Source organism: Brevibacterium sp. 'Marine', assembly GCF_012844365.1.
GTDB lineage: Bacteria > Actinomycetota > Actinomycetes > Actinomycetales > Brevibacteriaceae > Brevibacterium.
In genome coordinates this window covers 3,332,694-3,794,066 of the sequence record NZ_CP051626.1, presented here as the reverse complement: position 1 = coordinate 3,794,066, position 461,373 = coordinate 3,332,694, and the positions used below count along the sequence as shown (strand labels likewise).

Annotated in this window: 396 protein-coding genes, 6 tRNA genes, 2 pseudogenes and 1 riboswitch (2 of these 405 running past the window's edge); of the genes and pseudogenes, 240 read left to right on the top strand and 164 right to left on the bottom strand. The window is 65.7% G+C overall.

Going from position 1 to position 461,373, the window contains the following annotated elements; all coding sequences use genetic code 11:
* Positions 1-525 carry the 3' end of a BCCT family transporter gene (locus tag HF684_RS17015; protein ID WP_169253440.1) on the top strand. Its footprint begins 1,440 nt before the window's first position, so the window shows 525 of its 1,965 coding nt (coding positions 1,441-1,965); its start codon lies beyond the left edge, outside the window; the stop codon is at positions 523-525.
* 199 nt (positions 526-724) lie between these two features.
* On the top strand, positions 725-1,750 hold the full coding sequence (gene fbaA, locus HF684_RS17010; protein ID WP_169253439.1) for a class II fructose-bisphosphate aldolase: 1,026 nt from the start codon (positions 725-727) through the stop codon (positions 1,748-1,750).
* Between the two features lie 293 nt (positions 1,751-2,043).
* Here fbaA and HF684_RS17005 read toward each other — a convergent pair whose 3' ends face one another.
* Positions 2,044-3,582 carry an alanine/glycine:cation symporter family protein gene (locus HF684_RS17005; protein ID WP_169253438.1) on the bottom strand — a complete coding sequence of 513 codons (1,539 nt, stop codon included), beginning with the start codon at positions 3,580-3,582 and terminating at the stop codon, positions 2,044-2,046.
* 408 nt (positions 3,583-3,990) lie between these two features.
* On the opposite strand from HF684_RS17005, the gene HF684_RS17000 reads away from it, so the two are divergent.
* The 4 genes from HF684_RS17000 (at position 3,991) to HF684_RS16985 (ending at position 9,661) form a co-directional block, all read left to right on the top strand.
* Positions 3,991-5,625, top strand: coding sequence for an ABC transporter substrate-binding protein (locus HF684_RS17000; protein ID WP_169253437.1), 1,635 nt, complete (start codon positions 3,991-3,993; stop codon positions 5,623-5,625).
* 153 nt (positions 5,626-5,778) lie between these two features.
* On the top strand, positions 5,779-6,870 hold the full coding sequence (locus HF684_RS16995; protein ID WP_169253436.1) for an ABC transporter permease: 1,092 nt from the start codon (positions 5,779-5,781) through the stop codon (positions 6,868-6,870).
* Complete coding sequence (locus HF684_RS16990) at positions 6,870-7,931, top strand: ABC transporter permease (RefSeq protein WP_248279010.1); 1,062 nt, start codon at positions 6,870-6,872, stop codon at positions 7,929-7,931. Before HF684_RS16995 ends, HF684_RS16990 begins: the two co-directional genes overlap by 1 nt.
* Positions 7,928-9,661 (top strand): ABC transporter ATP-binding protein, encoded by a 1,734-nt coding sequence (locus tag HF684_RS16985; RefSeq protein WP_169253435.1) that lies wholly within the window; start codon positions 7,928-7,930, stop codon positions 9,659-9,661. The genes HF684_RS16990 and HF684_RS16985 overlap by 4 nt, the downstream gene beginning before the upstream one ends.
* Before the next feature lie 67 nt (positions 9,662-9,728).
* Here HF684_RS16985 and HF684_RS16980 read toward each other — a convergent pair whose 3' ends face one another.
* The gene (locus tag HF684_RS16980; protein WP_025778909.1) at positions 9,729-10,388 is read right to left on the bottom strand and encodes a TetR/AcrR family transcriptional regulator; all 660 of its coding nucleotides are present in this window, start codon (positions 10,386-10,388) and stop codon (positions 9,729-9,731) included.
* Positions 10,389-10,596: 208 nt separating this feature from the next.
* Here HF684_RS16980 and HF684_RS16975 point away from each other — a divergent pair, with 208 nt between their 5' ends.
* The 3 genes from HF684_RS16975 (at position 10,597) to HF684_RS16965 (ending at position 12,318) form a co-directional block, all read left to right on the top strand.
* Positions 10,597-10,755 carry a hypothetical protein gene (locus HF684_RS16975; RefSeq protein WP_169253434.1) on the top strand — a complete coding sequence of 53 codons (159 nt, stop codon included), beginning with the start codon at positions 10,597-10,599 and terminating at the stop codon, positions 10,753-10,755.
* 8 nt (positions 10,756-10,763) lie between these two features.
* Positions 10,764-11,342, top strand: coding sequence for an NAD(P)H-dependent oxidoreductase (locus HF684_RS16970; protein WP_169253433.1), 579 nt, complete (start codon positions 10,764-10,766; stop codon positions 11,340-11,342).
* A 214-nt stretch (positions 11,343-11,556) separates the two neighbouring features.
* Entirely contained in the window at positions 11,557-12,318 is a 762-nt protein-coding gene (locus tag HF684_RS16965; protein WP_169253432.1) for a 3-hydroxyacyl-CoA dehydrogenase, read from the top strand.
* Positions 12,319-12,332: 14 nt separating this feature from the next.
* Here the strand turns inward: HF684_RS16965 and HF684_RS16960 are convergent, their stop codons facing one another.
* Both HF684_RS16960 and HF684_RS16955 read right to left on the bottom strand, forming a co-directional pair.
* Complete coding sequence (locus tag HF684_RS16960) at positions 12,333-12,965, bottom strand: response regulator transcription factor (protein WP_169253431.1); 633 nt, start codon at positions 12,963-12,965, stop codon at positions 12,333-12,335.
* Positions 12,962-14,371: a histidine kinase gene (locus tag HF684_RS16955; RefSeq protein ID WP_169253430.1), complete on the bottom strand. Its 1,410-nt coding sequence runs from the start codon at positions 14,369-14,371 to the stop codon at positions 12,962-12,964. Before HF684_RS16955 ends, HF684_RS16960 begins: the two co-directional genes overlap by 4 nt.
* A 181-nt stretch (positions 14,372-14,552) precedes the next feature.
* Between HF684_RS16955 and HF684_RS16950 the strand changes: the two genes are divergently transcribed.
* Positions 14,553-15,566, top strand: coding sequence for a type II CAAX endopeptidase family protein (locus HF684_RS16950; RefSeq protein ID WP_169253429.1), 1,014 nt, complete (start codon positions 14,553-14,555; stop codon positions 15,564-15,566).
* A complete protein-coding gene (locus tag HF684_RS16945; protein WP_169253428.1) occupies positions 15,563-15,967 on the top strand; it encodes a hypothetical protein in 405 nt (134 codons plus the stop codon). The genes HF684_RS16950 and HF684_RS16945 overlap by 4 nt, the downstream gene beginning before the upstream one ends.
* On the opposite strand, the gene HF684_RS16940 is transcribed toward HF684_RS16945, so the two are convergent.
* From HF684_RS16940 to HF684_RS16930, 3 genes are all read right to left on the bottom strand, one after another.
* Complete coding sequence (locus HF684_RS16940; protein ID WP_169253427.1) at positions 15,909-16,733, bottom strand: hypothetical protein; 825 nt, start codon at positions 16,731-16,733, stop codon at positions 15,909-15,911. The genes HF684_RS16945 and HF684_RS16940 overlap by 59 nt on opposite strands.
* Before the next feature lie 176 nt (positions 16,734-16,909).
* Complete coding sequence (locus HF684_RS16935; RefSeq protein ID WP_169253426.1) at positions 16,910-18,958, bottom strand: sensor histidine kinase; 2,049 nt, start codon at positions 18,956-18,958, stop codon at positions 16,910-16,912.
* Complete coding sequence (locus tag HF684_RS16930) at positions 18,955-19,866, bottom strand: hypothetical protein (protein ID WP_169253425.1); 912 nt, start codon at positions 19,864-19,866, stop codon at positions 18,955-18,957. The genes HF684_RS16935 and HF684_RS16930 overlap by 4 nt, the downstream gene beginning before the upstream one ends.
* Positions 19,867-20,034: 168 nt before the next feature.
* Here HF684_RS16930 and HF684_RS16925 point away from each other — a divergent pair, with 168 nt between their 5' ends.
* Positions 20,035-20,766, top strand: coding sequence for a response regulator transcription factor (locus HF684_RS16925; RefSeq protein ID WP_169253424.1), 732 nt, complete (start codon positions 20,035-20,037; stop codon positions 20,764-20,766).
* Between the two features lie 49 nt (positions 20,767-20,815).
* Here HF684_RS16925 and HF684_RS16920 read toward each other — a convergent pair whose 3' ends face one another.
* Positions 20,816-21,847, bottom strand: coding sequence for a nitronate monooxygenase (locus HF684_RS16920; protein ID WP_169253423.1), 1,032 nt, complete (start codon positions 21,845-21,847; stop codon positions 20,816-20,818).
* Between the two features lie 270 nt (positions 21,848-22,117).
* Here HF684_RS16920 and HF684_RS16915 point away from each other — a divergent pair, with 270 nt between their 5' ends.
* The gene (locus tag HF684_RS16915; RefSeq protein ID WP_169253422.1) at positions 22,118-23,686 is read left to right on the top strand and encodes an acyltransferase; all 1,569 of its coding nucleotides are present in this window, start codon (positions 22,118-22,120) and stop codon (positions 23,684-23,686) included.
* On the opposite strand, the gene HF684_RS16910 is transcribed toward HF684_RS16915, so the two are convergent.
* Positions 23,655-24,146, bottom strand: coding sequence for an SRPBCC domain-containing protein (locus HF684_RS16910; protein WP_169253421.1), 492 nt, complete (start codon positions 24,144-24,146; stop codon positions 23,655-23,657). The genes HF684_RS16915 and HF684_RS16910 overlap by 32 nt on opposite strands.
* Positions 24,143-24,514 carry a metalloregulator ArsR/SmtB family transcription factor gene (locus HF684_RS16905; RefSeq protein ID WP_169253420.1) on the bottom strand — a complete coding sequence of 124 codons (372 nt, stop codon included), beginning with the start codon at positions 24,512-24,514 and terminating at the stop codon, positions 24,143-24,145. Before HF684_RS16905 ends, HF684_RS16910 begins: the two co-directional genes overlap by 4 nt.
* Positions 24,515-24,999: 485 nt before the next feature.
* Here HF684_RS16905 and HF684_RS16900 point away from each other — a divergent pair, with 485 nt between their 5' ends.
* The 14 genes from HF684_RS16900 to HF684_RS16835 all read left to right on the top strand — a co-directional run bounded on the left by HF684_RS16900 (position 25,000) and on the right by HF684_RS16835 (position 41,995).
* Positions 25,000-26,661: an ABC transporter substrate-binding protein gene (locus HF684_RS16900; protein ID WP_169253419.1), complete on the top strand. Its 1,662-nt coding sequence runs from the start codon at positions 25,000-25,002 to the stop codon at positions 26,659-26,661.
* Positions 26,661-27,713, top strand: a complete 1,053-nt coding sequence (locus HF684_RS16895) for an ABC transporter permease (protein WP_169253418.1) — start codon at positions 26,661-26,663, stop codon at positions 27,711-27,713. The genes HF684_RS16900 and HF684_RS16895 overlap by 1 nt, the downstream gene beginning before the upstream one ends.
* Positions 27,710-28,600 (top strand): ABC transporter permease, encoded by an 891-nt coding sequence (locus HF684_RS16890; RefSeq protein ID WP_169253417.1) that lies wholly within the window; start codon positions 27,710-27,712, stop codon positions 28,598-28,600. The genes HF684_RS16895 and HF684_RS16890 overlap by 4 nt, the downstream gene beginning before the upstream one ends.
* Positions 28,597-30,417 (top strand): ABC transporter ATP-binding protein, encoded by a 1,821-nt coding sequence (locus tag HF684_RS16885; protein WP_169253416.1) that lies wholly within the window; start codon positions 28,597-28,599, stop codon positions 30,415-30,417. Before HF684_RS16890 ends, HF684_RS16885 begins: the two co-directional genes overlap by 4 nt.
* The gene (locus HF684_RS16880; protein ID WP_169253415.1) at positions 30,410-31,837 is read left to right on the top strand and encodes an NtaA/DmoA family FMN-dependent monooxygenase; all 1,428 of its coding nucleotides are present in this window, start codon (positions 30,410-30,412) and stop codon (positions 31,835-31,837) included. The genes HF684_RS16885 and HF684_RS16880 overlap by 8 nt, the downstream gene beginning before the upstream one ends.
* Position 31,838: 1 nt before the next feature.
* On the top strand, positions 31,839-32,456 hold the full coding sequence (locus tag HF684_RS16875) for an NAD(P)H-dependent oxidoreductase (protein ID WP_169253414.1): 618 nt from the start codon (positions 31,839-31,841) through the stop codon (positions 32,454-32,456).
* Complete coding sequence (locus HF684_RS16870) at positions 32,453-33,418, top strand: LLM class flavin-dependent oxidoreductase (RefSeq protein WP_169253413.1); 966 nt, start codon at positions 32,453-32,455, stop codon at positions 33,416-33,418. Before HF684_RS16875 ends, HF684_RS16870 begins: the two co-directional genes overlap by 4 nt.
* Positions 33,405-35,432, top strand: a complete 2,028-nt coding sequence (locus HF684_RS16865) for an FAD/NAD(P)-binding protein (RefSeq protein WP_169253412.1) — start codon at positions 33,405-33,407, stop codon at positions 35,430-35,432. Before HF684_RS16870 ends, HF684_RS16865 begins: the two co-directional genes overlap by 14 nt.
* A gap of 228 nt (positions 35,433-35,660) precedes the next feature.
* Positions 35,661-36,947, top strand: coding sequence for an aminotransferase class I/II-fold pyridoxal phosphate-dependent enzyme (locus HF684_RS16860; protein ID WP_282433909.1), 1,287 nt, complete (start codon positions 35,661-35,663; stop codon positions 36,945-36,947).
* A gap of 216 nt (positions 36,948-37,163) precedes the next feature.
* Entirely contained in the window at positions 37,164-39,017 is a 1,854-nt protein-coding gene (locus tag HF684_RS16855; RefSeq protein ID WP_169253411.1) for a histidine kinase, read from the top strand.
* Entirely contained in the window at positions 39,005-39,649 is a 645-nt protein-coding gene (locus HF684_RS16850; protein ID WP_101555324.1) for a response regulator transcription factor, read from the top strand. Before HF684_RS16855 ends, HF684_RS16850 begins: the two co-directional genes overlap by 13 nt.
* A 1-nt stretch (position 39,650) precedes the next feature.
* The gene (locus HF684_RS16845) at positions 39,651-40,586 is read left to right on the top strand and encodes a hypothetical protein (RefSeq protein ID WP_169253410.1); all 936 of its coding nucleotides are present in this window, start codon (positions 39,651-39,653) and stop codon (positions 40,584-40,586) included.
* Positions 40,587-40,654: 68 nt separating this feature from the next.
* A complete protein-coding gene (locus HF684_RS16840) occupies positions 40,655-41,404 on the top strand; it encodes an SDR family oxidoreductase (RefSeq protein WP_169253409.1) in 750 nt (249 codons plus the stop codon).
* Positions 41,405-41,455: 51 nt separating this feature from the next.
* Positions 41,456-41,995, top strand: a complete 540-nt coding sequence (locus tag HF684_RS16835) for a YetF domain-containing protein (protein ID WP_169253408.1) — start codon at positions 41,456-41,458, stop codon at positions 41,993-41,995.
* Between the two features lie 3 nt (positions 41,996-41,998).
* Here the strand turns inward: HF684_RS16835 and HF684_RS16830 are convergent, their stop codons facing one another.
* On the bottom strand, positions 41,999-42,955 hold the full coding sequence (locus HF684_RS16830; RefSeq protein WP_248279009.1) for an amidohydrolase family protein: 957 nt from the start codon (positions 42,953-42,955) through the stop codon (positions 41,999-42,001).
* Between the two features lie 71 nt (positions 42,956-43,026).
* Between HF684_RS16830 and HF684_RS16825 the strand changes: the two genes are divergently transcribed.
* Positions 43,027-43,869, top strand: a complete 843-nt coding sequence (locus tag HF684_RS16825) for a DUF402 domain-containing protein (protein WP_169253407.1) — start codon at positions 43,027-43,029, stop codon at positions 43,867-43,869.
* A gap of 75 nt (positions 43,870-43,944) precedes the next feature.
* Positions 43,945-44,967 carry an NADP-dependent oxidoreductase gene (locus tag HF684_RS16820; protein WP_169253406.1) on the top strand — a complete coding sequence of 341 codons (1,023 nt, stop codon included), beginning with the start codon at positions 43,945-43,947 and terminating at the stop codon, positions 44,965-44,967.
* 93 nt (positions 44,968-45,060) lie between these two features.
* Here HF684_RS16820 and HF684_RS16815 read toward each other — a convergent pair whose 3' ends face one another.
* The 5 genes from HF684_RS16815 to HF684_RS16795 all read right to left on the bottom strand — a co-directional run bounded on the left by HF684_RS16815 (position 45,061) and on the right by HF684_RS16795 (position 51,604).
* A complete protein-coding gene (locus HF684_RS16815; protein ID WP_169253405.1) occupies positions 45,061-46,515 on the bottom strand; it encodes a rhamnulokinase family protein in 1,455 nt (484 codons plus the stop codon).
* 29 nt (positions 46,516-46,544) lie between these two features.
* Positions 46,545-48,581, bottom strand: a complete 2,037-nt coding sequence (locus tag HF684_RS16810) for a bifunctional aldolase/short-chain dehydrogenase (protein WP_169253404.1) — start codon at positions 48,579-48,581, stop codon at positions 46,545-46,547.
* A gap of 50 nt (positions 48,582-48,631) precedes the next feature.
* Entirely contained in the window at positions 48,632-49,801 is a 1,170-nt protein-coding gene (gene rhaI / locus HF684_RS16805; protein WP_169253403.1) for an L-rhamnose isomerase, read from the bottom strand.
* Between the two features lie 86 nt (positions 49,802-49,887).
* The gene (locus tag HF684_RS16800) at positions 49,888-50,241 is read right to left on the bottom strand and encodes an L-rhamnose mutarotase (RefSeq protein WP_169253402.1); all 354 of its coding nucleotides are present in this window, start codon (positions 50,239-50,241) and stop codon (positions 49,888-49,890) included.
* Position 50,242: 1 nt separating this feature from the next.
* Entirely contained in the window at positions 50,243-51,604 is a 1,362-nt protein-coding gene (locus tag HF684_RS16795; protein ID WP_211168021.1) for an MFS transporter, read from the bottom strand.
* Between the two features lie 235 nt (positions 51,605-51,839).
* On the opposite strand from HF684_RS16795, the gene HF684_RS16790 reads away from it, so the two are divergent.
* Positions 51,840-52,847 carry a LacI family DNA-binding transcriptional regulator gene (locus tag HF684_RS16790; protein ID WP_169253401.1) on the top strand — a complete coding sequence of 336 codons (1,008 nt, stop codon included), beginning with the start codon at positions 51,840-51,842 and terminating at the stop codon, positions 52,845-52,847.
* A gap of 7 nt (positions 52,848-52,854) precedes the next feature.
* Here HF684_RS16790 and HF684_RS16785 read toward each other — a convergent pair whose 3' ends face one another.
* Positions 52,855-53,856, bottom strand: coding sequence for an asparaginase (locus HF684_RS16785; RefSeq protein WP_169253400.1), 1,002 nt, complete (start codon positions 53,854-53,856; stop codon positions 52,855-52,857).
* Positions 53,857-53,932: 76 nt separating this feature from the next.
* Between HF684_RS16785 and HF684_RS16780 the strand changes: the two genes are divergently transcribed.
* Genes HF684_RS16780 through HF684_RS16750 form a run of 7 tightly spaced genes read left to right on the top strand, consistent with a single transcriptional unit; the run spans position 53,933 to position 65,541 of the window.
* Complete coding sequence (locus HF684_RS16780; protein ID WP_169253399.1) at positions 53,933-54,340, top strand: MmcQ/YjbR family DNA-binding protein; 408 nt, start codon at positions 53,933-53,935, stop codon at positions 54,338-54,340.
* Positions 54,341-54,362: 22 nt separating this feature from the next.
* Positions 54,363-57,233 (top strand): DEAD/DEAH box helicase family protein, encoded by a 2,871-nt coding sequence (locus tag HF684_RS16775; protein ID WP_169253398.1) that lies wholly within the window; start codon positions 54,363-54,365, stop codon positions 57,231-57,233.
* Between the two features lie 45 nt (positions 57,234-57,278).
* Positions 57,279-58,742 carry a DUF3375 domain-containing protein gene (locus tag HF684_RS16770; RefSeq protein WP_169253397.1) on the top strand — a complete coding sequence of 488 codons (1,464 nt, stop codon included), beginning with the start codon at positions 57,279-57,281 and terminating at the stop codon, positions 58,740-58,742.
* Complete coding sequence (locus HF684_RS16765) at positions 58,739-59,554, top strand: DUF4194 domain-containing protein (protein ID WP_169253396.1); 816 nt, start codon at positions 58,739-58,741, stop codon at positions 59,552-59,554. The genes HF684_RS16770 and HF684_RS16765 overlap by 4 nt, the downstream gene beginning before the upstream one ends.
* Positions 59,551-63,084, top strand: coding sequence for an ATP-binding protein (locus HF684_RS16760; RefSeq protein WP_169253395.1), 3,534 nt, complete (start codon positions 59,551-59,553; stop codon positions 63,082-63,084). Before HF684_RS16765 ends, HF684_RS16760 begins: the two co-directional genes overlap by 4 nt.
* Positions 63,081-64,388: a Wadjet anti-phage system protein JetD domain-containing protein gene (locus HF684_RS16755; protein WP_169253394.1), complete on the top strand. Its 1,308-nt coding sequence runs from the start codon at positions 63,081-63,083 to the stop codon at positions 64,386-64,388. Before HF684_RS16760 ends, HF684_RS16755 begins: the two co-directional genes overlap by 4 nt.
* A complete protein-coding gene (locus tag HF684_RS16750; protein WP_169253393.1) occupies positions 64,375-65,541 on the top strand; it encodes an MFS transporter in 1,167 nt (388 codons plus the stop codon). Before HF684_RS16755 ends, HF684_RS16750 begins: the two co-directional genes overlap by 14 nt.
* Before the next feature lie 24 nt (positions 65,542-65,565).
* Here HF684_RS16750 and HF684_RS18860 read toward each other — a convergent pair whose 3' ends face one another.
* Both HF684_RS18860 and HF684_RS18855 read right to left on the bottom strand, forming a co-directional pair.
* Positions 65,566-66,258 carry a Fic family protein gene (locus tag HF684_RS18860; protein WP_248279227.1) on the bottom strand — a complete coding sequence of 231 codons (693 nt, stop codon included), beginning with the start codon at positions 66,256-66,258 and terminating at the stop codon, positions 65,566-65,568.
* Between the two features lie 84 nt (positions 66,259-66,342).
* Positions 66,343-66,645 (bottom strand): annotated as a pseudogene (locus tag HF684_RS18855) (Fic/DOC family N-terminal domain-containing protein); the annotation flags it as partial.
* A 359-nt stretch (positions 66,646-67,004) separates the two neighbouring features.
* Between HF684_RS18855 and poxB the strand changes: the two are divergent.
* Positions 67,005-68,720: a ubiquinone-dependent pyruvate dehydrogenase gene (poxB, locus tag HF684_RS16740; RefSeq protein WP_169253391.1), complete on the top strand. Its 1,716-nt coding sequence runs from the start codon at positions 67,005-67,007 to the stop codon at positions 68,718-68,720.
* 96 nt (positions 68,721-68,816) lie between these two features.
* Here the strand turns inward: poxB and ribH are convergent, their stop codons facing one another.
* The 4 genes from ribH to ribD all read right to left on the bottom strand — a co-directional run bounded on the left by ribH (position 68,817) and on the right by ribD (position 72,682).
* Positions 68,817-69,287, bottom strand: coding sequence for a 6,7-dimethyl-8-ribityllumazine synthase (gene ribH / locus HF684_RS16735; RefSeq protein ID WP_101555311.1), 471 nt, complete (start codon positions 69,285-69,287; stop codon positions 68,817-68,819).
* A gap of 153 nt (positions 69,288-69,440) precedes the next feature.
* Positions 69,441-70,895, bottom strand: a complete 1,455-nt coding sequence (gene ribA, locus HF684_RS16730; protein WP_169253390.1) for a GTP cyclohydrolase II — start codon at positions 70,893-70,895, stop codon at positions 69,441-69,443.
* Complete coding sequence (locus tag HF684_RS16725; protein WP_169253389.1) at positions 70,888-71,535, bottom strand: riboflavin synthase; 648 nt, start codon at positions 71,533-71,535, stop codon at positions 70,888-70,890. Before HF684_RS16725 ends, ribA begins: the two co-directional genes overlap by 8 nt.
* A 52-nt stretch (positions 71,536-71,587) precedes the next feature.
* Entirely contained in the window at positions 71,588-72,682 is a 1,095-nt protein-coding gene (gene ribD / locus HF684_RS16720; protein WP_248279007.1) for a bifunctional diaminohydroxyphosphoribosylaminopyrimidine deaminase/5-amino-6-(5-phosphoribosylamino)uracil reductase RibD, read from the bottom strand.
* Positions 72,683-72,796: 114 nt separating this feature from the next.
* Positions 72,797-72,925, bottom strand: a riboswitch (FMN riboswitch).
* Between the two features lie 109 nt (positions 72,926-73,034).
* Here ribD and HF684_RS16715 point away from each other — a divergent pair.
* The 4 genes from HF684_RS16715 (at position 73,035) to HF684_RS16700 (ending at position 76,450) form a co-directional block, all read left to right on the top strand.
* Positions 73,035-73,532, top strand: a complete 498-nt coding sequence (locus HF684_RS16715) for a MarR family transcriptional regulator (RefSeq protein WP_169253388.1) — start codon at positions 73,035-73,037, stop codon at positions 73,530-73,532.
* A gap of 87 nt (positions 73,533-73,619) precedes the next feature.
* Positions 73,620-74,933 (top strand): MFS transporter, encoded by a 1,314-nt coding sequence (locus tag HF684_RS16710; RefSeq protein WP_169253387.1) that lies wholly within the window; start codon positions 73,620-73,622, stop codon positions 74,931-74,933.
* Positions 74,934-75,175: 242 nt separating this feature from the next.
* Positions 75,176-75,754: a DUF805 domain-containing protein gene (locus HF684_RS16705; protein ID WP_169253386.1), complete on the top strand. Its 579-nt coding sequence runs from the start codon at positions 75,176-75,178 to the stop codon at positions 75,752-75,754.
* A gap of 63 nt (positions 75,755-75,817) precedes the next feature.
* Positions 75,818-76,450 carry a DUF805 domain-containing protein gene (locus HF684_RS16700; RefSeq protein WP_169253385.1) on the top strand — a complete coding sequence of 211 codons (633 nt, stop codon included), beginning with the start codon at positions 75,818-75,820 and terminating at the stop codon, positions 76,448-76,450.
* A 255-nt stretch (positions 76,451-76,705) separates the two neighbouring features.
* On the opposite strand, the gene HF684_RS16695 is transcribed toward HF684_RS16700, so the two are convergent.
* Entirely contained in the window at positions 76,706-77,785 is a 1,080-nt protein-coding gene (locus HF684_RS16695) for a tellurite resistance/C4-dicarboxylate transporter family protein (protein WP_169253384.1), read from the bottom strand.
* Between the two features lie 367 nt (positions 77,786-78,152).
* On the opposite strand from HF684_RS16695, the gene HF684_RS16690 reads away from it, so the two are divergent.
* Positions 78,153-79,010, top strand: a complete 858-nt coding sequence (locus HF684_RS16690) for an ATP-binding cassette domain-containing protein (RefSeq protein ID WP_211168020.1) — start codon at positions 78,153-78,155, stop codon at positions 79,008-79,010.
* A 40-nt stretch (positions 79,011-79,050) separates the two neighbouring features.
* Complete coding sequence (locus HF684_RS16685; RefSeq protein ID WP_169253383.1) at positions 79,051-81,228, top strand: YhgE/Pip domain-containing protein; 2,178 nt, start codon at positions 79,051-79,053, stop codon at positions 81,226-81,228.
* A 25-nt stretch (positions 81,229-81,253) separates the two neighbouring features.
* Here HF684_RS16685 and HF684_RS16680 read toward each other — a convergent pair whose 3' ends face one another.
* On the bottom strand, positions 81,254-81,853 hold the full coding sequence (locus tag HF684_RS16680; protein WP_248279006.1) for a LysE/ArgO family amino acid transporter: 600 nt from the start codon (positions 81,851-81,853) through the stop codon (positions 81,254-81,256).
* A gap of 70 nt (positions 81,854-81,923) precedes the next feature.
* Between HF684_RS16680 and HF684_RS16675 the strand changes: the two genes are divergently transcribed.
* Entirely contained in the window at positions 81,924-82,823 is a 900-nt protein-coding gene (locus HF684_RS16675) for an ArgP/LysG family DNA-binding transcriptional regulator (protein WP_248279005.1), read from the top strand.
* 37 nt (positions 82,824-82,860) lie between these two features.
* On the opposite strand, the gene HF684_RS16670 is transcribed toward HF684_RS16675, so the two are convergent.
* Complete coding sequence (locus HF684_RS16670; RefSeq protein ID WP_169253381.1) at positions 82,861-83,445, bottom strand: TetR/AcrR family transcriptional regulator; 585 nt, start codon at positions 83,443-83,445, stop codon at positions 82,861-82,863.
* A 147-nt stretch (positions 83,446-83,592) separates the two neighbouring features.
* Between HF684_RS16670 and HF684_RS16665 the strand changes: the two genes are divergently transcribed.
* Both HF684_RS16665 and HF684_RS16660 read left to right on the top strand, forming a co-directional pair.
* Complete coding sequence (locus tag HF684_RS16665) at positions 83,593-84,066, top strand: hypothetical protein (RefSeq protein WP_169253380.1); 474 nt, start codon at positions 83,593-83,595, stop codon at positions 84,064-84,066.
* A 103-nt stretch (positions 84,067-84,169) separates the two neighbouring features.
* A complete protein-coding gene (locus tag HF684_RS16660; protein WP_169253379.1) occupies positions 84,170-86,308 on the top strand; it encodes a RecQ family ATP-dependent DNA helicase in 2,139 nt (712 codons plus the stop codon).
* Positions 86,309-86,472: 164 nt separating this feature from the next.
* Here the strand turns inward: HF684_RS16660 and HF684_RS16655 are convergent, their stop codons facing one another.
* Complete coding sequence (locus tag HF684_RS16655; RefSeq protein ID WP_169253378.1) at positions 86,473-87,234, bottom strand: VOC family protein; 762 nt, start codon at positions 87,232-87,234, stop codon at positions 86,473-86,475.
* Between the two features lie 67 nt (positions 87,235-87,301).
* On the bottom strand, positions 87,302-88,075 hold the full coding sequence (locus HF684_RS16650; RefSeq protein WP_169253377.1) for an isocitrate lyase/phosphoenolpyruvate mutase family protein: 774 nt from the start codon (positions 88,073-88,075) through the stop codon (positions 87,302-87,304).
* Positions 88,076-88,174: 99 nt separating this feature from the next.
* On the opposite strand from HF684_RS16650, the gene HF684_RS16645 reads away from it, so the two are divergent.
* A complete protein-coding gene (locus HF684_RS16645) occupies positions 88,175-88,909 on the top strand; it encodes a DUF998 domain-containing protein (RefSeq protein ID WP_169253376.1) in 735 nt (244 codons plus the stop codon).
* 38 nt (positions 88,910-88,947) lie between these two features.
* Here HF684_RS16645 and HF684_RS16640 read toward each other — a convergent pair whose 3' ends face one another.
* Positions 88,948-90,672 carry an amidase gene (locus tag HF684_RS16640; RefSeq protein WP_169253375.1) on the bottom strand — a complete coding sequence of 575 codons (1,725 nt, stop codon included), beginning with the start codon at positions 90,670-90,672 and terminating at the stop codon, positions 88,948-88,950.
* 163 nt (positions 90,673-90,835) lie between these two features.
* On the opposite strand from HF684_RS16640, the gene HF684_RS16635 reads away from it, so the two are divergent.
* The gene (locus tag HF684_RS16635) at positions 90,836-91,459 is read left to right on the top strand and encodes an NTP transferase domain-containing protein (protein ID WP_169253374.1); all 624 of its coding nucleotides are present in this window, start codon (positions 90,836-90,838) and stop codon (positions 91,457-91,459) included.
* Here the strand turns inward: HF684_RS16635 and ykgO are convergent.
* Positions 91,440-91,562: a type B 50S ribosomal protein L36 gene (gene ykgO / locus HF684_RS16630; RefSeq protein WP_039212194.1), complete on the bottom strand. Its 123-nt coding sequence runs from the start codon at positions 91,560-91,562 to the stop codon at positions 91,440-91,442. The genes HF684_RS16635 and ykgO overlap by 20 nt on opposite strands.
* 45 nt (positions 91,563-91,607) lie before the next feature.
* Between ykgO and HF684_RS16625 the strand changes: the two genes are divergently transcribed.
* Positions 91,608-92,642, top strand: coding sequence for a GTP-binding protein (locus tag HF684_RS16625; protein ID WP_169253373.1), 1,035 nt, complete (start codon positions 91,608-91,610; stop codon positions 92,640-92,642).
* A gap of 86 nt (positions 92,643-92,728) precedes the next feature.
* On the opposite strand, the gene HF684_RS16620 is transcribed toward HF684_RS16625, so the two are convergent.
* Positions 92,729-93,139: a transcriptional repressor gene (locus HF684_RS16620; RefSeq protein WP_169253372.1), complete on the bottom strand. Its 411-nt coding sequence runs from the start codon at positions 93,137-93,139 to the stop codon at positions 92,729-92,731.
* 212 nt (positions 93,140-93,351) lie between these two features.
* On the opposite strand from HF684_RS16620, the gene HF684_RS16615 reads away from it, so the two are divergent.
* Both HF684_RS16615 and HF684_RS16610 read left to right on the top strand, forming a co-directional pair.
* Entirely contained in the window at positions 93,352-94,530 is a 1,179-nt protein-coding gene (locus HF684_RS16615) for a CobW family GTP-binding protein (protein WP_169253371.1), read from the top strand.
* A 337-nt stretch (positions 94,531-94,867) separates the two neighbouring features.
* Positions 94,868-98,527, top strand: a complete 3,660-nt coding sequence (locus tag HF684_RS16610; RefSeq protein WP_169253370.1) for an efflux RND transporter permease subunit — start codon at positions 94,868-94,870, stop codon at positions 98,525-98,527.
* 86 nt (positions 98,528-98,613) lie between these two features.
* Here HF684_RS16610 and HF684_RS16605 read toward each other — a convergent pair whose 3' ends face one another.
* Positions 98,614-99,399 carry an FCD domain-containing protein gene (locus HF684_RS16605; RefSeq protein ID WP_169253369.1) on the bottom strand — a complete coding sequence of 262 codons (786 nt, stop codon included), beginning with the start codon at positions 99,397-99,399 and terminating at the stop codon, positions 98,614-98,616.
* A gap of 223 nt (positions 99,400-99,622) precedes the next feature.
* On the opposite strand from HF684_RS16605, the gene HF684_RS16600 reads away from it, so the two are divergent.
* From HF684_RS16600 to HF684_RS16590, 3 genes are all read left to right on the top strand, one after another.
* On the top strand, positions 99,623-101,311 hold the full coding sequence (locus HF684_RS16600) for an L-lactate permease (RefSeq protein ID WP_169253368.1): 1,689 nt from the start codon (positions 99,623-99,625) through the stop codon (positions 101,309-101,311).
* A gap of 85 nt (positions 101,312-101,396) precedes the next feature.
* Complete coding sequence (locus tag HF684_RS16595; RefSeq protein WP_169253367.1) at positions 101,397-102,665, top strand: alpha-hydroxy acid oxidase; 1,269 nt, start codon at positions 101,397-101,399, stop codon at positions 102,663-102,665.
* Positions 102,666-102,907: 242 nt separating this feature from the next.
* Positions 102,908-103,876: an iron-siderophore ABC transporter substrate-binding protein gene (locus HF684_RS16590; RefSeq protein WP_248279226.1), complete on the top strand. Its 969-nt coding sequence runs from the start codon at positions 102,908-102,910 to the stop codon at positions 103,874-103,876.
* A 31-nt stretch (positions 103,877-103,907) separates the two neighbouring features.
* On the opposite strand, the gene HF684_RS16585 is transcribed toward HF684_RS16590, so the two are convergent.
* The gene (locus HF684_RS16585; RefSeq protein WP_169253366.1) at positions 103,908-104,291 is read right to left on the bottom strand and encodes a MerR family transcriptional regulator; all 384 of its coding nucleotides are present in this window, start codon (positions 104,289-104,291) and stop codon (positions 103,908-103,910) included.
* Positions 104,292-104,493: 202 nt separating this feature from the next.
* Between HF684_RS16585 and HF684_RS16580 the strand changes: the two genes are divergently transcribed.
* A complete protein-coding gene (locus HF684_RS16580; protein WP_169253365.1) occupies positions 104,494-106,017 on the top strand; it encodes a SulP family inorganic anion transporter in 1,524 nt (507 codons plus the stop codon).
* 256 nt (positions 106,018-106,273) lie between these two features.
* Here the strand turns inward: HF684_RS16580 and HF684_RS16575 are convergent, their stop codons facing one another.
* Both HF684_RS16575 and HF684_RS16570 read right to left on the bottom strand, forming a co-directional pair.
* Positions 106,274-106,798 carry an HD domain-containing protein gene (locus tag HF684_RS16575; protein ID WP_210603426.1) on the bottom strand — a complete coding sequence of 175 codons (525 nt, stop codon included), beginning with the start codon at positions 106,796-106,798 and terminating at the stop codon, positions 106,274-106,276.
* 199 nt (positions 106,799-106,997) lie between these two features.
* On the bottom strand, positions 106,998-107,255 hold the full coding sequence (locus HF684_RS16570) for a LysE family transporter (RefSeq protein ID WP_246490468.1): 258 nt from the start codon (positions 107,253-107,255) through the stop codon (positions 106,998-107,000).
* Positions 107,256-108,711: 1,456 nt separating this feature from the next.
* On the opposite strand from HF684_RS16570, the gene dnaK reads away from it, so the two are divergent.
* The 5 genes from dnaK to HF684_RS16545 all read left to right on the top strand — a co-directional run bounded on the left by dnaK (position 108,712) and on the right by HF684_RS16545 (position 113,918).
* On the top strand, positions 108,712-110,574 hold the full coding sequence (dnaK, locus tag HF684_RS16565) for a molecular chaperone DnaK (protein ID WP_025780753.1): 1,863 nt from the start codon (positions 108,712-108,714) through the stop codon (positions 110,572-110,574).
* Positions 110,574-111,242, top strand: coding sequence for a nucleotide exchange factor GrpE (locus HF684_RS16560; RefSeq protein ID WP_169253363.1), 669 nt, complete (start codon positions 110,574-110,576; stop codon positions 111,240-111,242). The genes dnaK and HF684_RS16560 overlap by 1 nt, the downstream gene beginning before the upstream one ends.
* A gap of 178 nt (positions 111,243-111,420) precedes the next feature.
* Positions 111,421-112,437: a DnaJ C-terminal domain-containing protein gene (locus HF684_RS16555; protein WP_169253362.1), complete on the top strand. Its 1,017-nt coding sequence runs from the start codon at positions 111,421-111,423 to the stop codon at positions 112,435-112,437.
* Between the two features lie 14 nt (positions 112,438-112,451).
* Positions 112,452-112,892, top strand: coding sequence for a helix-turn-helix transcriptional regulator (locus tag HF684_RS16550; RefSeq protein WP_169253361.1), 441 nt, complete (start codon positions 112,452-112,454; stop codon positions 112,890-112,892).
* Positions 112,893-113,042: 150 nt separating this feature from the next.
* Positions 113,043-113,918: a DUF1206 domain-containing protein gene (locus tag HF684_RS16545; RefSeq protein WP_169253360.1), complete on the top strand. Its 876-nt coding sequence runs from the start codon at positions 113,043-113,045 to the stop codon at positions 113,916-113,918.
* Between the two features lie 117 nt (positions 113,919-114,035).
* Here HF684_RS16545 and HF684_RS16540 read toward each other — a convergent pair whose 3' ends face one another.
* From HF684_RS16540 to HF684_RS16530, 3 genes are all read right to left on the bottom strand, one after another.
* Complete coding sequence (locus tag HF684_RS16540) at positions 114,036-115,376, bottom strand: LPXTG cell wall anchor domain-containing protein (RefSeq protein ID WP_169253359.1); 1,341 nt, start codon at positions 115,374-115,376, stop codon at positions 114,036-114,038.
* Positions 115,377-115,662: 286 nt separating this feature from the next.
* Complete coding sequence (locus HF684_RS18670; protein ID WP_211168019.1) at positions 115,663-117,783, bottom strand: hypothetical protein; 2,121 nt, start codon at positions 117,781-117,783, stop codon at positions 115,663-115,665.
* Between the two features lie 222 nt (positions 117,784-118,005).
* Complete coding sequence (locus HF684_RS16530; RefSeq protein ID WP_248279004.1) at positions 118,006-119,121, bottom strand: diacylglycerol kinase family protein; 1,116 nt, start codon at positions 119,119-119,121, stop codon at positions 118,006-118,008.
* Positions 119,122-119,202: 81 nt separating this feature from the next.
* Here HF684_RS16530 and serS point away from each other — a divergent pair, with 81 nt between their 5' ends.
* From serS to HF684_RS16510, 4 genes are all read left to right on the top strand, one after another.
* Positions 119,203-120,483, top strand: coding sequence for a serine--tRNA ligase (gene serS, locus HF684_RS16525; RefSeq protein ID WP_169253358.1), 1,281 nt, complete (start codon positions 119,203-119,205; stop codon positions 120,481-120,483).
* Between the two features lie 111 nt (positions 120,484-120,594).
* Complete coding sequence (locus HF684_RS16520) at positions 120,595-121,455, top strand: HAD family hydrolase (RefSeq protein ID WP_248279003.1); 861 nt, start codon at positions 120,595-120,597, stop codon at positions 121,453-121,455.
* Positions 121,456-121,547: 92 nt separating this feature from the next.
* Positions 121,548-122,117 carry a transposase gene (locus HF684_RS16515; RefSeq protein WP_169252171.1) on the top strand — a complete coding sequence of 190 codons (570 nt, stop codon included), beginning with the start codon at positions 121,548-121,550 and terminating at the stop codon, positions 122,115-122,117.
* A gap of 8 nt (positions 122,118-122,125) precedes the next feature.
* Positions 122,126-122,992 (top strand): IS3 family transposase, encoded by an 867-nt coding sequence (locus tag HF684_RS16510; protein ID WP_248279204.1) that lies wholly within the window; start codon positions 122,126-122,128, stop codon positions 122,990-122,992.
* A gap of 73 nt (positions 122,993-123,065) precedes the next feature.
* Here HF684_RS16510 and HF684_RS16505 read toward each other — a convergent pair whose 3' ends face one another.
* From HF684_RS16505 to ilvA, 6 genes are all read right to left on the bottom strand, one after another.
* Entirely contained in the window at positions 123,066-123,908 is an 843-nt protein-coding gene (locus tag HF684_RS16505) for an HAD family hydrolase (protein ID WP_169253357.1), read from the bottom strand.
* Positions 123,905-124,474 carry a hypothetical protein gene (locus tag HF684_RS16500; RefSeq protein ID WP_248279002.1) on the bottom strand — a complete coding sequence of 190 codons (570 nt, stop codon included), beginning with the start codon at positions 124,472-124,474 and terminating at the stop codon, positions 123,905-123,907. The genes HF684_RS16505 and HF684_RS16500 overlap by 4 nt, the downstream gene beginning before the upstream one ends.
* On the bottom strand, positions 124,471-125,058 hold the full coding sequence (locus HF684_RS16495; RefSeq protein WP_282433908.1) for a proteasome activator: 588 nt from the start codon (positions 125,056-125,058) through the stop codon (positions 124,471-124,473). The genes HF684_RS16500 and HF684_RS16495 overlap by 4 nt, the downstream gene beginning before the upstream one ends.
* Positions 125,059-125,061: 3 nt before the next feature.
* Positions 125,062-126,066, bottom strand: coding sequence for an NAD(P)H-quinone oxidoreductase (locus tag HF684_RS16490; protein ID WP_169253356.1), 1,005 nt, complete (start codon positions 126,064-126,066; stop codon positions 125,062-125,064).
* 65 nt (positions 126,067-126,131) lie between these two features.
* Positions 126,132-127,850 carry a carbon starvation protein A gene (locus HF684_RS16485; protein WP_169253355.1) on the bottom strand — a complete coding sequence of 573 codons (1,719 nt, stop codon included), beginning with the start codon at positions 127,848-127,850 and terminating at the stop codon, positions 126,132-126,134.
* Positions 127,851-128,019: 169 nt separating this feature from the next.
* On the bottom strand, positions 128,020-129,291 hold the full coding sequence (gene ilvA, locus HF684_RS16480) for a threonine ammonia-lyase IlvA (RefSeq protein WP_169253995.1): 1,272 nt from the start codon (positions 129,289-129,291) through the stop codon (positions 128,020-128,022).
* 230 nt (positions 129,292-129,521) lie between these two features.
* On the opposite strand from ilvA, the gene HF684_RS16475 reads away from it, so the two are divergent.
* Positions 129,522-132,155, top strand: coding sequence for a hypothetical protein (locus tag HF684_RS16475; RefSeq protein ID WP_169253354.1), 2,634 nt, complete (start codon positions 129,522-129,524; stop codon positions 132,153-132,155).
* 198 nt (positions 132,156-132,353) lie between these two features.
* A tRNA-Ser gene (locus HF684_RS16470) sits at positions 132,354-132,441 on the top strand.
* Between the two features lie 189 nt (positions 132,442-132,630).
* On the opposite strand, the gene HF684_RS16465 is transcribed toward HF684_RS16470, so the two are convergent.
* Positions 132,631-134,067, bottom strand: coding sequence for an APC family permease (locus tag HF684_RS16465; RefSeq protein ID WP_169253353.1), 1,437 nt, complete (start codon positions 134,065-134,067; stop codon positions 132,631-132,633).
* A 311-nt stretch (positions 134,068-134,378) separates the two neighbouring features.
* Between HF684_RS16465 and HF684_RS16460 the strand changes: the two genes are divergently transcribed.
* Together HF684_RS16460 and HF684_RS16455 are read left to right on the top strand one after the other, a co-directional pair.
* Positions 134,379-135,461, top strand: a complete 1,083-nt coding sequence (locus HF684_RS16460) for an MBL fold metallo-hydrolase (protein ID WP_169253352.1) — start codon at positions 134,379-134,381, stop codon at positions 135,459-135,461.
* A gap of 44 nt (positions 135,462-135,505) precedes the next feature.
* The gene (locus tag HF684_RS16455; RefSeq protein WP_169253351.1) at positions 135,506-136,666 is read left to right on the top strand and encodes a C45 family peptidase; all 1,161 of its coding nucleotides are present in this window, start codon (positions 135,506-135,508) and stop codon (positions 136,664-136,666) included.
* 15 nt (positions 136,667-136,681) lie between these two features.
* Here HF684_RS16455 and HF684_RS16450 read toward each other — a convergent pair whose 3' ends face one another.
* Together HF684_RS16450 and HF684_RS16445 are read right to left on the bottom strand one after the other, a co-directional pair.
* Entirely contained in the window at positions 136,682-137,698 is a 1,017-nt protein-coding gene (locus tag HF684_RS16450; RefSeq protein ID WP_169253350.1) for a hypothetical protein, read from the bottom strand.
* An 85-nt stretch (positions 137,699-137,783) separates the two neighbouring features.
* Positions 137,784-138,446: a TetR/AcrR family transcriptional regulator gene (locus tag HF684_RS16445; RefSeq protein ID WP_248279001.1), complete on the bottom strand. Its 663-nt coding sequence runs from the start codon at positions 138,444-138,446 to the stop codon at positions 137,784-137,786.
* A gap of 201 nt (positions 138,447-138,647) precedes the next feature.
* On the opposite strand from HF684_RS16445, the gene HF684_RS16440 reads away from it, so the two are divergent.
* Positions 138,648-141,608, top strand: coding sequence for an MMPL family transporter (locus HF684_RS16440; protein ID WP_169253349.1), 2,961 nt, complete (start codon positions 138,648-138,650; stop codon positions 141,606-141,608).
* The gene (locus HF684_RS16435; protein ID WP_169253348.1) at positions 141,605-143,995 is read left to right on the top strand and encodes a YhgE/Pip domain-containing protein; all 2,391 of its coding nucleotides are present in this window, start codon (positions 141,605-141,607) and stop codon (positions 143,993-143,995) included. Before HF684_RS16440 ends, HF684_RS16435 begins: the two co-directional genes overlap by 4 nt.
* 176 nt (positions 143,996-144,171) lie before the next feature.
* On the opposite strand, the gene HF684_RS16430 is transcribed toward HF684_RS16435, so the two are convergent.
* Both HF684_RS16430 and HF684_RS16425 read right to left on the bottom strand, forming a co-directional pair.
* Entirely contained in the window at positions 144,172-146,409 is a 2,238-nt protein-coding gene (locus HF684_RS16430; RefSeq protein WP_169253347.1) for an FAD/NAD(P)-binding protein, read from the bottom strand.
* Positions 146,406-148,781, bottom strand: coding sequence for an LCP family protein (locus HF684_RS16425; RefSeq protein ID WP_248279000.1), 2,376 nt, complete (start codon positions 148,779-148,781; stop codon positions 146,406-146,408). Before HF684_RS16425 ends, HF684_RS16430 begins: the two co-directional genes overlap by 4 nt.
* 375 nt (positions 148,782-149,156) lie before the next feature.
* Between HF684_RS16425 and HF684_RS16420 the strand changes: the two genes are divergently transcribed.
* The 6 genes from HF684_RS16420 (at position 149,157) to HF684_RS16395 (ending at position 154,560) form a co-directional block, all read left to right on the top strand.
* Positions 149,157-149,245: transfer RNA gene (locus HF684_RS16420), tRNA-Ser, on the top strand.
* A gap of 285 nt (positions 149,246-149,530) precedes the next feature.
* Complete coding sequence (locus HF684_RS16415) at positions 149,531-150,151, top strand: hypothetical protein (RefSeq protein WP_169253346.1); 621 nt, start codon at positions 149,531-149,533, stop codon at positions 150,149-150,151.
* Positions 150,148-150,750 (top strand): OmpA family protein, encoded by a 603-nt coding sequence (locus HF684_RS16410; protein ID WP_169253345.1) that lies wholly within the window; start codon positions 150,148-150,150, stop codon positions 150,748-150,750. Before HF684_RS16415 ends, HF684_RS16410 begins: the two co-directional genes overlap by 4 nt.
* Positions 150,751-150,963: 213 nt before the next feature.
* A complete protein-coding gene (locus tag HF684_RS16405; protein WP_169253344.1) occupies positions 150,964-152,211 on the top strand; it encodes an FAD-dependent oxidoreductase in 1,248 nt (415 codons plus the stop codon).
* A gap of 125 nt (positions 152,212-152,336) precedes the next feature.
* Positions 152,337-153,422, top strand: coding sequence for a proline racemase family protein (locus HF684_RS16400; protein ID WP_169253343.1), 1,086 nt, complete (start codon positions 152,337-152,339; stop codon positions 153,420-153,422).
* A 133-nt stretch (positions 153,423-153,555) separates the two neighbouring features.
* The gene (locus tag HF684_RS16395) at positions 153,556-154,560 is read left to right on the top strand and encodes an Ldh family oxidoreductase (RefSeq protein WP_169253342.1); all 1,005 of its coding nucleotides are present in this window, start codon (positions 153,556-153,558) and stop codon (positions 154,558-154,560) included.
* A 113-nt stretch (positions 154,561-154,673) separates the two neighbouring features.
* Here HF684_RS16395 and HF684_RS16390 read toward each other — a convergent pair whose 3' ends face one another.
* Positions 154,674-156,431, bottom strand: a complete 1,758-nt coding sequence (locus HF684_RS16390; protein WP_248278999.1) for a PucR family transcriptional regulator — start codon at positions 156,429-156,431, stop codon at positions 154,674-154,676.
* Between the two features lie 113 nt (positions 156,432-156,544).
* Here HF684_RS16390 and HF684_RS16385 point away from each other — a divergent pair, with 113 nt between their 5' ends.
* The 4 genes from HF684_RS16385 (at position 156,545) to HF684_RS16370 (ending at position 161,528) form a co-directional block, all read left to right on the top strand.
* Positions 156,545-158,029: a CoA-acylating methylmalonate-semialdehyde dehydrogenase gene (locus tag HF684_RS16385; protein ID WP_169253341.1), complete on the top strand. Its 1,485-nt coding sequence runs from the start codon at positions 156,545-156,547 to the stop codon at positions 158,027-158,029.
* 79 nt (positions 158,030-158,108) lie between these two features.
* Complete coding sequence (locus tag HF684_RS16380; protein WP_169253340.1) at positions 158,109-159,539, top strand: aspartate aminotransferase family protein; 1,431 nt, start codon at positions 158,109-158,111, stop codon at positions 159,537-159,539.
* A 331-nt stretch (positions 159,540-159,870) separates the two neighbouring features.
* Positions 159,871-161,298 (top strand): inorganic phosphate transporter, encoded by a 1,428-nt coding sequence (locus HF684_RS16375; RefSeq protein WP_169253339.1) that lies wholly within the window; start codon positions 159,871-159,873, stop codon positions 161,296-161,298.
* Entirely contained in the window at positions 161,295-161,528 is a 234-nt protein-coding gene (locus HF684_RS16370; RefSeq protein WP_169253338.1) for a hypothetical protein, read from the top strand. Before HF684_RS16375 ends, HF684_RS16370 begins: the two co-directional genes overlap by 4 nt.
* A gap of 450 nt (positions 161,529-161,978) precedes the next feature.
* Here HF684_RS16370 and HF684_RS16365 read toward each other — a convergent pair whose 3' ends face one another.
* Together HF684_RS16365 and HF684_RS16360 are read right to left on the bottom strand one after the other, a co-directional pair.
* On the bottom strand, positions 161,979-163,811 hold the full coding sequence (locus HF684_RS16365; protein ID WP_169253337.1) for a phosphoenolpyruvate carboxykinase (GTP): 1,833 nt from the start codon (positions 163,809-163,811) through the stop codon (positions 161,979-161,981).
* 116 nt (positions 163,812-163,927) lie between these two features.
* Complete coding sequence (locus HF684_RS16360) at positions 163,928-164,110, bottom strand: hypothetical protein (RefSeq protein WP_169253336.1); 183 nt, start codon at positions 164,108-164,110, stop codon at positions 163,928-163,930.
* Positions 164,111-164,185: 75 nt separating this feature from the next.
* Between HF684_RS16360 and HF684_RS16355 the strand changes: the two genes are divergently transcribed.
* From HF684_RS16355 to HF684_RS16345, 3 genes are all read left to right on the top strand, one after another.
* A tRNA-Arg gene (locus HF684_RS16355) sits at positions 164,186-164,258 on the top strand.
* A gap of 242 nt (positions 164,259-164,500) precedes the next feature.
* Entirely contained in the window at positions 164,501-165,298 is a 798-nt protein-coding gene (locus HF684_RS16350) for an SDR family oxidoreductase (RefSeq protein WP_169253335.1), read from the top strand.
* Between the two features lie 171 nt (positions 165,299-165,469).
* Positions 165,470-165,709: an alpha/beta hydrolase gene (locus tag HF684_RS16345; RefSeq protein WP_211168018.1), complete on the top strand. Its 240-nt coding sequence runs from the start codon at positions 165,470-165,472 to the stop codon at positions 165,707-165,709.
* A gap of 76 nt (positions 165,710-165,785) precedes the next feature.
* Here HF684_RS16345 and HF684_RS16340 read toward each other — a convergent pair whose 3' ends face one another.
* The 14 genes from HF684_RS16340 to argG form a co-directional block, all read right to left on the bottom strand.
* Positions 165,786-166,145 carry a universal stress protein gene (locus HF684_RS16340; RefSeq protein ID WP_169253334.1) on the bottom strand — a complete coding sequence of 120 codons (360 nt, stop codon included), beginning with the start codon at positions 166,143-166,145 and terminating at the stop codon, positions 165,786-165,788.
* 131 nt (positions 166,146-166,276) lie between these two features.
* Entirely contained in the window at positions 166,277-167,692 is a 1,416-nt protein-coding gene (locus tag HF684_RS16335) for a sugar porter family MFS transporter (protein ID WP_169253333.1), read from the bottom strand.
* A gap of 213 nt (positions 167,693-167,905) precedes the next feature.
* Positions 167,906-168,790, bottom strand: coding sequence for a sugar phosphate isomerase/epimerase family protein (locus tag HF684_RS16330; protein WP_211168017.1), 885 nt, complete (start codon positions 168,788-168,790; stop codon positions 167,906-167,908).
* 36 nt (positions 168,791-168,826) lie between these two features.
* Positions 168,827-169,855 carry a Gfo/Idh/MocA family oxidoreductase gene (locus HF684_RS16325; protein ID WP_169253332.1) on the bottom strand — a complete coding sequence of 343 codons (1,029 nt, stop codon included), beginning with the start codon at positions 169,853-169,855 and terminating at the stop codon, positions 168,827-168,829.
* Positions 169,856-169,885: 30 nt separating this feature from the next.
* Positions 169,886-170,800 (bottom strand): sugar phosphate isomerase/epimerase, encoded by a 915-nt coding sequence (locus HF684_RS16320; RefSeq protein WP_169253331.1) that lies wholly within the window; start codon positions 170,798-170,800, stop codon positions 169,886-169,888.
* Positions 170,801-170,892: 92 nt separating this feature from the next.
* Positions 170,893-172,794: a 3D-(3,5/4)-trihydroxycyclohexane-1,2-dione acylhydrolase (decyclizing) gene (gene iolD, locus HF684_RS16315; RefSeq protein ID WP_169253330.1), complete on the bottom strand. Its 1,902-nt coding sequence runs from the start codon at positions 172,792-172,794 to the stop codon at positions 170,893-170,895.
* A 1-nt stretch (position 172,795) separates the two neighbouring features.
* On the bottom strand, positions 172,796-173,746 hold the full coding sequence (iolB, locus tag HF684_RS16310) for a 5-deoxy-glucuronate isomerase (RefSeq protein ID WP_169253329.1): 951 nt from the start codon (positions 173,744-173,746) through the stop codon (positions 172,796-172,798).
* A gap of 3 nt (positions 173,747-173,749) precedes the next feature.
* Entirely contained in the window at positions 173,750-174,658 is a 909-nt protein-coding gene (locus HF684_RS16305) for a deoxyribose-phosphate aldolase (RefSeq protein ID WP_248278998.1), read from the bottom strand.
* Positions 174,655-175,668, bottom strand: a complete 1,014-nt coding sequence (gene iolC / locus HF684_RS16300) for a 5-dehydro-2-deoxygluconokinase (protein ID WP_169253328.1) — start codon at positions 175,666-175,668, stop codon at positions 174,655-174,657. The genes HF684_RS16305 and iolC overlap by 4 nt, the downstream gene beginning before the upstream one ends.
* 290 nt (positions 175,669-175,958) lie before the next feature.
* Positions 175,959-176,726, bottom strand: a complete 768-nt coding sequence (locus HF684_RS16295; RefSeq protein ID WP_169253327.1) for a GntR family transcriptional regulator — start codon at positions 176,724-176,726, stop codon at positions 175,959-175,961.
* Between the two features lie 187 nt (positions 176,727-176,913).
* Positions 176,914-177,915 (bottom strand): sugar phosphate isomerase/epimerase, encoded by a 1,002-nt coding sequence (locus HF684_RS16290; RefSeq protein WP_169253326.1) that lies wholly within the window; start codon positions 177,913-177,915, stop codon positions 176,914-176,916.
* Entirely contained in the window at positions 177,912-179,096 is a 1,185-nt protein-coding gene (locus tag HF684_RS16285) for a Gfo/Idh/MocA family oxidoreductase (RefSeq protein ID WP_169253325.1), read from the bottom strand. Before HF684_RS16285 ends, HF684_RS16290 begins: the two co-directional genes overlap by 4 nt.
* A 125-nt stretch (positions 179,097-179,221) precedes the next feature.
* A complete protein-coding gene (locus HF684_RS16280) occupies positions 179,222-180,022 on the bottom strand; it encodes a DNA alkylation repair protein (protein WP_248278997.1) in 801 nt (266 codons plus the stop codon).
* Positions 180,023-180,279: 257 nt separating this feature from the next.
* A complete protein-coding gene (gene argG / locus HF684_RS16275; protein WP_169253323.1) occupies positions 180,280-181,701 on the bottom strand; it encodes an argininosuccinate synthase in 1,422 nt (473 codons plus the stop codon).
* Positions 181,702-181,831: 130 nt separating this feature from the next.
* Between argG and HF684_RS16270 the strand changes: the two genes are divergently transcribed.
* Positions 181,832-182,344 carry an N-acetyltransferase gene (locus HF684_RS16270; protein ID WP_248278996.1) on the top strand — a complete coding sequence of 171 codons (513 nt, stop codon included), beginning with the start codon at positions 181,832-181,834 and terminating at the stop codon, positions 182,342-182,344.
* A 60-nt stretch (positions 182,345-182,404) separates the two neighbouring features.
* Here HF684_RS16270 and HF684_RS16265 read toward each other — a convergent pair whose 3' ends face one another.
* Positions 182,405-183,952, bottom strand: a complete 1,548-nt coding sequence (locus HF684_RS16265; protein ID WP_248278995.1) for an APC family permease — start codon at positions 183,950-183,952, stop codon at positions 182,405-182,407.
* A gap of 209 nt (positions 183,953-184,161) precedes the next feature.
* Between HF684_RS16265 and HF684_RS16260 the strand changes: the two genes are divergently transcribed.
* The 6 genes from HF684_RS16260 to HF684_RS16235 all read left to right on the top strand — a co-directional run bounded on the left by HF684_RS16260 (position 184,162) and on the right by HF684_RS16235 (position 191,121).
* Entirely contained in the window at positions 184,162-185,328 is a 1,167-nt protein-coding gene (locus HF684_RS16260; RefSeq protein ID WP_248278994.1) for a CPBP family intramembrane glutamic endopeptidase, read from the top strand.
* A 97-nt stretch (positions 185,329-185,425) separates the two neighbouring features.
* Positions 185,426-185,902: a DoxX family protein gene (locus HF684_RS16255; protein ID WP_169253321.1), complete on the top strand. Its 477-nt coding sequence runs from the start codon at positions 185,426-185,428 to the stop codon at positions 185,900-185,902.
* Between the two features lie 188 nt (positions 185,903-186,090).
* Positions 186,091-186,657: an isochorismatase family protein gene (locus HF684_RS16250; protein WP_169253320.1), complete on the top strand. Its 567-nt coding sequence runs from the start codon at positions 186,091-186,093 to the stop codon at positions 186,655-186,657.
* A gap of 139 nt (positions 186,658-186,796) precedes the next feature.
* Positions 186,797-189,052 carry an MMPL family transporter gene (locus HF684_RS16245; protein WP_169253319.1) on the top strand — a complete coding sequence of 752 codons (2,256 nt, stop codon included), beginning with the start codon at positions 186,797-186,799 and terminating at the stop codon, positions 189,050-189,052.
* A 126-nt stretch (positions 189,053-189,178) separates the two neighbouring features.
* Positions 189,179-190,504, top strand: a complete 1,326-nt coding sequence (locus tag HF684_RS16240; protein WP_248278993.1) for a sensor histidine kinase — start codon at positions 189,179-189,181, stop codon at positions 190,502-190,504.
* Complete coding sequence (locus HF684_RS16235) at positions 190,501-191,121, top strand: response regulator transcription factor (protein ID WP_169253318.1); 621 nt, start codon at positions 190,501-190,503, stop codon at positions 191,119-191,121. The genes HF684_RS16240 and HF684_RS16235 overlap by 4 nt, the downstream gene beginning before the upstream one ends.
* A 121-nt stretch (positions 191,122-191,242) precedes the next feature.
* Here the strand turns inward: HF684_RS16235 and HF684_RS16230 are convergent, their stop codons facing one another.
* The 3 genes from HF684_RS16230 to HF684_RS16220 form a co-directional block, all read right to left on the bottom strand.
* Positions 191,243-191,704 carry a hypothetical protein gene (locus HF684_RS16230; protein WP_169253317.1) on the bottom strand — a complete coding sequence of 154 codons (462 nt, stop codon included), beginning with the start codon at positions 191,702-191,704 and terminating at the stop codon, positions 191,243-191,245.
* Entirely contained in the window at positions 191,694-192,110 is a 417-nt protein-coding gene (locus HF684_RS16225; protein WP_169253316.1) for a hypothetical protein, read from the bottom strand. Before HF684_RS16225 ends, HF684_RS16230 begins: the two co-directional genes overlap by 11 nt.
* A gap of 158 nt (positions 192,111-192,268) precedes the next feature.
* Positions 192,269-193,018, bottom strand: a complete 750-nt coding sequence (locus tag HF684_RS16220) for a LysE family translocator (protein ID WP_169253315.1) — start codon at positions 193,016-193,018, stop codon at positions 192,269-192,271.
* A 289-nt stretch (positions 193,019-193,307) separates the two neighbouring features.
* Between HF684_RS16220 and HF684_RS16215 the strand changes: the two genes are divergently transcribed.
* From HF684_RS16215 to gap, 5 genes are all read left to right on the top strand, one after another.
* Entirely contained in the window at positions 193,308-194,252 is a 945-nt protein-coding gene (locus HF684_RS16215; RefSeq protein WP_169253314.1) for a LysR family transcriptional regulator, read from the top strand.
* 379 nt (positions 194,253-194,631) lie between these two features.
* Positions 194,632-196,560 (top strand): serine hydrolase, encoded by a 1,929-nt coding sequence (locus HF684_RS16210; RefSeq protein WP_169253313.1) that lies wholly within the window; start codon positions 194,632-194,634, stop codon positions 196,558-196,560.
* Positions 196,561-196,736: 176 nt separating this feature from the next.
* Positions 196,737-197,078 carry a carboxymuconolactone decarboxylase family protein gene (locus HF684_RS16205; protein WP_169253312.1) on the top strand — a complete coding sequence of 114 codons (342 nt, stop codon included), beginning with the start codon at positions 196,737-196,739 and terminating at the stop codon, positions 197,076-197,078.
* 45 nt (positions 197,079-197,123) lie between these two features.
* Positions 197,124-198,221 (top strand): DJ-1/PfpI family protein, encoded by a 1,098-nt coding sequence (locus tag HF684_RS16200; RefSeq protein WP_169253311.1) that lies wholly within the window; start codon positions 197,124-197,126, stop codon positions 198,219-198,221.
* Positions 198,222-198,434: 213 nt separating this feature from the next.
* On the top strand, positions 198,435-199,430 hold the full coding sequence (gene gap / locus HF684_RS16195; RefSeq protein ID WP_169253310.1) for a type I glyceraldehyde-3-phosphate dehydrogenase: 996 nt from the start codon (positions 198,435-198,437) through the stop codon (positions 199,428-199,430).
* Positions 199,431-199,662: 232 nt separating this feature from the next.
* Here the strand turns inward: gap and HF684_RS16190 are convergent, their stop codons facing one another.
* Positions 199,663-199,980 carry an XRE family transcriptional regulator gene (locus HF684_RS16190; RefSeq protein WP_169253309.1) on the bottom strand — a complete coding sequence of 106 codons (318 nt, stop codon included), beginning with the start codon at positions 199,978-199,980 and terminating at the stop codon, positions 199,663-199,665.
* Positions 199,981-200,239: 259 nt separating this feature from the next.
* On the opposite strand from HF684_RS16190, the gene HF684_RS16185 reads away from it, so the two are divergent.
* The gene (locus HF684_RS16185; RefSeq protein ID WP_169253308.1) at positions 200,240-201,100 is read left to right on the top strand and encodes a hypothetical protein; all 861 of its coding nucleotides are present in this window, start codon (positions 200,240-200,242) and stop codon (positions 201,098-201,100) included.
* 50 nt (positions 201,101-201,150) lie between these two features.
* Here HF684_RS16185 and HF684_RS16180 read toward each other — a convergent pair whose 3' ends face one another.
* Both HF684_RS16180 and HF684_RS16175 read right to left on the bottom strand, forming a co-directional pair.
* Complete coding sequence (locus HF684_RS16180) at positions 201,151-203,070, bottom strand: sugar phosphate isomerase/epimerase and 4-hydroxyphenylpyruvate domain-containing protein (RefSeq protein ID WP_169253307.1); 1,920 nt, start codon at positions 203,068-203,070, stop codon at positions 201,151-201,153.
* Positions 203,067-204,392 (bottom strand): MFS transporter, encoded by a 1,326-nt coding sequence (locus HF684_RS16175; RefSeq protein ID WP_169253306.1) that lies wholly within the window; start codon positions 204,390-204,392, stop codon positions 203,067-203,069. The genes HF684_RS16180 and HF684_RS16175 overlap by 4 nt, the downstream gene beginning before the upstream one ends.
* Before the next feature lie 242 nt (positions 204,393-204,634).
* On the opposite strand from HF684_RS16175, the gene HF684_RS16170 reads away from it, so the two are divergent.
* The 4 genes from HF684_RS16170 to HF684_RS16155 all read left to right on the top strand — a co-directional run bounded on the left by HF684_RS16170 (position 204,635) and on the right by HF684_RS16155 (position 207,334).
* Complete coding sequence (locus HF684_RS16170) at positions 204,635-205,384, top strand: IclR family transcriptional regulator (RefSeq protein WP_169253305.1); 750 nt, start codon at positions 204,635-204,637, stop codon at positions 205,382-205,384.
* Positions 205,385-205,386: 2 nt separating this feature from the next.
* On the top strand, positions 205,387-205,884 hold the full coding sequence (aroQ, locus tag HF684_RS16165) for a type II 3-dehydroquinate dehydratase (RefSeq protein ID WP_248278991.1): 498 nt from the start codon (positions 205,387-205,389) through the stop codon (positions 205,882-205,884).
* Positions 205,881-206,741 (top strand): shikimate dehydrogenase, encoded by an 861-nt coding sequence (locus tag HF684_RS16160; protein ID WP_169253304.1) that lies wholly within the window; start codon positions 205,881-205,883, stop codon positions 206,739-206,741. The genes aroQ and HF684_RS16160 overlap by 4 nt, the downstream gene beginning before the upstream one ends.
* 305 nt (positions 206,742-207,046) lie before the next feature.
* Positions 207,047-207,334: a hypothetical protein gene (locus HF684_RS16155; RefSeq protein ID WP_169253303.1), complete on the top strand. Its 288-nt coding sequence runs from the start codon at positions 207,047-207,049 to the stop codon at positions 207,332-207,334.
* A 283-nt stretch (positions 207,335-207,617) separates the two neighbouring features.
* Here the strand turns inward: HF684_RS16155 and HF684_RS16150 are convergent, their stop codons facing one another.
* Positions 207,618-208,373, bottom strand: a complete 756-nt coding sequence (locus HF684_RS16150; RefSeq protein WP_169253302.1) for a DedA family protein — start codon at positions 208,371-208,373, stop codon at positions 207,618-207,620.
* A 129-nt stretch (positions 208,374-208,502) separates the two neighbouring features.
* Between HF684_RS16150 and HF684_RS16145 the strand changes: the two genes are divergently transcribed.
* The 9 genes from HF684_RS16145 (at position 208,503) to HF684_RS16105 (ending at position 219,485) form a co-directional block, all read left to right on the top strand.
* Entirely contained in the window at positions 208,503-208,925 is a 423-nt protein-coding gene (locus tag HF684_RS16145; protein ID WP_169253301.1) for a hypothetical protein, read from the top strand.
* On the top strand, positions 208,855-210,414 hold the full coding sequence (locus HF684_RS16140; protein WP_169253300.1) for a HAMP domain-containing sensor histidine kinase: 1,560 nt from the start codon (positions 208,855-208,857) through the stop codon (positions 210,412-210,414). Before HF684_RS16145 ends, HF684_RS16140 begins: the two co-directional genes overlap by 71 nt.
* Entirely contained in the window at positions 210,411-211,070 is a 660-nt protein-coding gene (locus HF684_RS16135; RefSeq protein ID WP_169253299.1) for a response regulator transcription factor, read from the top strand. Before HF684_RS16140 ends, HF684_RS16135 begins: the two co-directional genes overlap by 4 nt.
* A 63-nt stretch (positions 211,071-211,133) precedes the next feature.
* Complete coding sequence (locus HF684_RS16130; RefSeq protein ID WP_169253298.1) at positions 211,134-212,495, top strand: glycosyltransferase; 1,362 nt, start codon at positions 211,134-211,136, stop codon at positions 212,493-212,495.
* The gene (locus HF684_RS16125) at positions 212,485-213,849 is read left to right on the top strand and encodes a glycosyltransferase family 4 protein (RefSeq protein ID WP_169253297.1); all 1,365 of its coding nucleotides are present in this window, start codon (positions 212,485-212,487) and stop codon (positions 213,847-213,849) included. The genes HF684_RS16130 and HF684_RS16125 overlap by 11 nt, the downstream gene beginning before the upstream one ends.
* Complete coding sequence (locus tag HF684_RS16120) at positions 213,846-215,180, top strand: glycosyltransferase family 4 protein (RefSeq protein WP_169253296.1); 1,335 nt, start codon at positions 213,846-213,848, stop codon at positions 215,178-215,180. Before HF684_RS16125 ends, HF684_RS16120 begins: the two co-directional genes overlap by 4 nt.
* Positions 215,177-217,087 (top strand): ABC transporter ATP-binding protein, encoded by a 1,911-nt coding sequence (locus HF684_RS16115; protein WP_169253295.1) that lies wholly within the window; start codon positions 215,177-215,179, stop codon positions 217,085-217,087. Before HF684_RS16120 ends, HF684_RS16115 begins: the two co-directional genes overlap by 4 nt.
* The gene (locus HF684_RS16110; RefSeq protein ID WP_169253294.1) at positions 217,084-218,343 is read left to right on the top strand and encodes a phosphotransferase; all 1,260 of its coding nucleotides are present in this window, start codon (positions 217,084-217,086) and stop codon (positions 218,341-218,343) included. The genes HF684_RS16115 and HF684_RS16110 overlap by 4 nt, the downstream gene beginning before the upstream one ends.
* Positions 218,340-219,485, top strand: a complete 1,146-nt coding sequence (locus HF684_RS16105) for a phosphotransferase (RefSeq protein ID WP_169253293.1) — start codon at positions 218,340-218,342, stop codon at positions 219,483-219,485. The genes HF684_RS16110 and HF684_RS16105 overlap by 4 nt, the downstream gene beginning before the upstream one ends.
* 37 nt (positions 219,486-219,522) lie before the next feature.
* Here the strand turns inward: HF684_RS16105 and mgrA are convergent, their stop codons facing one another.
* Positions 219,523-220,563: an L-glyceraldehyde 3-phosphate reductase gene (gene mgrA / locus HF684_RS16100; RefSeq protein ID WP_282433907.1), complete on the bottom strand. Its 1,041-nt coding sequence runs from the start codon at positions 220,561-220,563 to the stop codon at positions 219,523-219,525.
* Positions 220,564-220,603: 40 nt separating this feature from the next.
* Positions 220,604-221,266 carry a 4a-hydroxytetrahydrobiopterin dehydratase gene (locus HF684_RS16095; RefSeq protein WP_169253291.1) on the bottom strand — a complete coding sequence of 221 codons (663 nt, stop codon included), beginning with the start codon at positions 221,264-221,266 and terminating at the stop codon, positions 220,604-220,606.
* 80 nt (positions 221,267-221,346) lie between these two features.
* Here HF684_RS16095 and HF684_RS16090 point away from each other — a divergent pair, with 80 nt between their 5' ends.
* The 6 genes from HF684_RS16090 (at position 221,347) to HF684_RS16065 (ending at position 228,511) form a co-directional block, all read left to right on the top strand.
* Positions 221,347-222,732: a gluconate:H+ symporter gene (locus HF684_RS16090; RefSeq protein ID WP_248278990.1), complete on the top strand. Its 1,386-nt coding sequence runs from the start codon at positions 221,347-221,349 to the stop codon at positions 222,730-222,732.
* A gap of 96 nt (positions 222,733-222,828) precedes the next feature.
* Positions 222,829-223,620, top strand: coding sequence for a GntR family transcriptional regulator (locus HF684_RS16085; protein WP_169253289.1), 792 nt, complete (start codon positions 222,829-222,831; stop codon positions 223,618-223,620).
* Positions 223,617-224,840, top strand: coding sequence for an anhydro-N-acetylmuramic acid kinase (locus HF684_RS16080; RefSeq protein WP_169253288.1), 1,224 nt, complete (start codon positions 223,617-223,619; stop codon positions 224,838-224,840). Before HF684_RS16085 ends, HF684_RS16080 begins: the two co-directional genes overlap by 4 nt.
* Positions 224,841-224,937: 97 nt before the next feature.
* Positions 224,938-226,449, top strand: a complete 1,512-nt coding sequence (locus HF684_RS16075; protein ID WP_169253287.1) for a sodium:solute symporter — start codon at positions 224,938-224,940, stop codon at positions 226,447-226,449.
* The gene (murQ, locus tag HF684_RS16070; RefSeq protein WP_169253286.1) at positions 226,446-227,435 is read left to right on the top strand and encodes an N-acetylmuramic acid 6-phosphate etherase; all 990 of its coding nucleotides are present in this window, start codon (positions 226,446-226,448) and stop codon (positions 227,433-227,435) included. Before HF684_RS16075 ends, murQ begins: the two co-directional genes overlap by 4 nt.
* Positions 227,432-228,511 carry a BadF/BadG/BcrA/BcrD ATPase family protein gene (locus tag HF684_RS16065; protein WP_169253285.1) on the top strand — a complete coding sequence of 360 codons (1,080 nt, stop codon included), beginning with the start codon at positions 227,432-227,434 and terminating at the stop codon, positions 228,509-228,511. The genes murQ and HF684_RS16065 overlap by 4 nt, the downstream gene beginning before the upstream one ends.
* 7 nt (positions 228,512-228,518) lie before the next feature.
* Here HF684_RS16065 and HF684_RS16060 read toward each other — a convergent pair whose 3' ends face one another.
* Positions 228,519-229,037 (bottom strand): GNAT family N-acetyltransferase, encoded by a 519-nt coding sequence (locus tag HF684_RS16060; protein ID WP_211168016.1) that lies wholly within the window; start codon positions 229,035-229,037, stop codon positions 228,519-228,521.
* A gap of 278 nt (positions 229,038-229,315) precedes the next feature.
* On the opposite strand from HF684_RS16060, the gene HF684_RS16055 reads away from it, so the two are divergent.
* From HF684_RS16055 to HF684_RS16040, 4 genes are all read left to right on the top strand, one after another.
* Complete coding sequence (locus HF684_RS16055; RefSeq protein WP_211168015.1) at positions 229,316-230,956, top strand: hypothetical protein; 1,641 nt, start codon at positions 229,316-229,318, stop codon at positions 230,954-230,956.
* A 402-nt stretch (positions 230,957-231,358) separates the two neighbouring features.
* A complete protein-coding gene (locus HF684_RS16050; RefSeq protein ID WP_169253284.1) occupies positions 231,359-232,753 on the top strand; it encodes an FAD-dependent oxidoreductase in 1,395 nt (464 codons plus the stop codon).
* Positions 232,750-233,319, top strand: coding sequence for a GNAT family N-acetyltransferase (locus HF684_RS16045; RefSeq protein WP_169253283.1), 570 nt, complete (start codon positions 232,750-232,752; stop codon positions 233,317-233,319). Before HF684_RS16050 ends, HF684_RS16045 begins: the two co-directional genes overlap by 4 nt.
* 10 nt (positions 233,320-233,329) lie before the next feature.
* On the top strand, positions 233,330-233,581 hold the full coding sequence (locus HF684_RS16040) for a PspC domain-containing protein (protein WP_169253282.1): 252 nt from the start codon (positions 233,330-233,332) through the stop codon (positions 233,579-233,581).
* Between the two features lie 10 nt (positions 233,582-233,591).
* Here the strand turns inward: HF684_RS16040 and HF684_RS16035 are convergent, their stop codons facing one another.
* Together HF684_RS16035 and HF684_RS16030 are read right to left on the bottom strand one after the other, a co-directional pair.
* On the bottom strand, positions 233,592-234,638 hold the full coding sequence (locus tag HF684_RS16035; protein ID WP_169253281.1) for a S66 peptidase family protein: 1,047 nt from the start codon (positions 234,636-234,638) through the stop codon (positions 233,592-233,594).
* 121 nt (positions 234,639-234,759) lie between these two features.
* On the bottom strand, positions 234,760-235,761 hold the full coding sequence (locus tag HF684_RS16030; protein ID WP_211168014.1) for an aldo/keto reductase: 1,002 nt from the start codon (positions 235,759-235,761) through the stop codon (positions 234,760-234,762).
* A gap of 101 nt (positions 235,762-235,862) precedes the next feature.
* Here HF684_RS16030 and HF684_RS16025 point away from each other — a divergent pair, with 101 nt between their 5' ends.
* Complete coding sequence (locus HF684_RS16025) at positions 235,863-236,702, top strand: helix-turn-helix transcriptional regulator (protein WP_169253280.1); 840 nt, start codon at positions 235,863-235,865, stop codon at positions 236,700-236,702.
* Between the two features lie 60 nt (positions 236,703-236,762).
* Entirely contained in the window at positions 236,763-237,467 is a 705-nt protein-coding gene (locus HF684_RS16020) for an O-methyltransferase (protein ID WP_248278989.1), read from the top strand.
* 72 nt (positions 237,468-237,539) lie between these two features.
* Here the strand turns inward: HF684_RS16020 and HF684_RS16015 are convergent, their stop codons facing one another.
* The 4 genes from HF684_RS16015 to HF684_RS16000 form a co-directional block, all read right to left on the bottom strand.
* Positions 237,540-238,013, bottom strand: a complete 474-nt coding sequence (locus HF684_RS16015; protein WP_169253279.1) for an RDD family protein — start codon at positions 238,011-238,013, stop codon at positions 237,540-237,542.
* A 65-nt stretch (positions 238,014-238,078) separates the two neighbouring features.
* The gene (locus HF684_RS16010) at positions 238,079-238,753 is read right to left on the bottom strand and encodes a hypothetical protein (protein ID WP_169253278.1); all 675 of its coding nucleotides are present in this window, start codon (positions 238,751-238,753) and stop codon (positions 238,079-238,081) included.
* Between the two features lie 281 nt (positions 238,754-239,034).
* Positions 239,035-239,107 (bottom strand) — tRNA-Lys (locus tag HF684_RS16005).
* Positions 239,108-239,273: 166 nt separating this feature from the next.
* Positions 239,274-240,212, bottom strand: a complete 939-nt coding sequence (locus tag HF684_RS16000; RefSeq protein ID WP_248278988.1) for a hypothetical protein — start codon at positions 240,210-240,212, stop codon at positions 239,274-239,276.
* A gap of 175 nt (positions 240,213-240,387) precedes the next feature.
* Between HF684_RS16000 and HF684_RS15995 the strand changes: the two genes are divergently transcribed.
* From HF684_RS15995 to HF684_RS15985, 3 genes are all read left to right on the top strand, one after another.
* A complete protein-coding gene (locus tag HF684_RS15995; RefSeq protein ID WP_248278987.1) occupies positions 240,388-240,975 on the top strand; it encodes a hypothetical protein in 588 nt (195 codons plus the stop codon).
* A 340-nt stretch (positions 240,976-241,315) separates the two neighbouring features.
* The gene (locus HF684_RS15990) at positions 241,316-241,936 is read left to right on the top strand and encodes a DUF47 domain-containing protein (RefSeq protein WP_101554682.1); all 621 of its coding nucleotides are present in this window, start codon (positions 241,316-241,318) and stop codon (positions 241,934-241,936) included.
* Between the two features lie 3 nt (positions 241,937-241,939).
* A complete protein-coding gene (locus HF684_RS15985; protein WP_169253277.1) occupies positions 241,940-242,953 on the top strand; it encodes an inorganic phosphate transporter in 1,014 nt (337 codons plus the stop codon).
* 60 nt (positions 242,954-243,013) lie between these two features.
* Here HF684_RS15985 and HF684_RS15980 read toward each other — a convergent pair whose 3' ends face one another.
* The gene (locus HF684_RS15980) at positions 243,014-243,484 is read right to left on the bottom strand and encodes a DUF4383 domain-containing protein (protein ID WP_169253276.1); all 471 of its coding nucleotides are present in this window, start codon (positions 243,482-243,484) and stop codon (positions 243,014-243,016) included.
* A 126-nt stretch (positions 243,485-243,610) separates the two neighbouring features.
* On the bottom strand, positions 243,611-244,171 hold the full coding sequence (locus tag HF684_RS15975; RefSeq protein WP_169253275.1) for a dihydrofolate reductase family protein: 561 nt from the start codon (positions 244,169-244,171) through the stop codon (positions 243,611-243,613).
* 128 nt (positions 244,172-244,299) lie between these two features.
* On the opposite strand from HF684_RS15975, the gene HF684_RS15970 reads away from it, so the two are divergent.
* A complete protein-coding gene (locus HF684_RS15970; RefSeq protein WP_169253274.1) occupies positions 244,300-244,953 on the top strand; it encodes a helix-turn-helix domain-containing protein in 654 nt (217 codons plus the stop codon).
* Between the two features lie 178 nt (positions 244,954-245,131).
* Here the strand turns inward: HF684_RS15970 and pstB are convergent, their stop codons facing one another.
* From pstB to HF684_RS18960, 8 genes are all read right to left on the bottom strand, one after another.
* Complete coding sequence (pstB, locus tag HF684_RS15965) at positions 245,132-245,911, bottom strand: phosphate ABC transporter ATP-binding protein PstB (RefSeq protein ID WP_169253273.1); 780 nt, start codon at positions 245,909-245,911, stop codon at positions 245,132-245,134.
* 55 nt (positions 245,912-245,966) lie between these two features.
* Positions 245,967-247,106 carry a phosphate ABC transporter permease PstA gene (pstA, locus tag HF684_RS15960; protein ID WP_169253272.1) on the bottom strand — a complete coding sequence of 380 codons (1,140 nt, stop codon included), beginning with the start codon at positions 247,104-247,106 and terminating at the stop codon, positions 245,967-245,969.
* Between the two features lie 14 nt (positions 247,107-247,120).
* Complete coding sequence (pstC, locus tag HF684_RS15955; RefSeq protein ID WP_169253982.1) at positions 247,121-248,011, bottom strand: phosphate ABC transporter permease subunit PstC; 891 nt, start codon at positions 248,009-248,011, stop codon at positions 247,121-247,123.
* 244 nt (positions 248,012-248,255) lie between these two features.
* Positions 248,256-249,383: a phosphate ABC transporter substrate-binding protein PstS gene (pstS, locus tag HF684_RS15950; protein ID WP_211168013.1), complete on the bottom strand. Its 1,128-nt coding sequence runs from the start codon at positions 249,381-249,383 to the stop codon at positions 248,256-248,258.
* Positions 249,384-249,591: 208 nt separating this feature from the next.
* Positions 249,592-250,566: an NUDIX domain-containing protein gene (locus tag HF684_RS15945; protein ID WP_169253271.1), complete on the bottom strand. Its 975-nt coding sequence runs from the start codon at positions 250,564-250,566 to the stop codon at positions 249,592-249,594.
* On the bottom strand, positions 250,563-252,707 hold the full coding sequence (locus HF684_RS15940) for an RNA degradosome polyphosphate kinase (RefSeq protein WP_169253270.1): 2,145 nt from the start codon (positions 252,705-252,707) through the stop codon (positions 250,563-250,565). The genes HF684_RS15945 and HF684_RS15940 overlap by 4 nt, the downstream gene beginning before the upstream one ends.
* An 11-nt stretch (positions 252,708-252,718) precedes the next feature.
* Entirely contained in the window at positions 252,719-253,684 is a 966-nt protein-coding gene (gene mshD / locus HF684_RS15935) for a mycothiol synthase (protein WP_169253269.1), read from the bottom strand.
* Positions 253,681-254,577, bottom strand: a complete 897-nt coding sequence (locus tag HF684_RS18960; protein WP_169253268.1) for a winged helix-turn-helix domain-containing protein — start codon at positions 254,575-254,577, stop codon at positions 253,681-253,683. Before HF684_RS18960 ends, mshD begins: the two co-directional genes overlap by 4 nt.
* 140 nt (positions 254,578-254,717) lie before the next feature.
* Here HF684_RS18960 and HF684_RS15925 point away from each other — a divergent pair, with 140 nt between their 5' ends.
* The 21 genes from HF684_RS15925 to HF684_RS15825 all read left to right on the top strand — a co-directional run bounded on the left by HF684_RS15925 (position 254,718) and on the right by HF684_RS15825 (position 281,780).
* Positions 254,718-255,521, top strand: a complete 804-nt coding sequence (locus HF684_RS15925; protein ID WP_248278986.1) for an ammonia permease — start codon at positions 254,718-254,720, stop codon at positions 255,519-255,521.
* Between the two features lie 254 nt (positions 255,522-255,775).
* On the top strand, positions 255,776-256,375 hold the full coding sequence (locus HF684_RS15920; protein ID WP_169253979.1) for an FABP family protein: 600 nt from the start codon (positions 255,776-255,778) through the stop codon (positions 256,373-256,375).
* Between the two features lies 1 nt (position 256,376).
* On the top strand, positions 256,377-257,582 hold the full coding sequence (locus HF684_RS15915; protein ID WP_169253267.1) for a folate-binding protein YgfZ: 1,206 nt from the start codon (positions 256,377-256,379) through the stop codon (positions 257,580-257,582).
* Between the two features lie 207 nt (positions 257,583-257,789).
* Positions 257,790-259,154 (top strand): 4-aminobutyrate--2-oxoglutarate transaminase, encoded by a 1,365-nt coding sequence (gene gabT, locus HF684_RS15910; RefSeq protein WP_169253266.1) that lies wholly within the window; start codon positions 257,790-257,792, stop codon positions 259,152-259,154.
* Between the two features lie 102 nt (positions 259,155-259,256).
* Positions 259,257-260,807, top strand: coding sequence for a hypothetical protein (locus tag HF684_RS15905; protein WP_169253265.1), 1,551 nt, complete (start codon positions 259,257-259,259; stop codon positions 260,805-260,807).
* Positions 260,807-261,568 carry a response regulator transcription factor gene (locus tag HF684_RS15900; RefSeq protein WP_169253264.1) on the top strand — a complete coding sequence of 254 codons (762 nt, stop codon included), beginning with the start codon at positions 260,807-260,809 and terminating at the stop codon, positions 261,566-261,568. The genes HF684_RS15905 and HF684_RS15900 overlap by 1 nt, the downstream gene beginning before the upstream one ends.
* 154 nt (positions 261,569-261,722) lie before the next feature.
* A complete protein-coding gene (locus HF684_RS15895) occupies positions 261,723-263,528 on the top strand; it encodes a helix-turn-helix domain-containing protein (protein WP_169253263.1) in 1,806 nt (601 codons plus the stop codon).
* Between the two features lie 121 nt (positions 263,529-263,649).
* Positions 263,650-265,089: a diaminopimelate decarboxylase gene (locus HF684_RS15890; RefSeq protein ID WP_169253262.1), complete on the top strand. Its 1,440-nt coding sequence runs from the start codon at positions 263,650-263,652 to the stop codon at positions 265,087-265,089.
* Positions 265,090-265,276: 187 nt separating this feature from the next.
* Positions 265,277-266,245 carry a TAXI family TRAP transporter solute-binding subunit gene (locus HF684_RS15885; RefSeq protein WP_098731825.1) on the top strand — a complete coding sequence of 323 codons (969 nt, stop codon included), beginning with the start codon at positions 265,277-265,279 and terminating at the stop codon, positions 266,243-266,245.
* On the top strand, positions 266,242-268,314 hold the full coding sequence (locus tag HF684_RS15880) for a TRAP transporter permease (protein ID WP_169253260.1): 2,073 nt from the start codon (positions 266,242-266,244) through the stop codon (positions 268,312-268,314). Before HF684_RS15885 ends, HF684_RS15880 begins: the two co-directional genes overlap by 4 nt.
* A 286-nt stretch (positions 268,315-268,600) precedes the next feature.
* Positions 268,601-270,433, top strand: a complete 1,833-nt coding sequence (locus tag HF684_RS15875) for an ABC transporter substrate-binding protein (RefSeq protein WP_169253259.1) — start codon at positions 268,601-268,603, stop codon at positions 270,431-270,433.
* 92 nt (positions 270,434-270,525) lie between these two features.
* Positions 270,526-271,668: an ABC transporter permease gene (locus tag HF684_RS15870; protein WP_248278985.1), complete on the top strand. Its 1,143-nt coding sequence runs from the start codon at positions 270,526-270,528 to the stop codon at positions 271,666-271,668.
* Positions 271,668-272,579 carry an ABC transporter permease gene (locus tag HF684_RS15865; protein ID WP_169253258.1) on the top strand — a complete coding sequence of 304 codons (912 nt, stop codon included), beginning with the start codon at positions 271,668-271,670 and terminating at the stop codon, positions 272,577-272,579. The genes HF684_RS15870 and HF684_RS15865 overlap by 1 nt, the downstream gene beginning before the upstream one ends.
* Complete coding sequence (locus tag HF684_RS15860) at positions 272,579-274,234, top strand: ABC transporter ATP-binding protein (protein ID WP_169253257.1); 1,656 nt, start codon at positions 272,579-272,581, stop codon at positions 274,232-274,234. The genes HF684_RS15865 and HF684_RS15860 overlap by 1 nt, the downstream gene beginning before the upstream one ends.
* Positions 274,227-275,444 (top strand): LD-carboxypeptidase, encoded by a 1,218-nt coding sequence (locus HF684_RS15855; protein WP_169253256.1) that lies wholly within the window; start codon positions 274,227-274,229, stop codon positions 275,442-275,444. Before HF684_RS15860 ends, HF684_RS15855 begins: the two co-directional genes overlap by 8 nt.
* Entirely contained in the window at positions 275,441-276,241 is an 801-nt protein-coding gene (locus HF684_RS15850; RefSeq protein WP_169253255.1) for a serine hydrolase, read from the top strand. The genes HF684_RS15855 and HF684_RS15850 overlap by 4 nt, the downstream gene beginning before the upstream one ends.
* Before the next feature lie 114 nt (positions 276,242-276,355).
* Positions 276,356-276,664: a DUF3870 domain-containing protein gene (locus tag HF684_RS15845; RefSeq protein ID WP_035321156.1), complete on the top strand. Its 309-nt coding sequence runs from the start codon at positions 276,356-276,358 to the stop codon at positions 276,662-276,664.
* Between the two features lie 247 nt (positions 276,665-276,911).
* Positions 276,912-278,069, top strand: coding sequence for a DUF819 family protein (locus tag HF684_RS15840; RefSeq protein ID WP_169253254.1), 1,158 nt, complete (start codon positions 276,912-276,914; stop codon positions 278,067-278,069).
* Positions 278,070-278,286: 217 nt separating this feature from the next.
* A complete protein-coding gene (locus HF684_RS15835) occupies positions 278,287-279,543 on the top strand; it encodes a dipeptidase (RefSeq protein ID WP_169253253.1) in 1,257 nt (418 codons plus the stop codon).
* Complete coding sequence (locus HF684_RS15830; protein WP_169253252.1) at positions 279,540-280,241, top strand: type 1 glutamine amidotransferase; 702 nt, start codon at positions 279,540-279,542, stop codon at positions 280,239-280,241. Before HF684_RS15835 ends, HF684_RS15830 begins: the two co-directional genes overlap by 4 nt.
* Positions 280,242-280,346: 105 nt before the next feature.
* Entirely contained in the window at positions 280,347-281,780 is a 1,434-nt protein-coding gene (locus HF684_RS15825; protein WP_248278984.1) for an APC family permease, read from the top strand.
* A gap of 2 nt (positions 281,781-281,782) precedes the next feature.
* Here the strand turns inward: HF684_RS15825 and HF684_RS15820 are convergent, their stop codons facing one another.
* Entirely contained in the window at positions 281,783-281,992 is a 210-nt protein-coding gene (locus HF684_RS15820) for a hypothetical protein (RefSeq protein WP_169253251.1), read from the bottom strand.
* A gap of 84 nt (positions 281,993-282,076) precedes the next feature.
* Between HF684_RS15820 and HF684_RS15815 the strand changes: the two genes are divergently transcribed.
* Complete coding sequence (locus HF684_RS15815) at positions 282,077-282,472, top strand: universal stress protein (RefSeq protein ID WP_101554655.1); 396 nt, start codon at positions 282,077-282,079, stop codon at positions 282,470-282,472.
* A 97-nt stretch (positions 282,473-282,569) separates the two neighbouring features.
* Here HF684_RS15815 and HF684_RS15810 read toward each other — a convergent pair whose 3' ends face one another.
* On the bottom strand, positions 282,570-283,655 hold the full coding sequence (locus HF684_RS15810; RefSeq protein WP_169253250.1) for an NAD(P)/FAD-dependent oxidoreductase: 1,086 nt from the start codon (positions 283,653-283,655) through the stop codon (positions 282,570-282,572).
* A gap of 178 nt (positions 283,656-283,833) precedes the next feature.
* On the opposite strand from HF684_RS15810, the gene HF684_RS15805 reads away from it, so the two are divergent.
* The 4 genes from HF684_RS15805 (at position 283,834) to HF684_RS15790 (ending at position 289,943) form a co-directional block, all read left to right on the top strand.
* Positions 283,834-284,493 carry a helix-turn-helix transcriptional regulator gene (locus HF684_RS15805; RefSeq protein WP_248278983.1) on the top strand — a complete coding sequence of 220 codons (660 nt, stop codon included), beginning with the start codon at positions 283,834-283,836 and terminating at the stop codon, positions 284,491-284,493.
* Positions 284,494-284,901: 408 nt separating this feature from the next.
* Positions 284,902-287,208, top strand: coding sequence for an HNH endonuclease signature motif containing protein (locus HF684_RS15800; protein ID WP_169253249.1), 2,307 nt, complete (start codon positions 284,902-284,904; stop codon positions 287,206-287,208).
* Positions 287,209-287,366: 158 nt separating this feature from the next.
* Positions 287,367-288,482 carry an LLM class flavin-dependent oxidoreductase gene (locus tag HF684_RS15795; RefSeq protein WP_169253248.1) on the top strand — a complete coding sequence of 372 codons (1,116 nt, stop codon included), beginning with the start codon at positions 287,367-287,369 and terminating at the stop codon, positions 288,480-288,482.
* A gap of 372 nt (positions 288,483-288,854) precedes the next feature.
* Positions 288,855-289,943: a C40 family peptidase gene (locus HF684_RS15790; protein WP_169253247.1), complete on the top strand. Its 1,089-nt coding sequence runs from the start codon at positions 288,855-288,857 to the stop codon at positions 289,941-289,943.
* Positions 289,944-290,313: 370 nt separating this feature from the next.
* Here the strand turns inward: HF684_RS15790 and pepN are convergent, their stop codons facing one another.
* Positions 290,314-293,400: an aminopeptidase N gene (gene pepN, locus HF684_RS15785; protein WP_169253246.1), complete on the bottom strand. Its 3,087-nt coding sequence runs from the start codon at positions 293,398-293,400 to the stop codon at positions 290,314-290,316.
* 85 nt (positions 293,401-293,485) lie between these two features.
* Between pepN and HF684_RS15780 the strand changes: the two genes are divergently transcribed.
* The gene (locus tag HF684_RS15780) at positions 293,486-294,634 is read left to right on the top strand and encodes an FUSC family protein (protein WP_169253245.1); all 1,149 of its coding nucleotides are present in this window, start codon (positions 293,486-293,488) and stop codon (positions 294,632-294,634) included.
* Positions 294,635-294,646: 12 nt separating this feature from the next.
* Here HF684_RS15780 and HF684_RS15775 read toward each other — a convergent pair whose 3' ends face one another.
* A complete protein-coding gene (locus HF684_RS15775; RefSeq protein WP_169253244.1) occupies positions 294,647-295,333 on the bottom strand; it encodes an XRE family transcriptional regulator in 687 nt (228 codons plus the stop codon).
* Between the two features lie 66 nt (positions 295,334-295,399).
* Between HF684_RS15775 and HF684_RS15770 the strand changes: the two genes are divergently transcribed.
* From HF684_RS15770 to HF684_RS15745, 6 genes are all read left to right on the top strand, one after another.
* Positions 295,400-296,176 carry an AzlC family ABC transporter permease gene (locus HF684_RS15770; RefSeq protein WP_169253243.1) on the top strand — a complete coding sequence of 259 codons (777 nt, stop codon included), beginning with the start codon at positions 295,400-295,402 and terminating at the stop codon, positions 296,174-296,176.
* Entirely contained in the window at positions 296,173-296,610 is a 438-nt protein-coding gene (locus HF684_RS15765) for an AzlD domain-containing protein (RefSeq protein ID WP_169253242.1), read from the top strand. Before HF684_RS15770 ends, HF684_RS15765 begins: the two co-directional genes overlap by 4 nt.
* Before the next feature lie 193 nt (positions 296,611-296,803).
* Positions 296,804-297,115 (top strand): DUF2516 family protein, encoded by a 312-nt coding sequence (locus HF684_RS15760; protein ID WP_169253241.1) that lies wholly within the window; start codon positions 296,804-296,806, stop codon positions 297,113-297,115.
* 73 nt (positions 297,116-297,188) lie between these two features.
* Positions 297,189-297,998, top strand: coding sequence for an alpha/beta hydrolase (locus HF684_RS15755; RefSeq protein WP_169253240.1), 810 nt, complete (start codon positions 297,189-297,191; stop codon positions 297,996-297,998).
* Positions 297,999-298,100: 102 nt separating this feature from the next.
* On the top strand, positions 298,101-299,432 hold the full coding sequence (locus tag HF684_RS15750; RefSeq protein ID WP_248278982.1) for a glycosyltransferase: 1,332 nt from the start codon (positions 298,101-298,103) through the stop codon (positions 299,430-299,432).
* Between the two features lie 50 nt (positions 299,433-299,482).
* Positions 299,483-300,058 (top strand): YbjN domain-containing protein, encoded by a 576-nt coding sequence (locus HF684_RS15745; protein ID WP_169253239.1) that lies wholly within the window; start codon positions 299,483-299,485, stop codon positions 300,056-300,058.
* Between the two features lie 27 nt (positions 300,059-300,085).
* Here the strand turns inward: HF684_RS15745 and HF684_RS18845 are convergent, their stop codons facing one another.
* On the bottom strand, positions 300,086-300,829 hold the full coding sequence (locus HF684_RS18845; RefSeq protein ID WP_248278981.1) for a GNAT family N-acetyltransferase: 744 nt from the start codon (positions 300,827-300,829) through the stop codon (positions 300,086-300,088).
* The gene (locus tag HF684_RS15730; RefSeq protein WP_248278980.1) at positions 300,826-301,869 is read right to left on the bottom strand and encodes a bile acid:sodium symporter family protein; all 1,044 of its coding nucleotides are present in this window, start codon (positions 301,867-301,869) and stop codon (positions 300,826-300,828) included. The genes HF684_RS18845 and HF684_RS15730 overlap by 4 nt, the downstream gene beginning before the upstream one ends.
* Positions 301,870-302,072: 203 nt before the next feature.
* Here HF684_RS15730 and HF684_RS15725 point away from each other — a divergent pair, with 203 nt between their 5' ends.
* On the top strand, positions 302,073-302,816 hold the full coding sequence (locus HF684_RS15725) for a phosphoglyceromutase (RefSeq protein WP_169253238.1): 744 nt from the start codon (positions 302,073-302,075) through the stop codon (positions 302,814-302,816).
* Positions 302,817-302,951: 135 nt separating this feature from the next.
* Here HF684_RS15725 and phoU read toward each other — a convergent pair whose 3' ends face one another.
* A complete protein-coding gene (gene phoU, locus HF684_RS15720; protein ID WP_169253237.1) occupies positions 302,952-303,614 on the bottom strand; it encodes a phosphate signaling complex protein PhoU in 663 nt (220 codons plus the stop codon).
* A gap of 267 nt (positions 303,615-303,881) precedes the next feature.
* On the opposite strand from phoU, the gene HF684_RS15715 reads away from it, so the two are divergent.
* Together HF684_RS15715 and HF684_RS15710 are read left to right on the top strand one after the other, a co-directional pair.
* The gene (locus tag HF684_RS15715; protein ID WP_169253236.1) at positions 303,882-305,354 is read left to right on the top strand and encodes an ATP-binding protein; all 1,473 of its coding nucleotides are present in this window, start codon (positions 303,882-303,884) and stop codon (positions 305,352-305,354) included.
* Positions 305,351-306,034: a response regulator transcription factor gene (locus HF684_RS15710; protein WP_039208435.1), complete on the top strand. Its 684-nt coding sequence runs from the start codon at positions 305,351-305,353 to the stop codon at positions 306,032-306,034. The genes HF684_RS15715 and HF684_RS15710 overlap by 4 nt, the downstream gene beginning before the upstream one ends.
* Before the next feature lie 229 nt (positions 306,035-306,263).
* On the opposite strand, the gene HF684_RS15705 is transcribed toward HF684_RS15710, so the two are convergent.
* Positions 306,264-306,827: a hypothetical protein gene (locus HF684_RS15705; protein WP_169253235.1), complete on the bottom strand. Its 564-nt coding sequence runs from the start codon at positions 306,825-306,827 to the stop codon at positions 306,264-306,266.
* 352 nt (positions 306,828-307,179) lie between these two features.
* Between HF684_RS15705 and HF684_RS15700 the strand changes: the two genes are divergently transcribed.
* The 4 genes from HF684_RS15700 to HF684_RS15685 all read left to right on the top strand — a co-directional run bounded on the left by HF684_RS15700 (position 307,180) and on the right by HF684_RS15685 (position 310,240).
* Positions 307,180-307,662, top strand: a complete 483-nt coding sequence (locus HF684_RS15700; protein WP_025779034.1) for a CarD family transcriptional regulator — start codon at positions 307,180-307,182, stop codon at positions 307,660-307,662.
* Positions 307,656-308,639: a 2-C-methyl-D-erythritol 4-phosphate cytidylyltransferase gene (locus HF684_RS15695; protein WP_348981453.1), complete on the top strand. Its 984-nt coding sequence runs from the start codon at positions 307,656-307,658 to the stop codon at positions 308,637-308,639. The genes HF684_RS15700 and HF684_RS15695 overlap by 7 nt, the downstream gene beginning before the upstream one ends.
* Positions 308,636-309,121, top strand: a complete 486-nt coding sequence (gene ispF, locus HF684_RS15690) for a 2-C-methyl-D-erythritol 2,4-cyclodiphosphate synthase (RefSeq protein WP_169253234.1) — start codon at positions 308,636-308,638, stop codon at positions 309,119-309,121. Before HF684_RS15695 ends, ispF begins: the two co-directional genes overlap by 4 nt.
* A 72-nt stretch (positions 309,122-309,193) precedes the next feature.
* Entirely contained in the window at positions 309,194-310,240 is a 1,047-nt protein-coding gene (locus HF684_RS15685; protein ID WP_169253233.1) for a hypothetical protein, read from the top strand.
* A 120-nt stretch (positions 310,241-310,360) separates the two neighbouring features.
* Here the strand turns inward: HF684_RS15685 and HF684_RS15680 are convergent, their stop codons facing one another.
* From HF684_RS15680 to HF684_RS15660, 5 genes are all read right to left on the bottom strand, one after another.
* Complete coding sequence (locus HF684_RS15680; RefSeq protein ID WP_248278979.1) at positions 310,361-311,773, bottom strand: amino acid permease; 1,413 nt, start codon at positions 311,771-311,773, stop codon at positions 310,361-310,363.
* A 136-nt stretch (positions 311,774-311,909) separates the two neighbouring features.
* Entirely contained in the window at positions 311,910-312,581 is a 672-nt protein-coding gene (locus HF684_RS15675; RefSeq protein WP_169253232.1) for an MBL fold metallo-hydrolase, read from the bottom strand.
* Positions 312,581-313,672: an S-(hydroxymethyl)mycothiol dehydrogenase gene (locus HF684_RS15670; protein WP_169253231.1), complete on the bottom strand. Its 1,092-nt coding sequence runs from the start codon at positions 313,670-313,672 to the stop codon at positions 312,581-312,583. Before HF684_RS15670 ends, HF684_RS15675 begins: the two co-directional genes overlap by 1 nt.
* A 304-nt stretch (positions 313,673-313,976) precedes the next feature.
* A complete protein-coding gene (locus HF684_RS15665; protein WP_081770452.1) occupies positions 313,977-314,090 on the bottom strand; it encodes a methionine/alanine import family NSS transporter small subunit in 114 nt (37 codons plus the stop codon).
* A 1-nt stretch (position 314,091) separates the two neighbouring features.
* The gene (locus HF684_RS15660) at positions 314,092-315,651 is read right to left on the bottom strand and encodes a sodium-dependent transporter (protein ID WP_169253230.1); all 1,560 of its coding nucleotides are present in this window, start codon (positions 315,649-315,651) and stop codon (positions 314,092-314,094) included.
* Positions 315,652-315,899: 248 nt separating this feature from the next.
* On the opposite strand from HF684_RS15660, the gene cysS reads away from it, so the two are divergent.
* Both cysS and rlmB read left to right on the top strand, forming a co-directional pair.
* Complete coding sequence (gene cysS, locus HF684_RS15655) at positions 315,900-317,351, top strand: cysteine--tRNA ligase (protein ID WP_169253229.1); 1,452 nt, start codon at positions 315,900-315,902, stop codon at positions 317,349-317,351.
* Positions 317,352-317,412: 61 nt separating this feature from the next.
* Positions 317,413-318,351, top strand: coding sequence for a 23S rRNA (guanosine(2251)-2'-O)-methyltransferase RlmB (gene rlmB / locus HF684_RS15650; RefSeq protein ID WP_169253228.1), 939 nt, complete (start codon positions 317,413-317,415; stop codon positions 318,349-318,351).
* Between the two features lie 72 nt (positions 318,352-318,423).
* Here rlmB and HF684_RS15645 read toward each other — a convergent pair whose 3' ends face one another.
* From HF684_RS15645 to HF684_RS15630, 4 genes are all read right to left on the bottom strand, one after another.
* On the bottom strand, positions 318,424-319,833 hold the full coding sequence (locus HF684_RS15645; RefSeq protein ID WP_248279223.1) for an amino acid permease: 1,410 nt from the start codon (positions 319,831-319,833) through the stop codon (positions 318,424-318,426).
* Positions 319,834-320,024: 191 nt separating this feature from the next.
* Positions 320,025-320,888, bottom strand: a complete 864-nt coding sequence (locus tag HF684_RS15640) for an SDR family oxidoreductase (protein ID WP_248278978.1) — start codon at positions 320,886-320,888, stop codon at positions 320,025-320,027.
* Positions 320,889-321,021: 133 nt separating this feature from the next.
* Positions 321,022-322,209, bottom strand: coding sequence for a DUF4032 domain-containing protein (locus HF684_RS15635; RefSeq protein ID WP_231488377.1), 1,188 nt, complete (start codon positions 322,207-322,209; stop codon positions 321,022-321,024).
* Positions 322,210-322,353: 144 nt separating this feature from the next.
* Positions 322,354-323,052: an ABC transporter ATP-binding protein gene (locus HF684_RS15630; RefSeq protein ID WP_248278977.1), complete on the bottom strand. Its 699-nt coding sequence runs from the start codon at positions 323,050-323,052 to the stop codon at positions 322,354-322,356.
* A gap of 236 nt (positions 323,053-323,288) precedes the next feature.
* Between HF684_RS15630 and HF684_RS15625 the strand changes: the two genes are divergently transcribed.
* The gene (locus tag HF684_RS15625; protein ID WP_169253226.1) at positions 323,289-324,317 is read left to right on the top strand and encodes a LacI family DNA-binding transcriptional regulator; all 1,029 of its coding nucleotides are present in this window, start codon (positions 323,289-323,291) and stop codon (positions 324,315-324,317) included.
* On the top strand, positions 324,314-325,369 hold the full coding sequence (locus HF684_RS15620) for a LacI family DNA-binding transcriptional regulator (RefSeq protein ID WP_169253225.1): 1,056 nt from the start codon (positions 324,314-324,316) through the stop codon (positions 325,367-325,369). The genes HF684_RS15625 and HF684_RS15620 overlap by 4 nt, the downstream gene beginning before the upstream one ends.
* A 161-nt stretch (positions 325,370-325,530) precedes the next feature.
* Here the strand turns inward: HF684_RS15620 and HF684_RS15615 are convergent, their stop codons facing one another.
* Together HF684_RS15615 and HF684_RS15610 are read right to left on the bottom strand one after the other, a co-directional pair.
* Positions 325,531-326,433 carry a trehalose-phosphatase gene (locus tag HF684_RS15615; RefSeq protein WP_169253224.1) on the bottom strand — a complete coding sequence of 301 codons (903 nt, stop codon included), beginning with the start codon at positions 326,431-326,433 and terminating at the stop codon, positions 325,531-325,533.
* 10 nt (positions 326,434-326,443) lie between these two features.
* Positions 326,444-328,033, bottom strand: a complete 1,590-nt coding sequence (locus HF684_RS15610) for a trehalose-6-phosphate synthase (protein WP_169253223.1) — start codon at positions 328,031-328,033, stop codon at positions 326,444-326,446.
* Positions 328,034-328,098: 65 nt separating this feature from the next.
* On the opposite strand from HF684_RS15610, the gene HF684_RS15605 reads away from it, so the two are divergent.
* The 3 genes from HF684_RS15605 to HF684_RS15595 all read left to right on the top strand — a co-directional run bounded on the left by HF684_RS15605 (position 328,099) and on the right by HF684_RS15595 (position 331,453).
* The gene (locus HF684_RS15605) at positions 328,099-330,114 is read left to right on the top strand and encodes a serine/threonine-protein kinase (protein WP_169253222.1); all 2,016 of its coding nucleotides are present in this window, start codon (positions 328,099-328,101) and stop codon (positions 330,112-330,114) included.
* Positions 330,115-330,323: 209 nt separating this feature from the next.
* A complete protein-coding gene (locus HF684_RS15600) occupies positions 330,324-331,184 on the top strand; it encodes a thioredoxin domain-containing protein (RefSeq protein WP_169253221.1) in 861 nt (286 codons plus the stop codon).
* Between the two features lie 196 nt (positions 331,185-331,380).
* Positions 331,381-331,453, top strand: a tRNA-Thr gene (locus HF684_RS15595).
* A gap of 529 nt (positions 331,454-331,982) precedes the next feature.
* Here HF684_RS15595 and HF684_RS15590 read toward each other — a convergent pair.
* Together HF684_RS15590 and HF684_RS15585 are read right to left on the bottom strand one after the other, a co-directional pair.
* The gene (locus HF684_RS15590) at positions 331,983-333,995 is read right to left on the bottom strand and encodes an AarF/UbiB family protein (RefSeq protein WP_169253220.1); all 2,013 of its coding nucleotides are present in this window, start codon (positions 333,993-333,995) and stop codon (positions 331,983-331,985) included.
* Positions 333,996-334,200: 205 nt separating this feature from the next.
* Positions 334,201-335,550: an MFS transporter gene (locus tag HF684_RS15585; RefSeq protein WP_169253219.1), complete on the bottom strand. Its 1,350-nt coding sequence runs from the start codon at positions 335,548-335,550 to the stop codon at positions 334,201-334,203.
* 92 nt (positions 335,551-335,642) lie between these two features.
* Between HF684_RS15585 and HF684_RS15580 the strand changes: the two genes are divergently transcribed.
* The 3 genes from HF684_RS15580 to HF684_RS15570 are packed head-to-tail and all read left to right on the top strand — an operon-like array spanning position 335,643 to position 338,028.
* A complete protein-coding gene (locus HF684_RS15580) occupies positions 335,643-336,767 on the top strand; it encodes a M4 family metallopeptidase (protein ID WP_169253218.1) in 1,125 nt (374 codons plus the stop codon).
* On the top strand, positions 336,764-337,090 hold the full coding sequence (locus HF684_RS15575) for a protealysin inhibitor emfourin (RefSeq protein WP_169253217.1): 327 nt from the start codon (positions 336,764-336,766) through the stop codon (positions 337,088-337,090). Before HF684_RS15580 ends, HF684_RS15575 begins: the two co-directional genes overlap by 4 nt.
* A gap of 17 nt (positions 337,091-337,107) precedes the next feature.
* Positions 337,108-338,028, top strand: coding sequence for a tryptophan 2,3-dioxygenase family protein (locus tag HF684_RS15570; RefSeq protein WP_169253216.1), 921 nt, complete (start codon positions 337,108-337,110; stop codon positions 338,026-338,028).
* Positions 338,029-338,038: 10 nt separating this feature from the next.
* Here HF684_RS15570 and HF684_RS15565 read toward each other — a convergent pair whose 3' ends face one another.
* Positions 338,039-338,803 (bottom strand): alpha/beta hydrolase, encoded by a 765-nt coding sequence (locus HF684_RS15565; protein ID WP_169253215.1) that lies wholly within the window; start codon positions 338,801-338,803, stop codon positions 338,039-338,041.
* The gene (locus HF684_RS15560; RefSeq protein ID WP_169253214.1) at positions 338,800-339,762 is read right to left on the bottom strand and encodes an SGNH/GDSL hydrolase family protein; all 963 of its coding nucleotides are present in this window, start codon (positions 339,760-339,762) and stop codon (positions 338,800-338,802) included. The genes HF684_RS15565 and HF684_RS15560 overlap by 4 nt, the downstream gene beginning before the upstream one ends.
* A 381-nt stretch (positions 339,763-340,143) precedes the next feature.
* Between HF684_RS15560 and HF684_RS15555 the strand changes: the two genes are divergently transcribed.
* From HF684_RS15555 to HF684_RS15545, 3 genes are all read left to right on the top strand, one after another.
* Complete coding sequence (locus HF684_RS15555) at positions 340,144-341,211, top strand: IS110 family transposase (protein WP_169251415.1); 1,068 nt, start codon at positions 340,144-340,146, stop codon at positions 341,209-341,211.
* 218 nt (positions 341,212-341,429) lie between these two features.
* Positions 341,430-342,710, top strand: coding sequence for an amidohydrolase (locus HF684_RS15550; RefSeq protein WP_169253213.1), 1,281 nt, complete (start codon positions 341,430-341,432; stop codon positions 342,708-342,710).
* Complete coding sequence (locus tag HF684_RS15545) at positions 342,707-344,584, top strand: threonine/serine exporter family protein (RefSeq protein ID WP_169253212.1); 1,878 nt, start codon at positions 342,707-342,709, stop codon at positions 344,582-344,584. The genes HF684_RS15550 and HF684_RS15545 overlap by 4 nt, the downstream gene beginning before the upstream one ends.
* 58 nt (positions 344,585-344,642) lie before the next feature.
* Here the strand turns inward: HF684_RS15545 and HF684_RS15540 are convergent, their stop codons facing one another.
* On the bottom strand, positions 344,643-345,344 hold the full coding sequence (locus HF684_RS15540) for a uracil-DNA glycosylase (protein WP_169253211.1): 702 nt from the start codon (positions 345,342-345,344) through the stop codon (positions 344,643-344,645).
* 291 nt (positions 345,345-345,635) lie between these two features.
* On the opposite strand from HF684_RS15540, the gene HF684_RS15535 reads away from it, so the two are divergent.
* The 7 genes from HF684_RS15535 to HF684_RS15505 all read left to right on the top strand — a co-directional run bounded on the left by HF684_RS15535 (position 345,636) and on the right by HF684_RS15505 (position 352,616).
* The gene (locus HF684_RS15535) at positions 345,636-347,102 is read left to right on the top strand and encodes an aldehyde dehydrogenase family protein (protein ID WP_169253210.1); all 1,467 of its coding nucleotides are present in this window, start codon (positions 345,636-345,638) and stop codon (positions 347,100-347,102) included.
* Positions 347,103-347,398: 296 nt separating this feature from the next.
* Complete coding sequence (locus HF684_RS15530) at positions 347,399-347,665, top strand: DUF3263 domain-containing protein (RefSeq protein ID WP_025780444.1); 267 nt, start codon at positions 347,399-347,401, stop codon at positions 347,663-347,665.
* A 2-nt stretch (positions 347,666-347,667) separates the two neighbouring features.
* A complete protein-coding gene (locus tag HF684_RS15525; protein ID WP_169253209.1) occupies positions 347,668-348,231 on the top strand; it encodes a LytR C-terminal domain-containing protein in 564 nt (187 codons plus the stop codon).
* A 446-nt stretch (positions 348,232-348,677) separates the two neighbouring features.
* Positions 348,678-348,881 (top strand): cold-shock protein, encoded by a 204-nt coding sequence (locus tag HF684_RS15520; protein ID WP_025780447.1) that lies wholly within the window; start codon positions 348,678-348,680, stop codon positions 348,879-348,881.
* A 741-nt stretch (positions 348,882-349,622) separates the two neighbouring features.
* Complete coding sequence (gene groL / locus HF684_RS15515; RefSeq protein ID WP_169253208.1) at positions 349,623-351,266, top strand: chaperonin GroEL; 1,644 nt, start codon at positions 349,623-349,625, stop codon at positions 351,264-351,266.
* Between the two features lie 88 nt (positions 351,267-351,354).
* Positions 351,355-352,203: an alpha/beta hydrolase gene (locus HF684_RS15510; protein WP_169253207.1), complete on the top strand. Its 849-nt coding sequence runs from the start codon at positions 351,355-351,357 to the stop codon at positions 352,201-352,203.
* A gap of 29 nt (positions 352,204-352,232) precedes the next feature.
* Positions 352,233-352,616, top strand: a complete 384-nt coding sequence (locus HF684_RS15505; protein ID WP_169253206.1) for a hypothetical protein — start codon at positions 352,233-352,235, stop codon at positions 352,614-352,616.
* Positions 352,617-352,683: 67 nt separating this feature from the next.
* On the opposite strand, the gene HF684_RS15500 is transcribed toward HF684_RS15505, so the two are convergent.
* Entirely contained in the window at positions 352,684-353,451 is a 768-nt protein-coding gene (locus HF684_RS15500; RefSeq protein ID WP_169253205.1) for a DUF1707 domain-containing protein, read from the bottom strand.
* 75 nt (positions 353,452-353,526) lie between these two features.
* Between HF684_RS15500 and HF684_RS15495 the strand changes: the two genes are divergently transcribed.
* The 3 genes from HF684_RS15495 (at position 353,527) to HF684_RS15485 (ending at position 355,520) form a co-directional block, all read left to right on the top strand.
* Positions 353,527-354,276, top strand: a complete 750-nt coding sequence (locus tag HF684_RS15495; RefSeq protein ID WP_169253204.1) for a sulfite exporter TauE/SafE family protein — start codon at positions 353,527-353,529, stop codon at positions 354,274-354,276.
* 207 nt (positions 354,277-354,483) lie between these two features.
* Positions 354,484-355,302 carry a hypothetical protein gene (locus HF684_RS15490; RefSeq protein ID WP_169253203.1) on the top strand — a complete coding sequence of 273 codons (819 nt, stop codon included), beginning with the start codon at positions 354,484-354,486 and terminating at the stop codon, positions 355,300-355,302.
* Positions 355,302-355,520 carry an RNA-binding S4 domain-containing protein gene (locus tag HF684_RS15485; RefSeq protein WP_169253202.1) on the top strand — a complete coding sequence of 73 codons (219 nt, stop codon included), beginning with the start codon at positions 355,302-355,304 and terminating at the stop codon, positions 355,518-355,520. The genes HF684_RS15490 and HF684_RS15485 overlap by 1 nt, the downstream gene beginning before the upstream one ends.
* A 90-nt stretch (positions 355,521-355,610) precedes the next feature.
* On the opposite strand, the gene HF684_RS15480 is transcribed toward HF684_RS15485, so the two are convergent.
* The 10 genes from HF684_RS15480 to HF684_RS15435 form a co-directional block, all read right to left on the bottom strand.
* Complete coding sequence (locus HF684_RS15480; protein WP_169253201.1) at positions 355,611-356,210, bottom strand: hypothetical protein; 600 nt, start codon at positions 356,208-356,210, stop codon at positions 355,611-355,613.
* 47 nt (positions 356,211-356,257) lie between these two features.
* The gene (gene htpX / locus HF684_RS15475; protein WP_169253200.1) at positions 356,258-357,169 is read right to left on the bottom strand and encodes a zinc metalloprotease HtpX; all 912 of its coding nucleotides are present in this window, start codon (positions 357,167-357,169) and stop codon (positions 356,258-356,260) included.
* Between the two features lie 79 nt (positions 357,170-357,248).
* The gene (locus HF684_RS15470) at positions 357,249-357,533 is read right to left on the bottom strand and encodes a hypothetical protein (RefSeq protein ID WP_025780459.1); all 285 of its coding nucleotides are present in this window, start codon (positions 357,531-357,533) and stop codon (positions 357,249-357,251) included.
* Positions 357,530-358,279, bottom strand: coding sequence for a PspA/IM30 family protein (locus tag HF684_RS15465; protein WP_025780460.1), 750 nt, complete (start codon positions 358,277-358,279; stop codon positions 357,530-357,532). Before HF684_RS15465 ends, HF684_RS15470 begins: the two co-directional genes overlap by 4 nt.
* A 224-nt stretch (positions 358,280-358,503) precedes the next feature.
* Positions 358,504-358,791 (bottom strand): WXG100 family type VII secretion target, encoded by a 288-nt coding sequence (locus HF684_RS15460; protein ID WP_035321190.1) that lies wholly within the window; start codon positions 358,789-358,791, stop codon positions 358,504-358,506.
* Positions 358,792-359,049: 258 nt separating this feature from the next.
* Positions 359,050-361,077, bottom strand: coding sequence for a trypsin-like peptidase domain-containing protein (locus HF684_RS15455; RefSeq protein WP_169253199.1), 2,028 nt, complete (start codon positions 361,075-361,077; stop codon positions 359,050-359,052).
* Entirely contained in the window at positions 361,074-363,017 is a 1,944-nt protein-coding gene (locus tag HF684_RS15450) for a HAMP domain-containing sensor histidine kinase (RefSeq protein ID WP_248278976.1), read from the bottom strand. The genes HF684_RS15455 and HF684_RS15450 overlap by 4 nt, the downstream gene beginning before the upstream one ends.
* A gap of 30 nt (positions 363,018-363,047) precedes the next feature.
* Entirely contained in the window at positions 363,048-363,806 is a 759-nt protein-coding gene (locus HF684_RS15445) for a response regulator transcription factor (protein ID WP_169253198.1), read from the bottom strand.
* A gap of 269 nt (positions 363,807-364,075) precedes the next feature.
* On the bottom strand, positions 364,076-364,765 hold the full coding sequence (locus HF684_RS15440; protein ID WP_169253197.1) for a hypothetical protein: 690 nt from the start codon (positions 364,763-364,765) through the stop codon (positions 364,076-364,078).
* Between the two features lie 35 nt (positions 364,766-364,800).
* Positions 364,801-365,400 carry a CGNR zinc finger domain-containing protein gene (locus HF684_RS15435; RefSeq protein WP_169253196.1) on the bottom strand — a complete coding sequence of 200 codons (600 nt, stop codon included), beginning with the start codon at positions 365,398-365,400 and terminating at the stop codon, positions 364,801-364,803.
* A 322-nt stretch (positions 365,401-365,722) separates the two neighbouring features.
* Between HF684_RS15435 and HF684_RS15430 the strand changes: the two genes are divergently transcribed.
* Entirely contained in the window at positions 365,723-366,688 is a 966-nt protein-coding gene (locus HF684_RS15430; RefSeq protein ID WP_169253195.1) for a DMT family transporter, read from the top strand.
* 74 nt (positions 366,689-366,762) lie between these two features.
* On the opposite strand, the gene HF684_RS15425 is transcribed toward HF684_RS15430, so the two are convergent.
* Both HF684_RS15425 and HF684_RS15420 read right to left on the bottom strand, forming a co-directional pair.
* On the bottom strand, positions 366,763-368,397 hold the full coding sequence (locus HF684_RS15425) for a DNA repair helicase XPB (RefSeq protein WP_169253194.1): 1,635 nt from the start codon (positions 368,395-368,397) through the stop codon (positions 366,763-366,765).
* Between the two features lie 136 nt (positions 368,398-368,533).
* A complete protein-coding gene (locus tag HF684_RS15420; RefSeq protein WP_169253193.1) occupies positions 368,534-370,684 on the bottom strand; it encodes a helicase-associated domain-containing protein in 2,151 nt (716 codons plus the stop codon).
* A 74-nt stretch (positions 370,685-370,758) separates the two neighbouring features.
* Between HF684_RS15420 and HF684_RS15415 the strand changes: the two genes are divergently transcribed.
* The 5 genes from HF684_RS15415 to HF684_RS15395 all read left to right on the top strand — a co-directional run bounded on the left by HF684_RS15415 (position 370,759) and on the right by HF684_RS15395 (position 374,723).
* Entirely contained in the window at positions 370,759-370,989 is a 231-nt protein-coding gene (locus HF684_RS15415; protein ID WP_025780328.1) for a hypothetical protein, read from the top strand.
* A 434-nt stretch (positions 370,990-371,423) separates the two neighbouring features.
* Positions 371,424-371,804, top strand: a complete 381-nt coding sequence (locus HF684_RS15410; protein WP_101594737.1) for a cold shock domain-containing protein — start codon at positions 371,424-371,426, stop codon at positions 371,802-371,804.
* The gene (locus HF684_RS15405; protein ID WP_169253192.1) at positions 371,804-372,763 is read left to right on the top strand and encodes a DUF3027 domain-containing protein; all 960 of its coding nucleotides are present in this window, start codon (positions 371,804-371,806) and stop codon (positions 372,761-372,763) included. Before HF684_RS15410 ends, HF684_RS15405 begins: the two co-directional genes overlap by 1 nt.
* A gap of 8 nt (positions 372,764-372,771) precedes the next feature.
* Complete coding sequence (locus HF684_RS15400) at positions 372,772-374,049, top strand: MFS transporter (protein WP_169253191.1); 1,278 nt, start codon at positions 372,772-372,774, stop codon at positions 374,047-374,049.
* 176 nt (positions 374,050-374,225) lie between these two features.
* Positions 374,226-374,723: a DUF456 domain-containing protein gene (locus tag HF684_RS15395; protein WP_169253190.1), complete on the top strand. Its 498-nt coding sequence runs from the start codon at positions 374,226-374,228 to the stop codon at positions 374,721-374,723.
* A 369-nt stretch (positions 374,724-375,092) separates the two neighbouring features.
* Here the strand turns inward: HF684_RS15395 and serC are convergent, their stop codons facing one another.
* On the bottom strand, positions 375,093-376,274 hold the full coding sequence (gene serC, locus HF684_RS15390) for a phosphoserine transaminase (RefSeq protein ID WP_169253189.1): 1,182 nt from the start codon (positions 376,272-376,274) through the stop codon (positions 375,093-375,095).
* A 175-nt stretch (positions 376,275-376,449) separates the two neighbouring features.
* Here serC and pdxH point away from each other — a divergent pair, with 175 nt between their 5' ends.
* From pdxH to HF684_RS15355, 7 genes are all read left to right on the top strand, one after another.
* On the top strand, positions 376,450-377,121 hold the full coding sequence (gene pdxH, locus HF684_RS15385) for a pyridoxamine 5'-phosphate oxidase (RefSeq protein ID WP_169253188.1): 672 nt from the start codon (positions 376,450-376,452) through the stop codon (positions 377,119-377,121).
* 76 nt (positions 377,122-377,197) lie between these two features.
* Complete coding sequence (locus HF684_RS15380) at positions 377,198-378,670, top strand: aldehyde dehydrogenase family protein (protein WP_169253187.1); 1,473 nt, start codon at positions 377,198-377,200, stop codon at positions 378,668-378,670.
* 264 nt (positions 378,671-378,934) lie between these two features.
* Complete coding sequence (locus tag HF684_RS15375; protein WP_169253186.1) at positions 378,935-379,621, top strand: metal-dependent transcriptional regulator; 687 nt, start codon at positions 378,935-378,937, stop codon at positions 379,619-379,621.
* Between the two features lie 456 nt (positions 379,622-380,077).
* On the top strand, positions 380,078-380,905 hold the full coding sequence (locus HF684_RS15370; protein WP_169253185.1) for a C40 family peptidase: 828 nt from the start codon (positions 380,078-380,080) through the stop codon (positions 380,903-380,905).
* 151 nt (positions 380,906-381,056) lie between these two features.
* The gene (locus HF684_RS15365) at positions 381,057-381,215 is read left to right on the top strand and encodes a hypothetical protein (RefSeq protein ID WP_169253184.1); all 159 of its coding nucleotides are present in this window, start codon (positions 381,057-381,059) and stop codon (positions 381,213-381,215) included.
* Between the two features lie 285 nt (positions 381,216-381,500).
* Positions 381,501-382,001 (top strand): HNH endonuclease, encoded by a 501-nt coding sequence (locus tag HF684_RS15360; RefSeq protein ID WP_169253183.1) that lies wholly within the window; start codon positions 381,501-381,503, stop codon positions 381,999-382,001.
* A gap of 145 nt (positions 382,002-382,146) precedes the next feature.
* Positions 382,147-383,211, top strand: coding sequence for a universal stress protein (locus HF684_RS15355; RefSeq protein ID WP_169253182.1), 1,065 nt, complete (start codon positions 382,147-382,149; stop codon positions 383,209-383,211).
* A 174-nt stretch (positions 383,212-383,385) separates the two neighbouring features.
* On the opposite strand, the gene HF684_RS15350 is transcribed toward HF684_RS15355, so the two are convergent.
* A tRNA-Arg gene (locus HF684_RS15350) sits at positions 383,386-383,461 on the bottom strand.
* 107 nt (positions 383,462-383,568) lie between these two features.
* On the opposite strand from HF684_RS15350, the gene HF684_RS15345 reads away from it, so the two are divergent.
* Together HF684_RS15345 and HF684_RS15340 are read left to right on the top strand one after the other, a co-directional pair.
* Positions 383,569-388,605: a DUF4011 domain-containing protein gene (locus HF684_RS15345; RefSeq protein WP_169253181.1), complete on the top strand. Its 5,037-nt coding sequence runs from the start codon at positions 383,569-383,571 to the stop codon at positions 388,603-388,605.
* Entirely contained in the window at positions 388,598-388,876 is a 279-nt protein-coding gene (locus HF684_RS15340; protein ID WP_169253180.1) for a hypothetical protein, read from the top strand. Before HF684_RS15345 ends, HF684_RS15340 begins: the two co-directional genes overlap by 8 nt.
* A 134-nt stretch (positions 388,877-389,010) precedes the next feature.
* Here the strand turns inward: HF684_RS15340 and mscL are convergent, their stop codons facing one another.
* Positions 389,011-389,472, bottom strand: a complete 462-nt coding sequence (mscL, locus tag HF684_RS15335) for a large conductance mechanosensitive channel protein MscL (RefSeq protein ID WP_169253179.1) — start codon at positions 389,470-389,472, stop codon at positions 389,011-389,013.
* 240 nt (positions 389,473-389,712) lie between these two features.
* The gene (locus HF684_RS15330) at positions 389,713-390,228 is read right to left on the bottom strand and encodes an SAF domain-containing protein (protein WP_248278975.1); all 516 of its coding nucleotides are present in this window, start codon (positions 390,226-390,228) and stop codon (positions 389,713-389,715) included.
* Between the two features lie 99 nt (positions 390,229-390,327).
* Between HF684_RS15330 and HF684_RS19015 the strand changes: the two genes are divergently transcribed.
* The gene (locus tag HF684_RS19015; protein WP_348981454.1) at positions 390,328-390,621 is read left to right on the top strand and encodes a hypothetical protein; all 294 of its coding nucleotides are present in this window, start codon (positions 390,328-390,330) and stop codon (positions 390,619-390,621) included.
* 14 nt (positions 390,622-390,635) lie between these two features.
* On the opposite strand, the pseudogene HF684_RS19010 reads toward HF684_RS19015, so the two are convergent.
* Together HF684_RS19010 and HF684_RS15320 are read right to left on the bottom strand one after the other, a co-directional pair.
* Positions 390,636-390,776, bottom strand: a pseudogene (locus HF684_RS19010) (FmdB family zinc ribbon protein); the annotation flags it as partial.
* 123 nt (positions 390,777-390,899) lie between these two features.
* Positions 390,900-391,664, bottom strand: a complete 765-nt coding sequence (locus tag HF684_RS15320; RefSeq protein WP_248278974.1) for a 5-formyltetrahydrofolate cyclo-ligase — start codon at positions 391,662-391,664, stop codon at positions 390,900-390,902.
* A 45-nt stretch (positions 391,665-391,709) separates the two neighbouring features.
* Here HF684_RS15320 and galU point away from each other — a divergent pair, with 45 nt between their 5' ends.
* The 3 genes from galU to HF684_RS15305 all read left to right on the top strand — a co-directional run bounded on the left by galU (position 391,710) and on the right by HF684_RS15305 (position 395,604).
* Positions 391,710-392,612 carry a UTP--glucose-1-phosphate uridylyltransferase GalU gene (gene galU / locus HF684_RS15315; RefSeq protein WP_169253176.1) on the top strand — a complete coding sequence of 301 codons (903 nt, stop codon included), beginning with the start codon at positions 391,710-391,712 and terminating at the stop codon, positions 392,610-392,612.
* A 108-nt stretch (positions 392,613-392,720) separates the two neighbouring features.
* Positions 392,721-393,317: a GNAT family protein gene (locus tag HF684_RS15310; RefSeq protein ID WP_169253175.1), complete on the top strand. Its 597-nt coding sequence runs from the start codon at positions 392,721-392,723 to the stop codon at positions 393,315-393,317.
* 118 nt (positions 393,318-393,435) lie between these two features.
* A complete protein-coding gene (locus HF684_RS15305) occupies positions 393,436-395,604 on the top strand; it encodes a hypothetical protein (protein ID WP_169253174.1) in 2,169 nt (722 codons plus the stop codon).
* A 103-nt stretch (positions 395,605-395,707) separates the two neighbouring features.
* Here the strand turns inward: HF684_RS15305 and HF684_RS15300 are convergent, their stop codons facing one another.
* Positions 395,708-396,877, bottom strand: coding sequence for an IS30 family transposase (locus HF684_RS15300; protein ID WP_169253832.1), 1,170 nt, complete (start codon positions 396,875-396,877; stop codon positions 395,708-395,710).
* 381 nt (positions 396,878-397,258) lie between these two features.
* Entirely contained in the window at positions 397,259-397,768 is a 510-nt protein-coding gene (locus tag HF684_RS15295; RefSeq protein ID WP_169253173.1) for a putative immunity protein, read from the bottom strand.
* Between the two features lie 253 nt (positions 397,769-398,021).
* Between HF684_RS15295 and shiA the strand changes: the two genes are divergently transcribed.
* Positions 398,022-399,386, top strand: a complete 1,365-nt coding sequence (shiA, locus tag HF684_RS15290) for a shikimate transporter (protein ID WP_169253172.1) — start codon at positions 398,022-398,024, stop codon at positions 399,384-399,386.
* 29 nt (positions 399,387-399,415) lie between these two features.
* Positions 399,416-400,453: an alcohol dehydrogenase catalytic domain-containing protein gene (locus tag HF684_RS15285; protein ID WP_169253171.1), complete on the top strand. Its 1,038-nt coding sequence runs from the start codon at positions 399,416-399,418 to the stop codon at positions 400,451-400,453.
* Between the two features lie 71 nt (positions 400,454-400,524).
* On the opposite strand, the gene HF684_RS15280 is transcribed toward HF684_RS15285, so the two are convergent.
* Both HF684_RS15280 and HF684_RS15275 read right to left on the bottom strand, forming a co-directional pair.
* A complete protein-coding gene (locus tag HF684_RS15280) occupies positions 400,525-401,982 on the bottom strand; it encodes an NAD-dependent succinate-semialdehyde dehydrogenase (RefSeq protein ID WP_169253170.1) in 1,458 nt (485 codons plus the stop codon).
* A 367-nt stretch (positions 401,983-402,349) separates the two neighbouring features.
* The gene (locus tag HF684_RS15275) at positions 402,350-402,676 is read right to left on the bottom strand and encodes a GNAT family N-acetyltransferase (RefSeq protein WP_169253169.1); all 327 of its coding nucleotides are present in this window, start codon (positions 402,674-402,676) and stop codon (positions 402,350-402,352) included.
* A 180-nt stretch (positions 402,677-402,856) separates the two neighbouring features.
* Here HF684_RS15275 and HF684_RS15270 point away from each other — a divergent pair, with 180 nt between their 5' ends.
* Positions 402,857-403,444 (top strand): GNAT family N-acetyltransferase, encoded by a 588-nt coding sequence (locus tag HF684_RS15270; protein WP_169253168.1) that lies wholly within the window; start codon positions 402,857-402,859, stop codon positions 403,442-403,444.
* Between the two features lie 91 nt (positions 403,445-403,535).
* Here HF684_RS15270 and HF684_RS15265 read toward each other — a convergent pair whose 3' ends face one another.
* Positions 403,536-404,921, bottom strand: coding sequence for an SLC13 family permease (locus tag HF684_RS15265; RefSeq protein ID WP_169253167.1), 1,386 nt, complete (start codon positions 404,919-404,921; stop codon positions 403,536-403,538).
* 261 nt (positions 404,922-405,182) lie between these two features.
* Here HF684_RS15265 and HF684_RS15260 point away from each other — a divergent pair, with 261 nt between their 5' ends.
* Positions 405,183-405,752 carry a transposase gene (locus tag HF684_RS15260; protein ID WP_169252171.1) on the top strand — a complete coding sequence of 190 codons (570 nt, stop codon included), beginning with the start codon at positions 405,183-405,185 and terminating at the stop codon, positions 405,750-405,752.
* An 8-nt stretch (positions 405,753-405,760) separates the two neighbouring features.
* Positions 405,761-406,627 (top strand): IS3 family transposase, encoded by an 867-nt coding sequence (locus tag HF684_RS15255; protein WP_248279204.1) that lies wholly within the window; start codon positions 405,761-405,763, stop codon positions 406,625-406,627.
* A gap of 75 nt (positions 406,628-406,702) precedes the next feature.
* Here HF684_RS15255 and HF684_RS15250 read toward each other — a convergent pair whose 3' ends face one another.
* Both HF684_RS15250 and HF684_RS15245 read right to left on the bottom strand, forming a co-directional pair.
* Positions 406,703-407,770 carry an IS110 family transposase gene (locus tag HF684_RS15250; RefSeq protein ID WP_169251415.1) on the bottom strand — a complete coding sequence of 356 codons (1,068 nt, stop codon included), beginning with the start codon at positions 407,768-407,770 and terminating at the stop codon, positions 406,703-406,705.
* 317 nt (positions 407,771-408,087) lie between these two features.
* Positions 408,088-409,230, bottom strand: a complete 1,143-nt coding sequence (locus tag HF684_RS15245) for a putative sulfate exporter family transporter (RefSeq protein WP_169253166.1) — start codon at positions 409,228-409,230, stop codon at positions 408,088-408,090.
* A gap of 86 nt (positions 409,231-409,316) precedes the next feature.
* Here HF684_RS15245 and HF684_RS15240 point away from each other — a divergent pair, with 86 nt between their 5' ends.
* The 6 genes from HF684_RS15240 to HF684_RS15215 all read left to right on the top strand — a co-directional run bounded on the left by HF684_RS15240 (position 409,317) and on the right by HF684_RS15215 (position 416,144).
* Positions 409,317-410,234 (top strand): LysR family transcriptional regulator, encoded by a 918-nt coding sequence (locus HF684_RS15240; protein WP_169253165.1) that lies wholly within the window; start codon positions 409,317-409,319, stop codon positions 410,232-410,234.
* A 52-nt stretch (positions 410,235-410,286) separates the two neighbouring features.
* On the top strand, positions 410,287-411,546 hold the full coding sequence (locus tag HF684_RS15235) for a PLP-dependent aspartate aminotransferase family protein (RefSeq protein WP_169253164.1): 1,260 nt from the start codon (positions 410,287-410,289) through the stop codon (positions 411,544-411,546).
* Entirely contained in the window at positions 411,546-412,118 is a 573-nt protein-coding gene (locus HF684_RS15230) for a GNAT family N-acetyltransferase (RefSeq protein WP_169253163.1), read from the top strand. The genes HF684_RS15235 and HF684_RS15230 overlap by 1 nt, the downstream gene beginning before the upstream one ends.
* 205 nt (positions 412,119-412,323) lie before the next feature.
* Positions 412,324-413,307 carry a cytochrome c oxidase assembly protein gene (locus tag HF684_RS15225; RefSeq protein WP_169253162.1) on the top strand — a complete coding sequence of 328 codons (984 nt, stop codon included), beginning with the start codon at positions 412,324-412,326 and terminating at the stop codon, positions 413,305-413,307.
* Between the two features lie 180 nt (positions 413,308-413,487).
* Positions 413,488-414,249 (top strand): enoyl-CoA hydratase-related protein, encoded by a 762-nt coding sequence (locus HF684_RS15220; RefSeq protein WP_169253161.1) that lies wholly within the window; start codon positions 413,488-413,490, stop codon positions 414,247-414,249.
* Positions 414,250-414,512: 263 nt separating this feature from the next.
* Positions 414,513-416,144, top strand: a complete 1,632-nt coding sequence (locus tag HF684_RS15215) for a long-chain-fatty-acid--CoA ligase (RefSeq protein WP_169253160.1) — start codon at positions 414,513-414,515, stop codon at positions 416,142-416,144.
* A gap of 67 nt (positions 416,145-416,211) precedes the next feature.
* Here HF684_RS15215 and chrA read toward each other — a convergent pair whose 3' ends face one another.
* Together chrA and HF684_RS15205 are read right to left on the bottom strand one after the other, a co-directional pair.
* Complete coding sequence (gene chrA / locus HF684_RS15210) at positions 416,212-417,450, bottom strand: chromate efflux transporter (protein WP_169253159.1); 1,239 nt, start codon at positions 417,448-417,450, stop codon at positions 416,212-416,214.
* A gap of 45 nt (positions 417,451-417,495) precedes the next feature.
* Positions 417,496-418,359, bottom strand: coding sequence for a hypothetical protein (locus tag HF684_RS15205; RefSeq protein ID WP_169253158.1), 864 nt, complete (start codon positions 418,357-418,359; stop codon positions 417,496-417,498).
* 164 nt (positions 418,360-418,523) lie between these two features.
* On the opposite strand from HF684_RS15205, the gene HF684_RS15200 reads away from it, so the two are divergent.
* Both HF684_RS15200 and HF684_RS15195 read left to right on the top strand, forming a co-directional pair.
* The gene (locus HF684_RS15200) at positions 418,524-419,444 is read left to right on the top strand and encodes a 3-hydroxyacyl-CoA dehydrogenase NAD-binding domain-containing protein (RefSeq protein WP_169253157.1); all 921 of its coding nucleotides are present in this window, start codon (positions 418,524-418,526) and stop codon (positions 419,442-419,444) included.
* Positions 419,445-419,621: 177 nt separating this feature from the next.
* Positions 419,622-420,422 carry a DUF981 family protein gene (locus HF684_RS15195; protein WP_169253156.1) on the top strand — a complete coding sequence of 267 codons (801 nt, stop codon included), beginning with the start codon at positions 419,622-419,624 and terminating at the stop codon, positions 420,420-420,422.
* Between the two features lie 14 nt (positions 420,423-420,436).
* On the opposite strand, the gene HF684_RS15190 is transcribed toward HF684_RS15195, so the two are convergent.
* Positions 420,437-420,790 carry a nuclear transport factor 2 family protein gene (locus tag HF684_RS15190; protein WP_169253155.1) on the bottom strand — a complete coding sequence of 118 codons (354 nt, stop codon included), beginning with the start codon at positions 420,788-420,790 and terminating at the stop codon, positions 420,437-420,439.
* A gap of 173 nt (positions 420,791-420,963) precedes the next feature.
* Here HF684_RS15190 and aztD point away from each other — a divergent pair, with 173 nt between their 5' ends.
* The 4 genes from aztD (at position 420,964) to betT (ending at position 427,671) form a co-directional block, all read left to right on the top strand.
* Complete coding sequence (gene aztD, locus HF684_RS15185) at positions 420,964-422,223, top strand: zinc metallochaperone AztD (protein WP_169253154.1); 1,260 nt, start codon at positions 420,964-420,966, stop codon at positions 422,221-422,223.
* Between the two features lie 221 nt (positions 422,224-422,444).
* Positions 422,445-423,824 (top strand): NAD-dependent succinate-semialdehyde dehydrogenase, encoded by a 1,380-nt coding sequence (locus tag HF684_RS15180; RefSeq protein WP_169253153.1) that lies wholly within the window; start codon positions 422,445-422,447, stop codon positions 423,822-423,824.
* A gap of 153 nt (positions 423,825-423,977) precedes the next feature.
* The gene (locus tag HF684_RS15175; protein WP_169253152.1) at positions 423,978-425,357 is read left to right on the top strand and encodes a TIGR00366 family protein; all 1,380 of its coding nucleotides are present in this window, start codon (positions 423,978-423,980) and stop codon (positions 425,355-425,357) included.
* Between the two features lie 232 nt (positions 425,358-425,589).
* Positions 425,590-427,671 (top strand): choline BCCT transporter BetT, encoded by a 2,082-nt coding sequence (betT, locus tag HF684_RS15170; RefSeq protein ID WP_169253151.1) that lies wholly within the window; start codon positions 425,590-425,592, stop codon positions 427,669-427,671.
* An 84-nt stretch (positions 427,672-427,755) separates the two neighbouring features.
* On the opposite strand, the gene HF684_RS15165 is transcribed toward betT, so the two are convergent.
* Entirely contained in the window at positions 427,756-428,676 is a 921-nt protein-coding gene (locus HF684_RS15165; RefSeq protein WP_169253150.1) for an aspartate dehydrogenase domain-containing protein, read from the bottom strand.
* Positions 428,677-428,817: 141 nt separating this feature from the next.
* On the opposite strand from HF684_RS15165, the gene HF684_RS15160 reads away from it, so the two are divergent.
* The 3 genes from HF684_RS15160 (at position 428,818) to HF684_RS15150 (ending at position 432,098) form a co-directional block, all read left to right on the top strand.
* On the top strand, positions 428,818-429,438 hold the full coding sequence (locus HF684_RS15160) for a DNA-3-methyladenine glycosylase I (RefSeq protein ID WP_169253149.1): 621 nt from the start codon (positions 428,818-428,820) through the stop codon (positions 429,436-429,438).
* The gene (locus tag HF684_RS15155) at positions 429,435-429,878 is read left to right on the top strand and encodes an NUDIX domain-containing protein (protein ID WP_169253148.1); all 444 of its coding nucleotides are present in this window, start codon (positions 429,435-429,437) and stop codon (positions 429,876-429,878) included. The genes HF684_RS15160 and HF684_RS15155 overlap by 4 nt, the downstream gene beginning before the upstream one ends.
* A 117-nt stretch (positions 429,879-429,995) precedes the next feature.
* A complete protein-coding gene (locus HF684_RS15150; RefSeq protein ID WP_248278973.1) occupies positions 429,996-432,098 on the top strand; it encodes a BCCT family transporter in 2,103 nt (700 codons plus the stop codon).
* Positions 432,099-432,246: 148 nt separating this feature from the next.
* Here the strand turns inward: HF684_RS15150 and HF684_RS15145 are convergent, their stop codons facing one another.
* Positions 432,247-432,810, bottom strand: coding sequence for a hypothetical protein (locus tag HF684_RS15145; protein WP_169253146.1), 564 nt, complete (start codon positions 432,808-432,810; stop codon positions 432,247-432,249).
* Positions 432,811-432,920: 110 nt separating this feature from the next.
* On the opposite strand from HF684_RS15145, the gene HF684_RS15140 reads away from it, so the two are divergent.
* Positions 432,921-434,153: an MFS transporter gene (locus HF684_RS15140; RefSeq protein WP_169253145.1), complete on the top strand. Its 1,233-nt coding sequence runs from the start codon at positions 432,921-432,923 to the stop codon at positions 434,151-434,153.
* 5 nt (positions 434,154-434,158) lie between these two features.
* On the opposite strand, the gene HF684_RS15135 is transcribed toward HF684_RS15140, so the two are convergent.
* Positions 434,159-434,539 carry a metalloregulator ArsR/SmtB family transcription factor gene (locus tag HF684_RS15135; RefSeq protein ID WP_248278972.1) on the bottom strand — a complete coding sequence of 127 codons (381 nt, stop codon included), beginning with the start codon at positions 434,537-434,539 and terminating at the stop codon, positions 434,159-434,161.
* 16 nt (positions 434,540-434,555) lie between these two features.
* Between HF684_RS15135 and HF684_RS15130 the strand changes: the two genes are divergently transcribed.
* Positions 434,556-435,071: an SRPBCC domain-containing protein gene (locus tag HF684_RS15130; RefSeq protein WP_169253144.1), complete on the top strand. Its 516-nt coding sequence runs from the start codon at positions 434,556-434,558 to the stop codon at positions 435,069-435,071.
* Between the two features lie 70 nt (positions 435,072-435,141).
* Positions 435,142-435,696: a TetR/AcrR family transcriptional regulator gene (locus HF684_RS15125; RefSeq protein ID WP_169253143.1), complete on the top strand. Its 555-nt coding sequence runs from the start codon at positions 435,142-435,144 to the stop codon at positions 435,694-435,696.
* Positions 435,697-435,747: 51 nt separating this feature from the next.
* Here HF684_RS15125 and HF684_RS15120 read toward each other — a convergent pair whose 3' ends face one another.
* The 6 genes from HF684_RS15120 to HF684_RS15095 all read right to left on the bottom strand — a co-directional run bounded on the left by HF684_RS15120 (position 435,748) and on the right by HF684_RS15095 (position 442,625).
* The gene (locus HF684_RS15120) at positions 435,748-437,199 is read right to left on the bottom strand and encodes an MDR family MFS transporter (protein WP_169253142.1); all 1,452 of its coding nucleotides are present in this window, start codon (positions 437,197-437,199) and stop codon (positions 435,748-435,750) included.
* A 330-nt stretch (positions 437,200-437,529) separates the two neighbouring features.
* Positions 437,530-438,537 carry an aldo/keto reductase family protein gene (locus tag HF684_RS15115; RefSeq protein ID WP_169253141.1) on the bottom strand — a complete coding sequence of 336 codons (1,008 nt, stop codon included), beginning with the start codon at positions 438,535-438,537 and terminating at the stop codon, positions 437,530-437,532.
* A gap of 278 nt (positions 438,538-438,815) precedes the next feature.
* The gene (locus HF684_RS15110; protein WP_169253140.1) at positions 438,816-439,457 is read right to left on the bottom strand and encodes a GntR family transcriptional regulator; all 642 of its coding nucleotides are present in this window, start codon (positions 439,455-439,457) and stop codon (positions 438,816-438,818) included.
* The gene (locus HF684_RS15105; RefSeq protein ID WP_169253139.1) at positions 439,454-440,914 is read right to left on the bottom strand and encodes an MFS transporter; all 1,461 of its coding nucleotides are present in this window, start codon (positions 440,912-440,914) and stop codon (positions 439,454-439,456) included. The genes HF684_RS15110 and HF684_RS15105 overlap by 4 nt, the downstream gene beginning before the upstream one ends.
* Before the next feature lie 116 nt (positions 440,915-441,030).
* Complete coding sequence (locus tag HF684_RS15100) at positions 441,031-441,687, bottom strand: NAD(P)H-binding protein (RefSeq protein WP_169253138.1); 657 nt, start codon at positions 441,685-441,687, stop codon at positions 441,031-441,033.
* The gene (locus HF684_RS15095) at positions 441,684-442,625 is read right to left on the bottom strand and encodes an EamA family transporter (protein ID WP_169253137.1); all 942 of its coding nucleotides are present in this window, start codon (positions 442,623-442,625) and stop codon (positions 441,684-441,686) included. Before HF684_RS15095 ends, HF684_RS15100 begins: the two co-directional genes overlap by 4 nt.
* A gap of 79 nt (positions 442,626-442,704) precedes the next feature.
* Between HF684_RS15095 and HF684_RS15090 the strand changes: the two genes are divergently transcribed.
* On the top strand, positions 442,705-443,610 hold the full coding sequence (locus HF684_RS15090) for a LysR family transcriptional regulator (protein WP_169253136.1): 906 nt from the start codon (positions 442,705-442,707) through the stop codon (positions 443,608-443,610).
* Positions 443,611-443,618: 8 nt separating this feature from the next.
* On the opposite strand, the gene HF684_RS15085 is transcribed toward HF684_RS15090, so the two are convergent.
* Together HF684_RS15085 and HF684_RS15080 are read right to left on the bottom strand one after the other, a co-directional pair.
* Positions 443,619-444,107, bottom strand: coding sequence for a PIN domain-containing protein (locus HF684_RS15085; protein WP_169253135.1), 489 nt, complete (start codon positions 444,105-444,107; stop codon positions 443,619-443,621).
* A gap of 59 nt (positions 444,108-444,166) precedes the next feature.
* Positions 444,167-444,604 (bottom strand): helix-turn-helix domain-containing protein, encoded by a 438-nt coding sequence (locus HF684_RS15080; protein ID WP_169253134.1) that lies wholly within the window; start codon positions 444,602-444,604, stop codon positions 444,167-444,169.
* A gap of 357 nt (positions 444,605-444,961) precedes the next feature.
* Here HF684_RS15080 and HF684_RS15075 point away from each other — a divergent pair, with 357 nt between their 5' ends.
* The gene (locus HF684_RS15075) at positions 444,962-445,768 is read left to right on the top strand and encodes a thioesterase family protein (protein WP_248278971.1); all 807 of its coding nucleotides are present in this window, start codon (positions 444,962-444,964) and stop codon (positions 445,766-445,768) included.
* Between the two features lie 184 nt (positions 445,769-445,952).
* Here HF684_RS15075 and HF684_RS15070 read toward each other — a convergent pair whose 3' ends face one another.
* Positions 445,953-446,894, bottom strand: coding sequence for an AraC family transcriptional regulator (locus HF684_RS15070; RefSeq protein ID WP_169253133.1), 942 nt, complete (start codon positions 446,892-446,894; stop codon positions 445,953-445,955).
* A gap of 80 nt (positions 446,895-446,974) precedes the next feature.
* On the opposite strand from HF684_RS15070, the gene HF684_RS15065 reads away from it, so the two are divergent.
* On the top strand, positions 446,975-447,772 hold the full coding sequence (locus HF684_RS15065; RefSeq protein ID WP_169253132.1) for an NAD(P)H-dependent oxidoreductase: 798 nt from the start codon (positions 446,975-446,977) through the stop codon (positions 447,770-447,772).
* A gap of 141 nt (positions 447,773-447,913) precedes the next feature.
* On the opposite strand, the gene HF684_RS15060 is transcribed toward HF684_RS15065, so the two are convergent.
* Together HF684_RS15060 and HF684_RS15055 are read right to left on the bottom strand one after the other, a co-directional pair.
* Positions 447,914-448,591, bottom strand: a complete 678-nt coding sequence (locus tag HF684_RS15060; protein WP_169253131.1) for a hypothetical protein — start codon at positions 448,589-448,591, stop codon at positions 447,914-447,916.
* 150 nt (positions 448,592-448,741) lie between these two features.
* The gene (locus tag HF684_RS15055; RefSeq protein ID WP_169253130.1) at positions 448,742-448,945 is read right to left on the bottom strand and encodes a DUF5808 domain-containing protein; all 204 of its coding nucleotides are present in this window, start codon (positions 448,943-448,945) and stop codon (positions 448,742-448,744) included.
* A gap of 321 nt (positions 448,946-449,266) precedes the next feature.
* On the opposite strand from HF684_RS15055, the gene HF684_RS15050 reads away from it, so the two are divergent.
* Together HF684_RS15050 and HF684_RS15045 are read left to right on the top strand one after the other, a co-directional pair.
* Entirely contained in the window at positions 449,267-450,370 is a 1,104-nt protein-coding gene (locus HF684_RS15050) for a DUF1524 domain-containing protein (RefSeq protein ID WP_211168012.1), read from the top strand.
* 218 nt (positions 450,371-450,588) lie between these two features.
* Positions 450,589-452,190: an AMP-binding protein gene (locus HF684_RS15045; RefSeq protein WP_211168011.1), complete on the top strand. Its 1,602-nt coding sequence runs from the start codon at positions 450,589-450,591 to the stop codon at positions 452,188-452,190.
* A 28-nt stretch (positions 452,191-452,218) separates the two neighbouring features.
* On the opposite strand, the gene HF684_RS15040 is transcribed toward HF684_RS15045, so the two are convergent.
* On the bottom strand, positions 452,219-453,139 hold the full coding sequence (locus HF684_RS15040; protein ID WP_169253128.1) for a LysR family transcriptional regulator: 921 nt from the start codon (positions 453,137-453,139) through the stop codon (positions 452,219-452,221).
* A 104-nt stretch (positions 453,140-453,243) separates the two neighbouring features.
* Here HF684_RS15040 and HF684_RS15035 point away from each other — a divergent pair, with 104 nt between their 5' ends.
* The 4 genes from HF684_RS15035 to lysA are packed head-to-tail and all read left to right on the top strand — an operon-like array spanning position 453,244 to position 458,786.
* Complete coding sequence (locus tag HF684_RS15035; RefSeq protein WP_248278970.1) at positions 453,244-454,791, top strand: amino acid decarboxylase; 1,548 nt, start codon at positions 453,244-453,246, stop codon at positions 454,789-454,791.
* Between the two features lie 56 nt (positions 454,792-454,847).
* Entirely contained in the window at positions 454,848-456,272 is a 1,425-nt protein-coding gene (locus HF684_RS15030; RefSeq protein WP_169253126.1) for an amino acid permease, read from the top strand.
* The gene (locus HF684_RS15025; protein WP_169253125.1) at positions 456,269-457,198 is read left to right on the top strand and encodes a universal stress protein; all 930 of its coding nucleotides are present in this window, start codon (positions 456,269-456,271) and stop codon (positions 457,196-457,198) included. The genes HF684_RS15030 and HF684_RS15025 overlap by 4 nt, the downstream gene beginning before the upstream one ends.
* 19 nt (positions 457,199-457,217) lie before the next feature.
* Complete coding sequence (lysA, locus tag HF684_RS15020) at positions 457,218-458,786, top strand: diaminopimelate decarboxylase (RefSeq protein ID WP_169253124.1); 1,569 nt, start codon at positions 457,218-457,220, stop codon at positions 458,784-458,786.
* 64 nt (positions 458,787-458,850) lie between these two features.
* Here the strand turns inward: lysA and HF684_RS15015 are convergent, their stop codons facing one another.
* The 3 genes from HF684_RS15015 to HF684_RS15000 form a co-directional block, all read right to left on the bottom strand.
* Positions 458,851-460,113: a calcium:proton antiporter gene (locus tag HF684_RS15015; RefSeq protein WP_169253123.1), complete on the bottom strand. Its 1,263-nt coding sequence runs from the start codon at positions 460,111-460,113 to the stop codon at positions 458,851-458,853.
* A 713-nt stretch (positions 460,114-460,826) separates the two neighbouring features.
* Positions 460,827-461,084, bottom strand: a complete 258-nt coding sequence (locus HF684_RS15005; RefSeq protein ID WP_169253121.1) for a CopG family transcriptional regulator — start codon at positions 461,082-461,084, stop codon at positions 460,827-460,829.
* An 85-nt stretch (positions 461,085-461,169) separates the two neighbouring features.
* Positions 461,170-461,373: the end of an NADPH-dependent FMN reductase gene (locus tag HF684_RS15000; protein WP_169253120.1), read on the bottom strand. Its footprint extends 363 nt past the window's final position; only the last 204 of its 567 coding nucleotides appear in the window; its start codon lies beyond the right edge, outside the window; the stop codon is at positions 461,170-461,172.

Genomic DNA, 461,373 nt, shown 5'->3' with positions numbered 1-461,373 from the left:
GGAGACCTGCCGCTGGGTGCGGTGCTGTCGGTCATCGCCATCATCCTCGTGGCGATCTTCTTCATCACCTCGTCGGATTCGGGTTCGCTCGTCGTCGACATGCTCGCCTCGGGCGGCCACCCGAACCCGCCGCTGTGGTCGCGTGTCCTCTGGGCGCTGATGGAGGGTGCGCTGGCGATCGGTCTGCTCATCGCCGGTGGGCTCGGAGCGCTGCAGGCCGGGTCGCTGCTCACGGCGCTGCCGTTCAGCATCATCCTCGTCCTCGTCTGCGTGTCCACGCTCAAGGCCTTCGGCAAGGAGGCGCAGCGGACGGCGGCGATCGAGCGTGCGGCGCGGTTCCGTCAGGTCGGTGAGCATCTGGCCGATGACTTCGACGAGTACCTCGGTGACAAGGTCGATGAGCGCATCGACTACCGACTCACGCGCAGCCGCGGCATCGGCGATCGGATGAAGTCGCGCTCCGGGGGGACTCGGGAGCCGCGCAAGCCCGGCCGTGACAGGGGGACGTCGACCCCCGCGGACTGATACGGCACCGTCGACGGCCGGTGCGCCGCCGACGGATCGAGGGCCCGTGTGACCGACTGCGAGTCGGTCACACGGGCCCTCGTCGTACCAGATCTCGTCGCACATCGCGGACGCCGCTGTCGACGGCTTCTGCGGCGCAAGGCGGAACGAGTAGGCTGGTGGCGGACGAGTACACCGACCCATCGACCAAGGAGCGCACATGCCCATCGCCAGCCCCGAAGTGTATGCCGAGATGATCGACCGTGCGAAGACCCAGGGCTTCGCCTACCCCGCGATCAACTGCACCTCCTCGCAGACGATCAACGCCGCCATCCGCGGCTTCGCCGAGGCCGGATCCGACGGCATCGTGCAGATCTCCACGGGCGGCGCCGAATACATGTCCGGCCCGACGGTCAAGGACCGCGTGCGCGGTGCCATCGCGTTCTCCGTCTTCGCCGCCGAGGTGGCCAAGAGCTACGACGTCAACATCGCGCTGCACACCGACCACGCTCCGAAGGACGCCGTCGAAGCCTGGGTCAAGCCCCTGCTGGCCGCATCGACCGAACGCGTGAAGAACGGCGGCGAGCCCTACTTCCAGTCGCACATGTGGGACGGTTCTGCCGTTCCCCTCGACGAGAACCTCGTCCTCGCCGAGGAGCTGCTCGAGCTCTCTGCGGCCGCGCACTCGATCCTCGAGATCGAGGTCGGCGTCGTCGGCGGCGAAGAGGACGGCGTCGAGAACGAGATCAACGACAAGCTCTACACCACCGTCGAGGATGGGCTGGCCACCGCGCGTGCTCTGGGCACCGGCGAGAAGGGCCGCTACCTCACGGCTCTGACCTTCGGAAACGTCCACGGCGTGTACAAGCCCGGCAATGTGAAGCTGCGCCCCGAACTCCTCGGTGAGATCCAGGAGAAGGTCGGCGCCGAAGTCGGCAAGAAAGCGCCGTTCGATCTCGTCTTCCACGGCGGTTCGGGATCGAGTGCGGAAGAGATCGCCGAGGCGGTCCGCCACGGAGTCGTGAAGATGAACATCGACACCGACACCCAGTACGCCTTCACGCGCCCCGTCGTCGAGCACATGTTCCGCAACTACGACGGAGTGCTCAAGATCGACGGTGAGGTCGGCGACAAGAAGCTCTACGACCCGCGCTCCTTTGGCAAGGCAGCGGAGAAGGGCATGGCCGAGCGCATCGTCGAAGCCTGCCAGAACCTCGGCTCGGCCGGCACCAGCCTGCAGAAGTGATCTGAGCTGCGGCAGCTGCTGGCTGCCCCACGCACCGACAGCGGCCGTCGCCCGATTCCGGGCGACGGCCGCTGCGCATGCTGAACCGTCGAGAAACGGGCCAAGCGTCGAGAAACGCACGTGGACACCCGTGTCTCGACATTCAGCCCGTTTCTCGACGAGATGCCACTGTGAATGGCACGAGGCCCGGGACGCCATTGTCCCGGGCCTCGTATCGTCCCGCGGATCGGCGGACGAGTTGTCTGTCGACCGGACTGCCTGCCGAGTGGCCTGCATCCCGATCGCGCTTCGCATCAGCCTTTCGGCACCGCCTCGCCGGCCTTGAGCCGCGCCACCCGCTGATCCCAGAAGTCGGCGTTGCGCACGCCGATCTTCTCGGGCTCGAACACCGGGTCCAAGCCGAGCTTGGTCTGGCGTTCGAAGTCGCGCAGGAGCTTGAACGCCGGCTGCTGCAGGATGAGGATGCCGATGATGTTCAGCCAGGCCATGAGGCCCACGCCGATGTCACCGAGCGCCCAGGCGCTGCCGGCCGTCGACATCGCACCGACGGCGACGGCGACGAGGATGAGCAGCTGCAGCACGCGCTTGCCGACCGCGAGCACCATGGTGTTCTTGGCCTTGCCGAGCAGATACACGAGGTTGGTCTCGGCCATGTAGTAGTAGGCGACGATCGTGGTCAGCGCGAAGAGGAAGATCGAGATCGCGATGAACCCGGCACCGAGACCGTGGATCATCGAATCGAGTCCCGCCTGCGGCCACTTCTCGCCCGGGGTCGCCGCGATCTCCTCGGCCAGCTGGCCGCGGCCGGTGCCGATGATCGTCGTCCCGTCGGCGTCGAAGACCTTGTACATGCCGGTCGAGAGGATCATGAACGCCGTCGCCGAGCACACGAAGAGGGTGTCGATGTAGACCGATCCGGCCTGCACGAGTCCCTGCTTCGACGGGTGGGAGACCTCGGCGGCCGATGCCGCGTGAGGCCCGGTGCCCTGTCCGGCTTCGTTCGAGTAGATGCCGCGCTGGACGCCCCACTGGACCGCCATGCCGATGATGCCGCCGAAGGCCGCTTCCGGTCCGGCGTCGATGCCGAAGGCCGAGTTGAACATCAGCTGGAGGACCGGAACGATCTGATCAGCATTGATGATGGTCACTGCGATGGCCGCAATGATGTAGATGACGGCCATGAAAGGCACAGCCAGTGAAGCGAAGTGCGCGATGCGCTTGATGCCGCCGACGACGATGAAGCCCATGATGATGACGAGAGCGATTGCGGTGCCCCAGGTCGGAATGCTCCAGGCGTTCTCGACGGCGCCGGAGATCGCATTGGACTGGATGCCCGGCAGCATGAACGACATGGCGATCACGGTCACGGCTGCGAAGACCATGCCGTAGACCTTGAACAGGCCACGGGCCTTGGTGTGGCGGTAGGCCTTCTCGATGTAGAAGGCGGGGCCTCCGCGGTACTCGCCGGTGCGGGGGTCCTGCTCCTTGAAGATCTGTCCCAGGGTGGATTCGACGTAGGACGTCGAGGCGCCGAGGAGGGCCGAGATCCACATCCAGACGACGGCACCGGGGCCGCCGAAGCCGATGGCGGTGGCGACACCTGCGATATTGCCGACGCCGACGCGACCGGCGAGCGAGATCGCCAGAGCCTGGAAGGACGAGACGCCCTCATTGGAGCTCTTGCCGGTGAACATCTGCTTGAAGATGGCGGGGATCTGGCGGATCTGCACGACGCGTGAGCGGATCGTGAAATAGACACCCGCGCCGAGGCACAGGTAGACGAGGGCGGACGACCACACGACCCCGTTGAGCCAGTCGATGAAAGCGGACACGCTTCTCCATTCGTTCTTCCGTGCCGGGATCGCCGACACGGTGTTGCTTATCTAGCGTCTGTGCCAGAGCGCCGGCCAGCTATTGAGCGACCGGATTCACGAGAGTTTCCCCAGCGTTCTCTGTGATGCACCTCATAAGTGAAACCGATTGTGACCTGTCGCGCAAATCGAAATCCGGGAGCCGCCCCATGTGCGGTTCTGCTGGTCGCCTCGCTGGTCCCCGTGCTGCGGCAAGGGAGGTTTCGCTGTGTCGGGCAGGACCGCCTCGGCGAATTGTTGCGAAGTCATTGCGAAGTGGATCACTTCATGTGCGTCAGTTCACTATTTGGGACGGGAACCGTATGATGTGGTGCGGATCTCTTCGAGCAAAGACGACACGAAGAGCACATCTGTAACGACAGGAACACCATGAAACGACGAACTGGCGCTAAGGCCGTGGCCATCGCTGCGGCGGGCGCTCTGCTCCTCTCCGCCTGCTCGACCTCGACGACCGGAGGCGGCGGCGGAGACGACGAAGGCGGAATGCTCACGGTCGGAACCACGGACAAGGTCGTGGCGCTCGACCCGGCTGCTGCGTATGACAACGGAAGCTCCCTCGTCGAACAGCAGATCTACCCGTACATCCTCGCCTACAAGCCGGGCACGGCCGAGCTCAACCCCTCGATCGCCGAATCGGCTGACTTCACCGAGCCGACGAAGTACGAGGTCAAGCTCAAGGACGGGCTCAAGTATGCCAACGGCAACGAACTGACCTCCTCCGACGTGAAGTTCTCCTTCGATCGGCAGCTGAAGATCCAGGACCCCAACGGGCCCTCCTCGCTGCTCGGCGGCCTGAAGTCCGTGGAGACCCCGGATGAGAAGACCGTCATCTTCAACCTCAAGCGCAAGAACGACCAGACCTGGCCGGGTGTGCTGGCCAGCGCCGCCGGACCGATCGTCGATGAGGACGTGTTCTCGGCCGACAAGGTCACGAAGGACCAGGAGATCGTCGACGGCAAGGCCTTCGCCGGTCCGTACACGATCGACGGCTTCAAGTTCAATGAGCTGATCACCTACAAGGCCAACCCGGACTACACGGGCTTCATCGAGCCCGCGAAGACCGAGACCGTGCAGATGAAGTACTACTCGGACGCGAACAACATGAAGCTCGACGTCCAGGAGAACACCATCGACGTGGCATGGCGATCGCTGTCAGCCACCGACGTCGAGGACCTCGGCAAGAACGAGGACCTCAAGGTCCACAAGGGCCCCGGCGGCGAGATCCGCTACATCGTGTTCAACTACGACACGATGCCCTTCGGCGCGAAGACCGATGACGCCGATGAGAAGAAGGCGCTCGCCGTTCGTCAGGCCATGGCCGACTCCGTCGACCGCCAGGCGATCGCCAGCCAGGTCTACAAGGACACCTTCACCCCGCTGTATTCGCACGTGCCCGACGGGCTGCCCGGCTCCGACGAGCCGCTGAAGTCCGAATACGGCGACGGCAAGGGCGGCGCCGATGTCGCGAAGGCGAAGAAGGCGCTCAAGGACGCCGGAGTCAAGACCCCGGTCGAACTCAAGCTGCAGTACAACCCGGACCACTACGGTCCCTCCTCGGGCGACGAGTACGCCCTGGTGAAGGACCAGCTGGACAAGACCGGACTGTTCGATGTCAAGCTGCAGTCGACCGAGTGGGTGCAGTACTCGAAGGACCGCACTGACGACGTCTACCCGATGTACCAGCTGGGCTGGTTCCCGGACTACTCGGATGCCGACAACTACCTCGTGCCGTTCTTCTACGACACGGACGAGACCCCGTCGTTCCTCGCCAACCACTACCGTGACGAGGCGATGAACAAGGAGCTCAACGCACAGTCCTCGATCGCCGATGAAGGCAAGCGCGAAGAGGCCCTGAAGAAGATCCAGGGCCAGCTGGCCGACGAGCTGCCGACTCTGCCGCTGCTCCAGGGCAACCAGATCGCCGTGTCCGGCAAGGACGTCAAGGGCGTCGACGACACCCTCGACCCCGCTTTCCAGTTCCGTCTGGCACTGCTGAGCAAGTGATCACCCACACGAGGTGCAGGTGAGCCGGTCAGGCCGCCTGCACCTCGTGGCGCGTTCGCGGTCAGCTCCGTACACCTGCAGTGACCCTCACCGAGGTGTCCACTGTCCGTCCCTCGGTCGCGAGCGCATCGAAACACATCCCATAAGGAACACATGTCTGCTGCCATCAGCGAACCAGGGGCTGAGGCCGCCGAGACTTCGGTCGCGGTCAAGAAGCCCACTGGGGGCGGACTGGGACGTTACGTCCTCATCCGCTTCCTCCTCATCATTCCCACCATCTTCATTCTCACCACTCTGGTGTTCTTCCTCATGCGCATCACCGGTGACCCGATCACCGCAGCGCTGGGCGGACGCCTGACGCAGGCGCAGCTGGCCGAGCGCGTCCACGCCGCCGGCTACGACCGGCCCATCCTCGTCCAGTACTTCGAATACCTGGGCAATCTGCTCAAGGGCGACTTCGGCACCGCGGTCTCCGATGGGCAGCCGGTGTCGTCGATCCTGCTCAACTACGGGGCAGCGACCGTCGAACTCGTCTTCTACGCGCTCATCGTCGCGTTCATCCTCGGCATCCCGCTGGGCATGCTCGCCGCCTACCATCGCGACAAGGCTCCCGACGCCGCGCTGCGTGTGCTCGCGATCCTCGGCTACGCGACCCCGGTGTTCTTCGCCGGCATGATCCTCAAACTCATCTTCGGAGTCTTCCTGCCGATCCTGCCCGTGGCCGGTCGCGGCACCACGGAGACCGAGTACATCATGTCCGGTGTCGTCGGGCCCACGCACTTCTATCTCATCGACGCCCTGCGCATCGGCAACTTCTCCGTCCTGTCCGATGTGCTCGCTCATGCGGTGCTGCCGGCGATCGCCCTCGGCGTGCTCACCGCAGGAGTGTTCCTCAGGCTCGTGCGCACGAACCTCATCGGCACGCTCGAACAGCAGTACATCGACTCCGGCCGCTCCCGCGGGATCTCCGAATACCGTTTGGTCACCAAGCACGCCTACCGCCCGGCGCTGATCCCGATCATCACGGTCATGGGCATGCAGATCGCGCTCATGCTCGCCGGCGCCGTGCTCACCGAGACGACGTTCGAATGGAAGGGGCTCGGCTTCAAACTCGCCGAGTACCTCACCGCCCGCGACTTCGTGGCCGTCCAGGGAATCGTCGTGTTCCTCGCCGTCATCGTCGCGGTCACGAACTTCCTCGTCGACGTCATCGCCGCGTTCATCGACCCGAGAGTGAGGTACTGATGTCCACTCCAGACAACCCGCAGAACAACGTGCCGGATGATCCGACCCAGACCTTCGCCGAGGCGGCTCCCGGCTCCGGAGCACCGGCACTGGCGTTCGACGACAGAGCCAAGAAATCCTGGTTGTCCCGCCTGCCGATCGTCTCCCATCTGCGCCAGTCCGTCGGCCTGCAGCGCGGAATGCTCATCACCGGACTCATCCTCAGCGGAATCGTCATCATCTGCGCGATCTTCGCTCCTCTCATCGCCCCCTACGGCTTCAACCAGCTGGGCACCTCCGAAGGCAACTTCGGATCGAAGCTGCCTCCCGGCGGCACCCATATCTGGGGCACCACGGTCGGCGGCTACGACGTCTTCTCCCGCGTCGTCTGGGGCGCGCAGACCGCGGTCGCCGTCATCGTCGTGGCCGTGGTCATGTCCCTGTTCGCCGGTGTCATCCTCGGACTCATCTCCGGCTACATCGGAGGCTGGCTCGACCGCATCCTCGTCGTCATCGCCGATGCCGTCTACGCATTCCCGACCCTGCTGCTGGCACTGGTCATGTCGATCGCCATCTCCGGCGGACAATCGAGTGCCTGGGGCGGAATCGCGGCGGCCGCGTTCTCGATCACGGTCGTCTTCATTCCGCAGTACTTCCGCGTGGTGAGGGCCGAGACCCTGCGCCTGAAGGCCGAGCCCTTCGTCGAATCGGCGATCGTCCTCGGTGCCTCGAAGACGCGCATCATCTCCAAGCACATCTTCCGCAACGCAACGCGGACCCTGCCGCTGATCTTCACGCTCAACGCCTCCGAGGCGATTCTCACTCTCGCCGGGCTCGGGTTCCTGGGCTTCGGAATCGAACCCACCTCGGCGTCGGAATGGGGATACGACCTCAACAAGGCACTGCCGGACGTCACCTCCGGCGTGTGGTGGACGGCGGTGTACCCGGGGCTGGCCATCGTGCTCACCGTGCTGGGAATCACCCTGGTCGGTGAGTCGATGAACGACCTCAACGACCCGCGTCTGCGCGTACGGCGCAAAGCCAAGGTCAAGAACACCAAGCCCGCGGAGGTCACAGCATGAGCAAGCAGAAACACGAGCAGACCGCCTCGGCGACGGGCAGCATCCTCGACGTCGACGGCCTCGACGTCACCTTCTCCACCGACGGCGGGGACGTCCACGCCGTCAAGGACGTATCACTGTCCGTCTCACCCGGTGAGGTGCTGGCGATCGTGGGCGAATCGGGGTCCGGCAAGACCGTGACAGCCCGGTCCATCCTCGGCCTGCTGCCCGAGACGGCGCAGCGCTCGGGCGCCGTCGTCATCTCCGGTGCGAACGTGCTCAGCATCTCCGCCGAAGAGCTGCGAGCCATGCGCGGCCGCGATGTGGCGATGGTCTTCCAGGAACCGTCGACCGCGCTCAATCCCGTCTACACGGTCGGGTGGCAGATCGCCGAAGGTCTGCGCGCGCATGATCGGAAGGCGAGTAAAGCCGACCTCAAGGCGCGCGTCGTCAAGGCCATGCGACAGGTCGGGATCCCCGATGCCGAAAGCCGTTTCGACTACTACCCGCACCAGTTCTCCGGCGGGCAGAAGCAGCGCATCGTCATCGCGATGGCCTTGGCCCTGGGGGCGAAGCTCATCGTCGCCGACGAACCGACCACCGCCCTCGACGTCACCGTGCAGGCGGAGATCCTCGACCTGCTGCGCGAACTGCGCGACGAGACGGGCACAGCCATCGTGCTCATCACCCACAATATGGGCGTCGTCGCCGACCTCGCCGATCGAGTGGCCGTGATGCTGCGCGGCGACCTCGTCGAGGTCTCGTCGGTCGAACAGCTCTTCAGCGATCCGCAGGAGCAGTACACACGCGAACTGCTCGCCGCTGTGCCGCGGATCGGGTCGACCGTGGCCGGCAGCCGCAAGGCGGCCGCCGCCGAGGCGGGTGAGACCTCGGCGGGGACTGCCTCGGCGAAGGAGAGGGACGCGCGCGAATCGATCGTGACCGCCCGCGGTCTCGACATCGTCTACCCGGGCGGCATCGGCAAGTCGGACTTCCACGCGGTGAAGAAGGTCAGCTTCGACATCAAGGCCGGCGAGGTCTACGGACTCGTCGGTGAATCGGGGTCGGGCAAGACCACGATCGGACGTGCGATCGCGGGCTTGACCAGGGCCAGCGGCGGCAGCCTCGAAGTGCTCGGGCACGAGATGGTTGGGTTCAAGGAGCGTGAGTTCTCGAAGATCCGGCGACGGATCGGGTTCGTGTTCCAGGACCCGGCGGCGTCGTTCAACCCGCATCTGTCGATCGGGGAGTGCATCGCCGAACCGTTCGCGATCCACCGGCGGGAGATGAGTGCGAACGACCGATCGCAGCGAGTGCTCGAACTCCTCGATTCCGTGCAGCTGCCGAAGGCGTATTCGGCGCGGTATCCGCATGAGCTCTCCGGTGGTCAGCGGCAGAGGGCGTCGCTGGCGCGCGGTCTGGCGCTCGATCCGGAGCTGCTCATCGCCGATGAGCCGACCTCCGCGCTCGATGTGTCCGTGCAGGCGAAGGTGCTCGAGCTCTTCGTCGAGCTGCAGAACCGCTTCGACTTCGCGGCACTGTTCATCAGCCACGACCTCGCCGTCGTCGATATGCTCTCCGACCGCATCGGGGTGCTCTTCCACGGCGAGCTGGTCGAAGAAGGCACGGGTGAGCAGGTGCTCGGGTCACCGGACAACGACTACACGAAGCGCCTCATCGCCTCGCTCCCAGTCCCGGACCCGGTCGAGCAGGCGGAACGCCGCGAGCTGGCAAGAACCCTCCGCACGTAATTACTACCTGACGGCGGCCCAGCAACCTCGCGCCAGGTTGCTGCGCCGCCGTCAGGTAGTAAGGGGATCAGTTGGTGTCGGCGATGAAATCGAGCATTCCGGCCTGGTTGACCGGCAGGGCCAGCAGGCGGTCGAGTTCGGCCTCGTCGGGGTCGATTCCGAGGATGCGCATCGAGTACTGAGTGAAGTCGCGCTCGATCATGTCGGGAGTCAGGTCGCCCGTCGGCCGGTACCACAGCGAGAGCGAGTTGCAGATCGAGTGGATGGCGCGAGTGGCCAGAGCCGCACTGCTGACACGGAACGTTCCTGCGTCGATGCCTGACTGGACGATATCGCCCATGATCTCGCGAGCCTCTCGCTGGAGACCCTTGACGCGGATGGCGTTGTCGCCGGTGAGCCGTTCGGTATCGCGCAGCAGCACGGTGGAGACCGAGACGTTCTCCATTCGGTAGCGGGCGAGGTAGCGCACCGCCACGGCCAGCTGGTCGACAGGATCGTCATCGACGTCGTTGATGACCGCCCGGCAGTGTTCGACGTACCAGGTATACGCTGTGTGGACGAGTTCGTAGAGCGCTTCCTGTTTGGACGGGAAGTAGTAGTAGAGCGCAGAGAGGCTCAGACCTGCTGTCTGCGCGATGTCGCGGATGGACGCGCCGTCGAATCCTTTGTCCGCGAAGGTGTCCCTGGCCGAGCGGAGAATATTGTTACGGCCGTTGGTTGAGCGCACGATGACCGGACTCCTTGCCTAGTTTTCCGTCGAAGCCGACTTTTTAACGAACAGTCTTTCACTTGCCCAACGACCTTACACGACAGCCACCCCGTTCGGGCCCGATTTCACGGGGAATTACGGTATCACCGTTCCCGGAACCCGATCCGACCTGAGCTCGGTGTCCGATCCGACCAGTGACCGGAACCTTATCTGACCGTTGTCGGGAATGGTGACCATCGTCACTTTCGATCCGGGAATGATTGAGCGTTCAACAATGTTGGTGACGGTGGAGCTGCACGCGATCCGGTTCGCCGAGGTCGCAGGCTCCACCCGTGAACTCGACCGCCACGGCCGCCCGGCCGGTGGACACCGCTCAACGATTTGAGGACGCATATGCTCAACATTGCCATCATTCCCGGAACTTCCCGCCCGCAGGCGCTCAACCCGCAGATCGTGACCTGGGTCGAGCAGCAGCTGGCTTCCAATGATGACGTCCGCGCCGAGGTCGTCGACTTCGGCAGCTTCGACCTGCCTCTCCTCGACGAGGTGATCCCCGCCGGTGCGAAGATGTACGCCAACGACCACACGAAGGCTTGGGGCGCGAAGCTCGAAGAGTTCGACGCCTTCATCTTCGTCACCCCCGAGTACAACCACTCGATCTCCGGCTCGCTGAAGAACGCCCTCGACTTCGTTGCCACCGAGTTCAACCACAAGGTCGCCGGCATCGTGAACTACGGCGCGGACAAGGGAGTGCGCGCCGCTGAGCACCTGCGCCACATCCTCGCGAACTATAAGCTCGCCGTCGTCCGCGACCAGGGGTCGTTCTCGATCTTCACCGACGTCGCCGACGGCACGTTCGCCCCGACCGAGGTCTCGGCCGCCCCGTTCTCCTCCATGGTCGACGACATCGTCGCCTGGGGTGAGGCCCTGAAGTCCGTGCGCGAATCCGGCGCCGAGGAGCAGGCCGCCTGAGTCTGTCCACACAGCTTCGACAGGCCCGCCGGTCACCCGACCGGCGGGCCTTGTCGTCCCCGCAGCGACCGGCGCCGTCCCCGCAGCGACCGGCGCCGACGTCAAAGAAATCCCTCGCCGAGGCGGCCCCACCCGACCGTGCACAGTGACCGTCCCCACACTTGCGTTAGAGTCGCAGTGATCAATCGTTCACTCTGCGATGCAAAGGACACTCATGGATCTCACGAATACTGTCGCCCTCGTCACCGGCGGAGCCTCCGGTCTCGGCCGTGCCACCACCGAACGCCTCCTGGCTGCCGGAGCCCAGGTCGTCATGGTCGACCTCAACGCCGAGGTGGGGCAGCAGGTCGCCGCCGAACTCGGCGATTCCGCCCACTTCGTCACCGCCGACGTGACGAACGAGGAACAGGTTCAGGCCGCCGTCGACACCGCCACCGGGCTAGGCGCCCTGCGTGTCGTCGTCAACTGCGCGGGCGTCGCGACTCCCGGCAAGCTCGTCTCCCGCAAGGGCCCGCTGCCGCTCGAGGCATTCCAGAAGGTGCTGAACATCAACATCGTCGGCACGGTCAACGTCTGCCGCCTCGCCGCCGCAGCCATGCAGAACCAGGAAGCGCAAGGCGAAGAGCGTGGAGTCATCATCAACACCGCATCGGTGGCGGCCTTCGACGGCCAGATCGGCCAGATCGCCTACTCGGCGTCCAAGGGAGCCGTGGCCGCGGTGACCCTGCCGATGGCCCGCGAGCTCGCCGCCTCCCTCATCCGCGTCGTCACCATCGCCCCCGGCATCTTCGAGACCCCGATGATGGCCGGTCTGCCCGCCGAGGCGCAGGAATCCCTCGGCAAGTCCGTGCCGCACCCGGCCCGCCTGGGCAAGCCCGCCGAGTACGCCCAGCTCGTCGAATCGATCGTCGCCAACCCGATGCTCAACGGGGAGACGATCCGCCTCGACGGCGCCATCCGCATGGCCCCGAAATGATCGACTAGGGAGGCTCAGCGGCGGGCGTTGACGAGCAGCGCCAGCTGCACCCGCGAGGTCACCTCGAGCTTGTCGAATATCCGGGCCAGGTGGGTCTTCACCGTCGCCGTCGAGACGAACAGCGACCGCGCCACCTGCGCGTTCGTCATACCCTGAGCGACCGCCTCGGCGATCTCCCGTTCCCTGGTCGACAGATTTGCCAGCGGATCCTGATCCGGCGCCGAGGCGGCCGGACGGGACGACATCAACGTGGCCAAGGCGGTCGCCGACAGGGTGCGGGTGCCGTCGGCGGCCGCGCGAACGGCGTTGATGAGCTCATCCGGCGGGGTGTCCTTGAGGATGTAGCCTGCCGCCCCGGACTGCAGGGCGCGGTGGATGAAATCGTCGGTCCCGAAGGCCGTGAGCATGAGCACCTGCGGATGTTCGGGCTCGGACAGCAGTGTCTGTGCGGCCTCGAGGCCGTCGAGGCGGGGCATCCGGATGTCCATGAGCACGAGGTCGGGACTCAGCCGACGGGCGAGGTCGATGGCTTCGACACCGTCGACCGCCTCGGCGATGACGTCGATATCGGTCGCCGCGCCGAGGAGGAGCCTGAGGCCCGAGCGCATGAGCGATTCGTCGTCGGCGATGAGAACCCGAATGCTCATGGCTGCGTCTCCTGCTCGTCGGGGGAATCGGTCGATTCGGTCATACCCAGAGCGTCGCCGTCGGTGACGATGTCGACATCGACGGGGATGCGGGCGCGGAGGGTGAACTCCGGGGTGGTCGTCACGGTGAGATCGCCGCCCATGGCCTCCATTCTCTCCCGCAGGCCGAGCAGTCCCAACCCGGATCCGGAGACGAGCTGCTGCGCTCCCGCGCGGAAGGCCGGGGCCAGACCTGTGTGCGGATTGCTGGCGACGAGCACGAGGTGACCGTCGGCCTCATCGAAGCCGACCTTGATCGTCACCGTCTGGCCTGGTGCGTGCTTCACCGCGTTCGTGATCGCCTCCTGGACGAAGCGGTAGATCGTCGTCTGCTCGAGCGCCCCACACCGGTGGAGGGCCTCGGCGGTCACCGGTTCGAGGTAGCGCAGTTCGGCGGTGTCGCCCCTGGCCGCGACGAGGCGGTCGATGTCGGGGTCGATGACCGTGCCCTGGTCATCACTGCGCAGCATCGTGAGCACCTCACGCAATTCGACTCCGGAGCGACGGGCAGCATCGGCGATGAGGCGGGCGCTTTCGCGGACCTCGTCGGGGTCGAGGTCCTGCCGCACGGACAGGGCACCGGAGTACATCGCGATGACGGAGAGATGGTGGGACAGGGAATCGTGCATATCGCGGGCGATGCCGCGTCGCACCTCGGCGATGGCGCGGTCCTGCCGGGAGCGTTCGCGCAGCAGAGTCTGCGCGGCGGAGTCGATGAAGCCCTGCTCGCGGGCACCGCGGATGACGCCGACGATGACGATGACGGCGTACATCGTGCCGCCGAAGACGAACACTGGAAGATCGAAGGCTCCCGCTGCCTGCGGAGTGAGCACATAGGTCGCTGAGAAGGCTGCCAGTGTGGCGGCGAGTGCGACGAAGTCGAGAGCCCAGCTGCGCCGGGCCGACAGTGAGATGAGCATAATCGAAGCGGCGAAGGCGCCGAGGATGCTGACCGTGCCCAGGAGGATGCCGATGATCCCGACGGTGACGGGAATCCAGCCTCCCGGACGTCGTTGAAGGGATTCGACGGATCCGTCGGCTGCGAGGAACTCATCACCGCCGTGTCCGGTGACGGTGAGGAACTCGCGCAGCTTCTCCGAGGCAAGGACCTTCGGACGCAGCTGTTGGCGCGGAATCCGGCGTCCGTCGAAGAGGAGCACGATGGGCAGACAGACGAAGGAAACGAGCCCGAATACGATGTGGACGAAGATCTCGGCACTGAGCGCGTCCGTCTCAGCCGCGGTGGAATCAGGATCCGGCCATTGCTGCCCGATGACGATGAAGAGGATGAGCACGCCGACGATCGCGGAGATGCCGGTCCAGAGGAGGGCATGCGCGAGCGGGCGGCGGGCGGGGCGAGGTGTCACCCTTCGAGCCTACCGGTGAGACGGCGGATGGTCTGTCGCCCAAAAGGATGAAATCGGTGCGGACTCGCAGTCGCAGGCATCCGGCCGACGGCCATCTGACGTGCGCATTCACCCGATCGAATGACAGGAATCATGCCCTTGACCGATGGTGGGCGGCCGCCGGTTTCGAAAGGGTGGAGACATGAGAAATCAACCCCACACCCCGCACTATCATCGTCAGTTCGCCGCGCTGCCGGACAACAGGTGGTTCAAACCGATCCTCGTGGCGCTCCTGACCCTCGTGTTCTACCTCATCGCCATCGTTGTCCTGTTCGTCGGCTTCTTCGTCTGGGCACTGTTCGCCCTCGGCGCCGACGGTGACTTCAACGCATGGTCGGGCCAGCTCATCGACATGAACACGACCACCGGCGTCCTCTTCGGACTCATCAGCGTCATCCTCATGTGGCCGGCCACCGAGCTGGCGACCCTATGCATCTACCGGCGCTCGTTCTCCTCGATGATCTCGCTTCGCGGCGGCATGCGATGGGGGCGGCTCGGCCGGTATCTGCTGGTCGGCGCGGCCGTATGGGTGGTCTGCGCGATCGTCATGGTCACCTTCTCCGACGGAGCGATGGGCGACCTGACCTCGGGAATCGTGTGGAACAGCCAAGTGTTCGCCATGCTCGTCGCCATCATCCTCCTTGTTCCGTTCCAGGCGACGGCCGAGGAGGTCGTCTTCCGCGGCCTGGCCATGAACATCATCGGCTCGTGGCTGCGTCACCCCGCATGGGCCGTGCTCATCCCCGTGCCGATCTTCGTCGTCGGACACGTCTACGACCTGCCGGGACTCATCGACGTCGGGATCTTCGCCGTCATCGTCGGCACCCTGACCATCATCACCGGCGGTCTCGAGGCGGGAATCGCCTTCCACATCGTCAACAACGTCTTCGCGTTCGGTCTGGGTGTGCTCGCCGGTGCCGACCTCAATGCGACGAGCGCCCCCACAGTCGAGGTCGTCGTGTCGATCGCGGCTCCGATCGTCTTCGGCATCATCGTCGTCCTCGATCATCGCCGCCGAAGAGGATCGTCCTTTCGCCGAGGCGGCCCTTCGAGCCGTGAAATGCTCCGTCCCAGCGGGGACGGCCCAGAGAACGAGGAAACCGCGGTGGACAGCGACGTGAATGCGGACACCGAAACGAAAGCGAACCTGTCATGAGCTACTACAGCGAGCTCGCCCAGAACCTGCGCCGGCGCGGGTGTGAAGAAGACCAGGTCCTCACCGTCCTCCACGAGGTCAAAGACGCGGCGGAGGCGGCAGGGACGACACCCGAGGACGCGTTCGGCACCCCCGAAGAGAAAGCCTCAAAGCACAGCGAGAAGCGCGCACGGTCCACGGGCCGGGCGACGCTCAACGTGTTCGGATTCGTGGGCGTGTGCTGTGTGGTCGTCTACGCCATCTGGCCGGGACTGTTCGACTTCACGAACCCCGTGTTGTCGAACTTCGCCGGCATGATCGCGCTCCTCGTCCTGCTCGTCATCGGCACCTTCGTCGCAGGTTTCATCGACTCTCGTCTGCCGAAGGGGTTCGAGGCTCCGCGGTCAGAAGCCGATCGATGAGCTCGTCTGCCGTGATGCCCTCGGCGCGAGCGGCGGCGTCGATGCGATCGAGCGTCGTCGGAGACAGAGTCGACGACGGCTGAGTTGAACCATGCTGAGTCGTATGAGGTTGTGCCGAACCATGCTGCGTCGATCCTACCGACATTCCAGCATGAGCGTCAGTCTTCGTGACTGTCGTTGCCGGCGTCGTCTCCGTCGGCTTCGTCCCGGCCCTGAGCAGCAGCGAGGTAAGCGGCACGATGACGACACCGAGCGCGGCGAGAATCCACACGATCCCGTTGACGCGGGTCAGCCACTCTAGTCCCCACGCCGATTCCACCCAGATCGTGACGAGCACGAGGCATGTGCCGAGGCCAAGCAAGCCGAGCGTGATCGGCAACCCGATCCGCACCAACCAAGTCCGGGACGTCAAGAGCAGTATGAGCGAGAAAATCGAGGCGACACCGGTGACGAGGGCGAATGAGGACAGCACCTGGTAGAAGATGTCGCCAAGAGTCATGCCGGTGGAGCCGGGGGCATGGCCACCCCACGAATATGGATCGCCCCACAGGAACACGACGCTCAGCAGCAGGGTGACGAATGCCAGCAGAATCGTGACGCTGCCAAACCATTGGACTCGTCGACCAATGAGCGTCGCTCCACAGAAGGCGGCGACGCTGCAGATGCCGGTCACTGCCGTCGTCCCGATGACCTGGAACGTCGCTTCGGACTCGACGTCGCCGAGGAGGACGCTGATTCCGCCGGCCGCAGCTAGGCTGAACGCCACGACGATGATGATGGCAATCGTACGCCGGAGATCCCGGACGAACTGCGACTGCTTTTGCGGAGCCGGAGAGGCCGAGTGTTCGGACGGGGATGGCTGTGTCAAGGTGGCCTGCCCTTTCGAGGGGGATTCTGAGAAACAGGATGCCTTGATCAATTATGTCATCAATCCGTTCGCGCTCACTCCATTGGCAGCGACGCCGCGACCTCGAACCCGCCGGCATTCGTCGGCCCCACCTGCAGGCTCCCGCCCAAGGCTTCGACACGTTCGCGCATTCCCTTGATGCCGAAACCTCCGCCGAGGTGGCTGTGCCCACCCGCATCCGACCCGCCGTCGGGTTCCCCGTTGAGCACGGAGATCTCGAGCCGGGAGCCGATGGCCGTGACGGTGACCGCCATGGGGGCGCCGGCAGCATGCCGCAGCGCATTCGACAGACTCTCCTGAACCACGCGGAACGCCGTGAGGCTCGTCGTCGGCGGCAGCGACATAGGCTCGGTGGGGAAGTCGAGATCGACGATTGCACCGGAGCCGCGCGTGACATCGACGAGAGCGGGAATGTCGTCGATGGTCGGCTGCGGTGCCAAGTCGGCATCCCGGCCACCGCGCAGGATCGAGAGCAGTCCGCGCATCTCCGTCAGTGCCTGCCTGGCCGATGAGGCCATCGAGTCGAATTCGCCGAGGCTGCGCTCATCGAGTCCGGGCAGTCGGTACTTCGCGGTGGTTGCCTGCACGCTGATGACCGACATGCTGTGCGCGACGACATCGTGGAGTTCCTGAGCGATCCGGTTGCGCTCTTCGAGCTCCTGTCGCTTCGCCAGCTCCGCGGCGCTGAGTTCGCGTTCGGATTCGAGCTGTCTGCGACCTCTGACGAGCAGGTTGCCGATGATGCCGATGATCCCGGCACCGGCGGCGACGGCTGCGGTGGTGATGACGTTCGACAGGGCCCCGGGCAGTTCGCCGGCATGCGGCAGGACCAGGGCGAGCACACCGATGAGCGCACTGCCCGACCACAGTGCGACGAGGTGAATCCAGCGGTGACGCAGACCGATGATGAGGTGGAGGAAAACGAGAGCCAGCAGCGAGGTGACCGTGAACGGTCGGACTGCTCCCGAAACGTCCGAAGTGAGCAGAATGCCTGCCAGCTGAGCGACGAGGCCGAGGCCGATCGCCGGGATCGGCCAGCGCACGGCCAGCAGGAGCGCGGCACTGAGGCTGAAGGCAAGAATCATCGCGAAGACCGTCGGGACACCGTAGAGGACGGTGGTCACCGGCCAGGCGACCGCGACGAGCACGATCCCGACGAATGCTGCGATGAGCCAGAACCACCCCTGACCCTCGGCGAGGGTCGACAGTGCTGATGACTGCGCCGGACGAGTCGGCTGCTCCGGGTGGGTTGACTGAGCCGAGACGGACAGGTGTGAGCCCGGGGCCTCGGCCGGCCGCGCCGGCTGTATCGCGGAAGCTGCACCATCGGTCGACAGGGCAGCGCGGATCGAAACGATCTCGAGCAGCGCCAGAGCGTGGAGGACAAAGGGGAACGTCAGCAGCAGGACGATGCCCGTGACGAATTGGAACGTCGCCTCGGCGGAGAACCCGAGGTCAGTCACCGGCGAGTTCGTCACCCACGCGACGACCCAGTCGACAGTGTCCCCGCCGTCTTCGGGCAGGAACCTGCCCCAGAAGAAGAACGTGGCCCCGCCCAGGCCGCCTGCGAACCAGGCAAGGGAGACGGAGAACGTGAACAGCCGGATCGGCAGGGCGAACACGGCTTCGAAGAGCAGATCCAACCAGGCGCGGGCATCGGACAGCGGAGCCAGCCACCAGCGGAGTCCGCGTCCACGGGGACGGGGAGCCGCCTCGGTGATGGGCGCGCCCCACGCACGGGCACGGGCCCGAGAGAGGTTGCCGAATGCGCGGGCGACGGTGAGCGTCAGCGGCAGGAGGAGCACGCCGACCCAGACGATGACCGTGGCGATCGAGACCGAGAACAGGACGACGAGGACGGGTGCGGCGATGACGGAGATGACCAGGCTCGGGGCGACGAGGCCGGCATCACGGCCGAGATTGCGCCACAGCCTGGCCCACCACGAACGCGGTGCGGTCGCGGCCGGAGAGTCGGCGGCCGCCTGGGTGTTCGGGCCGATCTGCGGAGGCTCTGCTGGGCGGGGCACGTCTCCAGCGTACGTGTCGGCGGGTGCGGGGGAAGTGAGATCGGGGGAGTGGTTCACAGCGTGATTCCTTCCTGTGCTGTGTGCGGGGCCGTCTGCGCGGTGCCGACCGCAGTGTCAGTGCGGGCGGCGGTGTGGGATTCGAGGACCTTCGGGTGGAAGCGCGAGAGCATCCACACTCCGCCGATGCCGACGACTGCGGAGGCGAGCAGACCGAAGGTGGCAGTCGGCGTCAGACCCGTATATTCGCCGAAGAATGCGGCACCGATGATGACGGCGACGATCGGGTCGATGACGGTGAGGCCGGCCAGCACCGTTTCGGCGGGGCCGCAGGCGTACGCGGTCTGGACGAGCCAGAAGCCCGCCGCCGAGGCGAGTCCGACCGCGGCCAGCAGCGCCCACCAGCGCAGACCGAACATATCGAGTCCGGGCAGTCCCGACATGACGACCGACCGGGCGAGGACGTGCGTGGCCGCGGCGACCGTACCGAAGACGATCCCGGTCATGATGACCCGAGGAATGTGGCCGGCGGAGCTGAACGAGAACAGCCCCGCGAAGACGGTGAGGGCGATGAGCACGGCGAGCAGCCACGTCACCGACTGCGCATCCACGGAGATGTCGTGGGCGAACCTCGCCGAGGTGGCCACGAAGGAGACGATCCCGACGAGCGTGACCGCGATGCTGACGAGCAGCGGAGCACCGAGGCGGAGCCCGAAGTACCGCCGGCCGATGAGGACGGCGAAGACGAGAGAGACCGCACCGATGGGCTGGACGATGGCGACCGGACCGAGCCCGAGGGCTGCGACGTTGAGCACCGTGACCAGCCCCATCAGTCCGAGCCCGGTTGCCCAGGTGGCGCGACGGCGCAGGCCCGCAGCCATGGCGGCCACGGCATGCTGCTGGAAGTGGGTTCCCACGGCCAGGCAGAACGCTGCTGCGGTGGCGAGGATGACGGCGGTGATGATCATGACCGTCACGCTAAGGAGGCGGTCGGTTCGAGCACATCATACGAGCGGGTGAACCTCTGTCCCCCGAGGTGATACTTGCGGGTGAATATCGCGGATCAGGGGACATCGGCGGCATGTTCTCGGGGTTCTTCAGGGTTACCGACCGTGAACGTCGGGTAGCGTGGAGCTATGCCGGAAGCAGAAAGGACGGGTGGCGGGAACGCGGGATCCGCCTCGGCGAGTGTGCCGCCTCCGTCGGAGACGACGATCAGGGTCGCCATCGTCGACGATCAGGCGATGGTGCGGCAGGGGTTCGGGGCGCTGCTCGACGCGCAGTCGGACATGCAGGTCGTCGGCAGCGCCGATGACGGATCCGCCGTCGTCGACCTCGTCCGCCGCACCAGTCCCGATGTCATCCTCATGGACATCCGGATGCCGACGCTCAACGGGCTCGACGCCACCCGAGCGATCTTCAGCATGCCCGGGAACCACCCACGGGTCATCATGCTCACCACGTTCGACGCCGACGAATACGTGTTCTCGGCACTGCGGGCCGGGGCCAGCGGATTCCTCCTCAAGGACGCCACCGCCGAAGACATGATCACCGCGGTCCGGGTCGTCGCCGGCGGGGAATCGCTGCTCGCGCCGTCGGTCACCCGACGCCTCATCGCCGAATACGTCGCCGGTCCCACCGTCGCGAAGGACACCGCGGTGCTCGGTCAGCTCACCGACCGGGAGATCGACGTGATGACCCTGGTGGCGAAGGGCCACGCCAACGCCGAGGTGGCCGAACAGCTCTACCTCGCCGAACAGACCGTGAAGACCCACGTCTCGAGGATCCTGTCGAAGCTGGGACTGCGCGACCGCACCCAGATCGTCGTCGCCGCGTACGAGTCCGGGCTGGTCGTCGCCGGGAGCTGAGGGGCGCGGTCAGTGACGGTTGCGCGGGCGTTGCCCGCCCGCCTTCCGACTACTCGCGGGCGAAGCGAGCGCCGAGGTCCTTGACGATGGTCTCCGCCGATCCGTCCTGGGCGCTGCGGTAGCCGGTTCCGGCCCACAGGTGCAGACCGTGCGGGTCATCGGCCTTCTTCGCCGCGGCCCTGAACTCCTTGGTCAGATGGTGTACCGCAGGGTAGGCGTCGACGGCGATCGGGTCGAATGTCCGCACGAAGTCATTGACCAGCGCACGCGCTGGCCGTCCGGTGAATGCCCTGGTCAGCTGGGTCTCTGTGAACTCGTCGGCGGCGAGAGCGGCCCGATGCGTCGGAGCTGTTCCCGCCTCGTCGGAGCGCAGCAGCAGGGTGCCCACGACGACGGCGCTCGCCCCCGCGCCGAGGAGGTCGCCGACCATGGCCTCACCGTCGACTCCGCCTCCCGCCGCCACGGGCAGGTCCACCTCGGCGAGGATGTCACGGACGAGATCGACTGTCGCGCGATCTTCGATCTCACGCGTCGGATCGGCGGTGCCCGAATGCCCACCGGCACGCGGGCCCTGGACGATGAGCGCGTCGACGCCGACTTCGGCGGCCGCACGCGCCTCGGGAACCGAGGTCACGGTGGCGACGACCTGAGTGCCGACGGCGTGGAGGCGGTCGACCGCCTCGGCAGTGGGCAGATTGAACGTGAACGAGACCAGGGGAACGGGGTGCTCGGTGAGCCAATCGAGCTTGTCGTCGAAGTGGTCATCATCCTCGACCGGTTCGGCATCGAGCGTGATCCCGCGGGCGGCTGCGGCCGGTTCGAGCGCACGGGCGAAGTCGGCGAAGGCCTCGTGATCGACGGGAACGGGATTCGGGGCGAAGAGGTTGACGCCGAAGTTCGAGGTCGTCTCCCGCATCCGTGTGATGAGCGGAGCGAGAGCCTCGACGGTGAGGTAGCCGCCGGCGACGAAGGGGAATCCGCCGGCCCGGGCGACGGCTTCGGTAAGTTCGGGCGTCGTCGTCCCACCGGCCATGGGGGCGCCGATGATGGGCAGCGGGGTCTTCGCGAAGGCGATCGTCACGGTTCTCTCCTTGTATCGGCCGGCACCTGACTCGGTGTCTGATTCCGAGCGAGGCGGCCGCGTGGTCGGGCGTGCTCATCGCCATTCTCACACGATCAGGCGAGGTGAGTATGAGGTGGTCGGTCGACGGTATCCCTCGGAAGTATCGGTCGGCGGGGGAGAGGTGGGCTCTCCGGCGTGATGTGGAAAGGCCGACGCGGTTCCCAACTTCGGTGTCATCGCCCCCGATCACCTGTGATCGGCACTGAACGACCCGGAAAGGGAACCACCATGACACTGGCACTCACCGACCCGCTGCCGTCCGATGATCGCCATGAGAAGACGCGGCTCGCTGCCGGGCCCACCCCGACCGCAACGCCCGCGTCGCCGCACAGCCAGGCCGAGTCCGACCAGTCACCGGCCAAACCCCGCCGTGACCGGGTTATCGACCTTCTGCGCTTCGGCTGCCTCGTCGTCGTGGTCATCTTCCATTCGATGATGAGCGCGGCCGTGCTCGGACCCGACGGCACCGTGGAGCCGACGGTCGCGCTGTCGACGACCGCCGGATTCGCCGCCGCATCCTGGTTCTTCCAGGTCATGCCGCTGTTCTTCATCATCGGCGGGTATGCCGGCATCACCGGCTGGCGCCGCATTCGCGCAACCGGCGGCTCGTGGACCGACTATCTGCGTGCCCGCCTGCGCCGGCTCGTCGTGCCTGTGACTGTGCTCATCGGCCTCGCAGGCCTCGGGCTGTCAGCGGCCGGTGAACTCGGCGTCGCGCCCGACCTCCTCGCCGAAGCCAGCCTGCGCATCGGCCAACCGCTGTGGTTCCTCGCCGTCTACGTCGGTCTCACCGCTCTCGTGCCGGTTGCCGTGCATTTCCACGAAACCGCGCCGAGGCGGTCCCTGGCAATCCTCGCCGGAGCCGTCATCGTCGTCGACGGTCTGGTCGCAGTCTCGGGTGTGACCGGGCTCGGCTGCCTGAACTTCCTGCTTGTGTGGCCGCTGATCCAACAGCTCGGGTTCTTCTTCGCCGATGCGCGCGATCGTCCCGTGCGCAGGCCCATCACCTGCTTCGTCCTGGTGGCCGCGTTGCTGACCCTGGTCGGGTTCGTCGCCGCCGGTGTGTACAGCCCCAATATGCTCGTCAACCTCAATCCGCCGACCGGTGCCCTCGTCCTGCTCGGAGTGGTGCAGATGTGTGTGCTGCGCCTCGTCCACGCTCGGCTGGGCCGAATGCTCAACGCCGCGGACGCGGACATGTACGGCTCCACCACCGAGGCGGCTCTCGAGCCTCGGATGCTCCGCGCGCAGATCTGGGGCCGAGTCATCACCTGGGGCAATCGGTACGGCATGCACGTCTATCTCTGGCATATGAGCATCGTCATCGTCCTCATCGGCGGGCTGGGTGTGCTCGCTCAGGCGGTGTCCCTCGTGCCCGAAGCGTCCGGGCTCGTCCTCCCGGAGATCGGATCGTCGTGGTGGTGGGCCACGCGTCTGCCCTGGCTGATTGTCGTGATGGTGCTGTCCGGTCTGGTGGCCACGGCTGTCGAACGGATTCCGTTTCCGTCGGAACAGCGGCTTGCCTCGGTCGGGCGAACGATCGTCGAGCTCGCCCGTGAGATGCGTGGGCGCGAAGCGGCCGCTTCCGGTGCAGGAGCCGGCGACGACGCTCCGGCTCTCGGCCGTCCGCGGCTGCGGGCCGCCATCGCAGTCGGTACAGCCGCAACCGGCATCGCCATGGCGCTGCTCGTCGGCATCGCCCCGTTGATCTGGACGGTCGCGGCGGCCGGCCTGCTGATCGGTTCACTCATCCTGTCGGCCGGGCTCACTCCACCGAGGCAGCCAACTGGTCGGTGACGGCGCCCCACCCGTCGAAGAACCCGAGCTCCTCATGCCGGACCCGCTGCTCCGGGCTGCCGTGCCGCACGACGGCTCGGTAGTCGGTGCCGTCGGGATGGTCGCCGAGGATGATCTCCGTGGTCATCGCAACCGGATCGGGCAGGGCCGGATGCCAGGAGCTGCTGACCGCATTCGTGAACACGAGGCGGCTGCCCTCTTCGATGACGAGGAACACCGCATCGACATGCGGGTGCCACTCTGTGGCGTCCTCGCTCATCCGGGTGACGAAGGCACCGCCCGGAGTGAGCTCGAGAGAATCCACGCGCAGACTCAGCGGCGCCGGGATCCACCACTTGGCCAACTGATCCGGCGTGGTCCAGGCATCCCAAATCGCCTGCTTCGGGGCGCGGATAGTCCGTTGGATGCTGAGGTCGAGGTCTGGATTCTGATTCCGGGTGCGAGAGAGATGGGTGGTCATGATTCCTCCTTGGCAGTGGGGCCGTCGGAGTCGACGGAACCCGTGGTGACGAACTGTTCGAGCCGATCGGTGCTCTCCTCCCGGATCCTCCGCTGCTCCTCCAGCCAACCAGAGAGCAGATGGAGCCGATCCTGGTTGAGCGCACAGGTGCGAACTCGGCCGGACTTCTTAGTCCGGATGAGGCCGCACGATTCGAGGCTGCGCACATGTTTCATGAACGACGGCAGCGAGATCGACAACGGCTCGGCAAGCTCTCCGACGCTGGCCGGTCCCCGCCCGAGACGCGCGATCACGCTGCGGCGAGTGGGATCCGCCAGCGCCGCAAACATCGCGTCGAGCTCGTCGGACTGAAGTTGATACTTAGCCATATGGATAAGTATTACACCCCGAGGAATCGGCTGGGAAGAGGGGCGGCTGAAAGTTCTGTGACGAATGATGACGACGATCATGCTCAACTATTGTTGAGCAATCAGGTCTACTGATACGGTGTTGATCGTCAACAGTCCACGACATCACTTCAGCAGAGGGCATGATGATTGCTTTCAAGAATTCGCAGACCTGGGCGCTGTCCGCACGGTTCGAAGCTCTTGACTGTTGCCATCGAATGTCGTGCCCTATGTCGTTGACCAGCTGATCAAGCGCGAACAGCGCTGCCTGCGCTGCACTCTCTGCTGTTTCGCCGAAGCCCGGCCGGTTCGCTCCCGCCCGAGGGTTCCGTGCGCACTCAAGGTTCGGGCCCGCCTGTCTGCGACTCTCTGATCTCATTGTTTAATTGTTGAGCAATCGCCGCTTGTGATTCGGCAGAGATTTGCTCTCTTCCTCCCTCCATTCACTGACACACCTCAGGAATCTCATGCCTTTCGCCAACTTGTCTGTCTCCGACCCTGCCCAACTGACCGATATCCGCCGCATGCGCAGGGCCAAGAACCACACCCGCGTCTCTCTGGCCGCGCTCGCGGCCGGCTCTCTGCTGCTGGCCGGGTGCTCCGGTTCGGCGCAAGCCGACGGCGAGAACGCCACGCCCCAGAACGGCGGGGTCCTCAACGTCGCCTACGACGTCGACCCGACCTGCCTCGATGGCCAACAGGTCGGCCAGAATGTCACACTCAACATCACCCGCCAGATCACGGACTCCCTGACTGACCAGGATCCGAAGACCGGTGAGATCAAGCCCTGGCTCGCACAGTCCTGGGACGTCTCCGACGATGCGAAGACCTTCACCTTCCATCTCCGCGACGGAGTGAGGTTCCAGGACGGCACGGATTTCACCTCCGCCTCGGTGAAGGAGAACTTCGAAGCGATCGAGGACCTCGGAGCCAAAGCCACGATCGGTCAGTCCTATATCGACGGGCTGAAATCGATCGAGACTCCTGATGAGCAGACAGTGACATTCACTTTTGACAGGTCCAACGCGCAGTTCCTCCAAGCGACGTCGACGATGAACCTCGGCTTCTACTCTTCGAAGACGCTCGATCAGACCGCAGAGCAGCGTTGCACCGGTGCTGACCTCGTCGGCACCGGCCCTTTCGCCCTCGACAAGGTCGAACACAACAGGGCCATCACCCTGAAACGCTACGACGACTACGACTGGCCGTCCTCACTGGCCGGACACGAAGGCCCCGCCCACCTCGACGGCATCGAGTTCTCGATCGTCCCCGAAGCCTCGGTGCGCAACGGCTCGCTGCTATCGGGCCAGGTCGACGTCGACACCTCCGTCCAGTCTCAGGACGAGAAGACCCTCGAGGCTCAGGGCCTCGACATCGTCTCCCGCGCCAACCCGGGCGTCGTGTACAACCTCGTGCCGAAGACCACCGGTGCGATCGCCTCGGACAAGGCAGTACGCAAGGCTCTGGTCAAAGGCATCGACCGGGAGCAGCTGAAAACGGTCGTCTCCGACCATCAGGCTCCGGCCACCTCGGTGCTGGCGAAATCGACGCCGGAGTACGAAGACCTCTCCGACGTACTGGCCTACGATCCGGACGGGGCGAAGAAGCTGCTCGACGACGCCGGGTGGAAGCCCGGAGCCGGCGGCATCCGGGCCAAGGACGGCAAGAAGCTGTCGACGACGCTGACCTATTGGCAGGACGCTCCGTTCCTCGAACTCGTCCAGCAGCAGCTGCGCACCATCGGCTTCGACCTGCAACTGGAGAAGAGGACGATCGCCGAGGTCACCGCGCTCCAGGCCGAAGGCAAAGAGGACTTCACGTTCGGCAACCTCACCCGCTCGGATGCGGACATCCTCCGCAATTACTTCGGCGCGAAGGAACAGAACGCGAACACTCGAGAGCCCGGAGAGATCGACAAGGTCCTCGCCCGCACCACCGAGACCCTGGACGAGGGCGAACGGAAGGCCGACTTCACCGAGGCGGCGAAACTCATCCTCGACGAGGGCTACTCGATCCCGATCGTCGAGCTCACCGGCATCGTCGGCACCGGCAAAAACGTCCACGACTTCTCGTTCGAAGCCTCGTCGCGTTACCAGCTCTACGGCACATGGTTGGACGGTGACCAGTGATGAGCCTGCGCTGCCTCGTGTCGCGACTGGTCCAAGGACTGCTCGTCCTGTGGATCGCGTTCACCCTCAGCTTCTTCCTCCTCTACTGGCTGCCAGGCGATCCGGTCATCACGATGCTCGGTGCCGGAGGAGAGCTGCAGAACTTCGACCCCGCCGAGGTGGCCCGACTGAGAGCCGAATTCCACCTCGACCAGCCGCTCATAGTCCAATACCTCTTCGCCCTCGGCGACCTACTCCGCCTCGACCTGGGCACCTCGATCCAGGCCGGCACCCCCGTCACCGAGGCGATCGCCACCGCCCTGCCCTCCACCCTCGCGCTCGCCGCATCGGCTCTGGTCATTGCGCTCATCGTCGGGACAGCCGTCGCCGTGGCCGCGACCCTGACCCGCCGCCCGTGGCTGCGCGACATCCTGGCCGCCCTGCCGGGGCTCGGGGTCGCCCTGCCGACCTTCTGGGTCGGGCTGATGCTGCTGCAGATCTTCTCCTTCCGGCTCCCGCTCTTCCCCGCAGTCGGCACCGGCAGCCCGGCCGCCATCGTGCTGCCGGCCGGGACCCTGGCGCTCCCGCTGTCGGCGATCATCGCCCAGGTGCTGTTCCGTTCGCTGCAGAACGCATGGATCCAGCCCTTCGTCACGACCTTCCACGCATCGGGCTATACCCGCCTGCGACTGCTGCTGCGCCAGGCCCTGCCGGTCGCACTGCTGCCGACACTGACGATGGGCGGAGTCCTCTTCGGTCAGGCACTCGCCGGGTCCGTCGTCGTCGAGAACGTGTTCTCGCGACAGGGTCTCGGTCGGCTCGCTCAGACCGCCGTGACCGGGCAGGACATCCCGCTTGTCCAGGGCATCGTCCTCTTCGCCGCTGCAGTGTTCGTCCTCCTCAACCTGCTCACCGACCTGTCCTACCCACTGCTCGACCCGCGGCTGCGTGCCGCCCGTCTCAAGCCGGAGAAGAAGGACGGCGACACCCTCGCCGAAGCGGCCGTTCGTGAAGGCGGTTCCCCCGGAACTACCCCGTCGAGTTCGACGGAGACCGCAGGAGCGCGCCCATGATTCTCGCGACAGAGCTGCAGAAGAACAATCAGAGTGAGATCGTCGCAGCAGGCGGACTGCGTCGCCTCACCTCGGCGGTGGCTCACTCCCGGTTCGGCATCACCGAAGTCCTCGCGGTCATCGTCCTCGGCCTCGCGGCCCTCGCCGCCCTGTGGCCCGGCCTGCTCACCGGCGTCGATCCGCTCACCGGCAACCCGACTGACCGTCTGCTGCCGCCGAGCGCTGAGCACGTCTTCGGCACCGACCAGCTCGGCCGCGACGTCTACTCCCGTACCGTCCACGGATCCGCGCAGACCTTGTCGGCCAGCCTCGCCGCCGTCGCCATCGGCGTCAGCGCCGGAGTGCTGCTCGGCTTGCTGTCCGGCTTCTTCACCGGAGTCCTCGACGCGATCTTCATGCGCACCGTCGATGTCCTCCAGGCTGTGCCCGGACTGCTCCTGTCGATGGCCGTCATCACCGCCCTCGGCTTCGGCACGCTCAATGTCGCCGTAGCCGTCGGCGTCGCCGCGATGCCCTCGTTCGCCCGACTCACCCGCGCCGAGGTGATCCGGTGGCGCTCCGCTGAATTCGTCCGGGCCGCCCGCGCCGATGGGCTCTCCACTGTCGACGTTCTGGCTCGCCACATCCTGCCCCAGGTCAGGGGCCCGATCGGGGCGCTGATCGCGCTCGAGTTCGGGTCCGCTGTGCTCGCGGTCTCGGCCCTGAGCTTCCTCGGCTTCGGCGCCCCGCCACCGCAGCCCGAATGGGGTCTGCTCGTCTCCGAAGGCCGCGACTTCCTCGCCGCCGCTTGGTGGATGACGACGTTCCCCGGACTCGTCGTCGCCGCGGTGGTGCTGGCCGCCAACCGTCTCTCCCACGCCGTCAACTCCGAGAAAGGATTCCGATGATCAACACCGATCTCCTCGCCTGGCCCTCGGCCGGGGCCGGCACCGAACTCATCGACGGTGCCGACGTACCGACCCCAGCCGACCGAACCGCGACGCCCAGGACCACAACACACTGTGTCTCAACACTCGAGAACCCTGCCCCCAGTGCCCCGACACTCGAGTCATCAGCCCACCAGGGGCCTCCCGTCCTCGAAGTTGCAGGGCTGAGCGTCACCTACCCCGGTGCCGCAGCCCCTGCGATCTCTGGCGTCGACCTCAGGCTCGGCGCGGGGGACACGCTTGCGATCGTCGGCGAATCCGGATCAGGCAAGTCCACGACTGCAGCGGCCCTGACTGGACTCCTCCCGTCTGGGACGAAGGTCGATGTGGCCACGCACAGCCACCTCGGCGAGGATCTCATCGGGGCGAAGGCGGGCACCTGGCAGCGGATCCTCGGCACGGGAATCGCGTACGTGCCGCAGGACGCGGGTGCCGGGCTCAACCCGGTGCGCACGATCGCCTCCGCCCTGGCCGAGACCCTGACGGTCAACGGGTATGCGAAACAGCAGATCAGACCCCGCAGTGCGGAGGTTCTTACGGCCGTGGGACTTGACTTCGAGACACACGGACAGCGGTATCCGCACGAACTCTCCGGCGGACAGCGGCAGCGTGTGCTCATCGCCAATGCCATTGCCGCCCGGCCGGCACTCATCATCGCCGACGAACCCACCTCGGCGCTCGACGCGACCGTGGCGAAACAGGTCCTCGACGTGCTGGGCGGCCTCGTTGCCGGGTCGCAGACTGCGCTCGCACTCATCACCCACGACCTCGGGGTTGCGAAGGATCGTGCTGCGAAGCTCCTGGTCATGCAGGCTGGGCGCATCGTCGAAACCGGGTTCACCGACCGGGTCCTCGCCGAACCCCAGCACGCCTACACGCAGTCACTGCTCGCCGCTGCCCCGCACCTCGGGTGGGGGAGGCTGCGGCCGAGCGCCGACGCCGTCACCACCTCGGACTTCACTGGCACCGAGGCGGTCCTGGCCGGTCACGGACTCGTACGGGACTTCGGCGGGGTTCGTCCCGCGGTCAACGGACTCGACATTGCGCTGCGAGCAGGGTCGACTGTCGGAATCGTCGGCGAATCCGGGTCGGGGAAGACCACCTCGGCGAGGATCCTGCTCGGCGCCGACCGGGCGGATGCCGGCGAGATCACCCTCCACGGAAAACCCGTCAAGAGGTATCGAAGGAAAGACCTCGGCCGACGCATCCGCTATGTCCACCAGGATTCGAGCGCCGCTCTCGACCCGCATTACACGGTGGAGAGGATCCTCGCCGAACCGCTGCGCGGCCACCGCATCGGCGCTCGCGCCGACCGTCCGGCACGGGTGCGGGAGCTCCTCGACTCCGTCTGCCTCGACCATGCTCTGCTGGGGCGCACCCCGCGAGAGCTCTCCGGAGGTCAGCGGCAGCGGCTCGCAATCGCCCGGGCACTGGCCGTCGATCCCCAGGTGATCATCCTCGACGAACCCGTCTCGGCACTCGACGTCGGCGTGCAGGCACAGATTCTCCAGCTGCTCGTCGACCTGCAGGCCCGTCTCGGCGTCGCCTACCTCTTCATCTCCCACGACCTCGCCGTCATCGAACAGATCGCTGATGACGTCATCGTCATGAAGGACGGAACTGTCGTCGAATCCGGGCCGACCGCCCGCGTCCTTCACGAAAGCCGCCACGAATACACGCGGGCACTCATCGACGCAGTGCCGTGCTTCGACGACTCCGCCGTGCGCACAACCTCCACCATCAACCGCACCGAATCGACAGGAGCGCATCATGCCTGACCTCGACAGCTCACACACCAACGGCAGTCCCGACAGCAGCATCCCGGGCCAGCCGCGGCAGGTCCACCTGGCCGCCCATTTCCCGGGGGTGAACAATACGACCGTATGGTCCGATCCCGCCTCGGGCAGCCACGTCGAGTTCGACTCGTTCGCTCATCTCGCAAAGACCGCCGAGGCAGGGCTCTTCGACTTCTTCTTCCTCGCCGAAGGTCTGCGCCTACGCGAACACCAGGGAAAGATCTTCGACCTCGACGTGGTCGGTCGTCCGAACACGACGGTCGTGCTCTCCGCGCTCGCCGCCGTGACTAAGCGGATCGGTCTGGCCGGGACGCTGAGTGCCACCTATAACGAACCCTTCGACATCGCCCGCCGGCTCGCGACCATCGATCAGCTCTCGAACGGTCGCGCCGCCTGGAACGTCGTGACCACCTCGGACGCGTTCACCGGGGAGAACTTCCGGCGTGGCGGCTACCTCGACTATGCCGACCGCTACCGCCGCGCCGAGGACTTCATCGACGTTGCCCGGCAGCTCTGGGACACCGCAGCAGGCGCCGACGCCGGCATGTTCGGCCACACCAGCGACTTCTTCGACATTGCTGGACGCTTCCCCGCCGGCGCTCTGCCCGGCGGTCACCCTGTCGTCTTCCAGGCCGGGGACTCGGACTCCGGTCGCGACTTCGCGGTCGGCTCGGCCGACGTCGTCTTCACCCGCCACTCCGACCCCGCATCCGGTCGGAAGTTCTACGCAGACGTGAAGTCCCGACTCACCCGATACGGCCGAACCGAGGACTCCCTGAAGATCTACCCGGGAGTGTCCATCATCCTCGGCGACACACCCGCCGAGGCGATCGAGCACTCGCGTGAGGTCGCCTTCCAGCAGATCAGCGAGGCTGGGACCATCGCCTTCCTCGAACGAGTGTGGGACCGTGACCTCTCCGCCTTCGACCCGAACGGACCGCTGCCCGACGTGCCTCCGGCAGGCGAATCGATCTCCCAGGGCCGGGTCAAGCACATCAAGAACGCTGAAGCGACGATCGCTGCCTGGCGCGAGATCGCCGCGGCCGAGAACCTCAGCGCCCGCGAACTCGTCATCCGAGTCTCGAACAGGCATTCCTTCGTCGGCACCCCGCACCAGGTGGCGCTCGACCTCGCCGAAGCGGTCCGGACCAAGGCCGCCGACGGCTACATCCTCGTCCCCCACCTCACGCCGGGCGGACTCGACGAGGTCGTTGCCAAGGTCGTGCCCGAGCTCCAGGAGCTCGGGGTCTACCGCACCGAGTATCCGTACGGGTCCCTGCGCGAGAACATCGGACTGCCCGCGGCTCGCAATGCTGTTGACTGGGCCGTCGCCCGCAACGAAGCACGAGGTGCTGCCGAAGACCACGACTCCCACGACCGTGAACTCAAGGAGGTGGGCTGACATGTCGCGCGTCGTCCTGCTCTCGGCCAGCCCCTCGGAGAACTCGAAGACGGAGGCGCTGCTCGAATTCATCGCCCGTCGGCTCGGCCAGTACGGTCACCGCACAGAGTTCATCAAACTGCGTCACCTGCCCGCCGGACCTCTCCTGGTCGGCGACGGAAGTGACGGCCTCATCGCCTCGGCGCGAGACACGGTCGCTGCGGCCGATGCAGTGGCCGTCGGGTCGCCCGTCTTCAAAGCCACGTACACCGGCCTGCTCAAGGTCTTCGTCGATCTGCTGCCGATGGACGCCCTGCACGGCAAACCCGTGCTGCCGCTGCTCACCGGCGGATCCGCCGCCCACGTCCTCGCCCTCGACTACGGTCTCAAACCGCTGCTGGCCACGCTCGGGGCGAGCGCGATCGGCCGCGGCCGCTTCGTCTCATCGAAGCACATCCTCCCGGCCACGGACACGACTCCGCCGAGCATCGACGAATCCGTCGAACTCGACGTCGTCGACGCCATCGATCAGTTCGACTCGGAGCTGACCGTCCGAGCCCGGTCGTGCACCCACGCCGAGGCGGCCGACGCCGAATCCCTCATCACGTCCCAGATCACGACCGATAGGAACTCCTCATGAGCTTCATCATCTCCACTACGCTGAACCCCGACCCGCTCTCCGGCCCGGCGACCGCGAAGACGCTTGACGGCCACGCGGACTTCGCTCTCATACCCGATGACTTCACCGGGCTCGACGCGATCGAATTCGCGTCCTGGCTCGGACCGTTGACCAGCAGGCTCGGGATCGTCCCCGAAGCACGCATCACCCATCTCGAACCCTTCCATCTGGCCACAGCCTCTGCGACGCTCGACTACGCGGCCCGCGCCCGCGCCGGACTGGCCGTCGGCGTCTCGACCACCCTCGCGGAGGCGTCACTCTTCGGTCGCCGCAGTCCTGCCGCCGGCACGGATGCGTGGGCCGAAGCCGCCGGAGTCATCGACGTCATCCGTCGCCTCTGGGATTCGTGGGACGATGATGCGATCATCCGCGACCAGGACACAGACCGCTACATCGACCGCGACCGCCTCCACTACATCGACGCGCAACTGCAGGATTCGACCGGCACCGCCTACTCGGTCCTCGGCCCCTCGATCACGCCCCGTCCCCCGCAGGGTCACCCACCGATCATCGTCCGTGCGGAGACCGGCAACGAGGCGGCCCGTTTCGCAGCCGACATCGTCCTCGTCGACGAGGCTGCGGGCACCGTCTCGCTCGAGGACCTGCGTGCCGAGCTGGACCCGGGCGTCCCGGTGCTCGCAGTGCTGCCGTCCCCCTCAAGTCCCGCCGAGGCGGCAGAGCTCGTCGGCTCCGTGCGCATCCTCGCCGAACGCGGGGCCTCGGGGATGCTGCTGACCACATCGGCTGAGGGCCAGCTCGAGTTCAGCGTCCGGCTCGTCTCGGAGATCATCCCATCCCTGCACGCGGCGGGTCTGCGCGAGGCTCCCGAGGCCGCTTCGGCTCGCGCCGACGCCACCTGGACCAGCGAGCTGCGCACCCGCCTCGGGCTCAGTCCGGCAGTGAGCTTCTATGCCGATGCATGAACGGCCGGAATCGGCCGGCTTCGCGGCCGACCGCGATGTCCCCGGGCTGGGGGAGCATCGCGCCGACCTCACATTCATCGGCGCCGGTCCGAAGACTCTGGGCATTCTGCTCGCGATCGCCGCGACCGCGAATGCCGGAACGGGCCTGCGTATCCATCTCGTCGACCCGTTCCCGCCGGGAGCCGGGCGGATCTGGCGGACCGACCAGTCGCCGCACCTGTGGATGAACTCACGCACCGAGGACATCACGATCTACCCCGACGAGAGCTGCCGACTCGAGGGCCCCGGCATCGCAGGTCCGACCCTGCACGAGTGGATTCACGGGCCCGGTCTGGACCGTCTGACGCAGGCGGGCCTCGGCGCCGAGGCGGCAGCGCTCGACTCCCAGTCGTTCGCCAGCCGCCGGGTCTTGGGCCACTACCTGTCCGCGGCCTTCGAGCTCGCTCTCGATCGGCTCGGCGCCGAGGTGCGCATCCACTGTGCCCGCGCCGAGGCGGTGCGCCGAGGCGAAGACGACCGCGGATTCGTGGTCACCACCTCCGTCGGTGCGAAGATCGCCACCGACGTCCTCGTCTCGGCTCAGGGACATCTCGATATGCGCACCGCCGAGCAGGATGCGGTCCTGGCCGACCGTGCGGCCGCCCCCGCGGGAAACGGTCTGTACTATCAGGCTCCCGGATACACGGCCGACCTCGACTTCAGCAACATCCCCGCCGGCGCTGAGGTGCTCACCCGCGGCTTCGGACTCGCGTTCCTCGACTTCATGGTCATGGTCACCGAGGGCCGCGGCGGTGAGTTCGTCGACGACGGTGAACGGCTCCGCTACCGGCCCGCAGGCACCGAACCGGTGCTGTGGGTGGGATCCTCCCGTGGCATCTCGTACAGTCCGAAGCTCGGCTACAGCCAGGTCGAGGTGCCCGGCGCACCGACCGTGGCACTGCGGTACTTGGACCGCGTGGCAGACGGACCTGATCGCGAGGGCAGGGACCGTCCCGGAAGTGGGCACCGCCTCGGCGAGAGTCCCGGGTTCATCGATTTCGGTGCGGTGCTCGGTCCGCTGTTCGAACTCGAACTCACCTACGCTCACTACGAACACGTGCTGTGGAAGCGCGGTATCGATGCCCCCGAACTGCTCGAGAGCATCGACGAAGCAGCCGAGTGGGTCCGCGCGGGCCGCGCGGGTGCGAACGGGGCGGAGGTCATCACCGGCGCCGGCTTCGAAACCATCTCCGAGGCCGCTCGCGAGGTCATCACCGATGAGGACGATCTGTTCGATCTGGCCCGCATCGACCGTCCCCTGGCCGATCTGCGCTGCGTTGATCTCCCTTCTGCAGAGGTGAGCGTGCGCGACCACATCTCCGGGCATCTCAAACGCAGTGCCGATGCGCACCACTCTGCCGACCTCGCCGTCTTCAACGCTCTGGTCAAGGCATATGTGCAGATCAGAGTGCTCGTGCGCGACGGTCGGGTCAGCAATGACGATCGCACGGAGTTCGTCGAAGGCAGCTTCCATTCCCTGTTCTCGTTCATCGGCAGCGGCCCGCCGCCGGAGAGAGTCAAGCAGATCCTCGCTCTCCACGAAGCCGGTCTCGTTCGGTTCCTCGGTCCCGGATTGAGCATCGACGCCGATACTGCCGGTTTCACCGCCCGCTCCACCGCTCACCCGGAGGCGAAGACCTTCACACATTTCGTCGATGCCCGTTTGGCTCGGCAGAGTGCGGAGAAGGCAGCCGATCCGGTCCTCGAAACACTGCGAGCGGACGGCCGACTGCTGCTCGAGACCGCGGCTCACGCGAAGCTGCGCACCGACGGGGCGGGCCGCGCTCTCGACGCACATGGTCGGGCACAAAGCGATCTGTTCCTCCTCGGCCCCGCGGTCTCCGGATCGACCGCCGAGGCCTTCAGCCGCCCGCAGACGGGCGCCCCCGTGTTCGCTGACAACGAGCGCATTGCCAGGGCGATCCTCGACGCCGTCACGGTGGACGCCGGAACTCGCGAACTCCTGGCCGGATGATGGGCCGCGCAGCGGCGGGATCGATCGACGATCACGTCACGTCCGGACGAGACGGCGGCCGCCTCGGCGAGGAATCACGACCTTCTGCGTCGAAAAATGACGACGATCAACGACATATGACATGCAGTGACAGTGCGCGTCACCGAGCACGCACGAACGGGATTCGGCCACTCACACTGAATCACACCGCAGTTGCAGCGGTGCCCATCAGTGAAGGAAGGATCCGCCGTGAGTTCACCCCGTTTCGAACCCACCACACCCGCCGGAATCTCGACCCGATCGGTGCACTCGGGAGCCATGCCCGAGGCGCACACCGGTTCGGTCGTGGCCCCGATCTTCCAGACCTCCACTTATCAGATGGACACCCCGGGCGAGACCCGCGCCGGCTTCGACTACGCGCGCACGGGCACGCCGAATCGCAGCGACCTCGAACAGGCCCTGTGCGAATTGGAGGGCGCGTCGTTCGCAGCGGCCGTCAACTCGGGAACCTCGGCCGAGGTGGCCGTGTTCTCCTCTCTGCTGCGTCCCGGCGACGAGGTCATCCTGCCCCGCGACGTCTACGGCGGGACCTTCCGTCTCCTGCAGAACGAATACGTGCGTTGGGGCGTGGTCATCCGCACCGTCGATCTCACCGACACTGCGGCGCTCGCCGCCGCCATCAACGACAACACCGCGATCGTCTGGGTCGAGACCCCGAGCAATCCCGGGCTCGACATCATCGATATCGCCGAGGCGGCCCGCCTTGCCCACCGAGCGAACGCGCTCCTGGCCGTGGACTCGACCTTCGCGACCCCGGTGCTGCAGCGTCCGTTGGATCTCGGCGCCGATATCGTCGTCCACTCGACGACGAAGTTCATCAACGGTCACTCCGATGTCATCGGCGGGGCGGTGCTGGCCGGTGACGGAACGAGCTGTCCCCGCGCCGCCGAGGTGGTCGACCGTCTCGAAAGCCACCTCGCGTCCGTCGGGCTGGGCATCTCCCCGTTCGACGCGTGGCTGACCCGGCGCGGAATCAAGACCCTGCCGGTGCGGATGAAAGCGCACTGTGCCAACGCACAAGCGGTGGCCGAATGGCTCGAGACCCGCGACGAAGTGGCCGACGTGATCTATCCGGGCCTGCCCTCTCACCCCGGGCATGAGGTGGCGAAGCGGCAGATGAGCGGGTTCGGGGGAGTGGTGTCCCTGCGCACCGACACCGAGGAGCGTGCGCTGTCCCTGGTGGCGAACACGAAGCTCATCACTCTGGCCGAGTCGCTCGGGGGAGTGGAGTCGCTCATCGACCATCCGGCGACGATGACGCACCTGTCCGTGGCCGGCAGCGAGGTCAGCGTCTCGGGCAGGTTCATCCGCCTGTCCGTGGGCATCGAGGACATCGACGACATCCTCGCCGACCTCGCTCAGGCCCTCGACGCCACGTCCGGTGATGCGGGCACGAGTTCTGCCGACGGCGCCGCACATACCGCTCCTGCAGGACAGCACCACGTCTCGTCTCCAGCGGCTGCGGTCCCCGTGTAGCCGACGGCATCACGTACCGGGAGCGGCACCTCCTCCCGGTGCGTCGGCACACCTCACCCTTAGTGGCAAATCACCTCGTTGCAGCGGGGTGATTTGTGGCAAAGGGTGAGGGATGTGCGGTTGGTGTCCGCGGTCACAAGGTGTCGGGAAAACCCGACGTGGGGTCGGAGGTCTTCGTGCTGTTCGCGGCCCCGCGGCTCCCGTAGCGTTATTGCTATGAGTGAGAAGCCCCCCGAGAACCCGCAGGATCAGGAGCCGTTCGGCCCCGACCCGCAGGAGACTCACGCCCCTGAGCGCGAAGAGTCCATCAGCGCCGCAGATATCGTCAATGCACCGCCGACCACCGAGGTCGATGCAGAAGCGGTCGACGAACCGACCGCACGTGAAGCAGGAGAGTTCCGGACGAAACCCGTCGATCCCGCCGTGCCGTTCGCGACGGGCTCGACTCGCGTGATGGGAACCGGCGATCAGGCCCAGAGTCCTGGCCACCCGCCGAACTACCCCACCCCACCAGGCTACGCCCCTCAACCCGGACCAGCCCCACACCCCGGCTTCGCCTCTCAACCCGGACCAGCCCCACACCCCGGCTTCGCCCCTCAACCCACACCGCATGCTCAACCCACACCGCATGCTCAACCCACACCGCATGCGCAGCCCGCACCGAACGCCCGGCCCATGCCGGCCGCACAGCCGATGCCACGCCCGCGCCCGCCTCGGCGAGTGAAGCCCAAGCGCGACCCCGTCGCCTATGCGCCGGTCACCGGCTCACTGCCGCTCAGCCGTGAAGACGTCACCGAGATCCCGGCCGACGGGCCGATCACCTGGCCCAAACGCCCCACCGGACTCATCGGTGTTGCCAACCTCGTGCTCTCCGCCGTCCTCGCCGTGATCTGGGCATGGATCCCACTCGGACTGCTGTTCACCGGAATCGGCGGAATCTTCGCCCTCGGCCTCGGCGTCCTCGCCCTCCTCGTCTGGGTCCTCGTCCAGCAAGGCGCGAACAACGCCGAACGCTACCGGGCCGAACTCATCTACTCCGATAAGATCCCCGTTCCGAAGATCGAAAGCAGCAATCGCGACCCCGGCTTCGGTCGGTTCCTCCACAACCGCTGGCTGCAGGTGAAATCCGGCGCCTTCTGGCGCTCGACCGCCCACCACTACATCAAGATGCTCCTCGGCGCGATCGTCGTCGCCGGCACCCTCGCAGGAATCTGCGGATCGATCTTCGGCATCTTCGCGGCCATCAACCCGCACGGAGTCAACACCTTCTTCATCGGCGAATCCATCGACGGGTCGGCCCGCATCGGTGTGGCCATCGGCTCCGTCATCGTCCTCGCCAGCTCCCTGGCCATCCTGTGGTTCGCCCCGCTGCTCGACCGCGCCCTCGACCGGGCCCTGCTGGCACCGGCCCGCACCGTGGCGCTGCAGGCCGAAGTCACCGAACTCGACCGGGCCCGCATGGCCGGCCTTGAGGCGGCCGCGGCGGAACGTCTGCGCATCGAACGCGACCTCCACGACGGAGCCCAGCCCCGCCTCGTCGCCCTGACCATGACCCTGGGAATGGCGAAGACGAAGATCGACTCCGATCCGGAGAAGGCGAAGGAACTCGTGGCCGAAGCCCACACCGAAGCCAAGGGCATCGTCAACGAACTCCGCCAGCTGGCCCGCGGAATCCACCCCGCCGTCCTCACCGACCGCGGCCTCGACGCCGCCGTATCCGCCCTGGCCGGACGGTCGACGATCCCCGTCGACGTCGATGTCCGTCTCGAAGGCCGGATCGGGCGCGAAGCCGAAGCCGTGTCCTACTTCGTCGTCGCCGAATGCCTGACGAACATCGCCAAACACTCCGGCGCCACCCGTGCCAGCGTCTTCATCGCCCCGATCGAGACCGGTGTGCAGATCGTCGTCACCGACAACGGCCACGGCGGTGCACGCGTCGACCGCACCGGCCGTCACACCGGGATCGCCGGTCTCATCGACCGGGTCGAAGCCGCACGTGGCACACTGAACCTGACCAGCCCCGCAGGTGGGCCGACGACTGTAGTTGTGGAGGTGCCATGCGCATCGTAATCGCTGAAGACTCTGCCGTCCTGCGGGCCGGACTCGAAAGGCTGCTCGCCGACGCCGGACATGAGGTCATCGCCGCCGTGCCCGACGCCAACGAACTCCTCGCCGTCGTTCACAACGATCCGCCGGACCTCGCCGTCATCGACGTGCGCATGCCGCCGACGTTCACCGATGAAGGCATCCGCGCCGCCGTCCTCATCCGCAAGCAGAACCCGGACGTCAAGGTCCTCGTGTTCAGCCAGTACGTGGAGGAGCAGTACGCGTCCGAACTCATCGCCGAGAACACCGGCGGCTTCGGCTACCTGCTCAAAGACCGTGTCGCCGACGTCGAAGACTTCCTCACCGCTGTCGATGAGGTCGCAGGCGGCGGCACCGTCCTCGACCCGGAGGTCGTGTCCCAGATCCTCGTGCGCACACGCAAGAAGGACGGACTGTCGACCCTGAGCCCCCGCGAACTCGAAGTCCTCCAGCTCATGGCCGAAGGCAAGTCCAATGCCGCGATCGCCCGCACCCTCTACCTCAGCGCCGGTGCCGTTGAGAAGCACATCTCCTCGGTGTTCACGAAGTTCGGCCTCACCGCCGACACCTCGGAGAACCGCCGCGTCCTCGCCGTCCTCACATTCCTCGGAGCTTAGAATGCCTGCCACAGTCCGCATCAGCGAATCCGCCCGCGTCGGTCTGCGCGCGGTCCTGATCATCCTCGCCGCCGTCGTCCTCCTCATCCCCGTCATCGTCAGCACCGCCCATAGTGCCTCCCGCCTCGACTACGGACGGATCGAGTCGTCCGAATCGCTGCCGAAGGCGATGAAGGAACTCAAGATCGGCCTCGATTCCGGCGGTGCCGTCGAGATCAAGACCGCCGACGTCGCCGAGGCGATCGTGAAGATCACCGGCACCGGTCCCCGCGACAGCTCCGCGAACCTCGAGGTCGACAGTCGCGCCGATACCGCCGAGGTGGCGGTGAAGAACGGTGGGAAACTCGAGAACACCCGGCTGACCGTCACCATCCCGACCACAGAGGCGAAAGACCTCGCCCTCGACTTCGACGGCAACTACGGCCGGTTCGATGTCACCGGTGACTTCGCTGAGATCAACGCCGACACCGGCGGTGGGACCGCGAGTGTGACCGGCTCGGCACAGAAGGTGCGGACCACGAGCGATTGGGGTGCCACCTACCTGGACGGAGACTTCGGGACGGTGTCGGCCAAGACCGGAGTCGGTGCCATCGAAGGTGAGAACCTCACCGTCAGCGACCGCATCGACGTGGTCAGTTCGACGGGAACCGTCGACCTCGACTTCACCAATCAGGCGATGCCCGCCGGCGGAATCATCGCGAAGACGGAAGAAGGCTCGATCGAGCTGCGGGTGCCGAATCTCAAGCTCACCTCGGAAGAGCTGGATGAGGACTTCTTCTACCGGATCAACGCGAAGTCCAATGACGGCACCGTCGACCTCGCCTCCGATCTGAAGAAGTTCGATGTGGCGGATGACCCGAAGGAAGCCAAGGGCAAGATCCTCGTTCCGATCTCGGCCACAGCCGATACTGGTAGGGTCACGGTCAACCAGAACTGAGAAACGACCGGCGCACGGGCGGGCTCGACTGCGGGCCCGCCCATGTGGCGTCTGAGGGGCCGACGATCATGCAGATCACCGTCTATGGAGCCACCGGTACCTTCGGCACGCAGCTGGTGGGCCGACTGCGCGAACGCGGACACACGGTCATCGCTGCTCATCGCGGGAGCGGGGTCGACACGGTGACCGGGCGGGGAGTCGCCGAGGCGGCCGAGGGCAGCGATGTCCTCGTCGACTGCGTCAACCAGCTGACGATGAGCGCCCGCAAAGCCATCGATTTCTTCTCCCACAGCTCCCGTTCGATCGCCGAGGCCGTTGCCGAGCAGCCCGGCACCACCGTGGCCGTCCTGTCGATCGCGTTCCGTCCCGAGGCCGCCGAGTCGCGGATGATGGGCTACTACCAGGGCAAAGCCACGCAGGAGCGCATCTTTCGTCGGCTCATCCCGGAGGAACAGCTGCTGATGTTCCGATCCGCCCAATGGTTCGAACTCGTCGACACGATGACGATCCAAGCCGGGCCGCTGCGTTTCGTGCCGAAGATGCGGGTGCAGGCCCTGGCCGTCACCGAGGCGGCCCGCATGATGGCCGAAGCCATCGACGCACGCGAGCGCGGCACCATCGAGGTCGCCGGTCCCGAGATCAGCGACTTCGCTGAGATCGCCCGCAGACTCGCCGCGGTGCGCGCCCGGAAGTCAGGGACGAGACGTGCGAAGGTCGTCGGCATTCCCCTGCCCGGGCCGATGGCCCGTGACGGACTCATCCCACCGTCACCGAGGATGTCCGATAAGACCGTCGACGAATGGCTGCGCTCGGTCTGAGATCCGGGGCGGGCCGCCTCTGTGGCGGTATCATCCGTTCCGGAGGTTCTCATGGATTGGATGGAATTCGGGCTCGACGGGGTCGACGCGGTCAGGGTCGTCGTCTCGTGCGTCGTCTTCTACGTCGGGATCATTCTGCTGCTGCGCATCTTCGGCCAGCGGACGCTGTCGAATCTTTCCAGCTTCGACCTGGCCCCGGTCATCGCCATCGGGGCGATCATCGGCCGGGCCATCCTCGGTGACACTCCGACCCTCGTCGCGGGCGTACTTGCGCTTGCCACCATGCTCGCCCTGCAGGCGCTGAGCGGGTACAGCCGCCGTTTCGGAATGCTCGCCAAAGTCGTCTACTCACCGGCAGTCGTGCTCATGGCCGGGTCCGAGATCCTCACCGACAACCTCGCGAGGACCCATGTCGATCACGACGAACTCGTCGCGAAGCTGCGCTCGGCCGGGATCCGCAATTTCGGCGAGGTCGCCTGCGTGATCCTCGAATCGACCGGTCAGATCAGCGTCATCCGCCGCGGTGCGCCCATCGACGAGGAGATGCTTGCCGACGCCATCGGAGCTCACCGTGTGCCCCGTGAGGGGTGAGATTCAGTCGGGCTCTTGTGATCGGTCGAGCCCGAGCATCTTCACGCCGTTGGTCCACAGCACCGAACGCATCCAGTCGTCGCCGAGTCCCAGGGCGGCCAGACCTGCGATCTGGTCGACGTACGGGTAGGGGATGTTCGGGAAATCCGAGCCGAGGATGACCTTGTCCTCAAGTCCGGCCAGGCGTTCGCGGTAGGCGGGGGTCACCTCGGCGGGGTCGGAGAAATACCCGGACGCGAACATCGTCGTGTCGAGACAGACATTGTCGAAACGTTCGGCGAGATCGGCGAACTCGTCGTACTCGGGCATGCCCATATGGGCGATGACGAAGGAGAGCTGCGGAAAGCGTTCGAGGACGTTGCCCACCGCGTGCGGGCCGGTGTACGTGCCCGGCAGGGGAGCGGATCCGGCATGGATGACGATCGGCACCCGGGCCTCTTCGAGGGCTCTCCACGCGGGGTCGAGGACCGCGTCGTCGGGTGAGAAGACGCCGACCTGGACGTGGACTTTGAACAGCGTCGCTCCGGCCGCCAGCGCCTTCGGCACATAGTCGGCGCACTCGGGTTCGGCGTAGAGGGTGCCGCAGTGGATGACGTCGTCGTGGGCGGCGGCGAATTCGGCGTTCCAGTCATTCAACCACGCGGCCATGCCGGGCTTGTGCGGGTAGGTCAGCGCCGGGATCGCGCGGATGCCGAGCTCGCGGACGATGCTCAGCCGGGTGTCCGTGTCGAAACGGTAGGTGATCGGCCAGTCGCGGCCGTAGTTGTCGGCGGCATTGTCGAAGTACTGCCACACCTTGTCGAGCACGTTCTGCGGCAGGAAATGGACGTGGATGTCGGCGAGGCCGGGCAGGCCGAGGGCGCGGACGTAGTCGGGGACCTCGGCATCGGTGCGCGGGGGAGCGGTCATCGTGTCGGGCACCTCGAAGACGTGACCGGCCGTGGTCTCGGGGACGTTCATGGCCCCACTCTATGACCTGTCGCCCCACGCGTCCTCAGCGGCCGTCCATGCCCGACACATAGACTGCCCGCATGAGCCTGCGCGATCCGTTCACGATCCCCACCCCGCCCCAGGTCAGACCCGTGGGGCAGGCGCCGTTCTGGACTCCGGGGCAGACCGTGACGTGGACGTTCCGACGGTTCGACTTCGACCGCGACCTCGCCGAGGTGGCCCGACCGATGCGTGTCGTCGCCGACGGGCCGTCCGGTTCTGTTCTGTGGTTGGCCGGGGGTACGCCGACGCAGGAGACCCGCATCGTCGGGTGGGAGAACACGAACGCCCACGATGTGCCGTTGAAGGCGCGGTTCCGATCGCTCGCCGAGGCGCCCACCAGGATCAATGTCGAGGGCACGTGGCGGGGCCGCGGGGTGCTCAAGATCGTCCCGCCGAAGGTTCCTTTCTCCGTATGGGTGCTGCTCAAAGATGCTGTGGACGGTGTCGATCGTACCGAGCCCGGCGGTGTGCGGGCCGAGTGGTACATCAATCTCGAGGCCACGCACGTACGCAGCGATGATGCGCTGTTCACCAGCGATCACATCCTCGACATCACCTTTCCGACCGCCTCGATGCCCCTGCACGCCGCGGACGGTCGGCTCGATCCGACCGGTGCCGTATTCAAGGACGTCGACGAGCTCGCCGCGGCGGCGAACTTCGGGGCGTGGCCGAGGGAGTGGTCGGAGGTCATCCGGGACAATGGCAGCCACCTGCTCGACCACCTCGGCGATTTCGATTGGGCCTTCGACCCCGAGTGGGAGACCGTGGCCCGCGACCTGGTGGGGAAGGCCCGATTGGGGGCCGCCTCGGTGTCAGAAAAATCGTTCGTTCAGGAACATCGGCGACCGCAGAATGGTTGTTATGACCGACAGCATCGGTGATCGTCGCGGATGCACCTGTCGCCCCACTGAAGCACACAAGCGAAGAATGATCTGCTGCTGAAAGGAACCGTCTCCATGACGACCAACCATCGGATTCGCCTGAACTCGCGCCCCGTGGGCGCTCCAACTGCGGAGAACTACCTGCTCGACGAGGTGCCTGTGCCGGCCCCGGGCGAGGGGCAGGTGCTGCTGCGCACGCTCTACCTCTCGCTCGACCCGTACATGCGCGGCCGGATGTCGGATGCGAAGTCCTACGCGAAGCCCGTCGAGGTCGGCGATGTCATGGTCGGTGCCACCGTGTCCGAGGTCGTCGAATCCAATGCCGAGGGCTTCGCCGCCGGTGAGATCGTCCTCGGCTACGGCGGGTGGCAGGAGTATTCGGTGGAGTCGACCGGGCATCTGCGCAAGATCGACCCGGAGCTCGCACCGATCTCCACCCACCTCGGTGTGCTCGGCATGCCCGGGTTCACCGCGTATGCAGGTCTGCTCGAGATCGGTCAGCCGAAGGAAGGCGAGACCGTGGCCGTGGCCGCCGCCACCGGGCCTGTCGGGTCCGTCGTCGGTCAGATCGCGAAGATCAAGGGTGCGACCGCCGTCGGCATCGCCGGCGGTCCGGACAAGGTCGCCCACCTCGAGGAACTCGGCTTCGATGTGGCACTGGACCACCGGAGCGGGAACCTGCGGCAGGAGCTGAAGGACGCAGTGCCGCAGGGCATCGACGTCTATTACGAGAACGTCGGCGGCGCCGTGTTCGACGCTGTGCTGCCCCGGCTCAACACCTTCGCTCGCGTGCCCGTGTGCGGACTCGTCGCGAACTACAATCTCACTTCGCTGCCCGAGGGCCCGGACCGTTCGGGGGCGCTCATGGGCAACATCCTGACGAAGTCGCTGCTGGTCCGCGGCTTCATCCAGACCGAGTTCGCCGAGCGTCTCACCGGTCAGTTCCTCGAGGACATGAGCGGCTGGCTCAAGGAGGGCAAGGTCCGCTTCCGCGAGGACATCCGCCCCGGTCTCGACAAGGCTCCCGAGTACTTCAATGATCTGCTCACCGGTGGGAACTTCGGCAAGATGGTCGTCGCCGTGGGCGCCGAGAGCTGAGGCTGTCAGGTCTTCACTGAAACGGAAACGAGGAGGCGGCGTCGGCCAGAACTGGTCGACGCCGCCTCCTCGTTGTCGGCAAAGCTCCTCTGGTCAGCCCGGCAGGTATTCGGTGACCGGGAACGAGGCTCTTACGATCTGCCGCAACTCGCTCAGATTCGAATTCTCATCGACCTGACCGACGGCCCGGGCCTGGATGAGCAGGTTGCCGATCGCCGTGGCCTCGACTGGCCCGGCGAGCACCCTCCGACCGGCACGATTCGCGGTGAGCTGGCAGAGCAGAGTGTTCTGTGAACCACCGCCGACGATGTGGATCGTCTCCACGGTCCGGCCCGTCAGCTCCTCGGCGGTTGCAAGGGTCTCGGCATAAGCGGCAGCGAGCGATTCGAGGATCGATCGGACCACCTCGGCGCGGGTGCGCGGAGGTTCGACGCCGTGCTCACGGCACCACTCGCGGATGCGGGCGGGCATGTCTCCGGGTGGGGTGAACCGATCGTCGGACGGGTCGAACACTGCCACCGGGGTCGTGATTGCGGCCGCCTCGGCGAGCAGCGTCTCGAGATCCGAACTGCGCTGAGCGTCGGTGGCGTCGTGCTCCCACTGTCGCATCGATTCGCTCAGCAGCCACAGGCCCGAGACGTTCTTGAGGAACCGGATCGTCCCGTCGACTCCGCCCTCATTCGTGAAATTCGCCCGGCGGGCTGCCTCGGTCACGACCGGGTCGTCGATCTCGAGTCCGACCAAGGACCAGGTGCCGCTGGAGATATAGGCGCAGTTCTGCCCGTCCATCGGCACGGCCACCACCGCCGAGGCGGTGTCATGGCTGCCTACGGCCGTGACCTGGATCGGTTCGACCGCACCGATCCGCTCAGCCACCGGTGCGCTGAGGGCGCCGATGCGCTCACCAGGAGCAATGAGATCAGGCAGCAGATCGGCAGGCAGTCCGAGCAGTCTCATGAGTTCTGAGTCCCAGCTGCCGTCATGAACTGACAGCAGACCGGTCGTCGACGCGTTCGTCAGCTCCGTGCGCTGCTGACCGGTGAGCCAGAAGGCGATGAGATCGGGGACGAGCAGTGCCCGGTCGGCGAGGTCGAGGAGCCCGGACTCGGCTTCGGCCGCAAACTGGAAGACGGTGTTGAAGTCGAGGTGCTGCAACCCGTTGTGGGTGAAGAGCTCATCAGGGGCGACGTGCTCGTGGACGAGCTCAACTCCACGCAGGTTCCGTCCGTCCCGGTAGTGATGCGGAATCCCGAGCAGGTCTCCATCGCGCAGCAGCCCATAGTCGACGGCCCATGAGTCGATGCCGATGCTCACCAATCCCGGGCTCCTGAGGAAGGCCTCTCGGAGGCCCGTGCTCAATTCAGCGAAGAGCGACTGGATATTCCAGTGCATGCTCTCGCCCAAGAACTGCGGCACATTCGCAAACCGAGCCACGGGCTTCATCCGCAGCACACCGTCGCTCACCCCGCCCAAGATGACCCGGCCGCTCGTAGCGCCCAGATCGACCGCGGCGAGAGTGAGACCGGCAGCAGAATCAGTGATGTCCATGTGTGTGATGATCTCCGTTGGAACGCGGCTCACCGCAGGAATGCTGCGGCGACGCCGGCATCGACGGGCACGTGCAGGCCGGTCGTGTGTGAGAAGTCCGAGGTGCACAGTGCATAGACTGCGTTGGCCACATTCTCCGGGACCACCTCGCGGCCGAGGATCGTCCGCTGAGCATAGAACTTGCCCAGGTCCTTCTCCTCCACGCCATAGGTCTTCGCGCGCTGTGCGCCCCAACCGCCCGCGAAGATGCCCGAACCGCGCACCACCCCATCGGGATTGATGCCGTTGACGCGGATGCCGTGTTCGCCGAGCTCGGCGGCGAGCAGGCGCACCTGATGCGCTTGGTCGGCCTTCGTCGCCGAATAGGCGATGTTGTTCGGTCCGGCGAAGACGGAGTTCTTCGAGGAGATGTAGACGATGTCACCGCCGAGTCCCTGGTCGACGAGTATCCGGGCGGCATTCTTCGACACGAGGAACGAGCCCTTCGCCATGACATCGTGCTGGAGATCCCAATCGGCCTCGGTCGTATCGAACAGCGACTTCGACAGCGACAGACCGGCGTTGTTGACGACGAGGTCGAGCCCGCCGAAGGCGAGCACCGCTTCATTCAGTGCCGCCTGCACTCCGGCTTCATCGGAGACATCGGCTGCGACACCGATGGCGACATCGGTCGACCCGAGTTCGGCCGCGACCTCCTGCGCCTTGTCCCGGTCGAGATCGGCGATGACGACGCAGGCGCCTTCGGCGACGAGGCGAGTGGCGATGGCTTTGCCGATTCCCGACGCCGCGCCGGTGACGAATGCGATGCGACCGGCCAGCGGCTTAGGTGCAGGCCTGCGCTGCAGCTTGGCTTCCTCGAGAGCCCAGTATTCGATGCGGAACTTCTCCGCCTCGCTGATGGGAGCGTAGGTAGACAGCGCTTCGGCTCCGCGCATGACGTTGATGGCGTTGACGTAGAACTCACCGGCGACCCGCGCCGTCTGCTTGTCCGCGCCATAGGAGAACATGCCCACCCCCGGAACGAGGATGATCGCCGGATCCGCCCCGCGCATGGCCGGTGTCTCGGCATCGGCATGGCGGTCGTAATAGGCCGCATAATCGGCCCGGTAGGCTTCGTGCAGTGCGGGGAGTGCGGCGATGATCTCTTCCACCGAGGCGGCCGCCGGCAGGTCGATGACCAGTGGCTTCACCTTCGTGCGGAGGAAATGGTCCGGGCAGCTCGTGCCGAGTTCGGCCAGCGCATTGAGTTTCTCCCCGGCGAGGAATTCGAGCACCGCCGGTTCATCGGTGAAGTGCCCGACCATCGTTGTGTCCGCCGAGGCGAGCCCGCGCAGTTGGGGTGCGAGGGCCGCGGCCTTGGCACGGCGTTCGTCCTCCGGCAGGGCCGAGTAGTCGGAACGGGCCGGACCGAAGGGTTCGGGGCGACCGTGCTCTTCGATGTAGCGGGCCGCGGTGTCGATGATCCACCGTGAGTTGGCCTCGGACTCCGCCGAGGTGGCTCCCCATGCCGTGATTCCGTGACCTCCCAGGATGGTGCCGATGGCCTGCGGGTTCTCTGCTTTGATGGCTGCGATGTCGAGGCCGAGCTGGAACCCGGGCCGACGCCACGGCACCCAGACGACTGTGTCGCCGAAGATCCTCTTCGTCAGCTCCTCACCGTCGGCTGCGGTGGCGATGGCGATTCCGGAGTCCGGGTGGAGGTGGTCGACATGGGCGGCATCGACGAGCCCGTGCATGGCGGTGTCGATCGAGGGTGCGGCACCGCCCTTGCCGTGCAGGGTGTAGTCGAAGGCCGCGACCATCTCGTCCTCGCGTTCGACTCCGGGATAGGTGTTCTCCATCGCCCGCAGCCGGTCGAGGCGGAGGACTGCGAGACCGTCGGGAGTGAGCGTTCCGAGATCTCCGCCGGAGCCCTTGACCCAGAGCAGTTCGACGTCGTCGCCGGTCACCGGGTCGACATCGGTGCCTTTGGCCGAAGTGTTGCCGCCGGCATAGTTCGTATTGCGACGGTCGGCCCCCAGCGAATTCGAGCGGGCGATGAGGTCGTTGACGATCGGGTGGGTCATGGTTCTCCTCGAACGATGGTGCAGGTGAGTAAGGATGCGGGGAGGGTGTCTCAGGCGCCCCAGCCGGCCTGGGTGCCGCCGATGCGATCGGCCGCGATCTGCTCCTGATAGCCGGATTCGCGGAAGGCGCGGATGGGGTCGGCCGGCAGTCCGCGGGAGACGCGCCAGTCAGCGAGGTCGCCGCGCACATCGGTGTAGAACGCATCCATGAAGATGTCATTGGCGCTGATGACATCGCCTGCGCGCTGAGCTGCAGTGAGCGCCTCGGTGTCGATGAGGAGTGCTCGTGCAGTCATCTCCTGAACATTGAGCACCGAGCGGATCTGACCTTCGATCTTGTTCTCGACGTTGTGGCACTGGTCGAGCATGAACGCGATAACGGGACTGTTGAGGCCGCCTCCGCGGATCACTTCGTGGATGATCCGGAAGAGCTGGAACGGGTCGGCAGCACCGACCATGAGGTCATCATCGGCGTAGAACCGCGAATTGAAGTCGAAGGAGCCGAGCTTGCCGAGGCGCAGCAGCTGCATGACGATGAACTCGATGTTCGTGCCCGGAGCGTGGTGGCCGGTGTCGAGGCAGACGAGCGCGTTGTCGCCCAGGGCCGCGACCTGGGTGTAGCTCGTTCCCCAGTCGGGCACATCCGTGTGATAGAACGAGGGCTCGAAGAACTTGTATTCGAGCACCATCCGCTGTTCCTCGCCGAGGCGGTCATAGATCTTCGACAGCGAATCGTGGAGTCGGTCCTGACGGCCCCGCATATCCGCCTGACCTGGGTAGTTCGACCCCTCGGCCAGCCAGATCTTGAGGTCTCTCGATCCCGTGCGATCCATGACGTCGATGCACTCGAGATGAGCGTCGATGGCCTTGGTGCGGATGCTCTCGTCCTCATGGGTGAGCGCACCGAACTTGTAGTCATCGTCCTGGAAGGTGTTCGAGTTGACCGTGCCCAAGCGCACGCCGAGTCCGGCGGCATGGGCAGACAGTTCATCGAAATCGCAGAGGTCCCACGGAATGTGCAGCGCCACCTGTGGAGCGAGTCCGGTGAGTTCGTGGACCTTCGCGGCATCGGCGATCTTCTCGAATGGGTCACGCGGAGTGCCCGGGGTGCCGAAGACCTTGAACCGAGTGCCGGAGTTCCCGAACGCCCAGGACGGCAGTTCGATCTCCTGCGCAGCGAGCTGGTCGGTGATGTCGGCGAAAGTGGGGCGAGTGCTCATGAGAGTCGGTGTTCCTTACTGTTGCTGTGGTGCTGAGAACGCGGTGAGGCTGAGAGGTCAGCGGGACGCTGGATCGGAGGCCGTGCTCACTTCGGGTGAGCGGCCGCTCGGGTCGTGGTGAGCTGGTCTTCCAAGTGGAAGACCTCGCGCAGCCGTTCGGGGCCCGCGTCGAAGGATCCTCCGGCGGCGAAGAACGGTGACATCGATTCCTGCCAGGCGGTGTTGATCTCTGTCAGCTCCATTCCCTGCTGAGCGGCTTCGTAGTCGTCTGTCTCGAGATAGCCGATGACCATGCCGGACGGATCCGCGAACAGTGAGTAGTTGCGCCACCCGGTGGATTCCAGCGCCTCGAGCATGTCCGGCCAGACGGCCCGGTGGGCCGCGATGTACTCATCCAGACGGGCTGGGTCGACCTGCATGCGGAAGCACACCCGCTCCATCTCAGCGTTCCCTGACTGCGGTGGAATCGGTCGAACCGGACGCCGCGGTTCCGTCGGTGCGGATGTTGCCCGCGGCCGCCTCGGTGGCATGATCGGCGTCGAGGAGCCGACCGTAACGTTCGATCTCGATCTCCTCGAGTGTCTTGTTCTGGGTCTTCGGTGCCCAGATCATGCCGATGAGCAGGGCGGCGACGAGGAGTCCGACGATGAGGACGCCGACCCCGTGGATGCCGGTCGTCTCGAGCATGAGCGGGAACCACAGGGAGAGGACACCGACCATGACGCGCACGATCATGAACATGAAGCCCTGAGCAGAGGCACGGTAACGGGTGGCGAAGAGCTCGGCCGCCCACAGTCCGTAGAAGGCCTGAGCACCCAGTCCGGACGAGATGCCCCAGCCGATGGCGAAGACGAGCAGAGAGAACCAGCCGGCGGGTCCCCAGATGAGCACGGCCCACGCGATGACGCCGAGGCCCGCACCGAAGCCGTAGAGCCAACGGCGGGAGACCTTGTCGCCGTAGCGCATGAAACCGAAGAACGTCGCCGCGCTGGTCAGACCCCAGACAAGGACCTGAAGCAGGTACTGGGAGCGGGCATCGGTGAGTCCGGTCGCCTCGTAGATGCGGGGCTGGAAGATTCCGGCCTGACCGGCCACCGTGTTCCACAGGCCATAGACGCCGATGAGAAAGAGAAGAGCGGTGATGTTCTTCTTCTTGGTGAACATCTCGAAGATTCCGCGGTAGGTCCCGACGTTGTTCGGGTTCGCGTTCTTTTCCTTCCAGCGTCGCGATTCGCTCAGTCCGCGGCGAACCCACCACGTGATGAAGGCGATGACGAAGAGGTGGGCGAAGATGATGCGGGAGCCGAGCAGGCCCATGGGTTCGAGCAGCGCAGCGAGAAGGAAGCCGATCATCGGTCCGATCGACCAGGCCAACTGCGCGACGCCGACGTGACCGGCCCGGCGTCCGTCAGGGGCCTCCTCGGCGATATAGGTCCACGCTGCTGTGACTCCGGCACCGACGGCGATGCCGGTGAGGACGAATCCGATGAGCAGGGAGGCGAAATTGAACGCAAAGACTGCGAACAGCGTGCCGAACATGTACAGGAGGAGGTCGTAGGTGTAGATGAATTTCCGGCCGTAGCGGTCACAGAGCGGTCCGCCGATGGCAGCGCCGATCGCGGCGCCGAAGGCATTGGCGCTCAGGGCGGACAGCAGGCCGACTGCCAGGCTGTCGAGTCCGAATTCGGTCTGCCACAGACTCATGCTCGTCGCGATCGCGATGATCGAGCCGGCTTCGATGTAATTCGACATGGCCACGGCGACCGTGGCCTTCCATTTGGACGACGTCGTTGTGTCCTTCATAGGTTCCTCCAGGGTGACTCGGTGATCGCGGCTTCGCGAACCCGGCGATGAATTGAAACGTTTCAATATGATGATGAGAACGCTAGCATGTCATCGAGGTCACATCAAGACGGTGGCCGGAAGCTGTCTGAGCGACGGTGATTGCGACGGCCGGAACTCCGCGGTGTCAGGCACAATGAGACATGCCGTCGGCAACGAGTCGTAGGGCAACAGCACTGATCACAGAGGGAGACTCATGGCGAAAGTGAGTATGCGCGAGGTCGCGGACCGAGCCGGAGTCTCGGTCGGTACCGTTTCGCATGTGGTCAACGGGTCATCGAAGGTCGCCGAGGCGACGGCTGCGAAGGTCAACGCCGCCATCGAGGAGCTCGGATTCGTTCGCAATGCTGCCGCCCGACAGCTGCGTTCGGGGCACAGCAGCAGTCTCGGCCTCGTCGTGCTCGACACCTCGAACCCGTTCTTCGCTTCCGTTGCGCATGGTGCCCGGCAGGCTTGTGACGAGGCCGGACTGGCCCTGCTCATCGGCGATTCGGGCACCGATGAGCAGCGGGAGGGGAAGTATCTCGACCTCTTCGCCGAGCAGCGGGTCAACGGTCTGCTTGTGACTCCGACCGGCTCTGACCTGTCGCGGCTCGAAGCGATTGCGGCCCGGGGTACGCCTGTCATGCTCGTCGACCGGGGCTCGAACGGCTATGCCCTGTCCTCGGTGACGGTGGACAACATCGCCGGGGGACGGATGGCACTCGACCACATCATTGCCGGAGGCTGCAGGCGTCCGGCCTTCATCGGGGGGCCGCAGTCGCTGCCGCAGGTGTCCGATCGCTTGGCCGGAGCCGCAGAGAGGGCACGCGAGTCCGGACTCGAACTGCCTGTCTACAGCACCCCGGAGCTGACGATCCTGGCGGGGCGCGATGCGGGCGAAGAGGTCGTCGGTCAGCCGGCGGACCAGCGACCCGACGCGGTCTTCTGCGCCAATGACCTGTTGGCGGTCGGGTTCATGCAGGCGGTCATCATGTTCAGCGACCTGAGGATCCCTGACGACATCGCGATCGTCGGCTATGACGACATCGACTATGCGTTCTCGACGATCGTTCCCCTGACGTCAGTTCGGCAGCCGGCGGAGCTGTTGGGACGGACCGCGGTGGAAACGCTTCTGCACGAGAACGCATCGGCTTCAGACGATCATCATGATCGCCGGTTCACGCCCGAACTCGTGGTGCGGGGTTCGACCCGCCCGGTGTGAGCCGGATTCACGCGAAGTGAGCGAACACCTCGGCCGGGTCGAGTCCGAAGCTCAATGCGAGGCTGAGCACGATGCGGGCCTTGCGGGCATCGAGGATTCCGGCGGGAACGAGTCCGGTCTCGAGCAGGCCGATCTCTCCGCCGGGGTAGCCGTAGGTTAGGCGCAGGCTCGCACCTGATCCGGTGCGGGAGGCGAGCACCACGGGCATCGCCTCCGTCAGGCGGGTCACGGCGGGCAGCAGGTCCTCGGGGACGTGCCCACCTCCGACCCCGGAGATCACGGCGCCGGCGAAGCCGGAACCGGCGATGAGATCAAGGGTCTCTGCCGGTTCGCCCATCCCCACCTCGGCGAGGGCGACCTTGCTCAGCTGGGACGGACGGGACAGGCCGGCGAACGGAGACGTCGGAGTCTGGGGTGCGTGCGGGAGATGGAGGTCATCCTCGCTCAGCCACCCTATCGCCCCGAGGACGGGACCGGAGGAGAACGCCGCGGTCGACGTCGTGTGCGACTTCGACACGAACCTCGGATCGTGGACCTCGTCGTTGAACACCAGGGATGCAGGCAGGTTGCCGACCTGGTCGGACAGGGCAGTGAGCGCGGCCGCCCGGACGTTGGCCGGTCCGTCGGCTCCGGGCAGAGTCGGATTGCGCATGGCCCCGGTGGCAGCGATGTGCGTTCCCGAGTCATTGAGCAACCACAGACCGAACGCCGACTCCTCGAGGGTGTCGGTGCCCTGGGTCAGCACGATGCCATCGGCCGTGGACGTGCGGGCGAGATCGACGACGTCGAAGAGCATCTCAAGGGTGACATTCGCACTCGAGACCTGAGCGACCTGAGTGAAATCGGCCTGCAGATCCGGCCAGACCTGGTCGAGGCCCGCGGCCGCGGCGATCTCCGCTCCGCTGAGTGCTGGGGCGACTCCGCCTGATGCATCGGCGGTCGATGCAATGGTGCCGCCGAGAGCGGCCAAGAGCAGGTGAGGGGCGGTGCGGGGTGTGGTCTCAGGCATGATTCGAGTCTATCGTCAGTTCGTGCGCAGAAGCCGTCGTCGGTTCTGCGTCCGTGCCGTTTGCTAATCTCCACGCATGGATCCCGATACAGTGCTCCGCCTGGCCCACGAGCAGGCCATGCAGTACCCGTCTGTCGAGATCGCCTATCCCTTCGGTCCTGACAACGCTGTCTACAAGGTACGCGGGAAGATGTTCATGATGGCCTATGAGCTGCGCGGAGTCCCGAGCCTCAACCTCAAGATCGATCCCCTCGACGGTGAGGTGCTGAGAGATGCCTATGCGGAGATCTCACCCGGATATCATATGAATAAGAAGCACTGGATCACCGTGGCCGGCGAAGGAGACGGTGCTGGCGGCGACCGGCTCGATGCCGAACTGCTTCACGATCTTGTCCTCGAGTCCTACTGTCGTGTCGTGACCAAGATGTCCAAGCGGGACCGCCCTGTTGACCCGGACGTCTTCGGCGGGCGCGGGGATGACTGAGAACGTACGGGAGGCGGCTGCGATGCAACCGCCATTGCGCCGCCACCAAGACGAAGCGCTCGCGACTCTGCGCGACGGATCCGCTGCCGATGAGCGCCGATCCTGGATCGTCCTGCCTCCCGGTGCGGGAAAGACCCGCGTCGGCATCGACTACGCGACCCACCTGCTCGACCGGAAGCTCGTCGAGCAGGTCGTGGCATTCGGCCCGAATACGGCGATCCAAGGTCAATGGGCCAAGGAATGGAACCGCCTCGGCGAGGGGCGTCCTCCCGCCGGAGGCACACGCGAACTCACCCAGACCTTCACCGCTCTGACCTACCAGTCCCTGGCCGTCTTCGACACGGAACGGGAGACCGTCGACCGTGAGGACGACACTCGCACCACGGACCGCGACCTCGAGGACCGCTTAACCGATTCCCCCGCCTCTGGACCAGGTGGCGACCTGCTCGACTCCCTGGCCGCTGGTGGCAGGGCCCTTGTCGAGAGCCTCGTCGACGGTGGTCCGACACTGCTCATCCTCGACGAATGCCACCACCTGCTCGAGGTCTGGGGACGTCTGCTGTCGGACCTGCTCGCCCTGCTTCCCGACGTATGGGTGCTCGGACTCACCGCCACCCCACCAGCGACGATGTCGACCCGACACCGGGAACTCGTCGCCGACCTCTTCTCCTCCGTCCGCTACTCCGCGTCCATCCCCGCCCTCGTCAGAGAAGGCGACCTCGTGCCCTTCGCGGACCTCGTCTGGGTCACCGAACCCACCCGGGAGGAACAGGACTGGCTGTCGGCCCAGGCCGAAAGGCACACCGAGTTCATCACCGGCATCCTCGACCCCGGCCAGGGCACGATCGGGCTGCTCGAATGGGTGGACCGACGATTCCTCGGCGACCGTGCCGAATCGGTGGACTGGCAGACGATGAGCCGGCAGCGACCTGAACTCTGCGATGCGGCCCTGCGCCTCCACCACGCCGCTCTGCTGCGTCTGCCTCCCGGAGCCCGACCCGGCGAACAGCACCGCCGCGACCCCGACACCGATGACTGGGCCCGGCTCATCGAAGACTGGATGCAACACCACCTGCTCGTCTCCGACTCCGCGTCCGACCAGGACCTCGCCGAGGAGATTCGCCGACGGCTGCCCGCGATCGGCTGCCGCTGGACGCGCCACGGAATCGCCGCCGGCCGGTCCCCGGCCGACCGGGTCCTGTCCCACTCGGCGTCGAAGCCGCGCGCCTGTGTCGACATCGCCGCAGTTGAAGCGGCGACCCTCGGCGACCACCTGCGGATGCTCGTCCTCTGCGACTTCGAGTCCGCCACCGCGACCTTGGCCGCAGATGTCCGCGCGGTCCTCGACGAACGGTCCGGATCCGCACTCCTGACTCTTGAGGGCTTGGCCGCCGACTCCCAGACGGCACATCTGAACCCGCTGCTCGTCTCCGGGCGCACCGTCGCGGGACCACCGGACGTGCTGCGCGCGCTCATCGACTTCATCGCCGGCGACGACGCCGACCTCGCCGCCCGGCTCAGCGTCACTGATCCCATCACCGGTGTCAGCCGCATCGACGGGCGTTGGACGAGCCGTGACTGGGTGCCGTACGTGACCTCGTTCTTCACCTCCGGAGCAGCGCAGGTGCTCATCGGCACCCGGGCGCTACTCGGCGAAGGTTGGGATGCACCGGCCGTGACCGGACTCATCGACCTCACCACCGCGACCACCCCGACCGCCGTGACGCAGACCCGCGGCCGGGCGCTGCGCGAAGATCCGAACTGGGCACAGAAGGTCGCCCTCAACTGGACCGTCGTGTGCATCAGCCCAGACCACCCGCGCGGAGGACAGGACTGGACCCGACTCGTGCGCAAGCACGACGGCTTCTTCGGCACTGACGCAAGCGGCGAGATCGTCGACGGCGTCGCCCATATCGACCCCGCGTTCTCGCCGTTCCACCCGCCCAAGGACGATATCGACGCCATCAATGCGCGGATGATCACGCGTGCGCAAGCCCGCACCGAGGTGGCGCAACGGTGGAACGTCGGCGCGGACTACCGCGACGAGGAGCTGCGGTCGGTGCGCATCGTCGCCGATCATCCCCGGCCCGAGATTGCACCGACGAAAAACGCCTCCGACAGCGCTCGTGCCACTGCTGATGCCGCTGCTGGTGCTGAAGGCATCATCCCGAAGCCGCGGCACCGCGACGGCGACCCCGGAAAGATCCTCCCCATCACTCTTCGCATGCCGATCGTCCTCGTCTGGGCAACGGCGGGTCTCCTCATGTTGGCGACAGCGGTGCTGAGCAGCGGAGCCGCGGCGTGGATCCTCGGCATCATCGCCGTCGGACTGCTGCTGAGCCTGCCCTGCGTCCTCACCATTGCCGGCGGTCGCAGGCACCGCATCTACGGGGTCACCCCGACAGTCGCGCAGATCGCCGGTGCCGTCGCCGAGGCGCTTCATTCCCTCGAGCTGAGCAGTTCCGGAGCCGACGCGGTGCGGATGAGGATCGATGCACGCGGTGACCTGCGGTGTCACCTCGACGCGGATCCCGCCTCGGCGGAGGCCTTCGCTCTCTCCCTCGACGAAGCGGTGTCACCGATCGGTGAACCGCGGTACCTGCTTCCGTGCTGGCAGCTGCCGAGGCGCGCCCACGGGCTGCGCGGCTGGTGGACGCAGTTGAAGTGGGGGACCGGCACCGCCCAGAAGGCTGACCCGATCTGGGTGGGCGTGCCCGCCGTGCTGGGGACGAAGAAGGAACGCGCCGTGGCCTTCGCCGACGCCTGGGACACCTGGATCGGAGGAGGTGAACCGATCTACACCCGCAGTCCCGGCGGGGCCGGCATCCTTGCAGCCGTGCGCGGAGGCGATCCTTGGTCGATGACCTCGGTGCTGCGCATGCGCTGGCGCTGAGCCGCGAATTGGCGCGGACCCGCCGGTGCGTCGAGAATAGTTGCTATGTCCGCCCTGTCCTCCGCGCTCGCCTACCGGCGTCTGCTCGAATCGAATGCCACCCTGCGCATGCTCCGGGCCGACAACCTCGCCGTCATGGCCGGAACCCTCGACGCCCACCTCGGCAGGCCCGGCACCAGGATGAACACCGAGGATCTGCACGAAAGCATCGATGCCGACCTCGAAGAGCTCCGCGATCACTTCGACCTCTCGCTGCGGACCGCGAAGGCCTACTGTGATGACTGGCGACGCGCGGAGATCCTCGTCCGCCGGCCCGCCACCGGGGCCAGAGGCGAGACCTACGAACTCTCCGCCGCCGGCTTCGACGCCATCCGCATGCTCGAACAGCTGCGCACACCTCCGCAGACCGCCACCGAATCCCGACTGGTCAGCCTCGCCCAGTCCGTGCGTCAGCTGGCCATCGACACCGACCCGGACAGCTCCCGCCGACTGGCTGCTCTCCGCGCCGAACGCGACCGCATCGATGCCGAGATCGCCCGAGTCCGCCGCGGCGACCCGCGATCGGTCGTCCTCGATCGCAGGCGCGCAAACGAACGCGTGGGCGACATCCTCCAACAGGCACAGGGCCTGCCCGCCGACTTCGCCCGCGTGCGCGCCCGCTTCGAAGAGCTCAACCAGGAGCTGCGGATCTCGATACTGGCCGCCGAGGACTCCCAATCACAAGTACTGGACGAGGTCTTCCGCGGCGTCGACCTCATCGAGTCCTCTGACGAGGGCCGCACGTTCTCGGCGTTCTCCGCGCTCGTCCGTGACCCCGAACAGTCCGCGGCCTTCGACGATGACATCGCGGCCATCCTCGACCGGGACTTCTCCGCCACGCTCTCCCTTGCCACTCGCCGTTCCCTGCGCACCTTGATGCGCCAGATGAAAGACGGCTCCCACGAGGTCTCGGACATCCTCACCGAATTCGCTCGGGGCCTGCGTCGTTATGTCCACTCCCACGAATTCCAACGCGACCGCGTCATGCGCACCCTTCTCCAGGAGGGCCTCGCCGCGGCCGCGCCCGTGTCGCAGGAGCTCAAGCCCTACGATGAGATCGGCATCGACCTCGAACTCTCAAGCGTGTCGCTGGGCAGCGTCGGCGAGGTCATCCTCCACGACCCCGAGGAGTTCGACGCCGGAGCGGAACTCGGTGAGGCCACTGACTCAGAGATCGACTTCGCCGAACTCATCGCCGTCGCTCGCGAATCCGAGATCGACTTCGCCGAACTCACCGAGAACATCAACTCCGTCGTTACTTCCACGCACGAGGCCTCCGTCGCCGAGGTGCTCGAAACCCACCCCGCGACCCAGGGCCTGGCCAGCGTCGTCGGCCTGTTGTCCCTGGCCAGCACCTATGGCCACGTCGATGTCGGCAACCGCGAAATCCTCACGTGGACCGGCGTCGACGGCATCGCCCGCACCGCCGCGATCCGCCGCCACTACTTCACCGAAGGCATCACCCTATGAGCCCCACCGACCACGACAACGACACAGCCCCCGCCGAGGTGGGAGCCGCCTCGGCGAGGGAATCCACCGATTCTGTCGCCGAGTCGACCGCGACATCCGCGGACGGCTTCGACCACAACCCCAGTGGACTGTGGTCCGGAGACACAGGAACGCTGGGAGAGCGCACCCGCCGAGTGCTGCTCGAACTGCTCAAGGGACCATACGTGTCCGGCACCCAGGCCCCGCAGCTGTGGGCCGCGCTCGTCGCCGACGAAGGCCTCGTCCGCTCACGCCTGCATGACCTGTTCCTCGACCTCGTCATCGACCGTGTCGACGAATTCGCGTTCACCCGTAAAATCGTCACCGACGAAATCGACGCCCCCGCCGCAGTGCGCAGCGAACGCCTGACCTTCCTCGACACGGCCATGCTGCTCGTGCTCCGACAGCTGCTGCTGGCCGCGCCGGGGGAGAAGCGCGTCATCGTCGACCGCGACGAGGTCTATGAGCGCCTCGCGATCTACCGCACCGGCGACGAATCGACGTTCCAACGCAACCTCAACGGTGCGTGGTCGCGGATGAGCAACCGGCTGCGGGTGCTCCACAAGGCTGGCGAGGACCGCTTCGAGATCTCCCCGATGGTGAAGTTCCTCATCGACGAGGATCGCGTGCGCGAGCTCATCGCCGTCTACGAACGCATCGCCGCAGGTGAGGCCGACGCCGGAGAGGAACCCGAAGTCGATGCCGGCGCCGAGGCGGGGGAGGAGTCCGATGACGGTTCCGTCGCCGCCACCGAAACCGATGCAGACACCGTCACCGAGGAGGACGACGCGTGACCGAGGCACTCTTCCCGCTCGACGCGGCCTTCGTCGCCGATCAGGCGCGCGCCCGCGGAGCAAACCGACCCGACGTCGGCAGCCAGTGGCGGCTGAGCGAGATCCAGATCGCGAACTGGGGCACCTTCGACTCGGACATCCACCGGATCCCCGTCTCCCACAAGGGCCACCTCATCACCGGTCCTTCCGGTTCCGGCAAATCATCGCTGCTCGACGGCATCGCCGCCGTCCTCACCCCGGACAAGTGGCTGCGCTTCAACGTCGCCGCTCAGACCGCGGGTGCTCGTCTCGATCAGCGCAGCCTCGTCAGCTACGTCCGCGGAGCCTGGACCCGGACCGCCGACTCCGACGAAGACCGCGTCGTCAGCAAATATCTACGCCCGCGCGCCACCTGGAGCGGAATCATCCTCCGCTACGACAACGGCAGCGACAGACCTCTGTCCTTAGCCCGGCTCTTCTTCATCAAGGGGTCGGCGACGAAGGCGACGGACCTCTCCGACGCCTGCATCCTCGAGCGTGCCGACCTCGACCTCTCCGACCTGCAGCACTATGCCCGGTCCGGCCTCGAGACCCGCAAACTCAAGGCCGACCATCCTGATGCCGTCATCACCTCGAACGGATCCCACGGGAAGTTCTATGCGCGGATGCGCAAGACCTTCGGCATGGCCGACGAGTCCGCCCTCCAGCTGCTGCACAAGACCCAGTCGGCGAAGAGCCTCGACAGCCTCGACCGGCTCTTCCGGGACCATATGCTCGAAACCCCGGTGACCTTCGACCTCGCTGACACCGCCGTCGCCCAGTTCGGTGACCTCAAGGACGCTCACGACCATGTCGTGCAGCTGCGCAAACAGCGCGACCACCTGCTCCAGCTGCGTGAAGCCGCCTCCCGCTTCGAGACCGCCAATGACATCGCCGCGAAGTCGATCGCCCTGAGCGAAGCCCTGCTGCCGTACCAGAAGCGGCGCGAGCTCGATATCCTGCGTGCCGACCTGTCGGCGCTGACGCGGCAGATCGTCGAACTCGAAGTCACCGCCGACCGCGTGAAACGCGACTTCGATGCCGCCGTCGACGAATACGACTTGGCCAGGCGAGCCACTCTCGAGCTCGGCGGTTCCGAGGCCGAACACCTGCAGCAGCGCATCGACACAGCCGAGACCGAACGCCGCGCCATCGCCGAACGCTGGGCGTCACTGGCCCGGCAACTCGAGCAGGCCGGGATCGAGCGCGCCCCGACCACCGCCGCCGAATTCGCCGAACTCCAGGCTCAGATCGCGTCCAGCCTCGACGACGACATGCAGGTCGCCGGGCCCAGCCACGCCGACCATGACCGGTTCTCCCAAGCGAGGGCCAAGGTGCGCGAACTCGAAGGCGAGATCGAATCGCTGCGCCGGTCCGGATCGACCGTACCGAACAACCTCCTGGCGATCCGCTCCGAACTCGCCGCCGGCACCGGTCTGAGCGAAAGGGCGCTGCCGTTCGCCGCCGAACTCATCGAAGTCGACCCCGACGAGGCCCGGTGGACCGGTGCGATCGAACGAGTGCTGCGCCCCATGGCGCTGACCGTCCTCGTCCGGGCGGAGAACCTCTCGGCAGTGCGCACCTGGGTCGACGCCCACCGCATCCGCGGCCGACTCGTCTTCGAGGAGATCCCGCACTCGGTGCCGAGCCCTCGGCCCGTCGGCAGTGAGAAGTCGCTGGTGACCAAGGTGCGTGTCTCCGACACCGGCTTCGGCGACTGGGTCCGGACCACCTTGTCCGAACGATTCGACTTCGCCTGCGTCGACTACCCCGACGAACTCGACGACCACCCGCGCGCCGTCACCGTCAAAGGACAGATCAAGACCTCACGCACCCGCTACGAAAAAGACGACCGGCGGGCCATCGACGATCGCAGCCAATGGGTCCTCGGCGACCGCGAAGCGAAACTCGAAGCCCTCGTCGAATCCCTCAAAGAGGCTCAGTCGGAACTGGCCGCCGCCGAACAGGTGGTCGCGGCCGCCGACGCCGAAACCGCACAGGCTCACCGCCGCCGCGGCATCCTCGCCGGCATTCGCGAACAGTCCTGGCGCGACGTCGACCGCGACGGCGCGGCCGAGAGAGTCACGACTCTCGAACGGCAGCTGGCCGAACTCGAAGACGCCGACGGCGATCTGCAGCAGGCGATCGGCGCCGAACGTGAGGCGAAAGCAGTCAAGGACTCGGCCGAGACCGCGAGGTCCGAAGCCGACTATGCCCTGCGCCGAGCGAACGAAGAATCGACGGGTCTGCGCTCGAACATCACCCGGATCGAAGACGACGTCAACTCCGGTCGGGTAGCGGTTGTGGAGGGCCACCTCGGCGAACAGCTCGACGAACGCTTCCGCAAGATCCAACGCAGCATCAAGAGGGAGAACCTCGCCGAGGTGGGCCAGCAGGTCTCGCAGGTGCTGCAGGAGGAGAAGGACCGGGCACAGGCCGAAGCAAGCCGGTCGGGGCAGTCAGTGACGCGGCTGGCCGCCGAGTTCAAGGCCGCATGGCCGTCGGTGTCGTCCCAGCTCACAGCCGAAGTCGATGATCGTCGGGCCTATCTGGCGATGCTCGATGAGATCGAAGCGCACGGCCTGCCCGATCATGAGAACCGTTTCCGGGATCTGCTGCAGCAGCGTTCCCGTGACCTCATCGGCGAACTCCTCAACGAGATCCACGCCGCCCCGCGCGAGATCGAGGATCGGGTCGCCCCGATCAATTCGTCCCTGCTGCGCTCGCAGTTCGACGAGGACCGGTACCTGCGGCTGAAAGTCAAGACCCGCCGCTCCGAGACCGTCAACGCCTTCATCGCCGATCTTCGACTCGTCGCCAGCGGCAGCTGGGGCGAGGACGATATGGAGACCGCGGAGAAGAAGTACGACACCCTCGCCGAGGTGATGCGCCGATTCGCCTCCAGCGAGCACGTCGACAAGGTGTGGAAGACCCAATGCCTGGACACCCGTCTGCACGTGAGCTTCCTCGCCGAGGAGATCGACGACCACGGGCGCGCACACGCCACCTACGATTCGGGCGCTGCGATGTCCGGTGGCCAGCAGCAGAAGCTCGTGATCTTCTGCTTGGCGGCAGCGCTGCGGTATCAGCTGGCGGACCCGGACGAGGCGATCTCGAAATACGGCACGATCATCCTCGACGAGGCCTTCGACAAAGCCGACACCCGCTACACCCGGATGGCTCTCGACATCTTCATCGAGTTCGGGTTCCACATGGTGCTCGCCACCCCGCAGAAGCTGCTGCAGACGATCGAACCCTACGTGGGAGCGGCGACCTCGATCGAGAATCCGAGCCGGCAGAAGACCCTGACCTCGACGATGGTGTGGGATGAGTCCGTGCGCGGGGAGGCTTCGGGAGCTGACTCGGGCTCGGAATCAGGTTCGGCTGATGGCGCGGGCGAGGAGTCGGTCGGCTCTGGCGGGACAGGTGGTTCCCCGGGGTCGGACAGTTCCGAGAGCGTCCGTGTGGACGGTGAAGTCGAGCTCGAGTTCGAGGAGTCGGACGCCCAATGACGATGCTCTCCGTCGCCGAGGCCCGAGCGAAGGCGCGCAAGCGCCTGACGTCGTCCATGGCCGCCTGGGCGGCGGAGCACGTCGAAGAAGTGCGGGTCGAGATCGCCCTCCACCCGCCGACGGAGAAGCAGGTGCTCACCGATCAGGCTGCCGCCGCGAATTGGGCGGCGAATTGGCGGGCGCTCGAAGGCAAGGCAGGGGATACCGCGGGATTCACCATTGATTGGGACGACCGCAACTGGACCCGCGTCGGCCGTCAGCAGGTCCCCGTCCGGCTGCGACTGACCACGCCCGCCGAGGTAGCCGCTTTCGTCGGCGGCGACACCGCCCGAGACTGGCGGATCCTACGCGACCGGGCTCAGCTGATCCGAGAACGTTTGGGACCCGCATCGAACGGCACCGAAGCGATCGGTGACGCAGATGCCGAGGCTGATGAGGACAAGACCTCCCTTGCCGCGGCGATCCGGTCGCAGGCGAAGCGGATCCTCTCGTTGTCCGCCCCCGTCTTCGCCACGGTCGTCGACGTCGTCGACTGGCTGGGCGCTCACCGACTCGGTTCGCTGCGACCGAGGCAGCTGCCGATCCGCGGCGTCGACTCGAAGTGGTTCGAGACCCACCGCAGCCTCGTCACTGCTCTGCTGACCGGGATCGGCCGCCCGGATGCGGTGACCGTCCTCGATGCCGAACCGCGACTGCGCATGCGCATCCTCGATCCGAGGCTCCTCGACGTCCCACTCGAGGACATCACCGCACCGATCTCCCAGCTCGGACGACTGCCCGTTTCACCGCGGCTGGTCTTCGTCTTCGAGAACCTCGAATCCGTGCTCGCCATGCCGGAATGGCCAGGCGCCGTGGCCGTGCACGGGTCCGGTTATGCCGTCGACGGGGTCGCTCGCCTGGACTGGGTCGCCGGAGCGCGCGTGATCTATTGGGGCGACCTCGACTCCCACGGATTCGCGATCCTCAACCGCCTGCGCAGCCACCTGCCGAAGGTCGAATCCGTGCTCATGGACGAAGCGACCCTGCTCGCCCATGCCGACCTGTGGGTGCCGGAACCGACACCGACGACGGGCGCCTTCAGCACCCTCACCGGCACCGAGGCGCGGGCCTTCGAACGGCTCCGCGCCGAAGGCAGCGTCAGGCTCGAACAGGAACGCATCCCGTGGGATACGGCACTGAACCGGTTGCGGACCGCGGCCGGGGCGGGGACGTCGGGCCGCCTCGGCGGGGGTGCCGATGTCGACGTCGTTTGCTCCCCTCTCGATCCGCACCGCCTCGGCGAGGTCACCGATGACGACCGATAAGCCGCGCGGAGGACTGGCGGCGCTGTGCGTGGCCGAACTCGTCTGCTGGGGACTGCTCTACTACTCGCTGCCGGTCGCGGTCACCCCGATCTCGGACGATACGGGCTGGAGCCACACGACGGTGACGGCGGCGCTGACCGTCGGGCTCATCGTCTCCGCACTGGTGGGACCGAGTGTCGGGCGTCTTCTCGACGCTCACGGACCGAAGCTGATCATGGGGACCGGAACGGTCATCGGGGTCGTCGCGCTCGCCCTCGTCGCGATCGCACCGAATCTTCCCGTGTTCTTCCTCGCCTGGGTCCTCGCCGGCTTCGCCCAAGCCGCGACCCTCTATCCGCCGGCGTTCGCCGTCGTCACCCGCTGGTACGGGTCCGAGAGGACGAAGCCGCTGACGACGATCACGCTCGTCGGCGGGCTCGCCTCGACGGTGTTCGCCCCGATCATCGCGTGGCTCATCGACGTCTGCGGGTGGCGCGGAACCTACTGGGTGCTCGCCGGTCTGCTCGTGGTCCTTGCCCTGCCGATGCATCTGTTCTTCCTCAACCGGACCTGGACGGACGAGGCAGCCGCGTCGCTGGTGAAGCCGAGCCGGGACGAACTGCGCCAGGTCACGCGGCACCCGCGCTTCATCACCCTGCAGATCGCCGTCGCGATCGCCACGTTCACCCTCTTCGCGGTGACGATCAACATCATCCCGCTCATCATCGAACGCGGTGCCGACTACAGCCTGGCCGCCATCGCGCTCGGGCTCGTCGGCTTTGGTCAGGTCGCGGGACGATTCGGCTATCCGAGCCTCGAGCGGCACACGTCGACGCGGGCGCGCACGGTCGTCCTCTTCGCCTCGGGAGCCGTCGGCCTGTGGCTGCTCGCCCTGATTCCCGGACCGATCTGGCTGCTCATCGGCATCGCCATGCTCGGCGGCGGAGTGCGCGGCTGCATGACTCTGCTGCAGGCCACGGCGGTCTCCGATCGGTGGGGGACGAGGAACTTCGGGGCCGTCAACGGGGTCTTCGTCGCCCCGATCACCGCCGGTACGGCCCTGGCACCGGTTGCCGGTCCCGCACTGGCCGGGGTACTCGGCGGGTACCCGATGATGGCGGTGGCCATGGCCGGGCTGCTCACCCTGGCGACAGCGCTGTCGGTGCGGACCTGAGGGGTGGAGCGGGTGCGTGAGGGGTCAGGAAGGTCGGGACAGCACCTTCAGCAGTCGTGAGTTGATGAAGAGGCGGTCTCTGCCGACTTTGACGGTCTCCAGCATTGACTGGGATACGAGCTCGTTCAGCCATTTGGAGGCAGTCGGCCGAGAGACTTCACTGCGTTCGATGACATCGACGATTCGGCAGTAAGGGCGTTCGAACAGCAGGTCGAGCACGTCGGAATTGGCGCCGACTGTCGTCTTCGCTCTCATCTCGGTTCGGAAATCTTCCTGCAGTGCTTGAATCTCGTCGATGAGACCGAGAATCAACTCTGCCGTTTGCCGCACTCCTTCGAGCATGAAGAGAATCCACTCCTCCCACGCCGAATTCTTCGTGACTTCGAGCAGCAGCCGATAGTACTCGTTCTTGTTTTCGATGATGTACCGGGAGAGGTAAAGGACCGGTTCTCGCAGAAGATCGGACTCGATGAGCATGAGGATGTTGAGTATTCGCCCAGTGCGTCCGTTCCCATCGGGGAACGGGTGGATTGCTTCGAAGTGATAATGAGCTGCCGCCATGACTACCAGGGGATCGAGCTCGTGCTCCCCGTGGACGAAACCTTCCCAATCGTCGAGTTTGTCGGCAATGACGACGGTGCCATCCGGTGGGGTGTACCGAACAGTGTGTGCGACGGGGTCCCCGATGAAAGTCCCCGGAAGGTCGCGGATCTGCATGTCTCGACCATTGACGCTCGAGCAGACCTGCGTGGCAGTAGTGGTCGATAGGGGCCGAGAATTCAGCGAAGCGATTCCTGTATACAGTGCGGTCCTGTAGCGGAGGGTTTCTCGGGTAGCAGGATTGGCATGGGTTCCCTCGACTGATGCGAGTTGAAAGAGTTCGTCTGTGGTCGTCACGATGTTCTCGATTTCTGAGCTTGCCTGTGCTTCGAGAAGTGTGACCGCATTGAGCAGAATCGACGGATTGGGCAGGCGATGCACCGCCTGGTCAAGAGCGGCCAACCCGGCTCGCGCCTCCGTCGTCGACTTGAGAACGTCCCTGGATTCGAGACTCGCAACGGGCGGTTTGCGCAGTTCGTTGTATGGCTCAGTCGGTGTCCACATGTGATAAGTCTATTGCCACGTTCACGAAACATGTAAAAAAATCGGCGAATTTTTTACATGTTTCGGAGATATGGAAAATTGCTTGACACATCTGCCGGGTTCTCCCGCGGACCTTCCGGCGGGCACCTCGGCGGAGGTTTCCGCACATGCGAACCCATCCGTCAGGGCCGCCTCGGCGAGGTTCTTCCCTGACCGATCAGGGAGATATTCCCGCATCGGAGGGTGAGGAATCGGACAGCGTCGGCCGGGGAACCCGGGATTAGACTGAAAGCGCGGTCACGGCCCCGAGCGCGGGGCAGCCCCTGCCGGGGTACGCACCAGCGCATCCCCGGCGTTCGTGTTTCAACGGAAGGAAGTCAATGCCCACCGTCGCCAGAAACATCGTCGATACCCTTGTCGCCAGCGGAGTCAAGCGCGTCTACGGCATCCCGGGAGATTCGCTCAACGGGTTCACCGATGCCCTCCGCGTCAACCCGCAGCTCGAATGGGTCCATGTCCGCCACGAGGAAGCCGCCTCCTTCGCCGCCAGCGGCGAGGCCGCACTGACCGGTGAGCTCGCGGTCTGCGCCGGCAGCTGCGGACCCGGCAACCTCCACCTCATCAACGGGCTCTTCGATGCCCAGCGTTCGCGGGTTCCCGTGCTGGCCATCGCCGCCCAGATCCCCAGTGACGAGATCGGCTCGAACTACTTCCAGGAGACCCACCCGACCGAGCTGTTCCGCGATTGCAGCGTCTACGTCGAAAACGTCTCCTCGGCCGAGCAGATGCCCCGCCTGCTGCGCATCGCCATGCGTGAGGCCGTCGAGAAGCGCGGTGTGGCAGTCCTCGTCATCCCCGGCGATATCGGCCTCGCCGACATCGATGCCGCCGCCGAGGTGGTCAAGGCCTACCCGTCGCACATGATCCCTGCAGCCTCCCAGGTCGAAGCCGCGGCCAAGGCGCTCAACAAGGGCAAGAAGACGACGATCCTCGCCGGTGCCGGCACCGAGGGCGCCCACGACGAGCTGCTCGCCATCGCCGAGAAGCTCCAGGCCCCGATCGTCCATACGATGCGCGGCAAGGAATTCGTCGAACCCGACAACCCCTACGACGTGGGCATGACCGGTCTGCTCGGATTCTCCTCCGGCTATGCCGCACTCAAGGACTGCGACACCCTGCTCATGCTCGGCACCGACCTGCCCTACCAGCAGTTCTACCCCGAGGACGCCACCGTCATCCAAGTCGATGTGCGCGGATCCCAGATCGGACGGCGCACGAAGGTCGACATTCCGCTCGTCGGAACGGTCGCCGACACCGTCGAAGCGCTGCTGCCGCAGATCAAAGCCAATCGCAGCAGCACTCATCTCAAGTCCCTGACCAAGCACTACCAGAAGACCCGGAAGGACCTCGACGAACTGGCCACTCCGTCGAAGCGGACGATCCACCCGCAGTACCTGACGCGCCTCCTCGACGAGATGGCCGATGACGACGCCGTCTTCATCCCCGACGTCGGCTCACCCGTGGTGTGGGCGGCCCGGTATCTGAGCATGAACGGCAAACGCCGCCTCATCGGATCCTTCAGCCACGGGTCGATGGCCAATGCCCTGTCCCAGAGCGTCGGCGTGCAATCGGCGTTCGACGACCGGCAGACCATCGCGCTCGCCGGCGACGGCGGACTGTCGATGCTGCTCGGTGAGCTCATCACGCTCACGCAGAACAAACTGCCGGTCAAGACTGTCGTGTACAACAACTCCTCGCTCAACTTCGTCGAGCTCGAGATGAAGGCGGCCGGTTTCGTCACCTTCGGAACGGACCTCGACAATCCCGACTTCTCGACCATCGCCGAGGCGGTCGGGATCAAGGGCTTCCGCGTCGAGAAGTCCAAGGACCTGCCGAAGGTCGTGCGCGAGTTCCTCGCCTACGACGGACCTGCTGTCCTCGACGTCGTCACCGAACGCCAGGAGCTGTCGATGCCGCCGTCGATCACCGCCGAGCAGGCCAAGGGCTTCGCGCTCTACGCGATCCGCACGGTGCTCTCGGGCAAGGGTGACGAACTCATCGACCTCGCGCGGACGAACATCCGCCAGCTCTTCTGACGAGCACGCGCCGAGAAACGGGTTGAGCGTCGAAACACGGGTGTTGACACCCGTTTCTCGACGCTCAGCCCGTTTCTCGATGAAGATGAGCGCAGCTCAGCCCTGCGTGTAGGGCGCCAGGGCCTGGGCGGTGACGAGGGCGGCGGTCATCGCCTCATGCCCCTTGTCCTCGACCGACCCCTCGAGTCCGGCGCGGTCGAGTCCCTGCTGTTCGGTGTCGCAGGTCAGCACGCCGAAGCCCACCGGCTTGCCGGAGTCGATGGCGACCCGGTTGAGGCCGTCGGTGGCGGCTTGGCAGACGTAGTCGAAGTGCGGGGTGCCGCCGCGGATGACCACACCGAGGGCGACTACCGCATCGAAGTGCGGTGCCAGGCGCGCGGCGGCGACGGGCAGTTCGAAGCTGCCGGGTACGCGGATGAGCGTGGCCTCGGCTCCGGCCTCGGCGGCGGCGCGCTGGGCTCCGTCGACGAGTCCGTCCATGATCTGGGTGTGCCAGGAAGCGGCAACGATGGCGACGCGCAGATCAGCGGCGTCGACGGTGAGTTCTGGTGCTCCGGAATGAGCCATGAGTGTGTCCTTTGTTCGAAGGCTCCGAAAAGCCTGGTTCGTGTTCTGAGTAAGGTCGGTCAGAGAGGCCGGGCCCGCTCGCATGCGGAGCCGGAAGCTCGCCGAGGCGGCCGACGCACCTGCAGGTCCGTCCGGTCCCAGCCTGGCCGGGTTTCAGCTGGCGACGGCCCCGGCGGCACCTGCACCGTTGCCCGCGCCCATGCCGACGGTATCCGCGCCGGTGCCGGCTGTGCCTGTGACCTCCGGCAGCGAGAGCACATGGTGCATGCGTTCGCGCTTCGTGGCCAGGTAGTGCGTGTTCTCCGGCCGCGCCGCGACCTCGAGCGGGACCACGGCTTCGACCGTGATGCCCAGCTCTTCGAGAGCCGAGGTCTTCGCCGGGTTGTTCGTGAGCAGGCGGATGCGAGTCAGTCCGAGCGAGCGCAGGATCGTCGCCGCGGCACGGTAGTCGCGAGCATCGTCGGTGAACCCGAGGTCCCGGTTCGCATCCACGGTGTCCCGTCCCTGATCCTGCAGAGCGTAGGCGCGCAGTTTGTTGCTCAGCCCGATTCCGCGGCCCTCGTGTCCGGTCAGGTAGAGAACCGCGCCGCCGTGTTCGGCGATGAGGCCGAGCGCCAGGTCGAGCTGCTCACCACAGTCGCATCGGTGTGAACCGAAGACGTCCCCGGTCAGGCACTCCGAATGCAGTCGCACGAGAGGCGCCGGACCCTCGACGTCGGAATCCGGCGATCCCGCGAACACGCCGAGGTGGTCGTGCCCTTTGATCGTGAACGCGCGGGCCCGCAGGCTGCCGTGCTCCGACGGCAGAGCCACCTCCGCGGTCGCCTCCACCGATCCGGTCCCACCGGGGGCACCGGCGATGTGCGCCGAGGCGGCCGCCTCGGCGCGGGAATCGTCCGCAGTCGACGACACGGCTGAGGTCGGCGACACAGCCGGGGCCGATGGAACTGCCGCCGCGGAGTCGCTCGACGCACTCTCGTCACCCCGCTCGAGGTAGGCGATGAGCTGTTCGATGGAGACCATGACGAGGTCGTGGGCGTCGGCGAAGTCGCGCACCGCGTCGAAGCGCATCATCGACCCATCGTCGTGGACCACCTCGGCGATCATCGCCACCGGCTGCGCCCCGGCCAGGCGTGCGAACTCGACCCCGGCCTCGGTGTGACCGGGACGTTCGCGGACCCCGCCGTTCTTCGCGATGAGCGGGAAGATGTGCCCGGGCCGCGAGATCGCCGCCGGATCCGGATCGGCGGCGGCGAGGACTCGACCGGTCTCGGCGCGTTCGGCGGCGCTGATGCCCGTGGTCACCCCGACTGCGTCGCAGCTGATCGTGTAGGCCGTGCCCTTCGGATCCTCGTTGTCGGTGACCATCGGCGGCAGACTCAGGGCGGCGGCCCGGTCGGCGGTCATGGGTGCGCAGATGACGCCTGAGGTGTGCCGGACGAAGAAGCCCATCGTCGCGGCATCGGCGAACTCGGCGGCCATGATGAGGTCGCCCTCGTTCTCCCGGTCCTCGTCATCGACGACGAGGACGGGCCGGCCGGCGGCGACGGCTGCGATGGCCGCATCGATGGGATCGAGGCGGCTGGCGTGAGCGATGGGATCAGTCATGATCGACTCCTTGCTGGGTGGTGGTGCGGAAGGACAGGAGGCGCGCGGTGTACTTCGCGAGGACATCGACCTCGATGTTCACGGCCGCGCCCACCGGCAGCTCGCCGAAGGTCGTGTGGGTCAGGGTGGCCGGAATGAGGCCGACCTCCACCCACGCCGAGGATGCGCTCGGTTCGGACACGGCCGTCAGCGTCAGGGAGACCCCGTTGAGAGCGATCGACCCCTTGACCGCGGTCAGCGGGGCGAGTTCGGCAGGGATCCCGATGCGCAGGGTCGACCAGTCGGGACGGTCGATGCGGTCGAGGAGTTCACCGCGTCCGTCGACGTGTCCTTGGACGACATGTCCGTCGAAGCGCCCCGAGGCGGGCGTGCAGCGTTCCAGGTTGACGCGGTCGCCCGTGCCCAGGGTTCCGAGTCCGGTCAGGCGCAGGGTCTCGCCCATGACCTCGGCGGTGAAGAGGCCGGGGCGCTGTTCGGCGGGCCGCCTCGTCGAGGTCAGGCAGACTCCGTTGACGGCCAGCGAGCCGCCGAGTTCGAGGTCGGCGACGAGGTGGCCGGCGTCGATGGTGATCGCGGCCGAATCGTTTGTGCGCTCGATGGTCTCGACGGTGCCGAGTCCTTCGATGATTCCGGTGAACATGTGACTCCAGATTCCTAAGTGTTGGTCGGTGATGGCTGGGGGTCTGCGGCGGCTACGTGCCTGATCCGAGGGTGCCGGGTTCGGTCGGTTCCGGATCAGCCGTTGCGAAGTGCAGCAGGAAGTCCGGGCCGAGCCGCGAGACCGTCGGGGTCTCCGTATCGTCGGGAACCAGTCGCAGTGCATCGGACAGGGTGCCGATGTCCAAGCCGTCGACACTGCTGCGGCCGGGGCCGATGAGCAGCGGAGCCTGATAGCAGAAGACCTCGTCGACGACCCCGGCGGCGAAGAACGCGCCCAGCACCGTCGGCCCGCCTTCGACGAGAAGGTGGCGGACTCCGTCGGCGTGCAGTTGGTCCAGGGCGTCCCGGACATCATGGGTGCGCAGATGCAGCGTGTTCGGGTTGAGGGCGAGAAACGAGGTGACCGGCAGCTCGGAGGTGCCGAGCACGACGGGCCGCGGCTGATCGTCGAGCGCGATTCCGTCATGACCGCGGGCGTTGAGACGCGGATCGTCGGCGACGGCGGTGCCGGTGCCGACGAGGATGGCGTCGACTCGGGATCGGACTTCGTGAGCGTGTGCGCGAGACTCCGCCGAGGTGATCCATTGGCTGGTTCCGTCGGCGGCGGCGACGGCCCCGTCGAGGCTCTGTGCGATCTTCACTGTGACGAAGGGGCGGGCCTCGGTCGTCGACCGAACCCAGCGGGCATTGAGAGCGCGGGAGTCGGCTTCGTGCAGTCCCGAACGGACCGTCAGCCCCGCCTCGGCGAGGGTCTTTCCACCGCCCGCGGCCAGGGGGTTCGGGTCGGGGGAGGCGAAGACGACGGAGGGGATTTGAGCGTTGATGATCGCCTCGGTGCAGGGGTCGGTCCGGCCGTGGTGGGCGCAGGGCTCGAGCGTGACGAACAGCGTCGAGGTGGTCAGATCGATGTCGAGATCGTGGGCGGTGGTGATCGCGTCCACCTCGGCGTGGGGCGTTCCGGCACCTCCGTGGTGACCGGTGACGATCTGGCCGTCGGCTGTCAGGATTGCCGCGCCCACCAGCGGATTCGCTCCGCGAACTCCTTCGCGGGCCGCATTGAGAGCGGCGGCCATCGCCGCGGATTCGAGGTCCGTGAATTCCGCGGCCTCGTCTGGCTGCGTGCCCATGAAAAAACCTCCCGAGCCTTCGCCGGGAGGGAGGATATTGCGGGTGCAACCATCAGGGCGTCTCAGTCGCGTGCGACGGTGCGGTCGAATGCACCGAACACAGCGGCCGAGGCCACCATGCTCCTCCCATCCAGACTCTGACTGTCGGTTTCGGAATTTCACCGAATCAACCGCCTGCACGAATGCGAGCGGGTCGCGGACTGTGACCGCCGGTACGGAATTTCACCGTCCCCGGAACATGTGAGGCCAGGTTAGCACGACCGTCACCGAGGCGGCCGTGAGGTCCGTCACATGGTGACATTCGGGTGGGGCTGATTTGCCGAAATGCATAACCTGGGTATATAAATAAGTTATGGATGATGTGGATTCGGCCGAACTCGTATCTCGGCTCGTTGTCGTCTCGTCGCGCCTGACCAGAGCGTTTCGACGAGTGATCGGCAACGAGAACTCACTGGCGGCGCTGCGTGCGCTCGCCGTCGTCGAGCAGTATCAACCTGTCCGCGTCGGTCATTTTGCGCAAGGGTATCTCAGTTCTCAGCCCGCGGCGACGAAGCTCCTCGCCAAACTCGAGGAAGCCGGGCTCGTCGTGCGCGAGCCCAGCCCCACGGATGGTCGCGCTTCGCAGTTCTCGCTCACCGATGCCGGTCGGGCGCGGCTGGCGGAGAACCGGGCGATCATGATCGAGCAGATGCAGCCGTACTTCGAGTCGCTGAGCGTCGAGGAGCGGCAGAGCGTCGATCGTGCGCTGGGACTGGTATCGGACTTTCTCAAGGACCGCCACCCGGTCGACGGCGTCGACGAGCAGATCGAGCAGATCGAGGGCCCGGATTCGGACTCGGACGCGGGCTAGCCGCCGAACACATCGCAGTTTTTCAACCACGCTTCCGGAACTGATTTCGAAGCGGACGCACCACAGGAAAGGGGACGCGACCAGCAGATGAGAGCGTCAGCAGACAACGAAACAACAGGGGACGAAACGCCCGGCGATCCCGGGGCGGGAACGTCGATCCTTCGCCAGCCACGTGCCGTGTGGGCGGTCGCGTTCGCCGCGGTCATCGCCTTCATGGGCATCGGCTTGGTCGATCCGATCCTGCCGGCCATCTCGGCCGAGCTCGACGCCAGCCCCGCCCAATCGATGCTGCTGTTCACCAGCTACCTGTTCATCACCGGCGGAATGATGTTCTTCACGAGCTTCCTGTCTTCCCGCATCGGCGCGAAGACCACGCTGCTCATCGGTCTCGTGCTCATCGTCGCGTTCGCGGCTCTGGCCGGATTCTCCGGTTCCGTCGACCAGATCATCGGCTTCCGTGCCGGTTGGGGTCTGGGCAACGCACTGTTCATCTCCACGGCGCTGTCGACGATCGTCGGCGCCGCGTCCGGCGGTGCGGAGAAAGCGATCATCCTCTACGAGGCGGCTCTCGGCGTCGGCATCGCCACCGGCCCGCTGCTCGGCGGACTCCTCGGGGGCATCTCCTGGCGCGGACCGTTCTTCGGCACCGCAGTCCTCATGGCCATCGGCTTCATCGCGATCATCGTGCTGCTGCCGGGCGGCACGAGCTCGACCGGGGCTTCGGCGGAGCCGATCAGGCTCAGCGCCACGTTCCGAGCGCTCGCTCGTCCGGGGGTGGCCATCCTCGGCGTCTCCGCTCTGCTGTACAACTTCGGCTTCTTCATTCTGCTGGCCTACAGTCCGTTCCCCGTCGAGGCGGCCGCCGCGAAGCTGGGCATGGAGGACTTCGGTGCCATGGGCCTCGGCTACGTCTTCTTCGGTTGGGGCATCTGCGTGGCGATCACCTCGGTGTTCGGCGCTCCCGTGCTGACCAAGCGGATGGGGCGCCGTCGCAGCCTCATCGTCACTCTCGTCGCGCTCGCCGTGCTGCTGGGTGTCATGTCCTTTCTCGTCGAATCGCTGGTCGGGATCGTCGTCTGCATCATCGTGGCCGGCATGCTTCTGGGTGTGCTCAACACGGTGTTCACCGAATCGGCGATGGAGGTCAGCGACCTGCCTCGTCCGGTCGCCTCGGGCACCTATTCGGGTGTGCGTTTCATCGGCGGTGCCGTGGCGCCGATCGTCGCCGGTGCGGTATCGGAATCCATCAGTGCGGGATCTCCGTACCTCTTCGGTGCCGGGGCCGTGCTGCTGTCGGTCGTCGTCATCTCGCTCGGGTGGAAGGCACTGCGTCGCGTCGATGGGCATATCGATGAGACGCCGGTCGACGAGGCCTATGCACTTACCGGCGGCGACGCCTGAGGTGGCAGCGAATCGCTGATGACGGCGCCCGAGGAGGCAATCCTCGGGCGCCGTTTCCGTGTCCGGACCATGACAAATGGGTGAATCATGAGCTGTGTTGCAGATCTGAAACCGGTTCGACACATGATCGATGGAAAGCCTGGTGCAGAATAGATTCTGCGCTTCCTGAAGATCGGCTGAGAAATCGCGACTCTTCGACGGCGGAACGCGATCAGAATCGTCACCTACAAGCGAAGGTCATCATGTCCTACGACGCGAATGCAGCATACAACTCCGGCACCCCCGGTCAAGGGGCACCAGGAGCCGGAGTGCCGGCCGGCCAGGGCTATGGAGGGCAGGGCTTCGGCGGAGCGCCACGCGGTGCCGCCAGCCCCGATGACCTCTCGCTCCCGCTCTACGGCGCATCCTTCGGCCAGGCCGTCAAGCGCTTCTTCAAGAACTATGTCAACTTCAAGGGACGCGCCTCGCGCAGCGAATTCTGGTACGCCTACCTGTTAGTGATTCTTTTGGGAATCATCCCCGGAATCATCTATGGAATCGGCACAGGAATGGTTGCCGCAGCCGCCGCCTCCGATCCCTACGGCATGTCGACCCCGCCGACCGGAGCGTTCGCGATGCTCGGAATCGGCGGCGTCCTGGGCGCCATCATCATGCTCGCCACGATCCTTCCGTTCATCAGCGTCGGAGTGCGCCGACTCCACGATGCCAACTACCCGGGACCGATGTTCTTCCTCTGGCTCATTCCGGGAGTCGGAGCAATCATCGTGCTCATCCTGATGATCATGGAGTCCAAGCCCGAGGGGCAGCGCTTCGACGTCTGACTCTCACGGCCTGTGACTCGCTGATGGTCGGCCGGCATTTTCATCAACATCGACACCGATGAGATGATCGGCTGGCCGACCATTCTTGTACGCGATCACTATTTGAGAGTCACTATGTCCTACGACGCGAACGCAGCATACAACTCCGACTCCGACGTTCCGGGCCCAGGAATGCCGGACCCCGGAACGTCTGGCGGACACGGCTACGACGGGCTCGGATATGGTGGAGCACCCCGCAGTGCTGCCAGCCCCGACGACCTCTCGCTTCCGCTCTATGGCGCGACCTTCGGCCAGGCCGTCAAACGCTTCTTCAAGAACTATGCGAAGTTCTCTGGGCGGGCTTCGCGCAGTGAGTACTGGTTCGCATACCTGTTCACGATCATTATCGGAATCATTCCCTACATTCTGGGAATTGCTGGGGGCACGATCAGCTCGCTCTCGGCGCCGGCAGACTCCTACAACGCAACACCGCCGGCCGGCGCTACGGCGCTTATGGCGACTGCCGGAATCCTGTTGCTGGTTGCCTTTTTGGCCACAATAGTTCCAACTCTTGCAATCACCTGGCGACGTCTGCACGACGCCAACTTTGCGGGCCCTTTCTACTTCCTCAACTTCATCCCATTCGTCGGGTGGATCATCGTGATCGTGCTGCTGGTGATGGAATCGAAGCCCGAAGGGCAGCGCTTCGACCGCTGAGTTCGGCACCGGTCTCGGCGCAGATATCTGTGTGAGCATCACGCTCAGCTGCTGACACGTCCTACAGCTGCGCGGCCATCACGCCCCGTCAGTGGCATCTCGCACCATTGCACAGGTGCAAGACGCCGCCGACGGGGCGTTGTGCTGCCACGAGGACGTATCGCGAGGGCCGAGCCGAACCGCGGCGGGCGGTGAGAAATGCGCTCAGCGGTGCGCGATGCGCGTCCGGATTCCTCGCCGAGGCGGCCCGGGCAATCAGGGTCGGCGGACGGTCCTGACGAACGACAGGAGCATCGAGACGAAGACGAACGCCCACACCGTCAGGGCGATCCAGTACCAGTGGAGCCCGATCCATTCGATCGCCGGCACATGATCCGACCGGCCCAGGTAGATGCTCGCCACTGCGTACATGCCGACAGGGAACACCATGCTCCACAGTCCGGCCGCATAGGTCATCGGCGCCCGGTGGACGGCATGCCTCCAGATGCCCGCGGCGACGAGCGCCGGGACGAGCCACGTGGCGATCGCCCACAACAGCGCCGAGGATGCTCCGACCAGTACGCGTGTCGTCTCGAGCAGGGGAGTCTCGCCGAGATCGAGGATCCGCGAACCCGCCACGATCGAGATCGCCAGTGCGCCCATCGTCACCCAATACGGGGCATCGAGGTCCTCGGGCCCGAACCGATGCTGGAGAATGCGCACGCCGATCGCAATCAAGCACACGACGTAGAGCGCCAGTCCAACGGCCCACATGACCACCGCCGCGAGCGCGAGGAATGCGACCAGACCGCGATCGGCGTCCGGAGTGTGCGGAAGTTCGATCCCCAGGCTCGCGGCGACCACCGCCACTGATTGAGCTGCCACCGCCCATACGAGCCACGTGCCATTCACCCCTGCCGACACCGGCCGTGTGCTCGACCCGAGGATCGCGGTGAAGGGAATCCCGTACCCGAGCACCAGCCAGAGCAGACCGCCGAGAACGAAGAGGGTGAGCGCAGGCGGAATCATCCCCAGGCCGACGAAGCCCGTCGCCAGGACGTTCGTGCCGGCCACGGCGGTGAAGAAGCCGAAGGCCCGGGAGGGATCATGCAGGTCGGCGCGAACAGCATCGGGATATCGGAGGATCCGCACCACGGTGAGTACGGTGAAGAACACGTACAGGGTAACGGCAAGCCAGAACAGAGTCACTGACAGCAGATGCAGCCCTGCGAGCTCGGCACCGATCGACACGATCCCGGTCGCCATCACCGAGGCGAAGCACCCGGGAGCCAGTGTCGACGGGCTCAGTCCCCACCGTCCGTGCAGGCCGGTGAGGTCGCGATCGGCCGTGTTCATTCGCTCCCCATTCTCGTCGCAGTGTGTCGAGGGATATCGACGTCTTCGATAGTACGACCCCACCCCCTGAAACCGCGTTGCAGCCCCGCCCTCCTGAACCGTGCCGCAGTCCCCATCGAGAGGCCGCCCGAGGGCCTCTGCGCGAAAAACCGATGTGCAATTCGTGACATCTCGGTATTCCGAGCTCACTCTCCCCTCATTTTCATGAGAGAATTCACTGGAGTTACCAATGGGTAACTTCACGTGGAGTCGCCCGCTCCACGCTCCCGCGTGCCGGTGGTGGCGTAGTCTGCAGTCACCTGCGCGGTGCAGAGATCTCCGGCACGGACCGGATCGACGAGGGCACAGACGATTGGGAGCGAAGGCTATGGAGAGCACAACGGACACTCTCGCCGAGGACGCCGGCATCGACGCGCCGGCGGTCTCGCTGCACGGTTGGTCCCTGTCCGGAAAACAAGGCGACGTGTTCACCGATATCGACCTTGAGGTGCCCATCGGCGGCATCGCCGTTGTCCGCGGCTCCGCGGGCAGCGGAAAGACCTCCTTCCTCCTGTCCGTGGCTGGACGGATGCGGGTCTCGGCGGGGGAGGGCCGCCTCGGCGATATCGATATCCGCAAACGGGCCCGCACCGTGCGCGGACAGGTTGCGGTCGGACATGTCGGTGGACTGACGGACCTCGAGGACGATTTCACGGTGGCCCAGCACGTCGCCGAACGGCAGATCATGCTCCAGCCCTGGTATAAGCCGTGGGCGTCGAAGTCGACATTGCGCGAGGTCATCGGCCTCATCCGGGACACTTTCACCATGGCTGCGGAGATCATCGACGAACTCCCGCCGGGGACGTTTTCGAAAGACGACGCCCAGCGTGCGGACTTCCTCATCGACGATGACGGGCAGGTGTTCGTCTCCGAGCTGAGTGAGCTGCAGAAGTTCTTCCTCGAGTTCGGGCTGGCGAGCCTCAGCCGCCCTCCCGTCGTCGTCATCGACAACATCGACTACCTGCGAGAATCCGCGGACCGGGCCCGAGCCTGGGCCGGAATCCTCATCTACCAGCAGCTGCGCAGATCAAGGGATCCCGAGGACCCGCTGACGGTCATCGTCTCCTGCGAGGACTCGAGCGAACTCGACATCGCCACCAGATCGCTGGGCTCCCGCGCGGAGCCGTCGTTGGTCGAACTCGAGCTGCCGGCACGCCCTCCCGCGTCTCGCGGATCCAAACACTGAACGTCCTGCCCTACGTACACGAATCCGAGGAGATTCCCGAATGTTCTCCCTGCCCTGGTTAGAACTCTCACGATTCAAACGCCACACGATCACCCGACTGGCGATGATCGTCATCATCGTCATCCCGTCGATCTACGGCGGACTGTACCTGGCCTCGAACTGGAACCCGACCGAGCATCTCGACAAGCTGCAGGCGGCAATCGTCAACGAGGATACCGGCGCGGAGAAGCCCGACTCGGACGGAGAGAAGCTCAACGCCGGTCAGGAACTCGTCGACGAGATCACGCCGAAAGGTGAAGGCGGATTCGACTGGCAGGAGACCAGCCAAGAGGAAGCCGACGAGGGCCTGGCCGAAGGGAAGTACTTCGCGGTCCTCGAGATCCCCTCGGACTTCTCCGAGATGCTCGTGTCGACAGGCGGTGACGATCCGGAGCAGGCAGGGCTCAAGCTGCGCACCGACGACGCCCACAACTTCATCGTCGGACAGGTGGCCGGGACCATCCTCTCCGAGATCAAGGGCGGGCTGAGCGAGACCACGACTGCCGAGTACGTCAACCAGGTCTATCTCGGATTCAACGACATCCATTCGGAGACGGAGAAGGCCGCAAACGGTGCGTCCGACCTGCACGACGGAGCAGGCCAGCTCCACGACGGGACCGGAGAGCTCGTCGACGGGGCGACGAAGCTCGACAAGGGAATCGGGACGCTGCACTCCGGGCTCATCGACCTCGATGAGGGTGCGGGGGAGCTGAAGAAGGGCAGCGGCGACCTTGCCGACGGTGCCTCTGAGCTGAAGAAGGGCACCACCGAGGCGAAGAACGGTTCGAAGAAACTCGCCGACGGTGCCGGGCAGGTCGCCGACGGCACCTCCGAGCTGCGCGATACCGCCGATGAGGCGACGAAGAAGGCCGAGGACGTCAAACGCAAGGCCGATGACGTCGTCGACGGGGCGCGGCCGAAGCTCGAGCGCGCCGAAGGCGACTTCGACGATGCCCGGACCACAGTGCGCGGGGACATGGACGAGCGGATCAAACAGCTGCAGGAGGACTATCCGGACGACCCGAACGTGCAGAAACTCGCCGAGGATGCCGACGGCCTCGGCGAGGACCTCGATTCCGCACACAAGCGCGCCTCCGATGCCACGGATGAGGCGAAGAGCCTCGAGGACAAGCTGACCGACGCTGTTGACGGAGTGATGGACAAGATCCGCACTGCCGATAAGAAGATCGGTCAGCTTGACGACGGCGCACAGAAGGTCGCGACTGGTGCCGATGACCTCCACTCCGGGCTGATCAAACTCGACGCAGGAGCGGGGAGGCTCGCCAAGGGTGCCGGTGACCTCCATGACGGTGCCGTCCAACTCAAGGACGGCACGGCGAAGGCCGAGGACGGAGCCGCTGATCTCAAGGACGGATCGGAACAGCTCGTCGACGGCGCGACCGAACTCGACAAAGGCGCCGGCAAGCTCGATGACGGCTCTGGGGAACTCGCCGACGGTCTGCAGAAGGGGCTCGAGCAGATCCCGACCTATGACAAGAACGATCGGGAGAACCGGTCGGATGTCGTGGCTGTTCCCGTCGATGCGGACAAGGTCAAGGACAATGCCGTCGATGCCTATGGCGAGGGACTGTCCGCGTTCTTCGTCTCCTTGGCCCTGTGGATCGGCGGAATGATCACCTACATGGTGCTCAATGCGATCCCGTACCGGGCATTGTTCTCATCGGCCCCCTCATCGCGGATCGCGTGGGCAGGCTATGTTCCCGGGCTGCTCTTCGGTATCGCCCAGGTCGCGGTCCTCTACGCGATCCTCACCTTCGCCTTGGACTTCTCGGCCGGAGCGTGGGTGTGGACCCTGCTGTTCTCGATGCTCGTGGCGGCCTGTTTCCACTCCGTGCACCAGTTGTGTGTCGCGGCGCTGGGAGGGGTCGGCAGACTCGTCGCCCTGGTGCTGCTCATGCTGCAGATCGCTTCGGCAGGCGGAACCTATCCGGTCGAGACGGCGCCGAAGATCTTCCAGGTCATCTCGCCGTTCCTGCCGATGACGCACGCGGTCAGCGGTCTGCGCACACTGGTTGCCGGTGGTGACATGTTCATCGCGGCCCAGGCGGCCGTGGTCCTGCTGCTGATGACCGCGCTCTGTCTGGTGGCCACGATCGTGGTCTGCAGCCGCAAGCGCATGGTCACACTCACCCAGCTCCATCCGAGCCTGAGCCTGTAGGCCCGGGGCGGGTGCGGCTGTGCTGCTATCCCAGCGCCAGCCGCGCGGCCAGCACCACGAGCACCACGGCGATGATGATGTCGAGAACCTGCCAGACCCGTGGTCGGCCTAGGTAGCGGGAGAGCCCACGGGCGCCGTAGCCGATGACGAGGAACCAACTGATCGAGCCGAGCATCGCTCCGAGAGTGAACGGCCACACTCCGTCGCGGCCCTGCTGGTTGGCGAGGTTGCCGAGCATGACGACGGTGTCGATGTAGACGCCGGGATTGAGGAACGTCAGCGCCAAAGTGGTGAGGATGATGGACTTGAGGGTCCGCTGGTGGGTATCGGCTTTCAGCCCGGTGGCGTCGCGCGCCGATTTCAGGCTCGTCCATGCGAACCACAGCAGGTAGGCCACGCCCAGCCAGCGCAGGGCTTCGAGCGCCCACGGCGCCAACAGCACGATCGCCCCGATCCCCACCGTGCCCGCTGCGATGAGCAGGACGTCGGCGACGATGCAGATGGTGACGACGACGCCGAGGTGCTCGCGCCGGATCCCCTGCCGCAGCAGGAGCGCGTTCTGCGGGCCGACGGCGATGATGAGCGACCAGCCGGTGAGGAGTCCGGTGACGAGATGAGTGAGCACGGACTCAACAGTAGAGACCGGCTGATCAGAAGAAAAACAACAGAATATGCATCTGATGCACAATTGCTTCATGAACATCGATCACGTCAAAGCGCTCGCTGCCGCTGTCGACGAAGGTACCGTCGAAGGGGCGGCCTTCGTCCTCGGCATCACCGCCTCGGCGGCGAGTCAACGTATCCGCACGCTCGAGTCCCGCCTCGGGCAGGTCCTCATCCGACGAACGAATCCGATCACCGTCACCGAGGCGGGGCAGGCGATCCTCCGCTACGCTCGGCAGGTCGAACTGCTCGAATCCGAGGCGCTCGACCGGCTGCACGGCATCGACGCCGACTCCCTCGGGGCGGGCGGATCCGGTGCGGGGCGGAGCGAGCCCACGGTGCTCCGGGTGGGGGTGAATGCCGATTCGATGGCGACGTGGTTCCGCCCGATCTTCGCCGAGGCGGCCGGCTGGGACGATGTCGTCTTCCGCATCGAGATGGTCGACCAGGACAAGGCGCTGCCGCTCTTGGCGTCGGGGGAGGTGCTCGGCACGATCACCTCGACGGCGACCGGCGGGTACGGGACGACGGTCGCCGAGCTCGGGGCGATGCGCTACACCGCCGTGGCCAAACGTTCCCTATTCGATCGGCATTCCACCGGCACCGAGGCGGATCTGACCAGGTTGCCGATGGTGAATTTCGGCCAGGATGACGACCTGCAATTCGAGTTCCTCCGCCGCTGCGGAGTCGACGGTCGGCCGCCGATGTCGGTCGTGCCGGGATCGGCGGAGTTCGCGGCCGCGGTAGAGGCAGGCCTCGGTTGGGGGATGGTGCCGGTCATGCAGCTCGACGGCCTCGACGCCGACCTCGTCGAGATCGGCACCGAGCCGCATATCGACGTCCCGCTGTACTGGCACCACTGGACTCTGGCTTCGGAGAAGCTCTCGCGACTGACCGAGGCGCTGCGCCGTGCGGCCGCCGACATGCGGTGATTCGGGGGCGGAGCTGAATTGCCCTCCGCTGGGCGGATCAGGAGCTGAGGAGCTTGTCGATCGTCCATTTGACCTGTTCATGTGCGGCGTCGACGGTCATGGTCTCGGGCGAGATGATCGAGTGCAGGGCGATGCCGTCGACGGTGGTGAAGAGCGCTATGGCAGTCGGAGCCACCTCGGTGGGGTTGAGGTGCCCCTCCTCGGCGAGCAGATTCAGCCAGCGATAAAGACTGTCGTAGGTGACTCGGTGGCCGTGTTCGAGGAGACGCCGGGACACTGCCCGCTTCTCGGCGCCGAGAGCGTGCAGGTGCATGGAGAACCAGGTTTCGAGCTGCACATCCCGATGCTCATGGGTCGGCAGAAACTGGGCACAGCACTCATAGAGCCGGTCGGCTGGGGCGCGGGCCGCATCGGCGATGGAGAAATCCTTGACGACGGTGTCGATGGAACGCAGTGCGACCGCCTCGTGGAGGTCTGCCTGGGTGGGGAAGTAGTGGCGCAGCGTCGACGGTCCGACCCCTGCTTCCTTGGCCACGGCGCGCACACTGAGGTTCGCCTCGCCGGGTCCCGACCGTTCCGCCAGCCGGATGGCCGCGGTGATGATGTCGTCTCGCTTCGACAACCGAGCTCCTTGCGTCATTGACATCGGTGCTTTGCCTCAGTGTATAGTACATTGTACTAGTACGGTGTACTAAAGCGTTGAAGCGACGCGGCAGGAACAGTGTGCTGACCCGACCAGAGGACCCCAACGGAAGAAGAGAGAGCCCTCATGATCGACAGTCTGCAGGAATTCGCCGGAAGTTTTCCCGACTGGCTGCAGTGGGCGGGCGTTCTGCTCGTCTCCGCTATCCCCTTCGTCGAGTCGTACTTCGGCTCCGTGATCGGCGTGGCAATCGGCTTGCATCCCGTCGTCGCAATACTGGTGGCCGTCATCGGCAACGTCGTCTCGATGCTCGCCTTCGTCTACGGAGCCGGCGCGATCAGGGACAAAGCGACGAAGAACAAAGAGGTCGAGGAGAAACCGAAGCGGCAGCGGCTCAAGCGCATGTTCGACAGATTCGGTGTGCCGGGAGTCTCGTTGCTGGGCCAGACACTGCTGCCCTCGCAGATCACCTCATCGGCAATGGTCGGATTCGGTGCGAATCGCAATGTCGTGGCTGTCTGGCAGATCATCTCGATCATCCTCTGGGGCATCCTCTTCGGTGTGCTCGCCACCCTGGGCGTCGAGTACGCCCTGCGCTGAGCCGCGGTGGCTCTGACCGAGCCTCGTATCGATGTGCTGACCACATTGTGATGCCGGGCGGGGAGTGGCCCGCGGTGTCAGTGCCTCCACCTAGACTGGCCCCATGACGGAATCCACCCCGACATCCCCACCCGTTGCCGACTCTCCCGGCACGACTGACGGCTTCGCGATCGAGGCGCAGCGCATCCTCGCCGAGCTCACCGCGAACCCGACCGCGCGGTTCCGCGACGGCCAGCTCGAGTCCATCCGCGACCTCGTGCAGGGAAGAAAGCGCGTCCTCGTCGTCCAGCGCACCGGGTGGGGCAAGTCGGCCGTGTACTTCGTCGCCACCCGCATGCTCCGGGCCTCAGGCACGGGACCCAGCCTCATCATCTCCCCGCTGCTGGCGCTCATGCGCGACCAGATCGCCGCAGCCGAACGCGCCGGAGTCCGCGCCGCCAGCCTCAACTCCTCGAACGTCACCGAATGGGACTCCGTGCTCGAGGATCTCAGGGCCGGCAGCCTCGACGTCCTCCTCGTCTCCCCGGAGAGGCTGAACAATCCGCAGTTCCGCGACGAAGTGCTGCCGCAGCTGCTGGCCTTCCTCGGCCTCATCGTCGTCGACGAAGCCCACTGCATCTCCGACTGGGGCCACGATTTCCGCCCCGACTACCGCCGCATCGGCCGGATACTGTCCGAACTGCCGCGCGACACTCCGGTACTCGCGACGACGGCGACCGCAAACTCCCGCGTGGTCACCGACGTCGCCGAACAGCTCGGCGACGACACCACCGTGGTCCGCGGCGAACTCGCCCGAGATTCCCTGCGCCTCGGCGTCCTCCCCGGACTCGACGCCAGTGCCCGCATCGCCTGGCTGGCCTCGCACCTGAACGACTTCACCGGGTCCGGAATCGTCTACACGCTCACCGTCTCCGCCGCCGAGGACATCACCCGAATGCTGCGCGAACAAGGCCACGAGGTCCGCGCCTATACGGGCCGGACCGATGCCGAAGAGCGCGCCGAACTCGAACAGCAGCTCAAGGACAACCGCCTCAAGGCACTGGTGGCCACTTCGGCGCTGGGCATGGGATTCGACAAACCCGACCTCGGATTCGTCATCCACATCGGCGCACCGTCCTCGGCTGTGGCCTACTACCAGCAGGTCGGTCGTGCCGGCCGCGCCACGGACTCCGCCGACGTCCTCCTGCTGCCCGGTGCGGAAGACGAACAGATCTGGGAGTACTTCGCGACCGCGTCGATGCCGAACCAGGACGACGCGAACGCCGTGCTCGCAGCCCTCGCCGAGGCGGACGGCCCCCTGTCCGTGGCCCGCTTGGAGACCTTGGTCGGAACCAAACGCTCCCGGTTGAATTTGCTGCTCAAGACCCTCGAGGTCGAAGACGCCGTGACGAAGGTCAAGGGCGGGTACGTCTCGACCGGGCTGGGGTGGACCTATGACCGGGATCGCTATGAGAAGGTCGCAGCTGTCCGAGCCGAAGAGGCCCAGGCCATGCTCGACTACGAAGCAACCGGGCAGTGCCGGATGGAATTCCTCATCCGTCAGCTCGACGACCCCGACCCGCAGCCGTGCGGTCGCTGCGACAACTGCGCCGGAGTGTGGTTCTCTGCCGAGATCTCCGACGAACAGCGCCAGGCCGCGGCCGGGAACCTGCACAAGATCGGTCTGCCCATCGAACCGCGCAGCACCTGGCCCAGCGGTATGGCCAATATCGGTGTCCCGCTCAAGGGCCGGATCCCGGCCGAAGAGCTCGCCGAGGAGGGGCGTGCGATCGCCCGCCTGTCCGACCTCGGGCAGGGGCAGTCCCTCCGGTCGTTCCTCGCCCCCGATGCTCCCGATGCCGAGGTGCCCGGTCAGATCGGCAAGTGGTGCCTCGAAGTCCTGGCACAGTGGGATTGGAAAACACGGCCCGAGGTGGTCGTGTCGATCCCGAGCAATCGCCGTCCTGTGACGGTGCGGTCTCTGGCCGCGAATCTCGCCGCGGCCGGCCGACTTGTGGACGGCGGGGAACTGCTCCAGGTAAGCGACCACGGCACACCTGATGTCAACAGTGCCTTCCGCGTCAAGGACCTCTATGAAGCCTTCGTTGTTCCTCCCGACGTCGAGGAGGCGGTGGCCGGGAAATCAGTGCTGCTCGTCGACGACGAGGTCGTCTCGCGGTGGACGATGACGGTCTGTGCACGATTGCTGCGCAAGGCGGGAGCCTCCTCGGTGCTGCCATTCGCCCTTGCGCTGCGGGCCTGAGGTGGTTGGGCACGACGTCGAAAACCGCTGCGGCGACGATTCCTCAGCTTGCGGCCGAGGAATCGTCGCCGCAGAGGTTCAAATTGACCAGTGTCAGTCACGGCCGGATCAGTGACTGCCGCAGAGCAGCCGACCGAACCAGTGTCTGGCCGCCTCCGTGACGGTCACGGATTCTGCTGCAGCTGGAACGTCGCTCCCTCCGGATCGGTGACCGTGACGATGCGTCCGTACGGGGAGTCTTCGGGACCGGCGAGCACTGTGCCGCCGAGCTCTGTCACCTTTGCTGCCGCGGCATCGGCGTCTTCGACGTTGATGTAGGTGCGCCAGTAGGAGTTCTGTGCCCACTGACTGGCATCGCAGATTCCGGCTACAGCCTCGTCACCGTCGCCGTGCGTCGAGTACGGGAACCCCTCCATCGGGGTGATGTCGAATGAGAAGACCTTGGCATAGAAATCATTGGCCGCCTGATAGTTCGTCGTCATGAGTTCGAACCACACGGGGGTTCCCGGAGTGAGCGGAGTATCGAAGCCGGAGAACTCGCCGGGCTGCCACATGCCGATGGGTGATCCCGTCGGGTCGACGACGACGGCCATCTGACCGAGCGGGCCGACGGGCATGGGGCCGACGACTTCGGCGGCTCCGGCGCCCAGCGCAGCCTGATAGGTTCCGGCGATGTCGCCAGTGTGCAGGTAGGTCGACCAGGCTGTGGGCATTTCCGGGCTCGGGGTGCCGTCCATGTTCATGGCTCGCATGGCACCGCCGACGTTGCCTCCGTCCTTCGTGATCATGTTGTAGTGGCCGAAGTCCTCACCCATGTCGGTGAATTCCCAGCCGAAGAGCTGAGTGTAGAAGTTCTGGGCGGCCTCGAAGTCCTGGCAGACATAGTCGATCCAGATCGGCTGGCCTTCGCGGGGGTTGGCAGGCATTGCGTCTCCTCTTGTGGTGGGGTGGAGGTGAGTTGCAGTGAATGATGCCGACGGCAGGGGGATGACCCTACTGCCAAGCGCGCGTGAAATCCGCGAAGCAGTCGGTCAGCGCCGCCTGCAGAAGCGGACCGAAGGTCACGCGCCCGACCCCGAGTTCAGCGAGCTGAGAGAGGTCGAGTTCTTCGGGCACCGCGCCCTTGATCGGGTGCGCGGTGACATTGAGCGGCAGAGTGATCTGCGCGAGGATCGACTTGAGCGTGCCCACATCGGGCAGACGGACGGGGTAGACGGAGTCCGCGCCCGCGTCGGTGCACAGACGCAGACGTCGGACCACCTCGGCGGTCGGGTCGTCGAAGTCGCCCGGATACTTGAACACATCGGTGCGGGCGTTGATGACGACGTGGACCCGCTGCGCTTCGGCGGCTTGGCGCAGGCTCCAGATGTATTCGGCGTGCTCCTCGGGGCTGCGCATGCTGCCCCGGCTGTGGACCGTGTCCTCGATGTTCACACCGACCGCTCCGGCGTCGAGGAGACCGGCGATGAGCTCGGGAGCGGGGGTGTCGTACCCGGACTCGAGATCCGCGGTGACGGGAACATCCACCGCCGAGGTGATCCGGGAGATCCCCTCGAGCGCTTGCTCGAGCGTCATCTGCTCACCGTCGCCGTGGCCGAGCGAATCGGCGAGCGGATGGGATCCGATGCTCAGCGCATTGAAACCGACGTCGACCATCGCACGAGCCGACCAGGCATCCCAGACGGTCGGCAGCACGAGGGGTTCGTCCTGGTGATGTCCCTGCAAGAGGGTGAAAGCGCGTTCAGCGAGAACCGTGTAATCGACCATGGTCAATACTTTTCCACTGTTGTGCCTCGACACGCCAGGGGCCGGACCGGTTCACCAGAAGGTTTCAGGCAGGCGCGGTGATACCGTGACCACCATCCGATGTCGCCGTACGGAGGAGCAGAGGTGGCCGGTTCGGGCACCATCCGCGTTTCGCCCAAACCCGAGCGGGTGTGGGCGCTTCTCGCCGTGCTTGCCGGCCTCGCCACGATCCTCATCGAGATCCCCGCGGCACTGCTGTCCGAAGGCGGCTACTCGTTCGCACAGCAGCCCATCAGTCATCTGGGGATGACCGGATGCGGGGACTGGGGAGACGCGGAAACCCCGATCGAGGTCTGCTCACCGGCCCATCCCTTCGTCAACGGCGTCTCCATCATCGCCGGATCGATGCTCGCGATCATCGCCTTCATCTGGCACGACTGGATCGCTCCGACTCGCTGGGGCCGGTGCGGGTCCTTTATGCTCGCCGCCGGCGGAATGCTGCTGGCCGGAACCGGGATGGTCCCGGCAGACATCGATCCGAGACTGCACGCCGTCTTCGGAATCGGCGGATCCGTGATCCAGAACCTCGGCGTGCTTGCCGCCGGCATCGCCATGATCCGATGGCCCGAGAAACGCCGGATCGGTCCCGCCGAATTCGGCGGGCTCACGCTCGGACTGGGCGTATTCGGACTCACCGGTACCTTGTTCTTGGCTGCTCCCGAGACCTGGGACCTGCCCGACGGCATCGTCGAGCGAGCCGCGTCCTATCCGTTCCTCATCTGGTTCATCCTCGCCGGATGGATGCAGCTGCGCGACGCCTCGAGGCGAAAACGCGAGCTCGCCTCCGGACCGTGAAGTCGGCGAGCGAGTGAGCCGGCGCAGCTGCCGCGTGTTTACAGCCGCGGAGTCCGCGGCGGCGCCTGCCGGCGCTCACCTGTCGCCTCGAACGCAGCGGCGATCTCGATGAGCGCGGAATCGTCCCAGCCGCGACCGGCGATCGTCAGGCCCACGGGGATACCGGTGTCGGCCATTGTGCCCATCGGCACCGTCACCGACGGGATGCCGAGGTGACGGGGTACGAGGTTGCCGTTGGCCACCCACGTGCCGTTGCGCCACCCCAGGTCCGCAGACGCTTCGTTGACGTCCATGTCCGCAGGTCCCACATCGGCCATCGCCGGGAAGATCACCGCATCGAAGCCATGCTCATCCATCCACTCCTCGAGGTCGACCCGGCGAGTCTCCTCGAGCCCGCGCACACCGGATGCGAGCTCGGGGATCTCCGTGACCGAGGCATAGCGATTCGTGCGCACCTGCTCCGGGTAGGTCGCGATGTCATCGTCGAAGCCGACGTATCGATCGGGAAGCGCACCGGGTGGGTGGGGGAAGATCATGGCTCCGTCCACCTCGGCGAGGGTGGAAAGGTTCGAGTCGCCGTTCGCGGCGAGGAAATCGTCCCACCCCCACGACGAGAGGTCGTTGATCTCCCGATCGAGGTAGTCGGCGGTGACGAACCCGCGCGTCGCGATCGACGGGGCACCGGGACGGTCGCCCTCGTAATTGCTCACGACCGGGAAGTCGGTCTCGACCACCTCGGCGCCTGCGGATTCGAGATCGGTTCGCGCCGCCTGCCAGGCCTCCATCACCGAGGCGCGAGTCTCGACTCGGTTTCCCGTGGGCCCGCCGATACCGCCGTCCGGGTTCGTTCCGGCCTCGTCATCGGCGTTGATGTACATCCGCGGAACGCCGAGGCGCTTACCGGCCAACACCGTCTGTGCCGCCGCGAGCGATTCCGGCAGCAGCGCAGCATAGGAGTCAGGGCGGACCGCGCTCACCTTCGGGATCTCCACCCAGGGCTGGACGCGCCAGAAATCTCCGCGAGTCTGCTCGTCGTCGGCGACGATGACGTCGAGAACCTCGGCCAGGTCGGCCATCGTGCGAGTGTGGGGGACGACGACGTCCATGGTCGGCACGAGCGGCCAGTTCCCGCGCACGCTGATGACCCCGCGCGAGGGGGTGTAGGCGATGAGCGCATTGTGCGACGCCGGAGCGCGACCCGAGGACCAGGTCTCTTCGCCGAGGCCGAAGGCGGCGAAGCTCGCCGTGGTGGCCGTTCCGGAGCCGTTCGAGGACCCCGAGGCGAAGGCACTGGTCAGCCAGTCGGCGTTGTACGGGCTTTCGGCGCGGCCGTAGAGTCCGCGCTGCATGCCGCCGTTGGCCATCGGCGGCATGTTCGTCAGGCCTAGGCAGATGGCACCGCCGGCACGCAGCCGTTCGATCGTGAACGCATCTTTCTGCGCCACGAGGTCGGCGAAGGCCGGTGACCCGGAGGCCACGGTGAGGCCCGCGACCATATAACTGTCTTTCGCGGTGTACGGAATCCCGTCGAGGGGGCCGAGCGTCTGGCCGGCTGCGCGCCGTTCGTCAGAGGCGGCCGCCTCGGCGAGGGCTTGCGGGTTCTTCACGATCACGGAGTTGAGCTTCGTGTCGGTGTCGGGGCCGTCGAACGCTGCGATCCGGTCCTGATAGGCCTCGACGAGCTCCACCGAGGTGGTGCGGCCGCCGGCGAGGGCGGCTCGCAGATCGGCGATGGACGCTTCGACGACATCGAACTTCGACATGATCTTCCTCCGGGCACTCGACGGTGCGCGGCGCACTCGACGGTGCGTGCGCGAGGTGGGTGTTCTCGGTCCCCAGACTAGCGTTGATTCGAGACTGATGGGCTGCGGAATTCGTCGTCCGCGGGGTGCAGAACGTGGAGTTCGCGGCGGGTACGATCGAGGTATGACGGTCAACGCGATCATTCTCACCGGCGGTCGTTCGCGACGTTTCGGAGGTGAGCACAAACCCGGCGTCGAGGTGGCAGGACGGTCGACGATCTCCCGAATCCTGGAGAGCATCCGCGGTGCGGCAGCCGACGCCGAGGTGTGGGTGGCCGGACCCGCAGACGGACTCTCGGAGGCGGAGCAGAAAGGCGTCCGCGTGGTTCGGGAAGAACCCGAGTTCGCGGGCCCGTTGGCCGGGATCGCGGCCGCAGCGGAGGCGATGCCGCCTGAGACGGATTTCCCGGCCGAGACGGCCGATGTCACCCTCGTCCTGGCCGGGGACATGCCGATGGTCACGGCGGGCCACCTCGGTGAGCTCATCTCCACGTGCCGGGCCACCGGACGCCCGGCCACGGGCACCGACGATCGGGGGAAGACGCAGTTTCTCTGCGCGGCCTGGCCGACCGGGCTCCTGCGTACTCGTCTGGCCGAACTCGGTGACCCCACGGACGGTGCGGTGAAGCTGCTGTTCAGGGGGCTCGAACCGGCTGTGGTCGTCGTCGCCCCTGAGGTGGTGCGTGATTTCGATACGGCAGCCGAGCTCGAAGCGATTCGCGCCCGACTCAGCCCTGGCGGGCCTTGAACCGAGGATTCTTCTTGTTGATGACGTAGACGCGGCCGCGGCGGCGGACCACCTGCGAACCGGGCTGGGACTTCAGCGATCGCAGTGAACGGCGAACCTTCATGAGCGTGACTCCTTAGTGAGAATGAGTATCATTAGTATCAATACTATGTTCTCGATCGAAGGGAAGCGAATGCGGGGACCAGCCGAAGGTGATCGGAGTTCCATCGTCGACGGAATCGAAGCGATCGCCGTCGTCGGACTCTGCGCGGCCGAGCGCAGGCACTATGCGATGGCTCTGGCCAGAGATCGCGGCTATGTCTTCGTGCCTGCGGAGCAGACACAACAGGGCATCGAGGCGATCGACCGCCTCGTCGAACTGGTCGGCATGACCTCCGGGGTGCACGGGTTCGTCCTCGAATATGGCGAAGACGCGGATTGCGCGGAGATCATCGGAGCCCTGAGCGCCCCCGAAACGCGAGCCGTGCTCACCGACCTCGTCTGTGTACTCGACCTTGCCTGCCTGCACAGCGATCTCGATTCGGAAGTTCGCGCCGGAGTCCTCGTTGCGCAGATCGAATTCGCCTCGACTCTGGCTCTGCTGGCACCCGAGCACTCCGATTCGGATGTAGTCGAGGCGGCGATCGGGCTGATCGCGCATCTGGCGCCCGAGGCCAGGCGATTCCTGCTGCGCGACGGCGCGGTACACGAGCCCGTGTGCTGGCAGTTCGGGCATCGGCCTCCTGTCGCAGGGTGGACGGCGATACTCAACTCGGAGTTTCGGCCCCCGGCCCGGTCGGGCGGTGTCCGCGCCTGCCGCTTCGAGCAGGTGCGACCCTTTCACCCGCAGCGACTGCAGGCAGTGCTGAGTGCGGCGCTCGGCGAAGGCTGCTGGGGGCGCATCGTCCGTTCTGCTGGTTTCGCAAAGCTCGCCTCCCGACCCTATGTGACCGCGCACTGGGATCAGACGGGCACTCTGCTCACGCTCTCGCCGCTGACCGTCGATCCGCTTCCCGGCGGGGGTGCGGAGCTGCTGGCGCTCGGTCAGGATCTCGCGTTCATCGGCGTCGACCTCGACGAGGCGGGGCTGTGCGACGCGCTCGACCGGGCCGTTCTCACCGATGCTGAGCTGTTGGCAGGTCCGATGGCCTGGCTGGGGTTTCGCGACGAGTTCCCCGCGTGGGACTCCGCGCGTCGAGGCTGACGCCGGCAATTCCCGATGCCAGCTTGGTGAAACTGCAGCGGCTTGGTGCAGGGGCCAGGCTGCTGCAGTTTCACCAAGCCGAAGCGTCAGCTGCCGGCGGCTGACGCCCGGCAATCGGCGCACAGGCCGAAGATCTCGAAGACGTGGTGAGTGATCTCGAAGCCGTTCGAGGCCGCGATCTGGCGCATCCAGTCCTCACTCGGCGGGTCGATCTCGACGGCAGTGCCGCAGCGTTCGCAGACGAGATGGTGGTGATGCTCGGTCTGCGCGCAGGCGCGGAAGAGCTGGGTCTCGGCGATGGTGATCGTGTCGGCGTCGCCGCTGCGCGCAAGCGCATTGAGCTGTCGGTACACGGTGGCCAGGCCCACGCTGGCCCCGCCGTCCTCGAGGCGGCGATGGAGCTGCTTGGCGGAGACGAAGCGGGTCTCGGTCTCCAGGGCAGAGCGGATGAGCGCCTTCTGCGCGGTGCTGCGCGTCTTCTTCTGCGGAGCTGCCATGGCCAATCCTCCCTTGTCGTGGCAGTCGATCTCATCGTCCCTGTTGTCAGGGGCATATGCGTGAACGCGCATATGCGAGAGAAATAATGAAACACGTTACCATTAACGGGCGGTTCAACCACACCGACGATGGACTCCGAACTGAGAACGGGCCCGCACGCCCAGCGGAACCTGCGCAGTCGGACTGTCGGACACACATCCGAGGAGGCACTATGAGCGGACCCCGACGCAGACCGGCGATCCCGGTCATTCTCCTCACCGGCTACCTCGGTGCCGGAAAGACGAGTCTGCTCAATCACCTCCTGCGCCACCCCGACGCCCGCATCGGCGTCATCGTCAACGATTTCGGCGACCTCAACATCGACGCCGGACTCGTCGTCGGCCAGGTCGACGAACCGCTGTCGATCTCGGGCGGGTGCGTGTGCTGTCTGACCGATGATTCCGAGCTCGAGGACGCGCTCGTGGCGATGACGAACCCCCAGCTGCGCCTCGACGCGATCATCGTCGAAGCCAGCGGATTCGCCGAACCCCTGACCCTGGCTCGCATGATCACCCGCATGGGCCACCACCGATTCCACCTCGGCGGGGTCATCGACGTCGTCGACGCCACCATGTACTTCGACACCGTCGATACCTCGAGCCTGCCGCCTCTGCGCTTCGCCGCGACGACATTGGTGCTGGTCAACAAGCTCGACCAGGTGCCGGCGGCCGACCGCGAGAACACGGTCGAGGCCGTGCGTGCCCGCGTCCACGCACGCAATCCGCGCGTCATCGTCATCGGCACCCATCACGCTCGCCTCGACCCCACCCTGATCTTCGATCCAGGCGTTGGAGAGCGGGACTCACGCCGAGGCGGCTCCGACGTCGGCGAGGACCCGGTCCAGCCCGAATTGCCGATCCGGGAACTGCTCCGTCAGGCCTACGCCGAAGCGGCCGCCGACGAGATCGGCGACGACGAGGTCGAGGAGGGATCCATGCCCCACCGCCATGCCCAGTCGGTGACCGTCACCGGAAGCGGCCCTGTCGATCCGGATGCGGTGATGGATTTCGTCGAAGACCTCCCGCCCGGGGTGTATCGCGTGAAGGGCACCGTGCTCGCGGTCGAAGGATCCCGCAGGCGCAGCTTCGATGTGCAGGCGGTGGGCCCGAACGTCTACGTCGCCGAGGCGGCCCGACCCGCCCCGAAGATTCCGTCCTCGAGGGCGGGGGACGGTGATCGGCCGGACGCGGACAGCGTCCTCGTCGTCATCGGTGAGGACTTCGACACCGAGGCGGCCGAGGCCGCTCTGACCGCCGCCCTCAACAGCGCTGCCGCTGCGGGCCAAGATGTCGCGGCATCGGGCAGTGACCGCTCCGAACGCTTCCTCCACCACGTCCGCCTCCACACCTAATTGCTACCTGACGGCGGCCCAGCAACCTCGCGCGAGGTTGCTGGGCCGCCGTCAGGTAGCAAGGGGAGGGGATCCTCCGGTTTCCCTCCGTGTTTCCTGAGGGTGGTCTGGAGGTCAACTCCCGTGCCGGGCACCCGTGACCGCTTCTAGGGTCGAAACGTGCCCCACCGAACGGTCATGATCGACCTGCCGGGAACAGCAGTGAGAAATCATCCTTTTGGGGGACACCGTTGCCTACTTTTGGGCGATCCGCTGAGGCGATCCGCTTGGAAGACTGACTGGAGCGCCCTGCTCACACCCCCGAACCCGGAGGACCCCTGTGCACCTGATCACCCGGATGAGTCTGAAGAACCGCCTCATCGTCGGATTGCTCACCCTCGTGATCGCCGTCTTCGGCATCGTCGCGACCACCTCACTCAACCAGGAGACGATGCCCTCGGTCGACCTGCCCGGCACTTCGGTGCAGGCCACCGTCCCCGGCGCTTCTCCGGAGGTCATCGAGGAGACTGTGACCAAGCCCCTCGAAACCGCACTCGACGGGGTCGGAGAGCTCGAATCGGTGACCACCTCCACCTCGTCGGGGATGATGACCGCCGAGGTGACTTGGCCGTTCGGCAAGGACTCCGAAGAGATGACCGACGCCGTCCGCTCGGCCGTCGACGGAGTGAAGTCCGACCTGCCCGCCGATGCGGAAGCCGAGGTGCTTTCATATCAGATGGATGAGGTCCCGGTGACGATGTTCGCCGTCTCCGGCGGAGACTCCGCCACCCTCGGCGACCGTCTTGAGACCGACCTCGTCCCCGAACTCCGCGCTCTCGACGGAGTCTCGAACGTCGAGGTCACCGGCCAGGACGAGCAGCGAGTCTCCATCACGTTCCGCCCCGAGGACGTGGCGGAGAAGAACGTCGTCGAATCCTCCGTGCCCGATGAGCTCGAAGCCGCCGGCACTGTCGTTCCCGCTGGCCAGAGCTCACAGGGCGACACGTCGATGGCCGTCGAGGTCGGCACCGAGGTCGACGCCGTCGAGCAGATCGAGAAGACGCCTCTGCGCACTGCGGACGGCACCGTGCTGCTGGGTGAGGTCGCCGACGTCGACCTCGACTCGGTCGAGAAGACCTCCCTGTCCCGTGCCGACGGCAGGGATTCCGTGACTGTGTCGGTGACGAAGGACCAGGACGCCAATGTCGTCGACGTCTCCCACAAGGTCGCCGACACCCTCGACAAGGTCGGTCCGAAGCTCGGAGACGACACAGAGTTCTCGACGATCTTCGATCAGGCCCCGGAGATCGAGAAGTCGATCCACGACCTCTCAGTCGAAGGCGGACTCGGCCTGATCTTCGCGATCTTCGTCATCCTCGCCTTCCTCGGCTCGTTCCGTTCGACCATCGTCGCCGCGATCTCGATCCCGATGTCGCTGCTCATCGCGATGATCGGCCTCATGGTCGGCGACTACACGCTCAACATCCTCACTTTGGGCGCCCTGACGATCGCCGTCGGCCGCGTCGTCGACGACTCCATCGTCGTCATCGAGAACATCCGGAGACGCCAGGGCACAAGCGACCTGACGGTCGAAGACATCGTCGCCAGCGTCAAGCAGGTCGCCGGTGCCATCACTGCCTCGACTCTGACCACCGTCGCCGTGTTCCTACCTATTGCGTTCGTCGACGGCATCGCCGGACAGCTGTTCCGCCCCTTCTCCGTCACCGTCTCCCTGGCACTGCTGGCCTCCCTCGTCGTGGCGCTGACGATCGTCCCCGTGTTCAGTTACTGGGTCCTGCGCCGCAGCCCCAAACCGCTCTCGCCCAAACGGCAAGCCGCCACCGACCGCAGCTATGAGCTGTGGGCGGCCAAGCAGCACCGCCGCTCGGTGGCCCGTGCCGAACGTCGCCAGAAGGCGATCGAGAAGAAGAACGCCAAACGCGCGGCCAAGGGCAAGGACCCGCTGCCGGACGCGACCGTCGAACCCGTCGTCGCTCCCGCCCCCGGAGACGGTGAGGCCTCCGGCCGAGTCGATCGCCTCCAGCAGCGCAGCCTGCCGGCCATCATTTCGGCCCTGCACCACCCCTGGAGGACCATTGCCCTCTCCGTCGTCATCTTCATCGTCACGATGATGTGCGCGACCTTCCTCAAAACGGACCTGCTCGGATCGGCGGGGCAGAACTCCGTGTACATCACGCAGACCCTTCCCGCCGGCGCTTCGCTCGAAGCCGGTGACAAGGCCGCGAAGCGCGTGGAAGCCGTGCTCGGCGATGATCCGGACGTCGACACCTACTCGACCACGGTCAACGGCCCGGAATCCGGAGCGGAGAACCAGTTCAACGTCACCCTGGCCGAAGACTCCGAGGCCGACGTCGCGACGAACCGCCTCCGCACCGAACTCGACGACCTCGGGAAGGACGCGGGCGAGATCGACGTCCAGGACGCCGGCGGCTCCGTCAGCGAGGATGTCGAGGTCACCCTTTCGGGCACCGACCTGGGTGCGCTGCGAAAGGCTGCCGATGAGGTGACGAAGACGATGGCGGACACCGACGGTGTCAAGTCCGCCCGCAACGACCTCGCTGCCGACCAGCCGGTCATCGAAGTCGATGTCGATCGGGAGAAGGCCGCCGACTACGGTTTCAGCCAGGCCGAGGTCGGCCAGGCCATCGCCGCCGCACTCCACGGCGTCGAGGCCGGCACCATCACCCTCAACGGCCAGGAGCGCGACATCACCCTCGCCCCGACTCATCCGGATGCGACCCCGGACGAGATCCGTGCTCTCGAACTGCCCGTCACCGAGGTGCAGACGCAGAATGCCCAGGAGGATGCGACCGATCGGGTCGAGGAGAAGACCGATGCCCGCGCCGAGGAGGCCAAGCGCAAGGCCGCTGACGAATCGGCCGAGCAGCTTGAGTCTGCCCGTGAAGCTCGTGACAACGCGGCCGACCAGCTCGAACAGGCTCGAAAGGCTCTGCGCGATGCCGAGAATCCGCCGCCGGCTCCGAGCCCGGGCGACATGGCTGCCGACCAGGTGGAACAGGCCCGCGAAGGGGTCGAACAGGCAGAGAAGGGGCTGAAGGAGGCCAACGACGCCATCGACGACCTCGTCGACGGCCAGCGTGAACAGGAGCAGAGCCAGGAGGAGGAAGAGGCGCTTGCCGATGAGCAGGCCGCCATCCCCGACATCAAGGGTGAGCCGATCACCGTCGACGAGATCGCGGAGGTGAAGAAGACCGAGACCCCGGCGACGATCGACCGTGCCGACGGAGACCGGAAGGTCACCGTGTTCGCAACCCCGTCCAGCGGCCAGCTAGAAACGGTCACCGCCGCGGCCACCGACCTGACCGAGACCATGGATCTGCCCGACGGAGTCAGCTTCGACGTCGGCGGTGCCAGTCAGGAGCAGGCGGAATCCTTCGGTCAGCTCGGAATGGCGATGGCCGTGGCGATCGTGCTCGTGTTCCTCGTGATGATCGCGACATTCCGCAGCTTCGTCCAGCCGCTCATCCTGCTGGTGTCGATTCCGTTCGCCGCGACCGGAGCCGTGCTGCTCCTGCTGGCGACCGGCACACCATTGGGCATTCCCTCACTCATCGGTCTGCTCATGCTCATCGGCATCGTCGTGACGAACGCGATCGTGCTCATCGACCTCATCAACAAGCTGCGTGAGGACGGACTCGACCTCATGGACGCGATCGTCCACGGCACCCGACTGCGCCTGCGCCCGATCCTCATGACCGCGGCCGCAACGATCTTCGCCCTCGTGCCGATGTCGCTGGGGCTGACCGGTGGGGGAGTGTTCATCTCGCAGCCCCTGGCGATCGTCGTCATTGGCGGGCTCACCTCGTCGACGGTGCTCACGCTCATCCTCGTCCCCGCTCTCTACCTCCTCGTCGAACGGCGCAAAGAGGTCCGGGCGGCACATAAGGAGGAGAAGCGCGCCAAGAAGCGGGTCGAGAATCAAGCGCGGATCGAAGCGGAGACCGCCGAGGTGGCCCTGCGTTCCGACGATCACTGACCACCCTCAATTACTACCCGACGGCGGCCCAGCAACCTGGTGCCAGGTTGCTGGGCCGCCGTCGGGTAGCAAGGGGAGGGGATTTGTCAGTCGGGGGAGAGGCCGGGGAGTTGGGAGGCGGCGAAGCGGATGTGTTCCTCGGTGACGCGAGCGGCCTCCTCCGGGTGACCGGCGACGATGGCATTCATGATTCCGTGGTGTTGAGATTGCAGCGTCGCCATCAGTGCCTGCTGGTCGTCGACGCGGCTGAATGAGGAGAAGATCGATCTCCGCAGGGAAGTGCGGATGGCCCCGGTGAGATCGGAGAAGAGCTGATTGCCCGCCGCCTGAGCGATGGCGATGTGGAAGGCGGTGTCCGCGTCGTTGAAGACCTCGAGGCTGATCCCGGGGGTGTCCATCATCGCCAGCTGCGCATTCACCTCTGCCAGCGCGTCCTTGTCGGCACGGGTCGCCGCAAGGACCGCGCTCGAGCGTTCGAGCTGGATGCGCGTCTCCGTCACGTCCTCGATGCTGAAGTTCGTGAGCGCGACATGAAGGCGGAGGAAGCGGGTGAGCGCGGCCGAGGGCATCGCGGCGATGAACGTGCCGGCGCCGCGCCCGGACCCGCCCGAAGACCGAACGACGCCGAGGCTGTCGAGCACGCGCAGCGCCTCGCGGACGCTGGCACGACTGACGCCGAGCTTCGTCGCCAAGTCGCGTTCGGCCGGAAGGGGGTCTCCGACGCTCAGCGAGCCGGCCATGATCTGCTCTTCGACGGCGTCGATGACGAGCTCATAGGTGCTCGCGCGGGTCACCGGTTTCCACTCGGGTCCCGCAGCCGCCTCGGTGCTGCCGGTCTGTTCCGGGCGGAATTCGTTCGTGTCATCACTCATGGTCGTCTCCACCGCGCCATCATGTCATGCCATTCTTCGCGCTGCTCGCGGGCGTGACCAGAGCGCCCGAGGACATTTGACGCAGATCACACCTCCGTCCTATGCTCACTTTAATGGTCTGACCTCATAAAGGCCATACTAAAAAATGTGATCATTCGAGCTCGGAGCGCGTTCACAGGGGAACGGACCCGTCGTGGGCATGCCCGGCCGTGTTGGAGAAGCCATGTACACACCCGAAATTGCGCCGGTGGCCGACAGCCTTCTGTGGTCGTCTCTGCTGGCGATCCTGCCGCTGCTGACGATCTTCGTTACCCTCGGCGCGCTGAAGTGGAAGGCCCACTGGGCCGGACTGACCGCCGTCGGCGTCGCTCTCATCGTCGCGATCGCCGCCTACGGAATGCCCGTCGGGCTCGCCGCGCTGTCGGCGACGCAGGGGTTCGCCTTCGGACTGTTCCCGATCATGTGGATCGTCATCACCGCGATCTGGCTCTACGAACTCACCGTGCGCTCGGGCCACTTCGAAGACCTGCGGCTGGTCATCAACGTCATCTCCGATGACCCGCGCATCCAGGCGATCATCGTCGCTTTCTGCTTCGGCGGTCTCCTCGAAGCGCTCGCCGGGTTCGGCGCCCCTGTGGCGATCACCGGTGTCATGCTGGTCGCCGTCGGCTTCACCGCCATGCGTGCTGCGGTCGTTGTCCTCGTGGCCAACACCGCGCCCGTGGCTTTCGGTGCGATCGCCATCCCGATCATCACCGCCGGCACCCTCACGGGAATCGACTACCAGGACATCGGTGCCATGGTCGGCCACCAGACCCCGTTCCTCGCCGCGGTCGTGCCGCTGTTCCTCGTCCTGCTCGTCGACGGGCGTCGCGGTCTGAAGCAGATCTGGCCGCTGGCCCTCGTCGTGGGCATCGCTTTCGGCCTCGCCCAGTACGTTTCGGCCACATTCCTCTCCGTCGAACTCACCGACATCATCGCTTCCCTGGTCGGCCTCGCCGCCGTCGTCATCATGCTCCGGTTCTGGAAGCCGAAGGGCGGACAGGAGGCACTCGACCGCATGGCCGACGAGCGCGAACACGAAGGCGCCGCCGCCCCTGACGCCGGCAGCGCTTCCGCAGCTGTGGCCACCGATGTGAAGAAAGAGACCGCACCGCTGACCGGGTCCCGGGTGTTCCTTGCGCTCTTCCCATACCTGCTGGTGATCGTCATCTTCTCCGTGGCCAAGCTCGTGCCGGCGCTGAACAACTGGCTGGCATCCACGGATGTGAAGATTCCGTGGCCCGGACTGAATGGGAACATCCTCGATGCCGCTGGCGAAGTCTCGACGAGCACGATCTACAACTTCCAATGGCTGTCTTCGCCCGGAACTCTGCTGCTCATCTCCGGTATCATCGTCGCGATCGTGTACAAGATGTCGGCGAAGGACGCCGTCGATGTCTTCATCGTCAACGTTGTGAAGATGAAGTTCTCGATCCTCACCGTCGGATCGGTTCTCGCACTGGCCTATGTCATGAACCTCTCGGGCCAGACGATCACCATCGGCACCTGGATCGCCGGCACCGGTGCCTTCTTTGCCTTCCTCTCGCCGATCCTGGGCTGGCTGGGCACTGCTGTCACCGGTTCGGACACCTCGGCGAATGCACTGTTCGCCACTCTGCAGCAGACCGCCGCGCACGAGGCTGGACTCAATCCGCTGCTGCTCGTCGGCGCCAACAGCTCGGGTGGAGTCCTCGGTAAGATGGTCAGTCCGCAGAACCTCACCATCGCAGCCACCGCCGTCGGCCTGCTCGGCAAGGAGTCCTCGATCCTTCGCCGCGTCATCGGCTGGTCGTTGGGCATGCTCGTCGCCATGTGTCTGCTCGTCGGACTCCAGTCGACGGTGCTGTCCTGGATGGTGCCCTCGCACTGAGGCCCCCTCGCTGCCGTGGCGGCGACCGGACCGTCCGCACTAATCATTTCCCACCAACCACCGCCAAACAGAAGGAGCGATAAACATGGTCAAGAGGCAGATTCCTCAGCCGTCCGAGATCTTCGAACTGATGAAGTTCAAGAAGTTCGAACTCGACCCGAAGAAGCGCCGCTTGGAGAGCGCACTGACGATCGAGGACCTGCGTACGATCGCGAAGCGTCGAACCCCGGCCGCCGCGTTCGACTACACGGATGGTGCCGCCGAGGGTGAGATCTCGATGGAGCGCTCGGTCCAGTCCTTCCGCGATATCGAATTCCACCCCTCGATCCTCAAGGACGTCACGAACGTCGACACCTCGACCCAGATCATGGGCGGCAGCTCGGCCATGCCCTTCGGCATCGCCCCCACCGGGTTCACTCGGCTCATGCAGACCGAAGGCGAGACCGCCGGCGCCGGAGCCGCCGGTGCTGCAGGAATTCCGTTCACTCTCTCGACGCTGGGGACGACCTCGATCGAGGACGTGAAGAAGGTCAACCCGCATGGGCGCAACTGGTTCCAGCTCTACGTGATGAAGCAGCGCGACATCTCCTACGGTCTCGTCGAGCGGGCGAAGAACGCCGGATTCGACACCCTGTTCTTCACCGTCGACGCCCCCGTCGCCGGTGCACGCCTGCGCGATACGCGCAACGGCTTCTCCATCCCACCGCAGCTGACCCCGCAGACGATCCTCAACGCGATCCCGCGCCCTTGGTGGTGGTGGGACTTCCTGACCACTCCGAAGCTCGAGTTCGCTTCCCTGTCGGAGACCGGCGGAACGGTCGGCGAACTGCTCGACTCGGCAATGGATCCCTCGATCGATTTCGACGACCTCGCCGAGATCCGTGCCATGTGGCCCGGCAAGTTCTCCGTCAAGGGCGTGCAGACGCTCGAGGACGCGAAGAAGCTTGCCGACCTCGGCGTCGACTCGATCGTCCTGTCCAACCACGGCGGACGTCAGCTCGACCGGGCACCCGTTCCCTTCGAGCTCCTCCCCGAGGTGGCTCGTGAGATCGGCAAGGACGTGGAGATCATCATCGACACCGGAATCCGCAACGGTGCCGACATCGTCGCCTCCCTGGCGCTCGGTGCGGACTTCACCCTCATCGGCCGCGCCTACCTCTTCGGTCTCATGGCCGGCGGTCGGGAAGGCGTGGACCGGACGATCGAGATCCTCGGCGAGCAGGTCGAGCGCACCATGCGCCTGCTCCAGGTTGCCGATGTCTCCGAGCTCAACCCCTCGCATGTGACCCAGCTGCGTCAGTTCAATCGTGATGAGCGGGCCGAGATCATCAGTTCCCGACCTGCGAAGGGCTGATTCGCCGAGGCGGCTGACCGTCATCGCAATCCGCGGAGTGCAGGGGCGCCCGGGTAGGGCCAAGATCCCTGCCGGGTGCCTCTGCCATCTCCGCGAAGACGCCCGTTGCCGGATTTCATTCGTCCGCCTCTGGCTGCTCGCTGCGTGTCAACAGCGGCATTGGTTAGGGTAGGCTCATCTGTGTGAATCTGACGTTGAAGAATCGGGCGGTCGCAGCGGCCGCCTCCGCACTGACTCTTGCCCTGCTCGCCACCGGCTGTGCTGCCGAGGACGACAAAAGTGCCGACGGGGAGGCTGGCAACAAAGATGTTGCGACTGGAGGTGAGGCCTTCGGCACTGCTGATGAGGAGACCGCGAAGCTCGGCAGTGATGCCGAGGCCGGGGTCTTCCCGCGAACGGTCACGCATGCCAACGGCACGACCGAGATCGAGAAGAAGCCCGAGCGAGTCGTCGTTCTCGATACCGGAGAACTCGACGATGTCCTGTCGCTGGGCATCACGCCCGTCGGCATGGTGACGACCGAGGGCGCCAGTCCGGTGCCGAGCTACCTCGAAGACCAGGTCAAGGGAGTCGAGACGGTCGGCACGATTCAAGAGCTTGATCTCGAGAAGATCGCCTCGCTCGAGCCCGACCTCATCCTCGGCAGCCAGCTGCGGGCCGACAAGCTCTACGACGAGCTCGACTCGATTGCTCCGACGGTGTTCTCCATCCGCCCGGGATTCCCGTGGAAGGAGAACTTCCGCCTCGTCGGTGAGGCGATGGGCATGGAAGACGCGACGACGCAGGAGCTTGAGGACTACGCTCGTGAGGCCGGTGAGCTCAAGGACTCTGTCGATGGAGACCCGACGATCTCACTTGTGCGCTTCATGCCTGAGCGTCTGCGCCTCTACGCGAACCAGTCGCTCATCGGAGTCATTCTGAATGACGCGGGATTCAAGCGCCCGAAGATTCAGGACGTCGATGAACTCGCCGTCGAGATCTCCCCGGAGAACCTCGACCAGGCCGCCGGGGACTATGTCTTCTACACCAGCTACGGCGACCCGGAGGCGACCGGGGAGAAGAAGGCGCTCGAGTCGAGCCAATGGAAGGGCCTCGACGCGGCCAAGGACGGCAAGGCCATCCGCGTCAATGATGATGTCTGGTTCCTCGGACTCGGTCCGACCGGGGCCGGTCAGATCCTTGACGATCTGGAGGACCACCTCGGCGATTGAGCCGACTCCTCAGCTCCCGGAAGCCGCTCCTCTACGCAATGATCCGTGAGTTGAGCTGATCGATGAACTCATCAGCGGCGGCGAGCTGCCGTGCAAGTCTGTCGCGGCGTTCGTGAGCATCATCGAGAAAGTGCGTCAGCTCATTCGCTCCATCGGCCCGGAACGGCTCGCTTCCGCGAGCACTCTCCAGTGCCCGGAGCAGGTCACCCATCTGCTCCAGCGAATACCCCAGCGGCTTCATCCTGCGAATCAGCATCAGCTGGTCGTGATCGTCTTCTGTGTAGAGGCGGAAACCTCCCTCCGACCTGCCCGAAGGGGTCAGCAGGCCGATCTGGTCGTAATGGCGAATCGTTCGCAGCGACAGCCCCGTACGTTCAGCCAACTCTCCGATGTGCATCATTCCGGTCTCGGCCATCGACACTCTCCTCAATTCACGGCAACCCTTACGTTACGTTAGGGTTGACTTCGGCGCCCGTATGGCGGCTCAGTGCGTTCCCGGATTTCATCTTCCGTGTGAAGCGGGAGCATGCCGACCGCGCTCAAGCACATCTCTCATTCAGATGGTGTCACACAGATGGTGTCACACCTGACGTGCTCCCGGCCTTGGAGGCTCAAACATGACGACGACCACGACCACCGCCGGCGATCGGAGCCGCTGCCTTCCCGACCCCTCAGTGGCGACCGCGCTGAAGACTCCGCGTATCCTCACGCGAGAAGTTCTGGCAGGACTGGTCGTTGCGCTGGCGCTGATCCCTGAGGCGATCTCGTTCTCCATCATCGCCGGCGTCGACCCGAAGGTCGGCCTGTTCTCCTCATTCATCATGGCAGTGACCATTGCCTTCGTCGGCGGGCGCCCGGCGATGATCACCGCCGCGACCGGCGCAGTCGCGCTCGTCATCGCACCGGTGGCCCGTGAATACGGCATGGACTACTTCATCGCCACCGTCCTGCTTGCCGGAGTGCTGCAGATCGTGCTGGCCGCGTTCGGTGCCGCGAAACTCATGCATTTCATCCCGCGCAGCGTTATGACCGGATTCGTCAACGCTCTGGCGATTCTCATCTTCACGGCTCAGCTCCCACAGCTGATCGATGTCCCCTGGATGGTCTACCCGCTCGTCGCGGTCGGTCTGGTCGTTATGATCTTCATGCCGAAGATCACCAAGGTCGTCCCCGCTCCGCTGATATCGATCATCATCGTCACCGTCGCCGTCGTGGCCTTCGCGATCAACGTCCCCACTGTCGGCGATCAGGGGGAGCTGCCCCGCAGTCTGCCGGAGCTGTTCGTCCCCGGCGTCCCCCTGACCTGGGAGACGTTGACGATCATCGCCCCGTACTCTCTGGCGATGGCCCTCGTCGGGCTCATGGAATCACTGATGACGGCGAAGCTCGTCGATGATGTCACAGACACGCACTCGAGCAAGACCCGTGAAGGATGGGGCCAGGGAGTGGCGAACATTCTTTCGGGGTTCTTCGGCGGTATGGGCGGATGCGCCATGATCGGCCAGACCATGATCAACGTCAAAGCCTCCGGCGCCCGCACCCGCATATCGACCTTCCTCGCCGGGTTGTTCCTGTTGATCCTCGTCGTCGCGCTCGGCGACGTCGTGTCCGTCATTCCGATGGCGGCCCTCGTCGCCGTGATGATCATGGTCTCGGTCGGCACTTTCGACTGGCACTCGATCCGACTCGCCACGCTCAAGCGAATGCCCAAGAGCGAAACGGCCGTCATGGTCATCACCGTCGCCGTGGTCGTCGCGACTCATAACCTCGCCATCGGCGTCGTTGTCGGGGTGTTCGTGGCCTCTGTGATGTTCGTCCGTCGCGTTGCCCATCTCATCGACGTCCGTCGTGAGATCCAGGTACAGAGTGGTCAGGAGGTCGCGCACTATGCAGTCGAAGGGCAGCTTCTGTTCGCCTCCAGCAACGACCTGACGACACTGTTCGAATACGCTGACGATCCGGATCAGGTAGTCATCGATTTCACGAAGTCGCATATCTGGGACGCGTCGACCGTCGCCGCTCTCGATACGATCGAGACCAAATACGAGCAGCACGGGAAATCTGTGGAGTTCGTCGGCATGAACGACTTCACGACTGCGTTCCATGCTCGCCTCACAGGCGGCCTCGGCGGTGGCCACTAGCGGTTTGTTCGCCGTCTGTCCGGCTCTGACAGGCAGCAGAGCCGGCGGCTGATCACCAGCGGGGGGTCGACTATCCGATTTGAAGTCCGAGAGCCTGCAGGTGTCCAGGAAGTCGGTGAGCAGCAATTCACGATCGAGTCGCCGATGACGGAGCAGTGCTGAGAAGTATGAGGAGTGCGGAGCCGACGGTCGAACTTCTACGTCGAACTGGAGCCTCTTTCCGAATCGAATCGATTGAATCCCTCCTCTGTCGAGGCTAGAACGCCCGGTTCGGCAGGTCGGAATCAGGGTCGGCAAGATGTGCGCGGAGGAGTTCGCCGGGCCATGTCGCCGGCGGAGCCTTCTGGCTGCGCACGGTCGCCTGCGCTACGACCAGCTCACTGAGGATCCGCTCGATGTCGAGGCGGGCGAAAGCGGCTTCCGCGTCGGCGAGAACATCCGGGGCACCGAGGAGATCGTGATCTCCGAAATCGACTCTGACGCCCAAACGAAGGTATCGAGGAAGAGTGCCGAAGCGTTCGGCGATCCCAGCAGAGGTGTGCAGCGCTATCGCCTCCCAGACAGGTTCGATCTCCGCAGGCGTCCAGCCTTCGACGTCGAGAAACCGTGCCGCCGCATCCGCACCTTCGATCTCAAATCTCTGGTCGCCGTTGAAGTCTTCAACGGTGCCTGCGTCATGAAAGAGGCATGCTGCGAAAAGAGCGTCCTCGCTGAAATCTTGATCATCGACGGCGGCCAGATGGCGAGCATAGAGGTACGTCCGGAGGCTGTGGTTGAACACGGCCGGGTGCTCCCTCGCACGGACGAACCGAAGAGCATCCTGCGCCAGCTCCGGATACTCCAAACCGGTCCTGAGACAGATCTCGGAAAGAATCTCTCGGGTCGAGCTCGTTGTCGAGTTGTCATCGCTGTACGCATTGTTCACATTCGAGTTCATTGTCGATTGCCTTCCGCCTCAGTCCCGGATTCCAGTTCGTTCATCAGTGTTCGGTGGCCAACCGCGCTCCAAGAGCCATCATCACAGCAGCACTCGTGCGATCGAGCCAGATCTTGACACGTTCCCGGGCGAGCACGCCTCGAGCGCGCGTAGCGGCAAGTACTATCGTCGAGCGCCACACGATTCCGATGGCAAGCGCAATGGACACCAACAATACGCCCCAGCCGGCGGCGGGCGATTCTGTGGGAAGGAACTGGGGGAGGATGCTGATGTAGAAGACTCCGACCTCGGGGTTGATCATGGTGCTGATCAGCCCGCTGTGAGCAGCGTCGGCAGAGTTCTGTGGAGACGGTGTCGCAGTCTCCGTTGTCCGTCGTCCGGTTGCGTGGAAGGGACCTTCAGATCGCCATATAGCCAAGCCACACGAGATAACAGGCTCCGCCGATCCTCACCACGAAGAGCGATCATCCGATCAACACCAGGTGTGGCCGCGCCGATGACCGTCACAAGCGCCCAGGCCATCAGATGCTGTGGTTCCATTGTCTGCTTTCAAACGAATGTGAGCGTCATCAACCATGCCAGTTGATCGTCCCCAGGCGTGATGTGCTGGGTAACAGATCGTCAACGTGGCGGTTCGCCAGCCGGTACCTCAACGCTCAGCGGCCAGGTGCGTCCTGCCCTTGGATATTCCGGTTGCCCCGCTGGGACCGGATCGCCCATTCGCGTCCGGTGAATCGATCAGAGACCCTCGGTTCCATCTGCATACTCAGCGAGCGTTTTCCTCCGCCCATTGCGTAGCGATACTGCGTGGTCGCGTCCAAGTTCCTCGGCGAGTTTCGGGCGTGATTGCGCAAAGTGGCCGATCCGTGCCGGCCTGTTTCCCGTCGCTCCAGTGACGATGAAAATGTGACGTCCTTTCATAGGCCAGTGCGCGAGGTGAGCGGCCACCTTCGAAGAGGGGACGCTAAGACGAATCGTGATTCTAAGAGGTTGCGCGGATAGGTGCGGAGTGTGCGTATCCTGCACCCGGCGTGTCGTAGCAGGCTGACACGGAGAAGCGTCAGCTTCGATGGAAGTGCAACCATCACAGTCGAAGACATAAGGACAGCTTCCCCGTGCCAGCCTTTCCATCTTCAGTCATCGCCCCTATCTAGCGCCAATTCAAGACATTTCTGCCCACGATCAACGACGACCACCCCCTCGGATGCCACCGACGGCGAGTTGCTGATCGGATCGTCTTCGACAAGATCCTCACCTGACTCGTCCTCGGCGGTGCCTGCACCAAACATGCCGATGGCCTGGTCTCAGCCACAACATTGCGATGCCATCGCGATGAATGGATCGCCCACGCAGTGTTCGCCGCCTCGAACAGATCGTGTTCGAGGCTTTCGACCAAGTCATCGGCCTGGCTCTGACAAGTGACTGCTGCAGATGTCATGGACTCACTGTCGGTGGGCTGCCAGCCCCGTCAAGCGCTATGACTGGAGATGACTCCCAATCCGCGCAACCTCTTGACCGAGAACCTGCAATTGGCTGTGCAAAGATTTTCACTCCTAACGGAATAAAACCGTCCTCATCAAAGTTGAGTCTGGTGTACGCAACTTTGATGAGGTCGACTTGACGGTCGAAACCTCGAAGAGAATACTTGAGTCCAGTTGGCTCAATGTGTGCGGTCGAGTGGTTCTGACTCAAGAACCGGAGCCGCCCGATCGCACACATTCGAGTCGCAGGAACTCACGAACAAAGGAGAGAACACTATGGCACGTGCAGTCGGAATCGACCTCGGAACCACGAACTCCGTCGTCGCCGTCCTCGAGGGCGGCGAGCCGAAGGTCATCGCAAACGCCGAGGGCGGTCGCACGACCCCGTCCGTCGTCGCGGTCAACAAGAACGGCGACTCCCTCGTCGGTGAGATCGCCAAGCGCCAGGCCGTCACGAACATCAAGAACACCGTCGCATCGGTCAAGCGCCACATGGGCACCGACTGGTCCACCGAGATCGGCGGCAAGAAGATGACGGCTCCCGAAGTCTCGGCCCGCATCCTCCAGAAGCTCAAGCACGACGCCGAGGAGTACCTGCAGGAGAAGGTCACCGACGCGGTGATCACCGTTCCCGCATACTTCAACGATGCTGAGCGCCAGGCGACGAAGGACGCCGGTGAGATCGCCGGCCTCAACGTCTCGCGCATCATCAACGAGCCCACCGCTGCCGCTCTGGCCTACGGCCTCGAGCGCGGCAAGGAAGACGAGCTCATCCTCGTCTTCGACCTCGGTGGCGGTACCTTCGACGTGTCCCTGCTCGAGGTTGCCAAGGACGAAGACGACTTCTCCACCATTCAGGTCCGTGCGACCTCCGGTGACAACCGCCTCGGCGGTGACGACTGGGATCAGCGCATCGTCGACTGGCTGGTCGAGCAGGTCAAGAACAACTACGGCGTGGACCTGACCAAGGACGCCACCGCTCTGCAGCGCCTCAAGGAAGCCGCTGAGCAGGCCAAGAAGGAACTGTCCTCGGCCACCAGCACGAACATCTCGCTGCAGTACCTGTCGATGAGCGAGAACGGCCCCATCCACCTGGATGAGACCCTCACCCGTGCGAAGTTCGAGGACCTGACCAAGGACCTCCTCGAGCGCACCAAGGCTCCCTTCCACGCAGTCATGAAGGACGCCGGCGTCTCCGTGTCCGACATCGACCACGTCGTCCTCGTCGGCGGTTCGACCCGTATGCCCGGCGTGACCCAGGTCGTCACCGAACTCACCGGAGGCAAGGAGCCCAACAAGGGCGTCAACCCCGATGAGGTCGTCGCCATCGGCGCCGCCGTGCAGGCCGGTGTCCTCGTGGGTGAGCGCAAGGACGTCCTGCTCATCGACGTCACCCCGCTCTCGCTCGGACTCGAGACCAAGGGCGGCGTGATGACCAAGCTCATCGAGCGCAACACCCCGATCCCGACCAAGCGTTCGGAGACCTTCACCACCGCTGAGGACAACCAGCCCTCCGTGTCGATCCAGGTCTTCCAGGGTGAGCGTGAGTTCACTCGCGACAACAAGAACCTCGGCACCTTCGAGCTGACCGGTATCGCTCCGGCTCCGCGCGGCGTGCCGCAGATCGAGGTCGCCTTCGACATCGACGCCAACGGCATCGTCCACGTGTCGGCCACCGACAAGGGCACCGGCACCGAACAGTCGATGACGATCACCGGCGGTTCCGCACTGCCGAAGGAAGACATCGACCGCATGGTCCGCGAGGCCGAGGAGCACGCAGAAGAGGACAAGAAGCGCCGTGAGGCCGCCGACGTCCGCAACAACGCGGAGAACCTCGCCTACCAGACCGAGAAGCTGCTGACCGACAACGCGGACAAGCTGCCCGAGGAGCTCAAGACCGAGATGCAGGGCGATGTCGACGCCGTCAAGGAAGCCCTCAAGGGTGAAGACGACGACGCCGTGAAGTCCGCCTACGACAAGCTCGTGGAGAACCAGCAGAAGATCGGCGAAGCCATCTACAGCCAGCAGGGCGGTGCCGAAGGTGCCGAAGCTGCCGGTGAAGGTACCGCCGATGCAGGCGCAGACGACGATGTCGTCGACGCCGAAGTCGTCGACGAAGAGGATGAGGAGAAGAAGTAATGACTGCCGAGGGCAACGACAAGTCGTCCGAGGAGCCAGGCTTCACCTTCAGTGACAAGCGCCGGGTCGATCCGAACACCGGTGAGGTCCGTCCCGAGGCCGACGCTGAGTCGGCCTCGGCCGGGGCCGGCGAGGAGCCGACCGCGGATCCGAACGCCGAACAGGCAGCTGACGCCAGCGACCTCGGTGTGGACATCCCCGCCGACGCCTCGGGGCTTGAGGACATCGAGCCGGAGGCCGAGCCCGAACCGGGCTCGGACGCGGCGGGCTACCTGGCCGACCTCAAGCGCATCAACGCCGAGTATGCGGCCTACCGGATGCGCGCCGACCGCGAACGTGAGCGTGCGGCGCTCGGCGGCACGATCAAGGCCGTCGAGGCCCTGATCCCCGTGCTCGACGAGGTCAAGCTCGCCCGCGAGAACGGCGATGTCAGCGGGCCTTTCGAGACCCACGTGAACAAGCTCGTCGAATCGCTGAACAAGATCGGCGTCGAACAGTACGGGGAGGTCGGCGACGAGTTCGACCCGAACATCCACGAAGCGCTCATGCAGCAGCCGTCGGATGAGGTCGAGAATCCGACGCTCTTCCTGGTCATGCAGCCGGGCTACCGAATCGGGGAGCGCATCATCCGCGCCGCCCGCGTCGGTGTCCAGCAGCCGGAGGACTGAACGACGACGATCGCCGAGGCGGCCGCCCGCCCCGTACGCCGGTTCACCGACGTACGGGGCCGGGGAACCGCCTCGGCGGCGGTCCGGATCTTCGGGGCAGTGCCCCGGGGATGCGGATTGTGAGAGGACAAGTGAATACCGTGATGACAGGATTGATTGGAAGGAAAGGAGGTGCCAGGTGAATACCGGACCTCAGAATGATTGGTTCGACAAGGACTTCTACAAAACCCTCGGCGTCTCCAAGGATGCTTCCGATGCCGAGATCAAGAAGGCCTATCGCAAACTTGCGCGCAAGTATCACCCGGACGCCAATCCCGGGGACGAGAAGGCCGAGGAGAAGTTCAAGGAGATCGGCCAGGCCCACCAGGTGCTCTCCGACAAGGAGTCCCGGGCCCAGTACGATCAGGTCCGCGCCATGGGCGGCGGTGCCCGGTTCAGCGCCGGTTCCGGCGGACCCGGAGGGGCTGCCGGCGGCGGATTCGACGACGTGTTCTCCGACCTCTTCGGAGGCGGCGGACGGACGCGAACCCGCACGACCTACGGCGGTGGGGGAGACGTTCCCCCGGACCTGGCGGATCTGCTCGGCGGATTCGGCGGAGGTTTCGGCGGTGGCGGCGGATACGGCGGCTACCAGCCTCCGGTCAAGGGCGGCGATATCAAGTCGAGCACGACGCTGTCGTTCACCGAAGCCATCGACGGTGCCTCGGTGAAGCTGAACATGCCCGGCGGGAAGCCGCTGACCGTGCGCACCCCGATCGGGGTCAAGGACGGACAGAAGATCCGCCTGGCAGGCAAGGGCAAGACCAGCCCCAACGGCGGTGAGCCCGGTGACGTCATCCTCACCGTGCACGTGAGCCCGCACCCGGTCTTCACCCGCGACGGTGACAACCTGCGGATGGACCTGCCCATCAGCTTCGACGAGGCGGCCCTCGGCGCCGAGGTCAAGGTGCCGACCCTGGGCGGAATGCCCGTCAAGGTCAAGGTTGCACCGGGGACGCCGTCGGGACGGACCCTGCGCGTGCGGGGCAAAGGTGTGAAGACGAAGAAGGGCACCGGCGACCTGCTGGCGACAGTCGAGATCGTGGCGCCGCAGAACCTGTCCAAGGAAGCCAAGCAGGCGGTCGAATCGTTCAGGGCCGCCACCGAAGGTGAGGATCCACGCGCCGGCTTGCTGGACAAAGCCAAGGCCAGTTGAGGTGGTGAATCACAATGCACATTTCATCGAGTGCGGCGGTGTATGTCATCTCGGTGGCCGCGGATCTGGCGGGCATGCACCCGCAGACGCTGCGGCAGTATGACCGCCTGGGTCTCGTCATTCCGGAACGCACTGCGGGCCGAGGCCGGCGTTACTCAGGGAAGGACATCGCCAAGCTGCGACTGATCCAGCAGCTGTCGCAGGACGAGGGAGTCAACCTCGTCGGGATCAAGAAGATCATCGATCTGCAGAATCAGGTCGATGCGCTCAAGAGCCGCAACGAGGAGCTCGAGGACGAGGTTCGAGCACGCCGGTCGGCGCAGGAGCGCGATGCACGTGTCTTCGCGGCCGGCACCGCGGGCGGGGATGTCGTCTCGATCTCGAGGGGACGTCGCCCGCAGGGTCGTCCGGAGCCTGGAGCCCTGGTGCTGTACAACCGGTACCGGCGCGGCTGAGTCGGCAGTCGCCGGTCAGAGTCAGAGTGATCGGATCTGAGGCGGAGTGCGAACCCATCTGGGTATTCGCGCTCCGCCTCTTCGCATCTGTCCGAGGATTCTGCCTGTTTGCGGCGCAGAAGAGGACAGGTGCTGTGCGACACTGACTCTGTGAACGAGAAAGAGAAGGTTCGACAGGTCGCCGACAGCGCTGATTCGGCGGCTCAGGAAGCCGCAGACAGCCGCTGGTTCGAGCGGGTGGCCCGAGCGGGATTCATCGCCAACGGATTGGTCCACGCCATCCTCGGCGCGACCGCTGTGACGATCGGGCTGGGGCAAGGCGGCGGCGACGCCGACCAGGCAGGAGCTGTCGGCCAGATCGCTGCGCAGCCCTTCGGCATGGTGCTCATCATCGTCTGCTTCCTCGGCTGTGCGTTGATGGCTTTGTGGTGCCTGGTCAACGCGTTCTTCGGCTCAGCATCGCTGCGTGGCGCTGGTACTCGGGATCCGCAGGAGAAACAGGGGAGGAAACAGTGGACCGACTTCTTCACGGTGGTCGGTTCTGCCATCGCCTATGTAGTCGTGGCGGCAACCTTCTCCCAATTCGTCTTCGGCGGAGGAGCGGATTCGGGTAAGTCGAGTTCACAGGCCTCGACGACGGTGGCGAAGGCGCCGGGTGGACTGTATATCCTCATGGCCGTCGGCGCCGTGATTGCGATCATCGGCATCGTATTCTGTGTCAACGGTCTGCGGCGGAAGTGGAAAGACGAGCTGCGTCGGCCGCGCAGCGTGTTCACTCGCTTCCTCGTCGGCTTCACAGGCACCGTCGGGTATCTGGGCAAGGGCGCGACGCTGCTGTCGGTGGGCATCCTCATCGTGGTGTCCGCGGCGACCGGTGATCCGGAGGAGTTCACCGGAATCGACGGTGCGCTCAAGGGCATGCGCGATCAGCCGTTCGGGCCGTATCTGCTGTTGGCTGTGGGTCTCGGCCTGGTCCTCTACGGAGTCTTCCTCGCCCTGCGCTCGAGGTACGACCGCATGGAATGAGCTGTCTTCTGCCCGGCATCGCTGAGACGACGAAGGGCGCGAACCCGATCGGGTTCGCGCCCTTCGTCGTCTCACGCCCAGCTCAATCGAGCCCGGGCGAGCTCAGGTCGGTCGTTATCAGATCTCAGCGGGATCCTGGGCGACCTTCTTGCGGCGCATGGTCATGGCGACTGCGACTCCACCGATGAGGAGGAGGCCGGCGCCGCCGACGAGACCGGTCAGCTCGGTACCGGTGCGAGGCAGGTCCCCGCCGTTGCCGGCATCTCCGTTGTCGCCATCGTCGTTGCCGTCTTCATCGCCGTCGCCGCCACCGGCGTTCGGGTCGTCCTCGACCGAGAAGTCACCGGTCAGTTCGTCATCGCCGCAGGTGACGGTGACGTCGTAATCGCCGATGTAGGCCGAGGCGTTGGAGGCGCTGGTGCCGTAGACGTTGACGTTGGCCTTGCCTTCGTCGTCAGCCTGGACGGTCTTGTCGAAAGCGGTGACGCTCGACTCGCCCTTCGGGTTGACGAGGAAGCGGACGTCTTCACCGGGCTCGCAGTTCTCGACGGCGAGGGTGACGCCCTTGTCGTCCTTGACGAAGTCAGCAGGAGTGATCGACTCGGGGGAGACGGTCAGCTTGGCTTCTTCAGCAGGGGTGGAGGGGGCTTCGGTCTCGTCTTCGGTGATGGTGAAGTCCTGAGCCGGGGAGTTGGTCTCGGACTCCTGGTCGACACCCCAGACCGAGTAGTCGCCGGCCGGGAGTTCGCCGTCGCCCTCGAACTTCAGGGTTGCGGAGACCTTTCCTTCGTCGTCGGCTTCGACTTCCTGGGTCGCGAACGGCGACGTTTCGTTGCCGCCGACGACGGTGACCGTGCCGTTCGGGGTGAAGCCCTCGCCGGTGACCTTGATGCCGTTGTCCGCGAACTCGCTCTCCGTGAACTCATCAGCGTTGAGCGAGACCGTCGGGTCGACCTCGGGAGCCTCGGGCTCGTCTGCGTCGCCCTCGGTGACCTTGAAGCTCGTGCTGTACGGGGCGTTCTCGTCAGAATCGTTTGTGACTGTGACCTTGTAGTCACCGACGAATGCTGGGTTTGCTTCGCCGACGGCTTCGACACCGTTTTCGAAAGCGCCCTCCGCATCAGTCGTGACAGAGGTTTCGTACGCGTTGACGTTCTGTCCGCTGGCAGGTTCAACGGTCAGCTTGTACTCGGTGTCGGCCTCGAGGCCAGCGCCAGCGATGCCGATGCCGTTCTCAGCGAATTCGGCAACGGTGACGCTGTCAGCAGACACTCCGATTTCGCCGGCCTGCGCGGTGACATCCTGTGCAGCGCCCTTCTGGAGCTGAACGGGAGACTTGGCGGGCTGAGTATCGGCCGACGGAGCCGAGGCGGGAACCTCGGGGGCAGCGATGACTGGGGATGCGGCCAGGCCGGTGATGGCGATGGCCACCGCGGGTGCGAGGGCGAGCTTCTTCATGTATTTCCTTAGAAAATTACAGCTGGGTGTGAAGTATTACGAATGTAACAGTAATGCAACATTCACCACACGCATAGTTGTGGTCGTTTTGTTCAGCTCTGAGTCCGGTTCTGGCGCAGAGTTCATTCTGCATTCATCCGAGCCGCCGATATCTCACGGGCTGCGCGACAGGCAGAGGGGCGGCTCAGCACACGCTGAGCCGCCCCTCTGCCTGTCGTTCTAGGCTGACTGCCTGTCTCGGATCAGAAGCTCGTCGGAGTCTGTCCGAATTTGTTCTTGCGGCCGGTCAGTGCGATCGCGGCACCCCGACGAGGAGGAGCAGGGCGCCCGTCGTCAGTCCGCCGAGGTCGGCACCGGTGCGCGGCAGCTGGCTGCCGTCGTCTCCGCCGTTTCCGGCGTTCCCGTTGTCGCCGCCGTCCGAGCCGCCGCCGTTGGCGCCTTCGGTGACCTTGAAGGAGTCCTTCATGGTGTCATCGCCGCAGGTTGCAGTCGCGGTGTAAGCGCCGACGTAGGCCGAGGCGTTCGAGGAGGTGCCGAAGACGTTGACGGAGGCATTGCCTTCGTCATCAGCCTTGACGGTGTTCTCGTAAGCCGTGACGTTGATGCCCTTCGGATTGACCTCGAAGTGGACATCTGCGCCCGGTTCGCAGTTCTCGACGGCGAGGGTGACGCCCTTCTTGTCGTTGGCGAAGTCCGCGGCCTCGATTGTCTTCGGCGAGACTGTGAAGGTTGCCTCGGCGGGAGCCTCGGTCTCACCATCGTCGTCGCCGACAACGTTGATGTTGCCATTGAGAGTCTCCGACTCGGTGCCTTCGCGGTCGATGGTGACGGTGAACGGAACCTTGCCGACCTCGAGGTTGTCGGGGTTGCCCTCGTACCAGAGGTGGAGCTTGTAGTCGCCATCGGCATCAGCGGTCTCGCTCTTGCCGGTGAGCGAGTCGGTGATCGTGTCGCCCTTCTTCACGCCGGAGACGGTGACGGTCACGCCCTTGTCCTTGTTGGCGAGATCCTCGGCAGTGATCTCCTTGGGATCGACCTTGAGCGAGGCGTCGATCGGATCGACGGCGTCGTCTTCGGTCACAGTGATTTCGACGGCATCGGACTCTTCGCCGGACTCGTCGTCGACGAAGGTCAGCGAGTACTTGCCTGCTTCGATTGACTCGGGTGCGATCACGGCGCCCTCGACATTGCCGTCCTCGTCGGCACGAAGTTCATCGGCCTGAGGGGCTGCGGCACGCTGGGCCGAGACGGCTTCGCCCTTGACGCTGACGGTCCCGTTCGGGGTGAACCCGGTTCCGCTGAACTTCAGTCCATCCTTCTTGAAGTCCTCGAGGGAGATCTCCTTCGAGTCGACCTTGACGGTCGGGTCGATCTCCGAGTCTTCGGTGATGGTGAAGTCCTGAGCCGGGGAGTTGGTCTCGGACTCCTGGTCGACACCCCAGACCGAGTAGTCGCCGGCCGGGAGTTCGCCGTCGCCCTCGAACTTCAGGGTTGCGGAGACCTTTCCTTCGTCGTCGGCTTCGACTTCCTGGGTCGCAAACGGCGACGTTTCGTTGCCGCCGACGACGGTGACCTTGCCGCCGGGGGTGAAGCCCTCGCCTGTGACCTCGACGCCGTTCTTGTCGAACTCGCTCTGTGTGAACTCATCGGCGTTGAGCGAGACTGTCGGATTGACATCAGGAGCAGCGTACGGCGTGTACGAGAATGAGGTCGATTCCGTTGCTGTCGGAGCGTTCGTGCGTTGCACCTGGACGGCGAGGCTCTGCTTGCCGGATGTGAGCGACTCTGCGTCTTTGGCAGAGCGCAGCTTCAGAGTCGCGGACGAACCCTGAGCGGTCGTGGCAGGGCCGGTCAGGCCGGACTTGGCTGAGACCTTGTCGCCCTTCTCGAGGCCGGAGACCTTGACGGTTACGCCGTCCTCGGCGAGTTCTTCCGCGGTGACCTCACCCGAGGTGACCTGCACGGAGGCGTTGATCGGGTTGGCCTTGTCCTCGGACTGGTCATCGTCCTCGGCACCCTTGTCCTCGTCCTTGGGTGCAGGAGCGGGCTTCGGATCGACCTTCTTCGGAGGCGCCTTCGCCTCGTCCTTCTCATCCGCCTTGTCCTCGGCGGCCTTCTTCTCGTCCGCCTTCTTCTTGTCAGCGGCCTTCTTGGCGGCCTCGGCTTTCTCCTTGGCCTTCTTTTCGGCAGCCGCTTTCTCTGCCGCTGCCTTCTTCTCGGCTTCGGCCTTCTCAGCTGCGGCCTTCTCGGCCTCTTCCTTCTTGGCCTTGTCGGCTTCGGCCTTCTTCTGCTCGGCAGTCTGCGTCGATGCCGACTGAGCGGACGTCGATTCCGCGGCGGCGACCGGGCTCGCGACAAGCCCGGTGAACGCGAGCGCGACTGCCGGCGCGAGGATGATCTTCTTCATGGGTGTGCCTTCAATCTCTGTGGCGAGGGGTGTGATACGGCACTCATCCTAGGTTCTGAGGGTTTTCCAAACTATTTCTGTACGTTTTGTTCAGGTGTAATTGCTGTAACGCTTAGGTGAATTCCTTTTACCGTTTCGTGACCTACTGGTCGGTAAAGGAATGACTGTCGGGGCCGCCTCGGCGAGAGGAATCGGCGCCCGCGCCAACTCAGCGGTTCCGGGCTAGACCGGCCATGCCTCGGCGCGGATCTGCTTGCGCTGTTCGACGGTCGGCACACGGACGGTCAGAGCCGCGGGGGCGACCTCCATCTCGAGGTACGACGACTGACCCAGCGGATCCCCGTCGAGCTGGATATCAACGTCGTCACCGGCTTCGATGACGACCTTGCGGCACTTCCGAATGTTCGTGTGAAGCCCGCGTGAGGCCCGACGGCCGGCGATCGATGCGAGCACGCCGACCCATTGGCCGAGGTTCTTGGGGCTGACGATGAGCACATCGAGCATGCCGTCGTCGATGACTGCCTGCGGCAGCAGCTGGATGCCTCCCTGCAGGCGGCCGCAATTGCCGCCGAGCACCGAACGGACCCTCGCCGAGACCCGATATTCGTCGTCGAACGTGACCTTGACATGACTGGGTTTGCCGGTGAGTTTCCGTGATCCGGCTTCGACGTAGGCGAGCCAGCCGAGGCGAGCCTTGAGGTCGTCGCTGGTGTCGGCCATGACCGCGGCGTCGAAGCCGAGCCCGGTCATCACGGTGAAGATATGGGTATCGCCGTCCGGATCGGTCTTCGCCGTCCCCACGTCGATCTCGCGATTGCGTCCCCAAAGGGCGATCCGCAGCGCCCACTCGGTCTTGTCGAGGACGAGGTCGATATTGCGGGCGAGCAGATTCCCGGTCCCCAACGGCACGATCCCCATCGGGGTCGAGGTCCCCGCCAGCGCCGAGGCGACAGCGCGGATGGTGCCGTCCCCGCCGGCGGCGATGACGACGTCGACCCCGTCGTCGAGGGCGCGGACCGCGGCACCTTCGCCGGTGTCCTCAGGGGTGGTCTCGAGCACGAGCGGAGGGTTCCATCCCTCGAAACGGCAGATCGCCTCGGCGGTGGAGGCCAGGTTGTGCACGTCGGTCTTTGTGGGGTTGACGATGAGCGCGGCACGGTACCGGGCGGCGTCATCGACCACCTCGTCGGAGAGGTTCGCCGGGTGGGCGTAGCGTCTCATCGTGCTGAGCGTGCGTCGCACGCCGGTGCGACGGCCGATGAGGAACACGGCCGCGAGCACAGCGAGTGCGCCGACGATGATGACCCAGGTCATCAGGGGATCCAACTCGATGATCATGGCCCAAATGTACAGTGCGGAACTCAAATGCGAGCTGAGGGTCGAATATCGAAAACACGCCCGGCCCGTTAAGCTGAGAGGGTGATCGATCTAGCGCTTCTCAGAGACAACCCGGCCCTGTTCAAGGCATCGCAGGAGGCTCGCGGGGCATCCGTCGAGCTCATCGACGAGGTCATCGCCGCCGATTCCGCTCGTCGTGCGGCCATCACCGCGTTCGAAGACGCACGTGCGGATCAGAAGTCCTTCTCCTCCCAGATCGCGAAGGCGTCGAAGGAGGACAAACCGGCACTCATCGCCGAAGGCAAGTCGAAGTCCGAGACCGTGAAGTCGCTGTCGGCCGAGTCGGAAGAAGCCACGTTCGCCTTCGACCAGCTCGTGTCGAAGGTCCCGAACCTCATCATCGACGGCGTCCCCGCCGGCGGGGAAGAGAACTTCGTGACGCTCAAGACCGTGGGCGTTCCCCGCGATTTCACCCCGGACGGCTTCGAACCGCTCGACCACCTCGAGATCGGTGAGAAGCTGGGGGCCATCGACACTCAGCGGGGAACGAAGGTCTCCGGTTCGCGTTTCCACTACCTCACCGGCTTCGGAGCGAAGCTGGAGATGGCTCTGCTCAATCTCGCGCGCGATGTCGCCGAGGCAGCCGGGTTCAACCCGACCATCACTCCGACCCTGGTCCGCCCCGAAGTCATGCGCGGCACCGGGTTCCTCGGCGAGCACGCCGACGAGGTCTACCGTCTCGAAGCCGACGATCTGTTCCTCGTCGGCACCTCCGAGGTGCCGCTGGCCGGCTACCACATGGACGAGATCATCGACCTGACCGACGGTCCGCTGCGCTACGCCGGTATCTCCTCCTGCTACCGCCGCGAGGCCGGCTCGTACGGGAAGGACACCCGCGGAATCATCCGGGTCCACCAGTTCCAAAAGGTGGAGATGTTCGCCTACGTCCCGGTCGAGGACGCCGAAGCCGAACACGAGCGCATGCTGTCGCTGCAGGAGAAGATGCTCGGACTGTGCGAACTGCCCTACCGGGTCATCGACACCGCTGCCGGCGACCTCGGCGATTCCGCCGCCCGCAAGTTCGACTGCGAGGCCTGGGTGCCGACTCAGGGCACCTACCGAGAACTGACATCGACGTCGAACTGCACGACCTTCCAGGCTCGCCGCCTGCAGATCCGCGAACGCCGCGAGGGTTCGACCCGCCCGGTCGCCACCCTCAACGGAACCATGGCCAACACGCGCTGGCTGGTGCCGATCCTCGAGAACCATCAGCAGGCAGACGGCTCGGTCACGGTGCCCGAGGCACTGCGGCCCTACCTCGGCGGGATGACCGCGCAGGGACCGGAGGGACCGCGCTACTGAGGCCGGACCCGGTCACGGGGCACTGACCGTTTCGGGGGACTCGGCGGAATTCGGTCGGGTTCGGCCGCCTCGGCGCCGGGAAGAACGACGACAAGAAGATTGACGCATACGTTGGGAGACACCTTGACCCCGCACCTCATCGCACTCGATGTCGACGGCACGATCGTCGGTTACGACGGATCTCTGTCGGAGTCGGTGAGGCAGGTGCTCGATCGGCTCGCCGAGGAGGGCCACCACCTTGTGATCTCCACCGGCCGTGCCCTGCCGGGCGCGCTCGAGGTCGTCCATGCGCTCGACCTCAAGCACGGTTTCGTCGTGTGCTCGAACGGATCCGTCGTCGTCCGCCTCGACCCGGAGCTGCCGCTGGGGTGGGAGCTGCACCATGTCGTGTCCTTCGACCCGAAGGATGCACTCGAACAGATGCACGCGGCACTGCCGACGGCGCTGTTCCTCGTCGAGGATCCGGACCTGCACCGGTGGGCGTCCGGAGCGTTCCCGGTCGGTGAGCTCGCCGAATCCGACACGCTCGACATCGTCGACTTCGACGAGCTGCTGACCAAGCGGGCCACCCGCATCGTCATGCGCGAGGTCAATGGCACCGCCGAGGAGTTCGCGGCCGCCGTGGACTCGCTCGGACTGCATGAGGTCAGCTACTCGGTGGGCTGGAGCAACTGGCTCGACATCGCGCCGGACGGGGTCTCGAAGGCCAGCGGGCTGGAGATCGTGGCCGACGAGCTTGGGATCGAGCACGCCCACACTGTGGGCGCCGGAGACGGGCTCAACGACCTCGAGATGATCGAATGGGTCGAGCACGGAATCGTCATGGGCCAGTCGAAGGACGAGCTCAAGGTGCTCGCGAGCGTGGTCACCGATTCGGTCGCCGACGACGGCCTGGCAGTGGCGTTGGTCGACTACTTCGGCATGGACACTGCACTCCTCGAAGCAGAGGGCACCACGAGCACCCGCCCCTAATTACTACCTGACGGCGGCCCAGCAACCTCGCGTGGAGTGGTCCCCGAAAGTTGGACTGTGATCAACACAAACCAACTTGAAGGGACCATTCCATGCGTCAGGACTGTCTGATCACCAACGACCAAGCCAAGGCCGCGATCGAACTCTTCGACCAAGGGCACGGCTACGCCGCGGCAGCCACGAAGCTCGATGTCCACAAACCCACACTCAAACTTCTCCACGACCGGTGGCTGGTGCGTGGAACAATGTCGGTCATGGAACCGCACCAGCGCCGCCGTATACCAGCAGAGCAGAAGATCGCGACTGCGAAGCGATACCTCGACGGCGAACACAAAGTCGAACTCGCCAAGGAACTCGGCCTGGCATCGTCGCGTCCGATCCTCGACTGGGTCAAGGAATACCGGGACAAGGGCGATCAGGCATTCACCTCGCCCCCGGCATCAGGCAAGGGCACAACAGCCCGGATGCGCGCCATTGACAGCGGTCAGGACCCGGATGCTGATCCGGCCCCGTCTAAGCCGGACCTGATGGCGAAGAAGACCCGTGCCGAGGACATTAGTCTGGCGGAGTATCGGCAGCTGCAAGACCGGCTGTTGCGGGCGGAAGCGGAGAACGCGTACTTAAAAAAACTGAAGGCCTTGAGGCAGAACGGGCAGCTGTAAAAGCACGCATAGTTGCCAGTCTCAAGGCGAACTACCCACTGTCACTGCTGCTGAGCATTGCGGGCCTGGCACGGTCGACGTTTTTCTATCACCAGAAACGCTTCGATCAGAAACCTGACCCATACGAGCAGGTCAGGCCCCGGATCCGGGAGATCTTCACCGACAGCCGCGAATGCTACGGGCACCGCAAGATCTGGGCAGTCTTGGTCAAAGAAGGCATCACGATCGCGAAGAAGACAGTGCTGCGGTTGATGCAGGACATGAACATCAAGACCAAGGTGCGCAGGAAGCGGTATAACTCCCACCGTGGCACGATCGGCCGTGTTGCCGGCAACGTCCTCAACCGGGAGTTCACCGCTGAGGAACCAAATGAGAAATGGGTCTCTGACGTCACCGAATTCGCTGTGGCGGATCAGAAACTGTATCTGTCACCGGTCATCGATCTCTTCGATACCAGTGTGGTGTCGTACTCGATGTCGACGTCACCGAACACGGCGTTGACGAACAAGTCACTGACGAATGCGTGTCAGGGGCTTCGGCCCGGTCAGAAACCATTGGTGCACACGGACCAGGGGTTTCAGTACCAGCACGTGTCGTGGGCGGCGATCCTGACCAAACACGGTGCCACACCGTCGATGTCGCGGAAGGGAAACTGCTGGGATAACGCGATGGCGGAGAACTTCTTCGGGCAGTTGAAAACCGAGATGTTCTATCTGCAGAAATTCAACACGGTCGAGGACCTCGAGAAAGCGATCGATGAGTACATTCATTGGTATAACTTTGAGAGGATCTCGATGCGACTCGGCGGTCTTGCCCCGATGGAGTATCGGACCAAGACCGCCACAGCCGGACAGCCGGCAACTGCTTTATGCTGACCTCACAGCAGTCCAACTATTGGGGACCACTCCAGCGCGAGGTTGCTGGGCCGCCGTCACGTAGCAATTGGGACTAGTTGGGGCGGGTGTCTAAGACGGCGTCGAGGTAGCGGGCGACGCCATCGTCGTCGACTTCGTCGGTGACGGCCGCGGCGATCGCCTTGACCGAACCCAGTGCATTGCCCATCGCGACTCCGTGCCCGGCCCACGACAGCATCTCGATGTCGTTGGGCATGTCCCCGAACGCCATCACCTGCGACCGCCCCACGCCGAGGTGGTCGCACAGGTCCTCAAGCGTCTTCGCCTTCGTGATCCCGAACGGGGCGAGTTCGACGAGCCCGTTGTCCGGCTCGGAGAACGAGGCATGGCAGGTGCCGTCGACGAGCGGATCGATGAGGTCGTGCATCGCCTGCGAATCGCTCGTGGCCAGACGCACGAGCACCTTGACGACGTCTTCACCGGCGAGTTCGGAGACATCATCGATGATCCGGGCCTCTCGCGGCCGCCCGGTGACGAATTCCCGGTCGATGAAACCGCCGTTGAGGGTCTCGTAGGCGAACCGGGCCTCGGGATGGTCGACGCGGACAGCCGCGATGATCTCCGTCAGCGACTGTGCGTCGATGGTGTGGGCGTCGACGACGGACTGAGAGGCGATGTCATAGACGACCGCTCCGTTGACGCACACGACGCGTCCGAGGTCGGGGATCTGCTCGGCGATCGGCGCCAACCACCGCATGGGCCGCCCGGTGACGAGGACGAAGGGGATTCCCGCGTCCTGGCAGCGGTGGATCGCATCGATCGTGGCCGTCGAGATCGGCTTCCAGTTCAGCAGCAGAGTCCCGTCGATATCGCTGGCGACGAGGCCGAGCTCGAAGTCGTCGGGCGGCAGGATGTCGGGGCTGATCGGAGGTCTCATGATGACTCCACCCTAGCGAGAATCTCCTGCGCCCGCCCCAGCAGCTCCTCGGCATCCGAGATGAATCGAGCCGTGGCCTCGGCGCTCGAGCCGATCGACCGGCCCGCCGGCCCGTTCGACCGTGCCATCGACGCCGCAAGCACCGCCTCACCGACCTTCGACGAGGCCTTCGTCAGCAGCTCCGGCACGTCGCCGACGACCTGCCGAGTGGGCCCGGGCACCACCTGACCGGTGACGGGACAGCGGGCGTGGAGGGTCGCCGTCAGGTCGTCGACGACATCGACGAGTGCGTTGAGCCGGTGGGTGCCGTCGACGATGACGTCGATCGGATCTTTCGCCGAGGCGGCCGTGTCCCCGCCGTCGGATGTGTCCGCCGAGGCGGCTGACGAGGTGGTGCTGTCATCGGTGCCCCGTGCTTCGTGGAGGGCCACCGCGGTGGTGTAGTACCGGTCGACGGCGCGGATGAAGCGATCACGGTTGTGCCGCCACAGACCGGTGCCGAACCGGTCATCGTCCTTGACCGCGGTCGGCGCTTTCCTGCGCAGACCGGAGAAGAAGCGCTTCACAGATAGTTGCCGGTGCCGGGGTCGTCGCGATCCGACTCCTTCTTCTCACCCGGCTGCCCGTCGGCCGGTGTCATCCCCGGGGGAACCATTCCCGGAGGCAGCTGACCGCGACCGGCCATCTGCTGGGCCATGGCCTGCTGTGCCGCGATCGCCGTCTGGATGCCGTGGAAGAGACCCTCGAGCCAGCCGACGAGTTGGGCCTGGGCGATCCGCAGCTCCGACGTCGTCGGGGGACCGTTGGCCGAGTCGAAGGGCAGGTCGAGGCGTTCGAGCTCCTCGATGAGATCCTTCGACAGGCCCTGTTCGAGTTCGTCGATGGACCGACGGTGGATCTCGGCGAGACGTTCGCGTCCCTTCTCATCGAGCTCGGTGCCGCGGACCTCGTCGAGCAGCTGCTTGACCATGGTGCCGATGCGCATCACTTTCGCCGGCGACGAGACATCCGCCTGATCCTGTTGCGCCCGCGCCAGACCGGACTGCACACTGTCGGCGCTCGCCGCACCGTCTGTGTTCGCAGCATCCTCGGTGCGCATCTCACCCGCGGAGTTCCGGACGCCGTCGGCGGAGTCGGGAGTCTCACTCATCGGTCATGCACCTTCCTCATCGACGATGAGCAGAACCTTGCCGATGTTCGCCCCGTCCTCGAGCGTCTGATGTGCACGGACGACGTCGGTCAACGGCATGGCTTCATGGATGATGGGGCGGATGTCTCCTGAGATCACGGCCGGCCACAGCTGATCGGCCACCTCGGCGACGATGGCGATCTTCTGGTCCTTCGGCCGCGCCCGCAGGGTCGTGGCGGACACGGTCTTGCGCGGCTGCATGAGCCAGCCGAGGTTGATCTCGGTCTTCGTCCCGCCCTGCATACCGATGATGATGAGACGGCCGTCGGTGTTCAGCGCCTTGATATTGCGCTCGAGGTACTTCGCGCCGATGATGTCGAGGATGACATCGGCGCCGGTCGACCCGTCGTCGTGGGTGCAGATCTCACGGACACGGTCGACGAAGTCCTCGTCGCGGTAGTTGATGACGGCGTCGGCGCCGAGTTCGCGGCAGAATTCGGCCTTCTTCTCGGAGCCGACGGTCACGACGATCTTCACGCCGAGGTGGCGCGCGATCTGGATGGCGGCCGTGCCGATGCCGGACCCGCCGCCGTGGACGAGCAGCCATTCGCCGGCCTGCACCTGCCCGCGGCCGACGATGTTCGACCAGACGGTCGACAGCACCTCGGGCAGGGCGGCCGCCTCGGTGAGGTCGAAGCCGTCGGGAACGGGAAGCAGCTGACCTGCGGGAACGGGCACGTATTCGGCGTAGCCGCCGCCGGAGAGCAGAGCCGCCACCCGGTCGCCGACGGACCAGCCGGTGACGTCGGCGCCGAGCCTCTCGATCGTGCCGGAGACCTCGAGTCCGGGAATCTCGGTGGCCCCGGGCGGGGGATCGTAGAATCCGCGACGCTGCAGCAGGTCGGCCCGATTGACCCCGGCGGCATGGACGCGGACGAGGACCTCATCGGCGGCGATGTCGGGAGTCGGTTCGTCGGTGACCTGCAGGACCTCGGGGTCACCGGGGGAGGAGATCGTGATAGCGCGCATGCGTCCACTCTAGTAGCTGGGTGCGCGAGAGGGCAGGGGCACCGGGGCGCGGGAGCCGTTCGTGCTCATCGCTGCTGCCCGGCGAGTTCTGCGTCGGCGCTGTCGGACTCCGGCGGCTCTTTCGCCGCGCGACGCATCGCCGCGATTCCTTCGATCGAGACGAGGACGCTCGAGCCGATGATGACGATGTCGATGGCCAGAAGCAGCCAGTCCGGGCCTGCCGGGTCGGCGAACGAGACGAGCTGTTCGATCGCCGCCCAGAACGAGAGGACGAAGACGAACGCCAGCGGGATCAGAGCGGGCCAGGGATTGCGGCGCTTGCGGATGAGGACGACGGCGATGATGATCAGCGTGAGCGCGGCCAGCAGCTGATTGGTGGTGCCGAACAGCGGCCAGATGCGCATGCCGCCCTCTCCGCTCATTCCCTGCGAGAAGGTCAGACCGCCGCCGAGGACGAGCACCACGAGTGTGGCGGGGATCTTCGGCAGTCGGACGTTCATGTTTCCGCCGATCTCTTGGACGACGTAACGCATCAGTCGGACCACCGAATCGAGCGTGGTCGCGGCGAACAGCACCGCCATCGTCGCCAGGACGGTGGCGCTCAACCCTGCGGGCAGACCGATCCCGGTCTCGAGCAGCATGCCGCCCCCTTCGACGAACGACTGGACCCCGGCATCGCCGAACTTACTGTAGACCTCTTCCCAGTCGGCGACTGTGCGGTAGCCGCCGGCGATCGCGAGAATGGCTCCCAGCGCCAGCATTCCCTCTCCGACAGCGCCGAAGTATCCGACGAATCGCGCATCGGTCTCCGTGTTGAGCTGTTTGGCGGTGGTCCCGGACGCGATGACCCCATGGAAACCCGAGATGGCTCCGCAGGCGATCGTGACGAAGAGAAGGGGGAGGATGCTCGGCGTGCCCGCGGGCAGATCGGTGTTGATGGCGGGAGCGACCAGTCCGTGTCCTGTGCCGAAGAGCGCCGAGGTGATGACGGCACCGTAGAGGAGGATGAGGGCGATGAAGAGCTGGACGCCGTTGATGTAGTCGCGAGGCTGCAGCAGCACCCAGACCGGCAGGACGGAAGCGATTCCGCAGTAGACGAGCAGGACGATGATCCACAGGGCCGTGGGTTCGAGCCCGAGGAAAGAGTCCGGCATCGACACCGGGAACCGGTCGCCGAGGAGGATGAGCGAATAGAGAGCGGCGACTCCGACGATCGTGACGGGGATGAGGGGCCACCGCAGTCTGTAGATCGCAACCCCGACGAGCAGCGCCACGCCGATGGCACCCCAGGAAGGGATCACTGCAGAGGGCAGGGCCACGAGCAGGTCGGTGATGACCACGGAGAACGCGGCGATGACCATGAACCCGAGAATGAAGATGACCAGGAGGAAGAGCGCAGCTCCGCGTCTGCCGATGTAACGAGCCGACAGTGCCGCAATGGTCTGTCCCCTGTTCCTCGTCGAGGCCCACAGGGAGCCGAGGTCGTGCATTCCCGCGAAGAAGACCGTGCCGATCGTGACCCAGAGGAATGCGGGCAGCCATCCCCAGATCATTGCGATGGCGGGCCCCACGATGGGAGCGGCTCCTGCCACGGAGGTGAAGTGGTGGCCCCAGAGGACGAATCTGTTGGTGGGCACGTAGTCGACGTTGTCGCGCAGCTCATGCGCCGGCGTTGTGAATCGGCTGTCGAGCCGGTAGATCCGTTTCGACAGGAACTTCGAGTAGAACAGGTATCCGAATGCGAAGATCGCGATTCCCAGCAGGAGAAGCAGAACGGGACTCATCGTTGAATTCCTTTCGGAGACTGGGCGACATCAGCGTCCTCGCCCTTCTGCAGGCGAGTTGTGACCCGGTCAGGGGACGGTTATTAGTAGAATCCTAACAAGCGTTCTCTGTTCTGAACTCCCTCATCGCCGTCGAGGGCCTCCGGCGTCGGCCCGCCGCCCTGCCGCCTCAGGCGAAGAGCCGGAACATCGGCGAGTTCTGGTGCACGCGCTCGACCTCGATGTTCGAGGCCTCCATCCGCTCGAGCAGATTCGGCAGGTCTTCGGCATAGCCGAGCTGGATGCCGACGAACGCCGGTCCGGTCTCCCGGTCGGAGCGTTTGACGTACTCGAACATCGCGATGTCGTCCTCGGGTCCGAGCACCTCGTTGAGGAATCGGCGCAGGGCTCCGGGCTCCTGCGGGAAGTCGACGATGAAGTAGTGTTTGAGGCCTTCGTGGACGAGTGAGCGTTCGAGTATCTCCGGGTAGCGGGAGATGTCGTTGTTGCCGCCGGAGACCAGGCACACCACGGTCGATCCGGGTTCGATCGTGATCGGTTTGTCCGAATCCGGTCCGCCGATCCCGGCCGAGGCCAGGGCCCCGGAGGGTTCGGCGATGATTCCGTCGACCTGGTACATGTCGAGCATCTCGGTGGCCACTGCGCCCTCGGCGACGGGACGGATGTCGAGGCCGAGTTCGGCGATGACGTCGTAGGTGATGGCGCCGGCGCGACGCACGGCCGTGCCGTCGGCGAAGCGGTCGATGTTCTCCAAGGTCACGGGGTGGCCGGCCTTGAGTGCTGCGATCATCGAGGCGGCCCCGGCGGGTTCGGCGCCGATGATCTTCGTGTTCGGCATCCGTTCGGCCGCATAGGCGGCGATTCCCGCGAGCACTCCGCCGCCGCCGACGGGCACGATGATGTAATCCGGGTCGGTCTCGAGCTGAGCGTGGATCTCAGCGGCCACGGTGCCCTGACCTGCGATCGTGCGCATATCGTCGAAGGCCGAGACCAAGAGTGCCTGATTGCGTTCGGCGAACCGGTGCGCCAGCGCCGAGGCGTCATCGTAGGTGGAGCCGGCGATCTCGATCGTCACCTGCTCCCCGCCGAAGTGGCGGACGCGTTCGATCTTCTGCTTCGGCGTCGTCTTCGGCACAAAGATCGTGCCTTGGATGCCCAGTTCCCTGCAGGCGCGGGCGAAGCCCTGGGCATGGTTGCCCGCCGAGGCGCAGACGACACCGCGTGCGCGTTCGTCGGCATCGAGCTGGAGCATGAAGTTGAAGGCGCCGCGGATCTTGTAGGACCGCACCATCTGCAGGTCCTCGCGCTTGAGGTAGACCGTGGAACCGGTTGCGGTCGTCAACCGCTCGCAGATCTGAAGTGGCGACAGGATGACGGAATCGGAAATGCGCAGCGCAGCCGCCTCGACCTCGCTGGCGAGTGTGAGCTTCTGGGGAGTCATGTCTGTTTCAACCACCAGACTATTGTGCGCCCTTTGTCTTGCTATTTGGCAATTCGTATCGATATGAGGACCGTCGCCCGGTCATTGAGAACCCGCCCCGTGCCCGCCTCGCGCCCACCTGAGCCCCGTGATTCGGCTCGCGACTTCGGGGTTTCGGGTGCGCCCTGGACCGTGAATACCCCATATCATGATTGGATGGAGGATGCCCGTAATCCCTTCTAGGAGACGTCATGGCCATCAGCAGTGAGCTCGAACAACTGTTAGCCAGCTGGATACCCCGACAGCCGTGGTTCCCCAAGCTCGCAGCAGATTTCGGGACCGACCCCGACATCACCCCCATGTCGGTGGCCCGTGCGTTCACTTACACCGCCGAGGAGCTCGGTGGTTTTGCGGGTCTCGTGACCGTCATCTCCGTCGGCGACGGCCCCACCCTGCGTCGCCTCAACATCCCCCTGACCCTGCGCGGTGCCGAGGACATGCACCTGCGCCACGCCCTCATCGGCCGCGTCGACGACCTCGCGCTCGGCACCGTCTACGTCTACGACGGCGCAGCCGATCCCGTCTTCGTCAACCTCATGGCCGACGCGATCACGAAGCGCAAGGTCTTCGACGGCGGGCAGCTGTCCACCGAGTCCCTGCGCCACAGCCAGGAGAAGACCGAGGCTCGGGACCGTGCGCCGATGCCGTTCCCGGTAACCGCGAACGGGGCGGCCGCCTCGGCGAATGGATCGACGAACACCGCCGCCGAGGCGGTCCCGCCGAAGCCGTCGATCGGTGACCTCACGGTGGGGGCGGAGGACGTCATGCCCGTCGAGATCCGCCCGATCGAGGTCTCGGACTCCGGCCAGCACAAGTCGACCGTCATCATCCACGACGAATACGAGCCGATGGAGCTCTCGTTCTTCCGCGTCCTCGAGAACGGAATGCCGTCTTCGCTGACGATCCCCGTCCTCCTCACCGAGGCGGGGTCGCGCAGCGTGCCCGAGGTCATCGGATGGGGCTCGGGCCGCTGGTACGACATGTTCGAAGTCCAGGAGATGGAGGCGCCGATGGCGCTGCTCTCCCACGTCGATGTCGATGCCGAACCCGCCTGGCGCGAGGCCGTGAACACGGTGTGCGCCGTCGACTCCGGTTCGATCGGGGCCTACAACGCCCACGCCGCGGAGATGGGGCGGCGCATCGGTGAACTCCACACCGACATGGCCGCTGAGTTCGGTGTCGTCGAAGGCGCCGGCGAACCGACGAAGCAGCTCGTGCAGAAGTGGGTCGAACGCATCGATTGGGCGCTGGGTCGGGCTCCTCTGGCCCTGGATTCGCTGGTGCCGGAGCTGCGCGGCCACCGTGCCAAGCTGCAGGGACTCGAGACCATCGGCACCCTGCAGAAGATCCACGGCGAGCTGACGCTCGACCATGTGGTCAGCTCGTCGACCGACGGCTATTCGGTCGTGAAGTTCACGGACTCGACGAATTCGGATCCCAAGCCGGCCGCCTTCGACCTCGTGGCTCTGCTGCGCAGCATCGACTACGCCGCCGGATTCGCTCGTCTCCAGCGCACCGACGCGCTGGACTCCGAAGACGGCTCGCTGGTCGTCAGCGGCTTCGGCAATGATCCGGGGGCGTTGCGCGCGATCTTCGATTCGCCCGAATACCTCTGGGCCTCGCAGGTGCAGAACTCGCTGCTGTCCGGATATTCGCGGGCACGCGGCGACAGCATCGGGCTGAGCGATCCCGTGCTGCGAGCAGCGCTGGTCGACCGGCTTCTCGTTGAGGTCGTCACCGAGCTGCGCAACCGCCCGAACTGGCTGTCCGTGCCGCTGGCGACGCTCACCCTCGTACTCAAGGGCAAGCCGTCCCGCACCGAGGAGGCCGCCGAGACCCGTCCCAGCTGGGCCGAATCCGGCGAGACGGAGTCCGAGGCAGCCGAGGGCTCAGCTGCATCCGGCGACGCAGCCGGTGCTGCTGGTGCCGAGGACTCGGATGCGGCCGCCGAGGGCTCGGACACGGAGGCTGAGTCGAGCGACTCGTTCGCCGTGGCTCCACCTGCCGACGAGTCGACCGCTGCCGATTCTGAATCGGTCGCTGCGGCACCCCGCGGAACCTCCGGCGCCGTTGCGGCCGCGATCGCGAGCTCGGACGCCGAGGACTCGGACGCTGAGGACTCGGACTCCGAAGAATCGGGCTCCGAAGAGCCGGGTGCAGCGAGCGGCACTGACAAACCAGTTGCGACGAGGGGAGCGGACGAAGCGGCCACGGCAGATTCCGAAGTTGCTGAGTCGTCCGGCATGGAGAGCGCGGCCGACGCAGATCCTGCGGCAGAGCCCGAAGCCGATGAAGTCGAAGTCGCCGATACCGCGGAGAACACCGTTGACGCGGTGGCGGATCCCGACATCGACGATGTCGAGGACTCCACCGTCGTCCCGTCCCAGGGCGATGCACTCGAAGCGGCTCCAGCCCCGGTTGAAGACGAAGAGTTCGTCGACGAGGAAGAACCGGAAGCTCCGGTCCGACGAGTCCCGGCCTCGTTCGCGGCGCGCGGCGCCACCTCGGAGGACGCCGACAGCACCGGACACGAATCGCAGCCGGCCAAGCCCAAGGACGCACCGAAGCTCGGTCACACATGGAGCGAGCGTTCGCAGAACTCTGGCAGCGACCGCGGAACATTCGGCGAACCGCTGTCCGACCGATCGGACCAGAACCGCAGCGACGCTGAGACTCAGCCGAAACTCAGTGACGCTGGGGCACGGTCCGCGGGCTCGAAAGACCGGTCCGGCGACGATTCGAAATCGTCCAGCGGTTCCGTGTTCGATGACCTTTTGGGCACCGAACGCAAGCGGAACCGGATGAAGAAGCGCAAGAAGGACTGACCGCCTCCGCGGACTCGTCGCCTCGATGCCGGTCGTGCCCGCTCCGGTGAAGTCCGTGCGTGCCCGCTCCGGTGAAGTCCCTGCGCGAAACGGCCAATTGGCAGATGCTGTTGCGGTTGTGAGAAACTATGGTGGCTCGACCTCGCGTCGAGCAGGCCGGGTTCGCTCCATCTCTGTCGCAGTCATGGAAGAACCGAGGGAAGCGTGTCCGAGCGGCCGAAGGAGACGGTCTTGAAAACCGTTGTGCGGCAACCCCGCACCGTGGGTTCGAATCCCACCGCTTCCGCCCAGTGAAGAGCCCCCCCCGAACTCATCGTCAACAGCGAAGAGTTCGGGGGGCTTTCACATGCCCGCGATTCGGCCGCGCCAGCACCCGCGGCTTCGAAATTCATACGCCCTGATCAAGATCACCGCATATGAATTTTGAGGCCGCTCTTGCACGCCATCCGGCCGGTAGCGCGCGCCGAGCGAAGGGTCAGTCGCGGACCGGCGCTCCCGGTTCGGGACCGCTGGAACCAGCGTGCGTCCCAGCTCCTTCGCCGGCCTCGGGCACCTCGGGTTCGGACATCTCGGCATCGGCCTCGGGGTCGTCGAAGCTGCGCACCGAACGTTTGAACCCGCGGGTCAGCACGGCTAGGTACACGATACCGATCGCCAGCCACACCAGGCCGCCGATGAGTGCGGTCCCGTGCAGGCTCGCCCACAGGATTCCTGTGAGGATCGCACCGATCGCCGGCATGACGACGAAGCTGAACGCCGACTTGAAGTCCTTGACCTGCCTGGTCCGGAACGCATAGTGAGCGATGACCGTGAGGTTGACGAATGTGAAGGCGATGAGCGCACCGAAGTTGATGAGCGCGGAGATGAGCTCGAGGCTGAACGACATCGCCAGCAGGCACACCGCACCCACGAGCACGATATTGAACACCGGGGTGTGCGTCTTCGGGTTGATGTATCCGAAAGCCGTGCGCGGCAGCACGCCGTTGCGGCCCATGACGAGCATCATTCGTGACACCGACGCGTGCGAGGCCAGCCCCGAGGCGACGGTCGCAGCGAATGCCGCGGCGACGAAGAAGAGTTGGAACAGGTGGCCGCCGGTGATCATGCCGATCTCCGGCAGCGGATCGTCGACGATGGTGAACTGCGAATTGTCGGGGAAGAGCAGCTGTGCGAAGTAGCCGGCGACGAGGAAGATGAGGCCGCCCGCGAGAACGGTGAGCATGATCGCTTTCGGCATGAGGCTGACGTGCTTGGCTTCGTTCGTGTACATCGTCACGGCGTCGAAGCCGATGAACGAGAAGCACACGACGGTCGCACCGGTGAGGACCGCGCCGAGGTGGACGCCCTCATGGATGAACGGCTCCGGACTGAACACGACTCCTGCCCCTTCGCCGGCGTTGAGCTGCATAACGGCGAGCACGCAGAAGGTGGCGACGAGGACGACCGCGAAGACGAGGAGGATGCCGTTGATGTTCGCGGTGCCCCGCATCGAGGACAGCACGATGCCGGTCATGACGATCGTATAGACGACGACCCACACCCACGCAGGCGCATCGGGCACCATCGACTCCATGTAGAGCCGGATGATGAGGCAGTTGACCATCGGCAGCAGCAGATAGTCCATCAGCGACGTCCACCCGACGAGGAAGCCGAGCGCCGGTGACATCGTCTCGCGCGTGTAGGTATAGGCCGAACCCGCGGTGGGGAAGACCTTGACCATCTTGCCGTAGCTGAAAGCCGTGAAGATCATGACGATGAGAGCAACGAGATACGCCGCCGGAACAGCTCCATTCGTCTGCTCCGAGACGATTCCGAAGGTGTCGAAGACGACCGTCGGCGTCATATACCCGAGCCCGAGTCCGACGATGGACCACAGCCCGAGGTTGCGCTTCAGTGAGCCAGAGGCAGCCATATCAATCCTCCCCAATGAGATTTGCCGCCCACCGGGCCGTCGACGTCGCCATCGATGACCGGCCCGGAAGTGATGTGCGTCATGATCTTAACGCCCAAAGCACTGAAAGCGAAACCTTCGCCGAGGATTCCCCCGAGTATCAGTGCCAAAATGCAACGTTTTCGATGAAAAACGTCAAATCAACGACGATATCGGTAGTCCCGACAGAAACCGGCATGTCCGGTGATCGAACGAACTGTCAGTGCCGACGCGAAACAGAGTAGATTGCAGTCAACGGACAATGTGGCCCCCACGAGAGATGTGAGAGAAGTATGGCGATCGAAACACTCAGTCCCCAGCAGTCGGCGGCGTGGAAGGATCGCGTCCTGCCTCCTGTCGAACAGGTCGCCGAGGGAGTCTGGGCCCTGCCGGTCCCGATTCCGAACAACCCACTCGTCTACACCTACTGCTACGCCATCGCCGACGGTTCCGGCGTCGTCCTCATCGACCCGGGCTGGGACGGCAAGGATCAGTACCTGGCGCTCACCTCGGCGCTGGCCGACCTCGGCTTCACGGTCGCCGATATCCACGGAATCGCGATCACTCACTATCACCGCGACCACATCGGGCTCGTGCCCGCACTGCTCGCGAAGAACCCCGACGCCTGGGTTGCCATGCACGGCGAGGACCTGCGCGCGATCAAACGCTTCTACACCAACACCGTCGACCTCGGCACCGGCATCGACCCCAACCTCAACATCGCCCGCGCCTACGGAGTCCCCGAGAACCGGTGGGCCGAAGTCGAAAGCCTGCAGGTCGGATCGAGCAAGGGCGGAAGCAAGAGCGACTCGATGAGCCTGTACAGACAGGCCATGAGTCGACTGCCGGAGAACATCCACGTCCTCGACGACTGCGCCGAACTCCCTCTCGACGAGGGCCGGGTAACAGCTATGTGGACGCCCGGACACACCTACGGGCACTCAGCGTTCGTCCGCGACGAGGACAAACTGTTCTTCTCCGGCGACCACGTGCTGCCGACGATCACCCCGAACATCGGCCTCGATTCCGGAGCGATCACGCACAGCCTCGGCGACTATCTGCGGTCTCTGGAGAAGATCGGCGGGCTCGCCGAGGACGTGGCGGTGCTGCCGGCCCACGGCTTCCGTTTCACCGGTCTCCACGACCGCAAGGTCGAACTCGTCGAGCACCACCACGAACGACTCGGTGAGATCCGCGCCCGCATGGAGGCCACCGACGACCACAGCGTCTACTCGATCGCGGCGGGCCTGCACTGGTCTCGCGGCTTCGAGAGTCTGCACAACTTCAACCTCTTCGCCGCCCTTGCCGAAACCGCCGCGCACATGCATTATCTCGGTATCGACATCGGCGTCGGCTCGCTCGTCGGCAGAGACTGAGCCGGGCTCGGTCGTCAGAAGAGGGACAGCAGGGAGGAACCAGTATGAGCACCGAATTCGTCCCCGCCGCCGAGGTGCGGCCCGTGACCTTCGCCGTCCGCGCGAACGACCATATCGAGCGCGGTCACCGCCGTGGCCAGGAGCTGCGCACGGGAATCGCGTCCACCCTGGACGCGTATCGGCGCTACTTCTCGCACCTGTCCATCACCGAGGCGGCCGTGGAGTCCGCGGCTGTGTCGAGTTGGCGGCAGCTGCAGGTGTGGTGGCCGACCGGCGCCGAGGAGGTCGAAGCCGTCGCCGCCGGGGCCGGAATCGCCGTCACCGAGCTCATGGAGATCATCGCCCGCACCGAGATCATGACCCAGGCGGCGGCCGCGCCGACAGAATGCTCGACAGTGAGTCACACCGGCCCGGGGGCATCCGTAGCCGCGCAGAACTGGGATTGGGCGGCGGACTTCTCCACACTGTGGCACTTCAATGACGTCGGTTCCGTGCCCGGGCAGCACCGGCATGTGGGCATCGCCGAGTTCGGAATGCTCGGCAAGATCGGTCTCAACGAGGCCGGCGTCGGAGTCCTGCTCAACATCCTCAAGCACGCCGGCGACGAGGCCGGGGGAGTGCCCATCCACATGATCCTCGCACGGGTCCTGGCCGAAGCCGGCACCCTCACCGAGGCGCTCGAGATCATCGGCTCGGCGCCGACGTCTTCGTCGTCGGTCATCACCGTCATCACCGCCGAGGCGGCCGTCCAGGTGGAGATCGCCGGTGCACTCAAGCGCGAACGGCGGGCGCGAGCGGCTCGCGGGGCCGACGGGGAGACGGGGGAGTCCGGATTCCTCCTCCACACGAACCATTTCCTGCACCCGGATCTGCTCGACGGTGCGCTCGAGCTGCGCCCCGATTCGACCTCGCAGGAACGGTACCGTCACCTCGCCGAGGCGGTCGTGCGCTTCGAAGCCGAACGTGCCGCCTCGTCCGGTGACGCTGCAGAACCGGCAGCCGTCACGGTCGGAGACCTGACGAAGCTGCTGACGACGGGACCGGGAGAGGCGCCCGTGTGCTGCACTCCGGCGCCCGGTGCCACCTACGGGAATCGTTCGGCCACACTCGTGAGCGTGCGCATCGATCCCGCTCGCAAGCAGATCGACCTCGCCCCCGGGTCACCGGCCGACGGTCTGCACGGAAACCGCCGCTTCCAGCTCTGAACCGGCGGCGGTCGCTCAGTCCTCGTCTGCTCCGTCCGTCGCACTGGCGGAATCATCGGAACTCTCGTCCGCCTCGGCGGCTTCCTGCTCGCGCATCTCGATGACTGCGTCGAGGGCCGACGCGATCGCATCGTCGTCCTCCAGTGCGGCCTGGATCAGCCGCCACGGCACGAGGTCGAGGTTCTGGTCGCCGATGACGAAGCGGATGAACGGCTGCTTGCTGCGCGGATCATCGGCTTCGAGCCCGGCGCCGTAGCGCCACTGACCGAAGGCGATGCGGCGCACCGTCTCACCGATGAAGCGCATGGCGCCGGCGGTGAAGGGGGTCTCGTCCTCGGCGATCATGTCGTCGGGACCGTCGTAGCGGACCGCGACCTGCTTGCCCAGACGGGCGAGGCTCTCCCGGTCGAATCCCCACGAACTCGGATCGGCCTGCTCCTGCGTCCAGGCCGCGATGCCCGGTTCGACGGTGCCGATGAAACGGGTGAGGAATTCGACCTCCTCCTCGCTCGAGTTCTCGGCATTGAGCACACCGAGGGAGAGCCCGGTGCACTTGCGATGCGGTCGGCCGTCCCCGCCGAGGAGCTCCCGTGCCTTGTCGAGCACGGCAGTGAAGACTTCGGCGCTGCGCTGATCGACGGCGGCCAGCACGATTCCCACCAGCGGGATCGGTTCACCGGCGGCCGGGCCGTCGGCGTTGTCGGGGCGGATGAACGGCATCCCGTTGCTCGTCGACTCGTCGTGGTCCCAGACCCCGCCGATCGCCCGCAGATAGGTTTCGCCGAGGTAGCGGATGAGTCCTTCGAAGAAGCGACGGTGCTCCGGCTTGAGGATCTCTTCGGTGGTCGGGAACTTCGAGAGCACGAAGAGTTCGAGCATCGGCAAAGATTTCGGCCCGAAGTCCTTCGGGAACTTCACGGTCTCCCCGTCCTCCTTCTCGAAGGTTTCGGGGAGGTCGGCGAGGACGAACGCGCCGAGGCGGACGTCCATATTGTTGATGAAAGCAGAGAATTCGCGCTGGAGTTCGTTCACGGGCACCACCTTAGTGCCTTGAGCCGCAGCGTCGAGTCTGTGCCGTTCGCCCGGTGCGATCAATCCCTTGGCGAGGGCGGCCGGCTCAGCTGTCGCTGTCGGGGCAGAAGTCGATGAGGTGCATGAGAACCTCGACGATGAGGCTCGGATCGATGTCAACGTGCTCGTCCATCGCCTTGCCGGCCGCGGCAGACAGGGCGATCCGGTTGAATACGGAGATGATGACGGTGAGGAAGTCGCCGATCGGCTGCTTCGTCGTCGCCCCGGCGACGTCGAGGGCCGTGGTCACGAGGGCGGCCAGCCGGTCGAGCTGAGTGGCGTTGAGCTCGACATAGCGCGCATGGAGATGCGGGACCCGCAGGCAGTAGAGCTCGATCTCCTGTTCCGTGATCGTCTCGGCCACGGTCTGCTTCTTCTCATTGAAGACATCGTCGATGAACTGCGTCATCAGGGCTTTGATCTCCGGTGCCTCGGCAGTGGCCATGAGCTGCTCGGACCACCGCTGGATCGTGGCATCGAGGCGATCGAGATTCTCCGAGATTCGCATCTCGATGATCGCGAGCACCAGATCGTCACGGCTGGAGAAGTTCGAATAGAACGCCCCGCGGGTCAGGCCTCCGGCCTCGCAGATCTCTTCGATCGAGGCGCCGTCGATGCCGCGCACGGCGAAGACCGAGGTGCCGGCCTGCACGAGGGTGGATCGGGTCTGGCGTCTGCGCGGACTGAGTTCGTCTGTGTTCATCGTCATTTCGTTGAAGTGGGGGTCGGCGATGGCCGAATGGTGCAGTCTGCCGTGCCGGCGTCAGAGCCGGCCGCAGGAGGGTCGGAGGTCGGGGCGGCTGAGCATCTCATGAGAATCATCGCTCAACCTGGGATCCATTTGCATGGAGGGTGGGTATTGCACAATAATACAATACTGTATCCAATACACTTTTGTATCGAGGTTTTCGTGTCAACTTTCCTCTACGCCCTGGGGCGTCGTGCGTATCGGACCCCGTGGCGATTCATCGCCGCGTGGCTGCTGATCTTCGTCCTCGTCGGTGCCGGAGTCGCCGCCTTCTCCAAGGACTTCGACAACGACTTCACGCTCCCGGGTTCGGAGGCGCAGACCGCTCTCGACTCGATGAAGTCGACGTTCCCCGAAGCCGCCGGTGTCTCCGCCTCGGTGATCGTTGTCGCCGATGACGGCGATTCGGTTGAGGATGCCAAGTACAAGGACGCGATCGAAGACGAGATCGACCGCATCGAGGACCTCCCGCACGTCGACACGGTGACCTCCCCGTACTCCGACCTCGTCGAGGGCGCCATCAGCAAGGACGAGACGGCGGCGATGATCTCCGTCCAGTACGACGGCACTCAGCAGGACGTCGGCGAGGACGCCGGCGACAACCTCATCGACGCCCTCGACCCGCTGCGCGACGACCTGCCAGGAGCGCAGGTCGAAGGCGGCGGCGAACTCTTCCAGATCACCGGTGTCGAGATCTCCTGGGTCGAAGGCATCGGCGTCGTCATCGCCTTCATCGTCCTCCTGCTCACCCTCGGTTCCTTCCGTGCCGCGGGAATGCCGCTGATCACCGCGCTCATCGGCGTCGGCATCTCCGTCCTCCTCATCGTCGGGGCCACCGCGTTCGCGACGATCAACTCCTCGTCGATCATGCTCGCGCTCATGCTCGGTCTGGCCGTGGGCATCGACTACGCCCTCTTCATCGTCTCCCGTGCCCGCGACCTCCTCGCCGAGGGCCACGACCCCGTCGAGGCGACCGGACGCGCCGTCGCGACCGCCGGATCGGCAGTCGTCTTCGCGGGCATGACCGTGATGATCGCACTCCTCGGCCTGTCTCTGGCCGGAATCCCCTTCCTCACGATCATGGGCATCGGCGCCTCCGGCTCCGTCGCCGTGGCCGTGATGATCTCCCTGACGATGGTCCCCGCCCTGCTGGGACTCGCCAAATCCAAGATCACTCCGAAGCCGACGAAGCGCTACCGCAAGGCCTACGCCGCGGCCGCTCAGCGGGCGACGGCGGGCACGGCCGCCTCGGCGCAGGGATCATCGACCGACACCGAGGCGGGCGACGGTTCCACAGGAACCCCCGCCGAGGCGGCCGACCCGGCACTGCGGGAGAGGATTGCTGACGAGGCGCGCGCCGAGGGCGGCGACCCGTACCCGCCGACGATCATGAACAAGTTCTTCGCCGGATGGCTCAAGGTCGTCACGAAGATCCCGCTGCTGACGATCGTCGTCATCGTCGGCGGGCTCGCGCTCTTCGCGATCCCCGCCACTCAGCTCCAGCTGTCCCTGCCCACCGCGGGCGACCAGGAGCAGGGCACCCCGGCGCGGGCGACCTACGACCTCATCGACGAACACTTCGGCCCCGGCTACAACGGGCCGCTGGTGATGACCAGTCAGATCGTGACCAGTGACGATCCGCTTGCAGACGTCGAGGAGATCGAGAAGCGCATCGAGAAGGTCGACGGCGTCGAACAGGTCATCATGGCCACCCCGAACCGCGACGCGACCGTCGGACTCTTCCAGATCATTCCGACCACCGCCTCCGACGATCCGGCGACGCTGGACACGGTCGATCGGCTGCGGGACCTGAGCACGGAGATCGAGGACGACTACGGCTTCGACACCGCTGTCACCGGTGCGACCGCTATCCAGATCGACGTCTCCGACCAGCTCGGAAAGGCTCTCGTGCCGTTCGGAATCTTCGTCGTCGGCCTGTCCATCATCCTGCTCATGATGGTCTTCCGCTCCGTCGCGGTGCCGATCAAGGCCACCGGCGGGTTCCTCCTGTCCGTCTTCGCCTCCTTCGGCACGGTCGTCCTCGTCTTCCACGACGGACTCTTCGCCGCCCCCTTGGGCATCGACTCGACCGGGCCGGTGATCAGCTTCCTGCCGATCATCGTCATGGGCATCCTCTTCGGCCTGGCCATGGACTACGAGGTGTTCCTCGTCTCCGGCATGCGGGAGGCCTATGTCCACGGCTCCTCGGCCAAGGACGCGATCAGGGCCGGCTTCGCGTCCTCCGCCCGAGTCGTCTCGGCCGCGGCGATCATCATGTTCTCCGTCTTCGCGGCTTTCGTGCCCGCCGGCGAACCGATCATCAAATCGATCGCGCTCGCCCTGGCGTCGGGTATCTTCGTCGACGCCTTCCTCGTGCGCATGTCGCTGGTGCCGGCCATCATGCAGCTGCTCGGCGACAAGGCCTGGTGGCTGCCGAAGTGGCTCGATAGGATCCTGCCGCGCCTCGACGTCGAAGGTGAGGGCCTCGCCCACGAGGTGGCTCTGCGCGACTGGCCGGAACCGAACTCGGACTTTTCGGTGTACGGACGCGGAATCGGCGTGTACTCCGGTGACCGCGGCTTCGCCCGCGTCGACATCTCCCTGCTGCCTGGACAGATCCTCGTCGCCAGCGGCACCGCCCGCCGAGCTCTCCTGCTGGCCGTGTCCGGCCGTGTCGGACTCACGGCCGGGGAGATGAAGATCGGCCAGAGCGTTCTGCCCGAACACGCCGGACGGGTCCGCCGCCAGGTACCCTTCCTCGACCTCAGCCGGGGCGAAGCCGACCGGACGATCAGTCCGCGCGATATCTCTCGGATGGCCGCCTCGGCGCCGGATCTGCTCGTCATCGACGGCGCGGAGAAGCTCGCGGACGGAGCACGGGACTCGGCCGGACCGGCGCGAGACCTGCGTGACCTGCTGCCGCAGCTGATCGCCGACGGCACCACCGTCATCCTCGGCCTGCCCGACGCGGACGTGACCGGGATCTTCAGCCCCGAAACGAACTACCTCCACCTCGACCTCGACGAGGCTCGACCCGATGAGCGAGGCGGAACCGACAGCGAATCCGACGGCGATCACACCCACGCCGTCGACAGCACCAACATGGAAGGTGTGCAGTCGTGAGACTCGAACGTGCGAACTCGAAGAAGCCGGTCAACTGGCTCTCCCTCCTCGGCCTGGTCCTCATCCCCATCATCGTGGCGGCCGGATTCATCCTCGCCACGTGGAAGAGCGGCGACCGTCTCGAGACCATCGAAGCCGCCATCGTCAACAACGACGACGGGGCGAAGGTCGACGGCAAGACCGTGCCGATCGGCCGGCAGCTGACCAGCGGCCTGGTGGGTGAGGACGAGAACAACATCCACTGGGTCATCACCGACGACGAGGATGCGCAGAACGGGCTGTCCGACGGCACCTACGCCGCGAAGCTGACAATCCCCGAAGGCTTCTCCCGCGCTGTGACCTCGGTCGATGATGCGAAGTCGGCGACGCAGACGCAGCTCGACGTCGACGTGTCCGGGACCGCGCCCGCGCTGGACACGCAGATCTCCCGATCCGTCGCCGAGGTGGCCCGGACGACGTTCAACACGCAGATGACCGAGAACTATCTCGACAACATCTACCTCGGCTTCAACAAGATGGGCGAGCAGATGAAGGACCTCGGCGACGCCGCCGGGGAACTCGACAAGGGCGCCGAAGAGCTCAAGGAAGGCACCGGACAGTCCGCCGAAGGTGCTGGCGAGCTGTCTGAGGGCATGCAGCAGCTCAGTGACAACGGTGGAGAGCTCAAGTCCGGAGCCACGGAGCTGTCGAAGGGTGCCGGCGATCTGTCCAAGGGCGCCTCCGAGATGTCCGGGGGGCTGAACGAGCTCGACAAGAAGACCTCGAAGCTGCCCGAGAGCACGCAGAAGCTGGCCGACGGTTCCGGTGAGCTCTCCGACGGCGTCGACGAGTACACGAAGTCCATCGACGAGATCATCAAGGGCTTCGCCGGATCCGGTGACTCGGGTGAGGGCGGCCTCGGCGACATCACGAAGGGCGGCAAGGAGCTCGAGAAGGGCGCCGACGGTGTGTCCACGGGGGCCTCCGGCCTCTCCGACGGACTGCACCAGTACCGTGACGGGCTGAAAGACGGTGCCGACAAAGCCGATCAGCTGGCCGGGACGAAGCCGGACCTCGACGGGCTCGTGGCCGCGGGCATCATGACCGAAGGCGAGGCCGAGCAGGCACGGGCTCAGATGTGCCCGACCGGCACTCCCGACCAGGTCTGCCAGGGCATCGAACAGGCCTATGCGCAGGGGCTGCTGAACGGCACCTCGGGTGGGCTGAACAAGGCCGTCGACGGGCTCGAACAGGAGCAGAACGGATCGTCCCTCCTCGGCGGGTCCGATGAACTCGCCAAGGGCGCATCGGAACTCTCCGACGGGGTCACCAAGTTCGTCAAGGGACTCGAGGACGGCCTCGGAGACCTGACGAAGGGCATGGAGGACATCTCGAAGAACGCTCCGAAGCTGCTCGAGGCCTCGAAGGGTCTGCGCGACGGAGCCGCCGGAGTCGCCGACGGCAACCAGCAGCTCGCCGACGGTATGCCGGCCCTGTCCAAGGGCATCGGCAAGGTCGCCGACGGATCCTCGGAGCTCTCCGACGGTGCCGGTCAGCTCAGCGATGGGCTGAGCGAATACAGCACCGGCGTCGGCAAATACACTGACGGCGTCTCCGAAGCCGCGACCGGCACCTCAGAGCTGGCTGCCGGTCTCGACAAGCTCGATGAGGGCACGGGCAAGTACGCGAAGGGCGTGAGCAAGTTCGCCGACGGCGTCCAGGACGGTGCCGACGAAGTGCCGTCCTACACGGCACCGGAACGTGACCGCTTGGCCAAGGTCGCCTCGGCGAATATCGAATCCCCCGACACGGACAGCGTGACGAATGTGCTGGCGGGATCGACGATCGCCCTGCTCATCATGCTTGCCCTGTGGATCGGCGGACTGGTCACCTACACGGTGCTCAAACCGATCCCCGCATGGGCACTGCTCTCAACGAAGTCTTCGCTGGCCGTGTGGGCGCGCGGACTGCTGCCCGGCCTCGTCGTCGGCGTGCTGCAGGCGCTCGTGCTTTCGATCCTCGCGGTCACCGTGATGGACATCGACGCGATCCAAGGCTTCGACATCGCGGTGCTCACCTTCGTCTCGGCGATCGTGTTCATGATCCTGAACTTCGCTCTTGTGGCGTGGTTCGGAGGAGTGGGCAGGTTCCTCTCGGTCATCGCCGTGGTGCTGGCCGTGGCCGGGCGGACGATCGGGGCGGTGCCGCAGTTCTTCGATTTCGTGGCGCCGATCCTGCCGCTGACCCCGTCGATGAACGGCTTCGCCGCGATCGCCGCGGGCACCAGCGGACAGGCTGCCGCGTACGGTGGACTGCTGGCCTGGGCGGTCATCGGCATCGTGATGTCGCTGCTGGCCATCGTCCGGGCGCGGACCACGAAGCCCGAAGCCGCCCTCGAAATGGCGTAGTCGCGCTTCGTGGCCGCGGCGCCACGTTTCCGGCCCGGTGCCACGCGCCACGTCGCCTCTGCGAATAGCCCAGTCTGAGTTGAATAGCCCTGTTTCGAACATGGGCTATTCAACTCAGACTGGGCTGTTCGCGTTCGGTGGTCGGTGTTTGGAGCGCAGCAAAGACGTGCCGGGCCTCAGAGGAGGTCGAGGATCGCTTCGGCAGCGGCGTGCGAATCATTGAGGGTCGCCGCATTCGTGCCCGGGTTCGCTGCGATCGCCAGCCCCCACTGCTTCGACGACAGCTGGATCGACAGCGCGAATCGGCGCGGGTGGACATTGCCTTCGACGTCGATCGTGCGATAGGGCCGAGGAGTGAGGGCGAGCCCGTTGAGGAACTTCTCGCGACCGTCGTCCAAGGTCAGGCGGGCCGGGGTGAGCTGGCCGCGCTCAAGCATTCCGTACAGCAGGACATCGGCGGCACGCGAGACCGAGTTCGTCGGTGAGGCGGCATCGATGACGACGCTGCCCGTGATCGCTCCGGCGGCCTGCGCCGAGGTGACCGTGAAGATCTCCGGCCGCGGTCGCTGCGCCTCAGCTGGGAACCCATGCGCGTCCCGGTTTTCTTCGATGCGCATATCGGGGCCGATGAAGGATACGATCCCCGCCTCGGCGAGGGCGATGAGTTCGGCGATCCGCTGCGGGGGAGGACCATCGCAGATGCCGGAGACGAAGCCCTCGAACCAGCCGAGGATCTCCATGTCGATGCTCACGCGGTCGATGTGACCGGCGACGATGAACTCCTTGAGCAGCAGTCGGGACTGCCACAGCACGGTGAACAGCGCCTTCTCCGGACTGCCGGTGGGACCGGCCAGGGAGCTGCGTAGGTCGGTGCGCAGGAAGTCGAGCATCCACTCGTGCAGGGACCCGGGCTCGCCGGGTTCACGGCTGGTGAAGAGCTCTCCTTCGAGCGGGTTGAGCAGGGTGTGCAGGGACATGCGGTCGGCGGGATCGGGCACGAGCGCCTCTTCGATCTCCGACCAGGCGAAGGCCTCGCGGGTGACGCGGCCCTGGCGGGAGGCCTCCTCGGTGGTCGCGGCGCCGGCTGATCGTGAAACGCTGCTCGTGCTCGCGGCGCCGGCTGTCCCTGCCGCGCCGGCCCCGTCCCCGGCACGAGTGGCCGCGCCGGCTCCGTCCCCGGCACGAGCGGTCGCGGCGGCCCCAGCCTCGGAGGCGCCGGCATCGCCCGCCTGCTGCGGATGGGTCTCCTGCCAGGTGCGGCGGGTCAGGTGGCGCGAGACCGCCTCGCCGATGGCCTCGCGCAGCTGGCCGGGATCATCGGTGAACGCTTCGGGACGGACCTGGGAGAGCGTGTGATAGTACGCCAGGCGCAGGTCGGCGAGGATGAGCGGCCACAGCTGATCATTGAACCGGGCGCCGGCCTTGCGCTCCCCGTCGAGGTTCTCGAGGCCGGCCAGCAGCGCGATGTTGTCCTTTGTGAAGTACCGCAGCGGCCAATCCCGCCGAGGATGTTCGCGACAGATGGGTTTGCTGCGATACGGGATTCCGCGTCGTGATCCCAGCGCCAGGCGCGGTTCGTCGCCGCTGGGCACATAGCGCAGCCGGCCGCCGGATTCGGGTTCGAACCGGCCTCCGCGCTCATGAGTGAACAGGGTCTGCAGGTCGAAGTAGTTGAGCCCCATGCCGCGGACGATGACCCGCTCACCGGGGGCCACCTCGGTGACAGGGGTTTCCGCGGGCAGACCCTGCGGCAGGTAGAGACCGCCGCCCAGCTCGGCGAACGCGGCGAGCCGGGCGCGCTCCTCCGGCTGGGCGCTGGGAATATGACCGACGGCCAGGACGACGGCGCTGGCGACGATCGTCGTGCCGTTCTGGCAGCGCACGAGCTGCTCGGGGACGGTGGCCCGTGACCCCTCAGCAGCCGATTGAGGGAGGTCCATGGTGGGCAGATCGATGACGGATTCGGCCTTCGTCGGGTGCTCGATGATCTCGACGAAGTCCGGTGAGCTTGCGCGGATGCGCCGGTACGCATCGCGGAGGTAGCGGCCGTAGAGGCTGCGGCTGGGGAAGGTCGAGTGCAGCGGTTCGGTGCCGCCGTTGTTCAGGTACCACTCGGCCATGGACGGCCCGGCCGGTGCTTCGTCCGGGCCGAGGAAAGTGCAGCTGGAGTCGGGGAAGACGGTCTGTTCGGCGATGGTGGTGTTCATCAGCAGAGACTCGGGCTGGTCGGTGCGCCACACGATTCCCGCTCCGGGCGGATACGGGTCGATGAGGTGGATGCTCAGCGCGGTCTCGGTGGTGCCGGCGAAGCGCTTCGCCGCCAGTGCCACGAGCCTCTCAAGAACCGTGAGACCCCGCGGTCCGACACCGATGATCGCGACCGCGGGGACGGGAGTCTGTCGGTCCTGACTCACCCCTGCTCGCCGGTTCCGCCGTTGGGTCCGGGGTAGCCGGGGAAGTCGTCACCGGGCTTGTAGCCCTTCGGGTAGCACTTGCCTTCGGCGTTGGGCTCACCCGGCGTCGTCGTTTCGGTGGCGTCCGCCTCGGCGCCGGCCTCATCCGTGGATCCATCCGCAGAATCGGCCGGTTCCTCGGTGGCGGTGTCTTCCGAACCGCCCTCGGTCGAATCCGCGCTGTCCTCGGACTCCTGCGACGTGCTGCCGTCGTTCGTCGGCTTCGGGGTCTCCTCACCGTCGGATGCACCCTTGACCTCGCCGAGGATCCACTTGTGGAGGACGTCGAAGTCGGGGTTGTAGGTGGGGGTGACGTCATTGTTGATCTGCACCGAGGTGACATCGCCCTTCTGCATCATGAGGGCGAGTTCGATGAACGCGGGGATCTCGTTCTGCGGGATCGACGTGGCGATGTTCCGTGTCGCGGAGTTCGCGAGCTTCGGATAGGCCGTGGCGATCTCCTGCGGGTCGACCTGCTCGAGAGTGGTCTTGAGCATCCGCTGCTGACGGCACATGCGGTCGTAGTTGTCGCTGCCTTCGCGGGAGCGGACGTACCAGAGTGCGTCCTTGCCCTTGAGCGTCTGCGGGCCCGGATCGACCCAGCCGTAGACTTCGTTCTTCACCCCCGACATCGACTTTCCGCCGCCCATCGGGATCGGTCGTTCGACATCGATCTTCACTCCGCCGATGGCGTCGACGACGTCCTCGAATCCGGCCATGTCGACCGATGCCCAATAGTCGAGGTTGAGGCCCAAGGAGCCTTCGACGGCCTGCATCGTCGTCCACATGCCCGGTTCGAGTCCGTGCGCATTGCCGATCTGGTCGGGGTTCTGCTCACCCCACTGCCACACGGCGTTGATGAGGTCCTCGGACGAGTCGCCAGAGGGCCGGAATCCATCTGGCCAGGCCTTTTCGAGTTCGCTGCCTTCGGGGAAGATCGGGAACGCGAGGTTGCGGGGCACGGAGATGAGTGCGGCGTTGCCGGTCTTCGTGTCGATGGAGGCCACGAGCATCGTATCGGGACGAGTGCCTTCGCGGTCATCGCCGTTGTCGCGGCCCATGAGGAAGACGTTGATATAGGGCTTGTCCGCCCAGAGGTCTTCGGCGCTGTGGGCCTTGCCGGTGCTGTCGCCGAAGAGGCTGGCCACGGTGTCGGACTGGACGCGGGCGAAGACGGAGCCGACGCCCAGCGGAATGCCGATGATGAGCGCCAGGGAGACGACGAGGACGCCGGCCAACTTGTTCTGCCAGGGCCGGTATCGGTGCCCGCGTCGCAGCCCCAGGTGGGACACGACCATCACGAGGATCCAGATCACGGCCACGAGCACGGCGGCGATGGCGAGGAAGTTCAGCAGCGAGGGGCTGGCGATGATCGTGGCGATCGCGCGCACGGGTCCCTTGACCAGCAGGTAGACCAGCCCGACGAGCAGAGTGAGGACGAAGAGCCCGAACACGATGAGTCCGGCGGGCCGGAAGCGCGTGCGCAACAGTCCGACTCCGGGCAGGAGGGTGCTCAGTGACGTCCAGCCGACGAGGCTGGGGAACGTCTCACCGAGGCGGGAAGAATGGCGGCGAGCCCGTCCCGGTCCGTGGCCGGTCGGCTTCTCCTCGCGGGATTCGGCTGCGTGGCGCTCGCGGGCGTCGCGGCGCGTCCTCGGAGCGGAGTCAGTGTCGCTGTCCGTGCGGTCGAATTCCCGGGGATCCCCCGCCGAGGCGGCCGATTCGTCCTGTGCGAAAGTGCGCGGGGCATCGTGGGCAGAGTCGCGCCGTGATCTGGTGGTCGGATCGTCCTGGGTGTTCGAGCTTGCTGCGGCGGCCACCCCGGCCGCTGACGCTCCGCTGGCGGCGGCTGCGCGCAGCATGCGGGCTTCGCGCCGCGTGCGCGGAGCGACCGGCCGCGGAGGCGGAGCATGCGGGGAGCGGGACGATGATCCTGCGTCACGGTTGCTGTCGCCGAGTCGGTTGTCCGACGCCTCGCCGGATGAGCGGGAGCTTGTGCGGAACGAATAGTCGGATCGTGGATCGGTTGACCGATCGGAGTTCTGGTCCGAGCGCTGATCGGAGCTCGTGTGGGACCGGCGAGGGTTCACTGCCGAGGTCGGCTGCTGTGAGTCCGTGCCCTGCGAGTTCGAGCGCTGGGCGCCCGAGCGCTGAGGCTGCGACGACCGAGAATTCTGCTGCGGCGAGTTCGACTGCGGTGTCGAGTCATTGTCACTGGCGGCGGTGTCGCCGCGGAATCGGGGGCGAGAGGAGGCGCGGAGCCGACGACCTGTCGTCTGGGAATCGGGGTCGCTCCCATGCGGTCCGCGCTTGTCAGGGGGAAACTCTGGCAAGTTGTCTACTCCTCAAAAACTGTCTTCTCGTGCAGTACGGCCCGCTCGCCGTTCTCGTTTCCGGCGCAGGGCACACCTCGGCCATCGGTTTTCCGACCGGTGTTGCTGCGAGGATCCGAGACCAGACCGCAAAGCACATCACGCCGATTTTACGCCTGGACATTGATGAATGCTGGAATTCCGGTGTGGGGGAGCGGTGCAAAGGGGACGTTCGGCCCGGATCCGCGCCGCTCACCGGTCGGCCCGACTATGACGAAGCCCACTCTCTGCGGCTGCGCTTTGCCCTGGATGGCTCCTTTCCCTTAGGCTGTATCCCGTAGTGCTGGAGGGTCTGTCCCCGGGCATTTCGCCGGAGCGGATCGCCGCATTGCCGATGGAGTCGTGGCTGAGCGGCCGAAAGCGTCACCCTGCTAAGGTGAAGTCCTCCAATAGGGGGACCGTGGGTTCAAATCCCACCGGCTCCGCAGAACGGGAAACCCCCGCGTACCGCCAGAACAAGCGGAACGAGGGGGTTTTCTCATTCCGACATTGCCGCCCACGAGCGGCTTCAAAATGCATGTGTGGTGATCTGGATCAGGGCGCATGATTTTTGAACCCGCGTGTGCTGAGAACTGTGTTCGTCTCGACTTACGTTCGATGTAGTGGAAGTTCACCTGTTCGGGGTACGGTAATCCCCGTCCGCCCCGCGCCACCGGAGCTCACCAGCAGAGATGCTGCTCCGGCGACTACTGAGGAGAACTCCCATCGCTATGCCCCTGATCCGCAGGACGGCTCTGTCTGCTGCCGCCGCTGCTCTTGCGCTGACCATGACCGCCTGCACGTCCGGAGACGACGCAGAGGACCCGAACCCCGAGGGTGCTGAGACCCAAGAAACCGGCCAGGAGTCCGGTGAGGCCGCAGGATCGACGGAAGAATCCGGATCCGCCGAGGCGGCCGGCCTCGACCCGAATGATCTTCCCGATCCTGTCGCCTCCCAGGAGATTCCCGCGACCGTCGAGGGCGATGACACGGCGACGATGACCGTCGAGCTGTTCCCGCTGAAACGTCAGGGCGAAACCGTCGTGGCGCAGTTCGCGTTCACCGTGAATTCGGACAAGACAGACGAAGACGACGACGGCGACGATCTCTACGGCTACCTCGGCGATGCAAGTTGGACTCCCTTCCTCGTCGACTCGCAGAATCTGCGCAAGCACCATGTGCTCAAGTACAGCGTCGATCGAGCGCAGACCGGCTACCAGAGTACGACGTTCAAACCCGGCCAGACCCACTACGCGTTCGCTGTCTTCGCGGCTCCGCCGCCGGACGTGAACGAGGTCGAGGTCTCCGTCGTCGACGGAATGAACCTCGTCACCGGAGTGACGATCTCATGAGGCAGGCAGTCGCCGGTCCTGCAGCGGTGATCCTTGCTGCCGGCATTGTCATCGTCGGCCCACCCGCATTCGCGTTGGCAGACTCCGTGACGTCGCAGGATATCGCCGACCGAGATGCCCCGACGCCGGATGACTTCACCGATCCCGACCTGTCGCAGATCGACAAGAGCATCGTCGAACTCGAACCGGGGATCCATGATCTGGAGAAGGGAATCGAAGACGTCGAAACGACGAAGGCCAGCGGCGGCGACACCGTGGTCACACTCGACACCGATATCCTCTTCGACTTCGACTCGTCCGACCTGAGCGACACCGCGACGAAGAAGATCAAAGACCTCGTCACGGACCTGCCGACCGACTCGGAGATCACCGTCGGCGGGCATACGGACTCCAAAGGCGACGACGACTACAACAAAAAGCTCTCCGAAGACCGTGCCAAGGCAGTCGCCGAGGTGCTCACCTCCGAGGACTCGGACCTCGACGTAACTGCGAAGGGATTCGGCGAGTCCGAGCCCGTTGCGTCGAATGAGAAGGGCGGCAAGGACGACCCCGAAGGCCGGGCGAAGAACCGCCGCGTCGAAATCCGCTACGAAGACTGAGCCCGTTCTCAGCTCGGTCGGGAAGGGCGCCTTCTCACTTCATCGATTCGTCAGGCGTTCGAAGAGCGCCTGAAGAATTCAGTCATTGACGAACCCGACAGCACTGCATAGCGTCTCTTCCAACAGATGGTCATCCACAAGGCCGCTTCGGTGACGTCGGCTCGGGTCAGGTGACGAAACCGCAGATTCGGGGAACCAATGGAGGGCAACCGGATGAAGACAGTCATCATCGGAGGCGGCGTGGTCGGTCTGACCACGGCCTACGAACTGGCACTGCGTGGGCACAACGTCACCGTCATCGAAGCAGGTCGCTGCGGTGCCGGTGCCTCCCACGGCAACGCCGCGAAGGTCGCCATCGCCGAGAGCACCCCGGTGCCTGCCCCCGGGGTGCTGCTGCAGGGGATCCGATGGATGCTCAAGCCCGACAGTCCGCTGTCGATCCGACCGTCCTTGGCGCCCGGCTATCTCACGTTCCTGCTGCGGATGGCTGCACACTGCAACTCACGTGACTTCGACGCCGGGCTGGAACTGCACCTGCGCCTCGGCGAGGACGCGAACGACCTCTTCGACGAATACCAGACCCAGGGCATCGATTTCGAGATGCATGACCGCGGTGTGCTGCTGGCCTTCGAGACCCGGGAGCGCTTCGACGAGCACTGCGCAAGCCTGCCCGCATTCGAGGCTGCCGGCCACCGACCGCAGCGGCTGCACGATGACGAAGTCCGCGAAGCAGAACCGGCGCTGAGCGACCGGATCCGCCACGGTCTCTTCTTCCCCGCCGACCGACAGATCGAACCCGATTCCCTGACTGCGGGCCTCCTGGCGAAACTCTCCGCTCTCGGCGTCGACGTGCGCGAGCACACACGAGTGCAGCGCTTCATCCGCACCAGCGAGTCCGTCACTGCTGTCGTCACCTCCGATGCGGAAGTCATCACGGCCGATGCCCTAGTCATCTCCGCCGGAGTCCCGTCCGGCGCCTTGGCCGCGCAGCTCGGCCGGAACATTCCGATCCGCTCGGGCAAGGGCTACAGCATCGACTACTCACCGGCCCCGATCCGACTGCGCACATCACTGACCCTCGAAGATGCGCGCGTCGCCGTCACTCCGCTGAACGGCATGCTCAGATTGGCCGGCACGATGGAGTTCGGAAGCACGGACGACGACGTCAACGAGGTGCGCGTCGGCGCGATTCGCCGAGCGGCGCAGGAAGCTTTCCGTGAGTGGGGCGACGGTCGGGGAGAACTGGCTCCATGGGCCGGGTCGCGCCCCATGACCCCCGATGGCCTTCCCGTCATCGGACGCCTGGACTCCGTGGCGAACGTCTACATCAACTCCGGACATGCGATGCTCGGCCTGACCCTGGCACCGGGATCAGCCCGACTGCTTGCCGGGCTGATGACCGACGGAGGCTCGACGTTGCCCGACGACCTGCTCGCCCGGGTGTCCCCGAACCGATTCTGATCGACCCTCGCCGGCATCATACATTCCCGCCGACACTCATAGCCCATTCGAGAAGAAGAGAGGTCCATGACCGCACCACACGTCATCGAAGCCGAGGACTGAGGCTCGAGCAGAGAGGAAGGACCGTGAGGAACAGACAGCTCATCCAGGCCGTCGATGTCCACGCGGCCGGCGAACCCGGCCGCGTGCTCATCGGGTCGGGACTGCGGGTCAAAGGGGCGACGATGGCCGAGAAGCTCCGCTACTGCGAAGAGCACCTCGACGACTTCCGGCAGCTCATCCTCCACGAACCCCGCGGCTATCCGGGCCTGTGCTCGCCGATCGTCGTGCCTGCGACAGATCCGAGCTGCGATTTCGGAATGATCGTCATGGAACAGGGTGGGTTCAAGCCGATGTCGGGGTCGAACCTCATCTGCACAGTCACGGCGCTGATCGAGACCGGATCCGTCGACGTCAGCGAACCGGTCACCGAGCTGCGCATCGATACCGCCGCCGGCATCGTCACGGTCCGCGCCGAGGTGGAAGCGGGCCGAGCAACGTCGGTGACCTTCGACAACGTCCCGGCATTCGTCCACGGACTCGACCTGCCACTCGAGGTGCCGGGGTATGGGACGATCCCCGTCGACATCGTATTCGGGGGTCAGTTCTACGTGCAGACTGCGGCAGACAGCCTCGGCGTGGATCTTGATCCGGGCAATGCCGAGGAGATCATCAGAGCGGCCAGCGTGATGCGGCAGGCGGCGAACGAGACCTTCGAGGTGAGGCATCCCCTCATCCCGGAGATCGACTCGATCGGTCTGCCGCTGATCCACGGGCCCGCCCGCACAGCGGGCACCGACGGACGCAATGCGGTCGTCCTGCCCAACGGCATCGTCGACCTCGACGATCCGAGCACGTGGACGGGGACGTTCGACCGTTCGCCCTGCGGCACCGGCACGAGCGGCCGAGTCGCAGCCAAGCACGCCCGCGGCGAACTGGCCGTCGGTCAGCGATTCGTCCACGAATCGATGCTGGGAACGACCTTCACCGCCGTGGTGAAGGAAGAGACCGAGATCGGCGGACTGCCGGCCGTGATCCCCTCGATCACCGGGCGCGGATGGATCACCGGATTCCAGCAGCTCGTCCTCGAGCCCGACGATCCGTTCCCGATCGGCTTTACCGTCGGTGACATCTGGAGCGGCGGCACGAGCGCTGCGGGACCCGGCAGATGAGAACTGAGAACCGGCAGACGAGAACCGAGGAACGGACAAGGATCCGCAGGGCCGATGACCGATCGAACGATAGTCTGCTGAGTAAGGGCCGTGGTCGACGCCGACACGATCAGTCGCACATGAGGAGCACACAATGACGAATGAACCCGACCGAATCTCTTTCGACGACCTTGTCTCGGCCATCGAAGCGAAGCTCGTGGCCGCCGGCGCTTCGCCTTCGGTCGCCGAAGTGCTGGCGACCAACTGCGCCACCTGTGAACGCGACGGCACCCTCAGCCACGGAGTCTTCCGGGTTGCCGGCTACCTCGATTCGCTGACCCGCGGCTGGGCGGACGGGGCTGCGGAGCCGAACATCGACGTTGTCGGCCCCTCCTATATCCGCATCGACGGACGCAACGGCTTCGCCCAACCCGCACTCGCCGAGGCGCGCCCGACGATCGACGAGGTGCTTGCCGAGTCCGGCGTCGCTGTCATCGCCCTGCGCAGCACCCATCACTTCAGTGCTCTGTGGCCCGACCTCGAAGCCTTTGCCCGCGAGGGGCGGGTGGCGATGGGCATGATCGCCAGCGGCAAGCTCGCCGTGGTTCCCGAAGGGGCCACGCGCCCGGTCTTCAGCACCAACCCGTTCGGCTTCGCCACTCCCGTGGCTGGTGCGGCCCCGATCGTCTTCGACTTCTCCACGTCGTCGATGTCCCACGGGGACCTGCAGCTGCTGCGGGCCGAGGGCCGGGACGTTCCGGTCGGGACCGGGGTCGACTCGACCGGTGCGGACACCACGGATCCCAGCGCCATCCTCGACGGCGGCGGAATCCGGCCCATCGGCGGGCATAAGGGTGCACTGCTGTCGTTCATGATCGAAACGCTGGCGGCCGGGCTGACCGGCGGTGCCTTCACCTACGAGATCGACGCGGAGGCCCCCGACGGTGCCCACACCTTCCGCACCGGTCAGCTCTTCATCGTCATCGACCCCGAGCGCGGCGGCAACGACGCCTACCTGGGCCGAGTCCGCGAATTCGTCGATATGCTCCGCGACGCGGGCATGGACCGTCAGCCCGGCGATCGTCGCTACGTCAATCGCGCCGAGGCGGCCGACCGAGGTATCCCCGTCACGGATTTGATCCGCTCCCTCTTCGAATGACTCACTGACCCGGCCACCGGAGCCATCGCGGGCTCACTGACCGGGCCACCGGAGCCACAGCGGGCTCACTGACCCGGCCGCCGGAGCCATCGCGGGCTCACCGGCACCGCCCTTCAGCCGTGCATCCGCCACCACAGCAGCGCCACATGCAGCGCCGTGCGCGACTCCGCATCATCGAGTGAGACGCCGAGGCGGTTCTGCAGCTTCGTCATCCGTGCGTAGAGCGCGGGTCGGGACAGATACTCGGCCCGCGCCATCGCCGAGATGTTCCCGCCGTGCGCGAGGTGGAGCTCGAGGAAGTCGAGCAGACCCTCATCGGCAGGGGAACGACGGGTCACATCACCGCTGTTTTCTGCCGCGCTCGTGGAGCGGCCGGGGGCATCGCCGAGCAGGGGGCCGAGCTCGCCCTCGGCGAAGGCCCGCATTCGAGAGTCATCGGCGAAGAGGGAGAGCAGGCCCCGGAGCCGGACGTCGGAGGAGCGGTAGAACGAGCGCTCGCGCACATCGAGCGTCGCTGCCACCTCGGCGACCTGCGATGCGGAGTCGAGCCCGGCGACCGCACCGCACAGTGATGCGCTGCCGCGCCCGACGCCGACCACCCAGCTGGCCGCATACTCCTCGACCTCATGCAGAAGGCCGGCGAGGAGCTGCTCGGCTTCCGGGCTGCCAGACGTCTCTGATCGGCCCGACGTCTCTGTTCCGCCCGGTCGGCGCGAACGGCGTCCGCCCGATCCGGCACTGGTGCTGGCCGCAGCGAGGACGAACCCGAAGACTCCCGACTGCAGGCTCGTCACCAGGCAGGCCGAGCCCACACGGGCCGCGGCGGCGACGACCTCCTGGGTCAGCCCACGCTCCTGCAGCTGAACGCGCGTCGGATCGGTGTCGGAATCCCGGTCGAGGCGGACGACGACGGGAAGGAACTCCGCACCGGGTGCCGGAGAGAATCCCAGCGACCGAGCGCGCTCGAGGGCCGCACGGTCGTCGAGACCGTCGGAATCCGAGATCTCCCTGATCAGACCGCTCTGCGCCTGCAGCAGCAGATCCTGTTCGTCCCGATCGGCCATGCGGGTCAGCGTCAGTGCCTCTCCGGCCCGTTCGACGATCTGGTCGAGGGCCGCCGTCGACTCGGCCGGGCGGGGCACGACGAGCCGTCCCCACCGGCGTGCCCGCATCCCGACCGGCGTCTGCCGCCAATCCGCCGCGGCCGCCACCCCGGGCTCGGTGCTCGTCCCGGTGACGAGGCCCGCCCACTTCTGCGCCAGCGTCGCCGACCCTCGCCCCGCATGAGCGAGCACCCGGTGGACGACGTCCTCGAGGATCACCGGAGTCCCCAGCAGCTCGGCCGTGCGGTCGACGATCGTCTGCGCCCCGGCCCGATACAGACTCAGCTGCGTGTACGTCTCGTGGATCTCCCGGGCATGTTCGAGCTGGGAGATCTGCTGCGCGAGGAGACGTCGATGGGCGAACTCCGTGATCTTCACGAACTTGACCCGGTGCGGGAGCACCACGACGGGCAGCTCTCTCGCCGAGGCGGCCTCCCGCACGATCGCGCCCGCCGCCTCGTCGAAGGCCGAGTCCTCGTCGACGAGTTCGATGATCGTGCCCGCCGCTGCCGCCCGCTCGAGCTGGTCGAGGAACTCGGACATCGCCTCGGGGCGGTGGCGAAAGGCCATTGCCGTGGTGAGCACGAGCTCCCCACCTTCGAGGAACCGCTCGACGTGTTCGGAATCGGCGATGTGGACCCAGCGGATCGCCCGATCGAGACGTGCGTCGCCGGCGATCACCTGCGGGCCGGCGACGCTGATCTCCTCGAACTCGAGCAGACCGGCGATGCTCAGAGACAGCCCACCCGAATCCATTGCAGTATCCATTGACACAGTGTAAAGCCTGAGCGAAAAGGTCTGACACTGTGACACTGTTGGGATCGGCGGTGCCGACCGAAGATGGACTCAACCGACGCACCGACGACGCAGAAGGACACCACATGGCAACGCTGACCCATTGGATCAACGGACAGACCGTCACCGCGGACACCGACACCCGCCTCGGCGACATCACGAACCCCGCCACCGGAGTCGTCAGCGGCCAGGTGGCACTGGGCTCGAAGGCGACCGTGGAATCGGCGATCGCCGCGGCCTCGGCCGCCTTCCCCGCCTGGCGCGACACATCCCTGGCCAAGCGGACCGCTGTCCTCTTCAACTTCCGCGAGCTGCTCAATGCGCGCAAGCAGGAGCTGGCCGAGATCATCACCGCCGAACACGGCAAGGTCGTCTCCGACGCCCTCGGCGAGGTCGCCCGCGGTCAGGAGGTCGTCGAATACGCCTGCGGCATCGCCGGCCACCTGCGCGGCGGTCACACGGAGAACGCCTCGACGAACATCGACGTCCACTCCCTGCGCCAGCCGATCGGCGTCTCCGCGATCATCTCGCCCTTCAACTTCCCGGCCATGGTCCCGATGTGGTTCTTCCCCGTCGCCATCGCGACCGGCAACACCGTCGTGCTCAAGCCCTCCGAGAAGGACCCGACGGCCGCGAACTGGCTCGCCGAGCTGTGGAAGGAAGCGGGCCTGCCCGACGGCGTGTTCAACGTCGTCCACGGCGACAAGGAAGCCGTCGACACGATCCTTGAGAGCCCCGACGTCGCCTCGGTGTCCTTCGTCGGATCGACCCCGATCGCACAATACGTCTACGAGAACGGCACGGCCGCCGGCAAACGCGTCCAGGCGCTCGGCGGAGCGAAGAACCACATGCTCGTCCTGCCCGATGCGGACCTCGACCTCACCGCCGACGCCGCCGTCAACGCCGGCTACGGGGCAGCCGGTGAGCGCTGCATGGCGATCTCCGTGGTCGTCGCCGTCGACTCCATCGCCGATGAGCTCGTGGCGAAGATCGCCGAGCGCACCACGACCCTGCGCGTGGGCGACGGGGCGACCGAGCCGGACATGGGACCGCTCGTCACCGCGGCCCACCGCGATAAGGTCGCCGGCTACATCGATGCCGGCGCCGAGGCGGGAGCAACGGTCGTCCTCGACGGTCGGGAGAACGTCCCGGCCGAGGGGTTCTTCCTCAACCCGACTCTGTTCGACGACGTCACCCCGGACATGTCGATCTATCGCGATGAGATCTTCGGCCCCGTACTCTGCGTCGTTCGCGTCCCCGGCTACGACGAGGGCCTCGACCTCATCAACGCCAACCCGTACGGCAACGGCACCGCGATCTTCACCAACGACGGGGGAGCGGCCCGCCGCTACGAGAACGAAGTCGAGGTCGGCATGGTCGGCATCAATGTGCCGATCCCCGTGCCCGTGGGCTACTACTCCTTCGGCGGGTGGAAGAACTCGCTGTTCGGCGACACCCACGCCTACGGCGACGAAGGCGTCCACTTCTTCACCCGCGGAAAAGTCGTGACCTCCCGCTGGCTCGACCCCAGCCACGGCGGACTCAACCTCGGGTTCCCGACCAACGACTGAACAGACCACCACGGACGTCCGCCCCGATCACGGGGCGGACGTTCACGCAACGACGAACCACCTCGGCGAAGGAGCAGCCATGACCACCACCGCGGATTCCCCGCTCACCGAATCGCACCTCGACGCTGATCGCACCGGCGCCGACAGGATCGGCCCTGACCGTATCGAGGCCGGGCGACGTGCCCACGAACTCGACCGGGCGCACGTCTTCCACTCCTGGCAGGCACAGGGACCGTTCGACCCGATGACGGTCATCGACGCTGCAGGCTCCTATGTCTGGGACGGTGAGGGCCGGAAGCTGCTCGACATGTCATCGCAGCTGGTCAACACCAATATCGGCCACCAGCACCCGGCCGTCGTCGCCGCTATCCAGGAGCAGGCGGGCCGGCTGTGCACGATCGCGCCGCAGCACGTCAACGACGCCCGCTCCGAGGCGGCCCGACTCATCGCCGAACGCACCCCGGGCGACCTCGACCACGTGTTCTTCACCAACGGGGGAGCCGACGCCAACGAGCACGCGATCCGGATGGCCCGGCTGCACACGGGGCGGTCGAAGGTGCTTTCGGCCTACCGCAGCTACCACGGCGGCACGCAGCTGGCCGTCAACGTCACCGGTGACCCGCGCCGGTTCGCCAACGACTACTCCGCTGAGGGCATCGTTCACTTCATGCCCGCCTACCCGTATCGGTCGTACTTCAACTCGACGTCCGAGGCCGAGGAGACGCAGCGGGCGCTGGCCCACCTCGAAGACATGATCACCCTCGAGGGGCCCGGCAACATCGCCGCACTCATCCTCGAGACCGTGCCTGGCACCGCAGGGATCTACGCCCCACCGGCCGGTTACCTCGCCGGCGTGCGCGAGCTGACGGCGAAGTACGGGATCGTCTTCATCGCCGACGAGGTGATGGCCGGCTTCGGCCGCACCGGTCGCTGGTTCGCCCTCGACCGCTGGGGCGTCACCCCGGATCTCATCACCTTCGCCAAAGGAGTGAACTCCGGATATGTCCCGCTCGGCGGGGTCGCCATCTCGGACGCGATCTTCGAGACCTTTCGCGACCGGGCCTACCCGGGCGGACTGACCTATTCGGGACATCCGCTCGCCTGTGCGGCAGCGGTCGCGACGATCACCGCGATGGAGGACGAGGGAATGATCGCCAACGCCGACCGCCTCGGCGAGGACATCATCGGCCCGGGTCTGCGGGAGATCGCTGGGCGTCACCCCTCGGTCGGGGATGTGCGGGGGATGGGCTGCTTCTGGGCGATCGAGCTCGTGAAGGACCGGACGACGAAGGAGCCGCTGGCGGCCTACGGCGGCAGCTCGCCGGAGATGAACGAAGTCATCGCAGCTCTCAAGGCCGAAGGCGTGCTGCCGTTCGCGAACTTCAACCGAATCCATGTCGTGCCGCCGCTGAACACCCCGGATGAGGATGTCAGGTTCGGGCTCGCCGCCCTGGATCGGGCACTCGACGTCGCGGATCGGTACGTCACGGAGCAGATTCGTCACGCGTGACCGAGGCGTCGCCTCGGCGATGTGCTGCCGCGGATTCCGCGGGTGGGTCGGCCACGGTTTCCGCGGATGACAGCGGGAAGCGGGGAGCCGCCTCGGCGAGGGAATTGCGGTGTTCGGGCCCCGTTCGGAATGTGAGTGCTATTGCACTCACATTCCGGGCGGGGCCCGTTTGCGCACGTCAGAAGTGAACAAAAGGTGAATGAGGTGGAGTAGGGTCGAATTGCGGGTGAAGAGCAGTTGAATCTGTGGGTAGACTTCTGCGGGATAGTGATTGCTGGCCGTCAGCTGCATCATCCACGGTCCGAATAGTGTCTACACCCAAGGTCGATTAGTGGAAATCATCTTCGTCGTCGTGCTCGTCATCGCACTGGCACTGTTCTTCGACTTCACCAATGGCTTTCACGATACGGCCAATGCCATGGCCACCCCGATCGCGACCGGGGCCATCAAACCCAAGACTGCGGTCACGCTCGCTGCGATCCTCAACCTCGTCGGCGCCTTCCTCTCCACCGAGGTGGCCAAGACCATCTCCGGCGGCATCATCAAAGAAGGCGGCGGGGGAGTCCAGATCACTCCTGATTTCATCCTCGCCGGTCTCATCGGCGCCATCATCTGGAATATGGCGACATGGCGCTTCGGCCTTCCGTCCTCCTCGTCCCATGCACTCTTCGGCGGCCTCATCGGTGCGGCCATCGTCGGTGCCGGACTCAACTCCGTCGACTACGGCGTGTTCCTGTCGAAGGTCGTCATCCCGGCTCTGGCGGCTCCGCTCATCGCCGGCTTCAGCGCCTACCTGTGTACGAAGATCGCCTACGCGATCACCCGCCGCAACGAGGAAGGCAAGACCGCTCGCCGTGCACCGTTCAAGTACGGGCAGATCTTCTCGTCCTCGCTGGTGGCGCTCGCCCACGGCACGAACGACGCGCAGAAGACGATGGGCGTCATCACCCTCGTCCTCGTCTCCGCGAACCTGCAGGAGCACGGCACCGGTCCGCACATCTGGGTGATCACGGCGTGTGCTCTGGCGATCGCGTTGGGCACATACGTCGGCGGTTGGCGCATCATCGACACTCTCGGCACGAAGCTGACGACGGTCAAGGCCGCGCAGGGCCTGTCGGCCGAGACGTCGACGGCCGCGGCCATCCTCGCCTCCTCGCACCTCGGCTTCGCTCTGTCGACGACGCAGGTCGCCTCCGGCTCGGTGCTCGGTTCGGGACTGGGCCGCAAGGGCGCCGATGTCCAGTGGTCGACGGCCGGACGGATCGCCTCCGGTTGGCTGCTGACGATTCCGGCCGCCGCGATCGTCGGCGGGCTGGCCGCCGGCATCGCTCACCTGGGCACGATCGGCGTCGTCATCGACACGGTCATCGCCGTTATCGTAGTGCTCTGGATCTACCTCAGCTCCCGTCAGGTCGAGGAGACGGACATCTCGAACTTCGACACCGTGGGTGAGGCGGTCAACATCCGCGGCCGCAAGCGGAAGCTGCGCAAGGACCGCAACCGCAAACGCGCTCAGGAGAAGCGGGAGGCCCGGTACGAGGCCTGGGCAGAGAAGCAGGCGGCCAAAGAGAAGCGCCGGGCTCATCGTCACGCCAAGAAGAACGGGGCCGTTCCCGCCGAGGCGACGACAGGATCGTCGACCGGTTCGGCGTCCGGCTCGACCTCCGGACCGGCGTCCGGCGCCGATTCGGGGCGTGCCTCGAACACCGGAGCCGATGCGAGTCGGGCAGATGCGAGCGATCAGGGAGACGCGAAATGATCGAGTGGAGTTCCTTCGCCATCGTTGCGGCCGCGACATGGGTCTCGGCCATCATCGTCATCACGCTGTTCTCCGTTGCCGTGCGCATGCGCGCGACACATCTCGATCGGGTCGACGAGGGCCGCAGCAGCGCAGGGCTGCCGGTCGCCTACTGGACGGTCTTCGGAATCTGCGGAGCAGTCGTGCTGCTCGGCGTCTACCTCATCGTCCCGGCTCTCCACGGCGCCTGACGACTCGGGCGGCGATCGCCTGCCGTCGGCCACTGCCTGCCGTCGGCAGCACCTGCCGTCGGCAGCCGCTTTGGACGACCATCACTCACCGGTAGGGTCACGTCCACCCTTTGGCGCGCCATCCTTCACCCTTAGCTGCAGCGCATACAACTGCAACGGTGCACTGTGACGCTGCGACGACGTTTTGCTTCCACCGGTGCTCAGCGACAGCGGCGGTGAGGGATGCCCCGTGGTGAACAGGTACCTATGTTCGTGCCTTGGGAGTAACTGCGACAGTCGGCACCAAAGGTGAGGGGTGCAGGCCTCCCAACTGTCACGGAATACGACGATCCCCCAACCACCTCGGCGGCGGTTGGGGGATCGTCGGCGAACGGGCGGCTCAGTCCGTCGGCAGATCAGCCCAGCGAAGCAGCCAGACGGCTCAGGCAGCCTGCAAACCAGCCGAACGGCTCAGGCGAGGCCGAGGCGCTGGCGGAGGTTGTCGACCTCGGCGCGGAGCTCGGCCGGAACCGAATCGCCGAGTTCGGCGTACCATTCCTCGATGAGGCCGAGTTCGGTCTCCCACTCTTCGGGCTTGATGGCGAGAGCCTTGCGCAGCTGCTCGTCGGTGAAGTCGAGGCCCTCGGTGTCCAGGCCGCCTTCGACCGGGGTGAGGCCGAGCGGGGATTCCTGAGCATCGGCGGTGCCGGTGACGCGTTCGAAGACCCATTTGAGAACGCGCGAGTTCTCGGAGAATCCGGGCCACAGGAACGAGTTGTCGTCGTCGCGGCGGAACCAGTTGACGTAGAAGATCTTCGGCAGCTGGGCACCCTCGGTGTTGCCGATGTTGATCCAGTGCTGCAGGTAGTCACCGACGTTGTAGCCGATGAACGGGCGCATCGCCATCGGGTCGCGGCGGACGACGCCGACGGCACCGGTGGCGGCCGCGGTGGTCTCCGAGGAGAGCACCGAACCCATGAACACACCGTGGGTCCAGTCCTGGGTCTCGGTCACGAGCGGCATCGTGGTCTTGCGGCGACCGCCGAAGAGGATGGCCGAGATCGGCACACCGTTCGGGTTGGTCCACTCGGGAGCCAGGGTCGGAACGTTCGCGATCGGGGTGCAGAAACGCGAGTTCGGGTGAGCGGCGGGGGTATCCGACTCAGGCGTCCAGTCGTTGCCCCTCCAGTCGGTGAGGTGAGCAGGTGCCTCGTCGGTCTTGCCTTCCCACCACACGTCACCGTCGTCGGTCAGTGCGACGTTGGTGAAGATGTTGCCGCCTGCCTCGATGGCGCGCATCGCGGTCGGGTTCGTGGTGTAGCCGGTGCCCGGGGCGACACCGAAGAGCCCGAACTCGGGGTTGACGGCGTAGAGCTGGCCGTCCTCGCCGAAGCGCATCCATGCGATGTCGTCACCGAGGGTCTCGGCCTTCCACCCGGGGATGGTCGGTTCGATCATGGCGAGGTTGGTCTTGCCGCAGGCCGACGGGAACGCGGCGGCGACGTACTTGACGACGCCTTCGGGGTTCGTCAGCTTGAGGATGAGCATGTGCTCGGCCAGCCAGCCCTCGTCGCGGGCGATCGCCGAGGCGATGCGCAGCGCGTAGCACTTCTTGCCCAGCAGGGCGTTGCCGCCGTAGCCGGAACCGAAGGACCAGATGGCGCGATCTTCGGGGAAGTGGGTGATGTACTTGGTGGTGTTGCAGGGCCAGGCGACATCGTCCTGACCGGGCTCGAGCGGAGCACCGACGGAGTGGACGCACTCGACGAACTTCGCGTCCTGGGCGTCGATCGCATCGAGGGCGTATTTGCCCGAGCGAGCCATGACGAGCATGGAGAGGACGACGTAGGCCGAATCGGTGACCTCAATGCCGAACATCGGCTGGTCCGCCTCGGCGTGGCCCATGACGAAGGGGATGACGTACATGGTGCGTCCGCGCATCGCGCCTTCGAACAGCGGGTTGAGGGTTTCCTTCATCTCCGCGGGAGCGACCCAGTTGTTGAGCGGACCGGCGTCCTTCTCGTCTTCGGAGCAGATGTAGGTCCGGCCCTCGACGCGGGCGACGTCCTCGGGGTCGGAGGCCGCGTAGTAGGAGTCCTTGGTGCCGTTGACACGCTGAATGGTGCCGGCCTCGACGAGCTTCTCAGCAATCTCGTTCTTCTGTGCTTCGGAACCATCGATCCAGACGATGTCGTCCGGGGTGGTCAGGGCGGCGATCCGGCTGACGAACGAGAGCACCGACTTGTTCTCGGTCGGTGCGTTCTTCAGCTGGTCAGCGACGACATCATGGTCGAGGACAGTCATGAGTGGTCTCCTGGTGGGTCGTGTGTGGGGTTTCGTCTCCGGCGGCTGGCGTCCGTCGAGCGGTTGGTACATATCCACCGTAGGATGGGAGCGGAAGCGAAAAACGCGCGTTTCGGTCACTCGAAGATGTGCATTAGATCACAGCCAAAGGTCGATTGACGTGAAAGCAGCAATTCACTGACGTGTTGTTTCAATTGATTGATGTGTTCTTTCAGCGATGATCGACCGCTGAAATCTGCGATTTCATCCCCTCTCGCCGAGGCGGCTCTGGCCTTGAGTGCGAATGTGGCGAAGCGCACGTGGAGACGATTTGAGCTTCGGTGAGGCGGGTGTGTATAGTTGTTCGAGTTGCAGGGCGAGAGTCCGGGCGACATGCGCCACTAGCTCAACGGATAGAGCATCTGACTACGGATCAGAAGGTTGGGGGTTCGAATCCCTCGTGGCGCACAGAACGAGAGTCCCTCACCTGGCAGGATTGCTGGTGAGGGACTTTTTTGGGTTATGGGCCGAATGCGCGCATGCGCCCGGATGCACGGCGGCGACGGGTCCTTTCGAGCGCGCAGCCCTGTGCCGGCCGCTGCGGTGGTCGCAGAGAGTGATCGCGATACGATTGTCAGGACAAATAGCGTCGACGGCGGCGGGAACACGGCTGCTCATCGACGACGAATTCGAGCCGCGGAGGAGCGGAGATGGCATCCTGGGCGTCTTATCCCTATGACAACAGTGTGATTCTGGTGACCGGTGCCGGCTCGGGGATCGGCCGGGCGATCGCTCGGGCCTTCCTCGAACACGGGGCGAACGTGGCCGTCTGCGGCCGAACCGAAGAGTCGCTGCAGGAGACGTGTGCCGGTGCGCCAGAAGACAGGGTCCTGATCAGTCGCGCAGATATGAGCAGTCCGGCGGACATCGCTCGCACGGTCGGAGCCGTTCGTGAACGGTGGGGACGCATCGACGTGGTCATCGCCAATGCGGGAGTCTCGCTGCCAGGAACTATCGACGACCTCGACGAGGAGTCGTGGACGCGGATGCGTTCGATCAATCTCGACGGCCTCATCGCCCTTGCCCGGGAGGTTGTGCCGAGTCTGCGCGAGACGAAGGGCAGCTTCATCGCCATCTCTTCGGTCTCGGGAGTCGGAGGGGACTGGAACCAGGTCGGTTACAACGCGACCAAAGGTGCGGTGAATCTCCTTGTTCAGTCGATGGCGCTCGATCTGGGGCGGGATGGAGTCCGCGTCAATGCGATCGCGCCGGGCTTCATGCGGACCGCACAGACGCAATCGCGACTCGACGATCCGGTGTTCTGGGAAGCGCTGCGCAATCGCCTTGCGCTCGACCGGCCGGGTGAACCCGACGACGTCGCACGCGTCGCACTGTTCCTCGCCGGCGCCGATGCCGCTTACATCACCGGAACCGTGATTCCCGTCGACGGGGGTGTCACGGCATCATCCGGTACGCCGCGTCCGCCATACCAGATCAGCGAATACTGATCTTGTCGCGGACCGCCTCCGGGCGCCTCCGCTAGAGTGCGCGTATGGGCACAATGATCTGCGATGACGGAATCCGACTCGAATGGACGGAGACCGGTGATCCCTCCGGGCGGCCCGTCGTGCTGCTCGCCGGGTTCAGAGCCCCGGCGACGAGCTGGCGGTATCAGGTCGATGCGTTGGCCGAGACCGGCCACCCGAGCCGATTGGCGACCGGTCGTCGAAGGCACCGCTGTGCCCGTCCTGTTCGTCGCCGGCGCCGAGAGCGAATATTGGTCCGCTTCCCATGCGGCGGCGGCGTCGCTGGCTCCGATCGGCTCGTCGATCGTCATTCCCGATGACGGGCACGCCGCCAATATCGAGCAGCCGGAAGCGTTCAATTCGGCGCTGCTCGACTTCGCTCGCTCTCTGTGAGGTGACGCCGAACCTCGCCGAGGCGGTCGCCACATAGGGGAGGTCGCCAGCTCCTGGATCCCTGATATTGCGCAGCTCAGCCCTTGACGGCGAGCACCGGGACGGGGGAGTCGAGGAGCAGCCTCTGGCTGACCGATCCGATGAGCATCTTGCCGACCCGGGAGCGGCGGCGCATGCCGATGACGAGCCGGTCGACGTCCGGGCGCTCGTCGAGCTCGTCGAGGACTGCCTCGGCGGGATCCCGGTCGCCGCGCCCCTTGCGGGCGACGATGGTGTAGTCGACCCCGCTCTCATCGAGGGCAGTGGTGTCGAACGATGCGGCGATGCCGAGCGGAACGATGACAAGGTCGGTGTCGAAGAGCTCGGCTTCGGCGATGGCGGCGGTCAGCGCGGCTGCGCCTTCGATGCGGTCAGTGACGGCGACAAGGATCGACATGATGGACTCCTTCGGTGGAGATAGCTGACAGTGTGGTGGGTGCGGCCGAAGCGGTGAACGACCGGGCGAACAGTGCCGACGGACCGGATGCCGTCAATGGAGCGTTTGGTGCCGGGTGTGATGCTGTCATGTCACTCACCGTACTTCGAACGGAACTCCGCCTCGAGGTCCTCGAGGGTCTTGTTCCGGGTCTCGGGAACGAAGAAGTAGATGAACAGCAGCGCGAGCACACCGAGCCCTGCGAAGAGGAAGAACGTGTTCGCTATTCCGAGTCCGCTGACCACACTGGGGAAGAACTGGGCGACGCCGGCGTTGGCAAGCCACAGCGCGAAGACGCAGATGCCCATCGCGAAGGAGCGGATCTTCAGCGGGAAGATCTCGGCGAGCATGAGCCACACGAGCGGCCCCAGAGTCCCCTGCATGGAGAAGACGAAGAGGACGACGAAGACGAGGATCGCGTAGGCCTTGAAGGTCCCGTCCGGCAGGAATACGGCAGACAGGCCGATGAGCAGGTGGAACGTGCTGGTGAGCGTGAATCCGCCGAGGAGCATGAACCGTCGAGGCAGTTTGTTGATGAGCAGAATGCCGACGGTGACGCCGAGGACGGAGAAGAGGCCATTGAACGTGTTCGCGATGATCGCGGCATCAGCGGAGAAGCCGGCATCGGTGAGCAGCTGGGTGCCGTAGTACATCACCGAGTTGATGCCGGTCAGCTGCTGGGCGATGCCGAGCCCTACTCCGATGATCACCAGCCGGAGCACCCACTTCGATGCGAGATCCGACAGACCGCCGGTCTTGGACTCCTCTTCCTGCTCGGCGAGGATCTCGACCTCCTTCATCTCGGCTTCGGCGCGTTCGTCGGAACGAACCTGCTTGAGGACGTCGAGTGCCTGATCCTCGCGGTTCTTTGCGATCAGCCAGCGCGGGCTCTCGGGCAGGAAGATCATCCCCACGAGCAGCGCGATGGCCGGAAGCACCGCAACGGCGAGCATATAGCGCCAGACCCCGTCATGCTCGCCCCAGACGTTGAAGATGACCGCGTTGATGACGAAGGCGGCGAACTGACCGACGACGATCATCACCTCATTGCGGGTCACCAGCGAACCGCGTTTCTCGAACGGTGCGAGTTCGGCCAGATAGACGGGCACCGTCGTCGAGGCCGCGCCGACCGCCAAGCCCAGGAAGAAGCGGGCACCGGCGAGGAACTGCCAGTTCGGTGCAAGAGAACACGCGAGAGTCCCGACGATGAAGAACGTCGCCAGGAGGATGATGTTCGATCGCCTGCCGAAGGCGTCGGAGAGGCGCCCGCCGATCACCGCGCCGAAGGCGGCGCCGATGGTGAGGAAGCTGACGACCAGACCCTCGGTGTGCGGCGTCAGGCCGAAGTCGTGCGTCAGCGGTTCGAGGGCACCGTTGACGACCCCTGTGTCGTAGCCGAACAGCAGACCGCCGAAAGTGGCGACGACGGCGATGATGCCCAGGCGTGAGGTGTGCGGACCTTTGGTATCCGGCGGAAGATCCACCAGCGATTTCACTTGACCGCTCATGGCGTTCACTCTCCTTTGAATGATTCTCGATCGGTTCGCTGCTCCTGCACGATATGCGCGCAATGGAGGCGTGACCGGGGTGCCCTACCACCTGTCGGTGGTGGGGTTGAGGATGGCTATTCAGTATTGGTGCAGGTGGTGCGCTTACGTGGTGTGTTCAGCGGATTCGCGTCGGCCCGGATGCGCCGGCCGGCGCGGCGCCGCGTGGTGCGTTCAGCCGGCAGCACCTCCCTGTTCGCTGATGAGGTCGTCGATCCGCATCTTCTGGAAGCGACTGACGGCGTCGTTGTTCTCGTTCTCGCCGAAGACGTTGGAAACGATGAGCCCGTCGTCACGGCCGAGGAAGCCGGTCCGGTCCAGAGTCCGGAAGAGCGCGTCGAAGTCGACGTCGCCGTCTCCGATCTTGAGGTGCTGATGCACCCGCGCCGAGGTGGTCGGCGGGTTCGCGATGTACCGCAGTCCGTGCGAGGCCCGATGATCGAAGGCGTCGGAGAGGTAGACCGCGCGGAGGCGGTCTCCGAGCTCGTCGGCCAGCGTCTCGAGGCAGTCGCCGTAGTGGAAGGTATGCGGTGCGACGTAGACGAAGCCGATGGCGTCGGAGTCGAGTCCGCGCAGGACCCTCCACGCCTCATGCCCGTCCTCGACGAAGTCATCGGGGTGGGGGTCGAAGTTGAGTTTCATCCCCTCCTTCTCGACGATCGGAAGCAGCTCGTCCATCGACCGGTAGAACGACTCCTCCGAATCCTCGAACGATTCGGGGCGTCCGCTGAACTCGGTGTTGATGGTGCTCACACCGAGGTCGACGGCGATCTCGATGACGCGGCGGAAGTTCTTCACCGCGGCGACCCGCTTGGCCTCATCCGGCCAGGCGATCCGCTGCACCGGCAGCAGGGCAGGGATCGTGATGCCGGCGGCTTCGACGGCCTGCTTGAGGCGCCGAATGAGGTCGCGGTCCATCTTCGGGTAGCGGAAGTGGGTGGCGAAGTCCGGGTGCGGAGTCAGCTGCAGGTGGTCGAACCCGAGGTCCGCGGTCGCAGCAGGGAAGTCGAGCAGCCGGCGCGTGTGATGCAGCGGGGTGGGATCGTAGGCGATCTTCATGATTTCTCCAGATGATCCGGTGAGATGGGCGGTCGGTCAGCGGTAGAACGCCGGGGTGTCGGGAATGTCGAGGGTCCGCGGCTTGCCGTCGAGCAGCGAGGCGACGCCCTCCTGGCATGCCACGGCCACCTTGTATCCGTCCCACGCGGACGGTCCGGCGATGGTGCCGGCTCGGGCGGCGTCGACCCAGTCCTGCACCTGATTGTCGTAGGCGGCAGCGAAGCGCGTGGTGAAGTCGGCGTGTTCGGCCACACCGGAACGTCCCTGATGCCACAGCTGCAGGCCGTGCGCCTCACCGATCCTGGCGATTCCGGAGTCGAAGACCGCTTCGGTGGTGACTTGGTAGCCGAACTGGATGCTCACGTTCATCTCGAGGTCGACCAGCACCCCGTTCTCGAGCTCCATGAGCACGAGGATCGGCTCCTTGAGCCGCTCCGGGGTGAGCCGATTGCGGCGGGCGTGCTTGACCTCGAGCGAGACGATGGGGGATCCGGCCAGCCAGGGAACGACATCGAATTCGTGGACCACGGAGTCGTTGATGAGCATCTCCTGCACGTAGCTCTCCGGCACCGAGGGGTTGCGGTGGGCGCAGCGGAGCATGAGCAGCTCGCCGGCGTCCTCGGTCGTGACGAGTTCTCGCAGCTGCCGGTATTCGGGGTCGAAACGACGCATGAAACCGACCTGGATGAGCTGTCTGCCGGTGGCCTGCTCGGCCTCGAGCACCCGCCAGGAGGATTCGGGATCCGGGGTGAGTGGCTTCTCGCAGAGGATCGGCACGCCCGCCTCCAAGCTCGGCAGGAGCACCGCTTCGTGGAGGAAGCCGGGAGTGGCGATGAGCACGCCGTCGACAGCGCCGGCCTCGAGAGCGTCCTCGATTCGTGTGTAGCTAACCGCTCCGGGAGCGTTCTCCAGCGCCGAAGTGCGTCTGGCCTCGTCGGGGTCGACGATCGCCGAGACGCGGGCGCCGCTGATCGTCGAGGTGATGCGCTTGACGTGGTCGGCGCCCATCATTCCGGCGCCGACGACGCCGACCCTGAAGTCCTGCGGATGGTTGAGCTCGGTCATTGTCACTCCTGTGTGTCTGTAGTCGTTGTGTCAGCGGTCGACGACGGCTGCCGCGGTCGAGCCGAGGATGGTCGCCAAGGTGCGCTGGGCGATCGGGAAGGGCGCGTCGACGCTGCAGCCGAACATGTCCTGTTCGACGATCGCGAAGGTGGTCTCGTCGAGTGCTGCGACGGCTTCGATGATCGGGTCGAGGGGCGGGATGCCTTGGTCGGGTTCGACCATGATCCCGTCTGCCACGGCATCGCCGAACGGGGTGTCGGACTTGAGGACGTCGAAGATCTTCACCGGGTCGACCTGCTTGAGGTGGAGGTAGCCGATCCGGTCGGGGTGATCGGCGATGAGCCTCAGATTGTCTCCGCCGTAGTAGGAGAAGTGTCCGGTGTCGAGGCAGAGGTTCGTGTAGCGCTCATCGGTGAGTTCGAGGAATCGTTCGACCTCCGAATGCGTTCCGACATGGGAGTCTGCGTGGGAGTGGAACTGCTGGTGGAGACCGTACTCTTCGTAGAGCGCCTTGCCGAGGGCATCATGTCCGGCGGCCATACGGGACCACTGTTCGTCATCGAGAGTGCGGGGCTCACGCGCCTGACCGGTCGTATCCGAACGCCACAGATCAGGAATGACGACGATGTGCTCGCCTCCGAGATCGGCGGTCAGTGCCGCGACTGCCTCGGCCTGCTTCCACGCCCGGTCGAACTGGTCATCGGTTCTGTGGAATCCCGTGAACACCGTGCCGGCGGAGAGCTTGAGACCGCGGTTGCCGAGCTCCTCACGCAGCTGGTTCGGATCTGTGGGCAGGTAGCCGTACGGTCCGAGTTCGATCCAGGTGTATCCGGCGTCGACCACCTCGTCGAGGAAGCGCTGCCAGGGCACCTGGCCGGGGTGGTCGGGCAGCCAGACGCCCCAGGAATCGGGCGCGGTGCCGATACGGAGTGACTGCGTTGTCATGGGTGTAATCCTCAGGGTAGTTCGTCTGTCGTGGATGTCGTCTGCGGCTGCTCGGGGTCGACGACGCGTCGGGTCCGAGGCAGACGCGCAGTTCAGAGCAGCGGCCGCTGGGTGCTGCGTTCCTCCTCGTAAGCGGCGCGGGCGTCCCGTGTGTCGGCCATCGTCGAGGAGGCGGCGACGGGCACGTCCCACCAGCCTTCGCCGTCGGGGGCGTAGACCAGGGGATCGGAATTGATGTGGATGAGCGTCGAGGTATCGGCGGCACGGGCCGCTTCGACCGCCTCGGCGAGGCGGGTGCTCGCGGACGGTCCGGGGTCGATCTCGACGACGTCGATGCCGTAGGAGCGGGCGTTCGCGGCGAGGTCGACCGGCAGGATCTCGTCGGTGCGGAACTCGGGCGAATCGGCGTCGTGCTTGCGGTACCAGGTGCCGAAGCGCGGGGCGCCGACGGTCTCGGACAGGTGTCCGATCGAGGCGTACCCGTGGTTCTGGACGAGGACGACGATGAGTTTGAGGCCCTCGGCCACCGCGGTGACGAGCTCCGTGTGGAGCATGAGGTAGGAGCCGTCACCGACCATGACGACGACGTCCCGATCATCGCTCGCGGCGTCGATGGCCCTCCGCACACCCAGTCCTCCGGCGATCTCATAGCCCATGCATGAGAACGCGTATTCGACGTGGTAGCCGAGCGCATCGCGGGTCCGCCAGAGCTTCTGCAGGTCACCGGGCAGTGAGCCGGCGGCTTGGACGACGACGTCGCGGGCGCCCGTGGCGCGGTTGACGGCGCCGATGATCTCGGGCTGGCCCGGCAGATCGGCGTCAGTGGGTGCGGTGGAGGCGTCGACCTCGGCGACCCAGTTCGCCTTCTCCGTCCTAACGCTCCGTGCGTGTTCGGGTCCGACCCGGAAGTCGCCGAGGCGCTCGTGCAGTCCCAGCAGACCGGCCCGGGCATCGGCGACGAGCGGGTGCCGGCTGCCGTGCTTGTACGCGTCGAAGCCCGTGACGTTGAGATTGACGAAGCTGACGTCCGGATTGGTGAAGGCCGTGCGGCTCGAGGTCGTGAAGTCGCTGTAGCGGGTGCCGATTCCGATGATGACATCCGCCGAGGCGGCGATGCGGTTGGCCGCGGCCGATCCCGTGGCGCCGACCCCGCCGAGGTTGAGCGGATGATCGTGATCGAGCACTCCGCCGCCTGCCTGAGTGGTGGCCACGGGAATGCCGGTCGCCTCCGCGAAGGCGCGCAGTTCGTTCTCGGCGTCGGAGTAGAGGACCCCGCCGCCGGCGATGATGAGCGGTTCTTCCGCGTTCCGGATCGCCTCGACTGCACGGTCGAGTGGGCCGGGTTCGGGCAGCGGTCGGCGAATGTGCCAGTCGCGTTCGGTGAGGAACTCGTCGGGGACCTCGATGAGCTCGGCCTGGACATCCTCGGGCAGGGCGATGGTCACGGCACCGGTCTCGGCAGGGTCGGTGAGCACGCGCATTGCGGCCAGGGCGCAGGAGAAGAGCTGCTCGGGACGATCGACCCGGTCGAAGAATCGGGAGAGCGGGCGGAACGCATCCGTGACCTGCAGCGACGTGTCGTGAGGGTGCTCAAGCTGTTGGAGGACGGGATCGGCGACGCGGGTGGCGAAGGTGTCCGAGGGCAGCAGGAGAACCGGCATCCGGTTCGCTGTGGCCAAGGCCGCGCCGGTGAGCATGTTCGCGGCACCGGGACCCACCGAGGCGGCCGCCGCGAAGGTCGAACGGCGGCGGTTCATCCGGGCGTAGCCGACGGCCTGGTGGACCATGGCCTGTTCGTTGCGGCCCTGGTGATAGGGCATGGCGGCAGGGTCCTCATGGCCGAGTTGGCGCAGGGCCTGGCCGATGCCCGCGACATTGCCGTGACCGAAGATGCCGAACGTGCCGGCGATCGTCCGCTGCCGGATATCACCGTCGACGGTGTACTGGCGCGACAGGAAGGTCATGAGAGCCTGCGCGACGGTCATCGTGGTCATGTCACTTCTCCTTCGAAGTTTCGGAATTCGCGGCCGATCCGGCGGAATCGCCGGTGTAGGGCAGGCGGGAGTCGAACTCGAGGTCTTCCCACTCATCGCGGACCCACCCGTGGGCGGGATCGTCGCTGATGAGCCACACGCGTTCCGCGTCGGGCCCGGCCATGACGTTGAGGTAGTAGTTGTCGTAGCCCGGCGCGGCGGCGAGCGGCCCGTGGTAGCCGTAGGGCACGAGCGCAATGTCGCCGCTGCGCACCGTCGCCGAGGTGGTGATCTCCCCCGCACCCGACGAATAGGTCGAGAACAGCGAGAACGGATCGGCCGCCTCGGGGGCGTTCGATCCGCGAGAGACCGCAGTCTCGAAGTAGTAGATCTCCTCGAGTCGGGATTCGGAGCCGGGAATCGCCTCGTCGTGCTTGTGCGGAGGATAGGACGACCAGTTGCCGCCGGGAGTGATGACCTCGCAGGCGATGATCTTCACGCAGTCGAGTCCGGCCGGGGTGGCGAAGTTGTGGACCTGACGACTCGAGATGCCCGATCCGCGCAGTTCGACGGGGACCTCGGCGGCGGGCAGGAACTGTACAGGACGAGCCTCGGTGGTGGGCGCCTCGGCGATGGCGATCCGACCGGCGGCGGAGCTCACGCTCGCGTGTGCCCCGGTGGGCAGGTAGAGGCAGTCGGCGGGACCGTGGAAGACCGAGGCCCGACCGGTCAGCGACTGGCCGCCGGTGGTGCCGTCGGACAGGGTGTAGTCGACGGTGAAGGACTCACCGGCAAGGGGGACGAAGACCCGTTCGACCGCGGCGGCCGGCAGGTCGATGGAGGTGGGGTTGGCGTCGCCCAAGGTCACGGATCGGAATCCGGTGTGCGCCCAGCCGTCGATGGCGGCGTCGACGACGGAGTCGAAGCCCTCGTGTGCGAGGCTTCCCGCAGGGTGGAACCATTCGTTGATCATGTTTCAGATCTTCTCCTGTCCGTGCACGAGCGCGGCGGCGCGGTCGACGGCCGAGACGACGTCGCCGTCGGCGGGGTAGATGATGGAGCGGCCGATGACGAGCCCGCGGACTCCGGGCAGCGCGAGCGCGTCCGCCCAGCTGCGGAAGGTCGCCTCTGGGTCGTTCGAGCGTTCGCCGCCGAGAAGGAGGGTGGGCAGCGTTGTCGCGGCCATGACCCGTTCCATGTCGTCGACGACGGGGATCTTCAGCCACGTGTGCGTCGACGTCGCACCGAGGCCCTGGGCGATGCCGATCGAGTTGATGACGGCTTCGGGGGTCAGCTGGTTGCGGACCCTGCCGTCGACCCACTCGTTCATGAACGGTTCGAGCATGACCGGCAGGTTCGCCTCGGCGCAGGCATCGACGGCGCGGGCATTGGCTTCGAGCGCCGAGGCGGTCGCCGGGTCGCCGAGGTTGATCCGCAGCAGCGTCTTCGCCAGGTCGATTCCGTCGCGGGCCATTTGGTCGACGGTGTGGCCGGTGAAGCGGTCGTCGATCTCGAAGCTCGATCCGGCGAGTCCGCCGCGGTTCATCGAGCCGACGGCGAGCTTGCCCTCGAGGTGGCCGAGGAAGGCGAGGTCGTCGAGGATCTCGGCAGTGGCGAGGACCCCATCGACGCCGGGGCGGGACAGGGCTGTGGCCAGTCGCGTGACGAGGTCGGCGCGGTCGGCCATGGCCAGGGCGTCGTCGCCGACCTTCATCGCCCCGCGGGCCGGGTGGTCGGCGGCGACGATGAAGAGGCGGGAATCCTCGCCCGCGATGCTTCGGCGGGAGCGGGACTGCCATGCGCGGGTGATCGCACCGGGATCGGCGAAGCGAGCTTCGCGCAGTTCTGCGATGGCATCGGCGGCGATGATCGGTGAAGTGGTCACTGTTGGGCTCCCTTCGCGCCGGCCGCGACGGCGGGGGAGGTGGGCTCGCCGATGACAGAGGTGATCTCCTCGGTGGTCGGCATGGCCGTCGAACATTCGCGGCGGGTGGCTACGATGGCGCCTGCGACATTCGCGAAGCGCAACAGGTATTCGAGGTCCCAGCCGGCCAGCAGGCCCCGGCACAGGGCTCCGCCGAATCCGTCTCCGGCGCCGAGACCGTTGATGACGTCGACGGGGTAGGGCGGGACTTCGACCCGTTCATCGGCGGTCTTCGCGAGCACGCCCTTCGGGCCCTGCTTGACGATCGCGAGTTCGACTCCGCGATCGAGCAGGGCATCGGCGGCGCGTTCGGGCTCGGTCTCTCCGACGGCGATCTCGCACTCCTCGCGATTGCCCACGGCCACGGTGACGTGCTCGAGGGCACGGGCCACCTCGGTGTGGGCGATCTCCGGGGACTCCCAGAACATCGGACGGTAGTCGAGGTCGAGGACGGTGTGCCCGGCGCGCTTCCGCGCCGCCCACGCGGCATGGTGGGTGTCGCGGCTGGGTTCGACGCTCAGCCCGGTGACGGTGGCCCAGAAGATCTTCGCCGAGGAGGTCTGCTCGCGGTCGAGGTCCGCCTCGGTGAGGTCGAGGTCCGGGGCTTTCGGGTCGCGGTAGAAGTAGAGCGGGAAATCATCGGGTGGGAAGATCTCGCAGAAGGTCACTGGGGTGTTGAAGTTCGGGTTCGTGGTCACCCAGCGGTTGTCGACGCCGAGGCGGGCGACCTCACCGCGCAGGTACCGACCGAAGGGATCGTCGCCGGTGGCGGTGATGACGGCCGAGTCGACCCCATGCCTGGCAGCAGCGACCGCGACGTTTGTGGCCGATCCGCCGAGGTACTTGCCGAAGGTCTCGACCTCTTCGAGGCCGACTGCGTCCTGGAGGGGGTAGATGTCGACGCCGATGCGGCCGATCGTGATGAGGTCGAACGGTTCGGTGCGAGGAGCCGGAGTCGGCGAGGAGGTCATGGTGGGCCATCCTTCTCTACGGCGGCGATGCCGTTGCGGGTATTTGTTAGGACAAAGTATTTGTCATGACAATAGCACTGATCGTGTGCCCCGTCACCCCCTGTGGAGAAAAACTCGGGAGATGATGCCGTCGGCGGGCGAGCGGACGGTGCGGTCGATCGCGGTGTGGGCGGGACCTGGGCAGCTATGGCACTGAAAGCGCAGTGAGTGTGGACCTGGTGGCGAAAGGAACAGCAGGCACCGAAGGTCGTCTGCGGCCGGAGCGCGTGGGCTCCGGGAGGCAGTCGAGCTCAGCGAGAGACGAGGGTCGTCTCGAAGGAGTAGAGGTCGGGCCGGTAGCAATGGTCGCCCCACTCGATGATGCCGCCGGAATGGTCGAGCGCGGTGCGATTCATCGTCAGCAGCGGTGAGCCCGGATCGATCTCGAGCAGATCGGCCTCCGTCGAGTCGGCGGCCTTCGCCCCGATCCGCTGCTGCGCGATCGAGAAGACGACCCCGCGTGACCGCAGGGTCTCGTACAGTCCGGTGCTCACGAGCTCGTCGGCGGTGATGTCGGTGAAGGGAGCGGGCAGCACATTGTGCAGCACCGCCAGGGGCGTCGTCCCGACGAGCCGCAGTCGTCTCAGGTGGAGGCTGGGGGCGCCGACGGGAACTCCCAGCCGTTCGGCCGTTTCCGGATCGGCGGCCTCGACGCGGTGGGACAGGACGACGGTCGAGGGCGGGTTTCCGGACTTCTCGAGGTCCTCATAGAGGCTGGTGAGGTCGACCGGTCGGGCGACCGGTCGTTGGATGACCTGGGTGCCGATCCCGCGGCGACGCACGAGCAGGCCTTTGTCGACGAGGTCCTGAATGGCCTGTCGGATGGTCGGCCGCGACAGGCCGATCCGCTTGGCCATGGCGACCTCGTTCTCGAGGCGGGTTCCGGCCACAAGTGACCCGGTCGCGATGGCGGCCTCGAGCTTCCGGGCGATCTGGACATAGAGAGGCACGGCTCCGGGGGAGCGGTCGAGGGGACCGAAGAACTCTGCGGGGAGTTCGGTCTCGGGTTCGCGTGCCATGGGCTCCTGCCTCGTCGGGGATCTGTGGTTCGAGCTTACTCGGCCGAGCGGCGCCCGGGGGCGGTGACCCGCGCAGGTCACCGCCCCGGAACTGTCCGTGACACGCAGGCCGTGCGGTCGCACTGCCGCGGCCGGGCGCGGTAGTGCGCGGACTGCGCTGCCTGCGCTGCCTGCGCGGCCGTGTCGGTCAGCCCGCGGACGGCACGGTGCGTGCGGCCGTGAGCAGCACCTCGGCGGCGGTTTCGAGTCCTTCGATCCGGCCGAGCGCTTCGTCCTCGTGCTCGATGTGCACGGCCATGTTCGGATCGACGCGGGCCAGGGCGGCGACGAACCGATTCCAGAAGTCCTGGTCATGGCCTTTGCCGAGTGCCACGAAGTCCCAGGCCGAGCCTTTCGGCCAGGCGCTGATCGCCGCTCCGCCGCGGATGTTCGTGATCCGGTCCCCGGTGAAGCGGGTGTGGCGGTCGTCGAGGACGCCGTGGATCGTTGCCGCCTCGTTGATGCGCACGTCCTTGGCTGCCGCGTGGACGACGAGCTCGCCGAGGTGGTCGACGGCTGCGACGGGATCGATGCCCTGCCAGAACAGGTGGGAGGGGTCCATCTCCGCACCGACATTCGTCGCGCCGATCGTCTCGACGAGTCGTTCGAGGGTGGCTGGATTGAACACGAGGTTGTGCGGGTGCATCTCGATGGCGATCTGCACGCCGTTGTCCGCGGCGAGGCGATCGAGCTCGCGCCAGACCGGGGTCGCGGTCTCCCACTGGGCGTCGCGGACGTCGAGGTACGACGACTCCCACGGGTTGACGATCCAGGTCGGCACGGCGGCGGAGGAATCGGCGCCGGGCAGACCCGACATCGTCACCACGCGGGTCTGGCCGAGGCGGTTGGCGACCTTGATGGCCCGCTCGATATCGGAAAGCGTCGGGGGACCGATCTCCGGATTCGGGTGGAGAGGGTTGCCGTTGGCATTGAGTCCTGCCAGCTCGACCCCCGCCTCGGCGAAGGTGCCGAGGTACTCGTCTCGGGCATCGTCCGAGGTGAGGATGTCATTGATCGTGGGCATGTGGATGGGCGGGAGGAATCCGCCGACGTTGATCTCGGCCGCATCGAGACCGAGATCTCTGATGACCTTGAGGGCTTCGGGCAGCGGGCGGTCGTGGAGGATCGCCGTGTAGACGCCGTATTTCATGCTGTGACTTCCTTCGTGGTTCCGTTGTCGTTGGCTGAGGCGATGACCGCGTCGCGGATCTGGAGTGCGTGCAGGCCGTCGGAGAAATGCGCACAGCGTGGCAGCGATTCGGCTTCGGGGCGGCCGGCGACCTCGTCGAGGAAGGCGCGGGCCTGGAAGGTGAAGCCGTCGTTCTGACCGACTCCGACGCCCGGGGCGGCCATGGGCAGACCGGTGGCGATGTAGGGGTGTTCGGGGCCGAGCTGGATCGTTGTCAGCCCGGTCGCTGCGGCACCATCGATGCTCTGATTGAGCACGATCTGACCGGGGAAGCGGAAGTCGAAGCTGGCCGAGCCGCCTTTGCAGAAGACCTCGACGCCGAGGCTGTTGGGGTGACCGGCGGCGATGCGCGAGACCTGGAGGATGCCGGATCCGGTCGGGAATTCGACTCCGAAGCCGGCGTAGTCGTCGTTGCCGACGGGTTCGTATTCGTCGCTGACCTCGACGTGGTCGTGGCCGACGACGTGGCCGAGCGGCAGCGGGCGGGAGGTGATCGCTGTGTGGAAGCGTCCGCCGGAGACCGAATGGATGGGGCCGGCGAGGAATTCGACGGTGTCGGTGAGGTGGCTGCCGACATCGGCCAGTGCGCCGGTGCCGAGTGCTCCTTTGTAGCGCCAGCTCATCGGAGCGGTGGGGGAGCACGCGTAGTCCGCCCAGTACCACGCGTTGATGTGGCTGACGGGTCCGAGCGTCCCGTCGTCGATGAGGTCGCGGATCGCGGCCAGCCCGGGAGCACGCCGGAAGGTGAAGCCGAGTCGGGCGATCGAGTCGGCGTTCTCGGCGGCTGCGACCATGGCGCGGGCGTCATCGACGGTGTCGGTCAGAGGCTTTTCGCAGAGGACGTGCTTGCCGGCGGCGAGGAGCGCTTCGACGATCTCCTTGTGGAAGGAGTTCGCGACGACGACGCTGACGATGTCGATGTCGTCGGCGTCGACGATGTCGTGCCAATCCGTGTCATGGCGAGAGTAGCCGTACCGGGCGGCGGTCGCGGCGGCGAGATCGCCGGCGATGTCACAGACGGAGACGAGTTCGATCTCCGGCAGCTCGCCTGTGCCTGCTGTGGGGGCAGCGCGCCAGGCCGACGCGTGGGCGCGGCCGGCCATTCCGGCTCCGATGACAGCGATTCCGAGGCGCTGCGGCATGATGATTCTCCTTCGAATGCAGGGTTGGGGCCATCCACCACGCTACAGGCAAATTTGTCAGGTCAAAAGATGTAATTCAGATTAATTTGTTAGGACATGGCAATCATGTCGGGTGGTGGCGATGGTCATCGGGTTGCGAGCACGGCCTCGCGCTGTTCGGGCGAGAGTCGTTTGACGGCTTCGCGGATCGTCACCCCGGAGGCACGGTGGGCGCGCGGGAGGATCCAGTCGAAGACAAGGTCGGGGCGTGTGCGTGCGGTGTCGCGCAGAACCCAGCCGATGGCCTTGCGGATGAAGAACTCCTTCTCCTCGAGCATCGCCTCGGCGAAACGGGAGAACCGGTCGAAGTCGCCGCGGCCCTGTCGCAGCGGAACCAGGTGCGCCAGCAGGGCCGAGCGGCGGATCCAAAAGTCCTCATCGCTCGCCCAGCGCTCGAGAATGGGGTCGAAAGCAGCATCCCGCTCGCTCAACGGCCCGACGAGATCCCCGGCCAGGGGGTCGACAAGGGCCCACGTCTTCGCTTCGCGCAGCAGGTCTTCAATGAAGTCCGCATCCCCGGCGCCGAGGCGGTCCTGCGACTGGATGAGCACCATCGTGGCCGCGGCGCGACGCTCGTGGACAGGTGGGTGGTTCCCGGTTGACCCGCCGTCCGTCAGTTCGGTGCTGCCGGCTGAGTCATCTGACGACGTCGGCGCGGCCCAGAGGAGCCGGGCAAGCTCGATGACCTCGTCGTGGTCCAGCGCCGTCCCGCGCAGTGACGTCCGCACGATGGCTCGGGTGTCCGGGACGCTCACTCCGTAATGGAGGAGTTCGCTCTTGAGGTAGGCCTTTTCCTTCTGGGCGCGTTCGCTGCCGCCTCGGGCGCGCAGTTCTCGGTCGACCGCCTCGGCGAGAGTCTGGAAGTTGTGCCGGGAATCGGAGGTCATGGAACGAATCATTCCACGGTCGCACCGCACCGCACCGCATCGTGCGGGCGCGGACGCGGGCACTGCAGCTCGCGGTGAATGCGAAACGGCCGGCAGGCGGACTCCGTCGATCGCGATGATCGTGGAGCCGTCTGCCGGCCGTTCTCTGTTCTCAACCGGAGGCCGCGAGTCTCATGCTGCGCAGTGTCTCCGGAAGTCTTTCACCATCCGGTGCGGACGGGGCTCAGCCCGACCGGCACCGGCGTCGGGCGCGGGCCTCAGTCCGTTCCCGCGTCGAAGGCGGCGGACAGGCCTGCGCGGTCGCTGGCCTCGTCGACGTCGACGGTGGAGTTCGCGATCTCGTCGGCGCCACCGGCCTCCAGCGAACCCACGAGCTCCGAGGTCGGACCGGACACGATGCCCATGGCCGCGTACTGCTCGAGGCGGGCGCGCGAATCGGCGATGTCGAGGTTGCGCATGGTCATCTGGCCGATGCGGTCCTCGGGGCCGAAGGCGGCGTCGCCCACGCGCTCCATCGACAGCTTCTCCGGGTGGTAGGACAGGTTCGGGCCTTCGGTGTTGACGATCGTGTAGTCGTCACCGCGGCGCAGGCGCAGGGTGACCTCGCCGGTGATCGCCGAGGCGACCCACCGCTGCATGGACTCACGCAGCATGAGCGACTGCGGGTCGAGCCAGCGGCCCTCGTACATCCGGCGACCGAGGCGGCGGCCCTCTTCGTGGTAGAGGGCGATGGTGTCCTCGTTGTGGATGGCGTTGAGCAGACGTTCGTACGTCACGTGCAGCAGGGCCATGCCGGGGGCCTCGTAGATGCCGCGGGACTTCGCCTCGATGATCCGGTTCTCGATCTGGTCGGACACGCCGAGTCCGTGGCGGCCGCCGATCTCGTTGGCCTTGAAGACCAGGGCAACGGGGTCGTCGAAGACTTCGCCGTTGATGGCGACGGGGCGGCCGGCCTCGAAGCGAACGGAGACCTCTTCCGATTTGACCTCGACGTCATCGCGCCAGGCGGCGACGCCCATGATCGGCTCGACGATGTCGAGTCCGGCGTCGAGGAACTCCAGGGTCTTCGCCTCGTGTGTGGCGCCCCAGATGTTCGCATCCGTCGAGTAGGCCTTCTCGGCCGAATCCCGGTAGGGGTAGCCGTGCTCGACGAGCCATTCGCTCATCTCCTGCCGGCCGCCGAGCTCGTCGACGAACTCCGAGTCGAGCCAGGGCTTGTAGATGCGCAGCTTCGGGTTGGCCATGAGGCCGTACCGGTAGAACCGCTCGATGTCGTTGCCCTTGTAGGTCGAGCCGTCGCCCCAGATGTCGACGCCGTCTTCCTTCATGGCGCGCACCAGCATGGTTCCGGTGACGGCGCGGCCCAGCGGGGTGGTGTTGAAGTAGGTCTTGCCGCCGGAGCGGACGTTGAACGCACCGCACTGGAGGGCGACGAAGCCCTCTTCGACGAGCAGACGCTTGGCGTCGACGAAGCGAGCGATTTCGGCGCCGTATTCCTTGGCGCGCTCGGTCACCGACTCCAGGTCGGGCTCATCGTACTGGCCGATGTCGGCCGTGTACGTGCACGGGATGGCGCCCTTGTGGCGCATCCACGCGACCGCGCAGGAGGTGTCCAGTCCGCCGGAGAAGGCGATTCCAACGTGCTCACCGACTGGGAGCGAAGACAGTACTTTCGACATGGCACCAGCGTAACGGCATTCCCCGCCGAATGTCGAATGGTTATGCATTGGAATGTATTTTTATGTGCTCAGGGTGGGTGAGGCGATGGAATCTCGCCGAGGCGGCCCCGCCGATTGCTATCGTGAACAGGTGACGAATCCTCCCGCACCTCAGTTCACTGTCCGCGCCGAGACATCCGGTGACATCGACACGATCCACGCGCTGACCGCGGCCGCTTTCGGCCAGGTTGACGAGGCGGAGCTCGTCGACGCCCTCCGCGGATCTGGCAATGGGGTCGAGGGCTTGTCGTTCGTCGGCGTTCTCGATGGTGAGGTCATCGCCCACGCCATGCTCTCCCGGTGTTTTGTCGGCGAGGCTCCCGGGGTCTGCCTTGCGCCCTGTTCTGTGTGGCCCGAGCATCAGCGTACCGGTGTCGGCACCGCCGTCATCGAGGCGCTGCTGGCCGAGGCTGCCCGCCGCGGGGAGGCATTCGCCGTGGTCCTCGGCCACGCCGAGTACTACCCGCGCTTCGGGTTCACACCGGCCTCGGGCTTCGGCATCACCCTGCACGTCGACGTTCCCGACGAGGCGCTCATGGCGATGTCGTTGGCTGGCGAGGTGCCCGCGGGTGCCCTGGCCTTCGCGCCAGAGTTCGGCGTCTGATCCGGGGCCGCCGCGCCTCACCCCGTTCGCCGGAAGGATCCACGCCCGCCCCCGCGCCACCTACTGCTTCGCGCGGTGGGTGCGGATCGCCTCGGCGACGGCGATGGCGTCACCTTCGGGGGCGTCGGACTTCCGATCCGGACGTGCCGTGAACAGGTAGATGAATCCGGCGACAAGCACGACGACCAGACCGATGAGCACGATCCAGTCGGCGAAGAACGATCCGGAGTCGCCGGGCAGCGAGAGCAGGACCATCGCGAAGATGCCGTACGCCAAGGCCGCGATGTTGACGACCATGCCCCAGCCTCCCAGCGACCACGGCCCCGCCGGCTTCCACCCCTTGACCCTCTGCCGCAGCGCCCCGAGGACGACCATCTGGAAGGCGAGGTAGATGCCGAGGATGGCGAACGAGGTCACGGCGACGAGGATTCCGTCGTTGAACCAGATGAGCACGCAGATCAGGGCGGGTGCCGTGCAGGCGACGATGAGTGCATTGTGTGGGATCTTCGTCCCGTCGGTGACCTTCGACAGCCACGTGTGCCCGGGCATCATTCCGTCGCGGGCGAAGCTGAAGATCAGCCTCGATGCAGCGGCCTGCAGGCTGAGCACACACGAGATGAACGCGAGGATCGCAACGAGCAGGAAGATCTTCGCACCGACATCGCCGAGGCTGCCGGCGAGGATCGCGGGAATCGGGTCGGCGACCTCGCCGGCGACGATCTCCTCGAGATTCGGTGCCGCGAGCACATATCCGCCGAAGGAGAACAGCGCAGAGATCGCCCCGACGAAGATCGTCATGAGCATCGCCTTCGGAATGCCGCGGGCCGGATTCGACACTTCCTCGGCGACGTCACCGCACGCTTCGAAACCGTAGAAGAGGAAGAGCCCAGCGACTGCGGCTCCCATGAAGACGGGCAGGTAGCTGCCGTCACCGGCGGTTCCCATGGTGTCGAAGAAGACGGAGAAGCTGTGCTTGCGTTCGAAGATGAGCAGGAACAGGCCGAGCCCGATGACGCCGATGAGTTCGGCGAAGAGGCCGATGCGCGCGATGCGGGCCAACCATTTCGTGCCCGAGAAGTTGATCGCCAAGGCCAGCACCAGCAGTCCCAGGCCGAGGAACAGAGTGGAGTTGCGGCTGAGTTCGAGGCCGAAGAGGCTTGCGAGGAACCCGGCACCGAACTCCGCCACCGAGGTGATCGTGACGATGAGCGCGCAGATGTAGATCCATGCGGCCATCCAGGCATACCGCTTGCTCCACAGCCGCCTCGCCCATGGGTAGATTCCACCGGCGATGGGGAATTGGGAGACGACCTCCCCGAAGACGAGGGCGACGAGCAGCTGCCCGCAGGCAACGATGACGATCCACCAGATCGAGGGCGGACCACCGGTCGACAGTGCGACGGCCAGCAGCGAATAGACGCCGACGAGCGGGGAGAGATAGGTGAAGCCGAGAGCGAAGTTCGCCCACGGGCTCATCGACCGCTCGAACGAGTCACCGTAGCCGAGGACGGCGAGGTGATCGGAATCGGAGAGATGGCCATCGGCACGATTGCCGGCGGAGGTGCGAGCGCCCGCGGGATGGTGGGCATTCGAGGGGAGATCGGACATGATGCAGTTCCTTCATTCGAATCGTCGTTGATTCCGTACTGTTCGCATCGTATCTCCGATTCTCACCTGCGGAAGCGTTCTCGTCCGTGCGGCTGATCGCGATTTCCGCCTCGCGGCGGAGGTGCCGGGCGACCGCGAGTCATAGCGTGGAATCACAGGCACGGATCACCGTCGAACCGGTGGACACAGTGCAGGAACGAGGAGGAATCGTGAATACGCAGACGCACACTCAGGCAGGATTCGCCGAGGCGACCGGACCGACCGAGCCATCACCTCAGCCCGCTGTCCAACCCCACCCGCCCGGAACGACGGATTCCATGCCTGGTCCTGCCGCCTCGGCGATGGATGGATCGCACACCCCCACCGAGGAGGTCGACGCGAAAGGGCGACCACTCGCCGTCGTGCCCTCCCGGGTCCCGTGGCTCGAGATCGGCATCTTCGCTGTCATCGCCTTCGGCCTCGCGTGGCTGGCCTGCCTGCCGCTGTGGACTTCGGGCGAGGGCATCAGCGACCCGCTCGCCGTGACGGTCTTCGGCGGGCTCATGATGTTCACACCTCTGGTCGCCAGCATCATCGCCTCCATCGTCCAGCGCCGCCGCGCCCGTGCCAGGGGAGAGGTCTTGGCCAGCGCTCCGCGCTACTTCGGCTTCTGGCCGTTGCGTCCCTTCGGTCGAGTCATCGGAGTGACCGTCGCGGCCTTCTTCGGCATCATGGTTCTCGTCGTCCTCGGCTATCTGGTCAGCGCTGCGTTCGGTTGGCTCACGCTCGACCTCACCGGGCTGTCCGCGTTCAAGGAACAATTGGCCACACTCCCGGGTATGGAGTCGGTGCCGATTGCGGTCGCTATCCTCGGATATCTGCTGCTCATGCTCGCAGGCTCGGTATCCAATTGCTTCGTCACGATCGGTGAGGAATTCGGCTGGAGGGGATGGCTGCTCACCAGTCTCCGTCCCCTGGGCACCTGGCCTGCTCTGCTCATCGTCGGCGTGGTTTGGGGTCTGTGGCATGCACCGCTCATCCTGCTCGGCTACAACTTCAACCGCCCCGACATCACCGGTCTGGGACTCATGGTCGGCGGCTGCATTATGGTCGGCATCCTCTTCGGGTGGCTGCGCCTGCGCACCGGATCCGTGTGGCCGGCCGTCTTCGCCCACGCCGCACTCAACGGATCCACCGGCATGTTGCTGGCCTTGGTCATCGATGCGGGGGCCTCGACTCCCGACCCTGCGCTCATGACTCTCCTCGGGGTTTCGGGTTGGATCGTCTCCGCTGTCGTCATCGCCACACTCGTTCTGACGGGGCAGTTCCGGAAGCAGCCGGAGCTGGGGATCAAGAAGGCTACCCCCGCCGCACCTGATCCCCGGCAGACCGTCTGATCACCATCGAAATATGACGCCGGGGCCGGCCTCGAAATTGAGGCCCGGCCCCGGCGTCCGTTAGGCTCAGAAACCCCATAGACCTAAGGAGTCTTTTGTGATTTTTGGCCCATCATTGCTGCAGACGGCAGGACGCATGCTCACCGCACCGATCTTCATCACCGGCGGACTCTCGGCTGTGAAGGATCCTGCGGGCAAGGCGGCGATGGCCGAATCGACCCTGGACGCCATCCGTGAATACGTGCCCGGACTTCCCGACGACAACGAACTGCTCGTGCGCATCAACGGCGGAGTGCAGATCCTCGCCGGTGCCACCCTGCTGCTCGGCATCAAGCCGAAGCTTTCGGCACTGGCGCTCGCAGGCTCCCTCATCCCGACCACGCTTGCCGGACACTCCTTCTGGGAGATGGAAGGCGGAGACGCGAAGGCCCACCAGACCCAGTTCTCGAAGAACCTCGCCGCACTCGGCGGACTGCTCCTCATCGCCGGAGACAGTGACAACACCAAGGCCATCGAGAAGGCCGCCAAGAAGGCCGCGAAGAAGGCCGAGAAGCGCGCCCTCAAGCAGGCCTGAGGTCCGTGATGGGCTCTGCGCTCGAAGTTGCGGACGATCCGTGCGGACAAACTCGGTGAATTTCAGCACAGATCGTCCGGATCTCGGCGTTCGCTCAGCGCCTGGCGCGCCCACCACCAGTCGCACCGGCCTTCAACCGAATCCGCCGCACACCTGGAAATCGGCCGGGAAACGCCTATGCTCGAGGCATGGCCAAGGCACTTCTCATCGTCGATGTCCAAAATGACTTCACCGAAGGCGGCGCGCTCGGCGTGACCGGGGGCGACGCCGTCGCCGAAGGCATAAGCGCCCACCTCGACGTGCATGCCGGCGACTATGACGCCGTCATCGCCTCCCGGGACTGGCACGATGCCGACAATGACAACGGCGGGCACTTCAGCGACACCCCGGACTTCGTCGACAGTTGGCCCGTCCACTGCGTCGCCGGCACGACTGGCGCCGAATTCGACCCGCTGCTCGACACCTCGGCCATCACCCGCGAGGTGCGCAAGGGCCAGGGCAAACCCGACTATTCGGCGTTCCAGGGGATCACGGACACGGGGAGCCGCCTCGGCGAGCTTCTCACCGAACTCACCATCACCGAGGTGGACGTCGTCGGCATCGCCACCGACCATTGCGTACGCGCTTCCGCCCTCGATGCGCTGAGCGCGGGACTGAGCGTTCGAGTGCTCACCGACCTCATTGCGGGTGTCGGGGAGGAGACCAGCGCGGCAGCACTCGCGGAGGTCGAGAAGGCGGGGGCCGAGCTCGCCTGAGCCGCTGACTCTCCACCCGTGCCGTAACCTCAGCCGCAAGCATCACTCCAGGTCAGTGCGTTTTCTCCATCGAAAGTTGGAGAACGATTCCGAACTCTTCGGCGATGTGTGTGACTCCTCAGATTGATGGACTGGAGTCATGAACTCACCACTGGCGAAAACCGCACATACGCTGACATCGAAGCGCGGTTCGTGGCTCGTCCTCGGCGGGGTCGTCGTCCTCGTCGCTCTGCTCTTCGGACTCCTGTCCGGGGCAGGGGAGGACCGACCCAGCGAAACTGCTCCGGCCGACTCCGAATCGACTCAGGCCCAGACAATCCTCGATAAGTTCCCCGAGGCAGACAAACAGTCCGTCATGGTCGTGGCTTCGAACGAGGACGGATCCGAACTCTCCGCCGACGACCAAGCGCAGCTGAAGAAGCTCGGCAGTTCGCTCGGCGATTCCGTCGGCGACGAATCCACTGCGGCCGTCACCGGGCCGATCCTCAGCGACGACAAACAGGCCGCGCTGCTCATGGTGCCGATCACGGTGGGCCTGACGAACTCCGACACCGCTGAGACCGTCGACGAGCTGCGCACCGCCATCGCCGACGACCCGACCGCCCAGTCGCTCACCGGCGACGGCATGTCTCTGCTGGTCACGGGCGGCCCCGCGATCGGCGCCGACATCGCCTCGGCGTTCAACGGTGCGGACTTCACCCTGCTCATCGTCACCGTCGTCATCGTCGCCCTGCTGCTCATCATCACCTACCGTTCGCCGGTCCTGTGGCTGTTGCCGCTCATCGTCATCGGCACCGCCGACGGACTCGCCTCGACCGTGACCGCGGCCGTCGGCGACTGGCTCGACCTGCAATTCGATGCGGGCATCATCAGCGTCCTCGTCTTCGGCGCGGGAGCCAACTACGCACTGCTGTTCATCTCCCGCTACCGCGAGGAGCTGCGCCGAGTCACCGACCACCGCACCGCCCTCGCCGAGGCGTGGACCCACACCGCGTCGACGATCCTCGCCTCGAATCTCACGGTCGTCCTGTCCCTGCTCAGCCTCGTCTTCGCGATCATCCCCGGCACCCGCGGCCTGGGCATCACCGCGGCCGTCGGCCTGCTCATCTCCGTAGCCGCCGTCCTCTTCGCGCTGCCGCCCGTGCTCGCGATCTGCGGCAAGACGATGTTCTGGCCCTTCATCCCGAAAGCAGAAGCGACTGTGGATGAAGAGCTCACCCCCGCCGAGGCGGCCGCCGCCACCCGTGCCACCGCACCTGCGAGTGTGGCCAAGCCTTCGATCTGGCGCACGATCGCCACCCGCGTGGTGCGCAAACCGGGGCTCCACCTCGGCGCCGGGATCGTCATCCTCGGTGTCATGGCCACCGGTTTCATCGGATCGTCGATCGGTCTCGATCAGACTGAGAAATTCCGGGTCCAGTCCGAATCGGCGCAGGGACTCGACGTCCTCGCCGACCATTTCCCGCCCGGGGAATCCCAGCCGATCTGGATCGTCGCCGATACCGACCATGCCGATGAGGTCGCCGATTCGGTCAGCGATATGGACGGCGTCGTGCGCGCCGCGCCGGTCGAGGACACGACAATCGACGGCGCTTCCGTCACGAAGATCATGGTCACCGGCGAATACGAACCCGACAGCGCAAAGGGACTCGACCTCGTCGAGGACATCCGCAGCGATGTCCATGCCATCGACGGAGCGAACGCCCAGGTCGGCGGGGCCGCGGCCACGGAGCTCGACGCCCGCGACGGTAACTGGACGGACTTCGTCACGATCGTTCCGATGGTGCTGGCGATCAGCTTCATCATCCTGCTCGGCATCCTCCGCGCACCGATCGCAGCGTTCACTCTGCTGCTCGTCAACGTAGTGTCCTCGGCGGCGGCGATCGGACTCGGTGCGTTCCTGTCACGGACGATCTTCGGCCAGTCCGCGCTCGATTCTCAGGTGCCGATCCTCGCGTTCCTCTTCCTCGTGGCGCTCGGCATCGACTACTCGATCTTCCTCGCCCACCGCGCGAAGAAGGAGTCCGTCCTCCACAGCGGACGCCAGGGAATGATCGAAGCTGTCGCCCACACCGGCGGCGTCATCACCAGCGCCGGCATCGTCTTGGCCGGAGTGTTCGCGGCACTGGGCATGCTGCCGCTGATGGTCCTCGGCCAGCTCGGCCTCATCGTCGGAGTCGGCGTGCTCGTCGACACGATCATCGTCCGCACCATCATCGTCCCCTCGATCTTCGGACTCGTGGGCAACCGGATGTGGTGGCCGAACAAGGTGATTACGCGCTTCCACGAGGGTGCTGCTGGTGGTGAGGCTGACGGAGACGAACACTCCACCCATCTGCTCGCCGAGAAGGAATTCGCGGACTCCGGTTCCGGGATTCACCACGGCAAGCACTGAACCGTCACGCTGGGTGGGCCCGGGCGACGACGCAGATCGTCGCCCGGGCCCACTCGGTTTCCGCACCGGACGGCGCAGATGTCATACCACCGGGGTTCCGGATGTGATTGAGTTGGCAGGGAGATCATGACAGCACTGGATCACCGTTTCGGCACGTTCGTCGCCGAGGCCGATCTGCAGGAAGGTGGCAGCGTGGGCGCACGCAAATGGACGGAACGGACGATGGAGATCGGCCAGCACGCCATCGCGCTCGTCCTCATGCTCATCTCCTGCATTCGCGCGATCACCACCGGCGCCCCGATGCTCGCCGCGATCGCCGTGAGCATCGTCTTCCTCGCCTGGTACGCCCTCGGCGCCGTCCGCGCTGCTCGCTCCGGAGCGCTGGTGCTGGCGAAATGGTGGCTCATCGTCCTCGCCGCCGCGTGGCTGTGCACCCTGCTCGTCTCCGCCGAGTTCATCTGGGTCGCCTTCCTCCTCTGGCTGCTCGCCGGTCACCTCTTCTCCCTGCGCATCGCCATCGTCTTCACTGCACTGACCTATATCGCGACCATCGTCGCGCCGCTGGCTCACTATGGTCAGGTGCTTCCGCCGAGCATCATCGGCTCACTCATCGGTGCCGTTTTCGCGCTGGGGCTCTCCCGCGGTTACATCGAACTCCTCCGTGAAGGTCGTCGTCGGGAGGAGCTGCTGCGTTCCCTCGAACTCGCCCACCAGAACCTGCTCGACCTCCAGGACGAACTCGCCCTGACTCAGCGGCATGCCGGCGAGATCCAGGAGCGGACCCGCGTCTCCCGCGATATCCACGACACGATCGCGCAGTCGATCTCGTCGATCCGCCTCATCGCCCACGCCGAGGCGGAGCGCACCACCGATGACCACGCCGGGCAGGTGCTCGCCCAAGTCGAGGACCTCGCCGCGCACAGCTCCCGCGACGTCCGCCGCATCATCGCCGCCCTCGCCCCGGCCGAATTCGAGGACGGTGCGCTGACCGCGGCGATCCGGCGGTTGCTGGCCCGCCTCGAAGAGGACAGCTCGATCACGGGCCGCCTCGACGTCGACGAGACCCTGCCGACCCTGTCCGCCGAGGCGGAGGTAGCGCTGCTGCGCACCGCGCAATCGGCTCTGGCCAACGTTCGACAGCATTCGCAGGCCACACGAGTGATGGTCAGCCTCATGGACATCGACGGGGCGATCAGAATGGACATCGTCGACGACGGGGTCGGAATGGCCGATCCGCACAACCGGCAGCGGAACCCCGATTCGGGATTCGGCCTCGACTTCATCGGCTCCAGGATGCGCGAACTCGGCGGTGAACTCGTCATCGAATCGAGTCAGGGATCCGGGTTCGCGATCTCCGCGACCCTACCCAGCCAATCCCAGCTGCACACCCGGGGTGAGGGACTCGGCACCGCTGATGAAGAAACGCGCACCGACACAGGAGAGAACGCATGAGCATCCGAGTCATCCTCGTCGACGATCACCCGGTCGTGCGGGCGGGTCTGAAGTCCGTCATCGACGCACCGGACCACATCGCTGTGATCGGTGAGGCCGGCAGCGGAGAGGAGGCGCTGACGATCGTCGACGAACTCGACCCCGACGTCGTCCTCTGCGACCTGCGGCTGGGGGAGGGGATCGACGGCATCGAGGTGACGAAGAGGCTGCGCGCGAAGGCGAACCCGCCGGCGGTGCTCATCCTTACCACCTTCGACCTCGACTCGGAGATCATCGCCGCGATCAACGCCGGGGCCTCGGGGTACCTGCTCAAGGACATCGACCCGGGGGACATCTCGACGGCGATCGAGAAGGCGGCGAAGGGGGAGACCTACATGCCTCCGGAGATCTCGTCGAAGGTCTTCGCCGCGATGCGCAATCCCAGTCCGAAGCTGACCCGTCGCGAACGTGACGTCGTCAGACTCTTGGCCACCGGGGCGTCGAACGCGCAGATCGCCCAGGAGCTCTTCGTCACCGAGGCGACTGTGAAGAGTCACCTCGTCAATGTGTTCACGAAGCTCGGCGTGGATTCCCGTGCCCGCGCCATCCGCGTCGCCGAGGACCAGGGGCTGGTGTAGAGGCAGCGCCTCTCGCGGACTCCGCCGAGAAACGGGCTGGGTGTCGAAAAACGGGTGTGCACGTGCGTTTCTCGACGCTCAGCCCGTTTCTCGGCGATTCTCACACGCTGGCCTAGCTCGCTTACTCGTTCGCGAACCGGGTGAACTGCGCTTCATCGTTGACCGAGGTGCCTCTGTAATCCTGTTGCTGACCACTTGGCACCAGGTCTTGGTAGTAGCCGAGCCGGTTGCCCCAAGGATCTGTGAAGTCAACAAAAGCGACGACACCAGGCAGCTGTGACGGTTCGGACCGCGCTATCCCGGAGGAGTCGAGAAACGACAACGCCTCGCCCAGATCGAGTACGCGAAAGCGGACTCTGTTGAGCAATGGGGATGCTGGGTCTTTCCCCGACACCTGAAACCAGCATTCCTGACCAGCGATCGGCGACCACTCGAAGAAGTCGTCGTGCGGCTCGAACTCCGGCTCGCGGCCAAACAGCGAACTGTAGAACGAACGCGCTGCGGCAGTCTCGTCGGTCGGCACGTAGACTTGCAAGGTGAAACCGGCGGTCTGAACGGCCGTGATGTCCGGATCAATTCCCATGGCTATTTGCTCCCTGGCGATCGGCTGCGTCGTGTGAGTGTCCGAACCATGCTCTCGGAATGCTGACCTCAAGCATCGAAAGATCAAGATAGCGGACGATGATTCCCTTCCGGTCTAACGCGGCATAGTTGCCTACCCGCACCTCTATCGGCGAAATAGCCCACGAGGAGGCGTCGTCCAAGCCGATCTTCGTCACATCGTCGACCAGCAGCACCGGACCGGGCCCAAGCGCACGTTCAGCCGGATCATCTTCGACCATCACGCAGGCGCGGTCGTTGACTCCTAACAACGCAGTCCGCGGATCGGGCCGCCAATAGACGTTGAGCCCGCCCGCTACGTGGGCGGAGACAGCATCGAAGAGGTCATCCGTGGGGACCATGGTGAAAGCGTGCGCGAGAATCTTCATAGTTCTGTCCTCATCATGTTGACCAGGGAATCTTACGTCGTCGAGTCTTCGCCGTTTCAGTTGGAGACGCAATGGGCTCTATGCGAGACCAGAGAATCATTATCGTGGGCCGTTTCCGGTCCGTCGCTGCTGTTTCACTTGTCGGTCGGAAGCATCCATCAGTGGAAGGCGACGATTCCTATTCCGATACAGATGAGCACGACGCCCGAGAAGGCATCGACGATCATCGGCCCTGAACCGGCCGTCAGCAAGCGACCGATACGTGCCGCCGCTAAAGAGACTATCGCCCCGTAGATGAGGATGCATATGGCTATGGTTGCGAGGAGCAATCCATAGTCGACCAGCCCCGGGGCATGAGGCAGGAAAGGCGGAAGGAGCGCAAGGAAGAAGAGACCAGTCTTCGGATTCGTCAGTGAGCTGATCAGGCCCGTGCGGAAGACAGCCGTCGGTTTCACCACAGTGCGCCAATTGCCCGTCCCCGAAGCGGTATAGAATTCCGCTGAGGCCGCGACGTCGACTTCGGTCTCTGTGCTCAGATCCGCGGGCGCCACTCGTACAGACGTCTTTTCTGTGGAATCGTATTCGACCTCGCTGTCGGCATTGCGCGACGTCGAACGCAACGTCCGGCGGAGGCCCAGAAGAGCTGACGCGCCCAGGAGGACTAGGTAGCAGCCTCCCACCAAGGTCAGTGCAGTTCGGACACCGGGGAATTGTTCAAGAACAGCAGCAACGCCAGTCACGGCGAACACGGCCCACATCATGACACCGAGCGCTACTGCCGAAACATAGACGAAGCCAGCGTAGACATTTCGTGCTCCGAACTTGAGCATGAGAAAGGTATCGGGTCCCGGGGTCACCGCCAAAATGATGCTGGCGCCGAGGAACGCGGTGTACTCGGACCCGGTCACCGTGGGTCCCTCCGCATCCGCATTGACATTGTCTCGAGTCTCGAATATTGGCCAAGTGTGTACCAACCGCGACGAATCGTTGCGCACACGTCCGCAAAGCCCAACTCACTCAAGGGCAGGCGGTCCGAACTCGGACAGGCGATACGTCCGATGCTGAAATAACCCGCTAGTACGGCGCCGCAGACGATCGACAGAGAGAGCATGGCCGGTTCCCTTCAGCTGTTTTCCGGATCTTTCGACGCTTCCAGCATGTCTCTGTTCAGTCATCAAGAAAAGCAAACATTTATGAATGTTTATCAGTCAGTGGCGTACAATATTCCAAGTGTGGGATCTCAATAGGCTCAGGGTATGGCGCGCTGTAGTGAAAGCCGGGTCGGTCAACGCCGCCGCACGTAACCTCCAGTACGCACCCGCGAGCGTCAGCCAGCACATCATCGCCCTGGAGAGAACGGTGGGCTATCCGATCTATCGCCGAAGTGGGCGCGGAATTGAGATCACCGACGCCGGCAGACAGCTGGCTGACGAATCCGAACCCCTATTCGTCGAGGCGAAGCGGCTCGAGGCCCTCACTGAAGCTGTCCGTACCGGTCCGCGGCCGAGGTTGACCATCGGGTGCTTCTCGTCGGTGGCAAAGGAGTGGATTCCAACAGTCCTGGGTGAAGTCGTTCGGAGGTATCCCGATCTGCGATTCGACATCATGACGAACGAGCCTCTGATCGGAACAGAACGGCGCTTCGGCGATCTCGATATAGCGAACGAACCGGGCCACGCCGAGCCTCAGGAGGTTTCGGGATACCGGCGCGAGGAACTGATCGACGATGAATACATGGTGGTGCTGCCGAGAGGCCATCGGTTGAGCGCACAAAGGAACGTAGCCGTAGGGGAGTTGGCTGAAGAGCCCATGGTCGATCTAAGCGTCATCGGCGGGCCTACTCAAGAAGTGGTCGAGCACGTCACCCAAGCTGCAGGGTTCAGTCCGAAATACGTCGCTCGTGCTGATGATCATTATGGCATTCTTGCGATGGTGAGTGCTGGGATCGGTGTGACGGTGCTGCCGCGCTTGGCCATCGGTGAGCTGCCGGCCGACCTGACTGCACGACCGCTCGTCGATCCCACGCCCATCCGGCGTGTAGTGCTCTTGGTTCGGCGCGAAATCGCTCACCTTGAACATATCGAGTTCATCAGGACTTCGCTGCGGAGCCATGCCGGGCATCATCGAGGCTACTCGGTCTGATCGAGCCCTCCGGTGGTCTCGATGACATAGTGAGCAGCAGCCGCGCCGACGGTCAACGAGGCCGATGTCTTCTTCCTCAAGGTCAGCCTCTAGTGGTCGATAATGCGCCAGACGCTGCCAGTCTGTGACCTCGACGTCGGGGTCGACATCAGCGTAATGATGCACGGGAGGCGAAATGTCAGGTGAATAACTGATTGGTAATCACCCAGACTGTCACTCCAGGTGAGAGGCGCAGACTCTCGGGACGGAGAACGCCGCAACGCCCGAATCGGCCCGCTTCGGCTACGGGGTTTCACCTCGTACCGGTAGTGTGTTCCCTGCACAGCGGGACGGCCGCGCGCATGCGCAGCGCAGTCCAGGTCGAGACAGCGGAGGTGACATGGCAGGCGAAGACGAGACTCTTCCGCCCCGCCCGGCGACCCCTCCGAACCGCCGCATCGGTGCACTGTCCGGCAATACCAAGGGCATCAGCACATCCACAGAAACCGCCACCGAGGCGGTTCCCGGCCAGTCCGCGGACGCGGACTCCCAGCAGCCCCCGGCCTCCCAGAGTCCCACAGTTGCGCAGCGCGGAGACGACGATGCGGACGCCTCGGCGCCGGATATCACCCTTCCGCATGTCGGGGAACTCGAATCGGCCAGCGAAGACGCAATCGTCGACCCCTCCGAAGCGGTGCTCGAGAGCATCGACCTCGATACCTGGAAATGGCCGGAGTTCTTCGCCTTCGCCCTGACCCGGATGCAGGAGATCTTCCCGACCGGCGGTATCCCGCGCGGCATCGGACCTGTGCGCGAATACGTCACCGACGACAACGACTTCCGCCCGCTGACCATCGACCGCGAGAAGTGGCCGGCGATCGACGAAGATTGGACCACTGTCGGCGACGTCCTGGCCAACACCCACACCGACGCCTGGCTCGTCACTCGCAACGGGATGGCACTGGCTGAGGAATACGCCTGGCCGATGAAGCCGGCCCGCCAGCACATGCTCTTCTCCGTGAGCAAGTCCATCGTGGCCACCGTCATCGGAGCGCTCGCCGACGCCGGGCTGCTGCGCACGACCGATCTCGTCACCACGCATGTGCCCGCTCTGGCGAAGAGCGGCTACGCGGGGGCAACCATCCGCGACCTGCTCGACATGCGCTCGGGAATCAAGTTCTCCGAGGAGTACCTCGAGAAGGATTCGGAGATCCGTGCCCTGTTCGAAGCCGTCGATTTCGCGCCGCGGACGGCAGCCTCGGCGAACGGGATCAAGAACTTTCTCACCGGACTGACCAGCGAGCGTGACCACGGATCGGCTTTCGTCTACCGTAGCTGCGAAACCGATGTGCTCGCTTGGATCGCCGAGGCGGTCACCGGCCAGCCGTTCTCCATCGTCACCAGCGAATACGTGTGGTCGAAGATCGGCGCCGCCCACGCTGCCCAGGTCTGCCAGGACCGGTGGGGCGGATCGATCGCCGACGGCGCCATCAGCGCGACCTTGCGCGACCTCGCCCGCTTCGGCGAGATGATCGCCCGCGGCGGCACCACCGAAAACGGCGAACGGGTGCTCTCGGCGGAATGGGTCGACGACATCTTCACCGGTGCCGAGGACTCGGCGAAGATCTTCGCCGCATCCCCGTCGGGGCGTTCCTATCCGGGCGGCATGTACCGCAGCCAGTTCTGGTTGCCTTCGGCCAGCCGGGACGTCGTCATCGGCATCGGCATTCATGGCCAGATGCTCTACATCGACCGCGCCACGCAGACCGTCGGTGTCAAGCTCTCAAGCGACCCTGAACCGGTGAGCCTGGCCGCCCAGCACGGCACCTTGGCCATGTTCGAAGCCATCGCCGAAGCGGTCCCGACTACCGGTCGGACGCCTGCCGATCCTGCCCCCACCGAGGCGGCTCCCCGAAACGCTGCACCGGGCACCGCACCAGCAGCGCCGAGTGCTGCTGCGCCCGTCGACCCGAGTATCGGCAGTCCCGAAGCGGAGAGCGCCGAGGCGCTGGCCGCAGAGTCGATTCCGGCGGCTGCGTCACCAGCCGACGCGGTGCAGGCGGCTGCGAATTCCGTCGAATCGGTCCCCGCAGACACCCTGCCCGCACCGGCAGAGGCCGCACCGGTGGCTCCGGCTCCCGCCGACCCGACGTCCGCAGCGCCAGCATCTGCAGACCCTGCATCTGCAGGGCCCATGCCTCCGCTGAGTGAAGTAGCGTCTCCTGCGATTGCACCTCCTGATGTCTCGCCTCCCTCAGCCGCACCTCAGGAACCGCCTCTGCCGGGAACTCAGGCGGCTTCTCTCGTCAGCCAGAACACGCTCTACTGAGGCCGAGCGGTTCGCGTGTCTCCTGCGGACGGACCCACATCGCAACCGCGCGGATAGTCGAGACGGATCCACCCGCAGAAGACAGCGGTTGTCATCATTGGGCGAAACCCGTGCAGCCGAGGAGCGAAATCGGTAGCGTGAGGATCGGAATGACACCGATCACAGGAGGCAGCACGATGTCAGATTTCTTCGACCGCGAGACCGACGGCAAGTACGACAAGGCCTACAAAGAGACCACTCCCGACATTCTCAAGGCCTTCGGCGAGTTCAACAACGCCGTCTTCGCCGCAGAAGGCCGCGAGATTCCGCTGAAGTACCGTGAACTGATCGCCTACGCCGTCGGCTTGACCACCCAGTGCGCCTACTGCATCGATGCGCATTCGAATGCCGCCGTCAAAGCCGGTGCCACAGAGACCGAACTGGCCGAGACCGCCTGGACCGCCTCGGCTCTCCGCGCCGGTGGAGCATATGCCCACGGTCGTCTGGGCTTCAAGCTCACGGGGGTCCACGAGCACTGAGTTCGCACCGGGGCGAGTCCCGATTGCCTAGACTGAGAGGCGATCATGACTGACGACCCCCGCACCCTTCCGCGCAGAGCACCCCGTTCCCGCCCGCACCGCATCCTCGTGCTGGCATTGGACGGGGTGTCTGCTATGGATCTCGGCGTCCCCGTCCAGGTCTTCGGCCGCGAGTCGAACGCCGCCACCGACCGCACCCGCACCGAGGTGGCTCCCCGCTCCCAGCCGAACCCGAGCGGTGAGGCGGCTTCCGCCGTCCCCGGTGCACGAACGACGACCGTGCCCGCGGGCAGCTGGCCCTATGAAGTCGAGGTCTGCGGCATCACCGCAGGCAAAGTGGCCGGATCGGACGGGCTGGACTATTCCGTCGATCGAGGTCTCGAAGCGTTGGAGACCGCGGATACGGTCATCCTGCCCGGTGCCACCTCGGCCGTGGCAGAGGAACCACCCGCTTCAGTCATCGGGGCCCTGCTCTCGGCGTTCGAGCGCGGCGCGCGGATCGCCGCGATCTCCACCGGCACGTTCGTCCTCGCGCGCACGGGGCTGCTCGTCGGGCGACGCGCCACCACGCACTGGTCGACGGCGAAAGAGCTTGCTCGACGGTTCCCCTCGATCAAGGTCGACGAGAACGTTCTATTCATCGACGAGGGGCAGCTGCTGACCTCGGCCGGAGCCGCCTCGGCGATCGATCTGTGCCTCCATCTCATCCGCAGCGACCACGGCGTCGGCCTGTCCAATCAGGTCGCCCGACGCCTGGTCGCCGCCGCCTACCGGAGCGCGGGCCAGGCACAGTACGTGCCGCGCAGCGTGCCCGATCCTCTCGGCGACGACTTCGCCGACACCCGCGAATGGGCACTGCAGCACATCGGGGAGAAGATCACCCTGCGCGATCTCGCCGCCAATGCCGGAGTCTCCGTGCGCACCTTCTCCCGTCGCTTCGTCGAAGACACCGGCTACACCCCGATGCAGTGGGTTCTCAGGGCCCGAGTCGATGTCGCCCGAGAGCTGCTGGAGAATTCCGACCTGGGCATCGAGCAGATCGCTGACCAGGTGGGACTCGGGACGGGGGCGAATCTGCGGATGCACTTCCAACGCATCCTCTCGACCTCACCGAACGACTACCGCCACTCCTTTCAGGGCTGAGTAAAGGCTGATGCCGGTGCAGAGGGCTGGGCGCTTTTCGGTACATTTCAGCGACCCGGATCACACGTCAACGGCCATGGCCAGAAACTTTCGGCATCTGGCAATACGACTGGCGAGAACCTTGCGCAGATTGACTGTCTGGCCACTGTTGACGTTTGTGGAAATCGCCCATGATGGAGGTATCAAGACGAATCCCGTGTAAAAGGAGTGACATTGACTCGCATCGCCATCAATGGTTTCGGTCGCATCGGACGCAGCACCCTGCGGGCCCTGATCGAGCGCGGCAGCGAGCTCGAGGTCGTGGCCATCAACGACCTCGGCGCCGTCGACGATCTCGCTCGGCTGCTGAAGTTCGACACCACCCTCGGACGCTTCAACCACGACGTCGAGGCCACCGAAGATTCCCTCGTCATCGACGGCAAGACCGTCAAGGTCTTCGCCGAGAAGGATCCGGCCAAGCTGCCCTGGGGCGAGCTCGGCATCGACATCGCCCTCGAATCGACCGGCCGCTTCACCAAGGCCGACAAGGCCAACGCCCACATCACCGCCGGCGCGAAGAAGGTCCTCGTCTCCGCTCCCTCGAAGGGTGCCGACGTCACCCTCGCCTATGGTGTGAACAGCGAGGCGTACAAGCCCGAGCACACCGTCATCTCCAACGCCTCGTGCACGACGAACGCCCTGGCTCCGCTGGCCAAGGTCCTCGATGACCTCGCCGGAATCGAGCAGGGCTTCATGACCACCGTCCACGCCTACACCGGTGACCAGATGGTTCAGGACGGCCCGCACAAGGATCCCCGTCGTGCCCGTGCCGCTGCCGAGAACATCATCCCCACTTCGACGGGTGCGGCCAAGGCCATCGGCCTCGTCCTCCCGCAGCTCGACGGAAAGCTGTCCGGCGACGCCATCCGCGTTCCCGTCCCGGTCGGCTCGATCGTCGAGATCAACACGACCGTGTCCCGCGAGGTCACCCGCGACGAGGTGCTCGACGCCTACAAGAAGGCCTCGGAGGGCGAACTCAAAGGCATCCTCGAGTACGAGGACGAGCCCATCGTCTCCTCCGATATCGTCGGTCAGCCCGCTTCGTCGATCTTCGACTCCGCGCTCACCCGCGTCGTCGGCAACCACGTCAAGGTCGTTGCCTGGTATGACAACGAGTGGGGCTTCTCCAATCGTGTCGTCGACAACCTCGAGTTCATCGGCAAGAACTGACGTTCTCCGCTGATGCTTCCCGGCGTTCGACGCCGGCGACATTTCGGCACCGAGGTGGTCCCTCGATGCCAACGGATGCACCTGTGGCCTCGAATCTGCTCAATGCGGATTCGAGGCCACAGCCTTGTGATGACTCAGCCGCCCTTGTGATGACTCAGCCGCCCTTGTGATGACTCAGCCGCCGGATCTTCACTGACGACGCCTGGTTGCTCAGCGTCTTTCCGCGGAGGGCTCAGACGTCATCGGAGCCGGGGGTGCCGCCTTCGTCTTCCCAGCGTTCGATCGCGCGGACTTTTGCGCGGCTGAACTTCAGACGGATGCCGTAGCCACCCTCTGCGCCGTCGGGAATGAACCGTGCACCGTACTCCTCGAGGGCGAGGATGAGACGACGCTCCTGCTCAGCGGTGAGGTCCGCGATTCCCTTTTCGTAGTCCTTGAGTTCGGACTTCTTGATCTCAGCCTTGTCTGCCACATGCTTGGCTGACACCTGGCAGAGGATCCGCGAGGCGCGTGCCAGGGGGCCGTCGATGATGATCTCTTCTGTGCTCATGGCTCCACCTTGCCAGAGCCCGTCAGGAGTGCCAAGGCAGAGGGACTCTTATGAGGGTGGCGGTTTCCCCTGGTGAGACGGTGCGTGGCACGACGTTGTCCAAGCAAATGCACCTCTTGCGATTTCATATGAATGATTCGTTCTATTCTGCTCCGATCAAGGTATGTCAGTGCCTCCGGATAGTGTTTCATCATGCCTCCGACAGCGGAGTCAGGGGCGCCGCATCGCAGGGTGCGATGCATGACGGAAGGTCAGAACAATGGAGATCACGACCAGCAGCATCAGAGAATTGGCGTGGAGCTGTGAAGAGTTCCTCGATGACCAAGGGAGGCCGCGATCAATCAGCTATCCGGGCAGTCTCGCTCTGTGCATTCTCGACGCGCTCTATTCGACGGGGTCGCACCCGACGGCGGTCGACAACGTCACCGATCGCTATATCGCCCGGCACGGTGAATCCGATGGGGCGAAATCACTGCGGTATTCGATTGCAGAGGCCGGCGGGCCCGAGGTGTGGGCGCGGGAGGTGATCTGCAACGTCAAGCCCGCCAACGTGCAGCCGGGCGCCATGCTCAGGGCCGAGGTGGTCGACCGCGCCACTAGAGTGATGGCTGATCACGGTATCGACACCGTTGAGCACCTGCTTGCCGCGGTCAAAGAAGAACCGTGTATCGGGCCGCATGCCAATGTGGTGGCAAAGGCCTGGAGAGCGCTCCCCAGTCAGAGATCGGGGTTCTCGTGGCGCAATCTGCTCATGATCGCCGGCTCCCCTCATTTCGATATCGACTACCGCGTGAAGGGCTATTTCAATCAGATTGTCGGGTGGTACCCCATAGCCACGGACGAGTATGTGCTTGAACTGATCGGCGCTGCCGCTGATTTCCTCGGTGTTGAGGAGCACGAGATCCGGCGAATCGTCTGGCAGATCTCGCGCCGTCGGCTTCGGCCGAATCCTCGACGCGAGATGTGCCCTTGGTCGTACGGCCTCGAGCTCGAGGCAGGCGAGGACGTCGACGATGAGTCGTGGGAGTCGTCCTTCGGCTTCGAAGGTTCGGCGATCAACTCGAGCGACTGGTCTGGTATGGAATACGTCGATCCACGCGGGAGCGCTGCGCCGTTCTGAGCGGCTCCTGCTCCGCGCTGACCGGGGATCGCCTGTGGGGACTCGGCACTTCAACTCTCCGTATTGCGCCGGTGTTGAGCGGCCAGCCGCACCGGCGCGTTCGGAGCGCCGAAGCCGCGATAGCCGGTACGGCGTTCGACCATCTCGAAGAAGACCGAGCCGATCGTCGACGTATAGAAATGGAGGAACTCGCCCTCGTCGTCACGGTCGTAGAGGATATTGTGCTCGCTGAGCCGATCCAGCAGCTCCGGTGCGAGGTCGAAGCGTGCGGCAAGGTCTTCATAGTAGTTCTGCGGCACTTCCAAGAACTTCAGGCCTCGCGCGACCGCGGTCATCGCGGCAGTGAAGATGTCGTCGCAGGCGATGGCCACATGCTCGGGGTAGGTCTCTGCGGTTGAGCCAACACCTCGGCCCAACGCGTTGGGACTGTGGTCGGGGGAGACGTTGAGCGGCATCCTCACTGCCCCATCGGCGCTCGACATCACTTGGGAGCGCACAAGACCGGAGGGGCTCGGCACGTCCTGGGACGGCAGTGCGGTCAGAGCGAGGAGGGAGGTGTAGAAGAGCACTGCTTCGTCGTAGTGGTGAGCAGGCTGAGCGAGGTTGATGTGGTCGATCGCCGACTGCCGGTCGTCCGGGACGGTGCCGAACTCGTCGGTCCACTGCGGATCCTCACCATCGCCATCACCGAAGAAGACCTCTGATCCGTCGGGTGCGAAGACCCCACGCAGCACCTCTTCGTCGTGTGCCTGATCGCGGGGGACTTCCGTGGCCGAGAGCAAGAGCGCACGTTCCATTGCGGCGTCGGCATTGTCGACGGCGAAGCCGATGCCGCGCAGAAATGTTCCGGACCCGGTGGAGTCTGCTGCCAAGGCGGCGGCTTCTTCAGCCGGGTCGGTGGTTTCGTTGGTCACGGTGGTGAATTCGTCGCACGGGCCGGCGGGCTCAGTGACGACGATTCGAGCCTGACCGCGTTGCCACAGCTGCACATGTGGTTTCGTGCGGTGGAAGCCGACGAACCGGAAGCCGAGCTGGTGGATCAACCGGGTGAGCGCGCCCAGGTCATCGGTGTTCAGTTCGACGTAGTCGATGCCTCGCGGCTCCGCGACCTGCGGCAGCGGCTGCAGGTCGAGCCCCACATGAGCGCCGTCCGTGCCGACGGCCGACACATTGGCTTCGAGCCATCGCAGAGAACGCAGTCCGTCGACAGCGGTGCGCTGAGTGTCGGCCTGCCGGAAGGAATCGTTGAAGACCTCGAGCGACACCGGTCCGGCATAACCGGTACCGGCGACGCGAGCGAGGAAGTCGGTGAGATCCCACGAGCCTTCGCCGGGGAAGACTCGGTGGTGACGGGACCAGCTGAGCACGTCCATCGACAGGGACGGAGCGTCGGCGAGCTGGAGGAAGAAGATCTTCTCGCCCGGGATCTCGGCGATGCGTGACAGGTCCGTGCCACGGGAGAGGATGTGGAAGCTGTCGAGGCAGGTGCCGATGCGCGGATGATCGGCGGCCTTGACGAGATCCCAGGCGCGATCATATTCGGAGACGAACCGACCCCAGGCCAGCGCCTCATAGGCGACGTCGATGTCGTATCCCTCGGCCAGATCGCCGAGGCGGCGCAGCTGATCGACGACGACGTCATCATCGTCGACGGTTGCGGTGGCGACGTTCGAGCAGAGCAGCATCGTGGTCATGCCGAGCCGCTTCATCAGCTGGAACTTCGCCTCGGCACGGGCCAGGTTGGCGGCGAACTGCTCCTCATCGACCCCTTCGAAATCGCGGAAGGGCTGATAGAGGTCAAGACTCAGTCCGAGCTCTGCGGCCAGTGCGGCGGTCGCTTCGGGGGAGTTGGGGGAGACGATGAGATCCTGTTCGAAGATCTCGACTCCATCGAATCCTGCCGTCGCGGCAGCCTGCAGCTTCTCCTCGAGCGTGCCCGACAGGCACACCGTGGCAATCGAAGTTCTCATCGTGACCTTTCCTCGTGGATGACATCGATCTCTTCCAGGCTCAGTCCCTTCGTCTCCTTCGCCGTCATGGCGACCAGGCCGACGACGATGCAGACGCCCGCGGTGAACGCGGCGACCGAGACCCAATTCTCTCCTCCGGCGCCGGCGACAGCGGACGCGAGGACCGGAGCCAGACCGCCGGAGACCGCGAATCCGACCTGTGTGCCCAGTGCCAGACCTGTCACTCGTGCCGTCGTCGGGAACATTTCGGCATAGAACGAGGGCCAGATGGAATTGGCCAGCGAGTACGCACAGCCGGACATGATGGCGCCGAAGACGAAGATGAGCGGCCAGTTCCCGGCCGAAACCGCACCCAGGTACGGGAACATCATCAGGCCCGACCCGACGGCCCCGGTGATGAAGACCGGCTTCCGGCCGAACCGGTCGGAGAGCAGCGCGGCGGCCGGGATCGCGAACAGAGCGACACCGTTGGCGATGACCGAGACGAGCAGCATGGTCGAACGCTCGAGTCCGACGATCGACGTGGCGAACGACAGCGACCAGACGGTGAAGACCATATTCACGGTGTTGACCATGGCGCATACGGCCACGCGGACGACCGCGGCCTTGTGCCACCGGAAGACCTGCATGAGAGGTGGGTTGTCGGCGCGTGCCTCCTTGAACGCCGGCGGCTCCTCGAGGCCACGACGGATGAGCCAGGCGGTGAGCACGACGAGCGCCGACAGCCAGAACGGTACGCGCCAACCCCAGCTGAACAGTGCTTCGTCGGGCAGGAAGGCCGTGAAGGGGATGAACACTGCGGTGGCCAGCAGAGTCCCGGCCTGAGTGCCGTGCAGGGTCCAGCTTGTCGTCCACGATCGTTTCTTCTCGGCCGAATGTTCAAGGGAGACGGAGATTGCGCTCGCCTGCTCGCCAGAAGCGGACAGGCCCTGGACGATGCGGCAGAGCACGAGGAGGATCGGGGCCAGCATGCCGACCTGTTCATAGGTCGGTAGGCAGCCGACGAGGAAGGTCGAGACGCCCATCATGAACAGAGTGAGCATGAGGACGAATTTTCGACCGAAGCGGTCACCGAGCGGTCCCATGATGAGTGCGCCCAGCGGGCGCACGACATAGGCGACTCCGACTGTGCCCATCGCCAAGAGGATGGCGATTCCCGGTGCGGTGGTCTCGGGGAAGAACAAGGTATTGAGCACCAGCGCCGCAGCGGTTCCATAGACCGCGAAGTCGTAGTACTCCAAAGCGGAGCCCGTCCAACTCGACAAGGCCGCGCGCAGCGGTGTCTTCTTCGTGGGGCGAGCTTCCTCGATCGCGTTGCTCATGCTTCCTCGCATTTCTGACTCTCAGGGACATGGCGGCAGTCTCGGCGCTGTCGAGCGTTCATCGGACCGGCACGGTATTGCCATAGTGTGGCAATACTTGTTACATTGTGGTTTACAGTGTGATTGAGATGACATAGCCTGTCAACGTGGAACTCGGGAATTCTGCTTTCCGGACTCACGAACCGCCCGCATACACTGCCCCGACACCATCGAACAGCCACAGCAGCGCAAGGAGGCGAAGCATGCCGCCCAAGGGCTCGAACTCGGTGACGAAGACCTTCGAGATGCTCGAACTCCTCGGTGAATCGCCCGAGGGGATCAGCGCCGCCCAGGCCGCCGAGACGACTGGCTACCCCTTCTCGACCGCCTACCGCCTCCTCGGCGGGCTCGTCGAATCCGGGTATGCCAGCTTCGATGCGCGTACGAAGATCTACACCCTCGGGATGGAGGTCTTCCGCTTGGCCCAGAAGGTCGCGCACCGGCAAGGGCTGTCCGGAGCGACGAGGGACCTGCTCCAGGAGCTGACGGCCTCCACCGGCGAATCGAGCATCCTCGCCATCCGGCGCGGCAATGCCGCTCTCACCGTGCTCACCGTCGACGGCCCGCAGTTCCGCACGACCACCGACCCGGGGGACGAATCACCGTTGCACACCTCCGCGATCGGCCAGGCTCTGCTCGCCCATGATCCGCAGGTCGATGCCACCGTCGACGCTCTCGACCTCGTCGCCCGTACTCCGAACTCGATCACCGACCCGGCACAGATGCGCACACGTCTCGAACAGATCCGCACCGACGGGTGGGCGGGACAGTCCGAAGAGAACGACATCGGCATGAATGCCCTGGCCGTACCCGTCTTCGACCTCGACGGCACCCTGCTGGCCTCGCTCGCGCTGGCCGCTCCGGTCTTTCGCCGCAGCCTCGACGAGCTCATCGAATTCGTCCCTCGACTGAACGAAACCGCGGCCTTGATCGCCGCCCGATTCCCGAGGTGACCATGCCCGCAACCACTGCCGAAGCTGCACCTGGCCCAATGACTCCCCGGCCCGAAATCCTCGTCCTCAACGGACCCAACCTCAACCTGCTCGGGGAACGCGAACCGGAGATCTACGGCCGCACCACGCTGGCCGATATCGAGGCCATGTGTGCCGACACCGCCGCCGAGGCGGGGCTGGGCGTCCGCTGCATCCAGAGCAACCATGAGGGCGGGCTCATCGATGCCGTCCACGACGCCCGGCACTCCACTGTCGGTGCGATCATCAACGCCGGCGCGTACACGCACACCTCCCTGGCCCTGCACGATGCGCTGAAATCCTACGACCACCCGATCATCGAAGTGCACCTGAGCAACCCGCATGCGCGGGAGGCCGTGCGCCACCACTCCTACCTCTCACCCGTGGCTGCGGCCGTCATCGCCGGAGCCGGTGCACAAGGCTACGTCCACGCGGTCGAGATCCTCATCGACCTCCTCACGAATGCGAAAGCGAGACTATGACCTCATCCCTCCTCCTCGGCCTCATCGGCGACGGCATCTCCGCATCCCGCACCCCGCGGATGCACGAGAACGAAGGTGCCGCGCACTCCATCCCCACGATCTACCGCACCATCGACATCAGCAGCCCCCACCTCGCCGAGGCGACACTGACGGAGCTGCTCACCGCAGCGATTCGCCTCGGTTTCGACGGGCTCAACATCACCCACCCGTTCAAGCAGCAGGTCATCGGCCTTCTCGATGAGGTCGAACCCGTGGCCGCGCGCATCAACTCGGTCAACACAGTCGTCATCGACGATGCCGGTCGGACGACGGGATACAACACCGACGTCACCGGTTTCGCCGCCGGATTCCGTGCCGGACTGGACGGTGCCGCCACCGAGGCGGTCGTGCAGATCGGTGCGGGCGGTGCCGGCCGTGCGGTCGGGTTCGCCCTCGCCGAACTCGGAATCGGCGACCTCATCATCGCCGACACCGATGTGCAGCGAGCCGAAGGACTCGCCGCGGACATCGTCGAAACGTCATCGGTCGGAACTCGGGCGCGAGCGATCGGGCTCGATGAGCTGGAAGGGGCGGCCGCCTCGGCGCAGGGGATCGTCAACGCCACCCCGGTGGGAATGAAGGCGTATCCGGGAACCCCGGTCGACACCTCGGTGTTCGGGTCGGAGACCTGGGTGGCCGACGTCGTGTACTTCCCGCTCGAGACACAACTGCTTGCTGAAGCCAGGGCCAAGGGGTGCCGCACGCTCGACGGATCGGGAATGGCGGTCAATCAGGCCATCGACGCGTTCGAGCTCTTCAGCGGCCAGAAGGCGGACCCGCAGCGCATGCGCGAGACTTTCCTGTCCTTCGGAGCCTGATGCGAGACACCTGACCGGGATCCGAGCGAAGCGACTCGACGCAGTGCCTTCCCAAGCTCGTCGCAGCTCAGCACCCGCCGCGCCAGATCACATCTTCCGAGTGGAGCTCGTTCGGCAGAGTTTTTCTGGCTGAGATATCGAATGTCAAAGGGCTATTCCCAATGGACACATGCCTATTTAGAGGCCGGCACCCTCGATCATGAAGAACCCGGAATGTGGCAGAGCTGGAACAGCGCATCGACTCTCGTTGCATGCCTCCTGACTACGATTCAATCAGAACACGCCACGTCAAGTAGAGGAGCGACATGAAACTCAGACAAAGAGCCGCCGCCACTGGTCTGGCAGTATCGGTTATGTTCGGTGCAGGTTTGGTGACGGCAACGGCTGCCCAGGCGAAGGTCTCACATCAATACCTGGACAACTCCGTTTTTGTATCGGCAACGACGTTCGCAGAGTGCAACAAAGAAGTGAACAAAATTGCGAAGGAAGCGCGTTTGGCCGGTCTCCGGCCTGTCATAGGCGAGTGCGAAAGCATGCCTCAGGCGCCGAAGGACAAGCGCTGGTTTGGAAGCGTGGATTATTACAAGAGTTGAGGGCAAGCATGGACGCTGGCGGCTAACCGCATCCAGCTAGAAGTTCGCGTGTTCGAGCACCTAGCCGTCAAGCAATCGCCGAGGGGGAACATCACTCGATGTTCCCCCTCGGATTTCGTTGCTCAGACGAAGAGCGTCCTAAGGATCTCGCAAGCGGCGTGAACACCGTTCAAACAGAATCCCCGGAACGCCCGCCCGGCAGCGAAGAAATCTTTGGCCGAGACTCTCAGATACTGGTCCGAGAGTCTCTTGAGGATGGCGGCTTCCGGTCGGGTGCGAATGGTCAGTCCTCGGAGGTGTCGCCTGCGGCTTCGGCTTTCTTCTGTTTGCGGTATTCCTTGAAGAAGCTGAGGGCGAAGATGCCGACGATGAGGGCCAAGGTCAACCACAGTGCGTATTTGTCGATGACCTTGAGGATGTCGACGGCGGCTTCGCCGAGCTGATAGCCCAGGAACGTCCAGATGAGAGTGAAGAGGAGGCAGCCGAGGAGGTCGGCGACGAGGAACAGCGACAGACGCATCCGCGTCCACCCGGCGACGAGGTAGACGAGCGTGCCGGGGATTCCCGGGCAGCGGGCGATCAGCGTCATGAGGAACAGGGCCCAGCTCGGGATCTTCTTCAGCTGGTTGATGCGTTTGAGCTGTCGCCCGTTCTGCGCGAAGAGCCGGAGCACACCGTCACCCCAGCGGCGACCTGCCAGCCAGAACGCCCAATCGAGTTTGGCCATGCCGACGAAGCCTGCGACGATGACCAGCCACAGCGGAATCTCACCGACCCGGGCATAGGCGGCGGCAGCGACGACCGAGGTCTTCGCGCCGTTGATGAATTCCTGGACGACCGGGGCATGGACGAGCATCCACGGTCGCAGCGGCATGAGGCCGAGGTAGATGAGCGGGACGCCGATGATGATGAACAGCAGCAGTTTGTCGATGCCGGCCGCCTTGCCCTGCCACGGTTTGATCGCCGCCCACGGATTCTCCTTGGGCTCGGCCTCGGAGCCGGACTCTGCCTCGTCGCGGTCCGCGCGATCGTCGCTCATCGGTGGGCTCCTGCGGGTCGTCGGGGCGGTCGGCGCTTACGGTATCACAGGCGTCCGAACATCCCGCTTAAGAAGACTCTCATCGCCTCCGGCTCGACTTTGCCGCAGGCCTTGGGCAATGTGGTCGGTATGGGTGGACGATCGAAGATCCTCGGCTGGGTTGTGGCTGGTCTCGTCATCATGCTCGCACTGCTGACCGTCCTCATCGTGCGCAATACCGCCCAATCCGAACCGCCGGATCTCAGCCCGGTGGAAGTCACCCCCGAGCCGACGGAGACCTCCGAGCCGACGAAGCCCGATCCAGACGCCGACAGCTCTGCCGAGGCTGACTCCGGTGGCAGCGCCACCGACGGCCGCACATCGGACGGCAGAGAGTCCGGAGATGCGGACCCGCAGGAGATCGAGCACTCGTACGAACCGGTGCCCAACCCGCCTCGCGAAGTCCCCGACGACGATGATGACGGGGACGACGACGCCGACGATGACGGCGACGACGGGGACGACGACGATGACGGGGACGACGATGATGACGGGGACGACGATGACGACTGAGCGTCGCGTCGGGCTGACCGTTCAGAACCGGCTGACCATCACCGTCGCCGCGCTGTCCGTACTCACACTCTCCATCGTCGGCCTCATCCTCTACACCGTGGAGTCGAACAACGTCTCCAGCCGGACCACTGCCTCGATGTCCCAAGAGGTCGACGAGATGCGGACGTTCTCCGAGAACGGAATCGATCCGCAGACCGGCAGACCATTCGCCTCCGTCGATGAGATCCTCGGCAATTTCCTCGCCCAGAACAGGCCGGACGAGGACGAGGTGCTCTTCGCCTTCCTCACCGACGGCAGAGTGCTCTATCAGGGCGAACCGAAGGACCTCCTCGGCAGTTCGAGCGCGTTCGAGAAGGCCGTGGCCGGTGCGGCCGAGAAAGGCGGGGAGATCCGCCTGACCGTCGGCGACGTCGAGTACGAAGGCTTCGTCCTGCCCATCACCGGCGCCGAGGCGGGAGCCGCCACGACCACGGACACCCAGACCGCGCCCACCGATTCGACGACCCGGACGAAGGGCGTCGGCGAAGTCGCTGGCGGAACGGCCGCGACGAACGGGGCGGGAGCCTTCGTCGTCGTCCACAACGTCTCGGCCAGCCACGCCGACCTCGTGCAGATCATGCAGATCTATGTCGTCGTCGCGCTCGCCGCCACCCTGCTCATCGCCGGTCTCTCCTCACTACTGGCGCGACGGCTGCTGTCACCGGTGACCGAGCTGAGGCGGACCGCACAGTCGATCTCCGGCGGTGACCTCAGCAGTCGCCTGAAGACGAAGGGCCATGACGATATTGCCGAACTCGGGCACACCTTCAATGACATGCTCGACCGTCTCGAGGCGGCTTTCGAAGCTCAGCGGCGGTTCCTCGACGATGTCGGGCATGAGCTGCGCACCCCGCTGACCATCCTCGGCGGTCATCTGGAGACGATGAACGCGGAGGACGTCAGCGATGTCGAGGAGACTCGGGCGATGCTGCTCGATGAGACGGATCGGATGGGCCGCCTCGTCGAAGAGCTGCTCCTGCTGGCCCGTGCCCGACGCCCTGATTTCGTGCGTTTCGCCGAGGTGGATCTCAATGTGGTCGTGTCCGATTCCCTGGCGAAGGCCAAAGGACTGGGAGATCGGGAGTGGGGCCTCGAGGTACCCGAAACGCTGAGTTTCCACGGAGACAGACAGCGCCTGACACAGGCGCTTCTCCAGCTGGCGTCCAATGCCGTCGAGCACACCGAGGACGGTCAGAAGATCGTCTTCGGTGCCCGCGACGACTCCGAATCCGTGCACATCTGGGTCCGCGACGAAGGCAAGGGCGTGCCCGACGAGATCGCCGAGGACATCTTCGACCGTTTCTGCCGCGGGTCGACCGACGGGGCCGGCTTCGGGCTGGGGTTGTCAATTATTTCCGCCATCGCCGAGGCGCACGGAGGGACGGTCGTCCTCGACCGGGTTTCCATCGGTGCACAGTTCCGCATGATCCTGCCGAAAGGACAGAAGTGAAGAGCATTCTCGTGATCGAGGACGAACAACGGATCTCCGCATTCATCTCGAAGGGGCTGACCGCCGCCGGATTCGGTCCGCAGACCGCCGCCGACGGCTTCACCGGGCGAGACTTGGCCTTGACGGGAGACTTCGCACTCGTCATCCTCGACATCGGTCTGCCCGGACTCGACGGATTCAGCGTGCTGAGACATCTGCGCGAGCGACGACCCGAACTGCCGGTGCTCGTGCTCACCGCCCGGGACAACCCGGACGACACGATCTACGCTCTCGAGTCAGGGGCGGTCGACTATATGATCAAGCCCTTCCGGTTCGCGGAACTGCTGGCTCGGGTCCGTCTGCGGCTCAAGGAGAGTCCGCAGGAGCAGGAGGTCACGGAGCTCGTTCGCGACGAGGTGCGCATCGACCTGCTCAAGAGGCAGGTGTGGGTCAAAGACCGTCTCGTCGAGCTCTCCGCTCGGGAACTGTCCCTGGCCGAGATCCTGTTGCGCAACCGCGGCAACGTCCTCTCCCGCGGACAGCTGCTCTCCCATGTGTGGGGATTCGACTTCGACCCCGGCTCGAACGTCGTCGACGTCTATATCGGGTACCTGCGCAAGAAGCTCGGCTCCGATTTCGTCACCACCGTGCGGGGCTTCGGATACCGCGTGGACTGAACCTAAGATCTTTCTCATCCGCATCTTAACTTCATCTTAAGCACAGCCGACAAGCTGAGATGTATGAGAAGACGCTTGAGAGTCGCACTGTTCTCCCACGACTCGCTGGGACTGGGCCACATCCGCCGCAACCGGGCTCTGGCCTTTGCGCTGGCCCGGGACCTGCCGGCACTGACCGGCCGTGAGGTCTCCGGTCTGCTCATCGCCAGCAGTCCCGAGGCCGCGCGATTCGAGCTGCCGGATGGGTGGGACTGGGTGATCCTGCCCGGAGTCACTCCCACAGCCGGCGGCTACGTGCCCCGGGCGCTCTCCTCCTCGATGCAGGGGCTGAGGGCACTGCGGGCGGCGGCGATCTCGGCGATCCTCGATCAGCAGCGGCCCGAGCTCTTCATTGTCGACCGGCACCCCTTCGGCATCGGCGGCGAACTCGCCGAGGCCATAGACCGGGTTCGGGGCCACGGCTGCCGCACCGTCCTCGGCCTACGCGAAGTCCTCGACACCCCGTCCGTCATCGCTGCCGAATGGGAGAAGGTCGGAGGGCCCGCACGCGTGGCCGAATCCTTCGACACAGTCTGGATCTACGGTGACCCGGACGTCTACGATCCCCGGTCCACCGGGGAAGTGCCGGCTCCGCTCGCGGCCAAGGCCGTGACCACCGGCTACCTGTCACAGGGCCGCCCCGATGACGGCGGCCCACTGCCAGTGGGCGCCGAGGCAGCGAGCGCCCAGCCGGTCGGTGCCGAAGCAGCCGACACCGCGGAGGCAGAGTTCGGTTCCGAGCGGTTCCTCCTCACCTGCCTCGGCGGGGGATCCGACGGCGGAAGCCTCGCCTCCATCGCCGTCGCCGCCGATCCGCCCGACGGCCACCGTCACCTCATCGTCACCGGTCCGCAGATGGCCACCGAGGAGTTCGACCGTCTGCGTGCACGTGCTGGTGGGGCCACCACCGTCATCCGCCACTGCGACGACATCCCCGGACTCGTCGCCTCCGCCGAGGCGGTCGTGTGCATGGGCGGCTACAACACTCTGGCCGAGCTCATGGCCACCGATACCCCCGCGCTTGTCGTCCCCCGCAAGGGTCATCGGGCCGAACAGCCCAGGCGGGCATTCGCCCTCGCCGCAGCCGGAGCGGTCGACGCTCTGACGATCGAGCGCCTCGACGCCGAGGTGCTCAGCGAATGGTTCGCCGACCGGGTCGGGCGACCCACAGACCGCTCCCATATCGATCTCACCGGATTGGCCACCGTTCCCCGCCTGGCAGCGGACCTCATCGCAGATGACCGCGCCGAGGCAACGGCACTCGCATCCGAACCGGCACCGACGACGGCGGCCCCGCCGATCTCTGCGACCGCACCGACCGTGACCGACACAGCACCGTCCGCCCGTCTGTCCATCGCTCTGGAGGAGACCAGCCATGCTGTCTGAACAGACACCAACCATTTCGACGCCGGCCACGCCGACACCGCGTCCACCGGCAACCACGACCGCTCCGACGGAAAGACATCCCGGCCGCCGCGCCTATGTGCTCAAGATGTACCCGCGGTTCTCCGAGACCTTCATCGTCTCCGAGATCCTCGCCCGCGAAGCCGCCGGAGAGGACCTCGTCATCTTCTCCCTGCGCCCGAGCACGGACACCCGCTTCCACCCCGAACTCGCCCGCGTCCGCGCCGAGGTCATCCACATCGACCGACCCTCGAGCGCCCGCAGCTTCTGGCAGACCTTCGCCGAGGCCGCCTCGGAATCGCGCGTGGCCGCAGCAGTGCCGGGCCACCTCGGCGAGCTCCTGGAATTGGGCCACGATGATGCAATCCAAGCTCTCACCCTCGCCCGGTTGGCCCTCGACCACGAGGTCACCCACCTGCACGCGCACTTCGCGTCGGTGGCGACGACCGTGGCCCGGGCCGCCTCGGCGCTGACGGGGATCCCGTACTCCTTCACCACGCATGCGAAGGACATCTTCCACGAGGATGTCGTGCTCACCGATCTGGTCCGCAAGGCTGCGGACGCCGACCATGTCATCGCGATCAGCGATTTCAATCGCCGCTACCTGTCGCGGGTGCTCGGCCCCGAGCTGGCCGACCGGATCGTCGTCGTGCGCAACGGCCTCGAAATCGATCGCTTCCCCTACCGGCCCAATCAGGGCGCGACGGGAGCGGTGCCCTCGCTGCTGGCCGTCGGCCGCCTCGTCGAGAAGAAGGGATTCGCCCATCTCCTCAATGCGCTCGCCCGCCTCCGGGCCGACGGCACGAGCTGCCGTCTCGACCTCGTGGGCACCGGCCCCCTCGAGGAGGAGCTGCGGACCCGGTCCCACACACTCGGACTCGACGACCTCGTCACCTTCCACGGAGCGCTGACCCAGGCAGAGGTCCGCGACATGCTCACCGACCACGACGTCCTCGTCGCCCCGTTCGTCATCGGCTCCGACGGCAACGCCGACGGCCTGCCGACCGTGCTGCTCGAGGGCATGGCCACCGGAATTCCCTGCATCGCCGGGGCCGTCACCGCCGTGCCCGAGGTCATCGACCACGGCCGGACCGGGTGGCTCGTCGACGGCACCGATGAGGCGAACATCGCCTCCACCCTCGCCGAGGTGGCCGCCGCCCTCCGCACGGATCCCGCCGGTATCCGTGCCGTCACCGATGCCGCCCGCGACCGGGTATGCCGTATGCACGACTCGGTCGTCCAGGCCGAGCAGCTCGGACGCCTGGCCGACGCTGCGGCGGTGCCTGGGGCAGTCCCTGCCGTTCCGGCCGTCCGTGAAATGGAGTCAGTGTCATGAGAATCGCCTATGTCCTCCTCGACCCCGGCATCGGAGTCTTCGGCACGAAAGGTGCCAGCGTCCACGTCCAGGAGGTCGTGCGCACCTTCCGAGCACTCGGCCATGAGGTCAGCGTCTTCTGCACGCGCACCGATGACGACGTGCCCGCCGACCTCGTCGACCTCGATGTCACCCGGCTCGAGGTGCCGCGCGGTCTCGACCGCTCCCAGCGTGAGATCGCTCTGCTGCGACTCTCCGACATGCTCGCCGACCTGGTCACGGACACGGCGGCCGCCTCGGGGCAGGGGTTCGACCTCGTCTACGAACGGTATTCTCTGTTCTCCACGGCCGGTGCCCGGATCAGCCAGCGCCTCGACGTGCCTTTGATCGTGGAGGTCAATGCGCCTCTGCTCGACGAACAGCGGACCCACCGCGGACTCGTCCACGCCGAACACGCCGCCCGTGCCACGGCGGCAAGTTTTGCCGGAGCCGCACGCATCGTGTGCGTGAGCGAACTCGTCGCCGACTGGGTCCGCACTGACTATCCCGGCCTCGACGACGTCAGCGTCGTCCCCAACGGAGTGAACACGCAACGCATCACCCCACGGTCAGATCACGGCCGCCTCGGTGGGGAAGGAACCAGGGCACCCAGCGGTGACGCGCTACGGGAGGACCGCCTCGGTGATGGGGGCCCGGAGGACCGCGGTCCGGTGCGGATCGGGTTCGTCGGCACGCTCAAACCCTGGCACGGCACGGATCGGCTCATCGCCGCCTGCGCCGGACTGGTCGGGGACTTCCGAGTCGACATCGTCGGCCACGGCCCCGAATCCGAGGCGCTCGAGAACCAGGTGCGTAAGCTCGGGTTGGACGGACGTGTGCACTTCCACGGTGCCATCGCCCCCGAAGCCGTGCCGGTGGGGCTGCGAGAATTCGATATCGCGGTCGCCCCGTACCCGGCGGGCGAGAACTACTTCTCGCCACTCAAGGTCTACGAATACCTGGCCGCCGGACTGCCCGTCGTTGCCTCGAGCGTCGGTGCGATCCCCGGCGTGCTCGCAGGAACCGGAGCCGCGATCCTCACCGACCCGGCCGACACCGCTGATCTCACCCGCGCACTGCAGAGACTCATCGACGACGCCGAACTGCGCACGACGATGGGAGCACGCGCCCGCGCAGAGGCCCTGACCAGCCATTCCTGGTCCCGCCGGTGCCAACAGATTCTCGCGCCGGTGACGGTAATCGCCGGCGACACAGCCGCCGGAGAAACCGCCGCCGTCGATGCCGGTGCCGCCCCCATCGACAAGAGGATGCCGGTGTCAGGACGGTACCCCGCCTCGGCGGTGATCTCATGATAGGCAAGAAGCTCACGGCCTCGGCGCTGCGGCGGACCCTGCGGATCATCCGTCCGCACCTGCGCCGGCACACGTGGCTGATCATCGGCGGGATGGCCGCACTGCTGGCCGACGTCGTCTTCCGCATCCTCGAACCCTGGCCGATCAAGATCGCCGTCGACGCCGTCACCGCGGCCCTGGGCGCCCAGATCGCCCCCACGTTCGGTCTCGACGCCGGAGTCGGCACGACGCTCGCGGTCGTCGCCATCGGCCTGGCCGTCATCGTCGGCGGACGGGCCGCGGCGAACTACGCCTCGACGATCTGCTTCGCCCTCGTCGGCGCACGTGTGGCCACCCAACTGCGCTCACGCGTGTTCGACCACGTCCAGTCACTGTCGCTGCGCTACCACTCGAAGGCCTCGATCGGAGACACCTCACAGCGACTCGTCGGTGACATCGGACGGCTGCAGGAGGTCGCCGTCACCGCGGGCCTGCCGCTGGTCGGCAATGTCATCACCCTCGTCGTGCTCGTCGTCGTCATGGTCATCCTCGATCCCGTGCTCAGCGCCATCGTGCTCGTCACGGCGGCGGTCTACGGACTGCTGTCGAAGGCGGCGACCCCTAAGATCACGAAGGCCTCCCGGTCCACCCGCAAGGGCGAGGGCCGACTCGTCGGATCCGCCGCCGAGGCGCTCGGTGCCATCCGCGTCGTCCAGGCCTACGGACTCGAGAAGACCGTGGCCCGCGACTTCGCCGACGGCAACGAACGCGCACTCAAAGCTGGGGTGCGGGCACGCCGTCTGGCCGCCGGGCTCGAACGCTCCACGGATGTCCTCGTCGGCATCTCGCAGGCCCTCGTTCTCGCCTTCGGCGGGTGGCAGGTGCTGCGCGGGGCGATGTCCCCGGGCGACCTCGTCCTCTTCCTCCTCTACCTCAAGATCGCGATGAAGCCGCTGCGGGACATGGCCAAATACACCGGCCGGATCGCCCGCGCGGCCGCCTCGGGGGAGCGGATCGCCGACCTTCTCGACGAACCCGTCGAGATCGCCGACGCCCCCGATGCCGTGTCCATGGGCCCGGTCTGCGGTGACGTCGTCTTCAACCGCATCACCTCGACCGATGGGCACGGCAGGCCACTGTTCGATGAGCTCGATCTGCTCATTCCGGCTGGACAGAAGATCGGCATCCTCGGTGCCTCCGGGGCCGGCAAATCGACCCTCATGAGCTACCTGCTGCGGCTGTCTCAACCGGACTCCGGTTCGATCTACCTCGACGGCTACGACACCCACAACGTCACCCGCGCCTCCCTGCGGCAGAACGTGTCCGTCCTCCTCCAGGAGTCCGTGCTCTTCGCCGCGAGCGTGCGCGAGAACATTCGCTACGGTCGGCTCGATGCCACCGACGCCGAGGTGGTCGCCGCCGCCCGTGCGGCCCGTGCCGATGAGTTCATCCGCTCCCTCCCCGACGGCTACGACACCGAGCTCGGCAACCGCGGGGACACGCTTTCGGGTGGGCAACGGCAGCGGCTGGCCATCGCTCGCGCCCTCGTCCGCGACGCCCCGGTCGTCGTCTTCGACGAAGCGACGACAGGACTCGATCCGCAGACCCGCGCCGAGGTGGCCGACTCAGTGTCCGCGCTGACACAGGGCCGCACGAGCATCGTCATCAGCCACGACGTGGCGATGATCCGCGGACTCGACCGCGTGGTGTGGCTCGAGGACGGGCGGATCGTCGAGGACGGAACACCGAGCGAGCTGGCCGCAGCTGCGGACTCGCGCTTCTCCCGGTGGATCCGTTCGCAGGCCGACGAAGCCGACAACGTGCCGGGGCAAACAGTGGGGGCGGAGCCGTCCACGGTCGCGGGACCACGTCCGTCCGAACCGCCCACCGTCGGCAGCGCCCCCACCTATGCAGGAGCCTCATCATGACCGCAGCAATGTCCGACCCTGTGCACGACCTCGTGGACACGAGATACTCCCTGTTGCCCTATGTCGACGAACTGCGATCGGCAGACGAGCTCTCCCGACGCCTCGGTTTTGCGGTCCGGCCCCGGCGTATCCGCGTCAAACCGGGGAAGAGCGCCATCGTCGCATGGCAGCGAGAGGAACCCAGCCGCCTCGGCGAATTCGATGGTTGGGGATTCACCGCGGTGTTGACGAGCCCGGAAAAGCTCGCCAACGCTCGGCGGCGGGCCGCTCGGCACGGGCAGGAGCTGATCGTCCACGAGGCTGCCGACCCGCGTTCGGCAGGTGCGACCGGTGCCGTGCTGGTCACCGGCGGTGTGTTGGCCGACCCCAGGATCGGCAAGCATGTCGCACGGACACTCGACCACCTCGGCGGGGATCTGCGGATCACCGGATACAACCCCGCCAGGCGGCTGCTGCTCAAGCACACCCCGGCCGATGGGGCGCCGGAATTCGTGCGGATCGCCGCCGACTCCCAGATCCACCTCGCCGAGGCGGCCGACCGTTGGCAGCGCGCGGAGCTTCCCAGCCTGCCGGTCGAGTTCGTCGGAGGACGTGACACCGCCACACGTTCGCCGTGGTGGGGGACCGGTGATCTGCACGATCGACCGGATCCGAATGTCGCCGAGGAGGTCGGCGTGATCATCGCCGAACTGCACAGAGGCGGTGTGTCTGACAACGGCGGAGAACCGGCGGAGAGTGTAGGCGATTCGGCGGAGGCGAACCGCGCTCTCGACTCTCCGCTCGACCAACTCGAGACCACCAGCCGGTCGCTGGTTCGTCTGCTCCCAGAACGAGAGACTGACATCGCCGGACTGCTCTCCGAACTGAGCCGACGCCTCGGCCCGAAGCGGGAACTGCGGGAGATCCACGGGGACCTCAGCCCCGACCAGGTGCTTCTGGCGAATTCCGAGTGCCGGATCATCGACCTCGACCGGTCGGGGTACGGGCCGATCGGGATGGATCTGGGGCGATGGATCGCGGCCTGCCGCGCCGATTCCCGGTTGCACGAGCTCGAGCACCCCTTCATGGACGGCTACCGTTCCGCCGGCGGCGCGGAGACCGACCTGGGCGCATGGACGGCGTGGGCGATCCTCGTGGCCGCGCTCGAACCCTGGCGCAGCTGCTCCGAGACCTGGAGGGACGAGACGATGCGGATCATCGACCTCGCGGGCTCCGCTCTGGAAGAGAACGCCCCGACGACGGAGGTCGCACCATGACCGTGCCGAAGCAGGGCGCGACGAAACAGATCGTGACGGAACAGTCTGCGCCGAAGTGGGGCGCGGCCCTGCACATCCCCGACGCAGTCACGATCGGCGGACAGGACTGGAACGTGCGCCGAGCCTGGCCCGCAGGAGACAGTCGAATCGCGTGGGAGGCATCGCTCCCTGGCCAGGGGATTCGGGTCGGCTATCTCGACGAACACGGGGTGCGGGTCCTCGACGCGGGCCGTGACCCGAAGCTGCCGGGACTCGCCAGGCTGCTCGCAGACGGAGGCCGGCTGGTCTCCCACCGGCCGGGCAAACGCGCCGTCGTCCGCCTGCCCGACGGCAGTTTCGCCAAATGCGTGCGCGACGGAAAGGCCTCCGACGTCATCGCGGGACAGCGTCGAGCGATCGGGTTCCTTCCCGGTTTCGCCCTCCCGCAGGTGCTCAGTTCGGACTCCTCGACCGTCGTGCTCAGCGTGGTGCCCGGAGTCGAACTCCACGACCCTGCGAGGCTCGGAGCGGAGTGGTCACGCGCCTGGGCCGAGTCCCTCGACGCCTGGGCTCAGGCAGAGGCACATCCGACCAGTACCGTGGCAGCGGCTGCGCCGGAAATGCCGACCGCGATGCCGTTTCATGGGGCCGCGGACGAGGTCGAAGTGCTCCGAACATGGCGTGAACGCGCCCGTCCCCTGCTCGAGACCGCGCGGAGTGTGCGAGGGGAGACTCTGCTCGCCGACGTGGACGAACTCATCACAGAGGTCACGATCTCACTCGACGACGGGACCGCCTCGGCGAGGGACGGATCGATCGGACTCATCCACCGGGATCTGCACGATAAACAGATCATGTGGGATCCGATCTCCGGACCGGGACTGCTCGACGTCGATACGGCGAGCCGGGGCGAACGGGCACTCGACCTTGGCAACCTCCGCGCACATGCCCGGTGGCGCACCGAGCAGGGACTGTGGACCCCCGCCGAGGCGGCCGTGGTCATCGATGAGATCGCCCTGGTCGTGCCGGCATCAGGGATCGACCCCGCCAGGGTGAGCGTGTACGAACGAGCCACCCTTATTCGGCTCGCCTGCGTCTACGCTTTCCGGCCTGCCTGGATCGACCGGATCGGGTGGCTGATCGAGGCGGCGCACGCAATGTGAGAGTGCGACACTTGAGCCTTGCGGCGGCCCGCCGACCTCACTCCGCGGTGCTGCGGCGCGCGTCTCCCCAGATGTCGACACCGGAGTCGACGGCGAATTCGTCGATTGCCGTGAGCTCTTCATCGCTCAATGGTGCCGCGTCGAGAGCCGCGACATTGTGCTCGAGCTGATCGACGCGGCTGGCCCCGATGACCAGCGAGGACACTCGCTCATCCCGCAGCGCCCAGGCCAGGGCGAGCTGTGCCAGCGACTGGCCGCGGGCGGAAGCGATGTCGCCCAGTGACCGGATCCGGGCGAGGTTGTCGGCGTTCAGGAACCCGTCCTTGAACGATGGCTTCGCCTTGCCCGCCCGCGAATCTTCGGGCACTCCGCCGAGGTACTTGTCCGTGAGGAGGCCCTGGGCGAGCGGGGAGAAGCAGATGACGCCGAGCCCCTCGTCAGCGGTGGTGTCGAGGAGCCCATCGTCTTCGATCCACCGGTTGAACATCGAGTACGACGGCTGGTGGATGAGCAGGGGAGTGCCCAGGTCGCGGGCGATCTGCGAGGCCTGGGCCGTATCGGCGGCCGAGTACGAAGAGATGCCGGCGTAGAGGGCTCGACCCGATCGCACGGCGGTGTCGAGTGCGCCGATGGTCTCCTCAAGCGGGGTCGAAGCATCGGGGCGGTGGGAGTAGAAGATGTCGACATAATCGAGGCCGAGACGACGCAGGGACGCATCGAGGCTGGCCAGAAGGTATTTGCGGCTGCCGCCGGGGCCGCCATAGGGGCCGGGGTGCATGTTCCAGCCGGCCTTCGTCGAGATGATGAGCTCATCGCGGTAGGGGTGGAGGTCTTCGCGCAGCAGCCGACCGAAGTTGATCTCGGCCGAGCCCGGGGGAGGTCCGTAGTTGTTCGCCAGGTCGAAGTGCGTGATGCCCATATCGAATGCCCGCCGGACGATGTCGCGCTGGTTCTGGAATGCGACGTCGTCGCCGAAGTTGTGCCACAGTCCCAGCGACAAGGCGGGCAGGACGAGTCCGGATCGGCCGACCGGGCGATAGGTCATCGAGTCGTAGCGGTTTTCGGCGGCTAGGTACACACGGACTCCCTGGAGTGAGTGGAAGAGGTCGGGTCCCAGCTTACGGGCGTGCGGCCAACGTGCACACGCAGGCGCGATTGCCGTCGGCATCGGCAAGGACGGTGAATGACGGTGCGTGAGACTCGTCGACGATCGTGCCTCCGGCGTCGACCGCGGCCTTGATGCGATCCGCGGCGACTGCGGCCGGCACGGAGACGTCGACGTGCAGACGCTGGTGCGGAACCTCATGTTCTTCGCAGTCCTGGAACCACAGCAGCGGCATCTGGCCGGCAGGATCGACGACGTCGGGTCCGGAGACGTTGCTCGCATCCCCGGTCAGCAGGGCCGCCCAGAACGGGGCGATGGCCTCCTGATTCGCGGTGTCGAGGCCGAGTTCGAGAAGTGCCGGGATGGTCGGGTCCGCCTTCACGCCCGTTGAGGCGGCCAGCTCGCTGATCTGCCCGGCGAGGTTGAGGTCGCGTTCGGTCACGGCACCGGTGTCGTGGCTGGTCAACCTGATGTCGACGTGCGGGAACGTCAGGGTCACATCGGGATGGTGGCCGGCCTCCTCGGCGGCTGCACCGATGCGGGCGACGAAGTCGAGTCCGGTCGCGAAGTCGCCGGTGAGGAAACGGGCGCCGATGCAGTCCGGCAGCCCCTGCCAGTCGCCGAGCCCGTGGGAGTCGAGTGCGTCGAGCAGATTCTGTCCGGTATATGCAGTCATGGCTTCATGCTAGGGGCTTCTCCGTCCCGCGTGAACCCCTCGTTCCCGGATCCTGCAGGCAGGGGCGTAACGTTGCCCCGGTGATTGGCTCAACCGCATACCTCGTGACGCTTCTCTTCGCGTCGATCGCGCTTCTCATCTTCCTCATCAACTGGAAGACGAAGCTGCATCCGTTCCTCGCTCTCCTCATCACCTCCGCCGTGACGGCCCTGGCCGCCGGTGAGGAGATCGGCAAGATCCCTGAGACGATCGCCGCTGGAGCCGGCGACACCCTCGGCGAGACCGGCGTCGTCGTCGCCCTCGGAGCGATGCTCGGACGGCTTCTGGCCGACAGCGGTGCCATCCAGCGGATCGCGAACCTCGTCATCGAGCACTCCTCGCCGAAGGCCGCGCCGTGGATCATGACGGGTGTCGCCTTCATCATCGGCATTCCGATGTTCTTCGAGGTCGGTCTCGTCGTCCTCATTCCGGTCATCTACGCGGTCGCCTCGCAGCTGGAGCAGAAGACCGGGCAGAAGAAGCTGTGGTACCTGCGGATCCTCGTTCCCGCGATCGCCGCGCTCGCCTGCCTCCACGGCATGGTTCCGCCGCACCCGGGTCCGCTCATTGCCGTGTCCGGGCTCGACGCGAATGTCGGAATGACCATCGGCCTCGGGCTCATCTGTGCGATTCCCACCGTCATCCTCGCCGGCCCGGTCTACGCCCGCTGGATCGCCCCACGGGTCAAACTCGAACCGACTGCCGATCTCATCGACCAATACACCGGGGCCCGCGCCGAGGCGGACCAGAAGGAACTGCGAACGATCCCCGTCTGGCTCGCCTTCGTCACCGTCCTCGTCCCCGTCGTCCTCATGCTCGTGCACACCGTGGTCCAGCTCGTGGCGCCGGAGTCCTCGTTCGAACCCATCGCCGAGGTGGTCGGCAACCCGATCATCGCCATGCTGGCCGGAGTCGTCTTCGCCGCGATCGCGCTCGGGTGGACCTCGGGGATGGGCGGCGAGCGGATCCGCAGCTCCTTCGGCGACAGCCTCAAGTCGATCGCCGGAGTCATCCTCATCATCGGCGGCGGCGGTGCCTTCAACGAGGTGCTGGGGGACTCGGGCATCGGCGACGCCGTCGTCGGCGCGACCTCTCATCTGGAGATGAACCTCATCCTGCTCGGCTGGTTCATCGGCATCCTGCTGTCGTTCGCCACCGGATCGGCGACCGTGGGAATCACCTCGGCCACCGGCATCGTCGCCCCTCTCATCGGTGATCACTCCGGGGCCTACGTGTCGCTGGTCGTCATTGCGATCGGCTCGGGATCGATCGGTCTGAACTGGGTCAACCATGCGGGATTCTGGTTCGTCAAGGAGAGCTTCGGCATGACGATCGGTCAGGCGACGAAGACCCACATGATGGTCCAGACCCTCGTCAGCGTCTTCGGACTGATCTTCGCCTTCCTGCTTTCACTGCTCTTCGTTTGACCGCCTGCCCGACCTCCACCGATCCGACAGGGCCGGGCGGCACAAAATAGACCACTGGTCTTGATTTAGTGGTGTGTCCTGTGCCTCAATGGTGGTGTGACGAAATTCCACGCCATCCGCGACCAGCTCCTCGACCGCCTCGAGAGCATGGCCGCCGGTGAGCAGTTTCCTCCGGAACGACAGCTCGCCGAGACTCTCGGCATCTCGCGGATGACCCTGCGCCGCGCCATCGACGAACTCGTCGCCAAAGGCATGGTCCGCAGGCGTCACGGCACGGGAGTCTTCGCACTCGGTCCGAAACTCGACCAACCGCTTGCGGCGAGCTCCTTCACCGAGGACATGCTCGCCCGCGGAATGCGTCCCGGGTCCCATATCCTCAGCTTCGACACCGCCGAGGCGGGCGCGCACGTCGCTCGCCGACTCCACATCGCTGAAGGCGACGAGGTCATCGCGATCCTGCGCCTGCGCCTGGCCGACGACGAACCGATCGCCCTCGAAGAACTCCATGTCCCCTCGGTTCTCGTGCCGGGGCTGAGCGCCGACGACCTCGAGGACCAGTCCTTCTACGAACTGCTGCGCCGGATCTTCGGCATCCGTCTCAACCACAGTGTGCAGACGATCGAACCGACCCTCCTCGACGCCGCTGAGGCGAAGCACCTCGGCGTCGAAGAGCTGTCACCGGCGCTGCTGTTCGAACGCATCTCCCGCGGAGCCGATGACCGCCCCTTCGAGTTCGTCCGCTCCGTCTACAGAGGCGACCGTTACAAGGTCCGCACCGAACTCACCGTCCCCGCCCCGGCCGCAGCCCAAGCCGTTCCCACCGACACCGTCCCAACCGGCACCGCTCCCACCGCCGTTCCCGACCACACAGGAGGAGCGCAGCCATGATCATCGCCGGACTCATGACCGGAACCTCCGCCGACGGCCTCGACCTCGTCATCGCCGAATTCCGGCCCGACCCCGTCAACGACACGGAACCCACCCCCATCTTCGACCTCGTCGGCGCCGACCCCACCACCCTGACCGTGCGGATCCTCGCCGAACGCGAAACCCCATTCGACGACCGGCTCTCCGCCGACATCCTTCGCCTTCTCGAACCGGCAGAGCTGCCGTTGTCGCTGGTCAGCAGCGTCGACGCTCGACTCGGACGGTTCTCCGCCGACGCCCTGTCCGAACTCTGCGCCGACCACGACCTGACTCCCGACCTCATCGTCAGCCACGGTCAGACGGTCCGCCACGACATCACCGACGGACACGTCACGTCGACCCTCCAGCTCGGGCAGCCGGCCTTCATCGCAGAACGACTCGGCGTGCCCGTGCTCTCCGACGTCCGTTCCCGTGACGTCGCCGCTGGGGGACAGGGCGCCCCGCTCGTCGGGCTGCTCGACTCCCTCCTGCTCTCCGACGCCGAGGCTCCGACCGCGGTGCTCAACCTCGGCGGAATCGCGAACATCACCGTCATCACTCCCGGCCAGGATCCCATTGCCTTCGACACAGGCCCGGCCAACGCCCTCATCGACATCCTCGCCCGCCGCATCACCGACGGCCGGCAGAGCTATGACCGCGACGGTGCGCTCGCCGCTGCAGGCACCGTCGACGAGGATCTGCTCGCCGCGCTCCTCACCGAACCCTTCTACGCACGCCCCGCCCCGAAATCGACGGGCAAGGAACTCTTCCACGCCGCCTACCTCGACTCATTCCTCGAAGCCCACCCCCACCTCGGCGAGCATGATCAGATCGCCACGGTCACCGCGCTGACCGCGCGCACCATCGCCGAGGCGGTCCGAGACCACAACGTCACCACCGTCATCGCCTCGGGAGGTGGGACGAGGAATCCGGAGCTGATGCGCCGCCTCGGCGAGGAATTGGGTGACGGTGTCACCCTCACGAGCACGGACGCTGCTTTCGGGCTGCCCGAAGGCAGCAAGGAAGCCCTGCTCATGGCACTCCTCGGATGGCTGAGCTGGCACGGGCTCGACGGCACACAGCCCAGCCTGACCGGAGCGATCGGACCGCGCATCGCGGGTCGGTTCACCCCCGGTGACGGACCGCTGCGGCTGCCCGAACCCCTCCACCGACGACCCGCTCGGCTGAGACTGACCGACTGAACCGCGGCAGGCACCGCCCGCGCGATCTCACCGGCACACCGACCACGACTGACCAAATCAACCCGACACACTCCACACCCCCAACAAGGAGAGACCAATGCAGATCATCGACCTCCTGGTGATCATCGCCTATCTCGTCGCAACGGCGTGGCTGGGACTGGCACTGAGCGGCAAGCAGAGCAGCCTCAAGGGCTACTTCCTCGGCGGGCGCGACCTGCCGTGGTGGGCCGTCTGCCTGTCCGTCGTCGCCACCGAGACGAGCGCTCTGACCGTCATCGGCATCCCCGTCATGAGCTACCTCGGCGACCTCAACTACCTGCAGCTGGGGCTGGGCTACATCCTCGGCCGCGTCATCGTCGCCTACTTCATGCTGCCGCGCTACTACGACGGTGAGATGATCACCGCCTATGCCTACCTGGGCAAACGCTTCGGCCAGTCGACGCAGACCACGGCCGGCGTGACCTTCCTCTTCACCCGACTGCTCGCCGACGGCATCCGCGTGCTCGCCGCGGCCATCCCGCTCAAGGTCATCCTCGACGGGCTCGGCGTGCACACGAACTACTTCGTCATCATCGTCGTCCTCTCCCTGGTCACGATCGTCTACACGTTCATCGGCGGCATCAAGGCCGTCATCTGGGTCGATGTGGCACAGATGATCCTCTACGTCCTCGGCGGGATCCTCGCGATCATCATCATCTCCGCCTCGGTCGGAGGCGGCTGGTTCGCCGAGGCGGTCGAGGCCGGGAAGACGAACATCTTCGTCTTCGAGGGCAATCCGATCAACGCGGCGAACTCGTTCATCCCCTCCCTGCTCGGTGGCGCGGTGTTCGCGATGGCCTCACACGGTTCCGATCAGCTCATCGTCCAGCGACTCCTGTCCTGCCGATCGAAGGTCGAGGCGCAGAAGGCGCTCATCACTTCCGGATTCGTCGTGGTCGTCCAGTTCGCGATCTTCCTGCTCGTCGGACTGGCGCTGTGGGCCTACTACGATCGCGCGCTGCCGGCCGATCTCGGCCTGACCCGTGACGACGAGATCTTCCCGCACTTCATCATCGAGGGCCTGCCCGCCGGTATCTCCGGTCTGCTGTTGGCCGGTATCCTCGCCGCGGCGATGTCGACCCTGTCCTCGTCCCTGTCGGCGCTGTCGTCGTCGACGGTCAACGACGTCTACGCGAGACTCAAGCGCACGCCGATGACCGACGAACAGGGCTTCAAGGTCGGACGTTGGGCGACGATCGGCTGGGGCATCGCGTTCATCCTGCCGGCGACGATCTTCGAGTCCGACTCCGGCAATATCGTCATCCTCGCACTCGGAATCGCGGGCATCACGTACGGCGGTCTGCTCGGGGCGTTCGTCTTCGGCATCGTCAACAAGCGGGCCCGGGCGCTGGATGCGAACATCGCGTTCGCCCTGGCCGTGGCCGTCAACGCGTTCTTCTTCGTCATGGAGAAGTACGTCACCGGTGAGGTGTGGGTCGCCTGGCAGTGGTACCCGCTGCTCGGCGTCATCGTCACCTTCATCGTCGGCGGCCTGCTCGGTCTGCGCCACAAGACGAAGGTCGTCGAAGACCCGATCCTCGCCGAGGCGGAAGGAAGTCCCCGTCCATGACCTCCTCCCAGCGCCCACTCTCACCGACCGAGCAGCGCAATCCGGCGAGCTCCGGACTCGACGACCTCGACACCCTTGGGGTGCTGCGAGTCCTCAACGCCGAGGACCACGCCGTCATCGACGCGGTCGCCGCAGCCCTGCCGCAGCTGGCCGAACTCGTCGACATCGCGGCAGAACGCATGCGCCGAGGCGGCCGCGTCCACTACTTCGGCGCAGGCACCTCGGGGAGGTTGGGCGTCCTCGATGCGAGCGAACTCTTACCGACGTTCAACCTCGAACCGGGCCGGGTCATCGGGCACATCGCCGGCGGCCAGGCGGCATTGGTCAACGCGGTGGAGAACGCCGAGGACTCCGGGGCCGACGGATCCGCGGCCGGTGCGGAGCTCGGACCCGACGATGTGGCCATCGGCATCGCCGCGAGCGGGTCGACCCCGTACGTCGGCGGGGCGCTCGACGCGGCGCGGGCCAACGGCGCTCACGCCGTGCTCATCTCGAACAACCCGCACGCCTCTCTGGCCGAGACGGCCGATGACCACATCGTCCTCGACACCGGCCCCGAGGTGATCACCGGATCGACCAGGCTCAAGGCCGGCACCGCCCAGAAGCTCACCCTCAACGGGTTCTCGACCGCGCTCATGGTCGCTCTCGGCCGGACCTGGGACAACCTCATGGTCTCGGTCGTTGCGACGAACGCGAAGCTGCGCGAACGCACCGTGCGCATCCTTCGCGAGGCCGCGGACCTCACCGATGCCGACGCCAGGGCCCTGCTCGAGCGCTGCGACGGCGATCTCAAGACCGCCATCGTCGTCTCCTTCACCGAGGCGGCCCCCGCCCTGGCATCCTCGACCCTGGAGTCCCATGACGGATCCGTCAGGGCCGCGATCGCCGAGCTCGTCCGGACGGGCTCATCGTCCGATGCTGGATCCGGCTCCGGGTCGGACGATTCCGGTCAGGACAACCCTGGGCCGGGTACCGTGGGCGCATGAGCCTGATCCTCGGCATCGACATCGGCGGCACCGGCAGCCGCGCCGCACTTGGTGACGTCGGCGATGCTGCTGACCATCGTGGCAGTGCCGTTGGCGGACCGGGCATCGCTGACGGCGCGGGCTTCGTCCCACGCATCGTCGACCAGATCGCCGGACCGCGCATCGAGATCGGGCCGGGCGGCAGTACCGTCCTGCATGTCGTCCGGGACCTCGTGAGAACGGCGGATGAAACCTGGCCGGACCGTTTCTCCGAGGTGGGCGGCATCGGCATCGGTGCGTCCGGCATCGCTTCTCTTGCCGAGGATCCTGCCGAGATTCTCGCCGAAATCTCTTCCGAGTTCGGAGTGCCGGCCGTCGCCGCCATCGATGCCGTGACCGCCCACCTCGGTGCCCTCGGTGGGACCGGAGGAGCGATCACCGTGCTCGGCACCGGAGCGATCGCCATCGCCCATCCGGGTCCGGACGATGCCGGCCACTGGTCGGCCGAATGGGCACGAGCCGATGGCTGGGGACACCTCTTCGGCGACCGCGGGGGAGGAGCATGGCTGGGACGTCATGGTCTCGAACTCGCCCTGCGCACACATGACGGTGTCGACGAACACGGCCGTGCTTTGCTCGAGGCAGCCACCCGACGCTTCGGACCACCGGCCTCCTGGCCGGGACAGTTCTATACGCGCAATGACCGGGCAGGACTGCTTGCCGAATTCACCATCGACATCGGCGAGACTGCTCGAGCCGGCGACACAGCCTCGGCCGACCTGCTCCGCGAAGCTGGTCAGGAAGCGGCCCGCAGCGCGCTCGCCGCAGCTCGTTCCGTGCGAACTGACACTGACTCGTCAACGGTAGCCACCGAGGCCTTTCCCACTTCCAACTCCGCGACCCGCATCGCTCTCACCGGGGGAGTCGCGGCCGCGGGCGATCACCTCGTCGAGGGATTCCGCACCGAAGCCGCACGACTGGATCCGACCATCACCATCGTCGAGCCCGTAGGCGGACCGTTGGATGGGGCACTCACGCTCGGTCACCTCGGTGCCGGTGGGAAACTCAGCGGCCAGGACCGGGTCATCTGGATCTGACAGGCCGTCAGGTGGCGCGATCCTCAGCCCGGGCCTCTCGCACCATCCGCACCTCGCGCACCCCGTCGTAGTCGTCGGTCTTGACCGTGCCGTCGGCGACGAAGCCGTTCTTCGCATAGAACGCCTGAGCGCGCGGATTCGGATCGGCAACCCACAGCGCAGTCGTCACGGACGGATCGACGACCGCATCGAGGAGGTCCTGGCCGACGCCCGTGCCTTGCATGGACCGATAGGCGTAGAGAACGTAGAGGTGCCGGTCTTCGACGCTTCCGTCGGTTTCCGGAGGTCCGGACATGGCGATGCCGACGATGTCACCGTCGGATTCGGCAACGGCGCTGACGTATTTCTGCGGGGCCGCCTCGGCGAGAATCTGCGTCCACATCTGTCGGCGTCGATCGATGAGGTCGGGAGAATCGAGGAGTTCGTCGGGCATGAGTCCGCGGTAGGTCTCCTCCCAGCTGTCGACGTGGACTCGCGCCATTCCGGCGACGTCGGCGATGGCTGCGGGGCGGACAGCAGATGTCATGAACCGACTCTACCTCGGGTGCCGAGCGTTCACCTGGCCTGCGACCATTCACAGCACATGTTGGAGCCCCGGTCGCCGGCACGAAATATTCACCTGACCTGCATCTGCACACAAACAGCTGTCCAGCCGGGACGCCCAGGATCGAGAGAGTGAGAGCGAACCGCGAACCAGTCACCGCCGTCGAATCACCACCCTCAGCCCACCCACTTCATCGCCCGTTCCGACCGTCATCGCCCGGGGCTCGGAACTCGGGTACAGGAGACGTCTCGTTCGGGTCGGTGGCACCACCGCCCGCCGACCTCGAACTGCCGATGGGCCCACGCACCCGGTTGTATCGATTCTTCGAGGCCCTGCCGGCGGCGATCAGCTTCACTGCGGTCGGGCTCGTATTCATCCTCCCCTTCGTCGACGCGATGCTCGGAGCGGTCTACGTGCTCTCCATCGTCGGGCTGATGTTCGTCCGCGCCATGCTCGGGGCGATCGACGTCGCTCGCGGCTTCGTCCGCTTTCGCCGCAGCGCCCGCGTCGACTGGGCGGCGCGCCTGACCGACCTCGAGCGGGCCCTGGACGGGCGCCCTTCCCTGGCACATCCTCGGGGAGGGTTCCGGGCCGCCGACCACGCCGCCCTCGTTGCGAAAGTCAACGCCGACCCACGCTCGATCATGCGGCCATCGACCCTGCTCCACGCGGTCGTCGTGGCCGCGTACAACGAGCCCTATCCGGTCATCGCCGACACCATCCGCACCCTGCTGCACACGTCGACGAAGCCCGAACAGCTCCTCGTCTTCTTCGCCCATGAGGAACGGGGAGGACCGGCGATGGCCGAGACGGCTCGGCGGCTCGAAGCCGAGTACGGCCACCGCTTCAGGGCCTTCGTCCTCGTCGAACATCCGGCCGGATTGCCCGACGAGATCGCCGGCAAGGGTGCGAACATCACGTACGCCGGACATCGCCTGGCCGAATGGGTCCGTGACGAGGCCATCGACCCACGCCGGGTGATCGTCACCAGCCTCGACTGCGACAACATCCCACACGAGTCCTATTTCGACGCTGTCGCCTACGAATACGCGATCGCCCCGGACCGGGAGCGACTGTCGTTCCAGCCGATCAGTCTCTACATCACGAACATCTGGGACGTGCCTGCACCATCGCGAGTCGTCGCCAGCGCGAACTGCTTCTGGAACCTCACGACCACTGTCCGGCGGCTCGCCCTGCGCAACTTCGCCTCCCACGCGCAGCCGCTGACTGCTCTGGTCGAGATGGGCTTCTGGTCGAAGCGGACTATCGTCGAGGACGGTCACCAGTACTGGCGCAGCTGGTTCCACTTCGACGGCGACTACAGGGTCGTGCCCGTCCATGTCCCGATCTTCCAGGACGCCGTGCAGGCCGGGACGTTCAGGGCCACGATGGTCGCCCAGTTCAAACAACTCAGCCGCTGGTCGTATGGTGCCTCCGACGTTCCCTACGTCGGAGTGCGTGTCTTCGGCCCTGGGGCCCGAGCGCCGTTCTGGCCGGGAGTGCTCCGGTTCTTCTCCCTGCTTGAGGGGCACGTCAGCCTCGCCTCGATCTCGATCATCATCGCCATCGGCGGCTGGATCCCCTTCGTCGTGGCCACGCAGACCGGGCAGGCCACCTCGGTGGTGGAGCGCATGCCGATGACCGTGGGCATCATTCAGCAGGTCGGCATGATCGGTCTCATCGTCTCCGTCGTCGTGTTCAATGCGCTGCTGCCGCCCCGGCCCATCCACGTCCCGCGCGAGCGCCGTGTGATGATGTGGCTGCAGTGGCTGCTCTATCCGCTCACGCTGCTCGTGTTCAACTCCTCGACCGCGATGTACTCGCAGTGGTGCCTGCTCACCGGCCGCTACCGCGAACGCTTCGATGTCACGGAGAAGAGGGCCAGCGGGGCGTCCCGCTGACCCACTGACCCGCTGACCCGCTGACCCGCTGACCGAGGGCCACCACACCAACTGCCACCACACCAACTGCCACCACACCAACTGCTTCAAAGTGTGAGCGTCCACCCCTAAGGCTGCACTCCTGCACATTGAAGCAGTTATCGCCTCCGCCACCGAGGCGGTCGGCCGACCGCCCAGCGCGTGCACCCCATTTCCGCCGGCCGATTCGAGGTCTAGGCTGGGAACCGAGTCCTACTGCCCTTCGCGCGCTGGCGCTCACCGCGCTCCAGTGCTCACCGCGCACCAGCCCCACCGTGCTTCAGAGCTCACCGGACCCCAGCGTCCGTCGAGCCCCAGCGTCCGCAGAGTCAACGGCGCCGCCGGTTCCAAGCGCCGCAGCGCATACCAGCCGAGGAGAGCGTCATGCCCGACACCGACAGCACGCACCCCACTCGACACGACAGCGAGCACGTCGATTGCATCATCAGCGGCGGAGGCCCCGCCGGCATCGTCGCCGGCCTGCTGCTCGCCCGCGGCGGAGTGAAAGTCGTCGTGCTCGAGAAGCACATGGACTTCTTCCGCGATTTCCGCGGCGACACCATCCACCCGTCGACCCTGCGCCTGCTCGACGAACTCGGGCTCTACCACGAATTCGCCCGCATCGCCCATCGCCGCGTCGAAGGCGTGACCCTGACCGGGCGAGGCGGCGAGGACGTCCTGCTCGCCGACTTCACCCGCCTCGACCTGCCACACCCGTTCATGACGATCGCACCCCAGTGGGACTTCCTCAACCTGCTTGCGAAGGCGGGGGAGGACGAGCCGAACTTCGACCTGCGGATGGGGGTCGAGGCCACCTCGTTGATCCGGGATGACGATCGAGTGGTCGGTCTCCGTGCCCGGAATTCGACCGTCGCCGTCCCGGCCGCGTCGACCGCGCCCAGCGTCACCGAGGCGGCCCCACCGCCAGAAGACACCGACGTCCACGCCGGGGAACGAACCGACAGCGCTTTCGATGCTTCCACCCCGGCCACCGTCGAATTCCGTGCACCGCTCGTCATCGCCGCCGACGGCCGGTGGTCGCAGGCCCGCGCCGAGGCGGGTCTGTCCGTGAGGCAGCTGTCGTCGACGATCGATGTGTGGTGGTTCCGCATCGACACCGAGGCGGTCCTGCCCGATTCCGTGGCCCCACGAGGCGGGAACGGCAAGGTGTTCGTCGCAATCCCGCGCGACGGACACGTGCAGATCGCCCGACTCATTCCGAAGGGTGCGGACGAGCGCCTGCGTGCCGAAGGCATCGGAGCGCTGCGTGACGCCGTCGCGGAGACCTACCCGCAGCTCGCGGCGGATGTCGGTCAGGTCGAATTCGACGATGTGAAGCTTCTCGATGTTCGCCGCAATGAGGCCAAACGGTGGTTCACCGACGGTCTGCTGTGCATCGGCGATTCCGCACACGCGATGAGCCCGCTCGGTGGGGTCGGGGTCAACCTCGCGGTGCAGGACGGAATCGCCGTCGCCCGGACACTGGCCGAACCGCTGCGTGCCGGGTCGGTGCGGACCGCAGAGCTGCGGCGCCTGCAGCTGAGACGACTCCCGACCACGCGGGCCGTCGAACTCCTGCAGTCAGGAATCCACCGGATGGTCGAACCCGCTGTCCACGGGCACCGGCCCATTCGCCCACCTGCACCGGTGGAATGGCTGCTGACGACATTCCCCGCGCTCACCCGCATACCGGCGCGCATCCTCGGCGTCGGCATCACTGCCGAACACGCCCCGGACTTCGCCCGGCGTGAGGAACCGACCTTCGAAGGAACACAATGACCGAAATCCTGAGCTTGCGTCCATTGCTGCCCACCGATGAAGCGGAGCTGCGCACGTTCCATGAGCAGCTGCGTGCCGACGATTTCGAATTCCTCCAGGCAGAGGGAACGTGGGCCGATATCATCGCCACTCACGAGCGCGAGGCGAAAGGAATCGACCTCCCGCCGGGGCGAGTGCGTGCGGAGTTCCTTGTCGCCGAGGTGGACGGCCGACCCGTCGGTCGCACCTCCATCCGGTACGAACTCAACGATTTTCTGTTCACCCTGGGTGGTCACGTCGGGTATGCGGTCGCTCCTGAATTCCGTCGCCGAGGATACGCCCGGCAGATCCTGTCACTTTCGATCGAACGACTGCGCTCGGCCGGTGTCGAGAGCGTGCTCGTCACGTGCGATGAGACGAACACCGCCTCGGCGAGTGTGATCGAGCAGTGCGGGGGAGTCCTCGAGGACGTGCGCGAGAACGGTGACGGACCACCCAAACGGCGTTACTGGATCGGCGCAGATTCCGGTTTTCCTCAATCGGCCTCGACGGCCAACACCAGTGCCGCGGTGACGGCGGATCCGTAGAGTCGAAGACATGAACTCACTCTTCGACTCCATCCGCAAACTCGGTTTCCGTCGCGGTCCCGACCGCATCCTCAGCGGTATCGCCGGAGGCCTCGCCGAGGTGACCGGCATCAACGTCTGGATCATGCGACTCATCGTCCTCGCCTCGTTCCTGCTGCCCGTGCTCGGTATCGGCGCCTATCTCGTCGCATGGATCCTCACCCCGTGGCAGGACGAATCGATCCCGCTGCAGCAGATCTTCGGCGGTCGCTCACTGCAGTGAGCTCAGCGGTTTAGCTGAAGTCCGCGGTGATCGACTGCGCGGCACCGTCGAGCCGGATGACTCCTCCGTGCGGAAGGATCCACTGCGGCCTGGTGTGGCCGAACGGCACACCGACACAGATCACGGCTTCGGGGTTGTACTTCTGCACCTCGGCGATCACAGTGTCACGTTGGGCTCGGCGCAGCCGGTCTCGTTCATCGGGTGGAGGAACCGGTTTCCGCAGCTCGCTGACAGGTGGCCGCGCCATGATGACGCCAGCGGCAGCGGACAGGATTCCCCGTTCGCCGAGGCTGCGCAGAGAACGCTTGACCATTATCGCCGGCGGCACTTCTTCGCTGGTTTCGAACATGAGAACCCTGTCGCTGAGGTCCTCGGTCTCCGGCATCCGCCCGGCGATCGCGATCTGATCGATGACCTCGATACAGCCTCCCCACGTCCGCCCCTCGACGGCCTTCTTCGGTCCGGCCCACGTCCACGGGTCCGTCGGCTCACGCACTCCGAACTCGGTCAGCGACCGCGGATCTTCCCACTCCACGCCGAAATCCTCCGAGACACCGGGGTCGGTCAGCTCGATCTCGCCGCCGTCAAGCAGCGCGGCACGAAGCGAACGCAGATGGATGTCATCGATGTGAGGACCAGCGCCGAGGTGGACCTGCGTTGACCCGCCATAGAAGCTGGTTACGCCTAACCCCCAGAGCAGATGATGCAGATTCGTATTGTCGCTGTAGCCGAGGAACGGCTTCGGGTCGCGTCTGATGACTTCTGTGTCCACGTGAGGGATGACGGTGACTTCACCGTCACCGCCAGTCGTGGCGATGACTGCGCGAATCCGTGGATCAGCGAATGCGGCAGTGATGTCCGCCGCGCGCGCTTCGGTGGTGGCACCAAGTTGTCGGGTTGTCGGAAACTCGATCGGGATGAGACCCGTGGCTTCGGCAAGACGGCGCATGGCCTGGTCATGAACTGCGGCGGAGACAGCAGGCGCTGCGAACGAAGGCGAGAGGACCGCGATGCGATCCCCAGGACGGGTTTTCGGCACAGAGACGAACGACTTCATCCGCCAATTACATCAGCAGGCTTGTGAAACTGCTAGCCGAGTTCTTCTGAACACGACGGCAGAATCATCGGACCCGCAGATCTTCGGCGGTCGCTCGATCGAGTGACGACACCTGAGCCGATCAGCGTTCGCTGTCCAGCTGCGCCATGAGTGCACTCGGGTAGCGATCGCCGCGCACCTCGGTGCCGGAGAGCACCTCGTCGATCTCGGCGAGATCATTCGGGCTCAGCACCACCTCGGTGCTGGTCAAAGTCGCACGCACCTGCTGGACGGTCCGCGAACCGACGACGGGGACGATGTCCTCGCCTTGGGCCGCGACCCAGGCGATCGCCAGCTGGGGCAGTGTGATTCCCTTCGCCGAGGCGACCTCACCCAATGCCGTGACGATCGTTTCGTTGTGGGCGAGGTTCTCCCCTTGGAAGCGGGGGAACATCGCCCGATTCCCGCCGGTCTTGCCGGCGAACAGCCCCTTCGCCAGCGCCCCGTAGGCAGTGATGCCGATGCCGAGGTCGCGGCAGGCGGCAAGGATCCCATTGGACTCGATGGAGCGGGTGAGCAGGGAGTACTCGATCTGCAGGTCGCTGATCGGCGCGACGGCTGCCGCCCTGCGGATCGTCTCCGCCCCGACCTCGCTCAATCCGATCGATCGGACGTACCCCGCCTCGACGAGTTCGGCGATCGCGCCCACAGTTTCCTCGATCGGGACATCCGGGTCCAGCCGGGCGGGCCGGTAGACGTCGACATGATCTGTCCCGAGACGGCGCAGGGAATAGGCCAGGGAGTTGCGGACTGCGTCGGGGCGTCCGTCGAATCCGATGAACGCGCCGTCCGGGGAGAGCACGGCACCGAACTTCACCGACAGGACGACATCCTCGCGGCTGCGAGTCCGCAGAGCCCTGCCGATGAGCATCTCGTTGTGTCCGGCTCCGTAGAAGTCCCCGGTGTCGATGAGGGTTCCCCCGGCATCGAGGTAAGTGAAGATCGCGGAGACTCCTTCGTCATCGGTCGTCGGCCCATAGGCGCCGGACATGCTCATGGCTCCGAGCCCCGGTGACGTGACAAGGGGTCCGGACGCTCCGAGGCGGCGGTGGTCGATGGTCTGTGCTTCGCTGTGTGTGGTCATGAATGAGAGTCTGGTCGCAACGCTCGCCATCGGGAAGGGCCGATCGAACCAGGGACAACCTGTGCCTGGAAACTCAGCGTCCGCGGGCGGACAATGGGCGGATGACCGATCGTTCCGACCTCGCCGATTTCCTCCGCCGACGCCGTGAGCAGCTGCGACCCGAGGAGATCGGTGTGGGTAGCACGGTCCGCCGGCGCACGCCTGGGCTCAGGCGTGAGGAAGTGGCGATGCTCGCGGGCGTCTCCGTCGACTACTACGCCCGTCTGGAACAGGGCAGGGGAGCGACACCGTCCGCCGGTGTCGTCAACGCTGTCGCCCGGGCTCTGCAGTGCGACCGGGATCAGCGGGATCATCTGCTCCATCTCGCGGGGCATCCTGTGCCGCCGCACAGTTCGGACGGGCACATCCGACCCGGACTCATCGCCGTGGCCAACCGGCTCGTCGATGTGCCGGCCGTCATCGTCACCGACCTCGGCGAGGTCGTCTGGCAGAATCCGCTGGGGCGAATTCTGTTGGCTGACCTGTCGGAGGAGCCCGGAAGAGGACGGAACCTCATCTGGAGATGGTTCGAGGACCCCCGGTCACGGCCGATGCCGGAAGAGGACTGGTCACGGATCTCGGCATCACATGTGAGTGACCTGCGGGCGACGTACGCCCGCAGGTCCGGAGACCGACGAGTGAGAGAATTCGTTGCCGACCTCATCGCCATCAGCGATGAATTCGCAGAGCTGTGGGCACAGCACGAAGTCGCTGTGCGGCGTTCCGACATCAAGGTCTTCACCAGCAGGGAACTCGGTCGGCTCGAATTCCGGTGCGAAGTGCTGCTCACCGCGGACGATGACATCTCGCTGCTCGTGTTCTTGCCGCTCGAAGGCACCGAGACGGCGAGTCGGCTGGAGCTGCTCAGCGTCGTCGGGACGCAGAAGCTGACTTCGGAATGAGCCGCAGACCGAGCCCGTATTCGCCAGGTTCAATGCCGACCGATAGGCAAGAATGAAGGCATGAGCGAAAGCGAACCCTCCATGCCAGCCAACCTCTACCCGGCAGCCGACGAATGGCAGGCGGTCGACAGGTACTTCACCTCGACATTGGTCGGTGAGGACGATGCCCTGATCACCGCCAGGGCCTCCGGCGCTGAAACCTCGATGCCGAATGCCGAGGTCTCAGCCAATCAAGGTGCGTTCCTCGGCCTGCTCGCCCAGATGGTCGGTGCACGGAGAGTGCTCGAGTTCGGTACATTGGCGGGCTACTCCACCATCTGGTTCGCCCGATCAGTCGGTGAGGACGGCCGGGTCGTCACACTCGAACTGGAAGCGGACAACGCAGTCATCGCGGAGACGAATTTCCGCACCGCCGCAGTCGCTGACCGAATCGATACGATCGTAGGACCAGCCGCGGAATCGGTCGCGCGGCTGATCGACGAAGGTACCGAGCCGTTCGACCTCGTATTCATCGACGCGGACAAACCGAGCAACTCCGTCTATCTTGCCGCCGCTCTCGAACTCACTCGTTCCGGTGCGGTGATCGTTATCGACAACGTCGTCCGCAATGGTGCTGTCGCTGACGCCGACAGCACCGACCTGCGAGTTCAGGGCGTCCGACAGGTCGTCAACGATCTCGCGTCGAATCCCGAACTGGACGCCACGGCGCTGCAGACCGTCGGCGAGAAGGGGTGGGACGGACTCATCATCGCGCGGCGACGGTGAGGCGCCGCCTCTCGCTATGTTGTGAGCATTCGGCGAGAGGCAGCGCGATTTCGGCTGTGCCCACCGAGTCTGTCAGCCGCGCCGGAAGACCTTGATCGGGACGGAATCGAAGGTTGGTGCGTCGAGAAACGTCCACAGGACGGCGAGAACGGTGATCGGGAAGAACGCGACAGCGAGGTAGCGGCCCATGCCTCTCCAGAAGCCGACGCGTCGACCGAAGTCGGCCTGCAGCGACACGACCCCGCACAGCGCCTGGCCGGGGGAGACGGTGCAGCCGTAGAGGGCACCGAAGACGAGAGCCATGAGCGGGTAGCTGGCGAGGCAGACACCCGTCGCGGCATCGAGCGAGATCACACCTACTGCCGAGAGTGCCAGAGCGATGCCGATGACGACCCCGGTGAAGACGAGGACGAAGACGGCGTCGAGGATCCTCGCCCACCAGCGCCTGCCCGTCGGCGCCGGCTGCAGGAGCACGCCGTTGCGCAGCGTTCCATTCGCGTGGTCGTACATCCTGGCACGGACGTGGGAGCCGTAGTTTGCACTCATGATTCGATTAGACCAGCAATTCTTCCCGACTGCGAGCCGCGGGGCTCGGCCATCGGCTCGTCGGATCAGGACGCGGGAACGTCGAACTCGGAGCGGAACTCAGGAACCTTCTTGTCCTCGCCGATGACCTTCGCTTCGGGACGAACGTAGGCGCCCTTGAGCGAATCGGCAGTCTTGCTGATGTAGATCGGCACGTATCCGGTGTGCTCTCCCTCGCGACGCGGAGCCGAGTCGAAGTACTCGTACCCGGCCTCTTCGACCTCGTCGTCTGCGCTCGCCGCATAGTTGACCTCGTCCCCGCCGTCGTCGAGGTAGAAGTCCGAGGCACTGATCGTTCCACCGTATTCCTTGCCGGGAACGACCTTCACCTCGAGGTAGACCATCTCTCCATCGGGGTTGTCGCTCGCTTCATAGTATTCGGTGGGGTTGTTGCGCACAGCCGAGACGATGGTGATGACGTCGCCTGTCTCGTCGTCGGTGAACTCGGTTCCGACCTTGACCTCGGTGCCCTCACCGGACGTTGTTGCGTCCTCGGTTGCTGCCGCCTCCTCGGCTTCTTCGGTCTCCTGCTCGAGCGGAGCCGAATCGGTCTCTTCGGTCTGTTCCTGCTCGCTGGAGCCTGCCTCTTCGGCGGTGTCCGGCTCGTTCGTTCCGCAGGCTGAGAGAGCGAGCACCGAGGCGACCGCGACCGCGGCTGAACGGGTGAGCAGTGTGGTCGGGCGGAGTCGGATGCGGTTCATGGTTCTTCCTTGCTTTCGAGTGGCGGAGCCGACCGCGAACAGTGTCGGCGGCGTCCGTGAGTAGCTGACGACCTCGACTCTATGCGGGTCCAAGCCCGCAGATGGTGCTCGATGGGGCACATGATGTGTCAGTTCTGCGACAACTGCTGTATTGAACCCGGCTCGGTCGACGCCGAGGGTCCCGTCTCTGATCCTGTGCTCGTTGGAAATCTCTTGAAAACAGCGCAGCCCCGAAGCGATGAGCTTCGGGGCTGCGGCGTATTGTGCCTGGTCAGGCTGGGTGGGCCCCGTGGGGATCGAACCCACGACCCGCGGATTAAAAGTCCGCTGCTCTACCAACTGAGCTAGAGGCCCCGCCCCATCACCGCTGCAGGACACCGGCCTGCTGACACATGATGGAGACGAACTAATAGTAGAGGTTCGCGCCCGAATTACTCAAACCCGCAGCCCGCTCTCGACGGGCCTTGGCCGGCAACCGAAAGTCGGAACCGGCAACGGGTTGATCGGCCCCGGGCTGGCCCTACTTCTCCAGTCTGCGACGATCCTCGGTGGTGTACGTGCGAGGCAGACCGTCCGGCGATTCGAGCTCTTCGGGCGCAATGGGTTCGATGACCTCGGACTCGATGGCTCTGTCCTTCTTCAGCTTCCCGGCCAGGGCACGGACGTTGCGCAGCCCCGCGAGCAGCTTCCGGTCCTTCTTCGGCGCGACATATTCGGGATCGGTCTCGATGGGGAAGATCGTCGGCGCAGCACCGAAGGCCTCCTTCGATTCCGCAGAGACCTTCCGCGCCATCTGCGCATTCACCACGGCACCGATGACCGCCCCGACGCCGAAGGGCAGCAGCCGACCGACGAACGACCCACCAGCACGGGCGGCGAACTTGCGGATGAAGGTCTTGCGCAGCTTACGCACGAGCAGATCGACCAGCGGAGCAGGCAGCTGCTTGGTCACGGTGGCGCCCCAGCTGCCGAACATCGACTCCACGCCGCCGTTCTGCTTGCTGAACTTCTGGACGAGGTTCTTCCCGTCCTTGCCCAACATGAGGCCGAGGACCAGGGCGTTCGCCCGCTTGGCGTCGGCCACCGGCAGACCATGGATCTCCGAGATCGCCTGCGCGAACAGCGCCGTGCCCTCGAGGAATCCGGCGGTCTCCGCCCCGGCCACACCGAGTGCAGCCGTCGTGCCCAATCCCGGAACGGCCGCGGTCGCACCGACTGCCGCACCTCCCGAGGTCGTCAGGGCCAGGTAATGCCGACGAATGATCGTGATGAGCTCTTCGGGGGTCGCGTCAGGGTGCCGGCGGCGCAGACTGCGCACATAAGCCAACGCGACGGGGCGCTGCACGGACAGCAGACGCGACAACATCGACTGGGCGCGGGGATTGAGGGTGCCGTCGTCGTTGACTGCCAACTTCGCAGCCTTGTCGAGGCCCTTCTTCGCCACTGATGATTTTGCCACGAGAGTTCCTCCTCGTTTCGGTCACTCACGGCTGCGGGTCGCAGTCGCGAATCATCCTCAAGTTTAATAGCGTCCGTTGTGAGTCCCGCGAGCAGAACCTGACCGTGCGGAGAAAGCCCGAATGTGCTCCACGTCCTAGTCCGCGCACCCTGACAGGGACTAAACTGCCCTGACCATGTCACAGCGCGCATTCCACCGTCCCGTTCCCCTGGCCGACCTCGACTCCGTCGGTGCCGTCGACGATCCCGTCGCCCGGTCGGAGACCTCGCACGCGACCGCAGCATTGCTGCTCGGCGATTCAGAAGGCAACCGCGACGAGGCTGCCACCAGGCGCTTCGTCGAACTCGCCGATGACATCGGCTTCGAGGTCATCGCCGAGATGTGGTCCGCCGCTCCCGCCGTCTCTGCACCCGGCGCATTGTGGCGCCTCTACGCCCTGCGCCAATGGATCAAGTCCGCACCCGGCGAACTCTCCGAGATGTTCTCCGACGGCCAACGCCGCACCACCGAGGGCATCGGCTACGACGAGATCCTCGCCGGCGTCGAACTGCCCGCCGGCCCCGACGAAGTGGCCCACGCCATCGACGAGATCCTCGTCGGCGCCTTCCGCGGCGACGTCGTCATCGCGCTGCTGCGCGCCGCCGCCTTCGTCGGCATCTGCGCGGCGGGCACCGACGACCACGCCACCGGAGCCCGCCTGCGCCAGCTGTCCCAGGACCTGTCCGACGCGGCCGTCGCCCATCGCCGAGGCGGTCTCGACTGATACTCGGCCCGCCGGGAATTCCCTCCCCGAGGCGGCCCCGCCCAATGAAATGAGCGCGTTCCCCGTCGGGACCGGATATTCCCACCCGACCACGACATCGACTGTGAGATTGTCAACGGACGAAGAACCGCCTCGGCGGTGGACTCATGAGCACGAACGAGTATCGTAGGGGGTGGCCTTCGGGCCACCGGACGCTGGATCGCTGAAGCCCCGGGCTCCAAATTCAGCCGCTTCGAGCGGCCTTCCGCCGAGAGGCGCTCTCGGTTCAGCGTCCGGCACATATCATTGAGGCATCATGCATATTCGTCCGGCTTGTCCGGGCCCCGGGCAGGAGGAGCGCATGCGGCTCAAGCGGGTACCGCAGGACAAGGTGTTCTATGAGCGGTTGTCCGATCTCGTCTCTCAGATGCGGCAGTGCAACCTGGTGCTCGCCGAACTCTCCGGAATCGAAATCAGCGAACGACGCGACGTCGCCGACCGTCTCCGCGAGATCGGGGACAGAGCCGATGAGGACATGGGCGCGATGCTGCGTGCGCTGCGCGAGAACTACATCACCCCGTTCGACCGCAATGACCTCTACCTGCTCAGCCACCATATGCGCGAGATCTGCCACCGGCTGCACGGAGTCGGATACGTTCTCGCTTCCGGAGCCTTCGACCCGTTGCCGTCCGGCGTCCCCGAGACCCTGGCCGTGCTGTCGAACCAGACGGACCACACCTCGCGGATGATCACCAGACTGCCCGGCAAGCTCGACCAGTGGGACTATGTCGACGCGATCAACCGGCTGACCTACCAGGTCGAGAGCCTGCAGTGGCGGATGTCGGACGCGGTGCCGAACTCCAAACGGGGACTGACCTACATGGCGGCGGTCTCCCAGCTCGGGCAGGCCTTCGTTCGGGCCGCCCACGGGTTCACCGAACTCGGCAAAGTCGTAGCAGCCATCGCGATCAAGGAGTCGTAATCCGTGGAGCTGCTCCTGGCGGCAGTCGTCATCGCCGCGGTGATCTTCGCCGGCTCGAACGGATTCCACGATGCCGCTCTGACTGTCGGCAATGCGGTCGTCGGCCGAGCGATGCGTCCCGGGTGGGCGCTCAGCCTGGCTGTCGTCTTCAACTTCATCGGAGCCCTCCTCGGTGAGGGAATCGCCATCGTCGTGGCCAATCAGATCGTGCTCTTCTCGGGTTCGGCCGAACTCATCCTCACCAGTCTGATCATCGCCTTCGTGGCGGCGACGACGTGGAGTCTGTTCACCTACTATCTGGCGCTGCCGGTGTCGTCGACACACTGTCTCATCGGCGGTCTGCTCGGTGCGGGGATCGTCTTCGGCTTCTCCGTCAACGCCGAGCATGCGATGAACAACGTCGTGTGGCCGCTGGTGCTCTCACCCATCCTCGGGTTCATCCTGGCATGGGTGCTCACGCTCATCCTGTCGAAGTCACTGGCTTCGACCCCACCGAAACCGCTGTTCCGGGGCGCACGCATGGTCGATTCGGTGCTCACTGCGTCGCTGTCGCTCGTCCACGGAGTCCAGGACGCGCAGAAAGTTGCGGCCCTGGTCATGGTCGGGATCCTCGCCGTCGAGGCGACTCCGCACGACGGTCTGTCCATCGTCGAGATCTCCTGGCCGGTGCGCCTCCTCATCGCCGCGGCACTGGCTCTGGGCACCGGACTGAGCGGATGGCGAGTGGTCCAGACGCTGTCCGTGCGCATGGTCGGCCTCGACCCACTCAAATCCTCCATCTCCGACGGCGCGGCCGCGATCCTCATGTACACCGCAGCGCTGATCATGCGGGTTCCGGTGTCGTTGACCTTCGTGCTCGGCTCATCGATCCTCGGCACCCAATACGCCGGACGCAGAGGCCACGCCAGAGCGAGATACTTCCTGCCGATGTTCGGCGTCTGGCTGCTGACGATCCCGGCCGCCGCGCTGCTGGCCGTGGTGCTCGGGTGGATCGTCAAGGCGGCCGCTGGGCTCTGACCCCTGCAGAGGGTTCGGAGCCCAGCGACCGCCTTGACGACAGATCGGTTCAGCGCTGGTTCACGGACGCGAACGACGACCGAACACGATGCCGGTTGTCACCATCGCCACCGCAAGGACGAAGTGCAGCCAGTTGTCGGCGGTGTTGAGCGGCACGAAGTTGCCCATCGATTCCATCGGCACGATGAGACCGTAGATCCACAGCACCGCATAGATGATGCCGCCGACGATGAGATAGCTCTTCGCCAGTCCGCGCGATCGCAGAGCCAGCAGACCGACGACTCCGAAGAGCACGTGGACGACGTTGTGGAGCACGGAGACCTGGAAGATCCCCAGCAGCGCCGCTTCGGAATGATGCCCGGCGAACATGATGGTGTCGAAGTTCGCGGTGATTCCCGGGATGAAGCCCAGGATTCCGACCAGGAGGAACACGGCGCCGAAGACGCCGGCGACGAGTTGGACCGGGGTGCGTCCGGCCGAGGGCTTCGCGAGCAGCGGCTCGGAGTGGGAGGCGGAGTCTGGCGTGGTCATGACAGTCCTTTCGACGAGATGTTCTCTTTGCTCGTCGATTCGGAGCCGGGCCGTCGCCGGATGGGTGTTCCGAGCAGAAATTCTTCGCGGCAGGCACACTCGATGCCGTTCCGGGGTGCCGTGAGGTCAGCCGGGGAACGGACCGTAGGTGGCCAGCAGGTTGCCCTTGCTGGTCCGCTGCACATCCTTGAGCACCAACCGTGTCGTCGTTCCTCCCTCGAAGAGGGACCTTCCGCTGCCGGCGACGACCGGGTGGATGGCCACGGTCAGTTCGTCGACGAGGTTCGCTTCGACGAGCTGCCGAACGATCGACATCGATCCCTCGACGGCGATCTTGCCGCCGTCGCCGGCTTTGAGGTCGCGGACGAAGTCGACGAGGTCCCCCTGGATGAGAGTCGAGTTCTCCCACCGGAGGTCGGCCTGCGACAGTGTCGTCGAGGCGATGTGCTTGGGAGTCGAGTTGATGAAGTCGGCGAACGGTGCGTCCTCGCCTTCTGTGTGGTTCGGCCAGTAGCCCTCCCACTCCTGATAGGTGACGCGACCGAGGATGCAGTCATCGACGCCACCGATGGCCGTGGTCATCCACTCGCCCATCTCTTGGTCGAAGGAGTCGAATTGGAAGTTGAACGGATCGGATGCGATCCCGTCGAGTGACTGGAACAGTGCGGCGATGACGGTGCGGGGCATGGTGATCTCCTCATTGAGTGTGGTGCGGGCCGTTGAGTTTCGTGCGGGCCGGGGCCCTCATAGTCCACAAGAGTTCAAAAAGTGAACCGTAGTTTCAATAGTGAACTGCTATTGCTATGCTGTCAACCATGAAATCGTACGGACAGTACTGCGGGCTGGCTCGGGCGGCCGAGGTGTTGGGGGAGCGGTGGTCACTCATCCTCCTCCGTGATCTCCTCGTCGGTCCGAAGCGCTTCAACGACCTTCGGCAGGGAAACCCCGGTATCCCCTCGAACCTCCTGACCACGCGATTGCGCGAACTCGAATCTGCCGAGATCGTCGAACGCAGCATCGATGGGCGCAGCGTCGTCTATCGCCTGAGCGACTATGGTTCGGATCTCGGTCCGGTGCTCATCGAGCTCGGCCGCTGGGGCTCACGCCGCATGGACGCTCCGCGGGAAGGCGAGATCCCGACAGACAGTTCCTTGGCGGCCGCGCTTCTCACCTCTCGAACCGAGGTGGAAGTGCGCCCGTTCAGTGTCGAAGTGTCGGCAGGCCCGGCAGTCGCCCACGCTGAGGTGAACGAGTCGGGAGTGAGCGTGGGCGAAGGCGCCGATCCGGCCGCTCAGCTCTTCATCGGTGGGCCTGGCCTGCGTGGACTCCTCGCCGACGGCGACGCGGAGGCAGCCGTGGCGGCAGAAACTGTGACGGTCGACGGTGACGATTCCCTGGTGTCCGAGTTCGTTCGTGCTTTCCGTGCTCCCCTCGACGACAGCGTCGGCGACGCACCGCCCGAGATCTGAACAGTCCGAGCAGCCTGCCCCGCCTTTCGATGACATGGCGAAAGACAGGACGCTTCGAGTCAGGCGCCGCCGGCAGGAGACCTGACCACGGACCTTCAGTCGACAGGGAGTCCAGCCAACGACACAGCCCCGGCGCACCCACTCAAGGGTTCGCCGGGGCGTTCGCCGCGCCTTCAGATCATCCGAAGCGACCGGAGATGTAGTTCTCGGTCTCTTCCTTGTCAGGGTTCGAGAAGATCGTCGAGGTCTCGTTGAACTCGATGAGCTTTCCGGGCTTGCCGGTGCCGGCGATGTTGAAGAACGCGGTCTTGTCGGACACGCGAGCGGCCTGCTGCATGTTGTGCGTGACGATGACGACCGTGTACTTGTCCTTGAGGTCGTTGATGAGATCCTCGATCGCCAGGGTCGAGATCGGGTCGAGGGCCGAACACGGTTCGTCCATGAGCAGGACCTCGGGTTCGACGGCGATCGCGCGAGCAATGCACAGACGCTGCTGCTGACCGCCGGAGAGACCCGAACCGGGCAGGTTGAGTCGGTCCTTGACCTCGTTCCACAGGTTCGCCCCGCGCAGGGCGCGCTCGGTGAGATCGTCGGCTTCGGTCTTCGACAGGCGCTTGTTGTTCAGACGCACACCGGCGAGCACGTTCTCCTTGATGCTCATCGTCGGGAACGGGTTCGCCCGCTGGAACACCATGCCCACCTCGCGGCGGACGTTGACGGGATCGACGCCGGCGCCGTAGATGTCATTGCCGTCCATGAGGACCTCGCCGGAGACGCTGGCGCCGGGGATGACTTCGTGCATGCGGTTGAGCGTGCGCAGCACCGTGGACTTGCCGCAGCCGGAGGGGCCGATGAAGGCGGTGACGGAGCGCGGCTTGATCTGCATCTCCACTCCGTCGACGGCGCGGAAGTCGCCGTAGAAGATGTCGAGATCCTTGATGTCGATCTGCTTGGACATTGTGTTTCCTATCCGTGGAAATGGGTGAGTCTGGACGTCTGTGTGCAGTCGCCGGTCAGCGGCCGGCCTTCGGCGCTAGCACCTTCGCGATGATGCGGGCGAGCAGGTTGAGCACCATGACCAGGGCGACGAGCACGAGGGCTGCTGCCCAAGCGCGTTCCGAGCTGGCCAGGGCGGCGGCTCCCGGCGAGACCGGGCGCAGCTGCGAGTCGTAGATGAACGTCGGCAGCGTCGACATCCAACCGGAGAAGAGGTTCCAATTGAGTGTCTTCGCGAACCCGGCGGTGACCATGATGGGCGCGGTCTCACCGATGACGCGGGCGATGGCGATGGTGACACCGGAGAGGATTCCCGACACCGAGGTGGGCAGAACGATCTTCACGATCGTCTTCCACTTCGGCACGCCCAGAGCGTAGGACGCCTCGCGCAGGTCCATCGGCACCAGGCGGAGGATCTCCTCGGTGTTGCGCACGACGATCGGGATCATCAGCACCGACAGTGCCACCGCCGCAGTGAAACCGGTCTTCGCGATTCCCGCGGAACTGGGCATGAGCACATTCGCGATCGTGGAGAACAGCGCGAAGGCGAAGAGACCGGCGACGATCGAGGGGATTCCGGTCATCACGTCGACGAGGAAGGTGATCGCCTTGCCCAGACGGTTCTTGTTCGAGTATTCGACGAGGTAGATGGCGGTGAGGACGCCGATCGGAATCGAGATGATGCAGGCCGCGAGTGTGATGAGCACGGTGCCGACGATGGCGTGGTAGAAGCCGCCGGCCAGAGACGCCTCACCGGCGACGTACTGCTGATCGAGGACGCCCTTCATGCCGAGCATGGTGCGGGTGAGCAGGTCGCCGCTGATGGCGGACCCGCCCTTGGACACCGTCAGCCACAGCAGTGAGACGAGGGGAACACATGCGAGGACGAACGTCGAGGTGACGATGGTGGTCGCGATTCGGTCGACGGCCTTGCGGCGACCTTCGTAGGAGGCGGAGACCGCGAAGACGGCGACCGCATTGATGAGTCCGGCGAGGACGGCCACGATGGGGATGTTGAAGCCGCCGAATGCGATGTAGCTGATGATGATCGCCACGATGATCGCAGCGATGGCGACGATCCACGGGGTGGTCTTCGGCAGCTGCTTGGAGGTCAGCTTCGCCGGTTTCGAGGCAGTCGCCTCGGGGGTGGTGTTCATGGTGGTCATTGGTCTCAACTTCCCTTCACCGAGGTGCGGGCGACAATGGCGCGGGCTCCCATGTTCACCAGCAGGGTGATGACGAAGAGCACGAGGCCGACCGTGATGAGCTCGGACAGGCGCAGTCCCGCGGCTTCGGGGAAGTTCTGCGCGATCTCGGAGGCGATGGTCTGGTTGCCGCTGACGACGAGCGACGCGGTGAGGACACCGGGCGAGAGGATCATGGCCACGGCCATGGTCTCACCGAGGGCGCGGCCGAGACCGAGCATCGTGGCCGAGACTATTCCGGACTTGCCGAAGGGCAGAACGGCCATACGGATCATCTCCCAGCGGGTGGCGCCGAGGGCCAGTGCCGCCTCTTCCTGCAGGCGCGGGGTCTGGAGGAAGATCTCGCGCGTCAGGGAGGTGATGATCGGCAGGATCATGATCGAGAGCACGAGCGAGGCGGTGAGCAGGGTGCGGCCGGTCTGAGACACGGATCCGTCTGCGGCCGGCGCGAAGATCGGAATCCAGCCGAACCACGTCGACAGCCACAGATAGAAGCCGGTGAGGTTGCCGGCCAGTGCGATGCCCCACAGGCCGTAGACGACCGAGGGGATGGCCGCGAGCAGGTCGATGACGTACCCGAGCACCGGAGCGAGCCTGCGCGGGGCCATGTGCGTGGTGAACAGCGCGATGCCCAACGAGAACGGAGTCGCGACGATCAGCGCGATGGCTGCGGAGATGAGCGTGCCGATGACCAGCGGCCAGACGTAGGAGAAGAAGCCCTTGCCGCCCGTGATCTGCGAGGGATCGCTGATCTGCGCGGCGATGGTGTCCTTCGACTGCGCCAGAAGGAACAGGGCGACTCCGGCGAGGATCACCAGGATCAGGATGCCGGCGATGAGTGTGGCGGCGGAGAAGATGCGGTCGCCGGGCCGGACGACGGCCTTCTGCTGCCGAGATGCGGGGGTCTGCGGCGGCTTCTGCCCGGACTCGGACGTGGAGCCCGGCCCTGTGGGGCCCGACTCAGTGGTCTGTGTGCTGATCGGCACAAGTGCTCCTCATGTGACTTGTGGTGAAACCGGGGTGGTTCCACAGGCGCGGAAAAGCGGCGCAGGGATTCTGCGCCGCTCCCGACTGGCTATTTCTCCAGGTCAGAGGCTGAACTCAGCCTTCAACCTTGATCGAGTCGATGACTTCTTCGATCTGCGTGCGCAGGTCGTCCGACAGAGGTGCGGACCCGGCGGAATCGGCAGCGGACTTCTGTCCCTCTTCCGAGACCACGAACTTCTCCCAGGCCTTGACCATGTCCACGGTCTCCTGGTCCTTGTAGGACGAGCAGACGAGGTGGTAGGACACGAGGACGATCGGGTAGGCGCCGGACTCGGTGGTGTCGCGAGCCAGGTCGAAGGCGAGGTCGCCTTCGCTGCGGCCTTCGACCTTCTCGGAGGCGTCGACGACCTTCGAGGCGGCTTCCGGGGAGAGTTCGACGAATTCCTCGCCGACCTTGACCTTGGCGGTGGCGAGCTCACCGACGGCCGAGGCATCCGCGTAGCCGATGGCTCCGTCGGTGTCCGAGACGGTCTGGATGACACCGTCGGTGCCCTGAGCGGCCTCGCCGCCGTACTCCTTCGGGAAGTTGCCGTCGACCTCGGCGTCCCAGTCCTTCTCGGCGGTGGCCTTGAGGTACTCGGTGAAGTTCTCCGTGGTGCCCGAGTCGTCGGCGCGGTGGACAGCCGTGATCTTGAGATCAGGCAGGTCGGCGTCCGGATTGTCGGCCTTGATGGCCTCGTCGTTCCAGTTCGTGACGTCGCCCTTGAAGATCTTCGCGATCGTTGCGGGGGAGAGGTTGAGCTCATCGACTCCCTCGACGTTGAAGGTCACGGCGATGGGGGAGATGTAGACGGGGAACTCGTAGGCTCCGTCGGCGCCGCAGGCTTCCTCTCCGGCCTTGACCTCGTCGTCGTCGAGGTGGGCGTCGGAACCGGCGAACTGCGCGTTGCCGGCGAGGAACTGTTCACGACCGGCACCCGATCCGTCGGGGGAGTAGTTGACGGTCACACCGGAGTTCTGCGAGGTGAAGTCCGCTGTCCAGGCATCCATGGCGGCCTTCTGCGAGGAGGCGCCGATGCCGGTCAGGGTGCCCTGCAGGTCGCTGTTGCCGCCGGAGGCCTCTTCACCGGTTGCGGACTGTCCGCCGCAGGCCGAGAGGGTGATGGCGCCGACCGCGAGGATCGCAGCGGAGGGGGCGAGATGCTTCATCTTCACGAAGATGCCTTTCATGTTTGTGGACACAGCTCGAGAGTTCTCGATTGCTCGTCATCCACGCTAAAGACCACGCGTGAAGTGCAAGGAGTGTGAACATGAATGGGAAGTGAATGAGCGGAGAAGGGTTGGAGCCTCCGTGAGTGCTCGATCACAGGTCGTATCAGTTTCATGAAAGGATCATTGTCGGGACCGGCAGTCCCTCGCCGAGGCGGCCCGCCGTGGCTGTGAACCCCGATCAGCTGTCGATGGGGCGGACGCGTTCGATCTCGACGATGCGCGGCACCGGCCCGGGACGCACATAGGCGATGAGGACCTCACCGGGTTTGAGGTACGGATCGTCCTTCGGCAGCTTGGCTTCCACGCGTTTCGGGGCGTGAGCGGCGTAGACGGCAAAGATCGTCGGCAGCACCGGCCGGTGCGTGCAGTAGATGACGGGTTTGCCCTTCGCCAGCAGCTTCTCGATATAGCGGGCGGTCTTGTCCGGGTTCGCGGCAGTCGCTTTCTCGCTGAGCGTCGACACCTTCTTGATCGACTTCCCCGTCGCCGCCGACAGCGGAGTCAGCGTCGCCATGCACCTCTTCCACGGACTCGAGACGAGCTTGCGGACGCCCCAGGCTCCCAGCAGTCCGGTCAGCGCCATGGCCTGTCGGGTGCCGAGCTTGAGCAGCGGCCGCACATGCTCGGTCTCGTACCACTTCGCCCGCGGGAACGCCTTCCCATGGCGGACGAGGATGAGCGGCCACGCCCGCAGAGCATCCGTCTGCGCGAACTTCTCGAGTGCGTCGAGCTGCTCCCGATCCGCGAACGACGTCAGCTTCGAGCGGGCCTGGTCGACGGGGAACCAGCCGGCAGTGTCGACCTCCCGCTTGTTGACCGGGGCGAAGGCGGACTGGTCCTTGACCTCGGCCGACCAGTAGAAGACCTTCTTCTGCGTGTTCTTGCCGACCGTGTATTCGGCGGAGGGAAGAGGAATGCCGAGGCGGATGTCGAACCCCGTCTCTTCCTTGACCTCGCGGATCGCGGCTTCCGGCAGGGTCTCTCCCGGGTCGACCTTGCCCTTGGGCCATGACCAGTCGTTGTATTTCGGGCGGTGGATGAGCACCACCTCGAGACCTTTCGGACCGTGTCTCCAGCACACGGCCCCGGCGGCCAGGACATCGGCCGTGACGCGTGATGACGCCTGCGCCGAGGAGACCTCGGACCGGCTCACGCCTCTTCCCCGATTCGCCGACGGGTCCGGTGCCGACGGATGAGCTCCGTCTGGTAGTCGCCGAGGAGGTTTCCTTCGTCGTCGTGGGTCCGCCGTGTCCATCTGCCGTCGCCGGCCAGGTCGAACGCCGAGGTGGTCGGGGCGAAGACGAGGTCGAAGAGTTCGATGATCTCCGCCCGGTGTCCGTCGTCGACGATCTGCACGAGTGCTTCGACCCGCCGGTCGAGGTTGCGGTGCATCATATCGGCCGAACCGATGTAGACGATCGGGTCGCCGTCGTTGCCGAATACGAAGGCGCGGGAGTGTTCGAGGAAGCGTCCGAGCACGGAACGCACGGTGATGTTCTCGCTCAGGCCGTCGATGCCCGGGCGCAGGGCGCAGATTCCGCGGACGAAGACTTCGACGGCGACCCCGGCCTGGGAAGCCCGGTAGAGGGCATCGATGACGGCTTCGTCGACGATCGAGTTGACCTTGATCCGCACCTGCCCCGCTCCGCCGGACTGTGCGATCGCGATCTCGGAGTCGATGAGGTCGATGAGTCCGGTGCGCACATTGCTGGGGGCGACGAGGAACCGTGAGTATTCGGACTTCGGCGCATAGCCGGAGAGCTGATTGAACAGCTTCGTCAGGTCATCGGCGACGGCCCGATCGCGCGTGAGCAGCCCGAAGTCCTCATAGCCGCGGGCGGTCTTCGGGTGGTAGTTGCCGGTGCCGACGTGGCAGTACCTGGCCAGCCCGTCGGCCTCCTGGCGGACGACGAGGGAGAGCTTCGCATGCGTCTTGAGCCCGACGATTCCGTAGACGACGTGAACGCCGGCGCGCTCGAGCTTGCGGGCCCACGTGATGTTGGCCTCCTCGTCGAACCGGGCCTTGATCTCGACGACGGCGAGCACCTGGATTCCGGCTTGCGCAGCGTCGACGAGGGCGTCGATGATCGGCGAGTCTCCGGAGGTCCGGTAGAGCGTCTGCTTGATCGCCAGCACGTTCTTGTCCGCGGCGGCCTGTTCGAGGAAGGCCTGCACACTCGTGGAGAACGAATCATAGGGGTGGTGCAGGAGGATGTCGCGACTGGCCACCGCGTCGAAGACGTCGACCTGGTCGCTGGACTCCCGCAGCGACAGATCCTTGTTCATCTGCGGGACCATCTTCGGATAGTGCAGATCATCGCGCGGGACATCGGCGATATCGGACATGCCGGACAGATCCAGCGGGCTGGGCAGGTGGTAGATCTCCGAGTCGTGGATGCCCAGTTCGTCCTTGAGCATCTCGAGCACGCGGGGGTGGATGTTCTCCGTGATCTCCATCCGCACGGCCGGTCCGAATCGCCGTCGCAGGAGCTCCTTCTCCAAAGCCTTGAGCAGGTTCTCCGCATCGTCCTCTTCGACCTCGAGGTCTTCGTTGCGGGTGACGCGGAAGGTCGAATGGTGGACGATCTCCATGCCCTCGAACAGGGTGCCGAGGTGTTCGGCGATGATGTCCTCGAGGGCGACGAAGCGGGCTGGGACGTCGCGTCCGGCGGGCCGATCGGTCGCCTCGGCGACGTTGAAGAAGCGGGGCAGGCGCGGGGGAACCTTGACCCGGGCGAAGAACTCCTTGCCCGTCTCCGGTGACCGCAGGAGCACACCGAGGTTGAGCGAGAGACCCGAGATGTAGGGGAACGGGTGCGCCGGATCGACGGCCAGCGGGGTGAGGACGGGGTAGACGTGGCCGAAGAAGAATTCGTCGACGCGGTGGCGCTCATCCTCGGTGAGGCCTTCGACCTGGACCTTCGTGATCGATTCCGCGTCGAGGCGGGGACCGATATCGTCCTTGAGCAGTGCGGCATGCCGGCTCATCAGCTCGAATGCGCGCACACCGATGTCGTGCATGACCTGCGCGGGCATGCGTCCGGTGACGCTGGGCACGGCCAGACCGGTGTTGATGCGGCGTTTGAGGCCGGCGACGCGGACCATGAAGAACTCGTCGAGGTTGGTCGCGAAGATCGAGAGGAACCGGACGCGTTCGAGCAGCGGGATCTCCGGATCCGAGGCGAGGTCGAGGACGCGTTCGTTGAAGGCCAGCCAGCTGAGTTCACGATCGAGGAAGCGATCCGCCGGGTCGGGCAGTCCCAGCTCATTCCCTGACGCTGCGATGTCGTACAACGATCTGCTCCTTACTCGCTCGACGCCGTGCTCGCCGAATCAGTGCCGGTGACCTCGGTGGAGGCCGGTGCATAGGCCACGTGCGCGACCGCGACATGGAATCCCAGCCGCTCGTACAAGCCTAGCGCCGGGGCGTTGTCCGATTCGACGTAGAGTTCGATCGTCTCGGCACCGGCGGCCACCATCCGCCGCATTCCCTCGACCGTCAGCGCCTTGCCCACGCCCTTGGCATGGATGCGCGGATCGACGCCGACGACATAGACCTCGCCGAGGCGGCCCTGGTCATCCGTGTCCGTGATCTTCGTCTGATGGAAGCCGATGACTTCGCCGCCGCGGGCGGCGATGATGAAGGTGTTCGGGTCGAAATCCGCAGGCGTCACGACGGCGTCGATATCGGCCCGGGTCTGGCCGCCCTGTTCGGGATGCCAGTCGAAGGCGGAGTTGTTCACGGCCAGCCAGCCGTCCTCGTCACCGAGGGCGAAGGACCGGATCTCGACCCCGTCGGGACTCCGAGTCTCTGGGAGGGCGTCGAGGCTCAGCCCGGTGTCCGTGCGCATCTGATAGAGCACCCGGTCACGGCCGAGGCCGTGCTTCTGCGCGAGGTGGGCGGCAGCCGGATGGTCGCCGTGCGACCAGCACCAGGCTTCGGGCTCTTCGTCGAGGATCGTTCTCAGCAGCTGTTCGCCGAGGCCCTGGCCGCGGTGGGCGGGGGCGATGAGGAACTCTGCGGCGTGACGATCGCCCTGCAGGGCCCGGATTCCGAAGCCGATGAGAGTCTCACCGTCGAACACGCGCCACACGCTCGACGCGGTCTGCGCCGCGTGGGCGGTGTCCTCACCGGTGGCGACGGCCATGAGCCCGCCGGAGATCTCCGGGGCACCGTCGGTCGCTGCCACGTCATCGAGGAACGTCAGCTCATCCTCGGTGAGGGGGTCGATCGAAGTGGAGGCGACTGCCCCGCTGGCCTGGATTCTCATGCCGTCTCGTCCTCTGAATCTGTGTCTGTGACGCTGTCGGCGCTGAAGCGGTAGCCGACGTTGCGCACGGTGTGGATGGCGTTCTCAAGGTCTTTGCCGAGTTTCGCACGGAGGCGGCGAACATGCACGTCAACGGTGCGAGTGCCGCCGAAGTAGTCATCGCCCCACACCGCGAGCAGGATGTCGTCGCGGGTGAAGACGCGTTCGGGGTGCATGGCGAAGAACTTCAGCAGGGCGAATTCTCGGTAGGTCAGATCGAGACTGCGTCCGCCGAGCTCGGCGGTGAACGCCGTCTCGTCGATGCGGAGGTCTCCGGTGACGACGACCATCGGCTCGCCGTCGGCGTTCACCAGTTCCTCGTCCGCGTCGCCGAGGCGGCCGGACAATCCGAATCCGCTGTCCCTGGACGTGCCGACGGTCCCGCGGCCGGTGCGCACCGGCCCCCAGCTCCCCGCGCCGCCCTTCGCTCCGGCACGGCCGGCCCCGGCATGCATACCGCCGGGGAAGCCGCCGTCGGCGTGGGCGGACGATGAAGCGATGTGACGATCACGAGCCACGCGCAGCCGCGCTTCCACCTCGGCGGGGCCGGCCGTGGTGAGGATGAGGTCGGCCACGTGCCATTTCGCCGAGGCCGTCGCCAGTCCGCCCTCCCCGAGGACGACGATGACGGGGGCGGTGATCCGCGCCTCGGCGAGGAGTTCGGCGATGCGCGGGGCCAGGGACAGATCGAGACAGGCGTCGACGATGACGACGTCGACCGCAGCGGAGTCGGTCCGACGGCCGGGCAGATCCTCGACGCCGCACCGGTCGATTCGGTGGCCGAGGTACTGCAGGGATTCGGGAGCCAGGGGAGCGTCGAGCCTGGCCGTGGGGCAGATGTGCAGAATCCGCATGTGCTGCATCCACCTCCTCGGCGCCCGTCTTCTGAGCCCGTCGTCTGAGGAAGATTATAGCGATGCCCTGGCCGGTGCTGCTCCGACGCGCAACCACCGGTGGTTACCGTGGGCGTCATCGGATAAGGCACGATAGTGCTGTGATCAGATGGATTCGAGTAGCCGTCGCCCTGGTGTTGGTGTTGGCCCTCAGCGCCTCCGTGTACTGGGGCTATACGCTCTTCCTGCTGGCGACCGGGCTCATCGTCTTCGGCGTCGCCTACGGTTGGCCGCGCCTGACGGACTCCCCGCAGCCGCGGGCGACGTCGATCATGCTCGCCCTCTTCGGGGTCGGCGGTCTCTACGCCGCCTGGCACGACTCCACTTCTCCCTACCTCGACTGGCTGCCTGTGCTGGCGGGCCTGGGTCTGCTGTGGACCTTCGTGCAGAACCTCACCCGCGGAATCGGCGCCTCCTATGCTGTGGCGAACGTGTCCGCGCAGGTCTCCGGCCTCGTCATCGTCCTGTCGGCGAGCACTTGGGTCGCTGCGATCACGATCCCCGGTGACAAGGAGGCCATCGTCATCGGCCTCGCCTCGCTCATCGTGGCGCAGTGCATGACCGCGCTGCCGTGGCCGGCGATCTACACGTCGCCGCTGGCCATCGCCATGTCCACGGCCGGGGCGGGGATCCTGTCGGTGCTCGTGTTCGCACCGGCGCTCTCCCTGGCCACGGCGCTCATCCTCGGCGTCGTCATGGGTCTGCTCGTCGCGGCGGTCGATCGGATGCTCGGGCTCGTCGCCTATGCGAAGTTCCAGGCCGCCAACCTCGAGGCCTCGCAGAACATCGAGGTGAAGAAGAACGTCGAGAAGGCTCGCAGCTTCGCCGTTCAGCTCGCCCTCGGTGCCGCTCCGATCGCTCTCGGCGGAGTCGTCGTCTACGCGATCGAACGCGTCGCTTCCTGACCTGCGCGCCGATCCGCACGACCGGGGTTCGCGTCGCCGCACGACCGGGGTCCGCGTCGCTGCACGACCGGGGTCCGCGTCGTCGGGCTGAATGCACATCGCTTTGCCGGGAACTGTAGACTGAGGGCATGGAAAATCTTGTTGCTCTCGAAATCGTCTTCTCCGGCCTCGTCGGCATCGCCGCTCTCGGCGCCCTGGGTGTCGGAGTCAAGGTCGTCACAGCGCTGTTCAAAGACAACCGCTGATCCCTCATGGTGATCGAACTCGATGACTCGGTCCATTCCGAGCTCGTCCCGCTGTCCTGGCTGATCGGGTCGTGGGAAGGCGTCGGTGTCGTCGGCTATGCGGACACTCCTGAGAAGCAGTTCGGCCAGCGCATCGACTTCGTCGCCCATCAGGGCACGCCCTTCCTCCAGTACACCGCGCATGCGTGGCTGCTCGGCGAATCCGGTGAACTCGACTCGACCCTGACTCTCGAGACCGGTTTCTGGCAGCTCGTGCGTCAGCACGACGACGGGGACGTCGGCCCGGGAATGATGGTGCCGACCGAACCCCAGAGCTTCACTACGGCCGCCGCGGTCGAGACCCTGCGCACGAATGACGACGCCTTCGAGATCGAAGCGGAGATCGTTCACCCGCACGGAGTCATGGAGCTCTATGCCGGCACCGTCAAAGGCCCGCGCATCGATCTGGCCACCGATGTGGTGGCCAGGACCAAGACCGCGAAGGAGTACACCGCCTCGACTCGGATGTACGGCCTCGTCGGCGGCGAACTCATGTGGGCCTGGGACATGGCAGCCATGGGCCACGAACTCGCCTCCCACTCCTCTGCCAGATTGAAGAAGCTGTCTTAAGATGACTGATCCCGTGTCGCCGAATTCTGATGTCAACGATTCGCCGTCGCCGGAGAACACCCCTGCCGAGGCGGTTCGTCGCTCGTCGCTGGCTCGCGGACTGAGCTCGACCGCGGTGCTCGGGGCCGGCGATCTCGCCGAGACTCCCATCCACTACGGAGCTCCCCTGCGTGAGCAGCGCGTGCTCGAAGAGAAGGACGGTCTCGTCGACCTCGCCCATCTCCGCGTGCTGCGTCTGAGCGGACCCGACCGTCTGACCTGGCTGAACTCGATCACCACGCAGAAGATCGACACCCTGGCCCCCGGTGTGTCCACCGAAACCCTCGTACTCGACCCGAACGGTCGCATCGAGGGCTGGCTGAAGCTCGTCGACGACGGTGAGGCACTGTGGGCCATCAGCGACCTTCACACCGACGCGACCCTGGACTTCCTGCGCAAAATGGTCTTCATGATGCGCGTCGAGATCGAGGACCTCAGCGACGACTACCAGTGCTTCGGCGCCATCACGTCCCTGCCGGAAGCCCTGCCCGTCACCCGAACCTGGTCCGACCCGTGGCCGCATATCGGAAGCGGATCGGCCTCCTATGCGCAGATCGACATCGGCCAGGACGTCGCGGGCACCGACCACCCCGGTCTCGAGACCCCGTTCGTCATCGGCATCGTCAAACGCTCTGACCTGCAGGGACTGTCGGCGAACACCTTCGATATGGCCGGCTTCGACGCCTGGGAGGCGCTGCGGATCGCCGCCTGGCGGCCGGGCCGGAACGAAATCGACCACAAAGCCCTCGTCGGCGAACTCGACCTGCTGCGCACGGCCGTGCACCTGGCGAAGGGGTGCTACCGCGGGCAGGAAGCGGTGGCACGCGTCCACAATCTCGGTCAGCCGCCCAGGCGTCTGACCTTCGTCCACCTCGACGGATCCGGCCACATCGCCCCGGATCCCGGCACCGAGGTGCTCGCCGAGGTCCGCGGGTCCGAACGTTCAGTGGGCACCCTGACCTCGGTGACCGTGCATTGGGAGCTCGGACCGATCGGTCTGGCCGTGGTCAAACGGAACCTGGCTCCCGAGGCGCAGCTGAGCTTCGAAATCGGCGACGGAGAACGCGTCGTCGGCGCTCAGGAGACGATCGTCGTGCCGATGCGCGAGCACGAGCGCGTGCTTCCGGAACGGAACAGGGACGTCGACGCCCGCAGCCAGAACCGCTGATTCCCGGGAGCGTCGGGGACGACCCGGCGCTGTTTCCGCCTTCGCTGTCGGCCATCCGCAATGAGGATTCGGCCACCGGCGCACGACAACGGAATCCGTACCCGATCAGCGCCGAATCCGCGGGGTCGTCTCTCCGCGGCGAGCGGTTCTGCCCAGCCCTCGGACGGCAAGTGACAAAAAGCGTCGATTGCCCCTATTCTTCCCCTTATGACAGCTTTGGAGATTGGCGGCGAAGCTCTGCCGCAGGAACGTAAGATCGTCACCGAGATTCCGGGACCGAAGTCCCGTGAGATCGAGGAACGTCGCAAGTCAGCAGTGGCGACCGGTGTCGGTTCGAGCCTGCCCGCCTATGTGGTGGCGGCCGGGGGCGGCATCCTCAAGGACGCCGACGGCAACCAACTCATCGACCTCGGTTCGGGCATCGCCGTGACCACGGCCGGCAACGCGAACCCCCGCGTGGTCGAGGCCGCGAAGGCCCAGCTCGAGGCCTTCACCCACACCTGCTTCATGGTCAACCCGTACGAGAGCTACGTCGAAGTCGCCGAAGCCCTCAACCGGCTGACCCCCGGTGACCACGAGAAGCGCACCGTGCTGCTCAACTCCGGTGCCGAGGCCGTCGAGAACGCCGTGAAGATCGCTCGCGCCCACACCGGCCGCGACGCCGTCGTCGTCTTCGACCACGCCTACCACGGCCGCACCAACCTGACCATGGCGATGACCGCAAAGGCTGCTCCCTACAAGGCCGGCTTCGGTCCCTTCGCCGGTGAGGTCTACCGCGCACCCATGTCCTACCCGTACCGCGACAACGATGCGGCCGGCACGAAGATCAGCGGTGAGGACGCAGCCAAGCGCGTCATCACGATGATCGAGAAGCAGATCGGCTCCGAATACGTCGCTGCGATCGTCATCGAACCCATCCAGGGTGAGGGCGGCTTCATCGTCCCGGCCGAGGGCTTCCTGCCCACGCTCGTCGACTACGCCCGCGAAAAGGGCATCGTCTTCGTCGCCGACGAGGTGCAGGCCGGATTCGCCCGCACCGGAAAAATGTTCGCCTCCGAGTGGGAGGGCATCGTGCCCGACCTCATCACCACGGCCAAGGGCATCGCCGGCGGTCTGCCGCTGTCGGCGGTGACCGGTCGCGCGGACATCATGGACTCGGTCGGACCGGGCCGCCTCGGCGGAACCTACGGCGGCAACCCCACCGCCTGCGCCGCCGCCCTCGGTGCCATCGCCGCGTACGAAGAGGACGGACTGGCCGATCGTGCCCTGGCGATCGGTGAGATCATCGTCGACCGCCTCACGAAGCTGCAGTCGAAGTACCCCGAAGTCGGCGATGTCCGTGGCCGTGGAGCCATGGTCGCCGCCGAGTTCGTCGAGCGCGATTCGATCGAGCCGAACGCGGACCTGGTGAAGAAGATCGCGGACTACTGCGCGAAGAACGGCGTCCTCGTGCTCACCACGGGAACCTACAGCAACATCCTGCGCTTCCTGCCGCCGCTGACGATCTCCGACGAGCTGCTGAACGACGCCTTCGACGTCATCGAAGCCGCCCTCGCCGACCTCCTCAGCTGAAATCCCCCTAATTACTACCTGACGGCGGCCCGCAACCTCGCGCAAGGTTGCTGGGCCGCCGTCAGGTAGTTCGGGGGGTGCACTTGTAGCACAATAGGGGCCATGACATCAGAGATCGACGGCGCGACCGGCACGTCAGCGAGTGTCCCGGCTCGAGTGTGGCACTTCCTCCGGGGACCGCGCTTCATCGATCTGCCGATCCGCCTGCTGGCCCTCATCATGGGGCTGACGATCCTCGTCCCCGGCTCCTTCGAGATCACCGAACCCCGCTACGCAGGCCTGCTCGTCCTCGCCTACGGCCTCATCGTCTTGGCCGCGTTCCTGCCGCTGAGCATCGTCGTCGCCACGACCGTTCTGGGAATCGGGTTCTCCATGCTCTACCCGGACCTGGAGAACATGTTCCCCGAGGCGCTCATCCTCGCCACCGCGGTCCTGATCAGCCGCCGTCGCTGGATCGGGTTTGCGCTGGGAACCCTCGGACTGGCCGTCTACCTCGGCGCATCGACCCGACTCGGGTCCTATGACGCCGGCTTCGAAGGACTCACCGACCTCGGGTACGGCTGGCTGACCTATTCGATCCTCGGCCTGTGCGCGTCCTTCGTCGAGGCCCGAATCCGAAGTGAGATCGACCGCCGCGAACGCGCCGCCGTCGACCACCAGAAATCACTCGACGCCATGCGCGCCCGGTTCACCAGCGATATGCACGACACCATCTCGCACTCGCTGACCACCGAATCCGCGATCATCCGCACCCTCGCGAAGGAAAGCGACTTCGAGACCGCCGACCGCCTCGTCGCCGAGTTGGCGCTGGTCAACGCCGAAGCCACCAAACGGCTCCGGCAGCTGGTGACGAGCCTGAGCAGGTGGGAGACCGAGAGCTGCACCGGGGACTCCGGGACCTCCCGGAGCCGATTCCGCGCCGAGGCGGAGCAGCTGGCGACCGCGATCGAAGACGGGTGCGCGGCCGGGTCCGTTCCCCTGACCACCGAACTCTCCCCGTTGCCGACCCATGCGACCGGAACGCTGTCGCACCATTTCCGGGCCGTCATGCTCGAGCTCGCCACGAACGTCATCCGCCACTCCGTCCCCGGCACCCCCGCCACCCTCGTCATCGAAATGCGAGACGGCAGCGGCAGCCGAGCCGAACTGCTCTGCCGCAGCACGAACGCATCCCCGACCGCGCTGACCCGGGCCCCGCGGTCTCTGTCCCGCCGTGCCACGGCCATGGGCGGCGTCTGCCGTGTGGGCGAGGACGAGACGAAGAGAACCGTCGTCGAGGTGGCCCTGCCGATCCGCTTCATCTCCCATTCCGCATCGGCATCCTCGAAATCGGATACCGCGCGGTCTTCCTCGAACGCGGACATGATCGACGTCGTCGATGACGACTTCGACATGAGCACGGACACACCCGTTGCGGACACACCCGTTGCGGACACACCCGCTGCTGGGACACCATCGGCGTCGACCACCGGAATCGATCGCGGTGCCGCTTCGGGGTCGGCCGGCGGTGCCGCTTCACGACCTGGCACGGGTGATGCCGCCGCGGCGAAAGCCGCCGACGATTCCACCCCCGAAGGTGCGGCCGGCAGCCACAGCAGGAACCACCGCAGCCAGGGGCAGCGCACGAGTGACCGCGACAGGATCGACGCCTGATGACGGCGCACACCTACCCGGCCCCGCACCGGACCTCGGAGGGGACCCCTCACGTGAGACCGGAGGCGACCACGCCGCAGGCCGACCAAGACGTGACCCCTGAATCCGCCGCGCGCACCTCCGTCCTCGTCGTCGATGACGATTCGTGGACGACACGAGCGGTGGCCGCGACGCTGGAGGATGCGGGTTCCTTCCGTGTGCTCGACCCCGTTCACTCCGGCGAGGAGGCCGTCGCCGCCTTCGACGCCGAGCGTCCCGACCTCGTCCTCATGGACGTCAACATGCCGCCGGGAATGAGCGGCGTCGATGCGACGGCGGCGATCATCGACCTCGACCCCGACGCCCGAGTCGTGCTCCTGACGACCGTGTCGCCCGGGCCCGGAATCGCCCGCGGACTCGAAGCCGGCGCACTCGCCGTGGTCAACAAGACGGCAGGGGAGAGGGAACTCGTCTCGATCGTGCGGGCCGCCTCGGCAGACGAGAGCCCCGAACTGCTCAAAGGCTTGGCCGAGGACATCGTCATCAGCGGTGACCAGCTGCCCGACGCCCCCGACGCGGCACCGCAGCTGACCGCGCGCGAGATGGATCTGCTCACCCTGCTCTGCCAGGGACACGGCTACGAAGAGATCGCCGACGCCCAATCGGTGGCCATGTCCACCGTGAAATCGCACGCCCGCAACCTCCGCCTCAAACTGGGCGCACGCAACCTCGCCCAACTCGTCGTCCGTGCCCTCCAGTTCAAGTTCTTCTCCCCGGAATGACCCATCCCGCCGAGGCGGCTGACCCGTCCGGTCCATCCCGCCCCGCCGAGGCGGCTCGTCCGGTTCCTTCCGCCCCGCCGAGGCGCGCGGTCCTGACGACGCAGACCCTCCCGGCCGCAGCCGACCATGGTCGGCCGTTGACTACAGTGGGAGCATGACCGACACCGCGATCCTGCGACTGTCCCGCCTGATCCGGGACACGGAAGGGTTCCTCCTGCCGCTGACCGAGATGGCCGGCGACGTCGTGGTCGCTCGAGTCGAATTCGGCTTCGACCTGCCGACGACTCCCACGCAGACGTCGGCTGCACCGCACGCCGTCCAGCGAACTGCACCCCACTCCGGCCCGCCCACTGCTCCGCACACCGGCTCGCCTGCCGGCCCGCCCACCGAGGCGGTCGGCCACGCCGCCCTGACCGGGACCGTCGTCCTCGTCACCGAACCGGTGAGCAGTCCTGCCGGACTCGAGGCGGTGCTGGCAGGCTATGCGGGCGCCGCCGCCCTCGTCGTTCCGCCCGGAACGCACAGCCACCTCGGTGATGGGATCGAGCTGCGGGGGAGCGAGGGCCGGGTTCCGGTCCTCCTCGAACGCTCGCCGCATGTGACCTGGTCGGAGGTGCTCGTGCATCTGCGGCAGCTCACGGAGGGCGCGACGAGCGCCCTGGCCTGGCCCGATGTCGACGACCTCAGCGCACTGGCCGCCGTCATCGCCGAGACCACGGGCGCATCGATCACGATCGAGGACCCGGCCTCGCGTGTGCTCGCGCATGCCAACCTCGGCGGCGAACTTGATGAGATCCGACGCGCGACGATCCTGTCCGGGGCCATTCCCGACTGGCGGATCGCCGAGCTCGAGGCATCCGGTTTCCTCGACACGATCCGCCGTTCGACCGACGTCGTCGAACGACCCGCCGAAGGCACATCACCGGCCCGGTCGGTCATCGCACTGCGCAGCGAAGGCGAGCTCATCGGCACGATCTGGGCGGCCTACCCGGCCGAGGTCGACCCCGAACCGCTGCGCGAGGTGCTGCGCGATGCCGCCCGCGCGGCCCTGCCCGTGATGCTGCGGACCCTGCGCCGGTCGCCGTTCGAGAAGCGCATCCGTCGGGAGGCGCTCGGTGCGATCCTCGCCGGTTCGGCCGACCTCGGTCCGTCGGCGACCCTGCTGTCACTGCCGTTCTCCGGCAGCTTCTGCGTCCTCGCCTTCACCGAGGCGGCCCCCGACCGAGAGCCCGTCCTGCGGTTCCATCTCCGGGCCGCCTTCGCCGATGCCGTGCTCTCCCGGATCGAGTCGAGCACGGGGGCACATCTCGCGGCACTCGTGCAGATGAGCGAGCCGACGGGTGCGGCGCAGATCCGCGACCACGTGCTCTCTGCCCTGCGGCGATCGCTGCCGAGCGACGAGGCGCTCAGCTTCGGTGTCGGCTCTCCCGTCGACCGCCTCGACGAAGTGCATCGCTCCTGGTCCGAGGCCGTATACGTCGTCGACGCCGTGCACGGCAGACGGCGCGGCCTCGGCGGCCGAGGACGGGGTGCCATGAGCGGAGGCTCTGCGAGCGGCGGCGACGAGGAATCCCCGACCATCGTCGGAGCGACCGTCGAGGATGCGGCCGCCGAGGTCATCGGACTGCGCGTGGCCGATACGCTGCTGGCCGTCGAGCGCGACGCGCACGGCGCAGAACCCGCTGGTCGCAGCGGCGATATCGGCAGCGTCGCACGGCCGGCTCGGGCGCTGGCCCGGCATGACGCGCAGCACAACGGCAGCCTGCTCGAGACGCTGCGGGTCTATTTCGCCACGGTCGGCAACTCCGCCGAGGCGTCCCGTCGGCTGCACGTGCATACGAATTCGCTGCGGCACCGCCTGGGGCGGATCGAGGAGATCACGGGTCTGTCGACGGCCGAGCCGGCCGAGAGGCTGTGGCTCGAGCTCTCGGTGCTCGCCCACGATCGCGCGGGCGGCTGAAGGCTCGAGCAGCCACGTCGTGGGAAACCGACAATCGATCCCCGGGAAGTTTGGCGAATTATTGTTCGTTCATCGAGGTCGGCCGTCCTAGAGTGACACCAGATCACGAACAGAGGACGTTATGCCCAACAGCCACCACTCGATTGCCGACGGTCGAGCACAGGCGATCAGAGCGATCGCCGAGAACAGCCAGCCCCTCACCGACAACACCCCTGCCGAGGCGCGCGGAGTCGATCGCACTACCAAAAGCGGTTCCGTTCCCGTGGGCGTGCCCTCCCTGTCGGACGGCGTGCCCTCCCTGTCGGAGGGCGTGCCGGCGCTCTCGGATCGGGAGCCCGTGCTCGGGCTCATGGATCTCGATGCCATCGATACCGCGTTCGAGCGGCTCACTTCGGCGTTCGATTCGGACCATGAGGTGCTCCACGCGGTGGCCTGCAAAGCCGTGCCGCTGCGTTCGCTGCTCGAGCGCTATGCGCAGCAGGGCGCCGGATGCGAAGTCGCCAGCCCCGGCGAACTCGAACTCGCCCTGGCCGCCGGGTTCGCTCCCGAACGGATCGTCTTCGATTCCCCGGCCAAGACCTGGACGGAACTGCGTCGGGCCGTCGACCTGGGCGTGTCGATCAACGTCGACAACTTCGACGAACTCGCCCGCCTCGACCTGCTGCTGGAAGACAGACGACCGACCGTCGACGAGGCACGGATCGGCATCAGGATCAATCCGCAGTCGGGCACAGGCACGATCGGGGCGCTGAGCACCGCCACCGAGACGTCGAAATTCGGCATCGGACTCGCTGACCCCGGAGCCCGCGAAGCCGTGATCGAGGCGTACCTGGCGCGGCCCCGGCTGAATCAGATCCACGTGCACTCTGGTTCTCAGGGCATCAGCCTCGAGCGCGCCGCCGTCGGAATCCGCACCGCGGTCGATCTCGCGCAGGAGGTCAACGCGCGTGCCGGGACGCGGCAGATCACCCGCATCGATATCGGGGGAGGCCTGTCGGTGAACTTCGACGGCGAAGACATCACCCCGACCTTCGCCGACTACCGTGCGGTGCTCGAACAGCAGGTCCCCGACCTGTTCGACTTCGACATCGTCACCGAATTCGGGCGTGCACTGTTGGCCAAGGCCGGCACCGTCCTCACCCGCGTCGAGTACGCGAAGACCAGCGGCGGGCGCCGCATCGCCATGACTCACGCAGGCGTCCAGGTCGCCACCCGCACCGCCTACGCTCCGCACGACTGGCCGCTGCGGATCCTGCCGTTCACCGCTGACGGGGAACCGAAGATCGCCGAGGCGGTGCCCACGGACGTCGCCGGGCCCGCGTGCTTCTCCGGGGATCTGCTCGCTCGGGACCGCAGGCTGCCGCGCCTCGACGTCGGCGACCTCGTCGCCGTACCCGAGACCGGTGCCTACTACTTCTCCAACCCCTTCTCCTACAACCTGCTCCCGCGCGTGCCCGTCTACGGGTACCGCACCGCGGAGGAGGGCGACATGCACTTCGTCCTCATCCGAAGGGGCCAGACGATCGACGAGATCCTCGCCGAGGCGGGACAGCGGTGGTGACCGGCGCGGACCTGCGGTCTTCAGACGATGCTCAGGCAAGGCGGCTAACAATTCAGCAAACTTTCATGAATGACCTGTGCGAGAGGGCATCGTGCCTTTAGTCTCGACAGCAGGCGACTGAACTCTGAGCAGCTCGCCGAAGTATCTTGACCCCCGAAGAGGAGATCAGAAGATGAACATCAGACGGATGACAGTTGCGGCAGTCGCCGCCGTGGCGCTGGCGCTGACCGGGTGCGGCTCGGACGGCGGCAGCGGTGGAGGCGGTGAGACCACCGACGACCTCACGCTCGGCACCGGCGGCACATCGGGCACGTACTACCCTCTCGGCGGTGAGCTCGCTTCGATCTTCGAGGACAACGTCGACGGCGTGACAGTCAACTACGTCGAGTCCGGTGCCTCGGCCGAGAACCTCGGCAAGATCTACCAGGGCGAATGGCAGCTCGGCTTCACGCAGAGCGATACGGCCAACACCGCGGTCAACGGCGAGCTCGAAGACCTCGACGGGACGAAGATCGACAACGTCGGCTGGCTGGCCTCGCTCTACCCTGAGGCCGCTCACATCATCGTCCGCGAAGACTCGGGAATCGAATCGGTCGAGGACCTCAAGGGGAAGAAGATCGCGGTCGGCGACGCCGGTTCGGGCACGCGCGCCATCTCCGATGCCATCCTCGACGCCGCGGGCATCGGCGAATCCGACTACACCCCGGAGATCACCGACTTCGGCGCTTCGACCGACATGCTCGCCGACAAGCAGATCGATGCCACGATCTTCGTCGTGGGCACCCCGGTGGCGGGGCTGACCCAGCTGGCCGCGACGACCGACGTCAAGCTGCTCGGACTCGACGACGATACGACGAAGACGATCGAAGAGGGATCGGGTGCGGAGTCCTACGACATCCCCGCCGACGCCTATGACTTCCTCGACGAGGACGTCCCGACCGTTTCGGTGTTCGCCTCCTTGGTGGCCTCGACCGATCAGGTCAGTGAGGACACTGCCTACAACCTCACGAAGGCGCTGTTCGAGCACACCGACGACATCACTCTCGACGTCGGCAAGCTCATCACGAAGGACTCCGCCATGCTGGGAGTCGGCGACGTGCCGCTGCACCCGGGCGCTCAGAAGTACTTCGAAGAAGAGGGCATCGAGCTGCCGTGAGCGAAGATTCGACACCGACCCGGCCGTCCGCTGCGACGGCCGGGCCCGGCGCCGATGAGGTGGCCGCCGGAGAACGCGCATCGGCCGACGTACTCGCAAAGCATGACACCTCCAGCCGCTATCGCAAGGATCTCGGCTGGTGGGTCTGGGTGGTCGGCGGACTGTCCATCGCCTTCACCGTCTACCACCTCTATGCCGCACTCGAACGGCCCTTCAACACGTGGATGCACACATCGCTGCATCTCGCGGGCGCCACCGCGCTCATCTTCTTCCTCTACCCGCCGAGCCGCCGTCTCCTCGATGCACCGGCGACGGGCAACCGCGTCGCCGACGCACTGATCGGGCGCGGCAGCCGCATCCCCTGGTACGACGTGCTCCTCGGCTTTGCCGGACTCGGCTGCAATCTTTACGTCTTCGTCGAGTACTCGCGGCTGGTGAGCAACTCCGTCCAGATCCTCGGCTATTCGAACCTCGACTACTTCGTGGCGATCCTCGGCGTCCTGCTCATCCTCGAAGCCACCCGCCGGTGTGTGGGCCTTCCCATCGTCATCATCGGCGGCATCGCCATCCTCTACGGACTCTTCGGCAACTACAGCCCTGTGTTCACGCATTCCGGGATGAGTCTCGAGGACTTCGCGACGACGATGTTCCTGTCGAACGGATCGGGCATCTTCGGCACTCCGATCCAGGTCTCGGCGAACTTCATCTTCCTCTTCCTCTTCTTCGCCGTGATGCTCGTGCACACGAACATCGGACAGTTCTTCAATGACCTGGCCTTCCGTCTCACCGGCCGATTCACCGGCGGTCCCGCCAAAGCGGCGGTCGTGGCCTCCGGTCTCCAGGGCATGGTGTCGGGTTCGTCCGTGGCCAACACCGTCGCCTCGGGGTCGTTCACCATCCCGCTGATGAAGAGGTCGGGCTTCAAACCCCACTTCGCCGCCGCCACCGAGGCGACCGCCTCGACGGGCGGACAGCTGATGCCCCCGATCATGGGCGCGGCCGCGTTCATCATGGCGCAGAACGTCCCGGACCTCGAATACAACGGACTCATCGTCATCGCGATCATCCCGGCGATCCTCTACTTCCTCGGGGCCTTCCTCTCGATCCACTTCGAGGCGAAGACCGACGGGATCCTCGGGCTGTCCAAGGCGAGCCTGCCTGACGGCAAGGAGCTGCTCAAACGCCTCGACCTCCTGCTGCCGTTGGCCGTCATCATCCTCACGCTCCTGTCGGGGATGTCGCCGATCCGCGCCGCGCTGTTCGGCATCGGCACCGCGTTCTTCCTCAGCTTCCTGCGGAAGTCGACGCGGATGGATCCGCGCGGATTCGTCACGCTGCTCGTCGAGGGCGCCCGCACGGCACTGCCGGTGATCGCGGCCTGCGCGACGGCGGGCATCGTGGCCGGCACGGTCACGGCGACCGGACTGGGCGGACAGCTCGGCAAGGGGCTGGTCGATCTCGCCGGAGGCAACTTCTTCATCGTCCTGGTCATGGTCATGATCGCCTGCATCGTCCTCGGCATGGGCCTGCCGACGACCGCGAACTACGTCGTCACGGCCACTGTCGCCGCACCGATCCTGTACAACAACTTCGATGTGCCGCTCATCGCGGCGCACATGTTCGTGTTCTTCTTCGGGATCCTCGCCGACATCACCCCGCCGGTCTGCCTCGCAGCCTATGCCGGCGCCGGCATCGCCAGGGCCAATCCGATGCGTGCGGGCGTCACCGCCGTGCGGATCGCCATCGCCGGGTTCCTCATCCCCTACGTGTTCATCCTCGAGCCGGCTCTGCTGCTCCAGGGCACGTGGCAGGAGCTCCTGTTGGCGCTCGTGACCGTGATCCTCGGCATGATCGGAGTGTCCTCGGGTCTGGCCGGGTACTTCATGGGTCGGGCCAACATCGTCGAGCGGGTGCTGCTGTTGGCCGCCGGGATCACCCTGATCTACCCGAACATCTGGGTCTCTCTCGTCGGTCTCGTCGTGCTCGTCGCGGTCGCGCTCATCCAGCGGCTGCGGAAGGCCACGACCACCACCGAGATTGCCGCCCAGAGGGCCGCGGCCACGGCCTGATTCCCTCGTCGGTCCGCGAGCCGTGCCGAGTGCACGGCTCGCGGACCGTTGTCATGTGATCCGAGTCGCCTGCGCGTGCCCGACCGTCGTGTGCGAGCACGTTCCGATTGTGCTGATCGCACAAGGCGACACGCCAGAAGTTGTGAGCTGGTGCTGCGGTTTCACACCCGTTCCGGCATAGAGTGACAGACAACACATTTCGGCGGTCGCAGGCGGAGAACTCATGACCACGGTCCGGCCGCCGCAGGCAGGAGCCGCCTCCGGCGGCCGGAACCGAAGGGGTCCAATGGTCACTCAACACTCGCTGCGCCGCACCGTGCGCGTGAGCCTGCGCCGATGCCTGGCCGGCATCGCGGCGCTGGCACTCGCCGGATCGATGGCCGCCTCCCCGGCACAGGCCGCCGACTCGGAGGCTCCCGCCGCTGAGAACGTGCTGCGGATCGCCACCGACGGATTCATCGACTCCTTCAACCCGTTCACCTCCTTCTACCTCGTGCCGACGAACACCTTCCGGTACATGTATGAGAACCTCGTGGCCAACGACGCCAAGGACGGGTCGGTCACCGAGGGACTCGCCACCGAATGGAACACGGACTCCGACGGCAAGGTCTGGACCTACACGATCCGCCCGGACATGAAATGGTCCGACGGGGAACCGCTGACCTCGAAAGACGTCGCCTGGACCTATAACCAGATGATGGACAACGACGAGATGGCGGTGGCCAACGGCAGCCTCGTCGAGAACTTCGCGAAGGTCGAGGCCCCCGACGATTCCACCGTCAAGATCACCCTGAAGAAGGCGCAGGCGAACAACCCCGGCCAGGAGATCCCCGTCGTGCCGGAACACGTGTGGTCGAAGATCGACAACCCCGGCGAATTCAAGAACGACGAGAAGTCCGTGGGTTCGGGACCCTTCCAGCTCGACAGCTATGAGGCGAACAAGTCGATCACGCTCAAGGCGAACCCGAACTTCTGGCGCGGCAAGCCGAAGCTCGACGAGATCCAATACCGCTACTACACGAACTCCGATGCGCAGGTGCAGGCGATCCGCTCCGGCGAGGTCGACTTCATCACCGGCCTCAGCCCGGATCAGTTCACGGCACTGGAGAACGCGGACAACGTCGAACTCAACGACGGCAACGGCCGCCGCTTCAACGGAATCTCCATCAACCCGGGTGTCGCCGACGCCGACGGCAAGGAATTCGGAACCGGCAACGAGGCGCTGGGGGACAAGAAGGTCCGCCAGGCCATCCGTGCCGGCATCGACACCGAGACCCTGCGCAAACAGGTCATGCAGGACTATGCGCAGCCGGCCACGAGCTTCATTCCCGCCGTCTACCCGGACTGGGCGCTGAGCCCCGACAACCCGGTCGTCAGCGGATTCGACGTCGACCGCGCGAAGACGCTCCTCGACGACGCCGGTTGGAAGGAAGGCTCCGACGGCATCCGCGAAAAGGACGGCGAGAAGCTGCAGCTGCGTTTCCTCACCGATGCCGACGTTCCGACGGAGCAGAGCACCGCGAAGTTCCTGAAGCCGTGGATGAAGGACATCGGCATCGACCTGAAGAACGAATCGACCGATGCCGACACCGAGTCCGAACGCACCACCAAGGGCGACTACGACATGTACTTCTCGGGCTGGTCGATCAACCCCGATCCCGACTACCAGCTGAGCATCAACACCTGCGGTCAGCGCCCTGACGCCGAAGGCAACGGCGGCACCAGCCAGGACGGCTGGTGCAACAAGGAATTCGACAAGCTCTATCAGGCCCAGCACGTCGAGCTCGACCAGGCCAAGCGTCAGGAACTCGTGCAGAAGGCACTGGCCATCCACTATGAAGAGGCCCCCTCGGTGACGCTGTGGTACCCGAACCAGCTCGAGGCCTACCGCTCCGACCGGTTCGAGAACTTCACCAAACAGCCTTCCGACGGCGGCGCCATCGCCAACCAGGTCGGCTACTGGGGCTACTCCTCGGTCGAACCCGTCAGCGCAGGGGAGGCCACCGGCGGCGGAATGGGCGCCGGCGGTTGGATCGGAATCGGAGCCGCGGTCATCGTCGTCCTCGGCGGAGGCGGCTGGCTGCTCAGCCGCCGCAGGAAGTCCGACGACCGCGAATAGTTCCCGCGCCCACAGTCCGGGTGCCGCGCCACCCGCGCCATCTACGGCACCCGGACCCACGGGCCTCTGTCCTCATCACCTGGAGCACCACAGTGAGCACACCCACCCACGATCCCCATTCCGGGGATCGCCCTGACCGAGGAACGGACACGGCGACCCCGGGCACCGACCCCACGAACCCCAGCTCCGCCTCGGCGCAGGGAACTGCCGACACCGCCGACCCGAACCCTGCCGACGTCGACATGGACGAACCTCCGGCCGGCGGATCGTTCGCCCGCTACTTCCTGCGCAAGCTCGGCGGGGCTGCGACCTCGATGGTCCTGGTCATCGTGCTCGGCTTCTTCGCCTTCCGCATGCTGCCCGGCGACCCCGTGCTCAAGATCGCGAAGGAACGGCCGATGTCCCCGGCGCAGATCGCCGAGCTGCGCAGCCAGTACGGACTCGACAAGCCCGTCATCGTCCAGTTCTGGGACTACCTCGTCGGCATCGTCACCGGCGATCTCGGCGAGTCCTACGTATACCGGAAATCCGTGTCCTCCCTCATCGGCGACTACCTCGGCCCGACCCTGCTGCTCACGGGCACCGCAGCCGTCATCGCCATCGCCCTGGGCCTGTGGCTCGGGCAGCTCTCGGCCTGGCGGCGCAATTCCCTGTTCGACAAACTCGCGTCCTCGACCTCGCTGATCTTCTGGTCCGTGCCGACGTTCTGGCTCGGCCTCATCCTGCTCATGATCTTCGGCGGCACCCTGCAGTGGCTGCCCACCGGCGGCATGATCACCCCGGGGCTCGACCCCTGGTCGCCGGCCGGGATCATCGACGTCATCACGCACCTGATCCTGCCGGTCGTCTCGCTCGTCGCCGTCGTCTATGCGCAGTTCCTCATGATCATGCGCGCCTCCCTGCTCGAGGAGATGAGCGAGGACTACCTCACGACGGCCCGCGCAAAAGGCCTCACCGAGGATGAAGTCCGTCGCCGTCACGCCGTGCCCAACGCGCTGCTGCCGACCGTCACCGTCGTCTTCCTCCACATCGGCGGGCTCATCGCCGGTGCGGTCACCGTCGAAGCCGTGTTCTCATGGCCGGGACTGGGCAAACTCACCTTCGAAGCCATCCGCGGCCCTGACCTGCCGCTGCTGCAGGGCACCTTCGTCGTGTTCTCGGCGCTCATCATCGTCATGAATCTCGCCGCCGACATCGTCTACCGATTCCTCGATCCCCGCGTCAGGAGGGTCTGATGAGCGCGAACACCCCCGCCGTCGACGGCGCGAAGCTCGTGCGCGAACGCCGGCTGAACAATGCGAAGAAGAACTGGGCGCTCTTCCGCTCCGACGCCCCGGCTCTCATCGGCGCCGTCGTTCTCCTCTTCTTCATCGTCATCGCGATCGCCGCTCCGCTCATCGCGCCGGCCTCGATGCTCGACGTCACGAAGCAGCTCGACGTGCCCCGCTACGCCCCGCCGAGCCTCGACCATCCCCTGGGCACCGACGACCTGGGTCGGGAGATGTGGGTGCGCATCCTCTGGGGAGCGCGAGTGTCGATCCTCGTCGGCGTCGCCGCGACCGTGATGTCGATGCTCATCGGCACCATCATGGGCCTGGCCGCCGGTCACTTCTCGGGACTGTTCGGCGGCATCATCATGCGCATCGTCGACTTCTTCATCGTCCTGCCCTCCCTGCTGTTGGCGATCGTCCTGTCCTCCGTGCTGGAACGCGGAGTCTTCACGATCGTCGTCGCCATCGGACTGACCTCATGGGCGTCGACGGCACGGATCGTGCGGTCGCAGACGCTGAGCGTCGAATCCCGGCTCTACATCGAAAGGGCGCGCATCCTCGGTGCCGGTCATTCCCATATTCTGTTCCGGCACCTGCTGCCGGCGGTGATGCCGCTCGTGCTCGCGAACACGACCCTGACCGTCGGAGGGGCGATCATCGCCGAGTCGACGCTGTCGTTCCTCGGCCTCGGCGACACGTCCAAGGAATCGTGGGGCACGATCCTGAAGAACTCGATGGACGTGTCAGCGGCGACCTCCGGCTACTGGTGGTACGTGCTCACCCCGGGTGTGGCGATCCTGCTCGTCGTGCTCGCGTTCACGATGGTCGGGCGCGCATTCGAGGCCATCATCAACCCCGCCCTGAGGAGCCGCTGATGACCGATCTGCAGTTCGAGAACGTCTCGATCACCTACCGGTCCTCCTCAGACCGCGGGGACGTCGTCGCCGTGCAGGACGTCAGCCTCGACCTGCCCTCCGGGGCCACACTGGGCATCGCCGGGGAGTCCGGGTCGGGGAAATCGACGTTGATCATGTCGGCCCTGCGGCTGCTGCCGAAGTCGGCGCGCCTCGACGGGCGGGTCCTCCTCGGCGGGCAGGACATCCGAGAGCTGAGCTTCGGCCAGATCCGCGCGGTCCGGTGGGCACAGGCCTCGATCGTCTTCCAAGGCGCCCTGCACTCGCTCAACCCCGTCCGCGAGGTCGGGAGTCAGATCATCGAAGCCCTCGAACACCACTCGAAGGACACGTGGACGACTCCGCAGAAGCGCCGGGATCGGATGTTCGAACTCCTCGCCGAGGTCAATCTCGAAGCAGCGAAGTCGAGTGCATACCCGCACGAGCTCTCCGGCGGGCAGAAGCAGCGGATCATGATCGCCATGGCGCTCGCCTGCGAGCCGGATATCATCATCGCCGACGAGCCGACGACGGCCCTGGACGTCATCGTGCAGAAGCAGATCCTGACCGGCCTGGCCCGCCTCGTCGCCGAACGCGGGATCTCCCTGCTGATGATCAGCCACGACCTCGCCGTGCTCTCAGCCGTCTGTGCGGATCTTGCGATCATGCGCCACGGCCGCCTCGTCGAATACGGACCCAGCGACGACGTCTGCCTGTCCCCGCAGGAGGACTACACGCAGCAGCTCGCCGGTGCGTTTCCGCAGATCGGGGACCCCGAATCCCGGTTGAATCCCCGGACGCGGAGGCCCGCCGAGGTGGCCCGGGCCGAACCGTTCACCATGACGGATGAGGTGGTGCTCGAGGCGAAGGACCTCAGCGTCTCCTTCGACACCCGGCGGGGCCGCGAACGTGCGGTGCGCGGGGTGGATCTGCAGCTGAAGAAGGCAGAGATCCTCGCCGTCGTCGGCCAGTCCGGTTCGGGGAAGACGACTCTGGCACGGTCGCTGCTCGAGCTGCAGGAGGTGGAGGCAGGTTCGCAGCTGTTCTTCGCCGGCAAGCCGCTGCCGCGGAAGGCGAAGGAGCTGCGGGCCTTCCGGCGGCAGGTGCAGATGATTCTGCAGGACCCGGCCGGATCGCTCAATCCCAAACGCAGCGTGTATGAAGCCGTGGTCGAAGGCCTGAAGGTGCAGGGGATCAAAGACCGTGAGTACGAGCGGGTCGTCGGTGCCCTCGCAGCCGCCGAACTCACCCCGGCCGAGGACTATCTCGAATCGATTCCACAGGAGCTCTCCGGCGGACAGCGGCAGCGCGTCGTCATCGCCGGTGCCCTGGCGCTCGACCCGCAGGTGCTCATCGCCGATGAGCCTGTGGCGTCGTTGGATGCGTCTGTGCGCGGGGAGATCCTGTCGCTGTTCCTCGCGCTGAAGAAGAACCTCGGCATGAGCGCGCTCATCATCACCCATGATCTCGGCCTGGCCTGGAACATTGCGGACACGGTGGCCGTGATGAAACGAGGGGAGATCGTCGAATACGGTGAGGTCGAGAAGGTGCTGTCCGATCCGCAGCACGAATACACGCAGGAACTGCTCGCAGCGGTTCCCCGACTGGGAAGTCAGAGTCTGGTGAGGAATGAGTAGGCAGGATTCGGCCGGAGCCGTCGGTGCAGGCGGTGCTGCGCCGGCGGAAGACCGCGTGGGACGCCCCGCACCGAGCCCCTATCTTCGCACCGCGCCCCTGGCCGCCGGTGACACCGTCCGACTGATCGCGCCGTCGGGACCCACCGACGAGGAATCACTGCAGCGCGCCATCGCTCAGCTCGAATCCTGGGGTCTCACCGTCGTGCCCGGTGGCAACGTCCGCGGCCGGCACCCGCGGGTGACGTACCTGGCCGGCACCGACGCCGAGCGTCGCTGCGACCTCGTCGATGCCTGGTGCGATCCGGACACGGATGCGGTGATCGCGCTGCGCGGAGGCTTCGGGGCCATGCGGCTGCTCGACGGCATCGACTTCGACCTCATGCGCAGGCATATGCTGCGCCGGGACGGACGCCCCAAACTGCTCACCGGGTCCTCGGACATCACCGCCCTTCACCAGGCATGGGAGCACCACCTCGGGGTCGCCACTCTGTTCTGCCCGATGGTCGGCAACGACCCGTTCAAGAACTCGACGGTCGTCCCGGACGAGGTCGCCTCGTGGCTGTTCCAACCGTGGGGCGGCCGCGAACTCGGCTTCCCCGCTGATATCTCGGCGGGGGCTGCCGCTGACGCCTCGGCGGACGAAAATAGGTCACCATCGGACATTTCAGACGCAGAAAAGTCTCCGAAAGCGACCACCTTTCTGCCGGACACCGCTGCGGACGATGCGGCACGCCCGCTCAGCCGGGCTCAGACGTTGGTCCCGGGGGAGGCGAAGGGCCGCCTCGGCGGGGGAAACCTCAGTCTCATCGCCGCTGGGATGGGCAGTCCCGAGCTCAGCGACGTGCGGGAACGACGCGAGCGGCAGGGCCCGAGCATCCTCATGCTCGAAGACGTCGACGAGGAACTGTATCGGCTCGACAATCTCATGGTGCAGCTGGTCCGCGGCGGATGGTTCACCTCGGCAGATGCGGTGGTGCTCGGGTCGTGGCAGGACTGCGCGGCCGTCCACGAGGTGGAGGCGCTGATGATCGACTACCTCGGCGGACTGGGGGTACCGATCGTGTCGGAGATGGGGTTCGGCCACGATCCCGATGCCCCGAGTGCCCCGCTCGGTGTCGATGTCACCCTCGAGGCCGAGCCCGGGGAGCGGCCGCGACTGTGGGTGGATGCGCCGGCGAATACGACAGCAGAAGGAGAGACTCGATCATGAGCGAACTGAGATTCGACGGACTGCCCGGGGTGCGCTTCAGCGCTCTGGCCTTCGACGTCGACAGCGGGGAACGGGTGTTCGCCCACAATGAGAACGACGAACTCGACACCGCCAGCATGGGCAAGGTCTTCCTGCTCCACACTGCCCTGCAGATGGCGGTGGACGGGACCCTTGACCTGGAGGAGCGACTGCATCGACGGCCGTCGGAGAGGGTCGACGAATCCGGGATCTGGTACCTCATGGAGCAGGACGATCTGAGCATCTTCGACGTCGCTCTGCTCATCGGCGCGTTCAGCGACAACTTCGCCACGAACGTGCTCATCCGCCGGGTCGGACTGGCGAATGTCGCTGATCAGGTGGTCGACCTCGGGTACCGGAACTCGGGTCTGCACGACTTCCTGCGCTGGCCGCGTCCGGCCAAGGCGCCGCGGACCCTGTCGACGGGCACGGCCGCTGAGCTCAGCGATTTCATGGCCCGGCACGCCAAGGACGAGTTCTGGGACGAGTCGACGAACGAGATCTTCCGGCGCTGGTTGGGAGCCGGCGCGGACACCTCGATGGTCGCCTCGGCGTTCGATCTCGACCCGCTCGCTCACTACAACTACCAGCGGGATGTGTGGGTGTGGAACAAGACCGGCACGAACGGGACGATCAGGGCCGATGCCGGGATCGTGATGACGCGGACGCGTCGCGTCGCCTACGCGGTGTTCGCGAACTGGGAGCCGGGCACCGACCGCGTCGTCGACGTCATGCCGGTCATGCGCGAAGCCGGCGACGCGATCCACCGGTTCCTCTGAGCGTCCACTGAATTCGACTGCCGCCGATGGGAGCTCGCCTTTCGCCTGACGAATGCTCCCGACTGCTTTCGGACCGGTCTAGGCGTGGAGAGCCGTGGGGTAGTCTGGTGGGCGATGTCCGACACGATCTACCTCACAGGCGAAGCGAAGGCTCCGTCGAACAACCCGATCACCAGCCAGTTCGGGCTGTTCTACGTGGCGTTCGAGATCGCACCGGACACCCACCGAATCCTCGATGTGGACTGCACGGCGACGTTGGCTCTGACCCGGAACTTCATTCGGAGCCTGTTCGTCGATGCCGACATCACGGACCCCGGTCGACTGATCGAGCGCATCCAGCGCCGCTACCACGGATCCTCGCAGAAGGCGCTGATCACAGCTGTGAACAACGCCGCGAAGAAGTATCGCGAGGTCGCCGCCTAGGCAGCACGTCCGACCACCCCGATTGCCCGGGCCCTCACCGGACCGGATCCGATCGACAACTGCACATTGCTCCATCCCGGAGGGCATCCTCGGTGCTGCCCGTGGCCCTGCCACCGGCTCATCCGGTGCTGCTGTCACCCGCGCCGATTGCGGTGCCACCAGCAGCGCCCGCAGCAGCGGCGCCAGCAGCGGCACCGTCGGCTCTGCCGTGCTCGGGATGGACTTATTCAATGAGGAAGTGTCGTAAGTGATCACGGACGGTTTTCTATTCATCAGCCTGCTCCTGGCGATCTCCGCAGCGCTCGTCGTCGCGGACCGGAGCGGACGTTTCAAGCTCTTCAAGTATGTGCCCGGCTTCGTCATCCTCTATATCGTGGCGGCGCTGCTCAACACCTTCGGCGTCTTCGACCATGACGGCGGGGACATCACCGCCGTCGGTGACACCCTGCGCGAGGTGATGCTGCCCGCGATGATCCTGCTCATGCTGTTCAAATGCGATGTTCGGCAGATCATCAAGCTCGGACCGAAGCTGCTGCTCACCTTCGCCGTGACCGCGGCGAGCATCATCGCAGGCTTCATCATCAGCTACCTCATCCTGCACTCCAGCCTCGACCCCGAGGCGTGGAAGGCCCTCGGCGCCCTCAACGCCTCCTGGACGGGAGGTTCGGCGAACATGGTTGCGGTGCAGGAGGTCCTCCAAGCGCCCGAGAACGTGTTCGGCTACGTCCTCATCGTCGACACGGTGCTCTACTCCTTCTGGCTGCTGCTCGTCTTCTCCTCCGTCACCGTCTCCGACAAGTTCGACACGTGGACGAAGGCCGATATGTCGAAGCTCGACTTCACCGACACGATCGCCGCTGAGGACGAGAAGCCGATGACGCTGCCATCGATCTTCGGACTCATCGGATTCGCACTTCTGGCCTCGGCCCTGGCGATCCGCCTCGGCGAACTGCTGCCCGAAGTCGGAGCGGTCATCGACGGCACAGCGTGGACGATCCTCATCGTCAGCGTCCTCGGCCTGGCCATCGGATCGACTCGCTTCGGCAGGACCGCCGGATCCAACGAACTCGCGACGATCCTGCTCTACCTCATCATCGGCATCATCGCCTCCGGCTCGGACTTCACCTCCCTGGCCGAAGCGCCGCTCTACCTGGTGGCGGGAATCATCGTCCTGGTCGTCCACATCGTCATCATGCTCATCTACGCGAAGCTCACCCGCACCGAGCTCTTCAGCATCGCCGTCGCCAGCACCGCGAACATCGGCGGAATCGCCTCGGCACCGGTCGTCGCGGGCGCATTCAACCGGCAGCTCGTCCCCGTCGGCGTGCTGTTCGCGCTCATGGGCACGTTCCTGGGCACGTTCCTCGGCCTGTGGTCGGCGCAGATCCTGTCCGGGCTGGCATGATGAACGGATCGAACCCACCTCGCCGAGGCGGCCGACCTCCCCACCGTGGGCGTGCCGCTCCAGGCGCGCACCGTGTAAGCCGTGTCCGGTCCGACCGTCTCGACGGCCCTGACAGTTTGCACGTGCCCGCCGCGGTAGCTCGCATCCGCCCGCTCCGGCGGACTGCATCCGTCCACCCCCGCACCGACCCAATCCGCCCGACCGGAAGGACCCGACCATGACCGCACCCACCACCGAATCCGCACCCAACACCGAATCGGCACCCAACACCGAATCCGCACCCAACGCTGAATCGGCAGCAGCCGCAGCATCCGCCCCCGCCGTCGACGTCTTCGACGGCCACAACGACCTCGCCTGGTACCTGCGCGAGGAACGCGACTACAGCGTCGAGGGGCTCAACGATCCGGCCGTCTCTCCGTTCACTACGATGGATCAGCTCGCGGCCGGCCACGTGGCCGCGCAGTACTGGTCCGTCTACGTCCATTCCTCGATCACCGGTCCTGATGCCATCAAGGCCACATGGGAGCAGATCGACGCGGTCCAGCGCGTCGTCACCGCCTACCCCGAACGACTCGCCTTCGCGCGTACTGCCGCCGATGTCCGCGCCGCCCGCGCTGCTGGCAAGGTCGCCTCCCTGATGGGCGTCGAAGGCGGTCAGCAGATCGACGAGTCCCTGGCCGTGCTGCGGTCCTACGCTCGCGCAGGGGCCCGCTACATGACACTGACCTGGTCGACCACTCATTCCTGGGCGGACTCGGCCACGGACGAACCGGTCCATGGAGGCTTGAGCGCCTTCGGCCGCGAGGTCGTCGCGGAGATGAACCGGATCGGGATGATCCTCGACCTCTCCCACGTCGCGCCCACCGTCATGCACCAATCGCTCGACCAGAGCACGCTGCCGGTGCTCTTCACCCACTCCTGCGCGTACGGTCTCAACCCGCACCCGCGCAACATCCCCGACGACGTCCTCGACCGCGTGCCCGACAACGGGGGAGTGGCGATGATGACCTTCGTGCCCTCGTTCGTCTCGAACGCCCGCCGCGAGTGGGTCGACGCCGGAGAGCAGGGGACCGCCCCCGAGGTGACCGTCGCCCAGGTCGCCGACCACTGCGATTACGTGCGCGAGCGGATCGGCATCGACCACATCGGACTCGGCGGCGACATCTGCGGAGTCGATGAGCTGCCGACCGGACTCGGGGACGCCGGCCAGTACCCGACCCTGTTCGGCGAGCTCGCTTCGCGCGGATGGTCGCAGAGCGACCTGCGCAAGATCGGCTTCGACAATGCGATGCGCGTCCTCGACGCACACGAGGACGCGTACACGGCATTCCTCGGCTCCGCAGACGACGCACCGTCCGTGGCAAACGGCCCGACCGCCTCGGCGGGGGATGCCGGCGTCGGCAACACCGGTCATGCACACCACGCTGCTCCCGCAGGCAACGGCCCGGCCGCCTCGGCGGGGGCGGAATCATGACGCGGCTGCTCGTCATCGTCAATGACATCGATTCCCAGCCGGGACTGCTGACACGGTGGATGATCAGCGAGAACGTCGAGTTCGATCTGCGCATCGGCGGGGTCTCACCGCTGCCCGGGCCTGCCGAGCTCGATGCCTATGACGGGCTCATCATGCTCGGCGGCGGGTACATGCCCGATGAGACGGACCGTGCGCCGTGGTTGGCCGATGAGGCCGCACTCGTCCGCCGTGCGCTGGAGCTGGATCTGCCGCAGTTCGGGATCTGCCTCGGCGGGCAGCTCATCGCCCATGTCATCGGGGGTGATGTGCGCGCGCAGACCGGTGCGCCGGAGAAAGGGTACACGCAGATCGACACCACCGCCGAGGCGGCCGCGGACCCGGTGTTCTCCGCGATCCGGCCACGGACGTCGTTCGTCGAAAGCCACGTCGACCGCATCGTCGCCCTCCCCGAGGAGGCGTCCCTGCTGGCCACGAGCGCAGCGTGTGAATTCCAGGCGTTCCGAGTCGGTCAGGCGTGGGGAACGCAGTTCCATCCGGAGTCGACGCGGGTGAACATCGAGCGCTGGGATGCGGAGAAACTGCAGACTTTGGGGTTCGATAAAGATACCCTGTTGGAAGAAGCGAAGGAGCTCGGGCCGGAGAGCGAACGGGATTCGCAGGCACTGTTCTCGGCGTTTCTCACGGTGGTTCGGAACTGAGGCTTGTATGCGAGGCTCGTGTCTGAGGCATACTGGGCGAGGCTCTGACCACAGTCAGGGCTGCCAGGTATGCGGCACGGCTGCCGCATTGGACACGGAGGAATCGTGAGCGACAAAGAACCCACGACGACGATCGACCCCGGTGACGGCCACCAGCCCGAGACCCTCAAGCGGGTCATGGGGCCGAAGCTGCTGCTTCTGTTCATCGTCGGTGACATCCTCGGAACCGGCGTCTATGCCCTGACCGGCAAGGTCGCAGGGCAGGTCGGCGGTGCCGGTTGGGCGCCGGTGATCCTCGCCTTCCTCATCGCGCTGATCACCGCGTTCTCATATATGGAGCTCGTGACGAAGTACCCGCAGGCCGCGGGTGCCGCGCTGTACACGCACAAGGCGTTCGGGGTCCACTTCGTGACGTTCCTCGTCGCCTTCGCCGTGCTCAGCTCCGGAATCACCTCGGCATCGACGGCGTCGAACGTCTTCGCCGCGAACCTCGTGGCCGGATTCGGTTGGGACGTCTCCGGCACAGGGGTGATGTGGATCGCGCTGGCGTTCCTCACCCTCATCGCGCTGATCAACCTCCGCGGAGTCGGGGAGAGCGTCTGGTTCAACGTCGTCCTCACTCTCATCGAACTGAGCGGTCTGCTGCTGGTCATCGTCGTCGGGTTCTTCGCCCTCGGCGCGGGCGATGCCGACTTCTCACGCGTGATGATCTTCGAGACCGAGGGCGACAAGAGCGTCTTCCTCGCGGTCACCGGCGCCACTGCGCTCGCTTTCTTCTCCATGGTCGGCTTCGAGGATTCGGTGAACATGGTCGAGGAGACGAAGGATCCGCGGATCTTCCCGAAGATCATGCTCTCGGGCCTGACGATCACCGGCATCATCTACGTCCTCGTCTCCCTCGTCACCGTCGCGGCCGTGCCGATCGGCGTGCTCACCGAGAGCGAGACACCGCTTCTCGAGGTCGTCCGCGAAGGCGCTCCCGGCCTGCCGATCGATACGATCTTCCCGTTCATGACGATGTTCGCCGTCGCGAACTCGGCGCTGATCAATATGCTCATGGCCAGCCGACTGCTCTACGGTATGGCCAAGCAGAACGTGCTCCCTCCCGTGTTCGCGAAGGTCCTGGCCGGCCGCCGGTCGCCGTGGGTGTCGATCATCTTCACGACGCTGATCGCCTTCGCGCTCATCTTCTTCGTGACCTCGATCCTGCCCGAGACGGTGACCGCGTCCCTGGGCGGCACCACCTCGCTGCTGCTGTTGGCCGTGTTCGCCGTCGTCAACGTTGCGGTGCTCATCCTGCGCAAGGACAAGTCCGGCAATGCCGAACACTTCAAAGCACCGACGGTTCTGCCGTGGATCGGTGTCATCACCTGCGTGTTCCTCGTCGGTCCGTGGGCCCGCCTCGATGAGCTCATCCAGTATCAGATCGCCGCGGCGCTCGTCGGCATCGGTGTCGTCCTGTGGGCCGTGACCTGGTTCTGGAACCGATCGACGAAGGGCACGAGCACCCGATTCCGCAATCCCGAAGAGCTGACGTGAGCTCATCCCCTCGCCGAGGCGGTGCCGTCCCTCCCCGGAACGGTGCCGCCCTTCCCGGGAACGGTGCCGCCCTTCCCCGGAACGGTGTCGTTCTTCCCGGGAACGGTGCCGTTCTTCGCCGCGTCAGTGCGTTCTCTCGCCGAGGCGGCCCTGCCGTCTCGTGCGGACGTGCACCGCAGCTCCGGTGCGCTCGGGATCACCCACCGAGCCATGTCCGTATAGCTCGATATGCTTGAATGGCGGGTTCCCGACCTGCGCACTCGGATCTGTACAGCTCAATCCAATGAAGGTGAAAAATGACAGTACTCGTCGGTTATGTCAACAATCCCGCCGGGCATGCTGCTCTCGATGCCGGCATCGCGCAGGCGAAGAAGGACGGGAAGGAGCTCGTCGTCGTCAATGCGTCACGATCGGCGCAGCGCAACGACTCCTACCGCCTCGGCGAGGGGGAACTCAGGTCGGTCAACGACTACCTGACCCGGGCGGACGTCGAGTTTCGCGTGCTGACTTCGGGCAGCGAATACGACCCGGCCGAGCAGATCCTCGACACCGCCACCGAGGTGGGGGCCGAGCTGATCGTGCTCGGAACCCGGAAGCGCACCCCGGTCGGGAAGTTCCTGCTCGGGTCGACTATCCAGAAGGTCATCCTCGACGCAACAGCTCCGGTGCTGTGCGTCAAAGCCGCGCACTGAGGGCTCGACGGCAACGGCCGCTGCGTGCTTCACTCAGCGGCAGCGGCCGCTGCGTACGTGGCTCAGCGGCAGCGGCAGCGGCTCTTGCGTACGCGGCTCAGCCGAGCCGCTCCATGATGAGGTCGGCGTTGACATGCGCGCCGGCAAGCACGCCGCTGGCGGTGCTGGCCACGACCATCGCTGACACGTCGGCGCTGTTGCCGACCGCCCAGACGCCGGGCACGTCGGTCTGTCCGGCCATCTGCGTGGGGATATAGGTGCCCATCCCGCTCGGGTGGGCAACGACCTCGCCGCCGAGCTGGGCGAACAGTTCGGCGTTCGCCCGCGCATATGCACCGACGGCCAGCGCATCGAAGGTGCGAGCGTTCGCGCCGTCCGCGGATTCGTCAGCCGTCAGCGAAACGACGGTGTCGGAGTCGGTGCGGGCCACCTCGGTGACGGTGGAATCGATGTACTCGATGCCGAGCGTCTCGAGCATTGCCGCCTGCTCGGAATCGGGAGCCGGAGCGGCGTGGCGGATGAAGCTGACCCGGTCGCTGAGCTGGGAGAACAGCATCGCCTGGTGGTACGACATGGCCGTCGTGCCGATGACCCCGATGCGCTGCCCGCGCACTTCATAGCCGTGGCAGTAGGGGCAGTGCAGGACGGTATCGCCCCACCCCTCGGCCAGGCCCGGGACGTCCGGAAGTTCGTCACTCAGACCGGTCGCGATGATGATGCGGCGGGCCCTGACATCGACCCCCGCCGAGGTGGTCAGTTCGAATCGATGTCGCGGAGCCGCCTCGGCGGAGTTGGGGTCGGAATCGATCGTGCGCGCGTTCTGCACAGTCGCATCGATGAAAGCGACGCCGTATTCCGCGGCCTCGGCGCGGCCTTTCGCCACGAGATCCTGGGGTCTGATGCCTTCGTGACCGAGGACGTTGTGTGCGTGCGGGCTCGAGGAATTGCGCAGTTGGCCGGCGTCGATGACGACGACGGATCGCAGCGAACGGGCCAAGGCGATGGATGCGGCGAGGCCTCCTGCGCCACCGCCGATGACGGCGACATCGAAGGAGTTCTGCGCGGATTCGGCGGATGATGCGAGTGTCTCGGACGGGGAAGGTCGTGAACCTTCTGAAGAGGAGGGACGTGAACCTTCTGATGCGGAAGGTCGTGAGTACTCGGGTGTGGATGGGGCAGTCATGATTCTCCTGTGTGCGGATGAGTGGATGTGCGGATGTGCGGTCGGAACGTGGATGGTGCTTTTGTGGCGAGCCGGTGCCGGACCGGTGGGATCCTCGGCGATGATTCGAGTGTGCTCCTTGTGCGTGTGAATCCGCAAATACATTTGCAGAAACAGCAAATTCTGTCATGCTGAGGGCATGGGAGAATCAAGGGAGTCGGCGGAGAGCGCTGCCCATTCGACGGATCGAATGTCGGGGATGCTTGCTGACGGGGCCGCCCCGGTCGAGGCGCAGGAAGCCATCAGGCAGTCGTTGGCCGGCGTCGGTGCCCGGCTGCGGAGTCTGCGGCAGGAGCAGAACCGCACCCTCGATGAGGTGGCCGAGCTGGCCGGAATGTCGACGAGTACGCTGTCGCGGCTGGAATCCGGGAAGCGCAAGCCGAGCTTGGAGCTGCTGCTGCCGCTGGCTGGGGTCTACGGCCTCCCGCTCGATGAGCTTGTGGGAACCCCGCCGATCGGGGATCCGCGCATACACATCTCGCCGCGGAAGTTCCATGACCAGACCATCCTGCCGCTCAGTCGCGGAGCGATCGGTGTGCAGGCCTTCAAACACATCGTCGACGGGCGGCAGACACCGAAGCTCGGTGCGCTGAAAACCCACCCGGGATTCGAATGGGTGTATGTGATCCGCGGTCGGCTCACTCTCATCCTCGGTGATCGGACGATGATCCTCAGCGCAGGTGAGGCCGCCGAATTCGATACTCGGACTCCGCACTGGTTCGGGGGAGCCGACGACGATGGCGTCGAATATCTCAGTCTCTTCGGCCCGGAGGGGCAGCGGGTTCACATGAAGAGCTGACTGGAGCTGCGAGCCGGAGCGGGCGCTCGTAGGTGTGGTGGGGCGGTGGTTGTGCGCGCTCGAGTGCGGCGGGATGCGAGTTCCTGCGTGACTGTGGTGAGGCGCTGGTCCTGCGCGCTTGACTGCAGCGGGGCGTTGGCTCTGCGCGCTCGCGTCAGTGGCGAGAAGTAGTCTTGGTCCACTTCGTCGACGGTTTACGAGAAACCTCTCGTCTGACCGTCGCCGGCGATCATGGTCAACCACCGCGCATCGGTTTCTATCTTCATTGGACCACAATAAATCGTACAAAATAGGATCTCGAGAAAAATATCTCGAAGAAATCGTACAAAACTATGGACTCTGTTCTATTGACGAATTAGAATAGGGGCAAGCCGAAAACATCAACGATGATGAACGGACACCGAGAATATGGCTCTCATCCCCGACCGAAGGTACGACGAGCACAGCGAACGCGAGGCAGGAAAGGCTTCGCAGGCACCACCCCCTCAAGGTTCACCGCCCAGTGGCCTCCCTCCAACTGCAGCTGGCTCTTCTGTCTGTTCTGCCGACGGCGACTCCTCCAGGTCGACCTACCGGGAGCTGCTCGCTGAGGCCGGATTCGATCTGACCGGTCACCCTCTCGCCGACAGATTCGACGCGATCGCGGACAACCTGGTCGACGGCGAGGCAGGCGCCGAAGTGAGCACGGCCGTCGAAAGAGTCGCGGCTGTCGAAGGGGTCGCAGCCGTCGAAGGCGTCGCGGCCGTCGAAGGCGTCGCGGCCGTCGAAGGCGGCAGCCAACCGGCCGCTGTTGAGGGCGATGCAGATGATTCGCCTCTCCCGGGCGGCGATATCCGCGCCGGTCAGGGGCTCTGGACGAGTCGGACGACGATGCCGGAGACCGAGGCAGAAGTTCAGGCATGCATCAAAGAGATCGAAGCACGCCAAAGCGCGTGGATGAAGGTTAAGCGCGAAGAACGCGAGGCACAGAAAGCTGCGGAGCGTGAGGAATTCCTGCGGAAGAACCCGCAGGCTCGCGCAGAGGACGAGGAGCTCGCGCGGGAAAGAGCGGAGTGGAACGCCCGCGTTGAACGGTACGAGGCGAAGAAGCGAGCGCAAGAAGAAGCTGAACGTATCGCTGAGGCGGAACGCACGGAGCGACACAAGGCCCTCGCCGAACACTATGACTCCGAAGCTGACGCGCATCCCCTACTCGACGAATTTCGCTGGTCAGACCTGAAGCACGCAGCCCCAGAAGTCGCAGAAAGCATCTGCGCTCTGCAGGGCCTGCTCGACGGGCTCCACGACTTCACCCGCCCCATGGGGCCGGATGACGCGGTGACTCTTCTCGACGGTCTTGAGACCTTGAACCGTCTGACAGAATCCCTGTCGATCGTGACGCTCTCCGTGTTCGAACGTGTCGGCACGCCCCGTGACTACGGCGCGAAGACGACGAAGGCGCTGGTCCAACATCGCCTGAACCTGTCCGCACACGAGGCTCAACGCCGCACTCAGCTCGCCGAGTGCCTGGGAAAGCGGACCAGCATCAGCGGGGAATCGATCGAAGCGCAGTTTCCGATTCTCGCAGCGGCCCTTCGTGAAGGAGTGCTCTCGGCAAACCAGGCGTCGACGATCTCCAAATGCTTGAAGAACCTGCCGGTGAACGTATCCGAAGACGACAAGATCAAGGCCGAAAGTCTTCTTGTCGAAAAGGCTCAGGCTGTTCGTGTCTGCGATATCCATGCACTCTTCGAAGAGATTCTGGGCTGGATCGATCCCGACGGCCAGGAACCGAAGGAAGCGGCGGATCGGGACAGCTTCGCTGTCAACCTGCGCCAGGCGAAGGACGGAACGTGGACCCTCAAAGGTCGCCTCGACGAGGAGACCGGAGGGATCCTCAACGGACTGCTGACCTCACGCATCAAGACTGACTCACCGTCAGATGATGAGGGCTGCGACGATACGGCAGCCAGCGGGGCTGACCGTGATCGAGAAATCGTGGACACCTTCTCGGAAGTCCTACGCGGCGACCGCTCGGACTGTCTCGACCCTTCCCTCGACTTCGCTCCTCCGCAGGTCGGCGAGAATGGAGAGATCCCGCAGGGAGCCGGTGTGAAACAGGACGGCACTCTGGTGGCCATGGCGGCTGAACAGCCGAGTGTGCGCCGTCGCATCTACGAGCGCTTCTCCAGCGTCATCGGCAGCATCGAGATGAACCGCATCAAGGCCGGAGCGGCTTACGCGCTGGTCGTCACGGCCAAGGCTGAAGATGTGGCGAACCAGACCGGCAAAGCCGTGACCGGGGTAGAAGCGCCGTTCCCGATCGACGCCGCGGTTCTGGAAGGGCTGAATGGTTCGGTCTTCTTCCACCTCATGGGCGAGAAAGCGAAATCGATGGCACTGGCGACAGAACGACGCTTGGCCACCGAGAAGCAGCTGGCGATCCTCGCCAGTCGCGACCAGGGGTGCACATTCCCCGGGTGCGACACTCCTCCCGGCTGGTGCGAAGCGCACCATATCGTCCCGTGGGCCGAAAACGGAAAGACCGACGTCAACAACCTCACCTTGGCCTGTTCCGCGCACCACCACCTGCTTGATTACACCGAGTGGGACTGCAGAATGCTCATCGACGGTCGGCCCGCGTGGGTGCCACCGGCGACCATCGACCCAGCACAGGAACCGGTGCTGCACGCACGGTTCATCGCGCGGGAAATCGGAGAGACTCTCTTCGGCTGACCGTCAGGCCGGCCACCTCCGGTTGATCGCCAGACCGGCTCACTTCGGCTGACCGCCGGATGGACCCTCTTCGGCCGATCGCCGGATGGACCCTCTTCGGTCGATCGCCAGGTCGGTCGGGATCGGAATGTTCCGCTCGCACGCACTGTTGCCTCGGTATGAAGCTTTCGATCCTCGACCTCATCCCCGTCCGCACAGGACAGACGACAGCAGACTCCTTCGCCGCCTCGAAGCAGATCATCGACACGGCTGACAAGCTCGGATTCACTCGCTATTGGGTGGCCGAGCACCACAACATGCCGTCGATCGCATCGACGATGCCTGGGCCCGAACTCATGTACCTCGGCCAAGGAACTCAGCAGATCCGCCTCGGTTCCGGTGGGGTCATGCTTCCCAACCACGCTCCGCTGGCCGTCGCCGAACTCTTCGCCCTCCTGTCGGCGGTCTACGGCGACCGCATCGATCTGGGAATCGGGCGCGCACCGGGGACGGACCCGATCACCTCGGCGGCAATGCGAGGCCACCTCGGCGAGGGACGGATGGTCGACGGCGAAGGGCGAGCAATCGATCCCGTCGAACAGTTCCCCCAACACGTGATCGACACTCTCAGCCTCATGCAGCCCGAAGGGATGCGAGTTCCGCTCCACGGCGGGCGCGAACACGTGCTCAAGGCGACCCCCGCGGCAGTGCCGGGAACGCAGCCGCTGCCGTGGCTGCTCGGATCGTCCGGATACTCTGCGCGGCTGGCAGCTGAGCTCGGCATGCCCTATGTCTTCGCCAACCACTTCGCATCCGGTGCCACCACCGGAATGAAGATCTACCGCGACAATTTCACTCCGGGCGCCTATGGTGACACGCCGCAGACCTTCGTCACGGCCAACGTCGTCGCGGCACCCACCGAGGATGAAGCGCAGCTGCGCTCGGAACCCTTCATGCTGCAGATGGCTCGACTGCGCACCGGCGGACCGATGGAGAAACTGCACCTGGCCGGCGACGACGTGCGATCCGTGATGACCGACCAGGAGCGCATGGTCGGCGAAGAGCTCTCCGGCAACTGGATCATCGGCGACACGGAATCCGTGTCCGCGCAGCTCGAGGAACTCGCCGAGCGCTTCGACGTCGACGAGATCATGATCCAGCCGATCGCCGGCGCCATGGAAGGCGAAGACGTACGCGAAGACCCGGGACGGATCCAGACGATCGAATTGCTCGCCGCAGAAGTCCTCGGTTCCACCACAGCTTCCGGCGTCGCTGGTGCAGGCACCGATAAGTGAGAGCTGGTGCAGGAGAGCTGGTGCAGGCACCGATATGTGACACCTGACTGAGGGCTGTCCCCGGTGCCGCTGGCTGATATCGGTCGGGGCCGATATCAGCCAGCGGCACCGGATCGAAGTCTCAGCTGAGCATCGATTCGAGCAAGAGGACTTCAATCCATGACCAGTCCGCGTTATCCTGTCACGGTGTCATGAATACCGACAGTCGTGTGACAGCCGGTAGAATCGACACCGTGCAGAACCTCGTTTCCGGCGAGGCCGCTCCTGACGGGGAGGCCGAATCTGAAGCGAAGACAGTACGCCGAATGCGCTTGCGCACCTTCGGAGACTTCCCCCACGCGGGCCTGCCGCCCGCAGACCGAAAGAGAAATAATGCGTACCAAAATTGCTGTTTCGGCAGCACTTGGGGTCGGACTGGTTTTCGGCGCCGGTGCTCCCGCACTGTCGAGCAATCTGTCCTCGACCGACGCCGCAAATACGTCCGGCATCTCCGCTGGTGTTGTACCCGGCCAAGAGCTCGAACGAATCACCGATGGCAAGATCGAGAAGGGCGAGACCGCCTACGTCGATGTCACGGTAGCGACGCTGTGGACCGACCCTAAGGCCCCGCGCAAGGTGGATAAGCCTGCGCTCCAGCACCCCGTCGACCTCAAGAAGTGGAACAAGAATCTCGAATCCACCGATGTGCGCCGCGGACTGACTGGCAAAACCGAGACCCAGGCGACCTACGGTTCGGAAGTCTCCGTCCTCGATATCAAGGGCAGCTGGGCCAAGGTTGCCGTGACCGACCAGAAGACCCCGAAGGACAAGAAGGGCTACCCGGGCTGGCTGCCCAAGAAGCAGCTGGTCGAAAACGACCGCTTCGGAAAGCTCCGCGAGGACCAGCCCCGCGCCGTGGTCACGAAGCCCAAGAGCGAACTCGAAGGCATCGAATTCACCAAGGACACCGGTGCCGACGTCAGCTTCAACGTCGACCTGCCCCTCATCGCCCAGGACGTCGACGATGTCCGCGTCGCACTCCCCGGAGGCGGAGCCGCCTGGATCGATATCGACGATGTCGAGGTCTACGATGTCGGCGGCAAACCCGAGAAGCCCAGCGGCAAAGACCTTGTGAAGACCGCGAAGCAGTTCGACGGCCTGCGCTACCTGTGGGCCGGAGTCTCCGCTTACGGATTCGACTGCTCCGGATTCACCTACTCCATCTACAAAGCCCACGGCATCGACCTGCCCCGCGACTCCGGCGAACAGGCGAAAGCCGGCAAGGCAGTCTCCTCGTCGAACCTCAAACCCGGTGACCTGCTGTTCTTCTCGACCAGTTCGGGAACGGTCCACCACGTCGGCATGTACGTCGGCGACGGCAAGATGATCCACTCGCCGAACGCGTCGAAGGACGTCTACGTCACCGACTGGAAGAAGTGGGATTCCGGAAACGAATTCTCCGGAGCCCGCCGGATCCTCTGACCCGGACTGAGCCGGAGCGGCCCGGATTGGGCCGGAGCGACGACCAGCCTGTTCACCCGGATACAGTTGCGAGCCGACACTTTGATGGCCGGTGCCCCAGGAAGGGTGCCGGCCATCAGCGATTTCAAGTGAGCCCTAGCTGGAGAGCCCCGCCAGGGGAGCGGCGCTCGTCGAAGCCGGTATCGAACAGAGTCGACCGGGACGACCGTCGGCCCGGTTTCACCGGTACTCGTCCGTCGAGGCGGCTGCTGAGCTGATTCGCTCATGGCCGCCCGCCGAAGCAGCTGCTGAGCGGATACGCCCAAGGTCCCCTCGCCGAGGCGGCTGCGGAGCTGATTCGCTCAAGCCCCCTCGCCGAGGCGCCTTCCGGTCAGTGACGTGAACTCTGAGTCGATTTCAGGAAGATGGCACGGGCCAGATCATCCCGTCGTTCGATGACCAGGCGGCGCAGGGCCGCGGGCGCATCGACGTTGGCCGCCAACCACGCGTCGGTCTTCTCGACCACAGCCTCCTCGTTGACGGACCAGCGGGGGTAGAGGCCGAGCACCAGGCGACGGGCGATCTCGATCGAATTGTCCATCCAGAACCCGAGCAGACCATCGAAGTACTCATCGACATACTCCTCGATGAGCGGCATCGCACTCGGCGCGATGAATCCGGAGATGATCGCCGACAGCACATCATTGCTCAGCGCGCCCGCCTCGCGGATCGCCTCCCACGCACGGATCTTGACGATCGGCAGAGGCAGGGCCGCACTGGCTGTCTCGGCGTGAAGTCGGCCCGAAGAGCTGGGATCAGAATGATTCTCCCGTGCGATATCCGTCTGATCGGCCCACCCGAGGCACACGAGCGCCGTCAGCGCATTCCACCGCAGGGCATGATCATTGATGAGGCCGCGGAACGGCAGCGTCGCAGTCGAATGCTCGGCACCTCGACCCGCGCGGGCACCGCCGGACGCTTCGACCGACTGATCCACCGTACCGGCTTGATCCACCGCTTCGGCCTGATCTGCAGAATCGACTCGCCCGGCCTGCCCGGGGGCTCCGGCATACATCCGGTCGACCTCCTCGCCGACGGGCACCGCAAGGATCTGACTGGCGAATCCACGACCCATGGCCACCGCGGAACTGCCGGCGGCGCATCGCGCCGTCCGCGACGTCAGCGCCAACACCAGATTGGCCAGATGCAGCTGCGCATCCGACCCGGCCTTCGCCGCAGCCAACGCATCCAACGCCGCTCCCAGCAGCCCCATGATCGCGGCATCGAAGTTCCGGTCCGCCACCCACTGATCGATGCAGGTCAGAGCGGTCTGACTGAGCCCCGCCATGATCCCTGCGTGGCTCTCCTTGCCCAAGCTTCGGGCATAGGCGGTGAGATACTTCTGGACCGGCATGAGCCCATCGCGGACCGCATTGTCCAACGCCGACCACACCAGCGCCCGCGACAGCGGGTCCGTGATCCGCGACGCCGAAGTGACCGCCGCCTCCATCGATTCCGGATCCAGGCGCACCCGCGCATAGTCCAGATCGTTGTAGTTGAGCAGAGTGATCACGCCGGCACTGCGGCCGATCAGCTGCTCGACGTCGGCCGACTCGGTCGAGAACTCGAAACGGAAGGAATCGAGGGGAACGATCGCCCGCCCCGACCGCCCGAGCGTGGCGATCTCGATCGTGTGCGGCCGCAGCAGAGCCGCGCCCTCGGCCGAATCGGCCTGAGTGATCGTGGCACCCGTGACCTTCTCCGACCCGGACCGTCGCCGAGGCGGCTGAACACTGCCGCTGCCCCCGGACCCGGCCGCATGAGCGACTCCGGTCGCACTGTCGACGCTGTCGTCGACCGCATCCGGACTGCGCAGCCGAGCTCCCGAGCTCGAAGCCACGAGTCTCCCGCCTCCCGCGCCCCGCGAGGCAGCAACGGAATCCGTCGGTGCTCCGCCGCTGGCGAATCCAGCAGACCCGGAGTATCCAGCCGACCCGACCGCTCCAGCCGACCCGACCGCTCCAGCCGACCCGGCCGCCGACCCGGCCGAAGGCCCAGCTGCACCATCCGAGGTGGTCAGCTGCAGGGACAGCTCCGAGACTCCGGACGTCCCCAACCACGCGGCCGCCCAGTTCGCGATGTCCCTGTCGGGAGCCGCCTCGGCGAGGCATTCGAGGAAATCCGCGAGCTCGGTGTTGCCGTACTCGAACCGTTTGAAGTACAGCCGCGACCCGGCGAAGAACGCCTCCCGGCCGACGAACGCGACGAGCTGCTTGAGCACGGATGCGCCCTTGGCATAGGTGATGCCGTCGAAATTGAGCTTCGCGGCCTCGACGTCGGGGATGTCGGCGACGATCGGGTGCGTCGTCGGATACAGATCCTGTGTGTACGCCCACGCCTTGCGCCGCAGCGCGAAAGTCACCCAGCCGTCGGTGAACCGGGTCGCCTCGGCCAGCGCGAGCCCACCCATGAAATCGGCGAACGACTCCTTGAGCCACAGATCATCCCACCACTTCATCGTGACGAGATCGCCGAACCACATGTGCGCCATCTCGTGCAGGATGACATTGGCACGTGATTCGTAGTTCGCGTCCGTGACCTTGTCGCGGAAGATCAGATTGTCCGTGAACGTGACCAGACCGGGGTTCTCCATCGCGCCGAGGTTGTACTCGGGGACGAAGATCTGATCGTACTTGCCCCACGGATAGGGGTAGTCGAATTCGGAGGTGAAGAAATCGAGCCCGGCCTTCGTGACGCCGAAGATATCGTCCGCGTCGAGGTGATCGACGAGGCTCGCCCGCGTCCATGCGCCCAGCTGCACGGTCTGTCCGGTGCGCGGGTCCGTCCACTCATCCGTCGCCCCTTCGTATGGGCCCGCGGTGATGCAGGTGATATAGCTCGACTGCTTGAGCGTCGGTTCGAAGTGATGGGTGACCGCCGAGGCGGCCCCCGCCGCTGCCTCGGCCGGTTCCGTCCTCGCTTCGGCCCGGTTCGACAGGACCTGAAAATGCGCGGGAGCCGTGACCGTGAAGATGAACTCCGCCTTGAGGTCGGGCTGGTCGAAGTTCGCGAACACACGTCTGGCGTCGGTGGGCTCGTACTGCGTATAGAGGTAGGTCTTGCCGTCGGCAGGATCGGTGAACCGGTGCAGCCCCTCGCCCGAGGTGGAATAGCGTGCCTGCGCTTCGATCGTCAGGGAATTGCGGCCGGCGCGGACGGGGAACGTGACCCGGGCGCCGTCGAACACCTCGGCGGGGGAGAGGCTCTCACCATTGATCAGCACGGACGTCACGGAGTCGGCGATCAGGTCGATGAATGTCGAATCGACGAAGCGGGCGGTGAAGTCGACGACAGTGCGAGAAAGATAGGTGTCGGCGTCGGTTTCAGCGTTGCTGACGTCGATATGGACTGAGTAGGAATCGACCTCGAGCAGCTGTGTTCGACTCTGCGCTTCGCTTCGGGTGAGATTCGTTGTCATTCAATAGCCTCCTCGGCGGACAGACTTTAGCATGCCACATTTCCGGTATTCTGAGTACAGGACCAGCAAGCGGCAGAGGGGACTGATGGCGGAGACTCGGGTCAGCGAACTGCCTCGGCGGGGGTTCAACGTCGTCGCCCACCGCCTGCGCTTGGGACTCAAGCGGGTGTGGGTGAATTCCGGTCAGCTGATCCAGATCCCCATCGCCGCGACCGCCGCCTACTCCTTCTGCGTCTATGTGCTCGGCCACCCGTATCCGTTCCTTGCCGCGGTCGCCTCGGCCGTCGGCATCGGCCCCGTCGTCGACCGTCGTCTGCGCCGCGCCCTCGAGATCGGCTTCGGGGCGACGTTCGGGGTGCTCGTCGGCGAGATCCTCGTCAACCTCTACGGCTCCGGCATCTGGCAGCTCGCCCTGACTCTGATCATCGGCCTGGTCATCGGCACGATCCTCAACTCCGGCGGCATCTTCATCACTCAGATCGCCGTCCAATCCGTCTATGTCGTCGTTGTCCCCGCCAGCGCCACCACCCTGCCGTTCCCGCGCACCCTCGACGCGCTGACCGGATCCGTCTGCGCGATTCTGCTGGCCCTGCTGATCCCGCGCGACGCCCGAAAGGTTCCGCGGCGTTTGGCCGCAGACATGCTCGAGGAGATCGACGCCGTCCTCCGGATGATGAAACGCGCCCTGCGCGAAGCCGATGTGACCATGGCCGGGCGGGCCCTCGAGCGTGCTCGCGAAACCCAGGACATCATCGACTCCTGGGGCTCATCCCTGCGGATCTCCCGCGAGGCCGCGAAGATCAATGCGCGGGCCCGACGCCATGCCGCCGAGGTGACCCGACTGTCCCGCGCCCACACCTTCTCCGACCGAGCCATGCGGACCATGCGGGTCATCGCCCGTCGTGTCGTCGGCGTCACCGAGCTCGGCGTCGGCAAGCCCGTCATCGCCGATTACGTCGGCTCCTTGGCCGACGGTGCGAAGAAGCTCGAGATCGCCTTGCGTCGTGGGACCGATCGATCCCTCGCCGAGGCGGCCCTGTCCGAGGCAGCGGGAGCTCTGGATCCGCGGGCGAAGTCCGATTGGGACATCCACGACGAGTCGATGGTTCTGCTCCTGCGCACGGTCGCCGTCGACCTGCTGCAGGCCGCGGGACTCACGCGTGCCGAAGCCCAGTCGCGGCTTCCGCCGCTGGCCGAGAACGCCGATGACGACGATGGCCCGGCCGCCGAATAGCCGTGGAGGCAGTCAGCTGCTTTCGACGACGAAGACGGCGTTCGTGCCCGGCGCCAGAGCCGTGAAGCGATGAGGCTGATCGCCCGGATAGGTGAGATAGTCGCCGACGCCCAGGTCATAGGACTTCCCGAGCACCTCGATGCGAGCGGCCCCGCGGCCGAGGATGACATGTTCGATCGTGCCCTGGGGATGCGGCTGAGATTCTCTGGGCTCGCCCGGTTCGGCTTGGATGAAGTAGACGTCCCGTCGGGCATTCGTCGGCGACGGTGAGAGCAGGGTGGCCACGTAGTTCGCGGTCGTCGACGGCAGGCTGGGCATATCGCCGACATGCTGGAATGCGACCTCGTGCGGGGGAGGGTCGAGCAGGCGGGCGAGAGGGATGTCGAGCGCAGCGGCCAGAGCCCACATCGTCTCCAAACTCGGATTCCCGCTTCCGGTCTCGAGTCCGGACATCGTCGACTTGCCGACGCCGGCCCGCCGGGCGACCTCGGACAAGGAGAGCCCGGCCCGCAGCCGTTCACGTTTCAGGGCCGCAGCGATCTGCTGACTCGGTGACAGCGACGGGCCGGGCGCGGCGGCGCCGGCGGCAGAGTCAGCGGCGGAGCCGACGGTGTGCTCGACGGCCGCCTCGGCGACCGGGACGGTGTCGGGGCCGTCCTGAGCGTCATTCAGCGAACCGTCGGTGCTTCGAGAAGTCATGGGTTCACTATAGCGGTTAAGTCGTTCGGGTTGACGAACGATTGCCGAGGGTGCACTGTATAGAACATGAGTTCATTATTTCGCACGGCTGATCGGGTGCTGCCCGGTTCGATGTATCGCGCGGTGGCCATCGTCACCGTCACGATCATCGCCGTCGCGCTGTCGTACGGTGCGATCTCCGCAGTCTCCGGATTCGCCTGGTGGCAGACGCTGCTGTTGGCGATGTTCGCCCTCGGCGGCGCCGCCGAATTCACCTTCGTCGGCGTCATCGCCGCCGGCGGCGCCCCGATCCTCGCGGTGCTCGCAGGACTCCTCGTCAACTCCCGGAACTTCGCGTTCGGTGTCGCTGTCGGCCCCTTCTTCCCGCAGGACTGGCGTGCACTCATCGCCTCCCACTGGATCAACGACGAATCCACCGCGATCTCGCGTACCGGGCACAATGACCGCGCGAAGTGGCACGCATTCCTGCTCATGGGAGCGGCGATCGCAATCATGTGGCCCGGCGGTGCCATGGTCGGACAGTGGCTGGGCAACGTCATCAATGCGGACCTGCTCGGCCTCGACGCGGCTTTCCCCATCATCCTCTTCTGCCTCATTCGCGGGGATCTGAAGAACCGGGTCACACTCTCGCTGACCGTCATCGGCATCCTCATCGCCGTGGGACTGACCCCGCTGCTGCCGCTCGGTCTGGGAGCAGTGACCTCGCTGTCCGTGTTCGTCTTCGTCGCCGCCGGCTGGGCGGTGCGCTCGTTCCTCCGTCGCCGCCGGTCCGGAGGCAGCGATGCGGACCAGCACAGCGCCGACCACCCGCAGTCCGCGACTCGAGGGGAGGGGCCGCGATGAGCGCCGTCAGCTTCCTCATCGCCCTGGCCGGGCTCAGCCTCGGAACCTATCTCATGCGCTTCGCCGGGGTGAAGGTGGGAGCGGCCATCGCCACGAAGGGGCGTCGGCGCACCCCGACGGCCGCCTCGGTGGGGACTCTGCCCTCGGAATCCGCACCCGCCACGCCCGCTGAGACCGCCACGCCTGTCGAACCCTCAGGTCCCGCCGACTCGACCGAACGCGTGACGATGTGGATGGACCGGGCCACGGTCGTGCTCATCGGCGCCGTCTTCGCCACGACCGCGGTCTTCGACGGCACGGACATCGCCGATCCGGCGCGCCTCCTCGGCGTCGGTGCCGGCGTGCTTGCCGCGATCCTGCGTGTGCCGATGCTGCTCGCTGTGGTCATCGGCATGGCCGTGTGCGCGCTCATCCGCACGACCGGGATCCTCTGAGCAGGGGCGGCGGCACCCGCTGACTGCGGTCGCGAGGAATCGAGCCGCCACCGCAAATGTGGGACGGCACCTGCCGACTGCGGCCTCGAGGCAGTGCCCACCCACTGTGAAAGCCGTGGGATGCGGGTGGGCAATTGCCGAGGATCTCCCGCCCGGAACTGCCCCGACAGCCCGAGATTGCTAGGCTGGGACCATGGAATACATCGCGGGCTTTCAGCGTCTCGTCTTTCTGGCACTGACGGTGGCCGCATTCATCGTCCAACTCTGGGCGTTCATCGACTGCCTCCGCTTCAAGGACGAGAACTACCGCGCCGTGGACAAGCAGAGCAAGAAGTTCTGGGTCATCCTCCTCGGCGTCGGACTCGCGCTCGCCCTCATCGCCCTGCCGCCGATGGGCATGAGCATGATCTTCCTCAACATCATCGCCCTCGTCGCCGGCATCGTCTACCTCACCGACGTGCGCCCGAAGGTCAGGGCCGTCGACCCGCGCTACCGCAAACGCTGACCGGCTTGTCGCCGCAACGGGCTTCGCGGACCCGATCGGCAAGCGCCCAGCACACGCTGACTAGACTCGCCCTATGAGCACCGACCTCAACCTGCCGGGCCCCGATTCCGGCTACATCGCCACGTTCGGAACCGGCGACCCGCACACCCTCTTCGGCCACGGATTCGCCGGCGCGATCCGCGACACCCGCCCCTTCGGCACCGGCGTCACCGGCACCCGCCACTTCCTCCACCTGCCCGGACACGGCGGCCGACCCTCACCCGGCCCCGGGTGGACCTACCCGCAGATCGCCGAAGTGCTCGCCGACGCTGTGAGCGCCACCTCGGCGAGCCGAGCGCTGGGCGTGTCGATGTCCGCCGGCGGGCTCCTCCACCTGCTCAGCATCGCCCACCCCGTGACCCGCGACCTCGAGAAGGTCGCCCTCGTCCTCCCCGCCTCCTTCACCGGATTCCCCGCCGAGGCGGCCGCCGCCAACCGCTCCTACCTGGAGAGACTGCGTCGCCTCGTCGCCGATGAGGACATCGACGGCATCGTCGAACTCATGCTCTCCCGCGAGCCCGCCGAGGTGGCCCAGATGCTTCCCGCCCGGGCCTGGACGAAGGCGAAGGCCGAGAACCTCGTCCGCACCGACATGTCCGACGGGCTCGGACTCGGCCTCGAAAACGCCGTCGCGGACACCGACGTCGCCGCCGAGAATCTGCGCTCCTTCCCCGGCGACGTCCTCGTGCTCACCCACGAAGACGACCCGGCGCACCCGGTCGCCGTCGCCGAGGACATCCACCGTGCGATTCCGACCTCCCGTCTCGAAGTGCTCCCCGCCGGATCGATCCTGTGGCGCGGACGACACGACGTGCGGCGCATCCTCGGCACCTTCTTCGATTAGGCGTTGGCTTCGGTGAGGGACCGGCTTCGGTGAGGCGCCGGCTTCGGTGAAGGACCGGCTTCGACTGGTCACCCGACCGAGGTCGTTGGCTAGACTGTCTCCGTGCGCATCTCCGTCCTCTCCCTCCACACCTCGCCCGTCGCCCAACCCGGCCAGGGCGATGCCGGAGGGATGAACGTCTATGTCGACCAATCCGTGCGCGCGCTCGCCGCAGCCGGACACCGAATCGACGTATTCACCGCCGACCCCGGCGGACTCGACGGCACGGGAGCCGGCGCGGACACGAAGCTGGAGATCACCGAATCCATCACCCTCCACCACCTGCCGGTCGGCGCTGCGACGAAGGACGAACTCGCCGACGCGATCGACGAACTCGCCGAACTGCTCACGGTCCACCCCGACTTCTGCGCCGCCGATCTCATCTGGACCCACTATTGGATCTCCGCCGAGGCGGCCCTGCGCGCCCGTGACATCGCCGACGACTCCGACCCCGAGTCCGCGGGCGTGCTGGGGCCGGGCAGAGCAGTGCGGGCGCCGATCGCGGTGAGCATGCACACGATCGGTGCCGTGAAGAACCGCGATTCGGAGACCAGCCACGAACGGCCCCAGCGACTCGACGCCGAAGGACGCATCGCCGCGCAGGCCGACCTGCTCGTCGCGGCCACCCCTGCCGAACGCCGCGACCTCGTCACCGAACTCCACGCCGATCCCGGCTCGGTCGTCGTCGCCCGACCAGGGGTCGACCATGCCCTCTACATACCGGGCGCTCAGGCGGACGCGCGCGAACGTCTGGGATTCGCCGCGAACGAGGCGATCGTCCTCTACGTCGGGCGGATGCAGTTCATCAAGGGCACGGACGTCGCCGTCGACGCCCTGGCCGAACTGCGGGAACGCAACCCCCACCTGGCTTCTCGAACCCGCGGAATCCTCCTCGGCGCCGCCTCGGGGGCAGGTGTCGAAGCAGGCGGAGGAGCGGTCCGCCCCTCCTCGGCGTATCTGCGGGATCTGACCACGGCGATCGGGAACGAACCCAGCGTCGAGGTCCGCCCTCCCGTTCCCTCCCGCATCCTCGTCGACTACTACCGGGCCGCGGACGTGCTCATCATCCCCTCCCGCAGCGAATCCTTCGGACTCGTGGCCGCCGAGGCAGCCGCTTCAGGGCTGCCGGCGATCGCCTCGGCGGTGGGTGGACTCCCGGAGATCGTCGAACACGGACATTCGGGACTGCTCATCGCCGATCACAACCCCCACCACTGGGCGACGGCCATCGAAACCCTGCTCGAGGACACGCAGCTTCGGGCGGATCTCGCCGGTCACGCCGTCGACCGCGCCCAACGCTTCGATTGGGGTCGGACCGTCGCCGTCGTCCTCGACGCCGTGCCGGAGAGCTCCGGTGCATCATCTCGGAAGTCGGACGCGCTGGGAGCGTGCTGAGGGACTAGAGTCGGCGGTGAGCACGAGAGCCGAGCGAAGGACGTGAGAGCATGAGCACCGACACCGAGGCGATCCTGACCGGAGTGCGCACCTGGGCCGAGAATAACGAGGTCCCCGTGGACTCGATCGAGGACACGGAGATCGTCGTCACCCTGCCGGGGGAGAAGAAGCTCAAGACGAACGTGGCGATCAGCGTCTTCGCTCGCACCGCCCATCTGCAGGCTTTCGTCATCCGTCATCCCGATGAGAACTCGGCCGAATTCAATCGGTGGCTGCTGCAGAAGAACCTCAGGCCCGGGCCGGTGTCGTTTGCGATCGACAGCCTCGGCGATGTCTATCTGCGGGCGAGCGTGCCACGCGAGCATCTGCTCGATGAGCTCGACGGGCTGCTCGGTGCCATGCTCGCCACGGCGGATTCCTCGTTCAACGAACTCCTCCTCATCGGATTCCTCACGGGGATGAAGAAGGAATGGGCCTGGAGGGTCGGTCGGGGTGAGTCGACGCGCAACCTTGCGGCGTTCGAGAAGGTGCTCAGCGGGGAGGACAACGAATTCATCGGCACCTTCGGCGACGCCGATCCCGAACCTCCGGCGGTGTCGGCCGATCGGGAAAGCACGGGAGAGTAAGGGCCCGAGCTCATGAGTGCGGCGAACTCAGTCGAGCGGGCGCTTCATTCCCTCATGGCTGGCGACATAGCCGAGCCGGTCATAGAATCGTTGTGCGTCGGTGCGTGACTTGTCGGTTGTGAGCTGAGCGAGTCCGGCGCCGAAGCGACGTCCGCATTCGTGAGCCCATTCGAACACCGCTGTCCCGAGCCCCACTCCCTGAGCCGCGGCACCGATGCGCACCGCTTCGATCTGCAGACGAAGAGTGCCTTGGCGAGACAGGCTGGGCAGCAGACTCAGCTGCAGGGTGCCGACGATGGTCGAGTCGGCGTGGTCCTGAACTGCAGGATCGGCGTGCCCCGCAGTGTCGGCTTGTCCAGCGGAGTCGGGCTGGCCCGCGGCTTCGGCCAGACCTGCGGAGTCGGGCTGACCTGCGGAGTCGGGCGGGCCAGCGGCTTCGGTGACGGCGACGAGGAGTTGGTTGGGATCGGCATCGATGAGTGCGAAGGCACGAGCATAGGGGTCTGCCTCCTCGGCGCCGGGGGAGGCAGGAGAGGAACCAGACGCGGCTCCCGCACGGCCGACCGCAGCGGCGCCGGTCTCGCGGGCAGCTCCGGTCTCGCGGGCAGCGCCGAGGACGTCATCGCGCAGCAGTGCGACAAGCGCCGGCACATCGGCCTCGGCGGCGCGGCGGATGGTGAACGTCCGGCCGGCCGACACCAGGGTCTCCGGGGAGAAGCCGTCGAAGCCTCGGCCCGATCGGCCCTCGTGCGCGGTCGCCTCGGCGGTCATCGGCCCGTGGTTTCCGCCGATGACGCACTCGCGGCTGCAGGATCATGGTCGGGCGCATCGACTGGTGGCTTGCCGTAGGGGCGACGAGCGAAGAGGGAGGCGACCACGGCGCCGGAGACGTTGTGCCACACGCTGAAGACCGCCCCGGGCAGTGCGGCGAGCGGCGAGAAGTACGTGGTGGCCAACGTCGAGGCGAGACCGGAGTTCTGGAGTCCGACTTCGAAGGACAGCGCACGTCGCGTCGGGGTGTCGAGACGGCAGGCCGTGGCCACACCGTAGCCGATGCCCAGTCCGAGCAGATTGTGGGTGACGACGGCCAGCAGAACGAGCACACCGGCTGTGGCGATCGAACCCGCCGAGCCGGCCACGACGATCGCGACGATGTAGGCGATGGCGATCGAGGCGAGCCATGGCAGCACGGGCGAGATCGTGTCGACGAACTTCGACGCGAGCACTCGGACGAGGACGCCGACGATGACCGGCACGAGCACGGTCTGGCAGATCGAGACGAACATCGACCAGAAGGGCACGTCCATATACGAACCCGCCAGCCACAGGGTCAGCAGCGGGGTGAGCACGGGAGCGCACAGCGTCGACAGGGTCGTGATCGACACCGACAGTGCCGTGTCGCCCTTCGCCAGATAGGTCACGACATTCGAGGCTGTGCCGCCGGGCGCGCAGCCGACGAGGATGACACCGACGGCGATCTCGGGAGGAAGTGAATACACGGTCACGACGAGGAGGCCGAGCAGCGGCATCGCCACGAACTGAGTGACGACGCCGAGCACCGCAATCCACGGCCGCTTGGCGATGCGAGCGAAGTCGGGCAGCGTCAGGGTCAGCCCCATGAAGAACATGACCACGCCGAGCGCCCACGTGATCGACGGGGCCAGAGGCGTGAAGGCATCGGGCAGCAGGAACCCGAGCACCCCCGCAATGACGACGAGGACCGGCAGGGCCGTGACAGCGATGATCGAACTGCGGTCGGCGGCGGGAGCGGCGGTGCCCCCGGAAGCCTGGTGTGCTGGCGTGTGTGACATGGGTACAGACTACTCCGCTCATATTGTCATGCGAGACACATGCCCAGACATTGAGACCCTGTCTGCGGCCTGACGGACCCTGTCAGCGGGGAGACATGACCTTGTCTGCGGCCGGACAGCGAAGACTGTGTCTGCGGGGAGAGGGCCGCCGGCGACGACGGTCGCCGGCGCCCCCATCGGAGCGGTCGTGTCAAAATGGAGCCATGACGTATAACCTCATCCTGCTGCGCCACGGCGAAAGCGAATGGAACCAGAAGAATCTGTTCACCGGATGGGTCGACGTGACCCTGACCGACAAAGGCCGTGCCGAAGGCAAACGCGCCGGTGAGCTGCTGCGGGAAAAAAGCCTCATCCCCGATGTCGTCTATACCTCGCGGCTCAAGCGCGCGATCCTGACTGCGAACATCGCGCTCGAAGCCGCCGACCTGTCATGGCTCGACGTCCACCGCAGCTGGCGGCTGAACGAACGCCACTACGGCGCACTGCAGGGCAAGAACAAGAAGGAGATCCGCGACGAGTTCGGCGAAGAGCAGTTCATGACCTGGCGCCGCTCCTTCGACACCCCGCCGCCGGCACTGGCCGACAGCTCGGAATTCTCGCAGGCCGGTGAAGCCCGCTACGCCAACCTCGGCGATGCGCTGCCCCGCACCGAATGCCTCGCCGACGTCATCGACCGTCTCCTGCCCTACTGGTACGACACCCTCGTGCCCGAACTCACCGTCGGCAAGACCGTGCTCGTGGCCGCCCACGGCAACTCGCTGCGCGCACTGGTCAAGCACCTCGACGGGATCTCCGATGCCGACATCACGGGGTTGAATATCCCCACCGGCATTCCGCTGCACTACGAACTCACCGAGGATTTCACCCCGGTCACCCCCGGCGGCACCTACCTCGACGCCGAGGCGGCCGCGGCAGCGATCGGCCAAGTCGCCAACCAGGGACGCTGAGCCGGACACAGACGCTGAGCCGGACACAGTCGCTGAGCCGGACACAGACGACGATCGCCAAGGTGTAAGAACCACCTCGGCGATCGTCGTCTGCGCGGTCTGCGCGTGCGTGCGTGAGTCCGTGCGACGCGGGCCTCACTTCTTCGACAGGTAGGGCTCCCAATTGCCGGTGAGCAGGTACTCGACCTTCTGCGACACGGACACCGCGTGATCACCAAAACGTTCGTAGTAGCGCGAGAGCAGGGTGACATCGGCGATATGGCGGGGAGCCAGCGAACCGGCCGGAGCCTCGCCGAGCTTCCCGAACACGCTCAGGTGGAGTTCGTCGAGCTCCTCGTCGATGGCGTTGATCGTGGGCACATCGGTCAGTCCGGGATTCGAGAGCAGGCTCTGCGTCGCCTCGGCGATCTTGTCACCGGATTCGCCCATCCGCACGAACACGGATTCGAAGCCTTCGGGGATCGCGGACTCCGGATAGCGGATGCGCACCTGCTGGGCGATGTGACGGGCGAGGTCGCCCATGCGCTCGAGCGATGCCGACATCCGCAGCGAGCCGATGACGGCGCGCAGATCCGCAGCCACCGGAGCCTGCAGGGCAAGCATCTCGGCGGCCTGCTGATCGAGGGTGAACTGCATGTTGTCGATGACGGAGTCGGCCTCGATGACCTGCTCGGCCAGCTCGAGATCATTCGAATGCAGCGCCTGATTGGCCAGGCGGATGGCGTCGAGGACCTTGGTGGACATGCCGACCAGCTGGGTGGCCAGATCATCCAATTCGTTTCTGAAGACTTCGCGCATGAACTGCGGTTCCCTAACTCTTGATCGTGACAATCGGGAGTGACTGTCGGCGGTGCTTGGCGGCCTGAGGGGTGCCCGCGATTCCGGTCCGCACCCTCAGCGGGGGAAAGCAGAGGGCAGGAACGACGGGGAACGCAGGCACACAGACGTCAGCTTCGCATGATCGAGTGAACGACTCCAGACGAGAAGGTGAATTCCTCGGCAAATACTGTCAGCAGAAGTGAATTCGGTGCGCCGGGGCGGTGGACACCGCCTAAGCTTGAGGCTGTGGATCTGTTAGTCGTGGCGGTCCTGACCGGCGTCGTCGGCCTGGGCCTGGGTATTGCGGGAATTCTTGCGTTCCGATTCAGCGAACGCTCCCGCGATGCTGCCGATCTGCATTCGGAGGACGACCTGCCCGAGGGAATCGCCGAGGTGCTCGCCGTTCTGTCCTCGGCCGCCATCGTCATCGACGCCGGTGACGATGTGGTCAAAGCCTCCCCGGCCGCGTACACGTTCGGCCTGGTCAGAGGTCATTCGCTCGCCTCGCCGGAGATGCTGAGAGTCGTCGGCCGCGTGCGCGCCCGCGGTCTCATCGAAGAGATCGACCTCGAGCAGACACGGGAGAACTCCGAATCCGTGCTCCGCTACCTCCACGCCCGCGTCGCGCCCCTGGGAACCTCCTTCGTCCTCGTCCTCTGCGACGACCAGACCGAATCCAAACGCGTCGACGCCGTCCGCCGCGACTTCGTCGCCAACGTGTCCCATGAACTCAAGACGCCGATCGGTGCGATGGCTCTGCTCGCCGAGGCTGTCACCGACTTCGCCGACGACCCGGCCGCAGTCGAGCGCTTCGGCGGGAGAATGCAGCGGGAGTCGAAGAGGCTGACCCAGCTGGTGCAGGAGATCATCGACCTCTCCCGCGTCCAGGACCACGCCGCTCCCGCGACGACCGAGAAGATCTCCGTCGCCGAGGTGGTCGACGATGCCGCTGACCGTGCCCGGACCGGCGCGGAGGGCAAGAACATCCACATCGAGGTCTCCCCGCCGAGCGACCTGCTCATCGAAGGCAACTACGAACTGCTCGTCAATGCGGTGCGCAACCTCATCGACAATGCCGTGAACTACTCGCCGGAGGGCACTCGAGTCGGCGTCGGAGTCGACCTCGTCGACGAGCGCATCGAGATCGCCGTGACCGACCAGGGCATCGGCATGACCGCTCAGGACACCGAGCGCGTCTTCGAACGCTTCTACCGGGTCGACCCGGCTCGCTCCCGGATCACCGGAGGCACGGGGCTGGGCCTGAGCATCGTCAAGCACATCGTCGCCACCCATGGCGGTGAAGTGCGCGTGTGGAGCCGACTGAACAAGGGATCGACGTTCACGATCGTCCTCCCGCTGGCCGGAACCGCAGCCGATGCCGCCGCCACCGATTCGGCACCGGCCGGGGTGCTCATCGAACACTCCGCAGATTCGACCGGAGTCGCGTCGACAGGGGAGGACGGGACCGCCTCGGCGGATGACGACGGGCACGGGACCGCCTCGGCGGAAGATGAGGGGCACGGCACCGCCTCGGCGGGTGGCGACGGGCACGGCACCGCCTCGGCGGGTGACGACGGGCACGGCACCGCCGCCTCCGATGCGGACGACCCGGCCGACGACAGCGGCAAGCCCGCCGGTGATAATGGAGACGGTGGGGCGACCGCCGACCCATCCAAGGATCTGACCGAAGAAAGCGAACAAAGGAAGCTCACAACGTGACTCGTATTCTGCTTGTCGAGGACGAAGATTCGTTCTCGGACCCGCTGTCGTACCTGCTCGGTAAGGAAGGGTACGAGGTGACGGTCGCCGATGACGGGCTCAAGGCTCTGGCGGAGTTCGACCGCACCGGCGCCGATCTGGTCCTGCTCGACCTCATGCTGCCCGGCGCGTCCGGCACCGAGGTGTGCCGCGAACTGCGGGCGAAATCCAATGTGCCGATCATCATGCTCACGGCCAAGGATTCTGAGATCGACAAGGTCGTAGGGCTCGAGCTCGGCGCCGATGACTATGTGACGAAGCCGTACTCCTCACGTGAGCTGCTGGCTCGTGTGCGGGCGGTGCTGCGACGCAATGTCGAGACCGAGGAGTTCGAGGACGAGTCCGTGCTCGAGGCCGGGGGAGTGCGCATCGACGTCGAACGCCACGTCGTATCTGTGCGCGGTGAAGAGCAGTCCATGCCGCTCAAGGAGTTCGAGCTCCTCGAGATCCTCGTGCGCAACTCCGGCCGCGTGATGACCCGCGGTCAGCTCATCGACCGGATCTGGGGCGAGGACTACGTGGGCGATACGAAAACGCTCGACGTCCACGTCAAACGACTGCGCGCGAAGATCGAGGAGAACCCCTCGGAACCGCGCCTGCTCACCACGGTGCGCGGACTCGGGTACAAGTTCGAGGCCTGAGGAAACCGACCGGCGAAGCCTGAGTTTCTGTGCAGGCGAGGCCGGGTGCAGCCGGTCGGAATCGTGAGGCCCTGTGCCGGCGGGGCTGGGATCGTAAGGGTCGGGACCGCGGGATCGTGAGGTCGGGACCGACCGGCCGGACATGAGCACAGAAGGAGCCGCTCACATCAAGTGAGCGGCTCCTTCTGTGCTTTCTGTGCTCTCGCGTGGTGTGTGCAGAGAGTGCTGATCAGCCGTTGGCCGCTGCGGTTCCCTCTGCTGCGCCGGCGTCCTCGCTGGGCATATCGGACGGAGACTCGGACGGCGCATCCGACGGCACGTACTCGTCGTAGTACGGCAGGACATCGGTGAGAAGCTGGGTCTCGATGACCTTCTCCTCACTGCCGTTCTTGACGGTGATGTCGACGAGATCGCCGGGCTCCGCCTCAAGGCTGTCGACGGTGACGACTTCCTTGGACGACGTCTCGGGGCTCATCGGGTCCTGGACGAAGGTGTCGCCGGCCTTGATCGATTCGCTCACCGTGGTGCCTGCGACCTCGATGGACACCTTGGCGGTGGAGTCACCCTTGTTGATGAGGGTGAAGAACAGCTGAGCCGGACCGGAGCTTTCCTTGTCCGTGATGAGCATGAGCCCACGGACCTCGACGTCGCCGACGGCTCCCGAGGCTCCATCGCCGCCGTTGTAGTGGTATTCGGCGGTCTGATGGGGAGACAGCAGGCTTGCACATCCGCTGACGGGGATAACGAGAGCGAGTGCGGCAACGGCGAGAGCCGCGCGGTTGTGCCGTTTCATTATGCTCCTTGAAGTGGCAATACAAGATCAGTCTGTATACTACCCGGTTTTTGACCCGCTGTAGAACCGGGCGGTCGGAGTCGCAGAGGTTCTGCAGCGCCCGGGCGCGTCGCGGCTGAAGATTCGGTGAAGAGCGAGCGAAGTCTCTCCCGCATCGCAGTCGGTCGAGGTCTTCATTCGAGCATGAAGGCACTGCGTCCTCTCCCGATGTTCTCGCTGACAGAGGCGGCAATGGGCTCGATCGCTGTGCGAGTCAGGGGCGGAGCCTAGCATGAAGAATCGCTGCCCTGAACGATTTCTGTGGCGAGCCTCATGGTAAACTGGGATTCCGCGAAAGGGGTTTGAAGAGAATATGAGTTTCCAGGTCGGCGACACTGTTGTCTATCCACATCACGGTGCAGCGACAATCCAAGAAATCAAGAAACGTGCCATCAAAGGTGAGGAGAAGCTGTATCTCAAGCTCCAGGTCGCGCATGGCGATCTCGTGATCGAGGTCCCCGCAGAGAACTGCGATCTGGTCGGTGTGCGAGACGTCGTCGGTGAAGAAGGCGTTGAGAAGGTCTTCAACGTCCTGCGTGCCGAATTCGTCGAAGAGCCTGCGAACTGGTCCCGCCGGTACAAGGCCAATGTTGAGAAGCTGCAGTCCGGTGACGTCATCAAGGTTGCCGAGGTCGTCCGCGATCTGTGGCGTCGCGAGCAGGACCGCGGCCTGTCGACCGGTGAGAAGCGCATGCTCTCGAAGGCCCGCCAGATCCTCGTCTCCGAACTCGCACTGGCCGAGAAGAAGGAAGAGTCCGAGGCGGAAGCTCTGCTGGACGAAGTGCTCGCATCCTGAGCACCTGTGTCATCATCCCGGCCGCAGGGTCGGGATCTCGTCTGGGCAGCAGTGAGCCGAAGGCCTTCGTCCATGTGAATGGACGGACAGTTCTGGCTCGCAGCCTTGAGACGGTCATCTCCTCGGGAGTCGCCTCCACAATCGTGGTGGTCGCTCCCGAGGAGTTTCTTATGCGCGCACGTGAAGAAATTGCCGAAGTGGCAGCAGAACAGAAATGCGAAATTTCAATTACAGCCGTAGCAGGAGGAGAGGATCGCATTTCCTCAGTGCAAACGGCCTTGAAACGTGAGCGTGTCGCGGACTACGTTCTCGTTCATGATGCGGCGAGGTGCCTGACCCCGCCCGATGTGTTCGCCCGAGTCGTTGCCGCGCTGCGATCCGGCGCCGAGGCGGTCGTCCCTGTCCTGCCGATGATCGATACCGTGCGGCGAGTCGTTTCGCACGAGACTGACGGCGCGGATCCGAGCGGAGGTGCAGGCTCGGACGCGAATGGCGTATCCGATGGGATTGTTGGGTCGATCCACGGTGTTTCTGACGCGGAAATCTCCGCGGATCGACCCAACAATCCAGATCCGGCTGTGGCTGAGGGCTCTGGCGCGCGTGAAGTGGTGCGAGGAGACCTCGATCGGGCCGAGCTGCGACGGGTCCAGACGCCTCAAGGATTCCGCGCCGAGGTGCTGCGGCGGGCCTATGCCAAGTTTGCAGCAGGTGGCGCTGGCTCTGCAGAAGGCGCTCGCTCAACCGAAGGCGTTGGCCCGACCGGCGGGGTCGGCCGGGTGGGCAGTGTGCTTCCGACGGACGATGCGGGGCTGGTGGAACGCCTCGGTGTCGACATCGTCGCCGTCGACGGTGACGACGAGGCGCTGAAGATCACCTATCCGCTCGACCTCGTCCTTGCGGAACAGCTCGCCCGAATGCGTGACGGAGCTGCGGTCCCTGGAGCAGATACGTTGGATTCGGCGAAGGAGCCACGATGAATCAGATCATTCCCCGCATCGGTACCGGCGTCGATGTCCATGCCTTCGCTGTCGACTCCGCACGCGAGCTGTGGGTTGCGGGACTGCTGTGGCCGGGCGAGACCGGACTCGAAGGACACTCGGACTCCGACGTGGCCGCCCACGCGTGCTGCGACGCGTTGTTCTCCGCCGCGGGGCTCGGCGACCTCGGTGAGCACTTCGGCGTCGACCGCCCGGAATTCGCCGGTGCCTCGGGTTCGGTGCTGCTCGCCGAGGCGGCCCGCATCGTCCGCGAGGCAGGCTTCGAGATCGGAAACATCTCCGTTCAGGTGATCGGCAACCGGCCGAAGATCGGCACGCGTCGTACAGAAGCCCAGCAGGCACTGTCGGCGGCAGCAGGCGCACCGGTATCGGTATCGGGCACCACCTCGGACGGCCTCGGGCTGACCGGCCGCGGCGAAGGAGTCGCGGCCATCGCCACCGCGCTGATCCACCCTCGCTGATCTGCCCGATCCGATCCATTCGACCCGATTCATTCGAACTGAGCCACGAGAGCTGAATGAGGAGAGCCAGCATTGAGAGTCCTCTTCCAGGGAGCTGGTGCCATCGGCCTCGCCGGAGCCGCGCTCTTCACCGACGCTCACGAGGTCGCCGTTGTCTCCCGCTCGCCCGGCGCCGACGGGCGGGCGGCCTTTCCGCGACGCGTGAGCATCGCCGATCCGACCGATTCGGGCCAGGTGGGCTCCCGACACAGCAGCTGTGCGGGAGGACGCGGGCGAGCAGATGGCAGACGAGCGAGTTCGAGCGATGGCTGGTCGGTGACCCGCGTGGCCGCGACTCGGCGGGTGACGATCACAGACTGGATTGCTGCTGCCGCTGATGGAATCTGGGACCTCATCGTCCTCACGACTCGACCGGGTGATCTCGACGCTGAAGTGGTCTCGGCGATTCGGGATATCTCACCCGCGTTCATTGCGACGACGAGCCAGGTCGAAGGAGACCTCGAGCGAGCACAGGCCGTTTTCCCCGGTACCCAAGCCGTCATTGTCGGACCCGCGTTCCTGTCCGAACGACTGGACCCGGGTGCGCCGGCTGACTGTGTGCGCCCAGCCGACAGCCGGGTCGGAAGGGGCGGCAGAAGAGCCGAACCCGGGCACGAAGTGAGGTTCTGGGCACCGGCCGGCGCACCGCGTTTCCTCGTCGCCGGGCCGAGGGGCGCGGTGCGTTCGCTCGTTCGCGGGCTGGGCCGCCTTGTCCTGCCGGTGCCGATGGAGGCCGTGCTGCTGCCGCCGACGGTGTTCATTCCCTTCGTCGCCGAACTCAGCATCCGCGACGGCGACTGGGCCGCACTGAAATCACATCTCGACCGACCCGCGAATGCCGCGACCGAAGCCGTGCGGAGCCGCCTCGGGGTGCCGGTTGCCGTGTTCGGCACCGCCGCACACGTTGTGCTCGCAGCGCTGGAGAGGATCGTGCCGATCGACGTCACGAACTATGCAGGCAGACACTTCGCTCGGCACCTGGGCCAGACCAGGGACATGCTCGTCGGCTGGGCGGGATCGGCCGATTCGGCTCACGCCCTGCAGGAACTCATCACCGCGCTGGACGCGAACGGAGCGTGAGGCCCGACGGTTCCAGATGGCCGCTTTGGACGACGGCTGCGACAGAACACCGGCCGCGGGGGACTGCCGCGGTCCGGGCACGGAACCCGACAGCCGCCTCGGCGGCGGTGATGGGCGGTCTCAGACCTTCGCGTCTGGGTGGCGCTTCGTGACGACGAGGCCGACGAGGTAGAGCGCGACGACGAAGATGAGCGTGCCGACGATCTGGAAGCGCACGGACTCGACGGTGAGGCCGAGCCCGATGATCACGGCGATGCCGGCCAAGGTGACATACGACAGCCACGGGTAGCCCCACATGCGCAGGGGCAGGGACCGGCCGGCCGCCTCGGCGCGACGACGCAGGACGATCTGCGAGACGAGCGTCACGACCCAGGTGACGATGAGCGTCGAGCCGACGATGTTGAGCAGGACCCCGAGGACCTCGGCCGCCCAGAAGTAGTTGAGTGCGACGGCGACGAAGCCGAACGCCGAGGTGGCCAGCACGGCAGGCACGGGCACACCGCGGCGATTGGTGCGGCCCAGCCCTTTGGGAAGCATGGACCGCTGTGCCATCGAGAACGACATCCGGGATGCCCCGTAGATGTTCGCGTTCATCGACGACAGCAGCGCAATGACGATGACCGCGGCCAGCAGCGAGGCGATGAACGGCAGCCCTGCGGACTCGAGGACGGCGACGAACGGGGACTCGGCCAAGCGGTCGTCCGTCCACGGGAGGACGAGGACGATGATCGCCACGGACCCGATGTAGAGGAACAGGATGCGCCACACGATCGTCTTGATCGCCTGCGAGACGCTGCGTTCGGGGTTCGCGGTCTCGGCCGCGGCAACAGCGACGATCTCGATGCCGCCGAAGGCGAAAGCAACGACGAGCAGACCGGCGGCGATGCCGGAGATGCCGGTGGGCATGAACCCGTCGGCGAAGATCTGCGCGGGCGGTTCGGCCGGGGTCCACCCGAACAGGTACGCGGCACCGAGGACGACGAAGAGTACGACGAAGGCGACCTTGATGAGCGAGAACCAGAACTCGAACTCACCGAAGCTGCCGGAAGTGGTGAGGTTGATCGCGGTGAAGACGAGCATGATCGCCAAGGCGATGACCCACTGGGGGACGGCCGGAATATAGGAGGCCGCGATCTGTGCGGCGGCGGTGGCCTCGGCGGCGACGACGAGGCACAGCTGCACCCACCACAGAGCACCGACGGCGAAGGCCGCGGCCGGGCCCATGGCCTTGCCCGCATAGTGCGAGAACGCTCCCGGATTCGGGTCGGCGGCGACGAGTTCGCCCAGGGCCCGCATGACGAAGATGACGATGAGGCCCGCAACGATGTAGGAGATGAGCACGGCAGGACCCGCGGCGTGCACACCGGCGCCGGAGCCGACGAAGAGGCCCGCGCCGATCGCCGAGCCGAGGCTCATCATCACCAGGTGGCGGGGTTTCATCCCCACCTTGAGGCCGTTGGACGTGGCGGCGATGTCGCTGGTGGACGGCGCCGAGACGGACTCGGCGGGCTGCGAAGACTGTGATTCAGGCACCCGAGAAGTCTATCCGTCGGGGCCGGAGAGCGCAGACGCGGGTCGCGGACCCGTAGGGGTCGCGACCCGCGTCTGCGAGGTGCATTGCGCGCTCAGCTGCGACTCAGCGCTTGGGCTGCGGCGACTCAGTGGCCGATCAGTGGCCGCGCTTGATCCAGTCCTCGAGGGCCGGACTCTCGGCACCGATCGACGTCGAGTCACCGTGTCCGGTGAGCACGACTGTCGCCTCGGGCAGCGGGAAGAGCACGTCGCGGATCGATTCGATGATCGTCTCGAAGCTCGAATGCGACCGGCCCGTGGCTCCGGGGCCGCCGTTGAACAGGGTGTCGCCGGAGAACAGCACCGGACCGACCGCCCGACCGGCACCGGCCGATGCCGGAGCCGGCAGACCGGTCTCGACGAAGAAGCACGTCGAACCGGGGGAGTGGCCGGGGGTGTGCAGAGCCTTGAGTTTGATTCCGCCGACGGTCCAGGTGTCGCCGTGGGCGATCTGTCCATCGGGACGGTAGTTCTCGAAGGTCATGTCCCAGAGCACATAGTCATCGGGATTGAGGTACACGGTGGGGTTGCCCACCCGCTGGGCGAAGTCGCGGACGACGCGCACGTGATCGTCGTGACCGTGCGTGAGCAGAATGGCCTTGACCTCTCTGGATCCGACCGCCTCGGCGATCGCATCGACATCATGGGCCGGGTCGATGACGATGACCTCGGAATCATCACCGATGATCCACACATTGTTGTCGACGTTGTGCGTCTCCCCATCCAGGGAGAACGTACCCGACGTGACGAGATGCTCAATAGCTGTCATTACAGTTCCACCACCGATCGCAGGACTTCTCCCTTGGCCATCTTCTCGAATGCGGATTCGACATCGCCGATGCCGATGCGTTCGGACACGAACTTCTCGAGCGGGAAACGTCCCTGCTGGTAGAGGTCGACGAGCATCGGGAAGTCGCGGTCGGGCAGGCAGTCGCCGTACCACGAGGACTTGAGCTTGCCGCCGCGGCCGAATACGTCGAGCAGCGGAACGGTGAGCTCCATGTCCGGAGTCGGCACGCCGACGAGCACGACGGTGCCGGCGAGGTCGCGGCCGTAGAAGGCCTGCCGCCAGGTGGCGGGGAGTCCGACGGCGTCGATGACGACATCGGCGCCGAAGCCTCCGGTGCGCTCCTGGATCGCGGCGACGACCTCGTCCTCGCTCATGCCCTTCGTGCTCACGGTGTGCGTGGCACCGAAATCGCTGGCCCAGGACAGCTTCTTCTCATCGATGTCGAGCGCGATGATCGTGTTCGCTCCGGCCAGAGCCGAACCGGCGATCGCCGCGCAGCCGACACCGCCGGCGCCGATCACGGCCACGGACTTGCCGCGGGTGACCTCACCGGTGTTGATGGCGGCGCCGATTCCGGCCATCATTCCGCAGCCGAGCAGACCCACGACCGCCGGGTCCGCCTCGGGGACCTTCGTGCACTGCCCGGCGGCGACGAGCGTCTTCTCGGCGAACGAGCCGATGCCCAGTGCGGCTTCGAGCTCGGTGCCGTCGGGCAGGGTCATCTTCTGCGAAGCATTGTGGGTGTCGAAGCAGTACCAGGGTTCGCCGCGCTTGCAGGCACGGCAGTCTCCACAGATGGCGCGCCAGTTGAGGATGACGAAATCGCCGACCTCGACCTCGGTGACCCCATCGCCGACTTCGGAGACGACCCCGGCGGACTCGTGGCCGAGCAGGAACGGGTAGTCATCGCTGATTCCGCCTTCGCGGTAGTGGAAGTCCGTGTGGCAGACGCCGCACGACTTCACATCGACGACGACCTCGCCCGGGCCCGGATCCGGGATGACGATGTCGGTGAGTTCGACTGGGGCTCCCTTGCTGCGGGAGATGACGCCCTTGACTGTCTGTGGCATTGCGTCTCCTTTGTGTCTTCGGCAGCGGGTGTCCGCGGATACGGAACCCGAAGTGGACCTGTTGCACCCCGGCAGGGGTGCTCACACCCCCACCCTAACCAGGCCGGACGTCCGCGACCAGTGGGTGATTCAGGAGTGAGACGATGCGTTCGACCTGGGTGGGGTGAGGGTGGATAGGCGAAGGCGGCCCGATGCTTGGATTGCATCGGACCGCCTCGGCGAGGGTGAGCCGATCCGCGTCGCCGAGGCGGTGCTGCGGATCCGACTCAGCCGGTCGTGAACGGGGTGGGGTCCACCCGGTCCGTCAGTCGGCGACGTCCTCGTCGGGGTGCTTGCGCAGGTGCAGCATTGCGGCTCCCAGGCCGCCCCAGACGGTGACCATCGCGATGACCATCATGACGATTGCTGAAGTGCCCATGTCAGACTCCCTTGGTCTCGTTGCGGAGGTTCTCTTCGGCCACGGAGTCGGCGATCGCCTCGTTCATGTCGTCGATCGTCTTCTTCGGCCATCTGACCAGTGTGAGGACGATGGAGGCGACGACGAGCAGGGCGATCATGCCCCAGCCGTAGGTGCCGATGATGACGGCCGGGTAGTCCTCGTAGCCGTCGGTGGCGTAGGCGATGATCTGTGTGACGAGCATGTAGGCGAGCACCACACCGGTGATCGAGATGAGGATCATCCAGGTCCACCCGAGCTTGAAGCTCGAGACTGCGTTGAGGTGACGCTTGAACACCGGCAGCTTGCGCAGCAGCCACGCGACGACGACGATCGCGAGGACGGCCGAGCCGACGATGCCGATGTTGTTCGCCCAGGCATCCATGGTGTCGAGCGCGTAGAGTCCGGTCACCGTGGGCATGAGCACCAGCGAGACGATCGCCATCGCTCCGCCGACGGTCGCCGTCGAGGTCTTGTTGCTGAGACGGAACTTGTCCCGCAGAGCCTGGATCGGCACCTGCACGATCGAGATCAGCGAGGTCAGACCGGCGAAGACGAGGCAGGCGAAGAAGACGAATCCGAAGATCGCCCCGCCGGGCATCTGGGAGATCAGCGTCGGGAAGCCGACGAAGGCCAGGCCGATGCCCGACGATGCCACCTCGGAGACCTCGACGCCCTGCGCAGAGGCCATGAACCCGAGGGCCGCGAAGATTCCGATGCCGGCGAGGATCTCGAACGCCGAGTTCGAGAAGCCGACGACGAGACCGGAGCCGGTGAGGTTCGTCTTCTTCTTCAGGTAGGAGGCATAGGTGATCATGATGCCGAAGGCGATGGACAGAGAGAAGAAGATCTGACCGTACGCCGCGATCCACACCTTGTGATCTGTCAGTGCCGAGAAGTCGGGAGTGAACAGTGCATTCAGTCCCTCCGCAGCGCCGGGAAGGAACAGCGACCGGACGACGAGGGCGAGGAAGAGGACGATGAGCAGCGGGATGAAGATCTTCGAGAACCGTGCGATGCCGTTCTGCACACCGAGCAGGAGGATGCCGAGGACGATGGCCCACACGATGATGAGCGGGATGAGCACGCCGGGAACGAATTCGAAGGAGATTCCGGGGTCTGCGAGCTTGAGGTACTCGCCGAAGAGGAAGCCCTCCGCGTCATCGCCCCAGGCCTCACTCAGCGAGAAGAACATATAGGAGCCGGCCCAGCCGATGATGGCGGCGTAGTAGATGCCGATGATGATCGCGATTCCGGTGGCGAACCAACCGATGGGCTCGGCGGCACGGTGAGTCATCCGGTAGGCCAGCGGAGCCGATCCGCGAGACCGGTGGCCCATCGCGTAGTAGAAGAACAGCAGCGGGATGCCTGCTGTCAGCAGAGCGACGAGGTAGGGGATGAGGAAGGCGCCGCCGCCGTTCTCGTAGGTGACATACGGGAAGCGCCAGATGTTGCCGAGGCCGACCGCCGAACCGATGGCCGCGAAGATGAACGCGCCGCGGGAGACGAAGACCTCCCTCTGGGGTGATGACTTGGGTGACATGATGTCCTTTCTTGTTCGGTCGCGGACCATCGCGACCGAGTGGGGCCACCGAAGTTTCGTCTGTGAGCTCGGTGGTCCGATGTGAAGTCCGTGATGTGAGAAATGATCTCTGCTGCGGCTTCATTGCATGGCTCCAGTTTACTGTGAAAACGCTGGGCAATGTGCCCGCCGTCACGTGATGCGCATAACAGTCGTGTATCGAATAATGGGAAACCGGGAAATCTTCCACGCCCGGTAGACTTGGGGGCGTGACTATCTCGCTCTACAACACCGCCAGCCGCACGACCGAAGAACTGCGCCCCGTCAACGACGGTCAGGTCGGTATCTACGTCTGTGGCGCCACGGTGCAGGGCGAGCCGCATATCGGCCACCTGCGCTCGGCCTCGGTGTTCGACACTCTGCGCCGCTGGCTGCTCTACAGCGGCTACCGGGTGACCATGATCCGCAACGTCACCGACATCGACGACAAGATCCTGTCGAAGTCCGTCGAGGAGGGTCGGGAATGGTTCGCTCACGCGTATAAGTACGAACGCGCCTTCAGCGCCGCCTACGATGCGCTCGATGTGCTGCCGCCGAGCAGCGAACCGCGCGCGACGGGGCACATCACCGAGATGATCGAACTCATCTCCCGCCTCATCGAGGCCGGTCATGCCTACCCCGCGCTCGACGGCAGCGCCGATGTCTACTTCGACGCCGCCTCGTGGAGCGAATACGGGGCACTGACGAACCAGAAGCTCGAGGACATGGAACTGTCCGAGGGGGCCGAGCTGCGCGGGAAGAAGGACGCCAGGGACTTCGCGCTGTGGAAGTCGCACAAGGACTCCGAGCCGATCACCGCGTCGTGGCCGTCGCCGTGGGGACGGGGCCGGCCGGGCTGGCACATCGAGTGCTCGGCCATGTCGACGAAGTACCTGGGGTCGAACTTCGACATCCACGGCGGCGGACTCGACCTGCGCTTCCCGCACCACGAGAACGAGCTCGCCCAGTCCCGAGCGGCAGGCGACCAGTTCGCGAACATCTGGATGCACTCCGGCCTGCTCAATGTGGGCGGGGACAAGATGTCGAAGTCTCTGGGCAACTCTGTCTTCGCCTCCGACCTGTTCGACACGTTCAGCCCGCTGGCCGTGCGGTACTTCCTCACCGGCGCCAGCTACCGGTCGATCCTCGACTTCTCGAACGAGGCGATGGAACGCTCCGCGGCCTCGCTCGAACGGCTCCAGAACTTCCTCCAGCGCGCCCGCCAGGCACTCGGAGCGGACGCGCCGGCGCTGCCGGACGTCAGCGACTCCTATGCTTCACGCAGCGTCGACGTTCCTGCCGAATTCGCCGCCGCCCTCGACGACGACCTCGGTGTGCCGCGGGCGCTGTCGGTCGTCTTCGCCTCCGTGAGCGAGGGAGCGAAGCTCCTCGACTCCGGCAGCGACCGAGCGGGACTGGCGCGAATCGTCGCCGAGGTGGAGCTCATGCTCGACATCCTCGGAGTCAATCCCAGCGCCGCTGTCTGGGCCGGATCGGCGACCGATGCCAAGGCGGAGTCCGCACTCGACTCCCTCGTGGCCACCTTGGCCGCACGGCGGGCCGAGGCGAAAGCGGAGAAGGACTTCGCCACCGCCGACGCCCTGCGTGACGAACTGGCCGCGGCCGGCGTCATCATCGAGGACACGGCCGACGGGTACCGCTACCACCTCGGCGAGGGCTGAGGTCGACGAATTTCGGTCACGGGCATGAGCTCGCGACCCCAACGCATCCGATAGGAAATACATGGCTTCCAATCCCCGCTCCGGCGGATCGAAGAAGGGCCCGACCAAGGGGTCGGGCGGCAAGAACAGGCGCAGCCTGCGCGGCAAGGGGCCGACGCCCAAGGCCGAGGACCGCGTCTATCACAAGGCGCACAAGGCCGCGCAGCAGCGTAAGAGCTCGAACGCCTCGGCGCAGGCGAAGCGGAAGAAGAAGGAGCTCGGACCGAATATGGTCGCCGGACGCAATTCGGTCCTCGAGGCCCTGCGCGAAGGTGTTCCGGCCACCGCGATGTACGTCTCCGGTCGCATCGACTCCGACGATCGGGTGCGCGAATCCATCACTCTGGCGACGCAGCGCGGCATCTCGATGCTCGAAGCGAGCAAGCCCGACCTCGACCGGCTCACCGACGACGCGATCCACCAGGGCATCGCCCTGCAGGTTCCGCCGTACGACTATGCCGACCCCGCCGACCTGCTCGAATTCGCGGCCGAACGAGCCGAGACTCCGCTGCTCGTGGCCCTCGACGGGATCACGGACCCGCGCAACCTCGGTGCCATCGTCCGGTCGACGGCGGCCTTCGGCGGTCACGGTGTGATCATCCCGGAGCGTCGCGCCGCCTCGATGACGGCCGCGGCGTGGAAGACCTCCGCCGGTGCCGCCTCGCGCATCCGCGTGGCACAGGTGGTCAACCTGGCCAGGGCGATCGATGAGCTGAAGAAGCAGAATGTCTTCGTCGTCGGCCTCGACATGGACGGTGACGTCGAGCTGCCCGAACTGACCTTCACCCGCGATCCGCTGTGCATCGTCGTCGGTTCCGAAGGCAAGGGTCTGTCGCGGCTCATCTCGGAGAAGTGCGACCAGATCGTGTCGATCCCGATCGCGGCGACCACCGAGTCGCTCAACGCCGGCATCGCCGCAGCGGTCTCCCTCTACGAGGTGGCACGAGCCCGCCGCCCCTGAAAACCCCCAATTGCTACCTGACGGCGGCCCAGCAACCTCGCGCGAGGTTGCTGGGCCGCCGTCAGGTAGCAATCAGAGGGTGGCGCGGTAGGTTTGCTCGTCCAATGCCCCGACTCTTGAGTGGCGGCGGCTGTAGGTGAGATAGACGATGGCGCCGACGACCATCCACACACCGAAGACGATCCACGTCCGCCCGCCGAGGTTGACCATGAGGAACGCACACGCCACGGCTCCCAGCGCGGGGACGACCGGCCCGAACGGAACCGTGAACGAACGGTCGAGGTCGGGGCGCTTGAACCGCAGGTAGATGACGGCGATATTGACCAGGCAGAACGCGAACAGGGTGCCGATGCTCGTGGCATCGGCGAGTTCGCCGAGCGGAATGAGCGCCGCCGTGACGGCCACGAGGCCGCCGACGATGAGAGTGCCGATCAGGGGAGTGCCGGTGCGCTGGGAGACCACACCGAAGATCTTCGGCACCATGCCGTCCCTGGCCATCGTCAGCAGGATCCGCGACTGACCGTAGAGCACGGTGATGACGACGGAGAAGATCGCGAGCACCGCGGCCACGGCGAAGGCCAGCACCGCGATATTCGACCCGGTGATCTCCTCGACGATCTGCACCAGCGGCGCATGAGCGCCGTCGAACCACTGCCACTGCCGCGCCCCGATCGCTGTGACGGCGACGAGGACGTACATCGAGGTGACGATGAGCATGGAGAAGATGATCGCCCGCGGCAGGTCCCGGCGCGGATTCTTCGCTTCCTCACCGGCCGTGGACGCGGCATCGAAGCCGATATAGGAGAAGAACACGCTGGAGGCGGCCGCGGTGACACCGGCGGCGCCCATCGGCAGCATCGGCGCGAAGTTGCCGGCCTTGAACGCGGTGAACGCCACGACGGCGAAGAAGACGAGGATGCCGATCTTGACGAACACGAGAATGGTGTTGGCGACACCGGATTCGCGGGCGCCGCGCATGAGCAGCACGGTCGCCAGAGCGACAACGACAAGCGCCGAGACGTTGATGATCCCATCCGGATTCTCGGCCAGGCCCGGTCCCGTGGTCAGGGACGCCGGTAGCTCGAGGCCGAAGACGCGCAGGGTCTCGTTGACATAGTCGGCGGCGCCGACGGCGACCGCGGCGACCGAGACCGCGTATTCGAGGACGAGGCACCAGCCGCAGACCCAGGCGACGCCCTCACCCAGAGTGGCATAGGAATACGAGTAGCTCGACCCGGACACCGGCACCATTCCGGCCATCTCGGCGTAGCTGACCGCCGACAGCAGCGCCGTGATTCCGGCGAGGACGAAGGCGAGCCAGACGGCGGGGCCGGCCACAGGCACTGCCTCGCCGAGGATGACGAGGATTCCCGTGCCCAAGGTGGCCCCGACGCTGATCATCGTCAGCTGGAAGACGCCGAAGGTCCGCCGCAGCCCACCCTGCTGCGCGGACTGCGCATCGGTGTGGGCCTCGGCGGTCATGGCGCTGATCGACTTGCGTCGCCCCAGCTGCCGCAGCACTCCGGTGGGAGTGTGCGTCGGCGGGGTGGGCGGTGTGTGCGAAACGGTCATATGAATATTCTTGCATGGCCATGAATATTGTCTCGCCGGGCTCCCCCGTGATCACGGGCGAATCCGTCCTGCGGCGTCGTCGATCTCACACGGTAGAGATCTCACACGTCGGGGGTGAATCGGCCGTCCTGGGCCATCCATCCGCCGTCGACGAGCTGCGAGTGCCCGGTGACATAGCTCGAGGCGTCCGAGGCGAGGAAGAGGACGGGCCCGGCGATCTCGTGCAGTCGACCCCACCGGCCCAGGGCGGTCTTGTCCGCGTACGCGTCCCACCATTTCCCCTCGGCCTTGATCTGCTGGGTCAGGGGAGTGTCGAAGGGTCCGGGCAGGATCGCGTTGACGCGCACGCCCTTGCCTCCGAGCTCGCTCGCCATCGTCTTCGTCAGCTGCACCACCCCGGCCTTGGCCGCCGCGTACAGTCCCTGCCCGGGTTCGATGGCCAGTGCCCGGAACGAGGCGTAGGTGACGATCGAGCCGCGACCGCGCTCGCCCATCTCACGGCCGAATCCGCGCATCAGTCGGTAGGTGCCCTTGAGGTTGATGTCGATGACCCGGTCGAACTCGTCATCGGAGGTGTCCGTCAGTCGTTTGCGCACATTCGCCCCGGGAGTGATGACGAGGACCTCGGCATCGGCCCATGCGTCCACGAGCGCGTCGACGGACGCCGTGTCCGTGATGTCCACGGCCACCGCCGAGGCGGACCCACCCCCAGCTCCGCTATCGGCGGCTCCGTGCGCAGCCGATCCCGTGCGACGGGCGGCGATGAGTGCGGCGGTCGCCTCGGCGCCGGCGAGGTTGAGATCGGCGGCGACGACGTGTGCCCCTGCATCGGCCAGCCCGATCGCGCTGGCCTGCCCGAGTCCGGAGCCGGCTCCGACGACGACGGCCGTGCGGCCGCTCAAGTCGAACAGGGACGGGATCGACGGGTTGTTCTCGTTCGTGGGCATCGGCTCGTTCGTCGACATCGGGAGTCCTTCCGGGCGGGGTTCGGTTCCGGAGCGACACCGGTGTCGACTCCGCGGACTTCCAAGGTATGCCCGCCGAGGCGGCCCCGCCGTTCCCGTTTCACCTTGTGGAACATCGGCTGAGGTGGGAGCGTCAGAACTTCTCGCTGTCGACGTAGCGGATCTCGTCGGGGAGGTTCGCCAGGTAGTCGACGATGAAATAGGCGATGGCCTCCATCGTGGGGATGTCGCGTTGGCGGGCGCGAGCCATGGTGCGGCGGTGCTCGGCGAACTCGTAGAAGATCTGCCCGGGTTCGAGTTTGCGGGTGAGGTTCTCCGGGATCGCCTGGATGAGGGGTTTGTACACTTCGTCGAGCCAGCGGCGGGCGGCCTGGGATTCGTCGAGTTCGTCGACTTCGGCGATCTCGGGGGCCGAGCGGAACGAGTCGAGGTCGTTGAGCATCGCCCGCGCCTGGTTCTCGTTCGCACCGATCCCGGTCAGTCGCAGCAGACGCCTCGAATGGTGGTTGGGTTCGACGACCTTCGGGGACACGAGCAGGCTGATGCCGTCGATATCGGTCGTCACGGTCAGTTCGCCGAGGTCGAAGCCCAGGTCGTTGAGGCGGCGGATGCGTTCGTCGATGCGCCAGCGTTCGCTGACGCTGAATTCCTCGACCCGGGTCAGCTCCGCCCACAGGGCGTTGTAGGACTCGCACAGTCGCTCACCGGCCGCGAGCGGATCGGTCTCGGGAGCGACGAGTCCCGCGGCCTGCAGATCGAGGAAGTCCCCGGCGATGTTCATCCGCGCGATCCGCAGGTCCATGTTCCGCTGCCCGTCGGAGAGCTGGTCGTGCAGCTCGCCGGTCTCGGCGTCGACGACATAGGCGGCGTAGGCGTCGGCGTCGCGGCGGAAGAGCGTGTTCGACAGGGACACGTCTCCCCAGTAGAAGCCGACGAGGTGAAGGCGGACGAGCAGCACCGCCAGAGCGTCGACGAGGCGACCGCCGGTGTCCTCGGCCAGGTCCCGGGAGAACAGTGCGCGGTAGGGCAGGGAGAATTCGAGATAGGCGGTGATGAGGGCGCCCTTGAGCGCCTCGCCCGATGCGGTCCGGCGGCCGCCGACGACGGCGCGGGCCTCGACGAGGGGGACGTCGAGGTTGCCGAGCGCACCGAGGATGTCGAACTCACGCGTGGCCTGCGCATCGTCGGTCTCCTTGATCGCGAGCACTTCGTCTCCGATCTCGACATAGCGCACGACGTGGCGGGAGATTCCGCGGGGCAGACCGCCCAGCAGCGTCTCCGGCCACTGAGCCAGCGGCAGATGCCAGGGGAGTTCGGCCAAGGCCGCATGATCGGCGTTCCGGACCGTGTGGATCTCCGGTGAGGGAGCGGCCGCGCCGACCGATGCGGCCGCGCCGACCGACGTCGACGCCGACGGTGCAGGGTGTGAGGACGGGTCCGGCGGGGGCAGGGTTCCCGGCACGGTTCAGGAGTCCGAGTCGGAGACCGAGGCCACGAGCGCCTCGGCGAGGTCGGGTGTCTCCACCCCGATCAGCCGTCCGTGGTCGAGGAACGCGATCCGGTCGCCGAGGACCTTCGCGTCCTCGAGGTCGGAGGTGGCGTAGATCGTCGTCAGCCCGAATTCCTGCTGCAGGTCCTTGATCAGCGACAGGGTCTCCGTCTGCTGTTCGGGGACGAGGTTGACCACGGGCTCGTCCATGATGAGCACCTTGGGCCGGCGGACCACGGCGCGGGCCAGGGCCACGGTCTGGCGCTGCAGCTGAGTGAGGTCGCCGGGAACCGAGTCGAGGATGTCGCTCAGTCCGATCTTGTCCATCACGGATTCGACGCGCTCTTGGATCTCATCGGCGGGCAGACCGTCGACGCGCAGCGCGAAGCCGAGATTGTCGCGCACGCTCAGATGCGGGTAGAGCGCGTAGCTCTCCAGCGCCAGGGTGACATCGCGGTCGTTGACGGCGGCGTGGGTGATATCGGCGCCGTCGATGAGGATGGTGCCGGTCTTCGGGGTCTCCAGGCCGTGGAGCATCCGCAGGATCGTCGACTTGCCCGACGCGGCGGGACCGTAGAGGACGAGGAACTCGCCGTCATCGACGAAGAGGTTGAACGGGTGAACGGATTCGGACGTCGTGTTCTCGTAGACATGACTGAGGCCATTCAACGACACCGTTGACATAAGTCCTCCTAAAACTTCTGAATAACTCCGTGAGCAGCTGGTCGTCGGTGACCTGGCAGGGATGCTCAGTCACTCTCATCCTAAGGGGTGGAGGGTTGGGGTGCTCTGTGAATTCGACAAAGCGTAGAGTGATTCTCAGCACGATGGCTGTGCGCCGACGCATACCGCAGCGTCCACCCCGCCGACTGCGCCGACGTATACCGCGGCGCGAAAGTAGACTGACGTCTATGAAGGTCACGTTGGACGAGGTCGCCGCCCGGGCCGGAGTCTCTCTGGCCACGGTCTCCCGGGTGCTCGGCCGCCGCGGTGCCGTCTCCGAGTCGACCCGGGCGAAGGTGCTGGAGACGATGAGCGAGCTCGGCTATTCGCGTTCGACCCTGCTCCATGATGCGCCGAGGCGGCTCGTGGCCGTCAGCGCCCCCGGCAATCCCGAACATTGGCAGGTCCAGGTCTGCACCCGCGTGACCAAAGCCCTGCAGGATCACGATCTCCTCGTCACCCGTCCGCTGGTCGAGACCGATCCGGAACCGCTGCAGACCGCGATCGACGCCGGCGCCGTGGCCCTGGTGACGACGACGATGACGAGCCTGAACACGGAGATCCCCTGTATCCGCGTCGCCGAACAGTCCGCAGCCGAGGAGGCCGACACGGCCGGGACTGAAGTTTCCGTGGCGGGTACGCCCGGAACCGGGCAGGGCAGTGCCGATGTCATCGCAGCGCGGCTCGACCTCGGCGGGGGGATGACCACAGCATTCGAACATCTGCGGGCGATCGGACACCGGAGGATCGGGCTGATCTGCAATGACAGCGGTGAGCTGGCCGTCCAGCTCATCCGCCGCTTCTTAGCCGAACATCCCGCCAGGAATCTCGGGCTCCACCTGGAGGACTGGATCTCACGGGTGCCGAAATCGTTCTCCGGCGGGTCGCGTGCGGTGCTCGAGCTCAAGGATGCGACGTGCACAGCGGTGATCGTCCAATCGGCTCTGCAGCTGCACGGCGCTCTCCACGGTCTGCGGAATCGACATCTGCAGGTGCCGCGGGATATGTCGGTCGTCGGGTTCGGCGATTCCCCGACGATGAAGTTCACGGGCCCTCCGGCCACCGTCCTCGGCCTCGACGTCGAGGGACTGTCGAACGCCCTCATCGCGGCGACCCTGCAGACCCTGCGGATCTCGACGACCGGCCTTCCCTCGGTTCCTCCGGTGTTCCGTCCCCGACTCGTCGCCCGGACCTCGACGACGGCGGCTCGCCGATGAGCGATCATCTGCCCGAGCACCGGCACGTCCGCCTCGCCGAGATCGCCGGCACCGCCGGGGTCTCGAAGGCCACCGCCTCACGGGCCCTGCGCGACCCCGAATCGGTGTCGGCCGCCTCTCTCGCGAAGGTGCGGCAGGCGCTGGCGATCCTCGGAGCCACCGGGCAGGCCCCGACGACGGGTGCCGGGGACGGTGCCGGCTCGTCGCTCATCGCGCTCATCAAACCCGCGGTGTCCGCGGGCAACGTCGACCCGTATTCGCGGCTGGCGGAGATCCTGACGAACCGGATGTTCGGACTCGGCATCGCCGTCGTCCACATCGAGGCCATCGCCGAACGCAACGAGGCTCTCCTCGAGACCATCCTCGGCAGCGAACACGGCGGACCGAGGATCTCAGGAGCCATCGTCGTCGGCGGTGGTGCCGCCGGTGTGCTAGCGGGAATGCTCGCCGAACGCGGGCTGCCGCTCATCCGCATCTCGAATGCCCGCCACGACGACGGGATCTCGCGCATCTACCTCGATGCGACCGGTGGAATCGAGACCGCCGTGGCTCACCTCGTCCACCTCGGCCACAGACGCATCGGACTCGCCGTGCTGCGCGATTCGGCGGCCCCGGCCCGGATCGCCGGCTTCCGCAGATCGATGGCAGGGATCCTCCACATCCCCGCCACCCGTGATCAGGCCCCCGTCGTCGAGGCCGCCGGCGGAGCCATGGCCGGAGTCGCCGCCGCCGAGGAGCTGCTCGACCTGCGCTGCACCGCCGTCATCGCCTGCGCCCCGTCCCTGTCCTTCGGCCTGCTCGAAGCCGCCCAGCGGCTGCGGCTCGACGTGCCCCGCGACCTGTCCCTGCTCACAGTCGGCGATGTCCCCGACGCCGATGTCGTCCAACCGCCGCTGTCGCAGGTCGTCTACGACTGGGCGACCGTGGCGCAGTCGGCGATCGACGAGATCCGCGCGATGATCGCCGCCGGGCACGCGCGCGTGCACGTCGACTACACGGTCGACCCGGACCTCGTCCTCCGTGCCAGTGCCGTTCCCCCGCAGCGCCGCTGATCTCGGGGTTAGTGCGGAGTTACTCGCGCCGAGGAGGTCCGACCGAAGCGTCGGAGCCGGACCATCCTCGCCGAGGAGGTCCTGTCGGGACGTGGATCCGTCCGGTGAGTCGGGTCGAGCGGAGTCCGCCGAGGCGGCCCGACCGCGGCCGTGGACGGCCCTCAATCGTGGACGGTGCGGAGGAAATCCGTGCGTTCGGCAACGAGGCGACCGAGCAGGTCGGCCACAGCGGCAGGGTCGGCGATCCGCCACGCAGCGCGAGTCTGCGCGGACCCGACCTTGACGGTGAGACCAGCGTTCAGAGCGCGGGAGTCCGTGAGTTCGTCGAGTGCCGCGAAGGCGTCCTCATCGGTGACATCATCGCCGAGGTAGCCCATTGCCGTCGGTTCGCCGGCGCGGGCGAGCAGCCGGATGCCATCGCCTTTCGTCGCCTGCTTGACGGCGAGTTCGGTGATGTCGTGGCCTTCGATGACACGGATGTCCGGGAACTCCTCGACCACCTCGGTGGCGTGCTCGTGGAGGGCCGCGGCGGCCTCGGGGGCGAGTCCGCGAGTGTGGACCGTCCGCGAATAGGGTTTGGACTCGATGAGGAAATCCGAGGCACCGTCGGCATCGCCTGAGCCGTCGGTGCCCGGAAGCGTGTGTTCGAATGCGTCGAGATGAGCATCGATGGCGGCGAGTCTGTCCGCCTCGGCCGCGGTGAGTTCGGGAGACCGGCCCACTGCGGAGTCGGGATCGCGATCAGCGTCGCTGCCGAGTTCGGCCTCCGCGCCGTGCGAACCGATCAGCCACGCCGAGTCCGGGGCTGCGGACAGCCGGCGCAGGGTCGCGATATCGCGACCGGACACCAGCGCCACCCGTGTGCGCGGCAGGCCGGCGAGCGCCGCGACGGCCGCAGCCGATTCGGGGACCATCCGGGAGGTCGACGGATCGTCTTGCAGGGGCGCGAGCACCCCATCGAAATCCAAGGCCAGCAGCAGCGATTCGGCGGTGGCGAGATCACGCAGGACCACCTCGGCGGGGGTGGAGCGGGCAGGACCGAGCACGGTCGGCTTCGATGTCACTGTGCTTCTCCTAGCGGGCGGTGGAGATATCGTCTGTCCACTCGGCATCATCGGGTCGCTCGGCGCGATCGGACGGGGCCGCCGGCACGTCCGGCGGCGGCGCGGTCCGCTTCTTCTGCACCACGGGCTGTTCGGGGACGATGGCCTCGGGATTGTCCTTGATGTGTTCGAGCTCGGCGAGGAAGTTCTTTGACCACCGGCTCACGGTGTCGGTGGCGACCCTCTTGCGCATCTGCTTCATCCGGCGTGTGCGAGTCCTCTCGTCCATCTGCACAGCTTCGAGGATTCCCGCCTTGAGGTCGGCGATGTCGTGGGGATTGACCATCACCGCGCCCTTGAGCTGTTCGGCCGCTCCGGTGAATTCGGAGAGCACGAGAGCGCCGTCGTCGCGCCTCCGGCACGCCACATACTCCTTGGCAACAAGGTTCATTCCGTCGCGCAGAGCGGTCACCAGCATGACATCGGCGGCGAGGAAGAACGCCGTCATCTCATCGCGCGGATAGGAATGGTGGAGGTAGCGCACGGGGATCGACCCCACGTCGACCTGCTCTCCGTTGATCCGCCCGACGGCCAGTTCGACGTCGTGGCGGATGATCTTGTACTGCTCGAGCCGCTCCCGCGACGGGGTCGCGATCTGGATGAGCACAACATCTTCGACATCGAGTCGGCCTTCGGCGAGCAGCTCCCCGAACGCCTTGAGTCGGTGGCGGATGCCCTTCGTGTAGTCCATCCGATCGACGCCGAGCATGACGACCCGCGGATTGCCGACCTCCTCGCGGATCTGCTTCGCCCTCTCGACGATCTTCGGATCGCGGGCGAGCTCCTCGAGATAGGGAGTGTCGATCGAGATCGGGAACGACTCGGCGCGGACGAGGTGGGCCGGGAGGAAGTCACCCGGCGGGACCGATACCGTCGACCCCTTCGTCGCATATCCCAGACGTCCGCGGACGGCGCGACGGAAGTTCGCTGCGTCCGCCGGCCTCTGGAACCCGATGAGGTCGGCGCCGAGGAGCCCGCGGAGGATCTCGTCGCGCCACGGCAGCTGAGCGAAGAGCTCGTACGGCGGGAAGGGAATATGGTTGAAGAACCCGATCGCGAGGTCCGGGCGCAGGCGTCGGACCATCTGCGGGACCAGCTGGAGCTGATAATCATGGATCCACACGGTCGCGGACTCCGCGGCCACCTCGGTGACCTTGTGCGCGAAGCGCTCATTGACCCGCACATACGCATCCCACCAGGTGCGGTGGTACTCGGGCGGGACGATGACGTCGTGGTAGAGCGGCCACAGCGTGGCGTTGGAAAACCCTTCGTAGTACCTGAGGACATCCTCACTTGTCAGGGTCACCGGGGTCAGATGCATGCCGTCGATCGTGAAGGGCTCGAAGTCCTCGTCGGCGACGCCCGTCCAGCCGATCCACGCCCCCTCCTGGGCCTTCATCACGGGAGCCACCGCAGTGACCAAACCCCCTGGTGAGGTACGCCATCCGTGGTTCGCATCATGGGGATCACGGTCGACGGGCAGGCGGTTGGCCACGACGACGAAATCGCTGTCGCCGAAGGGGGTGTCGGTGCTGGGCTCGGCAGAGTCGACGGTGCTCATCTGCGCCTCCTCCTGTGTCGGTCCTTGGAATGAACTCTACTCGCTCGACTAGGCTTGGCCAGGTGATGGATCAGGAACTGGGAGGCTACCGCCTCATCGAGGAGCTCGGCTCGGGCGGCATGGGTGTCGTCTATCTCGGTGTCGACGGCGGAAACCATCCGGTCGCCGTCAAGGTCCTCCATCCGCACATCGCCAATGATGAGACCGCGCGCAAGCGTCTGGCCCGCGAGACCCGCACCCTGCGCCGGATCCGCCACCCTCGCATCGCCGAGGTCCTCGACGCCGAGCTCGATTCCGCGCAGCCGTTCATCATCACCGAATTCGTCGACGGGCAGACCCTGTCCGACGATGTCCGTGACAACGGCCCCTTCGCCGAGGATGAGCTCGTCCACTTCGGCCATGCCCTCCTCGACGCCCTCAACGCCGTCCACGATGCCGGCGTCATCCACCGTGACCTCAAACCCGCGAACGTGATGATCATGGACGGCGAGCCCATGGTCATCGACTTCGGCATCGCCCAGGTCGCCGACGAAGTGCGCGTGACCGCCACCGGTCTGGTCATGGGCACCCCCGGCTATCTGTCCCCGGAGATCGCCGACGGCAAGACTTCGAGTGAGAAGACCGACTGGTGGGGGTGGGCCGCGACGATGGCGTTCGCCGCCACGGGCCGCAACCCCTACGGGTCCGGACCTTTGGAGGCCGTGCTCGGTCGTGTGGCCATGGGCAAATTCGACCTCGACGGTGCGCCGAAGAACTTCGCTCCGCTCATCTCCGCCTGCCTCGATCCGAAACCCGAACGCCGTCCGTCGGGGCAGATGATCCTCGACGCTCTCGTCGACATCGAGTCCGGGCGGATGCCGCAGCTCGGGTCGGGGCCCAGCGGCGGAGCCGGTCCGGGTGGTCCGCAGCGGTCACCGAGCGGAACCGCGGTCATGCCCGCCGTCGATGACGGCGGCGGTCGTGGCGGTGCCGGTCACGGTGGAGCCGGGGCCGCTGGGGCAGCGCTCGGGGGTGCGGCTATCGGCGCAGGCACCGGCTATCCGGGAGCCGGACCGTCCGGAGGCGGGCAGCCGCAGTACCCCGGATCCAGCCGGCCCACCAGTCATGCCGGGTCCGGCCACGGTGCAGGGCCCGGCCACAGTGCGGGGCCCGGCCAGGGGACGGGCTATGGCTCCGGGCGGATGCACGGGCAGCCCCCGCAGCAGGCGACCGCCCCGCCGATCAACAACCCCAACGGCGGCATCCAGGCGGGTCCGGGATCGCCCATGTCCGGCGCGGACCTCGGCCGTTCCGGCTTCGTTCAGCCCGGTCAGGGGCAGAACCTCGTCGGGCCGAGCGGTCCCGGTGGTCCGCATGGTCAGGCTCATCAGGGGCAGTGGGGCGACCAGCCCGGTCACGGCGGGCAGCTCATGGGGCCAGGCGGGCAGCAGATGCAGCCCGGTGGACAGCCGATGCAGCCAGGCGGGCAGCCGATGCAGCCGATGGGATACCGACGGGTGCAGTCGGGCGGCTGGGTCGTCTTCGGACTCGTGGCTCTGGCCGTCGCCGTCATGCCCCTCGGGCCCCTGGTCATCTGCCTCGTCTCTCTGATCTGGTCGGTGCTCGCCCGCACCGGCACGCGTCTGGATCGGAAGGTCCAGCGGTATCGGTTCGACCGCGGAACCGATTCGGGCGGATTCTTCCGGGCGCTCGCCTCGGCGCCGGGGGCCGTGCTGGCTTCGACCCTGACCTCGGTGGCCTCGCTCATCCTGCCGGCGATCGCGGCCGCCGCCGCGCTCGTGCTCACCCGGCTCGACATCGCCGGGATCGTGCCCAGCGGGTCGTCCGAACAATGGTCGGTGTGGGCCGCGGGCGCTGCCGGTTCACTGGTGCTGTGGGTCGGACCGGGAGCCTCGAGCCTGCGCTTCGGTTCGCGGCTGCTCGTCTCGGGAGCCACTCGCAACCAGCTCGGCCGGCTCATCGCCTTGGCCGTGATCGCGCTGCTCGTCATCCTCGCCGTCATGGTCATCCAGTCGGGGGCGGCCATGTCCTGGTGGCCGCTGACGATGAACCCCTTCGACTACCTGCCCGGACCGGTGTGAGGCGACCGGTGTGGCTGCCTGGTCCGGTGCGTGCCGGAAGCTACCGGCGCAGTGTTGAGGTAGTTGAACGTTGTAGTTGAACCTTGAATGTTTCTGGGAGTCGGCGCAGCACCTGTTTCGGTACAGTGGTGCCGTCGGGTCGCGGAAGCCGTCCCGCACTGATCGGGCCACAGGCCGCACCGATGTCAGACGATCCAACGTGAGGAACAATGGCGAAGAACAACTCCGCGGACGACAAGCGGAACCGCGCACGCGAGAACGCCCGGCAGATCGCGGCGAATCAGGCGAAGAAGGAAAAGACCGCGAAGACGATCCTGTACACCGGGATCGCAGTGGTCGTCGTCGCTGTGCTGGCCGTGGTCGCCGTGCTGGTCTTCCAGCAGAGCAAACCAGCTGTCAGCCCCACGAACTATGTCTCCGACGGAATCACCGTGGGCAAGGACAACACGCTCGTGCAGCCGCTGAAGATGCCCGAGGGTGAGGAGTCGGATCTACCGGCTCCGACCGAGGAGGGCGCGAAGGAGGGGGCCGCTACGGTCACCGTCTACCTCGACTTCCAGTGCCCCGGCTGCAAGGCCTTCGAGGAAGGCAATGCGAGCATGCTGCGCAAGCTCGCCGACGAGGGATCGATCGTCGTCAACTACAAGCCGGTGTCGTTCCTCGACCGCATGTCCAGCGGAAACGAGTACTCGACCCGCGCTGCCAACCTCGCCGCCTGTGTCGTCGACAGCCAGCCCGAGGTCGCTATCGACCTGTTCGACGCGCTCTACGCCCAGCAGCCGGAGGAGGGCACCGAGGGCCGCACCGATGAGGAGCTGCTCAAGGTCGCCGAGGACGCCGGTGTCGACACCTCGAAGAAGCTCCAGGCCGATCCCGAGCAGACCGTGGAGTCCTGCGTCACCGACCGGACCTTCGACAAGTTCGTCGAGCAGTCGAGCCAGACCGCTCTTGATGACGGAGTCGAAGCCACCCCGTGGGTGCTCATCAATGGCGAGCACACCGACAAGACCAGCGACTCGCAGGCCCTGGCCACCGAGATCCTCAAGGCCACCGGAGAGTTCAAGGGCTGAGCCACTGAGTTCCTGACCGGGTGCTGGCCGAGGCCGGAACCGGAATCAGACCAGCACAACGCTCGGCTCGACAGAGCACGATCGAAGGCCGGACCCAGCCGAGGTGGGGTCCGGCCCTCTTCGTCCCCGGCGGTTTTGTGGCCGGGCCCGGCCATGGACTACTATCGTGTAGGCGCGCACGCTCGGTGCGCACCACGCCTCCTTAGCTCAGTTGGTAGAGCACCGCTCTTGTAAAGCGAAGGTCGTCAGTTCGAGTCTGACAGGGGGCTCACCTGAGCAGGGCAGACACTCGATTGTCTGCCCTGGTTCTTTGCGTGATGAGACGGTTATGGCACGTGAACCGTCAGAACCAGCGGTACGCTGGGCTTCTTCTTGCCCGGGCGCGGGCGGAATCTACGCTGCGGTCGCATTCCCACGGGGCATCGCCCTTTTCGCTGCCCGGCTCCAGCTTCGTCCGCCCGGCTCCCGAGTTCCGGACGATCCGTGCGGACTTCGGCCACGAATTCCCGCACGGATCGTCCGGAACTTCACCAATGACTCGCTCCGACTGAGGTGTGACTCCCAGCAGCCGGACTAGCCGGAGCGCTCACGGTAGGCCCACAACGGCGCAGTCTCGGCCGGCCAGCCCACGTCGGAAGACGGGCTGTGCAACCACGATTGCGCCGGACGCCCGAAAGTCCAGCCGCCGACACTTGAATGAGGGGCGCGACTGAATGAGGGGCGCGACAGCGGAGTGGCGATGGCCGAGTGGCAACGGTGGAGGTTGGTGGACGGGCGCAGCGACGGTCGAGTGGCAGGCTAGCTCTGGCCGTCGCGTCTGAACACGAGCATGAGGGAGCGCATGCTCAGCACGAAGCCGCCGAAGAGCAGCACGAAGCCGAAGAACGAGTACAGGTGGATGTCCTTCGTCAGCAGCGGACCCTCATCGCTGGTGATGAGCATGATCGATCCCACCACGGCGGCCCCGGCGAGGACGGCGACGATGAGCTGTTGGAACAGGCTGGTGAGGAAGCTGCGGTCGGACGGATTCTCGAGCACACGCATGTTCATCGAGAAGCGGCCCTGCTCGAGATCCTCGGTGATCTTGTTGATCCGGCGCGGCATGCGGTCGATCATCGGCATCAGCTGCAGGGCCCGGCGCTGCAGCTCATCGGTGATCTTCGTGCCCTTGAGCTTCGACCTCACGAGCCTGTTGCCCTCCTTCCGGGACACAGCGATGACGTCGAAGTTCGGATCGATCGTCAGCAGCGCACCCTCGACCGAGGCCATGGCTCGGAAGGCGGCGCTGATCGGCGCCGGCACGGAGAAGCGATGAGCGAGCACGAGGTTGAACAGATCGTCGAAGAGCTTCTGGCCCTGCGTCGCGCGGGTGCCGCCGCCGTAGCGCAGCAGGAGTTCGCCGACGGCGCGCTCGACCTCCCGATCATCGAGCCCGTCGGGACGTCCGAGGAGTTCGATGAGGGCGTCGGTGGCCCCTGCGCTGTCGTTCTGGTCGATGGAATAGAGCATCAGGCCCAGCGACGTCTGCGTGGCCGGGTCGAGTCGTCCGACCGCACCGAAGTCGAGCAGCCCCAGCTTCCCTTCGGGAGTGATGAAGATGTTGCCGGCATGCAGATCGGCGTGGAAGATCCCATCACCGATGATCTGCTCGAGCGTGGCACCCAGCAGAGTGGTCGCCAACCGGGACCGTTCGGCATCGCTGAGCCCGGTCAGCAGCATCCCCGCACGCGAGACCGGCTGTCCGGGCAGCCGGTCCATCACCAGCAGGCGTTCGCCGCTGAGGCCCGGATAGCCGTGCGGAACGGTGACGTCGAACTTGCCCGACCGTGTCAGTGAGGCCTCGATGCTGGCCATGTTGTCCAGCTCGATCCGATAGTCGAGCTCCTCCTCGAGCGTGTTCGCGAACCCTGCGGCCAGCGACTGCACACCCAGGTCCCGACCCCACGTCGTGGTCTTGTTCAGCCAGCCCGCCAACCGCAGGATGATATCGAGATCCTGTGCGACCTGATTGAGCGCCTTCGGTCGCTGCACCTTGACGATGACCTCTGTGCCGTCGAGAAGAGTCGCCTCATGGACCTGCGCCACCGAGGCGGCCGCCAGCGGTGTGGAGTCGATGCGCGCGAAGATCTCTCCGATCGGCCGACCGAGCCGCTCGGTGATGGCCGGCTCGATGACCGACCACGGTTCGGGGGTCACCTGCGTCTGCAGGGTCTCGAGTTCACGGACGAACACCGGCGGGAGGATGTCTCGGCGGGTCGAGAGCATCTGTCCGAGCTTGACGAAGGTCACCCCCGCCTCGGCGAGGGATTCCTTGAGCGCCCGCGCGGTCTTGACCTCTCGGCCCGGCGAATCCCCGCCGAAGCCGCGCAGCTGGGAGCCGAGCCCGTGCCGCACCGCAATGGATACGACCTGGGCATAGCGGCGGGCGCGGCGACGGCGGGATTTCCACCCGAAGAACAGCGACTGCGGGCTCGGCAGGGATCCGGTCGGAAAGGCCGCCTCGAGCATGACGAGGGCGCCGACGCCCAGGGCGAAGATCCACCCGAGGGCGAGCACCATGAACAGCACCGCCACTCCGGGGGAGACGTCGAGGCCGTCTGCGTTCTGCCCGGTGCCGGCGCGGTAGAGGTACTGGACGGTCACAGCGACGACGGCGCTCATGACGAGGCCGACGGCCAGTGTGCGCGGCCAGCCGGTGGGCACACCGACGACGCGACGGACCACGGTGGCGGCGAACCATGACTGGAGGAAGAGGAAGACGAGTGCGGCCAGGCTCACCAGCACATATCCGCCGACGTCCAGTGCTTCCATCGATGACTCTCCTGATCCTGGTCGGACACTCAGCTGTCGGCCGGCCCCTGCGGGCCTTCGGCTCCGGCCCGCCGACCCCTGAGGGCCTTCAGCATCGTGCTGTCAGCCGAACCTCGTCGAATCGGTCGTCTCCAGCCTAGTCCGTCGGGTCAGTGCGTGCGTGAGTGTGGGCCGTATGCGCGGAGACGTGAGGAGCCGCCCGGAGTCAGTCCGTGCGCGGCGGGTCGAGGCGCCTTCTGCGGCCGGGCAGCCCCACCTGACGGGCCCAGATGAGGATCCACACCGCGCCGAGGAGGGCGAGCAGTCCCGGGAAGAGCACCCCGAATCGCAGGGTGGTCACGGTGATGATGAGGGACAGCAGCGTCGGTCCGCCGAGTTTGCCGCCGTTGTTGAAGATCGCCCAGATGCCGAGGAAACGCGGCCGGCCGACGGTGGGGGAGAGGTCCGCCCCGATCGTCATATTCACGCCCGCCCCGAGGCCGTTGCCGAAGGCCATGACCGCGGCGGCGATGACCATCCCGGCCAGATCCGGCTTGACGACCATGATGACGAACCCGGTGCCGAAGATGGACAGACACGCGACGAGGGTCGCGACCCGGCCGAGGTGGTCCTTGATGTACGCACCGAGGAACATGACGATGAGCTCGAGTCCGGCGCCGAAGGCGATGATGAGCGAGATCGAGGACTTGTGCAGCCCGATCTCGACGCCCCACAGCTGGACGACGACAGGCTGGGCGGCTCGGGCCGCCGCCAGTGCGATGATCGTGACGCCGGTGAGGACGACCGATCTCCACCGCACATCCAATGGCGGCCGACGATCCTTCTTCTTTCCGCGCCGAGGATGGTGGTCGTCTCCGTGTGGGGGATCGTTCGCTGGGGCGGGGTCGGCCGCCTCGGCGGGGTGAGGAACATCGGAGGGGGAGGGATCGTCATCGTCGGCACGGGAGGTCGGGGCCGCCTCGGCGCGGTGGGGATGGCCGTCGAAACCGGGGATCTGCGCGATCGGCAGCGCCATGATCGCGATCGCCGCGACGGCGGTGAGCCCGGAGAAGACGAACACGGACCAGATCGGGAACACGAGCATGAGACCGGCGCCGATCATCGGCCCGACGAGGTTGCCGACCCGCTGCGTGCCGCCGAGCGCGGTCATCGCCTTGGCGAGATCGGCCGGCGGCATCACCTCGGCGACGACGGCCTGCCGGGCCAGGCTCCACACATCGGAGACCGGGCCGAAGACCATGAGCGCGACCGTGTAGACGAGCAGCGAGTACGGCGAATCCCAGATGAAAGCGGCGACGATGGAGCCGAGCACGATGATCGCTGCGAACGTGGCCACGGTCATCGCCCGGAAATCGCCGAGGCGGTCGATGAGGATCCCGGCCGGCACCGTGGCCATCAGCGACACGGCCCCCATGATGCCGACGATGGCGGCGGCGAAGGCCTGCGTCGACCCCAGCGAGAGCGCGCCGAGCACGAGGATCGGCATGATCGCACCCAGGCCGACGGCGAAGAGGGCGAACGGTACGAGCACCGGCCACAGGATGGGTTTGAGCACGTGACAAGTTTAGTTGAGGTCGCGGCGGGCCGCCCGCCGCGGATGTGCCGGGTTCCCTATCGGTTCGTCGCCGGAAGTGGCACGCTGGAGTCATGGTCTCTCACAACGTCGTCCCATTTCACAGTGTCGTCCCGCCCTACCTCCTCGATGCGATCGCCGAGCGCGGCACCGAACGGTTCCCGAAGGCCGCGGCCGCCGCGGCCAACTGTCGGATGTCCGATGAGAGCTGCCGAAACCTGCGCCTGGCGGGTCTGAGGTACACACCGCCGGCCGATCTCGGCAAGGACGAAACCGCGCTCGCCGCCCCCGGATCGGCAGGGCTGCAGCGCCTCATCCACGATGCGCAGAACACCGAGGTGCTGCCCGGCGAACTCGTCCGCTCCGAGGGCGAAGAGCCCGTCGGCGACGAACCTGTCAACGAAGCCTATGACGGGCTCGGCGCTTCATATGCGCTGTTCTCCGAGGTGTTCGGGCGCGATTCGCTCGATGGCGCGGGAATGCCGCTCATGGCCAGCGTCCACTACGGCACGGACTACGACAACGCGTTCTTCGACGGCCGCCTCATGGTCTTCGGCGACGGCGACGACGAAGTGTTCACGGGGTTCACCGGTTCGCTGTCGATCATCGGTCACGAACTCTCCCACGGCGTCATCAGCCACACCGCCGACCTCGAATACGTCGACCAGCCGGGAGCACTCAACGAGCACTGCGCCGATGTCTTCGGGGCACTCACCCAGCAGCACGATGCCGGACAGAATGCCGAGGACGCGGACTGGCTCATCGGCGCCGGAATCTTCACACCCGAGGTGACCGGACGTGCCCTACGCTCCATGATCGAACCCGGCACGGCCTATGACGACGACGTCCTCGGCGCGGATCCGCAGCCGGCGCATATGAACGACTTCGTCGCCACCGACTCCGACAACGGCGGGGTCCACCTCAACTCCGGGATCCCGAACCGCGCCTTCGCGCTCGCCGCCACCGCCGTCGGCGGTCCGGCCTGGGAGAGCGTCGGACAGGTCTGGTACTCCGTCCTCACCGGGTCCGAGATCACGCAGCGCACCGATTTCGCGGAGTTCGCAGAACTCACCATCGCCGAGGCGGCCGACCAGTTCGGCGCCGGATCCGACGTTCACGATGCGATCGTCTCCGGGTGGGAAGCCGTGGGCATCTCCCACTCCGGATCGGCGCGCGGAAACCAGGGGAGCAGCTGGTGAACGAGAAGCCTGCGGAGGGCTTCGGGCGTCTGCTCGTCGAACGCTCGGGCGGGATCGGCGGGATGCTGCTCGTCTGGGAAGTCGACATCGACGCGAGCAGTCGGCGCGATGACCTCGGCCCGCGCATCGCCGATCTTCCCTGGTCCGACGGCGGGCAGAGTGATGATGCGCCGCAGTCCACGGGGGCTGACCGTTTCGCCTATCTCATCGAAAGCCGGTTCGGGCGAGTGCGCTTCGGCGAGTCCCAGATGCCGCCGGAATGGAAGCAGCTGGTCGACGAAGTGCGGGACGTCGCCGAACCGCAGAGGCGGCAACCCGGCTGACCCCTATGCTGGAGGTCATGACCGACACCAACCATGACCCGGGCAGCGACGCTCGGACGACGGCCGAGAAGAACGAACGAGACCTCGAAGCCGGGGTCCACACCGACCTCAAGGAGTCGATGACCTACGGGTCGTATCTCGACCTCGACCGGCTCCTGGGCGCCCAGCACCCCGTCAGCAGTCCCGAACATCACGACGAGCTGCTCTTCATCATCCAGCACCAGACCACGGAGCTGTGGTTCAGGCTCGTCATCCACGAGCTCCTGGACGCCCGGCGCCTCATCGCCGACGATGAGCTGCAGACCGCGCTCAAACGCATCGCCCGCGTCAAACACATCCAGAAGACCCTGACCGAGCAGTGGTCGGTGCTCGCCACGCTGACGCCGAGCGAATACGTCGGGTTCCGCGACCAGCTCGGCCGAGCCTCCGGCTTCCAGTCCTGGCAGTACCGGGCCGTGGAATTCCTGCTCGGCAACAAGAACCGCGCCATGCTCCCGGTCTTCGACGGAGAGCCCGAGGCACGTGCGGCTCTCGAACAGTACTTGGAGGAGCCGAGCATCTACGACGAGTTCCTCGCCTGTCTGGCCCGGCGCGGACTTCCGGTGCCGCAGCGGCTGCTCGATCGGGACAAGTCGGTCGCCCACACCTTCGACGAGGAACTGTGCGATGTCTTCCGCATCATCTACGAGAACCCGCAGAAGTACTGGCAGGAATACGAGAGCTGCGAAGAGCTCGTCGACCTCGAGGAGAACTTCCAGATCTGGCGCTACCGGCACATGCGCACGGTGCTGCGGATCATCGGCATGAAACGCGGAACGGGCGGCTCGAGCGGAGTCGGATTCCTGCAGAAGGCGCTCGATCTGACGTTCTTCCCCGAACTCTTCGATATCCGCACCGGCATCGAGAACGGGCCGGGCATCAGCCCCAAAGGGGTCTGAACGCCGCCCTTCAGCCGAGCAGCAGGCTCCTCACCTGCGGGAAGAACGGAGAATCGGGGTCGATGACATCGGCATGGTTCGCCCCGGCCAGCCCGGTCAGGGCGGCGGGGAAGACGCGGGAGAACTCGATGTCGACGGTGGCATCGGCATCCCCGTGGATCGAATGCACATCGACGCGTGCCGGGATGCAGACCGCGCGCGAACGCGGATCGTGGCGCAGATACGCCTGCCGATCATCCTCGGGGCGCACCCCCATATAGTCCAACACCGCTCCATCCCCGAGGCCCGCCTCGACTTCCCGCAGCAGATCGGTCACCGGTGCCAGAGGGCGCAGACGGATCCGCGGTCCCTCCTCGGGCAGATGCGAGGCCCAGGCGAGGACGAGGCAGCCACCGGCCGAGTGGCCCGAGACGATCAGATTCTGCCTCGCGTGTTCGCTGACTCCCCAGCGCGGAAGTTCGGCGCACACCGAATCGATGCCCGCGGTGACATCGTCGAGCAGGAGCGGCTGACCGCCGAGTCGTCGATACTCGACGGAGGCGACGAGCACCCCGGACTCGGCCAACGCCCGAGCCAACGGCCGGGCATGGGCCAGGTCGGTGCTGGGCCGGAAGTAGCCTCCGTGGACGAAGACCACCGTCGCCGAGGCGGCCGCCGGGTCACCGAAGACCTCGACGAACTGCTCGGGGGAGTCCCCGTAGACGTGGCGGAAGAACGGCGCCATGGCGGCCCCGGCGGCTGAGAGTTCGGGAATGCGCACGGACTCGACGCTCATCGGTCGGAATCCCGAGGCGTGTTCACCTCACCGACGCCGGTCTCGTCGGCGCGAGTTCCGCCTGAGTCGGTCAGGTCGGCCGTGTCCGACCGGCCGGCAGCGTCCGCCGCGCCAGGCACCTCGGCCCCGCCGGCCCCACGTGCGCGGTCGACCTCGCGCGAGCGTTCGACGAGGTCGCGGACGCGGGTGAGTTCGGGCAGCTTCGGGTCGAGCGTGTCACCGGAGGACTGTCCGCGCAGTCGGCGACCGACCCAGGGGGCCAGGTACTCACGGGCCCACCGCGACTCCTCGCTCATCACTTCGCGGATCGCCCGCGTCGGACGGGCGGGAACGCCGAAGCCCTTGACCGGCAGGGAGCGGCCGCTCTCCAGGGTGGCCAGAGCCTGCTCGGCGACGAGGTGGTGGCCCTCCGTCGACAGATGGATGCGGTCATCGGCCCACATCTGCGCGGCGTAGAGCGAACGCAGCCCCCAGAGATCGACCATATGGCAGCCGTGACGCTGCGCGATCGACCATAGATGCGCATTGTAGATTCCCACTCGAGGACGCACCGCACGGATGAGCGGGGTGCTGAACTCGGTATCGAAGCCGTTGCACATGAGCACTTCGATGCCGGCTTCACGCAGGGCGATCACAGCGCGTTCGAACTTCGCGGCCAGGGCATCGATATCGGCCTTCGGGCGCAGGCAGTCGTTGCCGCCGGCGCACAGGCTCACGAGGTCCGGCTTCATCTCGAGAACCTGCGGCACCTGGTCATCGACGATGCGGTCGAGCAGCCGACCTCGGATGGCCAGATTGGCATAGAACAGGTCCGGGCTGCCCACCGCGGACTCCGTGAGCATGAGCGCGAGCCGGTCGGTCCACCCGCGGTACCGGTCCTCGACCCGTGGGTCGGGATCCATCAGACCCTCACTGAACGAGTCTCCGATTGCGACGTATGAGGTGATCGGCTCAAGCATCAGGGATCCTTCTCTCTTCGGACGATGCATCCAGACTATACGCCGCGCCGGACACGGACCCGTCCGCCCCCAATTGCTACTGTGAGTATTGATAGTGGCTGGTCTGGGACTGGCTGGCAGAGTAGGAACTGACCGTCCCATCGATCATCATGACTCTAATTGCTACTGACTCCAACGATGTCCTCGTCGGGATCTGTCTGATGATTGGTGGGCGGTCGGCACCGGCTCGGCCCACATCGATAACTTGATCAGAAGGTTGTCCGTTCCTGACCGAACGTGACTCATCACAGTGGTGTTTCGACGTGACTATCTCCCGGACCGGAGCCGACCGTTCGACGGTCGGACCTCATCCGTTCCGACACAGGAGAAGCACGAACCGTCATGACTATCATCTCGCATTTATACGCGTTTGTCGTTGGCGTCGACACCCACGCGAAGAACCACGTCTACAGTGTCCTCACCAAGTCTGGTGAGCACATCGATACTGCCACGTTCCCGACGACAAAAGCCGGCATCAAACGAGCCCTGACGTGGGCCGGGCGTCGTACCGGCGGGGACCTTGAGACCCTGTGGGTGATCGAGGGTATCGGCACGTACGGGGCGATCCTGGCCGATCATGTCGCCGAGGCCGGGTACACGGTCGCCGAGGCTGCCAGCATGAATGCTCGCGACCGGCATGCCACGGGCAAGGACGACCGGATCGATGCCCGACGGATCGCTGGCGCGGTCCTGTCGCTGGATGAGTCGCGGCTGCGGTTTCCCCGGCAGGCTGATGGGCCGCGTCAGGGACTGCGGATCCTGGTCAAGGCGCGGGAGTCCATGACTCGGGAGAAGACCCGGACGATCAATGCGCTCACTGCGCTGTTGCGTGGTCATGACCTCGGTGTCGATGCGCGTCGGAAATTGTCTGTCGTCACGATTCAGACGGTGGCGAAGTGGCGGATCAGGGACGAGTCTGTGGCACTGACCGAGGCTCGTCGGGAAGCCATCCGGTTAGCCAAACGTGTCGTCGAGCTCGATGCCGAAATCAAGGACTACGCCGCCCGGATCGAGGCCTTGGTCAAGGACAGTCCGGGGGCGGCGTTGCTGGCTGAGCCGGGGATCGGTCCGATCACTGCGGCTGTGTTCTACCTGGCGTGGTCGCATCATGGGCGGGTGCGTTCCGAGGCTGCGTTCGCGAAGTTGGCGGGGGTCTGTCCGATACCGGCGTCGTCGGGGAATGTGGTGAGGTTCCGGCTGAATCGCAGTGGTGATCGTCGGTTGAATTCTGCGTTGTACATGGTGGCAGTCACGCGGCTTTCTCACCATAAGAAGTCCCAGGCGTACATGGCTAGACGGCTGAGTGAGGGGAAGACGAAGAAGGAGACGATCCGGTGTATGAAGCGTAGTTTGGCCCGTTCGGTGTATCGGATTCTCGAGGCCACGAACCCGATCGGTCAAGCCGCTTGACCGACATAGAAGGATCCTGACGGCGGCTCAGCAACCTCGCGCGAGGTTGCTGAGCCGCCGTCAGGTAGCAATTGGGGAGGGAAGAGGGTGAGAACTCGGCCTGCCGGAGGCCTCCCGTCAACGCGGCGAACGGCCCCGAGGTCACCGTGTCCGAACATCGAGTGGCGTAGACTCGAGACCGCACAGACGTCGTCGCCGACCCCCTCGCTAGGAGCAGAATGTATCGCTCAGTCCCGGTCCCCGCAGACACAGATTTCGTCATCACGAACGCGCGGATCGTGCCCGTGGCAGATGCGTCCGGCAACCGCGCCGAGTCGATCGGATCGGGCACGCTCACGGTCCGGGACGGTCGCATCACCGAGGTGGCTCCCGGCCCCGTCGACACCTCTTCCCTCCCAGCGGACACCGAGGTCATCGATGCCGGCGGACGCTGGGTCCTGCCCGGTTTCGTCGAAGCTCACGGTCACCTCGGCGTGCATGAGGACGGCGAGGGCTGGTCCGGTGACGATACGAACGAGATGACCGATCCCAACGGGGCGGGCCTGCGCGCGCTCGACAGCATCGATCCCACCGACCTCGGATTCAAGGATGCGCTGCGCGGGGGTGTCACCTCGGCGCTCATCAAACCCGGTTCCGGCAATCCCATCGGCGGTCGCACCGCCTTCCTCAAAACCTGGGGCCGCATCGTCGACGAAATGCTCGTGACACAGGACCTGTCCGTGAAATCCGCGCTCGGCGAGAACCCGAAACGCGTGTACGGGGAGAAGAAGGTCACCCCGTCGACGAGGATGGGCACCGTCAAGATCATCCGCGACGCCTTCGTCGAGGCACGGAACTACCAGGCCAAACGCGCCCAGGCGGAAGCCGAGGGCACCCCGTTCGACCGTGACCTGGTCAAGGAGACACTGGCCGACGTCCTCGACGGCAAGCTCGCGTTCGACCAGCACTGCCACCGCGCCGACGACATCGCCACCGCCATCCGGCTGTCCGAGGAATTCGGGTACCGCCTCGTCATCAACCACGGGACCGAAGGCCACAAGATCGCCGACTTCATCGCCGCCAAGGGCATCGACGTCATTCTCGGACCTCTGATGACCTCCCGGTCGAAGGTCGAACTGCGCGACCGCACCCTGGCCACCGCGGCTTCGCTGGCCGAGGCGGGGGTGCGCATCGCGCTGACCACCGACCATCCGGTCATCCCGATCAACTTCCTCATCCACGAAGCCTCCCTCGCGGTGAAGGAGGGCCTCGACCCGGTCGTCGCGATCGAAGCGCTGACGATCAACCCGGCCGCGATCTTCGGCCTCGAGGACCGCCTCGGCTCCTTGGCCGTGGGCCGCGATGCCGATCTCGTCATCTGGTCGGGAGACCCCCTCGATCTCAACTCCCGCGCCGAGACCGTCTTCGTCTCCGGCCGTCGCGTCTTCGACTATGACGCCGCCTCAGGAACCGCGCACGTCGCCGACCCGCTCGGCCCGACACTCATCAGCGAGCCGTGAGCGACAGAGAACTCGAAGACGCCACCACCGCCGAGGTTCGGGTCGAGGATCCGACCGAGCCGGGTCCTGTCCGCGGCTCGTCCCCGGCTCCGGTCTCCGGCGGCAACCCGGAGGCCGGATCCCAGGCTCTGCGGGAGCTGCTCGAACGCACCCGACTGCAGCGTCTGGCCGAGCTGCGGGAGTCCTCGCCGGAACCCCAGCCCGACGACGTCGCGAAGGCCGCGGCCGCGAAGGCCGCGAAGCCCGAACGCAGCGGCGGACGGTCGAAGCCCCGCACCGACCACCTCGGTGCGTCTCAGCGCATCGCTCAGAGAGTCGCTCGGCGCACCGTCGGCAAACTCGTCTCGGGCACAACGGAGAACACGCAGCCGGTGCCGATCGTCACCGCGCTCAAGGGCACTCCGTACCAGGCGCCCGTGCAGGCGCAGGAGCCGACCGAAGACGAAGCCCGGATGATCCTCGACCTCGCCGCCGATATCGCGGCGATGATGATGCGTGCCGGCGCCGGCACCAGCGATGTCGAGGTCTCCGTCATCGCCGCCTGCACCGCGTGCGGTCTGGCCACCGTCGAGGTCGATCTGACCTCGAACACTCTCGTCGTGCACTATTCGACCTCGGACGGACGTCTGCTGACGGTGATGCGGGTCAACCGCGGTGAGTCCACGCATTTCGCGAAGCTCGCCTCGGTGCACAAGCTCGTCACCGACCTCGTCGACGGACGGTTGGAGTTCCATGAGGCACGCAGCCGTCTCGACGCGATACGGACGCAGCGGCGACCGTTTCCCGAATGGTTCACCACCGGTGCCTGGGGCTTCATGGTCGGTGCCCTCGTCCTGCTCCTCGGGGGAGGCCCGGTCGCGATTCCCCTCGGTATCACGATGGCGATCGTCGTGTTCCAGTTCGGCAAACTGCTCGGGCGCACCCACCTGCCGTCGTTCTTCATCACGGCGCTGCAGGCCGCCTCGGCGACCCTCATCGCCACCATCGCCGGCGATGTCGGCATCATCGCCTCACCGCAGTACCTCGTGGCAGCCGGCATCGTCCTGCTGCTGCCGACGCAGTCGCTGTATTCGGCGGTTCAGGACGCGCTGACGAACTTCCCGCTGACCGCAGCCGGGCGGGTGGTCGGAGTGTTCATGACTCTGGCCGGCATCGTCTCCGGCATCGCCCTGGGAATCGTCTGCGGTCAGGCCATCGGGCTCAGCCATATCGAAGTGCTCGTGCCGAAGACGAGTCCGCATGTGGTCACGGCGATCCTGTCGATGGTCGCAGCGGCCGTGGTGTCGATGTCCGGGGCAGTGGCCATGTCGGCCAGACGCCGATTCATCCTTCCCGCCGCGCTGGTCGGACTCGCATCGCACATCACGATGATGTCGCTGACGCTGTTGGACATCGACAATGTGCTCGCCAGTCTGCTGGCGGCCACCGTCACCGGTTTCCTGTCGCGACCTCTGGCGCTGCGACTGGGAGCGCCGGCGATCGTGCTCATGATCCCCGGCATCTACACCCTGCTGCAGGGTTTGTCGATCTTCACCGCCGTCTATCAGATCGCATCGGAGTCGGAGAACGTCTCCTTCGCTGTGGGTCTGTCCTCGCTGTTCACCGCGATCCTGGCGAATGCGGCACTCGCAGTCGGTGCCGTGCTCGGCAGCTATCTGGCGCTGCCGCTGAAGAATCTCAAGAGTCAGAGTTCGGCCGAGGAGAAGGTCGAGGAGGTGCGCAGCGGCGAGCCCGCGACCGCAGTCATCGACTCGGTGCAGCCGGGAGGGGCGAAGACCCAGTCGAGTGGGCCCGGAGGAGTGAGGGCCCACTCGGGTGAGCCCGGAGGTTCGGGAGCCTCAGACGCGACCGAGACCGGCCCGATTCAGATCTGATCGGCAGCCAGATGCGACCCGGATTCACGTCTGCTTCGGGCTCAGGCCTGATTCGGACTCAGTTCAGATCCGGCAGAGCCCATTCGATCGGGTCGATGCCCTTCTGGGCGAGCAATTCGTTCGTGCGCGAGAACGGGCGGGAGCCGAAGAATCCCCGGCGGGCCGACAGAGGCGAGGGATGCGCGGATTCGATGATGGCCACCTCGGCGGTTCCCGAGGTCAGCAGGGGAGCGAGGTTCCTGGCATCGCGGCCCCAGAGGATGGCGACGAGCGGCTGATCGCGTTCGATCAGCGCAGTGATCGCCCGTTCCGTGATCTCCTCCCACCCTTTGCCGCGGTGGGATGCGGGTTCGCCTGGGGAGACGGTGAGAGCACGGTTGAGCAGCATGACTCCCTGGCGTGACCAGGCGCGCAGGTCTCCGTGCTGGGCCGGCGGAATGCCGAGGTCGGATTCGAGCTCCTGATAGATGTTGCCCAGCGACCGCGGCAGAGGGCGGACATCGGGGTCGACGGCGAATGACAGTCCGATGGCGTGGCCGGGCGTCGGGTAGGGGTCCTGACCGACGATGAGGACCTTGACCTCGGACAGCGGCTCGGCGAAGGCGCGGAAGACGAAATCCCCGGAGGGCAGGTAGGCGCGGCCGGCGGCGATCTCCTCGCGGAGGAAGTCGCCCATCGAGTGGATCCGCTCCTCCACTCCGGCCAGGGCGCTCGCCCAATCGGGGGACATGATCTCGGTCAGCGGAGGCGTCGACGTCATGGGCACGAGTGTAGCGATGCCGGGCCGCAGGAGTCGCGCTGGGACGACAGAGCCGCCTCGGGGAAGGCCGATGACAACGTCAGCGCCGCCTCGGGGAAGGCGGATGATGACGTCAGAGCCGCCTCCGCGGGGCCGATGATAACGTCAGCGCCGCCTCGGCGCAGGTGCTGCGCGCATGTGCACCGAGCGCAGATCGGGTGTGCGCGATCGCCTATCGAACGGGTGTATTGCCGCCCAGTGCCACGCGTTATGCTCGGCCTAAGGAGTTCATCGTTGAACGAAAGGACCGAAATGTCGGAATTCCCAGAGGCCAAGAACTGGAAGATGCTCATCGGCGGTCAGTGGGTCGATGCCGCTGACGGCGACACCACCGATGTCATCACCCCGATCGACCGCAACGTCGTCATCGCCACGGTGCCCAACGGCAAGGAGGCCGATGCCGACCGCGCCGTCCAGGCCGCGCGGAAAGCCTTCCCCGAGTGGGCGGCCCTGCCGTTCAAGGAGCGCCAGAAGAAGCTTCTGGCCTGCGCCGATGCTCTCGACGCCGCCTCGGAGGAGCTCGCCCAGCTGACTGCTCTCGACACCGGCAACGCGATCCGCACCCAGGCTCGCCCGGAGACGATCACGCTCGCCGACCTGTTCCGCTACATGGGCGGGGTCGCCGGTGAGGTCAAGGGCAACACCCTGCCCGCCGGAGACAAGCAGCTGCAGTACACCAAGCGCGTGCCGCTGGGCGTCGTCGCCGGCATCCTGCCGTGGAACTCGCCGTTGATGATCGCCGCCTTCAAGACGCCGGCCGCGATCGCCGCGGGCAACACGATCGTCCTCAAATGCGCCGAAGATGCGCCGCTGACGATCCTCAAGATGGCCGAGATCATCGCCGACATCCTGCCTGCCGGCGTGCTCAACGTCGTCACCGGCAAGGGGTCGGTCATCGGTGAGGCCCTCAACGTCCACCCGGACGTCGACAAGGTCTCATTCACCGGGTCGACGAGCGTCGGCCGACACGTCGCCGAGGTGGCCGGTGGCCGTCTCGCGCATTCGTCGATGGAGCTCGGCGGCAAGTCCCCGAACATCATCTTCCCGGACTCGAACGACGACGACACCCTCGAGCAGGTGCTGCTCTCGACCCGCTTCGCCCGTCAGGGGCAGTCGTGCACGATGGGTTCGCGACTGTTCCTCCACGAGGACATCTACGATGACTTCCTGGCCAAGCTCGTCGACGCGGTGTCGAAGATGAAGGTCGGCGACCCCCGCGACGAGTCCACCGACATCGGCTGCATCATCAACGAGAAGCAGTTCGACCAGGTCGCCAGCTACATCGAGATGGGCAAGTCGATGGACGGCGTCGAGATTGCCTATGACGGCTCCGATTCGCTGACGGTCGGCGAGCCCGGCTTCTACCACGCACCCGTGATCTTCTCGAAGGCGAAGAACGACTGGCAGACCAGCCGTGAAGAGATCTTCGGCCCCGTCCTCTCGGTCATCCCGTGGAAGGACATCGACGAGGTCATCGACATGGCCAACGACTCCGACTTCGGTCTCGCGGCCTTCGTCTTCACCAAGGACGTCGACGCGGCCCTGACCATGGCCAACCGGATCGAGTCCGGCTGGGTCCAGGTCAACCAGGGCGGCGGTCAGCTGGCCGGACAGTCCTACGGCGGCATGAAGACCTCCGGTTTCGGACGCGAGGCATCGCTGGAGGGTATGCTCGAGGGCTTCACCCAGATCAAGCAGGTCAACATCCGCATCCGCTGATCCGATTCCGCCGAGGCGGGCCTGTCCTCGCGGTCGGATACGGGGTCGATCCGATCCTCGAGATCGGGTCACTCGGTCCGCCGAGGCGGCCCCGCCTCGGCGAAGGTCGTTCCCTTCACCCCGTCGTCACGGTCACCGATCCGGTGTCATGCGGCGGGGTGATGCGGTCGGCTCGGGGCTGACGTGGGCCGTTCGGGGACCGACCTCACATCCGCGGCGGCGCGCCGGAAATTTCGGTACCGTCGATCGGGCGATAATATAGAAGCACAGACACCTCTCGAAGGAGCACAACCTCTATGCCGCCGAATGACGACACCTCAGAACTGAGCGAGCTCGAGGTGGCCGTTTTGGAATTCGAGCGGCGGTGGTGGAAATACGGTGGCGCCAAGGATCACGCGATCCGTGAGCGCTTCGACATGTCCGCCACCAGCTACTTCCAGATACTGAACTCGCTTCTCGACAACCCTGCAGCACTGGCCAGCGACCCCATGCTGGTCAAGCGCCTTCGCCGAATCCGCAGCACGCGGCAGAGCGAACGCGCCCAAGCCCGCGTCTCGAGGTAGACATGACCGACGAATTCGACGAGATCGAGCCCGGCCGGCGCAGCGGTGCCCATCGACAGGAATCCGCGGCGTCGTCGAACATCGGTGCCATCTCGCTGGTCATCATCCTCGCCCTGGTCGCGGTCCTGCTGGTCGTGGCCGCCATCAACATCATCTTCTCCTCGATGGGCAACCCCGAATCGAAGATCGCCGATCCTCCGGCTTCCGAATCAACATCGGCCGAACCCTCGCCGAGCGAGAGCGAAGTCAGTGTCGCAGACGACTCGATCACCGTCGACGTCCTCAACGGCTCCGGCGTCTCCGGCGCTGCGAAGAAGTTCTCCGAGGCGGTCGAAGAGAAGGGCTGGAAGCTCGGCCAGGTCGGCAACTACTCGACGAATCTCACGGATTCGACGGTGTACTACAACGGCGAAGAGAACGCCTCGCAGGCCAAGCTCGTCGCCAAGTCGCTGGGAGTCTCGGCCACGGAGGCCTCGTCCGACTTCGAAGCCGATATCACCGTCGTCATCTGTTCGGACATCGCCGATCGCGGACCCGAGCCCAGCGAAGGCGGGGACTCGGAGTGACCCGACGCGATTCGGTCGCGCGGCAATGAGACTGCGTCGGCTGGATCGGTTCGGTCTCGATCGCCTCGGCGATGGGGGTATGAGACGGGGACGCCTCGGTCGCGGTTGGGCATAGGGCGGTCGGCCGCCTCGGCGAATTCCTGACCGAACGGTCTGATTCCATTCTTAGCGATCCCCGCTGTGAACAGGGCAGAAACCCTTAGATAACGAATCTATAACAGTGCTGAACCGCTCTAGGTGGGATGCGCGCCTGCGGTAGAGTTGCAACAGCTAGGCAAGCACAGCACCTTGTGTTCTATTCGTGCTTCACCGAGATAATTCTCTAGAGGTCAATGAGAGAAGTCGCGGGGTCAGTTGAGTTTTACTAGCTTCCGTATCTCAGGTGGGGTCATCTGATCGCGGCTGCGATGCGGGATTTCAATGGCACTGCACTGTATGGAGAAGTAATGGCACAAGGTACCGTCAAGTGGTTCAACGCTGAAAAGGGCTATGGATTCATCACCCTCGAAGGCGACAACCAGGACGTGTTCGTTCACTGGAGCGCAATCCAGATGGACGGCTACCGCTCTCTCGAAGAGGGCCAGCAGGTTCAGTTCGAAGTAGGAGAAGGACAAAAGGGTCCTCAGGCGGAGTCCGTCACCCTCCTCTGAGACTGGCTGCTGTCAGCACAGTTTTCTGATCCGCTGCGGCGGGTGGTCGGAACGGCCTTCGGGCCAACCGGCACCAACCGCACGGGGGAAGCGCCGAGCAGGCAACTGCTCGGCGCTTTTCAGTGCCCGCGGGGGTGCCCTCGGGTGAGTGACCTTGGGGCTCGCGGGGGGAGTGCCTGCGGGGGAGTGCTCGCGCGGGAGTGCCCTCCGGATCGTGGCCACTTGATGCCTGCGACTTGCTCGTCATGATTCAATCGGCGTAATTGACCACCTTGTTTCGTAGTACTCACTTTCCTCGGTGTGATTTTCGGAGAAGACAGTACCGAATGCCGAAAGTGTGGACGGGAGAGGCTTCTGAAGTCGACCTGCAGGTCGCGGGCGGAGTCTGTTCGCAGGCTTGGGGCGCGAGCCGAGGGCCGGGTCTGAGGCCCCACCACTCCGGGTGCGCCACCTGCGCTAACCGTTTCGCGCTGGGCCGAAATGCCCTCTGCTCCTTCCTCCGGCGCCGAGAACTCGTGGCTCGCGCCCTCCTGAGCCCGTCATGGCAGGCAATGAATATTTGCACTCGCATGGGGAGAGTGCTAAATCTAGTACTGGTGAAAACCGATGGGTTCCCACCAGTCGTCTCGAGAGCGTGGTCCATATGTGGAATGGAACATGCGGACACACTCTCTGCCGTCGCGGGCGCTGACGACTGCTCTGGATTCCCACTCCACTCCATCAGGGAGGATCTAAGCCGCTATGGCAAAGATGATTGCATTCGACGAAGAAGCTCGTCGAGGACTCGAAGCTGGCCTCAACCAGCTTGCGGACGCGGTCAAGGTGACCCTTGGACCCCGCGGTCGCAACGTCGTGCTCGAAAAGCAGTGGGGCGCACCGACCATCACCAATGATGGCGTCTCCATTGCCAAGGAGATCGAACTCGAGGACCCCTACGAGAAGATCGGCGCTGAGCTCGTCAAGGAAGTCGCCAAGAAGACCGACGACGTCGCAGGCGACGGAACCACCACCGCTACCGTGCTCGCACAGGCTCTCGTCCGCGAAGGCCTGCGCAACGTGGCAGCCGGTGCTGATCCGCTCAGCCTCAAGCGCGGCATCGAGAAGGCCGTTGAGGCCGTCACGAACGTCCTGCTGAACAACGCCATCGACATCGAGACCAAGGAACAGATCGCCGCCACCGCAGGCATCTCCGCCGGAGATCCCGCCATCGGTGAACTGATCGCCGAGGCCATCGACAAGGTCGGCAAGGAAGGCGTCGTCACCGTCGAGGAGTCCAACACCTTCGGACTCGAACTCGAACTGACCGAGGGTATGCGCTTCGACAAGGGCTACATCTCCGGTTACTTCGTCACCGACACCGATCGCCAGGAAGCTGTCCTTGAGGATCCCTACATCCTCATCGTCAACTCCAAGATCTCGAACGTGAAGGACCTGTTGCCCGTCCTCGAGAAGGTTCAGCAGTCCAACAAGCCGCTGTTCATCATCGCCGAAGACGTCGAGGGCGAAGCCCTGGCCGTCCTGGTGCTGAACAAGCTCAAGGGCACCTTCAAGTCCGTGGCCGTCAAGGCTCCGGGCTTCGGTGACCGTCGCAAGGCTCAGCTCGCCGATATCGCCATCCTCACCGGTGGCCAGGTCGTGTCCGAGGAAGTCGGGCTCAAGCTCGACAGCGTGACCACCGACCTGCTGGGCACCGCCCGCAAGGTCGTCATCACGAAGGACGAGACCACCATCGTCGAGGGTGCAGGAGACGCCGAGGAGATCGCCGGACGGGTCGCTCAGATCCGCGCCGAGATCGAGAACTCGGACTCCGACTACGACCGTGAGAAGCTGCAGGAACGTCTGGCCAAGCTGGCCGGCGGTGTTGCAGTCATCAAGGCCGGAGCCGCCACCGAGGTTGAGCTCAAGGAAACCAAGCACCGCATCGAAGATGCCGTGCGCAACGCCAAGGCTGCTGTGGAAGAGGGAATCGTCGCCGGTGGCGGCGTCTCGCTCATCCAGGCGGGCAAGGCCGCTTTCGCGGACCTCGCACTCTCCGGAGACGAGGCCACCGGTGCCAACATCGTCAAGGTTGCCATCGAAGCCCCGCTCAAGCAGATCGCCACGAACGCCGGCCTCGAAGCCGGTGTGGTTGCCGACAAGGTCGCGAACCTCGAAGCCGGATTCGGTCTCAACGCCGCAACCGGTGAGTACGAGGATCTGCTGGCTGCCGGCATCAACGACCCGGTCAAGGTGACCCGCTCTGCCCTGCAGAACGCCGCCTCGATCGCCGGTCTGTTCCTCACCACCGAGTCGGTCGTCGCCGACAAGCCCGAAAAGGCCGCCGCAGGTGCAGACGCAGCTGCCGGCATGGACGGCATGGGTGGAATGGGCGGCATGGGCTTCTGATAGCCACCGCTCGTTCGATCGGCCGTGCCGGTGCCCACAAGGGTGCCGGCACGGCCGTTTTCGCGCCCGGCTTCGATAGGGTTAAGACATGACCGTAGAGACAGTGAGACTTTTCGACGAAACCCGTACGGACTGGTTCTCAGAATTGCAGCCTCGTCCGATCCCTGTGCGGCTGTGGGTTCCAGACGGCAGTCTTGAACAAGTCCCGCTGATTCTCCTCTCCCACGGCACTGGAGGAGCGGCGGAGGACTTCGACTGGCTCGCTGAGCGGCTGAATGCTGAAGGATTCCTCGTTGCCGGAGTCGACCACTACGGCAACACCTACAACGGGGACTACCTTCCAGAGGGGTTCGCCTTCAACTGGGAACGGCCACGTGATGTGTCATTCCTCCTCAACAGCCTTATCAGAAGCCAAGATATCGACACTTCCCGCATCGGTGCGGTCGGCTTTTCCATCGGCGGTTTCACGGTTGCCGCACTTCTCGGCGCCGAGATCGATCCGGCGATCATGTCAGCAGTTATCGACGGCACCGTGCCGGCACCGGCACTGCCTGAGTTCCCCGACCTCATCCCGACGCTGCGCGCCAAGCTGGATGCGGATGCACTTTCGGGTGCTGTCGCCGACGGCACCGGGACTTTGGCTGACTCGCGGATCCGTGCGGGATTCGCAATTGCACCCGCGATCGGCCGCCTCGTCGACCAGCAGAGCTTGGCAAGGGTTTCGGCACCATTTGAACTTCGCTGGGGCGGTGCCGACGACATCACGCCTCCTGAGGACAACGCACTCGTCTATCTGGAGGCGGTGCCCACCGCACAGGGCCGATGCGTGGGAGACGAAGTGGGACACTACGACTTCCTCGGTGACCGTGATGATCCGTGGGGCGTCCGCAGGCAGGTCGCCGAGGACGTCGCAACGTTCTTTCGGGGGACGTTGTGACACCGCTCGGCCCCGCATAGGCTGGCGGTATGACCTTCACCGGCACCGATGCCTGCGGAAACAGTCCGAAGAACGTCTTCGTCGCAACGTTCGAAGAGAATCTCTTCAACGGCGACCGAGACGCGCTGACCGAGGGGATAGCCGACGACTGCGTCCTCCAGATCGTCCACCCCTCCGAGGTCGAGACCCACACCGGTCGGGGAGCCGTCGTCGAGGCGCTGCTGAAACTGTCCGCTCATTCGCCGGAGGTCGGCCACCTCGAGGCGGCGATCACCCACGGCAAGGCCGCAGCGGCGTGGGGATACTGGCAGGCCGAGGCGGACGGCGACGACCTGCGGCACTTCTCGCACACCATGTGGTTCACCACGCACAAGGCGCAGAACTTCGGGCAGCTCCGGATCTTCCAGGTCTGAGCCGGAAGATCAGGGCCCGTCCAGCCTGAGCCAATTCAGAAGGGAACCGACCTGCAGTCGTCAGCGCTCAGTCCCAGGGGTTGTCGCGGCGATGACGGCGCTGCCCCCGGCCTCGGTCTCTCTCATCGCGGCGGGAGATCTGCCCGGGAGAGTACGGCGGATGAGACGGATGCGGCGGCTGCAGGCCCGTACCGAAGTCGGCTTCGTAATCTCGCTCGGGAGGTTCGCCCTGGTCGAGCTGTCGTTGGGCCTCGGCGTCGCCGAGGTGCGCCCGGGCTCGACGGGTGAGCTCCTTCTTCCGATTGCGGATGATCTCGTCCTTGTGCGCGATGCGCCCCAACCCGCCGAACAGCATGGGCACGATGACGAAGATCGGCCAGAAGAAGATGAACTCACCGCGCGCGATCGACGTGAACGCCCAGATCGCCAGCACGATTCCGACCGGACCCGCGACGGCTCCGAGCAGTGACTGGCGCACCCGATCTCGGTAGTACTTCTGTGCCGCAGCATCGATCTGCTCCGGCGTGATCGGCACCCGATCTTCCGCGAGCCGCGCCAGTGCCTGCGCGCGCCCCGCATCATCGAGACGGCCCGGTTCGACGTCGGCGGGGTCGGCAAGGACGAGGTCGTCGATCAGCGCTGGGATCTCACCGAGCGTTTTGATCGCCGCGGCCGCCTCGGTGCGTTCATCGAATTCGTCCACGTCGAGCTGACCGAGGGCATAGCCTTCAGAGAGGACATCACTGACGACCGCGCGATCGGCATCCGAGGCCCGGACCTGCCCATACGATCGCGGATCTGCGCTGAACCTCGACCAGAGGGGACTGGCGTTCATGGTGAATACTCTAACCCCGCGGTCAGCGGTGAGCCTGAGGATCAGCCGGGAATCGGGTGGACTAGACTCGACCGCGTGGAACCCGTCGTCGTGCTCATCCTCTTCGCAGTGTTCCTCGGCGCATTGTCCCAGCGCGTCACCGGGATGGGATTCGGCCTGGTCAGCGGTCCATTCCTCGTCCTCCTCCTCGATCCGTTCAGCGGCGTCATCCTCGTCAACATCTGCGGAATCGTCGCCTCATTCTCCGTCTTCGTCCGCACCTTCGCCGAGGTGGAATGGCCGCCGTTCCGACATCTTGCCTTGGGCGCGGTGATCGGCACCGTCCCCGGCGCGCTTCTCTCGTCATCGATGCCGACCCCACCGCTGCAGATCCTCATCGGTGCACTCATCATCGTCTCCCTCATCAGCTCGCTGACCTTGGGAAGGCTGGGCCGATCAATCCCCGCGAACCTCTGCACACGGATGACGGCCGGGCTCTTCTCCGGGGCGATGTCGGCGGCAGCCGGCGCCGGGGGACCGGCGGTGAGCGCCTACGCTGTGCTGACGAATTGGGAACAGCGGTCGTTCGCGGCCACTCTGCAGCCCTTCCTCGTCGTCGGGACCGCCTCGGCGGTGGTGATGAAGGTGATCGTCGACGGAGGGGCCCGGCCGCATCTGGAGATCGGAGTCTGGATCGGGCTCGGTCTCGTCCTCGTGGCAGGCCTTGTCGGCGGTGATCGGCTGGCCCGTCACATCGACGTCGGCGTCGCGCGGATCGGGATGCTCGTCCTCGCCTTCGGCGGCGGAATCGCGGCCTTGGTCAAGGGCCTCCTGGCGCTCGTCTGAGGCGATCGCGCACGGGGCGAGCGACGGTGCCGCATGCCCGGTGCGAACCGGATGTTGATCGCCCGCGGGCGAGCCGTCTTCGATGGCCTGGAACTGAGCTGTCGTCGATGGCCCGGGACTGAGCAGATGTGGGGCACAGGCTCAGACGCCTGTCAGTTTCATCGGGCATACTGTTCGAGGACAAAGCTAGCCTGGGAGGCATGGATCGTGACTGAAGTATTTCTGTTGCTGCTCGTAGTTCTCGGGGCCGTCTTCTTCATCGGCCACCGCAAGGAGAAGAAGCGGCAGCAGGAATTGCACGCCGCCGAACTTCAGCAGGTGAAGAAGACCGCTGAAGAGGACGTCACCTCATTCGGCGAAGAAGTCGCCGAACTCGACGTCATCACCTCGGGAGTCGACCTCGACACGGGCGGAGCGCAGGACTACAAGCAGGCGCTCGACTCGTATGACGTGGCCAAGGAGACGCTCGAGAAGGTCTCCGAACCCGCTGACATCCGCCACGTCACCGAGGCGCTCGAAGACGGCCGTTACGCCGCCAAGTGCGTTCGCGCCCGGGTCGAAGGCAAACCCCTGCCGGTGCGTCGTCCGCCCTGCTTCTTCAACCCCCAGCACGGACCCTCGGTCGAAGACATCGACTGGGCTCCGGCCGGCGGTCAGCTGCGCCCGGTTCCTGTGTGCGCCGCCGATGCCGAACGCGTCGCCGTCGGTGCAGATCCGCTGGTGCGCAAGGTCGTCACCGGAGACGGACACACTCGTCGCGCCTACTGGGAGGCCGGACCGGCCTACGCCGAATACAACCGCGGCTACTTCAACTCCTACGCCGGTTCCGGCCTGCTGCCCGGCGTCCTCATGGGTGCCATGATGTTCGGCGGAATGGGCGGCGGCTGGGACGGTGCCTACGGAGGCGATATGGGCGACGCCGGTGGAGACGCCGGTGGAGACATCGGCGGCGACGGCGGTGGCTTCTTCGGAGGTGACGGCGGCGACGGCGGCGGCCTGTTCGACGGATTCGGAGACCTGTTCTGATGGACACGATCGAGATCCGCGGCGAGTCGATCAGACTCGGCCAGCTGCTCAAACTCCACGGAATCGCCGAACACGGCGCCATGGCCAAGGACATGATCGCCGACGGCGAGGTCAGCGTCAACGGCGAGGTCGAGACTCGCCGTGGTGCCACGATCCGTCCGGGCGACCGCATCGAGGCCCTCGGCGAAGTCATCGAGGTGGCCGCCGACGAAGGCTGACAGCCTCAGATACGAGTGGAGGGCGTCCCCGCGGGGACGCCCTCCACTCGTCTGTCCGGACTGACATTTCTGCCGCCCCGACTGGCATGCCTACTGCAGCTCGGGAGCACCCGGGGTGTCGTTCATGCCCGGGGCGTCCCACAGCGCCGACCAGTTCGACGTGTCCTCCTCGAACGGCAGCTCGCCGGAGAGAACGCCCTTGACCTGGATCTCCAGGGGGTTGTCCCGCTGCTTCGGTCCTGACTGCACGAACGGGTAGAAGGTTCCGCGCTTGTACTGATAGACCAACGCCATCCGACGCCCATCGGGATGGACGAAGTACACGGTCGTGCACAGCAGCATCGTGTCGAAACCCTGATTGACCAGGGCCGAGTTCACGGCGTGGATGTTCGTGACGAGGTTGACCACCTCGGCGTTCCCATCGGCCACGACCTGCCAGGTGAACCCGAAGCCGTCGTTCTCCTGCCGCACCGAGGCGGCCGGGTCGGAACCGATGAGGGCGACGCTTTCGGACTCGGCGGACTGGAACGCGGCACCCTCGACCTGGCGGAACGCGACGGCTCCGACGCCCGTGGGAGTGAAGCCGGTCGCCGCCTGCAGCGTCAGCGCCGCCGGCGGCAGGGCGAAGAGGTCGTCGAGGTTGGCCCGTTTCGGCTTGGACCGGCCGAGCAGTGCGTCGAAGAATCCCATGGAGCTCCTAATTCGGTGGTGCGCAGTTCAAAGGGTGCGGTGGGTGCTCACTCTGGCCGGGAGAGCTGGGCGGAGATCTTCGCCAGCTGATCCAGGCGCTTCTCGAGCGAGGGGTGGGTGGAGAAGAGCTGGCCGAATGCGGCCTTTCCGCTGATGGCGGGGATGAGAGCCAGGTGATTCGCCGAGGCGGACGACCGCAGGTCCTTCTCCGGGATCTTGGCCATGTCCCCGCTCAGCTTCGTCAGCGCCGAGGCCAGGGTCGACGGTGCGCCGGTGAGGATGGCTGCGGCACGATCGGCGGCCAGCTCACGATATCGCGACAGCGCGCGGATGAGGACGAACGAGAGCCCGTAGACGACGGCTCCGACGAGGATGAACAGCAGCTGGATCGGAATGCCGTTGTTATTGTTGTTCGACCGTCCGAAGCTCATGTAGTACCCGGCGCGCATCATCAGCGCGGCAACGACTCCGGTGACGCCGGCGACGGTCATCACGGTCACGTCCCGGTGAGCAACGTGGGAGAGCTCGTGGGCGAGGACGACCTCGACCTCATCGCGGTCGAGCTTCTCGAGCAGACCACGGGTCACGCACACCACCGAGCGCTCGGGGGAACGACCGGTGGCGAAGGCATTGGGGATTGGAGAATTCGAGACGGCCACGCGGGGTTTCGGCGCATCGGCCAGCTGGCAGAGCCGGTCGACGATCGTATGCAGCTCCGGAGCCTCCTCGGGGGAGACCTCCCGGCCGCCCATCGCACGCATGGCGATCTTGTCGGAGAAGTACCACTGGAAGAAGAACGCGCCGGCGCTGATGAGGACGGCGACGATGACTCCGCCGACGCTCTGCCCGATGATCCACCAGATCGCGAGGATGAGCACGACATAGATGAGGCCGTTGAGGAAGATCGTCCATCCCATCCGCATGGTCAGCCCGTTGTCTTTGACGAAGCGATTCTTCATCGTGGTTCCTCTCTGGCAGTGGCAGAACCGGCCCACTGTCGAAGACAATGGGCCGGGTGCATTTCGGTACTCTGTGGTTTCAGGCCGGGTCGGGGATGAAACCCTCGCCGGTGAGCAGTTCGGCGATCTCGGCCAGGGTGGCGTCGGCGAACGGAATGACGACATCGGAGGACCCGAGGTAGTCATCGGCGACCGGCTGGCCGTTGGCCGTGACGTAGTCGTGCAGGGACGTCAGCGCGGTCCGCACTGCTTCCTCGTCTCCGGCATTGACGGCGTCTTCGACCTGGTTGTCGTATTTCTGCAGCAGGTCCTGGTCGACGTCGGCGACGTCGAACTGACCTTCGCCCATGATGCGGATGATCATTGCTGATCCTCACCTTCGAGCGACTTCTGGTCCTTCGCCTCGGAGCCGGCAGGCAGGGACTCGCGCATCCGCTGGAGTTCCATCTCGACATCATTTTCGCTGGAGAGGGAGTCGAGCTGGGCGGTGATGTCGTCCTTCTGGGTTCCCGTGACGTCGTCGAGGGCACCTGAGGCGAGAAGCTCGTCAACGGCCCCGGCGCGCGCCTGCAGATTCGCGGTCTTGTCCTCGGCGCGCTGGACGGCGAGTCCGACGTCGCCGAGCTCTTCCGAGATGCCCGAGAACGCCTCGCCGATCTTGGACTGTGCGTCGGCGGCGTTGTACGTGGCCTTCAGGGTCTCCTTCTTCGTCCGGAAGGCGTCGACCTTGGCCTGCAGGCGCTGCGAAGCGAGGGTGAGCTTCTGCTCCTCACCCTGCAGTCCTTCGTGCTGAGTCTGCAGGTCGGTGATCTGCTGGGTCAGTCCGGACTTGCGGGTCAGAGCCTCACGGGCGAGGTCCTCACGACCGATCTGCATGGCCTTCTCGGCCTGACCGGAGAGCTTGTTCTGCTGCTGTTCGAGCTGGTTGATCTGCAGCTCGAGGCGCTTGCGGCTGGTGGCGACATCGGCAACACCACGACGGACCTTCTGCAGCAGCTCCAACTGCTTCTGGTACGAATAGTCAAGGGTTTCGTTGGGGTTCTCGGCCTTGTCCAGAGCTTTGTTGGCCTTGGCACCGAAGATCGTCGCGATCCGTTGGAAGATACTCATCCGTAGTCGACTCCTGCATTGGTTTGACCCGACGCTGCCAACCCGATTCACCCCGGTCCGGAGATTCTTGGCCAACACCGCCGCGAACTATCGTTCTCAAGTCTACTGAGAAAGGCTGATAGTTTGCCAGACGCCGACTACGAGAACGGACAGATCCCGGCTTCGGTATCTCGGGGGATACGCGACCGGGGCCTGTGACCCTCGGCGGGTGGGACTCGATCGGCTCAGGGGGCGAAGAGCCGCGAGTTCGCCGCCTCGACTTCGGAGTACTGCCGGGCGGCCGTGTGGAGTGCACCGTGGACGGAGTTGAGCGATTCCATGAGCTGCTTCTGCGCGCGCTCCCACTGGTTGACCACGGCCTGGAAGTTCTGTGCCGCGCTGCCGCGCCAGCATTCCTGGAGGGCGAGCAGATTGCGCATCATCGTGTCGGATTCGGACACGAGATTGCGGGAGGTGTTCGCAGCGGCGGTGGCGGCGGACTGGACGCGTTCGGCGTCGACTTCGAAACTCATCATCACTCCTCTTGGTCAAGATCGACCCGCCACGGTCGGGCGAGACGACTTCAGTGTCGACGCCCGGGGCAGAAGAGCGGAAGGGCACGGAAAGAGGGTGTGGACAGCGTTCGGCTGTCCACACCCTCCAGGTGGCGCAGTCACGACCGGATCCCCAGGCAATGACGCGCGAGTCGTTGACTCGGGAATACGCTGACGCGCGAGTGTGCTGATGCCTGGGTCGCCGACGCGTGGGTCGCCGACGTGTCAGCCGCGCACCTACTGCAGCACGAGCGTGACGTCGAGCTTCTGTTCCTTCCCTCCGCGGACCACGGTGACCTCGACCGGAGTGTTCACCGGCTGCGCGCGGACGAGGGCGCGCAGGGCGATGGCGTTGTTCACCTTGGTTCCGGCCACCTCGACGATGTCGTCTCCGTCCTTGATTCCGGCCTTGGACGCCGGGGATCCGCCGGCCACGGACTGCACCTTGGCGCTGCCGCGGCTGATCCCGCCGCTGTTGATGTGCCCGTCGGTGAGGGTGATGCCGAGGAACGGATGCTGGGCCTTGCCGGAGGAGATGAGCTGATCGGCGATCATCACGGCCTGGTTCGCGGGGATCGCGAATCCGATGCCGATCGATCCGGACTGTCCTCCCTCGCCCTGACTCAGCGATGCCGCCGCCGAGTTCACGCCGATGAACTCGCCATCGCCGTTGACCAGCGGTCCACCGGAGTTGCCGGGGTTGATCGCCGCATCCGTCTGGATGGCGTTCGTGATCGTCATCTCCTTCTCCTGCGAGGACGCATCCTCGCCGATGTTCTCCGTCGACACCGGACGGTCGAGCGCGGACACGATGCCGGTGGTCACGGTGTTGGCCAGACCCAGGGGATTGCCCAGGGCCATCACCGGGTCGCCCACGGTCAGCTTCTTCGAATCGCCGATGACCAGCGGTTTCACACCGTCCGGGACCTGCTCGAGCTTGATGATGGCGATATCGGTCGAGGGATCACGGCCGACGATCTTCGCCTCCGTCGTCTCACCGTTCTTCATGGTCACGGCGATCTCGCCGTCGGGGGTGTCCGCCGGTGCGACGACGTGGTTGTTCGTGATGACGTGGCCCTGATCGTCGTACAGCGCACCCGAGCCGAGCCCTTGGACCTGACCGCGAGTGCCGACCTGGATCGACATCACGCTGTCCGAGGTCTTCTCGGCGACCTGCGTCCAGTCCGGGGTCTCGATAGTCTCCTCGGCGACCTTGCGCGGCTCATCATGCTGCAGCGACGAGAGTGCATAGTTCCCGCCGAATGCGAGAGCCCCACCGAGGAGGGCGGCCACCAGGCCGATCGCGATCGTCGCACCCCAACCGGGTCCCTTCTTCTCTCGCCGAGGCGGCTGCTGAGCTCCGTACGGACCGAACCCGTCCGGTCCGCCCTGCCCGCCGGGTCCGACTGGCCCACCGGGTCCTGCCGGTCCTCCCGGTCCGGGCTGTGAACCGACGGCCGCGAATTCCGAAGAATAGGGACCCGGCACGGACGCCGCGGAATAGGAGTTCGAACCGGTCGGCTGCCCCGGAGTGTTCTGCTGGCCGGGACCGTTCTGCTGCCCCGGATACGACTGGGATCCACCGTGCTGGCCCGGATACGGTTGGGAGCCACCGTCTTGGCCCGGATACGGTTGGGAACCGTCCTGCTGAGGCTGACCGTACGCGGAGTGGTGCTGAGGCTGAATCGGCTGGACATTCTGCTGACCCGGCTGCGACTGGTCGCCGAAATTGCCCTGCGCGCTCTGATGCCCTTGGTAACCCGGCTGACCTGTCTGCTGTTGGCTGCCCGGCTGATTCGGAGAGGAATGCTGACCGTTCAGTGGATACGGCGACGGCTGCTGGGGCCGTCCCTGCTGGCCCGTCTGTCCCGGCTGGCCCGTCTGACCGATTGGCTGGCCGGGCTGTTGCCCGCTGGTCTGCCCGCCCTGCTGCCTACCGGCCTGGTAGGGGGAGGACGGCTGGGAGGGAGAGCCGCCTCGGTGAGGGGAACCGTCCACAGGGTTCTGCGCATGAGTCGGCGACACATCGGGGCGCCGTTCGGGAGGTGCGACCGGTGGACTGACCCGGGCAGGGCCGTTGGACTGAGAGGGGAATGTGCGCGGAACCTCGGCACCGGACCCGCGGTAGCCCCCGGCCGACGGGCTGCGACGCCCCTCGGCGGCGGACCCGCTGTCCGGACTCACCGACGGACGCGGAGTCTGATCGTCCGATCGGGCGCTGCGGGACACCTCATCCGGATTCTGGGAGTCGTTGTTCTCGTTCATCGCTCGTCCTTTCGTGTGTCCGCAGTGGTTTCGCCGTTGTCGGAGATGGGCAGGTCGATGCGGAACGTCGCACCGCCGCCCGGAGTTTCGTGGACGGAGATCGCACCATGGTGGTTCTCCACGATCGCCTTGACGATCGACAGCCCGAGCCCCGAACCGCCGGTGTCCCTGGTCCGGGACACATCGAGACGGTAGAAGCGCTCGAAGATGCGGGGAACCACCTCGGGGTCGATTCCGTCGCCATGATCCCTGACCTCGAAGCGGACCCGGCCATTGGGGAATCCTCGCAGCGACTCATCGACCGTGATCGACCCGGCGGCGGTGACATCGGGGACGATGTTGGCCGCCTCGGAGCTGTCGGCCCGATCCTTCGACTGCTGGTCGGGTTCCGGACCGGTCGGCAGGTCCGTCTGCGCTGCGCCCTGTGGGTCTGCCTGCTCCCCGGGGTGAGGCCCGGTCTGGGGGGTGGGCTGGGTGTCGGCTTGATCGTTTCCGGCAGAGTCGCCTCGGCGGAATATCCGGACCCCACCGGTGACGAACCCGCGCTCACGCGGTTTGTCCTTCGCGCCGTTCTTCCCACCGTTTCGACCGTTGTGACCTCGCGCGCCGCCCTCACGGATCTCGCCGGTGTCCGCAGAGTCCGGGTCGACCTGCTCGGGGAGACCGACGACGCCGACGGCGAATTCGATCGCGGTGTGCTCAGGCGTGTGGCGCACGGCATTGCCGGCGAGGTTGACGATGACCTGGCGGATCTTCGACTCGGAACCGCGGATCATCGGCACCGGCTGAGCATCCTCACCATCGAGTCCGATGAAGCTGATATCGCGGTCCGGGGCCTGTGCCGCAGCATCGGCGGCGGCATCGCGGACGACCTTGTGGAGGTCGATCGGACCGATCTCGGCGGCACGCTGCTCGTCGAGGCGGGCGAGGACGACGAGATCGTCGACGAGGACACCCATGCGCTTGGCCTCGGACTCCATCCGCTCCATCGCGTTGGCGATGTCATCGGACTTCGTGATCGCACCCTGCCGGTACAGTTCCGCGTATCCGCGGATCGTGACCAGGGGAGTACGCAGCTCGTGGGAGGCATCGGAGACGAACTGGCGGATGCGCTTCTCCGACCGGGTCTGCCCGTCGAAGGAGTCCTCGATGCGTCCGAGCATCGTGTTCAGCGCCGCCGACAGACGCCCGAGCTCCGTATTGCGCGGATAGCTGGGCACACGTTGGGACAGGTCGCCGGCGGCGATGCGGGATGCGGTCTTCTCGATATCGCGCAGCGGTCGGAACGTGTTGTTGATCGCCCAATAGCCGACTCCGGCGACCATCGCCAGGGCCAGCAGGCCGATGCCGATCATCGTGTTCCGCGCCCGTTCGTTGATGTTGTCGACCTCGCGGTCGAAGGGCACCGCGATGGACACGAGCACGTCGGTGTTCTTCACCTTCATCGCCCGCGCCCGCCACTGCGAACTCGTTCCGGCGACGGTGAAGGGCTCGCCGCCGCGGGAATAGACTTCCTTCTCATCGATCTTCGGCAGGATCGGATGGTTCTGCGGCTCCGGAGCGACGGGGTCGCGGATCGGATCCCCGTTCGTGTCGTAGAACTGCACATAGAACCCTCCCGGCAACAGGCTCTTGAGCTGATCCCAGGAATTCGAATCGATCGTCGTCGACGACGGCGCCTCCTCGGCGTCATCGTCCCCGGACTGGAGTTCGGCCGGTTGGAACACATCTTGGTAGGCCTGCTTCGCCAGGGTCTCCGAGGCGCTGATGAGTCGCTCATCGGTGCGCTGGACGAGGCTGTCGCGCAGGTTCTCCAACACCCACGCGCTCGTCCCCGTGAGGACGAGCAGCATGAGCAGCATCATGATGGCCAGCAGCTTGGTGGTCAGAGACCATTCTTCCCAGAAGCCGGGACGGGAGGGACGGGATTCTATCGGCACGTATGTAATCTATCGCCCTTGCATGGACGACTACTTGGATTCCGGTGTGCGCAGCATGTAGCCGACCCCGCGCTTGGTCTGGATCATCGGCGTCCACTCCATCTCGACGGGGTGGCCGGCGGCATCCGTCTCCGGGGTGACGTCGATCTTGCGGCGCAGGTAGGAGATATAGGACTCGACGATTCCGGTGTCACCGCCGAAGTCGTACTCCCACACATGGTCGAGGATCTGCGACTTCGACAGGACGCGGTTCGTGTTGAGCATGAGGTAGCGCAGCAGCTTGAATTCGGTGGGGGAGAGGTCGATGAGGATGCCGGAGCGGCGGACCTCATGGGTGTCGTCGTCGAGTTCGAGGTCGCCCGCCACGATGACGGCGTTCTCTTCGTCCTCGAGATTGCGGGTGCGGCGGAGGACGGCGCGGATGCGGGCGACGACTTCTTCGAGGCTGAAGGGCTTCGTCACGTAGTCGTCGCCGCCGACGGTCAGTCCCGTGATCTTGTCCGAGGTGTCATCACGGGCGGTGAGGAACACGACGGGGGCGTTCATGCCGATCTGGCGCAGACGGCGGGTGACGGTGAAGCCGTCCATGTCCGGGAGCATGACGTCGAGGACGAGGAGGTCGACGTCGGTCTGCTCGGCCAGGCGCAGCGCCTCGGCACCGTTGGCAGCGGAGACGACGTCGAAGCCGGCGAAGCGGAGACTGGTGGACAGGAGTTCGCGGATATTGGGCTCATCATCGACAACGAGCAGGGTGGCTTCGATGTCGATGTCGTTCTGTGCTGTAGTCATGAATCCAGTCTGAGACCCGTGTCTGGGAGTCAGCTGGAGACTAGCTGAATGCGAATGTGATGTGCGCCACTGAAAAACTCTCAGGAAAGTCGTTTTGGACTCCGGGTCGGGCTGTCGTTCTCAGGAACGAAAGCCTGATTTCAGTGAAATATGCGGCTGCGATCAGTTTGTGTTCAGAAATGCTCGCCGAGGCGGGTGTGGGTGGGTGGCTTCAGCTCAGTTCGGCTGTTCGGCTGTTCGGCTGCTTGGCCGGCGTGCGCGTGGTCAATTCAGATCCGGCCGGGTGGGCGCCCCTGGGTGAAGCTCGAGGCCTTGTCCGGTCGATGGCGATCGTATTGCACCTGCCCCATCGTGCCGAACGTCGTGGGGTTGCGTCTGACGACATGACGGACGAACCTGGGCCGGCCGGATTCGTCGGCGAAGCGGATCACGGTGAGGCTCGGTGCGGCGGCGCGGGGTATTGCTCCCGACCAGTAGTCGACGACGACGCCTTCGGCCAGGCCGATCCCGGGGTGGGCCGGCGTTGTCAATGGCTGGCGCCGATCGCCGCGGAAGGCGAGAAGTGAGACGGCGATGAGGGTGACTCCCGCGGTGATGGAGAGGGTCCACCAGATCGGCGGGGCCTCCAGCATCGCAGGGAGGAAGCCGAGGCCGAGCCCGCCTCCGACTCCGAGTGCTCCCAGCTGATAGCCGAAGAAGCGCGTGAGACTTCCTCTTGTGCGGAATCGACCGAGAGCTGCGCGCATGAGCAGCTGGCTGACGACGACGAAGGCGGCAGAGACGAGGAGCGCGAGAGCGAGGAAGAGAAGCTTCGAACTCAGGGGTTCACCGGGGCCGGTGGGCAGGAAGATGAGTGCGGTGACGGCGCATCCGGCGGCCATGCTCGTCGTCGTGAGGATTCCGGCGAGACCGGCGGCGAACTTCGTTCCGCCGGTGAGGCGCAGTGGTTGTAATGACATGGTCGACCCGATCTGTCAGGGGGCGGAGGCGGGCATCAGCCGGCGGTGTCGGCGTCGGAGTGGCGGGCGCGGAAGGCCGCGACGTGCGTGCGGGTGGCGCAGCTGCCGGTATCGCAGAAGCGCTTCGAACGGTTGCGGCTGAAGTCGGCGAGGTAGGCGCGGCAGTCCTCGGCGGCGCAGCGTCCGAGTCGGTCGAGGTCCCCGGAGCGGATGAGGTCGATGAGGACCAGGGCGACATCGGCGGCCACTCGGTCGGCCAGGCTGGCGTGAGCGCCGGTGGCGTGCAGGTGCCAGTCCCAATGGTCGTGTTTGACCAATTGCGGCACGGACCCGGAGTCACTCAGTGTGAGATTGATCTCATCGACGACCGCAATCGTGCCCGCTTCGAGCTCGTCGTCGGTCTCGGCGTCGATGCTCGAGTCCAGAGCTGCGGCGAATCTGCGACGCAGTTCCACGGTCTCATCGACATCGCTTTTGGTGGCGGTCAAGGGGCCGGAGAAGTCGTGCCGGGCCGCGAATTCGCGGAGTTTCGCGGTTGTCGTCAGCTCGTCGCCGCTGTCTGCGATGTCGCCGGAGGTGTTGAGGAGGTCGACGAGCATCGTGAGGTTCGCGCGGATGTCGTAGATGAAAGCCATAGCGGACACCATTCTGCCACAGCATGTAAGGACCAAAATGCACTTGACCCATTTCAATTCCAGGGCCGATACTGAAATCGGACAATCCGCGGGGCACGCCGAGGCCCTGCCCGACCCGACGACGTGCAGACCCGGCAGAACGACGAATCGGTCAGGCCGATGTCGACGTCGGGCCACCTCGGTGAGGGGATCTGACCATCGTCGGGTCGCCTCGGCGAGGACATGATCCGGTACCGCACCACCAACTCAACACCGCACCACCACCTCGGGGACGTCTGTCCTCGTACGCCACTCAACGTTTCACCACATCAGGAGGTCAGGAATGAATCGCACCGTCATCGCAGGGTTCCTGCTCACTCTTGCCTCCGCATTCTTCTTCGCGGTGTCGGGGCCGATCGCGAAGACGATGTACCAGGTCGGGTGGACGCCGGGCGCGGTGGTGCTCATCCGCCTGGCCGGATCCGCGGTCCTGCTGCTCATCCCCACCCTCATCGCCCTGCGCGGACGCTGGGGCGAAGTGCTCACGCACTGGCGCACCGTCGTCACCTACGGCCTGGTCTCGATGGCCGGCGTTCAGGGGTTCTACTTCGTCGCCGTCGAACACCTCACCGTGGCCGTGGCGCTGCTGCTGGAGATGACCGCGCCGATGCTCATCGTCTTCTGGATCTGGGCGCGGACACGGACACGGCCGGCGACGGTGACATTCATCGGGGTCGTCGTCTCGATGATCGGGCTCCTGCTCGTGCTCAACCTGCGCGGATCGTCGATCAGCATTCTCGGCGTGGTCATGGCCATGGCCGCCGCAGTCTGCCTAGCCAGCTACTTCCTCGTCTCGGCGAAGGACACGATCACGATCCCTCCGGTCGCGCTGACCGGTCTGGGCATGGGCATCGGGGCGCTGGCGATGTCGGTCATCGTGCTCGTCGGGGTCATGCCGTGGAACGCTGTGACTGCGGACGTCGACTTCGGCGGGGTGCCGATGTCGTGGGTCGTGCCGATGGCGATGATCGTCGTCTTCACCGTCGGCGCGTACATCACCGGGATCCTCGGTCTGCGCTATGTCGGGGCGACGGTCGGATCGTTCGTCAACCTCGTCGAGGTGCCGTTCTCAGTCATCGTCGCCTGGCTGGTCCTCTTCGAGATGCCTGCCCCGATCCAGCTCTTCGGCGGAGTCTTCATCCTCGGCGGCGTCGGCTTCATCAAGTGGGGCGAATCCCGCCTCGCCCGCCGCGTCGCCCGCCGTGAGGTCGTCGTCACCTCCGACGCAGACACCCTCATTACTACGTAATTACTACCCGACGGGGGCCCAGCAACCTCGCGCCAGGTTGCTGGGCCCCCGTCAGGTAGCAATTGAGGGGAGTGTCAGCGGACTTCGATGCCGTAGCTGTAGCCCTGTTCGGTGAGGAAGCGGCGACGCTGAGCGGCGAAGTGCTCATCGACGGTGTCGGCGGCGACGACCGTGTAGAACGTGGCCGAACCCTGGTCTTCCTTCGGACGCAGAATCCGTCCGAGGCGCTGGGCCTCCTCCTGCCGGGACCCGAAGGCTCCGGAGACCTGGATCGCCACCGAGGCGGCCGGCAGATCCACGGAGAAGTTCGCGACCTTTGAGACCACAAGCACCGGGATCTCCCCGGACCGGAACTCGCGGAAGAGCTCCTGGCGCACCGATTCGGGAGTCTGCCCGGTGAGCACGGGCGCACCGAGTTCGGCTCCGATCTCCTCGAGCTGGTCGAGATACTGACCGATGACGAGGATCTGGGCATCCGGATGATCGGCGACGAGTTCGGAGACGATCGGCAACTTCGCATCCGATGTCGCGGCCAGCCGGTACCGGTCCTCGCCGTCGGCGCGAGCATAGGCGGTTCGGGTTCCGCCGTCGAGGCGGACGCGGACTTCATGACAGGCGGCCGAGGCGATATACCCGAGCCGTTCGAGTTCCTTCCACGGCACTTCGTACTGTTTGGGTCCGATGAGGGAGAACACCTCGTCCTCGCGTCCGTCCTCGCGCACCAGAGTTGCGGTCAGGCCGAGGCGACGACGTGCCTGGAGGCTTGCGGTCAGCCGGAAGATCGGTGCCGGCAGGAGGTGCACCTCGTCGTAGATGACCAGGCCCCAGTCCTTGGCATCGAGGAGTTCGAGGTGGAGGTACGAACCCTTCCTGCGGGTGGTGAGCACCTGGTAGGTGGCGATGGTGATCGGGCGGATCTCCTTCGTCGATCCCGAGTACTCGCCGACCTCGTCTTCGGTCAGGGTGGTGCGGCGCAGGATCTCGTCCTTCCACTGCTTCGCCGAGACCGAGTTCGTCACGAGGATGAGCGTCGTCGTCTGCACCCGTGACATGGTGGCGACGCCGACGACCGTCTTCCCGGCACCGCACGGCAGAACGACGACCCCGGACTCACCCGACAGCGACTGGTCGATCGCCTGCTTCTGATAGTCGCGCAGATGCCATTGACCGCCGTGAGCATCGTCGGACAGTGAGATCTCGTGGGCTTCGCCGTCGACATAACCGGCGTGGTCGGACACCGGGTGCCCCAGCTGCAACAGTGCGTGTTTGAGTTCGCCGCGCTCGGAAGGGTGGACGAGGACGGATTCGGCATCGATGCGTTTGCCGAACTTGCCGACGAGATCGGGCTGACCGACAAGCTCATCGAGCAGTCCCGTCTCCGTCGAAGTCAGGGTCAGTCCGTGGATCGGGTGGTCGATGAGGGTGAGCACACCGAACCGGTCCATGATGTCGACGATGTCGACGAGGAGCTCATGCGGGACCGGGTACTTCGCGAATTCGAGGAGCACATCGACGACGGATTCGGCATCATGGCCGCTGGCGCGTGCGTTCCACAGACCCAGCGGGGTGATCTCATAGGTGTGGATGTACTCCGGGGTCCGCGACAGCTGGGCGAACGGGGCGATCGCCACGGCCGCCTCGACGGCCTGCGGATGTCCCGATTCGAGCAGCACAGTCCGATCGGACTGCACGATCAACGGACCATTCATTCAATACTTCCCTTCCCGAAGTGTGATGACACCAGAGGACACAACACGTCCATCACCCCGATTGTTCCCGCTCCGAGCTACCTGACGGGGGCCCAGCAACCTCGCGCCAGGTTGCTGGGCCCCCGTCAGGTAGCAATTAAGGGGAGGGGGAGGGGTCTACGGAGACGATGCGGGCGACGGACAGGGACGCCTCGGCGCCGGTGGTCGTCACCACTCCGCGGACGCGGCCGGCGTTGAGGGTGGCCGGCAGCATCTCGATCGTCCGCTCCTTGCCGTGGGAATCCGCGATCCGAATGAGCACGCGCTGCTTCGTCTCCGCCGCTTCCCGCAGACGGTCCATATGACCCAATGGTTCATCCGTGCTCACCGGTGCGGCCGTCGCCGGTGCGGACCGCAGGATCCGCATATATTCGCCGAGGTGGCCGTCACTGACCCGCGGACGTCGCCTGACGCTGACCTCGGGTTCCGATTCGGTGATCACCCGGCGCTTGCGCACGGGACCGGCCGCCGAATGCAGCAGAGCGTGATGATCGGAGGCCTCGAGCAGATGCATCGTCCGCTCCGGGCCCAGTTGGGCGATCGCCACGGTCGGGGCCAGACGTTCGAGTCCGGCGGGCATCATCGCCTGGTCGGAGAGGATGACATCGAGGTCGACCGGATCGTCGACGATGAGCACCGACCGGGCACCGGCCACTCGCACCCGCCGCAGCTTCGATGCCGTGTTCTGCACGAGGAACTCCAGCGTCGACGGCAGCTCTTCGGCACTGATCTCGGCGAGTTCGGCCAACGCCTCCTCCGGGGTGAGCCCGGCCTGCATCGTGTCCTCGATGGTCTCGGAGTCGATGCGATAGACGGTGCCCTGGCCGCGGGCCTCGACGACGGCGTACTTGCGCAGAATATGGTGGACCCGCGGTTCGATCGGTCCGGTGGCCACGGCGGTGAGATCGGACTGGATGAGCACCGTATCGACCTCGGCGCCGAGTCCCTCGGTGACCGCGGCGATGACATCCCCGGGCACGGTCAGGGCCTCGACGGACACGCCCAGGGGCAGGATCGAGGGGTCCTGTGCTGCATGCTCGGCCATCGCCCGATCCAATCCGGCGGCCAAGCGGAGACCGAACCGGCTCGGTCCGAAATGCTCCGGCTGCTGCAGCGGTGTCGTCGCCAGCCCCACGGTGACGCACGTGTGGAGAACGGCCTCGGTCATCGCGAACTCGTGGGCCGGCAGCAGCGGATGACGACGCAGCACCTCGGCATGGATCCACCCTGCCGACCGTGCCGTACCCAGACCGATGTCGTGCAGGACCGAGAGCACGGCGAAGCGCAGCAGCGGCATCGCCGGCACCGACAGCCCGTACCCCTTGAACAGGGACTTCTTCGGGGTGGCGAGCACGGTCAGCCGTTCGTTCTCACTTGCGCCGGCCGCCAGCTGAGTGACATCGAGCAGGTCGCGCAGCCAGGCTCCGACCAGGCCCGCCCACAGGTCGGCACGATCACCGGCGAGGGCGGAGTCGGCATCATCGGCGGCCGTCCACTGCGGGTCGAGCGCATCGTCGAGGACTCCGATGAGGTGCAGCGACTTCGCCGCCTGCAGCAGGGTGATCGTCTGCTCGAGACTCAGTTCAAGGGTGCGGGCGAGTCGGGAGACATCGCGTTTCGAGATGCCGCCGCTGGTCAGCCGGGAGATCGGGGAGGCGGCGAGCTCATCGACGAGCCCGCGCAGAGACGAGATGACCTCGGCCACGGCGGCCTGTTCGCTGTTGTGGATGAGCGGCTGGCCGATCGCGGCCGTGCTCGAATCGATCGACGACTCATCGATCTGCCACGGATGGGCCCGGGAGGATTCGGCTGCCGAGGTCGGCAGCAGGGTGATGGCCTCGGACTGGATCTTCCACACGCCCCCGACCGCAGACCCAGCAGATCCCGCAGACCCAGCAGATCCCGCCGACCCAGCACCGCCCCCGTCCCCGCCGGCCGGCCATGCCAGGCCGAGGTCGCGCAGTCGGGGCAGAGCCGCCTCGGCGAGGGCAGGATCGATATGCGGAATGCCCGCGACCTCGATCTCCGGCGTCGTCCGGGCCGCCTTGGCCAAGGCGATGAAGACCTCGAGCGTGCCCGCGTCGAGGGCTTCGATTCCACGGGAGACCCCGATGCGTGAGGACGCGGCCGCAGCCAGGGCCGCCATCGTCGGGGACTCGGGTTGGAGGAGGTCGCGTCGCGTCCGGACGAAGGACTCGAACTCGGCATCTGCACTGTGGGACAGCCACTGGCTGAAGGTCATGGACATCGCAGATCAGTCTATCGCGAGGGGTACAATGGAGGGGCAGATTACGGATCAGAGATCGGACGGAAGGACGCGCATTGTCAGCCACTCGAGTCGACACAGCCATCGTCGTCGCCGCGGTTGCCGCCGCAGCCATCGGGGCGCTCGGTCTCATCGGCGTCCTCGGTCAGGCCTGGATGGGACTGACCCCCAGTTCGCTGCTGACCTATCTGCCCATGATCCTCGTGCCCATCGCCGTCATCCTCGCCTGCGTGGCCATGATCCGAGCCGCCATCCGACGCAGACAGACCGGGGTGGGCCACCGCTGATACCACCGTTCATGCCGCTCACCTCGCAGGTTCGGGGACGGGCATGAACCCCGTCTGCACAGTGTGATCGAGGCGGTGCGAACCCCCACCTCGCCGAGGCGGACGACCACCGGGTCACGCATGTGCCCGTGATCTCCCGCCGCCGATCAGGCGCTCACCAGCACGGTGTTCACGGCCTCAGCGGGTGAGCGAGCCGGAGATCTCATCGCCGATACGATGCCCTCGGCCCCACGGACGGCACCGCCGGCCGACGGCCATCAGGGCACTCGATCACACCGACCTGCAAACTCACACTGACCTGCACACTGACCCACCATCCGACCAGCTTCCCGGCTGCGGAATCCGATTCCGCAGCCGACCGACACACAGCCCGCACCAGCGGGCACCGTATGATCAGCCCGCCACCGCGGGTACGACCAGACAGAAAGGACATCATGCCCACCGGACGCGTGAAATGGTTCGATGCCGAGAAGGGCTTCGGCTTCGTCATCGCTGAGGACGGCTCGCAGGCCTTCCTCCATTCCTCCGTGCTGCCCGAAGGGGTCGACGTCACCAAGGGCACCCGACTCGAATACGATGTCGTCGATTCCCGCCGCGGAGCGCAGGTGCTCAAGGCCCGTCCCCTGACCACTCCGGCCAAAGTTGCCAAGGCCCGCCGACGCCCGGCCGAGGACATGGCAGTTATGGTTGAAGATGTCATCAAAGTACTGGATGACCTCAACAACGGACTGCAGCACGGTCGTTACCCCGACCCCACCCATGGGAACAAGGTCGCCAGCCTGCTGCGGGCGATTGCCGACGATTTGGAGTCCTGATGTCATCACTGTTCAGTGATTGGCTGGCCCGGCAGACCGCCGCGCCCGTCGAGAACGACGCCGAACAGACCACCGAGGCGACCCCGGGCGCTGATGCGCCCGCCGCAGCGGTTGAGCCGACCGCCGCGGCAAGCGCGGTCGCCGCGGATTCCGCCACGACCGCCTCGGCGAAGGGGGCGAAGACCGGGCGCACACGCTCGGGCACGGAGAAGGTCGTCCTCGACACCCAGCTGGCCGCGGCGATCGACATCGCCCGCACCGCCATCACCGAGGTGGCCGGCACTGCCGTCGTCGGCGAACACCTGGGCACGGTGGCCGAGGCGACCCGTCTGGTCACCCACTACTTCGTGTGCACCGACCCGACCTATCGCGGGTGGCGGTGGGTGGCCGTGCTCGCCCGCGCACCGCGAGCGAAGAAGGTCACGGTCTGCGAAACCGCGCTGCTGCCGGGACCCGACGCCCTCGTCGCCCCCGAATGGGTGCCGTGGGAGGAACGGCTCGAACCCGGCGATTTGGGTCCGCGCGACACCCTGCCGAAGCTCGACCAGGACCCGAACCTGCAGCCGGGCTTCCAGCAGACCGAGGACAATTCCGCAGACAACATCGACCAGATCCAGAACTTCGAATTCGGTCTCGGCCGTGAACGCGTGCTCTCCTCCGACGGGCTGAGCGCGGCGGCGAGCCGGTGGGCGGAATCCGATGCGGGCCCCGACAGCGAGTTCGCCTCACGCGCGGCCGGACACTGCGGCAGCTGCGGCTACCTCATGCCGATCGCGGGATCGCTGCGCCAGAAGTTCGGGGTCTGTGCCAATGCGTGGTCACCGTTCGATGGGCGTGTGGTCGGACTCGAATCCGGGTGCGGGGCGCATTCGGAGACCGATGTGAGACGGCCCAACAACGAGCCTGCCGAAGCCGTCGTCGACGACTACTCCGGCGAGCTCGAGTTCCAGGAGGGCTGAACCACTCGATGTCCCAGATGTTCCGGTCGCTGTCGGAGCCGAACTACCGGCACTGGTTCGCCGGTGCCCTGATCTCCAACACCGGGACATGGATGCAGCGCACGGCGCAGGACTGGATCGTCCTGACCATGCTCACGGACAACAACGCATCAGCTTTGGGCATCACCATGGCTCTGCAGCTGGGCCCGCAGCTGATCATGTTCCCGTTCGCGGGCAACCTCGTCGACAAGTTCGACAAACGGCGTCTGCTCATGGTCACCCAGGCGCTGCTGGGATTCATCGGACTCGTCCTCTTCGTCCTCACCATCACCGACGTCATCGTCCTCTGGCACGTCTACGTGCTCGCGTTCACGCTCGGGATGCTCACGACCCTGGACAACCCGGCCAGGCAGGCCTTCGTCTCCGAACTCGTCGGTGAAAAGCTGCTGCCCAACGCCGTCAGCCTCAATTCGGCGTCCTTCAACGGCGCCCGCATGATCGGTCCGGCCGTGGCCGGTGTGCTCACTGCTGTCATCGGTCCCGGTCCAGTCTTCCTCATCAGCGGGCTCGGCTTCGCGGCGACTCTGACCGTGCTGCTGCGGTTGGACCGATCGAAGCTGCATCCCTCTGGTCGGCGCGGTGCAGGCGGGGTGCTCGGCGGACTGAAATACCTGCGCAGGCGCCCGGACATCACGGTCGTGCTCGTCGTGCTGTTCATCATTGCGACCTTCGGATTCAACTTCAACATCTACACGGCGACGATGGCGAAGATCGAGTTCGGCAAGGACGCCAGCGGCTTCGGTCTGCTCAACTCCGTCATGGCCATCGGGTCCGTGACCGGAGCACTGGTCTCGGCCAGGCGGGAGAAACCCCGGCTGCGCTTCGTCTTCGGCGCCGCAGGCGGCTTCGGAGTGGCGGTGGGTGTGGCATCGCTGATGCCCGACTACTACCTCTTCGCCGCCTCGCTCATGTTCGTCGGTTTCTCGTCACTGACGATGATGACCTCGGCGAATGCCTACGTGCAGACGACCACCGCACCGAACTACCGCGGTCGAGTGATGGCGATCTACGCGGCCGTCGTCATGGGCGGCACCCCGATCGGCGCCCCCTTGGCCGGCTGGGTCGCCGATGCCTTCGGACCGCGGATGGCGCTCGTCGTCGGAGCCGCCTCGGGGATCATCGCCTTCGCCGTGGGACTGCTGTGGATGATCACGGCCAAGGAGCTGCGACTCCACCGGGACCCCAAGTCACGGATCCGGCTGCACCTGAGTTACCACGGCCGGCCGCCGGGCGGCAGCGCACACTGAGGGCACGAGCGGGCGGGCTGATGCTCGTGGGGCGGCATTGGCAGGAGCTGGCACTCGGCAAGTGCTGGTGCTCGGCGCGGGCCGGCACTCGGCGGGCCCGGAGGTTCGTGTCATAGAATTTCGGTCGACCCCCTCGTCGCGGGATTCGAGGGTCGAGCAAGGGAAACGGACGGACTGTGACAACTGACATCATCACCTCGGTGCTCGTCGGCCTGGCGATCCTCGTCGGGTGCCTGGGCATCATCGTGCCGGTGCTTCCCGGATCGATCCTCATCGCCGTGGCGGTGCTCATCTGGGCGATCATCATCGGCGGGCCGGCCGCGTGGATCATCTTCGCCATCGTCGCCCTGTTCGTTGCGGCGGGGATGAGTGCCTCGCTCGTGCTCACCGGGCGCAAACTCAAGTCCATGCAGGTGCCGAACTCCTCGGTGCTGCTGGGCGGGGTGCTCGCGGTCATCGGCTTCTTCGTCATCCCGGTGCTCGGCCTGCCGATCGGCTTCGTCGCGGGCCTCTACCTCGCCGAGTACGCCCGCCTCAAGGACGGGAAGACGGCGTGGAACTCCAGCTGGGAGTCGATCAAGGCGATCGGCATCGGCGCGGGCATCGAATTCATCCTCGCCATGCTCGCCGGAATCACCTTCAGCATCGGCGTGCTCATCCACTTCTTCGCCTGAGGCACAGCGCCGAGCACGATTCGCTCGGGGCAGTCTGTACGTCCCCCACACCTCGCATGAGGGGCGGCGCAAGCATCCCTCACCATTTGTGGCAGCTTGCACCCGTAGCGGCTTCTCCTACGGCTGCTAGGGCATCTGTCACCTTTAGCTCCAAATCGCCTCGTTGCAGTGGGGTGTTTTGTCGCGAAGGGTGAGGGATGCCCCAGGTTCCGCCCGTGGCGCATGCATCCCTCACCGTTGGCGGCAATATGTCCGCGGAGTGCCTTCTCCTACACCTGCCAACGTATCCGACACACTGAGTGCCATAACACCCCGGTGCAGCGGGGCGTTATGGCACTCAGTGGAGGAATTGCGCGGGCGACGCTGTTCTTATCTGAGGGCGTCGATGACGAAGTCGATGCAATTCAGCAGCGCTCGCACATCTGCCGGGTCGACGGAGACGAAGGTCGCGATGCGCAGCTGATTGCGGCCGAGCTTGCGGTACGGTTCCACGTCGACGACGCCGTTGGCCCGCAGCACCTTGGCCACGGCAGCCGCGTCGACCGAGTCATCGAAGTCGACGGTGGCCACGACCGAAGAACGATCGGCCGGGTCGACGACATAGGGGTGGGTCGCCTCGGCGGATTCCGCCCAGTCGTAGACGAGCCCGGAGGACTCAGCGGTCCGTTCGGCCGCCCAGGACAGGCCGCCGTTGCCGTTGATCCACTCGATCTGCTCGGCGAGCAGCAGCAGGGTCGAAACGGCCGGGGTGTTGTATGTCTGATCCTTGGCCGAGTTCTCGATCGCGGTGACCAGGTCGAGCGAGGTCGGGATCCAGCGACCGGAGTCCTTGATCTCCTGTGCCCGCGCGATCGCCCGCGGCGACATGATCGCCACCCACAGGCCGCCGTCGGAGCCCATGTTCTTCTGCGGGGCGAAGTAGTAGACGTCGGTCTCGGCGATGTCGACGTTGAGGCCGCCGGCACCGGAGGTCGCATCGATGACGACGAGGGCATCCTCGGCGATCCCGGCCGGACGGGCGATCCGAGTGGCCACACCGGTCGAGGTCTCATTATGCGGCCAGGCGAAGACGTCGGCGGCGGATTCGCCGGCGGCCGCCTCGGCGGGGGAGCCCACGAGACCCGCGGCAGCCAGGGCCTCAGGCGTCGGGATCGCGGCGGTGCCCGGTTCGGCGTTCAGGATGAGGGAGGACTTCAGGTGCGGAGCGGTGTCGGTGGCCTTCGCGAACTTCTGACCGAACTCGCCGAAGGTCGCGTGCGCGGCCCGCTCGCGGACGAGACCGAAGGCCGCGACGTCCCAGAACACGGTGGACCCGCCGTTGCCGAGCACCACTTCATAACCCTCGGGCAGGCTGAACAGCTCGGCCAGTCCGGAACGGATGCGGCCGACGAGGTTCTTCACCGGCGCCTGGCGGTGGCTGGTGCCGAGCACCTCGGTCGCGGCCGAGGTCAGCGCCTCGATCTGGGCGGGGCGGATCCGGGCCGGGCCGGACCCGAAGCGTCCGTCGGCGGGCAGGAGGTTCTTCGGGATCTCAATATTCGTCGCAGTCACGCTCGACATTCTACGGCTGGCCCGCCAGGCGTCCCGGACCGGTCCGTCATGTGACGGAAGGTGGACGTCGCCCCGTCACTCCCTGCGACGAATGCACGACATCGCCCGCCTCGACCGCACCCGCCGAGGCGGGTCCCGGCTGACTCGTGTCCGTGCCGCGTCGTAGAGTGAAGACATGAGTGAGCCCGTCGATCGTCTTCCGCAGACCCGGAAGTCCTATGACTCTGCCGTCTTCGAACACCCGGATACCGCACCCCTGGACCTGCTGCGCCAGTGGTACGACGAGGCGGCCGACCATGTCCGCGAACCGAATGCGATGACCGTCTCGACCCTCGACGAATGGGGCCCGAGCTCGCGCATCGTCCTGCTCAAAGGCCTCGACGAGCGCGGACTCCTCTTCTTCACCGACTACGACTCCGCGAAGGGCCGGGCGCTGCAGGCCGATCCCCGCATCGCCGTGAACTTTCCGTGGCATGACATGGAACGACAGGTCCGCATCCGCGGCCTCGCCGAGGTGGCCGCCCCCGAGGACTCGGACGCGTACTTCGCCGTGCGCCCCCGTGGATCGCAGATCGGGGCGACCGTGTCCAAGCAGTCCCAGCCGGTGACCAGTCGCGAGCAGATGCAGGTCGAATACGATGCCGCGGCGGCCGAGCTCGAGGGCCGTGACGTGCCGCGTCCCGATCACTGGGGTGGATTCCGCGTGCGCGTCTTCGAGATCGAATTCTGGCAGGGCCAGCAGAACCGATTCCACGACCGGTGGGTCTTCCGGCGGGCCGACGGCAGCCACGAAACGGCCGGCCTCGACGACGCTTCGGCCTGGGAGGTCGTGCGCCTCTACCCCTGAGGCCCGACGATCTCTACCCCTAGGCCAGACGATCACCGGCGCTCACCGACGAATACGCGAATACGAAGGAGTATCGATGACCTCGACCCATACCTCTGCTCAGTACGGACCCGACGCGGTCTTCGACAACCTCATCGGCGGCAGGCGGGTGCCGAGTGAGGACCGAACGACGAACACGAACCCGTCCGACCCCTCCGATGTGATCGGCCGCTTTGCCCGCGCGGACGCCGCCACGGTCGCCTCGGCGATCGATGCCGCCCGCGCTGCCGCCCCCGCCTGGGCGGACCTCGGCTCACAGCAGCGCTTTGCGATCCTCGACAAGGCCGGCAGCCTCATCGCCGACCGCGCCGACGAACTCGGCGACCTCCTCGCCCGGGAAGAGGGCAAACAGCTCGCCGAGGCCAAGGGCGAGGTGCTGCGCGCCTCCCAGATCTTCAAGTTCTTCGCCGGTGAGACCATCCGCAACACCGGCGAGATCGTCGACTCGGTCCGCCCCGGACTCATCGCCGAGATGACGCACGAACCTATCGGCGTCATCGGCATCATCACCCCGTGGAACTTCCCGATCGCCATCCCGGCCTGGAAGATCGCCCCGGCGCTGGCCTTCGGCAACACGATCGTGTTCAAGCCTGCCGAACTCGTCCCCGCCAGTGCGTATGCGCTCACCGATATCCTCGCCGAGGCGGGGCTGCCCGACGGGGTCCTCAACCTCGTCATGGGGCCGGGTTCCGTGGTCGGGGACGCCCTGACCACCTCGGCGAAGATCGACGCCGTGACCTTCACCGGGTCCGTCGCCGTCGGACGGTCCGTGATCGCCTCGGCCGCGGCCCACCAGATCAGGGTGCAGTGCGAAATGGGCGGGAAGAACCCGCTCGTGGTGCTCGGCGACGCCGATCTCGAAGCGGCCGCCGACGCCGCGATCAATGGTGCCTTCTTCTCCACCGGTCAGCGCTGCACCGCGTCCTCCCGCCTCATCGTCACCTCCGATGTGCACGACGAATTCGTCGCACTGCTCAAGGAGAAGATGGCGGCACTGACCGTCGGCGACGCCCGCGCCGCGGGAGTCGCCATCGGACCCGTGGTCTCCCGGGCTCAGCTCGACCAGGACCTCGACTACATCGCCACGGCCCGGGCCGAGGGCGGGGAAGTCACCGGCGGTGAGCTCATCGAATCGGGCACGGGTGGGTACTTCCTCGCTCCGGCTCTGGTCACGGGCACGAAGCCGGGCGACACGATCAACGTCGACGAGGTCTTCGGCCCGGTCGCCTCGGTGATCGAGGTCGCCGACTACGACGAAGCGCTCGCGGTCGCCAACGACACCGAGTTCGGGCTCTCGGCCGGCATCTTCACGACCTCCCTGAAATATTCGACCCACTTCAAGCGTTACGCCCAGGCCGGGATGGTCATGGTGAACGCCCCGACGGCAGGCGTGGACTATCACGTGTCCTTCGGCGGACGGAAAGGGTCGAGCTTTGGTCCCCGCGAGCAGGCTCGGGCGGCACGCGAGTTCTTCACGGTGCACAAGACGACCTACACGAATGCGGGCTGAGCGGGTCGGTGCGCATTCCTGCGCGGGCGGGCCGAAACCCATGCAGCCTGAGCCGTCCGGCGGCGGGCGATGTCGTGCGCGGACCCGGGCGATTCCTCGACTCACGGGATTCGCTGAACGCACGATAGGATTGGTCCAGATCGCAACGGCCGCGAACGGGTTCGCCTGTGCGGGGCGGGACAGGGTCGCAGCGGCCCGAATTGGTGACAGCGCCTGAAACGGTCGAAACGACCTGAAGACGAAGAGTGGAGTGGCTGGTCAGAAGTGAACGACCTCATTGATACAACCGAGATGTACCTCAAATCGATCATCGAGCTCGAGGAACAGTCGATCGTGCCTTTGCGTGCCCGCATCGCCGAGCGCCTGGATCATTCCGGTCCCACCGTGTCACAGACCGTGGCGCGGATGGAGCGCGACGGTCTGCTCCACGTCGGCAATGACCGTCATCTCGAGCTCACCCCGGAGGGGCGTCGGATCGCCACCGACGTCATGCGCAAGCACCGTCTGGCCGAGCGCCTTCTCTCCGATGTCGTCGGACTCGAGTGGGAACTCGTCCACGACGAGGCCTGCCGCTGGGAACACGTGATGAGCGAGCAGGTCGAGCGCAAGCTCGTGAAGCTGCTGTCCGAGACCTCCACCGGGCCCTACGGCAACCCGATCCCGGGCCTCGACGTCATCGGCGGCGAAGCCTCGACGACTACCGAGGTCGTCGACCTCGCCACGGCGGTCGGCCGGGACGGCGCGAAGAAGCTGACGATCGCCTGGCTGGCCGAACCCCTGCAGGTCGATATTCACCTGCTTCAGCAGTTCCAGGTCGCCGGTGTCCTGCCGGGCAGCGACGTCGAGATCTCGCGCAACGGCGAATACATCACCGTGCAGGTGCCCGGCGCGCAGGACGTGCTCGACCTGCCGGTCGAGACTGCCTCGCACGTCTTCGCCTATCGGAGCTGAGGCGTACAGAAGTCTCAGTCCGATAGCGACGGGACTGGAGCTCCGCAACATCGAGGCGGTGGCTCGATAGTGGCGAGGCTGTGGCTCGATAACGACGAGGATGAGCAGCGGTAACGAAAGAGCGGGTGCCTGAGCCCCGATTCGTTACAAATCACTGTGATCTCCGACCCAGGGAGCGGTTCTCCGCCCCCTGGGTCGCATCGTATAACGAGAAAATGTTACGAATATTTCAAGCCATTTTAGGCCTCTGACCTGCACGTTTATGGAAAACATCACGGTTTCCCTCCGGTGGTTGTGACAAAAACGTGACAATCAGTCACCGATTGGTTACAGTTGTTGAGGTCGTTCACGCACTGACGACTTCACAGCGAGATCCGAGCGCCGCGCTCGCTGCGAGATACCAAGGACCGATAGCGGCGGTTGGCTGAGACAGCCAATAGGAACGAGAGGGAAAACGTGGCAACTAAGCAGCATGGCCGCCGCGCCGCCGATGCCAAGGTCAAGACTCCACTGACCGAACTCACTGAACTTCTGAACGCCAATTCGGGCGTCTTCGGCCGTCGTGCAGCTGTTGTCGCTGCCAGCGGTGGTCTGCTGACCGCCGCAGTGATGCCGGCCGCCGGCCAGGGAGCCGACGACCAGAACAAGGTCTCCGCAGAAGCCGAGACCACCCAGAAGGTCGACTTCGAGAACCAGACCGTCACCATCGGCGACGACTCGAACAGCAAGAAGGACAAGAAGGACGACGAGAAGTCCGACTCCTTCGGCGTCGAGAGCAAGGCCATCACCGCCGAGGCTGCCCCGAAGCCCGAGCCCAAGCCCGAGCCTGCAGAAACCTCCTCCGCTGACTCCGATGAGTCGGCCGGAACCTCCGACGACACCGCCAACAGCGGATCGTCCGATTCGGGTGAGTCCGACTCCAAGGGTGCCGGATCCATCGACGGATCCAAGGCCGAGCAGGTCCTCGCCTGGGCGGCCAAGGGCGTCGGAACCCCCTACGTCATGGGTGGAACCAGCCAGAGCGGCTGGGACTGCTCCGGATACACCTCCTGGGTCTACAGCCACGTCGGCGTGAACCTGCCCCGCACCTCCGGTGCCCAGAAGGGTGCAGGCCAGATCGTCTCGCAGTCCGAAGCCAAGCCCGGTGACCTCATCTGGCACCCCGGCCACGTCGGCATCTACGCCGGTGGCGGACAGATGTACGATGCCGGTTCGCCGAGCTCGGGAACCTCGAAGCGCAGCTACAGCTGGATGGGCAACGTCACCTTCATCCGCGTTCTCTGATCTTCATCACCGAAAAGCTCCCCGCACGACTCGACGGTCCTCGAGTCGCACGGGGAGCTTTTCGTATGCCCGGAAAGTTGAGTCCGCGCACCGGCAGTGTGTCAGCATTCTCTGGTTCGAAATTCATACGTACTGATCAAGATCACCACATATGAATTTCGAAGCAGTTCATGTGCTCCATGCGCCCGACAACCTCGCCGAGGCGGCCCGACTGCCCGTGCGCCCGCCGGCTTGCGCCGGCCCGCTTGCGCCTGGTCCGGTGAGTGCGCTGAACTCCCGGTTCGGTGAACGCAAGCCGAAGTTTCCGTGACGCGAGCGGTATGAATTGGGTCACGGGCGCGCGCGGCGTTACTCTGGAGAAGATTGAGTTCCATGATAGGTGGGCACCAAATGGTGTCGACCGCTGATTCGAAGGAAAGCAGATGGGGCATAGTCGAATAATTCGAATAGCCGCTCCAGTCTCTGGCGCGGAGCACATATCTGTCTCCGTGCCCTCTTTCCCAGGCGTCGTGCCCATGAGCACGGCGCCTTTTGTGTTCCCTGGGGCCGGGGCAGCCGGTTTCGGCCCGGAAGAGAAGAAGATGAGGGGCGAGATATGAAGACTCTCGTGCTGAACGCCGGTTACGAACCGCTGTCGATCGTTCCGTTCACACGGGCCGTGGTGCTCGTGCTGACCGGAAAGGCGACAGTCCTGGCCGCAGAGGACATTCCGGTGAGATCCGAGCACATGAGTCTCGATCAGCCCTCCGTCATCCTGCTCACCCGCTATGTGCGCCCGCCGAGCAACCGTCGCGTCTCACTCTCCCGTCGGGGAGTCCTGCGCCGGGACGGCCACCGTTGCGCCTACTGCTCCAAACCGGCATACACCGTCGACCACGTGCTCCCACGCTCCCGTGGGGGAGCGAACACCTGGGAGAACCTCGTCGCCTGCTGCCGCGAATGCAACAACCGCAAAGGCAACCGTACCCTCGGTGAGATCGGATGGAAGCTCAGCTTCCTCCCGCAGGAGCCCCGCCTGGGGCAGCTGTGGATGCGTGGGATCGACAAACCCGTCGAGAAGTGGCGCCCGTTCCTCGAATACTCCAGCGCCGCCTGACAATCCGGCATCGTCCCAGATAGGGAACGGTGTTGTCCGAATGTTGAGGGAATTCGGATAACGATGTGACATAGGCGAAGTTCTCACAGTCATTGTGATTTAGGGTGGACGAAACAGAAGTTCGCTTCGACCCAAGGAGCTTGCGATGAGTGAGCAGGATCGCCCCCAGAATCCCGACCCGGCCCCGGCCGGCGAGACCGAAGCCGTCATCGTCGGAATCGATGGTTCTCCGCCGAGCCGCAACGCCCTGGCCTGGGCGATCCAGGAAGCACGCTCCTTAGACCGCCCGATCCGCCTCGTCGGTGCCTACACGATCCCGAGCGTGGCGGCTGCCGCCATCGACGTGTCCTATGTGCCCATCGACGACAGTTCGATCCGTGCGGCCGTGACGAATACGCTCAAGGAGGCGGCTGCCGAGGTCAAGGCGGCCGGAGTCCCCGTCGAAGCCGTCATCGAGATCGGCGATGCCGCCGGCGTGCTCATCGACGAATCGAAGACCGGCTGCCTCACCGTCGTCGGGTCCCGCGGTCGCGGCGGTTTCGCCGGTCGTCTCCTCGGGACGGTCTCGAGCGCACTGCCTGCGCACTCGGCGTGTCCGACGGTGGTCGTCCCCGCGTGCTGGGACAACCAGGCCGAGCGTCCCGCGCATCCGACCTCGTCACGGCCGATCCGGCAGGACGGCGTCGAGGTCGAAACCCATGACCCCGATGCCGAGTCGATCGACGGTCTGCGCTTCGACGGCAAGGTCGTCGTCGGCGTCGACTCCCTCGGTGCCGAGTCCCCGGCGCTGTGGAAGGCCGCCCGCCTGGCCGTGCGCCGCGGTTCACCGCTGCACATCGTCGCCGTGATCACCACGACGGTCATCGGCCCCGAATGGCTGCCGAGCACCGCCGATCTCGAACGACTCGTCAACGAAGGGGCGGACAAACTCGTCGTCGCCAAACAGCGTCTGGCCGAGGAGTTCCCGGATCTCGACGTCACCTGGACGCTCTTCGACGGCCAACCCGCCGAGGTGCTCGTCCGAGCCTCCGACACAGCCGAAGTGCTCGTCATCGGATCGCGCGGACGCGGTGGATTCGCCGGTCTCCTGCTTGGTTCCACCTCGCAGTCGGTGCTGCCGTACTCGCAATGCCCGACAATGGTCGTCCGCGTCGCCCGCGACCACGGTCGCCGCAAGCACAACGAGGCCCCGCCGGAGCCGGGGCTCTAGACCTCGTCCGGGCCGGGGGAGGCCCAAGTCCGCGACTCGGATCTGTCCGATGGTGCGGACGCAAATCGCCGAGGCGGCCGATCAGATCGATCGGCCGCCTCGGCGAGGGTGGATCCTCGGTGATCATGGGTCAGGACGACGTCGGAAACCGGTGTTGGCTTCGTCAGGTGATTCTGGCGCCCCCGGCGCGATTCGAACGCGCGACACCGGCTTTAGGAGAGCCGTGCTCTATCCCCTGAGCTACGGGGGCCAGGTGGTCATCCTCAACCACGATCACCCAGTGTAGCGTAGAAGAAACCTCACTGTTCCACGGTGTGCCAGCACCTATTATGGACAGATTCTCGTTAGGGTCGAATTGTGTCGGATTCCGTTAGAAACGAACAGTTCCCAGAACTCGGAGATGTCTTCGCCGAGTGGAAGAAGCAGGCCGCCCATCTGGGCGGTCGCGACACCATGCTTCATTTCCGGGACTCCCGTGACGGCAGCATCGACCTCTCCGGCGCCCACCCCTCCGGCCTGGCACAGCTGCTGGCCGGACGCGCCACCCGGCTCTCCAGCCTCATCCGCGACCACGACATCCTCACCGATGCGCGCCGTCGCGCGAAGTCCATCCGCTCGAAGGCGGAGCAGCTCGACAACGAACGCGGCATCCGCACCGCACACCTGGCGATCGGATTCGCCTCGTGGACGGAGAAGGACGCGAAGTACAAGTTCAACGCACCGGTCGTCATGCGCCACATCACGCTGGTGCCCCGCGGATCCCGCGTCGAAGACTACGAGATCGTGCTCGACAACGAGATCACGATCAACCCGGCGCTCGTCCAGCACCTCGGAGAGGAATACGACCTCGAGGTGCCCGTCGACGAATGGGTCGACGCGACCGGTGGCCCGCACGGCTTCGACCCGGGACCGGCCCTCGACCGCCTGCGTGATCTGGGGCAGAGCGTGCCCGGTCTGCGGATCAACCACCGCCTGATCATCTCGACGTTCGCGAACATCGCGAGCCCGTTCTCCACCGACTACCTGCCCACCCAGCACCCCGTGCTGCGGGCGCTGGCCGGCGACGAAGACGTGCGTGCCTCTCTCGGCGGGCCCTCCTATGTGCCGCAGCCGGGAGTCCTCCCCGACGAGAAGATCGCCGCGGCAGAAGAAGCCGAAGCCGAGAAGAAGCGAGCCGAAGCGAAGAGAGTCGCCGGCGCCGTCGACGAGACGGAAGCCGACGGCGCATCGGACGCGCCCGGGAATCAGCCGAAATCAGCGCCTGCGGCGAAGAGCACGGACACTGCGAAGGCCGAGGCAGACGACAGCATCGCCGAGGCGTCTCCCGACTCGGCAGAAGAGTCCGCAGTCGAGCCGACGACCGACGGCGCCGAGAAGGCGACCGGCGACGAGAAGGCGGGCGAGAAGACTTCGGCCGACGCGGACGCCGGTGCCGATGCTGCTGGCGGCACCGACGATGACGAGGCCTACGGTCAGCCGACCGTGCCCATCACCGACGAACCGCTCGATGCGGCAAAGCCGAGAACCGGCACCGAAACCGCCAGCAGCGAAGCCGCCGGCGCCGAAGCCGCCGGTGGCAAGACTGCCGGCGACAAGACTGCCGGTGACACGTCGGCCGACGGCGAGGAGCCGTCGACGACTGACGCCGAGGAACCGTCGACGACTGGTGCCGAGGCTGCTCCTGCAGTCGAGTCCGAGAAGAGCGCGCCGGCGATCGATGCTGCCGCAGGCACAACGCCCGATGCTGCGGCCACAACCCCCGGTGCTGCGGCCAAGGCCGATTCCGGCTCGGAGAAGGCCGATTCCGGCTCGGAGAAGTCCGAGTCCGACTCAGCTGCAGACGGCGAGGCGACAACAGCATCCGCGACCGGCGCCGACGGCGAGGACGTCGTTCCCGCCGCGCTCCAGGAGCCGATCACTCCGCTTCCCGACAGGAAGCCGCAGGAGGAGTTCCTCGTCATCGACGTCGACGGAGACCAGCAGGCCGTCGTCGATGCCGCCGTGTCCGGTCACTCCGTCGTCGTCGACACCCCGCCCGGAACCGGCGCCACCCAGGTCGCCGTCGCCGTGGCCACCACCCTGGCACACACCGGCAAGAGCGTGCTCTTCCTTGCGCAGACTTCCGATGCGCTCGACGATTTCTCCGCTCGCCTCGGCGAGGTCGGACTCTCCGACTTCGCCGTCGACACCCGCGCCGGCTCGGAAGACATCCGCAAGCAGCTCATCGGTCTCATCGCCTCGGCGGAGAAGTCCGAACGCCCCGACCTCTCCCGTCTGCTGACCGAACTCAACGAACAGCGCGCGACCCTTGCCGACCATGTCTCCTCCCTGCACCGCAGGCGCAAGCCGTGGGACGTCTCCGTCTACGAAACCATGCAGCACCTCGCCGAACTGACCTCCGGCGACAACTCCCCGCAGACGCCGGTGCGCTTCGACGACGACATCCTCGGCGCCAGCGACGACCGCCGGAACATCCTGCGGGGCAAGCTCGGCGAGCTCGCTCGACTCGGCGCATTCACCCTCGATGTCGAGGACACCGTGTGGTTCGGAGCCGACCTCAAATCCGTCGAGGAGGCCGAAGCCGCACGCACGGTGGCCGAACGCATCGGTCGGATGATCCCCGACCTCATCGCCGCGACCGAACCGGTGCTGCAGAAGGCGAAACTCAATCCGCGCCGCAATATCGACGACTGGTCCCGCGCCATCCGCGTGCTCCTGCGCGTGCGCAAGACGCTCGACAACTTCGCCCCCGACATCTACGACCACCGTCTCGACGACCTCATCGCCGCCACCGGCACACCCGAATACCGGGTCGAAGTCGGCGTCGAGATGGGCATGATGCAGCGTCGTCGACTGAAGAAGTCGGCCGCGGAGTTCCTCCGCCCGGGCGCCGAGGTGGCCGACCTCCACGAGGCCCTCATCGATGTCCGCGCCCAGCGAGTCATCCTCTCCGACCTCGCCGGGCACGACGGTCGCCCGCAGATTCCGCGCGGCGTCCTCGAAGCCGATGAGATCCTCCAGAGCGTCGAAGCAGATATGGCCAAGCTCGCTCCGATCCTCGAGACCACCCCGGACGGCGGCGACCTCGGTTCGATGCTTATCGAGGAGCTTCAGGCACGTGCCGAAGCGATGGGCAGCGATTCGGAGAACCTCGCCGAACTGCCCGAACGTTCCCGCCTGCAGCGTGAGCTCGACGGTGAGGGCCTCGGCGACCTCATGGCCGATCTGCGCCGGCGAAAGGTCGACGAAGCACTCGTCGGCCCAGAATTCGACCTCGCCTACTGGGCCTCCGTGCTGCAGACCATGGCCGGCGAAGATCCCGCGATCGGTCGCCATGACGGTGCCGCTCTCCACCAGGTGGCCGAAGGCTTCCGCGAGAACGACCGCGCCTTCGTCGCCGCCGGTGCCTCCCGCCTGCGCTATAACCATGCACAGGCATGGAAACGCGGAATCGACTCCGACCCCATCGCCGCCGGAGTCATCAAACAGGAGCTTCTGTCGAAGCACACCTCGGTCAACCGGATCTCCACTCAGGCACCCGAACTGCTGACGACTCTGGCACCGGTGTGGATGGGCAGCCCGTACACGGTGCCCGAACTCTTCTCCGCCCTGCCGCTCTTCGACGCGGTCGTCATCGCCGACGCCGGACGACTGTCGGTCGCCGATGTCGTTCCCGGAATCACCCGCGCCCGCCAGGTCATCTCGCTCGGCGACTCCCGGCTGCTCGGACCGCGCCCGTTCTCGGTCGCCGTCGATCGGTTCGGCATGGACGATGGGAAACATCCACGATCGGTGCAGGACCGCCTCGGCGAGTTCCTGCCGCGGATGCGGCTGTCGAATTCCTATCGACTGTCCCCGGTCGGGCTCATCGACCTGGCCAACCGGCATTTCTACGATTCGACGATTTCGACGCTGCCGACCGCGCACACCGGTGAGGGCAGCGGCCTCGAATTCTCCTATGTCGCCGACGGCCGAGGTCCCACGGACATCGGCACCGGTCGGGTCGAGAGTCCTGACGCCGAGGTCAAACGGGTCGTCGACCTGGTGCTCAAGCACGCGCGGAACCGGTCGCGAGAGTCGCTGGCCGTCGTCGCGCTCACCCCGCATCACGCTCAGCGGGTGGCCACGGCGATCTCACGGGCGATGAAGGATCTGCCGTATGTGGCGGCGTTCTTCAACGACTCGACGAAGGAGCCGTTCGTCGTCACCGACGCCGAGCGCGTTCAGGGCATGTCGCGCGATGCCGTGATCTTCACCCTCGGCTTCGGCCGCACCGTCCACGGTCGCGTCATCCACGACTTCGGACCGCTGTCCGGGCCGGACGGGCGACGCATCCTCGCAGCCACGATGACGCGAGCCCGGAAGCGGCTGACGCTGGTCTCGAGCATCGAGGCCGAGGACTTCGACCGCAGCAAACTCAACGGGGGAGCGGTCATGCTGCCGCGTCTGCTCGAAGAGATCGCGACCGGCGGCGTCCACCAGCCCGGGCCGCACGGCGAGATCTACGATCCGCTGATGGGCGACATCGCCGATCGGCTGCTGCAGCTCGGCGTCGTCGCGCACGAGCATTACAACGGCATCGATCTGGCCGTGGCGAACTCGACCGAGGATGAGCACGGAATGATCATCGCCGTCGCCGGCGACGGACCCGAATACGCTTCGATGCGCAGCCTGCGCCAACGCGACCGGGTGCTGCCCGAACAGCTGACCCGCCGCGGTTGGAAGTTCATGCGCGTATGGTCCACCGATGCGTTCGTCGACCCGCAGACCGAGACCGAGAAGATCTTCGAGGCCTGGCGAGCGACCGTGGAGACGATGAGCCCGCAGGCCGTGCTCAATGCGGCACGCGCCGCCTCGGTGGTCGTCGGCCGTACCGGCAGCCGCCCGAAGCTCGTGCCCGGTCTGCCGATGCACAAGTACTCCGCCGAAGGCCTCGACCAGATGATCGACTGGATCCAGTCGGATGCGGTGGTCCGCGGCGACGGCGAGATCAAGGATCTGCTGCGCACCGCTCTGGCTCAGAAGGGCAATTCGAGCCGAGGCGACTCCCAGCTGCAGGCCGCCGTGGATCGGTACCGCGAACGCCATGCTCAGGCGAAGAAGGTCACGGGCGCTGAGGTGTTCATCCCGCGGTCGAACTCCGCCGGGCCCGTCGAAGACGACATCCTGCCGACCTTCGACACCGGCAAGATCCGTGCCGATGAGCTCCGGTCGGCCGGACTCGTCCAGACCGCAAGCAACGACCAGGTCCCCGAGGCGGCCGATGACTCCGCCAGCACCGAATCCGTTGGTGCGGGGGCCGACGGCACCGATGACAACGGCGCTGGTTCGGCTGAGACCGAGCGTGGCGGGGCCGCCTCGGCGAAGTCGGGGCCGAAGAACGACGATGCCTGACCGGCCCTCCGGCGACGAGGATGCTGATCGGGACCGAGAACCGGTCGACAGCGATCGAGAACCGTCTGATTCCAGCGACGACGGGGCCCCCACCGATCCCGACAGTACGCCGTCAGGTGATGACGATGCCGAGGCCGACGGGTCTCGGAAGGCCCGGATAGAAGCGGCGAAGCGCCGATACCGCGCCACTCTGCGCAATGAAGCCGATACCAATGGTGGCGGCTTCAGCGAGGACTTCTACCGTTCACAGAAGCCCCCGCACTGGTCGTAGAGCCGTATCCGGCGATAGCTCCGGCGCTATCTGGTCGTAGCGTTCTATCCGGTTGCAGGCCGCCCAACAGGTTTCGGATACGCAGAAGGCCCGCTCTCAAGGGAGAGCGGGCCTTCTGCGCGATCAGCTGGTGATCAGTGCCGCGGAGGCTGGTTCGGATCGACCGGGCCGTCGGTAGCAGGACCCTCGGCAGGTCCGGCAGCGGAAGCGGTCTGGTTGCGCAGGATCTCGCGGATGTCGCCGAGCAGGTCCTCGGTGGTCGGAGGAACTTCTTCCTCGGGAGCTCCACGCTTACGCAGCTCGTTGAGCTTGTTCATCGGCACGATGATGATGAAGTAGACGATGGCGGCAACGATGAGGAAGTTGATGGCCGCAGTGATGACCGCACCGAGATCGATGGTGGTCTCGGGGACGTTCTCCTTGATCCGGAACGCCAAAGCTGGTCCCTCGGCGCCGCCGACGGCGGCGATGAGCGGGTTGATGATCTTGTCGGAGAAGGCGGTGACGATGGCGGTGAATGCGCCGCCGATGATGACCGCGGTTGCGAGTTCGACGACATTCCCCTGGAGAATGAAGTCCCGGAATCCCTTAAGCATTAGAGAAACCCTTTCGGTGTGTGATCACTGAAATGCTGTTGATGAATAGCTCAATTACGTTCCAATAGTACACATCAGTAACACATTGTCAGCCGAAATGTTCTGCGAGTCTGACCACCGTATTGATGCGTCAGGAAATCGAAATGCAGAGACGAAAGCAGGCCCGGCATGGGCATCAGTCTCTCAGCACTGCGGTTCAACAGGGTCGATGACCCTCAGCCGGCAAGGCGGTGGCGGGGATCAGCGGGGGAGGATCGCGAAGCTGATCGGAAGCCCGGCGAACTCGGCGACACGCCTGGCATCCTCTGCGGAGAGGATGACGGAAACAAGCTGGCCTGACTCTGCGGCAATTCCTTCGGGTTTGTCGACGAGGCGGGCGATCGTCACCTCTTCGACGACGATTTCCGATCCGCCGTCGGGAAGGGACGAGAAGACGCGGATCTTCTGCCCGGGTTGGAGCAGTGCGGCCGAGGCGTCATCGGCCAATCGAATCGGCATGAGAAGGTCACGGCTGCCCTTCGGCAGCGCCTGCTGGTCGAGCACGGTCGACGAAGTCAGCGGTGATCCCTTCGACAATCCCGCCGAGGTGGCCCGCCCCTTCACCTCATCAACAGACCTGAATGCCTTGTCGGGGACCACGTCGGACGGGAACTGAGTGAGGGTGAGGTCGTCAGCCTTGAGTTCGGTTCCCGGTGCCAGGTCCGACTTCGCGACGACGATCGCTGTTCCCCCGCTGTTCGGCGTGAGTGTCCACACGGTCAGAGCACAGGCACAGGCCAGGCAGATGGCGGCGAGAACGCGCTGGGGCCGAACGCGCGACGATCGTGTCCAGCCGGGAGACGAGGTTCGGATGCGGTGGAAGAAGCCCATGCACCGAGCCTGCGGCGCCATGCTGCCGGCGGCAAGGGTGCGGAAATCGCCTGTGGACAGTTCGTGCCGTCCACAGGCGATCGGTGTCTGAGTGCCGAGGGCCGGAGCGGTCAGCTCGCGGCTGGAGTGCTTGCCGCCGAAGAGCTGCTCGACGACGAATTCGACGTCGTGGAGGTCGAGCTTTCCTTCGCCGACGAGCTCGAGGACTCCTTCGAGGAGGAGTCAGAACTCGAGGAGCTGACGGTGCTCGACTTGCTCGAGCGGGAGTCGGTGGCGTAGAAGCCGGATCCCTTGAAGCTGATGCCCACAGCGCCGAAGACCTTCTTCAGACGGCCCTGGCATTCCGGGCAGACGGTGAGCGAGTCATCGCTGAAGTCCTGATGAATATCAAAGGCGTGACCACAGCTCTTGCAGGCGTAGGAGTAGACGGGCATTCGAGACCTTTCTTCGACGACAAGATTATAGTGCACACCGGAACCTCCCCGGAGCACCGGTCCGCGGTATGCACAAGGTTATCCACATATCAACACGCGCGAGTGGGTGCTGATTCCCACCGATCAGGCCCTGAAGATATGTGTTCCCTCCTCGGTGACGGCCGCAGGGATGCGCAGGTCCCAGTCCTCGGCGACGAGGCCCGTCAGATCGAGCTCCTCGGCGAAGCACACCCCGACGATGCGGGGCTCCGAATCGGGAGCTCCCGAACTGTCGGGGCCCGAACCGAGAGGCTCCTCCCCGTGTGGGCCGAAGGTCCTGTCATAGAAGCCGCCCCCATTGCCCAGGCGGGCGCCGTCGGCACCGAAGCCCAGGGCGGGGACGAAGATGAGGTCGAGGCCGACCGCGGGGGAGAGCAGCTGAGCGGCGGTCAGCAGCGTGCCGTCCTGGGCCGGCTCGCGGATTCCCCATCTGCCCTGCGGTCTCAGGCTGGTCATCGAACCAGTGACCCGGCCGAACATCAAAGGCTCGCCCACTCTCGTGACGACCGGCAGGTAGACGGTGCCGCCCGCGGCGAGGAACCGATCGAGCGCCGGGTCGAGGTCCGGCTCTCCGGGCAGCGCCGCATAGGCAAGAAGCGAGCGAACCGGTGCATTCCGAATGAGGTTCCACGCGGCGTCGGCCACGGAGCCTGCAGGTGCCACGGTGTCCGGGGCCGCCACGGACCCCGGGTGCGGGGTCGAGTTCGGGGCCGCCTCGGTGGGAGTGACCTGCGGCGACGCCATCGTCGTTGACGACGATGCGGCGGGAGTCGCCTCGGCGAAGGGTCGTCTGGCGCGAGCGGCGCGGATGCGGGACCGCAGCTGCGCCTTCGAAGTTTCTGGGTCCACGCATTTCAGACTAACCGGGGTGGGCGGATTCGTTAAGATGACTTCATGAGTGATGAAGCGCAGCGCACCGTTCGCAAGGCCGTGATCCCCGTCGCCGGTCTCGGAACTCGGTTCCTCCCCGCAACGAAGGCCACCCCCAAAGAGATGCTCCCCGTCGTCGACAAGCCGGCGATCCAGTACGTCATCGAGGAAGCCGTCGATGCCGGTCTGCAGGACGTCCTCATGATCACCGGCCGGAACAAGCGTCCGCTGGAGGATCATTTCGACCGGGTCGACGGGCTTGAGGCAGCACTCGCTCAGAAGGGCGATGACAAGAAGCTCGCCGCCGTGCGCCATCCCTCTGAACTCGCGGATATCCACTATGTGCGCCAGGGCGATCCCAAAGGACTCGGGCACGCCGTGCTCAAGGGACGCCAGCACGTGGGCAACGAACCGTTCGCGGTGCTCCTCGGTGATGACCTCATCGACGAGCGCAGCCCGATCCTGCCGAAGATGATCGAGGTCGCGGAGAAGACCGGCGGCAGCGTCGTCGCGCTCATGGAGGTCCCGCCCGAAGCGATCCACCTCTACGGCTGCGCGGCCGTCGAGACGACAGCTGATGACGAGGTCGTCAAGGTCACCGGCCTCGTCGAGAAGCCCGCCACCGAGGATGCTCCCTCGAACTTCGCCGTCATCGGCCGCTATGTGCTGGCTCCGGAGATCTTCGACGTCCTCGAGACCACGAAGCCGGGACGCGGCAACGAAATACAGCTCACCGACGCCCTGCAGGAACTCGCCGGAGACGACGAGGGTCACGGCGTCTACGGAGTCGTGTTCAAGGGCGCTCGCTATGACACCGGCGACAAGCTCGATTACCTCAAGGCGGTTGTGCAGATCGCGTGCGACCGGGAGGACCTCGGCGACGACCTCAAGGCGTGGCTGCGCGACTTCGTGCCGACGCTGGACTGAGTGCCGACGCCGGACTGAGTGCCGACCGTCCTTGTTCGGCCGGGCTGACTGACCTGGTGCGGCCCGTCCGAGCCGACCGACCTTGAACCCGAGAGCGAGGGCAGCCGCGTGTGGCCTGTCATCCTGACTGATCGACAGTCCGATATCGTGCTGCGACCGCTGCGCCGCCGTGACGAAGAGGCGTGGCGAGAGGTTCGCCGTTTCAACCGCGACTGGCTGCGCCCATGGGACGCGACCCTGCCCGCACCGGGCCAGGAGCTGCCGGGCTTCCGCATGATGGTGCGGATGCAGGACAAACAGGCCAAACGTGGTCAGACGGTGCCGTTCGCCATCGAGGTCGACGGGAGCTTCCGCGGCCAGATCACCGTGTCGGGACTGAGCTGGGGCTCGATCCTGTCCGGGCAGATCGGGTACTGGATCGACTCGCGCGTGGCCGGACGCGGAATCACCCCGGTCGCTGTGGCCATGGCCGCCGACCACTGCTTCTTCGCCCTCGGACTCCACCGAATCGAGATCAACATCCGCCCGGAGAACACAGCGAGCCTGCGCGTGGTCGAGAAGCTGGGACTGCGCGACGAGGGCCTGCGCGAGAAGTACATGCACATCGACGGACAGTGGTGCGACCACCGCACGTTCGCCCTCCTCGCCGAGGAGGTCCCGCAGGGGCTGCTCGCCGCATACCGACACGGAACCAGTGGGTGGTAGGAGCGCCGGTCGAGCGGGTTCAGCCGCCACCTGGGAATTCGGTGAACTTCACTCTTGTTTGACCGACACACCTAGCGTCTTCACGACTTCCCCGATGCCTGCAATTTAGGGTGGCATTGTGGACACCAGCATCATCGTCGTCATCGCCATCGTCGTGGTCTTCGCCGTTGCTGTGCCCGCAATGATTCGGAAGTCTGCGACGGATCTCTCGCGCGTCGAAATCGACACGGTTCCGGACAACGCCGCCGTCGTCTCCGCCGAGACAGCCATCCCCGGACACGACCATTCGGAACGCATCCAGGTCTTCCACGACAAGCCCCGGAAGGTGCCGTCGGTTCCGACCCCGGGCATCTCGCAAGAAGCCGAAGCGCCGAAACTGAGTCTCTCGGCTTCCAGCCCCGAGTTCGCCGTCATCGACGGTCACGGCGAAACGCACACCGTCACCGAGGCTGCTGAGCACGCCCAGCTCAACGTCCTTCCCGTTGCGGTCGGTGAAACCTCCTCCCTGTCCAGCGACCACAGTGTCGGCGGTCGCGTTGTCGGAGTTCCCAGCGTAGGCGTCGGCACTGACACAGGATCTGGTCCAGGAACTCCCGCCGACAACGTTCGACTGCTCCACCCCGCCGTCCACGCGGTCTTCAACGACAGCGGCGCCTCCGCCGGGCGGTCGGACCGACAGAGCCGTCCACCTCAGGCACATCCGCCGCACGCGAGTGGCGTCGGCCGCGACGCGTCGGCGAACCGGGCCGGGTCGTTCAGCGCCGGTCGGGCCCCTCAAGGAGGCGGACCACGCGAGGACCGGTCCCGGACGGGACACGGCGGCCACCTCGGCGAGGAGACGGCCAGCACCCATGGACACGACCGACAGATTTCCAATCCGACCATCGGAACCGATGAGGAACATGCGATGACTGAGCAAGCCACGACCCTGCGGGAGTCACTGAAGTCGCTGAACACCATGGTCAGGGGCTTCTCCCTGGTCTTCCTCGCCTCGGTCCTCGGCGTTCTTGTGTCGAGTGTGCTCGCGGCCTTCTCGGTCGTGCACATCGCCTTGGCCGGGGTCTTCCTCGGTCTTGCGGTCGTCGCACTGTTCCTCGTGCGCACGCTCAACCTGCGGAAGCGGGACACGAAGAAGAAGCTGCGACGCCTGCAGGAGACCGCGCGGTCACGGATGTCGGCTAAGCCCGCCCACGCCACCGAGCCGGAACGTTCCTCCGCACCGGCGCGCGCCGGCCACCAGGACCGCGCCACCCGGCCGGAGCGTGTCACCAAGTCTGAGCCGACGGGGCAGCCGACTGCCACGGCACGACCGAAGACGAGCGGTGCGCCTGCAGCCGAGACGCAGACACCAGCCCGGACAGGTGCGAAGTCGCAGACCGTTGCCGTCAAACGGCAGCCTCGCACGGCACCTGCACCGACCTCGAGCGGAACCGCTGCCCGGATCGCCGCAGCTGCTCAGGGCACGAGCGCGGCGGCGAAGGCCGCGCAGGCACGCGCTGCGATGAACCGCTCCGCCGAGGCGAAGAAGTCCCGCGAAGAGGCCGACACCGGCGAGATCCCACTGGTGCGCATCCGCAAGGAAGCCGGCGAGGGCCACACCACACGCCAGGTCCTTCTCACCGGACCGATCCCGGTCGTGAAGGAGAACGCCACCACGGTCAGTGACTCCACCTCCGCCGAGGCGACCTCAGATTCCGAGGCCGAGTCGACTTCGCATTCCGCTGTCACGGCGGCTTCTACCCAGACGGCTGAGACCAAACCTGAGCCGACGGACACCACGGCCGATAGCGAGAACGATGCCGGAGCCACCTCGGCGAAGTCCGCGGAGAAGGTCCGGGCCGAAAGGACCGGGGTCCCGGTCTCGCTCGGAGCCGACCTCGTCGCTGAGCCCGACACAGACGCAGCCGACCGGAAGGACGCCGACGCGGATGTGCACGCTGCGCTGAACGCGGCGACTCGCACGGTCGATGACCCGTTCATACAGCGACTGAAGTCGCGCGACGGATGGTCGCCGACCCCGCTGCCCGTTCCCAGCTACGTCGACGCACCCGAAGCCGAGCATCCGGTGCCTTCGGCATCGGCGGCCGACGCCAGCTCGTACGAGACCGAGGCTCGCAGTCGTGAGGACATCGCCGCTGAGTTCGCCGAAGAACTCGGCTACCGGCCGGAGCTCAGCGACTCCGCCCGCGAGGACGGTCCGCTCGGCCACGGACGCAAGGCGATTCGCACGACGAAGGCCGCCGACCTCGGCGCCGTCAACGACGTCCTCGCTCGTCGTCGCGCCTGATGCCCCGAAGCAGCTGAGTTTCGGGCGGCACGGAATTCGCGATGCAGACGCAGAAGCCCCGCACAATCCGGCAGTTTCTAGGGGTCCTCGCAACACCTGATGGTTAAGACATCATCAGTAAATCACGAAGACGCTCGGCTGGGGTATCCCAGTCGAGCGTCTTGCGTGGACGACCATTGAGCTCTTGAGCGACGTGCTCAAGGTCTTCAGGCCCGTACGGCCGCAGGTCCGTGCTCTTCGGGAAGTACTGGCGCAGAAGCCCGTTTGTGTTCTCGTTGCTGCCCCGCTGCCAGGGTGAGTGCGGATCACAGAAATAGACCGGAACCCCAGTCGCGATGCTGAACTGCTTATGCGCTGCCATCTCGGTGCCCTGGTCCCAGGTCAGTGACCCCCGCAGATGCTCTGGCAGCGTACCGATCAACCCGGTGAGCACGTCACGGACTTCCCCGGCGGTGTGCCCGCCGGGTAGATGCCCCAGGAGCACGTATCGAGTCGTTCGCTCCACCAGCGTCACGATCGCCGAAGCACTGCCTGGCCCGACGATCAGATCGCCTTCCCAATGGCCAGGCACCGCGCGGTCCTCGATCTCGGGCGGCCGCTCCGAAATCATCACCATCTCGTCGATGAATCTGGGCGTGCGCTGGCCGGGATGCTTGCGCGGCTTCCGGCGTGTCCTCCCGGTCCGCAGTGCCTCCGCGACCTCGCGCTTGAGCCCACCGCGGGCCTGGATGTACAACGCCTGATAGATCGTCTCCGGGCTCACTCTCATACTCTCGTCGTCGGGAAATTCCTTCCTTAGAGTGTGGCTGATCTGCTCCGGCGACCACCGTACCGACAGCTTCTCCTGCACGTACTCCCGCAACGACACGTGGGTGACGAGCTTCGAGGACTTCGGCCTGGACCTCGACGCTGCCCAGGCACGATGGGCGACGTAGGGCTGATAGCGGCCTTCCTCAGAACGAGCATCGAGCTCACGCTTGATCGTCGAGGCAGGTCTTCCCAGCACGCGACCGATCGCGCGCAGACTCATGCCACTGCGATACAGGTCAGCGATCGTCTCCCGCTCCTCGAGCGAGAGATACCGGGGATGGAGCACGGCCTCCACCGCCGGCAGGGCGGGAACTTCTACCTGCATAGTCATACCGGTGTTGTAATCGATTACGGTGCCATCGGGATAGATACGCGAGTTACTCACATGCCGGACACCCTGGTCCCAGTCCCGCGCTGAGCGCACGTTGACGCCAACTCTGGCCGCTGCTTCTGATTGCGACATGCCATCGGCGCGTAATTGCATGTACTCAGACTTACGAGGGTGAGGACCGTTTCCCCTGACCCCACGTCCACGGATCCCGACCCGCCGTGCCCACCCGTACGCGGTGTTCCGGTTGACACCGACCTCGCGAGCGGCGGCTGAGATCCCGATGTCCGAACGCCTCAGCGTCTCGAGAAACTTCTCTTTCAACTCATTGAACGACACGATCCCCGCAACTCCTTGAAGTTCAAGGTGTTGCGGGGATCGCTAGAACCCGCCTCCGTGCGGGGCTTCGTCACGCCAGGGGTGATGGTGTCCAGGGTATGTCGCGGGCAGCCCAGTTCACGACAGATAGCATCCGTTTGAAAGCGTGCTATCTGTCGTCGATGGTGCTGCCGGCGATCAGGCGCTGAAGGCGAACCAACAGATCGCGTCGCGCCGCACCTGATCGTCCAGTACGAGTTCGCGGACATCGGTCGGCAACCGCTCGCGCTGCCAGTCGCGTTCGGCACGACCGGCCGCGAGGTCTTGGCCAGACCGTCCGCGGGCCGCTTTGATCGCGTAGGCCGCCGCCCCGAGGTCGTGTTCGGCGACGTGCCCGACGCAGGCCGCCTGCCCCGCCGCGTAGGCGGCGAACCGGGCGGGCCCACGCAGGGGTCGTGCGGCACCCATGGCATGACCACCGAGGGCACGAGCCTCCATCATCCGCATCTCACCGGCTGCCCACGCCCGTGCGGCGGCAATGGCGCTGCGTGGTCGCTCATCCTCGGGGCAGGCGGATTCGAAGTACGGCAGGACGTGTTCCGCACAGTCGGCGGCCCACAACGCGAGAAGCCGGTGGTCGGCATCGGTCAGCGAGCCGCCTCGGCGAATCGTGATCATCCGCGGATCGCGCACCTCCGGCAGGATCATGGGCGCCGACCGAGCACGGACGGCGGACGCAGGCGATGAAGCACGCGGACGTTCACAGTTGCCGATTCTAACGCCCCCACCGACCGGGCCGGTCTGGGGAAGGTCGGAACCGCGGCACGAACCTGCCTGGGGGCTGTATGTTCCCCTGCTGGACACGGCCGCCTCGGCAGTCTTTGACCGTGCTAGATTGCTCACCGTCGACCACGCGAGGGCGGTCGGCAGAGAGCAGAGCCAGCGTTCAGAGGAGGAACCGATGGTCGGTATCGAAGACCGGGTCAACGCCGACAGGGTCGGGGTACGGCGCGCCCACCGCGCGGCAGCCGGGTCGTTCATCGGTGCCGTCGTCGAATGGTACGACTTCCTCCTCTACGGAATCGTCGCCGCGCTGGTCTTCGGCGAACTCTTCTTCCCCGACTACAGTTCCCACGCCGGAACGCTCGCCGCATTCGCGACCTTCGGCGTCGGATTCATCTTCCGCCCGCTCGGCGGCATCATCTTCGGCCACTTCGGCGACCGCCTCGGTCGCAAGTCCATGCTCGTGTGGACGATGACGATCATGGGTGTGGCTACCGCCCTCATCGGATTCCTGCCGACCTACCAGTCCGTCGGCTGGCTCGCTCCTGCCCTGCTGGTGCTGCTGCGTTGCATCCAGGGCATCGCCGTCGGCGGGGAATGGGGCGGTGCCGCGCTCATGGCCGTCGAAAGCGCACCGTCGAAGCTGCGGGCCTTCTTCTCCAGTGGAGTCCAGATCGGCTATTCGTTCGGACTGCTGCTGGCCACCGGGCTTGTAGCCCTGCTCAGCAGCAATTTCTCCGCCGAGGCCTTCCTCGCTTGGGGATGGCGCATTCCGTTCTTCTTCAGCGCCGTCCTCGTCATCGTCGGGCTGTGGATCCGTGCCGGTGTTGAGGAGTCCGAGGAGTACGTCGAACGTGTGAAGAATGCGAAGACCGACAAAACCGCGAAGCTGCCGATCCTCGAAGCTTTCAAACGCTATCCCGCACAGATCTTCCAGATCGTCGGCCTGCGGTTCATCGAACTGCTGACCATGTACATCGTCACGACCTTCGCCCTGTCGTATTCGACAGAGCAGCTCGGCCTCGATCGGCAGGTCATGCTCAACATCACCCTCCTCGTCGGAGGTCTCGGCATCGTCACGATCCCCGCCTTCGCCTACCTCTCCGACCGCTACGGACGCCTGCGGGTCTACCTCACCGGCGGCATCATCGGCCTGATCAGCGCCGTCCCGTTCTTCCTCGTCCTCGAGGCCGGGAACATCGTCGGCATCGTCATCTTCGCAGTGCTGCTCATCAACATCGCTCACGATGCCGTCGTCAGCGTCCAGCAGCCGCTGTTCGCCGAGATGTTCAGTCCCGAATTCCGCTACAGCGGAGCGGGAGTCGGATACCAGCTCGCCAGCGCGATCGCCGGCGGCTTCACGCCGTTCATCGCGACGTTCCTCGTCGGACTCGGCAACGGTACCTGGTACCTCGTGGCGGCCTACCTCGGGGGCGGCTGCCTCATCTCGATCTCGATCGCCATGCACCTCGTGCGCAAATGGCAGATCGGCCGCCGCTCCGAACGCTCGACTGTTGAGTCCACTCAGGTCGTGTCGGCTTGATGGCTCGCCGCCCCTCTTACGCCGCCGCCATGCCGACCGCTGAGAAGCGAGCCGGATCGGAGTCTGCCTCGAGCGGATCGATCCGGTCAGTCGAGATCACCGCACCTGGTCGCGTCGAAGTCGTGACCCGTACGGGTCCGCACGGTCGCCCCGCGGAAGGGCATGTGCGGGTGCGAATGCTCGCAGTGGGGATCTGCGGCACCGACCTCAGCCTGGCCTCCGGTTCGCGGACGACTCCCGAGCTGCCATGGCGGCTCGGCCACGAAGGCGTCGGAGAGATCACCGAGGTGGGGCGCGGGGCCGAGGAATGGGCGATCGGTGACAGGGTCGCGCTTGAACCCAACATCACCTGCGGGCGGTGCGAGTACTGCCTCCGCGGCATGACCTCAGCATGTGCCTCCCGACTGAGCGCCGGCGTGCTCACACAGCCGGGATTCCTCGCCGAGGTGCTCGACCATCCCGGCGGATTCTGCCATCGCCTGCCGGCCGAGATACCTGTGGAGCGAGCCGTGTGCGCTGAACCGTTGGCGGTTGCTGCCGCTGCGATCCGTCGTACCGACCTGCAGGGTGGGGAAGACGTCCTCGTCATCGGTGCCGGAGCCCAAGGCCTGTTGGCCACGCTCATTCTCGTCGACCGCGGCTATCGTCCATTGGTGAGCGAACCGGACGAGACTCGGCTGCGGCTGGCGGTCGAACTCGGGGCCCGAGCCTTCGTCCCCGGCGCCGGCCGAGAGCCTCGGATCGTCATCGATGCGGCCGGAGTACCAGATGGGCTCGCCGCCGTTGTCGACCACCTGTCTCCATTCGCAAAGGTCACGGTCGTCGGAGAGGACCACGACCGCCTCGGCGCCTCGACGTTCGACATCGTCCAGCGGCAGCTGAGAATTCGTGGCTCTTTCATCTACGAACACCCGCAGGACATGGCGACCGCGGTCGCCATGCTCGAGACGCTGCCGACCGAGGCGATCGTAGGGACCGGACTCTCGCTCGACGATGCACCCCATCTGCTCGGTGCCAATGCCTGCCGTCGGCCCGGGGTCAAGCAGTGGGTGGACCTGCGCGGCTGACTGTCGCGGGGAAAGCCGAGGGAGTCAGCCGTAGCCGAAGATCGCGCGCAGCAGCGGACTCCGGTCTCGTGTCAGCTGCGGGGCAGGGCCACGTACTTGACCTCGAGGAACTCGTCGATGCCGACGCGTCCGCCCTCGCGGCCGAGGCCGGACATCTTCACTCCGCCGAACGGCGCAGCCGGGTTCGAGACCAGGCCGGTGTTGAGCCCGACCATGCCGACCTCCATCTTGTCGGCGAGTCCGAGGGCACGTTCGACGTTCTCGCTGAACAGGTAGCCGACGAGGCCGAACTCGGTCTCATTGGCCAAGGCGATGCCTTGTTCGTCCGTGTCGAAGGTGACGATGGGGGCCACGGGGCCGAAGATCTCCGTCGTCCGGATCTCGGCGTCATCGGGAATGTCGGTCAACACTGTCGGGGTGTAGAAGAAACCGTCGCCGTCGATCCTGGTTCCTCCGGTGAGGACCTTCGCTCCCTTGGCCACTGCCTCATCGACAAGATCGGCGACCTTGTCGAGGGTGTCCTGGTCGACGAGCGGGCCCATCTCGGTTCCTTCGTCGAGGCCGTTGCCCACCTTCATCGCGCCGATGCGTTCGGCCAGTCTCGAGGAGAACTCCTCGGCGAGAGAGGAATGGACGAACATGCGGTTCGCCGCGGTGCAGGCCTCACCGCCGTTGCGCATCTTCGCGACCACCGCGCCTTCGACGGCCTTGTCGATGTCGGCGTCGGCGAAGACGACGAACGGCGCGTTGCCGCCGAGCTCCATCGACGTCTTCATGACGTTGTCGGCGGCCTGCTTGAGCAGGCCCACCCCCACCTCGGTGGACCCGGTGAACGTGACCTTGCGGGCGATGCCGGACTCCATCCAGGCAGTGACGACGCGGCGCGCGGAGTCGGAGGTGACGAGGTTGAGCACGCCGGCAGGCAGGCCGGCCTCGACGAGGACGTCGACGAGCATGAGCGAGGTCAGCGGGGTCAGCTTCGCGGGCTTGAACACCATCGTGCAGCCGACGGCGACAGCGGGTCCGATCTTGCGGGCGCCCATGGCCAGAGGGAAGTTCCACGGAGTGATGAGAATGCAGGGGCCGACGGGCTCGCGCGAGATGAGCATGCGATTCTTGCCGTCCGGTGACTGCGAGTAGTCACCCTCGATGCGCACAGCCTCTTCGGAGAACCAGCGGAAGAATTCGGCGCCGTAGGTGACCTCGCCCTTGGACTCGGCGAACGGCTTGCCCATCTCTGCGGTCATGACCGCGGCGATGTCGTCGGCGCGGTCATGCAGCAGTTCGAAGGTCCGGCGCAGGATCTCGGAGCGTTCGCGCGGCGAGGTGGCTGCCCAATCTGCCTGTGTGTCACCGGCGACCGCGATGGCCTCTTCGGCATCGGCGGCGGAGCCGTCGGCCACGGTGGTGATGATCTTGCCGGTTGCGGGATTGCGGACGTTGATGGTCTTGCCGCCCTCGGCCTCGCGCCACCGGCCGTTGATGAACAGGCCGGTGCCAAGTTTGTCGATGATCGGGGTGATGTCCACGACGCGTCCTCCTTGAGTGTCGTCGGTGCAGAACCGCGTGGTCGGCGTGAGAACGTCCCCGCCGCAGTACCGGAACGCGGCTGCTTCCAGTTTAGTGCTCTTCGGCCCGAAGCGTCGTGGGGAATTCGCTGCCGATGCCCGTCACGCGGGGGACTCCTCAGGCGGGGGACTCGTCAGGCGGGGGCTCGTCCGGCCCATCGGCTGCGGAGCCACCGTCGGCAGTCGAAGCGCGGGCGATTATCGACAGTGAAGCGTGGGCGAGTGCACTGATCGCGATGAGCTGACGCCCCCGACACTGAGCGATGCCGGCCCGGTCACTGCGACGTGACGAGACCGGGCAGGGAACTGACGAGACGGAATCGGACCCTCAGGCGACGAATTTGTCGAACTCGTCGTTCTTGGCCAGGAAATTCTGCACATAAGAGCACGTGGTGCGGAACTTCAGCCCCGCCTCGGCGCTGGTCTCGAGGGCATAGCGCACCAGCTTGGCCGCCAGGCCGCGACCGCCCCACTCGGGCGAGACCTCGGTGTGGGTGAAGGTGCGCACCGGACCGTCGGCGGTGTCATCGGCACTCGCCTCACGGTCGATGTAGTCGGCGAGGCCGATGACCTTGCCCGCATGGGAGACGGTGAAGCGTTTGGCGGCGGCATCCTCGGCGATGGTGAAGGTCTCTCCCGAGATGTCGATGTCCATGGTCGTTCCTCCCGAATGTCGGTGCCCCGTATGTCCGTGTCGGCGGCACTGCGCGATAGTCGTCGGCGATCGGTTGACGCTCGTCGCCGTCCTGACAATTGACACTATAGTTCTGTTCCTGAGGAAGCGACTAGCCTGGTCGGACGCAGCCGCACGAACGATTGTGAAGGAGTCCCACCTATGACCGCACACCCCTCGGCGTCCCCGGTCGACGCGCACCGCCAGAAGCTGAGCGCAGTCGGCTTCGAGGTCGCCGAACTGACGTCTGCCGACATCGCCGACTATGTCGAGCTCGTGTCCTCGGCCTACCGCGGCGAGGGGTCGAAGCAAGGGTGGACGACCGAGGCTGACCTGTTGGGCGGACAGCGACTCGACGGCCCGATGGCCGAGGACATGCTCGCCGAGGCGGACTCCCAGATCCTGCTCGCCCGCGATGAGCAGGGCCGCGCCGTCGCCAGCGTCTACGTGCGCGAACCCGAAGACGGAGCCGCCTACCTCGGCGTGCTCGCCGTCTCTCCGCTGGGGCAGGGCAAAGGTGTGGGGTCCGCGCTCATCGGCCTCGCGGAGGCATGGGTGGCCGAGCATTGGGGCGCGACATCGATGCGGATGAGCGTGATCAACAAACGCGAGGAACTCATCGCCTACTACGAACGCCGCGGCTACTCGCGCACCGGAGAAGTCGAACCCTTCCCCTATGGCGACGAACGCTTCGGCCTGCCGAAGGTCGACGACCTCGCGTTCGTGATGCTGTCCAAACCTCTGGGCTGAGGGGCGGCTGCGCCGAGAATCGGGCTGAGCGTCGAGAAACGCATGTGCGCCCGTTTCTCGACGCTCAGCCCGTTTCTCGATGAACTCAGCCTCAGAACATCATGGCGGGAACGACGAGGCCGCCGACGAGTACGACCGGCCCGATGACGACCATCGACATGCCGAACTTCACGAGGATGCGCGTCAGTCGCGGCTTGTCCTCGACCGGGGCGGTCGCCACGACCGTGGCGCCCAGCGTCGAGAACGGTGAGACGTCGACGACGGCCGAGCACACGCCCAATGCCGCGATGAGGGCCCAGCCGGGCACCCCACCGGCGGCGATGAGCGGCAGAGCCAACGGCACGAGGGCCGCCAGGATACCCGTCGTCGACGCGAACGCCGAGACCAGGCCGCCGACGATGCAGAGGACGAAGGCCGCGATGAGCGGCGAACCGATCGCCTCTGCGCCCTCACCGAGCAGGTCCACGGCGCCCATGTTCTGCAGCACGCCGACGAAGGTGATGATGCCGCCGACGAGCAGCACGGTCGGCCAGTCGATCTTCGGGATCGCGGCCTTGCCCGTCTTCGGATCGACGAGCGAGAGAATCGCGCCGAACATGAAGCACAGCAGGCCGATGTCCGGTTCCTGGCCGAGGGCCGCGAGCACGACCACGGAGCCGATGAGACCGACCATGAAGACCACGGTGAGGATCTGCACGACGGTGAACGGCGAGGAATCACCCGCCTCGTCGGTGGTGGAGGAGTCGAAGAGGGCTTCGTCCTCGTCGTCCTCACCGAAGGCCACACTCGACGCCGAGGCGGAACCGCGGGAAATCGTCGCCTGCGTGCTTCCGCCGTGCGCCCCGGCCGAAGCATGCGCGGAGGCTGCCACCGTGGTCTTCGAGAACAGCGACCGTCCGTACATGAAGTATGCGACGGCGAGCATGACGAGGTAGACGGCCACGGCGATGCCGAAGAGCAGGAACGGGGAGAGGTCGATCCCGGCATCGTGCGCGGTCGAGTACGTGACGATTCCGTAGAGGCTGGTCGGGGCGAAGCCGCCGGCGCCGATGGCGAAGCAGATCGCCAGGCCCATGAGCGCATAGTCGACCCCGTACTTGCGGGCGACCTGCATGCCCACCGGCATCATCACCAGCCCGGCCAGCGGGGCGCCCATGGCTGCGATTGCGCCGGTGATGAGGAAGAACACGACCGGCAGCAGCACCGCCGAGGATCCGACGCGTTCGAGGGCCCAGTCGATGATCTTGTCGACGGTTCCGTTCTCCTGCGCGATCGCGAAGAAGTAGGTTACGCCCGCCAGCAGGATCATGATGCTCAGCGGGAATTCGGCGACGATGTCCTCGACCGCCATGTCGGTGAAGAGGAGTCCGGTCCCGGCCGCGCCGACGAGCATTAGCACGCCGATCTGCACCCCGCGGACCGCGCCGATGGCGAAGAGGGCGATGAAGATGAGCAGAGCAATGATCTGAGTGAGCATGATGTCCTTGCGAAGGCTGAAGCGACGCTGAGCATCGCTGGCTGATTCGCTGAGAGACACTACCAGTGTTACCGGCGGGTACCACCGAGGCGTGTCCGACCTGTTGGAAAGTTCCGATAGACGGAAAATCCTCGCCGAGGCGGCCCGTGGGCAGGGGGAGCCGTCTCAGAACTACCTGACGGCGGCTGAGCAACCTCGCGCTGGAGTGGTCCCCGAAAGTTGGACTGTGATCAACACAAACCAACTTGAAGGGACCATTCCATGCGTCAGGACTGTCTGATCACCAACGACCAAGCCAAGGCCGCGATCGAACTCTTCGACCAAGGGCACGGCTACGCCGCGGCAGCCACGAAGCTCGATGTCCACAAACCCACACTCAAACTTCTCCACGACCGGTGGCTGGTGCGTGGAACAATGTCGGTCATGGAACCGCACCAGCGCCGCCGTATACCAGCAGAGCAGAAGATCGCGACTGCGAAGCGATACCTCGACGGCGAACACAAAGTCGAACTCGCCAAGGAACTCGGCCTGGCATCGTCGCGTCCGATCCTCGACTGGGTCAAGGAATACCGGGACAAGGGCGATCAGGCATTCACCTCGCCCCCGGCATCAGGCAAGGGCACAACAGCCCGGATGCGCGCCATTGACAGCGGTCAGGACCCGGATGCTGATCCGGCCCCGTCTAAGCCGGACCTGATGGCGAAGAAGACCCGTGCCGAGGACATTAGTCTGGCGGAGTATCGGCAGCTGCAAGACCGGCTGTTGCGGGCGGAAGCGGAGAACGCGTACTTAAAAAAACTGAAGGCCTTGAGGCAGAACGGGCAGCTGTAAAAGCACGCATAGTTGCCAGTCTCAAGGCGAACTACCCACTGTCACTGCTGCTGAGCATTGCGGGCCTGGCACGGTCGACGTTTTTCTATCACCAGAAACGCTTCGATCAGAAACCTGACCCATACGAGCAGGTCAGGCCCCGGATCCGGGAGATCTTCACCGACAGCCGCGAATGCTACGGGCACCGCAAGATCTGGGCAGTCTTGGTCAAAGAAGGCATCACGATCGCGAAGAAGACAGTGCTGCGGTTGATGCAGGACATGAACATCAAGACCAAGGTGCGCAGGAAGCGGTATAACTCCCACCGTGGCACGATCGGCCGTGTTGCCGGCAACGTCCTCAACCGGGAGTTCACCGCTGAGGAACCAAATGAGAAATGGGTCTCTGACGTCACCGAATTCGCTGTGGCGGATCAGAAACTGTATCTGTCACCGGTCATCGATCTCTTCGATACCAGTGTGGTGTCGTACTCGATGTCGACGTCACCGAACACGGCGTTGACGAACAAGTCACTGACGAATGCGTGTCAGGGGCTTCGGCCCGGTCAGAAACCATTGGTGCACACGGACCAGGGGTTTCAGTACCAGCACGTGTCGTGGGCGGCGATCCTGACCAAACACGGTGCCACACCGTCGATGTCGCGGAAGGGAAACTGCTGGGATAACGCGATGGCGGAGAACTTCTTCGGGCAGTTGAAAACCGAGATGTTCTATCTGCAGAAATTCAACACGGTCGAGGACCTCGAGAAAGCGATCGATGAGTACATTCATTGGTATAACTTTGAGAGGATCTCGATGCGACTCGGCGGTCTTGCCCCGATGGAGTATCGGACCAAGACCGCCACAGCCGGACAGCCGGCAACTGCTTTATGCTGACCTCACAGCAGTCCAACTATTGGGGACCACTCCACGCCAGGTTGCTCAGCCGCCGTCAGGATCCTTCTATGTCGGTCAAGCGGCTTGACCGATCGGGTTCGTGGCCTCGAGAATCCGATACACCGAACGGGCCAAACTACGCTTCATACACCGGATCGTCTCCTTCTTCGTCTTCCCCTCACTCAGCCGTCTAGCCATGTACGCCTGGGACTTCTTATGGTGAGAAAGCCGCGTGACTGCCACCATGTACAACGCAGAATTCAACCGACGATCACCACTGCGATTCAGCCGGAACCTCACCACATTCCCCGACGACGCCGGTATCGGACAGACCCCCGCCAACTTCGCGAACGCAGCCTCGGAACGCACCCGCCCATGATGCGACCACGCCAGGTAGAACACAGCCGCAGTGATCGGACCGATCCCCGGCTCAGCCAGCAACGCCGCCCCCGGACTGTCCTTGACCAAGGCCTCGATCCGGGCGGCGTAGTCCTTGATTTCGGCATCGAGCTCGACGACACGTTTGGCTAACCGGATGGCTTCCCGACGAGCCTCGGTCAGTGCCACAGACTCGTCCCTGATCCGCCACTTCGCCACCGTCTGAATCGTGACGACAGACAATTTCCGACGCGCATCGACACCGAGGTCATGACCACGCAACAGCGCAGTGAGCGCATTGATCGTCCGGGTCTTCTCCCGAGTCATGGACTCCCGCGCCTTGACCAGGATCCGCAGTCCCTGACGCGGCCCATCAGCCTGCCGGGGAAACCGCAGCCGCGACTCATCCAGCGACAGGACCGCGCCAGCGATCCGTCGGGCATCGATCCGGTCGTCCTTGCCCGTGGCATGCCGGTCGCGAGCATTCATGCTGGCAGCCTCGGCGACCGTGTACCCGGCCTCGGCGACATGATCGGCCAGGATCGCCCCGTACGTGCCGATACCCTCGATCACCCACAGGGTCTCAAGGTCCCCGCCGGTACGACGCCCGGCCCACGTCAGGGCTCGTTTGATGCCGGCTTTTGTCGTCGGGAACGTGGCAGTATCGATGTGCTCACCAGACTTGGTGAGGACACTGTAGACGTGGTTCTTCGCGTGGGTGTCGACGCCAACGACAAACGCGTATAAATGCGAGATGATAGTCATGACGGTTCGTGCTTCTCCTGTGTCGGAACGGATGAGGTCCGACCGTCGAACGGTCGGCTCCGGTCCGGGAGATAGTCACGTCGAAACACCACTGTGATGAGTCACGTTCGGTCAGGAACGGACAACCTTCTGATCAAGTTATCGATGTGGGCCGAGCCGGTGCCGACCGCCCACCAATCATCAGACAGATCCCGACGAGGACATCGTTGGAGTCAGTAGCAATTAGAGTCATGATGATCGATGGGACGGTCAGTTCCTACTCTGCCAGCCAGTCCCAGACCAGCCACTATCAATACTCACAGTAGTAATTGGGGGGATCAGGTGAGGAGGAGGGCTCCGCCGAGGGCGATGAGGGCGACGATGATCGTGACCAAGGCGGCCAGGGCGATCGGTCGGGCGCCGAGGTTCCTCAGTGATCGCCACTGCACTCCGCGACCGAGGGCGAACATCGCCATCGCCAAGCACACGGTCTGAATCCAACTGAGGCCGGTGACCGCGAACTCCGGCAGCAGACCGAAGGTGCGCAGAGCCGCCATAATGAGGAACCCCACGACGAAGAGTGGCACGATCGGCGGGCGCTTGCCCTGAGTCGGAGCCTGCTTCGTCGTGGTCGACACCGACCCCGCGGTCGGCTCGGAACCGGAGGCTGCCGCGGAACCCGCGGCCGACCCCGCCCCCGCAGGGGTCGCGGCGGAACCCGCGACCGGCTCGGAACCCGCGGCCGCCTCGGTGCCGGTGTTCGCCAGTGACTTGTCCTCACTGCGGCGCACTGCGTAGCTGAACACGGCGACCGTGGGGGCGAGCATGATGACGCGGGCGAGCTTGACGAGCACGGCGATCTCGAGGGCCGCGGGCCCGATGATGCCGCCGATCGCCACGACCTGGGCGACCTCATGGGTGGCGGCTCCGCCCCACATTCCGGCGGTCTCCGGGGACAGACCCAGGGCGGTCGAGAGTCCGGGCACGATCGCGATCATCAGAGTGCCGAAGAGGACGACGAGGCCGATCGCGGCGGCGACATCCTCTTTCTTCGACTTCAGGGTCGACTCGACTCCGGCGACGGCGGCGGCACCGCAGATGCCGAAGCCGCTGCCGATGAGCACGGCCAGGGGACGGTCGACCTTGAGCGGTCCGGCCAGGGCCAGGGCGGAGAGGATGCCGGCGGCGACGATGACGGCGGCGAGGACGAGGACGAGCCAGCCGAGATCGAGGATGTCGCCGAGCACCACCTGCGCACCGAGAGCGACGATGCCCAGGCGCAGCAGCGGCTTCGCCGCGAAGCTGAGTCCGGGCATGAACGCCTCGGGGAGGTTGGGCACGAGATTGCCCAGGAGGATGCCGAGCACGATCGCCACGAGCAGCGGTGAGAGCACGGGGGCGAGCATGGAGATCGGCCACGCGACGGCCGTGGCCACGGCGGCGACGGCGAGTCCGGGTAAGAGGGAGGTCAAGCGGTTCATGGCTTCAGTCTGTCAACGCCTGCGCAGCCGCAGTAGACGGTGATTTCGACGCAACCCATATGGATCTGATATGCCATGATGGGCATATGCACGCTCTCGGCAATATGAAGAACTGGCCCGAGCTTCAGGCTCTGGGTCTGCTGGTGGCCCTCAGCGGCAACGCCCGATCGATCGGCCAGGCCGCGGCGAAACTCGATCTCGCCCAGCCGAACGCCTCGCGCAGTCTGCGCAATCTCGAACGCGATCTCAAAGTGCCGCTGCTGCGGCGCTCGCCGCGGGGAACCGAACTCACCGTCGAAGGCCGGGCCGTCGCCGAATGGGCCTCGAAGGTCATCGAAGCCTACGACACCCTCTACGCCGGTGCCCGCGCCATCCAGGACGCCCGCGCCGGAACCGTCAAGGTCAGCGCCTCGCTGACGGTCGCCGAATACCTCATGCCCCACCACCTCACGACCTTCCGTGCCGCGCATCCGACGATCGACATCGGTCTGTCGGTGGAGAACTCCGCGACCGTCATCGACCGGGTGCGCCGGCAGACCTGCGACCTCGGGCTCATCGAGTCCGTGTCCCTGCCCCAGGACCTCAACGCCGAGGTGGTCGGCCGTGACCGACTCATGATCGCCTGTGCCCCGGATTTCGCCCACGCCTGGACGACGCCGATCACCGCCGAGGGGCTCGCGCAGGTGCCGCTGCTGGTGCGTGAGAACGGCTCCGGCACGAGGGAGACCATCGACGCGGCGCTGCTCGGCGCGGGCGGGGTGCGCGTGGCCGGCGAGTACGGATCGAATTCCGCCCTGCGCATCGCCGCCGCCACATCCGTGGCCCCGGCCGTTCTCTCCGAGCTCGCTCTGCGCGATGATTTCCGGGCCGGGCGGCTGGTGCCGCTGCCGGTGGGCGACGACGTCGACCTCACCCGCGAACTCCACGCCGTGTGGGCGAAGGGCAGGCGGCAGTCGCCCGGAGCGCGCCTGCTGCTCGAGCACATGATCGACAGTCTCGAGTGATGGAATCCGGACGGCTCGGCACCAGCGGCGATCGCGCCCGTATATTGGGGACATGACACAGCCTGAGCCTGCCCCCTCATCCGCCGCTCGTTCCGAGTACGCTGCCGAGACTCTCGTCGTCGAAACCGGGCGCCCGCAGCGCACCGACGGCGCTGCCGTGAACCCGCCGATCGATCTGTCCTCGACCTTCGTGGGCGCGGGCGACATCTCCGCATCGCCCTACGCCTATGCCCGTTTCGACACTCCTGCTTGGACGCCCTTCGAAGAGGCGCTCGGTCAGCTCGAACATGCCAGCCTGCCCGGACTGGTCTTCGGCTCCGGTCTGGCCGCGATCTCCGCCGTGATCAGCCTCGTGCCCGCCGGCGGCACGCTCATCATCCCGACTCACAGCTACCAGGGGGCGCTCGCCTCCGCGGAGCAGATCGCCGGGCGGCAGAACTTCGACCTCGTCACCGTCGACATCTCCGACACCGAGGCGGTCATCGCCGCCCTCGATCGAGCGGGGCACGCCACGACAGGTCAGGCGGCGACGGACGGGACGGCCGCCTCGGCGGGGGACACGGATGGAACGACCGCCTCGGCGAGTGCCGGCACAGCCGGATCCCCGGGGATGCTGTGGATCGAATCGCCGACGAACCCGATGCTCGAGGTCGCCGACGTTCCCGCGCTGACCGCGACCGCCAAGGACCGCGGGTTCCTCGTCTGCGTCGACAACACCTTCGCCACCCCGCTGCTGCAGACTCCGCTCGATCTGGGCGTCGACATCGTCGTGCACTCGGTGACGAAATACCTGGCAGGCCACTCCGACGTCGTCCTCGGCGCGGTCATCACCGGCAACACCGAACTGCGCGAGGAGCTGCACACGGAACGATCCATGCGCGGCGGCATCGCAGGACCCTTCGAGGTCTGGCTGGCCCTGCGCGGACTGCGCACCCTGGCGGTGCGCCTCGACCGCGCGCAGGCCAACGCCCAAGCCATCGCCGAGCGCCTGGCCGCCCACCCCGCCGTCGTCGAAACCCGCTACCCGGGCCTACCGGACGACCCCGGCCATGCCCGCGCGGCCGCGCAGATGAACGGGTTCGGCGCGATCATCTCCTTCACCGTCGAATCCGCGGACAAGGCCACCGCCATCGCCGAGGCGGTCCGACTGTGGACGCCGGCGACCTCCCTCGGCGGGGTGGAATCCCTCATCGAGCGTCGTCGGCGGCACCCGTCGGAACCGGCGACCGTGCCCGAGGGACTCATCCGTCTGAGCGTGGGCATCGAGAACCTCGACGACCTGTGGGCCGACCTCGAGGCGGCCCTGGCCTGATGGGGCAGACGCCCGACTATGTGCTCGACCGGCCCAGCGTCGACGACGTCGACCAGTTCTTCGCCGTCGACTCCGACCCGCGGGTCTGGACTCACCTGCCCAGCGGACGCCTGACCGATGAGGAGGAAGCCGAAGCGATCCTCGTTCGACTGGTCTCCCAATGGGAGCTCGACGGAATCGGGCCGTGGATGGTCCGGGAGGCGCCCGGCGGGGACATCCTCGGCCATTGCGGGTGCTCGCTGCGCGGAGTCGCCGGCCCCGGTGCCTCCCGCGGCACACCCGGAGCGTTCTGGAACCTCGGATACCGATTCCGCCCCGAGGCGCAGGGGCGGGGACTGGCGACCGCGGTCTCGCGCGATGCGATCGCCGCCGCCGGGGACGTCGACCCCGATCTGCCGGTCGTGGCGTATCTGCTCGAAGTCAACACCGCCTCGGCGGTGGTCGCCCGCAAGCTCGGCCTCGAACTCGTTCACCGCGCACCCGATGTCGGCAATCCCGACCCGGCTGCCATCCGGCTGGTCTTCGCCGACCGGGAGCTCACCGCCGACCAGCTCGACGCAACACTGGCCTGAGAACCGCCCAGCTCGACGCAACACTGGCCTGAGAACCGCCCAGCTCGACGCGGCACTGGCCTAGGAGCGGCGGAGCCGCGACCATCCCCAACAGCCGCCTCGAACGGATGACGGCGTCGCGCATGAGGCGTACGGTGGTCACCGAACCGAATTTCTACGTCACGTAGAAATGAGATGACAGGGGGTGGCCGTGCAGGAGCAGAGTATGAGCGGGGTGATGTGGCACCCGAGTCTGCCTCCGACCTTCTCACGAGTCATCGACTGGCATCCGCAGCCGATCCCCGTCATCGTCATCCTGGCCGCGGCCGGTCTGCTGGTGTACGCCTTCTGCGTGTGGCTTCTTCACCGTCGTGGCGTGCGCTGGCCGATCTCCCGCCTGATCTGGTGGTGCTCGGGCATCGTCACGGTGATTCTCGTCGACGGCACAGCACTCAACGGCTACGGCATGGAGCTGTTCAGCATGCACATGATCCAACACATGATCCTGTCGATGCTCAGCCCCATCCTGCTGGTCCTCGGCGCGCCGATCACACTGATGCTGCGCGTTCTGCCGGCCGGGTCGGGACGGTGGAATCTGCGCCGCATCATCCTCGCCGTCGTCCACAGCCGCCCGATGCGCGTGCTGACGAACCCGATCGTGACGACCGCACTCTTCCTCATGAGCCTCTACGGGCTCTACTTCACTCCGATCTTCGACCGGCTGATGTCGACGATGTGGGGTCACAATCTGATGTTCATCCACTTCGTGGCCATCGGCATGCTCTATTTCTGGAACATCTTCGGCGTCGACCCGTCCCCGCGCACCGACGGCAAGCGGAGGCTGGGCATCGATCCGACCGTCGTCCAAGTCTTCGAGGTCGTCGCCACCGTGCCGTTCCATGCGTTCTTCGGAATCGTGGTGATGATGTCGAGCACCCTGCTGACCGGCTACTACGGTATGGCGCCGTGGGGCATCGACCCGTTGGACGATCAGTTCGTCGGTGGCGGCATCGCCTGGGCCTTCACGGAGATCCCCACCCTGATCATGCTCGGGGTGCTGATCATCCAGTGGCAGAGATCGGACGAGCGTCTCAGCCGCAGAATCGACCGTCAGGCCGCTCGCGACGGCGACGCCCAACTGCAGGCCTACAACCGCTATCTCGCGCAGCTGCACGCCGAAGACCAGCGCAGTCCCCGCCGCCGGGCATAATGGCACCGTTCGAGTGCGACCCGAGCATGGCCCCCGACCTCGAATCAGCCCGGACGTGTGACGCAGATCAACTTAACGTACGTTAAAGTGGCGGGAGATGCTTCTGTACGTCTCGAGGGCGGAGAGAAGCAGACGCCCCGAAAGCTACCCGGATCATCGGATTCGTACGAAGGAGTCGCATTGTCCACCAGTGTTCTCACCGAAGTCAGCGGCGATGTCACGACCGTGACCATCAATCGTCCGGAGAGCCTCAATGCGCTCGACGAGTCGACGTTCCGAGCCATCGGCACAGCCGTCGCCGAGGCGGCCGTGAACTCCCGTGCCCTCATCCTCACCGGCAGTCAGCGGTCCTTCAGCTCCGGGGCGGATCTGCAGGGAGGAGTGGCGAAGCGCGAAGGCATCGACCTCGCCGGGGCGAACGAGATCATCGCCTCGATCCTCGACCTGCCCATCCCTACGATCGCGGCGGTGTCCGGACCGGCCGCTGGCATCGGCTGTTCCCTCGCTCTGGCCTGCGACTATCTGGTGATGAGCGAGAAGTCCTACCTCATGCTGCCGTTCACGAAGATCGGCCTCATGCCCGACGGAGGCTCGACCGCCCTGGTCGCCGCCTCGGCCGGGCGTCACCGGGCTCTGCGCCTGGCGCTGACCGGAGAGAAGCTGCAGGCCGCCGATGCCCTCGACTGGGGATTGGCCAGCGAGGTCGTTCCGGCGGGAAGTCACCTGGAACGTGCCGAAGAAGTCGCCGCAGTCTTCGCTCAGGGCCCCACCCGGGCCCTCACTTCGTCGAAGCGAGCGATCAATCGGGCCAGCCTGGCCGAACTCGACTCGTCCTTCGACCGCGAGGTCGAAGGGCAGGATGCTCTGCGGGCAAGTAAGGACTTCGCCGAGGGAGTCGCCGCCTTCCTCGACAAGAGAGCACCCGGCTTCACCGGGGAATGATCCTGGAGCGGCGCGGATGAGATTGTTGATGACTGCCAGTCCACGGGCCGGTCCATGAACGCCTGGCCACGGATCGGTCCATGACTGCCCGACTACGGATCGGTTGATAACTGTTTGACCACGAATCGACTCAACCGCATCCGCGCCGCCTCCACAGCTGATGTGATGGTGACGACCGCCCACCACGAAACCGGCGATCACGATACCTCTCCCGTCGCAGCCACAACGTCGCGACGGGACCGGAGCACGAACGAAGGAGTCTCATGCTGACAGGAATTCCGTCCACCCTCGGCGACAGCTACCAGCTCAACACCACCAGCCTCATCCGCCACGCAGCCACCGTCTTCGGTGATGTCGAGGTCGTCTACCGCCGTTCGGACGGCTCCTGGGGCCGGTCGAACTACGCCGACGAATTCAAGCGCATGGCTCAGCTCGCGCAGGGCCTCGCCGACCTCGGCGTCGGCGCCGGCTCTATGGTCGGAGTCCTCGACTGGAACTCCCGCCGCCACCTCGAGCTCTACTTCGCCGTCCCCGGTGTGGCCGCGACCATGCTCCAGCTCAACCTGCGTCTGGCTCCCGAAGACCTCGCCTACGTCGTCAGCCACTCGAAGTCGGACTGGATCTTCGTCGACGAATCTCTGCTGACCGTCGCCGAATCGCTGGCCCCGAAGCTCGACGTCAAGGGCTGGGTCGTCATGACCGACAAACCGATCGCCGAGATCGAGACGAGCCTGAACAACGTCGTCTCCTACGAAGATCTCATCGCCGACAAGCCCGAGACCTTCGACTGGCCGGTCGTCGACGAGAAGACCGCCGCCTACGCCGGATACACCACCGGCACCACCGGCCGGCCCAAGGGCGTCTACTACTCGCACCGCTCGATCTACCTGCACACCATGGGCGGTCTGGCCGCACTCCACGCGGGCTTCGACGACTGCGTCATGCCCATCACGCCGATGTTCCATGTGCTGTCGTGGGGATTCCCGCAGAACGCGGTGGCCGCCGGTGCCAAACTCGTCCTGCCGGGCAAGTTCGCCGCCGAGGAGTTCGGCGCCATCGCCCAGGCATTCGTCGAGGAGAAGGTCACCTTGGCCAACGGCGCCCCTGCCATCTTCGGGCCGATGCTGCAGATGATGAAGAAGATGCCGCAGGCTCCGGACCTCTCCGGGGTCCGCCTCGTCTCCGGATCTTCGGAGCCGCCGCTGTCGATGATGCGCGGGTTCAAGGAGGTCACCGGAGCTGATGTCATCCATGGCTACGGTGCCACCGAAACCACGCCGCTGGCGTCGACGAACTGGAAGATCCGTCCCGGTCTCGACCTCGACGAGGAGGAGAAGTGGGATCTCAAGCGCTCGCAGGGCCTGCCGATCATCGGTGTCGAGATGAAGACCGTCGACCCCGAGGGCAATGAGCTGCCACGCGACGGAAAGTCCATGGGCGAGCTGCTCATGCGCGGCCCCTGGATCACCGAGTCCTACTATCAGCTGCCCGACAATGCCGATCGCTTCCTCGACGGCTGGTGGCGGTCGGGTGACGTCGGCACCATCGACGAGTACGGCTACCTCAAGATCACCGACCGTCTCAAGGACGTCATCAAGTCCGGAGGCGAGTGGATCTCGTCGATCGACATGGAGAACGCGATCCTCGACAACCCCGACGTCAGTGAGGCCGCCGTCATCGGCGTCCCCGACGAGAAGTGGGATGAGCGTCCCGTCGCGTACGTCGTCGCCAACCCCGGCGCCGAGGTGACCAGGGACGCGATCGTCGAAACGCTGAGTGCTCGTTTCGCCAAGTGGCAGATGCCCGACGAAGTCAGGGTCGTCGACGAGATGCCGCGCACCTCGGTGGGCAAACTCGACAAGAAGCTGCTGCGCAAGGACTGGGAAGAGTCCTGATCTCAGCAGGTTGAGCTAGGCAGAGACTGATCCGGGCAGGGATCGGCCGGGCCCCGGGCCTGACCGATCACAGCAGCAGCCAGCCGATGAGCCCTGCGCCGATCACCGTCGCCCATGCCGGGACCTTCCACATGGTCCCGGCAACGAAGGCGGCGACGGCCAGCGCCAGGGTCGCAGGCGAGGTGATCCCCTCGACGAAGACGGGATCGTAGAGCGCGGCTCCCAGCAGCCCCACGACGGCGGCATTGACTCCGGTCAGTGCCGCCGTCGCCGGTTCCCAGGCACGCAGCCGTTCCCAGAACGGCAGGATCCCGATCACCAGCAGACCGGCGGGAAGGAAGATCGCCAGCAGGGCGATGGCGGCGCCGAGGATACCGGTCGGTCCCGTCATCATCGACGCTCCGAGGAACGCAGCGAAGGTGAACAGCGGACCGGGGACGGCCTGAGCGGCGCCGTAGCCGGCGAGGAACGTATCGTGGTCGATCAGCCCCGTGGGCACGAGTTCGGCCTCGAGCAGGGGCAGGACGACGTGGCCACCGCCGAAGACCAGGGCTCCGGCCCGATAGAAGATGTCGATGAGGCGAATGGTCGCGTCCCCGGTCGCCGCAGTGAGTGCGGGCAGTCCGAGCAGCAACGCGGCGAAGGCGATGAGGGCGCCGATGCCCAGCCGTCTGGCGCCGCGGGAGGCGACCCTATTCTCGGGGGCGGCCGCCTCGGCGGGGGATTCCTGCTCTTTCCCACCTTTGTGGGGCCGTTTCAGCCACACGAGGCCGAGCACTCCGCCGAGGATGATCGCTGCGATCTGGACGAGGGCCGTCGGCACGATCGAATCCGGGATGACGAGCAGGAGGATGAGGGCGGCAGCGGCGATGCTCGCCCGCCGGGCATCGGGGGTCAGCGTTGTCGCCATCGACTGCACGGCACCGGCGACGACGGCCACCGCGGCGGCCTTGAGCCCGAGCAGCCACCCGGCATCGCCGAGGTCGCCGAAGGCCGAGAGCCCGAGCGCGAAGAGGGTGAGCAGAATCGCCGACGGCAGGGTGAAGCTCACCCACGCGGCTGCGAGCCCCGGCAGGCCCGCACGGCGCAGCCCGAGTCCCATTCCGACCTGGCTCGACGCGGGGCCGGGCAGCATCTGGCACACGGCCACGAGGTCGGCGTATGCGCGGTCATCCAGCCACGCGCGGCGGCCGACGAAGGTCTCACGGAAGTACCCGAGGTGGGCGATGGGACCGCCGAACGATGTCAGGCCCAGGCGCAGGAACGAACCGGCCACCTCGGCGGTGCGGGCAGGTGCAGTCGTCATCACATCAGTGAACACGGGCCAAGTGACGCCGAGGTGAATGGGTCCTCAGGGATGGTGGAGGAGGTAGGTCCCACCCTTGAGGCAGGTGTCGACGACCCAGCCGTCGCCGACGAGGCCGGTCAGCGCGGTGCGCAGCGCCAAACGCCAGCGGCTGGCGAGCTCGGCATCCTGACCGCGCAGGTCCTCGATGTCGGAGGGGAAGTCCAGCGAGACGAACTCGGTCTCCTTCGGCACCTCGCTCAGGAGCGGTTCCCCGTCGTCATCGGCGCGCAGGCAGGGGAACGCCGATCCGGGATCGACGACCGATGCCCGGGCAGGACGGTCGAGCGGCCATGACACCATCATCCGGTCGCTGGCCTGGCCGGAGTTCACTCCGTCGCGCATCTGCCCGTAGAAGTCCTCGAGGTATTCGACCATGCCGACGCCCAGACGTTGGAAGTTGAAGTACGCATTGCGGGCGATGAGCGGGTCGAAGGTCCAGGTCATCTCGGTGATGCCTAAGTTGAGGCACCACAGGCGCTGGTGCAGCTTCATCGCGGACCCGGCGCCGCGGCCGATGATCTGGTGGCGGACGCCGGCGATATGCGAATGCATGACCGTGCCCAGCGGCTGGCCGAAGAATCCGATGGTCACGCCGATCATCTCGTCGGGTTCGTCGACGCTGTATGCGGCGGAGACGTAGTTGCCGGCGTGGGCGAAGGCGATGATGAGGCTGGGTTCGAACACGTTCGTGCCGGTTTCGTCGACATTCCAGACTTCGTCGAGCAGCATTGAGGCCTTGGCCGCTTCGTCGGCGGTGTGGATCTCGCGCACCTCGATGCGCGCGGTCTCTGCCGCGGCGGCGTATTCGTCTTCCGCCAGGGCGAGGATCTCCGAGTCCACAGTTCTCAGTTCTGGGTTCGCGCTCATGGTGACATTGTGCCACCAGGACGTGACCTCGGCGGGAGGCGCACGGCAACGATTCGAGTACGGTGAACCGGCCGGAGCGTGCCCACGCGCGCCTGGGTGAATGTTCTCGCACGCCCCAGTGAACTCCGCCGGTTGAGCAGATGGGGCAGGTATAGCCTGGACACATGAGCTCAACAGTCGCCGTCATCGGCGCCGGAACCATCGGCCGGTCGTTCGCCTTCCTCTTCGCCCGCAGCGGGTACACGGTGCGGGTCTTCGACCCGCGTCCCGACCTCGCCGAGGTGGTCGCCGAGCTGCAGGCCGAGGTGACCGCCGACGCTTCCGCCCGGAACGAGCTGGCCTCGCAGGTCGGCACCGTCGACATCGCCGAGACCGTCGAAGCCGCCGTGGCCGGTGTCGTCTTCGTCCAGGAATCCGGTCCCGAGGATCCCGAATCGAAGCCGGTGCTGTTCGCTCAGATCGCCGAGGCGGCGCCTGCCGGGGCCGTGTTCGCAACCTCGTCGTCGACGATCCCGGCCTCAGTGATCGCGGCCGCGCTCCCGGAGTCCGCAGCATCTCGCGTCATCGTCGGCCACCCGTTCAATCCGCCGCACCTGATGCCGCTCGTCGAGGTCGTGCCCTCCCAGCAGACCTCCCAGGAGACCGTGGACGCCGCGGTCGAGTTCTATCGCAGCTGCGAGCGCGAACCGGTGGTGCTGCGGCGTGAGATCCGCGGATTCGTCGGCAACCGGCTGCAGAATGCGCTGATGAGGGAAGCGATCTCGCTCGTGCAGAACGGGGTCGTCACCGCCGAGGACCTCGACTCGGTGCTGAAGAATTCGCTGGGTTTGCGATGGTCGGCCATCGGCCAGTTCGAAGGCATGCACTTCGGCGGGGGAGAGGACGGGATCCGCGGCTTCATGGACCATATCGGCCCGGCCTTCGCCGCCATTGAGGATCTGCCCGTCGACGTCGACCCCGCAGCTATGGAAGACGTCTTCGAGCAGGTCGAAGAGGCCTACGGACCCCAACCGACCCCTCAGGCCGCCGCCGTCCGCGACCGGATCCAGAAAGCTGTCCTCGAAGCCCGCGGTCAGGGGCGCTGAATCGTCTGCCCATGTGGTGACCGTCGGCCCGTTTTGGTGACGAGACAGACACCTTCACCAGGACGAATAAGGAATCTTTGAGGTGACTCCCAGCGTTGTCATGGGAGCAAGTGCATTGGGGCTCCGCGGCAACCTGCCCCGGGCGCCGCAATGCGATCACCTCAGGAGGAAATCACCATGGGCGGATTCTTCACCGGCGTCGAAACGCCGGGAATGATCGATTGGGCCGCGATGCCCACCTACAACACGATCATGTCAGTGGCGGTCGGAGCCGGACTGCTCGCCGTCGTCCTGTTCTACCGGGAACTGCGCCGTGCCGGAGCGGCGGCCGGAGCAGCTGACGGCGCTGGATCGAAATGGCGCGGAGGCCGACATGTGCTCAGCACCGACGGATGGGCGCTGATCTTCGGCGTGCTGGGACTCATCCTCACCCTGACCGGCCTGCACATGACCCTCACCTGGCCTTTGGCGGCGGGCGGATTCGCCTTCGACAACGTCATCTTCGGTGAGACGAGCCTCGCCTTCGGTGTGCTTATGCTTGCCGCTGCTTGGTATCTGTGGAAGCGCGGGGCCGACCTCAAAGCCGATGCCGATCCGCTGGGCATGGCGGCAAGCACGGTGAAGCCGCTGTCGATCTTTATCGCCGCGCTCGGATTGGCGCTCTTCGCCATCGCTCTCGCGGGAACCGTCTACCAGCTCTTCGCCGCGCCACCGCAGGAGCCGATCTCCGGCGCCTTCGCTGACTACCCGGTCATCGAAGCCACATTCATGTCACTGCTCTTCGCCCTGGTCGGTCTCGGAGCGGTGCTGTTTCCCTTCGCGGTGCGCAGGGTGCTGGGCACCCCGGTCGACGCGCCGGTCCGCGGTGCTTCGATCTCCGTGACCGGCGTGGTCTGGTCGATCACCGGAATCGTGTTCGTCCTCTTCGGCGCGATGAACTTCTACACGCACATCGGACTGATCGTCAACACGATGTGATCAGCCGCAGCGGCTCAGACCGCTGCTTGGTAGAAGTACGTGGTGCGCTCGGCGATGAGGCCCTCGGTGTCGAAGAGGAAGAAGTCCGCGAATCCCACCGAGGTCTCGGATCCGTCCCTGAGACGACCGCTGAAGACACCGCGACTGGACGCCCGATCGCCGTCGACGAGGATCTCCTGCAGCGAATGCGCACCGGATTCGATGACGCGTTCACCATGGTAGAAATCAGTGATCTGCTGGCCGACCATCGTCGGATAGCCGGGCCGATCGTAGCTGGCGTCGGCGGCGAACAGCGCCGAGGTGGCGCCCGCATCTCCGGCGTCGACGGTGGAGTAGTAGCGCTTCACGAGTTCAGTCACACTGGCCATGGCACTACCGTAACAGTGACTCACGTCATAGCAGGCCCAACCATCGACCGTGCGCCGGTGCGCCACGATGGCCTTCGCGGCCGGTCGTGACCCCATTTCGCATTTCCGTCCCGCATCGGGTTAGTATCGACCTGCTAATGATAACGAGTCTCACTAACTAGAGAGTGCGAATGATGAAACGACACATGCTCGGATCGGCGGTGGTCGCCTCGGCGCTGCTGCTCACCGGCTGCCAGGCCGGCGACGACGCCACCGACTACGACGCGGTCGGTCAGGACGAGAGGACCGCCGGCTCGGAAGAAGACACGGACGAGACAGGGCACGCCCAGGAACTCGCCGCCGCGCAGCCGCGGATCGTGACCACCTACGACGGCGGGATCCTCACCCTTGACGCGACGACCCTCGACGTCATCGACGATACGAAGCTCGAGGGCTTCAACCGCCTCAATCCCGTCGGCGACGGCCGCCACCTCATGGTCTCCGTCGCCGAGGGATTCCGGCTCTTCGACGCCGGAGTCTGGACCCAGCCCCATGGCGACCACACCCACAGCTACGCCGCCGACCCGCAGCTCACCGACACCGTCTTCGACACCGAACTGCCCGGACACGTCGTCAACCACGGCGAGACCACCGTGCTCTTCGGCGACGGCGACGGCAAGATCCAGACCTTCGACACCGAGGACTTCTCCGACGGCGACCCGCAACCCGAGGTCACCGAAGCCGCAGAACCCCATCACGGAGTCGCCGTGAAGCTCGCCGACGGGTCGATGCTGCGCACGGTCGGCACCGAGGACGAACGTTCGGGCGCCCAGGTCGTCGACGATTCCGGCAAGGAGATCGCCAGCAGCGACGACTGCCCCGGGGTCCACGGCGAAGCCGCCGCGAAGGACGAGGTCATCGCGCTCGGCTGCGAGGACGGAATCCTGCTGTACAAGGAGGGCAAGTTCGAGAAGATCGATGCCCCCGATTCCTTCGGTCGCATCGGCAATCAGTCCGGAAGCGATGAATCGCAGTACATCCTCGGCGATTACAAAGTCGACGAAGACGCCGAGCTCGAACGTCCCGAACGGGTGAGCGTCACGGATACGGAGACCGGCAAGCTCTCGCTCGTCGACCTCGGCGCCTCGTACAGCTTCCGGTCGCTCGGCCGCGGACCCGACGGGGAAGGCGTCGTCCTGACCACGGACGGCACTCTGAAGATCATCGACCCCGCCACCGCCTCGGTGACGGAGGAATACCCGGTCATCGACGAATGGGAAGAGCCCGTCGAATGGCAGCAGGCCCGCCCGACGCTCTTCGTCCAAGGCGAGGTCGCCTATGTCAGCGATCCGGCGGAGAAGACGATCCACATCGTCGACCTCGAATCCGGTGAGGTGATGGCCGAGGGTTCGCTGCCGCACGCACCGAACGAACTCACCGGCGTCACCGGCTGACGAGCCTCGACTCAGACCCGGCCGGCTGACGAGCCTGGCCCGACCGGCGGCGCAGCTGAGCGCACCGCCGGTCGGGTCGGCCACCTCGGTGATGGCTGGGAATCCGCCCAGGAGTTGAGACCGCCGTTGCCGCCGCCGGGTTTCGGCCATAGCGTGGGGGATGGACCTGCGATCACACCACCGGAGATCGCACAACCCCGTCGAAGTGAAAGAGGACAGCCATGACCACCACGTATCGCGTGACCGACCCGGCGACCGGCCAGGTCGCCGAAGAATTCCCCACCGCCACCGATGCCGAGATCCTTGCCGCCCTCGACCGTTCGGCGACGACATTCGACGAGTGGAGCAGGACCACGGTGGCCGAGCGCGCCGCACTGCTGACCCGCGTGTCCGAGATCTACGCCGAACGCGCCGAAGAGCTCGCCGAGGTCATCAAGCTCGAAATGGGCAAATCCGTGCCCGAAGGCAAGGGCGAAGTCCAGCTGAGCTCGATGATCTACAAGTACTTCGCCGACAACGCCGAAGCCTTCATGGCCGACGAACCCCTGCGCGGCCCCAAGGACGCCACCGCCATGATCCGCCGCAAGCCCGTCGGCTCGCTGCTGGGCATCATGCCCTGGAACTTCCCCTATTACCAGGTCGCCCGCTTCGCCGCCCCGAACCTGGCCCTGGGCAACACCATCCTGCTCAAGCACGCCCCGCAGTGCCCCCGCTCGGCACAGATCATGGAAGAGATCTTCATCGAGGCCGGACTGCCCGCAGGCGCCTACATCAACATCTACGCCAGCAACGAGCAGGTCGCCGACATCATCCTGCCCGACCCGCGCAACCACGGTGTGTCCCTGACCGGATCCGAACGCGCCGGTGCCGCCGTCGCCGCCGAGGCCGGCAAGAACCTCAAGAAGGTCGTGCTCGAACTCGGCGGATCCGACCCGTATATCCTGCTCGACACGGACGACGTCCAGAAGTCCGCGAAGACGTTCTTCAACACCCGCATGGGCAACACCGGCCAGGCCTGCAACTCGCCCAAGCGGATGATCGTCATGGACGACATCTACGACGACTTCGTCTCCTCCATCACCGAGGCGGCCAAGAAGAACACCCCCGCCGTTCCCGGCGAGGAGGGCTCCCGTCTGTCCCCGCTGTCGTCGGTGGCCGCCGCCGACCGCTTCGTCGAGCAGGTCCAGGACACCGTCAGCGAGGGCGCGACCCTGCTGGCCGGCGGCAAGAAGTACGACGGCGGCGGCGCCTATGTCGAACCCGTCGTCCTCACCGATGTGCAGAAGGGCATGCGCGGATACTACGAAGAGCTCTTCGGCCCCGCCGTCATCGTCTACAAGGTCAGCAGCGAAGAGGAGGCCGTCGAACTCGCCAACGACACCCCCTTCGGTCTGGGTGCCGCTGTGTTCTCAACCGATATCGCCCGTGCCGAACGCGTCGGAGACCAGATCGATTCCGGCATGGTCTTCCTCAACGCTCCGGAGGGAACACGCGAGTTCCTGCCCTTCGGCGGAGTCAAGCGCTCCGGCGTCGGCCGGGAGCTCGGACCGCTGGCGATGGACGAATTCGTCAACAAGCAGCTCGTGTACAAACAGAGCTGATCGGTGCGTTCGGAGTCCTGGGAATCCGGGCTCCGATCGTGATCGGGTTGTGATCGCCGTCAGGGCGCTGTCTCCTACCGGGAGACAGCGCCCTGATTGTATGCTGAGACCACGCACAGCCAATTCTCATAAATCTCAGCGGGAGGTCTTCCCATGTCGGCACCGAAGCCGTCGACCCAGGTCAACGCCGCAGCCTCAAAAGGGATCATGCGGCCGGTCAACCGATTCCTCGAACAGTGGATTCCCTCGGCCCTGACCTTCGCCATCGTCCTCACCCTCATCGTCGCCGTCCTTGCGTTCATCTTCACCGATGCGGGCCCGACCGACGTCGTCATCGGCTGGGGTGAGGGACTGGCCGGACTGCTCGAGTTCATGACGCAGATGTGCCTGATCCTCCTGCTCGGCCACATCCTCGCCAACACCGGACCCGTGCGGAAACTGCTGGCCCGGCTCGCCCGCGTCCCGGGCAACGCCACTTTCGCCTATGTCTTCGTCTTCCTCGTCGCCGCTCTCGCCAGCCTCATCACCTGGGGCCTCGGCCTCGTCGTCGGCGCTCTGCTCGCCCGTGAGATCGCCGTGCAGTCGCGCGAACGCGGGATCAAGGTCCACTTCCCGCTGCTCGTGGCCGCCGGATACTCCGGATTCGTCGTCTGGCATATGGGCTATTCGGGATCGGGCCCGCTGACCGCGGCCACCCCTGACTCCTTCCTCTCCGAATCCCTCGGCGGGCAGACGGTTCCCGTCTCCGAGACGATCTTCGCCGGCTGGAACCTGCTGGCCATCGCCGGCGTCATCATCGTCTGTGGTCTCCTCTTCTTCCTCGTTGCACCCAAGGCCGGTGCCCCCGTCTACGAACTGCCCGCCTCGGTGAGCTCGGAGACGCAGTCGCAGGCCGACAATGAGGTCGTGACACCGGCCGATCGCATCGATGCCTCGCGCATCCTCACCCTCATCATCGGTCTGGCGCTCGTCGTCTACCTCGTCATCCACTTCGCGCAGGGCGGGGGACTGACACTCGACATCGTCAACTGGTCGTTCCTCGCGCTCATCCTGCTGCTCGTGCGCAATCCCTTCGAACTCATCCACCTGACGAAGGAGGCGGCGTCGAATGTCGGCGAGATCCTCCTGCAGTTCCCGCTCTACGCAGGAATCCTCGGCATCATGTCGACCACCGGACTCATCGCGGTGTTCTCCGACGCCATCGTCTCGATCGCGAACCCGGCTTCGTTCGGGGTTCTCGCGCTCATCTCGGCAGGACTCGTCAACTTCTTCGTCCCCTCCGGCGGCGGACAGTTCGCCGTACAGGGCCCGATCATGCTCGATGCGGCCAACCAGCTCGGCGTCGACCCGTCGATCGCGATCATGGCCGTGTCCTACGGCGACCAGTGGACGAACATGCTCCAGCCGTTCTGGGCGCTGCCGGTGCTCGCCATTGCCGGTCTGAAGATGCGTGACATCCTCGGCTACACCGTCATCACATTCCTCGGCGCAGGGGTGGTGATGGCGGCCGCGCTGCTCTTCGTCTCCCTCTGAGCCCCGCCTCGGCGAGGGTGAGCCGCTGATCTGCAGAATCGCGTGGCATAACAGGACAAATGACCGGAAGTGTCTATGTGGTAACCTCCGTTGTTGGCCGTCCCCGTGGAACCGGGGATTCGGCGAGGACGGAATTCCATTCAGCAACAGCCGTTGATCATGCCCGGTTGAGCACGCCGTTTGATCGGGTCCGATGCCACGACGCAACAGCGTCCGGATAAGGAGCACAACCATGTCAGCATCAGTCGACACCCCGCCGGGTGAACCGAAGGGAGAGGCGAAGGGCACGGTGAAGCCGTCGCTTCCGCCCGTGAATAAGCGAGTGTTCGCGGCCGCGGCCCTGGTGGCGATCGCCATCACCGTATGGGCTCTCATCTCACCGACCAACGCCGAGGCGGTCCTCGGCGCCGTCGTCGGCTGGACCTCCGATTGGTTCGGTTGGTTCTACGTTCTCCTCGTCCTCGCCGTCCTCGTCTTCGTCATCTACCTGGCGGCTTCCCGCTACGGCAACACGAAGCTCGGCCCCGAGCACTCGAAGCCCGAATTCGGCCTCGTCGCCTGGGCGTCGATGCTCTTCGCCGCCGGCATCAGCACCGACCTCATGTTCTTCGCCGTGGCCGAGCCGGTCACGATGTACCTCACCCCGCCGAGCACGGAGCCAGAGACGGTCGCCGCCGCCCGCGAATCCACCGTGTGGGCGCTCTTCCACTACGGCCTGAGCGGTTGGGGACTCTACGCACTCATGGGTATGGCTCTGGCCTACTTCGCCTACCGGATGAACATGCCGTTGGCGATCCGCTCGGCGCTGGCCCCGATCTTCGGCAAGCGTGTCAATGGTGCTTTGGGCGAGACGGTCGACTTCGCTGCTCTGCTGGGAACGATCTTCGGCGTGGCCACCTCACTGGGCATCGGCGTCGTCATGGTCAACGTCGGCCTCAACACGGTTTTCGGGATCCCGATCGGCACCGCTACCCAGGTCGGCATCGTCGTCGTCGGTGTCGGCGTCGCCACGCTCTCGGCGGTCTCGGGTGTGGACAAAGGCATCAAGTTCCTCTCCGTCCTCAACGTCGTGCTCGCCATTGCGCTGAGCTTCTGGGTGCTCGTGGCCGGAAACACGCAGTTCCTGCTCAACGCCTTCGTCCTCAACATCACGGATTTCGTCCGCCTGTTCCCGGACATGGCCGGACAGACCTTCGCCTTCGAAGACACCGGCACATGGATGACCGACTGGACCCTGTTCTTCTGGGCCTGGTGGATCGCCTTCGCTTCGTTCGTCGGGCTCTTCCTCGCCCGCATCTCCCGCGGACGCACGATCCGCCAGTTCGTGCTGGGCACCCTGACGATTCCGTTCATCTACATCTTCATGTGGATCTCGATCTACGGAAACTCGGCCCTGGACATCATCCGCAACGGTGATGTGAAGTTCGGCGAAGCGGTCATGGTCAGCCCCGAAGGCGGCTTCTACGACCTGCTCTCCCGCTACCCGGCCTTCTTCCTCATCGCGGGTCTGGCCACGCTCACGGCTCTGCTGTTCTACGTCACCACCGCGGATTCTGCGGCCCTGGTGATGGCGAACCTGTCGTCGAATCTGCGCAACCCCTCCGAGGACGGTCGCGCCGGTCTGCGCATCTTCTGGGCCGTGCTCACCGGTGCCCTGACGGTGGCGATGCTGCTCGTCGGAGGCATCGGCGCACTGCAGAACGCGACGGTGATCATGGGTCTGCCCTTCGCCTTCGTCGTCATCCTCGTCATGATCGGCCTGTACAAGGCACTGCGGGTGGAGGCGAACCGCGTCGACAGCGTCGATACGACCCTGCCCGGTTCTCTGGCCCGTCGCTCCCGGGGTCCCGGTCACGAGACCTGGCAGCGTCAGCTCGGCCGGGTGCTGTCCTTCCCGAATCGGGCGCGCGCCGAGGAGTTCGAGCAGAAGGTCCTCATCCCCACCCTCCACGAGGTGGCTGCGGAGATGGAAGACCGCGGAATCTCATCACGCTGTGGTCGCGTCGATAACGAAGGCGTGTTCGTCGACGACGGCGAACTCTTCCAGTTCGAGGTCGACGGAGACGGGGAGTACCCGTTCCGCTATCAGGTGTGGCCGCACAAGGTCAGCGTGCCGTCGTTCGGTGGAATGGTTCCCCGCGGAACCGGCGAGGACTACTACCGGATGGAGGTCTACCTCGACGGAGGAACTGGTCAGGGCTACGACATCATGGGCTTCTCGAAGGAGCAGATCATCGCTGACGTGCTCGACCAGTACCAACGCCACGTCGAATTCCTCCAGCTGCAGGAGAACATCATCCACCGCGACGACTGAATTGCGGCTTCCGGACGACTGAATCTCACCGGGTGAGAACGACGTCCGGGATCCCGGCCTGACGGCCGGTGGTCCCGGGCGTCGTCATTTCTCCGCAAGCACGGTGCGCAGCGTGCGGGTGACGGACAGGGCCGTCAGCCCGCTGGTGGCAGGGTTCTCCGGGCTCGGGGAGGAGCGGATGTCGAAGGAGAACTCGCCTGCGGATCCGGATGCCCGAATCCGGTGGGCGGACTGAGTCTGACCGGCCACCGCCTGGAGTTCGACCTGCACCCGGTTCAATGATGCACCGAGTAAGTCGGCATCGGTTCGTTCAGCTGCGCAATCGGTCGACGCCGCGCTGGTCCCGGAGGTTGAAGCGGACGCAGCGGTACTCAGTCCGCGGGTGGCCCAGGCGAGAGCGACAGCGATATTGACGTTGGCCGGGAACTTCTCGATCGCCTCGGCGGGGTTGCCCGTGAACACTGTCAGGGGGCCGTCCTCGGGGCGGAGGTCACGCAGACGCTCGGCCTCGGTCTCGGACATCCACGGTCGGATGAGTCCGTTCGCCTCCTTCGAGGTGGTGATGTCGACGCTGTCGAGACCATCGGCCTGAGCCGCCGCCTCGAGCACATCGAGTCCGCCGATCGCCCCATTGGTCACATGCAGCCGGCCGGGGCCGGCGAGCAGCCTCGCACGGGTCTCCGGCTCGGCCAGGGCACCGACGCTGGTGAGGACGAGCGGACGATCGGCCGCGACGGCAGCGGGACCGAGCTGTGCGGCGGCAGGCACACCGGCGCATTCGACGATGACATCGAAATCGGAGAACATCCTCGGCGAGGGCGTCTGTCGGTCGGTCAGAGTGGGACGGTCGACCACCTCGGCGCCGTGATCCGGGCGGTCGGCGTGCTTGGTCCGATCCGAGACGAGGGCGGTCAGGCGGAGTGTCCCGGAGGCGAGCTCGGGGGAGAGCAGCTGGGCGACGTGACGGCCGATGGCACCGAATCCGAGGAGGAGCACTGAGGTCATGGCCGCACCCTATCGGAGACGACTGACGCAGAGAATGCTGAAGACAGGTTCCCGAGGCTCAGAACCGCGCGACTGCCGGCCGCAGGCGACCGGAATATGGGGCGCGCGGGCAATGTCAGCCCGACGCGATACGGTTTGAGGATGGACGACGAATCACAGCCGAGCTCACCTGGGGGAGCCGTCATCGGCGATGACGGGCTGGCTCGCACCCCGTGGGCATACGGTGACCCGGTGCTGTTGGACTACTACGACAGCGAATGGGGACTGCCCATCCACGACGAGCCCGGCCTGTTCGAGCGGATGAGCCTCGAAGGTTTCCAAGCCGGACTGTCCTGGCTGACGATCCTGAAGAAGCGGGAGCGGTTCCGTGAGGTCTTCGCCGGATTCGATCCCGACGCCGTTGCCCGGTTCGGTGAAGGTGAGATCGCGCAGCTGCTGACCGATCCGGGGATCATCCGCCATCGCGGCAAGATCGAAGCCTGCATCAACAATGCTGCGCGAGTGATCGACCTGCGTGAAGACGGCGGCCTGGATGCGTTCCTGTGGTCGTTTCAGCCTGCGCAGACGCCGCGACCGCGCACTGTCGCCGAGATCCCGACGACCGGACCGGAATCCGTGGCCCTGTCGAAGGCCCTGAAGAAGAAGGGCTTCCGTTTCGTCGGACCGACGACGATGTATGCGCTGATGGAGGCCATCGGCATGGTCGATACGCACGTGCTCGATTCCCACCGCCGAGGCGCTTCCGGAGTGTGGTCTCAATGAACGAAATCCGCGTCTCCGCGCTCGCCCTCCTCCACCCGCAGCGCCGGGAGCTGCTCATGGTGCGCAAGGCCGGGACCAGTTCCTTCATGCTGCCCGGCGGCAAACCCGAAGAGTCAGAGACCGCTGAGGACACCATCGTCCGCGAGATCGCCGAGGAGCTCGGACTCGATCTGGACCGGCACCGGCTGCGCGCTTTGGGCACGTTCGCTGCTGCGGCGGCGAACGAGGCCGATCACCGTGTCATCGGTGATGTGTTCTGCTACGACGGTGTGCCCGAGGCACTCGACGTCGAGAACATCGAGCATCTGGCCGAGATCGCCGAAGCCGGCTGGTTTCCCATCGACCCGCTGCCCGCGGACACCGATGTCCGCCAGTTCGCGCCGCTGACCCGCGACGAGGTGATCCCGGCGCTGCAGGCCGCCGGGAATCTTGCGAGCTGACCGGCAGCCGCACACGGCCGACGGACCGTGTGCGAATGAAACCGTTATCATGAGGCAGTCCTCATTGAGAACGCATGGACGGAGAAGTCGATGAGTGGAAATTCGAGTGATCAACCGGTGAATCCTGCAGCCGAATCGGGAGGAGGCGCGGCATCCGGTGGCGGCGCCTCGTCCGGCAGCGGCGGTTCGCCACGTGTTCCCGGTGCTCGCCGCGCCAGTGCCAAGCGCATGGTCAGGCGGGTCATCTCCAAGGACGCCGTGCATCCGGCGCTGATCCCCGGAGTCGGGGTCGAGCAGACGAAGATGCGTTTCGGGACGAACCCCCTGGTGTTCGCCATCGCCGGGGTGCTCATACTCTCCGTCATCATCTGGGCCATTATCGCCCCGGACAACATCTCCACAGTCGGTGACATCTCGCTGCGCTGGGTGACGACGAACTTCGGTTGGCTGTTCGGTGTGCTCGCCCTGGCGATCTTCTTCTTCATGATGATCCTCGGCTACGGTCGTACCGGCGGTGTTCGGCTCGGCGCCGATGATGAGAAGCCCGAATTCTCCACTGTCAGCTGGATCGCCATGCTCTTCTCCGCCGGCATGGGCATCGGACTGCTCTTCTACGGTCCGTACGAACCGATGACGTACTTCCTCGACCCGCCCCACGGCTTCACCGCGAAGGCAGGAACGGTCGACGCCAGCCACGATGCACTTGCCCAGACCCTTCTGCACTGGGGACCGATCGCATGGGCCTTCTATGCACTCGTCGGCGGCGCCATCGCCTACAGTGCCTACCGCAAGGGTCGGGCTCCACTCATCTCGGCGATCTTCCGGCCGATTTTCCACGACAAGACCGACGGTCCGATCGGGGCGATCATCGACATCTTCGCCATTGTCGTCACTCTCTTCGGCACCGCGATCTCACTGGGCATCGGAGCCCTGCAGATCGGCACGGGGTTCGAAGTCGTCACCGGTTGGGGGCCAGTCGGCAACGGGTTCCTCGTGACCGCCATGTGCATCCTCACTGTGCTGTTCATCATCTCGGCGGTCTCCGGCGTCAAGCGCGGCATCCGACTCCTGTCGAACACGAACATGGTCGTTGCCGGTCTCCTCGCACTCTTCGTGCTCTTCGTCGGACCCACGATCTTCCTGCTCAATTTCATCCCCGCAGCCGCTGCGGACTTCGCCCGCGAACTCGGCACTATGCTCGTGCGCAACGGGAATCAAGGCCCGGACACTGCGGACTTCATGTCCGCCTGGACCACTTACTACTGGGCCTGGTGGGTCTCCTGGTCGCCGTTCGTGGGCATGTTCATCGCGAAGATCTCCCGTGGGCGCACCTTGCGCGAGTTCGTCACCGTCGTCATCATCGTTCCCTCCATTGTGTGCTTCCTGTGGTTCTGCATCTTCGGCGGCACCTCGATGTGGATGGGCATGAACGGCCAGGATGTCGGCGCGGACGGTTCGGCTGAAGGCATGCTGTTCACGATGCTCGGAAACCTGCCGTTCGCGGCCGTGACTCCAGTGCTCGCCATGATCTCGATCATCGTGTTCTTCGTGACCTCGGCGGACTCCGCGTCGATCGTCATGGGGTCGATGTCGCAGCGGGGCAAGCCTGAACCCACGGCCTGGGTGACGATCGTGTGGGGTCTCCTGCTCGGACTCACCGCGGTTTCGCTGTTGCTCGCCGGTGGTGCCGATGCCCTGTCGGGCCTGCAGTCGATCATGGTCGTCTCCGCCCTGCCCTTCGCCATCGTCGTCATCGGCATGATGTTCGCGTGGGCCAAAGACCTGCGCAACGACCCGTATATGCTCAGGCGCAAGTACGCACAGGCGGCCATCGCCCAAGGTGTGCGCCTGGGCATCGCTGACCATGGAGACAACTTCGTCTTCGGGTCGAGCAAGGTGGCTGAGAACGAAGGCGCGGGAGCTTGGCTCGACAGCAAGGACCCCGAACTCACCGAATGGTACGTCGAGAACACGAAGTCGGTAGAGATCCTCACCGCCGACGATGTGCTGCGCACGTTGACTCCGGGCGCCATCCAACCGAAGGGGCCCGACCGCCCCGACCTCACTGCGTCGGGCGACGAGGCAACCTCGACTCGGCCGACAAAGCGCTCACGAGCGGACCACGGAGGTGTGGCGGGGACCACCGACCAGAATGCGGCGACAGCGAAGCCGGTCGAAGGACGAGGCGCGGATGAAGAGCAGCCGCCTGTGCCCGACTGAGCACGGGCGAAGCAGGCAGTCGGCATGCGTCCAAGCCGGAGTTCTCGAGGTTCCTACGCCATTCGGCGTTGGAATCCGAGGTCGAGGGTGAACAAGTGCAGGGAGTGCACCGAGGCGTCGACAGTGAAGCGATCTCCGGTGCGACGGCTCAGGCCCGACCCTGTCGCGAATAGGCGATGAGTGCCCGGTACAGGTCGATCGGCGCACAGTTGGCGCCCTTGGCCAGGGACTTCATGAGCTTGCGGTAGGTCTGGTAGTCCATCTGCGCCGGGTTGTCCGTGGGCACGAGGTTGTAGTCGTGCAGCACGGTCAGCGCCCGGGAATCCATGATGGAGAATTTCTTCGGATTCACGACGGTGAGCAGAGTGCTGGCCATCGGGATTCCGACTCCGGGCAGCATCTGCAGCAGCGGCAGACGGAAGCGGTTGGGTGTGTCGTCGTCGAGGGCGACGCCGGTGACGAAATCGATGTCGTCCGAGGAGATCTCTTCGAGCCCCGGCAGAACTCCGATGGCTTTCCATTCGGCGACCTTGAGGAAGTGCTTGCGTTTGTACGATTCGCGGACCTTCGTCTTCGGGCCGATTTCGCCGAAGATCTCCGATTCGAGTTCCGTGAGGACATAGTGCGGTTCGAATCTGAGGACGAATGCGGTGTCGATGGTGCCGCTGGGGGCGTCGCGATTGAGGTCCGAGCTGAGTTCCGATGAGTTCATGGACCGATGGTAGGCGACCATTCTGACTTGCAGGTGAACACTTCTCCGCCGGACGGACGGCAGATCGGTCGGACACGGCAGATGCAGTGCCGATGTCGTAACCTCGGACTATGAACCCCGAACACCCGTCTCAGGCGACGTACACGCCGGCCCTGCTGGGCTTGGTGTGGACGGCGATGTTCGGGTTCTCCGCCTTCTTCTTCAGCTATTCGACGATGGTGACGATCGCGGCGACAGACGGGCTGTCGACGGTCACCGGCGGGTCCGTTCTGACGACGATGATGATCGGTGTCATCGTCGCCCAGCCCTTCGCTCCGTGGGCCGGTCGCGTCTTCGGATTCAAGGCTTCGCTCATGCTGGCTCTTGCGCTGCAGTTCCTCGGCCAGCTGCTCGGACTCTTCGTCACCCCGCCCCTGTTGGCGCTCATCCTCGCCGGACTCTGCGGGGGCATCGGATTCGGGCTCTTCGTCGTCCTCGCCAACGCTGCGGTTCCGGGGACGACCTCACCAGGACGGATCGGCAAGGCGCTGGGCTTCTTCGGCGGGATCACCTCCCTGGCGGCGGCCGTCGGAGCACCGCTGGGACTGTGGCTGGTCGAGACGATCCCGATCTGGATCTTCCGCATCATCGTCTGCGCCTGTCTCCTCGTGGCCATCCCCACTGTGCTCAGATACGTGCCCGGTCGGTCGCCTCGGCGAGGGAAAGACGATGCGGGAGAATCGGTCAGCGGCAATGAGACGGTCGGGGTTCGGTCCGGTCGCAATGAGAAGCGGAGCCTGCGGAAGGTGGGACGTCGGGCGGGGGAGGCGCTCGGGCTCGTCCTCATGCTCTCCCCGTTCCTCGTGGGCATGATCGTCTTCGGGATCATCGTCGGCTTCGGTCCGGGCGAGGACGTCGCGGTGGCGGCTCTGTTCATCGCCGGGATGCAGGTATCGGCGGTCATCGGACGCTTCGTCGTCGGAGCCGTCTCGGACAGCTTTCCGCCTTTCGCTCTCAATATCTTGGGACTTGTCCTCACGGCGATCGGGCTGGTCTGCGCTGTCGTCTTCTACGGTGCGGCGCTGTTCGTTTCGATGCTCATCATCGGACTGGGCTTGGGCGCAATGCAGTCGGCGAGCCTCGTCATGGCCTTCGCCTCGGTCAGTTCGCCGAGCCGGGCCAGCGTCGCCTGGAACATGAACTTCGACATCGGGCTGGCCATCGCCGGTGTGGTCGGCGGGCTCGGTTTCACCTATCTGGGGTCGTCGTCGACCTTCCTCGTGTGCGCTCTGCTTCTGCTGTTCGCCGGTGCCCTGTCGTGGATCGCGCGGACGCTGCAGATGCGCAACACCGGGCGCAGCTGAGCCGGTCACCGCGGCGAATCCTCATCGAGTCGGGCCAGCAGCCCGACGGCCGCGCGCGTGTACTCACCGATCCAGCGATCATGGATCCGTTTGATCGGCAGCGGTGCCAGCGCCAGCAGTCGGGTGCGTCCGTCCTTGCGTCCGGTGACGAGTTCGGCGCCTTCGAGCACCCGAATATGCTGCAGCACAGTCGTGCGGTCGAGGCCGGGAAACGCCTCGCAGACTTCTCCGGTCGTGCGCGGTCGAGCCCGGAGCAGGTCGAGGATGCGTCGGCGGGTGGGGTTGGCCAAGGCCTTGAAGACCGCGTCATCGGATTCCTCGGAATCTGTTTCCCTCGGCGCTGAATCGTCGGATTCTTCCGAATCCATTCCCCTCGACTCTGACATGTGGTAAAAATATCACATGACAGATGAGCAGAGCACTCAGAACACACCCGCCGAGCAGAACGATCAGTCCCGCCCGTTGGAGGAGCTGTCCTTCACAGTCACCGGCTACATCTCGAAGACTCCCCATGAGACCTATGAAGCGGTCGCCGATCCCGAGCAGCTCTCGCACTACTTCACGACCGGTGGTGCCCACGGCCGATTGGAGGCCGGGGTCGATGTGACCTGGGACTTCGCCGACTTCCCGGGCCGATTCCCCGTCGCGGTCGTCGAGAGCATCCAGGACGAGAAGATCGTCATCCGCTGGGAGGGTTCCGACGACTCCGTGGGCAAGGACACGACAACGACCTTCGAGTTCACGCCCGTCGATGATGGGGCACGGACGCTCGTGACGATCACTGAGAAGTCGTGGAAGCTCACCGAGGGCGGGGCCCAGGGTGCCTTCGGCAACTGCATGGGCTGGACCGGAATGCTCTCCGCACTCAAGGTCTGGATCGAGCACGGAATCAACCTCCGCGAGGGCTACTACAAGTAGGTGCAAACCCCCAGCGCGCCGACGGCTTCGAATCTTCTCAGTGAAAAGTTTGCTCCGGTACGATCGAATTGTGACTTATCATCATGGGGATCTGCGTCGGACCCTGTTGGCGGAGACCGCCTCGGCGATTGCCGAGGGCGGAGTGGCCAAGCTGAGCATGCGAGCCCTGGCGAAGCGGGCCGGCGTCTCGAACGCTGCTCCGACTTACCATTTCGGTGACAAATCCGGTCTGCTCACAGCTCTTGCCGCCGAAGGCTACGACCGGCTGGCCGAGGCAATGGCCGGAGTCGACGGTGACGGCGGCCTCGTCGCTCGTGGAGTCGCCTATGTCGAATTCGCGCTTGCCTGCCTATCTCACTTCACGGTGATGTTCCAGCCCCGGCTGCTTCACGATGATGACGCGGATCTGACTGCGGCCCGCCGTCGCGCGTGGGATGCGCTTTCGACCGGAGTGGCGACAACCGGATCGGCGCCCGACTCCGACCTCGGGGTGGCGGCATGGTCGCTCGTCCACGGATACGCCACTCTCGTGCTCAGCGGAGCAGTGGAGGCCGAAGACGCACTCGAACAGGCGCGAATCGTGGCGGGCACCTCGTTGAGGGTGCGAATAAGGGCAGCTGAGTGACTGGTCCAGAACTGCCGAATGGACCGGATCGGCACCTGAGGTGCCCCGGGATCACCTTCCGGTGGTCGCCTTCTGTCCCGGTTCGAGTCCGTGGGAGTTCTTGATGAAGAACGCACCGATGACGCCGAGGATGCCGACACAGGCAGCGACGAAGAATGCGACGTTCGCGCCGTGGACCAGACCCGCCATGCCGTAGGTCTGAGGGTTCCGCGCGGCCGAGGTCATGACTGTCACGAGCGCTGCTGTGCCGACGGAAGCGGCGATCTGACGCATCGTATTGTTCAGGGCGGTGCCGTGGGGGATGAGGTGTGAGGGCAGCTGGTTGAGGGCGGCCGTGGTCACCGGCATCATCACCATGGCGACACCGAACATGCGTACCGTGTTGACCACGGCGAGGTAGGCGAACGAGGTGTCCGGTTCCAGGCGAGCGAAGAGGAACGTTGTGCCCGTGAGCAGGACGAAGCCGGTCACGGCCAACCATTTGGCACCGATGGCGTCGAAGATGCGACCGGTCACCGGGGACATCAAGCCCATCACTGCGGCGCCCGGCAACAGGGCCAGGCCCGATTCCATGGCCGAGAAGTCATTCATGTTCTGCATGTACAGCGGCAGGACCATCATGCCGCCGACCATGACGATGAACACGCACATGCCCAGCAGGGTGTTGAGGGTGAACATGCGGTAGCGGAGGATGCGGAACTCGAGGATCGGCTGCTCGAGTTTGAATTGCCGGGTGATGAAGAACGTCAGGCAGATCGCACCGACGATGAGAGGGATGAGCACCTGGGCGCTGACCCATCCGGCATCACCGGCGGTGCCGAAGCCGAACAGCAGTCCGCCGAATCCGAGGGTGGAGAGGATGATCGAGAGGATGTCGAGACGGGGGAAGGTGCGTTCGGTGACGTTCTTGAGCAGGAAGTAGGCGACCACGAGATCGATGATCGCGATCGGCAGCATCATGTAGAACAGCGTCTGCCATGGCAGGTGATCGACGATCCAGCCGGAGAGGCTCGGGCCGATGGCCGGGGCGAAGGCGATGACGAGGCCGAAGGTGCCCATGGCTGATCCGCGCTTCTCGACGGGGAAGATCGCGAACAGGATCGTCTGCATGAGCGGCATGATGATGCCGCCGGCTGAGGCCTGGATGACGCGGCCGATGAGCATCACCGGGTAGACCGGGGCGATCGCGCAGACGAGCGTGCCGAGGATGAATAGGCCCATGGCGGTGAAGAAGAGGCCGCGCGTCGTGAACTTCTCGATGAGGAATGCGGTCACCGGGATCATGATGCCGTTGACGAGCATGAAGCTCGTCGTCACCCACTGAGCCGCGCCGGAGGTGATGTCGAAGTAGGACATGAAGTGCGGCAGGGCGGTGTTGAGCAGCGTCTGATTGAGGATGATGACGAACGCGCCGGAGACGAGGACGGCGAGAACGAGGTTCCGATTGATCGGGGCGCCTTCTGTCGGGTCCTGCTGAGTGTCGTCTCCGTTCGCCAATGGCATCCCCTCACCTGTTCGTCGTCTGCGTCTCTTCTCGTCTTCCAGCGACAGCCTGCCCGGAGCAGTGTGCTGAATCGGCCCCTCTTCGCGCCCGGAAAAAAATTCCTTGGTTATATAACCGCTTCATGCAGTTTAACGCACGACCCTCGCCGAGGTGGTCCCGGGTCGGTGTGAGATTCGCCGAGTTCATCGTCCGCCTCGGTGACGGATACCCGCCGTTGGCGCGGAACTGCCGCTGGTGCGGAACATCTGCCGCCGGTGCGGATGATTCCGACCGCGGACCCACAGGGGACCGCGGTCGGAATCATGACGGTCGGCCGCCTCGGTGACGGATCAGGTCAGGCGGGTGGCCGGCGACTGGGTCTTGTTCGGGTCGGTCTCCGGCAGGTCGCCGAGGATGTCGTCGATGCGGGAGAGCACGTCGGGGCCGAGGGTGACCCCGGCCGCCTCGGCGTTCGAGGCGATCTGCTCGGGGCGGGAGGCACCGACGAGGGCGGTGGCGACGTTGTCGTTGGCCAGCACCCAGGCGATCGCGAGCTGCGCCATCGTGATCCCGAGTTCGGCGGCGATGGGCTCGAGCCCCGTGATCGCGGTGAGCATATCGTCGTGGAGGTAGCGGCTCTTGATGAAGTCGGCGCCGCCCTTCTCATCGGTCGCGCGTGATCCGGCAGGCACCGGCTGGCCGGGCTTGTATTTGCCGGTCAGCGCACCTTGGGCGATCGGGGACCAGACGATCTGCGAGATGCCGAGTTCCTTCGAGGTCGGAACGACCCGTTCTTCGATGACGCGCCAGAGCATGTTGTACTGCGGCTGGTTGGACACGAGCTGGATGCCGAGGTCGCGGGCCAGGTGGTGGGCCGCGCGCAGCTGGTCGGCGTTCCATTCGCTGACGCCGATGTAGAGGGCTTTGCCGGAGCGGACGATGTCGGCGAAGGCCTGCATCGTCTCCTCCAGCGGAGTCTCGTAGTCGTAGCGGTGGGCTTGGTAGAGGTCGACGTAGTCGGTGCCGAGCCGGCGCAGCGAGCCGTTGATCGACTCCATCATGTGTTTGCGCGACAGGCCGGTGTCGTTGTGTCCCTTGGGTCCGGTGGGGAAGTAGACCTTCGTGAAGATCTCGAGCGATTCGCGCCTTTGGCCCTTGAGCGCGTCGCCGAGGACCTGCTCGGCGACGGTGTTCGCGTAGACGTCGGCGGTGTCGAAGGTCGAGATTCCCGCGTCGAGGGCGGCGTGCACGCACTTCGTGGCGGTGTCGTTCTCCACCTGTGAACCGTGCGTGAGCCAGTTGCCGTAGGTGATCTCGGAGATCTTGAGTCCACTGTTTCCCAGATATCTGTGTTCCATGACCTCAGCCTACGACCGGGCGGGGGAGTGGGGAACCCCTCGCCGAGGCAGTGGCGCCGCACGAGGTGAGTGCGCGGCGGGTGATCGTGGTGAGTACGCGACGCAGGTGGTGAGTGCGCGGCTGGCGCGTGCGGCCACGGAACGGCCCCGGCACAGTTTGAGTCAGGAAGCACTGCTTCAAATCAGTGCTTCTCGACTTAAAGCGTGCCGTGAAGAATACGCCGCTCGGAAGGCTCTGCTCGCCCTGGAGTGGGCCGCCAAGAGGAGTAGCCGGTGCCTCAGTGCGCCGGGCCGGCGTTCTCCGCGATGTGTCCCTGCAGGGTCGCGGCGAAGGCCGCGGAGTCCCCGGCCCGCAGATGCGCGACGAGGTCTTCGTGTTCGGCGATGATCTCATCACAGCGCTCGAGCAGGCGACGGCTGTTGATGAACAAGGTGAACCGGTGACGGTCTGACAGCAGCGAATACATCTCCAACAGCACCTGGCTGCCGCTCGACTCGACGAAACCGCGGTGGAAGTCCAGGGTGAGGTCGATGAAGCGGGCAACATCCTCCTCGGCGAATGCGGTTCGCTGCTGGGAGACGAGCGCATCGAGCCGGTCGGCCAAACTCTGCCGCAGTGCGTCCGGGGCACGCTCGACTGCGGTCGTCTCGAGGATGAAGCGGGCATCGGCGAGCTCGGCGACCGTGCGTTCGTCGATGCCCTGGACGATCGCGCCGCGCTTGGGATAGATGCGAATCCACCCCTCGTCCTGCAGCCTGGCCAGAGCCACCCGCACCGGGGTGCGGCTGACCCCGATCTCGGTGGCCAGGGCCGCCTCGCCGAGCATCGTCCCGGGCAGGTGTTCGCCGTCGAGGATCTGGCCGCGGATGTGGGAATACGCGCGTTCGGCCGCGCTCTGCGATTCGGATCCTCTGCTCATCCCCGGCCTTCGTTCCGACTGTCCGTGCCCTCTGCGGCGGTGACCCCGCCGGGCTGGGGCGGTGCTTCCGGTGACTCGTCGGCCGCCTCGGCGAGGGTCGGTGCGCGGCGTCCCGGCCAGCTCATCAGCGGGATCGCGCGGATCGAGAATCCGACGGCGATGAGGAGGACGAACGTGGCCATGAGGTTGATCCACAGGAACCCGCCGGCGCCGAGAACGGACCCGGCCATCGCCGCCATGAGCGCCCCGCCGAGGTTCATCGCCGAATCCGAAGCCCCCTGCAGCGGCACCTTCGCATGCGCCGGCACCGAGGCGGTCAGCAGGGACGAGCCGCCGATGAGGAACATCGACCACCCGATTCCCAGCAGCGACAGCGCGGTCGAGAGCAGCACCATCGACGACTCCGGGGCCACCGCATCGATGACGCCGAGGGCGATCGTGAGGACGAAGATGCCGGCCCCACCTGCGATGACGACGCCCGAACCCCACCGGTCTGCCATCCAGCCGAACACGGGGGAGAGGGCGTACATGCCGGCGATGTGGATGCTCACGACGATTCCGATCGCGCCGAGGCTGAACTCCTGGTGGTCCATGTGCACCGGGGTCATGACCATGACGTTGGTCATCATCATCTGTCCCGCAATGATCGTGACCATTGCGAACAGCGGCACCGGGCGGGCCAGGGCGAAGCGCAGCGCTTCGCCGAGTTTCATCGGGGCAGCGGCGGTCGCCTCGGTGGTGGATCTGTTGGTCGGGGTGGAACCGCTCGCAGAGGCGGAATCCTTCGCCGAGGCGGCCCCGCCGTTGCCCGCCGTCGTGACCTCGCTGTTGTGGTCTGGATCGTCGAGTCCGGGTTCGCCCGGATGGTCGGTGCCGGCTGCCACCGTCTTCGTCAGCGTCGAGGCCGACAGTGTGGCCAACGCGAACGCGACCATCGAGATGAGGTAGGGCCCGGCGAGGCCGTTCATACCCAGTGTTTCGCCGAGGTGGGCCCCGGGGGCGGTGAAGCTGGGGCCGAGGACGGAGCCGACGGTCGTCGCCCACACCACCAGTGACATCGCACGACCGGCGGCGGCCGGGTCGGCGAGGTCGACGGCGGCGTAGCGGGCCTGCAGGCCGGAGGCGGTGGAGGACCCGCACATCATCATCCCGAGCATGAACAGGGGAAGGAACTGCAGGGCGACGCCGATGAGGACGACCACGGCGCCGAGCGTGCCGATGCCGAAGCCCAAGGTCAGCGCCTTGCGGCGGCCGGAGCGTCCGGCGAGCACGGCGAGAGGGTAGGCGATGAGGCCGGCGCCGAGGATGACGCTCATCTGCGCGAATCCGGCCATCGAGGTCTGCCCGGTGATCTCTTCGGCGAGCAGTCCGCCGACGGCATACCCGGAGGCGATGCCGGCTCCCGAGAGGAGCTGGGCGGTGATGAGTTTGGCCTGTTCGCGGATGTGGCTGGTCATAGTGGTCTCACGTCGTCGCGGTGGTCAAGACTCACTTACACTAGCTTGCATCCATCTTGGATACAACAGGTGGTCGCAGGGCGGGATGGGTGAGGAGCTGCGGCTCCGCCCCGAGGTCAGCGGGCGGCCACGGTGAACTGTCGGTCGCGTCCGGGAGCGGTGAGTTCGTCCACGGCGGCGACGGCGAGGTCCTCGGCACTGATCCGTGATCGCCCGTCCCGTCCGAGCAGGAGCGTCGTCGTCCCGCGCTGATAATCGCCGAGGCGGTCGCCGGGTTCGAGGACCGAGGGAGGGCTGAGATAGGTCCAGTGGTCTGTCGGCTGCCTCCGGCAGACCTCGAGCTGAGCGAGACTGGCTGCAGCGAGGTCTCTCCACTCCTCGGCAACGAATTCGGGATCGTCGAGTACGACGGAATCGGGATCATTCGGCGAACAAAGCGGACCGGCACCGCCGATGACGAGCAGCGGGACCTGCGCTCGTGCGGTCGCTGTCAGCACCGCCTCGGTGAGGGTGAGGAATCGTTCCGTCTGGCCGGGGGCGGCGCGGACGCTGAGCACAGCCGCATCGGCATCGGTCAGAGCCGTGTCGAGGTCGGAGGCGATGTGTGCGTCGACGGTGATCGATCGGATCCCGGGCCGGATCGCGGCGACGGGGTCGGCGGGTGTGCTGTTCGGGTGGCGGGAGGCGGCGACGATGTCATGGCCGCGGTCGGCCGCCTCGGCGACGATGCGGGATCCGACCATTCCGGTGGCTCCGATGGCGGTGGTTCTCATGCTGCGGTCTCCTTCTCTGCGGGATTCGTGGTGCGGGTGATTATGGTGGGGGTCAGCTGCCCGCAGGCCAGTGCTGCCAGGGCGAGGACGAATCCGGCGACCTGGGCGACGTTGAGGCTCTCACCGGCGAAGACAATTCCGAGTCCGGCGGCCACGAGTGGGGAGAGCAGGCCGAGCAGGGCGGTTGCGGTGACCGGCAGGCGACCGAGACCGCGGAACCACAGGGCGTAGGCGAGCAGTCCGCCGATGCCGCCCAGCCACAGGTAGCCGGTGATGCCCGGGGCGTCGACATGTGCGGGGACGCCTTCGATGAGCAGGGTGGGCAGGAGGAGGACGAGTCCGCCGGCGCTCAGCTGCCAGCTCGCGAAGCCGACCGGTCCGATGTCCGGCGGCAGTCCCCATTTCTTGACGAGGATGACGCCTGTGCCCATCGAGGCGGCACCGAGGATGCCTGCTGCGATGCCGAGTCCGTCGAAGGCGGCGCCGGGGCCGAGCACGACGAGGCCGACTCCGGCGACCCCGACGATTCCCCAGCTCAGCCGCCACACGGACAGGCGCTCGCCGAGGACGATGACCGCGAGAACCGTGACGAGGATCGGCTGGGAGGCGCCGAGGGTGGCCGCGACTCCGCCGGGCAGACGGGCGGCGGCGACGAAGAGGAGTGGGAAGAACATCCCGATGTTGAGCGTGCCGAGCACTGCGGCCTTCCACCACCAGGCCCCGGCGGGCAGGCGGCGGGCGATGAGGAGCCCGATGAGCCCGGCCGGCAGGGCGCGCATAAGTGCGGCGAAGAGCGGGTGGCCCGAGGGCAGGAATTCCGTGGTCACAAGGTACGTAGTGCCCCACACTGCCGGGGCCAGGGCGGTGAGGGCGGTGGTGCCGACCCGGGAATGCGTCGGGGTCGGAGTGGATGGAGTGGGTGCGGTCGTCGTTGTCATGACTCCAGCGTCGGCCCGCGCCCGATCATGAGACCAACACATAGTTTTCATCAAATCCATGAACTGTCATCATGAATAGATGGAGTTGCAGCAGCTGCGCTATGTTCTCGCCGTCGCCGAGGAGCGGAATTTCACCCGAGCGGCGGCGAATACTCATGTCGTCCAGTCGGCGTTGAGCCATCAGATCAAGGCGCTCGAGCGCGAGCTCGGTGTCCGACTCTTCGCTCGGACCAGCCGTCGAGTCGAACTGACCGAAGCCGGGCACGCCTTCGTCGCCGGCGCCCGGGCGACCCTCGACGCCGCGGATCGGACCGTCACCGAGGCGGTCGCCGCGACCGGTCAGATGCGCGGGAGTCTGAGCGTCGGGGCGATCCCGACGGTGACCCGACTCGACCTCACGGGGGTTCTCGGCCGGTTCCACCGCACGTATCCGCAGGTGAGCATCGGCATGAGCGTGGGCGGCAGTCTCGACTTCATCGAAAGGATCCGGGCGGGGACTCTCGATGCTGCAGTCCTCGGCCTGCCGGAGGACGTGGAGCCGAAGGGCGTGGCGAGCAGCGTCATCGCACAGGAGCGCCTCGTGGCCGTGCTCGGCCCGGGGCATCGGTTCGCCGGGCGCAAGCGTCTGCGTTTGGCCGACCTTGCCGATGAGGCGTTCGTCGACTTTCCCGCTGACAGTCCCGGCCGTTCGCAGTCCGATCGGGCGTTCGCCGAGGCGGGACTGACCCGCACGGTCGCGTTCGAATCGATGCTCGTCGACATGATGCTCGACCTCATTGCCCAGGGGCTCGGCATCGCATTGCTTGCCCCGGCGGTGGTGCCGGAAGGGCGAGGGCTTGTCACCGTCCCCGCGACCGACGGACCGAAGCGAGTCGAATACCTCGCGTGGAGCGAGTTCAATCCGAGCCCGGCCGCGACGGCGTTCGTCGAGGAGGCTCTGGAGAGTCTGAGGACAGTCGGCGCATCGCGTAGCCGCTCCGTATAGGTGGGACCTCAGTCAGGTATCTGCGCCAGTTCGCTCAACGCTGAGCGCACTCGAGTGGCGAACTGCTGGCAACCTGCTCTCAACAGCGCCTCATCGAGCTGTCGATACCTTGGCCTTGATTTCCAGTATTCATACTGACTTCGAGTGATCGGGAGAATGCGGTCCGGAGACGAATCGACTACGAGGAGGAAGAAGTCGTCAGGCGAGACCACGTCGTAGGGCTGCGCGTCTGGAGTCGTAGTGATATCTGACGGGTCGTCTGCTGAAACGATGAAGTCCGAGCCTGCGGCGAGTGCTGCAGCGTGAACGTGATAGTCCTTGGGGTCTTGTCCGGAGAATTCGCCGCTGCCCGGAAAGTCCTGAATGACCTCGTCGAATACGTCTTCGGTTGAATGCAATTGAAACATGCCTTCGTTGGCTTGCCTCAGGTGAAACATCCAGTCCAAAAGCGTCCGACTGGAGAAGATGTTCGCATCGACAAAGACCCGCTGCGGCATGTCAGCGTCGGGCGTCTCGGCAGTGCTGGTGAAGGGGTCGAACTGAATTGCGAGCTGAATCAGCCATCAATGAACTGTTCGTGCTCCTCATCCACTTGCCGCAGGGATTCGAAGGCTTCGCGACGAGATTCTGCGTTGCTTCGTATCAAGTCCAGTACTTCGTCTCGGTGGAAGCGTGTGTGACTCCCTCGCTTGTATGAACTTATCCGGCCTTGCGCAGTCCACTTCATCAAGGTGGGCCGGGAGACACTGAGCAAATCTGCTGCAACGGTCGAGGTGAGTTCGGCCGGAAGCTGCCCTATTGAGACAGCTCCCTGTTTGGCGATCCCCTGCAGTGCATGCAGCAGTGCTTCTTGGATGCCTGACGGGAGTTCGGTGGTTCTTCCGTCGCTGTGACGCATAGCGAGAGAGGCATCGTTCGGCACGTCAAAATTGCGAGCCTCTTCGACGGTTTCCTCGCTGATGTTGATGCGTTCGGATGATGCTGCAGCGGTCATGGCCTCCCCCATATTTTGCTGATCAGACCTTGGCTCCAAGGGTAGTTTCACTTATAAGTGTAACCAGGTGGATTGGTTGGCCTAGGAGAGGTTTGAAGTCTCAGCCGAAGCCGCACGGTCGACGTCCTCACCATCGCCGTCGACAATAGGGGCCAGGCGAACGCGCTCGCCCTCCTGCGCGACACCGCCCAGGCTGGCCGTGCAGCCATCGCCCAGCAGAAACGACCGCTGCGGACGTGGAAGAACTCCTTCGAAACCGAGGTGATCGCCGACAGCAAGAAGGAATTCGCGCTTTCATGCTCCGCAAAGGCCGAGAGGCAGTAGCCTGAGTACTTAACGAACGATTGAGGAGGATTCGTGACAGACAACGAGGTCACACCACTGCCTGAGGCCTTCTACCTTCCTCGCGGTGAGAACGAATTCGACTCGACCCGGGCCACGACGAGCCCCTGGGACGAACGCATGCAGCACGGCGGGCCGCCCGCAGCGCTGCTCGCCCGCGCAGTCGAACGAGTCCGTGAGGACGAAGCGATGAGCATCGGCCGGTTGACGATCGACATGCTCGGCCCCATCCCGCAGGGCCGCATCCGCACCGAGGCGACGATCGTGAGACCCGGAAAGCGCATCGAACTCGTCGAGGCCAAACTCTGGGCCGAGGATCGTCTGACCGTCACCTCGACCGCGTGGCGGATGCGCTCGACACCCGACTCCAGCGTTGAGGTGGCCTCGACCTTCGACGCCTCCTCGGTGCCGGAACCGCAGGAGCAGAAGTACTTCCCCGGCATCAGCCGCGACTGGGGCTACGGTCGCGCTATCGAATGGCGCTTCGTCTCCGGGGGGCTCCAGGAACTCGGGGCGGCCGATGTCTGGGTACGCCCGCGCATCCCGCTCGTCGCAGGTGAGGACACCAGCCCGATTCAACGGTTCGTCATCGTGGCAGACTCGGCCAACGGCGTCTCGGCAGCTCTGCCGTACGGGGAGTGGACGTTCATCCCACCGTCGCTGTCGCTGACCTTCGCGCGGGAACCGCGATCCGAGTGGCTGAACATGAACGTCCGCACCCATGTCGGCCCCGATGGTCGCGGTGTCGCCAATGGCGACCTGGCTGATGAGATCGGCTATGTCGGAGCAGTGACTCAGCCGCTGCTCATCGCCCGACTCTGAATCCCTGAGAGCATGGACTTCCTCGGGCTCGTTCTCATCGGCTGACTCGTCTGCCTGACCACCGTGCTCTTCGGGTTCGGCGGCAGGTGCCGAAGATCCCCGAGGTCCTCCACGCCTGGGGGTATTTCGTGCTGCTCGTGGCGGCCGGAGTCGTTGTCGCCGAGGCGTGATGGAGCAGATGCCGTCAGGCGTCGGCTGACGCCCTGCGATACCGGCTGGGGCGGATCCCGTACTCGCGATAGAAGGCAGTGCTCAGTGAGTATCCGCTGGAGTAGCCGACTTCGAGCGCCACGGATTCGACTGTCGAGTCGCTCTGTTCGAGGAGGTCGGCGGCCAAGCACAGACGCCAGCTTGTCAGGTATGTCAGAGGCGGCTCTCCCAGCAGTTCGGTGAAACGTCTCGCCAGCGTCGCTCGCGAGACGTTGGACTGTTCGGCCAGAGTCGCGATGGTCCATGGGCGCTGCGGGGAGTCATGGATAGCGCTGAGCGCGGCGCCCACGGTCGGGTCGGAGCTCGCGCGGTACCAGCCTGGGGCCTGAACTTCGGGCATTGCGAACCAGTCCCGCAGCGCCGCAGCCAGCACGACGTCGAGCAGCCGATCGAGGATGACCTGTTGCCCGGGCTCTTCGCGCATGATCTCCGCCTCAAGAAGACCCAGCGTCTTCGTGCGCTGGGACTCGTGCGGCACGACGAATACCCGAGGGAGTGTCGTCAGCAGGCGGTCGGCTACGCGACCGTTCACAGTGAATGACCCGGTCAACATAGTGTCATCGGCATCCAACTGTGTGCCGCAGGTCCGGGTCCCCAACGCAATGCTGTCAGCCATACCTCCGTCTGCGGCAAGGCAGACTCCCGACTCTGTCTGGACGTACATGGGATCAGACGACATTCCGGGGTCACTGGTGACCTCGAAAGGGGTCTGTCCGACGATGACGGCTATGTCATGGGGCCCGAGCCGGTGAGACTGTCCGCCATCGACGATCCACGCATCACCCCGGATCATGGCGACGAGAGTCAGAGAGGACTTCTCCGCGAACACCGCAGACCATGGCGGATTCGCCAAGGTCCTTCCCAGCAGCGCGCCGGACGACCGGATATGCGTGAGCACATTTGTCAGAGCATCCACGTCCTCATTTTAGACGATGAAGCATCATTTTGATCATGTCGCCTATTCTCCGTCTCTTGTGCCTCGTATGTAATTGAGTCATGAACTCATTTCATGAACCAATCTCCGGTCGCGCTCACTGGGTATACACACATCCGCAGGCAGATTCGCTCAACAGGCACCTGCTCCAGGTTGGCCGAGCCGCCCTGGCCGAAAAGTACGAGCTCACGGTGTCAGACCTCTACGCCGAACGCTTCAACCCGACGCTCGGTGAACATGATCTCGGAAGTCTGTCCGGCGCCGTTGGGAACCTGGCGGAGCTGACTGGCGAAGCCTACGCCCGGGGTGAGGTCGAGCCTGAGGTGAGACGCGAACAGCAGCGGCTGGCGGCATCCGAACTCTTGGTTCTCCAGTTTCCGCTGTGGTGGTACGGGCCACCCGCGATGCTCAAAGGATGGATCGACCGCGTGCTGCAGACCGGTTTCGCGCAAGGTGAGGTCGATGACTCCACTGGTCTGCCGAGACGATACGGCGACGGTCGGCTCATGGGCAGGAAAGCACTGATCATCGTCACAGCAGGAGACGACAGTCGAACACTGGGCCCACGCGGAATCAGCGGCGACCTCGAATCACTGCTATTTCCGCTGACACATGGTGCACTGTGGTATGTCGGAATCGAAACTCTTGATCTCCACGTCGTCTATGACGCGGACGGGCTCGGCACCGCCGGCAGAGAACGGGAAGCAGCGCGACTGACCTCTCGGATCACGGGACTGCCCGAGGAACGTGCGCGTCCCTACCGCCGAATGCTGGGCGGAGACTATGACCGGTCCACTCGGGCACTGATCGACAGTGTCCATCCCGGACGCACGGACCTGACGATCCACCGGGCCTGTTGACCGCGCACGCTAGCGTCGACCGCTCACCTCAGCCACATTCGTGCTCGCCGACCGCTCACCTTAGCGTCGACCGCTCGCTGTATAGTTTGTGCGCTCGACGCTAAGGCGAGCGGTCGGCGAGGGGTATGCCAGAGGATGTGCTCAGTTGTCCCAGCGGCGCTTGCGGAGGACGGGCGGCAGGCCGAAGTAGATCGGCGGGCGGGCCGATACAGTCGACGGTAACGGCATTGCTGCAGAGTTGTTGCCCGCGTCCATTATGTTTCCCGGTTCATGCTCTGCGCCCACGGTGCCATCTTCATCGCTTCCGCTCGCGCCCAGCGCCCACGCGCTTTCCCAGCTGATGAGTTCGCCGGCGTGGCAGACGGGGTCGCCGCCACTCGACGGCGGCTCCGCCCACATCCATAGGTTGATCCCGTACTCCATGAGGACCAGCTTGCTTTCGGACTGCCGTGACGAATTCTCCTTGACCAAAGCCGCCCGCAGCTTCGTTGAGGCGTCCTCGAGATCCGTCCAACCGTCCTGCCGATGCGGCAGAAACACCCACGTCCCCGCAGGGACGCGGTCCGGCACTAGATCCTCGAGCCTGACGACCTCAACCGAGTCCCCGCATGCATCGAGCATCTCCCCGAAGCACGCACGGGCCACCTCGGGGGAAGGTGCGATGATGAGCTGGTGTGCCGCCTCGGTGCGCACCTCATCCAGCGAGAGGTGCGTGAACGGATTCGCCCGCATCGACCTGAGCACCTGCGTCCAGTGCCCCGGCACCGTCCCGTCGGCCAGGAACCCGCTGGTGCCCGGACGCTCCTCATCGTGTCGCATCGAAGATCCTCCTCGCCGAGGCTGCTCACCGTTCCCCTCCATCATGCACCCACCCGCCGGTCGGCGTGAGGTGCTGGGAAGAAGATGGCCAGAGTTCGCCGAAGGCGGGCCACGCTGTGGACTAGCGGTGCCTCGCTCTCGGGGCGTTCGTCAGAAGAACACACCCCAAACAACCACGATGATTGCAATGGCTCCGGCCAGCCAGACCCAAGGACTGCCGAAATTGACGGTCCGCCCCCAGCCATAGCGCTTCGGAACCAGCGGAGCGCGGTCTCGCAACGATGCGTAGAAAAGGCCCAGCTTCCAGTTGGAATCGTCCTGGCGGAGGGCCTCAACGTTGGGATCCTCGCTCATTGAGCATCACGGCTTTCTAGGTTTCGAGAACAAGTTCTGTTGGCAGTCTACGCCTGTGCGCCACATGGTCAGCGGCTGTTTTCCGATCTGATTCTCCGCTCGTGATCTGATGCTTCTCCGGTCGGATTATCTTCCTATCTCATAAGAGTTGCCGCGTACCTAACGAAAGGGACACGTTCCTGCCGACCGTATGTCATCGTCGCACCGCTGGCTCTACACTGATGGGAGTGGATCGAGCAGCGGCTTCGCCGGCTCGGTCCACGACCACGTCTGAACCATCTCGCCGAGCCGGCGAGCCTGCACGCCCGAAAGCCCACGCACTTGCTCTCTTCCTCACGCCGTACACTTGCGGCACTCGCAGCAGTCCTTTCCATCGGCCTCCTCTCCGGATGCGCCGAGGATGCCCAGCCGACCGTCGACACCGCCTCATCGAGTACGGCCGACCCGAAACCGACCCGTGACGCCTCGACGTCATCCGCCGAAGCACCTGCGCCGGCATCATCCGACAGCGACGGTGCCGGCGACGACGGCGAAAGCGGGGGAAGTGAGGGCCATGCGGGCAGCGCAGCGACGGGGACCGCCTCGGCGATGTTGGACGAACTCACGGTCAAGGGCCGGGCCCCGAAGACCGGCTACGACGGTGACCTGTTCAAATGGCGCTCGGACACCGATCACAACGGCTGCGACACCCGCAACGACGTGCTCCGCCGCGACCTCACGGACATCACCCTCAAAGCCGGAACTCACGGATGCATCGTGCTGGCCGGGACTCTGGCCGACCCGTATCAGGGTGAGACCTACGACTTCGACCGCAGCGCGAACGCCGTGGACATCGACCATGTCGTCGCCCGCTCGAACGCCTGGCAGACCGGGGCTTTCAAGTTCAACGAGGAGACGCTGAAGGAGTTCGGCAACGACCCGCTCAACCTGCTCGCCGTGAGCTCGAGCCTCAACCGGCAGAAGGGCGACGGCGACGCCGCGACCTGGCTGCCGCCGAACAAGTCCTACCGCTGCGAATACGTCGCCCGACAGATCGCCGTGAAGCACAAATACGAGCTGTGGGTGGTCCCAGCGGAGAAGTCCGCCATGGAACGCGTGCTCGACAAGTGCGACGACCAGCCCGCCTTCACCGAGAATGCCGACTGGCCCGGCCCCGGCGACGGTGACAACGTCACCACGAAGGAAGAGACCCGGCCGGCAGGTCAGAAATCCTCGAGCTCGGGTTCGACCGGCTCGGGATCGTCCGGGTCGGGCTCCTCAACGAGCGGAACCACGAGCGGATCATCCAGCGGCTCATCGAACTCGGCGTCCTACTTCGAGAACTGCACAGCCGCCCGCGAAGCCAGTGCCGCACCCGTTCGCCGAGGCGACCCCGGCTACGGGTCCCACCTCGACCGCGACGGCGATGGAATCGGCTGCGAATAGCAACGACATCGCCCTCGTCGGGCTGTGGAAATCACCCGTTCAACGCTCAGACACGGACTCCGAAGCACGAAGATGGGGAACGTGCACTGTGACGGCCGGCCGCCTCGGCGAGGGGTGGTGTGCACGCGATCACAGTCGCTCGGTAATCTGATGACGAACACCGTCGCAGCTGTTCCTGCCGACGGCTGCCACGATCATCGACGATGAGGAGACCTGCCATGTCCGGACTCGATACCGCCCTGACTCCGCTGCGCTTCCTCGAGCGTTCGCTCGAGGCTCACCCGGATCGGGAGGCGATCGTCGACGGGCCCCGCCGCTTCACCTACCGGCAGATGGCCGAGACCGTCCAGAACCTCGCCGAAGGACTCGTCCGCCGTGGACTGCAGCCCGGGGACACGGTCGCCGTGCTCGCCCCCAACAGCGCCGAGGCGCTCATCGCCCACTACGCGGTCCCGCTGGCAGGCGGCGTGCTCGTCATGCTCAACACCCGACTGGCTCCGCCCGAGGTCGAGTACATCCTCGGCCACAGCGAGGCGAAATTCCTCTTCGGCGATGCCGGACTCCTCCAGCCGGTCGTCGATGCCAGGGCTGCGAACGCCGTCGATACGATCGTCGTCCACCCCGACGAAGACGGCACCCCAGGTGAGGTGGCCGCCGCGGATCTGCGCGTGGAAGCGTATGCCGACTGGACCGCCTCGGCGCCGGAATCACCCCGCGCTTATGAAGTCGAAGACGAGACCGCGACGATCACCGTCAACTACACCTCGGGCACGACGGGTCGGCCGAAGGGCGTCATGTACACCCATCGCGGGGCGTACCTGAACTCGCTCGGCGAGGTCGTCACGCAGGGCTTCGCGCCACTGACGAAATACCTGTGGACGCTGCCGATGTTCCACTGCAACGGCTGGTGCACGACCTGGGCGCTGACCGCGGTGTCGGGCACGCACGTGTGCATCCGAGCCGTGCGCGGGCCCGAGGCCTGGCGGCTCATCGACGAAGAGAAGGTCACGCGGATGGCCGGTGCTCCCGTCGTGCTCAACACGATCGCCGGGGCCGAGGAAGCCCACGATCTGGGTGGATCGCTATCGATCACCACGGCCGGCGCCCCGCCGTCGCCGACGACGATCGCCCTCCTCGAAGGCCTCGGCATCGAGGTCATCCACGTCTACGGACTCACCGAATCTTACGGCCCGTACTCCTCGTGCGAACCGCAACCCGAATGGACCGGCCTGCCGGTGGAGGAACGCGCGAAGCTGAAGTCCCGACAGGGGATCGGCATGATCAGCGCCGAGCGCATGCGCGTGGTCGAGCTGCGCGACGACGATGTCCTCACCGACGTGCCCCGCGACGGGGTGACGATGGGAGAGATCGTCATGCGCGGCAACAACGTCATGAAGGGCTACCTCAACGCGCCCGAAGCCACCGCCGAGGCGTTCCGCGGCGGCTGGTTCCACACCGGTGACCTCGCCGTGATGCACGAGGACGGGTACGTCCAGATCCTCGACCGCGCCAAGGACATCGTCATCTCCGGCGGGGAGAACATCTCCACCATCGAGGTCGAGCAGGCCCTCGTCGCCCACGAATCCGTCGCCGAGGCGGCCGTGGTCGGAATGCCCGACGAGAAGTGGGGACAGCGACCCTTGGCCTACGTCGTCCTTGCGCCCGGCACCGAGGCGACCGAAGCCGATCTCATCGCCTTCGTCAAGACTCGCATCGCCTCCTACAAGGCCCCGGCCGGCATCGAATTCGTCGCCGAGCTGCCGACGACGTCGACCGGCAAGATCCGTAAGAACGCCCTGCGGGAGATGGCCGGGAGCTGAGCGGCCGGCTCGCCGGTCGACTGCGCCGCTATCCGATGAGTCTCAGGCACTCGGTGATGATGTCCGAGAGTCGTCTCGTGTTCTTCTCGACCTCGGAGCCGGCGGGACTGTGCGGGGTGGCCAGCAGGAGCGAGCGGGAGAACGCGGGATCCTCGATGGGCAGCAGAGCGACGCCCGGATGGTGGCCCATCGAGGCGAGCAGCGGGACGAGGCCGATGACCATCTCCGCGGCGATCATGCCGAGCATCACCGCATAGTCGTCGGTGCGGAACTCGACCTCCAGCTGATGCCCTGCGGCCCTGAAGGTGTCGACGACGATGGTGTCAATCGGGTCGCCGCGCGTCGATCCGAGCAGCCAGTTCTCGTCCTGTAGTCCGACCAGCGTCTCCACATCGATCGACTCCCGCTGCGCCAAGGGGTGGGAGACCGGCAGGGCCAGGTGCAGCGGTTCCCGGAAGACCTCGGTCGTGCTCACCGCCGGGGTGAAGGGCAGCTCGTAGCCGGGCACCGAATAGAGCAGCACCGCGTCGTACTCATGCTGATTGACATGGGCGACGAGCTGGTGGATCTCCTCGAGGGTGCTGTCGATGTGCAGTCCGGCGTGCTTCGACTTCTTGACGATCGAGGGCAGCAGCGCCGAGGCGGCGGTGGGGAAGGTGCCGAACTTCATCCGCGTCAGGCCGGACTGTCCATGGGCACGCACATCGTGCAGGGCCCGCTGTGACAGCGTGAGGATCCTCTGCGCCCGATCGAGCATGATCTCCCCGGCCGCCGTCAGCGTCGTGCCCTGAGTCGAGCGGGCGACCAGGGCGGTGCCGCAGAGCCGATCGAGGTTGCGCAGGTGGTAGTCGACCGAAGGCTGGCTCCAGCCCAGCTGCTTGGCCGCACGCGCCACCGACCCTGCTTGGGCCACTGCGGTCAGGGCCTGCATCTGACGAAGATCGAGCATTCCCCGATCCTAAGCCGTTCACACCCGTCGCGCCATACGGTGTATGGAGCGAACCAGGGATCTGGGGGATTCCTCCCGCCGATCCGATGCGCAACGATAGCCCTATGTTGGAATCGCTCACGCAGACACCAGGCTCGCAGCATCGCCTCGGTCGCCGTCACCGTCTCGACCAGGATCAGGCGCCGTACGCGCAGGCGCTGAGCGCGCTGGCCTCCCGCGACCCGATCAAACTCATGGTCCCCGGACACGGCGGCACCGAGGCCGGCAACAGCGGGCTCCTCGCCGACTTCATCGGCGACCGCGCCGTCCGCCTCGACGTGCCCATGCTGCTCGAAGGCATCGACCTCGAGGACGATTCCCCGTTCGCCGACTCGCTGGCACTGGCCGCCGACGCCTGGGGAGCCCGCCGCACCTGGTTCCTCACCAACGGCGCCTCCCAGGCCAATCGCACCGTCGCGCTCGCCGTCGCCGGGCTCGGAGATCATGTCATCGCTCAGCGCAGCGCTCACTCGAGCTTCAGCGACGGCATCGTCCTCGCCGGCCTCCATCCCAGCTACGTCTCGCCCTCGGTCGATTCCGCCAATGGGATCGCCCACGGTGTCTCCGTGGCCTCCCTCGAGTCGGCACTGCGGCTGGCCGACAATGAAGGCCGTCCCGCCTCGGCGGTCTACATCGTGTCTCCGAGCTACTTCGGTTCCGTCGCCGACGTTCGCGGTCTCGCCGACGTCGCCCATTCCCACGGGGCACCGCTCATCGTCGACGGAGCCTGGGGCCCGCACTTCGGATTCCACCCGAGCCTGCCCGAGTCTCCGACCCGCCTCGGCGCCGATCTGGTCATCTCGAGCACCCACAAGCTCGCCGGGTCACTCACCCAGTCGGCGATGCTCCACCTCGGTGAGGGTCCTTTCGCCGAGGTGCTCGACCCTCTCATCTGCCGGGCGATGACGATGACGGCTTCGACGTCGTCCTCGGCGCTGCTCATGGGATCGCTCGATGTCGCCCGCCGTACTCTGGCCACCGGTGAGGACGGGATCGGCCAATCGATCGACACCGCGCTGCACCTGCGCGAACTGGTGCGCACCGATGACCGCTTCGCCGACGTCAGCACCGGTTTCGGCAACTTCCCCGACATCGCCGACACCGATCTCCTCCGGGTGCCCATCGATGTCTCGGCGACCGGCATCAGCGCCCACTGGATCCGCGACCGGCTCATGTCCGGCCACGATGTGTTCTTCGAGATGTCGACCGACACCACGCTGGTCGCCGTCATCGGCGCAGGAAAGACACCCGATGTCGACGCCGTCTTCGCCGCCCTCGGTGAAGTCGTCGATTCGCCGGCGGGCCGGGCCGAGGCTGCCAGCGGTGGTGTGCGGACGGACTTCCCGGAGCTGCCCGCACCCGGGCGGATGCGGGTGCGCCCCCGGGACGGGTACTTCGCGTCCACCGAGATCGTCTCCGTCGCCGAGGCGGTGGGCCGGATCTCCGCGGACTCGCTGGCCGCCTACCCTCCCGGTGTTCCCAATGTCATGCCCGGGGAGGAGATCACCGCCGAGGTGGTCGACTTCCTCACCGCGGTCGCGGCATCCCCGTCCGGATTCGTCCGTGGCGCCGTGACCTCGGCTGTCGATTGCTACCGAGTCCTCGCAGACTGACCCGAGCCCCTCCCACCCGACCACACGACCACACGACAACGATGTCTGGAGAAGTCATGCCCACGCTGCGCCAACAGCTCTTCCGAGTGAAGCCCATCCCCACCTACAGTGAGACCGCCGAGAGTGGGCTGAAGAGAAGCATCGGTCTGGTGCCGCTGACGATGATCGGCGTCGGCGGAACCATCGGCACCGGCATCTTCTTCATCCTCTCCGAGGCGGTTCCGATCGCCGGGCCGGCCGTGATCGTCTCCTTCATCATCGCCGGAGTCGTCGCGGGCCTCTCCGCCCTCTGCTATGCCGAGCTTGCCGGCAGCGTGCCGGTCTCCGGCTCCTCCTATTCCTATGCCTACAGCACCCTCGGCGAGCTGCCGGCGATGGGCGTCGCCGCCTGCCTCCTGCTCGAATACGGCGTCTCGACGGCGGCAGTGGCCGTGGGATGGTCGCAGTACGTCAATCAGCTGATGTTCAATCTCTTCGGCTTCCACCTGCCCGAAGCTCTGTCGTATGCGCCCGAGGAGGGAGGCATCGTCAATCTGCCGGCGGTCGTGCTCATCATCCTGTGTGCGCTGCTGCTCATCCGCGGAGCCTCTCAGTCGGCGATCACCAATACCGTCATGGTCATCATCAAGGTCGGAGTGCTCGTGTTCTTTGCCGCCGTCGCCTTCACTGGGTGGAACGCTGACCACTTCGCCGACTTCGCCCCCTTCGGCTTCGCCGGAGTGATGACCGGTGCCGGGATCATCTTCTTCTCTTTCGTCGGACTCGACGCCGTCGCTACGGCCGGCGACGAGGCGAAGAACCCCCACCGCAATCTGCCCATCGCCATCATCTCCGCGCTCGTCATCGTCGCCTCGGTCTACGTCCTCGTGGCGCTGGCCGGCATCGGGGCACAGCGGGCAGAGGACTTCGACGGGCAGTCGGCCGGTCTGTCCGCGATCCTCGAAGACATCGTCGGTGCTCAATGGCCGGGCACCGTGGTCGCCATCGGCGCGGTCATCTCGATCTTCAGCGTCACCCTCGTCGTCCTCTACGGACAGACCCGCATCCTCTTCGCCATGTCCAAGGACGGCATGGCCCCGAAGGTCTTCCAACAGGTCAACCCGCGGACGATGACCCCGGTGCGCAACACCGTCATCGTCTCGGCCGCGGTCGCCGTCCTCGCGGGCGTCCTGCCCATCAACTTCCTCGCCGAGATGACCTCGATCGGCACGCTCGCCGCGTTCCTCGTGGTGTCCATCGCCGTGATCGTCCTCCGCCGCCGAGAGCCGAACCTCGAACGCAGCTTCAAGGTCCCCTTCTACCCGGTTATACCGATCCTGTCGATCATCGGCTGCCTGTGGATCATCAAGGACCTGCGCCTCGTGACCATCATCGTCTTCCTCGTCTGGACGGCCGTGGTCCTCACCTGGTACTTCTTCACCGGTCGCAGGAACTCGGTGCTCGGGCGCGAACTCGCCGCGAATACGGAGGCAAACCGATGAGCATCGTCGTCGGCGTCGTCCCCGGCAGGGACCCCCGCCCACCCGTCCGCCTCGGCGCGCTCCTGGCCCGGTCCTACGGGCATTCGCTCGTGCTGGCCTCCATCCTCTCCAGCCCGTGGGGGACGGGTGTGCGCGTCGACGCCGAATACAGGAGATTCCGCGCAGTCGAGGCCGAACGATGCCTGCAGGCTGCAGCCGAGGCGGTTCCCGCCGATCTCGCGGTCGAACGTGTCACTCGTGAGGCCGGATCCCCGCGCAACGGTCTCCTGCAGGTGTGCCGCGAAGCGGATGCCTTCCGCCTCGTCCTCGGGTCGTCCGCGGACGCCCCGCCCGGACTGATCCGCCTCGGCGGTGTCTCCACCGGCCTCCTCCACAGTGCGCCGCTGCCGGTGGCTGTGGCCCCGCAGGGCTTCGACACCGCCGATGACGCCCGCGTCAGCCGCATCAGTGCGGCGTTCAACGGCACCGAAACGTCGGCTGGACTCGTCATCGGTGCGGCCGCCGTCGCCGCGCTCGCCGACTGCCCCCTGCGCATCGTCGCCTTCACACCCCGCCAGGGCAGGGTCACGACGGGCCTCGAAGCGGGGGTCGGTGCCGATGTCGAGGACGCCGTCGTCGACGAGTGGGCGGCCGAGATCGATGAACGCACTCAGACGCTCGCCGGCGAGATCTCGAGGCTCGACCGTCGGCCCACTGCGGTCGAATCGGTCTTCGGGTCGGGTCGGAACTGGAGCGAGGCCGTGGGCCGTGTGCCCTGGGAGCTGGACGAGGTGCTCATGGTCGGCTCCCGCACCCTCGGGGCGCTCACCCGACTGTCGCTCGGCTCACGCGCAGCGAAGATCCTCAAGAACTCGCCGGTACCCGTCGTCCTCGTTCCCCACCGCGCGGGCGAGGACTATGCCGAAGCAGGCGAGACGACCCCGTGACGACAGGAGACAGAACCCGATGAACAACAACGACGTCCCGCAGGTCCCGACTCCCGATACGGCCCACGTCGACGGGAAGGCCCCGACCGACAGCACGGCTGAGACCGCCGATACGGCTCCGACCGCCGACACGGCCCCGACCTCCGGGACGACATTGGCTGCCGTGAAGCCGGCCCCGGAAGGCACCCGCTTAGGAGAGCTGTGGTCGATCCTGCCCGAGGCGGCCGGGGTCGACTCCCACGGGGTGCTCGAGATCGGAGGCGTACCCGTCACCGACCTCGCCGCCCGGTACGGGACACCCCTGTACGTCTACGACGAAGCGGGTCTGCGCCGGCGGATCCGTGCATTCGTCGACGGGCTGGCGGCACGGTGGCCGAACTCGCAAGTCCTCTTCGCCTCGAAGTCCTTCCCTGCGGTGGGCATGTACCGACTGGCCCATGACGAAGGAGCGAGCATCGACGTCGCCGGAGGTGGGGAGCTGCGGATGGCGCTCGCCGCCGGAGTCCGTCCCGACCGGATCCACTTCCACGGCAATGCGAAGACCGATGCCGAACTGAGCATGGCGCTGCAGGCGGGGGTCGACACGATCATCGTCGACAACGAGGACGAGATCGATCGGCTCGAGCGCCTTCTCACCTCGTCCCAGAAGCTTCTGCTGCGGGTCATCCCCGGCGTCGAGGCGAAGACACATGCCTCGCAGGCCACCGGCGGACTCGATTCGAAGTTCGGTCTGCCCATGGACCAGGCGAGGGCGGCCATCGAGCGCATGCGCGCCCACCCGCTCATGGACTTCGAGGGTGTGCATCTGCACATCGGCTCGCAGATCCTCGACACCACACAGTTCGCCGAGGCGGTCGAGAAGATCTCCAGCGCCGGAACCTTCGCCACCTACGACGTCGGCGGCGGCCTCGGCGTGCGGTACACGTATGACGATGACGATCCCGGCATCGACGACTACCTCGACGCCATCGTCTCGGCCGCCCGCAGACATCTGCCGGCCGAGGCTCGCCTGCTCATTGAACCGGGCCGTTCGATCGTCGCTCGCGCCGGCGTCACTGTCTACGAGGTCACCACGGTCAAACGCACGGGACGAACGTTCGTCGCCGTCGACGGGGGACTGGCCGATCAGCTCGATGTCGCCCTGACCGGGCAGCGTTTCGAGGCGATCCTCGCCAATCGGGTCTGCGACCCCTGGACCGAGACCGCGCAGGTCGTCGGTCGGCAGTGCGAATCCGGCGACCTCCTCGTCGACCGAGCATCTCTGCCACCGGCTGAGGTCGGCGACACCCTCGTGCTGGCCACGACCGGGGCCTACGGATACACGATGGCGAACAACTACAACGGTGCGCTCAAACCGGCCGTGGTCTTCGTTGCGGAGGGCCGGTCCCGGCTGGTCGTGCGCCGCGAAACCTACGATGACTTACTCGCCCTGCACGAACCGGTGCCCGCGACCGCGTCGGCCGCGGAATCGGGAGCTGCGGACCCGGCGGCCGCGGGTGCGGGAGCTGCGGACGCGACAGACATGGGGTCGGGCGCGACGGCCCCGGCGGCTGCGGAACAGACGGAGTCGCTGCCCGGGGCGAGGTGACCCGGACGGTCTCAGGCGTGCCGACAGGACTGGGGTGTTCGTCGGCACGCCCGACTGAGCCGCCTCATGCGAACAGGGCGAGTCCGAATACCGCGAAGACGACGAGCAGCGCGATTCCATGGACGGCCGTGACGCGTCTGCCCGCGAACGCAATGATCGAGACCAGCAGGGTGATCGCCAGCAGCGCCAGGTTGATCGGTGACTCGGCGAGCACGATCGGCTGATCGGTGAGCATGCCGATGACCAGAACCGTCGGAATCGTCAGCCCCACCGTGGAGACCTGTGCTCCATGGCAGAGGTTGCTCACGCGCTGGATCTCCCCGTTCCACGCCGCGCGCAGAGACGTCAGCGTCTCGGGCAGGAACACGATCATCGCAATGACCACCCCGGACAAAGCAACAGGAGCGCCGAGGCGGCCCAGACCGTCGTCGAGCAACGAGGCCATGTCATGGGAGAGCAGCACGATCGGCAGCACCGTGGCGACGAGGAGGGTCAGCCGAACGGCGATCTCCACACGGTGGGTCGAGATGATCGCGACGATTCCTTGTGATTCGTCGCCAGCCAGGTCGGCCGCCTCCGGGCGGCGTGATTCGGACTGGCCGGCTTCCTGGGGACGGCGCAATTCGGCCTGGTCGGCCGCCTCGGTGAGGGAGGGGCATGTCGTTTCCGTAGACGATGAGGCGCCCGCCGTGGCGACACCGACGGGGGCCGCCTCGGTGAACTCGTGGGCCTGCGGTCCCATCTGTCGGTAGAGGAAGAAGGCGTAGGCGCCGACGGTGACCACGATGATCGGGATCTCCTGCCAGATCTCGTAGGCGCCATCGGGGGTGCCGATGAGGGCGGGCACGGCGAAAGCGAGGGCGGCGAACACGACGATCATGACGAGGTAGTTCGAGACGCCGGTGCGATTGTGGGTGAGCGCCCCGTGCCGCAGCCCGCCGACGAGCAGACACAGGCCGACGACCGCGCCGAGGATGATCATCGACACCGCCATCACCGAATCACGGGCGATCGTCGCGTGATCGCCCGGGCCCAGCAGCACCGCGGCGATGAGGATGACCTCGATGAGGCAGATCGAGATCGTCAGCACGAGCGAACCGTAGGGATCGCCGAGGCGGTTCGCTAAGTGCTCGGCCTCGGTGACGACGCCGAAGGCGCAGATGAGGATGACCGCGATGATGACGATGAGCGCGGTCACGAGAAGCGGCAGGGGGACCGGCGGGGCAAGCAGAGAGCCCATGAACTGCAGGGCGATGAAGACGCCCCAACCGAGGACGAGTCGCAGGATTGCGGTCGGCGTGATGATTGAACGGAGGGCGGCGGTCATGAAAGGTCTTCCTGTCTCTGAGGCCGTCCTCATTGTGAATCTCACTCAGCCGGGTCGTCCCGACTGGTTCCTTCCGCTTTCAGGTTATCCAGGCCCGCCTGGCCCGGCAAATCGGGTGATCTGGGGCACCGGATTTGCCGGGCGCTGGTGCGGCTCGAGCGCGTCGTCGGCCAAATTGGGGTGCGCGTTGGTGGGCGCGAGCCTTTCGTCGGAGCGCACGTTCTGGTTCTGTATAGGTTCCTCTGAAATGACCACTTTCCTCGCTGTGAAATTCAGAGCAGGGTGTATCGATTCGCTGGATCGAGCAGCTGCCGAAAGTGGATTGGCCGGTTGTGCGCCGGGCTAATACGGAGCGCTCAAGCCAGGGAACATGGGGAAGTGCTTGACGTTGAGCGTCAGGGGAGTTGTGCTCAGAGATACTGCGGTCGCTGCGATAGCCAAATCGGCTGAATCGATACCGCGAGTGCCGGGCAGCCAGGCTCTGCCCAGCTCGCCCGCGAGCTCCGAGATCGACTCGTCGACCGGGTGCCAGGTGAGAACGGACAACAGGCTGCGAGTTGGGTTTTCTTCCCCTGTTCGCATTCCAGCGAGCACTTCGAGGCGACTCATTTCGCTGGCATGCAGAGGGCCGTCCGCGCGTGCTGCGAAGAGCGCAGCTTTCGCCGCCTCGCGTCCACGGAGGACATCGATGAGGACGGATGTATCGACGACAGTCATTGCGTCAGCGCTCGGTTGAACCTGTCTCCGGAGCGTAGGCTTTCGACGTAGGCTTCCCCGTCCTCTTGTCGATCGATCCACGCGCCAAAAGCCTCTTCGATGGCGCTGTAATCGTCGTCGGTGCTTCGACCCGCACCATATGTATTTTCAACGGCATCTCGAATCAACGCAGAAATCGATCGGCCCGTCCGTAACGCTTCGTTATCGAGCAGCCTGCGGGCTTCGACGGTCAATGAAATCTGAGTGCGTTGCATGATGTAATTCTACATCATCACATGATTCGTGTCTCTGCCGAACGAGTGTGAAAGTGCAGGGATGCTGCCGCGTCAGCGCCCGTAATCAGAACCCGTAGGCGGCGTCCCGCTCCTCCCGAATCGAGGCAAAAGTGCGGGTGAGCACGATCGTGTCCTCGACGAGGCGGTCGAGGCGCTGCAGGACGTCATGGCTGACGATCTCGCCGCGGTGCAGGTCGCTCTCCTCGATGAACACGTACGGCTGGACGACCTGCGCCTTCATGTAGCTGAGGATCGGCAGCAGGTGCTG

What these genes read in the sequence shown, in the direction of transcription:
- HF684_RS15505 (WP_169253206.1), top strand. Translation starts at nt 352,233, where the DNA reads ATGACCTTCACCGGCACCGATGCCTGCGGAAACAGTCCGAAGAACGTC.
- HF684_RS15800 (WP_169253249.1), top strand. Translation starts at nt 284,902, where the DNA reads ATGGCTCTCATCCCCGACCGAAGGTACGACGAGCACAGCGAACGCGAG.
- HF684_RS16825 (WP_169253407.1), top strand. Translation starts at nt 43,027, where the DNA reads ATGAGCCTGCGCGATCCGTTCACGATCCCCACCCCGCCCCAGGTCAGA.
- HF684_RS16925 (WP_169253424.1), top strand. Translation starts at nt 20,035, where the DNA reads ATGCCGGAAGCAGAAAGGACGGGTGGCGGGAACGCGGGATCCGCCTCG.
- HF684_RS15990 (WP_101554682.1), top strand. Translation starts at nt 241,316, where the DNA reads ATGCGGCTCAAGCGGGTACCGCAGGACAAGGTGTTCTATGAGCGGTTG.
- HF684_RS16485 (WP_169253355.1), bottom strand. Translation starts at nt 127,850, where the DNA reads ATGAGTCCCGTTCTGCTTCTCCTGCTGGGAATCGCGATCTTCGCATTC.
- HF684_RS16490 (WP_169253356.1), bottom strand. Translation starts at nt 126,066, where the DNA reads ATGCGCGCTATCACGATCTCCTCCCCCGGTGACCCCGAGGTCCTGCAG.
- HF684_RS16130 (WP_169253298.1), top strand. Translation starts at nt 211,134, where the DNA reads ATGAGAAGACGCTTGAGAGTCGCACTGTTCTCCCACGACTCGCTGGGA.
- HF684_RS16820 (WP_169253406.1), top strand. Translation starts at nt 43,945, where the DNA reads ATGACGACCAACCATCGGATTCGCCTGAACTCGCGCCCCGTGGGCGCT.
- HF684_RS15660 (WP_169253230.1), bottom strand. Translation starts at nt 315,651, where the DNA reads ATGTCACCCAAGTCATCACCCCAGAGGGAGGTCTTCGTCTCCCGCGGC.
- HF684_RS16405 (WP_169253344.1), top strand. Translation starts at nt 150,964, where the DNA reads ATGAAGACAGTCATCATCGGAGGCGGCGTGGTCGGTCTGACCACGGCC.
- HF684_RS15045 (WP_211168011.1), top strand. Translation starts at nt 450,589, where the DNA reads ATGTCCGGACTCGATACCGCCCTGACTCCGCTGCGCTTCCTCGAGCGT.
- HF684_RS16495 (WP_282433908.1), bottom strand. Translation starts at nt 125,058, where the DNA reads ATGAGTGAGACTCCCGACTCCGCCGACGGCGTCCGGAACTCCGCGGGT.
- HF684_RS16780 (WP_169253399.1), top strand. Translation starts at nt 53,933, where the DNA reads ATGGATCCCGATACAGTGCTCCGCCTGGCCCACGAGCAGGCCATGCAG.
- HF684_RS16025 (WP_169253280.1), top strand. Translation starts at nt 235,863, where the DNA reads ATGACCGATCGTTCCGACCTCGCCGATTTCCTCCGCCGACGCCGTGAG.
- HF684_RS15675 (WP_169253232.1), bottom strand. Translation starts at nt 312,581, where the DNA reads ATGACAGCTATTGAGCATCTCGTCACGTCGGGTACGTTCTCCCTGGAT.
- HF684_RS15410 (WP_101594737.1), top strand. Translation starts at nt 371,424, where the DNA reads ATGCCCACCGGACGCGTGAAATGGTTCGATGCCGAGAAGGGCTTCGGC.
- HF684_RS15770 (WP_169253243.1), top strand. Translation starts at nt 295,400, where the DNA reads ATGAGTTCATTATTTCGCACGGCTGATCGGGTGCTGCCCGGTTCGATG.
- HF684_RS16290 (WP_169253326.1), bottom strand. Translation starts at nt 177,915, where the DNA reads ATGAAATACGGCGTCTACACGGCGATCCTCCACGACCGCCCGCTGCCC.
- HF684_RS16895 (WP_169253418.1), top strand. Translation starts at nt 26,661, where the DNA reads ATGAGCCTGCGCTGCCTCGTGTCGCGACTGGTCCAAGGACTGCTCGTC.
- HF684_RS16140 (WP_169253300.1), top strand. Translation starts at nt 208,855, where the DNA reads ATGACGGCGACGACGGGGACGACGACGATGACGGGGACGACGATGATG.
- HF684_RS16605 (WP_169253369.1), bottom strand. Translation starts at nt 99,399, where the DNA reads ATGAGTGATGACACGAACGAATTCCGCCCGGAACAGACCGGCAGCACC.
- shiA (WP_169253172.1), top strand. Translation starts at nt 398,022, where the DNA reads ATGGTCGGTATCGAAGACCGGGTCAACGCCGACAGGGTCGGGGTACGG.
- phoU (WP_169253237.1), bottom strand. Translation starts at nt 303,614, where the DNA reads ATGCGCGAAGTCTTCAGAAACGAATTGGATGATCTGGCCACCCAGCTG.
- HF684_RS16915 (WP_169253422.1), top strand. Translation starts at nt 22,118, where the DNA reads ATGACACTGGCACTCACCGACCCGCTGCCGTCCGATGATCGCCATGAG.
- HF684_RS16075 (WP_169253287.1), top strand. Translation starts at nt 224,938, where the DNA reads ATGCAGATCATCGACCTCCTGGTGATCATCGCCTATCTCGTCGCAACG.
- HF684_RS15205 (WP_169253158.1), bottom strand. Translation starts at nt 418,359, where the DNA reads ATGAGCGCGAACCCAGAACTGAGAACTGTGGACTCGGAGATCCTCGCC.
- HF684_RS15980 (WP_169253276.1), bottom strand. Translation starts at nt 243,484, where the DNA reads ATGACCACGCCAGACTCCGCCTCCCACTCCGAGCCGCTGCTCGCGAAG.
- HF684_RS15100 (WP_169253138.1), bottom strand. Translation starts at nt 441,687, where the DNA reads ATGAGAACCACCGCCATCGGAGCCACCGGAATGGTCGGATCCCGCATC.
- HF684_RS15145 (WP_169253146.1), bottom strand. Translation starts at nt 432,810, where the DNA reads ATGAACTCATCGGAACTCAGCTCGGACCTCAATCGCGACGCCCCCAGC.
- HF684_RS16810 (WP_169253404.1), bottom strand. Translation starts at nt 48,581, where the DNA reads ATGACCCACCCGATCGTCAACGACCTCATCGCCCGCTCGAATTCGCTG.
- HF684_RS15820 (WP_169253251.1), bottom strand. Translation starts at nt 281,992, where the DNA reads ATGGCTCGGTGGGTGATCCCGAGCGCACCGGAGCTGCGGTGCACGTCC.
- HF684_RS15400 (WP_169253191.1), top strand. Translation starts at nt 372,772, where the DNA reads ATGTCCCAGATGTTCCGGTCGCTGTCGGAGCCGAACTACCGGCACTGG.
- HF684_RS15605 (WP_169253222.1), top strand. Translation starts at nt 328,099, where the DNA reads ATGGATCAGGAACTGGGAGGCTACCGCCTCATCGAGGAGCTCGGCTCG.
- pdxH (WP_169253188.1), top strand. Translation starts at nt 376,450, where the DNA reads ATGAGTGAGCCCGTCGATCGTCTTCCGCAGACCCGGAAGTCCTATGAC.
- HF684_RS16945 (WP_169253428.1), top strand. Translation starts at nt 15,563, where the DNA reads ATGAGCTACTACAGCGAGCTCGCCCAGAACCTGCGCCGGCGCGGGTGT.
- HF684_RS16975 (WP_169253434.1), top strand. Translation starts at nt 10,597, where the DNA reads ATGGTGACCATCGTCACTTTCGATCCGGGAATGATTGAGCGTTCAACA.
- HF684_RS16240 (WP_248278993.1), top strand. Translation starts at nt 189,179, where the DNA reads ATGACAGCACTGGATCACCGTTTCGGCACGTTCGTCGCCGAGGCCGAT.
- HF684_RS16530 (WP_248279004.1), bottom strand. Translation starts at nt 119,121, where the DNA reads ATGATCATCGAGTTGGATCCCCTGATGACCTGGGTCATCATCGTCGGC.
- HF684_RS15365 (WP_169253184.1), top strand. Translation starts at nt 381,057, where the DNA reads ATGAATTTCGAAGCAGTTCATGTGCTCCATGCGCCCGACAACCTCGCC.
- HF684_RS16385 (WP_169253341.1), top strand. Translation starts at nt 156,545, where the DNA reads ATGGCAACGCTGACCCATTGGATCAACGGACAGACCGTCACCGCGGAC.
- HF684_RS16700 (WP_169253385.1), top strand. Translation starts at nt 75,818, where the DNA reads ATGATCGGCTGGCCGACCATTCTTGTACGCGATCACTATTTGAGAGTC.
- HF684_RS16215 (WP_169253314.1), top strand. Translation starts at nt 193,308, where the DNA reads ATGTTTATCAGTCAGTGGCGTACAATATTCCAAGTGTGGGATCTCAAT.
- HF684_RS15265 (WP_169253167.1), bottom strand. Translation starts at nt 404,921, where the DNA reads ATGCTCACTCAGATCATTGCTCTGCTCATCTTCATCGCCCTCTTCGCC.
- HF684_RS15190 (WP_169253155.1), bottom strand. Translation starts at nt 420,790, where the DNA reads ATGGCCAGTGTGACTGAACTCGTGAAGCGCTACTACTCCACCGTCGAC.
- lysA (WP_169253124.1), top strand. Translation starts at nt 457,218, where the DNA reads ATGAACAACAACGACGTCCCGCAGGTCCCGACTCCCGATACGGCCCAC.
- HF684_RS15905 (WP_169253265.1), top strand. Translation starts at nt 259,257, where the DNA reads ATGACATCAGAGATCGACGGCGCGACCGGCACGTCAGCGAGTGTCCCG.
- HF684_RS15215 (WP_169253160.1), top strand. Translation starts at nt 414,513, where the DNA reads ATGCTGACAGGAATTCCGTCCACCCTCGGCGACAGCTACCAGCTCAAC.
- HF684_RS16570 (WP_246490468.1), bottom strand. Translation starts at nt 107,255, where the DNA reads ATGATCAACCCCGAGGTCGGAGTCTTCTACATCAGCATCCTCCCCCAG.
- HF684_RS15235 (WP_169253164.1), top strand. Translation starts at nt 410,287, where the DNA reads ATGACACAGCCTGAGCCTGCCCCCTCATCCGCCGCTCGTTCCGAGTAC.
- HF684_RS16380 (WP_169253340.1), top strand. Translation starts at nt 158,109, where the DNA reads ATGACCACCACCGCGGATTCCCCGCTCACCGAATCGCACCTCGACGCT.
- HF684_RS15380 (WP_169253187.1), top strand. Translation starts at nt 377,198, where the DNA reads ATGACCTCGACCCATACCTCTGCTCAGTACGGACCCGACGCGGTCTTC.
- HF684_RS16985 (WP_169253435.1), top strand. Translation starts at nt 7,928, where the DNA reads ATGAGCAAGCAGAAACACGAGCAGACCGCCTCGGCGACGGGCAGCATC.
- HF684_RS16335 (WP_169253333.1), bottom strand. Translation starts at nt 167,692, where the DNA reads ATGAGCGGTCAAGTGAAATCGCTGGTGGATCTTCCGCCGGATACCAAA.
- HF684_RS15620 (WP_169253225.1), top strand. Translation starts at nt 324,314, where the DNA reads ATGAGCGATCATCTGCCCGAGCACCGGCACGTCCGCCTCGCCGAGATC.
- HF684_RS15025 (WP_169253125.1), top strand. Translation starts at nt 456,269, where the DNA reads ATGAGCATCGTCGTCGGCGTCGTCCCCGGCAGGGACCCCCGCCCACCC.
- HF684_RS16095 (WP_169253291.1), bottom strand. Translation starts at nt 221,266, where the DNA reads ATGACTGCATATACCGGACAGAATCTGCTCGACGCACTCGACTCCCAC.
- HF684_RS15580 (WP_169253218.1), top strand. Translation starts at nt 335,643, where the DNA reads ATGGTCTCTCACAACGTCGTCCCATTTCACAGTGTCGTCCCGCCCTAC.
- HF684_RS15295 (WP_169253173.1), bottom strand. Translation starts at nt 397,768, where the DNA reads ATGATCCTGCCGGAGGTGCGCGATCCGCGGATGATCACGATTCGCCGA.
- ribD (WP_248279007.1), bottom strand. Translation starts at nt 72,682, where the DNA reads ATGGGCACGCAGCCAGACGAGGCCGCGGAATTCACGGACCTCGAATCC.
- HF684_RS16900 (WP_169253419.1), top strand. Translation starts at nt 25,000, where the DNA reads ATGCCTTTCGCCAACTTGTCTGTCTCCGACCCTGCCCAACTGACCGAT.
- HF684_RS16885 (WP_169253416.1), top strand. Translation starts at nt 28,597, where the DNA reads ATGATCAACACCGATCTCCTCGCCTGGCCCTCGGCCGGGGCCGGCACC.
- aroQ (WP_248278991.1), top strand. Translation starts at nt 205,387, where the DNA reads ATGCCCGCAACCACTGCCGAAGCTGCACCTGGCCCAATGACTCCCCGG.
- HF684_RS16880 (WP_169253415.1), top strand. Translation starts at nt 30,410, where the DNA reads ATGCCTGACCTCGACAGCTCACACACCAACGGCAGTCCCGACAGCAGC.
- HF684_RS15085 (WP_169253135.1), bottom strand. Translation starts at nt 444,107, where the DNA reads ATGCCGCAGCGGGTCTTTGTCGATGCGAACATCTTCTCCAGTCGGACG.
- HF684_RS16695 (WP_169253384.1), bottom strand. Translation starts at nt 77,785, where the DNA reads ATGAACACGGCCGATCGCGACCTCACCGGCCTGCACGGACGGTGGGGA.
- HF684_RS16840 (WP_169253409.1), top strand. Translation starts at nt 40,655, where the DNA reads ATGCAGATCACCGTCTATGGAGCCACCGGTACCTTCGGCACGCAGCTG.
- ribH (WP_101555311.1), bottom strand. Translation starts at nt 69,287, where the DNA reads ATGGCTCATTCCGGAGCACCAGAACTCACCGTCGACGCCGCTGATCTG.
- HF684_RS16625 (WP_169253373.1), top strand. Translation starts at nt 91,608, where the DNA reads ATGTTCTCGATCGAAGGGAAGCGAATGCGGGGACCAGCCGAAGGTGAT.
- HF684_RS16455 (WP_169253351.1), top strand. Translation starts at nt 135,506, where the DNA reads ATGAGCACCGAATTCGTCCCCGCCGCCGAGGTGCGGCCCGTGACCTTC.
- HF684_RS15895 (WP_169253263.1), top strand. Translation starts at nt 261,723, where the DNA reads ATGACCGACACCGCGATCCTGCGACTGTCCCGCCTGATCCGGGACACG.
- HF684_RS16845 (WP_169253410.1), top strand. Translation starts at nt 39,651, where the DNA reads ATGCCTGCCACAGTCCGCATCAGCGAATCCGCCCGCGTCGGTCTGCGC.
- HF684_RS16225 (WP_169253316.1), bottom strand. Translation starts at nt 192,110, where the DNA reads ATGAAGATTCTCGCGCACGCTTTCACCATGGTCCCCACGGATGACCTC.
- HF684_RS15810 (WP_169253250.1), bottom strand. Translation starts at nt 283,655, where the DNA reads ATGACTGCCCCATCCACACCCGAGTACTCACGACCTTCCGCATCAGAA.
- HF684_RS16515 (WP_169252171.1), top strand. Translation starts at nt 121,548, where the DNA reads ATGCGTCAGGACTGTCTGATCACCAACGACCAAGCCAAGGCCGCGATC.
- HF684_RS15845 (WP_035321156.1), top strand. Translation starts at nt 276,356, where the DNA reads ATGTCCGACACGATCTACCTCACAGGCGAAGCGAAGGCTCCGTCGAAC.
- HF684_RS16125 (WP_169253297.1), top strand. Translation starts at nt 212,485, where the DNA reads ATGCTGTCTGAACAGACACCAACCATTTCGACGCCGGCCACGCCGACA.
- HF684_RS15590 (WP_169253220.1), bottom strand. Translation starts at nt 333,995, where the DNA reads ATGGAAGCACTGGACGTCGGCGGATATGTGCTGGTGAGCCTGGCCGCA.
- HF684_RS16170 (WP_169253305.1), top strand. Translation starts at nt 204,635, where the DNA reads ATGCCGCCCAAGGGCTCGAACTCGGTGACGAAGACCTTCGAGATGCTC.
- HF684_RS15090 (WP_169253136.1), top strand. Translation starts at nt 442,705, where the DNA reads ATGGAGTTGCAGCAGCTGCGCTATGTTCTCGCCGTCGCCGAGGAGCGG.
- HF684_RS15095 (WP_169253137.1), bottom strand. Translation starts at nt 442,625, where the DNA reads ATGACAACGACGACCGCACCCACTCCATCCACTCCGACCCCGACGCAT.
- HF684_RS15285 (WP_169253171.1), top strand. Translation starts at nt 399,416, where the DNA reads ATGCCGACCGCTGAGAAGCGAGCCGGATCGGAGTCTGCCTCGAGCGGA.
- HF684_RS15065 (WP_169253132.1), top strand. Translation starts at nt 446,975, where the DNA reads ATGAACTCATTTCATGAACCAATCTCCGGTCGCGCTCACTGGGTATAC.
- HF684_RS15340 (WP_169253180.1), top strand. Translation starts at nt 388,598, where the DNA reads ATGCCTGACCGGCCCTCCGGCGACGAGGATGCTGATCGGGACCGAGAA.
- HF684_RS15865 (WP_169253258.1), top strand. Translation starts at nt 271,668, where the DNA reads ATGAGCGCGAACACCCCCGCCGTCGACGGCGCGAAGCTCGTGCGCGAA.
- HF684_RS15225 (WP_169253162.1), top strand. Translation starts at nt 412,324, where the DNA reads ATGAGCGGGGTGATGTGGCACCCGAGTCTGCCTCCGACCTTCTCACGA.
- HF684_RS16340 (WP_169253334.1), bottom strand. Translation starts at nt 166,145, where the DNA reads ATGTCGATCCTTGTCGCCGTCACTGACCGCATCGAAGGCGCAGCCGCG.
- HF684_RS16030 (WP_211168014.1), bottom strand. Translation starts at nt 235,761, where the DNA reads ATGACCACACACAGCGAAGCACAGACCATCGACCACCGCCGCCTCGGA.
- HF684_RS15520 (WP_025780447.1), top strand. Translation starts at nt 348,678, where the DNA reads ATGGCACAAGGTACCGTCAAGTGGTTCAACGCTGAAAAGGGCTATGGA.
- HF684_RS15355 (WP_169253182.1), top strand. Translation starts at nt 382,147, where the DNA reads ATGAGTGAGCAGGATCGCCCCCAGAATCCCGACCCGGCCCCGGCCGGC.
- rlmB (WP_169253228.1), top strand. Translation starts at nt 317,413, where the DNA reads ATGGCTTCCAATCCCCGCTCCGGCGGATCGAAGAAGGGCCCGACCAAG.
- HF684_RS16785 (WP_169253400.1), bottom strand. Translation starts at nt 53,856, where the DNA reads ATGCCTGAGACCACACCCCGCACCGCCCCTCACCTGCTCTTGGCCGCT.
- HF684_RS15915 (WP_169253267.1), top strand. Translation starts at nt 256,377, where the DNA reads ATGACTGATCCCGTGTCGCCGAATTCTGATGTCAACGATTCGCCGTCG.
- HF684_RS16465 (WP_169253353.1), bottom strand. Translation starts at nt 134,067, where the DNA reads ATGGCTGCCTCTGGCTCACTGAAGCGCAACCTCGGGCTGTGGTCCATC.
- HF684_RS15240 (WP_169253165.1), top strand. Translation starts at nt 409,317, where the DNA reads ATGCACGCTCTCGGCAATATGAAGAACTGGCCCGAGCTTCAGGCTCTG.
- HF684_RS15765 (WP_169253242.1), top strand. Translation starts at nt 296,173, where the DNA reads ATGAGCGCCGTCAGCTTCCTCATCGCCCTGGCCGGGCTCAGCCTCGGA.
- HF684_RS15700 (WP_025779034.1), top strand. Translation starts at nt 307,180, where the DNA reads ATGAGTTTCCAGGTCGGCGACACTGTTGTCTATCCACATCACGGTGCA.
- HF684_RS16765 (WP_169253396.1), top strand. Translation starts at nt 58,739, where the DNA reads ATGAGCCCCACCGACCACGACAACGACACAGCCCCCGCCGAGGTGGGA.
- chrA (WP_169253159.1), bottom strand. Translation starts at nt 417,450, where the DNA reads ATGACGACTGCACCTGCCCGCACCGCCGAGGTGGCCGGTTCGTTCCTG.
- HF684_RS16865 (WP_169253412.1), top strand. Translation starts at nt 33,405, where the DNA reads ATGCCGATGCATGAACGGCCGGAATCGGCCGGCTTCGCGGCCGACCGC.
- HF684_RS16910 (WP_169253421.1), bottom strand. Translation starts at nt 24,146, where the DNA reads ATGACCACCCATCTCTCTCGCACCCGGAATCAGAATCCAGACCTCGAC.
- HF684_RS15160 (WP_169253149.1), top strand. Translation starts at nt 428,818, where the DNA reads ATGGACGACGAATCACAGCCGAGCTCACCTGGGGGAGCCGTCATCGGC.
- HF684_RS16145 (WP_169253301.1), top strand. Translation starts at nt 208,503, where the DNA reads ATGGGTGGACGATCGAAGATCCTCGGCTGGGTTGTGGCTGGTCTCGTC.
- HF684_RS16200 (WP_169253311.1), top strand. Translation starts at nt 197,124, where the DNA reads ATGACTGACGACCCCCGCACCCTTCCGCGCAGAGCACCCCGTTCCCGC.
- HF684_RS15035 (WP_248278970.1), top strand. Translation starts at nt 453,244, where the DNA reads ATGTTGGAATCGCTCACGCAGACACCAGGCTCGCAGCATCGCCTCGGT.
- HF684_RS15610 (WP_169253223.1), bottom strand. Translation starts at nt 328,033, where the DNA reads ATGAGCACCGTCGACTCTGCCGAGCCCAGCACCGACACCCCCTTCGGC.
- HF684_RS15900 (WP_169253264.1), top strand. Translation starts at nt 260,807, where the DNA reads ATGACGGCGCACACCTACCCGGCCCCGCACCGGACCTCGGAGGGGACC.
- HF684_RS16725 (WP_169253389.1), bottom strand. Translation starts at nt 71,535, where the DNA reads ATGTTCACCGGAATCATCGAAGGACTCGGCACCGTCGAGACCATCGAG.
- HF684_RS16185 (WP_169253308.1), top strand. Translation starts at nt 200,240, where the DNA reads ATGGAGATCACGACCAGCAGCATCAGAGAATTGGCGTGGAGCTGTGAA.
- HF684_RS16875 (WP_169253414.1), top strand. Translation starts at nt 31,839, where the DNA reads ATGTCGCGCGTCGTCCTGCTCTCGGCCAGCCCCTCGGAGAACTCGAAG.
- pstB (WP_169253273.1), bottom strand. Translation starts at nt 245,911, where the DNA reads ATGTCCAAGCAGATCGACATCAAGGATCTCGACATCTTCTACGGCGAC.
- HF684_RS16325 (WP_169253332.1), bottom strand. Translation starts at nt 169,855, where the DNA reads ATGACCGAGCTCAACCATCCGCAGGACTTCAGGGTCGGCGTCGTCGGC.
- poxB (WP_169253391.1), top strand. Translation starts at nt 67,005, where the DNA reads ATGCCCACCGTCGCCAGAAACATCGTCGATACCCTTGTCGCCAGCGGA.
- HF684_RS16160 (WP_169253304.1), top strand. Translation starts at nt 205,881, where the DNA reads ATGACCTCATCCCTCCTCCTCGGCCTCATCGGCGACGGCATCTCCGCA.
- HF684_RS15775 (WP_169253244.1), bottom strand. Translation starts at nt 295,333, where the DNA reads ATGACTTCTCGAAGCACCGACGGTTCGCTGAATGACGCTCAGGACGGC.
- rhaI (WP_169253403.1), bottom strand. Translation starts at nt 49,801, where the DNA reads ATGAGCACTCGCCCCACTTTCGCCGACATCACCGACCAGCTCGCTGCG.
- HF684_RS15120 (WP_169253142.1), bottom strand. Translation starts at nt 437,199, where the DNA reads ATGCCATTGGCGAACGGAGACGACACTCAGCAGGACCCGACAGAAGGC.
- HF684_RS16750 (WP_169253393.1), top strand. Translation starts at nt 64,375, where the DNA reads ATGACGACCGATAAGCCGCGCGGAGGACTGGCGGCGCTGTGCGTGGCC.
- HF684_RS15230 (WP_169253163.1), top strand. Translation starts at nt 411,546, where the DNA reads ATGGGGCAGACGCCCGACTATGTGCTCGACCGGCCCAGCGTCGACGAC.
- HF684_RS16960 (WP_169253431.1), bottom strand. Translation starts at nt 12,965, where the DNA reads ATGAGCATTCGGGTTCTCATCGCCGACGACGAATCGCTCATGCGCTCG.
- HF684_RS16080 (WP_169253288.1), top strand. Translation starts at nt 223,617, where the DNA reads ATGATCATCGCCGGACTCATGACCGGAACCTCCGCCGACGGCCTCGAC.
- HF684_RS16505 (WP_169253357.1), bottom strand. Translation starts at nt 123,908, where the DNA reads ATGAGACCTCCGATCAGCCCCGACATCCTGCCGCCCGACGACTTCGAG.
- HF684_RS16970 (WP_169253433.1), top strand. Translation starts at nt 10,764, where the DNA reads ATGCTCAACATTGCCATCATTCCCGGAACTTCCCGCCCGCAGGCGCTC.
- HF684_RS16475 (WP_169253354.1), top strand. Translation starts at nt 129,522, where the DNA reads ATGGCCATCAGCAGTGAGCTCGAACAACTGTTAGCCAGCTGGATACCC.
- HF684_RS16395 (WP_169253342.1), top strand. Translation starts at nt 153,556, where the DNA reads ATGACGAATGAACCCGACCGAATCTCTTTCGACGACCTTGTCTCGGCC.
- argG (WP_169253323.1), bottom strand. Translation starts at nt 181,701, where the DNA reads ATGTCGAAAGTACTGTCTTCGCTCCCAGTCGGTGAGCACGTTGGAATC.
- iolC (WP_169253328.1), bottom strand. Translation starts at nt 175,668, where the DNA reads ATGACCTCCTCGCCGACTCCGGCTCCTCGCACCGAACCGTTCGACCTC.
- HF684_RS15860 (WP_169253257.1), top strand. Translation starts at nt 272,579, where the DNA reads ATGACCGATCTGCAGTTCGAGAACGTCTCGATCACCTACCGGTCCTCC.
- HF684_RS16245 (WP_169253319.1), top strand. Translation starts at nt 186,797, where the DNA reads ATGAACTCACCACTGGCGAAAACCGCACATACGCTGACATCGAAGCGC.
- HF684_RS18960 (WP_169253268.1), bottom strand. Translation starts at nt 254,577, where the DNA reads ATGCGGATTCTGCACATCTGCCCCACGGCCAGGCTCGACGCTCCCCTG.
- HF684_RS16410 (WP_169253345.1), top strand. Translation starts at nt 150,148, where the DNA reads ATGAGGCAGGCAGTCGCCGGTCCTGCAGCGGTGATCCTTGCTGCCGGC.
- HF684_RS16390 (WP_248278999.1), bottom strand. Translation starts at nt 156,431, where the DNA reads ATGGATACTGCAATGGATTCGGGTGGGCTGTCTCTGAGCATCGCCGGT.
- HF684_RS16020 (WP_248278989.1), top strand. Translation starts at nt 236,763, where the DNA reads ATGAGCGAAAGCGAACCCTCCATGCCAGCCAACCTCTACCCGGCAGCC.
- HF684_RS16815 (WP_169253405.1), bottom strand. Translation starts at nt 46,515, where the DNA reads ATGGACATCACTGATTCTGCTGCCGGTCTCACTCTCGCCGCGGTCGAT.
- HF684_RS15755 (WP_169253240.1), top strand. Translation starts at nt 297,189, where the DNA reads ATGAGCACCGACCTCAACCTGCCGGGCCCCGATTCCGGCTACATCGCC.
- HF684_RS15275 (WP_169253169.1), bottom strand. Translation starts at nt 402,676, where the DNA reads ATGGACATCGACATCTCGGGAGAGACCTTCACCATCGCCGAGGATGCC.
- HF684_RS15245 (WP_169253166.1), bottom strand. Translation starts at nt 409,230, where the DNA reads ATGAACCGCTTGACCTCCCTCTTACCCGGACTCGCCGTCGCCGCCGTG.
- HF684_RS16775 (WP_169253398.1), top strand. Translation starts at nt 54,363, where the DNA reads ATGCAACCGCCATTGCGCCGCCACCAAGACGAAGCGCTCGCGACTCTG.
- HF684_RS16690 (WP_211168020.1), top strand. Translation starts at nt 78,153, where the DNA reads ATGGAGAGCACAACGGACACTCTCGCCGAGGACGCCGGCATCGACGCG.
- ykgO (WP_039212194.1), bottom strand. Translation starts at nt 91,562, where the DNA reads ATGAAGGTTCGCCGTTCACTGCGATCGCTGAAGTCCCAGCCCGGTTCG.
- HF684_RS15565 (WP_169253215.1), bottom strand. Translation starts at nt 338,803, where the DNA reads ATGAGCGTCGAGTCCGTGCGCATTCCCGAACTCTCAGCCGCCGGGGCC.
- HF684_RS16585 (WP_169253366.1), bottom strand. Translation starts at nt 104,291, where the DNA reads ATGGCCGAGACCGGAATGATGCACATCGGAGAGTTGGCTGAACGTACG.
- HF684_RS15015 (WP_169253123.1), bottom strand. Translation starts at nt 460,113, where the DNA reads ATGACCGCCGCCCTCCGTTCAATCATCACGCCGACCGCAATCCTGCGA.
- HF684_RS18670 (WP_211168019.1), bottom strand. Translation starts at nt 117,783, where the DNA reads ATGAAGAAGATCATCCTCGCGCCGGCAGTCGCGCTCGCGTTCACCGGG.
- HF684_RS15175 (WP_169253152.1), top strand. Translation starts at nt 423,978, where the DNA reads ATGTCGGCACCGAAGCCGTCGACCCAGGTCAACGCCGCAGCCTCAAAA.
- HF684_RS15130 (WP_169253144.1), top strand. Translation starts at nt 434,556, where the DNA reads ATGACAGATGAGCAGAGCACTCAGAACACACCCGCCGAGCAGAACGAT.
- HF684_RS15115 (WP_169253141.1), bottom strand. Translation starts at nt 438,537, where the DNA reads ATGGAACACAGATATCTGGGAAACAGTGGACTCAAGATCTCCGAGATC.
- groL (WP_169253208.1), top strand. Translation starts at nt 349,623, where the DNA reads ATGGCAAAGATGATTGCATTCGACGAAGAAGCTCGTCGAGGACTCGAA.
- HF684_RS16635 (WP_169253374.1), top strand. Translation starts at nt 90,836, where the DNA reads ATGACGGTCAACGCGATCATTCTCACCGGCGGTCGTTCGCGACGTTTC.
- HF684_RS16890 (WP_169253417.1), top strand. Translation starts at nt 27,710, where the DNA reads ATGATTCTCGCGACAGAGCTGCAGAAGAACAATCAGAGTGAGATCGTC.
- HF684_RS15835 (WP_169253253.1), top strand. Translation starts at nt 278,287, where the DNA reads ATGACCGCACCCACCACCGAATCCGCACCCAACACCGAATCGGCACCC.
- HF684_RS15080 (WP_169253134.1), bottom strand. Translation starts at nt 444,604, where the DNA reads ATGACCGCTGCAGCATCATCCGAACGCATCAACATCAGCGAGGAAACC.
- HF684_RS16540 (WP_169253359.1), bottom strand. Translation starts at nt 115,376, where the DNA reads ATGAAGAAGCTCGCCCTCGCACCCGCGGTGGCCATCGCCATCACCGGC.
- ribA (WP_169253390.1), bottom strand. Translation starts at nt 70,895, where the DNA reads ATGACTGATCCCATCGCTCACGCCAGCCGCCTCGATCCCATCGATGCG.
- HF684_RS16600 (WP_169253368.1), top strand. Translation starts at nt 99,623, where the DNA reads ATGTACACACCCGAAATTGCGCCGGTGGCCGACAGCCTTCTGTGGTCG.
- HF684_RS15525 (WP_169253209.1), top strand. Translation starts at nt 347,668, where the DNA reads ATGACCGACGAATTCGACGAGATCGAGCCCGGCCGGCGCAGCGGTGCC.
- HF684_RS16190 (WP_169253309.1), bottom strand. Translation starts at nt 199,980, where the DNA reads ATGAGCACAGAAGAGATCATCATCGACGGCCCCCTGGCACGCGCCTCG.
- HF684_RS16560 (WP_169253363.1), top strand. Translation starts at nt 110,574, where the DNA reads ATGACTGCCGAGGGCAACGACAAGTCGTCCGAGGAGCCAGGCTTCACC.
- HF684_RS15055 (WP_169253130.1), bottom strand. Translation starts at nt 448,945, where the DNA reads ATGAGCGAGGATCCCAACGTTGAGGCCCTCCGCCAGGACGATTCCAAC.
- HF684_RS15470 (WP_025780459.1), bottom strand. Translation starts at nt 357,533, where the DNA reads ATGATCATCCGCATCATGGGCGAAGGTCAGTTCGACGTCGCCGACGTC.
- HF684_RS16445 (WP_248279001.1), bottom strand. Translation starts at nt 138,446, where the DNA reads ATGACGATGAACACAGACGAACTCAGTCCGCGCAGACGCCAGACCCGA.
- HF684_RS16115 (WP_169253295.1), top strand. Translation starts at nt 215,177, where the DNA reads ATGATAGGCAAGAAGCTCACGGCCTCGGCGCTGCGGCGGACCCTGCGG.
- HF684_RS15540 (WP_169253211.1), bottom strand. Translation starts at nt 345,344, where the DNA reads ATGACGTCGACGCCTCCGCTGACCGAGATCATGTCCCCCGATTGGGCG.
- HF684_RS15250 (WP_169251415.1), bottom strand. Translation starts at nt 407,770, where the DNA reads ATGACTATCATCTCGCATTTATACGCGTTTGTCGTTGGCGTCGACACC.
- HF684_RS16645 (WP_169253376.1), top strand. Translation starts at nt 88,175, where the DNA reads ATGTCGCCGTACGGAGGAGCAGAGGTGGCCGGTTCGGGCACCATCCGC.
- HF684_RS16045 (WP_169253283.1), top strand. Translation starts at nt 232,750, where the DNA reads ATGACCGAAATCCTGAGCTTGCGTCCATTGCTGCCCACCGATGAAGCG.
- HF684_RS15645 (WP_248279223.1), bottom strand. Translation starts at nt 319,833, where the DNA reads ATGACCGCCGAGGCCCACACCGATGCGCAGTCCGCGCAGCAGGGTGGG.
- HF684_RS15040 (WP_169253128.1), bottom strand. Translation starts at nt 453,139, where the DNA reads ATGCTCGATCTTCGTCAGATGCAGGCCCTGACCGCAGTGGCCCAAGCA.
- HF684_RS18845 (WP_248278981.1), bottom strand. Translation starts at nt 300,829, where the DNA reads ATGACCGCCGAGGCGACCGCGCACGAGGGCCGATCGGGCCGAGGCTTC.
- HF684_RS16010 (WP_169253278.1), bottom strand. Translation starts at nt 238,753, where the DNA reads ATGAACCGCATCCGACTCCGCCCGACCACACTGCTCACCCGTTCAGCC.
- HF684_RS15795 (WP_169253248.1), top strand. Translation starts at nt 287,367, where the DNA reads ATGAAGCTTTCGATCCTCGACCTCATCCCCGTCCGCACAGGACAGACG.
- HF684_RS15180 (WP_169253153.1), top strand. Translation starts at nt 422,445, where the DNA reads ATGACCACCACGTATCGCGTGACCGACCCGGCGACCGGCCAGGTCGCC.
- HF684_RS16050 (WP_169253284.1), top strand. Translation starts at nt 231,359, where the DNA reads ATGCCCGACACCGACAGCACGCACCCCACTCGACACGACAGCGAGCAC.
- HF684_RS15550 (WP_169253213.1), top strand. Translation starts at nt 341,430, where the DNA reads ATGTATCGCTCAGTCCCGGTCCCCGCAGACACAGATTTCGTCATCACG.
- HF684_RS16755 (WP_169253394.1), top strand. Translation starts at nt 63,081, where the DNA reads ATGACGATGCTCTCCGTCGCCGAGGCCCGAGCGAAGGCGCGCAAGCGC.
- iolD (WP_169253330.1), bottom strand. Translation starts at nt 172,794, where the DNA reads ATGACCACGATGACCGTCGCGCAGGCTCTCATGACCTTCCTGTCGCGC.
- HF684_RS16110 (WP_169253294.1), top strand. Translation starts at nt 217,084, where the DNA reads ATGACCGCAGCAATGTCCGACCCTGTGCACGACCTCGTGGACACGAGA.
- HF684_RS15485 (WP_169253202.1), top strand. Translation starts at nt 355,302, where the DNA reads ATGGACACGATCGAGATCCGCGGCGAGTCGATCAGACTCGGCCAGCTG.
- HF684_RS16180 (WP_169253307.1), bottom strand. Translation starts at nt 203,070, where the DNA reads ATGAGAACTTCGATTGCCACGGTGTGCCTGTCGGGCACGCTCGAGGAG.
- HF684_RS16610 (WP_169253370.1), top strand. Translation starts at nt 94,868, where the DNA reads ATGAGTCTGAAGAACCGCCTCATCGTCGGATTGCTCACCCTCGTGATC.
- HF684_RS16285 (WP_169253325.1), bottom strand. Translation starts at nt 179,096, where the DNA reads ATGCCGCAGCGCCTCGGAATCGCTGTCATCGGAGCCGGAATGGCCGGC.
- HF684_RS16835 (WP_169253408.1), top strand. Translation starts at nt 41,456, where the DNA reads ATGGATTGGATGGAATTCGGGCTCGACGGGGTCGACGCGGTCAGGGTC.
- gabT (WP_169253266.1), top strand. Translation starts at nt 257,790, where the DNA reads ATGACAGCTTTGGAGATTGGCGGCGAAGCTCTGCCGCAGGAACGTAAG.
- HF684_RS16620 (WP_169253372.1), bottom strand. Translation starts at nt 93,139, where the DNA reads ATGGCAGCTCCGCAGAAGAAGACGCGCAGCACCGCGCAGAAGGCGCTC.
- HF684_RS15995 (WP_248278987.1), top strand. Translation starts at nt 240,388, where the DNA reads ATGTCACAGCGCGCATTCCACCGTCCCGTTCCCCTGGCCGACCTCGAC.
- HF684_RS16950 (WP_169253429.1), top strand. Translation starts at nt 14,553, where the DNA reads ATGAGAAATCAACCCCACACCCCGCACTATCATCGTCAGTTCGCCGCG.
- HF684_RS15885 (WP_098731825.1), top strand. Translation starts at nt 265,277, where the DNA reads ATGACAGTTGCGGCAGTCGCCGCCGTGGCGCTGGCGCTGACCGGGTGC.
- HF684_RS16855 (WP_169253411.1), top strand. Translation starts at nt 37,164, where the DNA reads ATGAGTGAGAAGCCCCCCGAGAACCCGCAGGATCAGGAGCCGTTCGGC.
- HF684_RS15165 (WP_169253150.1), bottom strand. Translation starts at nt 428,676, where the DNA reads ATGACCTCAGTGCTCCTCCTCGGATTCGGTGCCATCGGCCGTCACGTC.
- HF684_RS16320 (WP_169253331.1), bottom strand. Translation starts at nt 170,800, where the DNA reads ATGACAACGCAGTCACTCCGTATCGGCACCGCGCCCGATTCCTGGGGC.
- HF684_RS16930 (WP_169253425.1), bottom strand. Translation starts at nt 19,866, where the DNA reads ATGATCATCACCGCCGTCATCCTCGCCACCGCAGCAGCGTTCTGCCTG.
- HF684_RS15815 (WP_101554655.1), top strand. Translation starts at nt 282,077, where the DNA reads ATGACAGTACTCGTCGGTTATGTCAACAATCCCGCCGGGCATGCTGCT.
- HF684_RS16830 (WP_248279009.1), bottom strand. Translation starts at nt 42,955, where the DNA reads ATGAACGTCCCCGAGACCACGGCCGGTCACGTCTTCGAGGTGCCCGAC.
- HF684_RS15005 (WP_169253121.1), bottom strand. Translation starts at nt 461,084, where the DNA reads ATGCAACGCACTCAGATTTCATTGACCGTCGAAGCCCGCAGGCTGCTC.
- HF684_RS16295 (WP_169253327.1), bottom strand. Translation starts at nt 176,726, where the DNA reads ATGGCACGCGAACCCGAGACCGAACTCCCCGCAGAGTTCTTCGGTCCC.
- HF684_RS18860 (WP_248279227.1), bottom strand. Translation starts at nt 66,258, where the DNA reads ATGCAGATCCGCGACCTTCCGGGGACTTTCATCGGGGACCCCGTCGCA.
- HF684_RS16415 (WP_169253346.1), top strand. Translation starts at nt 149,531, where the DNA reads ATGCCCCTGATCCGCAGGACGGCTCTGTCTGCTGCCGCCGCTGCTCTT.
- HF684_RS15530 (WP_025780444.1), top strand. Translation starts at nt 347,399, where the DNA reads ATGCCGCCGAATGACGACACCTCAGAACTGAGCGAGCTCGAGGTGGCC.
- HF684_RS16330 (WP_211168017.1), bottom strand. Translation starts at nt 168,790, where the DNA reads ATGAAGATCGCCTACGATCCCACCCCGCTGCATCACACGCGCCGGCTG.
- HF684_RS15855 (WP_169253256.1), top strand. Translation starts at nt 274,227, where the DNA reads ATGAGTAGGCAGGATTCGGCCGGAGCCGTCGGTGCAGGCGGTGCTGCG.
- HF684_RS16175 (WP_169253306.1), bottom strand. Translation starts at nt 204,392, where the DNA reads ATGAGCAACGCGATCGAGGAAGCTCGCCCCACGAAGAAGACACCGCTG.
- HF684_RS16665 (WP_169253380.1), top strand. Translation starts at nt 83,593, where the DNA reads ATGATCGACAGTCTGCAGGAATTCGCCGGAAGTTTTCCCGACTGGCTG.
- HF684_RS15560 (WP_169253214.1), bottom strand. Translation starts at nt 339,762, where the DNA reads ATGCTTGAGCCGATCACCTCATACGTCGCAATCGGAGACTCGTTCAGT.
- HF684_RS15110 (WP_169253140.1), bottom strand. Translation starts at nt 439,457, where the DNA reads ATGAGCAGAGGATCCGAATCGCAGAGCGCGGCCGAACGCGCGTATTCC.
- HF684_RS15455 (WP_169253199.1), bottom strand. Translation starts at nt 361,077, where the DNA reads ATGAACGAGAACAACGACTCCCAGAATCCGGATGAGGTGTCCCGCAGC.
- galU (WP_169253176.1), top strand. Translation starts at nt 391,710, where the DNA reads ATGAGTGATGAAGCGCAGCGCACCGTTCGCAAGGCCGTGATCCCCGTC.
- HF684_RS16595 (WP_169253367.1), top strand. Translation starts at nt 101,397, where the DNA reads ATGGTCAAGAGGCAGATTCCTCAGCCGTCCGAGATCTTCGAACTGATG.
- HF684_RS16350 (WP_169253335.1), top strand. Translation starts at nt 164,501, where the DNA reads ATGGCATCCTGGGCGTCTTATCCCTATGACAACAGTGTGATTCTGGTG.
- HF684_RS15155 (WP_169253148.1), top strand. Translation starts at nt 429,435, where the DNA reads ATGAACGAAATCCGCGTCTCCGCGCTCGCCCTCCTCCACCCGCAGCGC.
- HF684_RS16015 (WP_169253279.1), bottom strand. Translation starts at nt 238,013, where the DNA reads ATGAGTGCAAACTACGGCTCCCACGTCCGTGCCAGGATGTACGACCAC.
- HF684_RS16685 (WP_169253383.1), top strand. Translation starts at nt 79,051, where the DNA reads ATGTTCTCCCTGCCCTGGTTAGAACTCTCACGATTCAAACGCCACACG.
- HF684_RS15030 (WP_169253126.1), top strand. Translation starts at nt 454,848, where the DNA reads ATGCCCACGCTGCGCCAACAGCTCTTCCGAGTGAAGCCCATCCCCACC.
- HF684_RS16710 (WP_169253387.1), top strand. Translation starts at nt 73,620, where the DNA reads ATGAGAGCGTCAGCAGACAACGAAACAACAGGGGACGAAACGCCCGGC.
- HF684_RS16675 (WP_248279005.1), top strand. Translation starts at nt 81,924, where the DNA reads ATGAACATCGATCACGTCAAAGCGCTCGCTGCCGCTGTCGACGAAGGT.
- HF684_RS15760 (WP_169253241.1), top strand. Translation starts at nt 296,804, where the DNA reads ATGGAATACATCGCGGGCTTTCAGCGTCTCGTCTTTCTGGCACTGACG.
- HF684_RS15745 (WP_169253239.1), top strand. Translation starts at nt 299,483, where the DNA reads ATGAGCACCGACACCGAGGCGATCCTGACCGGAGTGCGCACCTGGGCC.
- HF684_RS16370 (WP_169253338.1), top strand. Translation starts at nt 161,295, where the DNA reads ATGATCGAGTGGAGTTCCTTCGCCATCGTTGCGGCCGCGACATGGGTC.
- HF684_RS15420 (WP_169253193.1), bottom strand. Translation starts at nt 370,684, where the DNA reads ATGTCCATGACCTTCAGCCAGTGGCTGTCCCACAGTGCAGATGCCGAG.
- iolB (WP_169253329.1), bottom strand. Translation starts at nt 173,746, where the DNA reads ATGATCAACGAATGGTTCCACCCTGCGGGAAGCCTCGCACACGAGGGC.
- HF684_RS16615 (WP_169253371.1), top strand. Translation starts at nt 93,352, where the DNA reads ATGAGCGGACCCCGACGCAGACCGGCGATCCCGGTCATTCTCCTCACC.
- HF684_RS15850 (WP_169253255.1), top strand. Translation starts at nt 275,441, where the DNA reads ATGAGCGAACTGAGATTCGACGGACTGCCCGGGGTGCGCTTCAGCGCT.
- dnaK (WP_025780753.1), top strand. Translation starts at nt 108,712, where the DNA reads ATGGCACGTGCAGTCGGAATCGACCTCGGAACCACGAACTCCGTCGTC.
- HF684_RS15300 (WP_169253832.1), bottom strand. Translation starts at nt 396,877, where the DNA reads ATGTCGCAATCAGAAGCAGCGGCCAGAGTTGGCGTCAACGTGCGCTCA.
- HF684_RS15105 (WP_169253139.1), bottom strand. Translation starts at nt 440,914, where the DNA reads ATGACCAGCCACATCCGCGAACAGGCCAAACTCATCACCGCCCAGCTC.
- HF684_RS15135 (WP_248278972.1), bottom strand. Translation starts at nt 434,539, where the DNA reads ATGTCAGAGTCGAGGGGAATGGATTCGGAAGAATCCGACGATTCAGCG.
- HF684_RS16990 (WP_248279010.1), top strand. Translation starts at nt 6,870, where the DNA reads ATGTCCACTCCAGACAACCCGCAGAACAACGTGCCGGATGATCCGACC.
- HF684_RS16365 (WP_169253337.1), bottom strand. Translation starts at nt 163,811, where the DNA reads ATGACTGTCCTCGACCATGATGTCGTCGCTGACCAGCTGAAGAACGCA.
- murQ (WP_169253286.1), top strand. Translation starts at nt 226,446, where the DNA reads ATGACCTCCTCCCAGCGCCCACTCTCACCGACCGAGCAGCGCAATCCG.
- HF684_RS16035 (WP_169253281.1), bottom strand. Translation starts at nt 234,638, where the DNA reads ATGAAGTCGTTCGTCTCTGTGCCGAAAACCCGTCCTGGGGATCGCATC.
- HF684_RS15435 (WP_169253196.1), bottom strand. Translation starts at nt 365,400, where the DNA reads ATGGCTTTCATCTACGACATCCGCGCGAACCTCACGATGCTCGTCGAC.
- HF684_RS17000 (WP_169253437.1), top strand. Translation starts at nt 3,991, where the DNA reads ATGAAACGACGAACTGGCGCTAAGGCCGTGGCCATCGCTGCGGCGGGC.
- HF684_RS15890 (WP_169253262.1), top strand. Translation starts at nt 263,650, where the DNA reads ATGCCCAACAGCCACCACTCGATTGCCGACGGTCGAGCACAGGCGATC.
- HF684_RS15195 (WP_169253156.1), top strand. Translation starts at nt 419,622, where the DNA reads ATGGGCGGATTCTTCACCGGCGTCGAAACGCCGGGAATGATCGATTGG.
- HF684_RS16210 (WP_169253313.1), top strand. Translation starts at nt 194,632, where the DNA reads ATGGCAGGCGAAGACGAGACTCTTCCGCCCCGCCCGGCGACCCCTCCG.
- HF684_RS16150 (WP_169253302.1), bottom strand. Translation starts at nt 208,373, where the DNA reads ATGAGCGACGATCGCGCGGACCGCGACGAGGCAGAGTCCGGCTCCGAG.
- HF684_RS15705 (WP_169253235.1), bottom strand. Translation starts at nt 306,827, where the DNA reads ATGAAACGGCACAACCGCGCGGCTCTCGCCGTTGCCGCACTCGCTCTC.
- HF684_RS15805 (WP_248278983.1), top strand. Translation starts at nt 283,834, where the DNA reads ATGGGAGAATCAAGGGAGTCGGCGGAGAGCGCTGCCCATTCGACGGAT.
- HF684_RS15500 (WP_169253205.1), bottom strand. Translation starts at nt 353,451, where the DNA reads ATGAACGCCAGTCCCCTCTGGTCGAGGTTCAGCGCAGATCCGCGATCG.
- HF684_RS16250 (WP_169253320.1), top strand. Translation starts at nt 186,091, where the DNA reads ATGGCCAAGGCACTTCTCATCGTCGATGTCCAAAATGACTTCACCGAA.
- HF684_RS15790 (WP_169253247.1), top strand. Translation starts at nt 288,855, where the DNA reads ATGCGTACCAAAATTGCTGTTTCGGCAGCACTTGGGGTCGGACTGGTT.
- HF684_RS15555 (WP_169251415.1), top strand. Translation starts at nt 340,144, where the DNA reads ATGACTATCATCTCGCATTTATACGCGTTTGTCGTTGGCGTCGACACC.
- HF684_RS15270 (WP_169253168.1), top strand. Translation starts at nt 402,857, where the DNA reads ATGACCGCACACCCCTCGGCGTCCCCGGTCGACGCGCACCGCCAGAAG.
- HF684_RS15780 (WP_169253245.1), top strand. Translation starts at nt 293,486, where the DNA reads ATGGCGGAGACTCGGGTCAGCGAACTGCCTCGGCGGGGGTTCAACGTC.
- HF684_RS15730 (WP_248278980.1), bottom strand. Translation starts at nt 301,869, where the DNA reads ATGTCACACACGCCAGCACACCAGGCTTCCGGGGGCACCGCCGCTCCC.
- HF684_RS16640 (WP_169253375.1), bottom strand. Translation starts at nt 90,672, where the DNA reads ATGTCGAAGTTCGATGTCGTCGAAGCGTCCATCGCCGATCTGCGAGCC.
- HF684_RS15570 (WP_169253216.1), top strand. Translation starts at nt 337,108, where the DNA reads ATGACCGACACCAACCATGACCCGGGCAGCGACGCTCGGACGACGGCC.
- HF684_RS16105 (WP_169253293.1), top strand. Translation starts at nt 218,340, where the DNA reads ATGACCGTGCCGAAGCAGGGCGCGACGAAACAGATCGTGACGGAACAG.
- mscL (WP_169253179.1), bottom strand. Translation starts at nt 389,472, where the DNA reads ATGCTTAAGGGATTCCGGGACTTCATTCTCCAGGGGAATGTCGTCGAA.
- HF684_RS15665 (WP_081770452.1), bottom strand. Translation starts at nt 314,090, where the DNA reads ATGGGCACTTCAGCAATCGTCATGATGGTCATCGCGATGGTCACCGTC.
- ilvA (WP_169253995.1), bottom strand. Translation starts at nt 129,291, where the DNA reads ATGACTCCCCAGAAGCTCACACTCGCCAGCGAGGTCGAGGCGGCTGCG.
- HF684_RS16965 (WP_169253432.1), top strand. Translation starts at nt 11,557, where the DNA reads ATGGATCTCACGAATACTGTCGCCCTCGTCACCGGCGGAGCCTCCGGT.
- HF684_RS15480 (WP_169253201.1), bottom strand. Translation starts at nt 356,210, where the DNA reads ATGGGATTCTTCGACGCACTGCTCGGCCGGTCCAAGCCGAAACGGGCC.
- HF684_RS16795 (WP_211168021.1), bottom strand. Translation starts at nt 51,604, where the DNA reads ATGAAGGACACAACGACGTCGTCCAAATGGAAGGCCACGGTCGCCGTG.
- HF684_RS16120 (WP_169253296.1), top strand. Translation starts at nt 213,846, where the DNA reads ATGAGAATCGCCTATGTCCTCCTCGACCCCGGCATCGGAGTCTTCGGC.
- HF684_RS15725 (WP_169253238.1), top strand. Translation starts at nt 302,073, where the DNA reads ATGACGTATAACCTCATCCTGCTGCGCCACGGCGAAAGCGAATGGAAC.
- HF684_RS15510 (WP_169253207.1), top strand. Translation starts at nt 351,355, where the DNA reads ATGACCGTAGAGACAGTGAGACTTTTCGACGAAACCCGTACGGACTGG.
- HF684_RS16655 (WP_169253378.1), bottom strand. Translation starts at nt 87,234, where the DNA reads ATGCCTGCCAACCCCCGCGAAGGCCAGCCGATCTGGATCGACTATGTC.
- HF684_RS16280 (WP_248278997.1), bottom strand. Translation starts at nt 180,022, where the DNA reads ATGACCTCCGATTCCCGGCACAACTTCCAGACTCTCGCCGAGGCGGTC.
- HF684_RS15670 (WP_169253231.1), bottom strand. Translation starts at nt 313,672, where the DNA reads ATGCCACAGACAGTCAAGGGCGTCATCTCCCGCAGCAAGGGAGCCCCA.
- HF684_RS16040 (WP_169253282.1), top strand. Translation starts at nt 233,330, where the DNA reads ATGAACTCACTCTTCGACTCCATCCGCAAACTCGGTTTCCGTCGCGGT.
- pstA (WP_169253272.1), bottom strand. Translation starts at nt 247,106, where the DNA reads ATGAACACCACCCCCGAGGCGACTGCCTCGAAACCGGCGAAGCTGACC.
- HF684_RS16715 (WP_169253388.1), top strand. Translation starts at nt 73,035, where the DNA reads ATGGATGATGTGGATTCGGCCGAACTCGTATCTCGGCTCGTTGTCGTC.
- HF684_RS16065 (WP_169253285.1), top strand. Translation starts at nt 227,432, where the DNA reads ATGAGCCTGATCCTCGGCATCGACATCGGCGGCACCGGCAGCCGCGCC.
- HF684_RS15625 (WP_169253226.1), top strand. Translation starts at nt 323,289, where the DNA reads ATGAAGGTCACGTTGGACGAGGTCGCCGCCCGGGCCGGAGTCTCTCTG.
- HF684_RS16790 (WP_169253401.1), top strand. Translation starts at nt 51,840, where the DNA reads ATGGCGAAAGTGAGTATGCGCGAGGTCGCGGACCGAGCCGGAGTCTCG.
- pepN (WP_169253246.1), bottom strand. Translation starts at nt 293,400, where the DNA reads ATGACAACGAATCTCACCCGAAGCGAAGCGCAGAGTCGAACACAGCTG.
- HF684_RS16550 (WP_169253361.1), top strand. Translation starts at nt 112,452, where the DNA reads ATGCACATTTCATCGAGTGCGGCGGTGTATGTCATCTCGGTGGCCGCG.
- HF684_RS16770 (WP_169253397.1), top strand. Translation starts at nt 57,279, where the DNA reads ATGTCCGCCCTGTCCTCCGCGCTCGCCTACCGGCGTCTGCTCGAATCG.
- HF684_RS16345 (WP_211168018.1), top strand. Translation starts at nt 165,470, where the DNA reads ATGCGTTGGCCGAGACCGGCCACCCGAGCCGATTGGCGACCGGTCGTC.
- HF684_RS15535 (WP_169253210.1), top strand. Translation starts at nt 345,636, where the DNA reads ATGTCGGAATTCCCAGAGGCCAAGAACTGGAAGATGCTCATCGGCGGT.
- HF684_RS15360 (WP_169253183.1), top strand. Translation starts at nt 381,501, where the DNA reads ATGAAGACTCTCGTGCTGAACGCCGGTTACGAACCGCTGTCGATCGTT.
- HF684_RS16870 (WP_169253413.1), top strand. Translation starts at nt 32,453, where the DNA reads ATGAGCTTCATCATCTCCACTACGCTGAACCCCGACCCGCTCTCCGGC.
- HF684_RS16705 (WP_169253386.1), top strand. Translation starts at nt 75,176, where the DNA reads ATGTCCTACGACGCGAATGCAGCATACAACTCCGGCACCCCCGGTCAA.
- HF684_RS16905 (WP_169253420.1), bottom strand. Translation starts at nt 24,514, where the DNA reads ATGGCTAAGTATCAACTTCAGTCCGACGAGCTCGACGCGATGTTTGCG.
- HF684_RS15640 (WP_248278978.1), bottom strand. Translation starts at nt 320,888, where the DNA reads ATGTCGACGAACGAGCCGATGCCCACGAACGAGAACAACCCGTCGATC.
- HF684_RS15140 (WP_169253145.1), top strand. Translation starts at nt 432,921, where the DNA reads ATGAACCCCGAACACCCGTCTCAGGCGACGTACACGCCGGCCCTGCTG.
- HF684_RS16660 (WP_169253379.1), top strand. Translation starts at nt 84,170, where the DNA reads ATGACGGAATCCACCCCGACATCCCCACCCGTTGCCGACTCTCCCGGC.
- HF684_RS16800 (WP_169253402.1), bottom strand. Translation starts at nt 50,241, where the DNA reads ATGGAGCGGGTGTGCTTCCGCATGCAGGTCGACCCAGCCCGTCTGGAT.
- HF684_RS16580 (WP_169253365.1), top strand. Translation starts at nt 104,494, where the DNA reads ATGACGACGACCACGACCACCGCCGGCGATCGGAGCCGCTGCCTTCCC.
- HF684_RS15445 (WP_169253198.1), bottom strand. Translation starts at nt 363,806, where the DNA reads ATGACTACAGCACAGAACGACATCGACATCGAAGCCACCCTGCTCGTT.
- HF684_RS15970 (WP_169253274.1), top strand. Translation starts at nt 244,300, where the DNA reads ATGAAATCGTACGGACAGTACTGCGGGCTGGCTCGGGCGGCCGAGGTG.
- HF684_RS15465 (WP_025780460.1), bottom strand. Translation starts at nt 358,279, where the DNA reads ATGAGTATCTTCCAACGGATCGCGACGATCTTCGGTGCCAAGGCCAAC.
- HF684_RS15200 (WP_169253157.1), top strand. Translation starts at nt 418,524, where the DNA reads ATGAGCTCAACAGTCGCCGTCATCGGCGCCGGAACCATCGGCCGGTCG.
- mshD (WP_169253269.1), bottom strand. Translation starts at nt 253,684, where the DNA reads ATGAGAATCCAGGCCAGCGGGGCAGTCGCCTCCACTTCGATCGACCCC.
- HF684_RS16205 (WP_169253312.1), top strand. Translation starts at nt 196,737, where the DNA reads ATGTCAGATTTCTTCGACCGCGAGACCGACGGCAAGTACGACAAGGCC.
- HF684_RS16995 (WP_169253436.1), top strand. Translation starts at nt 5,779, where the DNA reads ATGTCTGCTGCCATCAGCGAACCAGGGGCTGAGGCCGCCGAGACTTCG.
- HF684_RS16850 (WP_101555324.1), top strand. Translation starts at nt 39,005, where the DNA reads ATGCGCATCGTAATCGCTGAAGACTCTGCCGTCCTGCGGGCCGGACTC.
- fbaA (WP_169253439.1), top strand. Translation starts at nt 725, where the DNA reads ATGCCCATCGCCAGCCCCGAAGTGTATGCCGAGATGATCGACCGTGCG.
- htpX (WP_169253200.1), bottom strand. Translation starts at nt 357,169, where the DNA reads ATGAAGAATCGCTTCGTCAAAGACAACGGGCTGACCATGCGGATGGGA.
- HF684_RS16230 (WP_169253317.1), bottom strand. Translation starts at nt 191,704, where the DNA reads ATGGGAATTGATCCGGACATCACGGCCGTTCAGACCGCCGGTTTCACC.
- HF684_RS15440 (WP_169253197.1), bottom strand. Translation starts at nt 364,765, where the DNA reads ATGTCATTACAACCACTGCGCCTCACCGGCGGAACGAAGTTCGCCGCC.
- betT (WP_169253151.1), top strand. Translation starts at nt 425,590, where the DNA reads ATGTCAGCATCAGTCGACACCCCGCCGGGTGAACCGAAGGGAGAGGCG.
- HF684_RS16650 (WP_169253377.1), bottom strand. Translation starts at nt 88,075, where the DNA reads ATGGTCGATTACACGGTTCTCGCTGAACGCGCTTTCACCCTCTTGCAG.
- HF684_RS15425 (WP_169253194.1), bottom strand. Translation starts at nt 368,397, where the DNA reads ATGAATGGTCCGTTGATCGTGCAGTCCGATCGGACTGTGCTGCTCGAA.
- HF684_RS16460 (WP_169253352.1), top strand. Translation starts at nt 134,379, where the DNA reads ATGGCGATCGAAACACTCAGTCCCCAGCAGTCGGCGGCGTGGAAGGAT.
- HF684_RS16060 (WP_211168016.1), bottom strand. Translation starts at nt 229,037, where the DNA reads ATGACATCTGCTGTCCGCCCCGCAGCCATCGCCGACGTCGCCGGAATG.
- HF684_RS15405 (WP_169253192.1), top strand. Translation starts at nt 371,804, where the DNA reads ATGTCATCACTGTTCAGTGATTGGCTGGCCCGGCAGACCGCCGCGCCC.
- HF684_RS15430 (WP_169253195.1), top strand. Translation starts at nt 365,723, where the DNA reads ATGAATCGCACCGTCATCGCAGGGTTCCTGCTCACTCTTGCCTCCGCA.
- HF684_RS15460 (WP_035321190.1), bottom strand. Translation starts at nt 358,791, where the DNA reads ATGAGTTTCGAAGTCGACGCCGAACGCGTCCAGTCCGCCGCCACCGCC.
- HF684_RS15830 (WP_169253252.1), top strand. Translation starts at nt 279,540, where the DNA reads ATGACGCGGCTGCTCGTCATCGTCAATGACATCGATTCCCAGCCGGGA.
- HF684_RS15875 (WP_169253259.1), top strand. Translation starts at nt 268,601, where the DNA reads ATGGTCACTCAACACTCGCTGCGCCGCACCGTGCGCGTGAGCCTGCGC.
- HF684_RS15600 (WP_169253221.1), top strand. Translation starts at nt 330,324, where the DNA reads ATGGCGAAGAACAACTCCGCGGACGACAAGCGGAACCGCGCACGCGAG.
- ispF (WP_169253234.1), top strand. Translation starts at nt 308,636, where the DNA reads ATGAATCAGATCATTCCCCGCATCGGTACCGGCGTCGATGTCCATGCC.
- HF684_RS15060 (WP_169253131.1), bottom strand. Translation starts at nt 448,591, where the DNA reads ATGCGACACGATGAGGAGCGTCCGGGCACCAGCGGGTTCCTGGCCGAC.
- aztD (WP_169253154.1), top strand. Translation starts at nt 420,964, where the DNA reads ATGAAACGACACATGCTCGGATCGGCGGTGGTCGCCTCGGCGCTGCTG.
- HF684_RS16235 (WP_169253318.1), top strand. Translation starts at nt 190,501, where the DNA reads ATGAGCATCCGAGTCATCCTCGTCGACGATCACCCGGTCGTGCGGGCG.
- HF684_RS16265 (WP_248278995.1), bottom strand. Translation starts at nt 183,952, where the DNA reads ATGTCCGATCTCCCCTCGAATGCCCACCATCCCGCGGGCGCTCGCACC.
- HF684_RS15260 (WP_169252171.1), top strand. Translation starts at nt 405,183, where the DNA reads ATGCGTCAGGACTGTCTGATCACCAACGACCAAGCCAAGGCCGCGATC.
- HF684_RS16155 (WP_169253303.1), top strand. Translation starts at nt 207,047, where the DNA reads ATGAAACTCAGACAAAGAGCCGCCGCCACTGGTCTGGCAGTATCGGTT.
- HF684_RS15975 (WP_169253275.1), bottom strand. Translation starts at nt 244,171, where the DNA reads ATGCCCCGCACCGTCATCGCCGCACTGTTCCAGTCACTCGACGGGATC.